Here is a 461,373-nt window from a genome sequence, read left to right as displayed (position 1 = left end):
TTGTCTAAATCTGCCAAGACATAATTGAGTTTAAAATCATTCTCGGAAATCTCAAAGTCAATCATTTTGTTACCAAAATCTGATGTCATCACGACTCTGTGTGTGGTTTTGGAGATTTTTTTGATGATAAGAATTCCGCTGATATCATTGCCGTAAACTTCCATTTGGCATTTGTACACATAATCTTCGTTTGAAGAAAAGTACAGATTTTCAACTTCTTTTTCGGAGTTTGAAACTAGTTTTGCATCTTTCAGCTGATACGTTTTGCACGAAAACATCAGCAAAAAAAATGAGCTATAAAGAAAACTCAGAAGCAGGAATCGGCGCATTGATTTTGGTGTTTTTAAAAACAATATTCGTTGTATCTCCTGAAGCCTCAGTCATATTCACCTGCGAAACCGTCGACTGATTTTTAAGAAAATGAAGTTCGATTTGCTTAATGTACTTCAGCAACTGTGCAGATTTCGGAGTAAATTTCGCAATATTTGATGTTGAATTTTTTAGATAAACCACAGAAAATTCAGGGTCGCTGAACATTTTTCCGTTTGAACTTCCGACAATCAGTTTATTTATTTTTTCAAACGTTTTACTCTTTGCATCTACCGACGATTTTTTCCCTTGGTCGTTGATGAAAATTTTGTTTTCCTTAAAGATAATGCTGTACTGATAAGGTTTTGTGTATTTCCAGCTTAGTATATTTGGTGATTTTAAAGACATTTTTCCCTGTGTGACAATGTTTTTATCTAAAAAATCCATTTTTTTTGTTTGAACGAAATCGCTTAGTAAGGTTTTAATTTCCTTTGTTTCAGCAGAAATTTTTGTCACAAATGCTTTGGATTCGACACTTGTCATTGCTGTAGTTTGGGCAAAAACAAAACCTGAAATTAATAAAAAGGCGAAGAAAGCTATATTTTTAAACATTATTTTTCTGATTTAATGATTGAATCAATCGTGAAAGTTGAATATTTTTCACGCTCCAAAAATAACAATAATTCAACCAAAACATTGTACGTTTTTTCCGAAGTATCGTGGAGCAGGATAATGCTTCCTTTTTTTAAATTTTTGGTTACTTTCTTTAAAATTTTCTTCTCATCCATAATCACCGTGTCCAGCGAACGGACATTCCAGCCGATGCTTTTTTTATTTGTTTTCTTAATGGCTTTTGCGATATTCGGATTGGTTACGCCGAAAGGTGGACGGTACAAATCGGTTTTAAAACTGCCAATTTTCAACATCACTTCATCGCATTTTTCAATTTCATCAATCATTTTTGAAGTCGATAAAAATCCGGTATTATTGGAATGTGAAAAAGTGTGATTTCCAATTGTATGACCTTCCGCAATAATTCTCTGGAAAGTTTCAGGATATTTTTCAATCTGTTTTCCGATGCAGAAAAAGGTAGCTTTGACGTTGTTTTCTTTTAAAACATCTAAAAATTTTGGTGTGAATTCTGTCGGTCCATCATCGAAAGTCAAAGCGACTTCTTTGATTTTTGTCCGTTTATGAGTAAAGCTATTGATAAAATATCCTAATTTAATATCAAATGAACCCCAAATTACAACTGCTGAAAATAGAATGAAGCAAAAGACGTAAACCCAAATTGTTCCTTGAAATGCATACATAAATACATTCAGAAAAAGATAAAAAATAATAAAAGAATAATGTTTCATCTTTATTGTTTTTGGATTTTAATTTAAAATATTCGGCTACTTGTGGCAGTGTGTTTGTCATTTCATAGGAATGTCAGCAAAGAATTATGAGAGTTTAGATTCCTTTGGAATGACAAAGGCAGCAATTAAAATATAAATAATTAAGCCTTTTCCAGCAAAACCAAACTATGGTCAATTCCTCCGAGATGATTGTAGAGAAGAATATTTTGAATCCTTTCTTTTTTCACATCATTAATTTTCATCACTTCGGGAATCACCTGATTCTTCAAAATCTGACAAGCCATAAATGTTGAAAAACCGCTCGCTGTATTAAATTCGCCACTCAAATGCTTGTAATAAAGTTGGGAAGAATTTGGAAATAATTCCGATGCATTTTCGTAATAAACATCCGATTCTGAATCTCCGCTGAAACCTAAAATCACAGCATCAATATCTTCGTTTTTCAAATTATTTCGAGCTAAAAAATCTTCTATGAATTGTTGAGTTTCATTTAATTCTAATGAATTAACAATTTGAATATCTTTTAATTGCGCATAAGAAGTTTCAGTTTTATCTTTTCCTAAAACGAAAAAGCTTGAACCTTCGCCCCAAATCACGCCTTCCGTTGTTGAATTTAAATAATTAACCGGAAGATTTTCTTCTTTTTTAATGGAATTGCTCAATTTATAGAGCTCCATTGTTCTTTCCGTTTGTTCATCTGTTGAACCTACCAAAACATTTTCTGCCTCACCGTCCAAAATCTGAAGCTTTGCATCCAGCATTGAAAATTCAAGTGAAGATGAACTGTTGACGTACGTGAAATTATAGCCGTGACATTGCAATCCCAGAGCAATCTGTCCGGAAACCGTATTGTGTGTGGATTGAATGAAAAATGTTGGCGTAAGGAATTCTTCATTATTTTCCAAAACATTTTTCAGGAACTTTTCAGAATCCTGAGAACAGCCCATTCCGGTTCCTACAATAATAGAATCGGGTTTTTCAATTCCTGCTTCCTGTAAAGCTTTTGTGGAAGCTACGGAGCTCATTTTTACTGTTTTAGACATTCTCCGGCTCATCGCTGGCGGAATGAATTCTTTATAGTTGGGCTCGATGGCTTTTAAAATCTGAACTGAATTTTCAGGTTTTAAAGTGTCGAAAAAATTTTCGTTTAAAGTGTCCTGAACCGAGATGCAGGCGACACTGTTGATGTAAACTGCACTCATTATTTAGAGAAAATTAAAGTTGAACAGTTTCCGCCAAATCCAAATGAATTGGAAAGCACGTGGTTGATATTTTTTTCTTTCAGTTCAGTAACCGGCGTCAAATCAAATTCTTCCATTTTTGTTTTGAAATTTAAATTTGGAAAAATCACATTGTTCTGCATCGCCAAAATCGAATAGACTGCTTCAATTCCCGCCGCCGCCGCCAAGGTATGACCCGTAAACGCTTTCGTAGAACTGAATTCCGGAACCTGATTTTCACCAAAAATCCGAATCATTGCAATACCTTCGGATAAATCGTTATTCGGAGTCGCTGTGCCGTGAACATTGATGTAATCGATGTTTTCTTTATCTAAACCTGAGACTTTCAAAGCTTTTTCCATTGCTAAGAAAGCACCTTGACCGTTTTCCGAAGAAGCGGTTTGGTGGTGCGCGTCATTCGCATTTCCATAACCTGAGAGATAAGCGAGAACTTTTTTATTTTCTTTTTTGACAATTTCATCAGATTCCAAAACAAGGAAAGCGGCTGCTTCGCCCAAGTTCAGACCTTTTCTGTCATTGTCAAATGGTGTGTTGTAAGAATCCGTCAAAATCATCAGCGTATTAAATCCATTCAAAGTAAACTTCGAAAGTGAATCTGTACCGCCGACAATCACACGGTCCAGAACGCCGTTTTTGATGAGTTTTGCGCCCATCATAATTGCATTGGCTGCAGACGAACAGGCTGTGCTGATGGTAGAAACCATTCCTTTCAGTCCCAACATTTCTGCAATCGCCAAAGATGAATTTCCGGCATCGTGAGCGTCGATGTATTTTTGCTTTTCAGGGAAATCTTCGTAGGTGTAGAAATACTTTTCGGTGATGTCCATTCCGCCCACGCTGGTGGAGGATATGAGTCCGGTTTTATATTCGTTAATGTCCGAAATTCCGGCGCTTTCTACAGCTTCTTTTGCGGCCACCATCCCTAACAAAGCGGTTCTTGTGACATTGTTGTCTTCAGCTAGCTGAAGTTTCTGCACAAGTTCTTCATTAGACAATTTTATCTCGCCCGTTTTGATGCTTCCGGCGTGTCGTGTTTCAAACAGTTCGATGTCCGAAATACCGTGTTTACCGGTCGTCAGCGAAATAAAATTTTCCTCAACATTGTTACCAATGGAGGAAATGATGCCCATCCCTGTAATGGCAATTTTTTGACTCATCTTTTACAAATGTAACAATGTAGCAATGTAACAGTTTAACGATAATTGCTAGACTGTTACATTGTTAGATTGGTAAATTAATTTATTTTGTTCTGTTTTCTTCGATGTATTTTGCCATCACTTCGATAGACTGGAAGATTTCTTTTCCTTTTTTCGGGTCAGATAATTTGATTCCGTAGTCTTTGTCGAGAAGAACGATTAATTCCAAAGCGTCGATAGAATCCAAACCAAGACCACCACCGAAAAGCGGGTCTGTATCTTTAATTTCTTCTACTGCAACGTCCTCAAGATTAAGAACTTCTATGATTTTGTTTTTTAATTCTAATTTTAAATCTTCCATTTTTCAAAAATTTACCAATGTATCAATGTACCAGTTTACCGATTGGGACTGAATAGTATTGTTACATTGTTGTACTGTTATATTGTTAAATTACGTAGTTAGCAAATATACAAAAGCTTTATAACTTTCCTGATATAGTTCGACCCAGCCGCACAAGACTTTTTCAGCTTTCCCTGATTGCAGAATCTGTGCCGCGTATGAATTCAAAAATTCTTCATCGAATTCATCTAAAACGAAAAAAGCATTCTCGGTCTGCATTTTATGTTTAATACTGATTTCGCCGACGCAAATATTAGGAAGTGTGTAAACGAAAACAGCAGGACTCGGGAAATAATTATCCTGAGAATTAATGCTTTCCTGATATTTAAAATCGGTGTCGAGGCTTGAGGATTTATTGGCGAAAACCAAAGCGGTTTTGCTGTGGTCATCGTTTTTCAGAATCATTTCGGATGCCAGAAAAGCGAGTTTGCTGAGATTATCCATTTTATGAAATTTTGGATAATTCAGTTCTAAAGTTTTGTATGCTTCTTTAGCGAAATCTGAGAAATTTTCGGTTTCGGATTCAAAAATAATTTGGTCGTTGAGGATTATTTTTGAGCTTTCTATGGTGCAAATGTCTGTTTTCTTCATTATTATAGTTTTAACATTTCTCCAAAACAATGGCCGCATTACATCCACCAAAACCAGAAGCTGTTTTCAAAATATATTTGATTTCTGCAGACTGATTTTCTTTAATAATATTCAAATCCTGTGAAACACCCATTTCTTCAAAGTTTTTGGATGGAATTAAAGTATTTTTCAAAGCCGATTCCATAGAAATAATACTTTCCAATAAACCTGAAGCGCCCAGACAATGTCCATAATAACCTTTCATACTGTTGAGGGGAACATTTTGCAAATTCATTCGGTTGAAGGCGATGGCTTCCATCTCGTCGTTGTAAAGCGTTGCCGTTCCGTGTGCGGAAATGAAATCGATTTGGTCTGAAGAAACTTTCGCTTCTTTCATCGCATTTTGAACGCTCGCAAACAGTCCGTCGCCGGTTCTTGATGGTCCGGAAATGTGGTTGGCATCGTTAATCGCTGAGTCGCCCAGAACTTTAAACTTAAATTTTTCGTTCTGATGTAATTCTGAACTTATGTAAACACTTGCAGTTGCTTCGCCTAAATTAATTCCATTTCGGTTTTTGTCGTAAGGTTTGCAAGGCTCACTTCCAATTGCCTGAAATGAATTGAAACCTGAAATTACAAACTCAGAAATCTCATCTCCAGCGACCACGAAAGCGTCTTTATATTGTCCTGCCTGAATCATATTTTTCGCCACAGAAATCGCCATCACTCCTGAAACACAGGCATTGGAAACGACAATCGGTTTGGTTTTAAATCCAAAAAAATCTGCCAGTTTTTGTGCTAATTTTGAAAGATAAATGCCTTCCGGTAAAGTGGTTTCGTTTTTTAATAAACTGATATTTCCTTTAGTTGTTGAAAGAATAAAAGAAGTGTCATCTGAAATCGAATGTCTTTCTACCAAAGGTTTCAGACTCAACAAAAACATTTTTTCAAGTCTTGTGAAATTCTGATTATCGAAGTTTTTATTAAATTCCTCTTCCAATTTCTCAGAATCAATTTTAGAAACAAAGAAAGCTTCGTGATTATCGATAATTTTATGCAAAGCTACGCCGGATTTTCCTTCCAAAAGTGCGTTCCAGTTTGATTCTACATCAAAACCCAAAGGCGTGACGCAGTTGTAATCCGTAATGTAAATTTCTCTGTTCATTTATGAAATTTTCGATTCATATTTTAAAAAGCCTAAAGCTAATAGCCAATCGCCAACTATAATCCCATTTTATCTTTCCAAGTTTGAAAAAAATCGGGATTGTAGAGACATAAATTATTTTCAGAATCCAGAAAAACCTGAATGGTCTCTCCACTGCAAACCAATTGATTCTGCTGATTGAAAATCTCATATTTATAAATCAATTTTGCCGATACAGAATTGATGAAAGTCGTTACAATATTGAAGGTTTCTCCATATTTCAAAGGAAGAAAATGCTCGCACGTACTTTTTACAATCGGCGTTACAAATCCAGCTTTCTGAATGTCGAGATAGGTCAAACCGTGCTGTCTTCCGAAAGCTTCTCTTCCGTCTTCAAAATATACGATGTAATGCCCGTGCCAGACGATTCCCAGCGGGTCTGTCTCGTTGAACCGGACGCGTACTTCTTCGGTACAGGTTAAATTTTTAGACTGCATTTTGTTTTGTTTTTAACCACAATGGGCACAAAGGTTTTCACAAGGGAAACTATTTAAATTCAATTATTTTATTAAAATTAGTCAATTGTTCCGTTGATTAATCTCTTGACACCATTTTTAAATAAAACCGAGTTAAAATTAATGAGTAAACCCAATTTACAGTTGCTTAGTTTTAAATAGGTTAAAACTTGAGCAATATGAATGTCATTCAATGATTCTACAGATTTTATTTCTAGGACAACTTTTCTTTCAATTAAAAAATCGAGTCTGTAGCCAATGTCCAGTTTTATATCTTCATAAATTAATGGCATTGGTTTCTGTTTTTCTATCAATAATCCTGATTTCTTCAATTCAAAGTGCAGACATTCTTCATAAGCGCTTTCCAAAAGCCCTGCTCCAAGTTGACGATGAACTTTCAATCCTGCATCAAATACAACTTTTGAAATCTCATTTTCATTCATATTATTTGTGTTTAAAGTTATTCTTTCTATTTTACCGCAAAGGGCACAATGGCTTTCACAAAGAGCACAAATAAAAACTATTTAATTCATCCTTGTGCACCTTGTGAAAAATCTTAGTGTTCTTTGTGGTTAAAAGTTTAAACACTATTTTGTTTCCTTTCGTAAAGTAAAGAAATCGTCACCATCGCAATATAAAATAAAAATAAGAAAATCAGTTCCTTGGCAATTTCGCCAATGCCACTGTTTCTCAAAATAATATCGTAATATGCATTCAGTCCCCAGTTCATCGGGGAAAATTGCGCAATTTTCTGCATAAATTCAGGCATCAGGAAAACCGGAACCCAAATTCCGCCAATCGCCGCCAAGACTACTACAGAAGTCGCTCCAAACGGCGCTGACTGTTCCTGAGTGTCGGAAACGGTTCCAATCAAAACTCCAAATCCAATCGCTGCCAATCCTGCAAAAAGAGTCACAATAAGCAGATGAAACATTTTTCCTGAAACATCAAACTGAGGTAAATCCATTAGCGGGAAAAGCCAGATTCCCACTGCAACCATCAGCAAAAACTGGATGACACAAATGATGAGATAGGTGAATGTTTTTCCTAAAATGTGAATGTAATACGGCGTCGGGCTCACGCGAACTCTCACGCTCGTTCCCTGACTTTTTTCTTTGACTAAATTAATCGACAACGGCACCACAATAAAGAAAATCGCAAACAGCGCCCACGCAGGAACGTTGTGTTGTACGGAATTTGGCATCACTTCTTCGTTGCCTTTGTTCGGTGTGATTTCTTTGAAGGTAATAAGACTTTTATTCTCAAGGTCTTCGGTTGTTCCAAGTTGGTCCTGGAAGGCTTTGTAGATTTTTTTATTTTCGATTTCAAAAACCATTTTGTTGATGGCATTCATCACAGAATTTTTGAAACCTGCGTTGGTGGCGGGGTCGAAATAGAGATGAATGTCTTTTGCCTTTGAAGCTACAGCTTTTGTCGTGGTCGAATCTGTTTCCAAACCAAACGAACTTACGACGGTCTGAACTTTAGAATCGATATTTGAGTTTAAATCTTTCGTCAGATTTTCAGGAATGACGATGGCCATCTGATAATCTCCCGTGAACACAGCTTTCTCAGCCGATTTTTCGTTGTAGTCGGTGACCAGTTCAAATGTTTTGCTGGTTTCCAGTTCTATTTTGATGACTTTGGAAACTTCAGATTTATCGTTATCAATAAAAATAATCGGGATTTTCGAACCTTCCAGATTTTTGAATGTCGAATCCTGAATTAAAGTAATCGTAATAATCAACAGCAACGGCATCAGGAAAATAATGACAATTCCGCCTGAATCTCGCTTCAATAACTGAATTTCCTTGATGAAACTTCTCCACAATTTATACAACATCTCTCAATTCTTTTCCGGTTAATGAAATGAAAACATCCTCCAGGTTTTCCGCATTGGCAACTCTTTCTACCAATTCTTCCGGTGTTCCCGTTGCGTGGATTTTTCCGTGGTCGATGATGGCGATTTTTGTACAGAATTCCTCAGCTTCAGATAAGTGATGCGAGGTGTAAATAATGCACGTTCCTTTTTTATTTAAATCTAAAAGATAATCGATAATGGCTTTTTTGGATTGAACATCAACGCCAACAGTCGGCTCGTCAAGAAACAGAACTTTTGGGTTGTGAAGTGTACCGGCAATCAGATTGCAACGGCGTTTCATTCCGCCTGAAAACTGGTCGACTTTTTTATTGGCAAATTTCGTTAAGCCCATCAATTCTAAAGCTTCATCGATCGCTTTGTGAAGATAATCGTTTTTCAAACCATACAGACTTCCGAAAAACAGAAGGTTTTCTTTCGCCGTCAAAGTCGGGTAGAGCGCGTATTCCTGAGGAACAACGCCGATGATTTGTTTAATTTTCGAATTGTCTTTTTTGGGCGACAATCCGTTGATGGTAAAACTTCCTAAGGTTGGTTTAATCAAACCTGAAAGCATAGAAATCAATGTTGTTTTCCCCGCTCCGTTAGGACCGAGAATTCCGTAGATTTCGTTTTTATCGATGTTCAAAGAAATGTCATTAACCGAAAAGTCTTCCGAGTTTTTGTATTTCTTGTAGAGGTTTTTTATTTCGATGATATTCTCCAAACTATATCGCTTTTCTCAATTTCTTATAAAATGCCTCCTCCAAATCGGCAATATGCAACATCGATTTTGAAAGCTGATTGTAAATATCGCTTTTCGAATTTCTGTTTTTGTAAACCCTTGCAATATCCACGGCAAAATCTCTCCAAAGGTCGCCAATTGTGGTAATTTCTTTAGATAATTCTTTCAATTCTTCATTCTTAAGAATCACTGAAGCTTCCTGCAAAAAAGCGCCGTAAATAAACCTGAATCCGCCACCGCCGGTTCCGATTTCTTCCTGCATTCTGATGAGTTGTCCGAGATAATGGTTGGTCACTTTCGTGCCTTTTTTCTCAGCCCATTTCGGGATGCTTTTCGCCACCCAACGCATTGCTTTTACGCCAATTAAAGGAACTGGAGCGAGCATATTTTTGCAGGTGTCTTTAATTCCTTTTTTGATGGCTTCTTCCAGATGAACATTCTCAGGAATGTGTGTCGGGAAATACATATGACCTTTTGGAGCAAGTGCACCTTTTGCATAACGAACTTTTTCCAGTTCAGCCTCGGTCAACGTAGTTGCAAAATCCATAACAGGGTCACTGATGAGGAATTTACCGTCCTCCTTTCCGTAAACCACAAGATTGTGAGCGTTGAAATGGAATTTATATTCTTCAGGGAAATATGTTAAGTTGAAAACACCAACTTGTAAACCTGTCGGGATGTTTTGTTCTAAATTTTTCTCCAAAGCAGCCTGCGCTTCCTTCGGATTTGAAAATTTAATTCTTTTTATTTTGATGCCCAGTCTTTTTGCCGCTTTACTGAAAATAGCTCCCGGCATCGGACGATAACTGAAACCCGGCGCAAAATTCACTTTTAGAAAAGGCAGATACACAAAAAATAATCCTGAACCGATTCCGAAAATCATTGGTTCGCTTAATTTTAACCCTTTGTTGAGAAGTAAATTGGAGGCAACACCGTTTTCGCAGTGGGCTGTCTGATGGTGTTCGAAATTTATTTTCATTCGTTGTTTCTTTAAAACCCCTTCAGATTTCAAAACTCTGAAGGGGTTATTTATTTCATTATTTCCCGTCAAAATTTTTCAGTTCATCTACCGAAATTCCGAACGTGTCGGCGTATTTTTTCAAAGTAGAATCGCTGAGTTTTTTAAATGTTTTCGGTTTTGCGTGCCGTTTGACTGTCCATTGCCACTTTCCGACGTATGCCGAGAGAACCTGCAAATCCATTTTGTTGAGTTCCATAAAATAGATGATTGGGCTCACGACATTATTCGCCACATTTTGTTTGGCTTCTTCAATTCTTTCGTTGATGAGCTCCATCGATTCATCTAAGGCCGCTTTTTTGGCTTCCCAACCGATGCTTTGCGCGGTGGTGTAATTGTTATTTTCATCAGTCACATATAACATTTCGGTCATATTTGCTGACTGCAAATTACTTTCGTCTTGTGGAATGTCTTGTTTTTTCATTGATTTTAATTTTTCAATTCCTGAATAAACAAATTGATTTCTGCTCGGATGAGTAATTTATCATTAATAAAAGTCTCGCAGAAAATGTTGCAAATGTTCTCGTACTGGGAAATCAGAGAAGCTTTGGAAATGATATTGTCGCCCACTTTTGGCAACGCAAAAATCTCTATTTTTTTGATATTGGTAATGAAACCGATGACTTTGGTTTCCACATCCGGACCTTTGAAAAAACTTTGTCCAAGAATCGATGAACAGGTTTGCGCCACATTTTCTATCAATCCAGCTTCAACAAATTCATTATTTAAAACAAAAATATTATTGGGCTTGATTTCGAAAGAAGTGATGACGGTTTCCGGTGTCAATTCCAAAATGTAATCCGCCATCAGCATTGGTTTGCGATGGGGAAGAAAATTGTGGATGTTGATTAAGTTGTCGGCCTTCAGTTCCATATTTTATTTTAACCACAAAAGTCACAAAAGCTTTTGCTATTTTTTATTTTTAAAAAGTTCAAAAAAGATAATCGTTTTAAAACTGTCTTTTTTGAACTTAGACTAATTAATTTTTTCTTTTGTGACTTTTGTGGTTTATTTTTTTATTTCACAACGGTTTTCATCTGCGATTTTGCAATCACGGTTTCATTGATTTTCGTCACGATTTCAACCAGAGTGACGCCCATCATTTCGTTCAGGATTGTCGCTTCAGAAATCAATTGGTCGCCTACTTTTGGTAAGCTGTCAACTTCAACAGATTTGATAGCGCCGATGTAACCAGTCGGCGATTCCTTACCCAAAAGAAAATATTTGTAACCCGTATGCAAAGCCACAGTTTGAGCCTGATGTTCTATCAAACCAGAAGCCTGGAAAATGCCTTCGCTCACGAAAATATTATCTTCCTTAATGGTAAATCCGGAAACCACGTGATTCTCCGAATAGTCGGAAACTTCGCCAACCATTACAAAAGGAAATCGTTGTGGAATAAGACTTTCTACAAAATCTTTGTCGGAATTTGGTAAGTTGCTTTCCATTAGCAAACCGTTAATAAGGCACAAGAGTAAGCGAATCTTCCACTTTCCGGAACGCAAAGAAGGATTTTTTCACCTTTCTTCAATTTTCCAGAATTCATCAATTGTTCAACAGCGATGAAGATAGAACCAGCACCGATGTTCCCAACTTCGGAAAGGTTGTAGAACCATTTTTCCCAAGGGAAATCCAAACCTACATTGGCGAATTCCTCTTTCAATCCATCTTTGAAGTAACCGGAAGAGATGTGCGCCAAAACGTGGTCCACAGTTTCCGGGTCCAACTGATGTTTGTCGAAAGATGTTCTCAAACTTTCTGCACCTTTTACCAAGATATATTTGTCAAGGATTTTCGTATCCTGTTTCAAAGCGAAAATCGATTGTTTCAACCATTCGTCAGAAGGGTAATCTGCCCAAGATTTCAGGCTTCCATCTTCCTGTTTTTCACAGCCGGAATACATACAAGCTTCGATTTGGTGTGCATAAGAATAGAAATCAATCCATTCAATTCTGAGAGATGTTTCATTTTCTCTTGGCTTATTTTCAAGCAAGAATGCACCTGCGCCGTCAGACAACATCCATCGTAGGAATTCTCTTTTGAAGGCTACGATTGGTCTTTCTTCCAAAAGTTTCAGGTTTTCTGCTTCGTGGTCAAATTTGTCCGCCGTCATCCAGGAAGAAAATCTTTCCGAACCTACACAAACGGCATTTTCTTTTACGCCCGCTTTCACGGAAAGAAATCCATAGTTTAGAGCATTCATACCGGAGTTGCAAAGTCCCATAGATGTGTTGATTTCTACAGATTTTCCAATGTTCAGTTCGCCGTGAACCATTGAGGCGTGCGAAGGCTGGATTTGGTCTGCAGAAGTCGTTCCGCAAGACAAAAGTTCCATATCTTCTTTTTTGAAATTCTCATCAAAAAGGCCTTCAATTGCATTTGCAGTGATTTGAGCATTGGTATGCGTTGGTTGTCCGTTTTTGTCGAGAGCGTAATATCTTGTTTTGATTTGATTATTTCTCAAAATCAAGGCTCTGGCTTTGGAGGGTTTATTGTTGACCAATCCCAGATGTGTTTCCATTTCGTCATTGGAAACCGGGTCGTTGGGTAAGTATGTGGATGATTTTGTGATGTATACGTTGCTCATCTTTTATTTTAAATTTATTCCTTGTAAATATTCTCTCTGTTTTTTTCTTTTGAACCACAAAATAGGCGTCAACAGCAAATGGAATACCAAAACTATTGGTGAGACTACCCAGATTGCCGTCATCAAATATACCTTAAAGAATTTTATCAGCAAAGGTCGTTTTTCTTTTTTATTGATAATCAATTTGCTCCAAATGGTGAAAATTTTGTTTCCCACTTTTTCCATTCTCACAAGAAAAGGACGGATTTCCACGGCACCATTTTTTACTAAATCGGGTTGAAGATTGGCAAAATCGCCTTTGTCTAAATATCTTTTGATGATTTCGCCGTATTTCCCTGCGCCATTAATTTCCTCGTCGGAAACGCCGGCGGCTGGCAGCATTCCGGAAGCTTCTTTTTTTCCGGTGGTAAGCCATTTGAGAATCGTCAAAACGCTGGTGTAATTGTCGTGTCTGTCCACCAATGCGATGTTTCCGACCAATTTGGCGTTCATTCTTTTCAAATAGACTTTCAGCTTTTCCTGGGAAAGCATCCACATATTTCGGGTTCCGGAGATGGTCACGATTGGCGTGTCTTTCAGGATATTTTCAGCAAATCCACTTTTCAAAAATGAAATAACCGGAATTGATGGCGTGAGATACCAAACCTGATAGCCGAAAAGAATCAAATCGAATTTGGTGTTCAAAACTTCATCCGAAGGCGGATAGATGTCGCTCGGAATTTGAAGGTAAGATTCGGGGAAAGTGTTGAAAAAAACATCGCCTGACCAAGGAAAAGGGAAGTCTTTTTTCAGTTGAATGTTATAATAGGTGACTTTGTATTGTTCATTATTTTCGAACGGCTTGGCGACATTTTTTACGATATCTTCCAGTTGTCCGGTCTGAGAATAATAAATGACAAGTATGTTTTTCTGCATCAGAATTTAATATAAAAACAAAAATAAGATTTTCAAATTTATTATTTGCGTCTTAATACTTTAATTGATTCTGAATTGTGTGCTAAGTTAAAATTGAGATTGTTGGAAAGTGTATTTCCTGTATTGAGAAAAATGATGGTTTCCGGTAAATTCGGTATTTCAGAAAGGTCGAAATTTTGGTCAGAGATTAGGAGTAAATCAATGGTTTTAGTAATGTCAGAAAGGTTTTCGATGTAATTGATTTTTCGTCTTTTGACAAGATAATTTTGTTCAGCGATTTCTCGATTCTCCTTATTTTTAATAAAACTAAATATCTTTCTTCCAGCTTGTTGAAACGTCAAGAGAAAGTCCTTTTGTCCGAAGTCATCAGCAATATGAAGAATTACCGCGTCTTTTGGAATGTATTTATTCAATTCAAAATAAACCGATTTGTTTTCACTGAAATCAGCTTTCACAGCCTTTACAACTTCAGTCTCTTTGTAAAGGAAACTCAGGAATAATTTCTTTTTGAAATAATCTTCGTCCTCAATTTCGTTTCTCAGTTTCGCAAATTCTTTTCGGAAATCAGCATTGATGTTTTTCGCTCGCTCTTTATATGTCATTCCAAAAGTCAAATCATCCTTGCTGATTCTTTCACCAACTTTCACCGTAATACTTCCATCATAAATAATGAAATCGCCTTTCGGTAAAACCTCAGAATTCCCGTGAATGTAAATCGGCAAAATGTCTAAACTAAATTCTTCGGCCAAATAAAATGCGCCCTTGTGAAAACGTTTGATATCATTGGTATAGGACCTTTCAGCTTCCGGAAAAACGACAAGCGAATAACCTTGGTCAATCTTTTCTTTCAATTTTTCCTTCCCATTTTCGATGCCTTGAGAAACTGGGAAAAACCCTAAAGCTTTCACGAGTTTTCCAAAAATAGGCGAATCATAAACCCAATCGTTCACGAGATAAACGATTTTGTGCGTTGTCATTCCAATCGCCAAAGTGTCGAGAAAAGAGGTGTGATTTGCAATGATAATCGCTGGTTTGCTGAAATCTTCGTTCGGATTTGCAATGACTTTCTTCTTCACAAATGGATTTCCGTAAAGGACCGATTTCATAAACTTGGCTAAAATCAATTTGATGATATCCAAAGTTTTTCCTTTCGCATTTTTCACGAAAATACTTCCAAGCGCAGAGAACATCAATCCTCCCAAACCATAATAAATAAAGAGAATCACGGAATGAAAAAACAGTCTGAGCGTAATTGGCGACAAACCTTTTTTCTGTCTATTAATAATTAAAAATCTAAACCAAAACGGATATAAAGTTGAGGTAATGATAATCACGGAAAGCATTCCAATCAAAGCGACTAAAGCCAAAGAATGCAATGCGGGATGTTTTGCGAAAATCAAAGAACCGATAGATAAAATCGTGGTGAAGACTGCCAAAATAATCGAAATTCTGTACGTCGGAAGTTCATTTTTTCCTGTCGTATGTTCTTTCTGCATTGCTTTCGTGAGGAAAATACTGAAATCGTCACCAACCCCGAAAACCAATGTGCAGACAACGGTACTGAAAATATTGAGTTCCAATCCTAAGAAATATAAAATTCCCGCCGTCACAACTCCAGTTAAAACAATTGGAAACATTGTCAACAAAGTCAGTTCAAAATTTCTGAAGAAAACGATAATGGTCAGGAGAATTGCCAACAGAGAGTAATTAATCAACGTATTGAAATCTCTTTTCAGCAATCCCAAAAAGTTCTCATTCATCTGCTGACGGTCGATGGCGATGGCGTCGTGTTTCTTTTCAATGTCTTGTATGAAGGCATCTCTTTTATTTTCGTCTACTTTTACCACATTCGAAACGGTGTAAAAACCATTTTCCTGACTCAGGAATTCTGAGATTTGAAGCGCTTTTATTTTTTCGTAATCTTTGAGACTTAAAGTAGAATAGGATTTATTTAAATTTTCATTAAACTGGTCAAAAGCCGAACTGTTGAAACCGAATTTGTTCCCATTCGAAACCAATTCAGAAATTGTGGAGTTCTTCTTATTATCGTTCCAGAAATTTTGCCAGATTGCTACTTTTTTCTGCTGGTCTTCTTTAGACAAAACAACATTTCCAAGCGAATTATAACTTAAAATTTTGCCTTCTTTTTTTTCTTTATCCAGAAACTGGCTCAAATCTGAATTTCTTGCGAGAGCTTCTTCCTCAGAGTTTCCGTAAGAAATCGTGTAGATGGATTTTGAGGTGATGTCTGACAGTTTTTCAAGTTTCGCCTCACTGATTTTTAATTCTTTCGGAATGTAATTTAAGTCGCCAATGTTTTCATTGAAACCCACGTGACGGAAACCAAACAAACACGCAATAATCACAAGCGAACAGCCGATAATCAACGGCTTGTTTTTTTCGTAAGGATAATGCCCGATTTTATCAATGAAGTTGGTGTTTAATGTATCTGATTTTTCTTTCGGGTGATACAGTTGCGGAACAATGATTAAAGCTAAAACGGAAGAAAATAAAACCGTAATCGATGCGAAAAGTCCCAAATCTTTCAAAGCTTCCGAACGTACAAAAACCAAGCATAAAAATGAAACCGCCGTGGTTGCACTACTTAAAATTATTGGCTGTGTAATTTCTTTGTAAAGCTCTTCAATATTGTTGTTGTGCTTGTAATGCGTGAGAATGTGAAGCGCATAGTCAATCGTAATCCCTATCAAAATCGCACCAACGCTCAATGAAATGGCTGAAATTTTATCTTTAATAAAATACAAAACCATCAACGCCAACAAAACAGAGAATAAGGTCGGCAGGAAAACGATAATCGGGGTGAAAAAATTTCGGAAATAATAAATCAGTAAAATTAGCAAAACCGTCATCGAAATAATGACCGTGTTTTGAATATCTTTCTTGATTTGCTGGGCATTGGCAACCGCAATTACCGGCGAACCAAAATAACTCAGTTCAGTTTTACCTTTGAATTCTTTGTTGAGGTTGTCTTTGATTTCGTTTAACTGATTGACAAATGTTTCGTTGTTTTTAGTATCGTTGCTTTTATTTTTAGGTTCAATGAAAAGCAGAAGGTTTTTCCCGTCTTTGGTAACAATGTAATTATCTTCAAGCTTGAAATCTTTGCTGATGTTTAAAGCATTCAGTTTTTTAATTCCGAGAAAAGTAATTCCCAAAGGATCTTTTTTAATAAAATCTTTCGTTACCAAACTTGTTGGCGAAACCAAAGAAACGTAATTGTTCTCGACCTGTTTAGCAATGCTGTCTTTGTTGAGTTTTCTTTCAATTTCCAGATAATCGTTTTCGTCTAAAAACAATGGGAGATTCTGATTGACAAAATCAAACGTTTCGGAAATCTCATTATCATTTACCTTTCCCTGAACGGAACTGATGTATTGCTCTAAAGGCTTTGTTTTTTCTAAAAATGAATCAGCCGTTTCGGATAACTGGAAATTGTCGTCTTTCGATTTCTTTTCGATGATGACGATGATTTTGTCAGAGAAATTAAGTTGTTTAAGAACTTTCGCCGTGAGGTCAGACTTTTCACTTTTTGGGATAATCTGATTGATATCTTCTTCAAAATTGATTTTCGATGCAAAAAACAAGCACAGAAAAGCAACTCCCATCGCAACGGCAACGGAAAGGATTCTGTTTTTGGCAATCAGATAATATAAATGAATGAAAAAGCGATGCATTTGTTATTCTATCAGATTTATCAAATCGCGAATTTGTTTGTCGGTGATTGCTCCTTGTTCGGACTTGTCATAAATTGTTAAGAGATAAATTGTTTCGTCTTGGATGATGAAATGTAACGAAGACTTTCCAAAAGTTCTGCAAAATCTGTTTTGATGGATGAGTATTTTTTCGCCAGTTTCTTTAGGTTCTTGTCAAAAACTGAAATGGTTTTAATATTATAGCTCATTCAAAAGTTCTTGCGCATCTCTTGCTTTTGTTTTACCTTTTTTTACAAGATTAAGCTCCTTCACAGCTTCTTGCAGGTCTAGGAGAATCTCGCTCTTGTCTTTTTTGGAAATCTGAAATTTTAACTTCAATGCTTTAGCAAATGCCTTCAAAGCATCCGCTTCTTCAGAAGTGTTGGGCTCTATGATGAAAATATCTTGTGTTGGCATTTTAATTAATGATTTAAATAACTTTAATATGATATTCAATACAAATGTAGTATTTTAAGTTTTCAAAATCAATAAATCCTCGACCGCAATGTGAAAATCTTATTCCTAAATCCATTATTCGGAAAGGATGGTTTACGGCTTTCATTGATATAATTAATAGTAACAAATTTTAAAATCGAGAGCACGAAATGAGTGGTCTAAAAAAAAACCTCTACTTTTGCAAAAATTTTTCTAGATGCCAAAAAACTTAGTGATCGTCGAATCTCCGGCAAAAGCAAAAACTATTCAGAAATATTTAGGTTCAGATTTCGAGGTCAAATCCAGCTTTGGACATATTCGCGATCTGCCTAAAAAAGGAATGGGAATCGACTTGTCGAATTTCACGCCCGACTATGAAGTGTCTGCTGATAAGAAGAAATTGGTGGCAGAATTGAAAGCCTCTGTGAAAAAAGCCGATATGGTTTGGCTTGCTTCCGATGAGGACCGTGAAGGTGAAGCGATTGCCTGGCATTTGGCAGACGAACTGAAACTTAAACCTGAAAATAGAAAAAGAATCGTTTTCCACGAGATCACCAAAAATGCGATCTTGAAAGCGATCGACAATCCAAGAGATATCGACCAGAATTTGGTCAATGCACAACAGGCAAGACGCGTTCTGGACAGAATCGTAGGTTTCGAAATGTCACCGGTTCTCTGGAAAAAAGTAAAAACCGGACTTTCTGCAGGACGTGTGCAATCTGTTGCTGTAAGATTGGTCGTTGAGAGAGAAAAAGAGATCCGCGAGTTTACGCCGAAACCAAGTTTCAAACTGGAAGGGATTTTCCTTAATAATGTACAACAGGAGATCTTGGCGAAATTGAAAAAAGATTTCGAAAAAGAATCAGATGCAGAGAACTTCCTAAATTTGGCCAAAACCACAGACTTCAAAGTTCTGAATGTGGAGACCAAACCAGGAACCAGAACAGCTTCTGCACCGTTCACGACTTCGACTTTGCAACAGGAAGCTTCTTCCAGATTGGGTTACAACGTAACTTCCACAATGCGTTTGGCGCAGAGACTTTATGAGGAAGGATTCATCACGTATATGAGAACGGATTCCGTGAATCTATCTCAGGAAGCCATCAATGGTGCTAAGGCGCAGATCATCTCAGAATACGGTGAGAATTATTCCAAACCAAGAAATTATACCACAAAATCATCTTCTGCACAGGAAGCCCACGAGGCGATCCGCCCGACAGATTTCGCTTTGAAATCCATTGGTGATGCGCAGTTGAACAAATTATACCAATTGATCTACAGACGAACTTTGGCTTCTCAAATGGAGAATGCGAAGATCGAGAAAACCGTGATCGAAATTGGAAATGCCAAGTTGCCACAACATTTCGAAGCACAAGGTGAGGTCATCATTTTTGATGGTTTCCTAAAGGCTTATGGTATTGTGAAAACAGAGGATGAAGATGACGAAAGCAACGAAAAATTGTTACCAAAAGTTTCCGTTGGCGAAGCTTTAGACTATAAAAAAATTACCGCTACAGAAAAGTTCACGAGACCATCCGCAAGATTTACGGAAGCTGGCTTGGTGAAGAAACTGGAAGAGTTAGGCATCGGTCGTCCATCGACTTATGCGCCGACCATTCAGACCATTCAGAATCGTGAGTATGTAGATAAAAGAGAACTCGAGCCACAAACGAGAGAAATCGTAAAAATGACATTGGGGAAATCTGGTGTCAAAAAAGAGGTGCTTCAGGAGAAATTTGGTGGTGATAAGAATAAATTCATCCCAACCGATATTGGTGAGGTTGTGAATGATTTCCTGACCAATAATTTTGCTGAGATCTTGGATTATGGTTTCACGGCGAAAGTGGAGGAAAGTTTTGACCACATTGCAAGTGGTGACCAGAAATGGAAAGAAATGATGACGGATTTCTATTCCAAATTCCATCCAAGGATCGAAGATGTTGAGGAAAATGCAGACCGCGCGAATGGCGAAAGAATCCTAGGTGTTGATCCGAAATCTGGTAAGAATGTTCACGCCAGGATCGGAAGATTCGGACCGATGATCCAGATCGGAGAACAAGATGACGAAGAGAAGCCGATCTTCGCCTCATTGATGGCACATCAAAATATTGCGACCATCACTTTGGAAGACGCTTTGGAAGTGTTCAGATTGCCTTTTGATTTGAAAGAAGTGGACGGACAACCGGTTGCTGTTGGTGTTGGAAGATTCGGACCTTATGTGAAATGGGGCGAGATCTACATCAGCATTCCGAAAGGTGAAGACCCGCTTTCCGTGGATCAAAACCGTGCGGAGGAGATCATCAACGAAAAGAAAGTGGCAGACGCGCCAATCGCAAGCTACAAAGGTGAACCAGTGACGAAAGGAACCGGAAGATTCGGACCGTTTATCAAATACCAAAGTATCTTCATCAACGTTCCGAAACGCTACAACTTCGATAATCTATCCCAAAGCGACATCAATGAACTCATCGATGCGAAACTGGAGAAAGAAGCCAACCGATACATCCAGCATTGGGAAGCAGAAAAGATCTCCATCGAGAATGCGAGATGGGGACCGATCGTGAAACACGGCAAGAACATCCACAAGATCCCGAAAAAGAAGGACGACACCAAGTACGAAGCAGACGAACTGAAAGACGTTTCCCTGGATGAGGTGAAAAAATGGATCACGGCGCAAGACCCAAAAGCCTTCGTTGAGAAAAAGAAACCTGCAGCCAAAAAACCAGCCACCAAAAAAGCAACCACAGCGAAGAAAGCACCGGCAAAGAAACCTGCTGCTAAGAAATAAGAGTTTTTAAACGTAAAATATTAAACCCCTTTTGAAGATTTTCAAGAGGGGTTTTTGTTTTATTATTAATTGGAGATACGAGCGTGACGCTCGCTCTAGCGGGGGTTATCTATTCGTGATTATTTTTGAAATAAAATCTGAACTGGGCATAGTTGGAGAAGAATCTTCTTTTAGTAAACCTGTGTCAGTTCTACTAAATAGAGATTGCAAAATCATTTGTCTTTCTTCATCTCTTACTTCTGTATCTTTAAGTAATGCCAGATAGAAAAAAGTTAGAGTATGTCTTTCCTCAGCATCTCGAGCTAAATGATATGAGCTAAACATATATTTAGTTATTGCTCTAATCGAATAGGCTATGATAGAGATTAAAACAATAAAGATTAGTGACCATCTTATAACCTTAATTTCATTTCCATTAAAAATGTTATCAAAAATCCATTCTGGTGCAGTAAGTAATAGTGTTGTTAAAAATAAAATAGATAAGCCTACCACACCAATTAATATATTTTTTGCAGTATTCGCTTGTTTATAATAGTTTGTTGATTTTTTTTCCCAATATCTTGCTGGTTTTTCAAGTTTTAACTTTACTTCATAAGTTTCTTCAAGATTTATTAATTTGGATAATTTCTCGTTATACCATTTTTCCCAGTCATTAGTTTTGATATTATCGTACCATCGATAAAATTCCTCTTCCTTTTCAGAAGTTAAACTGTCTATTTTTTTTACATAATTTTCAAACTCATTATTAGAATTAGCTAAATGTTCAGATAATGTTTTCTCAGATTCATTTAGGTAGTTCTCAAAATCGTTTCTAATTGCGATGATAGAGCGTTTTTCAGAATTACGTCGTTCCAAAATTGATGAAAAGTCTTTCGATAGGAATTCAAACGCTGATATTGCACCATATAAAGAATCTTTATTTGATGGGTTTTGAATTTGATTGTTTATTAGAGCTTCAAAAGCTCCCGGAAAATAGTTTGGATAGTCTCTTGAAACTTTTACCAGATATTCAATTTCAGGAAGAGAATATATTAGTGGCTTTTGACGTACATTGTTTATTCTGTTAGCAACATATTGTTGCCAATAATGATTTCTGTCACTTTCTGTTTGGCTATAAGAATTTATAAAAGTTATAATTCCTTCTTTAACTTCTTTAAAATAATTTAAACTTTGATTGAGCTCATTTGGTAAGTTACCATACTTTTCCCAACCTTTGATTTGTTGATTTACAAATTCAAATAGTGATGATACACCTACAAATTCTTTTGAATAATTAATATAATGAAAGTTTAATTTTTCTACTACATTTCTAAACCATTCTGGATTAGTGGACTCTGCAATTTTCTTCTTTAATTCGGAATTTGTCATGATATATAGTGTTATAGAAAGTTTAGAAATATGATAAATATTGTTTTTCTTTATTTTACAACATCTGTTTGTTCACTATTTCTACTCACTCTCAAATATACGCATTGCACTAATATAAAATATATTCAATTACTGTTATCCTTGGAGAAGGAAAGGACTAATGATGATCTTCTAAGTAATTACTAAATCTAATACTATAATTATTATTTCCCACTCCACCCAAAAACAATCATAAACCCCGCTGCCCCGCTGCGCAAAGTCTCCCGACTTTGAGCAAATCACTCATCATAATTATTATATTTCCAAAACTCATTCTTTTTCATCACATCAACGATTGGGTTATCCGCCAATTCAACATTTAATAATCCTTTTCCCGATACATAATTGCTTGCCGAAGAGTATATGTAGTGTTGCGCTTTTTCTACAATCCCTGCTCTTATGGGATTTAGGTGAATGTAGTTCAGTTTGTCCCACATAAAATGTAAAGAGTATATTTCTTCTGCGTGATTTCCATACTGCCAAAACTGGTAATTCTTATTTCTGCTGTGGGTTTCTGTGGCTTTTTTAAATAAGTCCAGCATCCATTCCCTTCTGCTTTCAGGTTCTGTCTGTATGGCTTCTACAATATTTTTACTGGTGAATTTTTTAAAATCTCTGATCAAATCGGATAGCTTACCATCCTTGGACTGAACTATTAAGTGAATGTGATTGCTCATAATGACATAGCCGTACAAAACCATTCCTTTTTCTCTGATACAGTAATTTAATGAAGAAATCACAATATCCTTATAAGCTTTTCTGGTGAAAATATCTACCCAATCCACTACTGTGCAAGTCACAAAGTGTGGTCTTTCCTGGTCTTTGATTGTATAGCCTTCTTTCATTTGTTTTGTGTTTTATTTTATTGTGGCGTTGCTCAAAGTCGGGAGACTTTGCGCAGCGGTATCTTTTATCGTGTAGCCGTCTTTCATTTGTTTTGTGTTTTATTTTATTGTGTCATTGCTCAAAGTCAGGAGACTTTGCGCAGCGGGAATCTTTTATCGTGTAGCCGTCTTTCATTTGTTTTGTGTTTTATTTTATTGTGTCGTTGCTCAAAGTCAGGAGACTTTGCGCAGCGGGTGATCTTTCCTGATCTTTGATTGTATAATAGCCTTCTTTCATTTGTTTTGTGTTTTATCTGTTGTTTTATTATTGCTCAAAGTCGGGAGACTTTGCGCAGCGGGATAAATTTTTCTCAGAAATTTTATTTGGTATTTTATACTCAAGTTTTTCAAATTTAGTAGAAAAAAATGATTCATTTTTTATTCTTAAATTATGTGCAACTAGGTTATTCCTGAACTTGTTTAAATCTTTCCATTGGTTGATCCTTTTTAGTCCAGGGACGTTTTTCTTTTTTACATTTAAAATTCTATCTTGATATTTTTCTTCACAAAAAGCAGGATTAAAAAAATCATTGTATTCATCTAAAAAAGAACAAAATTGAATTATTGAATAATTTGAAATTAAAGTGTGAATTGCAGGTTCTAATCCCATTTTTTCATGATAAAAATTTTCTAGTGTTTTACCTACAAACAATGAAGGATTATTATAAACTTCATTTAGAGTTTCAACGGACAAATTGATTTGCGCTTGTAAATTAAATAGAGTTTTAATTACATATTCTAATTTATGCATATTCGTTTTCGAAAATTATATTATTTACTTACTATCAAAACAAAACTTTCAGTGGTATTTTGATCTTTTATTTTAAATATCAATATCCCAAATATACCCACAATTCCCACTCCACCCAACACTCACAAAACATCTTCTGTTTCTTAAAACAAATAAAGAATCTCCTTACCTCGTCAACGAGAATCTGGAATCCATACACCTCTTCACACTTAATGATGATTATTTTCTGAGTGCCGCTTATCTAATTCTTTCAGATAATAGGTCATCACCATCAAACCACAATGCTTCGCAGAGCGCCTTTAGCTAGATTCTATCTGGTTATTAGACAAGTTTGTCTGTTTATTAGATTAATCTGTATTTCTATTAGATTAATCTGTCAGGTGATTAGACAAAGATGTCAGGTGATTAGACAAAGATGTCAGGTGATTGGACAAAGTTGTTAGGTGATTGGACAAAGGTGTTAGGTGATTAGACAAAGCTGTCTGTTTATTAGATACTTTTTGTTTTTTTTGGAGTTCAGAACCAATGAGACCGTGCTAGGACAGAAGAGGTTGAACTTGCGCTCCTCAAAATTATAGTATGCTGAATCTGAAACCTGTCTTGACACGCAGGAAAATAGATGAGCGCGAAAAGGTAGAAGTGTAATGTGCGGATTTCTGAACACAAAAGCACGAAAGGATTGAACCCCAAACCGCAGGACACTCCCCGCAACCATTTCCAGTAATTTAGCTGTAAATCAGAATTATGAATAAGCCAGGACACTTCACCCGCAAAGATTTTTTACAGACCTCAGCTTTAGGACTTGCAGCCGTGGTTTTGGGGACGTCATTCACCAAAGCATTTGATTTTTCCGAGAAGCCTTATTTCAATCTGAAACCCATCGGAAGACAGTTTTCCCTCGACGGCTACTACATCTGGTGCAGTTCCCCGATTTGGGGCGACGATGGCAAAGTCCACCTGTTCTACTCCCGATGGAAGAAGGAAAAAGGAATGGGCGGCTGGCTCAAAGGCTCCGAGATCTGCCGTGCAGAAGCAGATTCGCCTTTCTCGGAATTTCAGCACAAGCAAGTGATTCTCGCGCCAAGAGGGGAAGGATTTTGGGACGCTACGACTTGCCACAATCCATTAATTAAAAAAGTGGACGACCAATATCTTCTCTTCTTTATGGGCAATTCCAACGGGAAAACCAATACCAAAAGAATCGGACTCGCCACCTCCAAAACACTCGACGGCGACTGGACAAGACCGGATCAGCCTCTATTGCTTCCCGGAAAAGAAGGCGACTGGGACGACCATTGCACCACGAATCCGGCATTCGTGAAAGGCAATGACGGCAAGTACTGGCTGTTCTACAAATCCTGGAACACCCACGAATATGAAACCCAAAAAGGCCCGGTCCGCGGCAATCGAAAATACGGTTTGGCAAAATCCGATTCGCCAATGGGACCATACACCAAAGTCTCCGAAAATCCCGTCATTGACTTTTCAAATATGCCAAACAACGCGCAGCTGGAGGACGCTTTCATCTGGAAACAGAACGGCAAATTTCATATGATCGCGCGCGATATGGGATTCTACAACCACGAGTACGGCTTGCATCTCACAACAAAAGACGGCCTGAAATGGACAAAACCGGAGATCGCTTACCTGGAAATGAAACATTACATCACAGAGCCCACGCCGCCCAAAAACCTCAACCGCTTCGGAAGGCTGGAGCGCCCGATGCTTCTGATGAGCAAAGACGGGAAGAAGCCTCAGTTTCTGTTTGGAGCAACACAAGGCGGAAAATTTGATACGTCCACAACTTTTGTTTTCGAAATTTTGTAAGAATAGTTTAAACACTCAAACTCTCCAACCTCAAACTCTCCCACATATCAGGAGCCGGGAACCTGCTGTCCGTTGCAATTCCTCGCGCCCGGCTTTCCCATCACTTGCTGTGGGATTTCCACTACCATCAGGGCTAGGGGTTTCCATTGCAATTTGAGGTTTGTCAATATTTGAAATTGATGTAATAATCACGGCACTTCGACTCCGCTCAGTGTGACATTATAATAATAAACAATTGTATTTCGAGATGTCAGGCTGAGCATTTCGACAATGCTCAATATAAACTACGTCGAAGCCTTTTAGCAAAAAGTGGTACAATCATAAAAAACTAAAGACTTTCTGAAGTTTTATTAATATTTTTGACCATTCTAAAAACCAAAACACATTTTTGAATGGGCGAAAAATTACAATGGGCAAACTGGAAAACCTTTCCGTGGATCATTTTTTTTGTGGCGATTTTCATCTGGATTGCGATTGCTGGTGCTAATTTCTATTACCAAAGCCAGGGAGGTTTTACAGGAACCGGTCCGCTTTTCCCGATCTCCGTCATCTATCCCAACCAGTTTTTGTGGAGCGGATTTGTGTTTGCATTTTTGTTTTTAGTCGGCGGGATTTTCGCTTTCCAATACTCAGAAAAACTCAATGTTTATCTTCTCTTTTTGGTTGCCATTGCTCTTGTCGTTTTAGGAAATCTGAGTCAGGGCGATTTCGATATTGCTTTTCTGCAGCCGTTTTATTTGAAAGGAAGACAGTATTATGCCGATGCCATTAATATTACAGATGGCGCAATCTGGCTTCGGGATTTTACCAAAAATCTGGAACATTTTCAGCTTCATACCAGAACGCATCCGCCGTTTGTGACGCTTTTGCATTTCTGGATTCTGGATATTTCTAACATTGAAACTTTGGCGATTGTGTTTTTTGCAGTTGGCTGTTTGTCTTTTCCATTATTTTATCAGATTCTGGTTTATCTCGGATTCGAAGAGGCAAGAAGAAAATGGATGCTGCTTCTGTTTGCGGTGATTCCTTCCGTTAATATTTATCTGTTGGTTTCCATCGATTCTTTGGTGCTGACATCAACTTTGATATTTCTCTTAGGATTTGCAAGGATCTTTAATCAAAATAAAATTGATGTGATATCCTTTCTATTAATAAGCTTAGGATTGATCTTGACGAATCTGATAACGTTTTCCGGTTTGTTTCTGTTTGCGTTTTTAGGCTGTTTCAGTTTCTATTTTTTACTGAAAGGAAAATGGAATTTCGTCTGGCTGAGTCTGATGACGACGGTAACTTTTGCGCTAAGTTTTATTATCATTTATGCAACAGCGGGTTATAATCATTTAGAAACGTTTTTACAGGCTTCCCATTCCGAAAACCCCGATGGTTTCAGGCTTTTGCATCAGCCATTTATTTATCTGATGACAAGACTGGAAGACATTGGCGAGATTTTTCTTTTTCTGTCATTCGGCTATTTAGCGATATTCTTTTCTAAGAAATCAGGAACCGAAGTTTTTGACAATCAAAATATTAATATCTTATTTTTCTCAGCAGTAGCGGCAATCTCAGCAATGCTTCTGACGGGCGCTTACGGAACCGGAGAGACAGCGCGCGCCTGCCTGTTCCTTGTTCCTTATTTTTTGATTTTGCTGAAGGATATTAATGCTGATCAATTCAAGATGCTTTTCTATCTGTGCATCTTTCAGACTTTTGGGATGCAGATGATTGGAAATTTTTATTGGTAATAAAATAACGCCTATTTTTGACGCAAATTAAAATAAAGTTTTTCAGTTCAACTAAATGAATTTTTTACACCCAGTTTTTACCGCAGTATTTGTTTTTCTCATTCTCTACAGTTTTGTGGAGGTGTACGGAAACAATACCAAAAAGAACACCTTTGTACTTTGGTCGGTGGGAAGTTATATGGTTGTTATAATTGGGCTAAGGAATTACGTAGGTGCAGATTATCCTGTTTACAGTGAGATGTACGGTATTTACTTTCCAACGATTGATTATTCTGAACTGGTCAATAAAATGCTCTTCCGCAAAACCGATTATGATATTGAGTGGCTCTACGTTTTCCTGAATAAGATAGTCCACGAAACGGGTAGTCAGTTTTATATATTCACTCTGATTAGTGCCATTATAACGATAAGTTCAAGATTTGTAGTTTATTATAAAAATTCGGCGTTTCCTGTTTTTTCAATTCTTTTGTTTTTCATTCCGGCATATTTCATTGCGGACAGCGGGCACATGAGACAGGCGCTTGGAATGGTTGTTTGTTTCATCTCATTCAAATTTATAAAAGAAAGAAAAGTGTGGTGGTATCTGTTATGTATGTACCTCGCTTTCGGGTTTCACAAGTCTACGATTATCTTCTTGCCGGCTTATTGGCTGGCTACGGTTTCTATGAATTCCAGCAGGATTTTTTATGCCATTTTGGTTTGTGTGATTCTGTCGCCATTCAGAATATACAATCTTTTTTCTTCCTTTCTGGACACACTTTCCGTTCAGGATGTTTCTAATGGATATAATGGTTACATCAATTATGAGGCAAAATCTTCCACCTTTATGGACGGACTGATGCTGCTTTATTCATTTGTTCTTATTACTTATGATAAGGTGGCCTGCAAAAAGATATATTATTATGAATATATGAGGAATATTCTGGTAGTGGGAGTCTGTCTGTATTTTATTATGCGAGATAATCCCGTTTTTTCCACCAGACTCGTCGGCGGTTATATCAGTTTTGCGCCATTGGTGATCCCAAATATTATAGCTGCAGTAGATAATCAGAATACCAAAAAGATGCTGCATATGTTTTTTGTTGGGTTTATGATATTCTATTACTTTGTATTCGTTCAGTATCAGGGTGCTGCAGGACGGTTTACGCCTCAGACTTATCAGAACATCCTTTGGCCTAATTAACCATTAGTAATGAAAAAACAAACGATTCTTTTATTAGTGATTTTATCTTTAGGATTATTAGTTTGCTACAATATTTTTGTGGTGACTGGCTTTGCCGGACGGTATATTTATCCTTTGGATGATGCTTACATTCACCTTTCTATGGCGAAAAATTTTGCCGACTTCAGCGTCTGGGGAATCACGCAATACGAATTTTCTTCCACAACATCTTCTCCGCTCTTTACCTTTCTGTTAGCGATTTTAATAAAGGTTTTTGGTAATTGGGAATATATTCCAATGGTGGTAAATTCGATTGCCGGACTGTTTTTAATTTGGATTTCTCATAAATATCTCAAGCAATTTTCAAAATTGACTTACACGGTTTTTCTGGCTTCAATCGTATTACTAATGCCACTGCATCTGATGATAATGACCGGAATGGAGCACGTTTTCCATACCTTGACAATGGTTCTGGCTTTACTCGCATTCAAAAAATATCTGGAAAATGAAGCGCCGAGAAATTTTTCTAATCTGGCTTTGCTGGCAATTTTGGCAACAGGTTTCCGGTACGAAAGTCTGTTCTTCATTTTTTTTATGTGCGTTTATCTTTTCTTCGTCAAGAAGGAATATTTTCAGAGTATTGCATTGGGATTGTTTGCCATCACGCCGGTTTTGATTTACGGCTGGATTTCTGTGGATCACGGATCATTTTTCCTTCCTAATTCTCTGATTCTGAAAGGAAACACCAATGACGGTGTTGTCGGTTTTCTAACCAGAGTTGCCGGAAATGGCTACCGTGGAATTTCAGTGTTGATCTTGATTTTAATTTTATTAGTTCAGATTTTCATTAAATCAAAAAATCAGAATGTTTTCATTGATAAGATTAAAAATAATGCGATTCCGATTGTCGTTTTCTGTGGCTTTGCGGTTCACCTGTTATTTGCAAATTTCGGTTGGCTTATTCGTTATGAGGCTTATTTGGTGGTTGTGATTCTGTTTGCAATTGCGCCGTTTGCAGATGAGGTTTTTCAAAAGAAAATTGGAAATCAGGTTTTGAAATTTGCAATGATCATTTTGTTGCTGATTATATTCTCAATACGTTTTGTTCCAATGTTGAAAAACCAGCCGACAGCTTCCAAAAATATTTTCGACCAGCAGATTCAGCTCGCAGATTTTCTTCATCAATATTATAAAAATTCAAGAATTGTAGCGAATGACATTGGCGCTATCACATATTTCAATAACATTCATTTGCTTGATACCTACGGACTTGGAAGTATCGAAGTGGCAAAACTCCGAAAGGAAGATCACGGGAAATTCACCGATAATAAGAAACTTCAAGCATACATTTACAATACTGCGAAGCTTCAGGATTTTGAGGTCGCTTTGGTTTTTGATGCGTGGGTGAAAATGCCCGATTATTTTTCGAAAGTCGGAACGTTGACGATTCAGAATAATTATATGTCGGGAGGAACTACGGTTTCTTTCTATTCCATCAAAAAAGAAAACACAGACAAACTAAGAAATCAATTGGTAGAATTCTCGAAGAAAACGCCAAAAGATGTCATCATTAATATTATAAAATAGAATCAATGAACTTCGAAGATTTTATTATTCCGCCAAGAAAAATCCGAACCGAGAACTGGCAGATCGGAGACAAAATTAAAAATGAGATTAAGGAAGACAGCATTGTTTTGCTGTTTTTATCAGATTATAGAGGAGCGAATGGCGATGCAGACAGCCAGGAATTTACGCAGATCCGAAGAGAGTTTTACAAGCTTTCTCAACTCGATTTTGATATTCCAATCGTGGATTTGGGCGATTTGGTTTCCGGGAAAACGCCTCAGGATTCGCATTACATTTTGCAGGAAGTTTTGTCTGCCTGTCATTACAAACACGCAATTCCGGTGGTGATTGGCGGAAGCAACGATTTTGCATTTTCGCTTTTTTCGGCGCTTAGTTTTCATCAGAAAGACATCAATTATACCCAGATCAGCAATGTAGTTTCTCTGAAACAGGATGAAGAAATCCACGAGTCAAATTTCCTAAGCAAGATTTTGGGTTCCAAAAATTTCTCGATCAAAAATTACCACCACCTTGGTTATCAGAAACATCTGAACGAATCCGATTCTGTGAAATTGATTAAAGAGGTTCAGTTTGACATTGTCCGATTGGCAGAGATGATGAATTCTACCGAGAAAACCGAACCATATTTCCGAAAAGCAGATTTGGTAACGATTAACTGTGATGCTGTCGAAAGTTTTAACGAGGCTTTTTCCATCAATCCGCAAGTTAACGGTCTTAATAAAAGGGAAGTTTGTGCTTATATGAAAGAAATCGGACTTGGCGAAAAACTAAAGTCGGTCGGGATTTTCAATTATAATATTTATTCAGATTCTCAGCTCAATCACCAGCTTTTGGCGCAGATGCTTTGGTATTTGATTGAGGGAATCAATATCCAAAGATCGCATCCGAAAGAAAAATCATTCGAAACGTTTTTTGTTTTGATAAAAGATGAGCAATACGCTTTCAAACGTGATGTTTTCAGCAATCTCTGGTATTTTGGCGAGGATGAGAATATTGACAACTGCATTCCTTGTTCGCGTTCAGATTTTGATGAGGCGAAAAGAGGTTTTTTGAGTCCGAGATTTACAAGAAATTAAATAACATCATTCAAGAAAAGCTCCGCAGGAGTCAAATGTTTGTAGAAAAAGTATAACCAAAGAATTTAGAGCAACGTAGTTGCGATACATCAAAATTAGTTTAAAGACTTATAATTAATAATGACAAATCAAAATTCCGACATCAAAGTTTCCGTCATCGTTCCAGTTTATAACGTCCAATTATATCTGGAAAAATGCCTGTTGTCGTTAGTCAATCAAACTTTGAAGGAAATTGAAATTTTGGTCATCAACGACGGAAGCAAGGACAAATCGCAACAAATTATTGAAGATTTTCAACAAAAATTTCCGAATCAAATTTTTGGTTTCAACAAGGAAAATGGCGGCTTGAGTGATGCGCGAAATTTCGGAATTGACAGAGCAAAAGGCCAATATTTAGGATTTGTAGACAGCGACGATTATGTTTGCGATACGATGTTTGAAGAGATGTACAATCTGGCTGAAAAGCATCAGGCGGAGATGGCGATCTGCAATCTTCAAAAAGTGGATGAAGAAGGAGCTGTCACTCAAAAACTGACCCAACTTCCCGGATTTCCCGAGAAAATTGTACTTGAAAATCATCTGTCTGTTTTTTCGGATATTTCTTATTTTGCTTGTAATAAACTCTTTAGAAGAGATTTGTTTAATGAAAAAAGATTCAGAAAAGGGATTCATTTTGAAGATATAGAACTGATTCCACAGCTTCTATTAAAGTGTAATGTATTGGCTTTCACGCCCAATTTTCATTATCAATATCTTGAAAGACAGGATTCTATCAGCAAAAGTCACACGATGAAAGGACTTGATATTTTGAAAGCTGTGGAAACTGTTGAGATTTCATTTAACAAAAGCAGATTTTCGGATCAGAAAACAGCGTTGAAGAATTTTCAGATTCTCGAAGGCGTTTACACTTTTCTGGCTTATTTGGCTTTTGTAAAAAAAGATTCGGATTTTTACAAAATGTCACACGTTTTAGATGAATTTGTGATAAGTAAAGGCTTGAAAACTAAAGAAATCTTGCAATTTAATCGGTTTGGTAAGAATTATCTGTTATCTTTGCCACTGAAAAAAAAATTATATTACCTCTTATACTTTTTCGGTTTTAAGGGTCTTATCAGGAGATTAATAAAGTAGAAATTGAAATCCAGAAAATAGTCACAAATGAACAATTTCCAAGTTTTTCTAGAAAGTTACGGGATCTCTTTTTTCTATTTCAAGATGATTTTGGGATTTTCATTTTCATTTCTGATCACCTATCTTGCTATTCCAACCATTATCAAAATTTCCAGACGTAAAAATCTGATGGACGAGCCGGGCGCCAGAAGTTCCCATCTCAGAAAGATTCCAAATCTTGGTGGCATCGCAGTTTTTTTCTCACTAGGAGTTTGCGCTCCGATTTTTGCTTACGAATTATTTGACCGCTACAAATTCCTTTTCGCCTCATTTATTATTCTGTTTTTTGTTGGCGTGATGGATGATATTATGGTTTTGCGGGCTTATAAAAAATTGGTCGCTCAGATTTTGGTTTCAGCCCTGATGGTGATTGGTTCTGATGTAAGAATCAGAAGTCTTTTCGGCGTTTTTGGGGTGTATGAGATCAATTATTTCATCAGCGTAATGTTCAGTTTGATGACCTTCATTATTTTGATTAATGCATTTAATCTGATTGATGGGATTGACGGACTGGCAGGCAGCTACACCGTCGTCACAAGTGCATTGTTCGGGATTAGTTTCTACAGACTTGGCAGTGCTAATGATCCTCTGGTTGTTCTGTGTGCCATCATCATCGCCGCATCTCTAGGGTTTTTGATTTATAATCTTTCCAATAAGAGAAGCACGAAAATCTTTATGGGCGACACAGGTTCTATGATTCTGGGATTTTTGCTGGCTTTCACAGGAATTTCGTTTATTGATATTTTCATTGAGAAGCGGAATGAGGTTTTTTATCACCTTCAGGCAGCGCCAGTCATTGCAGTTGCTATTTTGATTCTTCCGATTATTGATACCATTACGGTTATCATTACCAGATTGTACCACGGGAAGTCTGTTTTGTCAGCTGATAAAAATCACATCCATCACAAATTACTGAATCTTGGTTTGACGCATCGCCGATCCACAGCATACATCATCACTTATTTTTTATTAATCATAGTGGTGGCTTATTTTTTAAGACATCTGGATGTAAATCAGCTGTTAATGATCGTTATGACACTTGGTTTTCTTGGTGCTTATTTACCGATCGTTTTATTAAAGTTCAAAAAAGATTAAAATAATTATATTTTTGTAAAAAATTATTAATGAGAAAGCGTTATTTGTTTAACATATTTTTATTGCTGACTGTTGTAGGATTGTCTTCTTGTATTATACAGAAAGATATTCGTTATTTGCAGCCAAGCGAGAGTCTTACCATCAATGAAGAAGGTTTGGTTCCGTACAATGTTCCGGAATACAGAATTACAAAAGGAGACATTTTGACTCTGAATGTAGTGACGACTCCAAAAGGAGATGCAGCTCAGTTTTATTCTTCACTCAATGCTTCTGCAGGCACAGGTGGATCTCAGACAGCTGGTGGCGGTGCTTCAGCTGGTGGCGGCGGAACTGGCGGTAATCCCACATTCTATTTCAATGGATTGAAAGTTGATTCCAATGGAGATGTCAATGTTTTTGGAATTGGATATGTTAAAGCAGAAGGCCGGACAGTAGAAGATATGACTAAAGAAATTCAGACCCGTGTCAATGAAAATTTTTTACAAGGAAAAGCAGAAGCAAGATTGAATCTTGACGGAATAAGATATTATGTGCTTGGGGATATAGAAAGCACGGAGGTTACAGGCGAAAAAGTAGCGTATGTCACTCAGTTGAACATTATGCAGGCTCTTGCAATGAATGGTGGATTGAACCGTACAGTGGACAGAAAAAATATCACAATACATAGAAAATATCCTGAAGGAATCAAAACCGCAAAACTCGATCTGACCAGAGAAGATGCCATGAATTCACCCTATTATTGGTTGCAGAATGGCGATATCATTTATCTGAATACCAACGGGAAAAGCATCAATGGATTTGGCAAAGAACCAATTCAGACTTTGACAACAGGAGTTTCTGTGCTTACAACAGTAATGTCTATTTATTTAATTCTTAAGACGTTATAATATGATTCCTGATAAAAACGGAAAGGCCGCGCAAGACACCGCTCAGAATGCTGAGAAAATGGGTTCATTCAGTTTGTTTGATCCGCTTCACTTTGCGCAGAGAGTTCTGAAGAATTGGTATTGGTTTGTACTTTTGGGATTTTTAGGATACTGCATTTCTTTTGTATACAGCAAGTACTACGCTCAGAGGGTTTATTCATCAAGTCTTTCGCTAAGTATTTCAAACAATACTTCAAGCTATTTTACACCAAATCAATCCATCAATTTCATTTGGGGACAAGGCGGAAACCAGGACGGAGTCTATCTGAAAAAGATCTTATTATCGCGAAGTCATAATGAATATTTGGTGAAAAAATTGGATCTTAATACCAATTACACTACTAGAGGATTGATCAAAACCACCTATTTGGATAAGGAAGACAGTCCTGTTTTTTTAGAAATCGATAAAGACCATTTGCAGCAGGTTAATTTCCCAATCAACATCATTCCGAAAAAAGATAATCAGTATGAAATCATTTTGCCGGAAGAAGGAATTTCCAACAATCTGTACAACTATAATACGGAAAGTGTAGAATCAATTCCGGCCTATCCAAGACCGAAGAATAGAATTTTGAAGGTAAATGAATGGTATGAATCGCCGAATTTCAAATTCAGATTAGTTCCGAATCCTGTGCCTAACAATCTGGGACTGGATAATATTATGGTGACACTGATTCCTGTGAATCAGGCCGTAAATAACATTGTGGGAAGTCTTTTTGTTGAGTTTGATAAGGAATTGTCTTCCATTATGGTCATTAGCAAAACTGGTTTTAACCTAAACAGTACAGTTAATTTCCTCAATAATTCTGTACAGGAACTTATCAAAAAAAGATTGCTGGATCAGAATACCGTAGATCAGAATACAGTGGAATACTTGAATGATAATATTACGAAAATCAGGAAAAAACTGGATTCCAGCGGCTCTGTTCTTAATAATCTGAAGATCAACAATCGTCTTTTCGATATGGAAAATATCGATTCCAAGACTTTGTCAAAATTAACGGATCTGGAGACTCAGAAAGCTGAACTCGTGACAAAAATCAATTCGCTGAATGACATAAGAGCTTCTGTAAGTACCAACAGCATTGAAAAAATTATCAGTTTAAATCTTGCAGGCATCGAAGACGGCAGTTTCAACGCTTCTGTTTCTGAATTGAAAGCGCTGTATGCAAAAAGGCGGGAAATGGCGCAAATCTATACGCCAAACTCCGAGCCTATGCGGGAAATCAACAGGTTGATCAATGAAGCTAAATATACGTCGCAAAGCGGACTGAAAAAATATTTTCAGGGATATAGCGACAAGCTTGCAACGCTTAATGGAGATATTGGAAAGATAGATCAGGAGCTGGTGACATTGCCGGAAAAACAGAGGATTTTCCTGGATGCTCAGCGTGGCTACAATATCATCGAAAATACTTACAATACGTTGTTGACAGAACAGGCAAAATCCCAGATGCGTGTCGCAACCAACCAAAGTAATCTCACAATTATTGATAAAGCTAAAAATCTGGGACAGGGACCAATCGCTCCCGATGTCAAATCTACTCAGATGCAGATTATTGGAGGGTTATTATTCATCCCACTTCTGTTCTTAGTTATAGGTGAATTATTGGATAATAAGATCAGAAACATTAAAGAACTTCTTTCTGCAACCAAAATTCCGCTTCTTGGCGTTATTGGACATAATAATTATGAAACCAATTTAACAGTTCTGGAAGAGCCTAAATCTTCCATTTCTGAGGCATTCAGGGCTATCAGAGCCAATCTGAGATTCCTGTTTGATGAGGAGCAGAAAAGCAAAGTCATTCTGGTAACTTCATCCATCAGTGGAGAAGGAAAAACCTATGTCTCTATTAACATTGCTTCCGTCCTGGGACTTAGCGGGAAAAAAGCTGTTTTGCTGGGAATGGATCTTAGAAAACCGAAAATCTTCGGCGATTTTAAAATCAACAACAAAAACGGAATATCAAACTATCTCACAGGTCAGGTAGAACTTAATGAAATTATCAATCACACCAGCATTCCGGGATTAGACGTTATCACATCAGGACCAATTCCGCCAAACCCATCCGAATTGCTGATGAGTGACAACAACATGAAATTCATAGAACAGTTGAAGGAAATCTATGAATATGTCATTATAGATTCACCGCCGGTAGGATTGGTAGCTGATTCTTTTGAATTGATCAAAAAAGCTGATACAACGATCTATGTAGTACGACACGAGTACACTGAAAAACATATGCTGAGAATGATCAGCGAAAAGTACTTTAACAAAGAAGTGACGAATCTGGGATTGGTTTACAATGATTTTACCGTAAAACAAGGCTATGGTTACGGCTATGGCTATGGCTACGGGTATGGTTACGGCTACGGATATGGCTACGGTTATTTTGATGAAGACAAAAATTACAAAGAACCGACGATCATCAAAATCAGAAACAAACTGAAATCATTTTTTAACAGAAAATAAGAGCCTTGCAAAAGGCTTTTATTTTTTTTACAGACTATTTTGCAGATATGTTCGTTTTTATAACAATAATTTATATTTTTTCACCCTTATTTAACTTATCATTAAGAAGTTCCTTAAACTAAAAATGTTTTATATTTGCACCAAATTTTTGACTAATAGACGTTTCAGTATATTGAAAATGAAGAAAGAACTCGCTTATTCCTTTATCGCCCTGTTTTGTTTTCTCAGCTTTGCCAATGCGCAAAGACATGAGATTGGGGTGCAGATGGGTATGAGCAACCTTGTAGGAGATATCGGCCGCACCAATTATGTGCTCCAGAAACCAATCGGAAGCATTTCGGATTACGGATTGCCATTTTACGGCGGGATTCTTTACAGGATGAATTTTAATCCTTATCAATCTATGAGGCTTAACTTAGGTTACAGCAACATACAGTTTGATGACCGATATGCCAATGAAAATTACAGAAGAATGAGACAATTGCGAGGTACCAATTCGGTATTCTCCGCAGATTTGCTTTTCGAGTACAATTTTTTACCTGTGAATGATGAGCAGAAGAGTATGATCAGCCCTTATATTTTTGGAGGTGTATCCGGATTGTATATGAATGCTGCGAAACCACAGCTTAATATTGTTTCTGCTTCTAATGTGCAGGTGAGCTACACACAGGAAAAAGCATTTACGATGGCTATTCCTTTTGGAGTTGGACTCAAATATAAATTTAATTACAACTGGGCATTGTCCGGCGAATTTACTTTCCGCCCGACATTCTCAGATCAGGTGGATTACAGCATGCTGAAAGAGGAAGATATCAAAGTGAAATCAGCACTAAGTGATGAAGGTACTGCAGTAGTAGTTCAGGATTTTATCAACCAAAGAACTATTGGAAATCCAAATTCAAAAGATTGGATCAATTCTGCAACATTAATTTTGTCTTACTCTTTTGGAAGACCGCCTTGCTATTGTAAATAATGTAACTATGCAGGATCTAAAAACACTTATAAACAAAGATAAACTCCCTCAGCACGTCGCTGTGATTATGGATGGAAACGGCAGATGGGCAAAATCCAGAGGCGAAGAAAGAACCTTCGGACACAGGAATGCTATCAATGCGGTTCGTAATGTCATCAATGCCTGTAACGAAGTTCATATTCCGTACCTTACACTCTACACCTTTTCCTCAGAAAACTGGAACAGACCAAAAGAGGAAGTGGATACATTAATGAATCTTTTATCAGAAACATTATTGCTGGAGGCCGAAGAGATATTTTCCAAAGGACTGAGAATGCACGTCATAGGAGATGTGAGCCAGTTACCAGAGTTGGTCAGAGATCAATTATTAAATGTAATTGACCTTACTAAAAACAATAAAAACGGAAATCTGATCCTTGCACTGAACTACGGTTCCCAAAAAGAAATCCTGAAAGCTGTAAAAGAAATCAGCCAGGAAGTAAAAGACGGAAACCTGAATGTGGATGAGATTGATGAAAAATGCTTTGAAAATCATCTGTACACCAAAGATTTTCCGCAAGTAGATCTGATGATCAGAACCAGCGGCGAAGTCCGAATCAGCAACTTCCTGCTTTGGCAGATTGCCTACGCAGAGCTGCAGTTTTTGGATGTGCTTTGGCCGGATTTTACAAAAGATACATTTTTCCAGTGCATCTTAGATTATCAAAATAAGGAAAGAAGATACGGAAAAACCAGCGAGCAGCTGCTTTCATAAAACTATATTTAGAAAAGAGAACTTCAATAAGAATGAGATTAAGATTTATACCCATTATTTTGTTTACAGCTTCGGCGTATTTCCACGCACAGGTTGTTCCACAGGGTAACAATGCAGAAAACACAGAACTTGCAGCAAACCAAAACCAAGAGTACGTTCTAAAAGATATCGTGGTAGACGGTGTCAAAAGATACACGCCAGCTCAGATTTTGCGTTTCACAGGCTTGGTGAAAGGAGAGAAGTTAGAAATTCCCGGGCAGAGAGTCAGCAATGCTATCAAGAAACTTTGGGAAACACAGTCTTTTTCTAAAGTCGAGGTTTATATCCAGGACGTTGAAGGCCAGAATGTGGTCCTGCAATTTTCCTTACAAGACCTGAAAGAACTTGGAGAAGTCAAATTTACAGGTAAAGGTATCGGAAAGTCCAAAAATGAAAAACTCATCAAGGACAACAATCTGAAACCGGGAACTAAAATCAATAATAATTTGGTTTCCAGTCTGCAAAACAAAATTCCTCAGGAATATATAGCAAAAGGATTTGCCGATGCCAAGATTAATATCGTCGAAAAAGCTAACGGTGGAGATGCCAATCTGGTAGACTGGACAATAGAAGTAGCAAAAGGCAAAAAAGTTAAAATCGATAAAATCGAATTTGACGGAAATACAAGCGTTACAGACAGAAAACTGAGAAACAAAGGTTTCAAAGATACCAAACAGAAGAGATTCCTTTTGGGGATTTTGAAACCGTCAAAATTTGTTCAGGACAAATATGATGAGGACAAGAAAAACCTGATCAGTTATTATAATTCATTAGGTTTCCGTGATGCGACAATCGTTTCAGATTCTGTAACCAGAAATAAGAAAGGTTATAACATCAATATCAAACTTAATGAAGGTAAAAAGTATTACATCGGCGATATCAATTTCATCGGTAATACGACTTTTACTACGGAATTTTTGCAGAGAATTTTAGGTTATAAAACCGGAGATATCTATGATGCAGTAGGATTCAACAAAAAAGTTGGAGATGATGGTGGTAAGGAAGATGATTCTGATATCAAATCCATTTATATGAACAATGGATTCCTTTTCTCAAACGTAACGCCGATAGAAAAATCTGTGAAAGGAGATTCTATCAATCTGGAAATCAGAATCAACGAAGGTGAAAAAGCTACTTGGAATCGTGTAACCTGGTCTGGAAATACAACGACTCATGACCACGTGATCCTGAGAGCTCTTCGTACAAAACCGGGCGCTTTGTTTGCTAAAACAGACATCAAGAGAACCTACTTTGAATTGGCAGGGATGCAGTTTTTTGATCCTCAGCAAATCGGTACAGATGTGAAACCAAATCCTCAGGACAATACGGTAAATATGCACTGGACGCTTGTGGAGAAAGGATCTTCTCAGGTTCAGTTGCAAGCCGGTTACGGTGGTGGGTCTTTCATTGGAACATTAGGTTTGACCTTCAACAACTTTTCTTTGAAAAACTTTTTGAAGTTCAAAGATTTTAAACCGGTTCCTCAGGGTGATGGGCAGACATTGTCTCTTCAGGCGCAGGCAGGGCAGTATTTTACCAATTACGGAATCTCGTTTGTAGAACCTTGGGTTTTCGGAACCAGACCAACTTCCCTTAGTGTTGGATTAAATTATTCAAATGTGAATTATTCACTATCAACCGGAGATCAGAAAATGGATATTTTCTCTGCAAATGCAGGTTTGACAAGAATGCTTAAATGGCCGGATGATTATTTCTCTCTTTACACAGGGGTTCAGTTTCAGAGCTATAAATTCAGCAATTATCCGTTCAACTTCGGAGATCAGGTAGAATATAACGGAAATACGAAATCATTCAGTTTTAATATTGGATTGAGCAGAAACTCTGCCGGATTAGATCCCGTGTTTCCAACTTATGGTTCCAATCTGGAAGCGTCTTTGAAATTTACACCGCCATATTCTTGGTTTAGTAACAAAGATTATTCTACAATGAGTACATTAGAAAAGTACAAATGGATGGAATTCTACAAAGTGAAGTTGAAAGCAGATTTCTATAATGAAGTGATCGGAAAATTAGTTCTGAGAACAACAGGGGAAATGGGTTATCTTAATGGATACAGCAAAGAACTAGGCCCACCACCATTTGAAAGATATTATGTAGGAGGTGTTGGATTGTTTAATGGTAGATATGATGGTAGAGAATTAGTACCTTTGAGAGGATATGAAAATGCTTCTTCTACAGGTTTCAGTTCATCCTCAACTTATGACATCACGCCTTACGGTGGAGCAACCATCTACAACAGATTTGCAGCAGAACTTAGATATCCGATTTCTATGAACCAAACGGCAAAGATTTTCGTTTTGACATTTGTAGAAGCAGGTAATGCTTGGAACAGCTTCGGAACTTATAATCCATTCAAACTGAAAAGATCAGCGGGTCTTGGTATCAGAGTATCGATGTCAGCATTCGGATTGATCGGGTTTGACTTCGCTTACGGATTTGATAAAACTTTAGGCAGCACAGATCCTTCAGGATGGCAGCAGCACTTCTTGATGAATCAACCATTATAAAATAATTTTTTATTTTTACACGATGAAAAAAATAGCTTTAATTGTAACAATCCTTTTCACCGGCACACTGATCTATTCACAGAAGATCGGCGTTGTTGATACAAATTACGTTTTGAGCAAACTGCCTCAGTACAAAGAAGCAGAGAACAGGCTTAATACGCAGGTGACCCAATGGCAGTCAGATCTTCAAAGACTGCAGGCGGAATATGAGAGAAAGAGAGAAGCCTTTGAAAATGAAAAAGTACTTCTTGTAGGAGATCAGCTGAAGCTGAGAGAAAAGGAAGTGGTAGATATGGAAACCAGTATCCGCAACACGATTGGAGCAAGATTTGGAACAAATGGTGAGGTCAATCAACTCAGATCAAACCTTACAAAACCTTTTCAGGATCAGATCTGGAATGCGATCAAAACAGTATCTACAAAGAATAATCTGGGCATAGTTCTTGATAAAAGCAACAACATCAGTGTCATTTTCTTAGATAAAAAATATGACTATACAGAGGCTGTTTTAAATCTCTTGGGTAAGACGCTTCCTAAGACAGAAGAAACTAAAAGTAATACCAGACCGGGTGTTAACGAAGGTGGAAGAACAGCACCAAAAGTAAAAGGTGCAATGCAGAGGAAAGCAAAAACTGCAGAATCAAGTAAATAAAATTAAATATAAATTATAAACATAACTTTTTAAAATGAACAAATTAAATGTATTATTAGTAGCCGTTGTAATGGTTTTTGCAACTGGATTTGCACAAGCTCAAAAAATAGCTTCTGTTGATATCACTTCGATCTTTACATCACTGCCGGAAATGAAGGCGCTTGATGCTCAACTACAAACTTTGCAGACTTCAAAACAAGGTGAATTAGAAAAACAAGGTAAATCTCTTCAGGACTTGATGAAAAAATATCAGGATGAAGCGCCTAAACAAACTCAGGCTATCAACGAGCAAAGAAGCCAGGAAGTTCAAAAACTTCAGGACAACCTTCAGCAACTTTATGCTGCTGCTCAAAAAGATATCGCTGAGAAGAGAGATGCAGGTTTAGATCCGATTGAGAAAAAAATCAATGCAGCTATTGCAAAAGTTTCAAAAGCTGCAGGTTACGAATTCGTATTCGATGCTTCTAGCCCGGCTTTAGTTTACAAGGCAGGTACAGATGCAACACCAGCTGTTAAGAAAGAATTAGGTCTTTAATTCTAAGACAAAATAATAATTAAAACCGTCTCGAATTTTTCGGGGCGGTTTTTTAGGAATAGTGATTTTATGAACAAAGAATTTTCATCCACGGTAAAGATTCGTTTTGCTGATTGCGATCCGATCGGGCATTTGAATAATGTTAAATATCTGGAGTATATGCTCAATGCTAGAGAAGACCACGTGGAACAAAACTACGGCTTCACCTACGAGCAATACACAAGGGAAACTGGGTGCACTTGGGTCACGATACAAAACGAAATTGCTTACCTGAAAGAAGTCAGATACAATTCGACTGTTGACATCACCAGCAAGACCGTTTTTGTGGATGATATCACTGCGGTTGTAGAATTGCTGATGAAAGACGAAAATGGCCGTGTAAACGCTGTTTTTTGGCTGACGGTCATCTACTTCAATATGAAAACCAGAAGAGCCGAGAAAATGCCGGATGAAACTTTGGAAAAGTTCGCCCATTTTCTAGTTGAGATTGACCATAAAACATTCAAAGAGAGAGTGGCTCACTTTAGAGCTCAAAATAAAACCAAATAATATGAAAAGAATCTTAGTTGTTGGCGGAAACGGCCAATTAGGACATTGCCTACAAAAGTTAGCACCAAAATACCACGATATATTCGATTTCAATTTTACGGGATCGGATGCACTTAATATTACAGATAAAGCGCAGATTGAAAAAGAGTTTGAAGAATATCAACCTGACTTTGTTATCAACGCTTCTGCTTACACGGCTGTAGATTTGGCGGAGAAAGAGGAAGAAAAAGCTTTTGCTGTAAACGCAATAGGAGTTGGTAATTTGGCCGAAGTTTCAAAGGAACACAACGCTGTTTTGATTCACGTTTCTACAGATTACGTTTTCGATGGCGAGACCAATTTGAGCTATTCCGAAGATGATTTCACAAATCCAATTGGTGTTTACGGGGCTTCAAAACGTAAAGGTGAAGAATTGGCTTTGGAAAACAATCCTGAAACCGTGATTCTTAGAACATCTTGGTTGTATTCAGAATTCAACAAAAACTTTGTGAAGACAATGTTGCATTTGTTCAATGTGAAAGACGAATTGGGAATCGTAGGTGACCAACACGGCCAGCCAACCAATGCGAATGATTTGGCAGAAGCAATTATGGATATCATCCAAGCTGAAAACAAAAAATTCGGAATCTACCATTTCTCCAACTATCCGGAAACGACTTGGTTTGATTTTGCGAATAAAATAAAAGAATTTTCAGATTCCAACGTTGTATTAAAATCAATCACAACCGAGGAATTTCCGACACCGGCAAAACGCCCAAAAAGAAGCACAATGTCTTTGGACAAAATCGAGAAAGATTACAACATCGAACCAAAACATTGGGAAAACAGCCTTCAGGATTGTGTAGAAATCCTAAAAATAACGAATGCGTAAATTATTATTTTTAATAAGTATTTTTTGTTGTCAGTTCTTTTATCTTCAGATAGTTACTTTGAATAAAGTAGAGAAGACGAATGACAACAAGGACAAGTTTTTTTATAAGATCAATGAGCCTTCGAAATCAGAATTCTTGGGCGAAATCCTAGTGAATTCCTATTCAGACAATGACGTGGAGATTTTCGGAGATATTTATAAAAAAGCAAAACAAGTTGGTGCCAATTCATTCAGTCTGAAACCAATTGAGAATATCGACGGAACGATTCAAAAATTCAATCCGGCTTATTATATTCTGAATTTGTATTACACAAAAATCGATGATATTCCTGCAGAAGAGAACGTGGCCTACTTGGTTTCCTCTTCAGAAAAGAAGCAGAAAATCAATATCAACAACAAAACCACAGAGCTGGAACCAAGGAGTTTCATCAGACTGGATTTGAACGGGAATGAAGTTATGTCAGTCTCCACCAGGAAATTACTCGGTTCAACGGTAAAATTGTCAGCAAAATCCGGACAGCCATCTTTGTACCTTTCTTTGACCAATTTCAAGATTCGTAGCAACGACGGCCTTTACGGCGGTGTGAACCTCAAATCGGGCGATATTACCGGATTGGAAAAGTCGTTTGGTATGTTTTTGACTACAATCTACTCAGAACAGAAAAAGGATTAATGTTAATAAGTTGTCAGAGTTACATAGCTTATTTTCAGAATAAAATTGAGTAACTTTATTAAATGAAGATTTTAGACCGGGCAATTGTAATTGATTTACAAATCTCACATCGGATAAAACCAATCTGAGCGGAGCTGAATCTCGAATCTAAATCAAATATATTGGAAGAATTTTTTGAAAACGAACTTGCTAAAAAGTTCGAAGAAATGATAGAGAATAATGATGAATTCTATTTCGATACCGAAGAGTATATAGAAATAATCATCTATTATCTGGAGCTGGGAGATTATAGCTACGCAGAAATGGCTGTAAACCACGCTCTGAAAATACATCCCAATTCCCTAGAAATCAAAACCAAGCAATTGGAGGTCTTTCTGGAACTGGAGCGTTACACGAAAGCTAAAGAACTGATTGATGAATTGCATCAGTCATCTTTGGAAGATACAGACTTTTTGGTTTGTTGCGCAAAATATTACTCAAATCTTGGAAACCCGAAAAAATCAATCGAATACTGCCAGAAAGCTTTGCAATTGGAAGAGGAAGAGAATTTCCTTCACAACTTCATCGCCGACGAATATGTCAATCTGGATGACCCTTTCAACGCGCTGAAACATTACACTTCAGCTTTGGAGCACGACCCGTATGACGATTATTCTTTGGAAAATGTGATGGTTTGTTACAGCAAACTGAACCGTTCCCAGGAAGCTTTGGATTTCCTGAATCAGTACCTTGACAAGTTTTCTTTTTCGGAAACCGCTTGGTACGAGTATGGACAATTCCATTTCAACAAGAAGAATTACGAAGAAGCCATCAACGGTTTCGATTATCTATTAGCTATCAATTCCCAGGCTGTCGGTGTTTACGCCAACAAAGCAGCTTGCTATGAAGCGATGGGAGAGTGGGACAAAGCGATTGCCGTTTACGAGGAAATGCTCGATTTGGAATATACCAAAGCCTTTACATTCTACAAGATTGGATTGTGCCACAAAGAAGCCAAGAAGTTGGTTCCTGCATTGACGTCCTTCCAAAAATCTTTGAGAGAAGACCCGCAGTTCTACCTGGCGATGATGGAGCAATCCTTCATCTACGAAGAGTTGGGCAATATAAAAGAATCATTGTATTTCGCTCAGGAAGCAGCTAATCTTAGCGAAGGAAATGTCGAGTATCAAAAGCGTTTGGCCTTCCTTTACATCACCAGCGGTGATTACGAAGAGAGTTTAATCTGCCTTAAAAAACTGATAGAATCCGAGCCGACCAGATTTTACAACTGGTACGCGTACTCAGAAGTTTTGATGTTGCTTGGCGAATATGAAGAAGCAATCACCATTTTGGAAAGAGCCCTGAAAGCCCATCCACGAGCGGAACTATATTATCAGCTCAGCAATTGCTACTTGCATTTGAAAAGCGAATCAGAAGGTATTGCAATGCTCGAAAAAGCGTTGGAACTCGATTCCACACTAAGCAAAGATATGCAGCTGAAATATCCGTTCATCAAAGAACAGGTCAAAAAAATAAAGGCCAAAAAGAAATAAACCAAAAGCTCAGATTCGTCTGGGCTTTTTCGCTTTTAGTAGCCGGGAACCTGCTTTCCACTATATCTTTTGCTCTTCGTTCCTCATCACAAAAGGATGCCGTTGCAATCAGGGCTATGGTTCTTGTCATCAAATCAAACATTCAAGATTAAAAACACGATAATGTCATTCCGTAGGAATCTCATCAAACCACCTTCGGCTTACTCCTCAAAAATATCAACCCGGCCAAAATGACCAAAGCTCCAACAGATTGCTGCGTCGTCAATTTCTCACCATCCAAAATCCCCCAGATGATGGCGACAATCGGCATCAACAAAGTTACCGTTGAAGCAAATAAAGGCGTCGAAATGCTCAGTAATTTATAATTCATCATCATCGCCAATCCCGTCCCGAAAATCGATAATATCGCCACAAAACCCAATCCTTCCAACGTACTTTGATTCAACGTCAAATCTTTGAAAAAGCCTGCAAAAATCAAAGCAATCAATGATGGCAGGAACAAGACAAATGAAAAGACATAAGCCGACATTAGAATCGCCGGAACTTCGTGCAGTTTTGACTTGATAGTGGTGGTACAAATCGCATAGAGCAGGACCGCAAGAATCAATAACAGAATCGGATAGATTTTGATTTCACCACTTTCGCCACTTCCCAAAGCCAAGATACAAGCACCGACAAAACTTATCAGAACACCCAGTAATTGCCGTTTGGTCGTCGAGAATTTCCAAACCAAAGAACCCACAATAATAACAAATATCGGCATCATAGAATTGATAATTCCGGCAATACTGCTGCTGATTTCAGTTTCCGCCATCGGGAAAAGAAACATTGGAATGAAACTTCCAGTGAATGCTGCAATGATGAGCCATTTCAAATGTCGTTTTGGAAACAGTTTTATTTTCGCAATAGCATAAGGCATCAGAACCATTCCGGAAATCAAAACCCGCAAAGCACCGACTTCATAGGGATTGAAGTGTTCCAGTGATTTTTTTATCAATATAAAAGATGAGCCCCAAATTAAGGATAATGCAATCAGGAGAACCCATTTTTGTTTTTCTGCTGTCAAGAGATTTGTTGTTTTAAGATTTTTAAATAATCGATTTTAGGAATCATTTTCGCGCCCAGACTTTCCAAATGTTCAGAATGGATTTGACAATCAATGAGTTCCCATTCATTTTGATATTTGGTTGTGAAATGGATAAATCCAGCTTTGGAGGCGTTAGAAACCTTAGCAAACATACTTTCACCGCAAAACACATTCCCGACCTGAATGCCATAGAAACCACCAACCAATTCGCCATTCTGCCAAACTTCAAAACTTTTCGCTTTCCCGAATTGATGAAGTTTCACAAACGATTCTATCAGTTCTTCGTTAATCCACGTTCCATCCTGGTCTTTTCGTTCCGCCATTTTGCAATTCCTCATCACATCCTCAAAACACTGGTTTTCCGTAAATTGAAAAACGTCATCTCGCAAGATTTTCTTCATCGATTTTGAGATTTTGATTTCATTCGGGAGCAAAACAAATCTCGGGTCCGGACACCACCAAAGGATTTCTTCGCCCTTGTTGTACCAAGGAAAAAGCCCCAATTGATAAGCGAACCAAAGTCTTTCCGGTTTCAAATCGCCACCAATCGCCATTAGTCCGCCATCTGGGTCATAAAGTTCCGGGTCTGGAAAGGAAATATCTTCTGGGTCTAAGCGAAACATTTTTTTAGAGTATATTTTAATTTTATTTCTCGCATATTTGGCAGATTTAGCAGATTTTTTAAACTTAATTTGCTCAATTTGCTCAATTTGCAAAATCTGCGAGAGCTAAATTTATCGGATTTTAATTTCATTAATGGATTTAACAAAACCTTGTCGCACATCTTCATAATGCTCGTGTTTTCCATTTCTTACCACCCATTTTCCAGCGACGATAGTTCCCAAAAGATGCGAAGAATCAGACGAATAAACAATCGTATTACAAAGATTTTTAAGAGAAGAAGTCGCAATCAAAGGCGCTTTCGCATCAATCACAACCGCATCAAAACTTTGTCCGACCTTGAAGAAGTTCTCATTCTCAAAAGCCATCGATTTCCGTCCGGATTTCCAAGCCGTCTTCAAAGCATTGAAGCCGCTGTCACCAAGATTTGGCTGGAAAAAAGTATCGCGTCTGTGCGTGTAAATCCGTTGTCCGTAATCCAGAATCCGCAAATCTTCCAAAGAATTCACACAAATCTGACTGTCTGTTCCAATCGACCAATTCCCACCAAACTTCTGATAATCTTTGAATCGGAATCTTCCATCACCCAAATTCCCTTCTGTTGATGGGCAAAGCACGATGTTCGCACCAGATTTCGCAATGCCTTCAACCTCATTATCTTCTAGGTGTGTACAATGAATCAAATTGAAATTTTCATCCACGGCACAGTTTTCCAAAAGCCATTCCGCCGGTCTTTTTCCGTAAAAATCCACAGAATCTTTGATTTCCTTCAACTGTTCCGCAATGTGAATATGAAACGGATAATCTTTCGCAAGCAAAGAAGACTCAATCAAATCCTCTTTCTGAACCGCTCTCAAAGAATGCGAACCAACCGCCAGATTAGCTTTATCATAAAACTTTATCGACTGCTTCGAAGCTTCCAGCAATTGATAATAATCTTCAATATTTTTAGAGATAAAACGCCTTTGCAAATCGTAAGGTTCCGTCCCGAAATTCCCTTTTTGATAAAACATCGGAATCAAGGTGATTCTAATTCCAACTCTTTTCGCGGCAGCAACCAATCTTTCCCCCATTTCGGAGAGATTTTGATAAACTTTTCCGTCTTTATCGTGATGCACATACTGGAACTCTGCCACCGATGTATAACCATTTCGCAACATTTCTGCGTACAACATCGCAGCCACATCTTCCATTTGCTCCGGCGAAAGCGACAACGCAATTCTGTACATCGCATCGCGCCAGCTCCAGAAATCATCGGGAACTTCCGAGCCTTCAAAATATTCTGCCAAACCGCACATCGCATACTGAAAAGCGTGTGAATGCGCATTCTGAAATCCAGGCAAAACATAGCCGTCAACATATTCGCCTTCGGATGTTTCCACGGTTTTCAATTCGGAGATATTTCCGGCGTGGTCCAGCTTTACAAAAGCATTTTCCATCCATCCGTTTTCGGTCAGTAATCCTTTGAATGTGTACATTTTATAAATAATAGTATTTGTATTTAATTTGTCAGGCTGAGGCTCTCGAAGCCATTTTTTATTATTTGGGCAGCTTTTCCGCCTTCCACTCCCAATCTTTTTTGCAGAATTTTTCCAGTTCAGTAGAACGCAAGACCACGCAAAAAAGGATTTCCGTTCAAGTCGGGCTGCAGTTTTCAGTGTAAAACAAACTTCAAGATAAAAAGAAGGTCTGTTTTCAATCCTGTTCAAATCTGCAAAATTTGCTAAATCGGCGGGAATTTAAACTTTATCAATTGCTTCAATCAGTTTCAAAAACATATCTTTCAAAACCACTTGAATTCTCTCCACATTAGTCTCATCATAATTCATTTCCGAACCATCCATATAATTCGTCTTGCACATTTCCAGTTGCAAAGCGTGAATATTTTCTTCAGGTTTTCCAAAACTTCTTGTGATGTAACCACCTTTAAAAGGATGATTGTGAGAAAAATCGTAACCTTTATTTTGCAAAGAATCAGTTGTAGTTTTAATCAATTTAGAACTTGCAGACGTTTCATCATTATCACCCAAAATCAAATCCGGAAAATCCTCAGAACGAATTCCAGGAACAGATTTCCTTATCGAATGTGCATCAAACAACAAAACTTTCCCAAATTCAGCTTTTGTTTGTTGTAAAAGTTCATCCAATTTCTCGTGGTAAGGTTTGTGATACAATTCAACGCGTCTGGAAACTTCTTCAGAATCCGGAATGTAATTATCTTTATAAATCTGATTTCCATTAAAATCCGTCACCGTCACAACATCCGTAATCACTCGTCCATCATTGTAAAGCGGTTTGTTTTCTGGATTTCTATTTAAATCGACAACCCATCTGCTATAATTGGCTATGATAATTGTAATTCCCAAGTCAGTTGCAAAACCATAAAGCTTATCGATGAACCAGTCTGTGTCGTCCAACTTATCAGACAATTCAGGATTCATCTTAGACTTGATATCTTCCGGAATGAAAGTGCCTGCGTGAGGAACGCTAATGATGATGGGAACTTTTGAAGTTTTGGGTTCGATGATTTTAAGGATTTCCATAGACGATTTCAAAGTTGAAATATAAAAAGAATCCCTGCATCTTTTATCAAAAATGCAGGGATTTATTATAGATTGATTCTAAAAATCTTAGAATGGCAAATCGTCATCTTCGTCCTCTGCGAAAACGTTCTTGTTCTCAGCAGCTGGTTGACCTTGACTTGGAGTTGCTTGAGTAGGCTCGTTGAAATCGGAAGCACCGCCTTTTTCCATTCTCCATCCTACGATAGAGTTAAAGTACTTTACTTCACCTTGAGGACTTGTCCACTCTCTTCCTCTGATATTGATATGAACTTTTACGCTATCTCCAACTTTGTATGCGTTCAGCAAATCAACTTTATCTTGGGTAAATTCGATATTAATTGGTTGTGGATACTGTTCTTCAGTCAAAAGAACGAGTTCTTTTTTTTGAAATCCGCTTGCAAATGTTTGTAAATCAGAAATCTTCTTGATTGTTCCTGTTAATTCCATGTCTCGTAAATGTTTTAAGTCTGTAAAGGTAATAAAAGTATTGATGTTATTCAAAAAACAGCAGGTCAAAAAACTTTAAAAAAATATTGAAATAATTTTGGAGGTAATGTGAAAAGGTTCTATATTTGCACTCACCAAAACGAAAGAAAAGAAGTTCTTAATAATAATGCGGATGTGATGTAATTGGTAGCCATGCCAGACTTAGGATCTGGTGCTTCACCGCGTGGGGGTTCGAGTCCCTTCATCCGCACAATGAAAAAATTTCTAAGCAATTAGGAATTTTTTTTATGCGAAAATAGCTCAGCTGGTAGAGCACGACCTTGCCAAGGTCGGGGTCGCGGGTTCGAGTCCCGTTTTTCGCTCCACCGTTGCCCTGGTGGTGGAACTGGTAGACACGCAGGACTTAAAATCCTGTGTCCGTAAGGACGTACGGGTTCAAGTCCCGTCTGGGGTACTGAAAACACTGTTAATCTGTTGATTTTCAGTGTTTTTTGTTTTATATCCAAAATTTTTCAGAAGTAGATAAAAAAATAACAGACAATCATTTGCCTGTTATTTTTTTTAGAATATTTCTTTAAATCTTATCTCAAAAGCGCATTGAAAGTATCACCTTGTCTGATGTCGCCGGTATTATAACCTTTCATAAACCATTCTTCTCTCTGTGCGGAAGAACCGTGTGTGAAGCTTTCCTGATTCACGTAGCCTTGTCCTCTTTTCTGGATGTTATCATCGCCAACTGCTGCGGCTGCGCTCATCGCTTCCTGAATGTCGCCTGGTTCTAAGAACTTTTCACGATTGTCCGTTTGTTTTGCCCAAAGTCCAGCGTAGAAATCAGCTTGTAATTCTGTAGCTACTGAAACCTTGTTCATTTCAGATTCAGAATATCTTCCTCTTAGTTGATTGACTTTTTGAGTGGTTCCCAATAAGGTTTGAATGTGATGTCCATATTCGTGACCGAGAACATAGGCGACCGTGAATTCTCCAACCTTTGCTCCAAATTTCTGTTGAAGTTCATTGAAGAAACTCATATCCATATAGATGGTTTGGTCTGCCGGGCAATAGAATGGTCCCATTTCGGACTGTGCAGGTCCGCAACCGGATTGTGTCCCATTTTCGAAGAGAACCACTTTGGCAGGCTGAAATTGGATTCCGTTTTCCTGAAAGACTTTGTCCCAGGTTTGTTCGTTTTCTTTGGTCAGCATCTGCACAAATTCGCGGATGTTGAGTTCTTCTTTGGTGAGGTCTCTTTGTTCGGTTTGTTGTTGGGAACCGCTGTTATTAAGGATTGCCGATGGATCGCCACCAAGGAAGAAAACAATCGCAGCTACGATGATTGTTCCCAGTCCGCCGCCAACCAGCATTCCGCCACCGCCGCCGGAGCCTCTTCTGTCGTCTACGTTGTCACTTCTATCGTTTGTCCATTTCATGTTTTTATTTTTATTAAAATTAATAATTTCTTTTTGATATTAATGAATTTTTTTTGGAACGAGATTTATCAATAGCCCTGATGGGAACGGCATCCTTTTTTGTTTTTTTGACAACTCAATAATTTGAAATGACAAACGTGATAAAAACAAAAAAGATACAGTGGACAGCAGGTTCCCGGCTACTAAAAATCTACAATCAGGAAATTTTAATTTGATTTGTTGTTGAAGTCTATCATTTTTAATGCCGTAACTGCTGCTTCGACTCCTTTGTTGCCAAGACTTCCGCCGCTTCTTGCGATGGATTGTTCTTTGTTGTCGTCTGTCAATACGCAGAAAATAGCTGGTGTGTCGGTCAAAATATTACAGTCTTTGATGCCTTGTGTCACACCGGAACAGACGAATTCGAAGTGTGGCGTTTCTCCACGGATAACGTTTCCAATCGCAATCACTGCTGCAAATTTGCCGGAACGACAAAGTTTCATCGTTGCAAAACTCAATTCGAATGCGCCGGGAACGTAATAGATTTGAATGTTTTCTTCCTTGATTCCTTCGGCTTTTAAAGTGTCAAGCGCACCGTTTCGAAGGTTGTAGGTGATGAAGTCGTTCCACTCAGAAACAACAATGCCGATTGAATATTCATCGGCATTGGAAATGTTGAGCGGTTTGTAATCTGAAAGATTTACAGTAGCCATATTTTTTTATATTTTAATAATATTTTGTCATTTCGATAAATGCATCGGATTGACCGTTGTCATAATCCTGATATTTCTCGTCGATCGCCGCGAAATATTTTTTAGCATCTGCGTTTTTCTTAAGTGCCAAAGCCAACATTCCTGCTTTCTTTGTGAAATAGTAAGAAGTGTAAGCATCGTCTGAAGCAGAAGAAGCTTTGTCTGCCATTGCCAGCGCATCGTCGCTTTTGTTCAGGTTAGAAAGACAGTCTGCCATCGCACCATATTTAAGCGCCACCAAAACTTTGTTCCCAGAACTGAATTTGTCCAATAAATCGTAAGCTTTTTGATAGTTTCCTTTTTTGAACTCGATCAATCCAGCGTTGTAAGCTGCCAATTTACCAGCTTTTGTACTTCCGTATTGGTCAAACGTTCCCAAGAATCCTGGGTTTGCAACAGATTTTCCACCAAGAGCCAGGTCTTCCTTTCCTTCTGCCAAATTCTTCTGAGCAGAAAGGTAGCTTTTTGTAGCTTCTTCGTTTTTTGGACCAAGAATGAACTGCTGATAACCGAACCAGCCTAAAACTGCAACGATCAAAATACCGAAACCAATGCTTAATGTTCTAGCATTTTTTTCCAAAAAGCCTTCGATGTTAAGTGCTTCCTTATCAAGATCTTTGAAGAATTCAACAGTTTCTTTTCCTTCTTGTTCGTTTTTTTTGTTATGTAGATCTGCCATAATTTTTTAGTAAATGAAGTGCAAATTTAATGTTTTAGTTTTGATTTGCAAAAATTCTTTTTTAGTACGAAAATTCTTTAATAATTGAGGATAGAATAGACTTCTGCCCCAAATTTTGACAATCTCTCTTCGCCATTCAGATCTTTTAAATCAATCAAAAAACTGAATTGTGTCGGGATTGCACCTTGCTTTGCTACTAATTTCGCGGCAGCTTCTGTTGTTCCGCCGGTTGCCAAAAGGTCGTCGTGAATTAGAACGCGTTGACCTTCTTTTAAGTGTCCGGTTTTCATCTCGATTTCTGCTGAGCCATATTCGAGGTCGTATTTTTCACTGATGAATGGCGGCGGCAATTTTCCTGCTTTTCTGATTAGTACAAAAGGAACATCCAGAGCGACAGCGATTGCAATTCCGAAAAGATAACCGCGGCTTTCGATTCCGCAAACGACGTCAATTTTTCCACGGCTGAACTCTGCAAGGTCTGCAATCACTTCTTCATATAGTTTTGGCTGAAGGAAAATGGGACAGATATCTTTGAATTGGATTCCCGGAATTGGGAAATCTGGGATGTTTTCTATGGTTTGTTCTAGTTTGTGGATGAGTTCTGCTGACGCCATTATTTATTTTTAATTGTTGATTTTGTAGGTGGTGATTTTCCAGGTGTTGTTGACCGCTTTCAAACCGTAAGTGACATTAAGAGAGGATACTTTTCCGTTTTTGTCCGTCACGTCGTAGGTCACGTTCACATTGGCTGAATTGTCTTTGTTATAAGGAACTGCGATATTTTTCACATTGATATTCTTCACAGAACCGAAACCTGAATTTGGATTTGAGAATTTGTCATAAGAACCCCAATTTGGATTATCCGCAGCATCAAAAGCAGCTTTGAAGTTCTGAGTGGAAAGGTTATTCAAAAACTTGGTCACTGTGGCTTTTGGGTCAGCTGTATTTTTCACAGGCGCTGGCGGTGGAACCACGGTTTCTCCGGTTTGAGGGTCAACCTGCGGTGGCGGAGCCTGAATCGAATCAGAGACAACCGGAGCAGGCGGTGTGTAAAGTGCCTGACCATTGACTGGAACACCCATTTTTATCATCTGTAAAAGCTTCTTGGTCGTTTTTACAGATAGTTTGATATCGATTTTATCTTCGAAGATTTTTTCTCTCGGAAGTGATGAGTATTTAATCGTGAAACCTCGGAATGCTGGGTCTTGCATTAGGTTTTTAGACGTTGAGATTTTAGTTCCGCCGCTGGAAATTTCCATAATAGTTTCCAAAGCTGCGCCTTCAAATTCTACTTTTCTACCATTGTTGTCAAGTAATTGAGGAATAATGATTAAGCCTTTTGAACCTGTCAAACTGTCGCCGGCGATATTTCTAACCACAACGTTCAAAGATGCTGCGTCGATGTCGTTCGGGTCTTTCTCGGATGCGGTGACATTCCCAAAGATATTCATTTCTCCAAGACTTGGTGGCGCTGTACTGCTCCAAGTGATATTATTTTTTTGAGCCACTTCATCGGCCATTTTGAAAATTTCTGGTGTTTTCTTACCATTTAGAAGTTTTCCCAATGCCTCGATTTCTGCAATGTCACCATCAGCTTCTACCCCAAAGGTTTTCAGGATATAAAGCGCTTCATTGAATTTCACCTGTTTCAAAGTCGGTAAGCTGGAAGCCATATCGTTGATACTTTCCTGAAAGCTCATCCGGTTGGTGCCATCTACACTTGTTTTCTTGCAGCTGATTGTGAAAATCATTAAACTTATTAATAGACAGTATTTTATGAATTTCATTTTATTGTGATTTATTTTTAAAAGTAAGAAATTAGTTTGATTTTTCCGTCCTTACATCAATTAATATGCAAAATTAAATTTTAAATTCAGAATACTCAGATTTTTGAAAGAAAATTAAAAAAAGTAACTTTACGGAAAAATTAGATTTAATGCAGAACAAACTCCATATAGAGATTCATAGTTTTTCTTATAAAAAAGGCGGCATCCCAAAAGATAACACCGAAAACGGCGGCGGTTTCGTCTTCGATTGCCGAGGAATTTTGAATCCGGGAAGAATTGAGGAATACAAAATACAAACAGGAAATGACATTGGTGTTCAGGAATTTCTGGAAACGAAAACTGAAATGCCGAATTTCTTGAAGTCAATCCAATCATTAATATCAATCAGCATTGAGAATTATTTAAGCCGAAATTTTGAGCATCTGCAAATCAATTTTGGTTGCACTGGCGGACAACATCGTTCGGTTTATTCAGCAATCAAAACGGCTCAGTTTATTAAAGAAAAATATCCTGAGGCGGAAGTTTCAGTGCATCACGACGAACAATTACACCTTAATTTATCATCGATAAGCGATAATTGATAATTGATTTTTTATTTCCAATTATTCAATCATTTATCAAATTGTTATTTATCATTTATAAAATATGAAAGCATTAATATTTGCTGCAGGAAAGGGAACACGACTGAAACCTTTCACTGACGAACATCCGAAAGCTTTGGCAAAAGTCAACGGCGTACCACTTCTCGAAAGAAATATCAAATACCTGCAAGGTTTTGGAATCAATGATTTTGTTATTAATATTCACCATTTCGGAGGACAGATTCTCGCTTTCTTGGCTGAGAATGATAACTTCGGCGCGAACATCGAAATCTCAAATGAGCACGAAGAACTTTTAGAAACTGGCGGCGGACTACTTTTAGCAAAAAGATTCCTTGAGAATGAGAAATCATTTCTGATAATGAATGTCGATATTCTGACAGACCTCAATATCAGCAACTTTATCCGACTTCACGAGACCAAAGGTGCAATGATTACTTTGGCCGTTTCTGACAGAGACAGTTCCAGAAAACTGATGTTCAATGATAAAATGTTTTTGAAAGGTTGGAGAAATCTTCAAACCAATAAAAAAACGGTCGTTGGCGGAATTTTCAAATTGAGAGAATTGGCTTTCAGTGGTGTTCATTGCGTGAATTCTGAGATTTTTGATAAATTCACAAGAACCGGAAAATTCTCCATTATGGATGAATATATGGAATTGATGAAAGAAGATATCATTGTCGGTTATCAGCACACTTCAAACTTAGTTGATGTTGGAAGACCGGAATCTATTGTTGAAGCAGAAAGAATTTTCAGATGATAGAACAGGACGACGATAAAAGATTGCAGGAAAGTCTGCGCCAGAAGACCTGGGACGAGACGATTACGAAAGACAGCTGGATGGTTTTCCGTGTGATGTCGGAATTTGTGGATGGTTACGAGAAAATGGCGAGGATTGGACCTTGTGTTTCAATTTTTGGTTCGGCTAGATTGAAGGAAGATAATTACTACTACAAAATGGCGGTTGACATTGCGAAGAAAATCACGGAAATCGGTTTTGGGGTCATCACCGGAGGCGGACCTGGAATAATGGAAGCCGGAAACAGAGGTGCGAACGGACACGGAAAATCCATAGGTTTGAATATCGAGTTGCCTTTCGAACAACACTTTAATCCGTACGTTGACAAAGGTTATAATATCAATTTTGATTATTTTTTCGTTAGGAAAGTAATGTTTGTCAAATATTCTCAAGGTTTCGTGGTGATGCCTGGAGGTTTTGGAACTTTGGACGAATTGTCGGAAGCTTTGACCTTAATTCAGACCAATAAAATAGGGAAGTTTCCAATCGTTTTGGTCGGAAGTGAGTTCTGGAGCGGATTGTTGGATTGGTTCAAAGGCACATTGTTGAAAGAAGGTTTGATTGCCGAGAAAGATTTGGAGCTTTTCCGGGTTGTGGATACGGCGGAAGATGCGGTGGCGCATATCAAAGCGTTCTACGACAAATATTCGGTAAGTGTGAATTTCTAAGGCGTGGCATATAATTTGACCATAATCAATAGTAAAAGTTATTAAATATTACATTAAAATGAAAAAATCAATACTCATATTGTCTCTAGGAATCTTGCTGGTTGGGCTTTTTAGCTTTACAGCATTGGATTTCTTTTCATCAATGACCAAAGTGGATTACATCGACGGAACCAAAACTTTGAAGTTCACAACGAAGCTAAACACAGGTCACATCTCTCAAGCCGTGAAAATCGACCCAGCAACTGCAGGTTTTGAAGCGGAAGTGAAAAAATATGTGAATAATAATGTAGATGTTTCTATCAACGGCGCTGCTAAGCAATTGACTTTCACAGGAAGTCAGGTCAATGGTGAATCGGTTTGGGTTTATTATGAAGCGAGTGGTGTTTCTGATATTTCTAGTTTGAAAATCAAGAACAGTATTTTGATTGGACAGTTTCCGAAACAGGTCAATATTGTGAATATAACGTATAAAGGAGCTTTGAAGACACTCAACTTTCAGAAAGGAAAAGAAACTTCGGAAGTCACTTTCTAAAAAATAAAAATCGGTCAGATGGCCGATTTTTTTATGTTTAAATTTAATAAGCTAATTTCTTATCATTCAATTCTACATTGAAATTAACTTTGGCTCCTAGTGCATCAAATACTTTTAAAATGGTTTCAAACCTCGCATTTTTGACGCTGTTTTCAATTTTTGAAATTTGAGCTTTCTGAACGCCAACCAAATTCCCCAGTTGCTCTTGTGTCAGATTACGCTCTTGTCTTGCTTGTTTGATGGCTTGTCCTAATAAATCTATTTTTAATTCATTTTCGAATACTTCGCGTTTCTCTGTTCCCTTAGTTCCAATGTGCTTATCTATCAAGCTATCTAAAGAAACTGTTTTATATTTTTTGTCTGACATAACTATTTATATTTTAAGTATTGCTTTCTTATTTCTTCTGCTTTTTTAATTTCTTTCGTAGGTGTCTTTTGAGTCTTTTTCAAAATCCCGTGCGTTGCTATGACCAACGTATCCTTTCCATTTAATTTGTCCCAAAAGGAAAAAAGTCTATAGGCTTTGCCGTTATAAATTGTCCGAAATTCCCAAATAATATCATTTAATTTTTTGAAGAGTTCATTGTCTGTGACTATTTGCGCTTTTCTCAAATTATAATAAATTTTTTCTCGTGCTTTATCATCCAAATCATCTAAAAACTGCACAGCCTCAGGTAACAACTCGATATCGAATTTTGGTTTCATTCATTTGTTTTTCTCAAAGATAGATATTTCCCAATAAGGAAACAAATATTTGCTGAATTACTGTAATTTATGACTATTTAAATCTTAAAGTAAAATTAAATTAATGACAATTCGTATGGTCTGTGTGAAAACCATCTGTAGAGTGATTGACGTGCAAAGATTCGGAGTGTGGGGAAACGTAAGGAATTCCTAGTTCCAAACCTCTTAAAACGAACAATCCGCCCAAGATTATCATCATCACTGGAATGACTTTCAGGATTCTTACTCTGAAAGCTGTTGTGATGAAATTCCCCAAGTAAACAACGGCGAACATAAAAGGGAAAGTTCCCAATCCAAAAAGGAACATAAAGAGTGAACTTTGCCAGATTCCGCCGGCTGCGAGAGAAGCCGTCAAAGCCATATAGACCATTCCGCAAGGTAGAAGTCCATTCAGAATTCCAGTGGCGAATCGGGATTTGTAATCGGGGCGTTGTAGGATTTTCCCAAGTTTCATTTTCACCTTCAGCAAAGCTCTTGAAACAAATGGGATTTTAGCGGCGAAATCTTTTCCTCCGAAAGAGAAAATCGCCATTACAATCAATAAAATTCCGACCAAAACAGTTAGATATTTTTGAAATCCAGCCAATTCGAAGCTTTGACCAATGATGCCCAGGATTCCGCCAAGAATAGAGTAGGTGAGAATCCTTCCGAATTGATAGGTGAGATTTTGAAGATAGAAGTTGGCCTTCTGATTCTTCGTCAATCCCATTGAAAGTGCAATTGGTCCACACATGCCGATGCAATGGAATCCGGATGCGAATCCCAAACCAATGGCCGATATGATGAGTGCTACTTCCATAAGATGTCATAATCCACCTGATAAGGCTTCTTATTCTCTGTCCATTTTAGCTTTAAGGTGTAAGAACCTTTCGAGATGACTTTGGCAGGAATCAAGAAAAGATTGTGCTGTAAAGTGACTTCTTTTTTTACATCCAAATTGGAATCTTCAGTTCTGAACAAAACGAAGTTGACAGTGTTTTCATCCACTTTTATAGTTTCAGGGAATGTTATCAAAAGACCTTCACTAGTTATTTTATAAGTTGGCGTTTTTTCTAATTTCGCTGCATTATTTTTGGCATCGATGACGTCTTGGTATTTCAGTTCTTCCTCGTAGTAATTATTTGAAATCATTTCTGCATTCTGTTTTCCCATTGGAAATATAAAGATCAGAAAGAGGATGAAAAGGATAAAACAGCCTAATGCAATCATCAATCCGTGTCCCCAATTTAAGTTTTTCATTAATAATTAATTAAAATTGAAATTTGAATGGCCCTTCAAAGTATGTGCTGTAAGAATCAAGTAATTCTCCATTCATATCGTAAACGCCCAATTCCAGATTTTGTTTTGACAGTTTGATCTGACTTTCAGGGAAACTAACATTGATAGTACCTTTGATCATCGCATCCCGTTTCATTATAATTCTGTTGGAAGTTCCGGAAGAAATCTCGCCATTTTTAGGTTCAATGATTTTGATAATAACGGTTTTGTTCTCGTTCGACTTATTAAGGAACGTATAATTGTAAGTGTTCGTAATTTTTCCGTCTCTCACGAAGAAAGTGGATCCAGGAGGTTTTAGGAATTTGGCTTCCATTTCGCCTCTGTTGTATAATAATCCACCTAAGAAAGCAACGAGAACCAGCAATACAACGCTATAAGCTTTCATCTTTCCGGAGAATTTGAAGTTTTGCTGTTCCTCGATTTCTTTTTCGGATGCATAACGGATCAATCCTGGTGGAAGTCCCACTTTTACCATCACTTCATCACAAGCGTCGATACAAGCGGTGCAATTCACGCACTCCATCTGCAGACCGTCACGGATATCTATTCCGGTTGGGCAAACGACAACGCACTGTTTACAGTCGATGCAATCGCCTTTCCCTTCAGCTTTTCTGTCTTCGCCTTTTTTCCATTTGGCGCGGTTTTCTCCTCTTTTATAATCGTAAAAAACGTTGATGGTTTCTTTATCAATCAAAACGCCCTGAAGTCTTCCGTAAGGACAAACCATTGTACAAACCTGTTCTCTAAACCAGGCAAATACAAAATAAAATGCCGCGGTGAAAAGTATCATTACCAGAAAATTCGTCGGTTTTGCAAACGGACCTTCCTGCATAATTCGGAAAACCTCTTCATAACCAACGATGTACATAAACATAATATGGGTGATGATGACGGAAATCAATAAGAAAGTAGACCATTTCAAGGAGCGCTTCCAGATTTTTTCTGTGTTCCATTCCTGATTGTCGAGTCGCATTTGTTTGTTTCGGTCGCCTTCTATCGCATATTCTATTTTACGGAAAATCATTTCCAGGAAAATAGTTTGAGGGCAAATCCAGCCACAAAATATCCTTCCGAAAACGACGGTAAAAATGATGATGAATATTAGTGAAACGATTGCGCCCAGAGCGAGAATAAAGAAATCCTGAGGATAAAATGGCTGTCCGAGAATAAAAAATTGACGTTCTATGATATTGAATAACAGAACCGGATTTCCATTAATTTTCAAGAATGGAACAGCAAAATAAATTGCCAATAATAAGATACTTACCAGAACTCTGTAATTGGTAAATTTTCCTTTAGGTTTTCTTGGAAATACCCATTTTCTTTTGCCGGTATTATCCATTGTCCCTACAGAGTCTCTGAATGTTTCAGCTTCTACGACCCAGCTTTCCGCTTCGTTGTATTTTTTTTCTGTAGTACTCATAATATTTTAGATAAAAAAAGAGATTGTCCTGAAAATGAACAGTGTAGTATTCATTTTCAAATACCATTCCGAAGAGAACGATATTCTTTGACAATCTCTTTTATATGATATTACTTAGTTTTTTCCCAGTGCGCTTCTGTTCCTTGCGGAGCTGCGCCACCTTGTGCAGGTGTGATAGGAGCTTGTTCCTGATTGATATGGTAGACATAAGCTGCCACATTTTGCATATCAAATCCTGAAACTACGCCATTTTTACCCCAAGCTTGCATTGTTGGGTTATTCGGACTTCCGTTTTCTACCATCCAGAACACCGTTTTGTATAAAGTTTTCTCCGGTTGGTTGATCCAGAAATTATCTGTCAGGTTAGGTCCAATACCGCCTTTTCCTCCTTCTCCGTGACAAGACACACAGTTGGTTTCGAAAACAGCTTTACCGGCTTCTACGTTATCTTCTGAGAATACTGCCGTTTCTAAAGTCGGCTGCGTTACAGTTGACATATATTCGTTGATCGCAGCAGTCTGCTCTCTGTATTCCTGCTCGTATTCTTTGTATGGATGTGCAAAATCTGTTAAGAAATAAGATGATACATATAAAATACAATATGCTACTCCGAAGTAGAAAAGACCTAACCACCATTTTGGAAGCTGATTGTCTAGCTCCATAATGCCGTCGAATCCGTGATCGATAAGGATATCTTTTTCTTCTTTTTCTGACTGGCTTTTGAAAGCGCCATTCCAAAGGTATTGGAAGTAAGGCACTTTTTTATCAGAGATGTAAGTTGCTTTTTCTGTATCAGTTAATTTTTTGAATTTTTCATTCTCAATCAAATCTCCAATAGCACCTTGAATAAATACCACTACGATACTTATCAAAGCTGTTCCAAGGAAAAATTTGGAAGACAGGAAGTCTGAGCTTTGGGAGAACATGTAAAAAACAATAATTAGTAATCCTAAAACGATTGGAATATTAATATAAACAGGTGTTCTTCTTTTCATGTGTAGATTTTATTGTTTTGAATTGCCATATGCAATCGCACGATATTCATAGATATTTTGCACTTGCAAATCATGGCGATTTCATGATTAATTATCTTTTTTAATTACAAAGTAAATTCGTCGTCTTCGTGATCTTTTTCCAAAGGTGCATTTTCTTCTTCCTTGTAATATTTTTTCGGTCTATTGATAACAATATAAACCATTACAACAAAGAATAAAATGAAGATGATCATTGCAATGGTCTGAAACAAACCTGCATTTTCCACATTGGAGACGATGTCTTTGAAACTTTGCGGAATCATTTTATTTTAATTATTAATTACTGGCTGTTTTTACTTCTGTTGTTTTGATGTCCGTACCAAGTCTTTGCAGATAAGATATCAAAGCGACAATCTCTCTTTTCTCAAGCGGAACAAATTGTTCTCCTGATTTTGCTTTGTTGGCTTTTGCTTCAGCAAATGATTTTTTCACGTCATCAGCTTCAGAGAATACATTTTTCACAATTGCGTTCGCTTGGTTATTCATCCAGGTATCCATACTGTCAATTTGAGACTTAGTATATGGAACGTCGTAAGTATTCTTCATCAATTCCAGTTTCGCTTTGGTCTTGCTTCTGTCCAATGTATTTTCAATTAACCAAGGGAATCTAGGCATAATTGAACCTGCGGAAGTAGATCTTGGATTGTACATATGCTTGAAGTGCCAAGAATCTGGTCTAGCGCCACCTTCTCTCTGCAAATCCGGACCTGTTCTTTTAGATCCCCAAAGGAATGGTCTGTCATAGATGTACTCTCCAGCTTTGGAATATTGTCCGTTTTTACCGTTGAATCTTACAACTTCATCTCGGAAAGGACGAATCATCTGCGAGTGACAAGAGTTACAACCTTCTCTGATGTATAAATCTCTACCTTCTAATTCAAGTGGCGAATAAGGCTTCACGGCAGAAATTGTCGGAACATTTTCTTTAATGAATATTGTAGGAAGAATTTCCATTGATCCTCCAATTGCGATCACAATGAAAGATAATATTGATAAATATAATGGTGTTCTCTCCAACCAAAGGTGGAATGTCTCGCCTTCTTTTCTTCCTTTGTTGATTTTTGCCAAAGCAGGAACTTCTACAGGAACTTCTTTTTGGAATGATCCTTTTCTTGCTGTTGCAACTAAGTTAACAACCATCAGAATAGCTCCGGTGAAATATAAGAATCCACCTACAAATCTCAGTTTAAAGAATGGAAGAATAGCAGTTACGGTATCCAACCAGTTTTTGTACATCAAAGTACCATCCGGGTTAAATTGTTTCCACATCAAACCTTGTGTGAATCCAGCGATATATAATGGAACTGCATAGAAAATGATCCCGAAAGTTCCTAACCAGAAATGCCAGTTAGCTAATTTTACAGACCAAAGTTTGGTTCTCCACATAATTGGAACTAAGTAATAAATAACTCCAAATGCCATAAAACCATTCCAGCCAAGTGCACCTAAGTGAACGTGACCAATTACCCAGTCAGTAAAGTGACCTACTTTGTTAACGGTTTTAGTTGCCAAAAGTGGTCCTTCGAAAGTTGCCATACCGTAACAAGTTACCGCTACAACAAAGAATTTAAGAACCGGATTTTCTCTTACTTTATCCCAAGCTCCTCTCAAAGTCAATAGACCGTTCAGCATACCTCCCCAAGATGGTGCGATAAGCATAATAGAGAAACCTGTTCCCACAGCCTGAGCCCAAGCTGGCAGAGAAGTATATTGTAAGTGGTGAGGACCTGCCCAGATATAGACGAAGATCAGCGACCAGAAGTGAATAATCGATAATTTGTATGAGAAAACGGGTCTGTCTGCTGCTTTCGGAACGAAGTAATACATCATCCCAAGAACCGGAGTAGTCAGGAAGAATGCAACCGCATTATGACCATACCACCATTGTACCAAGGCGTCTTTCACACCCGCATAAGCAGAGTAAGATTTCCATCCTGTGAATGACAATGGAACTTCTAAATTGTTGAATATATGAAGCATTGCAACCGCAACCCAAGTTCCGATGTAGAACCAGATCGCCACATACAAGTGTCTTACTTTTCTAACTGCAATTGTAGCAAACATATTGAAACCAAAGATCAGCCAAACCACCGTGATCAAAATATCAATCGGCCATTCGTGTTCTGCGTACTCTTTGGAAGTGTTGATTCCCATCAGGAAAGTGATAAGTGTCGTCACCAACATCAACTGCCAGCCCCAGAAATGAACCCAAGATAAAGTGTCGCTCCACATTCTGGTTTTCAACAATCTCTGCATAGAATAGTAAAATCCTGCAAAGAAACTGTTCCCTACAAATGCGAAAATTACAGTGCTGGTGTGCATCATTCTAATTCTCCCAAATCCAAAAGCACCTTGAGAATTGATCAAACCTTCCAGTCCGCCGCTTCTTAAAGTCTGGATCGTCGGGTCATCCGTTCCCAGGAAAAATTCTGGTAATTCAGGGTAAAATAGCAACAACGCAGCCGTCAGTCCTAATAAAAAACCTAATAAACCGAAAACGACCGTCGCGATAAGAAAAGCGCGAACAATACCGTTGTCATAACTAAATTTTTGTGTTTCCATATCTACAAATAGCAATTATTCTTTATCTTTTTTGTCAGGAGTTTCTGTCTCCTTTTTTGTTTTTACCTCGTCATCAAATAAAATTCTGACGGCCGGCGATTCATCGTCTTCAAACTGTCCTTTTTTAGCACCAATAATAAAAATTACCAGGAAAATAACAGCTAAAGAAACGCTGCAGATAATCATCAAATAGAGAATCTCCATAACTGCGACAAATTTAAGGTAAAAACAGTCGTCAAATTTAGTGAAAATTACTGACTTTGGTCAGAATGGTAGAAATATGGATAATTTATAATTACTCTAAATAAGGGCATTCTAAATGTTTATCCTGAAGTATTTGGAACTTCGAAGCCAGGTTGAAAGAGTCGTGAATGTAACGACGGTCACAGAACTCAAAGGCATAAAAATCGCCGCAAAAAGTGGATGCATATGTCCGGAAACCGCAAAGCTGACACCTACAACATTGTAACACAAACTAATTATGAATGTGATTTTTACAATCGTAATTGCATCCTTCGAGAGTGCAAGAAATTTATCCAAATCCGGAATTTTTTCACCGTTCATAATCACGTCAGATGATGGCGTGAAAGAATTGCTGTCATCCGAAATTGCGATTCCGACATTGCTCTGTTTTAAAGCTCCTGCATCATTCAATCCGTCGCCAAGCATCGCCACTTTTTGTCCTTTGTCTTGTAGTTCTTTTATGAAGTCCAGCTTGTTTTCCGGATTTTGATTGAATTTCATCTCCGAAACATTTGGAATGAGTTTTTCCAAAATCGATTTTTCTGAAGGATTGTCGCCACTTAGAATATTGATTTTATAATTTTTTAAATTACCGAAAAGTGTTGACAGATTGCTTCGGTATTCATTTTTGAAAGTGAATTTTCCAATGAAAGTTTCATCTTTTTTAATATAAACCGCAGTTTCCAGGTCTTGAGATTTTTCACCTGTAAAACTCGCTGAACCAATTTTATAAGTTGCTCCACGAACTTTTCCCTGATAACCTTTTCCTGAAATCTCAACGAAATCTTCGACTTCAAAATAATCATCATTCACCTCAATGAAATTGTAAAGTGATTTCGAAAGCGGGTGGTTTGAATTTTTAAGTAAAGACTTGATATTCTTCAAATCAACATCCTCAATTTCACTTCCGAAATAATTGATGTTCGATTTTTTACTTTCCGTAATGGTTCCCGTCTTGTCAAAAACCAAAGTGTCAATTTTCGCCAGTCTTTCAATCGTCAAAGTATCTTTTACATAGAAATTATTCCGACCTAAAATCCTCATAATGTGACCAAAAGTGAACGGCGCAGACAGTGCCAAAGCACACGGACAAGCCACAATCAAAATCGCAGAAACCACCTGGAACATTTTCTCCGTATCAATTCTTGCCCAATAGATTCCTGCAAGCAAAGTGATTCCTAAAATAATGAATGTGAAGTATTTACTAATCGTATTTGTTAATGTGTCAAGTCCAGTTTCAAATTTTTTGAAGGCTTCCTTATTCCAAAGTTGAGTCAGATAACTTTGATCCACACTTTTAATAACTTCAAGTTCCAGAATTGAACCCGATTGTTTTCCACCGGCAAAAATCTTATCGCCAGGTTTCTTGGAAATATGCGCAGATTCTCCTGTGATAAAGCTATTGTCAATATTACCTTCTCCTTTAATCAAAATAGAATCTACAGGGATGATTTCCTGATTTCTGACCATAATTCTGTCGCCAACAGCCAATTCGGAAAGCAAGATATTTTCCTGTTTTCCATCAAAATCGACTTTCGTCACAGCGATAGGGTAGAAAGATTTGTAATCTCTGTCGTAAGAAAGCGTGTTGTATGTTCTTTTCTGGAACATTTTTCCCATCAGCATAAAGAATAGCAAGCCACAAAGTGTATCGAAATAGCCTGGTCCATAATCGGTTACGACCTCATAGATACTTCTGCCGTACAATACGAAAATCCCGAGAACAATTGGAACATCGATGTTGATAATTTTGTTTTTCAAACCGTACCAAGCAGATTTATAATAATCTGAAGCTGAGTAGAATACAACTGCAGTCGCCAGCAAGAATAAGATAACTCTGAACAAATGTTTGTAAGAATGAAACCAAACATCGTCACCCGAAACATACTCAGGAAAACTGAAGAACATTCCGTTTCCAAAGGCAAATCCGGCAATTGCCAATTTGATGAGAAGTGTTTTGTCTAATTTGTCGACTTTCTTCTCAGCCGTTTCCAGATTTATAACCGGTTTGTAGCCGAGGTTTGTAAGGAATTTTGCTAATTCACTCAGTTTCAATTCATCCTCTTTGAAAGAAATTTGAACCGTTTTTCTGGTAAAATTAACCTGAGAATATTTGATGCTCTTATTGATCGTATGAAGACTTTCCAAAAGCCAAATGCAAGAAGAACAGTGAATTACCGGAATCTTGAAGGTCACAAGTGTAGTTCCGCCTTCAGAAAAATCTACAATTTTGGTAGAGATTTCGGGCGTGTCGAGATAATCGAATTGTGAATTGTTTTCGTTGCTTGGACGGATTCCAGAACGCTTGTTGATATTGTAAAAATTGTCCAGATTATGAACGTTCAGAATTTCATAAACCGATTGGCAACCGTTGCAGCAAAATAATTTTTCATCAAAAAGAATTCGTTCCTGATCGATATTTTGCCCGCAGTGAAAACATTGTTCTGCCATTAAAAATTACTCAGATATTTGGATTGCAAAATTACGGCAAAAATATTGGTATGTAGCGTTAAAAAGTCTTATTTTTGCTGACAAATGTCATAGGTATGTCTCTTGAACAACAATTGGTTATAGAACAAAATTTCTCGAAAGCTTTCCATAAAGATTCTTTGCGCGAAAGTCTTAATTCTGAAGATTTTGAGGTGTACGAGAAAGCACTAAAAGTTTTGGAATTCGCAAAAGGTGAAGTCGTTTTTGAAGACGGTGAATCTCCAAAAGGGGTTTATTTCATCGAAAAAGGAACTGCAAAATTGTCTAAATCAGGCGTTTACGGAAAAGATCAGATTTTGAGATTCTGTAAGGAAAATGATCTGATTGGTTACCGTTCTTTGCTTTGCGGCGAAAATTTCCAGGCCAATGCAGAAGCGATGACGCCTATGACAGTTCAGTTTTTACCTGCCGACATCTTCCTTCATTTATTGGAAGTTGATTCCAAATTATCCTACGCAATGCTTCAGAAAATTGCTTACGAATTGGGCGAATCCGCGAACACGGTAACCTTCCTTGCGCAAAAAACCGTGAGAGAAAGATTGGCAGAGATCCTTATTCTGTTGGAGCAAAAATTGGGAACAGATCCTGAAGGTTTTATTAAAATTTCTTTGACGAGAGAGGAAATTGCCAACTTGATCGGAACTGCAACTGAAAGCGCAATTCGACTAATTTCCGAATTCAAACAAGACGATTTGATCTCTGTTGAAGGAAGAAATATCAAGATCCTAAACCGCGACAAACTGATCAAACTTGGTCACGTTGTGATATAAATGATAATCGATGAAATCGAAGATTCGACAACGTCAATGATAATTTATGAGCAATTCGTCGTTTTAAATTTTCATCGTTCATTTTCATTTTTTTTAATCATTTATCACTTATAATTTATCATTCATAATCATGTCTGTACACTCCGAAATAAAAAAGATCACCACAGAAACCTTGCGAAAAATGAAATTCGATAAGGAAAAGATCACAATGCTAACAGCTTACGATTTCACAACAGCGAAAATGGTAGACGCTGGTGGTGTAGATTCTATATTGATAGGTGATTCCGCCGCGAACGTAATGGCTGGTTTTGAAACGACTTTGCCGATTACACTTGACCAAATGATCTATCACACACAATGCGTGGTTCGCGGCGTGGAAAGAGCTTTGGTAGTTGCTGATTTGCCATTCGGAACTTATCAGAGTAATCCGGAGAAAGCTTTGGAATCTGCTGTAAGAATGATGAAAGAAGGTGGCGCTCACGCTGTGAAAATTGAGGGCGGAAAAGAAATCGAAGAATCAATCAGAAGAATCATTAATGCTGGAATTCCTGTTTGCGGACATCTTGGTTTGACGCCTCAAAGTATTTATCAGTTCGGAACCTATAAAGTACGAGCGAAAGAAGATGCCGAAGCCGAAAAATTGATAGCTGATTGTAAACTGTTGGAAGAGCTTGGATGTTTTGCAATCGTCTTGGAAAAGATTCCTGCAGCACTTGCAAAGCGAGCTTCAGAAAGTATTTCGATTCCTACAATCGGGATTGGTGCTGGGGCGGAATGTGATGGTCAGGTTTTGGTCTACCAAGATATGGTCGGGATGAATCAAGGATTTTCACCGAAGTTCCTTAGAAGATATTTGGATCTTTATACAGAGATCACTGGCGCTGTTTCGCAATATGTGAAAGATGTAAAAAGTGCTGACTTCCCGAACGATAAGGAAAGTTATTAATTTAAAAAAAGAAAATACAATTAACCCTTTCAGAGTTCCAAACTCTGAAAGGGTTTTAAATATAAAAACATTAGAATGGTTCAGAAAATCACGAAATCTTTATCTTTAATTATCATCATTTTGTCAGTTTTTTCTTGCGTTTGTCATCAAACCAAATTTGGAACGAGAACAGAGATCTACGACAAAAAAGATTCGTTGACATCTTTGGAGAGAATCAAGGCAATCAAAAATCTGGATTATTCTGATTTCAAAGCGGGGAAATTTGATAATGGAAAAACGGCTGTAAATTATCGTTTTCTGAAACCTTCGAAAATCGAACAGGACAAGAAATATCCTTTGATATTGGTCTTCCACGGTTCTGGTGCAGTCGGGACGAACAATACGTCTCAAATGGGCGTTTTGTCGAAAATGTGGTTGCTTCCCGAGATTCGGGAAAAATATAAGGCTTACGTTTTGTCGCCGCAGTTTCCGATTCGCTCTTCCAATTATCATTTGGATGAAACCCGAAATGTGAAAGTTTCTGAGTCCAATGAACATTTGGATCTGGTTTTAAAGTCCATTGATTCATTAATCACAAAAGAAAATATCGACCCAAACAGGATTTACGTGATGGGATTCTCGATGGGCGGCGCAACGACTTCCAACGCAATCTCCAAAAGGCCTGATCTTTTTTCAGCGGCGATCAACGTTTCAGGGATTTCTCAGTTTGATAAAATGGAAGAATTGACGAAAATGCCAATTTGGATCGTACACGGAAGTCTGGATACAGACAATTTTCCTCAAAGCAATTTCAAATTTTTTGACGAGATGAAAATCAAAGGAAACGTTTTCCTGTGGGAATATAAAGACAAATATCACAACAATATTCTCTCTGCCGAGTTGGTAGATGAGATCCCGAAATGGCTTTTCAAGCAAACTAAAAATTAAAATTAAAAATGAAAAATTCTCAAACAATACAAGGTGTTCTCTCTATTTTGGCGTTGATCTGCCTTGCGGTAGGCTGGTTCAACTTATTTTCTCCGGAGATCACAGACTTGCTTTATCAAAGATTCTTTTATATTTTGATCGGATTGAGTTTCATCTTTCAGGCGCAAACTTTTCTTAATCAAAAATTTGTTTATCTGATGTACATCGCTGCTGGATTGTGTATTGTTGGCGCATTTTTGCCTTTCGATTCTCAATTTGCAAGGATCAAGACGATTGGACTTTTTACGGGCGTTATCGTTTCGGTATTCAATAGACAAAGGATTTCTAGAGGTTAAGTTATGAATCAGCATTTTTCTGAAGACCAGATCATCTTCGAAGACAATCATATGATGGTCATTAACAAAAAAGCCGGACAACTTGTTCAGGGTGACAAGACCGGTGACCTGTCTTTGTTGGAATTGATCAAAGATTTCATCAAAAATAGAGACGATAAACCAGGCAATGTTTTCCTTGGTTTGGTTCATAGGATTGACAGGCCAACTTCAGGCTTGGTGATTTACGCCAAAACTTCGAAAGCTTTGACGCGATTGACAGTGATGGTAAAAAATCGGGAAATCAAAAAGACATATTGGGCGCTCACGGCAAAAGATATGATTCCGAAATCCCAAAGACTGGTTCATTACCTGCAGAAAAATGAGAAGACCAACAAAGCCACCGTTTTTGTAAAGCCGACCGATGGTGCGAAAGAATCGATTCTGACGTACACGATCATCAAAACTTTGGACAATTACCAGCTGTTGGAAATTGATCTGGAAACAGGTCGTCATCATCAGATCAGAGCACAATTATCAAAAATTGGAGTACCAATCAAAGGTGATCTGAAATACGGCGCACCACGTTCCAATCCAGATGGCGGGATTTCCCTACACGCCAGAAAACTTCAGTTCATTCATCCAGTGACCAAAGAAAAGATTGAGATCATAGCGCCAGTTCCGCAGAATGATGCGGTTTGGAAGGCGTGTGAATAAGCAGAAATCAACGTTTTTTTTCGAATGGAATCAAAAATTTACTATGAATTTTTCGATTTTAGAACAAAAATAATCTCCCAATTGATATTGAGAGATTAGAGGTATTACAAAATTAATGTTAATTATAATTGTTGCACAGAACCAGAATCTTCTTTCTTCTCCTGATTTAGCAAGTTAGGCGTTTCCTTTGCTAGCTTGTTTTTTGTCGGGATCTTGTAGGTGAAAGAAAGTCCGTAAGTTCTTGTGTCATTCTTGTTTCGGATGTTCACATTTGGAAGCGCGTTGGTTGTTCTGAGATTGGTCTCATTGGTGTTGAAAACATCATTCGCAAACAACGTCAGCGTCATTCTTTCTTTGTTGAATTTCCGTGACAAAGACAAATTCAAAGTATTGTAGAATGATTTGTTTGGATAGAAAAAGAATTCGTTTCCTTTGGTCAAATAAGTATAATTTGCCGTGAATTTTGTTTTATAAGGTAAAATAAATTGTCCTGTCACGTTATAGGTCCAGTAGCCTTTCGGATTGATGATCTGATCAATTTGTTGCAATTGATATGAGCCATAAAGGAAGATAAAACTCACCTGATCGGGATTCATATCCATTTTCATAATGTCTTTGAAAGGCGTATTGAAAATCGCTAATGGAATTGGAAATCCAATGTTGAAATTATGCGTTTTCATTCGGTCAAGATTGTCGCTGGTCTGCAAGATAACATCGCCTTCTCTTTCTACGATTTGAACCACTTGATTTTTCGCTAGGGTAAAATTATAGCCAATGAAAGCATAATTCAAAGCGCTTAACTTCACTTCGAAATTATCAAAGATCGTTGGCTGGAGATTTGGGTTCCCGGAAAAATCGATGTTATCGTTTCCGTATCTCGTGTTATTTGGATTTAGGTTGGCAACATTGGGCAACGTGATTTTCTTGTTGTAATTGACATTAAAGAAAGCGATTTTCGGAATAATGTTGTACTGAATGCTTGCATTTGGAAACACTTTGAATTTCTCAAATGGTCTCAAGTTATCGTAACCGCCAGTTTCAAAATCCAAACTTGTTCCGTTGATGTTGTAATATTCTCCACGAAGTCCCAAAACAAAATCCATTTTTCCTTTCGTTGCGCTGGCTTCGGAGTAAAAAGCAGTCGTTTTGCTTTTGTAATCCAGATTTTCTATTCCAAAGTTATCTGCAGAAAACTCCAGTTGGTCGTAGAAAGCACCCAAGCTCAATTTACCTTCGTCTAATACTTTGATCGGCTGAGCATAATCGATTCTGAAATTGTAGACATCTTGGTTGGAGCCGTTGTTCAAAACGTTATCATTGATGGAAGGCGTTGGCAAAATGGTTCTTCCTGTTTGCCCAAAATCACTACTGAAATTGGTGTAAGATCCTTTAAATTCTAACTTTTTATTCTTATCATCAAATTTCTTCTGATACGTTGCAGTCACCTCATTTCGTGTATTGCTTTGGTCGATGATATCTTTACCGGTAGATTCGGTTCCATTGAACAAAGAATAACGATCCACATAACGATCCGAAGATCCTAAGTTGAGATTGTAGTTCAGAAGCAATCGATCTTGTCCAATATCAAAGGTGAAAGCACTTCTCAAATATTGATTTCTATTGACATTGTCATTGTACAATCTTGAGATTTCATCAATCGTAGATTTTGTCTCGCTTTCGTTGTAAGATTGGCCGACGTTCAACTGCCATCCAAACCATTTGTTTTTGGAATTAAGCGTCAAACTATTGTTGAATTTACTTCTGAAATGGTCATAATTGCTGAAACGATAACCACCGGCGTAAGTTGCGGACAAGTATGATTTTGCATTTCTGCTCGTGATGATATTGATGATAGCGCCACCAGAAGTTGCCGGGAATTCTGCGCCAGGCTGTGTGATGATCTCGATTCTTTCGATGCTGTTCGCAGGAAGTCCTTCCAGATAGGCCGTCAACTGTGTGCTGTAGATGTTCAACGGTCGTCCGTCCATATAGACATCCAAAGCTTTTCCTTGATAAATCATTCCTGCCATTTCGGAAACTACCAATCCCGGGATTTTTTGCAATCCTTCCAGCGTGTTGCCGGAGTTTAGATGTGGCTGTTCTGAGAAATCGTAGACGGTTCTGTCCGCTTTTTGTTCAACGGCCTTTTTAGTTTTGGTAATGGTTACCGCTTCGATTTGTTTTTCTTTGTCATTTTCCTTCTTCGGAGTTTCCTGTGCGAAGTAGATTTGACTTAGAAATAATCCAGCGATTGGAATGATAGATTTGATTCTCATAGTTTTGTTTGTAACTTATTAGACTCCCAATCTGCTGATTTGTTACAATTTGAATTTACTGAACTCTGTCTTTCTCCTCAAAACTGATATTCTTTTTATTTACCTGCTTTTTGTTTCCGAAAGTATAATTCACGCTCAGACGTAGACTTCTGCCGTCCCAATAATTGTTCATCAACTGCTTGCTGTCATCAAAATACATTTGACCTTTGTAGCGCTGTCCAAAAATATTGGTAACCGTCGCATTGATTTGAAGCTGTTTTTCCATCAATGAAATTTTAAATCCTGAATTCAAATTGGAAAAATTCTCAAATCGGGCATTTACATTTTTGTAAGGCAAACTTTGGTCGTAGTTTAGGAAAAGAGCAATAGTCTTTGTTTTGTTCAATGTGAAAGTGTTATTAATGGAATAACTTAATGAATAACCTTTCAAAGTTGGTGCATTGATATTGAAAACTTCCGAAGTCTGATACGAAGCATTTGCTGTAATGTTCGCTTCCCAGAATTTGAAGAAAGTGTCTGTGTACGAAGCATTCATTCCATAAAAATCATTGTTGTAGTAATTTTGATAATCACCGGTTTGAGATTCTAAATCAAGATAAGCGAGTTGCCCAAACGCATTCTTCAATCTTAAATAATAAATGCTGGTCGAAAACTTGTTGTTGTAAGTGTAACCCAGTTCGTAATTATTAATGTAAGATGGCGTCAGCAAAGGGTTTCCTGTAGAGTAGGACTGTGGATTTTCGTACCATCTGAAAGGATTCAAATTGCTCATACTTGGTCGGTTGATCCTTCTGGAATAGGACAAGCTGAACACATTTTTATCTTCCTTGTAAGAAACAAAGGCCGATGGAAACCATTGTCCATAACTGAAATTATTCACAGTGCTTTTCACAAATGTATTTTCATATCGCAATCCGGCTTTCGTTTCCCAATGGTCGCCGAAACTTTTACCAAAACTTGCGTAAGCCGCGTAATTTTCTTCTCGGTAATTGAACGTGCTGCTTTTCTCATCATCAATGACAAACTGATTGTTTTTCCAATCCAGATATTTTAAATCTGCAGAATTTCTGAATTGATTGAATTTCACGCCGGTTTCAATCGTTCCAAATAAAAACGGAAGTTCTAAATCACCTTGAACGGAGAAAATCTGAGGCTTGATCATCGACAAGGTTTTCACATCCTGAATCGTATTTTCCGGTAAGGTCAAAGTCGAAAAATTAACTTCCGTCTCATTGTTGTTTTGATAGAAATTCCCTGCAAAACTCAATTTCTTCCCAAGCGAGTCTAGCTTCAAATCATAATAGGTACTGAAAGTGTGTGTCGGCGATTTTTCTCTGTGAAATGTGTTGGTTAGAAAGTTTTTCTCATCCAGTTTTGGACTGATGTTTCTCGTCGTGTTCACAATGTCCATTCCGTTTTTTCCATTATCGAAAATATATTCCATCCCAACTTCGGAGTTTTTGTTGATTTTATACGAACCGCTCAGGTTCGGCGTCAAAATCTGCCACATATCTTTCCGGACAGAACGGTTGTAATTCTGCGACGCGCCAAGAATCGTGAATCTCTCATCCGCACGTTTTGCACCTTCGATGTAGCTTGTCTTTAAACTTAAACTTAATTTTTCGGTTTGATAATTCAAAGTTCCATTCGTGCTTCCGTTGAAATAAGTTCGCTGTGTCAGACCTGTGTTGATGTTTCCACTGAAACCAAGATTTGGGTTTTTCTTTAGAATAATATTGATGAGTCCACTGTTTCCCTGAGCCTCGTATTTCGCTGGCGGCGTTGTGATGACCTCGATTTTCGAGATGTTTTCGGAGCGGATGGATTTTAGATAATTTAATAATGCAGTTCCGGAGAGATTCAGCATTCTTCCGTTGATCATCACATTTACCGAACTTTTTCCAAGGATAGAAATCGTTCCCAGATTCTCATCCACTTTCAGCATCGGAACGTTGGCCAAAGTTTCGCCTGCATCCATTCCTTGAGAAGCGATAGATGCATCGACATTGAAGATGAGTCGGTCCGCTTTTCTTTCCAGCAATTTTTTCTTGACCAATATATTGACGTGTTCAATTTCCTTCAAACTGTCTTTTTGAGTTTGAGCAAATGTTAAAGTTGAGAAGATTGTCGCGATGAATAGATATTTCAGTTTCATAAATAGTTTATTAGATAGTTGTAAATCTTGATGCAAATGTATTTTCAAAGTCTTTCCTTCGAAATAGCGTTTAGATTTGATGAGGTTTTAATCCGACCAAAACATTTTCATCGGTAAAAAACAGGCGTTCATAGAATTTGATGTTCTGGATGTGTTTGCTGTGCCTATTTTTGGAATATGAAAAAAGTAACTCTAATCCTGATTTTATCATCTATCGCGTCCTGCATCGGAGCACATCGCGTAGATGTTTGGAAAACGATGGCAATTGCGCCTGGAGACAGCATCGTCCTACAAAAGCTGAAAGCGCCTGCCACTTTAGAAATTAAAAATCTCTCGCCTGCAACGGTAAATCTAGTTTCGGAACTGAATATGCCCAAAACCATCATCGCAAATTCTCAACTCAATTACAGGCTTCCAAAAAAGAGCAAATTGATAATGGAGAATCAAAATTCAGATTCCGTTTCTATACATTTGCATTATTCTTCCTCAAGACCAATTTTAATTAATAACAAAGAACTGCGATGAAAAAGAAACAAATCATCTGGCTTCAAATCATCTATTGGAGCCTCAACTTTTTTGGAACTGTGATCACACCTTTGTATTTCTTCGACAGAGAGAACGATCTGCAGAGTACGGTTTTGAGAATTACCTTTTTCCTTGCAGGGATTATCACGTTTTACATTTGTTATCTGGTCATTATTCCAAAAGTTTTCAGACAGGAGAAAGTTTACACGGTTATTCTTTCGTTTTTCCTTTCGATTCTTTGTTTTGCGACAGTCAGATATTTGATGGAAGAAGTTTTGTTGCCTGCCACTTTTGGATTCAGAAATTACAATCAGGAAACGGGATTGCTTTATTACTTTTTTGATAACATTTATTACGGCTGCATCAATGTTTTTATTGCCGGAATAATGTGGTTGCTGGAAAAATTTGGTGTGATTGAAACCGAAAGACAAAAACTTGAACAAGAAAGAAACGAAGCGAAAATTCAGGCATTAAAAACTCAAATCAATCCTCATTTCATCTTTAATACTTTAAATAATATCTATTCCTTGGTTTACCAGAATTCAGAAAAAGCTTTGCCTGCGATTGAGGAATTGAGCCAGTTATTAAGATACAGCACAAAGGATTTGGAGAAAAATTTCATTCCATTGGAAAAAGAAATTGGTTATTTGGAAAGCCTGATAGAACTGGAAAAGCTCAGACTCAAAAACCCAGAATTATTAATGATTGAAAAAAAAATCAAATATCCCAACCTTAATATTTCGCCAATGCTTTTGGTTCCGTTTGTAGAAAATGCTTTCAAACACGGCGACTTCAGCGGAAAAGGTTTTACGATGAAGATTTCGGATGATAATCAAACTCTGACTTTCCATCTTCAAAACTTCAAAAAACAGAGGTCAAAAGATTCACTTTCCGGCATTGGAATCGGGAATGTGAAAAAACGCCTGGAAATCCTTTATCCCAAAAAACACGAACTGAACATCCACGAAACCGAAACCGAATTTTCTGTAGAATTGAAAATCGATTTGAAATAAATGAAAAAGATAAAATGCATTGTTGTAGATGACGAACCTTTGGCAATCCAGCTTCTGGAAAATTACGTGATGAAAATTCCTTTCCTGGAACTTGTTTTTTCTTCCGAAAATCCAATTGAAGCTTTGGAATATATTCAAAATAACGAAGCTGATTTGATTTTCCTCGATATCCAAATGCCTGAATTGTCAGGAATCAATTTTATGAAAATCGTTGGTGATAAATTAAAATATATTTTGACAACCGCCTATTCAGAGTATGCTTTGGAAGGTTATGAGCACAACGTCATTGATTATCTTCTGAAACCAATTCCATTCGGTCGTTTTGAGAAAAGTGCTTTGAAAGCGCAGGAAAGATTTCCGACCACGGAAACTTTAGCCAATTCTTATTTCTTCGTCAAATCTTCCGGACAGCAACACAAAATCAATTTTGATGAAATCCTGTTTGTAGAAAGCATCAAAGATTACGTCAACATCAAAACCGAAAATCAGGAATATATTGTCCTAGACACTTTGAAATCTCTTGAAAATCAACTGCCGGAAAACTTTACGAGAGTTCATAAATCCTTCATTCTAAACCTTGATAAAATCGAAAAAATTGATGTCAAAAATGCTTTGCTGAATTCCGGAAAAGAAATCCCAATCGGCGAAACTTACAAGTCGGAATTCTTTCTGAGATTGAAGCAACGGTAGTTTGAAGCAGGATTATTCTAAATAAAACGTATTCAATTATGTATAACACAGAAATAATCTTAATTTTGCATTTCAATTACACAGATGCAGGAAAAATTACTTAATATTATCAATTCTATCAAGAAGAATAAATTCGAGGACGAAGTTTTGGAACTCAAACCAGAACAGCAACTCAGAGAAGATCTTAATTTCGATTCATTTGATTTAGCTGAACTTACCGTAAAAATCGAAGAGGAATTCGGCGTTGATATTTTCGAAGATGGATTGGTAAATACAGTAAACGAAATCTACGCAAAACTCTAATGTTTTTCCTTATAGACCGCGATGTTTCATTGTCTTTTGATGAAATTCTGCTCCACATCAATTCTTCAGATTCTTACACCGACTGCTACGTATATCCCAATTTGAAGTCCTTTTTTCTCAACTGGATTTTTGCTTTGGTCAATGAGCAAAACATCGCTTTGATGGATTCTGATCTGTCGGAAAAAGAAATTGTTGCGAATAATCTTACTGTCAATCAATTAATTAAAATCGACAATCCGAAGCGAATACATTCTGTTGACGAAGTGGTAAATTCAATCAGATATTCCAGTTCTGAGATTACACTTTTCACTTCCGGAACCACTGGTTTTACAAGAAAATTTACACATCCGCTGAAAAATCTCATTAGAAAAATCAATGTTTCCGAAGAGCGGAAAAATGATGTTTGGGGATTTGCATTCAATCCGACGCACGTTGCCGGTGTTCAGGTTTTTTTTCAAGCCATCTTGAATCAAAATCTTTTGGTCAATGTTTTTATGGAATCGAAAGATTTTGTCATTAATGCCATTAATAAATATAAAATTACCAATCTTTCCTCCACACCAACGTTTTACAGATTGCTTTTGCCATTATCAGAATCATTTGAATCGGTAAAAAAAATTACAATTGGCGGCGAAAAGTCTGATAATTATTTGATTTCACAGGTCGAAAAATATTTTCCGAATGCAAGAATCAATAACGTTTATGGTTCCACGGAAACAGGCCCTTTATTTTCCTCTCAAAATGACGAATTTATTGTTCAGGAAAAGCACTTCGGTTTGGTAAAAGTAGTTGATGACGAATTGTACATTCATAAAAATCTGTTCGGAAAAACTTCGCAGCTCAATTTGATTGATGATTTCTACGCCACCGGAGATTTGGTCGAATGGATTGATGATGAACAAAGAAGATTCAGATTTACATCCAGAAAAAACGAACTCGTCAACGTTGGCGGCTACAAAGTAAATCCTTACGAAGTGGAAGACGAGCTGACGCAGCATCCGAAAATCAGAAATGTCAGAGTTTTCGGCAAACCAAACGCAGTGCTTGGAAACATCATCTGCTGCGAGATAGAATTGCTCCCAGACTCAGATTTGAAAGAAGAAGATGTAAGGTTTTATCTTAACGGGAGAATTCAGAATTTTAAAATCCCAAGGAAAATCAGCTTCGTGGAAAAAATAGAATTGACAAGAACCGGAAAAAAGAAAATCGTATGAATGTACTAATCACAGGTGTTTCCAGAGGTGTAGGATTGGAAATGAGCAAACTGTTTCTCGAAAGCGGACATACAGTTTACGGCATCAGCAGAACAGAATCCGAAGAATTAAAAGCTTTGGAAAATCAATATCCTGAGAATCTTTTCTTCAAAATTTTTGATTTGTCTAATCCGGAAAATATTAAGCAGGAAGTTTTTAAAGATTTCATTAATAATAAAATTCCGATCCACGTCCTGATCAACAATGCAGCGACGGCTTACGACGATATTGTGACCAACCTCAATTACGACGATTTGAAAACAATGTTCGATGTCAATCTGTATTCGCCAATGTTCCTCACGAAATATGCCATCAGGAATATGATCTACAATCGCGTTTCGGGAAGCATTATTCATATTTCATCGATCAGTGCGCACACCGGTTACAAAGGATTGTCGATGTATGCAGCTTCCAAAGGTGCTTTGCAGTCATTCTCCAAAAATATTTCCCGAGAGTGGGGCGAGCGCGGCATCCGTTCCAACATCGTAGTTCCCGGTTATATGGAAACGGCAATGAACGAAAAACTGACGCAGGAACACAAGAACAGAATTTTCAAAAGAACAGCCCTGAAGAAGGAAACCGATATGAGATCTGTTGCCGAAACGGTTTTGTTTTTGTCAGACGAACGGTCAAAATCCATTACAGGTCAGGAGATTTTCGTAGATTCGGGGACTTTATAAAAACGCAAAACTATGATCAATTTTATATACAAAATGCTCAATATCATTCCCAAAACGATTGATAAAATAGGGAAACTTTATACCCTCAGCATTCTGAATTCCCATTCCGGCGTCAAAGTTTATCCTGATCTGAAAATAGGAAAAGCAACCACTTTTGAACTGGACGACAATGCCAATTTTGAAATCGGAAAAAATGTAATCTGGAGAGATCATAACGCCATCAGAATCCGAAAAGGCGGAAAATTGATCTTCGGAAACAATGTCGATCTCAGCCATTACATTTCCATCAATTGTCTGGAAAAGATAGAATTGGGCGACGATACGTGTGTGGCAGAAGGCTGCAAATTCTACGATCACGATCATGCATTCGATACCAAACCGGAATATATCTGGCACAAAGATAAATTCAACACAGCGCCGATCATCATCGGAAAAAATGTAAAAATCTACAGCAACGTCACCGTTCTGAAAGGCGTAACAATCGGCGACAATTGCATCATCGGGGCGAATTGTGTGATCTCACGCAATGTGCCTGCAAACTCCATCATCTTCGGAAAACACGAATTGATGAGGCTGCCTTTAATGTAATTTGCTTTTTGCTAATGGCTTTTAGAAAAGTTAATTTTTTTAGTCAGGTTACTACAATTAGCTCTGAAGGAGCTAAATATGTGTAGATCATCGATTCTCCAAATTGAAACAGCTCCGTAGGAGCGAAACTTTCTGGCAAAATCAATTTTTTTCAACAAACTTTAAAGTAAAAAATCACGAGTACCGTCATATTCATATGGACTCGCTATCTTTACAGCAAATGACCGAAACCAGATCTGCATCGATTACAGAAGTCGTAAAAAATTACGGCTCTCAACTCTTGCGCTTTATCAATTCTAAAGTGGCAAAGACAGAGGATGCAGAAGATATTCTACAGGAAGTTTGGTTTCAGACCAGCCGATTGACCAATCTGAATGAGTTGGAAAATGTCGGAGCCTGGTTATACTCAGTGACAAGGAATAAAATCATCGACAGCTATCGCAAGAAAAAAACAGAATCTCTGGAAGATTTTGTCTACCAGGACGAAGACGGTGAACTGAATGTGAAAGACATTCTCCTCGCAGATGACAGCAACAATCCCGAAGTCGGGATGTTCAAAGATCTTTTCTGGGATGAGCTGATGAAAGCTCTGGACGAACTTCCGGAAAAACAAAAACGGGTTTATGTTCAAAACGAGCTGGAAGATAAAACCTTGCAGGAAATTGCGGATGCAGAGGGCGAAAACATCAAAACAATTATCAGCAGAAAGTCGTATGCGGTGAAACATTTGCGAAAAAGAATGCAGCGACTTTACAATGATTTGAAAAATTAATTTTAAAAAAAAAATGAACAAGCATAAAAAGAAATTTTGGTTAGCATTCCCTTGCATTATTGCTGCAATTGGATTGTTTATTTGGTTTTTCCAATGGCTTTGGAATATGGTTTTGCCTGATGTTTTGGGTGTGAAAGCGATTACCTATTGGCAGTCTCTCGGAATTTTGCTGATTTCAAAAATATTGTTTGGAGGATTGGCTAATGCGAAAGAGAAATTCAAAAATCGAAATGGTTTTGGAAATGATGATCGGGAAATGTGGAAGCAAAAATTAGAATCCAGATTTTGCGGCACTGAAGAAGAACGCGAAAAAATGAAACAGATGTGGAAACAAAGATTCGAGTCCAAGTTTTGCAGACAGGAAACAGATTCGAATATAGAAAATAAAGAGTAAAACAAGCAACGCCTCACAATTTGTGAGGCGTTATTAATTTCCGTCCGAAAGCAATTTTACAGGAGAAATAATTGGTAAAATTGTTTCTTTCCATTCCGTATTTCGAAGTTTTTCAAAAACAATTCCTCTCGAAGTAGAAAATGAAATACTTAAAAGCGTAGTAATTAATTGTGGATGGAAAACTTTTTCGTTTTCAAAGTCCATCAAATAATTTTCAGAGTTGTCAATAGTAAAGAAACACGTAATGTCAAACTCCGCAAAGTCTCCACTTTCATTAGATTCTAATCGAATATGAAGTTCTATTTTAATTTTCGCTTCTTCTATATTGTGTGCAATATTTTGTCCTATTTTTAAAAGTAGAGTTTCCTGCTTCCAATTATGTATTGAAATATTTGAATCAACTTCAATTTCAAAAAGTTGTAAATCGGCAATGTTAATATTAAAATCTTTTGTAGCCATTTTTAGCTCACTTTTATTTGCATTGTATCAGGAAGAATCGGGATTTTTGTTTTTTGATAATTTGTTTCCGAAGTTTTTTCAAAATGATGAACTTCTAGATAAACATATTTAGGTGTTTCTTTTGAATCCTGTTTTTTTCCAGAAACCACAAAAATGTCTTTTCCTCCCAGTGCTTCCTCAATAGCGAAAATAGAAGAGGTGGTAATATTGTGCGAACCAGATAAAATTTTGCTGATTTCTGAAGGTTGTTTTCCCATTTTTTCTGCAAGTTGAACTCTGTTCATTCCTTGTTCCTTCATCATTTCGATAATTCGTGAAGCGAGAGCAAACATTTTTTCTGTTCTTCTTGTGTTTTCTAGATTGGCATTTTCTTGTAGCCAGCGAGAAATGTTGTGTTTGGATTTTTTCATAAATTAAAAAAGAAATCTTCTTCTACGATAATATCGGAACAATCATTATTCCATAATATTTCTTTTCCGAAGAGTTCATTAATTTTTTTGGATAGTTTGTTGGCCAAATCAAAATGTGATTTTACATTGGGGCAATCTTGCGGAACAGCGGTTGTTTTTATGTCACCATTAAAAAGAAAAACAACATGCTCATTTGCTCGGAAGCAATACAGTCTTAAATCATTTGGGGTATTTTGGTCGTTTTCCAAATAACTTGGCTCTCTATCTTTGCCTTTTGGTGGCAATGCAGAAGCATCATTTTCAAATCTAAAAAAGTTTTCATCTGCTCCGTATTTATAGTTTCCAATAAGTTTAATCCAATCCAATATGTGTTGGAGCTTTTCTTTGTTTTGTATGGTTTGTTTATCAATAAATAGATCAAATAACGACTCGCCTTCTTCCAAAGGTTCCTCTGCAATCACAATCGAAAAATATTTTACATTTTCAAATTGTTCTACCTCAACCAAGTGTGCAAATCTACTCACTATTTAATTAATTAACAAATTTAATTTCACTTATAGGTGAAATATTAAACAAATTTAAACATTATTTTTGAAAGTATTTAACTTTTAAAATAAAAACTTCTCACAATATTGTAAGAAGTTTTTGTAAGGCATTAAATAGTTATATCTAACTTTCTTTCTCCATTGCTTTGATAAGATTAAGTGCAGATCCAGCTTTGAACCAACCAATCTGTCCTGCATTGTAAGTATGATTTGTTATGATGATATCTTTGGTTCCATCTGCGTGAACAAATTCCAAAGACAGTTGTTTACCAGGCGCAAACTGATCAAGGTCTAAAAAGTTGATCGTGTCATCTTCCTGGATCTTATCATAATCCTCTTTGTTGTCAAAAGTTAAGGCCAACATTCCTTGTTTCTTAAGATTGGTTTCGTGGATTCGGGCAAATGATTTTACCAAAACGGCTCTCACCCCAAGATGTCTCGGCTCCATTGCTGCGTGTTCTCTCGAAGAACCTTCACCGTAATTCTCATCACCGACTACGATGGTTGGAATGCCGTCTGCTTTGTATTGTCTTGCAGAATCAGGAACTGGTTTGTACTGTCCGTCTTCCTCATTCTTAACATTATTAGTTTCCATATTGAAAGCGTTCACAGCGCCTATCAACATATTGTTGGAGATATTATCAAGGTGTCCACGGTATTTCAGCCAAGGTCCAGCCATAGAAATATGATCAGTCGTACATTTTCCATAAGCTTTGATCAAAAGTTTTGCACCTGTAATATTCTTACCATCCCAAGGTGCAAAAGGCTCCAGCAACTGCAATCTGTCAGATGTCGGAGAAACCACAACTTCTACTTTAGAACCATCTTCGGCAGGCGCAATATAACCTGGGTCATCCACATCAAATCCTAATTTAGGAAGTTCATCACCGTTTGGTTCGTCCAGGAGAACCATTTCGCCGTTTTTATTTTTAAGCTTATCCGTTAAAGGATTGAAAGTCAAATCTCCTGCAATTGCCAAGGCTGTTACCAATTCTGGCGAACCGACGAAAGCGTAAGTATTTGGATTACCATCAGCTCTTTTTGAAAAGTTTCTGTTGAAAGAGTGAACGATGGTGTTTTTCTCCTGTTTTTCAGCACCTTCACGCGCCCATTGTCCGATACACGGTCCGCATGCATTAGCAAAAACTTTACCGCCGATTTCTTCAAAAGTTTTTATAAAACCGTCTCTTTCTACAGTAAATCTTACCTGCTCAGAACCAGGCGTGATCGTATATTCCGCTTTCACTTCTAGGTTTTTTTCTCCTGCCTGTTTAGCAATGGAAGCTGCTCTTGCGATGTCTTCGTAGGAAGAGTTGGTACAAGAACCAATCAATCCAACTTCGATTTTTGTTGGCCAGCCATTTTTCTCGGCGATTTCTTTCATTTGAGAGATAGGCGTTGCCAAATCTGGCGTGAATGGGCCGTTTAGATAAGGTTCCAAAGTATCAAGATTGATCTCGATCACTTCATCATAATATTTTTGAGGTTCTGCCAAAACTTCCGGATCGGCTTTCAAAACGTGAGCAACTGCATCTGCTGCATCCGCCAAATCTTCTCTGTCTGTAGAACGGAGGTATTTGCTCATATTATTATCATAAGCGAAGATTGAAGTTGTAGCTCCAACTTCTGCGCCCATATTACAGATGGTTCCTTTTCCGGTACAGGAAAGTGATTCTGCACCATCTCCGAAATATTCTACGATAGCTCCGGTTCCACCTTTTACGGTAAGGATTCCGGCTACTTTAAGAATAACATCTTTTGCGGCAGTCCAGCCGTTGAGTTTTCCCGTCAGTTTTACACCGATCATTTTCGGGAATTTTAGCTCCCAAGCCATTCCGGCCATCACATCAACTGCATCAGCACCACCAACACCGATCGCTACCATTCCAAGTCCACCTGCATTTACGGTGTGGGAATCAGTTCCGATCATCATTCCGCCAGGGAAAGCATAGTTTTCTAAAACTACTTGGTGAATAATTCCGGCTCCGGCTTTCCAGAATCCAATGCCATATTTATTAGAAACGGATTGAAGAAACTGGTAAACTTCATTATTTTTATTTTCAGCTTCGATGAGGTCTTTCGCAGCACCAACTCTTGCCTGAATCAGGTGATCTGCGTGAACCGTTGAAGGAACTGCAACTTGCTTTTTTCCTGCCTGCATAAACTGCAAAAGTGCCATTTGTGCCGTCGCATCCTGCATTGCCACTCTGTCCGGTGCAAAATCTACATAAGATTCACCACGTTTGAAAGATTCTTTCACCTGTTTTGGATCCAGGTGTGCGCAAAGGATTTTTTCGGAATAAGTAAGAGGTCTTCCCATAAAAGCTCTTGCATCGTTCACTCTGGTTTCGAAATCAGAATAAACCTTTTTTATCATGTCCAAGTCAAAAGTCATATCTCGATTTTATTTTGTTATTTTATTAATTAACTTTTCCTTATTTGATGGGGAAAAGCTCTCGCAATAGAGTTATCAAATTTTGTTCCTACAAGCTTCAGATTAAGATTAATAGGATTAATATTCATTATATTTTACAACTATCAAGTTACTAAAAATTAAAGTTTGATATTTTAAATTTCAGTTAAAAAAATCATAACAAGTTTAATCTGGAAAAGTTCTAAACAAAAAAGAAAGATCCTGAATCCAAATGGATCAAGATCTTTCAATTATTATTTTAAAAAAGTCGTGAGACTTATCTGTTAATTTTATTAATGCCCAACAGCTACCAATTCTTTGATTGGCGGCGCAAATTTTGTCAGGTCAATACCTTCAACGGCTGCTTTGTATTCTTCAATATTCGGAATTCTTCCCATAATAGCTGAAAGAACAACAACCGGCGTAGAAGCCAATAAAGATTCACCTTTTTTACGTTCAGAATCCTCAACAACTCTGCCTTGGAAAAGTCGGGTAGAAGTAGCTAAAACGGTATCTCCTTTTTCCGCTTTTTCCTGGTTACCCATACATAGATTACAACCAGGACGCTCTAGGTACATCATATTTTCGTATTCAGTACGGGCAGCGCCTTTCGGAGCGTTGTCATTAAATTCAAAACCGGAATATTTTTCCAATAATTCCCAATCACCTTCCGCTTTCAATTCATCGATGATGTTGTAAGTAGGAGCAGCAACCACCAATGGTGCGCTGAATTCTACTTTACCATTTTGTCTTTCGATATTTTTCAACATCTGAGAAACGATTTTCAAATCGCCTTTGTGCACCATACAAGATCCGACGAAACCTAAATCTACTTTTTTGTTTCCTCCGTAGAAAGTAAGGTCTCTGATCGTATCGTGCGTATATCTTTTGGAAACATCTTCGTTGTTTACATCAGGATCGGCAATCATTGGTTCAGCGATTGCATCAAGATCAACAACAACTTCTGCGTAATATTTAGCATTGGAATCCGGAGTCAAAGCTGGTTTTTCGCCAGATTTAATTTCAGTAATTCTCTTATTTGCTTTATTAATTAATCCCTGAAGAACATTCAGATGGTTATCCATTCCTTTGTCGATCATTATCTGGATTCTGCCTTTTGCAATTTCCAGAGATTCGATCAAGGTATCGTCTTCAGAAATACAGATTGAAGCTTTTGCTTTCATCTCCGCAGTCCAGTCAGTGAATGTAAATGCCTGATCTGCAGGAAGCGTTCCAATATGAACCTCGATAATTCTACCCTGGAAAACATTTTCTCCTCCAAACTGCTGAAGCATCTGCAATTGAGTAGCATGGACCACATCACGGAAATCCATATGTGCTTTCATATCACCTTTGAAAGTTACTTTTACAGATTCCGGAATTGGCATAGATGCTTCACCAGTCGCCAAAGCCAAAGCCACAGTTCCTGAGTCGGCTCCGAAAGCCACACCTTTGGACATTCTTGTGTGAGAATCTCCACCGATGATGATTGCCCATTCGTCAATTGTGATATCATTAAGAACTTTATGAATAACGTCTGTCATTGCGTGATATTCTCCTTTCGGGTCACGTGCTGTGATCAATCCGAAATCATTCATAAATTTCATCAATCTTGGAATATTAGCCTGCGCTTTTTTATCCCAAACTGATGCAGTGTGACAACCGGATTGGTAAGCACCATCAACGATTGGAGAGATAACTGTCGCTGCCATGGATTCCAATTCCTGAGCAGTCATCAAACCGGTTGTGTCCTGAGAACCAACGATGTTAACTTCTACACGAACGTCTGAACCTGCGTGTAACACTTTTCCTGGTGCTAGACCAACAGCATTTTTATTGAAGATTTTTTCAACCGCAGTAAGGCCAACGCCTTCTTTGGTGATTTCTTTTGATGGCGCATAAACCGTCGGGATTTCGATTCCTAAAAGGTTTGATGCCCAAGTCTGTAATTTTTTACCAAAAACAATCGCGTAAGATCCACCAGCTTTGATGAATTCCATTTTTTGCGGCGTGAACGATTTAGAAATATCTTTCAGTTCCTGGTCGCCGTTGTATAATTTTTTAGTCTTAGTATTAATAGTAAGAACAGTTCCTGTCGCTACAGAATAAACTTCCTCAAGAATTGGTTCGTTGTTTTCGTTACGGATTACATTTCCTTCTGCATCCAATTTTTTAACCCAGTTTTGAAGATCAATTCCAATTCCGCCGGTTACATCAACAGTTGTCAAAAAGATTGGAGAGATTCCGTTTGTTCCGCCAACAATTGGTGCAAAATTCACAAATGGAATGTAAGGACTCGCTTGTTTACCGGTCCAGAGTGCGACATTGTTTACACCGGACATTCTGGATGATCCAACACCCATTGTTCCTTTTTCTGCGATCAGCATTACGCTTTTGTCAGGATGTTGTTCCTGCAAAGCTTTGATTTCTGCCTGAGCTTCAGGTGTCATCATACATTTTCCGTGAAGTTCGCGGTCCGATCTTGAGTGTGCCTGATTTCCCGGAGACAATAAATCTGTAGAGATATCACCTTCACCCGCGATGTAAGTTACCACTTTGATTTCTTCAGGAGCTTCCGGAAGTTTTGTGAAAAACTCTGCCTGCGAGTAACTTTCAATCAATTCTTTTGCGATTTCGTTACCGTTGTGGAAAGCTTCTTTCAGACGATCTGTATCGGCTTCGTAAAGGAAAACCTGAGTTTTCAGAACTTCTGCAGCTTCTTTTGCGATATCTTTGTTTTCGCCTAATGCCAAATCTAATAATGCTTTTATAGAAGGGCCGCCTTTCATATGAGATAATAATACGAAAGCGTACGCTGGAGAAATTTCAACTATTTCAGATTGTCCAAGAATGATTTCTTTTAAAAACTCCGCCTTGACACCTGCAGCACTAGTGGTTCCCGGTAAAACGTTGTAAATAAAAAAGTTAAGAGAATCTTCCCGATATGCATTGTCTGAATCCTTGATTTGTGCGATGATTTCGCTAAGTAATTCTGCAGTATCAATTGGCTTCGGATGAAGGCCTTGGCTTTTTCTTTCTTCAATCTCTTGGATGTAATCCTGGTAAATATTCATAAATAGAAATTCTTTTTAATGTTAAAGGTAGATTTATAGAAGGAAAGTTTAATCTTTACAAATTATAACTCTACTGTTTGGTTTGTTGCAGAGGACTTGCGTCCAAAGTGGTCATTGAAAGGATTTTGTTTCTTTTTAAACCGCACAAATTTACGAAATTATACGCTTTTAAACGATTAGATTAATTTAGATTCAAAATAAATTAGATTTAATCTATCTATATTGTCTAATTTTATCAAATTAATTTTTACTTTACAAATCCGAGTCTTTAATTATTATGAATTTGAAAATCAATACATTAATTAAAAATAATAAAAAACAAATTGCTTTTTATGTGTTTCTTGTGTGTTTGATTTGTCTTTATTTTTTTAACAATCCTTCAAAAAGCTCTTTTTTCCTAAAATGCCCGCTCAAAACAATTACAGGCTACGAATGCGCCGGCTGTGGTGTCCAGAGAGCGTTTCACGAATTGCTTCATTTCAGATTTTTAGAAGCTTTCAAGTTCAATCCTTTGTTTATAATTTCAATTCTGGTAGTATTGATTGTTCTGATCATTAATTTTTCTACTAATGAGAAACTAAAACTTGGAATCGAACGTTTTTTAAAGAGCAAAACATTTGTTTTTGTAGTGTTAATAATAGTTTTCGTATTTTCGTTGCTGAAAAACACAGACTTTTATAAAGATTTTATTTTAAATCTCTAATACACAATCCGATGAAGAAATTATTGAGCTTAATTCTTATAAGTTACTCTGCTTCAGCTTTCAGCCAGATGAAGGAAGATCTTTTACCTTCACTGATTCCCCAGAAAATCGATCAGAAAGCCGGTTACATCAATCAAGATGGAAAAGTCATTATCACTCCGGAATATCATATCGCAATGTTCTTTTCCGAGGATTGTAATCTCTTGAACTCACCAAACAAAAACGCCAGAATTTTCGGTTCCGCAAACTATGCGACGGTGGAAAAAAACAACATTTCTTATCGCATTAATAAAAAAGGAAAAAGAGTCTATCAGTACAAAAAATCTGATCTGGGTATATGTTCTCAACCGTATGAGATGTCAAAATACAAAGCTTTTATCCTGAACGGAATGTACGGATTGGTAAGCAAGGAAAATGTGGACGTCGGCGGATACAAAGATTTTGATATCTATCCGCAATATCAGATGCTTTATGTTTTGGAAAGTGATAGGGAGAATCCGATGATCATTGCTGTGATGAATAACAAATTCGGGATTGTGGACAAGCAGAATAAGATCATTGTTCCCTTTATCTATAATGATATTAAGACCAATCTTTCGTGGAAAACGGCTCATCTATTCGAAGTTTCAAAGGATGGTAAGAATTATTTTTATGTAGATAAAAACAATAAGGTCTATTAATTCGAAAAAAATTGTAATTTCGCAGTCAGAAATTTAAGGGGTGCTGTCACAAGCTGAGATTATACCCAATGAACCTGGAACAGGTAATGCTGTTTAGGGATGCATCATTATAAATGATAAAGCATAAAAGATAATTGATCAACGGCCGAAGGATCGTTTATCGCTTATAAATCATCATTTATACCTATAGTCGCCCCTTTTATTCTAAAATAATTTTAACAAACAAAATTTTTTAAGAATGAAAGGTTTACTTTTTTTAGGAGTGTTCATTGCTCCGTTTTATTTTTCACAAACTACAGATTCTGTACAAGTTACAAGTATTCAAGCTGTAGAATTCACCAAACGAACTCCGGTTGCGAAATCCATCATCAATGTTGAAAAAGATCTTGCCGATAAGAATCTGGGTCAGGATTTACCGATTCTTCTCAAAAATCAAATGTCTGTCATCTCAACTTCCGATGCAGGAAATGGTGTTGGCTACACAGGTTTAAGGATCAGAGGAACTGCTGGAACAAGCATCAATGTGATGTTGAATGGTGTTCCTTATAATGATTCGGAATCGCAAGGAACTTTTTTCGTAAACGTTCCGGATCTTACGAGTTCAGCTTCACAAATTGTCATTCAGCGTGGTGTGGGAAGTTCGTCCAATGGTGTTTCGGCTTTCGGAGCGAGTGTAAATGTGATTTCCAGAGATCCTGCAGATACATTTTCTGTGAAGACGGATGATTCTTATGGCTCATTCAATACTTACAAATATTCTGCTGAGGTCAACTCGGGAAAGTTCTGGAAAAACCGTTTGTCCGTAATGGGAAGATATACGCACATTCATTCTGATGGCTTTATTGACAGGGCTTTTTCCGATCTGCACTCCTATAACTTCTCTGCTTTGTTCCAAGAGAAAAATACAGAGTTGAGGTTTTTGGCTTTCGGAGGTAAAGAAAAAACATATCAGGCATGGAATGGGATTGATAAAGCGACTTGGGAAACCAATCCGAGATTCAATTATTCCGGAGCAATCTACGATGCAAATTGGGAAAACATCACAGGGTATTATGATAATGAGACCGACAATTACAGACAAAACCATTATCAATTCCTGTGGAATCAGCGATTCTCAGATGAATGGAAACTCGAAACTACTGCACATTATACCAAAGGAAAAGGTTACTACGAAAATTACAAACAAGGTGATCCTTTCGCCAGATATAATTTGCCAAACCAAGTGGTGAATGGCGAGGAACAAGAATATTCGGATTTTATCAGAAAAAAATGGCTGGATAACGATTTCTACGGAGTAATTTCTACTTTGTATGGAAAATTAGGAGACCTTGATCTGAATGTCGGCGCAGTTGCCAATCAGTATTATGGAAGACATTTCGGAAATGTGACTGGCGTTTTCTTACCAGAAATAAATGAGTCGGAATATTACCGAAACCGATCAGTCAAAAATGAAATTTCAGGTTTTGCGAAAGCGATTTATAAATTAGGGCAGTTTGAGATTTTCGGAGATTTACAAATGCGAAATATCGATTACGATACAAAAATTCTCTTAGCAGGCGATTACGAAGGTGCAGATCTCGACAGAAAATGGACTTTCTTCAATCCGAAAGCCGGTGTCAATTATAACATAGGAAACGGAAAAATTTTCCTTTCTTATGCCAATGCGCACCGCGAACCAAACCGTGATGATCTCTTTGCCAATCCTGATACAAAAGCAGAAACACTGCACGACTTCGAAGCTGGATTTGAAAAACAGGTTGGGAAAGTGGCTTTCACAGCGAATGCTTATTATATGTACTACGAAGATCAATTGGTTTTGAATGGCCAGATCAATAATGTTGGGGAATTCATCAGAACTAACAGCGGGAAAAGTTACAGAGCAGGGATTGAGTTGGGTCTTTTAGCCAAATTTTCGGAAAAATTACAATTGTCTGCGAACACAACTTTGAGTTCTAATAAAAATAAGGAATTCATTTCAGAAACAGATGAAGGACTGGTGAATTACGGAAAAACAAACATCTCATTTTCTCCAAATGTAATTGCGAATGGAAATGTCACTTATTCTCCTTTTAAGAATTTCAATCTTGGTGTGACGGCGCAATATGTCGGCAAGCAATTTTTGGATAATTCCGGAGATAAAGTGAATCAGTTGGACGATTATCTGGTTCCGGATTTTAATGTTTCGTACAAATTGCCTTTCAAAAAAAATGAAGTCGTTTTGAGATTCTTATTAAATAATTTCACAGATGTTAAGTATGTCAACAACGGTTTTAGTGGACCGTATTACTTCTCTCAAGCCGGAATTAACTTCATGTTTGGGGTTTCAATTAAGGTAAATTAAAATTATTGTCTTTGATTTTCAGTAAGTTAATTGAATTTTGGCCTGAAATAGCAGATTTTTATTTGTTAATTTGAAATTAATGTTAGTTTTACATTTCGTTCATAATGCAATTGTGAGGCGCATTGTGGATTAATTAATATAGACCTTAAAAATTAACATTTATGAGAAAATTTTATTTTCTAGGACTTGCTTTATTAGCGAGTGCTACAGCTTTCGGGCAACTTACTTACACTGTAAGCAACGGTGAGTACAAACTGACTTATGGTAAAACCGGAGATTACAGTTTCTACGATCCGCAAAGCCAGCCTACATTTTACGTTCACGTTTGGTCTTCTCAAACAGATGGCGACAACAACAAAGGGAATTTTGATGATGCCTGGAGTAACTCCAATACTACAATGACTTGGAGTGCAGCAGACAATGCTTACATTGGGACAATCAACCTGAACACAAAGCTTTTCACTGGATCTAATTCTACAATGCCTTCTGGAACTGTAGTTCAAAGAATTGGTGTGGTTTTCAAAAACAAATCCAACGGTGCAGATTTCCAGTCCTCTGACAGAGATTTAGAAGGCCCTACAACACTTACTTCATTAGCCGTTTCTGAAGCTAACGGAAAAGGAAAATCTCAAGTGGCTGCAGGTAAATTATTCACTTCTGCAAAAGGAAACGTAGATCTTACGGTTTATGACTTCGGAGGTAAAGTAATCAAAACTATGAAAGTGAATGCAAACGGAAATCCAATCGATTTGAACGTTTCTCAAAAAGGATTATTCCTGGTACAGATTTCTGGAAACAATGTTTCAGAAGTTGTAAAATTTGCCAACTAGACCTTAACTATTCATATCAAATTCAAAAGGCTGCTGTAAAAAGCAGCCTTTTATATTTTCTATAACCTCAAAAAATATGTAGTTTTGTGCCAAATGAATTTTGAGTATTATTTATATCAATATCTTCTGAAAAATCAAAAAGCAGAAGTCCCGGATTTTGGAGTTTTCGAACTTACAAAAGAATCTGCTAAGATAGATGCGGAAAATTCTATGATTATCCCACCAAAAGAAAGCATTGATTTCCAATATCAACCAATGGTTTTTGATAATCAATTGGCAAAATATATTGCTGATGAAACCAATTCCAACCTCTTTACAACTCAGGCAAATCTGAAAATTGAGGTGGCAAAATGGATCGAGAAATTAAAATCCAATCAAACTTTAAGTCTCGAAAATCTGGGACAATTTCAGTTTGATGAACATAAGAATGTAGTCAAAATCAGAGACAACGAAGATGATATTTTTGGACTGGAAACCATCAATCTTCAGACACTGAAAAATCCTGCTAGAAAGCAAATTGTAGTTTCGGGAGATTACGCTTTCAATAAAAATGTCATTTGGACATTTCTGGGTTTGATCATTCTCGGATCGGCAGCGCTTTTCCTTTTTGGAGATCAGCAGCTGATTTTTGGTGAGTCATCCCAAATTCCGACAAAGAAAATTGTCAAAAAAGCAGAACCGATAAATGCTGCAATTCACAAACAAGATTCAATCAAACAAGATAGTATAAAACCGATAAAGAATGCACATATCCAAAAAATCAATAGATAGCCTTACCGTAATGACGAATATCGTCTTACCCAACGAAACCAATTCATTAAGAAATCTTTTCGGAGGCGAACTGTTGTCAAGAATGGACCGCGCAGCATCTATATCAGCCACGAGACACAGCGAAACCAGAGTGGTAACGGCATCTGTAAACCACGTTTCCTTTGATCATCCGATTCCCGAGGGTGGAATTGTAGTTTTGGAATCCAAAGTTTCCCGCGCATTTTCAACGTCTATGGAGATCTATGTAGATGTTTGGTTGGATGATCCCATCAATCAGAAGAAGATTCACACCAACTCAGGGATTTACACTTTTGTCGCAATTGATACCGACGGAAAACCTGCGAAAGTACCGGAATTAGTTCCCGAAACAGAACTTGAAATAGAACGTTTTGAAGCCGCAAAAAGAAGAAAAGAACTGTCATTAATCCTATCCGGAAGAATGAAACCAACAGATTCTGTAGAACTCAAAAAATTGTTCTTGGGAGAATAGTTTTTCAATATAAATTAGAAACGGACTTTAATAATTAGAGTCCGTTTTTTAATTTTTTAACAATGATTCTTACGTATAAAATTTAATTCCTATTCTAATGAAAATTCTTCAGCTCGATAAAAACCATCCGCTTATTTCCGAACAGCTTACTGCCAGAGGTTTTGTTGTGGAAGAAGATCATATTTCGACGTATGATGAGGTTTTGGGAAAAATTTCTGATTATGAAGGTATTATTATCAGAAGCCGGATTCCATTAGACAAAAATTTCCTGATCAAAGCCTCGCATCTTAAATTCATTGCAAGAGTAGGAGCGGGAATGGAAAACATCGATCTGAAAACTGCTGAAAAATTAAATATCAAATTGATCAATTCACCGGAAGGCAATCGGGATTCTGTTGCGGAACATGTGGTCGGAATGCTATTGATTTTGATGAACCGATTATTCATCTCATCCAATGAAGTGAAAAACGGAATCTGGAAGCGTGAGGAAAATCGCGGTGACGAATTACTAGGGAAAACTTTTGGAATCATTGGTTACGGAAATATGGGAAAAGCAACAGCAAAACGACTTTCCGGTTTTGGTGTTGAAGTTATTTTCCACGATATTTTACCAAATCTTTCTGATGAATTTGCAACGCAGGTTTCTTTGCAAGAACTTCAAAAAAGAGCTGATGTTCTCAGTCTTCATATTCCTTTGACTGATGAAACCCATTATTTGGTTGATGAAAATTTCATTACGAAAATGGAGAAGAATTTCTATTTCGTAAATACAGCGCGAGGCAAAAATTTAAAAACTAAAGCTTTAGTAGAAGCAATTGGAAGTGGAAAAGTTCTTGGTGCCTGTCTCGATGTTTTGGAATATGAAAAGTCATCTTTTGAAAATTTGGAATCGGAAAATTCGGATCTGCAGTTTCTGTTAGATTCTGACAAAGTGATTGTTACGCCGCACATTGGCGGCTGGACTCATCAAAGCAAAATCAAATTGGCTCAAGTGATTGTAGATAAAATTATTGACAATTTTACCGCTTAGACTCTTAAATTTAATTAAAGTTTCAAGCACTTATTTAACATTTCTTAAGACAATTCCAGTCGGTCAAAATTTCATTTTATGTTAACTTGCGTGCCTTAACGAAGTTTGGATCATAATGAATTTTAGAAAAGTAATCACATCGGTTTTTATCACTTTATCAATTGTTTCTTGTAAAAAAGAAAAAGAATCTACAGCAGAAACTTACGATTCCAAACTTCCAAATTATGGAAACGTAGATTTAGATAAAGTTTTCACACCGGAAGAATTGACTTTACCAAACCAAACTTCCATTTTGCCCCAGATCAATAATTATTATCAAAAGGTCTGGGAACAGGGCGACCTGAGTGGTGGCGTTTTGGTAGCGAAAGGCAACAAAATCATCTTCGAAAAATACAGGGGATTTGGCAGAGAAGGCAAGCAAATGCCAATAGATGCCAATACGCCGCTTCACGTTGCATCGGTCAGCAAAACAATGACCGCAATGGCTGTCTTGAAATTAATAGACGCAGGAAAACTGAAACTCGAAGACAATCTTACCAAATTTTTTCCAAAATTTCCATATCCTGAAATCACCGTTTTCAGCTTATTATCTCAAAGAAGCGGACTTCCAAAATACGAACATTTCGATCAGGGCATAAAACCGGCGCCGGAAGAACTTAAAAAAGAATTCCTTACCAATCAGGATGTTTTGGATATGCTGATCAAGTACAAACCGGATCTGGCGAGAATGTCCAACACCGGATTTATGTACTGCAACACCAATTTTGCACTTCTGGCTTTGATTGTGGAAAAAGTAACCGCAACACCTTTTCCCGAGGCTATGCAGGAAATCGTTTTCAAACCTTTGAAGATGAATCATACCTACATTTTTCAGAAAAAAGATATTCCGACAGCGTCTCAATCGTTTTTCAGTGGCTACAGACTTTATCCATTGGATAAGCTGGACTTGATTTACGGTGACAAAAATGTTTACACTACGCCAAGAGATCTGCTTAATTTCTCAGTGGCGTTATATTCCAAGGATTTCCTGAAACCGGAACTTGAAGCCAAGATTTTCGAACCTTACAGCAACGAGAAAAAAGGAATCAACAATTACGGTTTCGGATTCAGGATGAAGAATTTTGATAATGGCGAAAAACTCACTTATCACAACGGCTGGTGGCACGGAACCAATTCGGTTTTCGCACATCTTTTGAAATCGAAAGTTACTATTATTGCCATCGGAAACAAATATTCCGGGAAAGTTTACTCCGCTTTGGCACTTTCCGGATTGTTTGAGGATTTTCCTTTAGAGAAAGATAAATTCAACAAAACAATGAATCCGGTTGGTGCTGAAAAGGATACTGCAGCTGCAGGCAACGGCGAGTTGTAGAATTATTTGGGCGCCTTTATCCGCCTTCCATTCCCTCCCGATTTTACATCGGGATCCATTCAAGTCGGGGCGCGCTTCGCAGTAATCAACATTTTATTATAAATCCACGATTTTTCATTTTGTAGAAACTAATGAATTGGCTTAACGTGGTCAATTTAAATTTGAGATTCCTGCGCTATGACAAAATATCGTAAGTAAATTTTCACTGTTATGAAAAAGCGCAGAGCGGTGACCTGTTGGTAGAAATAAAATTATACGCCTAATTAAAGCTCCAGAGGAGCGATCTATAAAAAACCTAAAATTCCTTTGATATTGAATTTAATCGAAATTTCCTCAAATAAAAAACATTAAATTAATATATTGATTATCAGAACTTTATTATTTATTAAGGTTCTTTTTTTATATTTGATGTAATAATACTTACATTACAGATGTCTTACTTTTAAACAACCAAGAACTCTAAGCGTTTCAAAACTTAAAACTTTGAACCTCAAACATTAAAAGAATCAATATGACTCAAGAAATATTTCAATCAACGGTTTACAGTCTCAAGAATGAGATGTTCCGTTTTGCGAAAAAGTTTCTGATGAGTGCAGATGAAGCCGAAGATGTTGTAATGGACCTGATGATGAAGTTCTGGCAGAAGAAAGAAGAATTGACAGTAGTCGAAAATCTGAAAAGTTTCGCAATGAGAAGTGTGAAAAATGAATGTCTCAACCGCCTGAAACACCACGAAGTGAAATTGGGATTTGCAAGCCAGACAAAACACACATCGGAACTTTACCAGATCGAAACCAATAATATGAAAGAGCAGATTTTGGGATTCATTTCCCAACTGCCGGAAAAACAAAAGATGGTCATTCACCTGAAAGATGTAGAAGAATATGAAATCTCAGAGATAGCGGGAATAATGGAAATGGAAGAAAATGCAGTCCGCGTGAACCTGATGAGAGCAAGACAAAAAGTGAAAGAATCAATTAACAAACTCTATGCGTATGAAAACCGACAGATACAAGGATTGGGAATCTAAATTCTTTGAAGGCGAAGAGCTGACGCCGGAAGAGGAATTGTTCCTGAAAAATGAAAGCGAAAACCCATATTTCTCATTTCTAAAAGAAGAGAAACAAGAAAAACTGGATATCAGCTTCGAGGATTTCTTAAAGAAAACAGAAGAGCCTAAAATAGTGGCGCTTCCAGTTAAGAAAACATCTTATAAAATGTATTGGATGGCGGCAAGTATGGTTTTATTAATGGGAATCAGCGCACTTTGGATGTTCAATCAGACTCATAAAATTGAAACTACAATTGCTAAAAATCCAAATATTCCGAAGAAAGAAAAAATAGAAAAAATTGCTCCGGTTGAAGAGATTATAGAACAAACATCAACGCCGAAACCAGTTTTAGCAAATCAGGAAATTCAGAAAGTTGATAAAACTGCAAATGACAAATTAGTAAAAGATCTTGTCCGACAAGAATTTGAAAAACTGATGGCGCAACAGGAAAATCAATCAAACAAAGAACAAAAGCAGATCCAGGTGCCGACAGAATCCATTTCAGATTACAATCCGAATTATGTGATCATCAACGGAAAACCAATTTATGATGAAGGAGAAGCCATTGCGGTTACCGAGAATGCTTTTAATTATTTTGCAAGTAACGTTACCCAAACCATAAACCACGCAGAATCTGCCCAAAATCAAGTCGATTTTTACAGGATTCTTAATTATTAATTTTTAAAATCAATGTCATCGCAACTGAAAATATTTTCAAACTAGATCTAATCAAAATGGCGATCGCATAGACCTTAAGCAAACCAATATTAAAATGAAAAAAATATCAATATTATTCGTACTATTTCTCTTGTCCACCAACATTTTCGGACAGTCAGAAAAACTAAATGAACTCTTCGACCATTATCAGGATACGGAAGGTGTGACCTCGATCAAGATTGCAAAACCGATGTTTAAACTTTTGAACAACCTTAAGATCGATGATGAAGAATTAGGAAAAATCCAGCCACTTCTGGGAAAAGTAAACGGACTGAAAATGCTGATCTTGGAAAAACCAAGCAAATCGTCAAATGGAGATTCTAACGATCAGAAAATGCTTTTACAATCGGGCAAAATCGAAAAAGAAATTTCTGCCTCTTTGAAGAATATGAAATATGAGGAACTTGTGACTGTGAACAGCCGTGACAACAAGATCAAGTTTATGGCGCAGGATATCACGGCCAATGTTTTGGACAATTTGATCCTTAATATTATGTCGGAAGACAGTTCGGTTTTGATGATGCTGGACGGGAAAATCTCAATGGAAGACGTCAGCAATCTAATGGCGGAAACTCAGAACGTAACTTCGGTGAACCCAGTTTCAACCATCACTTCAAACAATACGAATGTAGGAAGTGTGAGAACGGTTTCCGAGTTTAACGGCATCGAAGTTTCCTCGGGTGTTGAAGTGGAATTCAGTCAAAATCCAACGCGAAATGTGACGGTAAAAACTGAAGCTGATAAACAGCAATACGTGATGACCGAAGTGGAAAATGGTGTTTTGAAAATTTTCGTGAGAAACAAAGGCGTTAAAAACCTAAACTTCAAAGATTTGAAAGTGGTGGTTTCCAACCCAAAATTATCTAGATTGACAACGAAATCTGGTGCATCTTTCAGAGCGGTAACGCCAATTAACGAATCGACACTTGCGATCAGCTGTAATTCGGGTTCGTTGATCTCAGGAACTTTCAAGATCTCTACAAACAGTGCTTTGGAAGTAGAATCTGGATCCAATGCGAAAATCAATCTGGATACAAAATCAATCGCCATCGATGCAAGCAGCGGAAGTTCTTTGAAGTTGTCCGGAACAGCAAACTCCAGCGTCATCAGCGCAAGCAGTGGGAGTTCGGTCTCTGCAGGTGATTTTGTGACCAAGTCTGCGGTTGTAGATGCGTCTTCAGGATCTAGTGTGAAAATCAATACCACGGAAAGCATTACAGCCAGCGCAAGTTCTGCAGCGTCCATCCAATACAAAGGAAATCCGTCGAAAGTGACCAAATCTGCTCAGGAAGTAACTGGTGCAAGCATCAATTCCATTAATTAAAAACTTAAAATTATGTTACGATTCTTATACATTATCATTTTAGCGGTTGTCGGTTTTTTTCTACAGTCGTGTATGGTTTCTCAGAAAAAAGTGCACACCGATTTCTTTGACAATCCAGGATTCAAAAATAACTCGACTTATCTCAGCGTCAATGTTCCGACGTTTCTCGCAAGGTCTTACGTGAAAAATGCGCTGAAGGAAGATGGCGAGAGTCAGGAAGTGATAGATCTTGTGAAGAAGATCAAAGATGTGAAGGTTCTAATTGTTGAAAGTTCTAAAACCCCTTTCAAAGCTGAATTTCAGAAATATCTGACCAATAATAATTATGAAGAATGGATGTCTTTGAAACAGGAAGGAAATCTCATCAGTCTTAATGCACAGCAAACCAATGACGTGATCAAACGAATGATCATCACGGTGAGAGACGACAAAGACGAAACAATTTTCGTAGATGTTACCGGGAAATTTACAGCGGATGATATTTCAAAGATCATCAACGCCACAGAGAAAAATCAAATCAAAATCAATAGAAATTAATTTTTCAACAGCCACTATTTATTAGTGGTTTTTGTGGTTTTGAGAATTCTTGCCTTTGCGTGCTGCACGATTTTTTTAATTAATTCTAATGGAACATCTTGATCCAGCGGAATCTGAATTGCGCCTTTCGAAGTTTTATAATTTGACAATTCCTTTTCGTAAAATGAGATTGCCTCTGGACCAGGATAAAGTCCTATGTGATTGGTAAACGCTGCGAAATGGATCATATTTTTACCGTGAAAGACAAAAGTTGGCATCAGGTATTTGATACATTCTTCACCTTCCGGGATTTCATTTCTGATCGCAATTCTGATAGATTCCAATTTGTCAATCATTGTTTGGTCAAACTGAGAGAAGTATTCTTGGAAGTTTTTCATCATTCTAAGGGTTTAATCAAAGTTAAATATTAAAATGATATACGAGATTTTATCAAAGATTATCTTCGAAACTTGAAATATTTTGCTAATTCGTGCTTTTTACCTTTCAGAAATTGAGAAGCCATTTCCATTCCGATGACCGAAAAAGTAATTCCGTTTCCGCCAAATCCCAAAACGAAATAGGCACTCGGGAAATCCGGATGTTCGCCGATGTAAGGCAATCCATCTTTGGTTTCACCGAAAGTTCCAGCCCAAACAAAATCTGTTCGGAAATCATTTTCAGGCAAATATTTATTTAATTTTTTAACGAGTTTTTGTTCCTTCTCGTGAAGCATAGAATCGCGTTTTTTTGCATTTACAAATTCCTCATCTTCGCCACCAATCAAAACCCGATTGTCGTCGGTTGTTCTCATATAGATATAAGGTTCCGCTGTGTTCCAGACTAAAAGGTCATTTAGTTCCTGGTGGTTTTTCTCATTTTGTTCGCCAACAATCGCGTAAGTTGATAGGAGATTTACAAAATCATCTTTGATAATTTCTGTACTTTCGAAACCATTGCAGAAGATCACTTTCTCGGCTTTGATCTTATTTCCAAATTCTGTGGTTGCGGTGACGCCATTTTTTTTATAATCGAATTTAATAATGTCGGTCTTATCAAAAACCTGCAATCCTTTTTTATAATTATAATGAAGAATGTCGTGCGCCAAGCAAAATGCGTCGATGCTTCCGCCTTGATCGGAAAGGATGCCGCCAAACGTATTTTCAATTTTAAACTGCTTGCTAATTTCTTCAGACGAAAGCCATTTCACAGGAAACTTAGCAGACTTTCTAGATTCAAATTCCTTTTTCAAATCAGGAACATCTTTTTTGAAAGCCGCAAAATAAAGCGATTCCTTTTTCTTAAAACCACATTCCGATTTGATCTGCTTGGCCACTTTTCCCAAAGTATCAATGGAATCGTAACACGCCCAATAGGCTTTTTCCGCACCTTCTTTCCCAATCATTTCTGATAGTTCAAAAAGCGGAACATCGATCTCATATTGCAACATAGAAGTTGTTGCACTCGTACTTCCGTTCCCAATCTCTCGTCGATCCACCACAACAGTTTTGAAACCATCTTTTATCATTTGATGCGCCAAAAACGAACCTGTAATCCCGCCACCAATAATCAAAATTTCGGTTTCGATATTTTCTCTTAGCGAAGGATAGGAATGTTTGATGCCGTCTTTGACGAGCCAGAATGGTTCGGGAGATTTTAGTTTCATAAATTGCTTTTTGATCCGTGTAATCAAAAAGCAAACCGTGAATTTTTGGAATAAAAAAACCGCAGAGATTTCTGCGGTTTGATTCTATTTCTTAATGAATTTTGAAGTCAAATTATTTTTATCAGTTGTGATTCTGATATAATAAACTCCCTTGATGAGTTTTCTAATATCAATTTGATTGTTTAAATTTAATTCTGCTGTTACCTTTCTACCTGTGGAATCGTAAATTTCAATATTCTTTATCTTTTCTTTAGTCACGATGTTGATTAAGTCTGAAGATGGGTTTGGGTAAATAGAGAAGTTTTTATTAATTGCTTCAATTGTTTGCAGATAAGATTCTTCCAATGTTGCTAAATAATAATTGTCTGCACCTACAAAATTTATTGGTTCGCCTAAGATATTATCAGCGGTGGTGTTTCCTGAAACATTAAAGACATTTTCTTTCACAATACTGATTTTTTGGTTATAATCATAATGTGGTTGGCCGTAGAGCGTTTTCACATAATTAATGACCCCATTTGGGCTGAATTTTAAAATACTTGATGAGTAGCTAGTATTGCTAAAAGTAAATTCTTTGTTATTTATATTTAGATTTCCTTTCCATCTTCCATAAATATAGATATTTCCATTTTTATCCAAATCTATCTGGTTGCCGTCCCAAGAAGAGTTTGTGCTGAAAATAGGTGTTACTCCCAGCACAGTTCCGTCTTTTGATATTTTTGATAATGAATTTGAGAAGTAAGTGTTTGGATAAGGAGAAATTATTGTTGCTCCATCAATGCCAAGATATTCATTCAAATTACTCATCATTACATTGTACTGAACAAAATTTGCACCATCATATTCTATATCGATTGGCCAACTGTACTTATATGTTTCTGGAGGTAAATTTTCGTAAAAATTCTTTCCAAATAAAGGATTGCCATTAGGATCTAACTTTACCATCAAAGAGTTCAATGCGTCAGCATTTCCTTCAATACTAATATTACCTATCTGAAAAGTGTTATGATAAGTCGAATTATCAAATGGCTCATAGAAAGCATAAATATTATTATGTTCGTCAAAAACAATTTTTCCGCTGCTAAAATCCAGTCCCGAATAGCCTTTTATAAAAATAGGATTGCCGGTCTCCCCGTTTAGTTTTGCAATGAATCCTTTACCATTGAATGTCTGACCTTGGAAGTCAATCGAAGACGCTTTGCTGCACCATACAATGATATTACTGTCTCTATCATAAAAGACCATAACCGTGGGTGCATCTATGCCGTTATTTTGAATTGGTTTATGCCAGAGAAGTTCCCCATTATTTGAAATTTTAACAATTTCATTATAGGCTGGTACATTGGTCAAATTACCACCTCTAAAGATGGTTCTCACACCACTGTTCGAAATGAAGGCCGCGCCGTACCCTAGTGGCGTCTCAACTGCGGTAACAAATTCTCCATTAGTATTCACATCACTATTAAATGTGTTGTAGCCTGATGTTTGTGATGTTGTGTGCTCCATGACTGCATTCCAAATCAATTCTCCACTTTTGGATACTTTTGAATAAGTATTTACAAAGGAATTTGTGTAGGTTTTGTAAGTTTTCCCGAGTAGATTAACTTCTCCTGATGCCACATTGTTTATGTAAGAATTTCCCGAAGCATCGCTTTTGAGGTAGTTGGATTTTACAGTTCCGCCATGATAGTTGGTAATGCCTTTGGACCAGTATTCATAACGCACAAAATTTATAAAAGCAAATTTTTTTGCAGCATACGATGTGGTTTGATTGTATGACAGAAATGTTTCAAGATTATTAACTACGCCAAATCCCAAATAATCGTTGTTTACCGATGTGTAATCTGAGGTATTACCGCTTTGTAAACCATTTTTATTGATATCTAATATGGTGCTTAATCTTACATTAGCATAATTTGACTTGTATCCATTGAAAAACTCAACATTTTCAAACCAAGGTCTGTCATCTTGTGTCGTAAATGCTATTTTAGATTGACTGTCACCGAAAGGGAAAATTTCAATGTCATACAAATCCCTGCGAATATTAGTGAAAGATATTCCAAATCCAATTTTACTACCTCTAAACCAATCTATAGCAGAAAAATCCGACTTTATTTTAGCCGCCCATAGAAATAATCCTCCATAGGGAAATGCAGATCCGAATGTCGCTGATATGCCATTGAAAACTTTAAGATTTACAACATTATTGCTGATCCCAACTATCTCCAAACTTCCATCAGCAAGGAATTTTACGTCCTTAACGATACCGTGTGCAGAAATGTTATTTGTAGATGTAAATTTGATACATGAGTCAAAATTAAAATTGTTGTCACCCTTTATAACAAAACCTATGTTAGGTTCAATATTAATAGTGCCAATATTATAAGCACTTGTCAATGTATAACCTCCCACATATAATGAAGAATCCTTATAATCAATCGATGTCAGATTTGTGGAATTAAAAGAGGAGATAATACTGCCATCTGCCAAATTTATTCGATAAAGAAATGACGACGAAGAAAGTGCAAATAATTCATTATTGCCAAAACAAATATCATAATCTTTCAAATTAGAATCAGCAATTTGAGTTGCCCAAAGATACGAACCGTTGGAATCTAATTTTATAAGCAGACCGTTGGATGTTGTAGAATTAAAAATATTAGAACCAATATTTACAGTGCCGTTGAAGTTTGCAAGGACATAACTATTACCAGAATTATCTACTTTAATAAATTTTGGACGGATTGTACCTTTCGCACCTGCATTTAATGTTTTCTCCCACAAATGGTTTCCGGCAGGATCTGTCTTAATCAAATAAAAGTCTTCAAGGCCAACAGGATTAATTATATAACCATCTAAACGATAGTCATTCCCATTTGCAAATCCTGTAAAAAAAGTATTCCCATCATTGTCTAAAACAGATTGGACTAATTGTCCGCCATTATAAGTATTGACCTGTACTAGTTTTTTTAGATTTAAAGAATAGTTTTGAGCGTTAAATAAGATTGCAAAAAAGAGTAGAAATAAAAAATAGATTTTTTTCATTATTAATTTTTTCCAAAAGTACAAAAAACCTCAAAGAAATTTCCTTGAGGTTTGATTTATAATTTTTAAAACAGTTAGTAGTTTAAATTGTCTACGGCACAGCCGTTACATATTTCTACGGTACTTACCACCCACTTCAAACAAAGCATTGGTAATTTGTCCAAGCGAACAATATTTCACAGCATCCATCATCACATTAAATAAATTCTGCTGATTGATGGCAGCGTATTGAAGCGTTTCCAGGGCAGCTTCAGATTTGTCTTCATTGAATTTCTGGAAATTATGAAGGGTTTCAATCTGTACCTGCTTTTCTTCCTCGGTCGAACGGATGACTTCTCCCGGACGAACCGTTGGTGAACCGTCTTTTCCTAAGAAAGTGTTTACGCCGATGATAGGATATTCTCCGGTGTGTTTCATCCACTCGTAATGCATCGATTCTTCCTGGATTTTTGAACGTTGGTACATCGTTTCCATTGCACCCAAAACGCCCCCTCTTTCTGTGATTCTGTCGAATTCTGCATAAACTGCTTCTTCTACCAAATCTGTCAGCTCTTCAATAATAAATGAACCCTGAAGCGGATTTTCGTTTTTCGCTAAACCTAATTCTTTGTTGATAATCAACTGAATCGCCATCGCTCTTCTTACAGACTGCTCAGTCGGAGTCGTGATTGCCTCGTCATAAGCATTGGTGTGCAATGAATTACAGTTGTCATAAATGGCGTAAAGCGCCTGTAAAGTTGTTCTGATATCGTTGAAATCAATTTCCTGAGCGTGAAGCGAACGTCCTGAAGTCTGAATGTGGTATTTCAGCATCTGGCTTCTTTCGTCTGCACCGTATTTCAGTTTCATTGCTTTTGCCCAGATTCTTCTCGCCACACGTCCGATTACTGAATATTCAGGGTCGATACCGTTGGAGAAGAAGAAGGATAGGTTCGGTGCAAAATCATTGATGTCCATTCCTCTTGACAGATAATATTCAACATACGTGAAACCATTTGCCAAGGTAAATGCCAGCTGAGAAACCGGATTCGCACCCGCTTCTGCAATGTGATAACCGGAAATTGAAACCGAGTAGAAGTTTCTCACTTTTTCTGTGATAAAATATTCCTGAACGTCACCCATCAGTCTCAAGGCAAATTCAGTAGAGAAAATACACGTATTCTGAGCCTGGTCTTCTTTTAAAATATCTGCCTGAACGGTACCACGAACAGTTGCAATGGTTTTAGCTTTAATTTCAGCATAAGCTTCCGCAGGAATCACTTCGTCTCCCGTTAAACCTAATAATTTTAAGCCTAAACCATTGTTTGATGGTGGAAGTTCTCCGTTATATTTTGGTCTCTCCAAGCCTTTGTCGTCGAATTTTGCTTTTAAAGCTTTTTCAACATTTGCTTCTAATTGATGTTCAGCAATATATTTTTCAACATTCTGGTCGATGGCCGCGTTCATAAAGAAAGCTAACAACATCGGCGCAGGTCCGTTGATGGTCATTGAAACCGAAGTCATTGCATTCACCAAATCAAATCCGGAATACAGTTTTTTAGCATCATCCAAAGTAGCGATAGAAACTCCTGCATTTCCTATTTTACCATAAATATCCGGTGGTAAAGCTGGATCCTGACCGTATAAAGTCACAGAGTCAAATGCTGTTGAAAGACGTTTTGCATCCATTTCCGCAGAAACGTAGTGGAATCTTCTGTTGGTTCTTTCTGGTCCCCCTTCTCCGGCAAACATTCTTGTCGGATCTTCTCCTGTTCTTTTGAAAGGATAAATTCCGGCTGTATAAGGAAATCCTCCCGGAAGATTTTCCTGACCTTTCCATTTAATCAAATCGCCCCAATCGGTATATTTTGGAAGAGATATTTTTGGAATTTTTAAATGAGATAAAGATTCTGTTGAGGTCTCCACTTTAATTTCTTTTCCACGAACATAATAGGAATAAAACTCAGCTTTGAAAGCCTCTTTCGTGTCATTCCAGTTTTTCAGGAAGTCGATATTTTCCTGTTGAAGGTCTTTTTCAGCCTTCTGATATTCAGCATCCAGAGTTTCGTTTGAAAGGAAACTTTTTACGCCTTCAATGTGATACATTTTTCTTGCTAATTCTGCCTGTTTTTCAACGTTAGCATCGTACTGTCTGTTGTTTTCAACGATTTCAGAAAGATAACGCACTCTTTTTGGAGGAATGATCGTGATGTCTTCGGAAACTTCCTGCTCAACAAATCCTTTTAGATTTAAATCAGAATATTTATTATTAACTTTTTCAATTAATCTGTTGTATAAATCAGTGGTTCCGTGGTCGTTGAACTGAGATGCTTTTGTCGCATACACAGGCATATCATCCAACGGACTTTCCCACAACAAATGGTTTCTCTGGAACTGTTTTCTTACCGCCTGAAGCGCATCAAGTGCGCCACGTTTGTCGGATTTATTTAATGCCACCAAGTCTGCATAATCCAACATATCGATTTTTTCCAACTGTGTTGAAGCTCCGTATTCAGGCGTCATTACGTACATTGAAACATCGGCAAAATCTGAAACTTCCGAACCTGACTGTCCGATACCCGAAGTTTCCAGAATGATAACATCAGGATGAGCAAGTTTCAACACATTTAATGCTGAATGAATAAACGGAGAAACAGAAACGTTGTTTTCTCTTGTCGCCATTGAACGCATATAAACTCTTGGGTCATTGATGGCGTTCATACGGATTCTGTCACCCAAAAGTGCACCTCCTGTTTTCTTTTTTGAAGGGTCGATAGAAATAATGGCAATCTTTTTACCAGGATTTGAACGTAAGAAACGTCTTACCAATTCATCTGTCAAAGAAGATTTTCCTGCTCCACCGGTTCCTGTAATCCCGATGATTGGAATATTTAAGTATTTTGATTTTTCATCGATCGCTTTTACCAAATCCGGTTTTTCTTCTGAGAAGTTCTCAACAGCGGAAATGATTTTAGCAATGCTGGTAGAGTTTTCGAAACTGATGTTATCCAAATCTTCAGCAGTCACTTCTTTTCCAGTTGCAAAGTCTGATCTTTTCACCAGATCATCAATCATTCCCTGAAGACCAAGTTCACGTCCGTCGTCCGGAGAATAAATTCTGTCGATGCCGTACGACATAATATCTTCGATTTCTTCGGGCAGAATTACACCGCCACCACCACCGAAAATTTTGATTTGTGGTGAGTTTTTTTCTCTTAAAAGGTCGTAGATGTATTTGAAATATTCGTTGTGACCACCTTGGTATGAAGTCAGTGCAATGGCGTTGGCATCTTCCTGAATCGCTGTGTTTACTACTTCTTCAGCAGATTTATCGTGGCCAAGGTGAATGACTTCGCATCCTGTTCCCTGGATCACACGGCGCATAATATTGATGGCCGCATCGTGCCCGTCGAATAACGAAGCTGCGGTGACGATTCTTACTTTGTTCGTAGGTGTATATTTTTGGTTTTCCATTTCTTAAAATCGATGTTTCCAAAGATAATATTTTTTGGGAAATGGCAATGAGGATGGAAGATGGATGTTTGGGAGAGGGAAGATGGGAGAGGGAAGATGGAAGATGGAAGATGAAGAGATTGAGGATTATAAGATTTGTGCTCAGCTCGATTGGATGGCGAAACCCATAGCCCCGATCGCAACGGCATCCTTTTTTTGCATTGCGTTACAAGCCTGGAACGAATGCCAACTGCTGATCGCAATGACAAAAAAGATATAGTGGAGAGCGGGATTAAGCTCCTAAAAAAGATTTATTGCTTGATGAATTTGAAGTTTTTGATGCCGGAATCGGTTTTAACGGACAGCATATAAACGCCGGACGGTAATTTGGCGACGTTGATTTTTTCCTGGTTGTCAGACAACATTTGTTTGCCACTCAAATCAAAAATAACAACCTTTTCTATTTTGGTTTTTACATTCAGAATGTTGATGTGATCCGTTGCCGGATTCGGATAGATGCTGATGCCTTTGAGGTCTGGATTTTCGGAGGTTGCGAGAAACTTGACCAGAGAAATGGGTTCGCGGAAAAGCGATAAATAAAATGCGACATTGTTGTCCAATACAGCATTTGTGTAGGCTTCTGCCGTATATACGGCGTAGTCTGATTCCTCTACGTTGTTGAAGTTGAGTTCTGCTGTGGTTGCATTCAGTTTTTGATCCAGATTTTTGAACCAAGTGAAAGCGTAGTCACCTCCTGAAAGTGATTGGTCTAATTTTGCAGTTTGGCCAATAACGCCTAAGACTTCTTTTTGCTGATCGTAACGCTGAGGTGAATAATTGAGCTCGGTCTGCTCCGCAAAGTCTAAAATATAATTTGTTAACTGACTTTTATTGAATCGGTTGTTGCTGATATGTGTAATATCAGGAAGTTTATCCGGAAGATCACCTGTTAATTGATTGCTGTTCAGATTTACCATCATCAGATTTGACATTCCTAAAAGCGCTGACGGGAAATTGCCGGAAATCTGGTTGTTGTTCAGGAATAATTGCTGAAGAGCGGTCATAGAAGTAAGTGCTGCGAGATTGCCGCTGATTTTATTTCTTCCGAGATTCAGGCTTTGTAATTTTTTTAGTTGAGAAAGTTGTGCGGGAATTTGAGAAAGTTGATTACTTTCCAGAGACAGCCATTCCAGATTGACCAGTGTTGCGAGTCCTGCTGTATTTTGCTCTGTTAAATTATTGTTGCTGAGATTAAGACTTGTAAGCTGTGTGCGTTGCGAAACCTGCGTTGGAATCTGAGTCAGTCCTGCTCCGGAAAGCGAAAGTGTTTTCAGTTTTGAAAGTCCTGCGAGGTTTCCGTAAGCATTTTCTGCAATTGGATTATTGTCTAAAATTAAAGTTTCAAGATTTGGAAAAGCTGCGATTTTTGCTGGAATATTGACCAATGCAAAATCTGCGATATTCAGAATTTTAATATTGTTGAAGTTCTGAAGAACCGCATTCACGTCCGATGTTTCAAATTTATTTCCGCCCAAGCCAAGGTCTTCCACGTTGAAAAGTCCGGAAATCGCATTTGTAGGATCACCAATCAGTCTGTTGTTGCTGACATCCAACTTAGTTAATGAACTTAATGAAGAGATGCCCATCGCCACTTCGCCAGTCAGTTTGTTGTTGCTCAGATCAAGCTTTGTAAGTTTTGTGAGGGAAGTAACGTAAGTCGGGAAATATCCGCTCAATGCATTTCCGCTAAGATTGAGTTCGGTAACCACACCATTTTTTACTACAACACCAAACCAATTTCGTGGATCTTTTTCCAAATCCCAGGTTCTGTTCCAGTTTTCGCCGTCGGTTGAATTATAGATATTAATGAGCGCGCCTCTTTCTGCATTGGAGATGCTCCATTGTGCGCAGAAGAAATTGGAAATCAGTAAAAAGAATAGAATTTTTTTCAAGTGTGTGCAGTATTAAAACGCAAATATAACGGATAATCAAATTAGTTGATCTGTTTTTTAAAAAATTAATGATTATTTTCGCCTGTGAATGTGATTTTTATGCGAAAATATCTTATCTATTATATTCTGTTGTTCACACTTGTCACGGGATTTTACTCTGTTTATTCATATCTGCAGTTGTCTGGAAGTCAGTTTATCTATCCGATAGATGATGCTTACATCCATTTGGCAATTGCGAAAAACTTCGGCGAAGCAGGATTTTGGTCAATCAATACCAACAGTTTTGACAGTGCTTCATCATCCATTTTATACACCATCATATTAAGTTCGTTAATCAAAATTTTCGGTCTCAATGTTTATTATCCGATGATGATTAACATTCTTGCGGGCTATGTCACGGTCTATTGGATTTACAGATATTTCCGCGATTTTTATACTGAAAAAGAGCTGAAATTAGGTTTGCTGCTTTTCCTTCCTGTATCCTTATTATATATGATGGTCATCCTCGGGATGGAGCAGACGCTGCATATGATGCTTTCCGTGATGGCGATTTATTTTATTAAAAAGAATTTTGTCTCCAATTTTCAACGATCTGATTTTATCAAATTGATCACAACCATTTTGTTTTTGGGAATGATCCGGTTTGAGAGTATGTTTTTCGTTTTCTGTCTCGGGATTTTATTAATGATAGACAGGAGATTCAAAGAATCGGTGTTGGTTCTAGCAGCAGGGTTTCTCCCGATTGTGATTTTTGGATTGATTTCCATTCAGGCAGGTGGGTTTTTCTTCCCGAATTCTGTCATCATCAAAGGCAGTTATCCGGAAGGTAATTTATTAATGAGCATCTGGATGATTTTCCAAAAAGGAATATTGCTGAATATTTCTTTTTATAAATTGTTTCTATTTCCGATGGTCTGCATTTTTGTTTACGTCATTGATAGGTATAAAAATCGAAGTTTCAAAGATTTCATTGAGAACGAAAAGCTGGTTTTGCTCGTTTTTGGGACGGTTATTTTGCAAAGTCTTTTTGCGGTGATCAAATTCCGGTACGAAAATTATCTGATGATCATGCTTATTTTGATTTTGGTTCCATTAGCGACGCCTTATTTAAGATTTAAAACGAAGAATATCAGCCATTATTTATTTGCAGTTTCATTTGCAGGATTTTGTCTGGTTGGATTTTATCGTTTGGCCGCTTCTCATCCGGTCATTAAAGTGTCGTCCAAAAACATTGAGAAACAGCAGGTGGAAATGGGTAGATTTCTTCATCAGTTTTACAAAGGTCAGAAAGCTGTTGCGAATGACATTGGCGCGATTGCCTATTTCGGAGAGACGCAATTGCTGGATATTGTAGGACTGGGTTCAACCGATGTTGCAAAGTTTTACATTGAAAACAAAGGCTTGAATGAAATTGGTTTTAATAAAAAATACCATCAGTTTCTTTCAGATTATATTTCAAAAAATCAATATAAAATTGCAGTTATCTATCCGAAATGGTTTCCAAACAAAGTCCCTAAAAACTGGATTCCTGTTGCGTCCTGGAAGATTGAAAACAATCGTGGAACTGCTCAGAATCGAGTGGTCTGGTATTCGTTCAATAAAAAAGATGCGGAAGTTTTGAAACGCAATTTGGGACAATTCAATCTTAATAAAAATATAACGCAGTATTATTACATCAATAAATGAAAAAATCCAGCTTCGTAAAAAAGCTGGATTTTAGTTTTCATAAAGTCGAAATTTACTTTCCAAGATAAGAATTGTACATCCAGACTTCTTTTTCTTGTTCTGTGATATAGTCGCTCATTTGTGAATTAGTTCCTTCATCACCGGCTTCATCCGTCATATCCAAAAGTTCTCTTTGAAGATCAATCACCACTTTGAAAGATTCCAAAATGATTTCGACACTTTTATTCCCGTCAGAAACTTCTTTGCTTTCTTTAATGGTAGAAACCTGAAGATAATCAGAATAATTGTGGGCAGGAGTTGCACCAAGTGTTAAGATTCTTTCCGCAATTTCATCAATTTTCAAAACCAAGCTGTTATAAAGCTCCTCGAATTTTGGATGAAGCGTAAAAAATTGATCGCCTTTGATATTCCAGTGTGAGCCTCTTGTATTTTGATAAAAGACAGAGTAATTGGCTAAAAGGATATTAAGTTTTTCTGAGATGTTTTTGCAGTCGGATTCTTGTAGCCCGATTAAAGTTGCATTTTTCATTATGTAAAGTTTAATTGATTTAATATTAATTAGATGGATCGAAAATCTTGTTTCAGTCATCAATAATCTTTCCAAAATTAGTCATTTGCTTTCCCAATGCTTCTCAAAATTGAATAACTGACTTATTGAAAATTTCAATCGCTAATTATTTTTGTTCTAACTACTTGTGCATTAAAAAATTATTCATATTTTTGCACCCTAAAATAAAAAGCAATTAAATGCCTACTATTCAACAATTAGTTAGAAAAGGAAGAGTCGCACTCACCAAGAAGAGTAAATCGGCTGCCCTTGATTCTTGTCCACAAAGACGAGGTGTATGTACGAGAGTATATACTACCACTCCTAAGAAACCTAACTCTGCACTTAGAAAAGTTGCAAGGGTAAGACTTTCAAACGGTAAAGAGATCAACGCCTACATCCCGGGCGAAGGACATAATCTTCAAGAGCACTCGATAGTATTGGTACGCGGCGGAAGGGTGAAAGACCTACCGGGAGTACGTTATCATATCGTAAGAGGAGCACTGGACACTGCAGGTGTAAGTGGAAGAACGCAAAGAAGATCCAAGTATGGAGCTAAGAGACCAAAACCAGGTCAGGCAGCTGCACCAGCTAAAGGAAAGAAAAAGTAATCATTAAATAAGGTACAGAAACAATGAGAAAGACAAAAGCGAAAAAAAGACCGTTGTTACCAGATCCAAAGTTTAATGATCAATTGGTAACTAGATTCGTAAACAACTTGATGCTAGATGGTAAAAAATCTATCGCATTCAAAATATTCTATGACGCACTAGACATCGTAGAAACTAAAAAAGGAGAAACTGAAAAGACTGCCCTTGAAATCTGGAAAGATGCATTGACAAACGTTATGCCTCACGTAGAAGTACGTTCCAGAAGAGTAGGTGGTGCTAACTTCCAGATTCCTATGCCGATCAGAGCTGACAGAAAAATTTCTATGGCAATGAAATGGTTAATCCTTTACTCTAAAAAGAGAAATGATAAATCAATGGCTTTGAAATTGGCTAACGAGGTTGTAGCAGCTTCAAGAGAAGAAGGTGCAGCTTACAAGAAAAAATCTGATACTCACAAAATGGCGGAAGCTAACAAAGCTTTCTCACACTTTAAATTCTAATTAGAAATGAGTAGAGATCTTAAATTTACAAGAAATATTGGTATTGCTGCGCACATTGATGCTGGTAAAACTACCACTACAGAAAGGATTTTATTCTATACTGGAGTAAATCACAAAATTGGTGAGGTTCACGATGGTGCTTCTACAATGGACTGGATGGAGCAGGAAGCAGAAAGAGGTATCACCATTACTTCTGCTGCAACTACTTGTTCTTGGAATTTCCCAACAGACCAAGGTAAAGTGCTTCCTGAAACTAAACCTTACCACTTCAACATCATCGATACACCAGGACACGTTGACTTCACAGTAGAGGTTAACAGATCTTTGAGAGTATTGGATGGATTGGTTTTCCTTTTCTCTGCAGTAGATGGTGTAGAGCCTCAGTCTGAAACAAACTGGAGACTTGCTGACAACTACAAAGTTGCAAGAATGGGATTCGTAAACAAAATGGACCGTCAAGGTGCTGACTTCCTTAACGTGGTAAACCAGGTTAAGACAATGTTAGGATCAAACGCAGTTCCAATCGTTTTGCCAATCGGTGCTGAAGAAGATTTCAAAGGTGTTGTTGACTTGATCAAAAACAGAGCGATCATCTGGGATGAGGCAGGACAAGGTGCTACTTTCGAGGTAGTTCCAATTCCTGAGGATATGAAAGCTGAAGTTCTGGAATACAGAGAGAAACTAGTAGAAGCTGTGGCTGACTACGATGATACTTTGATGGAGAAATTCTTCGAAGATCCAGATTCTATCTCTGAAGAAGAGATCAACGAAGCTTTGAGAAAAGCGACTATCGATCTTTCTATTATCCCAATGACTTGTGGTTCTTCATTCAAAAATAAAGGAGTACAATTTATGTTGGATGCAGTATGTAAATATTTGCCTTCTCCATTGGATAAAGATGATATCAAAGGCACAGACCCAAGAACTGACGCTGAGATCACAAGAAAACCAGACGTAAAAGAGCCTTTCGCGGCTTTGGCATTCAAGATTGCTACCGATCCTTTCGTAGGAAGATTGGCATTCTTCAGAGCATACTCTGGAAGACTAGATGCAGGTTCTTACATCTTGAACACGCGTTCAGGAGATAAAGAAAGAATCTCTAGAATCTATCAGATGCACGCTAACAAGCAAAATCCTGTAGAATATATTGAAGCAGGAGATATTGGTGCAGCGGTAGGTTTCAAATCTATCAAAACTGGTGATACAATGTGTGACGAGAAAAACCCAATCGTTCTAGAATCGATGGTTTTCCCTGATCCTGTAATTGGTATCGCTGTTGAGCCTAAAACTAAAGCTGACCAGGATAAAATGGGTAACGCTCTAGCTAAATTGGCTGAAGAGGATCCTACTTTCACAGTGAGAACTGACGAAGCTTCTGGACAAACGATCATTTCTGGTATGGGTGAGCTTCACTTGGATATCATTGTTGACCGTATGAAGAGAGAATTCAAAGTTGAAGTTAACCAAGGACAGCCTCAGGTAGAGTACAAAGAAAATCTTACAAAAGTTGCCAGCCATAGAGAAGTTTACAAAAAACAATCTGGTGGTAAAGGTAAATTTGCGGATATCGTATTCGATCTTGGACCAGCTGACGAAGGTAAAATTGGTTTAGAATTCATCAATGAGATCAAAGGTGGTAACGTTCCTAGAGAATTTGTTCCTGCAATTGAAAAAGGCTTTAAAGCTGCAATGAAAAACGGTCCTTTGGCTGGTTTCGAAGTTGAAGGTATTAAAGTTACTCTTAAAGACGGATCTTTCCACGCAGTGGATTCTGATGCACTTTCTTTTGAATTAGCTGCAAAATTAGGATTTAAAGAAGCGGGACGTGCTGCTAAGCCAGTAATTATGGAGCCTATTATGAAATTGGAGGTTGTAACTCCAGAAGAGTATATGGGTAACATCATTGGTGACCTTAACAAGAGAAGAGGTACAATCAGTGGACAAGAAGAAAAGAACGGTGCCGTTGTAATCAAAGGTTCAGTTCCATTATCTGAAATGTTCGGATATGTTACAACTCTAAGAACACTTTCATCAGGAAGAGCTACTTCTTCTATGGAATTAGAGAAGTACCAGGCTACTCCTCAAAACGTTGCTGAAGATATCATTGCTAAAGCAAAAGGTTAATTTTTTAAATCAAAGAAATGTCACAAAGAATCAGAATAAAACTAAAATCTTACGATTACAACTTGGTAGACAAGTCTGCTGAGAAGATCGTAAAAACGGTAAAGGCTACTGGTGCTGTTGTAAACGGACCAATTCCATTGCCAACGAACAAGAGAATCTTTACAGTACTAAGATCTCCGCACGTAAACAAGAAAGCAAGAGAGCAGTTCCAATTGTCAGCTCACAAGAGATTGATGGATATCTACTCTTCTTCTTCTAAAACTGTAGATGCTCTAATGAAATTAGAACTTCCTTCAGGAGTTGACGTAGAAATTAAAGTGTGATAAATGCATTGGAAGATGGATGACGTAAGTCAGAAGTTTTTCAGCAACACATTAAATATAAATCCCCTTTCGTAAGATTGGGGATTTTTTTTGTTTATTAAATTGGCAGAACTTAAAATCACCTTAAAAAAAGCTTAAAATTCAATTTGATAAATTAATGACATTCAGACTTTTGAATAGATAAATTATATATAATTGTTAAAGTTTCAATAATTTTTAAAAAGGAATACAGGATATATAATAAAATAGTACATTTGTCGCCTTAATTTTAAAAATATGAACAAAAGATTAACTACTTTACTTTTCCTAGGGGGGCTGTCCCTGATGAATGCACAATGGAGCAAGGCAACACCTAATGTAGAAGTAACAAGAACGAGTGACAACTCAGTTTATTACAAACTGGACATCAACGCTATCAGAGGACAATTGCTGGCTGCTGATAAAGTTGGAAATGCAGCAGGAACTGTTACGGTAAGTATGCCGACAGTGGATGGAAAAATTGAAAGATTCGCAGTAAGCAGCTTCCCGGTAATGGACGAAGCTTTGGCAAATCAATATCAGTTGGGTTCTTATGTAGGCGTTGGAATTGATGATCCTACAAAGTATGTGAGATTCAGTGTGGCGCCAAACGATTTCCAGTCTATGGTCATCAGCAATGGCAAGTACGAATTCATTGAGCCTGCAACGGATAACAAAGCCTATTATTCTGTTCACGGTAAGACAAGCAAAAGAGGTGCATTCGAGTGTACTACCAAAGAAGATCAGGCATCTGTTGACAGACTGAATGAACTGTATAAAAATGGTGCGGCAGATAAATCCGGAAACAAGAAATTCCATACCCTGAGACTGGCAATGTCTGTTACAGGAGAATATGGCGCTTACTTCGGAAGTGTGGCAGCATCTCTTGCACAGATCAACGCAACAATGACCAGAGTAAACGGTGTTTTCGAGCAGGAATTCAACCTGCACCTTAATGTTGTGAATGCTCCTAATCTTATTTTTACAAACGCTTCCACTGATCCCTACAGTGCAGCATCTCAAATGTGTAAATGGAACAATGAGCTGATGAACGTTTTACACGGCGGTACTTACGGCGTGACAGATGCAGATTACGACATCGGGCACTTATTCGGAAGAAGCGGCGGTGGCGGTAATGCCGGCTGTATCGGCTGTATCGGAAGCAATGACGTTTCTACAACTTCTTACACAGCATCTAGTGGTGGTTGTGGCTATGCGTATATTTCTCCGGACAACTACAAAGGAAGTGGCATCACTTCTCCGGGGACTGGCGCACCTCAAGGTGACAACTTCGATATCGATTATGTAGCGCACGAGATGGGTCACCAGTTGGGAGACAGCCACACGTACAGCTTCTACGAAACTTATCTTAACAAAGAAATGGAACCGGGATCAGGTTCTACAATTATGGGTTATGCAGGAATCACGGGGTCAACTACCGATGTTCAGGCACATTCAGATCCATATTTCCATACTGCTAGTATAGATCAGGTGCAGGCAAATCTGGCTTCCAAAACGGTAGATGTTGAAACAGATATTACGAACAATCCACCGGTTGTAACGGCAATGTCTACAACTTACACGATTCCAAAAGGAACAGCGTTTGTTTTAACAGCAGCAGCAACAGATCCGGACGGCGATGCATTGACATACTGCTGGGAAGAGATTGACCCAAGTAAACTGGCAAACGGTGTGACAGTTTCAAATATCGGAGCTACAGCATCAGGGGCTAGCTTCAGATCTTGGTCTCCGGTTGCTACTCCGACAAGATATTTCCCTAAACTGGCTACAGTTCTAAGCGGCGTTGTGAAAAATACCACAGACTTCGAAGCGGCTTCTACAGTGGCAAGAACTACTAACTTCCGAGTAACCGTTAGAGATAACAAAGCAGCGGGACAAGCACAGACTGCTTTTGCCAATCAGGTAATAGTGGTTGGTTCTGCCGCAGCATTCACAGTGAGCACTACATCTCTGTCTCCGGGAACTAATTCTACAGTGACTTGGGTACCTTCGGGAACTACGGCGGCTCCTTACAATGTGGCAAACGTAAAAATCGATTTCACTTCAGACAGTGGGGCGACCTGGACTACTTTGGCTGCATCCGTTGCCAATAGCGGAACGGCGAGTGTAGCAGTTCCTGCAGCACTGGCTGGTAAAACCGGTCATATCAGAGTTTCTGCTATCGGAAATGTGTTCTATGCAGTGAAAGCAGCATCAGTTGGAACTTTAGCAGTTTCTGATGTTAACAACACCAAGTCTATCCAGATTTTCCCTAATCCAGTAAAAGATGTCTTGAATGTTTCCAATGTAACGCTGAACTCCAACTACGAGATCTTCAGTGCAGCAGGACAATTGGTTTCCAAAGGTAATCTCGGAACCGGAAAAGTGGCAGTGAACAAACTGGCAAAAGGTGTTTATTTCCTGAATGTAGATGACAAAGGAACGGTTGTGAAAACCAAATTTGTAAAAGAATAACATTACTAACTTTTATTAAAACGAAAGCCGCTTCAGAATTTCTGAGGCGGCTTTTTTATATCAATATTTTTAAGGTTACTCTACCCAAAGTCTCACACTCACAGGAAGTGTTCCCGCATTCTTTACCATCAGATAAGTGCCTTCCGGCGCCAGGGTTTCCGCAAGTCTGGATTTGGTATCGCCGCTCTGAAGCAGTACCGGCTCCGGACCTTCCGCAGTTTCTGTCGTGCTAAGGCTGAAAGTGATTGGCTGATCGCCCATATTCTGGATCGTGTAAAAAGTAGTCGTGCTGTAAACATCTGCGTGGTGAAGCGCTACCAATGTTCCTGGCAGAATATCTTTGAGGACAGTTGGTTTGGCAGTAGACCCATTGATGTCTATCGCTCTGGCACTTTGGTACAAATTATAAAGAGACGCATTGCTCAGCTCAAAACTGCGCATTACGACATCCAGTTTGTCTTCGAACAAGGTGCGGATATGGTCTATGATCTCGGGGATTCTTCTGTTGTCGTTTTTTCTCTGGTCGAGCGCCAGGGTCGGATTGGTAATCACATCTATAAAATTGTTGAGAGCGGTGCTAAGAGCCGTAACATCTGCCGTTGCTGCACCGTAAGTCGCCATTGCTGCGGCATTGGCCTGTCCCAGATCCCTGACAATTGTTGCCTGTGTTACCAATTCATCTTCGGTAATCTTGTACCAGCTGCTGGTGGGAAAATCGGCACGTTTCTTTAAGATCAGGTCACCGTTGACGGCGGCAAGAGAAGCAACTGCATTGCTGATTTTTAGAGAAAGCGTTTCCACATTTTTGCGTTTCAAAGCTTTGTCCAGAGAGTAACCGGTAAGATCGGCGCGGCTTCCGGTATCCGCAGAGATCAATGTGGTAATGAGTGTAGAAAGCTGGGTTTGGAATCCTGCGATGGCAGGGACGGACGCCATTGCGGCGGTGTTACGGGCTTAGAAATTCTTGGTTTTCAAAGCCATTGCGAAAAAAGATTCTTCATCACGTGTCATAATAATTTTTTTAATGGTTAATAAACCAAATATATCAAAAACACAAATATGAATGCAGAATTTATTTAATATTTATTGATAATAATTAAATTATTAATATGTATTTACTGTAATATTTTAAATTTAATATTGTTTTTGTTTAATAATTATTAAAAATAAACAAATCTATTTTTGAATTCTAAATCCATAATCGGAATTGAAGAGAAATTGGATATAAATAATGGTTATTTTTGAGTTATAATCTATAAGACAAACTTCAAAAACTATTGATATGAAAACATTTATTATAATTTTCACCTTTAGTATTGGATTGGTCACCGCCCAGACCCAACGTTTTATTTATGAATTTAAATTTAAAACAGATCCAAAACAAGCAGACTTTCAAAAAGAAAATATGACGCTGGATGTAAATCCGGATAATGTCAAATTTTACAATTATCATTACGTAACAATCGACTCAGCCAATATTACAAAAGGACAAAACAGTCAGCTTTGGGATACTTCTACGCCTGTTGTGATCCGACCAAAAAATTCTAGCACAAATAGCAACTACATGTTAATCAACGATGTGTTTTTTTTCGATACAGAAGATAAAATAAATTGGAATCTGGATAATGAAACCAAAAAATTCGAGAACTATACCTTACAGAAAGCGACTGCAACTTTTGGAGGAAGAAACTGGATTGCCTGGTTTTCTAAAGAAATCGATATTTCTGAGGGGCCTTACAAATTCCGAGGATTACCCGGGATGATCTTTCAAATATATGATGACAAAAATAATTTTGATTTTACTCTGGTAAAGAGTTTTAAGTTGAATTCGACTTATAGAACGCCTTTCGTTGAAAGATTTTACGGGCAAAAGCCTGTAAAAACAACCCAGGAAAACATCGATAAAATGTTGATGATCGAGTATAAGGATCCGTATCATGACACCCGTGAACAATTCAATAAAAATCCTAATCAGACCTATAGCATCAATGGTGTTGATATTAAAGATGTCAGTCAGTTTAAAGAATTAACCGAATCAAGGCAAAAATATATAAGGGAACATAACAATCCGATTGAGATCGATAAGGCATTGATATATCCATTGAAGTAAAAACTAAACCATCTGATGGCGTAGGCAATGCAAGTCAGAGCCTTGCACCAGCGCGGATCTGCAATCCGTGCTCACCTAACCATAACATTCTTATCTACTACATAAATAAAAAAAGCGCTCCCTAGCGCTTTTTTGTCATATCAAGATTGATTTTATATCCTACGATTTTGATGCTGTCTCCTTCTTTTTGCATAGAGAAAATCTCTTCCGTATTCATTTTTTCCCTTGTCACATAGTAAGTCAGAAGATACTCCGATCTGGAATCGGTGCCGTTGACAACCAATGTTTCCCAGTGGGACAGGGAGTAGTTTGAAAATGCGCCGCCTTCTTTCTGTGTCCAATCGAACATGTCATTCAGCTTTTCTTTATTGGTTACTTTGAAAAACCTGCTGCTGAACAATTCGTAAGACTGCTCCCTGTTGTTTTGCTTCATCAGCGTGAAGAACTTTTGGGTGATTTTCTCAGCATCCTTTTTATCGGATTCTCTGTTTTGACGGGTGGTGTTGAAACTGCAGCTGTACATTAGCAGGAGTAATAAAACGGATAGGTATTTCATGGCGCTTATTTTTCTCAAAAATAGGAATAATGTTGAATTTCCAATCACTATTTTCTTATTTCTTAAAGCATATAACCTATTTCTTAACCCCATTGATGGGAATCCGTAATCTGTACACCCGTTTCCTTTTGACAACTATCAATTTCTGTGTCACAATCCTCAACTTCTTTTGTCTTACAAGCTGTTTCCTTCACTCGCTAATATTTACCTGATCTCTTGTAGACTATTTCTATCTGGTTATTAGATAAGTTTGTCTGTTTATTAGACAAACTTGTTAGGTGATTAGACAAGCTTATCAGGTGATTGGACAAAGATTTTAGTTGATTAGACAAGGTTGTTAGGTGATTGGACAAAGGTGTCAGGTGATTAGACAAGTCTGTCAGGTGATTGGACAAAGTTGTCTGGTGATTAGATATTTTTAATTATCTTTAAACTTCAAACAGAACACACAATGATAAGAAAGAAAAGAGGCAATCTTACGCCTCACCAAAGCAGCATCGTCCTGAATCTGAAACCGATTTTGGCAGCCAGAAACATCCTGCATCCTGCCGCCTATCTCCGGAAGCTCGGGATCAACGCCTACTCGGCAGACAAAATATTAAATGGCGAAGCCGTCCAGATCAACTTCCGGCAACTGACCACCCTTTGTATTTCGTTGAACTGCACACCGAATGATCTCTTCGCCCTGCGCGACATCCAGCTGCCGGAAAACCACCAACTCAACAAACTGCAGGACATCAGTGTCCCGGCAATCAATCCCGAAGAATTTTACAAAGGGAAAAGTTTGGAGGAGATTAGGGCGATGGGGGAGTTGAAAACTAACGGCAGATAAATAATTGAAAAATTTTTATGAAGAAAATTACAGCTTTAGTAATCCTAAGTTTATTAGGAATATCGTGTTTGCCTCATAGAAAAAAGATTATGGAAAAGAAAAACTTTAAATTTTATACAGATTATCATCAGTTTTATCTTGAAGATAGAGATGATGAAGACAAAGGACATTCAGGATCTTCTGATTTTTGGAGTGAAGAAGCTTTTAAAGAAAGGCTTGCTTTGGCAAATGGAATTATTGGCGTCGGCGTTGAAAGTTCCGGAAATGATATCAAGGGAGAAATAGAAATATTGGAAAGACCAATTAACATTGATTACAATAAATATGATCATATTGTGGAAGCCGGTATTAATATTAGATCAGGTAGTCTGCAAATTTTTAATTGTCCGGATCATCACCTGGAATTAACTGTAAAAGTACCACCAGGCAAATACCGGGTAAGGGTATATAGTTCAAATTTAGCTAGCGTTAAGGAAACTGATATGGCACACGAAACAGATAATGATTATTATAGAATAGAGCTTTGGCCAAGCGATCATATGGAGCGGAAGGTTTTAAAACAATATGACAGTAAATAAAAAAACGTTTATTCATAATGATTAAAATCACATACCTGTCTCACATTTTTGCCATTATAGCAATAGTTTTGTTTTTCCCTAAAATGAAATTGGACAGTATGAGTATTTGGTTGTTTGCATTGTCAGTTTTATTAAATCTAGCTTCTGTAATTATTTTAGTTAAGAAGAAGGATACTATTAAAAAGCATCGTTTTATACCAATTTGTTGATCAATGTTTTTTTTACAAGCTTGTTTACATACACTGTATTCATGCTTTATCAATTAATGTATGGATAAATGAGCCGGAGTTGCACAAGACCAAAAAGAAAAACCATCGAATCATCGTCCTCGTAGAGGCAAACTGTTATTAGATAGAATTGTTCTGGAATGAAAAAAGCGCCGTAGGTGCGTCCTCTTACGATGCTGTTTTACAGGTCACACCTACGGCGCTTTTAATTCTGATTGTTCGGTTTCTCTACAAACATAACGCCTTTACAAGGCTTACAATCTTATATCCATTATATCTAGACCGCCAATTCCAGCCTGTAACCTTTGCCGCGAATCACTACGATTTTGATATTCGGATCTATTTCCAGTTTTTTTCTAAGCTTTGAGATGAACATATCCAGGCTGCGTCCCACAATCACGCCGTCATCCTCCCAGATTTCTTTTTGCAGCCGGCTTCGCTCTATGATTTCATTGGGAGACCAGGCGAAGATCAGCAAAACCCGGTTTTCTGTTGTGGTCAGGTCTGTGATCGTTTCATTCAGGATCAGCTTTCTGTTCTTTACATCAAACAATAAGGAGCCTAGTGGCAGCAACATATCACTATTTGGCTTTTCCGGTGCAACTTTTCGGGACTTGCCGGACTTTAAAAAAATAAAACCAATTAATGCTAAAAACGACAGTCCTCCCAGAATGTAGCCACTTTTTGCGGTGTTGATTCGTGTAGGTTTGAATTTAATATTGATCAGGTAACATGCTTTGGGCTGTCTTCTTCCGATGCAGGCCACGATATCATCTTTTTTGTTTTTGGAGACGGCATAGCTGTATGCTACACTGGCATTTCCACAATTCAGGACATTGACAATATAATCACTGGCGATCGGATCTTTCGCCAACGTGCGTTTGGTAAGATTGACCAGTGAGTCGGGTTGAAAAGTAAGCGCATTCTCGAAGCTGATCTGGTATTCGTTTTCCGAAATCTGTTTTACCGGAAGCACTCTTGAGGTCTTGTCGCCGGACTGTAAAAGCAACTCGTGTCCGATTCTTCGGAGAAGAACTTCTCTGGTGGCAGAGTCAAAGTCATCACGGTCATCACTGGTGAAGGCCAACAGGATAACGGCGATCAATGAGACAAATAGGAATCCGAAAAGGTATTTTCGTTCCCTTGAAAGGTGAATTTGACTAAGTTGCATAGTGTCAAGTTATTATTTACAAAGTTTACAATTTTATTTACAATCTGAATCCCAAAAGCAGAAAAATATCAAAGTAATTTCGCTTCATCAACTTTAAAAATCTCAAAATTATGTCATTATTAAACAAACAAAACAAGATGAGAAAAATGGTTTATGCAATTGTATTAGTGTTTGCAATTGTCAGCGGATTGGCATTCAGCTTTGCGCCGTTTGCCAGCGGCCCGGGTGCTAAAATTAAAAATGAAACAACTAAGAAGGCTATTCCAAAACCGCTCTCCGAGATTGAGAAGAAAGCTGCCATGAAAAAATGGGAAGCTACGCCAGATGGTGTGATGTACAGGAAATGGGTCGCCTCTCCCGCAGGTCAAAAAGTGATTGCCAGTACGGCGAAAATAAGCAAGTCGGTGAGAGATTACACCGATATGCCGGCAGTCGTCACTTCTCTTTCTCTTCCGCCCGGCTCAAGATTAGGATTTGCAATGATGGTAAGGATTGATGCAGACGATTATATTTTAACATTCGATCCGAAAAAGTCTCAACTTGCGCCACTGGAAAGCATAAAAGTTAATGACAAAATCGTGATCAGAAGCCATTACATCTCTCACGCACCCAAGTATTCCTATCCCATTATAATAGGGGATTATGTAATCCGGGACGGACAAGTGATTTTTAAGCGGGCGCCTCGCAAAGGTGGATGTTAAATAAATTATGAAAAGCAAAATTCTAAAAACCAAAAGCCGCCTCAGAATCTAAAGCGGCTTTCATCTTGAGTTAAAATCATTTACTCGTATAATATCCAAAATACAGACAGCTGCTCTGGAGATTTTTATAAGTTGCGGTTTGGCTGTAGTTGGCTTTCAGCTGCGCAAACGAGGTTCGAAACTTTTCATTCTTGGTCTTATTCGCAAAGAGTTCATTTTGTTTGGATTTCTCTTCGTACTTAGGATCGTCGTAATTCACTTTCAAAGGATTGTTAGCTTCCCATTGGTAATATTTCCCCTGCTCGGCGCTCGCCATTTGGAAGAGGATTCGGGCTTGGTTTTCTTTGTCTTTTGATAAAGTCAGTGCTTTCTTGTAATAATTAATAGCGAGATCGAAGTTGTCCGGTTCTACATAACTTCTGTTCGAGAAGTTTTTGTAATAAAGATAAAATGGCGATTGCAGCTCATTTCCAAACTGGAACTTCGGACCGTTGGTGTTATCGACATCCATAACAAATATTTCCCTGAAATAGCCTAAAACTGAAGTGTTGTAAAGCAGATTTCCTAAAAGTTGATTTGCCAGTCTGGCTTTGTCATCATTGCCTTTTCCGATATTTTCCAACTGAATCACTGCATCTGCCAATTCTATCTTATTCATCTTATTTTTGATGAATGGGAAATTAGAAAGACCTTCTGCCTTCATCGATTCTTCGGGTTTGCTTTGGAAACTTTCCCAAACGTTGTGTCCGAAAACCAAATTCGAGATATTGTTGAAACCATTATAAACGCCATTCTCAAAAGTAATTGTTTTCTGGATGTAAGTTTTGCCATCATCTTTCCATTCGCCAGTCATTCTCGGGATGCCTTTGTAGTTTTTTGCTTTTGAATAAAACTCTTTTGCCTTTTTGAAATCTGCCAATCGCATCGCGCGGTCGCCATAGATCATATTGAAGAACGATTCCGGATCGGCAATGTCTTCCATTTTCTTCACCAGATAATTTTCGAAGGCGGTCTTGTTGGATTTTTTGTAGAACTCTTCAACCTTTTTGACTAGGTCAGAATTCGGATTGTACTGTAGATCGGAGAGGTTGTTGTTCATCAGGAAAGATTTGGCGTCCTGCTTCTCGATGAAATAGCGGTTGGCAAGAATATCCATCACAAAATCTTTGGTTGCCGGCTGATAGAGCCAATTGTTGTAATCGCCTTTCTGCTCAAAAACTTTGGAATATTTTTTCATTAATGAATTCTCAAATGCCGGCGTCATCGTAGGTTGAGAGACAATCTCATTCAGCATTTTGAATTTCTCGATCTCTGCCAGATATTCTTTGTCCGTCGTTTTGATTTGAGACAAAATGTTTTGACTGCCTTTATAATCGGTGTTCAGGAATTTGATGTAAGCTTCACAAAGTTGCCAGAATTCGTCCGCTCCTTTTTTATTTTTAGCTAAAACTACCGTTGCTTCCAATTCCTTCGCAAAGTCTTTGCTTTCCTGTGCATAATTGGCCGGTGCATAAAGTGGCAATCTCTTGTTTCTGAAATGGTCGCAGTCTTTGTCATTGCAATAAGGATTAACAACCAGATAATTTCTTTCCAATTGATTGATGGCTCGCACAGTCAGAACTTTCAGAATGTCAGATTCGGTGTTGTTCTCGATCATTTTGTTCATAATCGGAACAGGATTGTTGAACGAGTTGTAAGCTAAAAGAAAATACGCCATATTTCTATCTTCAGGCGTTTTGGTTTGGGCAAGGATTTTATTAAAGTCCTTATCTGTTGCAAGGAACATCGAGTTGTATGCACTTTCTTTCTTGTTCTTGGTATTTTTGAAAACCTGGAAGAAATCCCAGTTCGCTTTGTCGAATTGTTTCAGTCCACGCTCGGCACCGGCTTTTTGATCGAGTGCGTAATAATACATATGGTTTTTCAGCTTCAAAGGTTCCACATAAGTCTGGAAGGCATTGATCGCCGACTGGTATTTTCGGGAGTAATGATTGAAACGAACGAGCTGATATGCATATCGTAATTTTATTTCCGGATTGCTTGCTGCTTTGTAAAGTGAGATTAGGGCAGCGTTGGTTTTTTCATAATTCAGTTGGGTTGCATTTTTGTCATTGGTTTTTTCGCTTCTGTAATAATAATCAGCGTTGGGATTCTCAACAAAATTAATCCTCATATAAGGTTCCATATACTTTGCCTGGATCAAATAATCCATCGCTTCTTGGTATTTCGTGTAAAAACCTTTTCCAAGTTTTTGAAATAATGGATGTGTCAGCTGACCTTTCTTCAGGCTGTTCAGATGTTTGATGTCTACTTTTGTGACGAGCGCGTTGGTTTCTTCGTAAGTCAGTTTGTTGTCAAAATATTTGACCCAAGATTCGATGTTCTCGTCCGGAATATCTTTGTCTACTCTTCCGTTGTAATCATAACCGTAGAAATGATTGCTGTAAGTAAGAAGAAAAGGCTCATAAGTTTTGTTGTGAATGATCTCTTGCGCAAACAGGTTGAAATAGTCATAATCCGGGTCGTACCAGGCGCAGGCTTTTGAACTTTGCTGAAAACCTAAAAACAGAGCAGCGGTCAGAATTAGTTTTTTCATTGGAAAAGAGTATTGTAGTTTTTGGTGAATCTTTCGTCGAGATGATAATATATAAGGAGTGGTTTGTAATCAAATTTTTCATTGATGAAATTAATACTTTCCAGAATATCTTTTTCTGGAATTTCCTCGACTTTGATTTTAAAGCCTTTGTTCAGATACATTCCGAAATAGAAGTCGTCCTTCAGCACTTCGAAGTTACTGTCATCGATCTTTCTGAAGTTTTTATTTTGCATCAATTCTTCTGCCGTTAATGCATTGATGAGTTTTTTCTTTCCAACGTGATTGGTTACGATTCCCCAGGAGTAGATCGGCAATGCAACATCTAATTTTACAGGATAATCATCAATATGTTTTAGGTATGATTTCAAAGTCTTTACATCCAGGATAGAATTTTGTTTTTGATTTTCGAGTGGGGAAGAAGTGGCGTAGCACATCAGGTACATTTTCTCAACCGGCGGAATTCCCGTTTGTAATTTATCCTTAACCTGATAAAGCCTTAAAGTACAGGTTATATTTTTCTTTGAAACCTTTTTGAGTGTTTGCAGAAATTTGAAGTAATCGTCTTTTGTAGAAGTAGTCCAGTCGCTGTCGATCTGGATTTCGTTTTCAAGGTTTAGTTTGTGATTTGATTTAATCTTATTAATATGATCATTAATTTTATTGGCCAAAAATTCGATTTCATTTGGTTTGATGTTGAACCAGGTTTCATTCATAATGAAAATGACAGGAACAATCTTTTTATTAATGGAAAGATCTTTATCAATGGAAATCACGCCGACTTTCAAAAATTGATTATTCTGTTTTACCACATCGAAGAATCTTGTGTAGAGATTTGGGACTTTGCTGTTATTGAGAATTTGCTGTTCGTTTTTGGTTAAACTTAATTTTGACCTCCAGTAGTAAAAACCGTGGTCATTATTAATGTCAGTTTTAGAACAGCCGGTCATTAACAAAATAAAAATGAGCATTTGCAAAGTTCTCTTCATAGAAATCTGTAGTTAAGGATCATTAATATTAATCATTAAAATGAAAAGGTAAAAGGAATTCCATTAAAATAAAATTCAATATTTCATTGCACCGAATGTTTAACTTTGAAAACAAAAAATGAACAATAAAAATTTGTTTGAAAGATTCGCCAATGCCGCTACTGCTTTCACGGGAAGTTCTTCTGCTTTCATCATTGCAGTTTTGGTTGTCATTATCTGGGCAGTCACTGGTCCGATATTTAATTATTCCGAAACCTGGCAGCTTGTTATTAATACTGGAACTACAATTATTACGTTTTTAATGGTTTTCTTAATACAGAAAGCGCAGAACAAAGACGGGAAGGCAATTCAGCTTAAACTGAATGAACTCATCGCGGCCAGCAAACAGGCGAGCAACCGAATGGTTGATATCGAAGATCTTACAGAAAAAGAGCTGGATCAGCTTCACGATTACTTTGTGAAAATTGCTGAATTGTCCAAGCAGGCAGAGAATATTCATAAATGTTATTCCATCGATGCGGCTGTGAAAAAACACAAGAATAAATATCAGGAGAAAAATCCCGAATTATAAATCCGTCATTCAAAACATCCTTTCCGGGAGAATATTTCCCCAAAATCCCGTAACTCACAAATTATCAAATAATTTCCGAATATTTATTTGTCAATATAAAAAATATTCTTACATTTGCACACTCATTTTAGGGAAGGAGTATGCCTATTTCAAACATAGTACATTACGAACACCGCTAGAATGTTAAGTTTTAATATAATAGATATATATAAATAATGTCAGGTATTATTGGAAAAAAAATCGGGATGACATCTCTGTTTGACGAGAACGGCAAAAACTTGCCTTGTACCGTTATTCAAGCAGGTCCATGCTCGGTTTTACAGGTCAGAACCGTAGAAAAAGATGGCTATAAAGCTGTTCAGTTAGGTTTCGATGACAAGAGTGAGAAGAACGTTGGTAAAGCGTTAGCCGGCCACTTTAAAAAGGCTGGTTCAACTCCTAAAGCTAAGTTGGTAGAATTCTACAGAGAATTCGTAGACCAAGTAACAGTAGGAGAAGATGTAACTGTAAAATTATTCGGCGAAGGAGAATTCGTAGATGTTACAGGAACTTCAAAAGGTAAAGGTTTCCAAGGTGTTGTTAAAAGACACGGATTTGGAGGTGTAATGCAGGCAACTCACGGACAGCACAACAGACTTAGAGCTCCAGGTTCTATCGGTGCGGGTTCAGATCCATCTAGAGTATTCAAAGGGATGAGAATGGCAGGCAGAATGGGAGGTAAGCAGGTAACTGTTCAAAACCTTCAGGTGTTAAAAGTAGATGAGGAACAAAATCTTTTAGTAGTAAAAGGTGCTATTCCGGGAGCGAAAAATTCTTATGTAATTATCAGAAAATGGAACTAGTAGTATTAAATACATCAGGAAAAGAAACCGGAAGAAAAGTAACTCTTGACGAAACAGTTTTCGGAATTGAGCCAAACCAGCACGCGGTTTACTTAGAGGTTAAACAATATCTTGCTGCTCAGCGTCAAGGTACTCACAAATCAAAAGAAAGAAGCGAGATCACAGGTTCTACCAGAAAGCTTAAGAAGCAAAAAGGTTCTGGATCTGCTAGATATGGTGATATCAAGTCGCCAACTTTCAAAGGTGGAGGTAGAGTTTTTGGTCCGAAGCCAAGAGATTACCGTTTCAAATTGAACAAATCTTTGAAAAGATTAGCTAAGAAATCTGTACTTTCTCAAAAATTGAAAGACAACAGCGTTAGAGTATTGGAAAATTTCAGTTTTGATGCGCCTAAGACAAAAGAATTCATCACATTGTTGGATGCTTTGACTCTTACTGGTAAAAAATCATTATTCGTACTTCCTGAGTCTAACAAGAATGTATATTTATCTTCAAGAAACTTACCTAAAACTAAAGTTTTGAATTATAACGAGATTTCTTCTTATGATTTGATCAACGCAGGTGAGATTATCTTCTTGGAAGATGCAGTAGAAAAATTTCAGGAAAACTTAAAGAAATAAATCATGTCACTTATTATTAAACCAATCATTTCAGAAAAAGCAAACTATCTTACGGAGTTAAGAGGTGCTTATTCTTTCTTAGTTGCTCCAAAAGCAAATAAGATTCAGATCAAAAGTGCTATAGAAGCACATTATGGTGTAAAAGTAGCGGACGTTAGAACGATGATTTATGCGCCTAAAGTTTCTACTAAAAACACTAAACAAGGACTTCAAGTTGGGAAAACCAATAAATTAAAGAAAGCTGTTGTAACATTGGCAGCTGGAGAAGTTATTGATATTTTCGCAACTAATTAATTAATTTATAAATAAGAGTAATGTCTGTTAGAAAATTAAAACCTATCACCCCGGGACAGAGATTCAGAGTTGTAAACAACTTTGAGGAAATTACTACCAACAAACCAGAGAAATCTCTAACAGTTGGTATTAGTAAGTCAGGTGGACGTAACCAAACTGGTAAAATGACCATGCGTTACACCGGCGGTGGACACAAAAAGAAATACAGAATTATCGACTTCAAAAGAAACAAACATGATGTTGAAGCAACGGTAAAAACTGTAGAATATGATCCAAATAGAACTGCTTTCATCGCTTTAGTTGAATACGCAGACGGAGAGAAAAGATATATCATCGCTCCAAACGGAATCAAAGTAGATCAAGTAATCATCTCAGGAGAAAGCGTAGAACCAAATGTTGGTAACGCAATGAAACTGAAAAGCATTCCACTAGGAACTGTAATTTCTTGTATCGAATTGAAACCAGGACAAGGTGCTACTCTTGCTAGAAGTGCTGGATCATCCGCTCAATTAACTTCAAGAGACGGAAAATATGCAATCGTTAAATTGCCTTCAGGAGAATCTAGAATGATCCTTACTGAGTGTTATGCAATGGTTGGATCTGTTTCTAACTCAGACCATCAGTTGACTGTATCAGGTAAGGCTGGTAGAAGCAGATGGTTAGGAAGAAGACCTAGAACAAGACCAGTAGTAATGAACCCTGTAGATCACCCAATGGGTGGTGGTGAAGGACGTTCTTCTGGAGGTCACCCAAGATCTAGAAACGGTATGCCGGCTAAAGGTTACAAAACTAGAAAGAAAAACAAAGCGTCTAACCGTCATATCATATCTAAACGTAAATAATTATGGCAAGATCACTTAAAAAAGGACCATTTATTCATCATACTTTAGATAAAAAGGTTCAGGCAAATATAGAGTCTAATAAAAAGACTGTAATCAAAACTTGGTCTAGAGCGTCTATGATCTCTCCAGACTTCGTAGGTCAGACTATCGCAGTACACAACGGGAAATCCTTTATCCCGGTTTATGTTACAGAAAACATGGTAGGACACAAGCTAGGCGAATTTTCTCCGACAAGATCTTTCAGAGGTCACGGTGGTAACAAAAATAAAGGAGGTAGATAATCATGGGATCAAGAAAAAGAGAAAGTGCATTAGCACGTAAAATAGCAAACCAAGATGTGGCAAAAGCGTTGCACAACGACTGCCCGTCTTCTCCAAGAAAAATGAGATTAGTTGCTGATATCATTAGAGGAGTAGAGGTAGAAAAAGCTTTGTCTATTCTAAAATATTCTAAGAAAGGTGCTTCTGAGAAATTGGAAAAAGTATTACTTTCTGCAATTGCCAACTGGCAATCAAAAAACGAAGGTGCTGACATCGAGGAAGCAAACCTAGTTGTAAAAGAAATATTTGTGGATAGCGCAAGACAATTGAAGAGACTAAGACCAGCACCACAAGGTAGAGGTTACAGAATCAGAAAGAGATCTAACCACATTACATTAATCTTAGGTACTAAAAATTAATTCAAGGTATGGGACAGAAGACAAATCCAATCGGTAACAGATTAGGTATCATCAGAGGATGGGATTCTAACTGGTATGGAGGTAAAAACTACGGTGATAGAATCGCTGAAGATTACAAAATCAGAAGATACCTTGAAGCAAGATTAGCTAAAGGTGGTATTTCAAAAATATATATTGAGAGAACACTTAAATTAGTAACTGTAACTATCACAACTGCTAGACCAGGTTTAATTATCGGTAAAGGAGGACAAGAAGTTGACAAACTAAAAGAAGAGTTGAAAAAGTTGACTGGAAAAGATATTCAGATCAATATCTTCGAAATCAAAAGACCTGAGCTAGATGCAGTACTTGTTGCTGACAGCATTGCGAAGCAAATTGAAAACCGTATCTCTTACAGAAGAGCTGTGAAAATGGCAATCGCTTCTACAATGAGGATGGGTGCAGAAGGTATCAAAGTTCAAATCTCCGGAAGATTGAATGGCGCTGAAATGGCACGTTCTGAAAACTTCAAAGACGGAAGAATTCCTTTATCTACTTTCCGTGCAGATATCGATTATCACATCGGTGAAGCATTGACTCAGTATGGTAAACTAGGAGTGAAAGTTTGGATTATGAAAGGAGAAGTGTACGGTAAAAGAGACCTTACTCCACTTGTAGGACAACAGAAAAAAGCACCTTCTGGAGGACGTAATGACAGAGGCGGAGACAGAGACAACAGAGGAGGCGACAGAAAACCAAGAAGAAATAATTAATAAAATTTTAGAGGCCAGTTTTTAAATGACCGTTACTTTTTTAAAATCTAAATTCTAAAATCTAAAATTTAAAATTATGTTACAACCAAAAAGAACCAAATTCCGTAGAGTTCATAAGATGAAGATGAAGGGGATTGCCCAAAGAGGGAATCAACTCGCTTACGGAACTTTCGGGATCAAAGCTACTGAAGGAGCTTGGATTACTGCAAGACAAATTGAAGCAGCTCGTATCGCTGCGACAAGATATATGAAAAGAGAGGGTCAGTTATGGATCAAAATATTCCCAGACAAGCCTATTACCAAGAAACCAGCCGAAGTAAGGATGGGTAAAGGTAAAGGTGCTGTAGAATATTGGGTAGCCGTAGTGAAACCTGGTAAAATTATGTTCGAAGTTGGTGGAGTACCTTACGAAGTAGCAAAAGAAGCGCTTAGGCTTGCTGCTCAGAAGTTACCGATCGTTACCAAGTTCGTAGTTGCTAATGATTTTGTTAAACCTCTATAATCTCTATTAAAATGAAAAACGCTGACATCAAAAATTTAAGCAAAGAGGATCTACAAAACCAATTGGCTGAAGCTAAAGCTAACTACGCGAAAACGAAGATAGCTCACAAGATCAGTCCACTTGAGAATCCGATCTTAATCAGAGATTTGAGAAAATCAATCGCAAGACTTAACACAGAGTTAACTAACAAACAATAATTCCTTTTTACAATGGACAGAAATTTAAGAAAAGAAAGAATCGGAATAGTTTCCAGCAATAAAATGGAAAAGACTATTGTTGTTAGTGAAACTACGAGAGTAAAACATCCAATGTACGGTAAATTCGTTTTGAAAACGAAAAAATATACTGCACACGATGAGAACAACGAGTGCACAGAGGGCGATACAGTTTTGATCACAGAAACTAGACCTTTGAGTAAAAGCAAAAGATGGAGATTAGTAAGAATCATAGAAAAAGCTAAATAATGTTACAAACCGAATCAAGATTAAAAGTTGCTGATAACACAGGTGCTAAAGAAGTACTAGTGATCAGAGTTCTAGGTGGTACTAGAAGAAGATATGCTTCTGTTGGTGATAAAATTGTAGTGACTATCAAAGATTCTACACCATCAGGAAACGCAAAAAAAGGTCAAGTATCTAAAGCGGTAGTAGTAAGAACTAAAAAAGCAGTACGTAGAAAAGATGGTTCATACATCAAATTCGAAGACAACGCTTGTGTTTTGCTAAACGCTGGAGGAGAGATGAGAGGAACACGTGTTTTCGGACCGGTTGCTCGTGAGTTGAGAGACAAAGAATATATGAAGGTTATTTCATTAGCTCCTGAAGTACTTTAATTTTAAAATTTTAGAAAAAATGACAAAAGTTAAAATAAAAAGAGGAGACAACGTACTGGTAACTACTGGAAAAAATAAAGGTAGCAAAGGTGAAGTTCTTGAAGTAATCAGAAAAGAAGGTAAAGATCCAAGAGTGATCGTTGCAGGTATCAACATCGTGAAAAAACACGTTAAGCCGTCTGCTTCCAACCCTCAAGGTGGAATTGTTGAAAAAGAAGCTTCTTTACACATTTCAAACGTAGCACTTGTTGACAAAGACGGGAAAGCTACTAAGACTGGAACCAAAGTAGAAGGAGACAAAAAAGTAAGAGTAGCGAAAACTACTGGAGAAACTTTATAATTAAAATTTACGATGGAATATATAGTAAGACCAAAACAACAATATAAAGACACGATTGTTCCTGCAATGATGGAAGAATTTGGGTACAAATCTGTAATGCAGGTTCCTAAATTATTGAAGATCGTTGTCAGCCAAGGACTTGGTGCAGCTGTTCAAGATAAAAAGATCGTGGATTATGCTGTAGAAGAATTGACTGCAATCACTGGACAAAAAGCTGTAGGTACTTTATCTAAAAAAGATGAGGCTGCTTTCAAACTAAGAAAAGGAATGCCGATCGGAGCTAGAGTAACTCTTAGAGCTGATAAAATGTATGAATTCTTAGACAGATTGACATCTTCTGCACTACCAAGAATTAGAGATTTTTCTGGTATCAAAGCTGATGGTTTCGACGGTAGAGGTAATTATAACTTAGGAATCACTGAGCAAATTATCTTCCCAGAGATCGTGATCGACAAAGTGAAGAAGATCCAAGGAATGGACATCACTTTCGTAACGACTGCGAAAACTGACAAAGAAGCAAAATCATTATTAACTCACTTCGGTTTACCGTTCAAAAAGAACTAAGATGGCTAAAGAATCAATGAAAGCGCGTGAGCGCAAAAGAGAAGCTACTGTAGCTAAATATGCTGAAAAAAGAAAAGCTTTGAAAGAAGCTGGAGATTATGATGCACTACAGAAGTTACCTAAAAATGCTTCTCCTGTAAGATTACACAACAGATGTAAATTGACAGGAAGACCTAGAGGATATATGAGAACATTCGGAATTTCCAGAGTAACTTTCAGAGAAATGGCAAACAACGGACTTATCCCAGGCGTGAAAAAAGCTAGTTGGTAAGCAATTAAAATTTTTACAGCTGACTTCTATATTTTTATAAGTCAGCTGTATTTTAATAAATAGAGGATAAATTGAGTCGACTTGAGGGCAAAGAAAAAATAAATACTATTAATTTTTTTTGTACTTTTGCACCCGCTTGGAAAAATTATTATTTCTCTGGGTGACTATTATTCTTTTTGACTTTGTTTATTAGAATAAAATGAAATTAAGAAAATCAAAGTGACAATTAAGTTGTTTAGATACTGAAGGTAAAGAGATCAGGCAAAGAAATATTCGGAGCCATAAGTCTTTAATCTTCAAGTCTTTTCAATACTGATTGTCATTAACCAATAATTTAAAACAAAGAAATGGTAACAGATCCAATTTCAGATTTCCTAACAAGAGTAAGGAACGCACAAAGCGCAGGCCACAAAGTGGTGGAAATTCCTGCATCAAAAATCAAAAAAGAGCTTACGAAAATTCTTTTTGACCAAGGTTACATCTTGAACTACAAGTTCGAGGATAGCGCGGTTCAAGGAACTATCAAAATCGCTCTTAAGTACGACAAGCAAACTAGCAAGCCGGCTATCAAGTCTATCCAAAGAGCTTCTAGACCAGGTCTAAGACAGTACAAAGGTTCTACAGAACTTCCAAGAGTACTTAACGGACTAGGTGTAGCTATTATCTCTACTTCTAGAGGAGTAATGACAGATAAAAAAGCGAGACAAGAGAAAGTAGGAGGTGAAGTAATTTGCTACGTATATTAATTTTTTAAAACAAGGAAAATGTCAAGAATTGGTAAAGCAATTATAGAAGTTCCTGCTGGTGTTACAATCTCTCAAAAAGATAACGTTGTAACAGTTAAAGGTCCAAAGGGCGAATTGATCCAGGAACTTACAGGAGGGATCACCTTCACACAGGAAGACGGCGTACTTACATTCAGCCGACCTTCTGACTCAAAAGAGCACAAAGCGCTTCACGGTTTGTACCGAGCGCTAGTCAACAACATGATTGTTGGTACTACTACAGGATTTACTAAGAAATTAGAATTGGTAGGAGTTGGATACAGAGCGTCTCACAACGGCCAAAGATTAGAATTGGCTCTTGGATTCTCTCACGGTATCGTTCTAGAACTTCCAAAAGAAGTTGTACTAGATACATTGACTGAAAAAGGGAAAAACCCGATCGTTACATTATCTTCTTACGATAATCAACTTCTTGGAATGGTGGCTGCAAAGATCAGATCTTTCAGAAAGCCTGAGCCGTACAAAGGAAAAGGTGTTAGGTTCGTAGGTGAAATCATTAGAAGAAAAGCCGGTAAATCTGCATAAAATTTAAGAAAATGGCATTAACAAAAGTTGAGAAGAGAAACAGAATCAAAAGAAGAGTAAGAGGTAAGATCTCAGGATCTGCATCATTACCAAGATTATCTGTATTCAAAAGTAATAAAGAGATCTACGCACAATTAGTAGATGATAAAGAAGGTAAAACATTAGTATCCGCTTCCTCTAGAGATAAAGGAGTAGACGCTAAGGGTACAAAAACAGAAGTATCTACAGCAGTAGGTAAAGCAATTGCTGAAAAAGCAAAAGCAGCTGGTATCGAGAATATTGTATTTGACAGAAACGGATTCGTGTACCACGGTAGAGTGAAAGCTCTTGCTGACGGTGCTAGAGAAGCTGGTCTTAAATTCTAATTTTAAAAATTCAGAAAACATGGTAGATAGTAATATAGAAAGAGTTAAACCTGGAGGATTAGAATTAAAAGATCGTCTAGTTGATGTTAACAGAGTAACTAAAGTAACCAAAGGTGGTAGAGCTTTCGGATTTTCTGCAATTGTTGTTGTAGGAAACGAGGACGGAATCATCGGTTACGGACTAGGTAAATCTAAAGAAGTTGCTTCTGCAATCGCGAAAGCTGTAGAAGATGCTAAGAAAAACTTAGTGAAAGTTCCTGTAATCAACCATACAATTCCTCACCAGACTTCTGCAAGATACGGTGGTGCTGATATCTTCTTGAGACCTGCGTCTCACGGTACAGGACTTATCGCTGGTGGTGCAGTACGTGCAGTACTAGAATCTGCAGGTGTACACGATGTATTGTCAAAATCTAAAGGTTCTTCTAACCCGCATAATGTTGTGAAAGCTACTTTCAACGCATTGTTGGACATCAGAAGACCAGAAGAGATTGCAAGAATGAGAGGAGTTTCTTTAGATAAAGTGTTTAACGGTTAATAAATATAATAATGGCAACAATCAGAGTAAAACAAGTTAGAAGCGCTATTAATAGATCTAAGACCCAAAAAAGAACGCTTGAAGCTTTAGGATTTAAAAAGCTTCACCAAGTAATCGAGCACGAAGCTACGCCTTCCATCCTAGGAATGATCGCTTCTGTAAGCCACTTATTAGAAGTTCAAAAATAATAATAGATAATGAGAGACGAGATTGAAGACTTGGTCTTCAGTCTCAAACCTCAAATCTTTTAATCTCATAATATTCAATACAACAATGAATTTAAATAACTTAAAACCGTCAACTGGTTCTACATTCAGCACAAAAAGAATTGGTAGAGGTCAGGGAAGTGGATACGGTGGTACTTCAACAAAAGGACATAAAGGTCAAAAAGCCAGAGCTGGTTATTCTCAGAAAATCGGTTTCGAAGGTGGACAGATGCCTTTGCAAAGAAGATTACCAAAATTTGGTTTCAAAAACGTTAATAGAAAAGAGTTCAGAGCAATCAATCTTGATACAATCCAAACTTTGATCGATACTAAAAACATCACTGGTGAAATCACTAGAGACGTATTGGTAGAAAACGGTCTTGCATCTAAAAACGAATTAGTAAAAATCTTAGGAAGAGGTGACTTGAAATCTGGTATTTCTATCACTGCTGATAAGTTTACTAAATCTGCTGAAGAAGCAATCAACAAAGCTGGAGGTAAAGCAATCACGACTCTTTAATTATTGACTAATGAAAGAATTTATACAAACACTTAAAAACATTTGGAGCCTGAAAGAGCTAAGAGACAAAATTCTCTTGACGCTTTTCATGGTCCTTGTGTATAGATTCGCATCGTATGTTTCTCTTCCTGCAATCAACACTGCAGAAGTAGGAAACTTACTTCAACATTACAAAAACCAAGGCGGGAACCAACAAGGTGCCGGCCTTTTGGGTTTATTGTCTTCTTTCACAGGTGGAGCATTTAGCCGTGCTTCTATTATGGCATTAGGAATTATGCCGTATATCTCTGCTTCGATTATTGTACAGCTGATGGGTATGGCAATCCCTTACCTTCAGAAGTTGCAGAAAGACGGAGAAAGTGGAAGAAATACTTTGAACCAGATCACCCGATGGTTGACGATTGCGGTTTGTCTTGTACAGGCGCCTTCTTATTTGACCTCGGTAACGCAGTTTTTCTTGCCCTACGCACAGTTTTCATCAGCATATTACATAGATCCAAACTCTGTAATGTTCTGGTTGCCAAGTATCATTATCCTGGTAGCAGGTTCTGTATTTGCAATGTGGTTAGGAGAGAAGATTACGGACAAAGGGATTGGTAATGGTATTTCTATTTTGATTATGGTGGGTATCCTTGCGGATCTTCCAACAGCTTTTTACCAAGAAGTTTTGACACAGAACGGTAAAGGTGGTTTTGGTAGCATTATGATTTTAGTGGAAATTATTTTCTGGTTATTGGTAGTTCTTTTGGCAATTGTGTTATCAGTTGCGGTAAGAAAAATTCCAATCCAGTATGTAAGTAGAGCTCAAGCTAGAGGTGGTGTAAGCAGAAACTTGATGGATGGTGCCAGACAATGGATTCCATTGAAGGTGAATGCTGCAGGTGTAATGCCGATCATCTTTGCACAAGCACTAATGTTTGTTCCGGGATTGCTTACAAAAGTTGACGAATCCAATACATTTTTGGCAGGTTTCAAAAATGTTTTCAGCTGGCAGTACAATGTATTGTTTGCTTTATTAATTATAATTTTCTCATTTTTCTATACGGCAATTACCATTCCTGTAAATCAGATGGCTGATGATCTAAAGCGTAATGGTGGGTTGATCCCGAAAGTAAGACCCGGAAAAGAAACGGCAGATTACCTGGATGATATTTTATCCAAGATAACCTTGCCAGGTGCAATTTTTTTATCTATCTTTGCAGTCCTTCCGGCAGTAGTGCACGGAGCGTTTGTTCAGACAGATAGATTTGCCCTATTTTTTGGGGGAACATCGTTGTTAATTATGGTTGGCGTTATCCTGGATACCGTTCAACAGATTAACACATATCTGCTGAACCATCATTATGATGGGTTGATGCAATCTAAATTATCAAGATCATCAAACCTTTAATAGAATAAATGGCTAAACAGAAACATATAGAACAAGACGGCGTGATCACGGAAGCACTTTCGAACGCGCAGTTCCGTGTAGAGCTAGAAAATGGGCACGTATTGATTGCCCATATTTCTGGTAAAATGAGAATGCATTATATTAAACTCTTACCTGGAGACAAGGTAAGACTCGAACTCTCTCCTTATGACTTAACTAAAGGGAGAATAACTTTTAGATATTAAAAATAACAAAATGAAGGTTAGAGCATCTATCAAAAAAAGAAGTGCTGATTGCAAAATTGTACGCAGAAAAGGCGTGCTTTTCGTAATCAACAAAAAGAACCCTAAATTTAAACAAAGACAAGGTTAAGAACCAATTAAATTATGGCGAGAATTTCAGGTATTGATTTACCAAAGAACAAAAGAGGCGTTATCGGTCTTACTTACATCTACGGTGTTGGAAGAAGAACAGCTTCAGAAATTTTGAAAAGCGCTGGAATCAGCGAAGACAAGAAAGTCAACGAATGGAATGACGATGAATTGGCAGCAATCAGAACTTATATCTTGGACAACATCAAAGTTGAAGGAGAATTACGTTCTGAAGTGCAATTGAACATCAAGCGATTGATGGACATTGGATGCCAACGAGGAATACGTCACAGACTAGGACTACCTTTAAGAGGCCAGAGAACGAAAAACAACTCTAGAACCCGTAAAGGAAAGAGAAAAACAGTTGCTAACAAGAAAAAAGCAAGTAAATAATCGTTAGGAATTATGGCAAAACAAACAAAAGTAGTTAAGAAAAGAAAAGTAAAAGTTGAGGCTATTGGTGAAGCGCATATTCAAGCTTCTTTCAATAACATCATCATTTCTTTAACAAATAAAGCAGGAGAAGTTATCTCTTGGGCTTCTGCCGGTAAAATGGGTTTCAGAGGTTCTAAAAAGAATACTCCATTCGCAGCTCAAATGGCTGCAGAAAACTGTTCTCAGGTAGCTTTCGAAGCTGGTCTTAGAAGAGTTAAGGTGTTTGTAAAAGGTCCAGGTGCTGGTAGAGAGTCTGCAATCAGAACTTTACATAACTCAGGGATTGAAGTAAGCGAGATCGTTGACGTGACGCCTATGCCACACAACGGATGTCGTCCACCTAAAAGAAGAAGAGTATAATCTTTTAACCTCAAATCTAAAACAATGGCAAGATATATTGGCCCTAAAACAAAAATTGCTAGAAAATTTGGTCAAGCAATTTTCGGAGATGACAAAAACTTCGAGAAAAGAAAAAATCAACCACCTGGACAACACGGTGCAAACAAAAGAAGAGGATCAAAGAAATCTGAGTATGCAGTACAGTTGATGGAAAAGCAAAAAGCTAAGTACACGTACGGTATCCTTGAGAAACAATTTGCTAACCTTTTCGACAAAGCTCATAGAAGTAAAGGTGTAACAGGTGAAGTCCTATTGCAACTTTGCGAATCAAGATTGGATAACGTCGTTTTCAGATTAGGTTTTGCTAAAACCAGAGCTGGAGCTAGACAACTAGTTTCTCACAGACACATCACTGTGAACGGAGAGCTGGTAAACATTCCTTCTTATTTGCTAAAAGCTGGTGACGTGATTGCTATCAGAGAGAAATCAAAATCTCTTGAAGTAATTGCTGACGCTCTAGCTTACAAAGCAAATTATGAGTGGTTACAATTCAATGACGAGAAAAAAACTGGTACTTTTACGACTGCTCCTGAGAGAATTCAGATTCCTGAGGACATCAAAGAACAGTTAATCGTCGAATTATACTCTAAATAATAATTTTTTCAAATTTTTGCTCAACCAGACTATGGCAATTTTAACATTTATAAAACCCGATAAAGTAATCCTTTTAAACTCGACTGATTTTAAAGGTCAATTTGAATTCAGACCTCTTGAACAAGGTTTCGGGCTTACAATCGGTAATGCATTGAGAAGAGTTTTACTATCTTCTCTGGAAGGATATGCTATTTCATCTATCAAAATAGAAGGCGTAGAGCACGAATTTTCAACTATACCAGGAGTGATCGAAGATGTTACTGAAATCATTCTTAATCTTAAACAACTTCGTCTTAAAGCAAAAACTGAAAATCCAGGAAGCGAGCAGATCACTGCAAAGATCACTGGGAAAGAAGTCGTAACTGCTGGAGATTTAGGAGACTCAATCGTTAATTTTGAGATCCTTAACCCAGATTTGGTTATCGCAACTTTGGCTAAAGATGTAACGTTTGAAATTACTTTCAACGTAGAAAAAGGAAGAGGATATGTTCCGTCTGATCAGAACAAATCAAACAATGCGCCTGTTGGCACTATTGCTATTGACTCTATCTTTACACCTATCAAGAAAGTACAATATAGTATCGAAAATTACCGTGTAGAGCAAAAAACAGATTACGAAAAATTAGTATTGGATATTGAAACTGATGGATCTATCACACCTCAGAACGCTTTGACAGAAGCTTCTAAGATCTTGATCTATCACTTTATGTTGTTCTCCGATGAGAGAATCACATTAGAGACCGAGGCTGTAAAAGCTTCTATCCAATACGATGAAGAAACCCTTCACACAAGACAACTTCTTAAGTCAAAATTAGCAGATATGGATCTTTCTGTAAGAGCCCTAAACTGTCTGAAAGCAGCTGAAGTAGAAACGCTTGGAGAATTGGTATCTTTCAGTAAATCTGATTTGATGAAATTCAGAAATTTTGGTAAAAAATCTTTAACAGAACTTGAAGAATTGGTTCACTCAAAAGGACTTAATTTCGGGTTTGATGTTGCAAAATATAAGTTAGACGCTGATAAATAATCCTTACAATGAGACACGGAAAGAAAATAAATCACTTAGGGAGAACAGCCCCGCATAGAAAAGCAATGCTTGCTAATATGGCTTGTTCACTAATTGAACATAAAAGAATCAACACTACTGTTGCTAAAGCGAAAGCTTTAAGAGTTTACGTGGAACCACTCCTTACAAAAGCTAAAGAAGATACAACGCACAATAGAAGAACAGTTTTCTCTTACCTACAAAGTAAAGAAGCTGTGACTGAATTGTTCAGAACTGTAGCTCCTAAAATCGCTGAAAGAAACGGTGGTTACACAAGAATCATCAAAACTGGTTTCAGACTTGGTGATGCTGCCGATATGGCAATGATCGAGTTGGTAGATTTCAACGAGATCTACAATCCAAACGCAGAAGAGAAGAAAACAACCAGAAGAAGTAGAAGATCTACTGCAGCTCCTAAAAAGGAAACTGCTGCTGTGGAAGCTACTGAAGCTAAAGTTGAGGAAACGCCTGCTGCTGAAACTTCTACAGAAGAAAAAACTGAAGAATAAGAATTCTGAGTTTTTAAATACAAAACCATCTCTTTTTTAGGGATGGTTTTTTTTATAGGTTAATTTCAATAGTGTATTTTTGTAGATATATATAAACCTTAAAAATTAGTATTAATGAAATTACACCACAAAGATCTGCTGAAGATCTTCTGTCTGTTTGTCGTGTTGATAGGATTTTCCCCGATGACATTCGCACAGACACTCAAGAATAACACCGTTAAATCTCCCGATGGGAAGATCGTCTTGGAAGTAGGATTAGATAAATCCAAGATCTATTACAAAGTTTCCAAAGAAGGAAAGTCTATTCTAGATCCATCTTTTCTAGGATTTGAATTGAAAGATGGTTCGCTTAAAGACAATCTTTTGGTTAAAAATATTTCCCATTCTAAGTTTGATGAAACCTGGAAGCAGCCTTGGGGCGAAGAAATCGAGGTTCGAAACCATTACAATGAGATGAAGGTCTTGGTTAAGGACAATTCAAAGCTTTCGAGAGAATTCATCATCGATTTTAAAGTCTATGACGACGGTTTCGGTTTCCGATACGAGTTTCCTAAACAAAAGAATCTGAATGAATTTGTCATAATGGATGAGTTGACGGAATTCAATTTTCCTGAGGACCACAAAACCTGGTCGATTCCTTACAATACAGAATTTTACGAAGGCTTGTTCAAGTCCAATCCAATTACAAAAATAGACACAGTTGCAACACCTTTGACAATGGAAACCAAGTCAGGCTTGTTCCTCACAGTTCATCAGGCAAATCTAACCGATTACGCCTCAATGAATCTCGCAAAAGTTGGAAATTCAACTAAACTGAAAAGTTATCTCACACCTTGGGCAACTGGCGAAAAAGTATTTGCTAAGGGACCTTTCAACACACCTTGGCGAACAATGATCATTGCCAATTCTGCAGGTGACCTGATGCTTTCTAGATTGATGTTGAATCTGAACGAACCAAACAAACTTGGAGACGTGTCGTGGATCAAACCTGGAAGATACATCGGCATCTGGTGGGCGATCCATATGGAAAAGTACACTTGGAAAGCCGGACCAAAACACGGTGCAAATACCGAGAATGTTTTAAGATATATTGACTTCGCTGCAAAACATAAGTTCTCAGGCGTTTTGGTGGAAGGTTGGAACAAAGGTTGGGAAGATTGGAAAGATTTCAAGTTTACAGAACCGTATCCAGATTTTGACATCAAGAAGATCACAGATTACGCGAAGTCCAAAAATGTAACTTTAATTGGTCACCACGAGACAGCCGGAAACACGGTGAACTATGAAAACCAAATGAGTGATGCTTTTGATTATTACAAAAAGTTTGGTGTTGATGTGGTAAAAACCGGTTACGTTGGCGGGAAATTGGATGGCAAACAACCACACAGCAGCCAATACGGCGTTCGCCATTACAGAAAAGTCATTGAGGAAGCGGCGAAGCACAAAATTATGATCGACAATCATGAACCCGTAATGCCGACAGGCTTGCAGAGAACACTCCCGAATCTGATGACGCAGGAAGGCGTGAGAGGTCAGGAATGGGATGCATGGTCCAAAGATGGTGGCAATCCGCCGGAACACACAACGATTATTCCTTTTACGAGAGGTTTAGCTGGTCCAATCGACTTCACGCCGGGAACTTTCAATTTCACAAATCCTGTCTTGCCAAATACGAAGGTTCACACGACCTTGGCGAAGCAGTTGGCATTGTCCGTTGTCATCTACAGCCCGCTTCAAATGGCATCTGATATGATCGAGAATTATGAGAACAATCCAGCTTTCGAATTCATCACCTCTTGCCCGACAGATTGGAGCAAAACGGTAGTTCCAGATGCGAAGATCGGAGAGTTTGTGACGATTGCCAGAAGAGATAAAGCGACTGATAATTGGTTTCTGGGAAGCATCACCAACAAAGATGCGAGGACTGTAAAACTAGATTTGAAGTTCCTGGATCCAAATAAAAAATACAAAGCGAAGATCTTCCGTGATGGGAAAGGTGCGGACTACGAAACGAATCCGTATCCAATCATCATCGAAGAGAAAGAAGTTGATAGCAAAACAATCTTGTCAATTGACTTGGCGAGAAGTGGTGGGGTTGCGATGATTTTGACAAAGCTTTAAACGCTATTTAAAGATTTATTTAACTTTAGTAAGTGTTTGAAACTTAAATTATTAATAGAATGAAGCACTATCTTTTAGTAATATTTATAATAATTGGTTGTAAAAAAAGTGAAATAATTTATGATGCACCAAAAGAAGATATTTCGACACTCATCGAGTTGTCTTTAAATTCTTTTGCAGATTTGAGAAGTGGACATCATTTAAAATTTGGTAAGCATAATAAATATTTCATTTCCTTTTACAAATTGGAGAATCCTTTGAAAAGACGGATAAAATTTTTTGGAAAACTATTAAATGATAAAATTAATGATATACGAAATGAAGATAATTTAATTGAAATTTATTTTTACAAAAAAATATCTCCTACAAAATTTCAAATACGTTATATGATAAGTAATAAAAATATAGATGTCATAACTTTTATTGAATATATTAATGGAAAATGGATTGCTACAAACTGTGACATTGGTTATATTTAAGTCAATTAATGATTAGAAGTTATATAAAGAGAGTAGGATTTCCCTGCTCTCTTTTGTTTTTAGCATTAATAAAACCATTAATTTTGCGTTTTAAATTTCATCAAAAACAGTTATGAATCCAATTCGAAAGTTCACATCATTATATTTTTTATTGTTAAGTTTTATCGCTTGCTCTCAAGCATCAGAGCCGGTTTACACGTTGCCAAAGATCAAATCCAATATCACTTTGCCGGTTTCACTTCCGATTTCGGAGATCAATAGTTTGATCAATCAATCTGTGAAAGGTGTTTTGTATGAAGATCAATCCTACACAGACAACAACAATGACCAGTTCAAAGTGAAAGTTGAGAAGCAAGGCAACATTGCCATAAAAGCATTGACAGGAAATCGATTGATGATCTCTGTTCCGTTGAAAATATGGGCACAAAAAGGCTATGGAACTTTCGGGTATTATGTTTATCAGGACACGAACTTCAATTTGATAATGAATTTTATTACGAATATTTCGGCCTCATCCGATTGGAGATTGAATACCAAAACCACAACGGCAGGATTTGTTTGGACACAAAAACCGGTTTTGGATTACAGGAAAATTAAGATCCCGATTGCACCACTAATTGAAAGTACGTTGAAAGAACAACAGAATAAATTCACGACCATCATCGATCAGCAGATCAAATCACAGTTCAACCTTCAGCCTTATCTCGTGATGGCTTGGAATCAATTTTCAAAACCCATCAATGTTTCTGAAGAATATAACACGTGGCTAAAAATTTCGCCTCAAAGCACTTATATGTCGCCACTTCAGGTTTTTCAAGATAAAATCAAAATGACCATCGGGATCGACCTTTATTCCGAAACCTATGTCGGGCAAATTCCGCTTGCAACGAGAGATGTCAACACGATTCCGAATTTTACATTGAATCCCAATCTTCAAAACATCTTCAATCTTCAAACGACTGCGAATATCAGTTTTAATGAAGCCACAAGGATTGCAAAACAACAATTCCTTAATAAAGAATTTGCGATGAGCAGCGAGGATAAAAAAGTAAAGATTACGGACATCAAAGTCTATCAAGAAAAAGAAAACGTCGTGATCGAAGCGCAAACGACGGGCGAAGTCAATGGAACAGCTTTCATCAAAGGAAAACCATTCTACAGTGCGGAAGAACATAAGATCAAACTCGATGTCACGGATTTCAATCTTAAAACGAAGAACTTCTTTCAGAAAACCCTGACTGTTTTATTTGAAGGGAAAATCCGAAGAATGATTGAGAAGGATTACGGTATTCCGCTTTTGGACATCGAAAATTCCTCCAGAAAAAGTATGATGGAAAACTTCAACAAAGAGTATGTAAAAGGCATCAAACTGCAAGGAAATGTCTTAGATCTGAAACCAACAAAATTTCTTTTGTCAGAAAAATATATTACAATAGTTATTGATACCAAAGCGCAGTTGCAAATGAATGTTTCAGGTTTGAGTTTTTAGTGATTTCTCAATATTTAACATTTATCGTTAAGTATAATGCAGGGAATAATAGGTATATTTGTTTTCAATAAAATTTAAAAATGAAGAAGACAGTAACTCTACTCCTTGCACTGGCTTACACTTGCGGTTTCGCTCAGGAATCAAAAGAATTGGCAAAGCTCAAAAAACAAACAAATGCCAACGTTACCATCAGTAACAGTACTTCCAATCCCAACTTTATTCTTTTCGGAAATGCTAATGCTCTAAAGCTGAAATCGGCTGGCGCAAAAGCCAAATCTGCAGAATTTTTAGTAGAAAATTTCAAAGCATTTAACCTGAAATCTGTTAATGATTTGGTTTTCGTAGAAGAGAAGACGGATAATTACGGATTAAAAAACGTGATCTACAGACAGCAGCACCAAGGCATTCCCGTTTATGACGCCCTTTTGAAATTCCATTTTAACAGCAAGGAAGAATTGTCTTCCATCAACGGAAATGCAATTTCTAATATCAAGGTGAATGTGACACCAGATATTTCTTCTGGTGACGCAGAAAATATCGCAAAAAGTTTAGTTTCAAAACAGGATCTGAATAAGTCGAACAAACCTTTGCAAGCAGCGAAAACCAACCTTTTGATCTTTCCGAAAAATCTGGTTCAAGGGGGCTTTGTAACTTCTTATCTGGCTTATGAAGTAGAAGTGACCAATAAAGTAGATGTCAGAGAATTCCTGTTCATCGATGCTCACACGGGGGAATTGGTGGATCAGTTCACAGGAATTCATCCCATCGACAGAAAATTATACGAAACCAATACCAACGCTGCCAACCTAAAATGGAAAGAAGGCGACGCTTTCCCGGGAACGCTCAGCATCTGGCAGCAAAATGAAGTGACCACTTCTGAACACGTTTACAATTTCTTCAAAAATGCGTTCGGTTATGTTTCTTATGACGCAGCCGATCATTCTATGATAACTGTAAATAACGATCCTACCATCTCTTGTCCTAATGCAAGATGGAACGGAACTTACGCAGGCTATTGCGACGGAACGGCAACAGATGACGTGATCGCTCACGAGTGGGGACACGCTTACACAGAGTACACCAGTGGTTTGATTTATCAATACCAATCCGGCGCGTTGAATGAATCTTACTCTGATGTCTGGGGAGAAACGATTGACATTATAAATAATTATCAGGACGAAGGCGAAAATCTTAGTGTTAGAACAACTACAGCCTGCAATCCGGGATCTGTCCGTTGGAAAATGGGTGAAGATGCCACAGCTTTTGGCGGTGCCATCCGTGACATGTGGAATCCAAACTGTAACGGCGATCCTGCAAAAGTGCTGGATACATCCAACTATTTCTGCGGAACAACTGATAGTGGAGGAGTGCATACCAATTCCGGTGTTACCAACCATTTATATGCTTTGCTGGTAGATGGCGGAACTTACAATGGTTACACGATGACAGGAATTGGATTTGTGAAAGCAGCACACCTTTGGTGGAAAGCTCAGACCACTTATCTGACAGCGACCAGCGATTTTGCAAACTTTGCGGACGCTCTGGAAGCAGCAGCCAACGATTTGATTGGTATCAATCTTCAGGGATTATCTACTTCAGGAACAGCAGCCGGACAATCTGGGCAAATGTTTACCTCAGCAGATCTTCAGAATATCAGAAACGGAATTCTGGCAGTTCAGCTGAGATCTTCGCCGGCTACGCAATGTAATTACACACCGCTTCTGAAACCGGTTCCGGATCTTTGTGCTAGCGCAACATCTAATCCTTTGCTCAAAGAGACTTGGGAAAATGGCTTAGGAAACTGGACGGTTTCCAATGTTCCTACAAAACCATCCACTTGGGAAGCGAGAGACTGGACTGTTAAAGATAATTTACCAAAAGGTAGAACAGGAAAAGCAATTTTTGCGGTAGATCCTATCAACGGGGATTGCGCATCCAATCTTCAAAACGGTATTCTTCGTCTGGAGAGTCCGCAGATTACGATTCCGGCTTTCTCCGGTGGGAAATATGAGATGGCGTTCAACCACTATGTAGCAACAGAAGCTACTTGGGATGGCGGCAATATCAAATACAGTTTGAATGGCGGTGCGTGGACATTACTTCCAATAACGGCATTTACTCAAAATGGTTACAACAGCACTTTGGACGGAACAGCAAGCAATGACAATCCTTTGAAAGGACAGCGTGCTTTCACTGGTACAGACGGCGGTTCTCTTGGCGGAAGCTGGGGACAAAGTGTGATCGATCTTTCAAAAATAGGTGTGGTTTCCGGATCTAATATCAAATTCCGTTTCGAGATGGGAACGGATGGATGCAATGGTATTGAAGGCTGGTATCTGGACGAGGTTTATGTGTACAACTGCAGCGTTCTGGCGGTAGAGGATACCCAGAAGCAAAACGGAATTCAAGTGTATCCGAATCCGACTTCAGGATTTGTGACGATTCAGAATAGCAAAAATACAAGTCTGAAAAATGTGGAAGTTTACAGCGCTACTGGACAGTTGATTCAGAAATTCAATGTGAATAATGTAAACAAAGCTTCATTGGATATGAGCCAGCTTCTTAATGGAACTTATATTTTAAAAGTAAATTCTGAAACAGAAAGCAACTCTGTAAAAGTGATCAAGAAATAATATTCCGAAACCTTAAAACCAATAAAAATGCTTCTGAAATCTCAGAAGCATTTTTTTATTTCAATAATTAACGTCGATTAAAACTTCAAAGCCGTTTCCAAAGACAATTCCATCATCGTTCTCAAAGCACTTTCTCTCTGGTCTGCCGAGATAAATTCTTTCGTTGGAATAATATCAGAAACCGTTAAAATTGTCGCTGCATTTTTACCTAAATGTTTAGCATTGGCAAACAGTGCAAAAGCTTCCATCTCTACAGCCGGACAATTGTGTCTCACAGCAATTTCCGGAACAGCAGGATCTTTTCTGTAGAAGATATCGCTAGAATGGATGTTGGTTGCTTTCGCATCAAGTCCTAATTCTCTAGCAGTTTCATTAATTTTATCAAAAGCAGAACCTTGGTTGGCAATGATATCTTCCTCAATTCCCCACGCAAACTTTGCATAGGTACTTTCACTCGCGGCATTTTCTACGTTTAGAATGTCAAATAATTTCAGTTCCGGCGTGTAAGCACCACAAGTTCCGATTCTGATGATCGTCTCAACCTCGTATTCTGTAAACAATTCAAAAGAATAGATTCCAATACTTGGAAATCCCATTCCGCTCGCTCCAACGGTGATTTCTTTGCCTTTATAAAGTCCCGTGTAGAAGAAAATATTTCTGGTCTGGCTTACCAGTTTTGCATCGGTCAGGAAATTATCAGCAATATATTTAGCTCTTAGCGGATCGCCGGGCATCAAAACTGTTTTGGCGATTTCTCCTTTTTTAGCACTAATGTGAACACTCATATTCAATGATTTTTTAAGACCGTGAATATAAAATTTATATTCCGATTACTGAAACCGATTTTTAAGAAAATTGGACCACATTCTTAGCTGCTGCGCATCGTCCGTCTAAATCATGCGCAGAGGAGAACGGACGCGTGCGCAGAGACGAGTCCACGCATGCGCACACGAGGCATTTGTCTCTGCGCACACGTGTAGCGGCCGATCCAGAGGAACTTACAAGGGGTGTTTTTTCAAATTTAACTAAACTTTGGATTGACGATTAAATCTTTATCATTTTATTTATATCTGTCGATAATTCCTGTCAGAAACGGCTTGTACTTTTCGCTTACAGGAATTCTCTCATCGCCGATCATAATGCTGTTTTTCCCCACACTTTGCAGATGATGAAGCGATACGATATGCGAATTATGAACCCGGATAAAATTCTCATAATTGATTTTCTCCATTATCGATTTCATTGTTTGATGCACGATCAGTTTACGGGTGTTGGTGTAAATTATGATGTAATCTTTGAGCGCATTGATTCTTGTAATCTCTTCCAGATTCAGCTTCACATCTTCGTTGTTGGATCGTACGAAGATGAAAGATTCTTTAAGTGCAGCCGTTGTTTCCTGTAGCAACTTTTTATTATTCGATAGATTGTAACTTTTGTAAGCCGCCTTCAGGAATCTTTCGAAAGAGAATGGCTTTAATAAATAATCAATCACATCCATCTCAAAACCCTGAATGGCACAATTATCATAAGCTGTTGTGATAATGACATTTGGGAGTTTGTTGAAGCTTTTCAGAAACTCGATGCCGGAAATGTTGGGAAGATTGATGTCCAGAAAGATCAGATCCACGCTGCTGTTCTGCAAAACACCGATGGTTTCCTGGATGTCGTAGCAGTTGGCCACAAGATTCAGGAAGGGGATTCTGGAGATATATTCTTCTATAACGTGATGCGCCAATTCTTCGTCATCTACAATGATGCAATTCATTTTTAGTCCAGTTGAAGGGTTAGATTTATTTCGTATTCGGATCCGTTATCATGGATGTCCAGCTTGTATTTTTCGGGATATAGTAGATCCAGTTTCATTTTGGTGTTTTTGATTCCGAGCTTGTTGTTAGCAGTTCTTTCGCTTGGTTTCGTTTCGTAAAAATTCTTTACATTAAAGTTAAGAACACCATCTTTCAAATTAATCAGAATATCCAAAGGACCTTTCTTGAAATCTGCATATTTGAAAGCATTTTCAATAAAAGTCAGTAACAGAAGCGGTTCGATTTGATGCGCTTCGAAGTTTCCATAGAACTGCCAGTTGATATTATTGAATTTATTAAATCGAATGGACTGTATCTCGATGTATTTTTTGATATTAATGATCTCATCATTCAGATTGTTTTTCTGCCCGTTTTTATCATTCAGCACATACCTCATAATGTCCGATAATATCAGAATCACTCTCGGCGTATCTTTGGACTTTGTGATGGAAAGGGAATAAATACTGTTCAAAGCATTAAAGAAAAAGTGCGGATTGATTTGTTCCCTCAGGATTTTCAGTTCGCTGGACTGTCTCTCAAATTCCAATGCTTTGATCATCTTCTGATTCTCCAGCCATTTATCCACAAAGAAAAGCAAAGTGCTGAAAATGATTGAGAACAGCCCAATCTTGAAAAACATATCGTGGAAATTGAGTCCGTGTTCAAAAGGCTTCATCATCCTGCCGGGTTTCGGAAATTCTTTCGGCGGAAATGGCGGATGATGCGGCATAAAAAATATAAATGATGCAATATACAATATGACGAAGGTGAAGACAATCGTGATTCTCGTTCTTGGATTTTGTTTAATGATAAACGGCAGAAATAGACCGTAATTGATATAAAAAATCGCCATAAAAACAACGAATACTTTCAAATTCATTAGTAACATCAGATTTCCGAAAAAGGAATAATCCATAATGAGTTTGAAGAAAATCAGAATAATCCAGATGACACAATGGTAGATGTAAGTGGATTTGATTCTTTTGAAAGGGATAATCATAACTTTTTTTATTCTTTTTTTAATGCGCAAAATTCCTCCGATAAAAGAATCGAAGGAATCATTGCTACTGAAGTTTTTGGATCTCGTATTCAATCTTCATAGAGTCCAGTTCATCTACCGAGATCCTGGGAAAGGAAGATTTCCCTATTTTTTTAATGACCAGATCAGCTGTTCTGCGCGCCTGCAGGCTGTCTTTGAAAACCTGCTCTCCCGGAATGGCCGGAATGTAGGGCTGACTGATCAAGGTTTTTTTGTTCTTAATAATCTGATAACCATAGCCTGTTTTCTGGTTTGTAATTTTAATATCAAGCTCATTGCGCTTCTTCTGACAGGAAATTAATACTAAACCTAAAACCAATAGTAAGTTCCAAAATGGTCTAGTCATCATCATTATCAGTTTCTGTAGGATGGAAAACCCAGATGTCATCAAAGTAAGAAGAGCCGCTGTTTCCCGTCAAAACATAACCGTAAGTTCCAAATGAAAAAGCCACTGCGCTCTCTCTGGAAGATCCCTGGAAGTTGGTTCGCTCTGTCCAGTCGTCTGAATAAGGGCTGTATTCCCAAGTTGTATTGGACACGCCGCTTACAGATCCTGTAGAAACATAACCCAATCCATTTGCTGCGAACGCTGCCGGGGAAGCTCTGTTCTGAGAATCGTCGTCGTTGCTGGTATCAGCTTTTCGGCTCCAGTTTTCTGCCGATGGATCAAATGCCCAGAAATCTGAAACCAGACTTCCGTTGTTGGTTCCGAATCCGACATAAGCAATTCCGTTGATCACAAATGCAGCACCATCTCTTCTCTTGGTTCCGCCAAGACTTACGATGTTGGTCCAGGCAGACGCAGCTTCGTCATATTTGTAAAAATCTTTTAATTCGCTGCCGTCATATCCAGTTCCTACAAAGCCTTTGCTGCCAACACCGAAAGCCAGTGCCGCATATCTTGCAGTTCCCGGAAAATCTTGTATCTGACTCCAAGCGTTAGAGGAAGGATCGTATTTGTAGAAATCTTTCAGTTTGTTTACGCCGTCATAACCGGTCCCGACGTAACCGAATGATGTTGTAGCAAAACCAACCGCCGAACTTCTTTTCACACCGGGAAAATCTGCTTTCTGTGTCCACGAATTAGCGTCCGGATCGTAGCTCCACAGATCATTATAATAATATTCGCCATCATAGCCTCCGGTAAGATATCCTTTGCCGTTTACCACAAAAGCAGAAGCATTGGAACGTGGCTTGCCATCCAGATCGGAAACCCGCACCCAATTTCCTACCAACTCATCATCATCATCGTCATTTTTACAGCTTGATAATAGAAACATTCCTGCAAGGGCAAGAATTAAAACCGAAACTTTGTTGTCCATTCTTATTTTTGATGCAAATGAATTTCATTCTGATCTGATTTGAAAATTTTTTAGACGAACGCGCTTTTTTTGTCGTTAAATGCCCTTTTAGTTTCGACAGTTTATCATTCATTATAAAAAACCAAATCGATCTACAGAAATGCTTTGGTTGTCGAAAACTAACAGAGAAAGGAAGAAAATATTTTAGCTCCAGCTTCTACGCCCGTATGTTTACAGAAAAAAATGTACAAATATGTATTGTTGTGTGCTGCAATCCTCCTTCTATTTTCTTGTGAAAGAGAAAGCAACACGTATGAAGTAGGAAATTCTTTGACGTCTGCCCAGTCCAAAGTCGTGATGATAGATACATTGACGCTGAAGATGTCCACCATTATGAAAGACTCTGTGACTACATCCGGGAAAAGTGCAATTTTAATAGGTAATATTAAGGATCATACATTTGGAACAGTCAACTCAGCTTCGATGTTTGAACTTACGCCGGAGAGTTACTCGCTGGCAGCTACAACCAATGTTGTTTTTGATTCTATTGTATTGTATCTCACGAATAATGATTTTTATTACGGTGATACTTTGAAAGCCTTCAAGCTGGATGTTCAGCCGATGGTTGACCGTATCAAGCTCAACAGCAACGGATATCTTTATAATAAAAGTGATCTCAAATATTCATCAACATCAATTGGCAATGCGGAGTTTCTTCCGAGACCAAATACCGACAGCAGTTTTGTGAAAGTCAAGCTGGATCAGTCTTACGGGCAGAGTATTTTTAATCTTCTGAAAAGTAAAGATGCCAACAGTCAGGAATATTTCCTTAATTTCTTTAAAGGCCTAGCATTGGTGCCGTCTTCCGATAATAATGCGATGCTTCGTTTTGGGATTAGTTCTTCTTATCAGGCTCAGATCAGCAATGTAACCAAGGAGAAAGTCTCAAATGTGGTACGGATGTATTATCACACAACTTCTGTAAATGGAACGGAAGAAGTGAAATACACATTGGATTTGAATCCAAGCACAACTTACCAATACAACAAGATCAAAAGCGACTTTAGCGGTTCCGACCTCGCAGGACTTACACCAAGCAATCCTATCGAGTCCAAGAATTCAGGAAACCGATCTTATCTGATGGCGGGAATTGGCGTTTATACAAAGGTGGAAATTCCTTACCTCAAAACTTTGAAAAATCTTTACACGAATTACAAAATTATCAGTGCAGATCTGTCGGTAAGTCCTGTTGCAGGTTATTATTCAAAGGCTTTTTACAATCCAACACCATTGTACTATTATGCGGGAGACAAAAAAAATAATATAACCTCCACTTTCCTTCAAACGGACGGCACAACTGAGATCCAGGTCAGCCTTACTGCAGACAGTGAGTTTCAAAGTGATTATGCGTACAATTTTGATCTGTTGAATTATATCAGTACAATCCTGACAGAAACCTCTGATTCAAACTATAATATTTTAATCTATCCCTCATCCTACGCAGATGTCCTGTCAGGAAAAGCCGTTTTGGGAGACCAAAAGAATTCTACCAATCCCGCTAAACTCAAGCTTTACATCTTAGGCTATTAAACAAGAATCTATGTATCAGAAAATTAAAATAATAATAATTTTTGCAATCATTTTCACGCAGAAATTAACAGCGCAGGATTCTTCACCTTATTCTTACTTTGGAATTGGAACTTTCAATAATGTAGATAACGCCAGAAATATTTCATTAGGAAACACAGGAATTGCTCTCGAATCTCCGGATTATATCAATTCCAAAAATCCAGCATCCATTACAACTATCGGATTGCAAAATGTCATCTACGATGTTGGCGGAACTTTAAAATATGATAATATTTCCAGCAATCAAGGTTCTGACAAAAGGATCAATGGGAATTTTACAAACTTAGGTTTGGCAATGAGAATTTCTAACAGAGTCTCAATTGGCGCAAGTGTACAGCCAACAACCTCCACAAACTATAAATTTGTTTCCACAATTCCAGTCGAAGGTACTTCCGGAAATTATCCAATAACGTATGAAGGCAGCGGCGGCATTACAAACCTTGCAATTACTGCCGGTTACAAAATAAATAATAACTGGAGCGTCGGAGGAAAAGTGAAAAATAACTTCGGAACCATCAGCCGTCTAGAAACGATCACTGTAAACTCAGACCTGGAAATCAGCAGGAATGTCAGATATACTGGCTTCAGTTACGGTTTGGGGACTCAGTTTAACAAATATTTTTCAAAACAAAGACTTCAGCTGACCTTGGGCGCCATCGTCAATTTCAAAAGCAACCTGAATGCAAAAGGAGAAATGGTTTACACAGAAAATAAAGATTACACTAATAGCCTTACCACAAAACTGTCTTCCAAAGATTCTACGTTGCCGTTGGAAATGGGAGTTGGAATCAGCATTTTGAAGAATGACAGATACCGTTTCAATTTTGATTATACCCAAAGCAAATGGAGCGAAGTTAAAAACACAATCACGAATGAAAAATATTACAACCAAAATGTTTACGGTTTAGGCTTCGAACTTCTTCCCGAAAAGAAAAATCCGACAAACGTTTCCGAAGCTTTAATTTACCGTTTTGGTCTCAATTATGACACAGGGTATTATAAAGTCAACAATCGCGAAATCAACAAATTGGAAGCTACTTTTGGCGTTGGCGTTCCGATGAACAAAATTGTTTTGAACATCGGTTATGGTTACGGAAAACGCGGTGCCTTCAGCAATATTGCCATCAAAGAAAATTATCATATGCTGAACATCAGCATCGATTTTCTGGATAAATGGTTTACAAAACGCTACATCAATTAATTTAATTTATATTATGAAAGGAGGAACTTTTTACAAAGCGCCTCCTTTTTTATTTAACATTAAAATCTGCCAAATCAGCTCAATCAGCGAGCGTATTTTTTGTTTAATTAATTTTTAAATCCCAAAATTCACAAACAATCCAAATCTCGATTTGGCCTCAATATCACCACTCGCAAGATTCGTGTAGGCCGGCAACATCACTTCACTTCCGATGCTCCATTTTTTATAAGAAGCTTCAAAGCCGATTTTCCCGTAAAGTGCACTTCCTGCCGTTCTAGGCATCACTTCACCAAACTGTTTGTTCCAATCGTAAACTTCGCCTTGCAATCCCAATTTTCCTGAGATAATGCTATTATCATTTCGCCAAATCCGCTGAAAGCTAGTCAGCGCATAATTCCATTGATTTCCAAATTGGTAATGTTTTTTATTTTCTGTTTTGATGTTATAATCTGTATTAATGAGCAACGCGAAAAGATTTTTTTGAAATTTATAATTAAGAGCCAATTGATAATCCCAACTTCCCGTTCCCAACTGGAAACTTGGATTCACGCCCGAAATTCCTCTCTCATCAAACTTTCCAATCGCAATTTTGACGCCAAATCCTCCATTGAGTTGATGAAACGTATTTTTAGAATTAAGGATTTGATAAATTCCCATCAAAATCGCATCGCCGATTCCGCTGATTCTAATGTCGCCTTGTAAAGTCTTCTTCTCGTGAAACTGAAATGGCAGATTTCCATAAACACTCAGTTTTTCCGTAATAGGAATCTTTCCCCAAATCTGAATCGTGTTGAAATATTGGTCTTGTGTCAACTCATTCGTAAAGAGATTTTCTTTCGCTTTGTAATGTTGTGCGAAATATTTGATGCCGATGAATTGTGGATTCAACAAAGATTCGAAGCCGGAAGAACCATTTCCAGCACCGCAACCGCAAGCGTCACAGAAGAATTCCTGAGTCTGCAAAAGATTGTGAGTGTCATATTTCGGAATGTAAAGACTGTCTTTCTCAATCGCTGAAATTGAAATATTAAAGATTGATAATAAAATTAATATAAGCTTCTTCATTATTCTGCAAATTTTTTGTTATTGATGAAATTTTGGTCGGTCAAGGTTTTCAAGAAAGCAATGATGTATTGTTTTTCCAAGTTTGTCATTGCAATTCCTAAGTGTCCATTTTGTTTTAAAATTGGGTCGAGGTTTGGTTGATTTTCCACATTGTCAGAATAGAAATTAAGAACGGCTTCCAAAGAATAGAATCTGCCGTCGTGCATATAAGGCGCCGTCAATTCTACATTTCTCAAACTTGGAACCCGGAATTTCATATTGTCATTCCAATCTAATGTTACGCGATATCTTCCGCGGTCATCGTATTGCGAATTGTAGTACATTCCTGTATTTCGGTAACTTTCGTCCGTGAATAATTCGCCTGAATGACAACTCGCACATTTATTTTCGAATAAAGTTTTTCCCTGAGATTCTTCATTCGTGAAACTCGCTTTTCCATTTTTGACTTGGTCGTATTTGGAATCTGCAGAAACCATCGTGACCATAAATTGGGACAAAGCTTTCAGGATTCTTTCGCCATTAATTTGGTCATCACCAAAAGCCGATTTGAACATTTTTTTATAATTCGCATCTGCACTTAACTTCGAAATCACTTCCGGAATCGAGCTGTCCATTTCAAAATCTGTCGTGATTGGCACTAATGAACGTTCATCCAAATTATGACTCACGCCGTCCCAAGTGTAATTTTTCAGCCAAGCCATATTTTGAATCGCGGGTGCATTTCGCATTCCCAATTTGTCATCGATGCCGTGACTGACTGGATGTCCGTGGTGCGTGAAAGCATATTCCTGAATGTGACAAAATCCACAGGAAATCGTATTGTTTCGGGATAGTTTTCCTTCATAAAATAATTTCTTTCCCAACGCAACACCGTTTACTGTGACCGGATTTTTCTCAATGTCAAAAGCCAAAGCCGGAAAATAAGTTGGGATTTCCAGATTGTACGCTTTGTCTTCCTCGAAAACTTCGCCTTCAATTTCATTCGAACAAGACGTTAAAACTCCTGAAACGAAAACAAGGAAAATCCAAAGAGAACGCAATCGGCCTCTCTGGAATTGTTGAAATGGATTAATCATTATGAACGTGGTCAACCTTGAACATTTGGATTAAGTTGTTGCTCACGCTCATCAGATGCGGACTGCTTCCCATCGCCATTTGGTTGGCTTGGTTTAAGGTCAAAGTGGTTTGTCCACTCAAATATTGGTTGAAATCTGCCAGAATATGAATTGATGGTGTAATCTCTTTGCTGACTCTCGCGGTTGTTGGCAAATCTAAAACTACTTCCCGGTAAAGGTCTGCTGTTCCATTAATGGTTGTGTCGCCCATATTTCCTGTATGGTTCATAAATTCGGTGTCTGCGGAAGATGTTCCGTATTTCCCTTCGAGTTTTGCGAAAATGTAACCGGCTGACCACGACCAAGCCATTCCTTCCTGCTTGGCTTTTTCCCAGAAAATACCTTGTCCGTCTTGTCCAATCAAATAAGCAGTCGGGCTGATTCCCAATCCGAGCTTGATTTTTTTGTAATTTCCTTTTGGGATTTCTGTGAGGTTGGCGTAGACGATTCCGCCTTTTGCATCTGCTTGGTTGATGATGAAGGCGCCTTTGTCGGGATTGTTATAACTGTATTTGAACTCGTTGCCGTTTTCATCGATGAGGGAAATGTTGCTGATGACATATTTCAACGTGGAGAATTGGTGTTTTTGTCCATTCGACGAGGTTTGCGTGGTTTGATTCAGGACGATGTTTCCAAGGTTGTTGAATCCGTTTTCGAATTTGAGTTGGAGATTTCCTGGTTCTGTGTTCTGAATATCGTCATCGTCGTTGTTGGAACAAGATGAGATTGTGATTAAGGTGAAGGCAATTAGGAATAGTGAAAAAAAATTATAGATTTTCATATGATTTTTTATGTTGTCCGATAGAAAATATAAACAAATTGAAGAACTCAATGTTTATAAGATAAATTAACAGTTCGCTCCTATGGAGCTTTTTTTTGGGACTTTCTTTTTCTACCAACAGTCAGTCCCGATGGGACTTTGCAAAGCTTCGTTAGAAGCGAACTGTTAATAGCAAATAGATATCGATAGAATTAAAGCTCTAGAAGAGCGACTGATAATTGTATTTTAATTTTATTGGACGAAAATGATTTTTTAGTTGTAACGTTGATTTTATGCAGAATCCCGCGATAGGGATGGTAGCGGATATCCTTTTTGTCTTTTGACCAAACGTCGTTTTATAGACTCAATGTGGTAAGACAAAAAGATAGTAGCGGACAGCCCGACCCGAGTTGCTGGATTAGCGTCGGAGAGGGAATCGCCCAAATGATTGATATGTTCAACTAAAAAATTGGTGGTCTGAAAATATAGCTCAGAAAGAGGAAGGTGTATCCTGTTTTGTACGTGAAAGTCAGGTTTGGGAGGGAAAAATTGTGTTCGATTGAGGCTTTGAAAATTTCAGTCGGAATGTAGAAGTCCAATATTTTTTGGACCTGGTTTTTGCCTTTGGAAAGTGGCGAAGAATCGGATTCGCTGGATTTTGCCAGTTCTTTTCCGAGGTAGCATTTTCCGTTGCAATTGATTTCTGGTCGCGCTTTGTTGACGCAGAGCACCTGGATTTGATTATAATTTACAACATATTCCGCCAGTGGAAATGCGGGTTTGCACACCAGATAAAGGATGAGGAATATGTTGCAAATTAATTTCAAGGAGGGCTTATTTTGTAGCTTCTTCGTAGCGTTTGCTCACTTCTTTCCAGTTGGTGACGTTCCAGAATGCGGTCAAATAATCGGCTCTTTTGTTTTGATATTTCAGGTAATACGCGTGTTCCCAAACATCTATGCCCAAGATTGGCGTTCCTTTGACTTCGGCAATGTCCATCAATGGATTGTCCTGATTTCCGCTGGAAGTGACTGCCAGTTTTTTGTCAGCCGTCACGACCAACCAAGCCCATCCAGAACCGAAACGGTCTGCGCCAGCTTTGCTCAATTTTTCCTTCAAAGCGTCCAAACTTCCAAAGGATTCGTTGATGGCTTTTGTCAATTTTGCAGATGGTTGCGTGTTTTTTTCAGGTGTCAAAACTGTCCAGAACAACTCGTGGTTGTAGTGTCCACCGGCGTTGTTTCTCACGGCTGGACTTTCTTTGGAAATGTGGGAAAGGATTTTGGTGATGCTTTCTTTTTCCAATGGTGTTCCGGCGACGGCCTTGTTCAGATTGGAAACGTAGGTCGCGGCGTGCTTGGAATAGTGGATTTCCATTGTCTCTGCGTCAATCGAGCCTTCCAAAGCGTTGTAGGCGTAAGGCAAAGGTGTTTGTTTGAATTGTGCCGTCGCAAAAGTGGCTACAGAAAGCGCACTTGCGAGAAATAATTTCTTGATTTTCATAATATTGGATTTAGATTAATATTTAAATTTTTTAAATGCAAAAAGCCAACCGCCGTCAGCATTTTATTGTTTTAATAATTTTCGAATGTCTTCTATCAACTTCTCACGGTCTGGATGGTATTTTCCGATGAGCGAAGTTGTTTTACCTTCTGAGTCTTCATAATTCAAGCCAGAGTAGTATAAAATCGGGCTGTTGTTCTCATCAAATCTGGAACGGAGATTTCCTTCTTGGTCCACGAGTGCAATCATTCCGCTGTGGTTCAGGCTTTCCGATTGGTCTTCCTTGTCGCCGACATAGATATTGAACTGGTCTGCCAAGTTATCGATGTAATCTCGGTTTCCTGTTAAAAAATGCCAGTTCGGCGATTTGGTTCCCAGCATTCTGGCGTGGTTTTTTAATACTTCCGGCGTGTCATTCGTCGGGTCGATGCTGATGGAAATGATTCCGAAATTTTTATCGTTGATGGTTTCCTCGATGTGTTTCATATTGGAATTCATCACGGGACAAATCGTTGGACATTTGCTGAAGAAAAACTCTACCAGATAGACTTTGCCGAGCATATCTTTGTTGCTGATTTTCTGATTGTTTTGATTCGTCAGTTCAAAATCAGGAACTTTCATCACGGTGAAAAGACTCTTTTTGAAATAGCTCATTCCGGCGCCAATCGTCACAAAAATCAAAGCGAGAACGACAATCGGAATGATGATTTTGCTCTTCGGATTTTGCTTTGCTTTTTTGTTACTTCGTATTTTGGGCATATTTCTCCGGATTCTTTTTGAATTCCTCTTTACAATGGTCACTGCAAAAACCGTACTTTTTTCCTTTGTAGTCTGCGGTATCTTTCAGATAATCTGCTGTTTTCATTTTGCAGACTGGGTCTTCGGCGTTGACGACTTTGACATTTTTGAGGTCGGTCGCAGGTTTCATCTTCGAAACGTGTTTTACCTTTGGTGTTTCCTGAGCGCAGGAAAATGCAGATACAGAAAGGAGTATCGTTAAAATGAATGTTTTCATTTGATGTTGATTTTAATCTTAATAAAATTTAAAAATTACTCTTGTAGAAGAGCATTGAATTATTAAAATCAAACCAACGGCGGATGGAAAATTTTTGAGAATAGAGAAAAATTATAAGAATCAGAAAACTCGGAATTGATTTTCAGGTTTTCAATTATATTAAAATGATTAGATGAAAAAACAAAGGTTTCATTAATGATAAAAATGTCTGCCAGAGCGGAAATGTTGATTCGGGAATCATTTTTAGATTGGTCTGTTGAGGTCTTTGCAATTTCTTTTTTCAAATAACATTTTCCGTTGCAAAGCAATTCTGGTTTCGCTTTGTTTTCGCAAAGATTCTTATTGATGAAATCATAATTTACCGCATAATCAACCATCGGCATCAGCGGACGCAATGCAATGGTGAAAATAATGAATAAGGTAAATAGACTTTTCAATGCTGAATATTAATACAAATATAAAGCATTCTATTTTGAAAGATTAATGATAAAAGTCAGAACTCAATAAAATTAAGACAATAAAAAAACCCACAAAAAAAGTGGGTTTTAAGTTTTTTCATTTGCAGTAGTTTTGCAGATGTAAGTGGTATTGATTTAATCAAGCGGTCTTCTGCCTGAAATTAAATTGTAAAGAACTACAATAATTGCGATCACAAGTAAGATGTGAACTAGATTTCCTGTAGCCATTCCCGGCACAACTCCTAACATTCCTAGTAGCCAAACTATAATACAGATCACTGCTACTAACCATAATAGATTTCTCATAATTTTAAATTTTGTTTATTTTGATTTTTACTATACATATTCTGTGCCTTTTTTATAAAAGCTTGTTTTTGTGTGGTTTAATATTTAGTCGCGTTCTTATGGTATTAGAATTGATTGCTAATGAGTTATACATTTTATTAATTAAAATAAATTCAATCATCAAATCAATACTATGGAATCAAATCATATTACAGAAAGAAGTTTAGCGGGAAAAACAGTCGTCATTACAGGTGGAAGCAGTGGCGTAGGAAGAGCAACAGCGGAAGCATTTGCCATAGAAGGCTGTAATGTCGTGATTGCGGCGAGAGGAAAAGAAGCTTTGGATGAAACCGTAAGTCTCTGCAGAGATTTGGGCGCTATCGCATTAGGCGTTCCAACCGATGTTTCTGTAGCAGAAGAAGTACAAAAACTAGCAGAAGAAGCTTTGCAATTTAATGGACGAATCGATATTTGGGTGAATAACGCGGGCGTAATGTCGAGCGGGAAATTCGAAGAGATCCCAATGGAAATCAACGAGCAGGTCATCAAAACTAATCTTTTCGGTTATATGCACGGCGCGTACAGTGTTCTTCCGATTTTCAAAAAACAAGAAGAAGGGATTTTAATTAATAATGTTTCGATTGGTGGATTTATGCCGGCGCCTTACAGTGCAGTTTATTCCTCCACAAAATTCGGAATCCGTGGGATGATGGAAGGTTTGCAGGGGGAAATTTCGGATTTTGCTAATGTTCACATCTGTAATTTATTTCCTCAAATCCAACGCTCCACAGGAAATTCACACTCTGCAAAATTCTCAGGATTGGATTTCAAAGTGCCACCTTTCGCAGCAGATCCTAGAGACACAGCCGCGAAAATCGTTGAGTTGGCAAAGAATCCAAGAAAAGGATTGTTTCCAGACATTCAATCATTAATCATAAAAAATCTTTACGGTATATTTCCAAAAACAATTATGAACACGGCTTCTGCAGCGATGCGCACAATGATGAAAATCAAAAATGCAGACCCAACGCCAGGAAATATTATGTGGCCATCTCCAAAACCACACAGAATCTACGGCGAAACCAGTTTGCCAGTTCCGAGCAGAAAGACGAAATTAGCTTTGTTGGCAGGCATCGGATTGGGATTATCTTATATGATCATTAAGAATAATTCTTCGAAGAAATAAATCAGTTTAAATAAAATATAAGAATGACTTGCTGTTTGAGCAGGTTATTTTTTTTGAAAGGTGAAACAAGTCTGCTGTTCGTCAGAAGTAACTGTTAAAGTTGCGTCGTGAGCTTTTGCAATTTCGGAAGCAATGTACAATCCCAGACCGAGACCGTTGTGGCTGGAGTGAGAATCTTCTCTGTGAAAAGGATGAAATAGATTTTGCAGAGCATCTTTTGGAATTGGCTGACCTTGATTGGTTACAGATATTTCCCAAAAATCACCTTTGGCTTCAGCTTTAAAATTGACAGGTTTATCAGGTGCACCGTGAGTAATGGCGTTGGCAAGCAGATTGGAAACCAATTGTGACATCCTTGCCGGGTCGCAATATACAACGTTGTTAATGTTAAAATCTGATTCGATTACTTTTTCTGGCCAGGTCACTTTTAATTCTTCGCTTACCTGATTTAGCAGTTCTTCCAAATCTACAGATACAGGAGATATGGTAATTCCGCCACCCAAACGACCGCGGGCAAGATCCATAATGTTATCGATCATTTCGTGCATCCTTTTGGAGCTGGTTTTCAAAATATTGACCATTTTCTTTTCACGTTCACCCAAGTCCAATCTTTCGAGTAATTGAGTGGCGCTCATAATACCGCTAAGTGGATTTCGAAGGTCGTGGCCTAATACTGCTATAAACTGTTCGCGAATTATGGCATTTTGTTTTTCGATATTCAAATTTGTTTCGGCAAGTTGCGTTGCTATTTGAAGATTCTGCTCGTATAAACGTCTGTCTGCAGCGCGGAACAGAGTAAAGCACATAAATGTTGGCTTACCATCGTCATCTCTTCTCTCGTAGCCATTGATATAAATTGGAATTTTTCCGCTTCCTGAATCTACAAGTTCTACTGCGACCTCATCGAAGTATCCCTGCATACGAAGCAATGGCCAAAGATGCGTTTCAAAATAGATTTTGCCGCCTATTGAAAGGACATCGGAAAAACGTTTTCCCAGAAATTTTTCAGAATCACTATTGAGCCAATTTGTCGCACGTTTATTAATTCTGGTAATCTTTCCTTCGCCGTCTGTAATGATAAAACCACTCAGTGACGATTCAAAAAAATCGTCAAAATCTTCAGTGAAAGAATTTGCTTGGTTATTAATCATTTAAAAAATTGCTAATGGCGGAGATGGTTTCTTCGGGAGCGCTTAAGTTGGGGCAATGTCCGGTAGCTTTCATGACAACCAATTTACTATCAGGGATTTGATCGTGCATATAATGGCCAACTTCCACAGGTGCTATCACATCACTGCTGCATTGAAGGATCAAAACAGGAATTGTTGTGTGTTTTAATATTTCACGCTTATCTGTCAAAAAAGTGGTTTTTGCAAAATGTTTAGCTATTTCGGGATCTGTTTTACAGAAACTGTTTGCTAGTTCATTCCCTAGTTGCGCTCTCTCAGGATTGCCCATTATGACAGGAGCCATTGCCATCGACCAACCTAGATGATTGTTGTTCAATGATTCAAGTAATTCGTCAATCTCCGACTTGCTGAATCCGCCAACATAATCATCTTCATTAATATAAGATGGAGAAGGGCTGATAAGAATTAGACTTTTGAAAATATCAGGAGCCATACCAGCTGCAATGATGCCCATCACAGCACTTACGGAATGTCCGACGAAGATTGCATTTTTAAGATTTAGTTCTCTGGCAATTTCCACAATATCTTCAGCATAGCCTTCGAGTTTATCGTATTTTTTAAAAGAATAGGCAGAAATATCAGAGTTTCCGGCACCAACGTGATCGAACAGTACAATCTTATAATCCTTTTGAAAAGAAGGATAAACATAACGCCACATGTTTTGATCACAACCGAAACCATGCGCAAACATCATTACATTTTCGCCATTTCCAATTACAACAACGTTATTCCTATTAATTGCACTCAAAACACTTAATTTTGGTAAATTTAATCTATTAATTTCATTTTCGATAAAAAAATGAAATGTCCTGCTACCACATTTGTTACCACCAAAATGACATTCAAAGACAACCATTGGAAGTGGATGAAAAATAAAAAACACTCCAAATCATTGATAAAGAGTGTTTTTGTTGTCAAAAGGAGTTAAACCCTTTCATGTAAAGTGGAGTTGGAGGTTTTCGAACCTTATATATTTTAACATAACTTAAAATATGTAAGTGTTCTATTTATCAGTATTTTAACTATATTTGTATATGTGAATATAATTAGTTTTTATATCTAAATATAGAAGAAGTAGCACCCAAACTGGCACCCAATGAATTACACTTTTAAACTCAAGAAGCCTAGTGAAACTAAGGAAACCCTCATTTACTTCCGTACTTTTTTCAACAGTGAAAATAAGAATTTTATCTATTCTACTGGTGAAAAAATTAAGCCTTTTGAATGGGACTTTGAAAATAGGCAACCTAACGATTTGAATGGAAGAACTAAGCGAGCTGAAATTCATAGAAGTCTGAAAATGCAACTAGATAGGTACAGTAGTTTTTTTACTGAGATAGTAAATCGTTATAAAAATATAAGCGAAGAACTTACTGTAGATCTACTCAAACAACGATTTGATGAAAAATTCAAGAAAATTACGGTAAAAAGTGATTTTTTTAGAATTTATCAGGAATTTTTGGATGAGAAAGAAAATGATTATACAGGAAATTCGATTTCAAATTCGACTTTAAAACGTTATAAATGTAACAAAACTTTACTTGAAGATTTTGAGAAGAATAGTAAAATAAAAGTTACTCTCGGAAAATTTGATGATAAGCTATATAACAAATTTCTTAAATACTGTATTGAAGAAAAGAAGCATTCTGCGAACACAGTGCATAGAAATGTTGGTCTTTTAAAGACTTTTTTGCTTTGGGCTTTAAACAAGAAATATACTTACAATAATGATTTTATTTCTTTCAAGAAACCTGCTAAATTTATTACTGACGAAATTGCTTTGAATTACGAACAGGTAGAGCTAATTTACAATTACGATCTTACTAAAAATAAAAGATTGGAAAAAGTTCGTGACCTATTTGTTTTTGGTTGCACTACAGGAATGAGGTTCGGTAATTATAGCACAATATCAAAGAGCGATCTTGAAGGTAATTTCATTAGAGTAATTGATTTAAAAAGCAAATCAAAAAATTTGGCGATCCCATTAAATAGTATATCTAAATCAATTCTGGAAAAATATGATTATAATTTGCCGAGCATCACTAATCAGAAGATGAACGAATATATTAAGGAGGTTTTTAAAGAATTAAAATTTACTGATGAGATAAAGAAGACAATGAAGTATGGCGATGAATTAGTAGATTTCAAGTCTGAATTTTGGACAAGAATCTCCTCGCATACGGCGAGAAGAAGTTTTATTACTATTATGAAAAACAAACGAGTTCCTGATAAAGTGATAATGAGTTATACAGGTCATACAAGTTTGGAGGTTTTCAATGCCTATTATCGACCTAGCGAAGAAGATAAAATCAATTATATGAATGAGGTTTTCAAATAATCATTAATTTAGATTATGGATCAAAAAAAGCTTTACGGACAATGGAATCTTTGGGAAGAATTTGTAGGCTATCCTATGATGATTTATTATTGGATAAAGGGAGAAAAGATTCAGAAGCTATTACAAAGGAGAGTTAAAAAAGCCCAACAAAAATCCTCTAAAATTGTTCTTAATGAAAAAATAAAGGATGAGTTTCTGATCAAATATGAAAAGTTAGACAATTTTTTCAGTTTTCATTTCAAAGATATTGATGAATCAAGAAATCACAATTTTGAGGAAAAAATCCAATACTGTTTGGATCAATATAAAAAAGAATCAAACAGACTGTTAAGTTCAAGTAATCTGATGAAATTGCAGGGAAATTTTTTAAAAGGTGCCGAAACTACACTTTTTCTATATTTCGCCTTAAAACACAAAACAAATAGAGAAATTAGTTTATCAGATATTATGATCGGTGATAACAGTTCAAAAATTTTCCTCGCTTTTTTAAAAGATAAAAAATTCATCGATGAAAATCACAATCTGCTAGTAGATCAGAAATCTTCATTTATAAGAATTCACCGTTTTCTAAAGGATAATCACATCATAAACCCAGATTTCCAAGATACAACAATAATTGAGGCTATGGAAAATGAATATAATACCAACTTTGATAAAGGAACATTTTCAAGAGCAATCACAGTCAAACCAAATGACTTTGAAGAAAATATCTACCAAGAATTATCAAAGTTGCTTAATATAAAGTATTGAATTTTATATGGTTGGTAGAGTTGAGAAAATTTTCGCTACCAGTAAATTACGTATATTTGGACGTTAGGCGATTTTAAGTGCAACGATAAAATAACAATTTCATATTTAGTAGAATCTTCAATAAAAAATAAATAATATATGTATGAATGGAACTATTTTTATGGTGTTTTAATGCTAGATATGGATTACGCAAGAAACGAAACAAGAAATCATAAAGAAGCAATTAGGTTTATTCAAAATGAATTAATCACTAAAAACTATTATTATTTTCATCCTGCAATTTTTTCAGTTGGAACAGAAGAGAAACCATATTGCTACGACAATGTATTTATTACTTTTGGACGTAGCGCAAAATATTTCTTATATGACACAAATGAATTATATAATTTTATTTTGGAATTTGAGGATATTTTGAAAAACTTGGATTTCGAAACAGCACAAATTAAAATTGGTGGTATTTATGGTGACAATACACTGTTTTGGTTAAACCGTGAAAAACTATTGAATGACAAAGGGTCTTCTCTTGAAACAACTCTGGAATATTTTTCTGAAAACAAAATCAGATATTATGAAAATGATATGTTTTATTTTGGTTTTGGAGAGATAAATATATCAACAGGATGGTGTGAAAAAAAATATGACGAAGAGGAATTAGAATTATTTGATAAGATATATCCTGATTTTGAATATCCAATTAAAAAAAGCATTTCCTAACAGCAGTTTGTCAAAATGGTAGATTTAGTGCTAAATTTAACGGCAGTTCTTCGATTGAACTTTTGTTCAAAACTGAACATTTGTGCTTCGATGTCCGCCACTTCTCCAAGATGCAAACCATTAACAGAAATATTATACCAACATAATGTACAGAAATTCGTCAAATAGAATATTTGGAGGAAAAGGTTCAATTGGAGAATACTTTAAATCTCAAACAAGTAGTTTAGAAACTGAAATAAACTCTACTATTGAATCTTACATTCTAAATGTGAGTGAAGAACAATTTACAGACTATTTATTAGAAAAATACCAAATAGAAAAACCTATTATTCAATTTGAAGATGTTTATGCTGATAATTTTGAAAAAAACATTCCTGCAGAATATTTTCCAATGTCATTCCACATAAGGGATCGAGAGTCTTATCCTAGAGAAGTAATTCAATTTTTTGTACCTATCACAGGAAATTCTGAATTATTAAAATATACGCCTGGAATTAACAGAATAACAATAGGTGGAGGAAGCTCTGATTTCGAAGTTGAATTCGATAAATTGAAACTTGAGATAATTGATTTTTACAATGATGCAAAAATTATTAGATCAAAATACGATGAAAATGTTGTTATTACACAACGCAAATTAAGTGAATTACATCAGAATATTGATGAATTTAATAATTCTCTCAAAAGCTGGATTATTGGAGAAATAAGAAAAAGAAAAAATAAGTTTTTGTCACAAAATGAATTTATGAATTCTTTAGGTGTTCCAATGAGAAAAAGTAAAAATACACCTGAAACTTTTTCTGTTCCAAGACCAACATTACGAACTAAAATAAAAGTGAGTAAGCCTGAAGCAGGTACCCAACCTTTTAAACCAGAACCTACAATAGATTTAGATATTTATAATCAAATTTTAAAACTCATAAATGATGTAGGAAAAAACTTTGAAAGAATGCCAAGTGTTTATAAAGGCAAAGGTGAAGAGGATTTAAGAGATCATATACTTATGACTTTAGATCCAAACTTTGAATTTGGTTCTGCTTCTGGTGAAACATTTAATAAAACAGGAAAAACTGATATTCAACTTAGATATGACAGCTCCGTAATCTTCATTGCAGAATGTAAATTTTGGACAGGTGAAAAAGGTTATCTTGATACAATAACACAATTAATCAATTATTTAACTTGGAGAGATACAAAGGGTTCAGTAATTATCTTTGTTAAACAAAAAGATTTTACAACTATTTTGTCAAAAGTAGAGACAACTACTTCTAAACATCCTAATTATATAGGATTTGTGTCAAAAAGTGATGAAAATTGGTTTAATTATAGATTTCATATAAATGGTGATAAAAATAGAGAGATTAGATTAGCTATTCAACTTTATCATATTCAATAATTAACACATCGGCTTATATTAATTTAAAAAATTGGAAAAATTCTTTGTTGTCTTTAGATTACCAAAGAATGATATGTCTACTCCGGTAATTTATAAACGGCTGGATATCAATTATTAAACTTAACACAATTGAGTAAAATTGCATAATTAGATATTCCAATAACACAATTTTGTCTGCAAATAAATATCACAGATTATGCAGACAACAAATCCATTCCAAACAATTCTTGACGAACTAGGGGAAGTGAAAGACTTACTCTACTCTCTCAAAAAAGAACCTGAAATTGAGTTGAAAAAGAAACTATACTCTATCAAAGAGTGTTCAGAAATTCTAAAACTCGATTATCAAACCGTACGCTCACATATTTTAAAAGGTAACATTAAGGCGGAACAAATTGGAAGATTCTACAGAGTCAACCATTTTGATCTTATGGATGCTTTAAACGAAGTCAAGTCGCTTAAGTATAGGAGATAGATAGAGACTTTTATTTATCAAGCATTCCAATTCACCCTTCTGTATTTCCTGTACAGAATCAAACCTTTAAAATATGAGCGAAAAAATCCCTTATCTAAGAGTAGGAACCACCTACTATAAAACTATTGAGAAACCGTTAATTTCAGGAGATAAGATCTCAATACTAACTCGATGGAATCGTGAAACCATTATCAGCGATCACGGAAAGATATACGTCTCAAAAGTTCCCAAGTATGACGGCTTCTGTTGTATTCCTTCCCATTTGCAATACCAACAAATTATCCAAGGATTCTATAATGTTTACAATGAGATTCCTTATCAGCCGATTAAAGAAACACCGAAGCAAACAAGCCTAAAAGAAAAGATTCCATTTTCACTTAGATTTATGGAGCATATTTTCGCAGAACAGTTGGAATTAGGATTGGATTATATCAAGATCTTACTGCAATATCCAACACAGATACTTCCGATTCTTTGTCTTGTAAGCAAGGAAAGATCTACCGGAAAATCCACTTTCATAAAATGGCTGAAATCCATTTTTGGACTTAATATGACCTACATAAAAGGAGATTCTTTCAGCAGTCAGTTCAATTCGGATTGGACATCAATGCTAATCGTTGCTATTGATGAAGTATTCTTTGATAAAAAAGAAATTACTGAACGATTAAAATATCTTTCAACGACTGATAAAGACAAGAAGGAGGCAAAAGGAAAAGATCGTGAAGAAGTGGAATTTTTTGGAAAATTCATTCTCTGTTCCAATAATGAAGATAACTTCATTCAGATTGATGAAAATGAGATCCGATTCTGGATCATCAAAGTAAAATCGATTAAAATCGAAAACACCGAATTTCTAAAAAATCTCAACAGAGAGATTCCTTATTTTCTTCGATACTTAATTCAAAGACCTTTCCACAGTCGTAAGCAGACAAGGATGTGGTTCACGGATTCACAGATCAGAACAAAGGCTCTTCAAAGATTGGTTTGGAAGAACAACAATAAACTGGAATCCAAGATCATCGAGCTTTTATATGAGTTTTTCGAAAGTAATGAAGACTGCAAGATCCATTGTATTCCTCAGGATATTTTCAATATGCTCGGTAAGATGTTCAGCAAACAATATTGGACGGTAAATGATGTCCGAAAAATCTTGAAAGAAAACTGGAAACTCGAACCTCAAAGTAATTCTTTGTCCTATATCAAATACGACCTCGATTATGGTTTAAGTTTTTTCCAACAGAACAAAACAGGGCGTTATTTTACAATAGAAAGGAATTTTATTCTTCAAAGATTTGATGAAATGATGAATTAATTGATAATGAAAATAAAATCAATTAGTTACATCTCATCAAAAACCTCATCAAATTTTTCAACCTTGGTTTTTGATGAGAGGATGATGAGAAGAATATTTCAAGTTTGATGAGATGATGAGAGTTTGATGAGAATGTAAAATATTATCATTCAAATAAATACAAGGTTTTCTCATCAATTCATCAAAAATTAGTCAAAACCAAACCTATCCGCTTGAACCGACAGTACACCTATTATTTATAACCAAAAAACATTAAAAATTACAAAATGAACTGCAAACAATTTAATAGCATATCGTTGGAAGAAGTCCTCCTTTCTCTCGGACACCTTCCAACGAAACAAAATGAAAAAGAAGCTTGGTATCTCAACCCTTTTGCCAACGAATCCCAAGCCTCTTTTAAAATCAATAAAAGTCTAAACTATTGGTATTTATTTTCAGAAGGAATCGGTGGTACGAATACCGACTTTGTAAAGAAATACCTGAACGCTTCGGTCAATGAAGTTTTAGCGTGGGTTGAGAAGCAGAGTTTTTCTTCTTTTCAACAGCAAAGTATTTCAAATCAGAAAGTAGAAAATTTATCTAAACAATATGAGATCATTGAAATTAAAAACGTTCAGCATCCTGCACTTTTGGAATATTTAAGAGAAAGAAAAGTTGGAAACCAAACTCAGTTCTTAAACGAAATTCATTATCGGATGAAAGATAAAAAGTATTTCGGAATTGGTTTTAAGAACGATTCTAATGGTTATGAAATCCGCAATAAATATTCAAAAATTTGTTTGGGCAAAAAAGATGTTTCTACCATTAAAAATGGATCAGACTCGCTCCGGGTGTTCGAGGGGTTTTTCGATTTTCTTTCTTTTAAAAGTGTAGATGTTTTTTTAGAAAAAGAGCCTGCCGATTACCTCATTTTGAATTCCGTTTCGATGATTTCAAACATTAAAAAATCACTTGATAGTTATGAAAATATTGAGCTTTATTTTGACAATGACGAAGCCGGAAATCGTGCGGTTGAAATTATTAAAAATGAAAATCAAAACGCAGAAGATTGTCGGATTTTATATTCAGATTTTAAAGACTTAAATGATTGGATGATTCACAAAAAATCCATTACCTGAAAGACAAGTGAAACAAAGGAGAAGGTGAGTAAAATAAACACAGGTAAAATATGGTGGTATGTTAGTGTGCAAAAAGTACCCAAAGTTTACAATAAGCGTATCCGCTGATTGCAAAATTGGGATTTTTGATTTCTTCCTATCGTCAGAAATGTTTTTAAATATGCTAAAATTAATACAATGGAAAAAGACTTTTTACAAGAATTTATAAACCGAGCCACCAAAGAAAACGAAGCCAAAATTGCTCAGGAAAAAAGAAAAAAATATTTCCAGGAAGTAGGTCGGAAAGGAGGTTTGAAGACCAAAGAAAATAAAAAACTGGATAAGGTTATTTCAATACGAATGACCAATTCTGAATATGAAACTCTCATTCAAAAACAAGAAAAATATCCGCTGAAACTTTCTACTTATATCCGAAATATCTTGTTCGAAAAAGAACTTAAAATTAATGAATTTCAGACCGATGAAGTCTTACTTCAATATGGGAATCATTTCAAAAAAATTACTAATCTTTTACGAAATAGAGAATGGAATGTTTTTGAAAATAAGAAAGAGATTTTAGCAAAAATTGAGAATGTAGTTGATTTGATTTATCAATATTTATATTCTAAAACTCAGAGAGATGAATAATTCGGCAACCACAAGAGCGATAACAAAAATTGCTTTAGAATACAATGGAAACGATAAAGGAACAGCAGAAATGGTAACTTCAAATTATCTATTGAGTGAAATAGCAGAAGGTCAATTTAACGAGATGAAAACTGTCGCTGTTCGAAATCCTAAAGTAAAGAAATGGGCATTGACTGGCTATATTTCTCAACCAGACGAAATCGGTAGAAAATTGAAGGATGAAGAATTAAAACAAATTGCATTAGAAGCTCTTGTAGAAGTTGGTGTGACAAACAAAAATCAATACCGATTGGATATTCACAATAGTACGAAACATAAGCATATTCATTTTGTTGTCAACAGAATTGATATTTCTGGAAAGTGCACTGTGAAAGCACACGATATCGGAAGAAGATTTGGAGAAGCTGTCAGACAAGTCTGCAAAGAAAAAGGATTATTAACTGATGTTGAAATTGGAATTCAGAAAAAAGACGAAATGCTGAAAAGCTTAATCGAAGTTATTAGGTCAGAAGATAATTTTGATGATCTGATCGTAGCAATGAAGAAAAGAGGTTTTGAAATTCAATTGTCTTCAAATGTCAAAGACGGGATATCGGGAATGCGGATTGTGATGGAAAAAGACAAAAATTTTCATACAGAAAGGATTTATAAAGCTGGTTACAAATTATCTGAAATCTCAAATCAATTGAAAATTTCTGAGATAAAATCTCTGTTTGAAGTTAAAAAAGCGGTTATGGAAGTACAAAGAAATACTGACAACTTAAAGGTATTTCAGGAAAATTTACAACAGAAAGGATTTTCTGTAAAGATTCAATATAATGGAGAATTTAAAGCTGGTCAAAAAAATCAAATTAAAGATATATGGATAAATAAAGTTGATAGCAATCAACACAAAAACGGATTCTTTTTTCGGAAAAATGTCGGGTTTTCTCTTCAGGCAATAGATTCTGATTTTGGTGATATGCTAAAATCAGTAAGTCAAAATATTGTAAATAATCATCTGAAATCAGAAACAAATGAAAGTTTAATAGAGATTGCAGGTAGATTATTAGGAGACTTCCTTAAACCAACCTATGTTTCTCAGGATGAAGATGAACTCTGGAAAAAGAAGCGGAAATTAAGACGATAATCAGAAATTTAAAAAAGATCAATATGGAAAATGAAAATCAAGAGTATAAAAGTAACGGGATGGAAATTTTGGAAAATGTTGTAAAATCAAATGAAAGAAATATTGCTTCAAATTTGGAGAATAAGGAATCTAATGCTGAAGTGAAAGCCGATATTAAAGATCTGGTATTGGCTATTCGTCAACTGCAATTAGACTTTGAAGCCGTAAAAGAAATTCCCACCAAAATAGAAATAGTCCTTTCACAAGAAACCAGCGATTTTTATGAGGATTTTTATAAGAAAATGAAAATGAAGGAGAAGTTTAATCGGAGTGGATTAGGAGTTTTTATCTTAGGGATTTTCACTTTGATGCTTTCTATCACTTTCGCAACCAATTGGTACAAAGAAAGTATCAAAGCCAAAAGTGAACTACGCCAAGATATTTTAAATGAAATTGCTGTCGAAGGAAAAAAAATCTACGATGAAAATGAGATTAGAATATTGAGCGAAAACACTCAAGTAATGCAATTGTGGATTAAAAATAACCCTAAAAAAGCGGAAGATTTTCTAAGATTTAAAGATGGTTTTCAGGCTAGTAAGGAAAATAAATAAGAAAATTATTTCTGAATTTGATGGTACTTTGAATTAAGGCGTTGAACTAATAGTATTGAAAAATCAAAGGTTTGACCATTAGATTTCAGTTTGAATTGACCATCATTTTTATAATTGTGCAGGAATTTTTTTTAGAACATTTGATATAGTAGAGTAGAAAGCAGGAATTAATATTTAAAATATGACAAAATTAACGCAACTAAATAACCTCCCTTTGTCCAGAATTGATGAGATCTTTAAAGATTCAAATAATATAGTTTGACTTTTATTATATTAAGGTGTGGAGAAAAAATGATTGTATCAACCTTAAGGTATTGATGAGAATAAAAGATAAGAAGTTTGAACCGCTAGTTTGCAATGGATTTATTGCTGAATTGTGAAAATATTGGAATGAAGACTTTTAGTCTAAATTAACTTTTATCAATTTAACTTAAAAATAAAAATAATATTTTAAAGTGTGTTAAAATATTGCTATTTTCGCAACATTAAAAAATGACCAATGAAAAAACTCTATATAAGCTTGGGGATACTGATCCTAAGTTACTCTTATGCCCAAAAGGTAAGTTGGCAGAAAAATGTAGAATACGGAGCGCAGGATTTTCTTTCTGGTTTAGCAGTTACGGTTGATGGGCAATTCCTTGTTTCGGGATCATCTATTCAAAAAAATCAAAATCCCACAGCGGGTAGCAATCAAAATAAAGGTTACGATTATCATATTTTAAAATTAGACCAGCAGGGTCAAAAAGTTTGGGAAAAATATTTCTCCGGCAACCAGCACGATTATCTAAGTTCCACCGTCTCCACGCAAGAAGGTGGTTTTTTATTGGCGGGAACCTCATATTCATCTTTAGCAATTGATAAGAAAGATAAGTCCAGCGGCTCATCCGATATGTGGATCATCAAGGTGGATGAAAATGGTGAAGAAGAGTGGCAGAAAACCATTGGGACACGATATTCAGAAGAGGCAAGATCTGTTACTCAAACTATGGATAAAGGTTTTGTAGTTGTTGGTAGCACCAATCATCCTAAACTTGGTTATGGGTCCAAAGATGTGATGGTTGTGAAGCTTGATAAAACAGGAAAGATCCTCAATCAATTGATCTTGGGTGGAAAAGGTTTGGATGAAGTGGAGAAAGTCATCCCAACCAATGATGGCGGTGTATTGATGGGCATCTATTCCAGAAGTGGTGTTAGTGAAGGGCAAGCCAAATCGAAGATCAATTCTAAGGATCTGTTATCTCAAAATACAGGCACAACAAATAACAATTCATCATCAAACTCAAATTCCCAATCTTCATCATCTGCCAATAATTCAAACTCAAATTCAAATAATCAGAGCGCCACCGAATCCTACGATATTAATTTCTATGGAAAAGCCTATGGAAATTACGGAGAAGGCGATTATTGGATAGTAAAATTAGATAAGAATGGCGCTGTCCAATGGGAGAAAAACTTCGGAGGCAGTGAAGATGACCATATCAGAACAATGGCATTGACTGAGACCGGATACATTATCGGAGGCGAAAGCCGATCCCAGACTTCGGGTAACAAAAGCGCGAAACTTGAGAAAGGTACAGACCTTTGGCTATTGTCTTTGGATCAGGATGGGAATGAAGAATGGCAGAAATCGTACAACTTTAAAAACAGGGATGTATTGATGAGTCTAAATGCAATCAGAAACTCCGATTCAGAAACGAAAGGCTTTCTGATTGGTGGCTATACCCAAAGTGAAGGAAAGGTTCAGGAAAATGATGAGACTTTTTGGATGTTGTATATCGACAAAAATGGTAAAGAAGTTTGGAGGAAATATGTTGAAGGAAAGGAAAAGAAGAATGAAGAAAGACTCGTGTCAGCAATTTTGAACAGAGACGGATCGTATGTTTTGGCAGGAACGAGTGCAGAGGAGTTAGGGAAAGAGAATTGGAAGATTGTGAAACTTCTTGACTCTGATGTGGAGAACCTAATCGAAAATAAGGATATTCAGATCTATCCTAATCCGGTAAGGGATTACTGTTATGTAGAGATAGGGCTGGACTTCGACCAAGCTGACATTTATCTTTATGATATGACAGGGAAAATCATTCAGAAGCTGCAGACAAAGAACAAGGTGACGAAGATAAATACGGGTAGGCTGCCGCAGGGTATTTACATCATCAAAGCCAACATCCCAAACCAACAGGACAAAAACTTATCAACTAAAATCGTGAAAGAATAACACAATGAGAAAGAAAATTACAAGTTTATTATTTAGTTTATTATTTAGTTTATTAATAATAATAATTAGTGGTCAGACAAATCCTGGAGGTTTAATTCAAAATTCAGTTAATAGTGTTGCTCCAAAATCTCCTGATGCAGCAGCATTATTTAGATATACAGAGACACCTGTATCATTATATACAGGTGTCCCAAATATAAGTATTCCTATTTACACTATAAAAGAAGGAGATATAGAAGTTCCGATCTCAATTTCTTATCACGCAGGTGGAATTAAAGTCAATGACGAAGCATCATCTGTCGGGCTTGGTTGGTCACTGAATGCTGGGGGAAGAGTATCTCATATTGTTTCAGGAATAAACGATTTTAGTTTAAATGGTTATCGCAATATCTACCCGCGAAATGCTACAGGGATGCAAAGTATGTCCTCATGTATAACTTTGCCTTGGAATACCAGCACATATTCATCTGCATTTTATACTGGTATTTTTTATCCTACTAATTCTAATGGATATACTTCCATCAATGATGACTATCAACCAGATCTTTTCTTGATTAATCTTCCGGGTAAAAGCTATAAAGCCTATTTGGATATGGCAAAAACGATAAAACCGAATGGAGAAATTAAATTTGCAATTGCAGAACAACCTAATATTGATTTTAAACTTATCAATGGAACTTCCGCTACAGGAGGTAATAATTTTTCGATAACCGATGAGAACGGACTTAAATATTCTTTTGATAGAGAAGAAATAACAACAAATGTGGCAGGCTGGAATACCATTAATGGTTCGTCTAGGATTCTATCTAAAATAGAAGATACAAAGGGGAATAAAATTGATTTTTATTCATCCATTCCAATAAACAATCCAAGGCTTACAGGCTGTAAAACTACTAGAACTTATCTGACAGATCCACATAACTATTATCAGGGGAGTATGAACATTAAAGGGGTAACGGATTGTAGTAAGCAACAAACAGGCGAAAGTTATCTTGAGAGAATAGAGTTTACCGATGGGAAGGTAGAATTCAATTGGACTTCAAGGGACGATATTAATAATTCCAAAAAATTATCTTCGATTAAAATTTATAATAAATACAAACTCATTAAGCAATATGATTTCAATTATGATTATTTTATTGCCACAGATAATCTGGACACAAGTACAATGAAACAATGGTTGGGCTTAACAAACAATAATGTATTTACACATCGATTACGCTTACTAAGCGTAACAGAGTCTGTCACCAATGAAAAATATTCTTTCGAATACAACACAACATATAACTTGCCAAATAAACTAAGCTTCTCATCAGATTTTTGGGGATATTATAACGGGCAAAATAACAGTGATACTTTTATACCAGATCCTGAAAAATACATTAAGGGACAGACTATTTTTAATGTTAATTCCTTTAACAAAGATTTGACAGGATACTGGTATCACGCAGATGCACCTCCTCAATCATTTGATCCCAATAGTCTTACTCAAGGATATTTTAATTATTCATCGGACGGGAAGCATTATCTATCAGACAGAAGGACATCATTATATTCTTTGGCGGGAATGCTCACTGCTATTAACTATCCCACAGGTGGTAAAACACTATATGATTATGAGCCAAATACATTTTCCAATTTTCCAATGCAGTCATTGGTAAAAGATAATACAAAACACGAAGCCAATGCCAATCATCTTGTCAATAGAATAAATGGAAGTCTAGTTCATACAGAAAACCCCAGTGATTTTAGTGTAAATGGAAGTAATATCAGAGTAAATATTTTTGCTTACTTTGACTTCTACTTTACATCCGGAAGTGATCAGGTCAAAAATTCATATTGGGTATATATCAAGAACAAGGCTACTGGCGAAATTATTAAAAAAATATATAATCCTAATATAGGATCTTATACCACTACAAATGTAGTAGACGATGTTATTCTACAAACTGGGAATTATGAACTTGGAACAGCATATAATAATGACTTTACAGCTGGAAATATATTAGTGTCTGGAGGAAGTAATGCGTCATCTAATTCATCTGTAGTAAAGTATGTCAATGAAAAAAGTATCATTGACGGTGTGGAATATAATTACAGTTCAGGAGGTGGTATAAGAATTAAAAGTATCACTACTACTGAAAAAGTTGGAGCAACACCAATTGTTAAAAATTACATCTATGATGAAGTTACAAATAATGGCACAAAAATTACATCTAACGGAAATTTAGCACAATTCCCAAAGTTTTTTGAAATTGAAAATAGGTGTTATGCTTATGAAGCTGTTACTCAAACGATCGGATTGAATTCAGGCTGTGCTATGAATTGGAATACACCTCAGTCACCAAATACATATCCATTTAAGATATCTGTTTACGAAGGCGCATCAAGTCTCGGAAATTCCACTCTGCCGCAGGGCAATCACGTAGGCTACACAAAGGTAATTGAGCAAGTTGTTGATAAAGGCAGAACAGAAAGTTATTTTACTAATGATTATTCGATATCTTGTTTAATGATGGTTCAGAAAGGAGCATCTTTACTTATTGGAGATGGAGATCTTATCAAGCAGATAACTTATGATAATAGCAGTAAGATTATCAAGGAAATTTCTTTTAAATACAAAAATAATTACAGTGACAATTTAAATACATATTTCATTGCAGGTTCGATTTTGGAACCTCTTTCAAGCTTTGGATTCGTATTCAATTATAATAATGGAGCAACTTTGCCAGGACTTATCCATACCTACAGTATTAATTTATATAAATCCTTGCTCGACTATACTACAACAAGGGAATATTTTCCAGCGGGATCAGCAGCATATTTAGAAACCAAAAATTATAATACCTACAATAATAGATATTTAGTAAGTAAGCAGTCAACGCTATTCCCGGACTCTAGCACTTCTGAAACTAATTATAAGTATGCGGCTGAAGTTGGTGATGCTAATTTATTGGCAGCTAACTTAGTAACTGTTCCATTAGAAACGGAAGTGATTGAAAATGGTAAAACTCAGTCAAAAACTAAAATTGTGTACAGTAAAAACGCTTTAACATCCAACAAAGTGTTGCCAACTTCCGTTCTATCGTATAACCAAATTGATCTTTATGATGTAAACAATCAGAATCCAACACCTACTACGGAGGTCACTTATAATCAATACGATACAAGTGGTAATCTACAACAATATACTACTAAAGCTAATCTTACCACCGCAGTTGTCTGGGGATATAATAACACAAAACCTATTGCCAAAATTGAAGGCGCCAGCTATTCTGAATTAGGATCTACTGCAAACGAAATAACATCATATTCAAATTATGATGCTGATCCTGTAGCCAATAATAAAACAGCACAACAAACAGAAACGGAATTACTCACAAAACTAAATGCATTTAGAACAAATCCGTTATTGTCAAAGTATAAAATAAGTACTTACAGTTATGATCCGTTAATAGGCGTTAGGAGTATGACTCCTCCCTCTGGAATTACTCAATATTACAAGTATGATACAACCAACAGATTGGAAATGATTGTTGATGTTAATGGGAACATTCTTAAAGAATTCAAATATAATTACCAGCACGATCCATCTGTCATCTTTTATAATGAAGAGAAAAGTAAGACTTTTACTAGAACCAATTGTGGTTCTGGATCTCAACCTGGAACTTACAATTATGTTGTTCCGGCTAATACTTATTCTTCAACCATCAGTAAACTTGCTGCCGATCAGAAAGCTTTAGATGATATTGCACTGAATGGTCAGAATGTGACAAATCAAAATGGGTCTTGTATAGCTGTCACAACATGTCCATTCACTTTTTCGGCGGTTGTAGGCACTCCATCATATAGTTATAGTAATACTACGGTAAGTAATAATATAGTGCAATTTGAACTGTCATTTCAAGCCCCTCCAATGTATGGACAAAGTTGGAGTAGTGGAATCATTATCGGAACAGTTGGTACCTCATGTTCACCTATTGGAATTAGAGAATTTGACACTTCTGAGGGAGGTCGTAGTTGGCATGTTCGTATTGAAACCAATGGAAGTTGTAAGATGACGTTACTGTCAGGAACCCTTAATGCAGGAGCACATATAGTATTTAGGTTCAATTATCCAATATAATAATGTTAATAATACATAGAAAACTACTAAACCGATGATAAACTTAAAATACTACAAATCTATATATTTGGCTGTCTTATTAATGACCGTTGGATTTTATAAGTGCCAGCTTAGTCAAGCGCAAAATTTTGTTTACAGCAAAACTTATTTAGAGCCTGTGACAACATCAAGCAGTACAGCAAAGGGCATCGAAGCAGTAACTTACTTTGATGGTCTGGGGAGGCCGAAACAGAGCATAGCTATTAAAGGTGGCGGAACGTCTTCATTTGATCTTGTGACCCCTTTTGTTTATGATGATTACGGAAGACAGAGAATTGATGTATTGCCAATACCAATAGCAACATCAAACCAAGCCTTCCAGTCTGGTATTACAGAGACTAGCGGATCAAACTTCTATGGAGCAAGAGCTTATGCCGAGAAGATTCTGGAGAGTTCACCTCTTGATAGAATTGAGAAGCAGATTCAACCTGGAGCTGATTGGCAAAGTCATCCTGTTGATTTTAAATACCAAATTAATTCAAGTACCGATATTCTTAAATTTACGGCAACATCATTTCCAGATAAAGGCATATTCTATATCAGCCAACTAAAGGTAGATGGGTTTTATGCTTCCTCAAAGCTTTATAAGAATAGAGTCGCTGATGAAGATGGAGGTACTACTTATGAATTTAAAAATGGGAAAGGTCAATTGTTAATGGTAAGGAAGGTTCTTGGAAACGAAGTAAACGTTGTTCAACAACAAGACCGCCCACTTCCACAGGCAGAGTATCTGGACACATATTATGTTTATAACGAATATAATCAACTTTCATTTGTTATCCCCCCATTAGCTAGTCGAGAATTTAGGAACAACTCGACCCAGACGATTAATGATCCTGGTGTTATTCAAAATGATATTTTAGATAATCTATGTTATCAATACAGGTATGATGGGAAATCCAGACTGGCAGAGAAAAAACTCCCAGGGAAGGGATGGGAATTTTTGGTGTATGATAAAAGCGATAGGCTTGTAATGTCACAAGATACAGATCTGGCAATTCAAGGCAAATGGCTTATCACCAAATATGATAGATTTGGCAGGGTTCTTTGTACTGGTTTTCACCCTTACGGTAATAGAGAACAGGCACAAAATCTACTTAAGGATATGGTAATTACTGAAGAAAGGGACGGAACAGGCTATCTACAGAATGGATTACAAATTTATTATAACAGAACGTATTTCGTCGGTATGGAAACCTATCTATCAGTTAACTATTACGATACTTATCCACCCGACACACCATTTCCAGATGATAATAAAATACTACTCGAACCTATCCTCACTGATGCTTATAATTCTTTAGGGCGTTCTGTGAAATCATTTCCCTTGGCATCATTTGTAAAGAATATTGATGATGACAGTTGGACTAAAAATTTCACTTTTTTTGATTCCAAGGGACGATCGATTGGGTCTACAAGCATAAATCATCTCGGAGGAAGCACAATTGCTAATTCAAAATTGGATTTCGCAGGAGTTGTTCAACAGGCTGAGACTCTTCATAACAGAATTTCAAGTGAAAACCCAGTTCAAATTTTAGAAGATTTTACTTACGATCATCAAAATAGATTAAAAAAACATTTTCATGAAGTAGTAAGCAAAACAGAAAAAGAACTTTTAACAGAAAATGTTTATGATGACTTAGGAAGACTTGACACTAAAAGTGTAGGTGCTGTTTCTAACTCAAGTTTTGGACTGGTTTCACCTGCGCTCCAGACAATTAAGTATAGTTATAATATTCGTGGATGGATAACCGGAATTAATCTTAATCCGTCTGGTAATCTGGATACAACAAAACTTTTCTCTTATAAGTTGAAATATAATAATCCTGATAATATTTATATAAAGAACTATAATGGAAATATTGCTGAAATGGATTGGACTTATGGTTCTAATGCTATAAACAGATACGAATATAATTATGATCAGCTTAATAGATTGTTAAAAGCTAATTTTAAATCATTGAATGGGTCAACCACTTCCGATTCAGAATATTTTAATGAAGAATTGAGCTATGACCTAAATGGAAATATAAAAACATTAAAACGAAACGCCAGACCTCAAACAGGGCTAACAGCAACACAAGTTGATAATTTGATATATTATTATGACAATAATGCATTAAGTAACAGACTCCAGAGAATTACTGATAATGAAGGTTTTCCCGCTAATAATCCAAGCGGCTATCCTGGAGGTGGTGGTATTAATACTTATGACGCTAATGGAAACTTGCTGACAATGCCAGATAAAAATATCACTACTCCTATTGTATATAACTTTTTGAATCTTCCTCAAGTTGTGATTAAAAACGGTCAGCCTGTTACATATTCTTACAGAGCGGATGGAGCCAAAATTCATAAATTGTTTGAAGTAAACGGACAAAATATTCACACAGACTATTTAGATGGTTTTGTTTATACTACACCATATACACTTAGATTGCAAGAAGCGCTTACTGCAAGTGCCGCAGCTGAGGAGATGTCTACTGCCGGACAGAAAGAAGCTTTTGAATTAGAAGATAAGCCAATTGTCGCAAATCCTGAACCTGTTTTAAAAACGGAATCAACACCTAACTTTTTCCCAACCGCAGAAGGATTTTATGACTATGATAATTTTAAATATATTTACCAGTATAGAGATCATTTAGGTAATACGAGACTCAGCTACGGAAGAAATGAAAATGGACAATTAATTGCAGAAAACGGAAATGATTATTATCCTTTTGGGCTAAACTTTATCAATCCAATATCTAAAGGTGGTGCAGCTCAGGTTTATAACCCGAGTGCTACGTATAAAAATTACAAGTACAACGGTAAAGAACTACAGGAAACCGGAATGTATGATTATGGCGCAAGATTTTATATGCCGGACATCGCAAGATGGGGTGTGGTGGATCCACTTGCAGAAAAATATACCAGATGGTCACCTTACAACTACGCAGTAAATAATCCAATCATTAACATTGACCCAGATGGTAGATCAGTAGAAACACTAAATGAAACTTATAAGGGACTGGAAGCGCAAGAAGCATTTAGAAGGTTACAGAAACAAGTGGGTGGTGGCAAACCGCCTGGCGATTATTATAATAGTCTTACGGGGAAACATGAGTTTAATGATGGCAAAAAGGATGGAAAAGTTTATATAAGAACTCATCAAAATCAAATGGGAGTTAGTAAAAATGTTGATACATATATAGGACAAAAAAATCAAATACCGGATAAAACGAATGATTTTAAACTTCAACTAGCAAAGACGAATGCCTATTTTTCACAATGGGACAGTGAATTTGACGCAAGAGAAAGTAAAATTGGTGGTGGAGATATAGGAAAATTAAAGGATAGATTAAAATTTTTTGCGTCAAAGGTTGGCAATAATAAAGTATTTGATTTAAAGAGGAATATAAATACCCCATTCTATACTGGAACATATGAAAATAAAGAAAATACTAACTTTTATAACAGTTACGCATTTTTTGATGGACAGTTATTAAGATCGGATGATTTTGGCAATTTTAATTATGGTGTTGCAGGTAAGGCATTTGGATTAAGTGATGTAGGTCTTAAAGCGGGTGCGGGAATAAATCAGATTGGAAATTGGTATAAGTACGGATCTCCAGTCGGAGGACTGGACTCCTATGGTGATGATCCAAAGGATAATGAAATGGTAATACAAGGAATAAATTATTCTAATACAAATTATTAAAATGAAATGGATATTATATTTTAGCATTATTATAATGCTTCTTATCGGCTGTCAAAAAGAAACAGCTATAGATCAGATTGTATTAAACTCAACTACTATAATCCTTAGAACAGAAAATATATTGAGGAAAATTCCTAGTAGTGAGGAATACAAAGAATTAAAGGTAAAGTATTCAACAAATAAAAAAAGTATCTATCTGTCATATGGTCATTTTGATAATAATTATTATAGAATAGACACTTTGCAAAGTATAAAATATTTAACTAAAAACGAACTTTCGGAACTAAAACGTAACATTTATCAATTGTCAAATATGGGTCTTAGTGAACAGAATTATGCAGTTTATGATCCTAATCTAAGGAAAGGAATTTATATATATAGGTATAAATATAAAGATTGGATGGCAGATGAACTTCAAATGGTACCTTATATTGCTTTGGCAAAGAATATTGATAAAAATAACCAATGGTTTAACAACACTTTTAAAATTGTTACCCAGAAAGATTCTATTGTTGTATTGACAAAAAAAGCTGGTTAGCACTATATTAGATTAGGATTTGGAGAAGAAGAACATGTGATATTCCCATATAAATATAGCATTTATTGTTATGCATCAAAGTTATTGATGGTTATGATATTCCTTATTGATAATTCATTAAAAATAATAATTTAAAATTCTAAAAATGAAACTGACTTGATGAACAAATGGTTTGAAAAAAATCCAAAGGAAGCAGAGAAATTTTCACGTTTTAAGGATGAGTATGAAAGCAGATAGATAAGAGTTTAAAGAGTGGTAAAAATTATTGCTCCTTAATAATCCGTAATTTTCCCAGTAATTGATTTTATCAATTTATTCAAAATTTTTCTTGTGTACTCCATCATTTATTTCCCTATTCTTACCTTGTTCTTGAGAAAAAAAGAAGCCCACGCCGTTGTATATACTATTGAGTACTTAGTGAGTGTTCGTGACCTCACCCTGCGGGTTTACAAGCACCCCTCGTTATTTTTTTAGCTATCCAATGATCAATTCGATGCCAGCCTTTTCCGCTTTATATTTTATTTTGGTCTGCAATTCATAATAACTCCAGTTGCGCAGCACAAATTCCTGTTCTTTTGCAATTCCTATTTTGTCTTCCTGATTTTTAAGAATAAGTGTACCTGCCTTCTGTTGGATACAGAAATCAATTAGCTTTCTGCTATACAAATGAAGCCGATGGCTTACATAACGGCTTTCCAGATTTTCTGTTTTATACAATGCCTTTTGTTTCCGTTTGGTTCCATTTCCGGAACGGGCATATGCTACGCCCGCTTGAATCCTTTTTTGACTTGCCTGAATCGCCAACCTGCGGTATAAAAACTCTTCTTTCGAGCCAATATTGATTCGCACATTGTTGGCTTTTGCTACTATAGGATGTTCCAGAGACAGAGAAGCTTCGGCAATGATTTCGGGTTGTAAAGCGTGTTCCTCCTTTTCAAATTCAAACACTGCAAGCCAAAAGATTTTCCCGGCTTTCAGCTGGATCTGTGATGTGCAAAGCTTTATCTCTTCTTTTAAGAGGCGTTCCATTATCACTCGCTTATCAGAGAAGTCTCTCCCTAAATACGTTTTAACAGGAATAGCAAACATATTGAAACAAAATGCTTTCTTTTCTGGATCATACCTCATTTTACTGATACATTTAACAGGAAGTGGAATTGGGATATCTTTCTTAAAGTTTCGCAATGATTTTGTTCCCTGCCAATAGTCGGCTTTAGTTTTAGAGAAGGTTGATTGAATCGTATTGTTCAGGCTTCCCAGAATATCTGTAGGAATTTCTCCTTTGAAGCGATCAAAAACCATACGTGCAGTTGTGTGTGTTTTCGAACGGGTGAATATTCCCATTTCATCTTTGTTTACATCTGCTAGTTTGTATTGGACATCTTCTGTGAGGTAAAAGAAATCCTTGATCATTTCCTGAACATACAAATGGGAAACGATAAAATTAGCAGCTCGGAAACAGCGGTTCTGATACCGGTAGAGTTTTTCCCACATTTCTTTTTGTTCATTTGCAGGAAGATCGATCAGCAGCTGAATTCTTCTGGTAAGTGTAATAGTGGATTTTTCCATTTCAAAGAGGTATTTCAGAAGTGTTTTGATTTTGTAAATGTTGATATGCATACAGAAATTCCCGATGTACTTCCTTTTCAGGTAATTTGAGTTCTCGGGCAATCACTGCAAATGAAGATTTCTGCTCAAACCTTCTTTTCAAAATATTGAGTTGTTGACTACTGAGTTTTTCTGACTGCTTTTTATTATCGAGATCTTTTTCCTGTGGCTGTTCAAAAGAACTTCTATTAAGAATTTTCCGAAGGTCATTTATAGCTCTGCTCAACTCATTGCTGATGTCTTTCACACTGCTTCCCATTGCATCTGCGATTGGTTTGTGCTGAAAGCCATATTCCAAGCAAAGTTCAATCAGGTGTTTTCTTTTGGGAGCCAGAATGGGTAAAATCTTTTTGACCTCGTCGAAATTTTTCTGATCGGATTCCTGACTGAGAAGATACTCTTTATCTTTTAGCGGGTCATAACCTGCTAGATAATCCTGATAATTCTCAAAACTTTCAAGAGAAGCCATCAATCGGTTGAATTTATTTCTTGGAGCAGTGACATAAGATATGCAATCTCTTTTCATAACAAACCGTAAAAAGCCAAGAATATGATTCGGAGTTTCAATGGTGTCGCGGTGTAGCCACAATTTGAGGAATGTATCCTGAACGATAGTGTCCACTACAAAATCATCCTCAAGCACTTGCCTTCCAACCCAGAAAAGAAGTCTTTTGTAGCGCAGATGAATGTGTTCAAGAGCGGTCGAGTTGCCTTTTTTTAGTAGTTCGTATAACTGAAGATTGCTCAACTTTCGGGGCAAAGAGTCTGTTCTTTTCATAAGCAGTGTATTTTAGCTGAATTATTGCTGGAAGGAATTGCTTAGGTTTTTCTATGGATTCTTCGCACCATCAAAACATTATCTTACTACATATTGCAAAAAAAAAGACACCTTACTCGACTTATGACTATTTGCTCTTTGAAAAGTGCCAATTTTCCAATCGAAAATCTAAGTAATAGCTTCTATATTTCTATAAACTATCGCAAAATTACCTTAATAAGTAATTTATTCAAATGTAAGAATATTTATTCAGTACGTACTATAAGTCTCTATGAAAAATATAATTATTTATAAACTTTACTGAATGTATAAATGGAAGTCGGAAGAAATAAAACATCAAATCGGAATCGTTTTTAAACTATATCGGTTAAGAAAAGGACTATCACAATTTCAAATTGCCACCGAGATAGATCTTTCTAAAGATTACATTGGTAGAATAGAGAGAGGAAAAACCAATCCAACGATTGAGATTATTATTGCTGTCTGCAATTTTTTAGAAATTGATTTACTTCTACTGTTTTCTAGAATAAGTCAGTCTCAACTTGATTCAATGACAAGCGAGACGAAACTTCTTGAAGAAAAATTGAAAAATCAAAATAAGAGAAAATCCTAATGAGAATGGGATTTTTTTGTTTTACGATGAAGCTTGTACGATAGCAAGTGTACACTTATTGACAAAGCTTGCAAGCAAGCTGGCTAAGTAAAACTACATTTTACAGAATAGAAAACAAATTAAATCATAAAAAAAGCCCCTAAAATAGGAGCTTTGAATTATATAATTTCAATTATAAGATATTTAGATTGATTAATCTATATAGCATTGCTGATGAACTGACTCCAAATTTACGAGCCATCTGCGAAATCGTCGAATCATCATGCAAATCACATTCTAAAACAGACATTTCTTTTCTAATAAAATTCTCAGGCATTAAGATGCTTGCAGCAAAGTAGTTCGCTTCTTTCTCTATTTTCTCATCCTTTGAAGTATATCCACCTGAATTTTTTCTAAAAAAGACTTTATCCATAAAGACCTTAGGTTCGTCATTATGCAAAACGAAATGACCAAGTTCGTGAGCAATAGTAAATCGTTTACGTTCTTTCTTTAAAGAACTATTGTAACCAATCGTAACTCCATTCTCATTTATATTCAACACGCCTGAAATATTTTCTTCAAAAGGATACTCCTTTAGTTTAATATTTTCCGCTAATAGCAATTTTTCTAGGTTAATTTTATATTTGTCAAATAAAAGGGAATTACTTTCAATGTATGATTTGGTTCTATCAATAACTGATTTTGAAATCGACATATAAATTGTTAAATTGTTTGTAAAAAATCTCTCAAAGAACTATCACGTGATAAAATTGACTTATCTACATCCAAGCCAACTATCCTAATACTCTCAAAATTATTTTCAGGCAACTCTGGCAATAATTCTAAAGCATTTACATTCAGATATTGTGCAATTGAAAGCACAACGAAAATGCTGGGTTTTTGATTTCCTTTCTCAATATTAACTAAAGAAGGTCTAGATAATCCAAGATAATTTGCCAAATCTTCCTGTTTATAACCCTTCTTATTCCTAATAGAGGAAATGTTTTTACCTAACAGTGTGTAAAATTCATTATTTTCCATATTAAGTAGGGATTTCCGTACAAATGTACGTATTAAAGTGCAAAAGTATAATAAATTTTTACAATTACAAAATTTATTTTGCGAAAAATGTCATAAAAAAATACATTTTTCAAAATTAAAAAAAACAATAATTAAAATTTTTACGATTGAAAATCAAATAGTTAAATACAAATAGTTTGCCAAACTAACATTTTTATAAGGAAAAATGGTTAACGTATTTGATTTTTGTCATATATTTGTATTCAATAAAAAGAAACAAAAAAAACCAGGCAGTTAAAGGGCCCGGTTTGGTTTAGTTGTCAGCGATCTAACAGCTCTTGCAAAGCCTCGATCCAAAGACATATTTGTTAGTGAGATTTCAAATATATAATTCTTTAGACATACATTCCAAACTTTTTAGCACTTTTAACATACGACACGTGTTGTCGCCTGCCTGTAATAACATATCAAAAACCCTGTAGAAACGGCAAAAACAGAATCAGTTATCACGTCGAATTGTTTCAGAAAGAAACAATAGGTTATTAAATTATTACAAAATTATTAAAAATTGCTAAAATGCATACAGACAACACAAAACCGCCTCTTCTATTTAGAATCGATGGCAAAGATTTTTCCACAACAAACCAGTACATAACTGGAAAAGAACTTAAAGATTTGAATGCGATTCCGTATTCAACAGAATTATATTTATCAATTGATACACCTTATGAAGATGAGCTAATTGAAAATGAGACTAAAGTTAATCTAGCAAGACCAGATATTGAACAGTTCTATGTAAAAAAGAAATTGGAATATTCAATTAATGGAACAACTTTCATTTCATATAAGCAGTTTATCAAGGGTGGTGAGATTCGTAAAAACGGAGACATTCCTGAAACTCAAATTGTGTACTTAGATAATCCTGAAGGTTGGGAAGACGACTTGATTGAAGATGATGAATTCGTCGACCTTGCGAGAGAAGGAAAAGAAAAATTCATTTCTAAGTCTAAGGAAAAAACTTACATCATTATAAACGGCACCATTCATTATTGGGATACACAAACCATTTCCTTTATTGAAGTAATCAAGGCAGCAGGACATAATATGGAAACTCCAGATACAGCATATACCGTTGCATATGAAAATGGTGACTTCTCTCAACCAGAAGGAGTGCTTACAAAAGGTAAATCTGTCAAAGTTAAACACAAAATGATTTTCTATGTTACTGCAACAGTTAAGTCATAGCCCTGACATTCGTTCCTTGATTAATGATGGGTACGAATTGGAAATAAAAGGTGGATACATTAGTATCCACCATATTCCTTACGTTAATTTTAATAAAGAAATTAAATACGGAACTTTATTTTCTCCCTTCCAAATGATTCCGAGTACCAACACAGTCGCTAAGCCTAATGACCACGTGGTGTACTTTGTTGGAGAAAAACCATGTTATGCAGACGGAACACCTATTAAAAGTATAGAACTTCAAGAAAGACAGGTGCTCTCTAATGATTTCATTGCGGATTTTTCATTTTCGAGTAGGCCTCAAATCCCATTTGAAAATTTCCATGAAAAATTCAAGAGTTATATTCGAATTATTTCGAACGAAGCAATTTCATTGGACGAAACAGGCACGGTTACAGCCAAGACATCTAGACCTATAGTCATTACTGAAGCTGAAATACCTTTTAAATACTTCGATTCAAACTCTTCGAGAGCCAAAATCGATTTTTTAAATGAAAAATTTCTGGATATGAAAATAGCAATTGTTGGACTTGGAGGTACTGGTAGCTACATTTTGGATTTAGTGAGTAAAACGTGTGTATCTGAAATACACTTGTATGACGATGATGTTTTTGAATCGCATAACGCATTTAGGACTCCTGGAGCTGCAAGTATTTCAGATTTGGATAACAGACAAAAAAAAGTAGATTACCTTTTTAATATTTATTCAAAAATGCATTCCGGACTAATTCCTCATTCAGAAATAATTTCGGATTTGAACATATTTAAGCTTGAGGCTATGGATTTTGTATTTGTATGTATAGATAGAAACAATGTTAGAAATTTTATAACCGAATATCTTTTATCGAAAAATGTCGACTTCATTGATGTTGGTCTCGGAATAGAGGTTATGGGTGAAAAACTTATTGGAGCCACAAGAATTAGCTATAAGCAACAAGTAGGTTCAGATAATATCGAGATAGAAGATAATCCATACAGCTCCAACATTCAAATTGCTGAATTAAACGCACTAAATGCAGTACAAGCAGTTATTAAGTGGAAGCAACATTGTGGCTTCTACGACGGTTTAAAAAATCAGCAATCATCGCATTTTATCTTGTCAAACTCAAAAATTTTTCACGATGAAATTCCAGCATAAATTTTTAGATGAAATTCCGGGAGAACTTGAGAATGGTATTTTATACATATCCATACCATATAAAGTTGCTCTTCATTTATGTGCTTGCGGATGTAAAAACAAAGTCGTAGCTCGTCTTTCACCGAAGGATTGGAAATTAATTTTTGACGGAGAGAGTACATCGCTTTTTCCTTCAATTGGAAACTGGAATTTTAAATGTAAGTCTCATTACTGGATAAGAAATGATACCATCATAAATATTGTGGACAATCCATTGAAAAAGAAAAAAAGAAAAAAGTATTTTTTCTTTTTTTAAAATCAATATTACTGAAGCCTTCTCTGAAGGTTTTCAGTAATATTTTTAATTTATACTATGTACACATTATAAACAATCAAACCCGGGCCAAAACCTAAAAAAGAAGATGGCACACCGGATAGAAGAAGGCGCGTAACATCAGAGAAGCAGCCAGACCATCCTACATTGAGGCCTCACAGAAAGAAGCCTGGTGCATAAATAAACACAAAGACAGGTGGTGAAAAGCCAGCTGTCTTTTAACAAATTTATAAATCTAAAACATAAATTTATAATGAAAAAAAAGTATATTATTACATTTGATGTCCATACTGGTCATCAACAAATTATCAAAGATTTGACATCCAATGATTGGCATTCAATTATCAGAGGATATAATGACGAAGGAAATGCTGTTATTTGCTACCTACCAGAAACAACTTGGTGGAAAGAATTCGAAACTTCTAAACAAGCATATGATGAATTTATTTTAATTGCAGGCTCTAATAATGTAATTAGAATTCTTACTACTGAGTTTTCAGAGTGGCGATGTTCTACTGACAATCCTATGGAGCATCAGAAGGAAGAGGCCAAAAATTTGAAATAAGATTCTGACTTTTATTTTAAAATGATGTCAGGAAGGGTCTATACAGTTAAAAGTAGCACCTTAAATAGCACCTAAAAATACAAAACCCTGTAAATGAATAATTTACAGGGTTTTAAGTGGAGTTGGAGGGATTCGAACCCTCGTCCAAACAAGCAATACATAAGATTTCTACATGCTTATTTCGCTATTGATTTTCGAGCCCAGGCAGAGAGCAAACACCCAACCTAAACCTTATCTTCTAAAATTTTCGATCCCGAACCGAAGTTTTTCGGGACTTATTTCTGCATTGCTATGCCCCAGGATCAAACGCCGCAGAACAGAGCGTTTGTGAGACATCTTGCTTCCTTACTATCTTCGGGAAAGCGCTGGATCCTACTAAACTTCGGATTAAGCTGCAAGAGCGAACTCTTCGTTGCCAGTTAAAAGTGTGTAGCAAGGGATTTAAGAGATCGCGCTACGGTTCTCTGCATGCTTACTTACCCATTGACCTTGCTGTCGAAACCAGTCAACCCCAATTTTTAAATAAGACTACAAATTTACAAAAAATTAATTTACCATCCACCATCAACTATCAACCAAAAACCACCAACCAAATTTGGGCGTATCCCTCGCCAGGCTTTCCCACCGCTCGGGTCGGGCTGTCCGCTGCAATCTTTTTGTCTTTCACCATTGGTCTACAAAGCACGATTCCAAAAAGACAAAAAGGATTTCCACTACCATCCCTTACGCGGCTTCGCAAAATTCAAACTTCCATATATTTTGGAATTTCACCCAATAAATCGAAGTTTTCAGAAATTTTAAACAAAACAAACATTACAGAATTTTCTTTGCCCCAAATTGAAAAATCTGCATCATCTGCCAAATCAGCGAGAGATTATCTTTGCTGAGTTTGAAGTTTGTACTGAGCCTGTCGAAGTACCTTTGCGCACTTTGCGTTCAAAAATATTTCAAAATTAAATTAACAAAACCAAAACCCACAATTTCTAAAAAAATCACAAAACTCCTTAAAGTCGGTTAAACTATCATTCCAAAAATGCACTGCACATAATAACTGAATCAATTAGAATTAATTTTGCACAAAACGTACAATCCATGAAAATCAAATTACTGTCACTCTTCATACTTCTTTTCTTTACTAAGGCATTTTCCCAGTCAGAATATGTAATGGGAAACATCGCCAATGAAAATGGTGACAAATTACCGAATGCAAGCATCGTCAATATCAGAACAGACCAAGTCGTATTGTCGGATTTTATGGGAAACTTCGTCATTGCGGCAAAAGCTTCCGATGAATTAAGGATTGCAAGACAAGGCTACGAACGAAAAAACTTAACTGTAAATGCCGACAGTTTCTCAAAAAGCCTTGATGTCAAACTATTCAGTATTCCACAGGAAATAGAGGAAGTAAAACTCACATTCCGCCCAACCGGAATCCTGAAAAAAGATGTCTCAAGACTCAATCCACCGCCAAAAGTCGTAGCACTCAACAGCGCTATGAATTTGTATATGAAAACCCCGCCAAACAGCGTTGCGCCAAAAGCGACTACACCTTCAGCCTTTCAACAGCCGAATCTTTCTGCCGGACAATTGGATTTTGTAAAATTGGCTGGAGCTATTGGAGGGCTAGTCGGAAAAGCTACTCAATCGCCGAAAACAACTGCCAATTATTCCGAGAAACAGGAATTCTACAAACGCGTGAAGGCCGTTGTCAATTTAGATTATTATTTAGGTTATGGTTTGGACGAGTATGACTTCGATATTTTCCTTGCTTATGCAGATGAGCAGAAAGACCTTTCCAAAAATTACAGAAACAATTTCAACAAAGTCGCTATTGAATCCCAGCTCAAACAGGCGTTTGCAGAATATATCAAGACGCGCAACTTTTCCAAGAAAGTTTCCGAAGGTTAATATTTTTAACCAGATTAATGGCTGTTAACATTGGGATCGGGATTTTAATTCCTGTTGTTTAGTTGTAGTTTATTATTACGAAAGGGATTTTGTTGTTATTGTTTAAATTAAATCTGACAAGTTAACGCTGTTAGACAATTGCAATTTATCAGGAATTCCCTATCCATCCGCTTTTTAACATAATGTGGAAAACTTTTGCTGATGATTGTCAGTTTTTTGACTCATTTCCGCATTTTGCCCTTTCATTTATAGACTTCAATTTCTATTTTTGTATTCACTTAAAAGATAAAAGTAACGCGTTTCCAAACTGGAAATATTCTGTTGCTGATCACTATCTTTTCATAGAATTTTTAATAAACTGATAAATACGGCTGATAATGGGAATTTTCGATAAAAGAATAAGCTACAAACCTTTTGAATATCCAGAAGTGATGCAATTTGTAGAGGCTATCAACAAGTCTTATTGGGTGCATTCCGAAGTGGATTTCACAGCCGATGTTCAGGATTTCCATTCCCAGCTGGAGCCTCACGAGAAAAACGCCGTGAAGAATGCTTTGCTGGCAATCGCTCAGATCGAGGTCAACGTAAAGACCTTCTGGGGAAATCTTTATGACCACCTTCCGAAGCCGGAACTTAACGGTCTAGGCGCAACTTTCGCAGAATGCGAATTTCGTCATTCCGAAGCTTACTCCAGATTGTTGGAAGTATTGGGTTACAACGACGACTTCTTGGAAGTGGTCAATGTTCCAGCTGTAAAAAACAGAATCGAATATCTTGGAAAGATGTTGAAAAACGCCAATTCCCAAGACCCGAAAGCTTATGTTTCTTCATTATTGCTATTCAGTATTTTGATTGAGAATGTTTCGTTGTTCAGTCAGTTTGCGATTATTTTATCGTTTACAAGATTCCAAGGTTATATGAAAAATGTGTCCAACATCATCGCTTGGACTTCTGTAGATGAGCAGATCCACGCCAATGGTGGGATTTATTTGATCAACAAGATCCGTGAAGAGCAACCTGATCTGTTGACAGATGAGGATATCGAAGCGATCTATGACTTGGTAGAAGAATCTATTGAGATGGAATCTAACATTCTGGACTGGATCTTCGAGCAAGGTGAATTGCAGAAAGTGTCCAAAAAGAACCTTCTTGATTTTATGAAATACAGAGTAGATGACTCTTTGAAGAAAATCGGTGTGAAAACAAGATACAATGTTTCCCAGGAAGATTACAAGCCAATGGTTTGGTTCGAAGAAGAGGTTTTCGCCAACTCTATGGATGATTTCTTCGCAAAACGTCCGGTAGATTATACAAAACACGATAAAAGTATTACTGCGAACGATTTGTTTTAATTAAAGTCAGGAAGCTGGATGTCTGAAGCTGGAAGAATCTGCGTTTTTTATATTAACGTGTCATCCTGAGCGGAGTCGAAGGGTTTCAAGATCCGAAAAACATAATATTTGTCATTCCGTGTGAATCTGAAGAAAGCTGTCGAGATTCCTACGGAATGACAAAAGTGAAAATAGAAAGCGACGAAGTCGTGACATATTGGTAGAAAATTTAAACACAGCAGATTTAAGGTGCGAAGCACCGACATAATGAGCTTGAATTTATAAACAAATCCTTTCAAAGTTTCAAACTGAGAAAGGTGTGAGAAAGAAAATTTTGAGAACGATTTATAATTCTTGGAGTTTTCTTTTTTATGTGAAATCGTCAATAGTGGCGAAGCGCGCCCTACTTCGACAGGCTCAGTATAAACTCTTTGAGTGGATCCCGATGTAAAATCGGGAGGGAACGGAAGACGGAAATAGGCGCCCAAAAAATGATTTAAAAAACAATAAGCCAATACAATAAGCAAAATATAAAAGTTATGATGGACGAAAATATAGATATCTGGTGGCTCAACGAAGAGTCTGAACAAATGTTGAACAGAGGCTACCTTTTGAAAGGTGAGACTGTAGATGGCGCAATCGACCGTATCACAACGGCGGCAGCAAAACGTCTTTACAAACCGGAATTGCAACCGGCTTTCAAGGAAATGATCGTGAAAGGCTGGATCAGTTTCTCTTCTCCTGTTTGGGCGAATATGGGAACACAACGTGGTTTGCCGATCTCTTGTTTCAATGTTCACGTTCCGGATAATATCGAAGGCATCACGCACAAGTTGGGAGAGGTCATTATGCAGACGAAGATCGGTGGTGGAACGTCCGGTTATTTTGGAGAATTGAGAAACAGAGGAACTGCAGTGACAGACAACGGGAAATCTTCCGGAGCAGTTTCCTTTATGAAATTATATGACACCGCGATGGATGTGGTGTCGCAAGGTGGTGTGAGAAGAGGTGCGTTTGCAGCGTATCTTGACATCGACCACGGTGATATTGAGGAATTCTTGAGTATCAAAGATATTGGAAGTCCGATCCAAAACTTGTTTACAGGGATTTGTGTTCCGGATTACTGGATGCAGGATATGATCGATGGTGATGCGGACAAGCGTAAGATCTGGGCAAGAGTTTTGGAAAGCCGTCAGCAGAAAGGTTTGCCTTACATTTTCTTCACGGATAATGTGAACAGAAACAAGCCGCAGGTCTACAAAGATTCCGGATTGATGGTGAACGCAAGTAATCTTTGTTCCGAGATCATGTTGCCTTCAACGGCTAACGAATCGTTCATCTGTTGTCTGTCTTCTATGAACCTGGAATTGTACGACGAGTGGAAAGATACAAACGCTGTGAAATTGGCAATCTATTTCTTAGATGCAGTTCTATCAGAATTCATTGATAAAACTGAAGGGAATTATTATCTGACTTCAGCTAGAAATTTTGCAATGCGTCACCGAGCTTTAGGTTTGGGTGTTTTAGGATACCATTCTTATTTGCAGAAAAATATGATCCCGTTCGAAAGTTTCGAGGCGACTCAGTTCAATGCGAGAGCGTTCCGTCACATCAAAGAGCAGTCTGAGATTGCTTCCAAAGAATTGGCGAACATCTACGGCGAACCAGATATGTTGAAAGGTTATGGATTGAGAAACACGACGTTGATGGCAATCGCACCAACCACTTCAAGTTCTGCAATCCTTGGACAAACGTCTCCTGGAATCGAGCCTTTCGCTTCCAACTATTACAAAGCTGGTCTGGCAAAAGGAAACTTTATGCGTAAGAACAAATATTTGGCAAAATTGCTTGATGAAAAAGGTTTGGACAACGAAGAAACCTGGAGAACAATTATGTTGAACCACGGTTCTGTACAACATCTTGAAGGTTTGTCTGATGAGGAAAAAGCGGTATTCAAAACGTTCAGAGAGATCTCTCCAATGGAAATCGTTTCTCAGGCGGCTCAAAGACAACAATATATCGACCAGGCGCAGTCACTTAACTTGCAGATTCCTTCTACAATGCCAGTGAAAGATGTGAATTATGTGATGATCGAAGCTTGGAAGAAAGGCGTGAAAACTTTGTATTACCAAAGAAGTTCATCGGTTTCAAAAGAAATGATGGTGAACTTTGTGACTTGCTCGGCTTGTGAAGCTTAGATAAAGATTTAAGATAAAAAATAAAAATATAAAAACCATTTCGTGTAGAGCGAGATGGTTTTTTAATTATTTTAGCAAAGATGTTTGGGAGAATACAGTTTGTAATTGTACTGCAAACTCTAATTTATATTACGCAAATTCTAGTTTGTTAGTTGATTTTTTTCGGTAAAATATTATATTTACGGATAATAAACACAAGTAATGAAATTTAAAATTTTATATGCTCTATTAATGGGCTTATTTTCTACAGCTTATTCTCAAACTGTCAATTTTTCTGATGCAAAGTTTAAGGCTTTGATGCTGAGTTCCAATTTGGACAATGAGATTGCTAAGGATAGTGATGGCAATTCCATTGCTATTGATGCCAATGATGACGGTATAATCCAGCTCTCAGAAGCACAGAATGTCGCAATCCTGAATGTGAAAATTGATGAAACAAAGAAGTATACGGACTACCCTGATAATATGGAAATTGATTATTCTTATTATTTCAGTCACCTTCCGGATAATATAAGTGACGCATTATTATTTACAAATCTTGAAGAATTATACATTACAGATACTTCGAATGCAAGTATCAGCTTTGTAAATAATAATATGATAAAAAAAGTGATCTGCAACCAAAGATGGTATAAAATTGAGGAATCTTTTAATGGTAATTATTATGATACTGGCTTTTATCCTGTAGATTTTACGATAGATGATTGCCCAGGTATAGTTAGTATTGATGATATTAGTGCAGCATATCACCCTTATTTAATGGGTTCAGCGATTTTTAGAATTAAAAATAATCCACAACTCAATGGCGCCCTGGTTTTGAATGACATGCTAATAAGTGAATTGTATTTTGAAAACCAAAACTTTAGTTCTATTACCATTGATGGCTGTTATGGATTAAATAAGCTTTCTGTTCCGGATATGGCTTCTTTGCAAAACATTACTATTAAAAATCATCAGGATGGGTTCAATTATGATCAAAATGTGGCGCTAATAGCCAATAATTGTACTGCTTTACAAGAAATCTCTTGCAGTGGAGATTATTATGATAGTCATGCAGTTTATGTTACTTCAGCTAATCTTAATGGCTGTTCTTCGCTCAAAAAAATAAAGGGGCTTAATATGCCATCAATAGATTTTTCTGCAGCAGGATTAACAAGTTTGGAGGAACTGGACTGTGCCTATTACAACAGATATATCTATTATACAGGATATCCTAATACGGATGTCATTTTTGGAGATGTTGGTTCGATAAATTTAGCCGGATTACCCTCGCTTAAAGTGCTAAAAGCATTTAATCAGAAAATAAGCAATGTAAGTTTTGCACATAATCTTAGTCTTGAATATGTGAATGTTTCTAATACAACTTCTAATATGACCTCATTGACCGTTAGCGACCTTTATAAGTTGACTACTCTAAAAGCTGGATTGTATCGCAATAATTCATATACGCCAGAGCCTAATCTATTGGAAATTAATGCGAAAAATTGTATTTTGTTAAAAGATATTGAAATCAGCCAGCAGACAAAACTTAAGAAATTAAATTTTGAAAATTGTAGTAGCCTTACTGATTTCTCCTTTGGAAACGCTTATTTTGATCAGTTCAATGTTTTGGAAAGTGTCAATTTTAAAGATTGCAGCTCATTGAAAAATTTGACATTGGAACATACGCAAATTACTACATTAGATCTTTCAGACTGCCATAATTTAGAAAATTTAATGTTTGATTATAATGAAAAATTATCCGACTTAAATATTAAAAATGGTGCAGCAGAAAATGTTTCATTAGCATCCACTACCACAGCAACAATATGTGCGGATCAATTTCAAATAAACGAAATACGTGGAAAGTATCCTGATGCAGTAGTTAATTCCGATTGCGATAGTACCCTTGCAACTCAAGATTCAGGTAAGAATTCTGTAAGTGTGTACCCTAATCCTGCAAGGGATATAGTTTCCGTAAAATCTGCAAACAGTATTAAAAACATTATTATATATGACGTGCAAGGGAAATTGATTCTCAATCAAAATGCTTCACAGAAAGAGATTAATGTTAATGTCTCTCAATATCCACAAGGAATATATTATTTGAGAATAAAAACTGAGATGTCGGATGATATCAGAAAAATTATTAAGAACTAAACTTTCACATTTTCAAATTAAAACCATCTTGTTGCAAAACGAGGTGGTTTTTTTGTTAACTTTAAACCTCGAACTTTAAACTCAATTCCAATGAAATTCGGACAAGTCCCAGATCCTTCACAGATAGATTTTACATTGCCAAAAGACCATCCTCAAACCAAATTCATTCTCGAACAGAATAAAAAAGGGCTTGAGAATATCTCAATCGGTTGTGCTAAATGGAACAAGACCGACCTCAAAGGCTTTTATCCGAAAGGAACCAAAGATGAGTTGACCTATTATTCCACACAATTCAATTCGATTGAGTTGAATGCGACGTTCTACGGAATGCCAACTGCCGAACAAGTCCAGACCTGGAAAGAGAAAACACCAAAAGATTTCAAGTTCTTCCCGAAGATCACCAACACAGTTTCCCACTTCCGAAGATTGCTGAATATCACAGATGTGGTAACGCAATTCGCTTCAGCAGTTCTGAATTTTGATGAGAAATTAGGAATGGTTTTTCTGCAGCTTCACGATAACTTCAAGCCGAAAGACTATGAGCGATTGGAGAAATTTGTAAAAGATTGGCCAAAAGAAGTGCCTTTAGCCATTGAACTCAGAAACACCGAATGGTTTACGGATGGAGAGGTTTTCAACACTGTTTGTGAATTGTTTGAAATGAATAACATCACAAACATTATTGTCGATACAGCCGGAAGACGAGATATGTTGCATATGCGATTGACGACGCCAAACGCTTTCATTCGTTACGTTGGTGCAAACGCAGAAAGTGATTACGAAAGATTGGAAGATTGGCTAAAGAGATTGACCAAATGGAAAAAAGAAGGATTGCAGAATTTGTACTTCTTCGTTCATCAAAACATCGAAAAAGCTTCGCCGCTATTATCTTCCCATTTAATTCAAAAAATGAATGAAGATTGGAAAACAGATATTCACATTCCTGTAATGGCAGATGGTCAGCCGACTTTGTTTTAAATGATATTAAAGAAAATAAAAATTCCCTTCAGCTCGAAGGGAATTATTTTTTTCCAAAAATTCCCCTCCTGTGGAGGGGCGACGAAAATTCAAAGAATTTTGGTCGGGGTGGTTAGTGTCAGTCTGAGGCTCTCGAAGACCAAAAAAAGCCTAAGCCAAAAACTTCAGCTCCTTATCCTTGAAATTATTATTCTCAACCAGCTTGTTCATTGCCTTCATCGTCTTCTTGCGAAGTTTGGCAAGAATGCGGACGTTTTTGTCCTCGCTGTAGTCGAAGATATTGTCTTCAAAAGAAAAGACATCGCCTTTTTTGAAGCTGATGTTATTTTCCTTCAACTCTTTTAGAAGCATTAGGTTGGTCATCACTTTCAGAGAAGTACTTTCCGCCGCTTCCATATATTTTAAAGATTTCAGAAGCTCTTTTTTATATTTTTTCTTAGAATTCATATTGTAGATATTTATTGTTTTTTAAGGTCTAATTTTATACCATCTTAATTAAGCTGGGTTCTAATTTCCAAAAGATGTCGATGATATTAAGTAAATGTTAATCGGCGAAAGTTATAAAAATATCTTCAGAATTTCTTATTTTTGACAAAAATAAATCTAAAATGCAAGACCCGATCTTTGACCTCATTGAAAAAGAAAGAGAAAGACAAACCCACGGAATCGAATTGATCGCTTCGGAAAATTTTGTTTCCGAAAATGTGATGAAAGCGATGGGAAGTGTATTAACCAACAAATATGCAGAAGGCTATCCTGGCAGACGTTATTACGGCGGTTGCGAAGTAGTGGACCAGGTGGAGCAATTGGCCATCGACAGAGCGAAAGAACTTTTCGGGGTTGATTATGTGAATGTTCAGCCACATTCTGGTTCTCAGGCCAACGCGGCGATCTATCTTTCAATCCTGAAGCCTGGTGACAAAGTGATGGGAATGGACCTTTCTATGGGAGGACATTTGACGCACGGTTCTGCGGTTAATTTTTCTGGAATTCAATACGAAGTTTGTTCGTACGGCGTGCAAAGAGAAACTGGTTTGATCGACTATGACCAAATGAGAGAAGTGGCTTTGAGAGAAAGACCAAAAATGCTGATTGCAGGATTCTCTGCTTACTCTAGAGATTTGGATTATGCAAAATTTAGAGAAGTGGCGGACGAGATCGGCGCTACGCTTTGGGCAGATATTGCACATCCGGCTGGTTTGGTAGCGAAAGGTTTGCTTAATGATCCATTTGCACATTGCCACGTGGTAACGACTACAACGCACAAAACCTTGAGAGGTCCAAGAGGTGGAATGATCATGCTAGGAAAAGATTTCGAAAATACTTATGGACACAAAACACCAAAAGGTGAAACCAAATTGATGAGTGCTGTTTTGGATAGTGCCGTTTTCCCGGGAATCCAAGGTGGTCCTTTGGAGCACGTGATTGGAGCGAAAGCGGTGGCATTTGCAGAAGCGATTGATTCTAAATTCGAGGTTTATGCTAAGCAAGTTAAGGCCAATGCTCAGGCGTTATCAAAGTCAATGGTTGATAATGGATTCGAGATTGTAAGTGGCGGAACTGATAATCACTTGATGTTGATTGACCTTCGCAACAAGAATGTGAACGGAAAAGAAACAGAAAAAGCATTGGTAAAAGCCGATATTACTTGTAACAAAAATATGGTGCCGTTTGATGATAAATCACCTTTCACAACGTCCGGAATCAGACTTGGAACAGCAGCCATCACGACAAGAGGCTTGAAAGAAAATGATATGGAAACGATCGCAGGCCTGATCTCTGAAGTGGTCGATAACATTTCAAATGAGGAGGTTCTGACTTCTGTAAGAAAAAAAGTAAATGAATTGATGGAAGGTCACGCGCTTTTCAACTGTTAATAAAATAAATAAATTTGACAATAAAAGAATGGACAACTTCGTTCATTCTTTTTTGTTTGAATACCGATGGAGAAAAAATCTTATACCTTTGACGAAATCAAGCAAAAAATTGTAAACTACTGTGTTTATCAGGACCGTTGTCACGCTGAGGTGGAACAAAAAATGAGAGATTTTCTACTGATTCCCGAAGCTAAGGATGAGATTTTTCTTTACCTGATCAAAGAAAATTATCTCAATGAGGAAAGATTTACGAGAAGTTATATTCGGGGAAAATTTTACATCAAGCATTGGGGAAGAACCAAAATAAAGATGAATCTAAAGATGAAAGGCATCAATGAAAAATTGATTTCAAATTCTATGGATGAGATTGATGAAAGTGATTATGAAAAAACCGTTGTCAAACTTTATCAAAATTATTTTTCTTCCCAAAAAGGGCTTCAGGAGTATCAGAAAAAGAGCAAAACAATCAAACATTTATTATCCAAAGGTTATGAATATGAAATCATCATAAACCTTATAAACATTGAGGATTAGCCAACGTTAAGTTAATTTAATATTACAATTAACACCTCAAAAAGAAATTATTTTGTTAAAATAAATAAAAAATTCTTAATTTCGTCCCAAATTAGATCAATTACAATTCATGAAAAAACTACTTTTTATATATTCTATGTTGTTTTTCGGGTTTGCGAACGCACAGTCTATAAAATATGGTGTGACAGGAAACATACATAAAACGGCTATAGGTGGTATTCACGACCGTTCTAGGGGAATTTTTGCTCCAAGTGTTGGTGTATTTGCGGATTTTTCATTAGTAACAAACGATATCTATGACTCTGCGTGGCTTTATTTTACACCTCAATTAGAGTATGCTATGCAAGGTGAAAACGCTGAACCGCGTAATATGGATAAACAGAAATTTCATTACAGTTACATTGGTCTGCCATTATATATAAAATATTTTATGAGAAACCGTGGTTATAAAAGTGATATTTATTTTATGGCAGGGCCAAGATTAGAATATTTGTTATCTGAAGATGTTTCAGGGCCTCCATCTCTTACAATAGCTCAGGAGGGGAATATGAATAAATTTGGCTACGGAGTATCCGTTGGCGTAGGCGTAAAAGTGCAGGAAAAACTGGATGTTTTTATTCGTTTTGACAGAGGTTTTTCAAAAATCTATCCTGACTATACAAAGTATGCTACATTTAACAAAGCTCTAGGTATAGGTATAAACTATTACATAGGAAGTACAGACTAATTTTACATAAACTGTAAAGGATATTTATTATCTTTGCAGGATTCCAATGAAAAAATCATTATTTTTTTTGCTCTTATTGTTCTTAGCTTTTTCTTGCAAGCCGAAGAAAAACTTTATTTATATGAGCAACAACAACTTCGAGCAGGAAGTTTCCCAGGCACGTTATGAAGGACTTCGTATTCAGGAAGGAGATGTTTTAGAAGTGATTATTACTGCCATGGATGATTTGGCTGTAAAACCTTTTAACAAAACATCTATTGTACAGACTGGCGAGGAAGGAGGCTCGGGAGCTATGCGTCTGGGAAATAATCAGTATCAGGTGACTACTGATGGTTACATTGCTTTTCCAACTTTGGGCAACATCTATTGCAAGGGAATGACAAAACAGCAACTTAAAGTTGAGTTTGAAGCGAGATTAAAACAATATCTTGTTGATCCTGTAGTAACGATTCAACTAGTAAACTTTAATATCAGTGTTTTAGGTGATGTGGGTAGTCCGGGTCAGAAAACTAGTCTTACAGAAAGATTGAATATTTTTCAAGCATTAGCTTTGGCTGGGGATATGAGATCATCAGCTAATCGTACTAATGTAAAGCTTATTCGCTACTCCGAAGAATCTGGTAAAGATCTTACATACCAACTTGATTTATCAGAAGCATCCATCGTCAATTCACCATATTATTACCTGCAGCAGAATGATATTCTGTATATAGAGCCTGATAAAAATGCGCAGATTGCTGCCAATACCACTAATCCAAATCGTACACTTTTCATACAAACATTGGGGGTAGTATTAGGATTAATAACATTTGTAATTGCGATAGCTAAATAATCAATATGGAGTTAATGGATAGCCAGCCGGCTGTTAAAAAGAAGAAACTAAATATCAAGAAAGAGATTTTCAAATATTTAAGATATTGGTATTGGATTCTTCTAAGTATGTTGTTGTTTTATTTAGGAGCAAAGATTTATCTTCGATATACAACACCACAATACCTTTCTCGGACTACATTACAGTTTCCACACAGCAAAACAAAAGGAGGGGTAGCCCTCACTGACCTAACAACCTTAGGCAACGGGTTGGGAGGGGATAGTGAGCTCCAAGGCGAGGCTACTGCTATTCTCTCAAAACCAACACTTGCAAAAGTTGTAGGACAGCTTAATCTAAATGTAAGTTTTTTTGGTGTAGGCGCTATAAAAGAAAATGAACTTTATACATCTTCTCCTTTACTTGGGAATATTATAAATATATCAGATCCTAATTTTTCATCAGCTTCATATGTTGTAGCACCATCGGGAAAAAATACCTATAAACTTTCAGAAGGACCATTGATTAAAGGAAAAAATACATTTAATTTTGGAGAAATTGTAAAATTGCCACTTGGTACAGTTGTCCTATCTCTTAAACCAGGCAAAAAATCTTTCGAACCAGTTAAAGTAATATTTAGGAGTACACCCAGTATTGTCTCATCGCTTGAGAAATCTGTTACCGTAACATTGCCGCCCAACAAGGGGTTAATGATGGAATTAAGCTTAATAGGGCCTGTTCCAGGGAAATCTGAAAGTATTTTAAATAGTATCACTGAGCAATACAAAGAGGACGGTGTTAAAGATCGTAATGCAGAAGCGCAGAATACACAAGATTTCATCAATGGAAGATTAGAGATTATCTCTGAAGATTTGTCAGGTATTGAAGGTGAAAAGGAATCCTTCAAACGAAAAAATGAAATTACAGATCTTGATACTCAAGCTAATATAGCTGTTAATAATACCAATTCTGGGACAAAACAGATCGTAGCGTACAGTACACAACTAGAGCTTATAAAATCAATTTATGATGCAAGTTCTGTTGAAAGACTGCTGCCTTCAAATATGGGATTGTCTGGTGTTACTGAAGGTTATCTGGCTAAATATAATGATATGCTGCTTACAAAGAGTAAAACTCTGAAACAAGCAACCAGTCAAAATCCATCCATCATCATTTTAAATAGAGATATTAATGAAATGAGGAATTTGATCCGTCAGAATCTAATGGAGTCAAAAGCTACTTTACAACTTCAGATCGCTCAGTTACAAGCACAACTCAATTCAGATCGTACAAAAATTTATAATTACCCAACACAGGAAAAGATTTTCAGAGGCATAGAGCGTCAGCAAAACCTCAAAGAACAGTTATATTTGTATCTTTTGCAGAAAAGGGAAGAGAATGCAATCACCTTAGCGGTAACAGCTCCAATAGCAAAGGTTCTGAATCCTGCTTACACAATTGGTGTTGTGAAACCTGAAAGGGAGCAGATCGTATTAGGTGCATTACTAGCAGGGCTACTGCTGCCTATTGTGGTCATATTTGCAAAAAATGCAGCAGATAACAAGGTACATACCAAGGATCAAGTAATTTCACATATTCCTAATGCATCAGTTATTGCCGAGATTCCAATCAAAGATAATGACCTTGGACTCTTACAGAATAATGATTTTACAGTCTTTGCAGAATCATTTAGAATACTAAGTTCCAATCTCAAATTTATTTTAAGAACTAAGGAAAATGGCAGCAAAGGAGGAGTGATTCTAGTAACTTCTTCTATTAAAGGAGAGGGTAAATCTACAATCTCAGTTAATACAGCACTTACACTTGCAGGATCTTCAAAAGTATTGCTTATAGGCGCAGATATCAGAAATCCGCAACTTCATCGCTTTATAAAAGATTCTAAGAAAGGGCTGACAGATTATCTCATTTCAGAAGACGAATATCCAGATCAATATATTGTACCTTCGGGACTTCACCAGAATCTTGATGTACTGTTTAGTGGTGCAATTGCCCCAAATCCTAACGATTTACTGGATATGAAAAAATTTGGATGGATGATGGAAACGCTTAGAAATGAATATCAATACATTATTTTAGATTCTGCACCAGTAATGCTTGTAAGTGATACACTGCATCTAATGGAAAAATCGGATATTGTTCTGTACATTATCAAATCAAATTATACAGATATTCCGATGCTAGATTTTGCAGATGAATTCCAACAATCTCACAGCGTTAATAATATTTCTTTCGTGCTTAATAATGTAAAGCCAGAAGACAGCCGTTACGGTAGTAAATATGGATATGGCTACTACACACATAAAGGAAAAAAATAATATAATTGAAAAAATAGCTTGGAGATTTAATATGCATTTATTATAGAATAAATCACGTAGTGATTTTAAGAAAGTAAAAATATAGGTAGCAGGATTGATATATCTTGGTGTCGAAGAGTTTTACAGAATATTTGAATATAATTCTTGTGATTAGGTTTTAAAAATTTACAATATATAATACATGTTTTTTAATTCTTTTGCATACGCTCTCTTTTTACCTTTTGTATTCGTGATTTATTGGTTTGTACTCAATAAAAAACTAAAATATCAAAATATTTTTCTCCTCGCAGCTAGTTATTATTTTTACAGCTGTTGGGATTGGCGATTTGTATTTTTATTAGCATTTTCTACAGCTTTGGATTACTATTCAGGCATAATGATCTATAAAGCTAAGACAAAAAGTCTTCAAAAGTTTTGGTTGATACTGAGTGTCGGAATCAATTTAAGCTTCTTAGGTTTTTTTAAATACTACAATTTTTTCATAGAGAATTTTGCGGAGATGCTTACCAATTTTGGTTTCAAACCACATTATTTTACACTGAGTATTATTTTGCCGGTAGGTATCTCTTTTTACACCTTCCACGGATTATCTTATGTATTTGATATTTATAATAAAAGAATAAAGCCAACTTTCAATATTGTAGATTACACTTTATTTGTAAGTTTCTTCCCATTATTGGTGGCAGGACCTATAGAAAGAGCAACGCATCTTTTACCTCAGATAGAAAAACCAAGAGTCTTTGATTATTCAAGAGCAGCAGATGGTCTTCGGCAGATCCTCTGGGGATTGTTTAAAAAGATGGTAATTGCAGATAACTGCGCCGTTTTTGCTAATCAGATTTTTAATGATTCTGCAAACCAGTCAGGTAGTAATCTTGTTTTGGGTGCGGTTTTTTTTGCATTTCAGATTTATGGAGATTTCTCCGGTTATTCTGATATTGCTTTGGGAAGTGCTAGATTATTAGGAATAGAACTACTGAAGAATTTCAGCTTTCCGTACTTCTCAAGAGACATTGCTGAGTTTTGGAGAAGATGGCATATCTCATTATCGTCTTGGTTTAAGGATTATCTGTATATTCCATTAGGAGGCAGCAAAGGTGGTAACTGGATGCGCATCAGAAACACGTTTATTATATTTATAGTGAGTGGTTTTTGGCACGGTTCCAACTGGACATTTATTGTCTGGGGTGCACTTAATGCACTTTTTATTGTACCATCAATGCTGATGCGAACAAATCGTAACAATATAGAAATTGTGGCTAATGACTCTGCTCTGCCTAGCTTGAGAGAGTTATTTCAAATGATCATTACTTTTGCATTGGCTTGCTTCGCCTGGATCTTTTTCCGCGCAGAATCTGTAGGCCATGCTATCGATTACATTTCCGGTATTTTCTCCAAAAGTTTATTATCATTACCGGCATTATTATCAGATAAAAAAGTGATTGTCACCATTATGCTTCTTGTATTTTTCATTGTAATAGAGTGGATGGGAAGAAGAAACAACTATGCCATTGAGAAATTAGGTTTAGGCAATGTGAGAGTTCTGCGTTGGGGTTTTTATGCACTTATCATCTTCCTGATCGCAATGTATATGCCTTCGGAGAGTGCTGAGTTTATCTATTTTCAATTTTAGAATATTATGAAAAAATTTATAACTTCCATACTGTTCTTTTCAATATTTACAATTCTATTTTATTTTATTGGAGTTTTGGTAGCAGGAAAAACCTTTCCTAAATTTTTGAAGCGGAAAGTATTGACTGAAAATAAAATCTCTGCAAGTGACCTGTCAGATAAAAGATATAAAGATGCTGATATTGCTAAGCCTGTAGATGTTATGGTCATAGGATCTTCTCACGCATACCGTGGATATGATACACGCTTGTTCAATAAAGATGGTTTTGGTGCCTACAATTTAGGAAGTAGTGCGCAAACGCTGACTCTCACCAATTTTATTTACAATAATTATGTGAACAAACTGAAACCCAAAATATTAATTATAGATATATATCCATTTTTATTAACAAAAGATGGAGAAGAGGGAGAGTTGAATGTATTGCCGCTTTTTTACAGTAAGATTTCTTTTGCCAAAAATTCATTTAAAGACTTCGATGTAAACATATTCAATTCTATAATCTATTTTCAGGTTTTCGGGAATCCAAAAGCTGTAAAAAATAAAAAACTGAAGAACGAAGAATATATTCCAGGCGGATATATCTCCAGCTTTAAGGTCAACACAGAATCAAAAAAATACGAACCAACTGTGTTGAAAATACAAGAGAAGAATATTGATGCTCTCAAAGATATAGTAGCAGATGCAGAAAAGAGAGGAATTCAGGTTTATCTCTTCCAATCGCCACTTCCCGAAGCACGCTACAAAAGCTATACGAACAATAAAGAGATAGACAGCATTATGCAGTCGATCGCTCCTTATTATAATTACAATGATGTTGGGTTTTTATCAAATGATTACTTTTTTGATGACAGTCATATTAATCAAAAAGGAGTGGATGTTTATAATAAATGGGTAATCGAAAAAATAAAGAAAAAATGAGCAAAAAACTACAGCACACGATAATAGGATATTTTCGTTTTTTCTATGATGCAATGGGTAACAAGTTGTTGGTCAACATTTTTCTATCCATTATATTAGGTTTTTTTGATGGTTTAGGAATCGCAATGTTTATTCCCCTATTGCAATTTGTTGCGGGAGATAAGAAACCTGGGGGCAATGAAGATTTGGGCGGATTAAATTTCGTCTTGGAGTTTTTACAATCAGCAGACATTCCTCTTACCCTTGTTTCTATTCTAATTTTTATGGTTCTCATCTTTTTTATCAAAGGATTTCTGAATTATATTATTCAGTTAGAACAGGTAGATTTGCGCCAGAACTATATGGTGTCGCTGAGAATGAAACAAATTAATCTCCTTAGAAATCTTAGCTACAAAGGTTTTATAAAAATTGATAGCGGGATCATCCAGAATACAATCACTGCAGAAGTTGGTAAAAATCTGGGCGCAATGATTCAGTTTCTGAATACTTCGAAGGCATTAGTGTTATTAATAACCTACGTTTTCCTTGCATTTTTAGCCAACTGGCAATTTGCATTTCTACTTATTTTAGGAGTATTGCTTACCAATTTTGTTTTTAGCAAATTCAACACTATAGTAAAGAAAACATCTATTTGGATTTCCAAGAGAGGTAATCTTTTTAGTGGTTATATTATACAGGCAACTCACTCTTTCAAATATTTGAAATCTACGGCTCATTTTTCCATTTTTACCGATAGGATTAAGAAGATAATTGGAGAAATAGAAACGCAAAACAGAATTATTGGAAAATATCAGGCAATAACGCTTAGTTTGAGAGAACCTATTGTGATTACTGTTGTGTGTATTGTTATTTTGATACAGGTCAATTATTTGGGATCTACATTAGGAACAATTATTCTTAGTTTATTATTGTTTTATAGAGCCATGATGGGCTTTATGACTCTCCAAACTGGTTGGCAGACGTTTATGCAAAACGTTGGATCTTTAGAGTCTATTGATAACTTTAATGAATTGTTGCAAAGTCATTCAGAGGATTCAACTAATGGACAAGGGAACTACGAAGGATTTACCGATAATATATCTTTAACCAATTTGAATTTCTGGTACAGAGAAGATGTTGTGGTTCTTAAAGATGTGAACCTTAAGATCAAAAAAAATTCTACAATAGCATTAGTTGGAGAAAGCGGTTCCGGGAAATCTACTTTAGCCAATATCATTGTAGGACTTATCCCTCCGTCTGAAGGTAAAATCGAATTGGATTCCAAGAATCTTTATGATTTAAACTTAGACACTTACCGTGGCAAAGTTGGGTACATCACACAAGAAGCGGTGGTTTTCAATGATAATATCTACAATAATATTACTTTCTGGCAAGAAAGAACCCCGGAGAATATTCAAAAATTTGAAAGCGTTCTTAGGCAAGTTTCTCTTTGGGATTTCGTACAGAATCTACCGGAAAAGGAAAATACAGAATTGGGAGATAACGGAATATTAATTTCCGGCGGGCAAAAGCAAAGGATTTCCATTGCGCGTGAGCTTTACAAAGAATTGGATATTATCATTTTTGATGAGGCAACCGCAGCACTGGATTCCGAAACAGAAAGATTTATACAGTCCAGCATAGATGATATTCAGGGGAAATGTACAATGGTAATCATTGCGCACCGCCTTTCAACTATCAAAAATGCAGATGAGATATTCCTAATGGAAAAAGGAGAAATTGTCGCAAGTGGCAACTTTGAAGAATTACAGCAGAAGTCAGACAAATTTAGAAGAATGGTAATGCTTCAAAACTTAAATTACGCCAATTAAAAACTTAAATTATGTCAGCCAAAAATAAAATATATCTACTTCCAGCGGTTCAGTACAACAATACCGGCGATGTTCTTATTAATAAAATTCTTATAGAAGAATTGCGTTTGTACGGCGATGTGGTAATAGACGACAAAGGCTCTCCTGATTGGTTTTTTGAAGAATTAGGTGTTGCGGAAAAAGAGAGATTCTCACATTATTCCAAAGGCAGTTTTTTCGAAGGGATAAAACAGTCAATGGATGATAATAAAAATATTAAACATTATTTCGTCATTCATCCCGGACATACATCCCGCAAAGGCTGGAGAAAGTCAATATACTCAGATCACGGTTTTTTGAGAACATTAGATTATTTCAAACTGAGAAGAAAAGGGTTGGAAATCCTACGCTTTGGTTTTTCCATCGGACCTTTTGATATTTACAATAAAATTGCAGAAGCCTTTTATACAAGAGTATTTTCATATTATGGTGTAAGAGATTCCAAGTCTTTTGAATTGGCGAAAAAATCATTCTTCCACCGTCCTCAATTGATGCCGGATCTGGCTTGGAGATATACTTTTAACAAAGAAAAAGCTGAAGGAGAAAATTATATCGTGATAAGTTTTCGTTCTGCAGGTTTTGGGAAAAATCAGGTTTTAAAGAATCTGATTCCCATCATATCGGAACTTAAAGCAGTTCTTTCTTCTTTGAAAGGAAACTACAAAATAAAGGTAGTTTATCAGGTATTGTATGACAAAGCAGATGCGGAAGAAATATACAAAGCCCTGAAAGAAATTAATTTACCTGTCGAATTTATTGATGAAAAACTGAGTCTTGATGCCGCTTCTGAATTATATAAAAATGCTAAATTCTTAATCAGCAACAGATTGCATGTCGTATTATTAGGTCTTGTTCAGGGAATTCCTGCGTTTCCATTAGTGAGGGAAGATCACAATCAGAAAATCATTAATATTTTTAGAGATAATAATCTGGATGATTATCTACTGCTAATTGGAGACGGCTCGAAGAATACTCAAAAGATCGAAATAATTTTGAGTAACGAAACAGAATCCGAAAGACTGGAAGCTTTGATAAAGAAAAACAGCCAGAATATTGAAAACATTTTCAAAAAAATTTTTGAAAAGTAGATTGAAAAGGGTAAATCCGATTCTTTTCAATTACGTCTTTAATATTTATCAACGACTAAAAGATAGAAAATATGCTAATTTCAGTAATTATACCTTCTTACAATTCAACAGACACTATTGAAAGAGCCATTGATTCTGTGATTCATCAAACCTATCAGAATTGGGAGTTGATCTTAGTTGATAATAATTCTACGGACAATACGTCGGAAAAGCTTTATGAGTATCAGAAAAAATTTCCTGACCGGATCACAGTTTTAAAAGAAGTCACCAAAGGAGCGCCTGCTGCCAGAAATAAAGGTTTATATGAGGCTAAAGGCGAATGGATACAGTTTCTTGACGCCGATGATGAGTTATTGCCAGAAAAAATAGAATATCAGGTTTCTCAAATAAATGATGAAATCTCGCTTATCGTGAGTCCTGCAAAGATATTCCGGCCGAAGAATCATGAATTTGTAAAAGAAGTCTACCACGAAGATTTGTGGATTGCATTGATATTATCCATGTTAGGCATTACAAGCGCTAACCTGTGGAGAAGAAGTTCTCTTCTGGAAATCAATGGCTGGGACAATAGCAAGACTTCTTCTCAGGAGTACGATCTGTTGTTCAGAATCATGAAAAATCAAAACAAAATCAAATATTTAGGAGAAATCCACACCAATATTTATCAAATAGGAGTATCTGTTTCAAGAGATACCGACAAGCATAAACACAAAAAAATAATATTGAGCAGAGTAAGACTAAGAGTAGAAATTAAAAAATATTTGCAGGAAAATAATCTATTGACTAGTGTAAGAAGTCAAAGAATTGATTCTTATATCATTGCGGAATTAAGAAAAATCAGAAAGTCTTTTCCTCTTCAAAGCTTGTATTTATTAAATTCTTTACCCTTGGAAATGAGCTTTGTAGAAAGAATGAAGAAAAATATAAATTTCGTAAAGTCCTAATTAAAGTCTATAAAATTTGAAACAATGCAGATTTCAGTCATAATACCTACATATAAATCCTGGAACATCATAGACAAATGTCTCCAGTCTTTACAAAATCAAAGTTTTGAAGGGAGTTTTGAAATATTGGTTGTAGATAATGAAGAAACGAGCATAATTCCCGGTAATATAAGAAATTATCAGAATGTAAGATTTCTGCACGAGACAAAACCAGGATCTTATGCTGCCAGAAATACAGCGATAGAAGCTGCGAAAGGCGAAATTTTAGCTTTTACCGATGCAGACTGCATACCACATAAAGACTGGCTGAAAAATGGCGTCGAGCTATTAGAAAAGACTGAAAATGCAGGAATTGTCGGAGGAAACGTGAAATTATTTTATCTCGATGAAAATAAACTGAACAGCGCTGAAACTTACGATAAATACACTGCTTTCCGGATCAAAGAATATGTGAGTTTTGGGAATTGCGTAACTGCCAATTGGTTCAGTTATAGAAAGACGCTCATCGATTTTGGTTGTTTTGACAGCAATTTGAAATCGGGTGGAGACACTAAACTGTCTCAGAAGATCTCAGCGAAATTGGCATTGGTTTACGGAGAAAATGTAATTGTTTATCATCCTGCCAGAAATAAAGTAAGTGAGATCGTGACAAAATACAGAAGGGTACTGGGAGGCAAATATGCGGAGAAATTTAATAAGCAGAATAAAAAATTTCTATTGTTTACAGTAGAATATATTTTCAGAAGAATAAAGTTTAATTTGAATTTGCTGGCAAAGGGTAAAGTAAAGGATTTTTTCAAAATTGCATATGTCCATTTCACTTTGCTGCCATCCTTATTTTTTGAATCTTTTAAAATAATGGCAACAGGTAAAACAGAAAGAAAATAAAATGATCAGTATTATAGTTCCAACTTTCAACCGTCAGGATTACATTGCGGAAACGCTCAAGTCGTTAGTAGAACAAACTTACAACGACTGGGAGTGTATTGTTGTAGATGATGGCAGCACTGATGATACAGAAACTGAAGTCCAAAAATATATTAAAGCGGATTCTAGATTTTGTTTTTACAAAAGGCCTGCAAAGATGCATAAAGGAGCCAATTCCTGTCGTAATTTCGGTTTCACCATTTCTAAAGGAAAATATATCAAATTTCTGGACAGTGACGATATTATTACAGAAGAGTGTCTGGAAAAACAAAACGCTATACTCAATGCAAATCCGGAGATCGAAGTCTGCTTGTCATACGGACGATATTTTGATAATGACACCAAAGAATTAAAAGAATTATGGTCTCGTAATATGGATCACAGCGATTATTTTTTCGGTCACGTGACCAATCAGATCAGATGGCAGACTGCAGATCCGCTATGGAGAAAATCATTCTTTCCAGAGCCTCCATTCCAGGAGGGATTGATGAATTCTCAGGAATGGCTGATGCACGGGCTGTCTTTTTTGAAACTAAAACGCAATGAAATTTATAATCTTAAAGAAACCTTCACATTAATCAGAAGAGGAAACGAAAGGATGAGTTCTATCAGGACATCATTTTATTATAAAAATCAAAGAAATGCCAGGCTATTATTATTAAAAAAAGTTTTACTGGTGAAACCACAATTGTTCTCAGTCCAGATCCAACTTCTAAAACAAATATCTGTCTTCACCTATTGGATGTTGAAAAGAAGAAATGGATAAACTTTAAATTAAATATAATTCATGATCATTATTTATATCATTCTACTTTTCTCGGCATTAGTCAATATTCTGTTTTTTTACTTTGACTTTCTTCCTTTCCTGAAAAATATTCTGAAAGAAAAGAGAAAAAAAAGTACAGCAACAGCAAATAAGGATTTTAAAACGATTGAAAATGAGATTCTAAAAACTTCTTTTGAAATTGTTGAAACAGAAAAGCAACTAACGACCTGGAATAAAAAGCAATATGTTTCCGAAAGATTTTACCATTACATCAAAGGGACAAAATCAGATGAATTTAAGAAATTTCATTTTCCAGTTGCTTTTTTATATCACGGGCTCTCTTCTTATCTTTTGAACACAGACAAATCTGATATTTCAAGATTTAAAAATATATTCGATAAAATACTGGATGATCAAGGCAATCCGAAATTCACAATGGATAAGCCAGATCAGGTTCCATTTGGATTAACATCGCTAAGTCTTTATGAAAAATATGAAGATGAAAAATATTTGAAATTTTCGGATCACATTTACCAGTTTATCATAAAGAATCTGAATGATAAAGGTGTTTTGCTTTATAATAAATCTTCTGATAACCAATATGTTGATGTGTTGGGGATGATAATTCCTTTCCTTGTGAGTTATTACAAAACAACCGGAAATAACGAAGTTTTGAGCCTTGCAAAAAGACAAATTGACTTTTTTGAACAATACGGATTAGATCAATCCACGCATTTGCCTTCTCATGCTTTTCAGTTAAAGAATAAAATAAGAACAGGATCTGTCAATTGGGGCCGAGGTTTCGGATGGTATTTGCTTGGAATAAACGCAGTGAACTCAGTGGACGGATCTTATCTGCCAAAGCTTGAAAAAATCTATCAAACTGTTCCGGAAACCAAGACATTCATCTATTCACAGTTTCCGGGGAGCAGCCATAAAGTTGATATATCTGCAACTGTAATGCTTCTGAATTGTTTCCTGGATTCGGGAATTATCAATATTACCAAAGAAGAATTTATAAACACTTTCCAGCCTTATTTGCAGGATGGATATGTGATGCAGACATCGGGAGATACAATCGGAATCAACGATTATTCTGATTTTTTCGGAAAAAGTGAATTTTCCCAAGGGATGTTTTTATTAATCTTATCAAAACTAAAGTAGAATGAAGAAAATAGCGATTTTAACACAACCATTGATCTCCAATTATGGTGGGATTTTGCAAGACTTTGCACTTCAGAGAGTTTTGAAAAATAAAAACTACGATGTTGTTACAATAGACAGACGCTACAACGGTGTTTCGAAATCCAAATTACTTTTGAGCAACATAAAAAATACGATTATTAATAAACTGCAGCTTGGTAGCAAGAGAAACTTCACAAGTTCGGACATTAATTATATTACGAAAAATCCACGTAGTTTTATATCAAAATATATAACACTTTCTGAGGTTGTAGATCTGGACGAAAAAATGGTAAAGCACTTCAAAAATAATGCTTATGATGTTGTAATTGTGGGAAGCGATCAGGTGTGGAGACCAAGATATTCTCCCAATATTTACGATTATTTTTTTGGATTTTTAAAGGATAATTCCACAACTACGAAATTATCTTACGCCGCGTCTTTTGGCGTTGATACTTGGGAATACAATGAAGAGCAGACAAAGGAAGTTAAAAATCTGATCAGCTTGTTTGATGCCGTTTCTGTAAGGGAAAAAAGTGCTGTAGAACTTTGTAAGGATAACTTGGATACAGATGCGCAATTTGTTCTGGATCCCACATTATTGCTGGAAAAAGAAGATTATCTGAAATTGATTACTAAAAAATCAGACAAGTCTTCGGCATCCATATTTACGTATGTTCTGGATCAATCCGAATCTAAGACCAATATTATAAATTTTGTTCAGAAAAAACTGGGCAAAGAAGTTAGAACAAATCAGCCAAAAGAAGACCAAAAATCATCCTCATCCAAAAATTTGAATGACTTTGCATATCCGCCGATAGAAGGGTGGATTGAATCTTTCGATCAAGCCGATTTTATAGTAACAGATTCTTTCCACGGAACTATTTTTTCTATCATATTTAACAAACCGTTTATAACGATTGTGAATTCCGAAAGAGGCGCAGCACGTTTCAAATCCCTGCTGTCCTTATTAGATTTGGAAGACCGGTTAATTGATGCGTATGATGAGTCTTTAATTTCGGAAAAATTATCATTACCAATTGATTATACCAAGGTTGATGCAAGATTAAAGGAACTGACAGCTGATTCTTTAGCTTATCTTTTTAATAATATCGAAAAGTAAATTTATGAGTTCCTTAAAAACATTTGTCAGCACCTTAAAAGCATTTTATAAAGCACCTAAAAGCCTGCTTCCAAATATGTATGTAAAAGGAAACAGACTGAACTCATCTAGGATTCTTTTTTTTGGAAGAATTACTTTTAATATTGATAAGACTTCGAAAATTAATATTAAAGACGGACATCTGGCTGTCAACAGATATCTGAGAACGAATGACGGAACTTCCGGATCTCTGGAAATGGGAAAGAACAGTACAATCAATGTTGATAAATCTTTTTTTATTCACAGTGGTTGTGATGTCGTGCTTTTGGAAAATTCTGAATTAAATCTGGGTAGCGGCTATATCAATAAAAACTGTCAGATCCGATGTCATCATAAAATATCAATTGGACACGGTGTTGCGATTGCAGAAAATGTTTACATCAGAGACAATGATTCTCATGAATTAATTACAACCGGAAATCAAAACATACAATCAAGCGATATCAGGATTGGCAATCACGTCTGGATTGGAGCCAATGTTACTATTCTGAAAGGTGTATCGATTGGGGACGGAGCTATTGTAGCAGCCGGATCGGTTGTTACTAAAAGTATTCCGGAACATTGTTTGGCCGCAGGAGTTTCGGCTAAAGTAATCAGGGAAAATATTGAATGGAAATAAGATGAGCACAATGTTTTCTGTAGTTATAACCTATTACAACAAGAAAGAATATATCGAAAGATGTATCAGCTCTGTTCTGGATCAGAATTATAAAAATTTTGAAATCATCCTGGTAAACGATGGTTCCAAAGATGATGGCGTGGATTTGGTTCAGGAAAAATTTGGCGACCGAGTTAAGATTATCACTCAAAAAAACGGAGGCGTTTCCTCTGCCAGAAATACCGGAATCTTAAACAGCCAGTACGGATATATTGCTTTCCTGGATGCGGATGATTATTGGAGTCCCTGGTATTTGGAAAGTGCAAAGACGGTTATTGATAAAGAACAGAATGTAGGAATAATCGGCGCACACTACACAAGAGACAAGCTTTTGATTCAGAAAAATGAATCAGAAATTAAATATTATGAGGTTAAAAATTATTTTAAAACAGCCATTAATAATACACTCTTTCTGACATCGGCAACGATTGTGAAAAAAGATTTTTTTGATCATAATGATGCTTTTAATACAAATCTGAAAAGTGGCGAAGACCTGGATGTATGGTTTAGAATCATAGAAAATGGTGGAAAAGCATTTTATATTGAAAATTCTTTGGTTTATTATTCAGATGAAGATCATCATCAGATCACATCAATTTACACAGACCTGGATAGAACTTTAGTCGGGAATATTCAAACATTATATAAAGAATTGTTATCAAAATCGGGAAACAGAGATTTTCAGGAATTTGTAAGCAAATATGTTTATTTTAATATTTATCCTTATTATTTTGACCAAAAAACCAATTCTCAGGCAAAGTCTATTTTGCAGCAAATTAAAATTAGATTTTCTCTAGCGGACTATTTATTTGCAATGCCGACGCATAATTTTTTTCAAAAAATAATAAAACACAAATATAAAAGACTGTATTTTAAATTTCTTTTTAGATATATATACAAATGAAAATTATTCATCTGACCACTTTTCTCGATTTTGGAGGCATAGAACGCAAAAAAGAAAACATTTCTTCCTGGAAAGATGACAATGATTGGGTTTTTGTTGCAATTAACAAAGGAGGTGTTGCTGAAGAAAAAATCAAAGCAAACGACAAAAAGGTTATTTGTTTAAATCTTCCATACAGGATTCCTTCGTTTACAACCATCTTAAAACTGGCCAGATTATTCAGAGAGTTAAAACCGGATGTGATCCATGCAGCCGGAGCCGAAGCCTCTTTTTTCGGTTTCTTTGCCGGAAAACTGGCGAAGGTTCCAAAAATAATTGTCGAAGAAATCGGCATTCCGAATCATTCCAGGTTAGCAAAATCAATATTCGGATTTTTATATAAAAAATCATATAGAACTTTGGTGGAATCCAAAAGTGTTGCGGATTTCTTGATAGGAAATTATAATTTATCGCCAGACATCGTAACTGTCGTTCCAAATTTCGGAACTTTTGATTATGATTTAAGTAAGTTGAAAAGAGTCGAAAGTAATTATTTTAATATTTTAATGGTTTCCAGACTCGAACCAGTCAAAAACATTGAAGGCGTCATCAATGTCATCAGCAGATTTGTAAAACTTGGAATTAATAATATTAAACTGAACATTTTAGGTTCAGGAACTTTGGAAACTTCTTTAAAGGAGAAAGTAGAACAATTACAAATCGCAGATTATGTTAATTTTGTTGGGTTTGTAAAAGATCCTTTTCCTTATTTAATTAATACGGATCTCTATATCCTGAATTCTTTTACCGAAGGTTTTTCAAATTCTTTGTTGGAGGCAATGTACAGCAAAACACCTTCACTCAGCACAACTGTTGGAGCAGCTGAAGATTTGATTAATGATGGAGAAAACGGATTTTTAGTTCCTGCAGACAATGAAGATGCTTTGTTTAATAAACTTAAAGAAATTACCGATCTTGATCCTGAAACACTAATGAAAATAGGAGTCAATGGTTATCAAAGTATTATCGGTCAATATACATTAAAAAGTCATATCAGTCAATTATTAGAAATTTACGATGGGAAAAGTTAGAGTTTTATACACGATGTCAACAGTGGCTTCTGGTGGTGTGGAAAAAAGAAGACTTTCTCTTGCGAAATATCTGGACAAGTCTAAATATGAACTGAAAATCGTTTCCACACATAAAGCGGGCGGTGTTGTAGATGGGTTGGAAAAAGAAGGCGTAGAAATTTTCGAAATCAAAACATTCAAAGGTATTTTCCATTGGGAAAAACATAAGAAGGTTCAGAAGATTATTGATGATTTTAAACCTCACATCATTCACGGAGCTGTTTATGAAGGTGTGACGATGGCTGCGATAAACGGATTTATAAAAAAAGTCCCGATTATTATTCTCGAAGAGACTTCTGATCCTCAAAATAGAAGTTCGAAGGCTAATCTGCTTTTGAGAATGTTTTCTCTTGTTGCGGACAAGTTTGTTGCGATATCGCCTAATGTTTCCGATTACCTAATTAAAACGGCGAAAATATCATCCAAGAAAGTGATCACAATTAATAATGGTGTAGAAATTCCAAGGGAAGTTTCGGACTCGGAAATTCAGAATTGGAAAAGTCAATATTCTATTAATGAAAATGATTTTGTGATTGGAACGGTTGGAAGGTTAATCAATGATCATAAAAAAGTAACCGATATTATCGAAGCTATTCATCTTTTAAAAGAACTGAACAATCTTAAACTGATAATTGTAGGCGATGGAAAAGATATGGAATTGATTAAACAAAAAGCAATTGATCTGGGAGTTCAGGAAAAAGTGATATTTACCGGTTATCAGTACGATTCGGCATCATTTTATAAATTGATGGATGTGTTTTGTATCGCCTCACAAAGAGAAGGCTTTGGATTAGTTGCAGCAGAAGCAATGCTTCACAATTTACCAGTCATTGCAACTAAAGTAGGTGGTCTTCAAAATGTGGTCGTAGATGGCGAAACTGGGGTGTTACTACAACCTCACCAACCTCAAGAAATTGCCGACGCTATTAAAAAGTTGTATGAATCGGCGGAATTACGTCATAAATTTGCACAAAATGGATACAACAGAGCTCTAGAAAATTACACGGAAGAGAGATATGTAAAGGATGTTATAAATCTTTATATTGAATTACTGTCAAGTAAAAATATTCAGGTTTAATAGGTAGTCAAAGGTGTTCCGAGAATCTGTGATTTCACCAGGTAATGTGTTTCAAAAGACGAATAGCAGTATTCAATCGTATCACTATTAAATCGTGTTTAACAAAATTATGTAAAAATAAAAGACCTGGATTTTATTTTTATTTTGCATCTCGATTTCTAATGTTAAAGAATAAATTTACAGTGGTAGAAAGTAAAAGTTGTCATAACAATGCAACGTGTATTGAAACATCATTTTAGTCATTGCTAGTAACGCAAATTGAATAGTTGATTATACATATTGTATTATTAAATTTACAACTATAAAGGGATTACATTATCAAAAAGTATATAAATTGTGGACGAACAATGGACGAACGGTGGACGAACAGTGGATATACAAACTCAAGATTTGTAGTTTTTATTAATTTGGTAAAAAAAATGTAATATTAGTAATTATAATATAACTGAAAATATCAGTTTAATGATGCTAGACGTAATATGAAACAAACAAACATCCTCTTCATCACTTGGGACGGCCCGCAGACTTCTTACATGGAAGGTTTGTTTATGCCTATTTTTCAAGAAATCACAAAGTTGGACGATGTGAAATTTCACGTGTTGCAGTTCACCTGGGCAGATGAAATAAAGGTAAGCCACACCAAAAATGTAGCTGAAAAAATGGGAATTAAGTATTCTGCTTTGCCAATCATCAGAAAACCAAATGTTTCTGTAGGAAGTTTGCTGACAGTTTTTACATCATCCGGCAAAATCAAAAAATACATCAAAGAAAATAATATTGACATCGTAATGCCAAGAAGTACTTTTCCGGCAATGATGATCAATCAAATTAAAGATAGAAACTTCAAGCTCATCTTCGATGCAGACGGTTTACCTATTGAAGAGCGAATAGATTTTGCAGGTCTCAAAACAGATTCTTTTCAATACAAACTGATGAAATCTGCTGAAACCAAAATGCTGAAAAATGCAGATGCTGTTATTACAAGATCTGAAAAAGCAATTGATGTTCACATCAGTAATATTGGCGAAGATAACATAAACAAATTTTCCGTAGTCTTGAATGGAAGAGACAAAAATCTCTTTAAATTAAACACTGATTCTAGAACTGAAGCCCGGAAAGAATTGGGATTGAAAGACGAATTCCTTTTTGTTTATGCAGGTTCATTAGGTCCGCAATATTGTTTGCCGGAGATGCTGGAAATCTTTAAAACGCACTTATTAAAAAATAAATCCAAATTTCTTATTCTGACTGGTAATACAGAATTTGCAGAACAAAATATTCCGGCAGAATTAAAATCAAATATAATTTTGAAATCTGTAAAGTCAGATGAAGTTCCATTCTACCTCAATGCGGCAGATCTGGCTTTTGCTTTAAGAAAACCAACTTTTAGTATGCAAGGCGTCGCTCCAATTAAATTGGGCGAGTATCTTCTGTGCGGTTTGCCGGTGATTGCAAGCAAAGGAATTGGCGATACGGATGATATTTTGGAAAATTTTGAAGAATGTTATCTTTATGATCACGCCGTCAGTTCGGAATCTCAGAAAGAACTTATCACAAACTTTTTAGAAAAGTCTATATTTGCCGACAGAAACCATATTTCGGAAAAAGCAAGAGACTATTTTTCCCTGGAAGCAGCAGCAGAATCTTACATCAAAGCCATCAAGAAAATCAATTAATGAAAATCCTTTATCTCACCAAATACACAAGAATGGCCGGCAGCAGTAGAATGCGGAGCTACCAGTATTTTCCTTATTTGGAAAAAGCAGGGATGAAAGTGACGGTAAAACCTTTTTTTGATGAAGCTTATCTCAAAGACTTTTATGCCGGGAAAAAAAATATCGCAGCAGTTGTTAAATCATACTTGAGACGGTTTTTTGTTCTGTTTACAGTTTCGAAATATGATAAAGTCGTTGTAGAAAAAGAGATTTTCCCATTTCTTCCGGCTATTGCAGAATGGCTGTTGAATATTTTAAATGTCAAATACATTGCAGATTACGACGATGCTATTTTTCATAATTATGATCAAAGCTCCAATCCTGTAATTAAAAAATTATTGGGTAGCAAGATTGCAAAAGTGATGAAATACAGCGGAACTGTTGTGGCAGGCAATCAATATTTGGCAGAATATGCTTCTAAATCTGGTGCGAGAAACATAGAAATTATTCCAACTGTAATTGATTTGAACCGCTATCCGGTAAAAGAAAATTCGGATCCCGAAAAATTTACAGTAGGGTGGATCGGAACAAAAACCACTTTCGAAAAGCACCTTTTGCCTTGCAAAGATTGGATCAAAGCATTACAGAAACAAGATCCAAATATTCATTTCAATATTGTCGGGATTACCGAGGAAATGGATCTTGGCAGCAATGTAAAGTACATCCCGTGGACAGAAAATACAGAAGTTCCTGAAATCCTTAAAATGGATGTCGGAATAATGCCGCTTCAGGATTCTGAATGGGAGAAAGGAAAATGTGCCTACAAATTGATTCAGTATGCAGCCTGCGGGATTCCCGGAGTGGCATCCGATGTAGGGATGAATAAAGAAGTTTGCATCGATAATGAAACAGGATTTATTGCGAAAAGTAATGAAGAATGGATGGAAGAAATTCTATTCTTAAAAAATAACTCTCAGAAAAGAATCGAAATGGGACACAACGCCAGAAAGCTGGTTGAGAACACATTCTGTATTCAGGTGACTGCGGAGCGTTGGAAAGACATATTAACAAAATAATAATGGAGCAGAAAAAATACTTTGATATTCTACAGATTTACAGGGGAATTGCTGCATTGTTGGTTGTGATACATCATACTTACACGTCTTTTGCTCACTTCAACCATTTCGACATTCCTGCATTGGCTTTCATTGCGAAAATAGGAAAGCTCGGTGTAGATTTTTTCTTTATTCTATCGGGTTTTATCATTACTTATACCACTTTTAAATATAGAGGTGACAGCAGTTACTTTAAAAAGTATGCGTTTAACAGGATTATTAGAGTGTATATTCCGTATTTGCCTATTTCGCTGGCAATGTTAGCACTATATTATTTATTGCCAAGTCTCAGTGCCTCAGACCGCTCGATGAGTTTACTGACTTCTCTCACCCTTTTACCACACGGCAATCCGGCCTTATCGGTGGCTTGGACATTGGTGTTTGAGATGTTTTTTTACTTCGTTTTTTCAATCAATTTCTTTTCACGAAAAGGATGGTTCTACTTTCTTGGTATCTGGATCGTCGGAATTATTACAGCTGCAATTATCAAGATGGATCTTAGTCATCCAGTATTGAAGTTGATATTCAGTCTGTATAACCTCGAATTTATTATTGGAGTTCTCATTGCGTATCTGATTCAATATAAGATCAGGATCAAATATGCTTATCTTTTTTCGGCATCTATATTAGCACTGTTTGCATTTCTTGTAGTAAAGTATTTGGATATTAATTTATTTCCGTTTTTTCAAAATCTAATATTTGCATTCTCTGCCTTCTTATTTGTTTATTTAGGAGTGTCTTATTGGAATAAAAGAATCAGTACACGCAATCTATTTATGATGGCTGGTAATTCTAGCTATTCTTTATATTTGCTGCATAATCCTCTGCAGAGTATTTTGGTTAGAATTTTCCCCAAAAGTGATTTGCAATACTTTATATTTTTAGAATTTCTTATCGTGATAATGATTATCGTAATTATCAGTTACATTTATTATATGATTTTTGAAAAGAAAATCATTGCAATTATTAAAAACAAAGTTGATATTTATGTTTCTTGATATCATTTACATACCTATAATTATAGCTTTGGGTCTAGGTTTTATTAATCTTTTCCGAAATGAAATTTCTGCATATGATGAATTGATGCTCAAGCGACTTCTTTTCTTTCATTTATTGATGGGCGCTTATTTTTGCTTCTTCATATTGGGTGATGCAGTTGGATATTGGAAAGTTCCGCAAACATATACTTTTGAAACATTTAAAAAAGGATTGTTCAATGGCGAAGGTACTATGTTTATGTATGCATTTAATTTTCTGTTCTCCAATCTTTTGAACATGTCTTATTTAGCAAATACATTGCTGTATTCTTTGTTTGGATTTATGGGATTGACGTTTTTCTACATTGTTGCGATTAAAAATGTCCAGTTTAACAAAATTATTAATGGGTACGTTTTGTTTCCTTTAATTTTCTTTCTCCCAAACCTCAATTTTTGGAGTGCCGGTGTAGGAAAGGATACGTTATTGTTTCTCTGTATCGGAATGTTTGTTTACGGACTGATGAAGCCCTTTCAAAGAATTCCGCTATTAGCCTTTGCAGTACTGATGTCAATGGCAGTACGTCCACATATCACTTTATTTTTGATGGTTGGATTTGGTTTGGCTTATATTTTAGGGGGTAAAGTGTCTCCTTTTCAGAGATTTTTGTTTTCTGCAGTGATGATAGGAATTGGGATTGCGATCCTTCCAAGTGTAATGCAGTTTGCAAAGATTGAGGAGGCGTCAGCAGAAGGTTTTGATAAATTTGCAACTAGCAAGGCGGCGGTTCTCAGCCGTGGAACTACTGGATCTGCGATTGATATCTCTTCATATCCTTTTCCGTTGAAAGTAATTACATTTTGGTTCAGACCTTTATTTTTTGATGCCCGGAATATCAATGGCCTTATTGCATCAGCTGAGAATTTAATTCTACTGATTATCTTTATAAAAGCAATGAGAAGCAATCCATTAAGAGCATTCAAGGCAGCGCCCTTTGTAGTGAAAGGATTGGTCTTTTTTGTCATTGTTGGGACTTTGGCATTTTCACAATCGCTGGGTAATCTGGGGATTATGATCAGGATGCGAAATATGTTTCTGCCAGGATTGATTATTTTTATGATGTGGGTATTTTCGTATCAGGAATATACGATAAGAAGCCAAAGAAAACAGCTGAAAAAATAGCATGTACAAGAAGTGGTTGGGATTTCCCGTTTTTCTTCTGATATACCATCTGAGCTTTGCTTTGATAGCTTGGCAGTATAATTTGAAAAATCCCAGCGATGCTTACAGATATTGGCATTTGACAGAATCCTGGACAACTTATTTTAAAGTTGGAACAGATGTCATAAAGCTTATCAATTATCCATTTTCGAAAATACTGCAATTGCCTTTTTGGTTTGGCTTTCTATCTTACAGTTTGATTGGTTATTACTCAATTAATAAGCTATATCATTTTGCAAAAGATTACATTAAACCAAATACTAGTTGGAGCAGTTATCTTTTGATGTCTATTTTTTTGTTGCCTAATCTTCATTTCTGGACTTCTATCATTGGAAAAGAGCCTGTTGTTTTCCTGGCAATTACTTGGATAATAATTAATCAGGCCAAAGCCAAATATTTGACGTTTCAGTACATTTTTGGCTGGATTTTATTGATGTTAATTCGACCGCACGTCGCAATGTTCCTGTTGCTCGCTATTTCTTTCGCACTAATTATTAGTGATAATGGCTTTTCCAAAAAGAAAATATGGATTGTAATTTCGTCCTTTATTTTGTCGTCAGGATTATATCTGATGACAATGCATCTGCTAAATCGAAATCCATTTGATATCGCTTATATTTTGGAGAGAAATGATGCTTCATTATTGGCTTTCAAACGGGCAGATTCTTACGTGCCAATGATCAATTATAATATTTTTGAAAGATTTTTCGCACTCAATTTTCGTCCGCTTTTTGCAGATTCGGTTTCACTGTATTCTTTTGTTTTGAGTGTGGAAAATTTGCTGGTTTTAATTCTACTCGTAATGGCTTTATTAATTTATATTCTTCGTTACAGGATAATTAAGTTTGATCTTTTCGCTCGTATTGTACTATTGTTTTTCATCATTTCTTCATTGTTTTTTATCCAGCGTTATTCGTGTTTAGGCATTTTTGTAAGAACGAAAATAATGTATCTGCCATTTGTATTGATATTGGCAGTTAAAATCGTCACTTCATTCAAATCTGCTTCAAACAAAGCCAACTCATAGTTTTTACTAAAAAAATATTGATTTCGACGAATTGAATGAAATATTGTCGAGCTCTGTTTTCCCTATATTTGCAAAAATTATTTTCCGATGGCAAAGCTCTTCCGTGTTACAACCGTTCCTATTTCTGTAGAAAAACTACTGGGAAAACAGCTGACTTTTATGAATCAGTTTTTTGATGTCACAGCCATTTCTGCCGATCAGGAATATCTGGAAAGGGTGGGGAAAGAGTTGGGTGTCAAAACGCATACAATCGAGATGACACGTAAGATAACACCAATTCAGGATCTGAGATCGCTTTGGGAAATGTATTCTTATTTCAAAGGAGAAAAACCGGAAATCGTCCATACACATACGCCAAAAGCTGGACTAATAGGAATGATGGCAGCAAAATTAGCGGGCGTAAAAATCAGACTGCATACTGTCGCCGGCTTACCGCTGATGGAAGCTACAGGAAATAAAAGGAAAGTTCTGAACTTCGTAGAAAAACTGACTTACGGCTGTGCCACAAAAGTTTATCCCAATTCTCAAGGCTTGTACGATTTCATTCTGAAAGAAAAATTAGGAAAACCCGAGAAAATTGAAGTGATTGGTAACGGCAGCAGCAATGGAATTGATGTCAGCCATTTCGATCCGGCTTTGTTCTCCGATGAAGCTAATCAGACTTTGAAACAGCAATTAGGTATTTCCAAAGATGATTTTGTCTTTGTGTTTGTCGGCAGATTGGTCAAAGATAAGGGAATCAATGAGTTGATTAATGCTTTTAAAACATTGCAGCTTTCAAATCCTCAACCTCTCAAACTCCTTTTGCTTGGTCCGTTGGAGCAGGATTTGGATCCGTTGTCACAGGATGTTTTGGATGAAATTGAAAAGAACGAAAACATCATTTCTGTCGGTTTTCAAAAAGATGTAAGGCCGTATTTTGCAATCAGCAATTGTCTGGCATTTCCAAGTTACAGAGAAGGTTTTCCCAATGTAGTTTTGCAGGCGTTGGCCATGGGAATTCCAGCCCTGGTTTCCAATATCAATGGCTGTAATGAAATTGTAAAAGAAAATTATAACGGCTTGATTTTTCCTCCAAAAGATGAATCTTCTCTTCTTGATTCGATGGAAAAAATTCTGAAAAATGATCTTTACAATGATATTCAGGCAGTTTCAAGATCCAGTATTATGATCTACAGACAGGAAGTCATTTGGGAATTATTAAAAGAAAATTATGATAAACTTATGATTTCGTAACCTTCCATTATAATCATTCATAAAAATTTAACATTATCATTAGTATGTTTAATTGGTGATTATGTTAATTTTTTAATATTTAATGACGATTATTTTTTTTAATTTTGCAATTAGAAAATTTATCGGTTATGAAAAAAAGTCTAATATTTTTTGTCCTGACGCTGTTCGGTTTTACAGTGTTTCAGGCACAGTCCATTCAGTATGCTTACCCAAGTTTTAAAAAAAGGTTCGAAGCTCCAATCACCACATATTGTGTAAACAATGGCGGCGGTTGTGGGACTAATGCTGCCTATCAGGGAGCTAATTTGGGAACATTTGTAACAGGTGGTAATGTCTTGAGATTGAGTGGTGTGCAGACTAGAGTTAACAGATGTTCCGGTCAAACGGCAACTGCTGTTACAGTTTACTACAGAGCTTACTCTACAGCTGCTGGTCCTGGCGCAACTGCTTTTACCGCAATACCGCTTGTCAAAGGCGCAACTACTGCTAATTCATGTGGCGGTACAGACGAGACTTGGGCTGTGTCTTACAGTGGCGATGGAACATCATTAGCAACAAATTTTACGACTGGCAACTATACCTTGGAAATGTATTATTCGGTAACAACTTCTTCAGGAGCTGTTTTACTTAATAATGCGGGTGCAAATTACAAAGCAACTTTCGCACTAGTGCCAGATACTACCTGGAACGGAACCGCTTGGAACTATGGAAAACCGGCTTTGCAATCCAATGCTATTTTCGCTGCTAATTACAATATGACAGGGGAAAGTTTGTCTGTAAACAATATTACAATTAACTCAGGTGTTACTTTATCACTTCAGTCAGACAGATCTTTTAAAGTAAATGGAAACGTTGTGAACAACGGGACAATCCTTGTTAACAACAATGCAACTTACCTACTGGTAGATGGTTCTACAAGAACTGGTACTGGAAAAGTGACGGTAAAAAGAGAAGCCAACCTAAAGAAAAATGATTATAATTACTGGAGCAGCCCGGTAAGTGGTCAGAATCTTTTTGCTTTTTCTACAGGCACACCAACTAACTATTTCACCGTGTATGATGAACCTACTGATACATTCAAAAGAACTGGTCTCAGCGCATCATCTACATTTGCTTCTGGCATCGGATATGCCATCAGAGGAAAAGATTCATATTCCCCAACATCACAGATCACAGAGATGTTCACATTCGAAGGATTAGATCACAATGGAAATATAACAGTCAATCTGCAGAGAAGTGCTGGTGCAGATAAAGGTTATAATTTGGTAGGAAATCCATATCCGTCTAATATCAATTTCGCAACACTTTACAATTACGGAAGCAACAGATCAGCGATATTCAACAAGCAATGGTTCTGGACAACTTTAAATGATGTGAAAACACAGCAGGGATCTAATTATGCTGGTAACAACTACGCCACTTTTGTTTCCGGTGTGGGAGGTGTTGGTCCTTCTTATGTCTCTGGAAATATTGAGGAACCTTCTCTACGACCACTAGGTTTTACAAAAGTGGGTCAAGGCTTCCTTGTACAGGCAAGAGCAAATAATGTTGCACTGACTTTTACCAATGGAATCAGATCTTCTAACACAGCAGACTCTATATTTTTCAATAAAGATGGAGAGGATGACGGCGAAGGAGATGATGATGGCGGCGACGAAGGTGAGCCGACTATCGATAGATATTGGTTGAAATTTATCAATCCAAATAATATTGCAAATACAATCCTTGTAGCGCACGTTCCTTATGCTACAGATGGATACGATGAGGATTACGATGCTAATTTATTTTCTTTAGGTCAGGATTCTTTCTTCTCTGTTGTGAGTCCTTATAGATTACAGATTCAGGCACGTCATTATCCTATAACTGCTGCAGATCATTTTGGTCTAGGCTATGTTTCTTCTGTTGCGGGAGTTGCAAAAATCGCTTTGGATGATAAGGAAGGTGTTTTTAAAGATAATTTGAAAGCCATCTATCTGAAAGATAACGTTACCGGAACAATCACCAATCTTCAGGAACATTATTACTCATTCACAACGGCAAAAGAGACAAACGAAAACAGATTCAGTATCCTTTATGAAAATGCTGTACTTTCTGCAGGTGCTTCTCAAACCAAAGAATTAATCGTGTACAAACAAAATAATGAGTGGGTAATCAAAGGAGATCAGAATATCAGTTCTGTTGATGTTTATGAAGTCTCAGGAAAATTGGTTAATTCTGTTTCTGCTAACAATTCTAAAGAAGTCAGAATTAATAACACGAAACTTGTCAAAGGTGTTTATATTCTAAAAATTACTACAGACAAAGGTGTGAAGACCAAAAAAGTAATTTTATAAATCATATTCAAATATTTTTTCTAAGCCAGCCTTTTTAGGTTGGCTTTTTTAATTAAATAATAAAAGACTGATTATGAATGCTTTTCTACTAATCACAATTTTGGTTAAATAATTCGAATACCTGTTAAAAATCACATTTTCCCAAAGTGGCACATCCTTTGTAAAATGAAGATTAGATAATTATTAACGAAAAATTTAACGATATGAAAAAATTGATTTTTGGAGCAGCGGTTTTAGTAACAGGATTATTCTCTACAGCAAATGCTCAAATACAAGAAGGAAATTGGATGGTAGGTAGCAGTTTGGTAACTAGTAATTTTGGACTTAATACTGGCGCTGGTTACAGTATTGCTTTGCAGCCGAAAGCAGCTTATTTCATTAAAGATAATGTTGCATTAGGTGCTTATGTAGATTTAGGTATAAGTAAGGCTACGAAAGGTAGTCCTACAGCTTTTGATTATGGTGTTGGCGCTTTAGGACGTTATTTCATCTCTCCGGGAGAAGCTGGCGTTGATAATTTGCTTAATCACGGACGTTGGTTCTTCGAAGGTAATGTAGGTGTTGGAGGATACTCTGTTGAAAACGGACCTTCTACAACCGGTCTTGATTTTGGAGTTGGACCTGGGTATTCTTACTTTATAACACCAAATATAGGAGTCGAAGGCTTAGTAAAATACAAAGGTAGAGCTGGGTTTGGTAGCGAAGGTTTGAATTCAAATATTACTTTTAATGTAGGTTTCAGTATCTATTTGCCAAGCGGACAAGCAAAAAGAATTGCTAACGAAGCTAAATAATTTTAGTATACACATACAATAAAACCGGCTTTTGTCGGTTTTTTTTATTAATATCACATTATGGAATACATCAATACGGTTTACGCCGTCCTTCAAAAATGGTACATCAGCTTTGCCGAGATCACGCCAAGACTCATCGTTGGGATTTTGGTTTTCCTGTTTTTCCTGATGACAAGTACTTATCTCAGTCGCTGGTCTGTCAAGCTGTTTCACAAATTTTTCCCGAAAACCAAAAATGAATCAGTCGTTACCCTGATCTCAGTTTTCAAATTCCTGATTATTCTGATGGGTGCTTTTATTTCATTAGAGATAATGGGATTCAGCGGATTTTTTATTAAGTTTCTGGGAAGTTTGGGAGTTGCCGGGGTTATTGCCGGAGTCGCACTGAAGGATTTGGTTTCCAGTATGTTTTCCGGAATGTTGGTTGGCGTTGATAAGGCTTTCAAAATTGGAGATTATGTGACAATTGGCGGGAATTCTGGAACCGTTCAGGATATTGGATTGCTTACAACCAAAATGATTACGGATGATGGTAAAAAAGTTTATATTCCAAATCAGATCATCTTCAATGCGCCATTTTTCAATGTGACAGCTTCGCCTCAAAGACGGATTATTCTGGACTTCGAAATTCCGGTGGGAGAAGATATTCAGAAAGCAAAAGCAGCGATTCTTGATGAGATTAAAACGCTCGAACACGTAGATAAAACAGATGCAACAGAAGTTCTCTTTACGAATGTGAAGCAAGGCGTTTTCAATCTTCAGGTCAAATTCTGGCTGGAGCAGGGCAACAATTTCAGCAATCTGAAAAGTGAAGCAATTATGAATATCAATGAGCGCTTGGTAAAAGAAGGCGTCAACCTGGTAACGCCGACAAGCATCAATATCACACAATCAACTCCAGAAGAAGATAAAATATAGCAAAAAAAGAGAATCCGATTGGTTTCTCTTTTTTATTTGTAAGACTTTTCTGATCTAATTCCTGTATCTAAGTTCTTTTAATCAACTTCATACTCAAGCTTAATTGTAATACTCGCTTCCTTATCCTTGGAAGTCGTGTTGTAAGTGCCGCCGTAAGAGTAATCTTCGTTAGAGTTTGGCGCCGTAATTTGGATCACGCCCATTGTTGCTTTCTTCAGATTTCCAAGGTCACTTCCTGCATTTTCAGCAATCTTCTCTGCGCGTTCTTTGGCGTCTTTAGTTGCATTGGCAATCATCTCTTGTTTTACATTGGCCAATTTGGTGTAGAAATATTGAGGCGATGAAGATGTAAATTCAATTCCGCGGTTGATGATTTCTGTAATGTTTCTGGAGATATTTTCGATCTTCGAAACTTCCTTGGATTTGATGGAAACACTTTGTGTCAAGTTGTAGCCTGCAAATTCGCCTTGCTGATAAGTTCCGCTGGCATCAGTAAAACTTCTGAACTGTTTCTGAATATCAACAGCCGAAAAGATCATTTCATTTTCCTTGACGCCTTTTGATTTCAGATAATCATAAATTACTTTTCTGTCAATAGCCAAATCATCGTAAGCCGTTTTCAGCTCAAAACTGTTTTTGGAAAAACTGCCCGACCACGCAATGAGGTCCGATGTAAAAGTCTTGGAACCAAGTCCGGTGACAGAAACAGTGTTCTCAGATTTGTTTCTGTTTTTGACAGCGCTGCCTAAGAGAGCGGCCGCAATAATAAAACCTAATGCAGCAATTCCAACTGCAATATATGTTCTCATAAAATTTTGTATTTGAATCTCTTGCATCAAAAGCAATACCAAATTTTAAGATTTTCTTAACATTTTATTCCACGGCGATCTGTCCAATATCTTCGATGGAATTTTCTCTTTCCAAAGCTTCCAGGTAAGCATTTCTTTTTACTACTCTGGTATCGCTCCAGCTGTCGTGCCAGCCGTTGGTCCCGAAGAATGAAAGCGCATCAAATGGGACAATTCTGCTGAAATTTCTTTTCAGAAAATCATTCGAAGTTGGAGTGCTTCCGTCTTCTTTTACCGCTATTGTTCCTGTAACGAATTTTCCGATGGTCCTTCCTTTTGTAAAATATTCTAATACGTTGTAGTAAGTAAGAAACACAACGATCGAAATCAGATATGCAAAAAATCGGTTATTGATAGCCAGGATAATTTTGTACATAAATTCTGATTGGGTGGCGTAGTACAGCAGTCCGATGATGGTTCCGATAAGATAATTTATCAGGATAATAATGACGTAATCTATAAGAAAAGTTGCAAATCTTAAGATCTTTTCTGCTTTGTAACGCTCTACGATTCGGTAATGGTTTTTCATGGTTTTTTGGTTTGGTTATTTTTTTATTTTAAAACATTAATTTCTTTCTCAAATTCCAGGCTCACACCTTTCATTTCGCCTTTCATTGGCGGAATTGTTTTGGTTAATTTGATTTTGATAAATGAGATTTCCGGGAATTGATTTTCTATTTTATTAATGATTCTGCCAATCACGTGTTCCAAAAGTTGAGACCGGATTTCCATTTCCTGATGGATAATTTGGTTGATCTCAGCATAATTGATGGTGTCATTAAGATTATCGGACTGCGATGCTTTTTCCAAATCGGAATGAACTTCTAGATTTACAACATAATGATTTCCGATGATAGCTTCTTCCGGCAAAACACCGTGGTACGCGTAGATTTTGATGTCTTCGAGGATGATCTTTGATTTCATGTTTTAAAAATAGAAAAACTTTGACTAAGTTTTCAACTTTTGACAAAACTTTCTTTTTTGCGCAGCTGCAATAGGGATAGTAGTGGAAATCCTTTTTTGTGGCTTTGATAATGTTCAATTAATTGGAAAAACGTGGTCCACAAAAAAGATTGCAACGGATAGCCCGACCCTCGCGGCTGGTGAGAGCAGGCGAGGGGATTGCCCAAATATCTCACAAAAAAACCTCATCTGCTAAGACAAGGTTTGTGATTTTTATTTGATGCTTTTGGAAAGGTCCAGCATCGCTTCGATTGGTTTCAAGGCTTTCAGACGAATCTCTTCGTCCATTTTGATTTCGGGAAGCTCGTACTTCATACACAGATAGAGTTTTTCCAAAGTATTTCGTTTCATATAAAAACATTCGGAGCAGTTGCAGCTTTCGTCAAAAACAAGAGCCGGAATGAGTTCTTTGTGTGGTGCGCGTTTTCTCATTTCGTGAAGAATGCCTTCTTCTGTTGCGATGATAAACTGCTGACAATCGTCCTGTTCCACATAATTCAACAGCGCAGAAGTGGAGCCAATGAAATGTGCCAATTCCAAAACCGGCGTTTCGCTTTCCGGATGTGCAATGAGTTTTGCGTTTGGATGATCTGCCAATTGTTGTGCAATGCGCTCCATAGAAAATGCCTCGTGCACGATGCAGCTTCCGTCCCAGAGGATCATATCGCGGCCTGTTTTTTTGCTCAGATAGCGGCCAAGATTTTTGTCCGGCGCGAAGATGATTGGTAGGTCTTTTGGCAAAGCTTCAATGATCTGTTCTGCGTTGGAACTCGTAACGATGATGTCTGAAGCAGCCTTAGTTTCCGCGTTGCAGTTGATGTAAGTGGCGACAATCGCGTTTGGATATTGCTCGCGCATTTTGTTGAGTCCTTCTGCGGAACAACCGTCTGCAAGGGAACATCCGGCTAATGTGTCAGGAAGAACCACTTTTTTGGTTGGATTAAGGATTTTCGCAGCTTCTGCCATAAAGTGAACGCCGCAAAATGCGATCATATCGGCATCGGTTTCTTTTGCCTGTCTCGCCAATTGCAAAGAATCGCCAAGAAAATCGGCGATATCCTGAATTGGTCCCGGCTGATAATAGTGCGCCAGAATTACGGCATTTTTTTCTTTTTTAAGATCCAAAATTGCCTGCACCAAAGCGTCTCCTGTTGGGATTGCGAATTCTTTAAGATCCAGAAAGCCTTTGACGGGCATATTATTTATCGCAGTGTCTAATGTGTTTTTCATTTGTTGTAATGACTTGTATTTAAACTTTTACTCGTTTATAAAGTTATTAATTATTTTCTCGACTTCTGCTTTTGCAGTGTCCAAATCTGTATTAATAATGATCTTATCAAAATGTTTTTGATAGGTCATTTCTTCTCCCGCTTTTTCGACTCTCGTTTTGATGGTTTCGGCGCAGTCGGTATTTCTTTTGATCAATCTCTGTTCCAACTCGGCGATGCTTGGCGGCATTACGAAAATAGACAATGCTTTGTCTCCGAAGATTTCTTTCAGCTTGATTCCGCCTTTGACATCGACATCGAAGATGACGACTTTTCCTTGATTCCAGATTCTTTCGACTTCGGATTTTAAAGTTCCGTAATATTTATCGGTATAAACTTCCTCAAATTCCACAAATTCATCTTTAGAAATTTTGTTTCGGAACTCTTCTGGTGTCAGAAAGTAATAATCTTCCGTGTGTTTTTCTTCGCCCCGCGGTTCCCTTGTGGTGGCAGAAATAGAGAAACTAAGTTCTGGCACAACCGACAAACCGTGTTTTACCAAAGTTGTTTTTCCACTTCCGGACGGTGCGGAGAATATGATAACTTTTTGTTTCATTCTTTTTTTTGAGTTTTTAATTTCTAATTCAAACTATAATAATGAATCAGTCTTTAAAATTCTATATTAAATTCTTTTCTGATGTACTTTAAAATATCTACGAAATCATTAAGCTCGTCAATATTTGGATATTCTTTCAGATAAGATTCGGGATTACTATAATTAAATTCGTTCTGTTGTTTTCCAGATTGATATTTTACTGAATAACCGGTTCCATCAACAACCGTCATCAATGTTGATGTTATTAAAAAAGCTTTTTCATCTTCATCGTATATAACTTTCTTATTGCTTTTTTTATATTTAAAATTTTCCTCTTTTGGAAGAAATTTTATATTTCCAGCTTCAAAATTAGCAAAAATTTCCTCCAAAGATTTTTCAGATTTAAGAACTGTAAGTTTTGGTTTTACCAATTCAAACTCATCTTTACTGATTTCCTTTGGCAAAAACCATTGAATCAATTCTGCCTTCCAGATTTTATCTTCTTTATATATTCTGAAAATATGTCCGCTGTTTGTAATTCCTTGATCTTTATAAATTCTAATTTCAGACTCTTTCAATTCGGAAGCAATATTTGCAAGTTTGTCTACATTTTGTGATTTTAAAAATGTAAACGCGGACAGAAATGAAATTATAAATAATAAACGCATATTAAATATGTCGTTCCTACGGAACTATTTGTTTATTTACTGCTGATTTTCTACAAACATTTTGCTCCTCCGGAGCTTTATAAATCAACCCTTTATTCCAGAATACGATTTTTAAAATCTTCGAATTTAGAACCTTGAACTAAAGAACATTAAGTGTTTGTTCTTTGATTTTCTCAAGATCATCTTTCATTTCCACCACCAATTTCTGGATTTCGGAATGGTTGGCTTTTGATCCCAACGTGTTGATTTCGCGTCCCATTTCCTGAGCGATGAAACCTAGTTTTTTTCCATTGAAATCTTCGTTTCTCATTACTTCAAGATAATATTTGATGTGTTGGGAAAGACGGACTTTTTCTTCTGAAATATCTAACTTTTCAACAAAATAAACCATTTCCTGATAATATCTTGTTTCATCAATATTTTCAAAATTCTTAAGCGCAGACTGGTAACGGTCTTTAATTGGCTGGATTCTTTCTTCCTCGTACTGACCAACTTGATTCAGATTATTCTCGATATTCTGAACGATTTTTTCGATTTCTTCAGCAAGGTTGTTACCTTCAGTCTGGCGAAATTCTATAAACTTACTAACTGAATCCTGTACAACTGCAAGAAGCGATTTCCATTCGTTTTCATCAAGGTCAGAATTTTTTGTTGAAAGCACATCCGGCATTCTTACAGCCATTTTCAGATATTCAAAATCTGGCGCATCGGAAGCAATTGCTCTCAGTTGCTCGATGTAATTTTTCACAATATCGTGATTGATTTTCACATCGTTGCTGTCTTCCAGACTTTCGCAGTTGATGTAGCAGTCGACTTTCCCACGAAGGATTTTATCGTTGAGAAGTTTCCTGATTTCGAATTCTTTTTCTTTATATCTAAGTGGTGTTTTGACGTTGAGATCAAAGTTTTTGCTGTTCAAAGATTTGATGTCCACCGTTATTTTGGTGCCTTCATAAACAGTCTCGGCTCTCCCGAAACCTGTCATTGATAATATCATATTCAATATTTATAAGACTACAAATATAAGGTTTATATCTATTTCTAATAAAGGTTCAATTTTAACAATTTACTGTCCATAATTCTTGGTATTAGAAATTTGAAATTCCTATTTTTGCAACATATGAAAAGATGGTATCTCTACCCCTTTTCCCTGGGTTATCATCTCGGCACTTCTATCAGAAACCGGATGTATGATTGGGGATTATTTTCTTCTTCGAAATTCCGAACACCCATCATAGGTGTAGGTAACCTGTCGGTTGGCGGCAGCGGAAAATCGCCAATGGTGATGTATCTTGCAGAATATCTGAGCAAATATTACAGAACCGGCGTTTTGTCGCGTGGTTACGGAAGAATTACAAAAGGCTACGGCATTGTAAATTACGACAGCAATTACAAACTGGTTGGTGATGAGCCTATGCAGTTGTTTGAGCGTTTCCGAAACAGATTCGTGATTGGCGTTTGTGAAGACCGTGTTTTTGGCGCAAAAAAAATGATTTCCGATATGGATCTGGAAGTTTTGCTTTTAGACGATAGTTACCAGCACCGCGCAATCAATCCCGGGATTAATCTTCTTCTGACAGATTACAATGATCCTTATTTCAAAGATTTCATTCTGCCAGCCGGAGATCTGAGAGAAAGCCGTCACGGAATGAACAGAGCCAATATTATTATGGTTACGAAATGTCCGGATGATTTGACGGAAGAAAAAAAACAGTATTACATTTCCAGAATACGACCGCAGCATTACCAGAAAGTATTTTTCTCAGCGATTTCGTACGACGAAAATATTATGGGAATCCGGAATATGATGCCGGTAAAAAATCTGGATTACTACGATGTTTTGTTGATCACAGGCATTGCAAATCCTTCACAATTGTTGAAAGAGATTTCAAAATATAATAAGAAAGTCAAACATCTTCAGTATAAAGATCATCACAATTTTACGGATGATGACATCAAAAAAATATCGGCAGAATACAAGAAACTCGGTGAATACAAGGTGATCCTGACGACAGAGAAAGATTACGTCAGACTCAAGACTTTTGATTATCTTCGGGATAAGATTTATTATTGGCCAATCAATGTAGATATTGATAAACGCGAAGATTTTAACCAGATCATTCAAAATTATGTTAGAAAAGTATAAGGAAACAGCAGAATTCATCAGGAACATTATCGGGGAAACACCTGATTTTGCGATTGTTTTGGGTTCTGGTTTAGGGAAACTTCAGCACGAGGTTGAGGCTATTCACACTTTAGATTATAAAGATATTCCCAATTTTCCTCAGACTACGGTTGTTGGTCACGGCGGAAAATTAATCTACGGAATTTTGGAAGGCAAAAAAGTTTTGATGATGAGCGGCCGTTTTCATTATTACGAAGGTTATTCAATTGAAACGGTGACTTTTCCGTTCAGGGTTTTTCATTTGTTGGGCATTAAAAATTTAATCCTTTCCAATGCTTGCGGCGGCGTGAATCCAAACTTCAAAGTTGCTGATATTATGATTGTGACAGATCATATCAATATGCTGCCGGAACATCCATTACGAGGCAGAAACATCGACGAATTCGGACCACGTTTCGTAGATATGAGTGAGCCTTACAACCGCAAGATGATTGCGTTGGCTAAGTCAATTGCTGTAGAAGAAAATATTGATGTCAAAGAAGGTGTTTATGTGGCTTTGTCAGGACCAACTTTCGAAACACCAGCTGAATATGGAATGATAAAAGCAATCGGCGGTGATGCTGTCGGAATGAGTACTGTTCCGGAAGTGATTGTTGCAAAACATCAGGGAATGGATTGTTTCTGTCTTTCAATCATTACAGATCTTGGCGGACCGGATATTGCCTTTGCAGTTTCTCACGAAGAAGTTCTGGAAGCGGCTAATAAAGCGATGCCGAATGTTATTAAGCTTGTAAAAGGTTTGGTAAAGAATTACTAGATTGAAAAATTGAGAGTTTATAAGTTTTATCTTCCAAATAGAATTACTTCTACTATAGGAGGTTATGAACTTTTATTGAGATTTCATGAAGAGTTATCTCCAATTTATAATTCCGTAATTGAACTAAGTTTCAAAAATGTAAAATGGTTTGAGGCAAATTTAGTATCTGTCTTAGGAGCAATAATTGAAGATTTAGAATTAAAAAAAAATATTGTAAAAATTGTCGAAAGAGAAAATATTAAAAATGATATTTTTATTAGAAACCAATTTTTAACTGATTTTGGTTTTGAAAAAATAGATGATAAATTTTCGACTCAAATACCATATAAAAAATTTAAAGAAACAGAGTCTGAAGAGTATAATTATTACATTCAAAAAGAACTATTAGAAAAGGCGGAGTTTCCAAAATTAAGTAAACGGTTACAAAAGGAAATAAATCTTACAATTTATGAGCTTTTTGAAAATGCAAGAACACATGGTAAATTGTAAACACATTCATACTTGTGGACAATTTTACCCTCAAAGGAAAAAATTACATGTCACCATCGTAGATACAGGAAATACAATTGTTAGTAACGTTATAGATTTTTTTAAATCTTCAACAATGAAATCTAGTGATTGTATTGATTGGGCGATGGTTTCTGGAAATACAACTAAAACTGGAAACATATCTGGTGGCTTAGGTTTAGGCTTAATATTTGATTTTATCAATCTTAGCAAAGGGAATATGCAAGTAATCTCATCAAATGGTTATTGGGAACTTCGTGAAGGGAAAAAATTTATGACCGATTTAAATTTTTCTTTTATAGGAACAATAGTTAACTTAGAATTTGATTTACAAAATCCAGATACATTTTACTATTTCAAAGATGAAATATTTGAAGACATAAATATTGATGAAATTTTTAAATAATTTTATTTTAAATTTGCATTGAAAATGAAAACAATAACAGTCCATACCTTAATTAATTCTAAATTCGCTGTCAAAACGGAAGATGGAGATTTGGTTTATAGAAAAATAATTGAGGAGTTTTCCCAATCTAAAAATATTAAATTGGATTTCTCGGATATTTTTTTAATGACTACAGCGTTTTTAAATGCTGCAATTGGGCAATTCTACAGTAATGATAGTTTATATAACCAAGAGTTTTTATCTAAACATTTAGAGTTAGCTAATGTTCAAAAAGAGGATTTACCACTTTTTAAATTAGTAATAGAGAGAGCAAAAGAGTATTTTAAAGAAAGAAATGATTTAGATAATTTTATAAATTCTAATTTTTATGGTGCCTGAGAATATGGATAATATCAGTTCTCATTCTATAAAATCTAATAATTCGTATTTTTTTGATAATAATATTTGGATGTTTTTGTTTTGTCCAATAGGTAATACTAACGCAAAAAAACAACAAATACTTTCCAATTTTTTATCGGACTTATTATCTAGAAATTGTTCTATTATTGTGAATAGCCTTATTTTATCGGAGTTTTCAAATGCATCATTAAGACTAGATTTTGATATTTACAAACAGGAAGGTAATATTTTATCGAACTTTAAAAAGGATTATTTTAAAACAGAAAGATGCAAAAACACTAGAGCAGCAATTTCATCTGCAATTAAGCAAATTGAAAAAGTAAGTGATAAGTATAATGATCAATACAATAGCATAGATTTAGATTCAGTATTGACTTATTATAATAATTTTTTAGATTTTAATGATTGTTATTTTATGCATATTTGTGAAAAAAACAATTGGTTTTTTGTTACAGATGACAAAGATTTTGATATTTTCAATTCGACGCAAATTAATATAATAAAACCCTAATTACAAGATGATAATAATCGGATAATTTTAGAAATAAATATACTAAAAATGCCCTTGAAATTTTCAAGGGCATTTTTTATAATTTGATTCCAGCTATTATCTAGCAAGAACTTCTTTTACTTTGTTTGCAGCTTCGTCCAAAGTAATTGCAGAGTGAACAGGTAGTCCGGACTCGTCAATTAGTTTTTTAGCTTCTACAGCGTTGGTTCCTTGTAATCTTACGATCAATGGCACTGGAAGGCTTCCCATTGCGTGGTAAGCATCTACAACACCTTGCGCCACTCTGTCGCATCTTACGATCCCTCCGAAGATGTTGATCAAGATCGCCTTTACGTTCGGGTCTCTCAAGATGATCCCGAAAGCAGTCTGAACTCTCTGTGCATCAGCAGTTCCACCTACGTCCAAGAAGTTTGCAGGATTTCCGCCAGATAATTTGATGATATCCATAGTCGCCATTGCAAGACCAGCTCCGTTTACCATACAAGCTACGTTTCCGTCCAACTTCACGAAGTTAAGACCAGCTTCACCAGCTTCTACGTCCAATGGATCTTCTTCTCTTGTGTCTCTCAATTCAGCAAGGTCTTTGTGACGGAACAATGAGTTGTCGTCCAAAGTTACTTTTGCATCTACAGCGATAATTTTGTTGTCAGAAGTCTTAAGAACCGGATTGATCTCGAAAAGAGACGCATCGATCCCGATGTAAGCGTTGTAAAGAGACGTGATGAATTTTGTGAATTCTTTGAAAGCATTCCCTTCAAGACCAAGTCCGAAAGCAATTTTTCTAGCCTGGAAACCTTGCAATCCGTAAGCCGCGTCGATCACTTCTTTGTGGATCAAGTGAGGCGTAACTTCTGCAACGTGCTCGATGTCCATTCCACCTTCTGTAGAATAAACGATCGTGTTTTTCCCTAAAGCTCTGTCTAGAAGAATAGAAACATAAAATTCTTTAGTTTCAGATTCTCCAGGATAATATACATCTTCAGCTACCAAAACAGAATGTACTTTTTTACCTTCAGCAGAAGTCTGAGGTGTGATCAATTGCATTCCGATGATGTTTCCAGCGTTTTCTTTCAGTTTGTCCATATTTGGAGAGAACTTTACACCGCCACCTTTTCCTCTACCACCAGCGTGGATCTGAGCTTTTACTACCCAAGCTTGCGCTCCAGTTTCAGCAGTAAGTTTTTCGGCAGCAGACACAGCTTCGTCCACATTGTTTGCAACAAAACCACGTTGGATATTAACCCCGTATTTTGCTAAAATCTCTTTTGATTGATACTCGTGAAGATTCATAATATATTATTGATTAATTTTTAGATTTTATAAGATTCACAAATTTAAGAAAAAGTGACGAATTACATTACATAAATGTCTGATTGAAATCAGTTTTCACTATTATCTGGGTGTGTCCCTCGCCAGCGCTAAGTTCCAGCCGCTCGTGTCGCTACGACCGCTGCACTTCCTCATTCCCTGGCTTTGGCCAGCGCGTATTCCGGGATTTCCGCTAACATCGCTCACACAGCTTGGGTTTTCAGTAGTTCCTTCCAACTTCTTTACAAAGTTCCAGATATTCTTTCGGCATATTAGATGAGCCAAATCCAGTCTCATAATACTCATCCGAATGTGGAATGTAAATGCTGTATTTCTTACTGAATGGAAAAATCGGAATGAAAAACAACTCGAAATAATTTTTATAAACCGAAACAATAGCATTTGCCATAAAGCCGTTTTTCAGGACTTTACGGTCTTCTTTTCCTACGAGTTTGGTTTTGATTCCGAAGATGAAGAACATTAGGTTTGATTAAAATTTAGCCTTGGCAAAATACCAGATCAACATTCCCCAACTGATAATCATAAACAAACCGCCAAGTGGCGTGATTGGTCCAAGGAATTTAAGATTAACGCCCCAAACATCCTGAAAAGCCAGACAATAAATGCTCACAGAAAATATAAAAGTTCCCGCGATCATCAAGATAGATATCCATTTTTCAGAAGTCGTTTCAAATTTCAAAATATAACCGACAATCAGAAGGAAAAACGCGGCGTACATTTGATAACGAACACCCGTTTCGAAGCTTTCCAGTCTCTCGATTGATAATATTTTTTTGAAGGCATGCGCACCAAACGCACCAAGAACTACAGATAGCAAACCGTAGATTCCGCCGATGATTAAAGTAAAGTTTTTCATAATTTATAATTCTCCTTTTTGATATAAAATAATAAGTTTTCCTGTAACTGTTAGCAATCCTAAAACAATGAATAGCCAAGAAAACCGCTTGACATTTGCAAATCCTGAATCCTTTGTGAATTTTAAAAATATCCCAAAGAGCAAAATAAACGACGACAATAAAATCCCGTACATAAATCTATTTATTTCTCAATTTTTCCAACTCCGAAATTACCTCGTGATGGCTCACCGTCTTGTCTTTGAAGTAGGTCACAAAATGCTGTTTCTCCTCTTCCGTCGCACCAAATTGATTCAAAATGTTGAAAAGGTGCATTTTCATATGACCTTTCTGTATTCCCGTTGTCACCAATGAACGAAGCGCTCCAAAATTCTGCGCCAAACCGGAAACCGCCAAAATACTCATCAATTCCTGAGCAGATGGCTTTCCAAGAAGTGACAAGGAGAATTTCACCAATGGATGAAGATTTGTCAAACCACCAACTACACCAACCGAAATCGGCAAGTCAATCCAAAATCTGAAAATCCCGTTGTCCGTGGTGCAATGTGTCAACGAAGAATATTTTCCGTTTCTTGCGGCATAAGCGTGCGCACAAGCTTCCGTCGCTCGGAAATCATTTCCAGTTGCGATGACCACCGCATCAACACCATTCATAATTCCTTTGTTGTGCGTCGTCGCTCTGTAAGGTTCTATTTCTGCAATCGTCACCGCGCGTTTGAATTTCCAAGCAAATTCTTCATTAGAGATTCCGCTATCGTCCTTCAAATCTTCAATTTTGCAAGAAACTTCGGCTCTTACTATGCAATCCGGCGTGTAATTGGAAAGGATATTCATCACGATTTGCAACGAATCCTTTTCTTCCTGAGAGAAACTTTCTTCGTTGGCAACTTCTTCTTTCAAAGTTTTTCCGAATTGTTCCAGACAAGAATTAATGAAATTCGCGCCCATAGAATCTACCGTATCAAAACTCGCTTTCAATTGGAAATAATCTTTCAGTTCAGCTGTTTTGTCGATGAGTTTGATATTCAGAATTCCGCCACCACGGTTGCGCATATTTTTGGTAATATCTTCCGTGGCCTCCAATAATTTTTTCTTCAGTTTGAAATTGAAAAAATGCAACAGTTTATGAGCCTCGGTCTTGAAGATAAAATGCGTGTGACCCAGTTTTTCTGTATTGATGATGGTTGTTTTGAATCCACCTTTGTCAATCCAGAATTTTGCCGCTTTGGAAGCTGCCGCCACCACAGAACTTTCTTCAACCGCCATTGGAAGTGCCAAAAGTTTCCCGTCAATCAGGAAGTTTGGGGCAATTCCGTAAGGCATAAAGAAATTGGAAATTGTGTTTTCCGAGAATTCGTCGTGCAGTTTTTGCAGGTCAGGATTTTCGTTCCAATATTGAGTGAGAACCGTTTCGTGTTCTTTGTTTCCGTCGAGATATTCTTTGATTAGCCAATCGATTTTTCCTTGTTTTGACAATTTGGAAAAACCTTCAACCGGTTGATGGTTCATAAGTGATGATTGATAATTAATAAATGATAATTGATTTTAAATAATTTAAAACTTAAAATAGAGTCTTGAATTAATAAAAACATTATGAAATTTTATGTTTGTAAAGATAAGGATTTTGGGAGATTGTGATTGATTTGGTTTGTATATTTGTGAATGTTTAGATGTCAATTTTAGATAAGTTATGAAAAACATAGACAAAAATAGTTTGGAAAATGCGTACCGTTTATTCGAAAGTGGCGCCATTGAAAAACTAGAAATTGGTACAACCAAAGGTTTGCAAGAGATTCATCAATATTTATTTGATGGATTGTATGACTTTGCGGGTAAAATACGCACTCAGAATATTTCCAAAGGTGGTTTCCGATTCGCCACAGCTTTGTATTTGAATGAGATTCTTGCAAAAATCGAACAAATGCCTGAAAATACATTTGAAGAAATCATCGCAAAATATGTGGAGATGAACATCGCACATCCTTTTATGGAAGGCAATGGCAGAACGATGCGGATTTGGTTGGATATGATTTTAAAGTCTAATTTAAAAAAAGTGGTCAACTGGCAATTTGTAGATAAAACACTGTATTTACAGTCGATGGAGCGCAGTCCAATCAATGATTTGGAATTGAGAACTTTGCTTAAGGAAAACTTAACAGATGAGGTAGAAAATAGAGAGATTATATTTAAAGGGATTGAGCAGTCGTATTATTACGAAGGTTATGAAAAAGATAAAGATGATATATAATAAAGACCTTCAGATTTGTTAATAACTTAATTCAAAATATCTATCAATATTTCCCTCAAATGGTTTTATTTTTGACATTCATTTAGTCCTTAATTCTTCTGGATAAAATCCTCCAAAAATATGAACTTTGACCGCACAAAAGAAAAACTGGAAATACTTGCCGATGCTGCCAAGTACGATGTTTCCTGCTCATCAAGTGGCGGAAAAAGGAAAAATAATGGGGGATTGGGCGACAGTTCAGCCAGCGGAATTTGTCACACTTATACGGAGGATGGGCGATGCGTTTCGCTTCTCAAAATCCTTTTGACCAACCACTGTATCTACGATTGCATCTACTGCGTTTCCAGAAAGTCAAATGACATCAAACGCGCCGCCTTCACGGTGGAAGAAGTGGTGGATTTGACCATCAGTTTTTACCGCCGAAATTACATCGAAGGTTTATTCCTGAGTTCCGGGATTTTCAAAGATGCGGATACTACGATGGAACGTTTGGTTCGTGTCGCAAAAAAACTAAGAAACGAACATAATTTCAATGGTTATATTCACCTCAAATCGATTCCTGGAGCAAGTGATATTTTGATGCAGGAAGCCGCACTTTACGCAGACCGACTTTCCGTAAACCTAGAAATTCCGACAGAATCTGGACTTAAGCTTTTGGCTCCGGATAAAAACCGAGAAGATATGTTGCAACCAATGCGAATCGTGCAAAAAGGAATTCAACAATATAAAGATGAGAAGAAAATCATCAAAAGTGTTCCGAAGTTTGCTCCAGCCGGACAATCCACACAAATGATTGTGGGCGCAACCAACGAAAACGATTTGCAAATCATCAAAGTCGCCGACCATTTCTACCAAAATTACGGAATGAAACGCGTTTATTATTCAGGTTATATTCCTGTGACGGCGGACAATCGCTTGCCAGCAATCACGGCAGAAGTTCCTGTTTTGAGGGAAAATCGTTTGTATCAATCCGATTGGTTGATGCGTTTTTATGGTTTCAAAGCGGACGAAATCTTAGATTCCAATATGCCATTTCTGGATTTGGAAATCGACCCGAAATTGAGTTGGGCGTTGCGTCACTTAGACCAATTTCCGGTCAATCTTCAAACGGCGGATTACAAAATGATTCTTAGAATTCCGGGAATTGGTGTGAAAACGGCGATGAAAATTGTCAGCTCCAGACGTTTCCAGGTTTTGAATATTGATAATTTGAAAAAGTTAGGTGCAGCTGTCAATCGTGCAAAATATTTCATCGATTTCAATTACGGCAATCCATTCTTGAAACATTTGACCGATTTGAATTTGAGGAAATTAATCATCGGCGGAAGTCAGTCTAAATTTCAAAATCAGTTTTCCCAGCAGTTGACTTTGTTTTAAATATTGTTCTTCGAGAGCCTCAACCTGACAAACAGGAAATAATATTGCTTTTGACGTTATAAAAAAATCATTATCCTTTATCCATATTTGCTAAATTTGGATATTAATTGTAATTTCGAGGAAAGAATTTACAATGAATGTCAGTTTCACAAAAAAGCAGGAAAATTATATTTCTGAACAAATAGAATCGGGAGATTTTCAGAATGCCAGCGAAGTTGTACGTGATGCTTTGCGTCTTCACGAAGTTTATCGCCATCGCATTATTCAGGATTTGAGAAATGAAATTGAGGAAGGTTGGAATGGTAATTCAAGTTCCAGGTCGATAAAAGATATAATCAAATCCAAGAAGAAAGATAATAGCAATGTCTAAAGAATTCTACATTCTATCAGAAATTGCTGATGAAGATTTGGAAGATATTTTCGATTATACGATGAATGAATTTGGATTTGAACAAGCGGAAAAATATCTCACTGAGATTGAAGACGTTTTTCAAAGTTTGCTTACAAATCCAGAATTAGGGAAAACGCGAAACGAAATAAAAAAAGGTTTGTACAGCTTTCCAAAAGACCATCATCTCATTTTCTACAGGATTTTGGACAATCATATCCGAATTGTAAGAGTGCTCCACGGAAGTCGAGATATTCCGAGATATTTTTAATTTAAAATTTCAAATCAATTTTCTCAGAAGTTGACTTTATTTGGTCGAAAGGCTTCGAGAACATCAGCCAGACAAAACTAAAACGCTCCAACTCTCCAACTCTCAAACCCTCCCACACTCCAACCCAAAATGACAACCCTCCTCTACGATGGCAGTTTCGACGGACTTTTAACCGCAATATTCGAAGTTTTTGAATATAAATATAAAGACGTGGAAATCCGAAACAGAGAAAGATTCCAACAGGAAAATATGTTCGCTGAAATCCACGAGGTTGTGACGCAAAACGAAAAATCCGACAGAGTTTTAAAGAAATTAGAAACAAACATTGGAAAATCCGGAATCAAACAATTGCTGATGGTTTTCATCTCAGAACTTGCGGAATCTGAAGATTTAATATTTTCCGTCATCAAGCAATCGATTAAAAGTCCAGATGATAATATTTTGCAGAATTTCGCTAATGATGATATTCTCCAAATCTCAAAAATCTGTAAATCAGTAAGTCGAGAACGACATCGGATGACTGCGTTTGTCAGGTTTGAGAAAATGAAGGATGATATTTATTTCGCCAAAATCGATCCTGATTTTGATGTTTTGCCTTTGATTCGAAAACATTTCAAAGACCGATACGCCGACCAAAAATGGATGATTTATGACCTTAAACGTCATTACGGATTGTTTTATGATTTACAGGACTGCGAGTTTTTCTACCCAGATTCGTCATTCAATCTGAATCGATACCAGCAGAAATTCCACGAGGAAGAAATCAATTATCAGGAACTTTGGAAAAGTTATTTCACGAAGACCAATATCAAGGAACGAAAAAATATCAAGCTCCACGTCCAACACGTTCCGAAACGTTATTGGAAATATTTGACAGAGAAATTTTAAAGCGCTCGCAGATTTTGCAAATCGCACAGATTAAGATGATAAAATAAATCTGCGTAATCAGCAGAATCTGCGAGACATTTTTTCAATTTAAATTACAATTGAATATTCGCGCCCACCAAAAAGTTCCGTTTTGCCGATGGATTATAAAATCGGTTCCCAAAAGCATTGATGTCAAATCCCAAAACATATTCCTCATTGTACAAATTCTGAATTTGGAAAAACAAATCCAGCCTTGATTTTTCGAATTTAATAGGATAACGGAATTGAATATTTGAGACCAGGCTTGGTTCCGACCAAACAGAATTCGAGTCTGTCAAAGGAATTTTTGAAGTCAGAAATTGAGAATAATTAACAGCTAATTTTTTAAAGAAAGTAAAATTCAGTAAACTGTTGATGGTGGTTTTCGGAACGCCGGTCAAAGCATTTCCTGAAAAGTCAGAACTTCCTTGAACATAATTTTTAAATTTAAAATCATAAATGCTTCCCGAAAATCTGAATTTGAAATGACTCAAAACAGAATTTTTCAAATCAAATCTTTTCGATTCCAAAAGAAATTCCCAACCTTTCTGAATCGTATTTCCTTGGTTCACAAAATATTCCTGTCCAGCTTCATTCTGCCTTCTCACAATCGCATCTTTCATTCGGAAATCAAAATAATTAACTTCCACAAAAACAGTATTTCCAAATTGTTTTCGCACGCCAATTTCCTTATTCCAGCCATATTCCGGAGCGAGATTGAAATTAAATTCCTGATTGGAAGAACGAATTTCCTCATTCGTCGGCGCCGAATTTCCCTTTCCAATTTTCCCTCTCACAGAAAATCCTTTATACAAAACATACGTCATCCCAAAATTGGGCAACCATTGGTTTTTAAATTTCACATTTCCCGTTTCAGAAGTCGGGAAAATCTTTTCCCATTTGTAAGCATTTGAATTTAAACTAATGGAAATATCAGTAAATAACCGCCCATTAAAATTCAATTTCTGCGACAGAAAATAGAATCCGGAATTGTTTCTCAGCTTATCAAAATTCTGAGGATTTCCTTCTGTCCCACGATTGTTATCAAAGTTTTTAATGAAAATTGGATTGGTCGCACCTTCGTAACCCAATCGCCATTCCGCTGAAACCTTGTCCCAATTTTTTTCATAATTCAAATGCGTTCTCAAGGCATAATTACTTTCAAATCTGTTTTCAAAATTGGTAATGAAAGGATTCTCAAAATCAACATATGAACCCTGAATTAAGACAAAATGCGAAAGTCCATTCGTCAATTGATATTGATTGGAAAGTCCAGCTAAAACCATTTTATTTCGGATTCCTGCATTTTGTTCTTTCGCTCCGGGAAGTGTTGCAGTCGCTGGTCGGGCTTGTTTTCGGTTAGCTTCCATCTGCGCCAAAGTCAGTCCGCCAGGCGTTTCATAATACAAATCGGAAAAGAGGAGCATCGCCTTCAATTCGCCTTTGTCAGAATATTTGAAATTGTCCTTAGTGAAAATCTGTTTTCGCTCCACCGCAGATTGTTCTCGGTAAGAATCTGTTCTGTAATAGTTTTGATAAACCTGAAAAAAGTGCTTTCCAAATTGCTTTGAAAAGTTGATACTTTCATTAAAAGTGCCATAACTTCCAGATGAAAGATTCAAAGACAAGTCATCAGAATTCTGAGTTTGAAGCAACAAAGTTCCGCCCGTCACCGCGCCAAAATCGCCACTTTCCGGACCTTTGTAAATTTCGATTTTATGAATTAAATCCGGTGAAATCTGATTGAAATAAGTATTCCCCGAAGCGTCGGACAAAATAAAATCATCCAGATAAACTTTCACATTCCGAACGCCAAACGGCGAACGCAAGGAACTGCCTCGCACCGCAATCCGATAACTTCCCGGCGAACGTTCTTCCATCCTCGCACCAGCGATTTGGTTCACAGATTCCAGCAAACGGTCAGGCGGATTCTGAGAAAGCAAATTTTCCGAAATCACAGAAACTGATTTGGTAGAGGCAATAAATGAAACCGGTTTTTTATAAGCATCGATTTTGACTTCCGAAATCAAAGCCACAGAATCGCTCTTCTGAGAAAAATAAAACACGCTGGAAAATAGGAATAGAAAGGAAAGTTTTTTCATTGTTCTCAACACAGAAATCTTTGTGCCGAAACAAGGCAATCGTTAAAAAATTCACAAAAAAGTAATTCTTAACTTACATCAATGTGAGGCGGAGCTCAGCGCTATAAATTTGCAGTATAATTAATCAACAAAATATTAAAAATTATGGCAACTAAATGGTTATTAGACCCAACGCATAGCGAAATTACTTTCAAAGTAAAACACTTGATGATCTCCAACGTGAAAGGAGAATTCACAACTTTCAACGCAGAGATCGACGCAGAAGATGACACGTTCGCAAGCGCGAAAGTTTCCGCTTTCATCGACACAGATTCTATCTTCACCAACAATACAGACAGAGACAATCACCTGAAATCAGCAGATTTCTTCAACGCAGAAGCTAACCCGAAAATCACTTTCGAAGCTTCAACTTTGAACGGCGATGTGACTGGAAACCTAACATTGAACGGCATTACCAAAGAAATCAGTTTGGACGTGGATTTCGGCGGAATCAATTCTGATCCTTGGGGCAACACCAAAGCAGGTTTCTCATTCGAAGGGAAAATCAAAAGATCAGACTTCGGCCTAACTTGGAACGCAGCTTTGGAAACAGGCGGTGTGATGGTAAGCGAAGAAGTGAAAATTGCAGGAGAACTGCAGTTCGTAAAGCAATAATACATCATAGTATTTTTATAGTTTGAGTTTTTTAAAGTGTGAGCAAAGGCAACTTTGTTCACGCTTTTTTGATTTCAATTGTAATGATTTGGGCAGCTTTTCCGCCTTCCGTTCCCTCCCGATTTTGCATCGGGATCCACTCAAGTCGGGCTGCGGATTCTACATAAAAACAAGCTTTGTCAAAAACACGAAGTTTGCCATTCCGTAGGAAACCTTACAAAATGGTTTACGAAGTCAATCTCAGCAGTTTAGATTCCTACGGAATGACAATATTGTGTCAATAAAAATCTGCTCAATCAGCCAAATCTGTGAGAAAAATTGCAACAAAATTATTTCCCCAACCCTAAGGGGAGTAATTTTAATCAAATTTTCAAATAATTTTCTCCCTTTAGGGTTGGGGTGAAAAAATGATTTGAAAATACATTTTACATCAATACATTTTACTTTTTACAAAACAAAAATGAACCTCTACGATCTTTCCAACATCTCCGATAACTTCAAAACCACACAAAAAATGCCTGTCCTTTTCCTGGGACACGGCTCTCCGATGAACGCCATCGAAGAAAATATTTTTGTACAAGGTTTCCGAAACATCAGCAAAGAGATCCCGAAACCAAATGCCATCATTTGTATTTCGGCGCATTGGTTTACCAACGGAACATTTGTGACAGCAATGGAACTTCCGAAGACCATTCACGATTTTGGCGGTTTTCCGCAAGCCTTGTTTGATGTTCAGTATCCCGCAAAAGGAAATCCAGAATTGGCAAAGGAAACTGCAGAATTGTTGTCTCCTGTTTTGGTGGAAGAAGACCACAACTGGGGATTGGACCACGGCGCGTGGTCGGTTCTTCGTCATCTTTATCCTGATGCAGATATTCCGGTCATTCAGTTGAGTATTGATTATACAAAACCACCACAATATCATTTTGATTTAGCGAAGAAATTATCCAAACTTCGAGAAAAAGGCATCTTGATCATCGGAAGTGGAAACATCGTTCATAACCTCAGATTGATCGACTGGAAAAATATTGATACTGTTGGCGCTGGTTGGGATTGGGCGATAGAAGCGAGAGAAAAAACCAACAATTGGCTTCTGGATGGCGATTTCCAAAAACTCATCGATTATCAAAAACAAGGCACATTTTTGCAATACGCTGTCCCGACGCCTGACCATTATCTGCCATTGATCTATAATCTCGGACTGAAAGATAAATCAGAACAACTTTCGTTATTCAATGATTCTTTGATTGGCGGTTCATTGAGTATGACGTCTATAAGGATTGGATAAATAGTTTTTAATGCTCCAGCGGAGCAATCTGTTAATAGCAACATCAGATAAAAAAATACAAAGCTCCGTAGGAGCGACCTGTGAATCACAATCAGTACAGGCCGCTCCTACGAAGCTTTAATGTGATTATGAATTTTATTTTCTATTAACAGGTCATCCCTCTAGGATTTTTAAAACTCAGATCAAGTTATTTTGTCTGGAAATCAACGGTTGTTCTCAGTATGAATTGGATAAGGATTAGATAAATAATTTTTTCTAAATGCTCCAGCGGAGCAATCTGTTAATAGCAACATCAGATAAACAAACAAAAAGCTCCGTAGGAGCGACCTGTGAATCACAATTATTATCAGGCCGCTCCTACGGAGCTTTAATGCGATGATGGATTTTATTTTCCATTAACAGATCATCCCTCTGGGATTTGAAAATTCAGATTTAATTATTTAGTCTAGGGATTTAATCAGTCTGCTGGTGAAAAAAACTATCTGTTTATAGTGTTCAATCATTCAGTTGACATAACCAAATACTTCGTTATGCCATCCAACCACTTAGTTGAATCAATCAAGCATTCAGTTAAGACCATCAACCGTTTAGTTGAAACCGTCAAGTACTTAGTTGAGGTGTTCAACCATTTAGTTGAAGCGATCAAGTACTTAGTTAAAGCAATCAACCACTTAGTTGAGGCAATCAAGTACAATTTGTTGCATTTCAATACTTTATGGATGTTTTTACAAAATAGCTGAAAAATAAATTTTCCTTTTTTAAACTTTTGAGTAAATTAAAACGCACAACAACTTTTGTGTCTATTGTGGTTTAATACATATTTCGACGAAATCCTTTTTTTATTTATTAAATTCGGAGTTCAAAATATATCACGTGAGGTTTTTACAATTCTTAATATTCTTCTTCGGAACTTTATTTCTTTATTCCCAAACCATTTCGGGGAAAATCCAGACAGAAAGTGGTTCAGCAATTTCTAATGTCAATGTTTATCTTGATGGAACTAAAATCTCGACAGTTTCCATCAATGACGGAAGTTTCCAATTGGATATTCAGGGACAGAAGAGCGGAAACTTAATTTTTCAAAAAGACAATTACGAGACCAGTATTTTTCCTGTGGACAAAGCAATCGGAAAATCTGTTAAAGTGATCATTAATAAAGTCAGTGAGATTGAAGAAGTCGTTATCATTCCTTATACAGAGCAGGCTTACAAAGATTTTATTAATTATTTTCTAGACCAGTTTATTGGACTTGATCGGGATGATGTTAGAATTAAAAACCAAAGAACGCTCAAGTTTTCTTATGATAAGAAAAATCAGTTTCTGAAAGTGAAAGCACCGCAAACGTTGGTCATCGAAAATAAGAAATTGGGTTACACGATCCAATATAATCTGCTCAATTTTCAGGCTGACTTCAAAGCGAAAAGTACCAGTTATCTGGGAACATCATTCTTCAAAGAGACCAGTTTTAGAAAGGAAGTTACTCTCAATCGGATTAACGCTTACAAAGGTAGTATGATGCATTTTCTGAGAAGTCTTTATAATAATGAGCTCGAAAAAGAAGGTTTCATCGTGAATCACGCCAAGCGGATCCCAAACCCAGAATATCCTTCTGACGCCGAATTGCAAAAACTGAACGACCATTTTGCCATTAAGAAAACACAAAACTCGACCTTGCCTTGGACCGATGAGTTGGAAGCGATTGCGCAAAAGAAAAGTAAAAATTCTGAGTTCCTGATGGCGATTCTTAAAACCAAAATGAAAGAATCGGATTTTACAAAACGGAAAGATGGTAGATTATTTTTAGACTTTGAAGATTTGCTTCAGGTCAATTATCAGAAATATTATTACAAGATAAAGAAAGGCGAATTCGTGAAATCTTCTGGCGTGGTGACGCAGTCATCGTTCATCCATCCGGAAGCTATGGAATTTGAAATTTTCAAAGAAGGACTTTCATCTGAGCCGGATCAATTGATTTTGGAAGGCGATTTCTCCCGACAGAATATCTCGAAAATGCTGCCTTTGGATTATCAGTTGGGGAATTGAGGCCAAAAGGGAACTACTTTCTGTTTTTACCAATTTCAAACAGCCTTAATATTTAAAGGACTGTATCATTTTTTTTGATGACATTTCCGGATAAATTAATCCAAACTGTCGGTTTAGAAACTAACGATAGTTTGAGCTGGCTTTGAATTACTAACAACACTTTCCGATTGTTTTGGTCAAAGAATTACTGTTCTGCTGAAAGAAACAGAAAATACCCAACATTAAAGAATTGCGAATAATTTTTTAATGTTGGGTATTTATCTAAAACTTAGTAATATTTAAAGATTATCAATCAATTATAATATAATTGATTGATAAATTGCTACAGTTTAATAAATTTGGTTGCGTAAATTCCTTCAGAGGTAAATGTTTTTACATAATAAACTGCAGGCAGAAGTTTTCTTACATCCAAGTTTTGTGATTGTGATGTTTTGATTACACTCTTTCCTGTTGCATCAATAATTTCTACGTGCTGTACTTTTTCTTTGTTGTTGGCAGTGATCGTAATGAAATCTTTTGCAGGATTTGGATAGAGAGTGATTTTGGATTTTGAATTTTGGATCATTTCATCACTGATTCCCAGATCCGGCATTTCATCTATAACTTCCAGCTGAGTATATTCTGTTTTGTTAGTGTATGCAGAGAAGTATAAGGTTTGCCCATCGCTTGCCAGTTCTTTGAATGGAACTGAAACGACAGAATAATTTTCTTCTATGTTGGTATTGCTGTCAATGATATTGGCTTCGTATAAAGTTAATATGCCGCCAAACCTTACAATCCTTGGATTAGTGACAGTCAAGGCGTACAGGTAGTTTTTGTTACATGCCATTTCGTTTTCTATCAGGTTTGCGGAGAGCTGTGTTGTGCCGGCTGCAGTACCATTACTTTTCCACATGATATTGTTGTGAAGTATGTACATGCTGTTTCCACATTTTAATAATATATTTCCAAAAGAATATGAAGAGGATTCAGATAAATAAGTAGAGCCGATATTTTTCACCAGAGCTGTTCCGCTAGCGGTTCCATCTGTTTTGTACAAGCTCATAGCACCTGTTTTATATGCCATAAAATAAAGTACACCATCATTTTCTAAAGAAAAATTGGTAACATTTCTATTGATATTATTTAAGAGAGAAGTTCCTGCTTGAGAGCCATCAGAACTGTAAAGATCAAAAAAAGTATGTAAAACATCATTAGATTTGCTGAAAATAAGTTTGGAATTAATTGTTCCTGTTATCTTCAGCATCTGAACGTTTTCACCTGGGAATTCTATTGCTTTTTTCGTATTCGCAGAGGTTCCGTCTGTTTTCCATATAGACCACTTATTATTTTCATCAACAAAAGAAAAGTACAGCAGGCCATCAAGCATATAACCTTTACTCACTGTAGAGTAATAATCACTGCTTGAATATGACATTTCTTTTAAAAGTACAGGAACTGAGGCACTATTTTCCAGAAAGTAGACTCTCATTTTATCACTTTGAGTAATATATACAGCGGCCTGATCTCTAAAATTATTAAAACTAATAATTTGTTCCGTGAAAGGAATAAATTTAGTATTATCAAGATTTCCGCCCGATTTTATGATTCCGTTGCTATTGTAATTGCTGTAAGCATAATAATAGTTTCCAATCTTAACTGTTTTGTCTACTGTCCCGATATTGGCTGTGAAATTACTGATTTGAGTTACCTCATCGGAATTGATTTTTTTCTTGAAAACCTGCTTTTGGCTGATAGAATTTGTGCTCGCAATGTAAAATAAATAATCATCTATTTTTAGATATGATGAGAGATAATTATTATAGCTGAAATTAGTGTCTGCTGCAAGTGTGTCGTCTTTTGTTGCGATGTTGTATTTGTAAAGTTCTGATCCGTGTATTGAGATCCCTGTACCCGCTACGCCATCGAGTCCTTGAAAAAAAATATGACCATTCATTTCCAGGAAACCGCTGGATCCGGATCCGTTTCCATATTTGATTTTCTTAGCACTGTTTTCGTTCTCATCAGCTATCCAAACGCTACTGTTATACTGCTCGGATGATTTGAATATCAAAAAATTTTCTTTGCTGGAAAGTGCCAGGAAATCTAACCCTGAATCGTTTGATGTCAAATTTGCAGGAACCGTACTTTCCAGACTTCCATCTGTTTTCCAAATTTTTTGATTGGTATCCAGATAAATTTTTTCTTTGAATTTGAAAATCTTTGATATTGTTTCCGTGAAGGATTTAACGATTTTAGTATTGGCAGAATTTCCATCACTCGTCCATAAATTATTTTTGGAGTCATAAAAAACTATTCTATCTGCCAAGGCTTCTCCGTTCAGGGTCATTATATCACCTATCTGCAAAATACTTTGTGTCCCACTATCTGTCCCGTTTGTTTTCCAAAGGGATGTAATTCCATTTTCCTTGGCGATAAAAAATAATTGATTCTGAAATTTGATCATTCCAAAATTAACACTGCTAAATGACGACTGTATCGGGGCAAAAGATTTGAAAATTTTGGTACCGGCAATTGTCCCATCGGATTCCATTATGACATCTTTGTCATAATTATTCTCCCAATAGTAGAGTTTGTTATTTAGGAAATAATATTGTGATTTATAATTCTTTGATCCTAATGCTATTGTTCCGGCAAAAGTTCCGTCTGATGACCAGAATTCGTAGTCTGTTACAATAAACAGTTTGTCTCCGTTAGTAAAAATATCGATGTAGGCATATGCAGCTGAAGAATTATATAACTGTTTAACAACTTTGGTTCCTTGCTCAGTTCCATCCGAAACCCAGAGTTGATTATTATTATCATTAAGGTTTGTCCCAATAAAATAAAGTTTGCCCTGGAACTTTACGATTGGACTTTTTATCCTGCTGTAATAATTTTGATAACCTTGATTAAAATTTTTGATCACTTTTGCCTTGCCGGAAGCCTCGTTGTAAGACCACAATTGATTGCCTCCAAATTCTTGTGGGCGATTTCCGGAAAATATAATATTGTCATTATATTCGGTTAAGTATCCTGCAACACCATTTCCTGTATAATTGTGAACTCTGAGCTTTGTATTCAAAACATTTTGAGCATTAATTGAAATGGTTAGAATAGCGATTAATAATAAATATATTTTTTTCATAATTATTTCTTGATAATTTTCGAAGAATAAACTTTTGAATTTGTTTTAACTTTAATGAAGTAAACGCCTGCAGGAAATCGTCCTACCAAAATTTTGGCGTCCGTAGATTCTAAAACTTTCTTACCGGTAATATCCAGAATTTCAACCAACTTTACTGCTTCATTATTATCAAGTTTTATATTGACTTCGTCATTTGTAGGGTTTGGATAGATTATGATTTTCCTTTCGGATTTTGAAAATTGAGAATCGGTTGTGCTGAGTTCCTCAATGACATCTGTTGTGAATAATTCCTGTCCGGAATTTTTATAGGTTGCAGAAAAATAAATCTTTCCTTGATCCGCGAACATTTGTCTTATACCACTATAAACAGTTGTTGCTATAGTTTCATCTTCAACTTTTAGCTGAACTGGGGTGAAGTCATCCGCATTGGCGCCTTTTGTCTTACCGAATACTCCCAAAGTAGTTTGATAATATAACTCATTATTGATACACACAGAAGGTGTAAAAACTGGATCGTTGTATTTGTTTAATTTAAATGTTCCGGACAAAGTTCCATCTGTTCTGTACAACATAGAACTTCCATCATAAATATAAAACAAAGCTCCACATTGTTTTATAGAACTTACATTGCCAAATGGGACTGTCATAACAGCACTCGTTCCAGCTGCTGTTCCATCTGTAGAATACATTTTTCTGTTTACTCCATTAGAAAATAAGTTTATTTTATTATTAGCAATGAAGGTGCTTGCGCCATCATATCGATCACTATTCGCAATGATTTCTGCATTATTGCTTAAATCATTAATAGCATAAATTCGATTTGGAACAGTTGGGTTATTCATATTTTCTACAAAAAGAACTTTGTCATTAATCTTATCAAGAAAAGTCTTATAAAAATATGGTGACTCTACATCAATTATTTTTTTAGTATTAGCACTGGTACCATCAGTCTTCCAAATTGAGGTCGCACTGTTGTCCATCATTTTTAGATAGATTCCGGATGTAGTCTTAACATAATCTTTTTTTGCACCAGAATAATAATTGGAAGGACTTTCCATAATCAAGGATAGATTTTCAGAAGAATTTTCAAGTGTCCAAAGTCGCATAAAACCATGCAGAGAATTAAAAGTTTTTATTAGAACTTTATTATCATTAAGAGAAATAATTTCTAATAGCCTTTCATTTGTCGGTAAAGATATTTTTTTAGTACTTTCTTTGCTGCCAGCAGTTCTGTAGAAGTAGTTTCCGTCTAATAAATAATAGAGATAATTTCCTGATTTTTCTGAGTCGAATGTGCTGTAAGAGTAATTTGTGATATTAATATCTGAAAATTGGCTTAACTGAACAATTTTATTATCAGAACCTCTTTTGAACAATTGAGCATAATAGCCTTCTGAGGCTATAAAAACAACATCATCATTCAGCTTCACAAAGCTGTTGGGAACACTGTTGGCATTGAGAAAAATTTCGTTTTCTATTCCAGATGTTTTATCAAAACTATCATAATAACACAGTTCAGTATTTTTATAAACGGAATAAAAATCCACATACGATTCTATATATCCAGAAAAATAAACTTTGTTATCTTTCTCTATAAAACTTTTCTCGTTGTTATATTTAATATTTGTTTTAGTAATTTCGTTACCATCATAAATATAAATGAAAGATTCTATATTACTATTGCTGTTCAGTTCTTTCAAAACAAGAAAGTTTTGGTTAGATGATGTAGAAACAGTTTCCAGTTTTACTCCAAAATTATTATTGAAAACCATAACTTGGTCATTCTCGTCAATCACATAAGTCTCATTAGTTGTATTGATATATAATTTATTCTTAAAAGAAACAATTGTTTTAATATTGTTGATCTGGGTATTCAGCGATTTTGTGCCATTTGTAGTTCCATCTGTTATCCAAAGATTATTATTGGCAAGATATACTAGTCTATTTGTAACAGTATTTTCATATTCAAGCAATTGATAGTTATATGAAATGTTTTGGAAAAAAACAGTTCCATCCGGAGTTCCGTCTGAAGTATACAGTCCTGGTGTTTGATGTACTCCGGCAGAAAAAACAATCTTACCATTTAAAGTATATAATTTATCATAATAAGTACCAACAGAAGAACCACTTCCGGGGTTTAAGTCTTTTACTATTTTTGTTCCATTCTGAGTCCCATCCGAACTCCAGAGTTCCTGACCATACAAGGTGGAATTACCAAAAAAATAAACTTTATTATTCAACGTAGTGAATTGATTATTCACTAAAGTTACATTTGGAATTTTAATTGTCCCCTCAGCTGTCCCGTCGCTCACATAAAGATTATTTCTGTATGAAAAAACAAGTTTGTCCCCAATAGTTTTTGCAGTTAGAGTATCAACATATGAAGAGTAAGAATCCTCATTTAAGTCTTTGACTTTAGCTGTACTACCTGTATTTAGATCGGTATACCACAGTTCGAGCTTGCTATATAAACCTTCTGCAAAAAAGTAAACTTTACCATTCAACTGATAAAAAGAACTTTTAAGGATTCGGCCTGGTACAGTGTAGTCCTTTATGATTTCTGATTTTTTGGTGGCGAAATTATATTTGTAGATCTCTCTCCCAAAAGCAGTTCCAATAGTTGTAAAAATGAGATTGTTATCAAATAGTTTAATTCCTCTTGGATCTGAGCCTGGAAAACGATTCAATTCATTTAATTTAGCATTGATGGTATTCTGAGCATTGTGAAAAACCGAAAATAAAATAGACAATAAAAGAATCGGTAAATGGTAGATTTTTTTCATTACTGGTTATTGGTTATAATTTTCACAAAAATAGCATTTTAGTTTTTATTTATAAATTAAGTTTTAAGAATTTTTAACAAATGGTGATCTTTAAAATTATTCGATTAATTCATAAAACAATCATTGTCAATTTTCACCTGTTAATTATTATCTTTGCAACCTAAATTTTAAACATGAACAAATACATAAAATTTGTAATTGCAGCAATCATTATCGCGTTGGGCGTTTATTTGATGTTCAACAGAAACATTGGCTGGGGCGTAGTTTTGGTCATTCTTTCAGCGATTCCAATTGCTCTTTTCTTCAAAAATGAAAATATTCTTCTGGCATTCTGGCAGCTGAGAAAGCAAAATTTGGAAAAAGCGTCTAAGTTCCTTTCTAATATTACAGATTATAAATCACAATTGCACAAAAGCCAATACGGATACTTCCATTACCTGCAGGCCTTGACAACAGCTCAGGACAATCCTCAAAAAACAGAAGGTTTGATGAAAAAAGCGTTGGATTATGGTTTGAATATGAAACATGACCGGGCAATGGCAAAACTGAATCTTGCAGCCTCTGCATTGGCAAAAGGAAGAAAATCAGAAGCTCAGAAGCTTTTGGAAGAAGCAAAACAGCTGGATTCTGCGGGGATGATGACAGATCAAATCAAGATGATTAAAGATCAAATGAAAATGCCGACAATGCAAAAACATATGCACAACCCGAATATGAGAATACGGGGAAAATTCTAAGAAATAATATCAGTATGTGTAAATATAAAAGGAGTGAATTATTTCGCTCCTTTTTTTATTTTTCCTTTCTAATCATATCCAAATACATAAAAATTATTGAGACAATTACTGCTCCTAAAATTATTCTCTTAAAATAAAATTCGTCAATATTTATTTTAAGATTGTTTTGAAAGAAATCAGCTATGATGTAAAGAGTGAATAAAAAGCAGAAGTACTTTAAAAACTTATTTAATAAACGTATTGTGCTATCAAAATATCTCATTAAATTTCATTTACAAAATTATAAATTACATTTCCTGATTGCTTTCATAACCATAGAATTTCGGGATTCTCCAATGGTATTTTACTGCTAATGTTCTTATTGTAACAATTAATAAAATCGTGAAAATCTGTACGAATGTGTAGGAAAGCGCAGAAAATCTTGTCAACAGCAAAAATATGCCGCCGCCAACGATACAAGCTGTCGCATAAATTTCTTTTCTAAAAATCAAGGGAATTCGGTTTAGTAAAATATCCCTGATAATTCCTCCGAAGCAGCCAGTAATTGTTCCTAAAGTGAGACAGATCAAAGGATGAAAGCCCAAAGTAAGTCCTTTCTGAATCCCAATAATCGTAAATAATCCCAATCCAAAACTATCAAAGATAAAAAGCGTTACCTTAAAGTTTTTCTCAATTGATTTGAAAATCATTGTGAACACGCAAGTCGTCAAGATCAATACAAATGTCAGAAGATCCGTCATCCAAAAAACCGGAACATCCAGCAAAAGATCACGTACAGTTCCTCCACCAACAGACGTCACGAAAGCAATGATGAAAACACCAAAAGGATCCAGCCGTTTCTGCATCGCCGCAAAACTGCCCGACATCGAGAAGGAAATGGTTCCCAAGATTTCTATGATAAGATTGAATTGCTCGTGCACGGATTTTTATAATTGATGATTTTAAATGATGAATGATAAATTGCGGCTGAATGAAATCAATTATCATTCATCGCTTATCATTTATAGTGATAGCTCTACCATTACCGGACAATGGTCGGAATGTTTGACTTCAGGTAGGATTACGGCTCTTGTCATTTTGTCCTTCAAAGGTTCTGAGACGAAGTTGTAATCCAAACGCCAACCTTTGTTCCTTGCTCTGGATCCAGCTCTGTAGCTCCACCAGGAATATTGATCCGGCTGATCATTAAAATATCGGAAACTGTCTGTCAAACTATTTTCGTTCATAAACTTCGTCATCCATTCGCGTTCCATCGGAAGAAATCCTGAAGTGTTTGTCAAACCAATCGGATTGTGAATGTCAATCGCCTGATGACAAATGTTGAAATCGCCACTGATGATGAGATTTGGAATCGTTTTTCTGAGTTCTTTGATGTATTCTAAAAAGTCAAAGCAGAATTGCATCTTGAATTCCAATCTTTCAATGTTTGATGCGGACGGGACATAAACTGAAATCACAGAGAAACCGTCAAAATCTGCGCGAATGATTCTGCCCTCGTTGTCATAGCTTTCGATGCCGCAACCGGATTCTACGTGGTTTGGTTTCACTTTAGAAGCAATGCCTACGCCGCTGTAACCTTTTTTCACCGCAGAATGCCAGTAACTGTGATAGCCTGCTTTTTCCAGACTTTCAATATCAATCTGGTCATTTCCTGCCTTGCTTTCCTGAATGCAGATGACATCCGGACTTGCAACATTGAGCCAGCCGAGGAAGTCTTTTGTAAAGGCTGCACGGATTCCGTTGACGTTGTAGGAAATGATTTTCATTGCTTATGAATTAGAATAAATGAGATAAATAATTACGATTGTGCAAACAGCTGCCAAAAGTACAACTTTCCATTTTCCTGAACCATTCTCTTCTATGAAAAGTGTATTTTTTTGATTTTGAAATTTGGTCGGGTTTTCCAGATATTCTTTTTCGTAAGCCAGAAGTTCGGGTTTGTTTCCCATTACTTTTTTGACTTCTGCCCAATCTGGATCGGAAGGAAAAACGACTTTTTCCGGTTGATTGTTCAACTTCAATTTGACTGTGAGTTGTCCATTTTTGTTGAATGTTTTTACAGAAACATTGCTGTTGCCTGAGAAAGAATCATCTTGGGTAAAATGCGTGTCATTGGCTTCAAAGGCTTCTACGAAATCTTTAGAATTTCTCAAATCCCAATTGGTTTTATCACGGACCAATTTTATGGCAGCTATCTTTTCATTTCTTCGGAGTAACTCTTCAATTTCAAATCTGTCAAGATTATGCTCTTGTAATAAGGTGTCGATATCTTTCATAATTAAATAAATATTTACTAGCGCATTCTTTATTAACTGTTAAAAAACTCCCAAACCACCCGCGCTTTAACCTTGCCTAGAATTTCTTCTAGCGTTACAATATCTGCTTCTTTAATTCTTTTGACAGATTTCAATTTTGTCAAGAGCATTTCTATGGATTTTGGACCAACGCCCGGGATTTGTTCCAGTTCAGATTTGATGGTCGAATTTGTTCGTCTTGTTCTGTGATGTTTCACTCCAAAACGGTGCGCTTCATCTCGCACGCGTTGAAGGATTTTCAGCGTTTCCGCTTTTTTATCGATATACAAAGGAATCGAATCTTCCGGAAAATAGATTTCTTCCAGACGTTTTGCAATCCCGACGATTGTGATTTTTCCATAAAGTCCTAGCAGTTTCAAACTTTTGACTGCCGAAGACAATTGTCCTTTTCCACCATCAATTAGAATGAGTTGTGGCAAAGGTTCACCTTCTTCCAGCAATCTTCGGTAACGGCGATAGATGACTTCTTCCATCGTCTTGAAATCATCCGGACCAACAACGGTTTTCGGATGAAAGATTCTGTAATCTGCTTTGCTCGGTTTCCCGTCTTTGAAAACCACACACGCCGAAACAGGATTTGTTCCCTGAATGTTCGAGTTGTCAAAACCTTCGATGTGTCTTGGCTCAACGGGCATTCTTAGGAGTTTTTGCATCTCTGCCATTATCCGGTTGGTGTGTCTTTCCGGGTCGATGATTTGAACTTGCTTTAGTTTTTCAAGTCTGTATTCCTTCGCATTTTTCTCAGAAAGTTCTACGATTCTTTTTTTGTCGCCGACTTTTGGGACAATCAATTTCACATTCGGGATTTCCAAACCGAGATGGAAAGGAATCAAAATCTCTTTGGATGTGGAATCAAATTTCTGACGAATCTCTACCAGAGCTTCCTCCAACATATCTTCATCGCTTTCCTCCAAAACTTTCTTGATTTCGGTCGTAAAACTTTGAACGATTGAGCCATTTCTAATTTTAAAATAATTAACGTAAGCCGCCGTTTCATCGCTCGTCATTCCAAAAACATCCACGTCATCTATGCTTGGATTCACGACGGTATGTTTTTCCTGATAATTTTCCAGAGACTCGATATTATTCTTAATCATCTGAGCTTTTTCAAACTCAAGATTCGAAGCGAAACGGAACATTCTTTCTTCCAGATATTTCTTTGCAAATCGGAAATCACCTTTGATAATTCCTCTTATCGCTTCTACTTTTTCATCATAATCTTCCTTGGATTCCAAATCTTCACAAGGTCCATTACAGTTTTTGATGTGATATTCGAGACAAACTCTGTATTTTCCTTCTGCGATTTTTGATGGCGCTAAATTCAGATTGCAAGTCCGAATTTTATAAAGATTTTTAATCGTATCAAGCAGAACTCTTGCCGGTTTCACTTTGGCGTAAGGTCCAAAATATTCCGAACCGTCTTTTATTTTGGTTCGGGTCAGAAATATTCGGGGAAAATCTTCATTCTTGATGCAAATCCAAGGATAGGTTTTGTCATCCTTCAGCATCACGTTGTAGAATGGCTGATGCGCTTTTATCAGATTGTTTTCTAATAAAAGTGCGTCGTATTCGCTATTTACAACGGTTGTTTCCAATCTATGAATCTTCGAAACCATAATTCTGGTTCGGTAGCCATTTTGGTTTTTGTTGAAGTAGGAGAGGACTCTTTTGTTAAGATGTTTTGCCTTTCCTACATACAAAAGTTGGTCGTTCTTATCGTAATAACGATAGACGCCGGGTTCCGATGGAAGTGTTTTGAGCTGAAGTTCTAAGTTGGGATTCACAGAGCAAATTTACGGAATGATATTGATTCTTGAGAATTGTTAAAACTATATTTCTTTGGTGAAATAATCTTCTGCTCCTTCCGAAATTGGGAGATAAAGTCTTTCCCACCCACTGGAATCCAGCATTTCCCAGCTGTGTCCTTCGCCAGTTGTGTCTTCTGCAAGCAGTATAATTCCAGGTTCAATCATAAAAGTAGAACCGTCACTTACTTTAAATTTAATTTTCCCTTTGATTGTAATCACGTACTGTTTTCTTGGTGCTGGATGTTTGCTTTTCTCCCATTCTTCAGTCTTGTTACTGATCCAGAAAGTGGTCGTGTTCATTGGTTTTAGTGTCGGGATAATTCCTCTTTCAAAACGGCAAAGGCCATTTTCTGTAGTGAATAATCTTATTGCTGGAATTGATTCTGTTCCCTCGCGGTGATTCTCTTTACTTCCTGTATTTGGTTCCTGCATTAGATGTGGCGTAAGGTTTAAAAATACGAATTTAATTTTCAATCTTAATAAAGTTGTTGCGGGAAGGTTTTACGAAATATAAATCTTTACGGTTTTCCGTTTTGTCCTCTTTCATCAAAAAACTATCTTTATAAAATGAAAATCCTTCACACTGCCGATTGGCATCTTGGTAAACGTCTAGAAAATTTTTCCCGTTTGGAAGAACAAAAACTTGTAATGAACGAGTTGGTAGAGATTGCTGATGCTGAGGATGTGGATTTAGTTTTTGTTGCAGGCGATTTGTTTGATAATTTCAATCCCTCAACGGAAGCGGTAGAATTATTTTATAGGACTTTGAAACAACTTTCCAAAAATGGAAAACGTCCCGTCGTTGCTATTGCAGGAAACCACGATTCGCCAGATAGAATTGACGCGCCAATTCCATTAGCAAAAGAGTGTGGAATCATTTTGATTGGTCATCCCAACGCAGAAATTCCGATTTTCGAACTGGAACATTTTAAAATTATCAATACAGATAAAGGATTCATCGAACTCAAATTAAATCAATTTGATTATCCGATAAGAATTATTCACACGGCTTATGCCAACGAAATCCGTCTGAAAGAATATCTTGGAGAAGACAATAAAGAAGTCGCACTCAGCAATTCTTTGCAAAATACTTGGCAGAATCTAGCCGATACTTATTGCGATGAGAACGGAATCAATGTTCTGATGGCGCATCTTTATATGATGAAGAGAGGTGCTGAAAAACCTGAAGAACCAGAAGGCGAAAAACCAATTATGATTGGAAACGCCGACTTGCTTTACACGGAAATTATTCCATCTCAAATCCAGTACACAGCTTTGGGACATCTCCATAACTTTCGGAATATCGGGACTTTGGAGAAGCCAGTGGTTTACTCATCATCGTCTCTGTGTTATAGTTTTAGTGAAGCTGGACAGAAAAAATTTGTCAATATCATTGATTTGAAACCCGCAGAAAATCCTCAAACAAAAACCGTCGAAATCAAAAGTGGAAAACCGCTTTTCCGAAAGACATTTGATGAAGTTGAAAAAGCTCTTGATTGGCTGAAAGAAAATTCTGATAGTTTAGTAGAGCTGACTTTTGAAAGTGATAAATTTTTAAAAACTGAAGATAGACAATTAATGTATCAGGCTAATAATGGATTTCTTCGTATTATTCCGAAATTGAAAAATGATATTGTAGATTTAACTCAAACGGATAAAAGCATCAATCTGAATCAGGACATTCAGGACTTGTTCAAAGATTACTTCAAATCCAAAAATCAAAATCAGGAACCGAATGACGAACTGATGAATATTTTCAAGGAATTGATTTAAAGAAAGATAAAATTTAAAGACTCAAAAATCAATCAACCAGCAATTATCAACCAACGACCAAAATGCTTCCAATAAAACTCACAATAGAAGGACTTTATTCCTATCAAACCAGACAAACGATTGACTTTTCGGAACTGACTCAAGCTGGTCTGTTTGGGATTTTTGGGGCCGTTGGTTCTGGGAAATCCTCAATTTTGGAGGCTGTCAGTTTTGCACTTTATGGTGAAACTGAAAGGATGAACAGCAAAGACAGTCGTGCTTACAATATGATGAATCTCCGTAGCAATCGGTCTTTCATCGAGTTTGATTTTCAGAATTATGAGAATAGAACGTTTCGCGCTGTTCGGGAGTTTCGGAGAAATGCAAAACGTTTTGATGATGTAAAGGTTTACAACACTTGTTTTTACGAAGAAAAAAATGGTGAATGGATTCCACTAGAACATACGAATGCGTCTGAAATTCTGGGTTTGAGTTATGAGAATTTCAAGCGGACGATTATTATTCCGCAAGGTCAGTTCAAGGAGTTTCTGGAATTGGGAGCCAAAGACCGAACGCAAATGATGAAGGAAATCTTCGGACTTCACAAATACGATTTGCAGGATAAAGTCTCTACAAAAGTTTCCGAAACCAAATATGAATTGGCGGAACTCGAAGGGAAATTGGGAACTTTTGAGGAAGTTTCAGAAGAGCTTATCAATCAAAAAAGCGAGGAACTGAATCTTTCTAAAATTAATTTTGGTAAGGAAAAAGAAGTTCATAATCAACTTGAAGTAAATTTTCAGAAACTCAAAAATCTGAAAACTGATTTTGATAATCTAAAAATAAAAGAAGCCGAATTTGTTATTAAAGAAACAGAAAATGAAAAATTCCAGAAGCTTGAACAGCAATTGGAAGTTTTTGAAACTGCGGAAAGAAACTTCAAATCGTTGTTGACGGAAAAGAAGCGTTTGTCTTCTGAAATCAATCAAAATTTGAAGACTCAAGAATCAACTAAGATAGAATTTGATGTGCTCTCTGAAACTTTAAATCAATTAAAACAAAATATTTCGGCATTAGAAAATGATTTCAATCAACTGGAAAACAGCAAACAAAAAGCGTTTGATTTGTTGAATATTTCAAGGATTTTGGATTTTGAAACTCAGAAAAATCTGTTGTTGGAAAGAATTGAGAAAGGCGAAAAAACCATCTCAGATTCGAAGCAAAAGGAAATTGAGATTCTAAAAATTATAGATATTGAATCCAAATCAATTTCGGATTTGAAGTCGAAGAAAACGGATACTAAAATTCTGATGGAAGTTGAAAACTGGTTTCAAATCAGGAAAAACTACCTAACCGAATTGTCTAATTTTCAAAAAAATATCCTTTCGAAATCTGAGGAAATTGCGAAACAGCAAATCTTACTGAATGAATTTCCCGAAAACTGGAAGGAAGAATTCTCTTCCAGAGATCTTGCTTTGAATGAGAAAAAACTGAATCATCAGAATCAGAAAAGTCATTTGGAATTGTCTCAAAAATTAGCAGAATTTGCTCAGAACATCGAAGACGGAAAGCCTTGTCCGCTTTGTGGTTCGCTGGAACATCCAGAGATTTTGGTCTCAGAAAATGTTTCGGGATCATTGAAAACTTTGAATGCTGAACTTCTGGATATTGAAGAATTAATTGAGAAAATCAAAACAGACGAAAAGCAGATTGAGAAAATTCTGGAATTGAAACAGCTTTTGGAAAATCAGAAAATTGAATTGGAAAATCAAAAATCAGAATCTGATAAAAAATTGAAATTACATTCTGAACAATTCATTTGGAATCAATTTGATAAAGAAAATGAAACTCAATTTTCTACTCAGAAAACTGAAGCTTTTGCATTGGAACAGAAAATTTCCTCTGCAGAGAAATTGCTTGATGAACATCGAAGCACTTTAGAAAATCAACAAAAAGAAACCAAACGTTTTGAAGAGGCGATTGTTGATTTTAAAAATAAAAAAATCAGTCTGGAAACTTCTATTTCAGATTTAAAGCAAAATTTGAAAGTGCTTGATTTTAGAGATTTTGAAACCGCAAATTCGGCAGACATCAAGATTGGATCTGAGAATTTATCTATCAAAAATAGTTCGGTCGAAAATCAATACAAACAATTTCAAAAAGATTTGTTGGAGACAACCCCGAAAGTTGCTTCTAAGGAAACCTTGCTTGTTCAGATTTCAAAACAAATTGAAGAACTTCAAAGATCGGAAAAAGAAAATATTGATAATATTGAATCTATTTTAGCGAAATCCTCATTCACAAACCTTGAAGAAGTTGAAATAATTTTATCTCAGGATTTTGATATTCAAACGTCGCGGAAGGAAATTCAGGATTTTAAAATCAGTTTTAATACGCTGAAAGAAATCATTAATTCTTTAAAATTGAAATTGAAAGAGTCCAATTTTGATGAATCAGAGTTCGTGGCAAAAGAGAATGATTTTTTAGTTTCTCAGGAAAATATTTCTCAATTACAAAAGCAATTGACAATTATTGAAAAACAACTTTCGGATTTGCAGAAAAGCTTTGAAACCAAGAAAGATTTGATTCTCGAGCAAAATAAATTGTCACTAAGAAAAGCGAATCTTGATACACTTTCTAACCTTTTTAAAGGCGCTGGTTTTGTGCAATATGTTTCGTCGATTTACCTGAAACAACTTTGTGATAATGCAAATGTCAGATTCTATAGAATGACTAGAAATCAACTCAGTTTGCAAGTCAATGACAAGAATGAATTTGAAATCATTGATTATCTGAACGAAGGAAAAACGCGAAGTGTGAAGACTTTATCGGGCGGACAAAGTTTCCAGGTTTCGCTGAGTTTGGCGCTGGCTTTGGCGGAAAGTGTGCAATCGCAGGCGAAATCGGAGAGGAACTTTTTCTTTATTGATGAAGGTTTTGGAACGCAAGACCCGGAATCTGTAAATTTGGTCTTTGAAACCTTAATGAATCTTCAAAAGGAAAATCGAATCGTCGGAATTATTTCGCACGTTGAAGAATTAAAGGAGAAAATCCCAATGTCGCTGAACATTACAAAAGATGAAGAAACCGGAAGTAAGATTGAAATGATTCTGAGCTAAATCTTCCTATTCCTCGCCAACATCGGAATCGAAATCAAGCCCATAACGAGCATAATGATGATTTGCAATGGCAATGTGATGAAAGAGTAGGCGAGTCCCAATTCTCCGCCTTCTACAGCGTCTTTTCCCATTGAAATGAATAAGGCGGTGAACCCAAATTTCATTGCTAGATTAAAAGCGCCGATTCCTCCACTTGCTGGGATTATCATTCCCAAAGTTCCGACTACTAAGATGAAACAGCCGTCTGCTGGTGTGAAATTGGAAGTTTCTGGCAAGGCAAAGCAAACTAGATAAGATGCGAAGAAATAGCAAATCCAGATTCCTGCGGTATAAAGGATGAATTTTCCTTTTTGTTCTAAGGTCAAAATAGATTTTAAACCTTCAAAAATCCCTTTTCCGAAACCGATAACTTTATTATAAATAGAAAGTTTCTGTAATGATTTTCTGAAAACGAACAATAATATTAGGATGAAAACTACACAGCCTAAAATAATATAAGTTATGTTTGAATCTGATTTTGGTGTCGTTTGATTTTTTTGTTGAGTCGCCGCTTTGTAGAAAGCCAAAAGCGCATCATATTTGAAAATCAAAGTCAATAATGCGAAGATTCCCATACAAACCAAATCGACAACTCGTTCCAAAATAATCGTTCCAAAAGACTTGTCAACCGGAACTTTTTCAACGCCGTAAAGCGCCGTTGAACGGGCAACTTCGCCACTTCTGGGAATTGTAAGATTCATCAAATAGCCAAATGAGATGGCCCAAAGTGAATTGCTGCCCGAGATTTTATGTCCCATTGGCTCCAAAAGAAGATTCCATCTTACAGCTCGGAAAATGTAAGCCGAAACTCCGAAAACCGCTGCAAAAGCTACCCAAAGATAATTGGCTTTTTTTAATGAAACTTTGATCTTGTCAAAATCCAAACCTCGTAATGCAAGCCAAAGGAAGAGTCCCGCAATTGCGATGGAGACCAAAACGGTAATTACATTTTTAAATGCCGGGGATTTTTTTTCTTCCAAAATATGGTGAAATTATGTAAGAAGGTTAGTCGTTTCGTCTGGAAACACGATTTTTGGCTGGAAATCTTTGGCTTCCTCCTGACTCATCTGCGCATAAGCGATGATGATGATGATGTCACCTTTTTGTACTTTCCTTGCAGCTGGTCCATTTAAGCAGATTTCTCCGGATTTTCTTTTTCCTTTGATAACGTACGTGTCAAAACGTTCGCCATTGTTGACGTTTACAATGTAAACTCTCTCGCCAACGATCAATCCTGCCGCGTCGATCAGATCTTCATCAATAGTGATGCTTCCAATATAATCAAGGTCTGAGGCAGTCACACGAACCCTGTGGATTTTCGATTTAAAAACTTCGATAAACATAGTTGCAAATTTACGCTAAATAATAAAAATGGAAAAGAAGATTTTCTTTTTCCTTCAAAGTGTAGTAATTCCGGAATTTAAATTGATTATAAATACAGTTGAAATCTATATTTCTTTTTGTGAATTTATGAATTTGGCATAATTTTGATACGAAGTGATACTATTGTTGATGGATAAAGGTAAATTATTAAAAACGAAATGCGAAAAAACGTGTATTTTCGTTAATACTTAATTTGTTGAAAATGCATCATTTTAAAAAGAAACATACATAGTTCGCCAAATTTTATAAAAATATTTGCACGATATGAAAATTGTCTTATATTTGCTATAACAACATAACTTTAATTAATAAATATTATGAACAAGTCTGAATTAATCGACGCTATTGCGAAGGATGCAGAAATCACAAAAGCTGCTGCTAAAAAAGCTTTGGAATCATTTGTTGCTAACGTAACAGAAACACTTAAGAAAAAAGACGGTAAAGTATCTCTAGTAGGCTTCGGTACTTTCTCAGTATCTGAAAGAGCTGCAAGACAAGGTATCAACCCTGCAACTAAAAAACCAATCCAGATTGAAGCAAAAACAGTTGCTAAATTCAAAGCTGGAGCTGATTTGGCTACTGCAGTTGCTGGTCCTGCTAAAGGAAAGAAAAAATAATCTTATTTGAGTTTATTCAAATAAAAAACCGTCGCAAGACGGTTTTTTTGTTTTTATTATTCTTTAAAACTAAGCGTTTTCATCATCCAAAAGATGTCCAAAAAAGTCTTTTTTAGTTTTGAGATATCCTGCGCTGGAATCATTTGACTTGATCTGCAAAGGAATTCTGGAATTGAAATTAATCCCACTTTCCTGTATGATTTTAATCTTTTCGGGATTATTGGTCATTAGATTCAGAGATTTTACATCTAATTTTTCCAGCATCTGTATGGCAATGTCAAAATTGCGGTCATCTGCTGGTAGTCCTAGCTCCAAGTTGGCCTGCACTGTATCAAAACCTTTTTCCTGTAGGGCATAAGCCTTTAGTTTATTAATGATTCCAATATTTCTACCTTCTTGTCTAAGGTAAATAATCATCCCACCATTTTCCTGCATATATTGCATTGCAGAATTCAGTTGTTGTCCGCATTCGCATTTTTGAGAATGAAAAACTTCTCCGGTAATACATTCTGAATGAATCCTTACGTTAACAGGTTTGCTGAGATCTGTACCTTTAGCAATGAGAGCCATATGCGGCATCCAATCTTTTTCATTTTCAGAAAAAGCCATCATTCTGAATTCCCCAAAATCTGTGGGAACATTCGATTCTGCTTGTATTTGTAACATTAAGTAAGTAGAAGTAATAGTTAGTTCGAAGACATTGCTGTATCTTCAGTCTTTGATTGAGACGCTTCCAGTAGATTGATATTGGTTTTGATTTTAACCATATATCTATTCAGAACTTCCTCATCATCCTGCACCATAAATTTTCTAAGCTTCTGAATTTTTTTATAATACTTTTCAAAATCTTCCAGAGATCTATGCTTTGTGGATTGATTGAAATCCCGCACAGCACCCAAGTAATCGGAAAGCGAGACTTTTAATGAAGAAACTTCTCTATTCACGGCATCATTTCTGAATTTTGGAAATGTAGCAATGAGATTGGAAATTGAAGACGCATAAACAATTGCTTCCGGAGACAGGTAAGAATACGTATCCGAAAGCAAATCAGAATGTACCTGTTCCGACGCTGCTGAGTTGGTGGAACAAGATCCTAAAAAGGCTGTAATAATTGTTATCGCTAAAAGTTTATGAAAACTTTTCATTTTTTCTGCATTTTTTGATACAGGATTGGGTTAAGACTCTCATCGTTATACATCTTCATCTGCTTATAAAGCTTCATCTTAACTTTACCGTTCTCAATATCAGCAAGCAACTGATCTATGGCTGTTGAAAGATCTTTTTTCTGTTCCAAAAGTACATTCAACTTTTGTGAGCATTGTAATTTATGTTCTTCGGAAGCATCTTCACGAGAAGCTTCAATAGACATATGATATATCTTCAAAGACAGGATAGAAAATCTATCTATGCACCAAGCCGGAGTTTCGCTGTTGATTCTTGCATCTGCATCTGCCGTAATATTCTCGAAGTTTTTGTAAAACCAAAAATCAATCTGTTCTACCAGATCTGTTCTTTTTTGATTTAATTTATCAATTCTTCTTTTAATTTTTAAAGCTTCTGATGGATCGATATCTTCTTCACGAATAATATCTTCCAAATGCCATTGAACGGTATCAATCCAATTCTTTGAATACAAAATCCATTCCAAACTATCAGCCTGGAATGGATTGTTTTCTAGTGAATTAACATCGTCATTGATATGATAATCTCTAACCGACTGATTAAAGATTTCCCATGATTTTTCTGTCAAACTCATCAATAATTCTTATAAATGTGAATTAGGATCATTTGGTGTGGAGGATGTGGAAGTAGGATTGGTAGGATCTTTTTTCTTGTCCTCCTCTTTTACAGCATCCTTAAACTCTTTGATACCAGAGCCTAAACCTTTCATTAATTCGGGGATTTTCTTTCCTCCAAACAACAAAAGCAAGATCAAGGCTACAATTAAAATATGCTGCCAAGAAATACTTAATATAACAGTGGATAATGTCATCTTGATTTTTTTACAAAGTTAAATTATTTTTTAATACGAAACCCATCCTAAAGGATCAACTGGATTTTGACCGCTCCAAACCTGGAAATCTAATGTAACAGATCCATCAAAATCGCTGCCAACTTCTCCAATCAGTGTTCCGGCGGAGACTTGCTGATTGGCTTTTACCAATGTGCTGGCAAGATTGGAGTAAACCGTGAAGAAACTTCCGTGCCTTACAATTACAGTTCTGCTGCCATTAATAACCTGAATATTAGAAACAATTCCAGGAAATACACATCGTGCTTTGGTGCCTGGTGAAACGGCTATCTTAATTCCGATATTATCTTCTACAATATTTTTAAAAACCGGATGCGGCTGTCTACCAAAACGGTGTGTCACAGTTCCCTTTTCAACCGGGAATCCAATTCTGCCTTTGTTATCCGCAAAATTATTTCCTACAGTTGAACCTACGCCGTAACTTTTCATTACTTTTTTCTCGGCTGCATCCTTCGCATCATCATTGGTTTTATTCACGGCTGCCTCATTAGCTTTTGCAGATGCTACTTTTTCATTGGCTATTCTTGCTCTGTCTGCGGCTTCCTTACTTGCTCTTTCAGCGGCCTCTTTTCTCTCGATTGTTTTGTTGGTCTCAGCGAGCTTTCTTTCTTCCTCTGCACGTTTTGCAGCTAAGTCACTTGCTCTTTTGGCTTCTAGTTCAGCTCTTTTTCTTTCAGCTTCTGCAGCTGCGATTTTTGCTCTGTTTTCAGCTTCTATTCGGTCTTTTTCGCGTTTTGCTGCAATTTCTGCCAGCCTTTTTCTTTCAGCTTCAGCTTTTCTTTCGGCTTCTTCCTTGGCTTTGGCAATTCTTATTTCTTCAGCAATGATATTTCTGATCTGGCGCTCAAGCTCCTTGGATTGCGTCTGTTTTTGTCTCAGTTCTGCAGTCAGTTTTGCTTCATTTTTCTTGAATTCCTCCAGTAGTTTTTGTTTTTGGATTCTTTCGGCTTCTATGGTTGCAAGATCCTTTTTCTGATTGAGAAGAAGATTGTCTTTTTCCGAAACGTACTTTTTCTTCAGCGCAATGTTTTTCTTGATTTCATTGGCTTTGTTCGAAATTTCCGCAGCTTTTTTGTCCTGGTATTCAGAATATCTTTTCAAATATTCAATTCTGTTTAGCGCTTCGCCCATATTTTTGGAAGAAAGGATGAAGGTAACTTTATTCTGAACACCTTTTGTTTTATAAGCTTTTACGAGAATCTCAGCGTAATTTTTTCTTAAAACCGTCAGCTCACGGTTGTTTTTGTTGATTTCCAGCTGTCTTGTATAAATATCGTCTTCAATGAATCTCTTTTCCTTCTGAGTATTATTGTAAACTTTTTCACGCAAAGTCAGTTTCTGATTTACGGCATTTAGATATGCGATAGAAAGTTTGGATTCCTGTTTTGTCTGGTTTAATGAAGCATTGATGGTAGAAATCTGTTTCTTAAGATCGGCATTCTGCTTTTGCAAAACCTCTTTATCTTTTTGTCCAAATGCGCTTCCGAAAAGGATGATACTTATAAAAAAACTTAATTTCTTTATCATTTAATTTCTGTCTTTTTGTAATTGGCAGGAACGTTATAAGTAGTTTCCATGCGGGAGAAATCAAATTTCGTATTTTCTAGTAATATTTCGTCTGTTTTGTTGGCTTTTATAATTATTTTAACACTTTTCGGGAAGCTCTCATTATTGAGAATTTCTCTGTTGGAATAAGTAATGTCAAGCTGATCATTGTTTGCCGGATTTGAAAGTAAAACGTGACTTAGATTGAAATCAGCGTCATAGTCCAAAGAGATTTTGTACTCCGTTGTTTTACCGTTTTCAGTAATTTTCTGATTTTGTTTTGAAGTCAAATTGAAACCTGAAATATTTTGAGTCAGTACATAATCATTTTCTGAAACAGGAATAAAAGTCTTTCCTAAAAGAAGATTTTGCAGAGCATTGTAATCTATGAAATTAACATTCAGCAATTTATTAAGATAGCCAAAATCTGAATCAATGTAAGTTTTATCCAGTTTATAATAACCTTTGATACCTTCCGGAGTCGCAACACCACGAGCAGCCTGAAGAATCACAGCAGTTAGATTCATCCAAACTTTTTTACCATTCTCGATGTAAATCACAGCGTCTAAAGTCGGAATGAAAGATCCCGTTTTCGCATCAATTTTACTGCTGATTTTAACCGCATCAAAAGTCGATTTTTTCTCAATTGCAGAGAAGAAATTGGTGTTATTTGAAATTGGTTTTGTAGTACTGATTGGTGCCGTAGTTTGGTTTTTCTGAACTTTACAAGAGGTTACAAGTAAAGCTGAAACTATGATGAGAATGTATTTTTGCATAATTTTTTTAGGATGAAACTTACAATATTAACGCCAAAAATAAACTTATATTTCCACGCAGGTATCTAAAAAAAACTTTGTCAAAGTTCCAGACCTTGACAAAGTTGATATTTTATTAAAATTAAATTTAATCTTTCGAAAGGAAATCCAAAACAGAATAATCTCCCAAAGAAATCTCTCTAGCAACGCCGAAATACTTGGCAGAGTTTCCAATCATTGAGTTGCTAAGGTTTCCGTGGTCAATGATCGTATTTTCCTGGATTAATGAATTGTCGATGTTAGAATTGATCACCACTGTATTGTTTCCAAGAGAAACATTAGGACCGATTTTAGAATTCAAAATCTTTACATTTTCACCAATGAAACAAGGCGGAATGATCATACAGTTTTCAATTTCTGCAGATTCCGGAAAGTTCGCCATATTAGCTCTTTCGTATTGAAGAATTTTGCTGTTGGTTTCTACAGTTGCGTTTTTGTTTCCGCAGTCCATCCAGTCATCTACTTTTCCAAGAGAGAATTTTGCGCCCTTTGATCTAAGATTTTCAAGAGCCGTTGTCAGCTGAAATTCGCCGCCTTCGGTAATATTATTTTCCATAATATGATCGATTTCGGTCATCAGTTTCTCAGCAGAATTGAAATAATAAATTCCAATAATGGCAAGATCCGATACAAATTCCTTCGGTTTTTCTACAAAATCTGTAATGAAACCATAGTCATCCAATTTCACAACGCCAAAAGCTGAAGGATCTTCAACTTTTTTCACCCAGATTACGCCGTCTGCGTTGGTGTCGAGATGGAAATCTGCGCGGAAAAGTGTGTCTGCAAATGCAATAATTACCGGTCCGCTCATACTTTCTCTCGCACAATTGATAGCGTGAGCTGTTCCAAGAGGTTCAGTCTGAGCATAGATGCTTCCTTTTGCACCAAGATCTTCAGCAACTTTGATCAGTGACGCCTCAACCTCAGCACCAAAATCTCCGATGATAAATGCGATTTCTTCAATAGGCTGATTTGCAACTTTTGCAATATCTTCTACCAGTCTTTGTACAATTGGTTTTCCGCCAATCGGGATCAATGGTTTAGGAACCGTCAAAGTGTGAGGTCTAAGTCTGGATCCGCGACCAGCCATTGGAACTATTATTTTCATAAATTTTTATTGTTAAGTTTTTGACTAGTAATAAATTAATAGATTTTATTTTATGCCGATTTTGTTTAATATTTTTTGAGGAATCAAATTTTCTTTCTTTAACAAAATGGTTGCCAAAAGTAAAAATATAAGATTTCCCAACCAAATATTTTCTTTTAAATATTGGTAATATGCCAAAGATACAACTATTGTTATAAGAATGATAATTGTATTTTTATAGAGATTATAGGGTACTGGATATTTGTATTGTCCCCAAATGTATGATATGACCATCATTGCGAAGTAACTGGCCATAGTTGCCCACGTTGAAGCCCAATATCCGTATTTAGGAATAAAATAAAAATTAATAATTATGGTTACTAAAACGCCAATTCCTGAAATGTAAGCACCGATAATTGTTTTGTCGGTCAACTTATACCAAATCGAAAGGTTGAGATAAATTCCCAAAAACAAACTCGCAAAAAACAAAATAGGCAGAATCGAAATTCCCTCGTAATATTCCGGATTGTTGATGTAAACTTTTGCAATCCAGTCCAAATTAACAGATAAGAACAACACAATCAAACAGTTGATGGCGATGAAAATGTCCATTAGTCTGACATACATTTCTTTTGCATTTGCATTTTTGGAATTGCTGAAAAAGAACGGTTCTATTCCCAAAGAATAGGCTTGTCTGAACAAAATTACAAACGTCACTACTTTCGCAACGCCACCATAAACGCCCAATTCGTGTCTTCCGATTTCGTCCGGCAAAAGAAATTTAAGGAATTGTCTGTCAAAGGTTTCATTAATGATTCCAGCTAAACCTGCAATGGTGATTGGCCAGGAATATTTTATCATTTTTTTCCAAAGTTCCCAAGAGAAATGCTTTATCCTTGTGATTAATAATTCTTGTGATAACATCAAAAAAGTGACAGCACTTGCTGCAAGATTCGCGACAAAAACATAACCGATTCCAAATTCAGAATTATATTTCAAACCAAAAATTCCTTCCGGATATCTTGGAAGAATGATTATGAAAAATACAACCAAAAGGAAATTAATAATACCATTTGTAATTCTAATTCCGGCATATTTTAAAGGTCTTTCGTTTTTCCTTAACATTACAAATGGCATTGCAGAAAAGGCGTCCAAAGCTAAAGTCACTGTAAGAATTGCCAACAAATCAACTTGGTCCGGCGTTTTGAAAGCAATTGCTAAAGGTTGTCGGTACACTAAAGTAAAAAATAAATAAACCAATGTCACAGCCAGAACACTGAAAAAAGCAGTTGAAATCAATTTTCTGTCGTCTTTTTCATCCAACGCAAATCGGAAAAATGTGGTTTCCATTCCGTGGGTCAAGAGCACGGCGATAACGCCGGCTACAGAATAAAAATCGGCAAAAGGAGAATAGGCTGTTGGACCGAATGTTCTTGTAATAATTGGATTAATTACAAACGGAAACAGTCTGATAATCACAGTTGTTAATCCATAAAGAGCGGTTTGTCCGAGAAGCTTCTTCAATTCAAAAATTTTTGCAAAAATAATCTATTCTGACAAGAATCCGATTTATTTCTTCAGCTTATAATTCATAAAGAAAACCAATTTCCCACCTTTCATAATGTCTTCGTGCTTCAATTTGTAACCTTCAAACGGTTTTCCATTCAGCTCGATTCTTTCGATGTAAACATTCTTTTCTGATTGATTTTTAGCTTCAATTTCAAATGTTTTTCCGTTCTCCAAATTCAATTTTGCGTTGACGATACTCGGACTTCCAATCCAATATTCATCGGAACCTGGCGACACGGGATAGAATCCCAAACTGCTGAAAATATACCAAGCACTCATCTGTCCGCAATCGTCATTTCCACCCAATCCGTCGGGTTTTGCTTTATATTGCATCGTCAGGATTTTTCGGATTTGAGATTGCGTTTTCCAAGGTTGACCGGCAACATTATAAAGATAAGCCACGTGATGCGCAGGTTCGTTTCCGTGAACATAACCACCGATAATGCCTTCTCGCGTGATGTCTTCCGTGTCAGCGAAAAATTCGTCAGGCAAATGCATTGAAAATAATTCGTCAAGATTTTCTCCGAATTTCTTTTGTCCGCCCATTGATTTCATTAAATCTTCAGGATTGTGCGGAACGAAGAAACTGTAATTCCAGGAATTTCCTTCGATAAAGCCTTGTCCGTGCGTGCTCATCAAATCAAATTCCTTCTTGAAACTTCTGTCAGACAATCTCGGTCTCATAAAACCAATTGATTTATCGAAAACATTTTTCCAATTTTCGGAACGTTTCAGATATTCGTTGTAGATGTCTGTTTTTCCCAATTTTTTGGCAATTTGTGCAATCGCCCAATCGTCATAAGCATATTCCACCGTGTTGGAAACCGACGTTCCATTTTTCTCTGCAGAGATGTAACCTTTGTCGATATATTCGCCGATGCCTTCGTAATTTCTTTTGTTAGAAGTCGCGATACAAGCCTTCAAAGCTTCTTCTGGATTTCCGGTGTAAGTACCTTTGACAATCGCATCAGCAATTAAAGAAACCGAGTGATAACCGCTCATACACCAATTTTCATTTGCGTAATGCGACCAAACAGGCAACATTTTCAAACTGAATTGGTCGTAATGCGCCATCATCGACTGAATCATATCATTGTTCCGTTTTGGCTGAATGATGTTGAAAAACGGATGCAAAGCACGGTAAGTGTCCCAAAGTGAAAACGTCGTGTAATTCGTAAAACCTTTGGCCTGATGCACATTTTGGTCAAGTCCTTTGTACTCGCCGTTCGTGTCCATATAAGTGGTTGGATTGATGAACGTGTGATACATCGCCGTGTAAAAATTCACTTTGTCATCTTCTGAAAGTGTGTTGACAACGATTTTATTCAATTCTTTATTCCAATCATTTTGGGCTTGAGATTTTACTTTTTCAAAGTTCCAGTCCGGCGTTTCTTTGGTTAAATTTTCCAGAGCATTGGCCTGACTGACTGGCGAAATCGCAAATTTGATTTGAACTTTTTCATTTTCCTGAGTATCGAAATCAAAATGCATTCTGATTTTCTTGCCTGCAATCTCTGGGAAATTTTCGTCCTGATTCCATTTTCTCCAGAAACCGCGATAAGCTTGTTTTGTGTCAAAATTTTTCTGACCATAAGATTTGAACGGCTTCGAAAATTCCATTGCGAAATAAACCGTTCTCGTTCTTGCCCAGCCATTGGTTTGTCTGTAACCCGTGATTCGGTGGTCGTTTTCAATCCTTACATAAGTCCAGACATTTTTGTCATCATAATTATAAATTCCCGCCATCAAATCCAAAATAATATGCGCATCATCAGATTTGGGGAAGGTGTATTGATGAACGCCAACCCTTGTTGTAGCCGTCATTTCGGCCAAAATATTATAATCGTCAAGTTTCACTTTGTAATAGCCAGCTTCCGCTTTTTCGTTTTGATGTGAAAATCTAGAACGGAATCCACTTTCGGGTTTTTGGCCAGTTCCAGGATTTAATTTTAATTTTCCAACTGTTGGCATTATCAAAAAATCACCCAAATCCGAATGTCCGGTTCCACTAAAATGCGTGTGCGAAAATCCGACGATTGTTTTGTCTTCGTAACGGTAGCCAGCACAATATTTATAAACATCAGGATTGTATTTTCCATTGACTTCATAAGACAGCGAATCGGTTTCCGGACTCAGCTGAACGGCGCCAAAAGGAACTGTCGCTCCGGGAAAAGTGTGTCCCATTTTTTCGGTGCCGATGATTGGATTCACGAATTTCGAGAGGTTTTCTAATTTTTGGGAACTGAATAATGAAGCGAATAAAACGGGTAGAATTAAAATGTATTTTCTCGGAGACATTCTTTGGAATTTTTAAGCAATTTAAGAATATTAATTTATGATTGAATTAATTTGAACCACATAGACACATAGAATTATTGAAAAAATTCATATCAAAAAGTTTACATAATAGAATTTAATCTATTTGAACTTAATTATATTTTTTGAAACTATGTGTCTATGTGGTTTAATTTTATAGATTCAAAAACTTGAGTAATAATTTTCAAAAACTTAATTTTGTTTCAATCTAAAAAAGTAAAATGAAAATTCTAATAAAAAACGCCCAAATCGTAAATGAAAATCTGGTCTTCGAAAACGATATTCTGATTGAAAATGATTTGATTTCCAAGATTTCAAAAAATATCTCTGAAGAAAATGTTGACCAAATTATTGATGCTTCAGGAAAATATTTGTTACCAGGAATTATTGATGACCAAGTTCATTTCCGTGAACCAGGCTTAACACAAAAGGGCGACATCGAAACCGAATCAAAATCTGCAATCGCGGGCGGAATCACAAGTTTCATCGACCAACCAAATACGGTTCCGAATGCTGTAACTCAGGAATTGTTGGCTGATAAATATGAAATTGGCTCTCAAAAAGCCTACGCCAATTACGGTTTTATGATGGGCGGAACGAATGATAATCTCGCAGAAATCCTCAAAACAAATCCAAGAAATGTTCCCGGAATCAAATTGTTTTTAGGCTCATCCACAGGAAATATGTTGGTTGATAATCCTGAAACTTTGGAAAATATTTTCAGCAACACCAAAATGCTGATTGCCGTTCATTGCGAAGATGAAGCGACGATTCGCGAAAACACGGAAAAGTACAAAGCGGAATTTGGCGACGATATTCCTGTAAAATTCCATCATTTGATTAGAAGTGAGGAAGCTTGTTATAAATCATCTTCAAAAGCAATTGAATTAGCGCAGAAAACGGGCGCGCGACTTCACGTTTTCCATCTGTCAACAGCGATTGAAACAGACCTTTTCCGAAATGATATTCCTTTAAAAGATAAAAAAATAACGGCGGAAGTTTGTGTTCATCACTTGACTTTCACCAACGAAGATTACGAAACAAAAGGAAACCTCATCAAATGGAATCCGGCTGTCAAAACTTTGAAGGACAAAGACGGACTTTGGGAAGCATTGCTAGACGACAGAATTGATGTCATTGCGACTGATCACGCGCCTCACACCTGGGAAGAAAAGCAAAATGTTTATACGAAATGTCCATCAGGAGCGCCTTTGGTTCAGCATTCTTTGGTTGTGATGTTGGAGAATTTTAGAAATGGAAAAATCACTTTGGAGAAAATCGTTGAGAAAATGTGTCACAATCCTGCGATTCTATTTAGAATTGAGAAAAGAGGTTTTGTGAGAGAAGGTTACAAAGCGGATTTAGTTTTGGTGGATTTGGATGAAAATTGGACAGTCGCCAAAGAAAATATTCTCTACAAATGTGGCTGGAGTCCGTTGGAAGGAACTGAGTTTCATTCTAAAGTGACACACACATTCGTCAATGGAAATTTGGTTTACGATAATGGAAAAATCAATGAGGAAAAATTTGGGGAGCGATTGCTTTTTGAAGTTCAGGAATAAAATAAAAAGACTGCATCATCGCAGTCTTTTTTGTTTCTCGCAGATGAAGCAAATTTTGCAGATGATTACATTGAAAAAATCTGCTTTATCTGCCAAATCTGCGAGAGATTATTTTCTAATAAATTTAAATATTAGTCAATAATAATGCTGTCAATTCCTTTTGCCAAAGCATTTTCCATAATTCCCGGAATCGACAAGCCTTCTGCACGAAATACGCTGACATCTTTGACGCCGTAGAAACCAAAGACATTTTTTACATAAGGAACATTCGAGTCAAAAATTTGATAAGGTCCTTCTGAATAAATATTTCCGGATGCGAAAGCAATGTATAATTTCTTGTCATTCAGCAGACCTTCAGGACCTTTTTCGCTGTATTTAAAAGTGTAACCTGCTCTTGAAGTAAAATCAAAATACGCTCTGAGTGTGGTGGGAACAGAGAAATTGTACATCGGAGAATCGATGACAATAATGTCGGCTTCCTGAAGTTCCGAAATCAAATTTTCAGAATAGGCATTGATGGACCGTTGCTCGGGCGAATGACTTTCTGCGGGAGAGAAAAAAGTGTTGATGTGTGCTTCTTCCAAAAGCGGAACAAGGTTTTTTGTCAGGTCACGTTCTTTTACCACGCTGTCAGGATATTTCCCTTGGATTTTTTCGATAACCGCATTTCCTAATTTTCTGCTTGCGGACAAATCCTTTCTCGGACTCGAAATAATGTGAAGTATGTTTTTCATAAGTCAGTAATAATTTTTTTAAAGGTCATATGGAATCGCTTCTCAGCGATTTCAATTTTTTTTGATGATTAAAATTCTTCAACAAAATTATGTACATTTGCTTATCAAAAGTTAGTAGTGAACAAAAGGTTAGTAGTAACCTTTGAGTTAGTTAAGCTTATTTTTATGGAAAAAATTATTGAATTTGAAGAGCCAATTACAGCTCGAAGATGTTCCGAAAGTCTGTCGTCTGTGGAAGATGCGATTTATGTCATCGGCGGAAAATGGAAACTGAAAATTATCATCGCGTTGCAGGAACAGGGAAGTATTCGGTTCAATGAGCTGCAAAGAATCGTTGTGGGAATATCTGCAAGAGTACTTTCGAACGAATTGAAAGATTTGGAAATCAATGGTTTTGTAAAAAGAATCGTTCACAGCGAACAAACGCCTGTGGTCGTAGAATATATTTCCACAGATTATAGCAAAACGTTAAAGCCGGTCATAATGGCGCTTTCCGAGTGGGGAAGAACACATAAAAATAATCTCCGAGAAGATATTTTCGAAAATAAATAAGACGCTCGCAGATTTGGCAGATTTAAATTCAATCTGTACAATCCACAAAATCTGCGAGAGAAATATTTTTAATTAAACGACTGCCGAAATTCCAACGGCGACATTTTAGTCTTCTTTTTAAACAAGGTACTGAACGACTGCGAATGTTCAAATCCCAGTTCGTAAGCTATTTCACTCACCGATAATTCCGTGGTTGAAAGTTTCTCTTTCGCTTTGCTGATGAGCTTTTCGTGAATATGTTGTTGCGTATTTTGTCCGGTTTGGATTCTTAATAAATCACTTAAATAATTCGGAGAAAGATTCATCGCTTCGGCAATTTGATGAACCGTCAAAAGTCCTTTTTCGGAAGATTCTTTATCAAAATATTCATTCAAAAACGTTTCAAATTTCGTCAAAAGCTGATGACTTCCACTTTTTCGCGTAATGAATTGTCGCTCGTAAAAACGTTTGGAATAATTCAGTAACAATTCAATTTGCGACAGAATAATTTCCTGCGTGTGCTGGTCGATGTGCTGACATTCTTTATCGATTTTATTTAGAATTTCAAGCAAGTCATTTTCCTCATCTTCCGATAGATGCAAGGCTTCATTCACGGCGTAAGAGAAAAATCCATACGACGAAATTGTTGTTGCCAAAGGCTGTTTCAAAAGAAAATCTTCGTGAAAAATCAGCAGATAACCCGTATTTTCACAATCCATTGTTTTCAAATCGAGATACTGAACCTGATTAGGTGCCGTAAAACTCAAAACACCTTTGTCGTAATCGTAATGTTGCTGGCCGTATTTTATTTTTCCCGTCGCATTTCGTTTCAGCGCGACACAATAATATCGGCTCACAAAACCTTTCCAGACCTCATCTTCAATGAAAATACTTTCAGAAAGATTGATAACGCTGACCATCGGATGTTTGGGTTCCGGAAGCGACAATAACCTGTGAAAAGCCGAAATGGAGGTAATGGTGTTCATTCTATCAATTTAAAATTTAATAATCCAAAAGTCCCATACTGAATTCGTCGTAAGGCGCGCCAGTATCGGTTCCTAAAGGTACAATACTTTCCAGTTTTGCAAGCTCATTTTCACTTAAAACAATTTTTCCGGCTTCGATATTTTGTTCAAGATATTTTCTTCGTTTCGTTCCCGGAATCGGAACAATTCCTTTGCTGATAATCCAAGCCAAAGCCAATTGTGAAGAAGTAATTTCTTTTTCTTTAGCAAGATTTTCAATAGCTTCCACCAATTCAATATTCTTATGGAAATGTTGTTCCTGAAATCTTGGAATTCCTCTTCGGAAATCGTTTTCCGGCAAATCATCAATCGAACGAATTTGTCCGGACAAAAATCCTCTTCCCAATGGAGAATACGCCACAAAACCAATTCCCAATTCATTCAAAGTCTTGATAACGCCTTTCTCTTCAACCGTTCTTTCAAACAACGAATATTCACTTTGAACCGCTGTGATTGGATGAACGGCGTGCGCTTTTTTGACCGTCTCAGAAGAAACTTCAGACAAACCAATGTACCCGATTTTCCCTTCCTTCACCAAATCGCTCATCGCACCAACCGTTTCCTCAACCGGAACATTTTTATCCAGACGATGCATATAGTAAAGGTCGATGTAATCCGTTTTCAGGTTTTTCAGCGAACGCTCAACCGATTTTTTCACATAACCTTTCTGTCCATTGATTTTCCAAGTCACTTGCTCATTATCATCGATTTCCCAACCGAATTTAGTCGCGAGAATGTATTGGTCACGAGTGCCTTCAATGGCTTTTGCAATCAATCGCTCATTTGCAAAAGGTCCATACAAATCGGCTGTGTCGAGAAAATTTCCGCCCAATTCCAAAGAACGATGAATGGTTGCAATGGCTTCCTGTTCATCGGTTTTACCATACATATCTGCGTCGCCAAAACCTGTCATTCCCATACATCCCAAGCCGATATTCGGAATGATTAATCCTTGATTTCCTAATTTTACTTTATTCATTTTTTCAATATTAATTTTGATAAAGCAAAGTTGAGCATAAGTGAAGAATCCGATGTATGCAAAATGAAGATTGTCGTATGCAAATTACGGATTGAAGATTTTTTTAATTAAAAGACTTCCGAAACTCCAACGGCGAAATATCCGTTTTAGCTTTAAACAGTTTATTGAAAGACTGAGAATGTTCAAAGCCCAGTTCATACGCAATTTCACTTACTGAAAGTTCGGTGGTAGAGAGTTTTTCTTTGGCTTTTTCAATGAGTTTTTCGTGGATAATCTGTTGTGTCGTTTGTCCGGTCAAAGTTTTCAGGAGACTGCGCATATATTGTGGCGACATATTTAGTTCTTCTGACAGAAACTGAACGCTAGGCAGTCCTTTTTCTTTAAAATCATCTCTTTCAAAATAATCATTAAGCAAAACCTCTAATTTTTCTAAGAACTGATGATGTGCTTTGTGCCGGGTTAAAAATTGTCTTTGATAGAATCTTTCTGAATAATTCAGAAGTGTTTCCAACTGAGAGATAATTATATTCTGACTGAATTTGTCAATATTCGCCTGGTATTCCTGCTTAATGTTTTCGGTGATTTGCTGGATTTTTATTTCCTCATCTTCGGATAAAAACAGGGCTTCATTCACAGAGTAATCAAAGAATTCATATTTTTTGATGGCAGTTGCCAATGGCGTATTCCAAAGAAAATCCGGATGAATCATCATCATCCATCCGGAAGGATTTTTGCCGTGCTCTTCTCTGATGACGCTCAGAATCTGATGCGGTGCCATACAGAACATCACACCTTCGTCAAAATCATAATCCTGCTGGCCGTATCTGTATTTATGATTCATATTCCGTTTGACAGAAATCATATAAAAATCAAATATCAGACTCTGCTTTCCGCTTTCTAAAGCGGGTGCCATATCCTGAAAATTAATCACACTGATGAGCGGATGTTTCGGCTTTGGCAAACCTCTCAATGTATGAAATTGGGAAATGGTTTTTATTCTTATCGGCGAGTCAGACATTGGTTTAATATTTAATCAAATTTAATGAATATAAACTACAGATTATTTTGGTTCAAGGAAATAAACATCACTTTTCAAATCCTCCATCAAAGTTGGATGTTGAGGTTCCCAGCCTAAAGCTGATTTGGTTTCTTCGCTTGAAGTTAAATTATTAAGCTTTGTAAAATGTGCAAACCATCCAAAATGATCTGCTGCTTCCTCGTCTTTAAGGGAAACCAACGGAACATCCAATTTTTCAGCAATTTCTGTTGCAATGTCTTTTAACCGAATGCCCTGTTCTCCAACTGCGTGATATCTGGTTCCGCTTTCAAAAGGATTTTCCAAAGCCAATCGGTACAATTTCGCAGCATCCAATTTGTGAACTGCAGGCCAAAAATTATCGCCGTCATTGATCACAGCAGATTTGCCTTTTTCTTTTGCAATCCTAATCAATGTAGGGACAAAACCAATGACATCGCCTTTACCGTGAACGGATGGCGACAATCTTATAACTGCCACCTTCACACCTTTTGCGGATACAGCATCGGCAGCATTTTCTGTAGCGATTCTTGGATGTGGATTTACTGAGCGGTCTGTTTCTACAGTAAGTCCGTCTTTTGAAAAAAGTGCCGTCCCTGAAGTAATCAGAAAAGGTTTTTCGGTTCCCAACAATGCTTCACCAATGGTTTCAATTACTTTTCCATCTAATTCACACATTTCTGCAAATCTTGTAAAATCATGAACAAATCCTAAGTGAATCACTGCGTCTGAAGCTTTAGCTCCCGATTTCAAACTTTCAAAATCGTTTAAATCTCCTCGGTGTGCTTCTGCGCCGGCCGCAATAAGTTTGTTTGCCGATTCCTCTGAACGCGCCAATCCTAAAACCTGATGGCCATTGGCTAATAATTCCTGTACTACGGCTGTTCCTACAAAACCTGTAGCGCCTGTAACAAATACTTTCATTTTGATATATTTTAATGAAGCAAATTTGAGGTTTCGCTGTTGTATTCTTGTAGCCGAAAAGTAATTTCTTGTAGCCGAAAAATTTAATTAAATGACTTCCGAAATTCCAAAGGCGAAATATCCGTTTTAGCTTTAAATAACTTACTGAAAGACTGAGAATGCTCAAAGCCCAGTTCGTACGCAATTTCACTTACGGAAAGTTCGGTGGTTGAGAGTTTTTCTTTGGCTTTTTCAATCATTGCATTTTGAATATATTGCTGTGTATTGAGTCCTGTCAATGATTTCATCAAATCGCTTAAATAACGTTGGGACAATTGCAATTCTGCACAAATATTTTGCACAGATGGCAGACCGTTCTTGAGTCCGCTGCGATTGTTGAAATAATTTTTCAGTAATAGGTCTAATTGACTGATGACATTGTTGTTCAAAGCTTTTCTGGTAATGAACTGCCGATTGTAGAACCTGTTGCTGTAATTTAATAATAATTCAATTTGTGTGACCAAAACATCCTGACTGAAATTATCAATACTATTCGTTAACTCCGCAGCAATTGAGTTAAACAGATTAGTGATAATATCTTTCTCTTTTGCCGATAAAAACAAGGCTTCGGAAACATTGTATGAAAAAAATCCGAACTGGTCTATCTGTTTTCCTAAAGGATAATTCAGAATAAAATCCGGATGAAAATACAATGCAAAGCCCACATAACTTTCTTTATCGTCCGGCGTATAGACAATTTGTTTGGGTTTTAGGAAAGCCAATCCGCCTTCTTCGAAATCATAATAGCCTTGTCCGTACTTCGTTTGCCCTTTAAAATCGGGTTTAAAAGAAATTTTATAAAAATCGATACTTAACTTTTGTCCTTTTTCAAGCATTTCGGCAGAAACATCATTGTAATTGATCAAAGCAATCAACGGATGCAAAGGCGCAGGCAATCCGAGTTCCCGCATCAGTTGTGAGATGCTTTCGATGTGATGGATATCTGTTTTTTGCTGCATTTTATAAGACTCAAAGATAATTAATTTTGTTTTGCCGGACGAATGACGATGTCACCGATTTCAACTTCTTTTGGCTGACTGATGGCATAGATGACAGCATCGGCAACAGCTTCCGGGCTTATGGCTAATTGTTCCATATTCTGTTGAATGACAGTTTTCATTGATTCATTTTTTATATGATTTGCAAAGTCAGTTTTCACGACGCCGGGCGAAATTCCCGTAATTCTGATCTTCCCATCCGATTCCTGACGAAAGGCTTCCGAAATAGTACGAACAGCATTTTTTGTACCTGCATAAATCCCCTGTGTCGGAACAATTTTGATTCCTGAAGTAGAAATGATATTCACAATATGACCCGACTGCTGTTGTTTGAAAACAGGAATTGCGGCTGCCATTCCATACAAGACCCCTTTAATATTGATGTCAATCATTTGCTCCCAGCCGTCAACATCCAGTTCATCAATCCGGCTAAGCTGCGCCACTCCTGCATTATTGATGATGACGTCTAATGTTCCGTATTTTTCAATAGCAGCGTTTACAAAATGAATCAAATCTTCTTTTTTGCTCACATCTATTTTTACAGAGATTGCATCGCCGTTGTTGTTTTTAATGTAATCAACTATGCTTTGCAATTGCTCAATGTTCCGCGCTCCCAAAACAACTTTCACCCCGTTTTCTGCCAATTTTATGGCAATCGCTTTTCCAATTCCTGCACTTGCTCCGGTAACAGCTACCACTTTTCCTTTAAGATTTTGCATAATATTTTGTTTTAATTTATTATGCAAAGTTCTTGATTGCCAAAGTGAAAAAAATAACCAAATTGGTCTTTAGTGTAGCAATATTGGTAAACGGAATTTTATTGATTAATTAAAAGATTTCCGAAATTCCAAAGGCGAAATATCCGTTTTAGCTTTAAACAGTTTACTGAAAGACTGTGAATGCTCGAATCCCAATTCATACGAAATTTCACTTACTGAAAGCGATGTTGTTGAAAGTTTTTCTTTAGCTTTTTCAATTAGTTTTTCGTGGATGTGTTGCTGTGTGGTTTGTCCGGTTAATTGCTTCAATAAACTTCCTAAATAATTGGTTGAGATATTCAATTGTTCAGCAACATAATTGGCGGTCGGTAAGCCTTTATCAATCACATTTTCATTAAAATAATCTTCCAGAATGATTTCTAATTTATCTAAAACCTGATGATTGGTCTTTTTTCGGGTAATAAACTGTCTTTGGTAAAATCTTTCGCAGTAATTTAAAATCACCTCAATCTGAGAGATAATAATACTTTGTGTAAACTGGTCAATTCCCGATTGGTATTCTTTTTCAATGCCTTTGAAAAGTCCAATTAACGTCTCTTCTTCCTTTTCAGATAGGAATAATGCTTCGTTCACATCATAACCGAAAAATTTGTAGTTATTAATGGTTTTTGCCAAAGGTGTATTCCAAATAAAATCTGGATGAAAAGCCAAAAGATATCCTGATGGTTTTGTTTCATATTTGCTGATAACCATTTTGACAACCTGTCTCGGCGCAATAAAACACATTAAACCTTCATCAAAATCATACTGACCCTGACCGTAGTGAAGTTTCCCCTGAATATCTCTTTTGAAACCCATAAAATACAAATCCTGAACCCAGCTTATTTCGGATTCCTCGATTTGATACTCTACCAAACTGTAATCCACCAGACTGATGAGCGGATGCTGAGGTTTGGGCAATCCTGAAATTCTGTGAAATTCAGAAATGGTATCGATGGTGTATAATTTTCTGTTATGCATAACTTTAAAAATTAAAGGCAACAGCAAGAAACTGTTGCCTTTACAAATTTAATAATCTGTAGATGTACTTAGCGTTTTAAATTCAGAAATTTCACTTTGAAGTGCATTTAATTTATTTCCGGCAATACCGAATGCATCAGAGCCTAAAACCAAATGTACAGGCGGATTTTCCAATGCTACCAATTCCATCAATGCTACAGCTGCTTTTTCAGGGTCGCCGGGTTGATTTCCATTGATATCTTTTTCGTGTGCAGTCTGAAGTTGTCTTGCTACAGTGTATTCTTCCATTTCAGTTTTTGGTGTTCTGAGTGAACCACACGTTAAGAAATCTGTTCTGAAATATCCGGGATAAACTACGGTTGCATTTACTCCGAATTCTTTCACTTCCGCAGCCAAAGCTTCTGTAAAACCAACGACTGCAAACTTGGTGGCGCAGTAAATTCCCCAACCTGCAAATTCTCCTGTCAATCCACCAATAGAAGCGATATTGATAATGAATCCACTTTTCTGTTCTCTTAAATAAGGCATTGTCTTTCTGATGATATTTAAAGAACCGAAAACATTCGTGTCAAAATTCTGACGGCTTTCCAAATCTGAAATTTCCTCCAAAGTTCCCAATTGTCCGTAACCGGCGTTATTCACCACAACATCAAGCTTCCCGAATTTCTCTATTGATTTTGAAACCGCTGTCTCAACAGAATTTTCGTTAATCAAATCAACTTCGAGTGGAAGAAATGTCGCACTTTCTTCACTGATGGCTTTCTGAAGTTCAGCTATATTTCTTGAAGTTGCCGCTACGGAATAACCTTCTGCCAATAATCTTTTGACTAAAGTTAATCCTAATCCTTTTGAAGCTCCTGTCACGAACCATACTTTTTGTGTGTCCATTTTTTTACTTTAATTGATTAATTTTTACAGTACAAAGGTGGAAAAGAATGAAATCTTCAATGTGACCAAATCAAAGATTGTTGTAGCCAAAACTAATATGTCTGATGATGTGATAATATTTCGCGCATAACTTTTGTTAATTTCCAATACAAAATAAAAATCTAATTTTACCAAAGCCACAAATGATTTCAATTTTAATCTAAAATCATTCACTTAATGAATCCATATTCACAACCAATGTTGCGCGAAGACGCACTCAAAGATAAAGTTGCCATCGTGACAGGTGGCGGAAGCGGACTGGGAAAAGCAATGACCAAATATTTTCTTCAGCTCGGTGCAAAAGTCGTAATCACTTCCAGAAACCTGGAAAAACTTCAAGGAACTGCAAAAGAACTTGAAGAAGAAACCGGCGGAAAAGTCCTTTGCGTAGCCTGCGACGTCCGAAACTGGGACGAAGTGGAAGCTATGAAAGAAGCCACTTTGAAGGAATTCGGGAGAATAGATATTCTCTTGAACAACGCCGCCGGAAACTTCATCTCACCAACCGAAAGATTGACGCATTCTGCATTTGATTCCATCCTTGATATTGTTTTGAAAGGAACCAAAAACTGCACACTTTCCATCGGGAAATATTTGATAGACAACAAAGTTCCAGGAACGGTCCTGAATATTGTGACCACTTACGCCTGGACAGGCTCTGCTTACGTTGTTCCGTCCGCTTGTGCAAAAGCTGGCGTTTTGGCAATGACAAGAAGTCTGGCTGTAGAGTGGGGGAAATATAACATCCGTTTCAACGCGATTGCTCCAGGACCATTTCCTACCAAAGGTGCTTGGGACAGATTGTTACCTGGCGATATGAAAGATAAATTTGATCTGGCTAAAAAAAATCCACTCAAAAGAGTAGGAGAACATCAGGAACTGGCCAATCTTGCGGCCTATCTTGTTTCTGATTTTTCATCTTTCGTAAATGGCGAAGTGGTGACCATCGATGGTGGTGAGTGGCTACAAGGTGCCGGCGAGTTCAATATGCTGGAGGATATTCCGCAGGAGATGTGGGATACTTTGGAAGCCATGATCAAATCGAAGAAATCTAATTGATAAGAATGAACACGTTTATTCTATTTGTGGTGATAGCAATTTTGATTTTTGTTGTTGCATATTATTGGGATAAAAATTACAGAACTATCAATGACATCAGAACGTATGAAGATGTAGAAAAATTGGCGGAGTTTGATGGCGATTTTGAATATCGAGATGATGGTTTCTACTTGAAATCAAAAGAATCCCGAAGATTTATAAGATGGGACGAAATTATTAATGTCATATCTAAAAGATACTCTGTCGCTGGAGAATCTAAGATTGTTTATGAAATTAAAACGATAAATGAGTTGTTTGAAATAAATTTAGAAAAATCAGGTTTTTATAAGTTTAAAATTAAGCTTGACGAGAATTTACACATCATCACTAATTGGCAGAATACGCTTTCTAAAAATAATCAAGATGATATTATATTTGAAAGAAATAATTGACCTAATTTTCAATAATGCGATTCAATACAAAAAAAAGTAAGCTTACTCTTATCAAATACTAAGCTTACTCTTGACCAAATGTAAGCTTACTTTCACCCGATTGTAAGCCTACTTTTTTTTTGTCCTATCTCACAGTTATTCCTAATGATGTAACAAGTTCCGGATTTTATTGACTAATTTTATTTTAATAATAAATCTATTCCTCAATGAAATTCAAAATTCCAACACTTCTTTCTGCGGTTGCGATATTTGCCTTCTCAGCAAATAGCTACGCGCAGGAAACGCCTGCCTACAGCTACACCGAAGCTTTCAAACCCTTGTTCTATCCTCAGACCGGAACAGAAACGCGCTCTGCAAGCGGACAACCTGGTCACAAATACTGGCAGAACGCAGCAGACTATCAACTCAATGTCAGCCTTGATGCTGTTAAAAATGAGATCACAGGTTCAGCCGAGATCACTTATACCAACAACAGTCCTGACAAGTTAGGATTTCTATGGTTGCAATTGGATCAGAATCTTTTTGCAAAGGACTCGCGAGGTAATGGAGTTGTGCCACTTTCCGGAAGTAGAAATGGCGCCCACGGCGAAGAGTTTGATGGCGGTTACAAGATCAAATCTGTAAAATATGACGGCAAAGATGTGAAATATACCATCACCGATACCAGAATGCAAATTGATCTTCCAAACGATCTTAAAGCGAATGGTGGTGTTGCAAAATTGAAAATAGAATATTCTTTCCTTTCTCCGAAATACGGCTCTGATAGAATGGGTGTAGAGGATACTAAGAATGGTAAAATCTTCACAATGGCGCAATGGTACCCAAGAATGTGCGTTTATGACGACGTTTTGGGATGGAACACGATGCCATATTTAGGAGCTTCCGAATTTTATTTGGAATACGGCACTTTATCAGCCAATATTACAGTTCCTGCCAATCAGTACGTTGTAGCTTCAGGAGAATTGCTTAATGAAAAAGAAGTTTACTCCAAAGAAGAAGTAAGCCGTTGGAACAAGGCGAGAACCAGTGAGGCAACAGTTGCTATCCGCCCGGAATCTGAATTGGGAAAAAATAATGCAACAGGAACTAAAACCTGGAAATTCAAAATAGAAAAAGCGAGGGATTTCGCTTGGGCTTCGTCTGCAGCTTTCATTCTTGATGCTGCGAGAATCAATCTTCCAAGTGGTAAAAAATCTTTGGCAATCTCGGCTTATCCTGTAGAAAGTGCCGGCGAGAAAGCTTGGGGAAGATCAACAGAATACACGAAAGCTTCCATCGAACATTATTCAGGAAAATGGTTCGAATATCCTTATCCGGCAGCAACCAACGTTGCGGGGAACGAAGGCGGAATGGAATATCCGGGAATCGTCTTCTGTCATATGAGTTCCAAAGGCGAAAGTCTGTGGGGCGTTACCGATCACGAATTTGGCCACACCTGGTTTCCAATGATCGTAGGTTCCAACGAGAGATTGTTTGCCTGGATGGACGAAGGTTTCAATACTTTTATCAATGATGGTTCTACAGCGGCATTCAACAAAGGCGAATACTACCACAAGCAGGATATTGGCAAAATGGGAGGATTTGTCTTGAATGACAGCTACGAGCCGGTAATGGTAGGTCCTGATAATATGAAGGAAAGAAGCATCGGTGTTTTGGCTTACTTCAAACCGGGAATGGGATTGGGAATTTTAAGAGAAACAATCTTGGGTCCTGAGAAATTTGATAAAGCATTCAGAACTTATGTGGCACGTTGGGCATTCAAACATCCAACACCTTGGGATTTCTTCCACACAATGGAAAATGTTTCCGGAGAAGAGTTGAACTGGTTCTGGAGAGGCTGGTTTATGAACAAGTGGAAAGTAGATCAGGCAGTGAAATCGGTAAAACCATTCAATGGCGATTATAAAAACGGCGCACAGATCACGGTTGAGAATCTTGGTCAGTTGCCAATGCCGACAACGGTTGAAGTTAAATTCAAAGATGGAACAACTCAGGTGGTGAAATTACCTGTTGAGGTTTGGAAACGCAACACAGAATGGACGTTCAAAGTAAATTCTACCAAAGAAGTAAGTGAGGTGAAATTAGACCCAGCTTCCGGCGTTCCTGATATCAATGCAAAAAACAATGTTTGGACTTCAGCTCAAGCTGTGCCTGTGGAAAAAGTAAATATGAAAGAATTTGCAGGAACTTTCAGCACCAAAGAAGTGCCGTTGAAACTGACTTTCACAGAAAAAGGAGGGCAGTTGTACGGTCAAGCAACTGGTCAGCCAGAGTTTGCTTTGGAATATTTGGGACAGAACAAATTCTCTTTTGAGCAGGCCGATGTATCTATCACATTCAGTGCAGATAAAAAGAGCATCGACTTCTCACAAGGCGGAAGAGCATTCAAATTCACAAAAGAATAATTTATTATTACTTACAATCAAAAAAGCTCCGAAAAATAATTTCGGAGCTTTTTGCTTTTATAATTTAGATGAAAACGACATTAGTCAATCATCTATCAGTCTATGATCTCTTTGTCTATAAAGCCACCATTTCCGTCACCTCAACATCATACCCTGAAATTACAGGTTTGATATTAGGATTCTGCGTGATCACTTTAAATTTATTAATACCCAAGTCTTTCAGAATCTGAGTTCCAATGCCGTAATCGCGGAAGTTTGGTGCAATTGTCGGAAGCTCGCTGGTTCCGTCCTGATAATTAAGGAAATGCTGAAGTTTTCTGAGTGTATTTTCTTTGTTAGAAACATTGTTAATGAAAACCACTGCGCCTTTTCCTTCGGCATTGATCATATCAACAACGCGCTGCATCAAAGGATGTTCGCCGTTGGAAAGTCTGCTCAAGACATCAAAATAAGAACTCGAAGACTGAACTCTAACCAAAACAGATTCGTCTGGTGTCCAGGTTCCCGTCGTCAATGCAAAATGGATTTGTTCCGTCGGTTTCTCCTCAAAAACATAGAATTTGAAATCCCCGAAATGCGTTTTGATATCACGTTCCTCGATTCTTTCTACAAGATCGCCTTGTCTCAGTCTGTAGTGAATCAGATCTTCTATGGAAACCACTTTCAAATCGTGCTTCTTCCCGAATTCCAATAGATCCGGAAGTCTTGCCATATCGCCGTCATCTTTCATAATTTCGCAGATCACGCCGCCTTCTTTCAATCCGGCCAATCTTGTCAAATCGATCGCAGCTTCGGTATGTCCGGCTCTTTTCAAAACGCCGCCTTCTTTCGCACGCAAAGGGAATATGTGTCCGGGTCTCATCAGATCGCCGGGTTTGGTGTTCTCGTCCATAATCGCCAGGATTGTTTTTGCACGGTCGCCAGCAGAGATTCCGGTCGTTGCACCTTTTCCAAGCAAGTCAACAGAAACGGTAAATGCGGTTTCTTTCGGGTCGGTAGAATTGGCAACCATCGAATTTAGTTCCAGTTCGTCGCATCTTTTTTCAGTCAACGGCATACAGATCAAGCCTCTCGCGTGGATGGTCATAAAGTTGATGATTTCTGTCGTAGTCAGTTCTGCAGCGGCAAGAAGGTCGCCTTCGTTCTCACGGTCTTCGTCATCTACCACGATGATCATTTTTCCGTTTTTGAGGTCTTCTATTGCTTCTGCTATTGTATTTAGTTGGATCTTATCCATTGTTCTAAAATTTTTTTGCAAAGATACTTATTTAGAACCTAAATAAAGATTGTAAAAATCGATTAAAGATATGTAGAACGTGTATATTTTTAGGAGCCGGGAACCTGCTGTCCACTATTATCTTTTTGTTTTTTCAGAATGATTGGTTATCAAAACAAAACTTCTGCAAAAAAAAACAAAAAGGATAGCCGTTTCCATCAGGGCTAGGGGATTGGTCTTCAAATCAACATTTTACACAGTTTTAGAAATATTTTTTCAAATTAAAAGCCGATAAAATTTGAAATTTGAAAAAAAACACTAAATTTGCAATCCAAGAAAACGGTGCTTTGGCCGAGCGGCTAGGCAGTGGTCTGCAACACCATCTACAGCGGTTCGAATCCGCTAGGCACCTCACTAGTAAACCCTAATTCATTTATTAACAATGTTTTAGGGTTTTTTGTTTCTCATTAATTCCAACCAAATTCCAACCATTTCAAAAAAGTATCATTTTATTACTTTTATTGAACTCTGAAAATGCCGAAATAGATCTCTAAATATAATTTGGAATACACTTAGTGAGTTTCAACTAGTTCAAAAGCTTAATAATATTAAACAATTGTTTGATTTTTTATTAAATAGAGATGATTAAGAATTATATAAAAAGAACTATTCTATTATATTTAGAGATGAATTTCGTTGTAATATTTGTTGTTTAGCGTATTCTATTATAATTGTGTTTAGTTTGTATATCAGTGTTATAGAAGATTTTTTTATTTTGTATACAAATTTTTAAAAACAACTGTGTTCAGTATTTGTTTCGCTAGTATATCTGAAGATTGTCTCAGAGACTTATCACTATCTGTAAAATTAAAAGTAATAATTATTGTCTTAGTTTTGTATAAAATCTGATAAATAATCATGTAACTCTTTATAACATATCCTGCTCTTTCAGAATCCCCGTAAAAAGAAGAAATTGATGTTTGTAAGCCTTCTATTTTCGTTGATGAACAAACAGGCTCGGAAGTATTTTCCATTCCCTGATTAAAATCGTATGATTTACAATTGTCTTTATTTGGCAGAGTGCTGAATATAATATTTTGAGTTTCAATAGCCCCTAATTCTTTAAATGATTTTTTAACATTTTCTGGAGCATTCTCTAAAATATCATTGATTGACAATGTAGAGTAGATGTTGAGGTTTTCATTTTTTGCATTAAATAAAATGTGAGGTCTTTTTGCTGTAGAAATTTCCCACCCTAATGGATAGTAAATGTCTAAATTGATTCCTTGAGAATTTCCAAGAGTTTGTACTGACCTTAACTAAATTGTTACTTTTCTGCGAATATGTAAGTATGCTAACAAATATTGCGGTTAAATAGAGATATTTCATAGTAATTAGTTTTCTCAAATCTACAAAAATCTTAGTAAGAGATAAGAAGTTTAGATAGGAATAAATTACAGTCTAAAAAATGGCAAAATCTGTGTGGTTTTTTTGATACCCAACTTCTTGTTTTTGCAAAAATGTTTTGGAATTTCAAACTCGATTTGTTAGACCGTCAAGTGCGAGCAATCTAATCTTACCTTTCTTTATCATTTTTCCTGTACTTTCTTGCACTTTCAAAAGGGGATTGTGATTTTAAGTAAGATGACGAAAAGGGGTGTTGAATATTATCTTTATAGCATAACAAGTAGAATAAATTAATAATGCCAGTAGCAGTAGCAATGCCATTAATAGGAATGGCAGTATCAACCGGAATGAGTGGGTTACAAATGGCTAAGGCCAACAAAGAAAAAAAAACAATAAGGAATGACATTAATAGCTTCAAACGCCAAGACCTTGTGAATCCAGCTAACGGCTTGCAAGTTTCTACATTAGGCGCAGACAGACAACGTGAGGATATTGCCAGAACAATGGCGACTTACGGAAATCTTGCAGCAATGGGAGGAAGCCGTTCGATTGCAGGATTATTGCCAAGTCTTATGACTCAGCAGAATACTCAGGAAGCGCAAATAGCTTCTAGTCTCGATGAACAACAAAAGCAGATTGACCAAATGAGAGCCAATGGACAATTAAAGATTCAGGATATGCAGGAACAAAGAGAGAATGCAGATTTAGCCGGATTAGGAACTCAGCTTGATTTGGCTAATGCAGAATTTGCAAATGCCAAAAATCAAATGATTGGAGGGATTGTAAGTGGAGTTGCCAATGTAGCTTCTGCAGGATTTGAATCTATGCAAAACGGTAACGGCTTCTTCGGTGGTGGAGACAATCCTTTTAAGGATGCACAGATTACAGGTCAAGTTTTACCAGGTGCGGATGTGACGAAGATTAACGGAGTGTTGGGAGGTCAAAAACTGCCAAACTCAGTCTCGGTTTTCCCACAACAAAAGGATGTAAATGTTTTCAAAAACTCTTTTTATAAATCGCCATTTTGGGCTATGGGTCTAGGTGGTAACTATTTTGGAGGATTGAAATAATATTTAATTGATAGAATTATTGTTTACATTGTAAGTGCGAAAGTATGTAATCTATTTCAACCGGTGGAAAGGTTTGTATTATTGCCAAGGCATCATTAGAAATTTTTCTTTGCTGTTCCTGAATCTTTTTGACAGTAAAATTCAAGTCATCCAGTTTTACAACATAGCCCAATTCTATTGCCTGCGGTGTTGGGAATCCGTAGTCATCTAAGATTTTTTCTTGTTGCAGTTTTTCTATCAATTCAGTTTCTGACAGTCCAAGTTCGTCTGCTATCTTTTTTGTGGAGTAGGTGTTCTGTTTCATTTTTAATATTGAAAATTAAATTGTGCCTGAGCTGGATGATAATTTCGTTCCTGCATCAGTCGTTGGCATAATGCCTTATTGTCGTGAGTATGTCTGATGTTACTTTCTATTCTTACGATTTGTTCCTCCAAAGTTTTGCTTGTAAATTCTATTGGCATAAATCTGTCCCTTATTTGATAGAATCTTCTTCTGTTATTTTGATAAAGGTGTCTCAATCCTTCACGTTGCATAGATATATCCAATCCGGTTACTGTGCAGAAAAAATAAGGAGAGTTTACAACATCAAGAGAAATGTGATAATACTTGTTTTGTTGTGAGTTCCCATAAATAGTAGTATTCGCAGTTTTTCTGTCTGTCGTTTTTCCTTTGTGTAAAGTCGCCCTGTTTTTTTTGGTAGTCGCCGGATTGTTTTGTGTTTTTATGGCTTCTAATATAGCGTTGGTGATAATGTTTTTTGTGTCATAACTCTTAGGTAGTTCATTCCATTTTGATTTAGCTGACGTAAGTTTCTTACCATTTATGTTTTCCCAATATTTCGGAGTCGTCATTTGGTAGAAATGTTTCTGCATCGGAACAGATTTTAATTTCTTTTTGTCAATTTCTTTTGGGTTAAAGACAAATACCTTTTCCAGGTTTTTCTTTAGAAAATTGATTGAGCATTCCAGAGCGTTGTCTCTGTATAGGTCTGCAAGTGTGTCAAAACCTATTTCCTTGACTTTTCCGGAACGTTCTGTTTTTATCTCAGTTCTCATAACCTCATCATCACAATAACCGTTATCCGCATTGCTAATTCCGTTGTGGTCTCTTTGTGCGGATTTTATGTAATGTTTAAAGGTTTGGTAAGGACTTCTTGAGTTATTGTATGTGTTCTTTCTATATCCCGAGTCAGCAAACTTATAATGCGTGTAATTCTTATGTGTTTTGAATAAGGCTGTCTGAAACATAAGGAAAGACTTGAAAACAATATCCAATGGTAATTCACATTTGTAGTTTACACCAATCTCCAATCTGGTAATTTTAAACTTCGAAAAATCATTTCTATCAATTTTAATATTAGCCAATGTGCTGATGATGTTATCCTGCGCTTCTTGCAATGCTAATGGGGTAGCATTATGAATATTTTCATTTACCTGCTTATGAGGGCTGAATGTTACATACAAACATTCTCTATTATTCTGCTTTTGAAAGGCTATCGTAATTCCTTTATTTTGATATTCCTTTAAATAGGGTAAATCTTTAGTTACTCTGTATTCATTTTTTATGCTGTCATAAACCGTGTTGATTATCTCTTGTTCATAGGTTCTTACTTTTAATAAATCAAACATTATTCTTATATTTGTGTTATTGTAATGGTTGCCACTGTTACATATTTGAACAATTAGGAAGCTTTCAAGGCTTCCTTTTTTAGTTCGTCAATGTATGATTCTATGGCTTCTGTTAATGCGTCATTTCCATCATTTAAAACAGTCTGTAAAAGTTTGTACTCATACAGGGATATTTCTTGAAGAGAAATGTTAATGTTGTCTTTCAGTGTGTCTTGCTTCGTGAAATACTTCTCCAGAATTTCGTCAAGTAATAGTGATGCAGAATCCATTAACTCAACTTATTTTGGTTAATAATCTGCTCCACTTCATTGCGTTTGAAGTATACACGATTGCCAACGCCGTAGCTGGGCATCTTGCCTTCTTTGCGCCAACGATGTAAACTGCTCAAGTCAATTTTAAGAAGTTCACAGACTTCGGAGCGTGTGAGATATTCCGTTGGTTGGATGGGTTGGAATTGTTTGGCAAGGCTTGGCGTAAGTTTCGGAATGAGAGAGTTTTCTAATGCTGTGATTAAATCTGTCGGGTTTGTTCCGATGAACTGGATGTTAGTCATTTTATATTTGTTTTGCTTGTTATGAGTTCTAATAAGACAAATGTAGTATCGTCACTGCGCTTATACATTTTTGCTTACTGCTCAACAAATATCAATAGGTTGCACCCTGTGTTTTTCCCATAACTTTTCCCATTTTTCCCAAAAGGGTATAAAAAAACCACCTGGATTAGGTGGCTTTATATGCAGTATTAAGATTAGTCTTTGTGGAATTGTTTTAAAAATTTATCGGATTCTTCATTGTGTTTATTGGTTATAATATATTTTGATTCATTACCACTGTCATTTCTGTTATTTATGTATCCATCAATAGACCTCTTGTCGTAATTTAGAATTGTTGAGATTAGGATTTTTTTTTCACCATCGTTTAATTTTTTCACAAATGGTAATTCATCAAACCCTATTTTTTCTAATACCAATAGCCTCTCCGGAGCGGATAAACGGGTTTCTTTAATTGTTTTGGTTTTATTTCATCAATCTTAGTTATGGTCATATCGTGATGTACTTCATAACGATTGAGTTCAATTATTAAAAGGGTAGTGAGATTTATGATATCCATAAACCCATTATCGTCTTTATCTTTAAAAATATTCGGGTTCTCAACCAAAGAAGATAATACCTTGGTTTGCAGAGAGCCGTAAAAACCGATTAACAACTTACAAAATTTATCAAACTTTAAGTCTCCATATTTTTTGTTTATCGTATAGAAATGATATAGATGTAGAACAAACAAATCAGTACTTAGTGGGATAGCAATTCCACTGACTTCTATTGATTTATCATTTAATATTTGTATTTCTTCAAACTCTGATAGGGCTTGACTTACAAGTTCTATTGGTATTTTGTTTATTTTATCTTCCATTTGAAAAGGATTATTTTTAAAAGTCCTTCTTGATGTCAAAAAAGAATCTTATCATTCAGGAAATTTGTAATCACGAGTTCTTCTTTCTTTGAGAATGGAATCGATGCGCCTGCAGGGTTTAGAATCTGCAATAGATTGGTTGTGGAACCTGAAATGGAAAATCCATACTTTTCATCCTTTTCCGTGTAACACAAATCGACTTCACAACTGACTTTGAATGAAATCTCTCCACCTTTGTTGATGATTCCTTCTCCGGAAGCTTTTGTTTTGTTGATTGCGGAAACTTGCATTATGAATGCTTCGTAAGGCAGATTGTCGATGTAGCTGGAATAATCTGTTTTGCTTCTTGTTTTTTTGTTGGTTGTTTGAATTTGTTCTGTTTCCATAATTATAATTTTTAGCTGGTTAATTTTCTGATATTGTCTTAACACATTGTAATCTTCATTGATACAAAATGTCTTTTTTCTTAACACGTCGTCGTCGTCGTGTTAAAATTTTGCTGTTTTCTTAACACGTTGTTATTTTTGTGTTAGAGTTTTGATATTTTCTTAACCTATACATTTGCGAGGGCATCTATCAAACTCGGATTGATATAATAGTTAGATTTTCCCACTTTAATCTTTTGCAGAACACCTAAGTTTACAACCTCATCCAAATAATTAGACGCTGTTTGCCGGGATACATTGAGGTCGTTTTGCAAAAAATCTATCTTGGTGTAAGGGTTTTTGAAAAGATTATTAATGAGGTCTTGGCTGTATATCTTTGGCAATTCTGCACGCAATTTGGTTTTGGTGTCCTGCATCAGGTTTTTAATATTAGTTACCAAATTAATGGTTTGCTGTGCGGTAACTTCTACGCCTTTCAATAAATATAAAATCATACCTTCCCAATCATCATTTTCCCGTACGTTTTGCAAAACAGTGTAGTATTGGGTTTTGTTTTGTGTAATATATCGGCTAAGATACAATACGGGTAAATCCAAAAGTCCTTGCAATACCAAATACAAAATATTGATAATCCTGCCTGTTCTGCCATTACCATCATAAAATGGGTGGATGCTCTCGAACTGATAGTGTATGATTGCCATTTTCACCAACGGGTCTAGGTCGGAAAACTCATCATCATTAATGAATTTTTCAAGATTTGCCATTAGGTTCAAAACTTCGGTGCTGTCTTGCGGTGGGATATAAACGGTCTGTCCAAGATTATTGACTAATTTAGTGCCTGCCTGGGTTCGGAATCCTGCGTTGTTATGTTCTAAAGTACTTTGTATCTCAATAATATGTTTGTTGAGTAGTAGCTTTTCTTTCCTTACGGTTGCAAATCCTAATCTTAAACTCTGTGCATAACTGTAAACTTCTTTTGTAGCTGGGTTTTTGCTCTCAATAAAAATATTCTCTTTATAAAGTTCGTCGTGAGTCGTTACTATATTCTCTATTTCGCTACTGTCTTTTGCTTCCTGTAATGTGAGCGTGTTTATCAGAATGTTTTCGTTTGGAATTGTCTTAACTGTGCCTTTCAGCTCTGCCAAATAACGGTGTGATTTTGATAATTGTTTTAGGATTGCAGGCGTTTCTATTTCCTTTTTAGGTGGTAGATATGGTAAGTTGAAGTTTTGCATCTATGATATTTTTATTTTTTGGTTTGATAGTTTTTTGAAAGTCTTTGCGGTCTGCATTGCCCAATCGTCTGCGGTTCGTCCTATGTAGTTCAGAAACATATTTTCTGTTTTATGTCCTGTGATACTCATAAGTTGAGGTGTGGTAAATTCTTTGTTTCCGTAGAAATTGGTAGCAAACGAACGTCTGCAAACGTGGGAACTTACCAAATTATATTTTTCCGTTTCTTCAATTTCGTTTTTCTTTTTGTCCTCGTTGTACACTTTGCCCTTTATCATTTCGTCAATCCCTGCGAGTTCGCAAACCTTTTTGATGTGGCGGTTAAACAGTACTGCATTAGAATCAAAATTAACAGCAAGTATTGGCGGAAAATCTCCGTTGTACTTCTGCAAAAGGGTTTCCACCTCATCGTGGATTGGTATCACTACTTTTTCCCCTGTTTTCTGCTGTTTAATCTCAATGAATCGGAATGTGTCTCCCTCACTGTCGGTTTTGGTGTAAATCATCCGTTTGTTCATCCTCAAAAGGTCAGAAACTCTCTGCCCAAGATAGCATCCAAGTACCAACCAATCTCGGGCAATGTTCCAATCTGTATTGAGTGTTGTAACGTCTTTTATTTTCTCAATCTCATCAAACGATAAAAATACTTTGTACTCTGTGTTGGTCGTTCCTGTACTGAATCCTCTAATCGAATAATGGATAGATTTTCCATTTTGTTCAGCATCAAATAAAACAGTTTTCAGATTTTTAATAAATCTTACGGCTGTGGTTTCCATCAGGCTGCACTCTGCAATCAGAAAGTTTTTGAAGTCAATCAGGATTTTGGAACTTACATCCTGCAATAGAAAGGTTTTCTTTTTCTTCTTTTGATAAGATTGGAAACGGTCTTTCAGATTGTTGTACTTTTTTAAAGTGGATTCTGTGTAGGATGCGGTACTGCGTTTGAAATCTGTGAAGTTTTGCAGATAATTGAGGAAAACAGAATCATCTTCTTTGACTTCGATGCGGTTGTAGAATTTATCAATCTTTTGAGCTAACCAATCTTTTGAGAAAATAACGCCTTTGGAATAATCGAAATTGTATTCTTTCAAAACAAAGGTTTCCAACTCGTTCAGCTCTGTGTAAAGAATTTTGAACTCTGGTTGCGTTTGGATAGGTCGGGATGTTTTTACGCTCCAGTATTTCGGATTGATGATTTTCCCTGTTTTGATTTGGAAAACATTATCTCTGTCTATTGAAAAACGGATATAGATTTGAGCGTTCTCGGTTTTGTGTAAAACCCGAAATTTAACGGTTGCCATATTTGAAATTTTTGAACAATCAAATATACAAAATCCGTTGGAATTAATTCCAACCAAATTCCAACCGTTCTGAAATTTAGTAAAACGCTATGCAATTACATACTATTGTTAAGTCCCATTAATAAAGAGTTTGGAGCGTATTTTTAAGTTTTACGAAAATGCTAGAAAACTCATTTGTCGGGTACGCTAGGCACCTTACTGATTAACCCTAATACATTTATTTATAATGTTTTAGGGTTTTTTGTTGCTTGTGTCTCCCGATATTTTCCCGATAATTTTAGAATTGAAAAATGTCATAGTAAAAGTTCGTCGATAATTTTATTAGTTTTTCTATCTTTATCAAATGACTATACGAATTCAATCGCTTAGATCCCTTTTTATCCAAATGAAAATGATGGGAAATAATATTTCCACAGGAACAGGGTTTGTGGTTAATACCGCAAAAGGTCCTGCTTTAATTACTAATAGACATAATGTTACCGGAAAAAACAATGTAACGGGTGATTATTTGTCACAGCAATGCTATATTCCTGATGAAATTATTATAAGACATAATCAAACTACGATAGGAAATTGGGTTGATAAAAGTGAGATAATTCTTGAAGATTATAATCCTAAATGGATTGAGCATCCAACCCTAGGTGAAAGAGCTGATTTTGTTGCAAAATTACTTTCTAATTTATCTGATGATGTGAAAATCTATCCATACGATATAACAACCAATCAATTCCAGATGGATTATCTCCCCTCAGACATTGTCAGTGTTATCGGATTTCCTTTCGGTCGGAACGCTGGTGGATCTTTAGCAATATGGACTTCAGGATTTATAGCGTCAGAACCTGATATCGATTATGATGGGTTACCACAATTTTTAATAGACTGTAGAAGTAGAAAGGGGCAATCTGGCTCACCTGTAATTGCATATAGGTCAATGGGATTTAATCTTCACGCAGGAAATTGGACAGGTCTTCTCACTGGTCCAACAGAAAAATTTCTTGGGATTTATAGTGGAAGGATTAGTCCCGAATCAGATATTTGAATTGTGTGGAAGGCTTCGGCTATAAAAGAATTAATTGATTCAATAGTCTAATTCTTAAAACTCCCTAGCAGTCGGATCTTTTATGGCCTCGGAAAACTCCCGTTGATATTTTTATTTTTACGGAGTCGGAAAATTATTTGATCGTATCAAAAATTTTTCGTTTGGGATTTTACGCAAGATAAATTCTTAAAGTGATGAATGCGAAGGGCACTGTATCAAGAAACAATGAAGTATCTTTATGTCATTAGTTTTTGATCCAAATTTATTTTATTCTACTGAAATAAGAATCTTTTAAAATTTAAAAAAGTGCTATACAAACTATTGTCGGACACTTTTTGTATTTCTATTAAGCAAAAAAAGGAAAGTACATAGTCAATATTACATTTGGAGTAACAAAACTGTGTCAAAAATGAAAAAGTTTATTTTAATGTTATTAACAACCGTATTATTTCCAGAGTTATTTTCTTGGCAAAAACTCGTTCTTGATTTAGTACTAATTTTTATTGGGAAAATGTTATGTAAGGATTTTGTACTCTACTTCAATGAACATGAAGCGAAAACAATGATTATGAAAAAAATTCATGGGAGTGGTTTGAAGTGTTGCGGTTACGAAGAATAAAATCTTTCTTCTAACCTCGCAGGATGTATGCGTTAGTTGATTGCTATAATTTCTACGCTTTTTATGAAATAGTTCAACTTTAGGAAATTTAAGCTTGCTTTGCTTCTTTCGCATTGATAGATTTAAAAATCGACGTTTTATACGAATTTAGCTTAATTCAAATAAAATAGGGAGACCAACAAAGCGTCCCCCTACTTACTTCTTAAAAAACTATATATAACAGTGAATGGTAATTTTTTAGTAACAATTATGTTGCCAAAGATTTCAATAATAAAAAATCAGAGCAAAAAATTCTGCTCTGATTCCATTCTAGTTTTAAAATTTATAATTAGTTCTTAGGAATTGTTTTTTTTATTTCTTCCAAAGTCGCGGTGTTAGGCAATCCTTTTACAGAATTTGTTGCTTTTGGACCTGCATTCCGTACAACTTTACGGTTTGGAATACTTGTCAGGACTTCTTCAAAACTTGCCGTATTTGCTAATAGTTTTCTGGAATTTCCGCTGGATTTTGGCTGCTCGGAACTTTGTTTTTTCTGCTCTATTCCTTGTTCGGACGCCAGTTTGGAAGTTTTGGCTTCATCTTTTTTGTCGGCCTGCTGTTTCATCATTTTGGCTTCAAAGGCTTTAGACTCTTTGATGGCCTTGATGTCATCCTGTTTTTCGGCGGTTTTATTTTCCTGAGCGTGTAATGAAACGACGCCTGCCAATAGGAATATTGTAATATATAATGTTTTCATTTTGTTTGATTTTTATTTGATGCTTACTAATACTTTGATTTTTCCGATGCCTTCCTGATTGTAATCCTGCAAAGCTTTTCCCAGGACCTGTCCTATCTGTACTTTTTTAGGATCGCCTTTCATTGCAACACCGGATTTGGATGATGTCACCAGCAGATCGCCACGTTTGATGTTTCCACCTTCCAGACAAACTTTGGTCGGAATCACACCGATAACGCCCATTGGAACTTTGCCAATCAATTCAGAATCGATGTTTTCTTCAGTCAGCAAAACGCCTGGTTTAGTAGCATAAACGCCGGCTACCAGAGTAGAGTAGGGTTCCGAAGATTTTTCGATGGTTCTGTCTGTATTGGTAGAAATAACGAGGATGTCGCCAGGCTCATAGTCAGAGAAAGCGCCTTCTACATCGAATGCTTCGGCAACGTCGGCACCACTATTCTGAGTTCCACCGTTGAAGAAACCGCGACCGGTTTTATTGATCCTAGCTACATTTGCACTTGCACTTTGAAAAACGGCAAGATTCCCTGAAGCTCCGGTATGGTTCACAAAAATTCCTGTTCCGGTTCCCGCGTTGGTGACAGATACTACTGCCTGAGAATTTGCTGTATTAAAGTTTCTGAAATAAGCAGCTCTACCAGTCCCAAAGTTTGGAACCCAACCGTAAATTGCACTTCCAGTTCCATCGACCGATACTTCTACACCATTTCCAGAGCCTCCTGCATTTGCAGTGATTCCGTTTCCGTTACCTTCAGTGATTGCAAGTACAGCCGGGCCGTTTCCGGAGGCGTTTGATGAATAGAAAAGTCCACCATAGCCACCAGTTCCGGAGGATAAACCGTAGACGCCTGCTGTTCCGAAATTAGCAAAAATAGAATTGACTTCACCCTTTACCGCAGCAGAAGTCCCAGTGGTTCTATCCACTTTGAAATTTCCGGCGATACCATTTCCAATTGTACTGACGGTAATTACATCACTGGTGTTATCCTCATTGAAATGTTGGAATCTTCCCGCACGTCCTGTTGAGAAAGTAGGTGTCCAGGCATAAATGGCATTTCCATCTCCATCGACATTTGTTTCAATACCATTGGCAGAGTTGGCAGCATTGGCCGTAATAGCATTTCCGTTCCCATCAGAAATTGCAACTAAAGCACGACTGTTCCCGGTTGGATTGGACGCATGAAAAAGCCCTCCAAAACCGCCTGTTCCGGATGCAACACCAAATAATCCAGCTGCTCCAAAATTTCCGAAAATAGTTTTCACTTCTCCTCTTACACCTGCACTTACGCTGTTCGTGTTAGTTGAAAGAAAAGATGAAACATTTCCTTCTGTGTTATCCGGGATATTTCCCGAGCCGTTAGATTCCACTTCAAGAGTGTTACTCTCATTAGCTGTGTTCAAGTTTTCAAAACGCCCTGCACGGCCTTTACCTGAGCTTAGGCCAACCTGACCAAATACACCTACGCTCGTTCCTGTTGTATTACCTGAAACAAAACCTCGTACACCATAACCACCGCCATCATTTCGTCCCACAACTGCGCCTGCAATATCACTTGTAGTTCTTCCCACAATAGCTTCTCCTGCGCCATTATTATCTCCGACGATTCCGGCAGAAGTCTGCTGACTGGTAATTCCGTGTACTGCAAAACCGTTTCCGGTGCTACTCAGTACACCAACTCCGGAACCTGATGATGAAACATTTACAACGGTTCCGTTTCCTGACGTGGAAGCATTTAGGACGTTGTTGTTATTTGCATTGTTGAAATTGGTCATACTTGCTGCAATGCCATTGGTGCTGGTAGCTGTAAGTCCTGTTCCGTTATTACTGTTTGCATAGACGCCGGTTCCGGATCCTGATGAGTTTCCATAAACACCCAAGCCAGTTGGCGTAACGCCGTAAACACCCCAGCCGCTTCCGGCCTGCGATCCCCAGACACCAATTCCCAATCCGCCGGTTCCGTTATTAATCCCGCGGACTGCAGACGAAAATCCTCCCGGAGCTATATTTGTTACCGTTCCCCGTACAGCTGCGATACTCGATGTGATGGCGTTGTTGATACCTTCGACTGAAGTTCCGTCGCCATCATTAGTCAAAGAGAAAAGCGTGGAAGCATTGTTGGTTGTTGCAGTGTAAGGTAATGTCAAACTGCCGCCGCCTCCGCCACCGGATGATTTAGCATACAAAGCATAAGGAACGCTCAGTAATTGACTTGTTCCTGCGATGGTGTAGTTTGTTCCGCCTGCCGGATCGGTTTCGGTTTTTAGAAAATAGCTGTTGGTTCCCCAATTGATGGTGTTGAACGTTCCGCTTAGCACTGTTCCAGATCCAATTTCCAGACTCACCAGTCCGTTGGCATTGGTTGTTCCTGTCACTCTTTCGGAATAAACAGCAGCACCGGCGGCAGATCCCTGCAATACGCTGATCCGCATTGCAACATTCTGATTGGTTAACAGTTGTCCGGTTGCATTTCTGACAATGGCCTGGTAGCTCATTTTTTCAGGAGCCTGAGCAGAAACCATATAAGTTCCAAGTGCCAAAGCTGCAATTAATACAATTTTTTTCATGAGATTTTATTTTTTAATGATTTTGAAAGTTTTAATGTTTTTGTTGTCCTGGAATATCTGGATGATATAAACTGAAGACGGAAACCGCGTCATATCCAATTCTGTTTTTTTCTGAGTGAGATTTCCGGTTTTGATAAGCTTTCCTTGAGGATCAAATAGTGAATATCTGGAATTATGGAAATTTTCTTTTCCAAAGTCAACATTCAGAAAATCTCTCACCGGATTTGGGTACAGGAGAATATTTTTTTCCATAATGGATTCATCATCTACGTCCAGCGTAGTAATTTCGTAAGGTTGCTGCACGCCTTCTGTCACTTCCAGATTTGCTCCTTTTTGAGAATAGGCAACTTGTCCGACACTGTACGCAACACTTCCGGCTGCGCCTGCTGCTGTAGTTCCTGTGGCAAGAACTGCTGTCTGAGCCTTCATCAGGCCAAGCGGGACGATCATTATCGTCAGGAATTTCATTAATAGTATTTTATTCATTTCAATAAGTTTTAAAAATTTTATCGAAATTATAGAGAATTGTATCCTATGAAAAGTTCTAATAGACGAACAACATTTTAAATAGACCAATGACTTTTTTTCTTAAATTTGATGAAACACAAGATAATTATGGAAAGACTCAATTGTATTATCATTGATGACAACGAGATCGACAGGCTAACCGTTTTGTCCTTTGCGAAGAAGTTTCCTAATCTTAATATCCTTGGGACTTTTTCTGATTCTAGAGATGCATTGAAAGCCATAGAAAGCAGCGCCGTCGATGTTTTATTTCTTGATATCGATATGGCAGAATTGACCGGCGTCGAGCTCAGGAAAAAAGTAAAACACGTTCCTGCCTGCATTTTTATCACTTCCCATCCGGAATATGCGGTTGAAAGTTTTGAACTGGAAACCTTAGATTTCATTGTAAAACCGCTGAAATTTGACCGCTTCGAAAAAACAATGACGAGAATTATCCATTTTTTCGAAATGAAAAATAAAGCCAATCTTTTCGAGTCCAGCATTGGCGGCGATGTGATTTACATCAAAGAAGGTCACGATCAGATTAAATTAAAACTTCACGAAATCCTATATCTGGAAGCTCTCAAGGATTACACTTTGGTGGTGACTTCGCAAAAAAGACATTGTGTACTGTCAAGCATTGGACATCTTTTGAAAGAAGGCAGCTTCCGGTCTTTCATCCGCATTCACAGGAGTTTTGCGGTGCAGAAACAGTTTATTAATAAAATAAATACCCACGAGATTGTTCTGCACAATGATCTCGCAATCCCGATTGGCAGAAGCTTTAAAGAAAATTTGAAATTGCTTTTATGAAGAAAATTTTATTTTTTTTCATTTTGAATCTATTCGCTTTTTCATTTTCACAGAAACAGCCGGATCTATCGCGGTTCAAAAACATTAATGACAAATTAAAAGCTTGGGACGAATACTGTACAGATTTGCATATCAATGAAAAATATAAAATTCTAATCAACAAAGCGGAATATGGAATCCAATTGGCGAAAAATAATCCAAAATATCTCGCCAGATTTTATTTCTACAAAGGTTATGGTTATGAATACACCGATAATCAATATGAGAAAGCCACAATATATTTCGAAAAATCTTTAAAATTAGCACAACAGGCAAAAGATCTTAAACAGGAAACCAGTTCGCTGATGAGGTTGAACTATATGTATTACTCCATTAAGGAACATCAAAAGGCGAAAAACTTAATTAAATACATCAAAAAAGTCGTTGACACCGTAAAAGATGATGACATCAAAGCGACAATGCTGGGCAGTTTGGGAGAATATTACCTTGATCGTTCGGAATTTGAAAACTTCATTAATTATAAACTGAAAGCGATTGACTATCTTAAACTTGATAAGAAAGCTGATTCATTGAAAATCAATAATATCGGTGTTTCATATCTTCAGATTGCTGATGCGTACAACGATATGAAGCAATACGAAAAAACCATCGAATATTGCAATTATGCAGTTCCATATCTCAACAAATCTGACGGTGTTGCTTTTTTATATAACTCATATATAGAAGCTTACGCTCATTTGGGAAATATAGATTTGGCGAAGAAATATTATCTTAAATTGTATGATATTGCCATCCATAATCCAATACTTTTCCTGAATATAAGCTACGGAAACCGAAATATGGCGGAGTTTTATCTCAATAAAAATCGGTTGGAACTGGCTGATGATTATGCGGACAAAGCATTACATTTTGCAGTAAAATCTAATGATGAAGAAATCGAGATGGAAGCCAACGTCATCAAAGGAAAAGTCCTTCTAGCTCAGGAAAAATACAAACCCGCAATTGACAGATTGAATCAGGCTTTGAAGTTTGCTTATGTTTACGACAAACGCTCTTTTGCTGATGTCAACAAAAAATTATCTGAAGCTTATGCAGCACTAAATGATTGGAAAAAAGCTTACGAATATCATAATGCTTATACTCAGACGAATGATTCACTATTTATAGAATCAGGGAAACAAACGCTTGCAAATACCGAAGCAAAATATCAGAATAAAACCAAGCAGCAGGAAATAAAATCGCTTTCTGCCGAAAATACAATCCATGAACTAAGTATCAAAAATGCTAAAAAGCAGAGAATTTACCTGATTTCGGGATTGATCGCCATCGCAATTATCGGAGGTTTGCTGTACAATCAAAGCCGGAACAGAAAGAGAATCAATAAAAAATTATCTTTCCTAAATTCTGAACTCGAAAAAGCCAATAAAACCAAAATGCAGTTCTTTGGAATCTTAAACCACGATTTGCGAAGTCCCGTTGTTTCACTCATTCATTTTCTTGATCTTCAAAAAAATTCGCCGGAATTGATTGATAATGAAACTAAAATCAGACTGGAAAAACAAACCTCAGATTCAGCCGAGCAGCTTTTAACACAAATGGAAGATCTACTGTTGTGGAGCAAAGGACAAATGGAAAATTTTGAACCGCATAAACAGTTTTATTATATTAATGAAATCTTCAATGAAATCGAAAAAGAATTTGTCTGGGCTTCAAATGTCGATATTGAATTTGAAATTCCTACGAACCTGAAAATTTTCACGGACAAAGAATATCTCAAAACGATTATAAGAAATCTAATGAGTAATGCGGTGAAAGTTTTGCAGAATGCTTCTGATCCAAAGATTTTGTGCAAGGTTTGGGATCAGAGCGATTTTCAGTATATTTTAATAAAAGACAATGGCGGCGGAACCAATATTGAAGAATTCAGAGCTTTATATGATGACAAAATAAGTATCGGAACCACCAAAGGATTAGGAATGCATGTGATCCGCGATCTTTGCAAAGCGATTGATTGTAAAATCGAAGTCGATTCTGACAAAGAAATTGGTGAAACAACTATTACTTTAAGCATCAGGAAAGCGTAAAGTAATTTTGTTTTGGTATGAGTTGTAAAATTGTATCTTAGTGGTAAATAACAGATTATGATTTTAAGATTTGTAATATTCTGTACATTTTTGCCAATTTCTATTTTATCACAAGAGTTTTCCAAACTTGATTTTTATCGAACCGAGTCAAGGAAAAATAATACCGACAAAAAACAATTTGAGCTACAACAGAAACTAATCGATATCTACCGAATCTACAATCCGGACAGCTGTTATTTTTACACTCAAAAAAACCTTCAACTCATCAAAAAAAAAAATTGGCAAGCCGAAAAAGGAAAAACACTTTTAGGATTAGTCAATTATTTCGTGGAAAAGAACAAGATTTCAGAAGGCTTGAAAATCAACAAGACATCTTTCCTACTTAATCAAAAAAATAACTATAATCTTGCCGACAATTATTATCTATTTGGAAGACTGTTTCATCAAAAAGGTGAGCATAAAGATGCTGTTAATAATTATTTGAAAGCCGTTGATTTTGGTAATAAAAGCAATAATCTTTGGACTGTTTCTGCCGCCTACAGAAGTCTGGCTTTCATTTATCTTGATGAGTCCAACAAAGAGAAATCATATGAAAATATAAATGAAGCACTGAAAACTGCAGAAAAATCAAACTCAAAAGAAGCTTTAGGTTTTTGTTATGGAGTTTTGGCAGAAATAGAGAGAAGTTTTGGAAAAGTGAAAGAAGCAGCGAACCATTTTAAAACTTCCTATGAATATTTTAAGGCGACTCAAAATGATTACGGTCAGGCTTGGCTGTACACCAATTGGTCGTTATTGGATATTGCTAAATTGATGGAAAGTTACGAGATGCAATTAAAAGCTCAGGAAATATGGAACAAGATCTCGCCCAATCATTATATGTCCGTTGTCAATCATTATAATATGGCTTATTCGTACATGGATTTTTATAAATATTATGATAAATATAAAGATCAGTTGACATACGAAAAATCTGAACTTTTGCCAAAAGCGCAGGAAGAGTTTGAAATCAGTAAGAATGTTGCCGAGGAAAATAACAATATGCAATGGGTAATGTTCAGTTACGCAGGAATGGCTGAGTTAAGTAAAACTAGAAAAGATATTGATTCCTATTCAAAAAATCTTACTCAATATTATGCTACCAGAGATTCCATTTATTCTCAGAAAAGAAAAAATGAGATTGCGAAGATTGAAAGCCAGAAAGTCGTCAATCAAAAAAATAAAGAAATTGCACTTAACAAAATCATCATTAAAAATAAGGAGCAAGAGAAAATTTATTATCTGCTTGGCCTCGCAGCACTTTTTGTCATCGGGATTCTATTGTTTTTCCTCTATCGACAATTAAAGAAAAATAGCAGCAGACTTCAAAGTCTCAATCAGGAATTAGAAAAAGCTAACAAAAACAAAATGAGGTTTTTCGGGATTCTAAATCACGATCTCAGAAGTCCGGTGGTTTCGCTTATTCATTTTCTTAATTTACAAAAAGACGCACCAGAATTGATGGATGATGAAACCAAGATCCGACTGGAAAAACAAACCTCAGATTCGGCTGATCAGCTTTTAACACAAATGGAAGATCTGCTTCTCTGGAGCAAAGGGCAAATGGAAAACTTCGAACCGAATAAACAGTTTTATGGTGCAGATGAGGTCTTTGATGAAGTTAAAAAAGAATTTGTCTGGGTTTCAAATATTCACCTTGAATTCGAAATTCCTACAAACCTTAAAATTTTTACGGACAAAGAATACCTGAAAACAATCCTTAGAAATTTGATAAATAATGCCGTCAAAGTTTTGCAAAATGTCAATCGGCCTCACATCGTCTGCAAAGTTTGGGAGCAGGGCGATTTTCATTACATTCTAATTAAGGATAATGGCGGCGGAACCAATATCGAAAAGTTCCGGGCTTTGTATGATGACAAGATGAGCATCGGAACTACCAAAGGTTTGGGAATGCACGTGATCCGCGATCTTTGCAAAGCAATTGATTGCAAAATTGAGGTAGATACAAATGTAGAAGTTGGCGAGACAAGAATTATGCTATGCATAAAAAAGGTCTGATTTAATTTCATTTTTGATAATTTCCCTTTTTTCTGTTCAATTGTTAAAGTTTGCTTTTTTAGGAGCAAAGGAGAATTGTTTAGCTTTTTGGCAACGATTTTGTTAAGTAGATAATTACCTATATATAATCACTAACATTTTCGCGTATGGAAGCCACAGAACTTAGACTCAACAATTTGGTCATCTATGAAGATGAGATCGTACCAGTAATCGGGATGGAAAACAAAAACAATGATCTTTTTGTAAAAATCGACTCTTTTACCACGGTAGATCAAAGAAAGTTAAAACCAATTGCGCTGACAGCAGAATGGTTTTCGAAATTGGGATTCAAGGAAGTTTACCGCTCTTCTACACGAGTAAGATTCGACCTTCCGAATTTCTGCAGATATGATTTTGACCTTAGCTCAAACAAAATTCTTGAAGGATTTTTGTTCTTTGGAAATTACATCAAATGCACGCATCTTCATCAATTACAGAACATCTATTTCACGCTCACGGGCGAGGAATTGAAAGTGGAGCACAATCCTAAGAGAAAAGAGATTGTAGCTTAAAAAATAAAAAACCTGATTTGCAAAAACGAATCAGGTTTTTTTATATTTGAATTCAATGAAAGGAAAAATCTAAGTTCTGGCTTCTAACTTCACACATCTTTCCTTACTTTTGTCTAAAATTATTCAGAATTGAAAACCCATTTCATTGCTATTGGCGGTTCTGCGATGCACAATCTTGCCATTGCGCTCAAAGATAAAGGCTATCAGGTCACAGGCTCAGACGATGCTATTTTCGAACCTTCAAAATCCCGATTGGACAAAAAAGGAATTCTTCCCGAAGAATTGGGTTGGTTTCCCGAAAAACTGACTTCGGATATTGACGCCGTAATCCTAGGAATGCACGCCCACGCCGACAATCCTGAGCTCGCTAAAGCAAAAGAATTAGGTTTGAAGATTTATTCGTATCCGGAATTTCTCTACGAACAATCCAAAGAAAAAACCAGAGTGGTCATCGGCGGTTCCCACGGGAAAACCACGATCACATCGATGATTCTGCACGTTCTCAATTTCCATCAGAAAGATATTGATTATATGGTCGGCGCCCAATTGGAAGGCTTCGATTGTATGGTGAAGATTACGGATGACAATGATTTTATGATTCTTGAAGGCGACGAATATCTGTCTTCTCCAATCGATTTGCGTTCCAAATTTTTATTATATCAACCTAATATCGCTTTGGTTTCCGGCATTGCTTGGGATCACATCAATGTTTTCAAAACCTTTGATGATTACATTGACCAATTCAGAAAATTTGTGGCTAGCATCACGCCTGGCGGTGTTTTGGTTTATAACGAAGAAGATGCGGAAGTGGTGAAAGTGGTGGAGTCGGCTGAAAATTATTTCCGAAAAATTCCTTACAAAACGCCAGATTACGAAATCGTAGACGGTATTGTCAATCTGAAAACCGATATGGGCGATATTCCATTGTCTGTTTTCGGAAAACACAATTTGCTGAATATGGAAGGCGCAAGATTCATCTGTTCTCAATTGGGTATTATGGAAGAAGAATTCTACGAAGCGATTATGAGTTTCAAAGGCGCATCAAAACGTCTTGAAATCGTCAAAAGAGCTGATGGCGGATTGCTTTACAAAGATTTCGCGCACGCACCAAGCAAAGTGAAAGCGACTGTTTCCGCATTTGCAGAACAATTTGCAAAAACTGAAACGTTTGGATTTTTAGAACTCCACACCTATTCAAGTCTCAATCCGGTTTTCCTTGAGCAATACGACCACGCAATGGATGGTTTGGACAACGCCGTCGTTTTCTACTCAGAAGACGCTTTGAAAATTAAAAGAATGGACCCGATTTCTCCAGATTTGATTAAGGAAAAATTCAAAAATGAAAACCTGAAAGTCTTTACCAACGCAGAAGACCTTCACGCTTATTGGGAAACTTTGGACAAATCGAAAGGCGCTTTTGTGATGATGAGTTCCGGTAATTTCGGAAGCTTGGATTTGACGAAATAAATTTTATCAAATATAAATTATCAACCTTCTGGATTAATTTTTAGAAGGTTTTTTATTAATGACAAATCAGAAACCCAACAATGAAAGTCCCAAAGGGACGACCGATTTCCCAGCATAGGAATTTATTCCTATGCTAATAATGCGTTTGCGAATTCATTTGACGATTGATTTGCCAACGCGTTTGATGATTCATCAATTCAATTTCCCCATCAATAATTTCAAAGTCCCATTATCAACCAATCCCTCATTCCGAAAAAAAACTTTCCCATCTCTATTAATCAAAACCCAACTCGGATAAACAGGTTTTTTGTTTGATGAAATCTCAACTGCCAATTCGTGAATCCCAGAATTCCCGTTCGAAATGTAATTGTAATTTCCACCAAAGAATTTAATAGATTCCTTATGTTTTTCAGGATTGAAAATGATAAAATAAACATTCTCATCCATCAATTTTTTCAACTCCAAATCCTTCTCTATCTGATATTTTTGAATTTTACAAATCGAACACCAATCGGTTTTCATATAAATCAGAATAGGTTTCTCCAACTTTTCCGGTAAACTATCAAATCCATAATGCTTCAGTTCCTGCGAATTAAAAATCCCGGAAATTATTATTAATATGAAAGCTAATATTTTCATTAATCTAACTTCTAAAATCTAATTTCTAACATCTACCTAATTTGATAACGAATCCCCAAAAAAGTCCGAATTCCCTGCATCGGCGCATAGCCATAAGTCGTATCAAACGTATAACCATAAGGATTGCTCGCAACATCATCCACTTGATTATCAAACGGGTCAAACGGTCTTAGAATCGGATTTTTCGGCGTAAAGTTTAATAGATTTCTCACGCCTCCATAAATCTCAAAACCATTATCAAATTTCTTCGTCAACTGAATGTTCATCAACGTAAACCAAGGCGAATATTCCGGTCGGAAATCATCCGGAACAGTTGGCAATCGCATTGGTCCGTAAAATTGTCCCGTCAAATCCATCGAAAATTTATTTGCAAACTGATAACTCAAATTGTAAGTTCCGCTCCATTTCGGCGCGTGCAATTGCTGGATTCTGTCGCCTTCATTTTCCTGATAGACATCCATATAAGTCACTCCAAACATCAGCTGAATTGGCAAACTCCAATTAGTACTAATGTCTGCAGAAATTCCTCTGGAAATAGCGTGTCCAGCCAGATTATCATAAATTATTTTATCCCGCTCGGAATCAAAGTCACCCACAATTTTATTGTTGAAATAAGAGTAAAATCCGTTCACATCCACATTGATAAAATAATCTTTGATTGGAATTTTCATCAGATAACTCAGATTCGTGTTCAAAGATTTTTCCGGCTTCAAATCATCCGCAATAACCACTTCACGCGAGCCAGTCAACGCCGAATGGTCTTCTGTGAAAAGATTCACCACACGGAAACCGGTTCCAAAACTCAACCTCAGAGTATGGTAAGGATTCGGCTCAAATTTCCACGCAACTCTCGGCGAATGCACAGATTTGTGAATCTTGTGATAATCATATCTATAACCAAGAAGTAAAGTGTTTTTATCATTGATTTCCCATTCGTCTTCCAAATAAAGACCGTAAATCGGTGATTTCATCGGTTGATTTTCACCTTCTAGATTTGCTGTTCCAGGTGTGTTGTCATCGTAGAAAGTCGATTTCAAAGTGGTCCCACTTTTCAAAAGATGTTTGCCCAATTGCTTCTCCCAATTCATTTGCAAAAACAAAACTTTCTGAGTCGCCAAGTAAGAAGTGTTCCCGTAAAACGAATCCTGATGATGGTAATTGTAAGAATATTGAAGCAAAAATTTCTCCTTCAATGGCAACTGATAAATTCCAAAAAATTCAAAACGGTTGGTGTAAATGCTTTCGCCGTAAACATCATCCGAACCTCGATTTCGCTTTTGCCACTGCATTTCGCCACCAAATCTATCTTCATAAAAATATCTCAATGCAAAACTTGCCTGTCGATTTTCTTTTCTTTTAAAATTCCATTTGTTGAAAACTGAGATTCGGTTTTGCAAAGGCGTGTCGGTGAAATTATCTTTGTTTTGGTCAATTCTGTTCCCGAAATAGAAATAATTGAGACTCAGCAAACTGGAAAAATTCTTGTTGTCAAACACTTTCTTCGCAACATCAAAATTGATTTCACCTTGATTTCCTGTCATCACATCGGTTGCAAAATCCGGCGCTTGCAAAGCATTTTTTGTAATGATATTAATAACGCCACCCATCGCTTCCGAACCGTAGATGGACGACGCTGGACCTTTCGTCACCTCGATTCTATCAATCAAACTATTCGGAATTCCGCTGAGTCCATAAACTGTGGAAAGCGAACTGACGATGGGCATTCCATCAATCAAAATCATCGTATAAGCGCCTTCCAAACCATTGATGTGAATGTCGCCAGTATTACAGACCGCACAATTCAGCTGAGGTTTCACGCCGTTGACCATCGCAATCGCTTCAAACATACTAACGGTCGGATTCTTTCTGAAAAATTGTTGTGAGTAAACATCTGTCGAAATCGGACTGTTCAATTTCTTTACAGAAAACTGGGTGATGGTCACTTCATCAATACTTTTAGAACTGTCAATAGTATCAGGTTTAGGAACATTTGCAGAATCTATCTGGGCATTAATAAAAACAGAAAGTAATGTAAATATGGCAATAATTAATTTCATAAAACAATAATGTTAGACAAAACTAACAATTTTATTAGAAATAAAAAATTTGCTTTCAATTTAATTTCCGGACACAAAAAAAACTCATCAAAAAGATGATGAGTTTAATATTACTTGTCTAAAATCTAGATTCTAACATCTTTTCTAATCTCTTCTGCTCAAAAATACTCTCAAAATATACCAGAACAATAGCATAATAGATGCGAACAATTGTAAAGCTGCGCCTACATATTGACCTTTTGAGTATTGATTTTTGATGTTGTAAGTCTCATACAAAATACTCGCACTTGCCAACGCAACCATCGCCAAAGAGAACCAAAGACCAAGATTGAATCCGAAAATTGCGCCAACTACAATCACGCCCAGCGCTACAAATCCACCAATCACGATGATGTTTCTAAGGAAAGAAAAATCTTTGTTCGTCAGGAAAACTGCCGCCGTCAATCCAGCAAACATAAATGCCGTTACCAGCGCAGCCTGCGTGATGATTTCCGGTGCGTACAAACTTGCGATTCCCAACATTGGAAGGAAGATGACCGCTTCTATCAAAACGTACAATCCCAATCCCAAATACTGCATATTTTTGGAAACCGAAAACGATAGTTTTGTCGCCAGCATAGACGCTAACCAAAAAACGCCGATGACCGCCAGCCAGATATATTTACCCGAAACCATCGATAAAACCATTTCCAACGGAATCGTTTTCAACAACAAATATTCCACCGCTCCGAACGCCAAAATCGCCACTGCGACGTGCATATACGTTTTTCTGTAAAATTCTGCTCTTTCGATTTCCGAAATTTCCGAAACCATTAATGAATCATTCATTTGTAAAAAATTTTAATAATCTCAAAGATAAGATTTTCCCAATAACCACAAATTGCTAATTATTTAATCTTTTAATTATTTAGTATTATTTGGGCAGCTATTTCCGCCTTCCGTTCCCAATCTTTTTTGCTTAGCTTTTCCAGCCACAAAAAAAGGATTTCCACTCAAGTCGGGCTGCAATTTTCAGTACAATTCAAAGGTAGCATAAAAACTCAATTTTGTCATTCCGTAGGAATCTCAACAGTCTAGATTCCTACGGAAAGACAAAATTGATGTGAACTGTTTTTTAATTTTCTTTGATGCGTTTTACACCTTTGCGAACCTTAAAGTGTTTTCAATAATATCAAATAAATCTTAGCGCACTTAGCGTTCAAATCAAAGTATCAGAAAAAAATATTACATTTGAGAAAAGCCAAATCCAACAAAATGAGATACGTTCAGCTAGGTAAGATTCCACCAAAAAGACACACGGTTTTCAAATCCGAAGACGACCAGTTCTATTACGAGCAACTCTTCGGAACAGAGGGTTTTCACGGCATTGCATCGTTGTTGTATCACACACATCGCCCTACTCAAATCAAATCCATTGGCGAAGCAAAAGACGTGACGCCGACAATCGCAGTCGAGAAAAACGTCACGCCAAGAATGATAAAAGGCGCAAAAGTGACCGCCGAGGATGACTTTTTGGAAAGCCGAAAGGTTTTGATGCTAAACAATGATTTGAAAATGGGTCTGTCGAAACCAAGAAAATCTCCTGACTATTTCTATAAAAATGCAGAATGCGACGAACTATTTTTCGTTCACGCAGGAAAAGGAATTCTGAAAACAATGCTCGGAAACATTCAGTTTTCTGTCGGCGATTATCTCATCATTCCAAGAGGTACGATTTATCAATTGGAATTGGAATCCGAAGACAATGTTTTTCTTTTCATAGAAGCGCATTCTCCGATTTACACGCCGAAGCGTTACCGAAATGAGTTCGGACAATTGCTGGAGCATTCTCCGTTTTGTGAGCGCGATATTGTTCCGCCAACTTTCGTAGAACCGAAAAATGAGAAAGGCGATTTTCTCATCAAAGTGAAAAAGGAAAATCAAATCACGGATTTCATTTATGCCACGCATCCGTTTGACGTTGTAGGTTGGGACGGTTATTTTTATCCTTATAAATTCAATATTAAGAACTTCGAACCGATTACGGGGAGAATTCATCAACCGCCTCCGGTTCATCAGAACTTCGAAGCGCATAATTTTGTGGTGTGCTCATTCGTGGCAAGAATGTACGATTATCATCCACAAGCGATTCCTGCGCCATACAACCATTCGAATATCGATTCGGATGAGGTTTTGTTTTACACGGAAGGCGATTTTATGAGCAGAAACCACGTGGATTTGATGGATTTTTCACTACATCCAGGTGGTGTAGTTCACGGTCCTCATCCAGGCGCGATGGAACGAAGCATCGGCAAAAAATCTACCGACGAATATGCGGTGATGGTTGACCCGTTCAGGCCTTTCAAACTGACGGAAGAAGCGATAAAAGTGGAAGACCCGAGTTACAAGACGAGTTGGTTGGAAGATTAAATCAATAAAGAAAGCTAACAGTAATGTTAGCTTTTTAAATTTAGTTCAAAATTAAATGAATTAGCTCCCGGCAATCGGGCTTCCAAAAATTCCAACGGCCATTTCTGCCCAAATCAAAATTAATAAAGCAATAATCCCGAAAACTAAAATCAATCTGGATTTGAGAGTCTTTACTTTTTTCAAGACAAAATCTACAGCAAATGCAGTTGTAAAAAGTAACGCGCCCATAATTAGAAAATCTGAAGCTGTCCAATTAACTTCGGTTGTGAATTGCATTGCAATAAGTGGTGCAGTCAAAATTAGTGCTGCTGCAGAATAAATAAAAGCTGAGGTACGATTTTGTATTATCATCATTTTAAAATTTAATTATTATAAAGAACTTTGAATTGCAAAGTAAAATCATTTTATTGAATTCTCAAAATATTATTGTGACTTTTATCATTTTAACTGATAAATAGAGAGTTGGCTGATAATGCTCATTTTTTACCATTTAATTAAATTCTAACTTTGTTAAAAATAAAAAGCAATGATTAATTATGTAAGCCCAGAAGAAGCAGTTTCAATCATTAAAAGTGGTGACAGGATTTTCGGACACGGAAGTGCGTGTACTCCCAACCTTTTGTACGATGAATTGGCAAAGCAGTCCTCACGCTTGAAAGATGTGGAGATGGTTTCCATCACACAGCAAGGCAATGTGGAAATCGCCAAACCTCAATATAAAGATAGTTTCTACATCAATTCACTATTCACATCTGCGCCTGTGCGTGAAGCTGTGAATTCCGAAAATGGCGATTACGTTCCAATCTTTTTGAGTGAAATCCCAATTCTTTTCAAAAATGGGATCTTGCCAATTGATGTCGCTTTGATCACCGTTTCACCTCCGGATGCTCACGGATATTGCACTTTGGGAACATCTGTTGATGTTGCGAGAAGCGCGATTGATACGGCAAAAAAAATCATCGCAATCGTCAATCCGAAAATGCCAAGAACCCACGGCGATGGAATGATCCACATCAACCGAATCGAAAAATTGGTGTGGAGCGAGGAAGAGCTTTTGACCATTAATTACAGCGAGAAAGTGGGTGAGGAAGAAATGAAGATCGGTAGAAATGTGGCCGAATTGATTGATGACAAAGCAACGATCCAAATGGGAATCGGAACCATTCCGGATGCGGTTTTGCAATGCCTTCACAACCACAAAGATCTTGGTGTCCATACAGAAATGTTGAGTGATGGTGTCATCGATTTAATCAAAAATGATGTCATTAATAATAAATATAAAGGCACTCACGCCAACAGAACGATCACGAGTTTTTGTTTCGGGACCAGAAGATTGTACGACTTTGTAGATGATAATCCGGCGGTGGCATTTATGGATGTTCAGCACGTGAATTTTCCGATCAACATTATGAAAAACAAGAAAATGCACGCCATCAATTCGGCAATCGAAATTGATTTGACAGGACAGGTTTGTGCAGATTCTATCGGAACTTATCAGTTCAGCGGGATTGGCGGACAGATGGATTTTATGCGTGGTGCGGCGTTGAGCGAAGGCGGAAAACCAATTATGGCACTTTCGTCCAGAACTAAAAAAGGTGTTCCTAGAATTGTTCCTTTCCTAAAGCAAGGTGCTGGCGTGGTGACAACCAGAGGTCATATTCATTACGTGGTGACGGAATTTGGAACGGCTTATCTTTATGGAAAAAATCTTCGTCAAAGAGCTCAGGCTTTGATAGAAATTTCGCATCCCGATGACAGGGAAATGCTGGACAAAGCCGCGTTCGAAAGATTCAAATAATAAAATTTAATATTTTTTTATGATTTTTAAAGCCTCTGTTTTGAGGCTTTTTGTTGTATATTTGATTGAACACAAAAGAAAAAAAACTGATTGAAATCGATATACAACTTGCTGAAGGAGGAAATTCGGCAACAACCAATTATTCAAAATTCGATCTTAGGAAATTCAAATCCCTGGAAACGAAGTCATTACATTATTCTTTCTGAAATCATTAAGGAGGATCTTTCCAAAAGGGAAGAATTGCAGAACGAACGAAAGTTCGAACTCGGAACCAGCATTTCGCACATTACATTGCAACGCTTTTTCGAAAGCGATTATCACTACAAAACGCATAACGATCTGAGGTTTATCAAGACCTTGGATAAGATTTGTATTTTTCTGGGTTTCAAGGATCTGAATGCTTATGTGATGAATGTGAAAGAAGCGAATCTCTATAACGAAAATGCTTTCAGTAAGGAATTAACTACCGACATTGTCTACCGATATTGCCACACCAATTTTGAATTTTTCAAATATTTCCCGGAATTGAAACTTGAAGTTTTTGAAGAATTGATCTTCCCAGAGTCACCTTTTATCGAAAGGATTAAAACTTACAGCTCCAAACTTTGCGAAAATGGATTGAAGCTATTCACCCATAACAACCGGTCCAATTTTGAAATCTTTGATCTGGATGTCATATCAGAGGAAGCCGATAAGATGGTAATTAAAACACAGGAGTTTTGGAATCTGGTTTTTGTAGTAGAAGAAACTGGAGAGGAACATATTGTGAATGAGCTCAATACACAAATTTATTTTATTAAGAAAAAAAATAATGCCTGGCAAATTTGGGATAACTACAATCCCAATTCAGGACTTTTGAATAACAGATTATACAAAAAGCCGTAGCAATACGGCTTTTTTCTTGACTTGTGTTTTTAGAATCTGTGATAACTCTCTAACAAATGTAGTGATCCAAATCATAAGTTTGTAAACTTAAATATACTTAAAAATACATATTGTGTTATTTATAACATATAATGTGATATGTGTACGAATAATTAAATTATAATCGGGATTGTTGATAAATATTTATATTTTTATACGGATAGTATTTAATTTAATATTTTAATTATGCAAACGATTGCATTCTTTCCATCATTCCCATTACAGTAATAAAACATTATAATTTTATATCTCAAATTCTTAAAACTAACAATCGTTAGTTAGTTTCCGAAAAATTCTTATCTTGGCATCAACAGATATAAAAGTAAAAAGTAAAATGTCAACACTCACTTTTGCCGAGAAAATCGCACAAGCCGAGAATTTTCTCCCCATCAACGGAACAGATTATTTAGAGTTTTATGTAGGAAATGCCAAGCAGGCGGCGCATTTTTACAAAACCGCATTCGGTTTTCAGTCCTTAGCTTATGCTGGTCCGGAAACTGGCGTGCGAGACCGCTCATCTTATGTTCTTCAGCAAGGAAAAATCAGATTGGTTTTGACTTCAGGACTTAAATCCAATTCTCCAATTTGCGAACATCAGAAAAAACACGGAGACGGCGTTAAAATTTTGGCACTTTGGGTAGATGATGCCGAAAAAGCCTTTGAAGAAACCACAAAACGTGGCGGAAAACCATATCTGGAACCTCAAACTTTGACCGACGAATTTGGCGAAGTGAAGATGTCCGGAATCTACACTTACGGCGAAACGGTTCATATGTTCGTGGAACGTAAAAATTACAACGGCGCATTTATGCCAGGCTACGAACCTTGGAAAAGCGATTACAATCCTTCTGATGTTGGACTTTTGTACGTGGACCATTGTGTTGGAAATGTCGGCTGGGACAGGATGATTCCAACGGTGGAGTGGTACGAAAAAGTGATGGGATTTGTGAATATTCTCTCATTTGATGACAAACAAATCAACACAGAATATTCGGCTTTGATGTCAAAAGTAATGTCCAACGGAAACGGATTTGCAAAGTTTCCAATCAACGAACCAGCAGAAGGTCAAAGAAAATCTCAGGTTGAGGAATATCTCGATTTCTACGAAGGAGAAGGCGTTCAGCACATTGCCGTTGCGACAAAGGATATCGTGAAAACCGTTACAGAACTGAAAAGCAGAGGCGTAGAATTTCTTTCACCACCGCCAGAAGCCTATTACGATATGATTCCGGATAGAGTTGGGAACATTGACGAAGACATCAGAAAACTTCAGGATTTAGGCATTTTGGTGGATTGTGATGAAGAAGGTTACCTACTTCAAATCTTCACAAAACCCGTGGAAGACAGACCAACGTTGTTCTACGAAATCATCGAGAGACACGGCGCTCAGAGCTTCGGTGCCGGAAATTTCAAAGCACTTTTCGAAGCCTTGGAAAAAGAGCAGGAAAAGCGTGGCAACTTATAAACCAAATCATTCATTATAGAATTAAAGCATTATTTTTAATGCTTTAATTTTTTGTCTAGATTCTAACATCTAAAATTCTAACTTCTACAATATGAAATCATTTATAGAATATTCCTCAGATTCAGACTTTTCCATTCACAATATTCCGTTTGGCGTTTGTGTTTTCAATAAAGAATTTATTGCCTGCGCCACGAGAATTGGCGACATTGTCATCGATTTGGCGACTTTGTACGACCTTGGCTACTTCGAAGAAATCACCGAAATGGACGACAATGTGTTCGAAGCTTACACAATCAACGAGTTCATCGAACTTGGAAAACCAGTTACGAATAAAGTCAGAGAAAAAATCCAACAAATGTTATTGGAAGATTCACTTCTTTCAAAAGACGAACGGACGATTACAGATTGCTTCTATAATCTCGACGAAATCCAAATGATGATGCCTTTGCACATCCCGAATTACACCGATTTTTACAGCAGTATCCAGCACGCAACCAATGTCGGGATGATGTTCCGCGACCCTGCGAATGCGCTTCTTCCAAACTGGAAACATTTGCCGGTTGGTTATCACGGTCGTGCTTCGTCAATTGTTTTATCTGGCATTGATATCATCAGACCTTGCGGACAAATCAAACCGCCGGATGCAGATAAACCGATTTTCAGTGCATCAAAACAGCTGGATTTTGAATTAGAAATGGCATTTGTCGTGAATAAAAATACAGATTTGGGTGATAGGATTTCTGTGGCTGAGGCAGAAGATGCGATTTTCGGAATGATGATTTTCAATGATTGGTCGGCGAGAGATATTCAAAGTTGGGAATATGTGCCATTGGGACCGTTTTTAGGAAAGAATTTCGGCTCGTCTATTTCGCCTTGGATTGTGACTTTGGAAGCTTTAAAACCATTCAAAACTGAATCTCCAAAGCAAGAACCGGAAGTTTTAGATTATCTGAAATTCGAAGGAGACAAAAATTACGACATCAATCTTGAAGTTTATTTGAAGCCGGAAAACTCCGAAGAAAATCTGATTTCACAAAGCAATTACAAATTTATGTATTGGAATATGTTCCAGCAGTTGGCGCATCACACGGTCAATGGTTGCAATGTGGAAGTTGGCGATGTTTACGCCAGCGGAACGATTTCCGGAGAAGACGAAAAATCCTATGGTTCGATGCTGGAATTATCTTGGAAAGGAACCAAATCATTGCAATTGAAAAATGGCATCGAAAGAAAATTCATAGAAGACGGCGATACGGTGACGATGAAAGCTTGGTCTGAGAAAGACGGCATCCGAGTTGGATTTGGGGAAGTTTCTGGGAAGATTTTGCCTGCAATCTAAATTTTTAACATTATGAAAATTTCAACATTTCTTATTGTTTTTCTTTCTTTATTCAGTTGCAAAAAGGAGCACGAAGGAACTAGTGATTGTATGTGCGTTGGAAAAGAGGCTTCTGATTCTATCATTACCATTACCAATCCTGTCTTTGAGATTAAAGATAATCAGGAATTCATCAATTATAATTGTGCAGAGGTAGGAACTTCCACTGCCAGAATCACAGATTCTACGGGAAATGAATTTTTCGGAAATTTGGTTAGTATAAATTGTATTTCGAACAAGACTTATAATTTAAAAATTGCAAAAAAAATTAATTACAGCTCTAAAGAATTTAAGGAGATAAATATGGATAATGAGTCTGACAAAGGGTTTTTAGTTAATGAAATTAAAGAAAATGCCTATCAAGCTTATCAGTTTAAGATTGATAGGAAAAGAGAAGTTGTAGCAATTACTAAAATTGAAAAATAATAATTAATGAAAACAATCATCCCTTCCGATATTTCCGCAATGCAATTACAACAAGTAATGCAGACCGCGATTGCACCTCGTCCAATTGCTTTAGCAAGCACAATCAACGCAAAAGGAGAAATCAATCTTTCGCCGTTCAGTTTTTTCAATATGTTCAGCACGGTTCCGCCGATTGTGATTATTTCGCCTTCGAGACGCGTGCGTGACAATACGACCAAGCACACCTTGGAAAATCTGAAAGAAGTTCCAGAATTGATCATTGGAAATGTGAATTTCGAGATGGTTCAGCAGGTTTCTTTGGCGAGTACGGAATACGAAGATGGCATCAATGAATTCATCAAATCCGGATTGACGATGAAACCAGCCGACATCGTAAAACCACCTTTAATTGTAGAATCTCCCGTTAATTTTGAATGCAAAGTTCTTGAAATTAAAAGTTTGGGAGAACTTGGAGGCGCAGGAAATCTTGTGATTGCTGAGATTGTAAAAATTCATATCAATGAAAAATATTTGGATGAAGCTGGAAATCTGGACCAAAAACAATTGGATTTGGTCGCAAGATTAGGTGGGAATTTCTACTCCCGCAACAACGAAAATAACATCTTCGAAGTTTCAAAACCGCTGGTGACAAAAGGGATTGGCTATGACCAACTTCCAGACGAAATCAAACAAAGTCATATTTTCACGGGCAACGATTTGGGAATGTTGGCGAATGTGGAAATTTTACCAAATGGTCGTTTTTCTTCGGAAAAAGATGTACATTTATTAGCTCAGAATTATTTAAAAAACAATGAAATTGAAAATGCGTGGAATGTTTTGAAATCTGACTGACAGCCATTAAAAGAAACTAAAAACCAGCCACTAAACTATGAGAAAATCGGTGTATCAAACCATCATCAGCCTTCTGATTTTGGTGATTGTGATGTCGGTTTTTGCCGTTGTCAACATCCAGGTCAGTTTGAAATATGAAACTGAGAATATGAAAGATTGTATTTCACTTATTTCTGGGAGAAATCTTTGTCAGGAATTGTTAGCTTCAAAAATTGTCATTGTGATTTGCCTGATAATTGTTTCTGGGATGTTGAGTTTTAGGAATAGGATTGTGAGAGATTGAATTTATATTATTGTTTTGATGCGATTTCAATTTTTTTAATTTCATTCATTTCATCTCCTTTTATATAAGTGATTCTAACTCTCAATCCGTTATAGAAAGTTCCTGAATGATTTCCTCCAAAATGATTGAATTCGTATAGAGCATTATCTATGTACCGAAATCCTACAGAGCCGACTGTAAAACTTTCACTTGTATCTTTTCCATTTCTAACATATACTACTGTTCTTTGATAGTTTGATATCTTTCCTTCGACTTTTTGTAATGTCTTGGCGTCCAATAATTCATTTAATCTTTTCTCATTTCTAGTATCATCTTCTATAATTAGCTTTAAATAGAAATATCCAAAACAAGAAATAATTAAAAATAAACCTGATAGAGTCAAATACAATTTCTTCTCAAAATCAGATTTTTTGAATTTTAAAATTGATAAAAAAAGACATAACGAAAGAATTAAAATAATTAGAAAGATTGTGCTGGAAGCTGTAGAGCTTGGAGAATCGTGAATTGACCAATAAGTATAATATTCCATCTAATACTTTCTAAAATTCTAAATCATCTTATCCCCATCCGGAGAAACTATCTGCGCCTTGTAAAGCAAAGAATAATAACCATTTTTCGCAAGCAATTCCTGATGCGTTCCTTCTTCCACAATCAATCCGTGGTCCATCACGATGATTTTGTCCGCTTTTTCAATGGTCGAAAGTCGGTGTGCTATCAAGATTGAAGTTCTATTTTTTGTGATTTTTTCGGTTGCTCTTTGGATGAGTTTTTCACTTTCGTGGTCGATGGATGAGGTCGCTTCGTCCAGAATCAGAATTTTCGGGTCGGAAAGATAAGCTCTCAAAAATGACAACAATTGTCTTTGTCCAAGCGAGATAGATGAACCTCTCTCGCTCACCACATAATCATAACCGTTTGGCAAACTTTCAATAAATTCATCAACGCCGATTTCCTTTGAAGCTTTTTTGACTTGTTCCAAAGTAATGCTTTCGTCGCCCAAAGTCAGGTTTTCAAAAATACTGCCGTGGAAAAGGAAAACGTCCTGAAGAACCACGCCAATGTGACTTCTCAAATTATACAATTCATAATCCCGAATATCCACATCATCCAACATTATTTTCCCTGAATTAATATCGTAAAGTCTTGTAATCAAACTGATAATGGTAGATTTTCCAGCACCAGTTGCGCCGACGATTGCGACAGTTTCACCCGAATTAACCTTAAAGTCAATGCCTTTTAAAACCAATTGTTTCTCGTCGTAAGCAAAATGAACATTCTGAAATTCAATTTTTCCATCAAAATGGTCTCGGGCAATCGTTCCGTTATTCGGCATCGCCTGGTCTTCGTCCATTACACCCAAAACACGCTCTGCACCAACAATTCCTCGCTGAATATTATTAAATCTATCCGCAATCTGTCTCAACGGCCGAATCAACATATTGATGAATTGAATAAATGCGATAATAACACCTGGCGTAGATTTGATAAAACCGCCATAAAACAGGATAAATCCAATGAAAAGTGACGAAATCAATTCGACAACCGGAAAAAATAATGAGAAGATGAAAACCGTTCTCAACAAAGCTTTCTTAAGTTCAATATTGATTTTATCAAACTTCGTAAACTCCGCTTCCTGTCTGTTGAAGACTTGGATTAATGGCATTCCTGCCAAGCGTTCCTGCACAAAACTATTCTGCGTCGAGGTCCAGCTTCTTTCCAATCCGAAAGCTGTTTTCAATTTTTTCTGAAAAACTCTTGTAATGACTACCATCAGCGGAAGAATCGCCAAAGAAATCATACTGAGATGCGTGTCCACCTGAAACATCGCAAACAAAACCATTACGATTCTCAAAATATCGCCGAAAACCATCAAAAATCCGTCTGTGTAAACCGTCGCAATTGTTTCTACATCACCAACCGCTCTCGTGACAAGGCTTCCAATCGGAGTTTTGTCAAAAAAAGCCGTTCTAAAATAAATCAGTTTGTGATAAAGCCTTTCCCTGATATCTCTGATTACATTCTGTGAAATAAAATTCGAGAAATAAACCAAGAAAAAATTAAGAATCGTCTCTGCAACCACCAATCCGATGAGCAGATAGATGTGCTTCATCAATTGAGACTTATCTCTCAGCTGAACGATATCGATATCCACAACATCTTTCGTAAGAATCGGTCGGTAAGTGGAGACAATTGCCAAAACGATGGAGATGACCAGCGTGATGATGAACCACGAACGGAATTTCATCCCAATTAGAAATAGTCTTTTTACAATATCCCAAGTCGTTTGTTTCTTCATATTATCTCAAATGCAGTGCAAAAATAAGGAAATTCGATGGGAAGTAATGTTAAAGTCGTACAGCGATTTCTATGGTTTGAAAATAATTATTTCATAAGCGAAAAGTCATAGAGAGATAGTATCTCGGTAGAAAATAATTGAAATGTTTTTAGATATAGTCGCAGAGCGATAATCTATTGGCAGAAAATTTAATAATATTTTAAACAGAGTCGCAGAGCGACTTTCCATCGGTAGAAATAAATAGTAACGCTTTTACACAGAGTCGCAGAGCGACTTTCTGTTGGTAGAAGATAGTTACAATGGTTTGAGACAAAATCGCGGAGCGACAGCCCATCGGTAGAAAATACGTGTTATGTCTTTGCAAATAGTCGCAGAGCGACTTTCTATTGGTAGGAGATAATCATAACGTTTTCACGCAGAGTCGCGGAGCGACGACCAATTGGTACTAATTTCAAATCAATTCTTTAAAAACATATTTCTCATTATAATCAATTTCAAATTTCTCTAAAAAATCAACATATTCTTCACGAAACGATTTTTTATGATGATGCTTTTCTTGATTTTCAATATATCTGATGACATCATTGATTTGAGATTTTCCGTAAGAAAACGCGCCAAAACTATCTTGCCATTCAAATCGAAAGGGAATAAAATTGTTTTCATTAATCCATTTGGAGGAAATACTTTTCACTTCCTGAACTAAATCTGATACTGATTGATTGGGTCTCAAGCCAATTAAAATATGAATATGGTCTGGCATTCCGTTGATTGATAAAAGCTTATGTTTTCTGTTTTGGATAATACCTGAGATGTATTTAAACAAATCATCTTTCCATTCATTTTGAATTAATGCTTGGCGAAATTTCACAGCAAAAACCAATTGAATATGGATTTGGGTGTACGTATTGTTTTCAGCCATTTGAGTTTTTTTTAGATTAATATTAAATCTAATTTAATGAAATTTCATTAATAATTTTCAATGGTTGATAACCAATTGGTCGTCGCTCCGCGACCTTTATATGGATTTTTTCGTTGCTACCAATAGATTGTCGCTCTGCGACTTTTTCTCAATGCTTATTATCTCTCAGCAATTGTCGCTCAGCGAAATTAAAAGCGGTAAAAGTTTCAGAAGAATTTAAAAATCATACCCAACATCCACCAAAAAAAGACCTTGCGCAGGAGCAGAAACGCCCGCAGAATTTCGGTATTTATCTTCAATGATTTTCCGCAAATCGCTGGGTTGTAATTTTCCGGTTCCGATTTCTACCATTGTTCCGACTATCGCTCTTACCATATTTCTCAGAAAACGGTCAGCAGAAATCGTGAATTTCAGTTGATTTCCAACCTGTTCCCATTCTGCTTTGTAGATTTTGCAGATGTTGGTTTTGTTATCTGTGTGGAGTTTGGCGAAACTTGTGAAGTCATCGTACTCAAAAAGGATTTTGCAGGCCTCGTTCATCGCATCGATGTTCAATAGTTTTTGACGCCAGGTTTGCCAAGACGAATTTATCGTGAACGGATTTTTCTCTGTCGAAATATAATATTCATAAGTCCGGAAAGTCGCACTGAATCGCGCGTGCATATCGGCTGGAACTTCAAAAATTTGTTTGATGGAAATATTTTCCGACAAAAAGGAATTGAGTCTGTAAACCAGATTTTCATAGAGATTTTGTTCGGTTTCGAAGTGTGCGAACATTTTTTTTGCGTGTACGCCAGTGTCAGTTCTTCCTGCGCCGGTGGTTTTTATCGGCTCTCTCAGAATTGTGGACAAGGCTTTTTCCAATTCTTCCTGCACAGAAATCTGGTTGGGCTGAATTTGATAGCCAAAAAAAGAAGAACCGTCGTAAGCAAACTCTATAAAATATCTCATTTCGACGCAAATTTCCTGATTTTTTTTTAATTAATAAGAAAATCTTAATTCGTAATTTCGTGACTCGAAAAATCCTTCAATCAATGAAACCGCTCAAGACTAATAAACTTTCCAATCCTGCAGAATTCATCAAGCTGATGGTCATCATTTTTGTTTTGGTCTCAGTTTTTCTTTTCAGTCAGGGAGTTTCGCAACAGCAAACCATCATCAACGTTGTTGTCCTTTTGATTCTTTTCATTTGTTTTCAATTGACATTTGTGATTTTGTATAAAAAGGGAATTAAAACTTTGGCTTTTTGGATTCTGATGATTTTGTTATTAATGGGAATTTCGTTGGGTGTGGCAATCTGGTATTATTCAAAATATGGAATTACTTTTCAGCTTTAATCATTAATTTAAATTTCAAAATGAAACGCATTCTTCTTTTATCAGACACACATTCCTATATCGATGACCGTATTCTGGATTACGCCAAAGATGCCGATGAAGTTTGGCATTGTGGCGATTTTGGGAATATGGAAGTGATTGAAGAGTTAGAAAAAATAAAACCAATTCGTGGCGTTTATGGAAACATCGACGAAGCAAAAATTAGAACGATTTTCCCTGAAGTTTTGAGTTTCAAATGTGAAGAAGTTGATGTTTTGATGATTCACATCGGTGGTTATCCAGAACGATATTCAGCTTTGGCGAAACAAGAGATTGCCGAGAAAAAACCGAAATTATTTATTTCCGGTCATTCTCATATCTTGAAAGCGATGTACGATAAAAAGAATAATTTGTTACACCTCAATCCTGGTGCTTGTGGGAAAGTCGGCTGGCACAAGGTGAGAACGATGATGCGTTTTACAATCTTTAAAGATGAAATTAAAGATTTGGAAGTGATAGAATTGGGAAGTAAATAAGTTGGAGAGTCGGAGGATTTGAGAGTTTTAGAGTTAGACTTAAAGTCCCATCGGGACGATTATATCTTAGCATAGGAATTTATTCCTATGAATGGAGATTATATCCCAGCATAGAAATATATTCCGACTGAAATTAATAAATAGAAAATGAAAATAGGAGACAAAGTTTCGGTAATAGATGATGATTTGAAAGGAACCATTTTGAAAATGATTGCTGACCAAGTGAAAATCGAGGATGAGCACGGTTTCACCTACAATTTTCCTAAAAGTCAATTGACGCTCATCGATTCTGGATTATATGAAAATTCACCTGTCATCAGAAAAAATGAAAGCTCGAAAAACGTTTCCAAAAGACACAATAAAACACCTCTAAAATTAGATTTACATTTTCAATTATTAGTCAAAAATCCATCTGATTACGACGCTTTCGAGAGATTGATGATTCAAAAAGAAAAACTTTTGGTGACCATCGATTTCTGTAGAAAAAATCACATCAAGAATTTGGAAATCATCCACGGAATCGGCGATGGCGTTTTGCAGAAAATGGTCTATGATATCTTGGAAGGACTATCAAATGTAGAATACGATGAACACGGATTTTTCTACCACGAATCGGGTAGAGTAGAAGTCAAATTTTTATAAATTATTAATGATGCTAAGAAAACATTTAAGCCTTATTCTGATTCTTGTGTTTGCAATTTCTTTTGCTCAGACAGAATATAAAACCGAGAACAATATTTCCTATTATCCGGAAAATATTTCGGAAAAAGATGCTTACATCAACTCTCAATGCAAGCTGAATTTTTATTATCCGACCAATGTCAAGAATTTTTCAACGGTTATTTGGTTTCACGGTGGCGGATTGACTGGCGGAAGCAATGAGCTGCCAAAAGAATTATTGAATGAAAATATCGCTGTCGTAAGTGTTGAATATCGCTTAGCACCGAAAGTGAAAGCACCAGCTTATATAGAAGATGCCGCCGCTGCAACGGCTTGGGTTTTTGAGAATATCGAAAAATATGGTGGAAATAAAAATCTCATCTTCCAATCCGGACATTCGGCTGGAGGCTATTTGGGAATGATGATTACCTTGGACAAAAAATATCTTCAAAAATATAAGATCGATGCGAATGACATCGCGGGTTTAATTCCATTCAGCGGTCAGGCGATAACACATTTCCAGATTAGAAAAGAAAAAGGAATTGCTGAACTGCAACCTACAATTGATGAATATGCACCACTGTTCCACGTCAGAAAAGATGCGCCGCCAATCGTCCTGATCACAGGCGACAGAAATCTGGAATTGTTTGGACGCTACGAGGAAAACGCCTATTTGGCAAGAATGTTGGAGCTTGTGAAGCATCCCTCGGTCAAACTATTGGAAGAAGATGGATTCGACCACGTGAGTATGGCAAAACCAGGATTTCCTTTGTTGCTAAAGGAAATCAGAGAATTATCAAAGAAAATTAAAACACAGAAAAATATAAAATAATGTTTACACTAGCACAGATCGAAGCTGCACATTCCGATGTGGAAAGCGGAAAAAATTTCCCAGCATTTGCAAAGACCATCAAAGAATTAGGCGTTCAGACCTTCGAAACCTACGTGGAGGATGGCTCTACAACTTATAATGGCAATGACGAAACCCAAGTGACTTCAGCCCAACAATACGCACCATTGCTGATTTATGGAATCGTGAATCCTGAAAAATTTTTAGCAGACCTCCGAAATCACCAACAAGGAAATACCGACTTTTTCCAATTCTGCAAAGATTGTGCAGACAGTGGTGTTTTCAAATGGATTGTAGATTTGGAGGCAAAAACCTGCACTTATTATGACTGCGAAGGAACAACGGTTTTTAAGGAACAAATTCCTGCCTGAATACTAAAAATTTTGTTAAAGCTAATAAATATTAATTACATTAAAATAAGATTAAAATATCATTAGAATGTGATTAAACATCGTTTTTTCTTAAATAAAATTAACATTTTTGCCACTAGTTGTTAATTTTAAATAAGAAATTTTATGAATGTTAAACTTAAGATTCTGAGTGCAGGAGTTTTGTTTTTTACAGGACAGGCCTTGATGGCTCAGAAAACTGACACCGCTGATGCAGCTAATATAGAAGAGGTTGTAATTGTTGGTTTTGGTCAAAAGAAAACAGTACAAGAGCTAACAGGATCTACGAGCACAATGACATCAAAATCTATAAAAGATGTCCCTGTTGCTTCTGTAGATAAGATGTTGCAGGGAAGAGTAACGGGCGTTCAGACAGGTGCAGCCTCCGGCCAGCCAGGCGGTTTTGCTAATGTAAGAGTGCGTGGTGTATCTTCTATTAATGGTGTTACTTCACCTATTTACATTGTTGATGGGGTAAGGGTTGCAAGTGGAGATTTGACAACAGCCAATACAACAGCCAATATTTTAGCAAATCTTAATCCAGACGATGTAGAAAGTATTACAGTTCTGAAAGATGCAGTTTCTACTGCTGTGTATGGTGCTGATGCGGGAGCCGGAGTTATTGTTATTACTACAAAATCTGGTAGAAAAGGAAAAGCGAAGTTTAATTTATCTTTTAATTCCGGATTCAACCAGCAGGCCGTGAGTGCAAACAGGGCTTTCTCTGGCCAGGAATATAAGGAGTATTTGCGCGATATGCTAAATAATGGCTCTACAAATCCAAATTATACTTTAGAGCAAATTGCTAATGGTGCTGCAGGAGCAACTTATGCAAGTATATTCAGCTCGCCATACAGTACAGACTGGCAAGATATTGTACGAAAAGATGGATATCAGCAAAATGCAGACAGTAGTATATCTGGAGGAGATGAAAAATTTACATATTATGCTTCTGCAAACATTTTTGATCAGAATAGTATCATTAGAAATTCTTTCTTCAAAAGATTATCATATACTACCAAATTAACATATCAGGCAACCGACAAACTTAAGATCAGTTCGGATTTCCAGATTTCTCACGGTAAGACCCGAACACTTTCAGAGGGAGGTGCTTTTTCTAACCCCATTTTAGCTCAGTACTTTAACAGACCTACTGACCCGGCAAGAAACCCTGATGGTTCCTGGTACTGGAACCCCGCTACAATGAGATTGAGTAACAATCAATTCAACCCTGGATATTTATTAGAAAATAATTATGATCAGGCCGGTACTCTAAGAGCTTATGCAAATTTGAATGCAGAATACAAAATTCTGGATAATTTAACTTACAGATTTGTATTTTCTCCTGAATATATCAGTGTGGAAGAGGACAGATACTGGAATCCGATCCACGGGGATGGTTGGGGATATGGTGGATACCAAAGAACTTCTGTTAATCGATTCTTTAACTTTAATGTTCAGAATATTTTAGATTATTCCAAAAAAATTGACCGTCACAATATCGGAGCATCTTTGATTCAAGAAGCATATAAATCTGACAGAAAACTATTATCCGCAACAGGAATTACAGTTGGTAATCCAGCTTTAGAAACGCTTTCTAATTTTGTAGTGCCTTACGGTTACTCTGGCCGGGAATTTTTGAATTCCAGATATGGTTATGCAGTAACAGCTCATTACGACTATGATAAGCTTGTGTTGGTAGACGGGTCTTACAGAAGAGATGTATTATCTCAGTTTATGCCAGGTCAAAAGGCTGGTAATTTTTGGTCTGTCGGAGTTGGTGTGGACTTAGCGAGAATTAATTTCTTAAAAGAAGTCAACGCAATCTCCATGTTAAAATTTAGAGGATCTTATGGAAAGCTTGGGAATCAGATAACTGCTAACCCTTATGCTTTATTTGCATACAATCAGAACTACAACGATTTTTCCGGTGCACAATACTATAACATCAATAATCCTAATCTATCGTGGGAAACAGTTAATCCGCTGAATGTCGGTTTAGATGTCGGATTATTCAATGACAGAATTAAGCTGAGTGCAGAATATTATAGCAAGAAAACAAATGATCTAATCTACAATGTTCCCTTATCACCGTCCCAGGGAGGTGTGATCTTCAATGAGAATACAGGAGTTTATACTTATGGAGTAATGGTGGATAACATTGGAACATTAGTAAATAGAGGATTTGAATTTTCTATCAACGCAGATATTTTCAGAGGAGACTTCAACTGGAGTATCGGAGGTAACTTGTCCACATTGGATAATGAAATTACTGAGTTGTATGGAGGAACCGTAAACACAGGTACAACTACATTGAGAGTCGGTGAAGGTGTGCGTACATTCTATCTTAGAAAATGGGCTGGAGTAGATGCTGCAAATGGAGATCCGCTATGGTACGTCAATGGGGTAGATGGTGAAACAACTAACAATTATAACAATGCTCAGCAAGCGACTCAAGGATCTTTCCTAAGTACACTCTTTGGTGGCGCCAATACAAGTTTATCTTATAAAGGTTTTGCATTAGATCTTCAATTCACTTATGGTTTTGGTGGAAAAATCTATGACGATTGGGCTTCTTACACTTGGAGTGATGGTCAGTACTCAGCTACATATCCGGGATATGGTGATGTAATGGGCGATTACTGGACTACAACAAATACAACAGCAAGCAATCCTAAACCGCTGGCAGGAGGTAATAAGAGATCAAATGCTGCCTCAACCAGATTTTTATATGATTCTGATTACATAAGATTAAGCAATGCTAGGCTTGGCTATACTTTTACAGGTAATATTTTGAATGGAAGCGGATTGAATTCTGTACAAGTGTACGTAATGGCAAATAATGCCTGGACTCATAGATTTGATGACAGACTTAAATTTGACCCGGAAGTAAATGTTTCAGGATACACAAATCTTGCATTACCAATCCTGAAGTCATACCTATTCGGTGTTAACCTTAGTTTTTAAATGAATTAAAATTAAATAAGATGAATAAAATAATAAAAACAGGAATTTTTGCGGTACTTATTGGATCCGTGGCAGTATCTTGTTCTGATGATTTTGTAGAGAGAGAGTTTTTTCAGGAAGTTGGACAATCTCCTTTGAAAACAACACAAGAAATGCAGTCGTTTGTACGAGGTGCATATGTCTCTATGAGAAATACGCAATACTATGGTGCTGATTTTATGGCCTACGCTGAGGTCAGGTCAGATGAAATGTACAGTACTCTACAAGGAGGATATTACACAAATGTTTATAATTATACACAGGTATCGAATGATCCGTATGCAAGAGATACATATAACAGAATCTACGAAGTAGTAGGGAAAGCCAATATCGTTATTAATTCTGATCTTAATGGAATTGGCGGGACTAATGTTGATAAAGCCACAGCTACATTCGCTCAAGGTCAAGCTTATGGTTTGAGAGCTATAGCCTTCTTTGATGCTTTCAGGACTTATGGTCAAAAATATATTCCCAATGGGACGTTGGGAATTGTCTTACCACTGAAATTTGAACCAACAGCTTTGATGCCAAGAGCAACCATTGCTGAAACAGAAGCCCAGATTGATGCGGATTTTACCAAAGCGCTTCAATTGATGACCACTGGTACTTCGTATTCCAATACTAAATCTGACCTTACAGTAAATGCTCTTAAAGGGTTGATGTCAAGATTCTACCTCTACAAAGGTGATTATGCTAAAGTAAGATCTTTAACAAATGATTTAATAGGAAAGTACAGTGTTATTCCTGCAGGATTGCATCAGACTTCTTTCCAGTTCCTAATGAATGGAGCTGCTCCCAATTCTATTTTTGAATTAGCTGTCGGCGTCAACTCTTCTCTTTCCACAGGATCTTACAGACAAAGATTAAACTCATTAGGATACGGTAATATCGTAGTGTCTGCTTCAGCTTATAACGCTTATGCCACAAATGATATCAGAAGAAGTTTGATCACTGTTGCTGGGACAGGTGCAAGTGCAGTTAGATACTTGTCTAACAATAATGGTACAGGTAAATATACTAATACCGTTGGAGCAGATAATATCAAAATGTTACGTTATGAAGAAATTTTGTTAAATGGTATTGAAGCTGAGTTAAATGGTGGAGATGCTACAAAAGCTTTGAACTATTACAACCAAATTCTTACCAATAGAGGTTTAGCAGCCGCTACTACAGTAGATATGACTTTGCTTAAAGCAGAAAGGATGAAAGAACTTCTTGGTGAAGGTCTTCGTCAGTGGGATCTAAGAAGATGGGGAGATGCAGTTCCAAGACCATCTGTAGCACCTGCAGATCAAAACCTGAACGCTTTCCCAATACCTAGATCAGAAACAGATATTGCTGGAACTCCAGTTTTACCAAACCCGGGATATGATAATAGTAATTAATATATCAAATCAAATTTTTCAAGGAAAGCCACTATCAGTGGCTTTCCACTTTTAAAATTTAGTTATTTAATTATGAAAGAAAAACTTAAAATAATGAATAGAATAGTATTGATAGCTTTTGTATTCATAACAAACGTAATGTGTGCCCAAGTCGGAAATGAAAATATATCTTTTTCAACTGGGAATTTTTTTATGAGAGCCAATAGACCTTCTACAAAAGAAAAAACTATAGATGGGACACCATATATCAATGGCAGTGAGTTTAGTAAGGTAGTAATAGAAGGGTATAGTAAAAATGTTCAAAATCTCAGATACAATGCCTACGACGACGAAATGGAATTCAAAGAAGGCGAAGACATTTATTTTACCAATAAAGAAGAAGGATTAACGGTTAATTTTCCCACACTCAAAAAAACTTACCAATGCATGAATTATACATTTGATAATAAGAATAGGTTCGGATATTTGGTTTTACTCGTCGATCATCAAAAATATTCCTTGTTCAAAAAAGAAAAAATCGAGCTTCTGAAAGGAGAAAAAAGTCCCAGTGCTTACAGCAAAGATGCAAATGACTATTATGCAAAGCAAAAAGATTTATACTTAGTGAGAAAGGATAATACATTCCACAAATTTCCCAAAAATCAGAAGGAATTCATAAACGATTTCTCCCTCAATAAAAATGAAGCTGAAAAGTTCATAAAAGACAATAAGCTTAATTTTTCTAAAGAAGAAGACCTCAAAAAAATAATTGATTACCTAAATAATATCTAAAAGAAAACAGGCTGTAAAAGCCTGTTTTTTTAGTTCATCGAAACATCCTCTGGCGCATTCGCCCAAAGCAGAAACTCGCCGCCCAGATTTTGCATAATATTTTTCCAGAGACCTTGGTCGTTTGGCAGCGTGTAATCCAGATTGTAAACATCCACGATCGTCCACATTTTCCTTTGCAATTCGCCTTCCAGCTGCATCGCAGACCAACCGGAATATCCAGAAAAAACCTTGATGTCAAACGTGCTGATCTCGCCATTGATCATCGCAGAAACCACAGAGTCAATATCTTCAGTCAAATAGAATTCTTTATTGATCTCCACAAACTCCGAGGTTACCTTTTCACCTTTCAGGATAAAGTAGATCCTTTCGTTTTCCACAGGTCCACCTTCGTACAGTTCCACAGGGAAACCCAGGATATTAAGCAGTTTGGAGCTCATATTTTGGTTCTTTTTATTCAGTATCAAGCCAAACGCGCCATTCTCGTTGTGATCCACAATCAGAACGACCGAACGGGAAAAAATATCACCCGAGATATCCGGCGTCGATATTAAGATTTTACCTTTGTAAGAGTAATTCATCTATCAAATCTATAAAAAAATATTTTTTTGAAAAAAGAATTCGACGAAAATTTAAGTTAAAATTGTCTCGATTCAAATAATTTGGGCAGCTTGATCCGTCTTCCACTCCCAATCTTTTTGCCATAGCTTTTCCAGCCACAAAAAAGGATTTCCGTTCAAACCTAACGAAGTGGTTCATCGATTCAAATAAAATAAAAAATAAGAGATAAGCCGGGCTGCAGCTTCGCCAGATTGAGGCTTTGTCTGTCAAACCAACATCTGTACCTATTTTCAAGTTTTGAAACATTGCTTTCTTACTTTTCTCAAAAACTATACAAGAAATGCAAAGCCGCAGAGCGGCAAACTATTGGTAGAACAATATAAACACCACAAAAAAAGCTCCAGAGGAGCGACCTGTAAAAATGCGACAACCAATTCTTAAATCGATATCCAAAACGGCATCCTCCGAAATTAATTCAAATTATATAAAAAATCTTAACGAACTTTGCATTTAGAAATTTAGAATTCGAAAGAAAATGAACAGCGAAAACCTCCACGATAAACGAAGAATCTACGAAAAGTCCCAACTCATAGAATCTGAGATAAAAGAGAATCCAATCGAGCAATTCCGCGACTGGTTCCTGGATGCAGAGAATAATCCCGAAGTCTCAGAATCCAACGCAATGGCAATCTCAACAGTGGAAGAAGACGGCTGTCCCAGAACAAGAATGGTGTTGCTGAAATCCTACAATTGGGAAGGCTTCATCTTCTACACCAACTACGAAAGCCGAAAAGGAAAATCAATTGAGAACACGCACAAAGCTTGTCTGCATTTTTTCTGGCCAAGTTTGGAAAGACAAATTATCATCAAGGCCAATGTCGAGAGAATCGCAGAAAATCTCAGCGACGGCTATTTTCATTCTAGACCAAAAGGCAGTCAATTAGGCGCCGCAGTTTCTCCACAAAGTCAGGAAATTCCAAACCGCGATTTCCTCGAAAATAAACTAAAAGACCTCGAAAAAGAATTCGAAAACAAAGAAATCCCAAGACCACAAAATTGGGGCGGCTACATCGCAAAACCCTACGAAATTGAATTTTGGCAAGGCCGTCCAAACCGCCTTCACGACAGAATTATCTACACTTTGGAAGATAGTATCGATTGGAAAATCGCACGATTGGCTCCATAATAGAAAACCAGCAATTGCTGGTTTTTTTATTTGCTTCTCGATTTCAAAACTTTTTCAACGTCTTCAAAAGTGAAACCTTTAGCTTTCAGCAAAATCAGATAGTGATACATCAAATCTGCAGCTTCATTTAAGAAAAGTTCATCGTTGTCATCTTTCGCTTCTATGACGAGCTCGACAGCTTCTTCGCCCACTTTTTGAGCAACTTTGTTAATGCCTCTTTTATAAAGTTCGTTGGTGTAGGATTTCGAATCATCGCTATCAATTTTATCCGAAATCGTTTGCTGCAATTCGTACAAAAATCCTTTGTCGGTTTCCTCTGTAAAACAAGTTGTTGTTCCGTTGTGGCAAGTTGGTCCAAATGGTTTTGCTTTGATGAGAATCGTGTCTTGGTCGCAATCGATTTTCCAATCAATTAATTCGAGGAAGTTTCCAGAAGTTTCGCCTTTTGTCCAAAGTCTGTTTTTGGAGCGGGAGAAAAAAGTGACTTTTTTTTCCTGCAAAGTTTTATCGAAGGCTTCCTGATTCATATAACCGAGCATCAGAACTTTTAGATTGAGATAATCCTGAATGATGACGGGAACCAAGCCTGTATTGTTATCAAATTTAATAGTCATCTTATGGGTAAGTTTTTAGATTTTAAATAATTTTTAAGTTCCGGAATTCCGATTTCATTAAAGTGGAAAATACTCGCAGCCAATGCTCCGGTTGCTTTAGTCTCTGTGAAGACGTCTTCAAAATGTTGCATCGTTCCCGCACCTCCGGAAGCAATCACTGGAATATTGATTAATTCCGAAAGTGTTTTGGTAATTTCAATCGCAAATCCAGCTTTGGTTCCGTCAGTATTCATCGAGGTTAGGAGGATTTCTCCGGCTCCCAGATTTTCAACTTCTTTTGCCCAAGTGAACAATTCTTTTCCAGTTTCAATTTTTCCGCCATTGCTGAAAATTTTGTGTTGATTTCCAACGAATTTGGTATCAATCGCCACAACCATACATTGTGAGCCAAATCGTTTGGCGACTTCGGTTATCAATTTTGGATTGGATAATGCTGCAGAATTGATAGTGATTTTATCCGCACCGTTTTTCAAAAGTTCTTCCACATTTTCCAAAGAATTGATTCCACCACCAACAGTAAACGGAATATTGATATTTTTCGCAATTTCTTTAACTAATGGAATTAAAGTTTTTCTTCTTTCGCCCGTTGCAGAAATATCCAGAAAAACCAATTCATCTGCGCCTTGCTCAGAATATTTGATGGCCATTTCCACGGGATTTCCGACTTCTCTTAAAGCCAAAAAATTGACACCTTTCACCGTTTCTCCGTTTTTGATGTCGAGACACGGAATGATTCTTTTTGCTAACATTAGAGAAATGGTTTTAAATCGTTGAACGTGATTCTGTTTTCATACAAAGCTTTCCCGATAATTGCGCCTTCACAACCCAATGATTTTAATTGAACTAAATCATTAGTAGAAGTAATTCCACCGGAAGCGATTAAGTTGATTTGAGGATTTTGAGATATTATTTTTTGATATAAGTCAAAAGATGGACCTTCCAACATTCCGTCTTTGTCGATATCTGTGGAGATGACGTACTCGATTCCGGATTTTGTTTTTTCTTTGATGAAGTCATAAATATTCATTTCACTTTCTTCCAGCCAACCGGAAACTGCAATCTTTTCATTTCTTGCATCTGCGCCCAAAATGATTTTTTCTGGACCATATTTTTCAAAACTTGCTTTAAATAATTCTGGATTTTTCACTGCGACACTTCCAAGCGTGACTTGATTGGCGCCACTTTCAAAGGCGATTTCAATGTCTTTTTCAGACTTCAAACCGCCTCCGAAATCTATGATTAAATTGGTTTCTTTGGAAATCTGTTCTAAAATTTTATAATTGATGATTTGATTTTGTTTTGCGCCGTCCAAATCGACCAAATGCAGAAACTGGATGCCGTTGGCTTCGAAGTTTTTGGCAACGTCGAGAACATTGGAATTGTAAATTGTTTTCTGACTGTAATCGCCTTTGGAAAGCCGGACGCACTCGCCGTTGATGATGTCTATTGCTGGGATGATTCTCATTTTCTATTTTTAATTTTAATGATTTAAAAGATTCTAACCACAAAAGTCACAAAATATTTTTACGTTTTTTTAGTTATTCAAAAGTTCAAAAAAGGTTTTATGGGAAATTTTGTTTTCTTTTGAAAGGCTTCATTTCAATCTTTTCTTTTGTGTCTTTTGTGGTTGAAAATAATTATAATTTTAAAAAATTCTCTAATATTTTGCTTCCTAAGATTCCGCTTTTCTCGGGATGAAACTGGACGCCGAAAAAGTTGTCTTTTTGCAAAGCCGTGCTATGCGCTTCGGAATAATCTGTGGTCGAAATCGTGTGTTCGTTTTTTGCAACGTAGTAACTGTGAACGAGATACGTGTAAGTCTGCTCTGGAATTCCTTTGAACAAATCGGATTTCAAATCGTAAATTTGATTCCAGCCAATCTGCGGAACCAAGACCGAATCCGGAAATTTTCTGACCGAAACGTCGAAGATTCCTAACGCTTTCGTATTGCCTTCCTCCGAGTCTTTGCAAAGCAACTGCATCCCGAGACAAATTCCCAAAAGTGGCTGTCTGAGCTCCGGAATCAACAAATCCAGCTGGGTTTCCCGCAAAGAATTCATTGCAAAAGACGCTTCGCCAACGCCTGGAAAAATGACTTTGTCCGCGTTGGAAATCTCATCGGGATTACTCGTGAGTTTCGCCGAAAAGCCTAATCTTTCAATTGCAAATTGAAGACTTTGAACATTCCCAGCTTTGTAATCTATGATAACTGTATTCATTTTTTTTATTTTTTAGATGATAAAATCAAGATTCAAAGTCTATTCTCTATTCGTCTATTATCTAATTGTCTCCTACAACATTCCTTTTGTTGATGGTAAAATCATTTTGTCTGGGTCGCGTTTTACGGCAGATTTCAGGCATTTTGCAAAGGCTTTGAAAATCGATTCTATTTTGTGGTGCTCGTTGTCGCCTTCCGCTTTAATGTTGAGGTTCGCTCTTGCCGAGTCGGAGAAGGATTTGAAGAAATGAAAGAACATTTCGGTGGGCATTTTTCCAATCATTTCGCGCTTGAAATCCGCTTCCCAAACAATCCAATTTCGTCCACCGAAATCCAGTGCGACCTGCGCCAGACAATCATCCATCGGCAAAACAAAGGCGTAACGTTCGATTCCCAGTTTATTCCCTAATGCTTGATAAAATGCTTCTCCGAGGGCTATTCCTGTGTCTTCAATCGTGTGGTGTTCATCAACTTCCAAATCGCCATCGACCTTGATTTCCAAATCCATTTGACCGTGTTTCGAAATCTGGTCGAGCATATGGTTGAAAAACGGAATGCCGGTTTCTATGTTGGATTTTCCGGTTCCATCGAGGTTTAGATTGATTTTAATTTTGGTTTCGTTGGTATTTCTGATGATTTCGGAAGTTCTGTTTTCAAGTTTCAGGAATTCATAGATTTTTTTCCAAGAAGTTGTTTTTAGACCAATAACATCTTCGAGCTCATCATTTTCTAAAATCTCATCTGCTCCAAGATTCTCATCAGTATTAATGAAAATTGCTTTTGAATTGAGGTTTTTCGCAAGCTTGACATCTGTAATTCTGTCGCCGATAACGAAGGAATTTTCTAGGTCGTAAGTTTCTTTATCAAAATATTTCGTTAATAAACCCGTGTTCGGTTTTCTTGTTGGCGCATTGTCTTTAGCGAAGGTTTTATCAATGAAGATATCTTCGAACTTGATGTCTTGACTTTCAAATGCTTCAATGATAAAATTCTGAATCGTCCAAAAGTTTTCTTCCGGATGAGAAACTGTTCCCAAACCATCCTGATTGGTCACCATTACCAATTCGTAATCCAATTCGCTCACGATTTTTGAAAGGTAAGTGAAAACTTGCGGATAGAATTTCAGCTTTTGAAAAGAATCAACCTGATAATCTTCGGGCTCGAGAACCAAAGTTCCGTCGCGGTCTATGAATAATATCTTTTTCATTTTTTATGGACTTTTTATTTTTATATGGCTTCGAGAGCCTCAGCCTGACAACTGCTTAAACTTTCTTAAATTTTTATTTGTCACCCTGAGCTTGTCGAAGTGCTTTCTAATTTAAATTTTGGAGCGTTTCTATTAACTTTAAATTTTCTTCAGGAGAACCAACAGTGATTCTCAAGCCATTCTTAATGACCGAATTTCGGTTCCTGACAATCACATTTTCATTCACTAATTTTTGATAAATCAAATCTGCATTTTCAACTTCAATCAAAATAAAATTGGCGTCTGAAGGAAATATTTTTTTTACCAATTTGAGTTGTTGTAAACTTTGAATCAGAAGTTTTTTCTCATTCAAAATCAGTTTAATATTTTCTTGAACGAGTTTGATATTTTCATCATTCAAAGTATCTACAATTGCATTTTGATTAAGCTGACTGATGTTGTACGGCGGTTTTGTTTTATTGTAAAATCTGATAATTTCCTCGGAAGCATAAGCAATTCCAACCCGAACGGACGCCATTCCCCAAGCTTTGCTGAAAGTTTGACTGACGATGAGATTGGGATAATTTTGAATTTGATTCCTAAAACTTTCTTCCGGACTAAAATCAATGTAAGCTTCATCAATAAAGACAATTCCGTTGAAATTCTCAAGAACATATTCTATGTTTTTGATTGAATTTCCTGTTGGATTATTTGGCGAACAGATGAAAATAATTTTCAGATTTTCGTCGTTCAAATAAGGTTTCAAAGTGTCCAAATCAATTTGGAAATCTTCATTCAATTCCAGATTGATAAGTTCTACATTATTAATATTAGCCGAAACGTCGTACATTCCATAAGTTGGCGAAAAAGTCAAAATCTTATCCTTTCCAGGCTCACAAAATATTCTGAAAACCAAGTCAATCACTTCATCGCTTCCATTCCCGAAGAAAATATTGTCAGCAGAAATCTGATTAATTTTGCTCAATCTTTCCTTGATTTTTCTTTGATGAGGGTCAGGATAACGGTTCAATTCTCCAAAAGGATTTTCATTCGCATCCAGAAAAATCCCATTCTCACCTTCAAACTCATCTCTTGCGGAAGAGTAAGGTTTGAGATTCAGAATATTTTTTCTGACCAATTTTTGAATATCAATTTTCATTTTCTAAATATTTTAATCTGACAGAAACTGCATTTTTGTGAGCCACTAATTCTTCTGCTTCAGCCATTAGCTCGATGGTTTTTCCGATGTTTTGAATTCCATTCTTAGTGATATTTTGAAAAGTGATTTTCTTCACAAAACTATCCAGAGAAGCGCCACTGTAATTTTTCGCAAAACCATTTGTCGGCAAAGTATGATTGGTTCCGGAAGCGTAATCGCCTGCGCTTTCCGGACTGTAATTTCCTAAGAAAACTGAACCTGCGTTTGTGATTTTATTAGTAAAATTCTCAGCGTTTTCAATTGACAAAATCAAATGTTCTGGCGCATAAAAATTAGAAAAGTCGATGGCTTCATCAATGGAGTTTAGTAAAATTGATTTGCTGTTTTGTAATGCGATTTTAGCAATTTCGTTACGCGGTAATTCTTTGAGTTGATTTTCGATTTCAATATTAATTTCATTTATAATTGTCTCAGAATCACTCAACAAAATCACTTGAGAATCGGTTCCGTGTTCGGCTTGAGACAATAAATCTGACGCTACAAATTCTGGAATCGAACTTTCATCAGCAATCACCAAAACTTCACTCGGACCAGCCGGAATATCGATGGCGACATTATAATTAAGCGCCAATTGTTTCGCAAAAGTTACATATTGATTTCCAGGTCCGAAGATTTTATCAACTTTCGGAAGCGTTTCTGTCCCAAACGTCAAACCTGCAATCGCTTGACTTCCACCAATTTTGAAAATATTTTTTATTCCAACTAAGTCTGCTGTAAATAGAATAGCTGGATTGATTTTTCCATCTTTGTCTGGAGGCGAACAAAGTGCAATATTTTTACAACCTGCAATGTTTGCAGGAATTCCCAACATCAAAACTGTAGAAAACAAGGGTGCGGTTCCTCCAGGAATGTAGATTCCGATATTTTCAATCGCTCGGCTTTCTCGCCAGCAAAAAATGCCTTCCGTTGTTTCAATGATTTTTTTCTCTTCTTGCTGAGACACGTGAAATTTTCTGATATTTTTAGAAGCAGTTTTTATAGCAGATTTTAATTCATCAGAAACTAAATTTTTAGCTTCTTCAATTTCGATTTCTGAGACTTTTAAATCATTCAACACAACACCATCAAATTTTTCTGTGTAAAACTTCAAAGCTTTATCACCATTAATTTTCACTTCATCAAAAACAGATTTCACTTGCTCAGAAAGGTTTTCCTGATTCTGCAAAGGCCTTTCGCAAAGTGATTTCCAGTCTTTGATATTTGGATATTTATACTGCTTCATCATAATATCATTTTTTCGATTTCTAACACCAAAATTCCCTGCGCACCTTCATTTTTCAACTTCTCTATCACTTCCCAAAATTGGTCTTCTTTGATAACTGAGTGGATGGATGACCAGCCACTTTCCGCCAATGGAAGAATAGTCGGCGATTTCATTCCTGGTAGAATGTTAATGATTTTGTCCAAGTTTTCATTAGGAGCATTCAGAAGAATGTATTTACTTTCGGACGCTTCTTTTACAGCATTGATTCGGAATAATAGTTTTTTGAGAATGTCTTTTTTATCTTCAGACAAATCATTATTTGAAACCAAAACAGCTTCGCTTTCCACAACCGTTTCAACTTCTTTCAAACCGTTTGTCAACAAAGTAGAACCTGTGCTGATGATGTCAAAAATAGCATCTGAAAGTCCAATTCCAGGCGCAATTTCTACACTTCCACCAATCTTCTCAATTTGTGCATTGATGTTTTTTTCTTGGAAATAGTTGGTAAGAATCCCAGGATAAGACGTCGCAATTTTTTTTCCTTCGAAATATTGAAGTCCGTTATAACTTTCTTCTTTCGGAATCGCTAAAGACAGTCGGCATTGCGCAAATCCCAATTTCTGGATGGTTTCGATTTGCTTTTTCTGTTCCAGAACTTCATTCAGTCCAAGAATTCCAATATCGGCAACGCCTTGTTCCACGTATTGCGGAATATCATCGTCGCGAAGGAAAAGGATTTCCAGTGGAAAGTTGGACGAAACGGCTTTCAATTTTCTGGTGCCGTTGGAGATTTTGATTCCACATTCTTCGAGGAGTTTGAGGGACTTTTCGCTCAGTCGTCCGCTTTTTTGTAAGGCTAATTTCAGTTTACTCATTTTAGATTTTAACATAAGTCCGAGTAAACGACAGGAGAATTTTGGAATAAAAAAAACCGACTGATTACTCAGACGGTTTATATTTTTAGAAGTTATGACATATCACGACCTTCCCGTCTGTGCGAGGAAATGGTGATGATGATGCATAAATTGTGTAGTCATTTTGATATTTTGATGAAGCAAATGTATAGAACTTATTTTAATTAAATCTAACTTTTCTGGAAAATTAACTAAATAAAATTTTCGGCCCACTTCTGGACCATCTCAGAAAACCGTGTGTTTTCAAAGGTTTTGTTCCTGATTTTGGAAACAGAATGAACACCTTTTTCATCCGAAATTCTTAAAATCTCTTCCGCTTTTTGAGATTCGAAAGCGATGATTTCCGCTTCTTCTATTTCGGCTAATTTATTTTTATGAATGAAAGTGATGAAGTTTTCCATCAAAGGCGAAATGTACGCGCCTTCCGTTTGTTTCGGGATTTTAATCACGTTATCCTGCAAAAACAATAGATTTCCGAAGATACTTCTGGCGATTTTTTTGTTTGGATTGAGGAGAATAACATCGTCCAAATCATTTTCCTTAGCGTAAATCTGAGCGTAGATATTTTCCGGAGAATGCACTCTGATATTACTCAAAAGATTAGCATTCACATTGATTTCCTTAATCAAATCCAACTCCACATTGCCTTGGATTCTCAAAACATCTTCAGTCTCATCCACTTCAAAAAAGAACGCCGTTTCGGATTTTGCCAAAGGTTTTTCGTCCTGCTTTCTGTAAGCCATCAATTGGACGATTCCGTTCTGAACGCCTTTTGATAAAACTTCATTCTGTAAAAGTTCCTGGAAAAATTCCAACGTGTAAGTCAAAGGAATGTTCAATCTCATCTTTCGCATCGAAGCCATCAGGAAGAAGTAAGATTCCTCCGCCATAATGATTTGACCGTTTCTGATGAAAAATGAAACCCAAACCGAATCTCCAAAAAGAAAAGATCGGTTCAGTAGCTGTAAATTGTCTTGTGTGTAAACTATCTTCTGCATTGTATGGTATAAAAAAATAATGAACGATAAAATCGTTCATCCATTATTTTTAAGAAGCTCCTAATTTTAACTGTAGATTTTCTATCAGGTTTTCCCAATAGAGTCTGTTTTCCTCTTCATCGCCAGGCTCACAAAAGTCGGTGATATTCAGAGAAAGGTCGTCCGTAATCTCGTCTATAACAATAGAAAGTTCGAAGAAATATTTAGAACCCTCGTCCTCTTCCCAACGGAAACGCACGAAACTTTCCGGCTTATATCTGATAAGTGTCGCTTTTTCAGCAGGACCACTTCCCCAGCTGAAGAAAAAATCGTCTCCACGCTCCACCACATCTTCCGCAAACCATTCTGATAATCCTTCTGCACTCGCCAAATACTCGTACAAAATCTCTGAGAGACAATGCATATTGTATTCGTACTGCACTTTCGTTTTCGCCATATTCAAATTCTAATTGTGGCGCAATATATAAATTAATTTTTTATTTCCAAATCAAAATGTCTATGGAAATTCAAAATTTTTATAGAAATAATGTATGATTTTTATTAGCTGATTTCTACGATTCGAAAAACCTACAATCCATCGATTATTTGGCACTTTTGAACGTGAATATTTGGGCAGCTATTTCCGCCTTCCGCTCCCAATCTTTTTTGCTCACGATTTCCATTAAGTTGAACTTGAGTGCAAGCAAAAAAGGATTTCCGCTCAAGTCGGGCTGCAGATTTGTAGGTCAATCAAGATTTGTTTTCAATAGAAATTATCTTTCACATCTTTAAGAGATGAAGTCTTGATATATTAGTAGAAGTCGAACGTATTCAAGTAAAAAGTGCGAAGCACTGACATATCGGTTTGAGAATAAATGATAATTCACTGCTGCAGATTTCTTATTCCACTTCATTCAAAACTTCCAGAATAATCGCACAACCTTTTCGGATTTCATCTTCCGAGATTGTAAGTGGCGGAGAAATTCTCATATATTCATTTCGGTAAAGTTGCCAGAAGACAATCAGACCTTTTTCCATACATCTGGAAGCGACCTTCAAAGTGTATTCCGGACTTCCAAGATTGACGGCCAACATCAAACCTTTTCCATTCACATTTTTGATTTTCGGATGAACGAGCAATTCACGGAAGAGTTTTTCTTTTTTGTCGGTTTCTTCCATCAATCCACTTTCCAGAACTTCTTGTAAAGTTGCAAGAGAAGCAGCTGCAATCAGCGGATTTCCACCAAAAGTTGTAATGTGTCCCAACTTCGGCGAATGTGAAAGGCTCGTCATAATTTCCTTAGAACTCATAAAAGCGCCAACCGGAACGCCGCCACCCATTCCTTTTCCCATCACAAGAATGTCGGGAACAATCCCAAAATGCTCAAAAGCAAACAGTTTTCCCGTCCGTCCAAAACCCGGCTGAATCTCATCAAGAATCAACAACGCACCAACTTCCTCACAACGCTTTTTCAGCTGAATGAAGTAATTATCTTTCGGCATTATAAATCCTGCGGCACCTTGAATGGTTTCTACAATCACGCAAGCCGTTTTCTCCGTAATCTTGTCAAGGTCATTTTCATTATTGAACTCGATGAAATTGACCATTGGTAGCAACGGGCGGAATTCTCTCTTATGGACTTCATTTCCGGCAACAGAAAGTGCGCCGTGTGTGTTTCCGTGATACGCTTCTTTGAAAGCGATGATTTCTTCTCTTCCCGTATAACGTTTTGCGAGTTTCAAACTGCCGTCAATAGCTTCTGCGCCTGAGTTGACGAGGTAAGTCACTTCCAAAGGTTCGGGCGTTGCGTCTGCCAAAAGTTTGCAAAGCGCGACTGGTTTTTCCTGAGCATATTCACCATAAACCATCACGTGCAGATATTTATCCGCCTGTTCTTTGATGGCGTTCACAACCTTCGGATGTGAATGTCCCAATGTATTTGCAGAAACGCCGGCTACAAAATCCAGATAAGCGATTCCGTTTTTGCCGTAGATGTAGCTTCCTTCTGCTTTTTCCACTTCGAAACCTGCGGCGTAAGGTGTTGTTTGGGCTTGGTATTTGAAAAAATCGGTCTTCATTTTTTTATGTAGATGTTAGAAATGAGATTTTAGAAGTTAGATTAAAATCAATTATTTTTGATAATAAATCAAGTTTCTAAACTCTTACAAAGTTCGGGAATTTCTTAGTTTTTTCGTGGATATATCAACGAAAATTTCAATCTCGGCGAAGCGCGCCCCGACTTATCTCAAGTTTACATTTTTTTATTTGAATCGATGAACCACTACGTTAGGTTTGAACGGAGCTCATTTTTTGTGGCTGGTTTTTGGAAAGGCAAAAATAGCGGGAACGGAAGGCGGATAAAGGCGCCCAAATTTCAACGAAGCTCGATTTGACAAAGATTTTTTATTTATTGAAAGCCCTATTCAAAGCGGCTACTCTGGCTTTCCAGAAATCTTGTCCAGCTTTGGAATCCGGAGCCAATGCGTCGAAAACGTGCGTCATTCCCGGATAGATATGCAACTCAACCTGCACTCCTGACGCTGCCAGTTTCTGAGCATACTCAATGCCTTCATCGCGAAGACAATCCATTGTGCCGACGGCAAGAAACGTGTCGGGAAGGTTGCTCAAATCCTCAACCATATTCGGAACCGCTTTGGAATACTCACTTTCGGGAACATTTGTAAGGTAGCACTGGAAGCCGTAATGGTTCATCCAGGAATCCCAAACGCCAAGATTCGTAATCTCTTTGTTGCTTTCGGAAGTGTCTTTGCAATCCACCATTGGATAGACCAGAAACTGCATCTGTAGTTTTGGACCGTTTTCGTTTCTTGCCCGGATGGCAACAGAAGTGGAAAGCAATCCGCCGGCACTTCCGCCACCAACAACGATTTTTGAAGTATCAACTCCAAATGCTGAGGAATTTGCGACGATGTGCAGAAGTCCTTCATAACAATCGTTAAGTGGTTTTGGATAGGGATTTTCGGGAGCCAATCTGTAATTGACAGAAGTAATCACGCAGTTAAGTTCGAGAGCCAGATTGTAAAGCGTCTGGTCTTCCTGCTCTGGCAATCCGCTCATAGTTCCACCGCCGTGAATCCAGTATAGCAAGGGTTTTGGAGTGTTGTCATTCAAAGGTGTGAAAACGCGCAATTGGGTTTCCAGACCATCACTGTTTGTGAAATGTTTGTTTTCTACTTTCAGGTCAGATGTACTTTCGACACCTACTTGCTGCGCCATTTGTTTCAACGCACCTCGGAAAGCTTCTTGCAAAGGCATTCCTTCCGGTGGTGCAGGTTGGCTGTTGTAGGCTTCTAAAACGGGAATCAATTCCGGAGCAAGTTCCAATTTATACTTCATAATTTGTGTTTTAATATTTTACTTTATCGAATTGTTAATTCTTAAAGTTAAAAATATTTTGATAATCAGCAAAAAATGAAACAAAAATTTAGCAAATTATTTTTTAACCCGAACAGGCGTCTTCGGTTTGTTTTTTTCTTCGAGTTTCTTGCGTTCAGCATCCGCTCGTTCGAAAAGAGAGTTGTCTGATTGGTAGAAGATTTCGGGATAGTTTGGTGTATCGAGGAAAATGTCGCCCCATTTCTGTGGTCGATCCTTTGTATTCCAATTAAAATCTTTGAAAAAACGTTCGTCCTTGGATATTTTGCTCATCGGATAAGTGTCTGTGTTTGCTCCGATATTGCAATCTACATTTTCCAATTTCCGCTCTATAAATTGTGCGACAATCTCGCCGCAAGTTGATAATGCAACACCAATTCTTGTTACTTCTTTTGTCTTTTGATTGGTGTCATCCGCATAAGTAATTGCCTGAGCATTACCGACAGCCTTTGCAATATCGATCGCATTATTTTTAAGATAAACGATCATATTCTTGCTTTTAATCTGATTGAATTCATCTTTCAAATTAAGAGAATCTGCCTTGCTAATTGCAAATGCATTTCCTATAACATAAATTGAATCTGTAATTTCTTTTTCCGTATTGCTGTAAACTCGGATCTCATCGCCGGTAACCTGTTTTACACCCATCCAGAGAATTGGTTTTCGGATCAGATGCATCTCGCCGTCGGTCTCATTGAAACTAAGTGAATCTGACCGACCCTGCATATTGGTTTTGTAAATTCTCACTTTTCTAAATGCTCTCAGAAAACTTTTTTTCTTAAGCTTATCGATAGAATCCGATTTTTGATAAGTCAGGAATTTTTCTGCCGAAATGTAAACCGAATCTTTGCTGAGAATCTTGACAGCGTAAGGTTTATCGGTTACCATTGCGGAATCTTTTTTCTCATAGATTTCGCCGTAGCCACCTTTGATGTAGCGGTTCTGTTTTGGATCATCCAAAGTAACATTGCCTGTCCCTTTTCCGAATCCTGTATTTCTGTTGAAGTAGAGTTTGTCTCCTGTCAGAACTTTATCGTTGTAATGAATTCTTGAGTTTTTATTAAGGAAAGATTCTCCGGTTTTTGAGTTATAAGTTCCTAATTCTGTGTAGACGTAATTCCTTGGATTGCCTTTATCCCGAATGGTGGTTGGTCCAAAAAAATCTGAAGCGCCCGTATTTTGGTTTTGTTTGATATTATCACTGACGATCGTGTACTTGTCAGTTTCGATGTTAGAACGACCGATGAAATCAATCATCTTGGTGTTGAGGTAATAAGTCGCAGACTTTGTGTACATCACACTTCCATCGTTACTGTAAATCGTTCCGCCTGTGTTGAAGTAGGCCGTATTTGGAATCTTATCGTAGTAAAGTGTTTCTGTTTTGATGGTCTGTTTCGGGTCGGTAAGGACAACGTTTCTTCTTGCGATTCCACGTTCTGTATTGCCATCGTATTCCATTTCTTCGGCTGTAATTCGGTTTCCGTCGGCTGTAGTTAGGACGACGTTTCCGATGGCTTTTAAGAAGTTTTCTTTCTGATAAAAAACTACTTCATCAGCAGTTAAAACTGAACCTTGATGTTCGAAAACAACATTTCCTGAGAAAACAGGATTTCCTTCATATCTGTCAGCTTTTACACCGAAACTGTCGGAGTGTCTGTGCTGAACTTTCTTTGAAGCTTCTGTATTTGGATTTGGATTATTGAAAAAAGGATCTTTTACCAGACCTGTGTTTTGGGTTGGCGCCACTTGCGAAAAGATTCTTACAACAACTAAAAGTAATATTAAAAGAAAGGTTTTCTTCATTAATTTTCAGACTTCTTGTGTCCGTAGAAGTACAACGAGTGCGTATCAATACTTACACCAAATGCTTTTTCAATCGAGTCTTTGATGCCTTGGATTCTCGGGTCGCAAAATTCTATGATCTCTGCAATTTCTTTGTCAGAATCTTCTTTGTAGATCACCAAATGATCGTGCTGCTTATCGAAATATGATTTTTCGTACGACGATGTACTCAATGTTTTCTCTCCGAACTGGTGCTTTCTGATCAATCCTGCATCCAGAAAGATCTCGATCGTATTGTAGATCGTGGCTTTGCTCACGTGGTATTTTTTCTGCATCATCAGAAGATAAAGATCGTCCACGTTGAAGTGATGTTCCATACCATAGATCTCTTCCAAAATGGTATAACGCTCCGGTGTGTTGCGGAAGCCTTTATCCATAAGGTATTGTCTTAGAACATCTTTAATAGTTGCGATATTCAACTCTTTTTGTTTCGTATCCATCTTACAAAATTAGCGATTTTTTTTGTGATTAATCAAAATGCTTGCCTTCGACTCTTTCTATCTTCTCTGTTTTGATCTTCTGGTCTAGTAGTGGCGCAGATTCTACAACCACATTGTGACTGGCAACACCATAAGCCGTGAAATCGTTGCTTCCAAGTTTCTTCACAAAATTATAAATGTTAAGAATAATTTTATCGCGGATCGTCAATAAGAAGTCGTTGATGTAAACATTATCGATGATGACAAATTTCAGATCCGGTGGAATGTTATGCGTTCTGAGTGACGGATGCGAACTTCTGGATGGAATCGTTCCTTCCTCCATCATTTCCGCCAAAACTTGCTGGAAGTAGTCGTTGATCCTTCTGTCTCTTTTGAAACCGAGTAAGAAGCTGATCTTATAAATTGTTCCAGGTAGAATTTCCTCCACATTATATTTGAAACTGTATGGGTCTTCCTGGTTGACGATGTTTAGAATGAAATAATGGTCTGCTCTTTTCGGCTGCGCTCTGATGATGGAGTAGATGATTTTTGATTCCACTTCGTCGTCTCTTTTTGCACGGCTGATAAAGGCCAGATTGGTCGCGTATTTTGGAATCGTTTCATCCAGCTTCATATCTTTTATCGTAGAGATATATTTCTCAAGTTTCACAAATTTGATGAAAGTGGTTTTGATGATTCTTCCGTTGTACCAGGCGTACATACAAATTCCGATGAATCCTGCAAGAAGAACAGACATCCAGCCGCCGTCAAAGAATTTGATGATATTGGCACTGAAAAATCCACCTTCGATGACAATGTAAATCAAGGCAAAAATTGCAATCCAAATTTTATTGGTTCTTGTTTTGAGAAACCAGAAAATCAAGAGAATGGTTGTCATCAACATCGTGACCGTGATGGAAAGTCCATAAGCAGCTTCCATTTTACTGGATTCTTTGAAGTATATAACGACGATGAAACAAAGCAATAAAAGTCCCCAGTTGATTTTCGGGATGTACATTTGACCTTTGATTCCAGAAGGATATTCAATTTCCTGATTTGGCCAGAAGTTGAGCGACATTGCTTCCGAAAACATTGTGAAAGCACCTGTGATAACGGCCTGACTGGCAATAATAGCTGCTGCAGTCGCGAGAACAACTCCCGGAATAATAAACCATTCCGGCATAATTCCAAAAAATGGATTCTTGCCTGCAAAAACTTCGTGGTAATTGCTTAATAACCAAGCACCTTGGCCAAGATAGTTAAGAATCAACATCGCTTTTACGAAAATCCAACTCGCCTGGATATTTTTGATACCGCAATGTCCAAGGTCGGAATACAAAGCTTCCGCTCCCGTTGTACAAAGGAAAACAGCGCCTAAAATGACGATGGCACTTGGCGAATTATAAATTAATTTGATGCCGTAATAAGGATTGAAAGCTTTCAAAACTGTTGGATGTTCTATCAATTGGACTAAACCAAAACCGCCTAAGACCAGAAACCAAAGCACCATTACAGGTCCAAAGAATTTTCCGATAAAACTTGTTCCAAACTGCTGAACGACGAAAATAACGATTAGAATAAATAAGGTTATCGGAACAACAGGCGGTTTGTGCATTACCAATTCAAGACCTTCTATCGCTGAAATTACAGTCATAGATGGTGTAATAATACTGTCCGCAACCAAAGTTGCTGCACCGATTATCGCAATTCCGTACAGCCATTTTTTCTTAAATCTTTTGACGAGAGAGTAGAGCGATAAGATTCCGCCTTCGCCTTTGTTATCGGCCTTTAGAGCGATGATAACGTATTTGATTGTCGTCTGTAAAGTCAGTGTCCAGATGATACACGAGAGTGCACCTTCGATGTATTCTTCCGAGATGATGCCTCCGGATTTTCCGGCGTTGATGATGGCCTTCATCACGTACAACGGCGAGGTTCCGATGTCTCCGAAAACAATTCCTAATGAAACTAAAATCCCAACTGCGGAAAGTTTTTTGAGGTCAAAATGACCACTGCTATCTTGCGACATAATGTAAGAATTATTGAAAAATAATTTTGCAAATTTAGATTATTTTATAGTCTGAGAAATTTTTTTAGTGAAAATGTAATATTGGAGAAGTTTTTGTAATTAATATAATTGATTGTCAGTCGGTTGCAAGCTCAACTTTTATTTAATTACAAATACGAAATGAAACTCCACCATTTCCTCTTTTTAAGATAATCTAAGTTTTGGTCGTTCTTGTAAGCTTCTCTTTCGAAGCTGATGTTTCGGTAAGCCAGGTCCGGATTTTTGTATTTGAGATATTTGATATAATATTCTGACAAGTACCAAATGTAAAACGGAATAATCAAAAGTTCCAGCTGCTGACGAAGATGAATTTTCTCGTGGTTGATGAGAATCGGATTGTGTCTCAACTCTTTTTTCCTCAGCAAAATAAATGGGAATAAGGTAATCCCCGAAATTTTAGTATTTTTGAGTAATCTTTGGCAGATGATTATCATTTTGAGAAGTTAGAGTTTAGATGTTAGAAATTAGATTTTAATTCTAATGTTAAATGGATAAATTTGATTTGAAGACGAATCTGCAGCCCGACCTGAGTGGAAATCCTTTTTTGTGGCTGGAAAAGCGCAGGCAAAAAGATTGGGAACGGAGGGCGGAAATAGCTGCCATAATAATTTTGATTAATAATCTATCAAAGATAAAAATTTTGGTACAGTTTTTTAACTTATGAAACTAAATGACATCAAAGAGAATGAAGACTTCTACTACAACGAGCAAGGTTACAAGGTTTTTACGGAGAAATTCCATCTGAAACGTGGCTATTGCTGTAAAAGTGGATGCCGACATTGCCCGTATGGCTACGATAAAAAGACGGATACATTTATTAAAAAATCTAAATAATATTACAATGAAAAAATATTTCTTCATATTACTGGCAGCAGTTTCCCTGGGTGTGACTTCGTGTAGCCCTTTCAACGTGAAATCTGACTATGCAGCAACGGCAAATTTTGCCAACTACAAAACCTATCTGCTGAGAACAGACGACCTGAAACTGAACGACATCGACAAAGACAGAGTTTTGAACGAATTGTCCAAACAATTGCAAGCGAAAACTTTGACATCGGCTCAGAATCCTGATTTGATTATCAATGTGAAAGCTTCGCACAAGAAAGTCCAGGATGTGACGACTTCTTACGGCGGCGGTTTCGGCTGGGGAAGACCTTGGGGCTGGGGCGGTGGTTTCGGAATGGGAAATACTTGGACGAACAATTACAATAGCGGAACCATCGTAGTGGACATCGTGGATGCGAAAACTCAAAAATTGGTTTGGCAGGGAATCGGAAGCGGACTTTCTGTAGATTCGCCGAAGTCTAAACAAAGACAAATCCCTGAAATCGTAGCTGAGATAATGAAAAATTATCCGCCACAGAAAGGGAAATAGTTTAGATTTTAGAAATTAGAAATTAGAATCTAGAAGTTAGAAAAATTAAACCGCCTTGTTATTTTAGCAATGCGGTTTTTTTATTCCGAAATTTTGATGACAAGAAGTTCTTTTGCTTCTTTCAGAATTTCTGATTTTCTTGCGTCATTCAAATCAAGAACGTCCAGTAAATTCTGATTGTTGAATAATTCCTTGACCAAAACACATTTTTTCTCCAGCAGTTTTTGTTTCTGTTTTCCGTCCAAAGTGGTGAGGCAAGTGATTGGATAGAGCGCATTTTGGTCAACCAAACTTTTGATGTTTTTACCTTTTGGATAATCCCAAGACAGCAATCGGAGTCCGTAATATTCGCCAAAAGCCACAGAATCTTTGGTAAAATAAGTGTTCGTGATGAGCCAGCCATCTGTAAATTCGGTTTGAGTTTCAAATAAATTATAATTAATTCCCGAAATATCTTTGATTCTCGATAGAACGTACATCGGCGTTGTGACGGAGATTTTCGTGTCTTCCGCATTTCGGAATTTGCATTCAACCCAATAGGTTTTCTCATCTTTTTTGGCAATAACATCCGCTTCGTGCGTGACCGAATGTCCTTTTATCAGCTGTCCGGTTTCCGTTTTGTAGCCGATGTTTTGAAAAACTCTTGCAATCCACTGTTCGAAATAAAATCCTGCAGGTCCCAATTCCAACAACGCTTTTTTCAAGCTGTAACGTGCTGCGACGGAATTTGAGATTTTCTTCAGTTCATCGAAAGCCAGTTTGTAAATTTCTCGTGTTGTGACGCCTTCGATGCAATTTGGCAAAATATTGTCAATCACTTTTTTGATGGAATTTTCTTCCGCTCCAGAGTTGCGAAGTGAGTTTTCCAGTTTTGAGATTTCAAATTCTACAATTTCGCCAGCGTTATTTTTGATTTTCATAGTTTAATTTTTATTTGGGGCAGCTTTATCCGCCTTCCGCTCCCAATCTTTTTGCCTAGCTTTTCCAGCCACAAAAAAGGATTTCCGCTCAAGTCGGGCTGCGAGCAATTCGACGTCCCAAAAGATAATAAATACTTTGTACTTAAATACATTTTACTTTTTACATTTATTCCAAAAACCACATTTCAAATCGACTTCCTTTTTCCAAAGGTTTATAATTGAGATAACCTTTATGCGCCTCGATAATACTTTTGCTCAAAGTTAAACCAATTCCGGAACCGCTGATTCTTGTTGTGAAAAATGGCAGGAAAATTTTGTCCTTAATTTCATTGGAGATTCCAATTCCGTTGTCTTCTACACTTAAAAGAATTCTTTTATTAAATGTTTTTATTTCTGTTTTGATGATTCTTTCTGAATTGTCGGCAACTGCGTAAATTGCATTTAGATAAAGATTAATCAAACATCTTTCAATCATTTTCTGGTCAGCAAAAATCATTTGATTTTCCAGATAATTGATGATTTTAATCTGATTTTTTTCGAATTCTGGCTTGAGAAAATTAAGTGCAGATTCTACAATTTGCGTCAAAGAAATATTTTTGAACACAGGTTTTGGAAGTTCAGCAACTTGTCGGTAATCATCCACGAAATTCAACAGTTGTTTGGATTTTGAATTGATAATCATCAGACTTTCCTTCATTTCCTGCTGGTCTTCCTTTTCGACAATTTCCTGATTGGCGATATATTCAAGATTTTGAATCAAGCTGTTGACAGGTGTCAAAGTATTCAGAAGTTCGTGAGAAATCACTTTCATTAAATTATTCCAAGCCAATTTTTCTTTTTGTTCAATGATTTTCTGAACAGATTCCAGACTGATGATGCAGAAACGGTTTTTGACATTCTGAACTTTTTTGGTTCGAAGAGAAAACGATTGTTTTACATTTTCATTAATCGAAATATCAAAGAATTCCTGCGAGTTTTCGTAATTAGTTTGTTCGATGATTTTATAAAATTCCGATGTTTTAGATTCGTACAATTCCCAGGAATTATATTTCGGAATCTGTAATATTTCCAGGAAAACAGGATTCACATAAAAAACTTCCCACTGATTATTCTTCTCGGAAAGAATCATCAATCCGATTTCCAGTTGATTCAAAATTTCTTCGTATAAAAGTTTGTAGGAAGACAACGCCAAGTATTCTTCTTTGCTTTGATAATAAAGTTTTACGGCATTATCCACCAAATTATTTTCTTCAGTTTTTGGAAACAGTGAAAAATCTTTTTTCTGAATCGCCAACAATATTTTCTCACTTTTCTGAATAAAAGATAAAGCGGAAATCTGCGCCAAAATAATGCATCCAATACTTACAGCAGTAAACAATCCGAAGTTAATCCACTTGCTTTGTGTGTAAAAATCAAAAGCGAAAATCCCACTGACAATCGCCAGAAGAATAAATATTAGCCAGATAATTTGTTGTTTGTTCATCTATAATTCAAATTTTGATTAATAGGATTTCATCCTATTCTTGATTAATCGTTCCTTCGAAACTGTGCTTGAATTTTAACTTCAAACTTCCTTCCTCCAACTTCCAACTTCCCGCTTTATCATAATTCAAATTTTTCCATTCTTCGGTAAAGTGCCGCACGCGACAATCCTAAATCTTCCGCAGCGAGAGAAATATTTCCGCGGTGTTTTTTCAAAGCCTTTTTAATGAGGATTTCTTCCATTTCCTCAATGTTAAGATTGACGATTGTTTTTTCAGATTCGTCATCTTGAGGCATTAACAATTTCAAATTTTTCTCGTTGGAAAGAATCACGCTTCTCTCGATGCAATGGTCGAGTTCACGGATATTTCCCGGCCAGGAATACGTTGTGAGTTCATTAGTCAAAGATTCAGTCAAAGCTAAATCTGACTTGTGATATTTCTGTTTGTACTTCTCCAAAAAATAATCGGCTAAAGTCGGAATATCTTCCAATCTCTCTCTTAAACTCGGAATTTGCAGTTCAACGGTATTAATTCGATAATATAAATCTTTCCTGAAACGATTTTCCGAAACTGCTTTTTTTAGATTTTCATTCGTCGCAAAAATAAATCTGACATCCAAAGTTCGTTCTTTATTTTCCCCGATTCTCGTCAATTTTCGATTTTGAATCAAGCTCAACAATTTGGTTTGAAGATGAAGCGGAAGATTTCCAATCTCATCCAAAAATACCGTTCCATTCTGCGCATTTTCAATTTTCCCCGAATAATCCTGATTTGCGTCGGTGAAAGCTCCTTTTTTATAACCAAATAATTCCGCTTCAAACAAATTTTCAGACAGACTGCCCAAATCTATATGAACGAAAGGCTGGTTTTTTCTTTCTGATAATTCGTGGATGCGTTCTGCCAAAACATATTTTCCGGTTCCATTTTCTCCTAAAAGTAAAACGTTGGCGTCAGTCGGCGCAACTTTCGTGATTTGTTCCATCACTTCCTGCATTGCAAAAGATGCCGTTTCCAACTGATACTGATTGGTTTTCACGCTCACATTTTCCCACTGATTCAGTTTTTTATTTTTTCGGGAAATATCAACTGCAAGATTTACGGAAGCATATAATTTCTCATTATTCCAAGGTTTTAAAATGAAATCCGATGCGCCATTCTTCAAAGCTTCAACCGCCAATTCCACCTCGCCGTAAGCTGTCATCAGGATGATTGGAAGCTGAGGTTCCAGCGTTTTGATTTCATTCATCCAATACAATCCATCCTGCCCATTTTCAAAACCTTTCCGGAAATTCATATCTAAAAGAACCGTGTCAACTTGTTGTTCGGCTAAGAACTTCAAAATATTCTTTGGCTGACTGAGACAGCTTACTTCTGTAAAAAATTTCTTAAGCCAAACCCTCGCTGAAAATAAAATATCCTCGTCGTCATCAACAATTAAAATATGAGCTTCTTTTTTTCGCATTTTTATAATTTGAATTCTAAAATGACTTAATCAAAAGGCTTCGACTCCGCTCAGCCTGACAAATATTAGTGAACCATCAACGATCAACTAAAAACTATCAACTTAAATTGTCCGTTTTCGTACAAAAAGTGTCCGATAATGAACAGTCTTAAAGTTAAATAAAATATATTTTGTCACATTTCCAGAGTGTTACAAACTTATAAATCTCTGGCATCTGCATTGCGTAATAGTCTGTAGATAAATTAGTTATCTCAAATATGGATACGAAAATAGTAAAAAAGAAATCTAAACTAAAATTAATATCAATTATCATTCTTTCTGGTTTGGCGATTTCAGTTTTTGGCTGGTACTTTTTGAATCAGAAAAAAACTTATAATGTAAAGCTGGAGGATATTCAAACGGATGAAGTGACGAATGGGAAATTTGAAGATATGCTTATGGTGACGGCGCAGACGCAATCTCTCAATTCTTCTTTGGTAAATGTTCTGGAAGGTGGCGCGGTGAAAGAAATTTTCGCTGAAGATGGACAAATGGTGACAAAAGGACAGCCCATCGCAAGAGTTTATAATCCGAATACAGAATTCAATTATCTGAATCAGGAAACGGGAATTATGCAACAAATCAGTCAGATGAGAAGTTCGCTTTTGGAACTGAAGAATCAGGAATTCAATCAGGATAAGGAGTTGCTTCAGTCTCAAAATGATTACAATACAGCTTTGCAGTCTTTCAACCTTCAGAAAAGATTGTACGATGCGGAAATCGGAAAGAAAACCGATTATGATATCGCTTTACAAAATCTAAATTATCAGAAACAAAGAAAAGTGATTGTGGAAAAAGGCGCTTCCAGTGAAAAAGCTTCCAGAAATTCTCAGTTTTCCGCCATCAATAGTTCCATCAGTCAGATGGAAAAAAGTCTGAATATTCTTCGTTCCAACAAAAATAATTTCCTGATAATGTCGCCTGTTTCCGGAAGATTGTCATCATTTAATATTTCATTAGGACAAAATTTGACGAGTGGAGAAAGCATCGGAAAAGTCGATTTGATGGGCGGTTACAAGCTGATTGCAAAAGTTGACGAGTATTACATTAACAAACTTCAAAACGGAATCAAAGGAAGTCTGGAAAGCAATGCGAAACAGTTTGAAGTCATTATTTCTAAAATTCTTCCTGAAGTGAAAGACGGACAATTTTCTGTGGAACTTAATTTTGTTGATGTAAAACCTGAAAATCTGAAAATCGGAATGACGTTCGGCTTGAAACTGAAATTGTCTGCTGACACGCAAAGTATGATGATTCCCAAAGGAAATTTCTACAAAGACACGAACGGAAAATGGATGTTCGTAGTAAAAGGAAACAAAGCTGAAAAACGAAGCATCAATCTGGGAAGAGAAAACCAAATGTATTACGAAGTGGTTTCCGGATTGAAACAGGGTGAAACGGTCATTACATCAGATTATACTGAATTGAAGAAATATGAGCTTTTAGATATTCAAAAATAACTAATTATGAAAAATATATTCTTAATATTATTATGTTCATTTTCCGCAATGGCCTATTCACAGAAGCCGACAGAGCTGGAATGGACCATTTCTTTCAAAAAGAATCACGTTATTTTTGAATGTTCCAAAGGTTGTAATTATAGCTATTTGAGTTTTGACGCTCACCGAAAAGTCGTCCTTAATGAAAATGCAATGGCAAATCTTGAGAAAAATCCCGACGAGGAAAATTCCAATTTTTTGGTTCAATATTCAAAGAATGGAAACCAAATCAATCTGGAAGGAATCAAAGGCGTGGATTGGAAAAACATCACTTTGACCAGAGATTTAAAATCAAAATATTACATCAATCAAACAGGCGAAATCAGAAAAACAACACTTTAAAAAATTAATAAAAATGATAAATATTCAAAACCTTTCAAAAGTTTACAAAACAGAAGATGTTCAAACCAACGCTCTGAACAATGTAAGCCTGCACATCAAAGAAGGAGAATTTGTAGCGATAATGGGACCTTCCGGTTGTGGAAAATCTACTTTTCTAAATATTCTTGGACTTCTCGACAGCGCTTCCTCCGGTTCTTATCAATTCGAATCAACGGAAACTATCGGAACTTCCGAAAAGAAAAAATCGGACATCAGAAAGAAAAACATAGGTTTCATTTTTCAGAATTTTAATTTGATTGACGAACTCACGGTTTATGAAAATATCGAACTTCCACTAATCTACAACGGCGTTTCATCCTCAGAAAGAAAAAAACGTGTGGAGGAAATTATGGAAAAAATCAACATTGCGCACAGAGCAAAACATTATCCACAGCAACTTTCCGGCGGTCAACAGCAGAGAGCGGCCGTTGCTAGAGCGTTGGTGACAAGACCAAAATTAATCCTTGCCGATGAGCCAACCGGAAACCTCGACAGCTCCAACGGAAACGAGGTGATGAACCTTTTGGCGGAACTTCACAGAGAAGGTTCCACGATTGCGATGGTAACGCACTCGTCTTACGACGCAGGTTACGCCTCAAGAATCGTAAATATGAAAGACGGCGAAGTCTTCAGCGAAGAACATTCTTCACAAAGAAAAGATGTCTTCGAAAAGGCAGACGCCAAGAACTTTGAATAATCTTTTAGTGTATTGTATATGGTGTTGAGTTTTTTGCTCAATCAAATATTAAAAACTAAACACAAAACACTAGAAACCAAAAACCACAACTATGCTCAACAACTGGCTCAAAATCGCCTTCATCAATTATAAAAAAAACTGGCTCTCTACGATTATCAATCTTTTTGGATTAACGATTGGGCTGACAGGATTTATGCTCATCCTGATGCATTGGAATGACGAAGAATCCTATGAAAAATGGAATCCGAAGAAGGATAATATTTATGCATTTCAGCAACATAACATCAAAGAAAACAGGTACAGCCCAAGTATTTCTTACCCACTTGCAGACCGCGCGGTGAAAATGATTCCGGAAATCAAAGATTATGTTTTGGTGAGTGGTTCTGGGATGGGTTTCAAAATGATAACCAAAAACAAAACGGCCTATCAAAAAGATGGAATGTCTGTTTCGGAAAATTTCTTCAATTTTTTCCCTTTCAAATTGATTTCGGGAAGTTACAAAGACGCTTTGAAGGGAGAAACTTCAATTGCCATTTCTACACTTACCGCGAAAAACTTATTCGGCAAAACGGATGTAGCAGGAGAAAGTATAAAATTTGATAGTGACAATTTTGTGGTCACTGCAGTGTATGAGCTTCCAAAAGGAAACAGTGTCATCAATCCAGAATTTGTAATACTGGCCTACGAACAATTGAAAAATGACAAAGAAGGCTGGGGCAACTTCAACTATGGTTGCTTTTTTATGCTGGACAAAAATGCGGATACAGAAGTTGTACAGAAAAAACTCTATGACGACGTGTTTCTCTACCGTGCGAAAATGAATGCGAAGGGTGCTGGAGTTACGCCTCAGAAATTCTTAGAAATGTACGGTCCGCAAGGAAGTTTGCTCACACCGTTGGACCAGATGAAGCTCCACGGAAAGGCCTACTGGTTTGGGACTGGCGATTTGAAAACAATGATGATTCTGTTTACACTTTCTGTGTTGATTTTGATTTTGTCTGCCATTAATTTCATTAATTTAAAAACAGCTCAGGCTTCTCAAAGAGCAAAAGAAATTGGTGTAAGAAAGGCTATTGGAAGCAATAAATCCAAATTGGTTTTGCAGTTTTTATTAGAAACTTTCGTGATTTGTTTTGCCTCGTACATTCTGGCTTTAGCCTTGACAGAAATCCTCTTGCCGAGCTTCAATAAGTTTTTTGACAAACAAATTGTAATGAACGATTGGCGCATCTACTTTTATTCATTTACAATGGTTTTGCTAATTGCGCTGATTTCGGGATTAATTCCTGCGATTTACTTGGCCAACTTCAAAGCTATTGAAACGCTGAAAGGAAATTTTGCCAGAAGCAGACACGGGATTTGGCTCAGAAACGGAATTCTGACTTTACAATTGATTATCTCTTCATTCTTCATTATTGCAAGCCTGATTGTAAGTTCACAAGTGAAACATATGATGGATAAAGACCTTGGTTTCAGTGGAAAACAGGTTATGATAGTCACCTTTAATGATAATGTACATCAGCCCTGGCTAAAATATGAGCGCCTCAAAAACGAAATGCGAAAAATACAGGGTGTGGACGATGTATCATATGGAGAAGCCGTTGCAGGAAGCTATCGCTACAGCAATTCCAATATGGATTATATGGATAAAACAATCTATGCGCAACACGGCTCGATGGATTACAATTACCTCCAGTTTATGAATGTGAAATTGAAAAAAGGTCGTTGGCTGGATTCCAAATTGGCATCTGACACGATTAATAATGTCTTGGTCAATGAAACATTTGTAAAACAATTCGGTTGGAATGATGACCAGGCTTTTAAGAACGAATTCCGCCCAGGTTTTGATGAGAAACCCTACAAAATCGTCGGAATTGTAAAGGATTTTAATATTCAAAGTTTGAAGACCGAAGTAGAGCCGATGATTTTCTTTCATTACCGCGCAACCTCTTGGAAACGCTTTAACGTCTATAATATCCAGCTGAAAATAAAGCCAGAAGATATGGACGGAACGGTGAAAAGAATCAAAAAATATTGGCAGGCAAGTGTAGAACCCGGTTATCCCTTCGAATCTAATTTTATTGATAAGCAATTCGCAAAAACCTTTGTGAAATATCAAAAACAACAAACACTTTTCACCATCCTGAACGCAATGGTTTTAATGGTAGCCTTACTCGGATTGTTCGCTTTATCATCATTAATGATAGAACAAAAACTGAAAGACGTCGCCATCAGAAAAACGCTTGGGGCTTCAGACGGAACTTTGATTGTGGGATTGACAAAACAATTCCTGTGGATTACTTTAATTGCGGTTATCATAAGTATTCCAATCAGTTATTATTTGATGAATGAATGGCTGAAAGATTTCGCTTACCGAATTGATATGCCAATTTTCCCGTTCGTCTTGAGTTTGATTTCATTATTGATTTTGACATTCGCAGTAGTAAGCGTCAAAGCATATCAAGCCACAAAAGTAAACCTTGTGAAATATCTGAAATACGAGTAGAATTTGTTGACAGTTGTCAGTTGATAGTTGATGGGAATTATCACCTGTCAACTATCAACCATCAACTAAAAACCATCAACTATGATTAAGAACTGGCTCAAAATAGCATTCATCAATTACAGAAAAAACTGGCTTTCCACGATTATCAATATTTTGGGGTTGAGTGTTGGCTTGTGTGTTTTCCTGTTGATATTTATTCATTGGCAGGACGAGAAATCTTACGAACAATGGGTTCCCAACAATGAAAATATTTATTTAGTCGAGAATCATATTTCCAGTTTTGGAAATATGTCGCAATCAAGCTATCCGGAATTGTATGTTTCAAAAGAGAAATTTCCAGAGATTGAGGATTACACGATTGCTAATATTTGGGGTTGGTATAAAACGAGATTGGTTGCGGGCGAAAATTCCAGCTATTCCACAACAGGACAAGTTTCCAGTCAGTTTTTCAAATTTTTCCCATTCGAGACAGTTGCAGGCAATATCAATAATGCATTAACAGATAAGTCACAAATCGCATTATCGGAAAACACAGCGAGGCAATTATTTGGCGACGATTACAAAAATAGTATTGGAAAAACAGTCAAGAAAGACCAAAATGGTAATCTTTACACAGTTTCTTTCATATATAGATTTCCTGATGAGAATTCAGTTTTTAAAGCAGATTATCTAACCTTGGAAAATCAACCAAAAGATGATACGCAGTGGATGAGCTATAGTTTCTTAGGTCTTTTTAAAGTAAAAGCGGGCACGGACATTCAAAAGCTGGAAGAGAAGTTATCCAAACAACAGCAATACCACGAAGAGATTCTTTCTAAAAAATGGGGAGCAGAGGTGGATAAAAAAAATCCCACCAAAGTATTTTTGACGCCAATTACCAAAATGAAATTAGACGCAAAAGGCGATGGAATCTCAAAAGGTGATAAGAAATCTTTGAAGATATTATTAGGATTATCCATTCTTATTTTGATTTTGTCAGGAATCAATTTGATTAATCTAAAAACCGCACAATCTGCTCAGCGTGCGAAGGAAGTTGGTGTTCGCAAAACAATGGGAAGCTCCAAGGGCAGTTTGGTGATTCAGTTTCTGATAGAAACTTTCATTATTTGTCTGGTTGCTTACTTTATCGCTTTTGCTTTGGTCGAATTGCTTTTACCATCGTACAACAAATACTTGGACAAGGAAATTAAACTGAGCGACCCGGATATTTTCGTCGGTTCAGCAGTTTTATTGATTCTATTTGCATTGTTTGCAGGGATTTTACCGGCGACTTATTTATCAAATTTCAAACCTATCAATACATTAAAAGGTAATTTTTCCCGAAGCAAACACGGTGTTTGGTTACGAAATTCAATCCTGACCTTGCAATTGATAATCTCTTCATTTTTCATCATTTGTTCGTTGATAATCCATTCTCAAGTTGATTTTATGATGAAGAAAGATTTGGGTTTCAAAGGGAATCAGGTCATTCAAATTGATTTCAAAAAGACCAATTATAATGAGAAAGATTATGATGTCAAAAAGTATGAATTGCTGAAAAATGAAGTCAAAAAAATCGCTGGTGTTGTGGAAACCACAGGTTCTGTACAATCTTTGGGAATGGGGCTTCGGAATGCATCTATTGCAAAATCCGCAACCGACACTACAAAAATTGTCAACAATGTAGCAGTCGGCGGCATCGAAGAAAATTACTTCCGATTCTATGATATGAAGATGGTCGCAGGTAATGACCTCAATTGGAAAAAAACGTCGGACACCATCAGCGGAACTGTTGTGAATGAGACATTTGTTAGAAATATGGGCTGGAACAATCAGCAGGCCATCGGGAAAGAAATCCTGCCTGGTTGGGAAGACAAGAAGAAATACAAGATTCTAGGCGTGGTGAAAGATTTCTATTTCGGTGGAGTAGATAAGCCCATTGATGCTGCCGCTTTTTATAATTACGATAGAAATTGGGCGAAAAACAGTATGACCAATCTCCAAATCAGGCTGAACGGAAACGACATCAACGGAACTATTGAACGTATCAAAGAATTTTGGCTTACAAAAGCTGAGCCTGGTTATCCATTTGATTATCAATTCATAGACAAGCAATTCGCAAAAACCTTTGAGAAATTCCAAAAACAGCAGACGCTTTTCACAACTTTGAATATCGTGGTTTTGGTGGTCGCATTATTAGGATTATTCGCCTTATCATCATTATTAATAGAACAAAAGCTAAAAGACGTCGCCATCAAAAAAACCTTGGGCGCAGATGAAAGAACGATTGTCTGGGATTTGACCAAAAGATTTTTACTGATTTGTGTAATTGCCGTGGCAATCAGTATTCCGTTCGGATATTATGCGATGAACGAATGGCTGAAAGATTTTGCCTACAGAATCGATATGCCCGTTTGGCCTTATGTTCTGAGTATGATTTCATTATTGATTTTAACCTTCGTGGTCGTGAGTTTCAAAGCTTACCAAGCCACAAAAATTAACCTTGTCAAATACCTTAAATACGAGTAAAATTAATATGTTGATAGTTGATGGAAACCATTTGCTATCAACTGACAACCATCAACCAATTATGAAAAAACTATTCTTCATATTCCTCATCAACCTTTTCCCAGCACAAACCTGGACTTTGAAACAATGCTTGGATTACGCATCGACCAATCATCCGTTAGTAAAACAATCCAGCATCAATATCCAAAAAAATGACCGATTGGTTTCCGCGTCCAAAGGAATATTGTTGCCGTCTGCAGATGCCGGAATCAATCACAATTACAACTTCGGAAACGGCATCAATCCGCAGAATAATCAGCGTGAAAGCATCAATACACAAAACGACAATTTCTACGCACAAGCCAATTGGGAACTGATGAACTGGCGAAATTACCTCAATATTTCATTATCCAAAATCAATCGCGAAACATCAACTTTCCGAATGAAACAAGCGCAAAATGAGGTGAAACTGAATGTCATCAAAATGTTCTTCAATTACCAAAACAATAAAAGTTGGCTGGATGTTCTGGAAACCCAAATCTCCGGAATCGAAGACCAAATCAAGCGCACCGAGAAAGAAGTGGAAATCGGAAACCGACCAAAAAGCGATGTCTACGACATTAAGGCCAATCTCGGAACTTTGCAGGAACAATTGGTTTCCGCAAAGAATTCAAGAGATTTGTCCAAGATTAATTTGTTGAATGCTCTGGCGATTACTACCGATTCTCTGGATTTTAAAATGGAAGACGACGCATTGGCGCATTCTAATTTCAACGACGCCGACTTCGTAAAAAATCTCCTCGAAAAAAATCCGGCTTATCAAACCGTTTTGACCGAAATCAAAGCCAATCAAAAAAACATTGCCATCGCCAAATCCGCCTATTTGCCGACGTTCAACGGCTCTTACATTTGGTCGAGTTTCTACAGCAAAACTTTGGGGGAATCGGCGGATGAATTTTCGGAACAATTCAAAAGGAACAAAAATCAGCAATTAGGTTTCGGACTCAATATCCCGATTTTCAACAAATTACAAGTGAAAAACAACGTCGAGATTGCGAAACTGAACGTCATCAATTCCAATTATGACAAAGAAATTGTGATTAATAATCTCACGCAAACCATCAATTCCATCAAAGCACAATTCCAAAATTCCGAAGAAAAATACACGTTACTCCAAGCCAATTTCGAAAACCAAAAGCTCTCTTTCCAAAAATCCGAAGAGAAATACAAAGAAGGATTGATGGACGCATATACCTTTTTCGTTGTCCGAAACAACTGGCTACAAGCTAATTACAATCTAATCAATAGCAAAAACGAAGTCATCCAACAAACCGAACTTTTGAAAGTTTTCGAATCCGGATTTTAAAATTAAGAAAAACAGTTGTAACATAAACGACGTCAGTCTGAGCGAACTCGAAAACTTTCAAACCAAATTCAAAACATTCATTATATTATTTTCTCGAATCCCTCTGATGGCTCACACTTCGGAGGGATTTTTTCATTTGAATAATAAATATTTAGATAGTGCCGAAATACTGTTTTAGATTTGGGCGCCTTTATCCGCCTGGAGTTTATCCTGAGCCTGTCGAAGGGTTCCCAATCTTTTTTGCAGAAGATTTCCCTCTAATTACAACCGAAGTCAGAGCAAAAAAGGATTTCCACTCAAGTCGGGGCGCGCTTCGCAAAGTTGAAGATTTGTCTTTCAATCGAACTTTTCTCTTTCAATTCAAATCAGCAAAATCAGCTTCATCTGCGAGAACAATAAAATCTTTGATGAGCGAAGTGTCTTTGCGAATCTTAAAATATCCTCAATAATTTTAAAAAAAATCTTCACGCACTTTGCGTTTAAAAAAACAATCCCAAAAATTCAATCACTTATAAGCGAAGTGCCTTCGTGAACCTAAAATATTTTCAATAATTTAAAAAAAATCTTTGTGAACTTTGTGTTCAAAATCCCTCGTTTTTTCAATTTAAAAATCGCATTTTTGCAAGCCTTATTTCAAGCCAAGTCAGATGAAACTTTGTATAGCCGAAAAACCCAGCGTTGCCCGTGATATTGCCAAAGTTTTGGGAGCCAACAATCCCAAAAGCGGTTATATGGAAGGAAACGGCTATTGCGTCACCTGGACTTTCGGACATCTTTGCACGCTGAAAGAACCGCAAGATTATGCACCACATTTCAAATCCTGGGATTTGATTTTCTTGCCCATCATTCCCAAACAATTCGGAATCAAGCTGATTGATAACAATGGCGTTGAGAAACAGTTCAACACAATCACAAAATTGGTGGAGGAATGTGATGAGGTCATCAATTGTGGTGATGCCGGGCAGGAAGGAGAACTCATTCAGCGCTGGGTTTTGCAAAAGGCCAAATGCGACAAACCAATGAAACGTTTGTGGATTTCATCCTTGACGGAAGATTCCATCAAAGAAGGTTTTGAAAATTTGAAACCTGCGGAAGATTACAAAAATCTTTATCAGGCTGGAAATGCAAGAGCAATCGGCGATTGGCTTCTCGGAATCAATGCGACGAGATTATTCACAAAAAAATTTGGAGGAAACAAAGCGGTTTTGTCAATAGGGCGCGTTCAAACGCCGACTTTGGCAATGCTGGTTCAGCGTCAGAAAGAAATTGATGCATTTTCTCAGGAGGAATATTGGGAACTGAAAACCAAATACCGTGATGTCCTTTTCAGCGCTTCAATCGACCGATTAAAAACCTTAGAAAAAGCTGAAAAAGGCTTAGAATATCTCAAGAAAAATCAATTCGAAATTGTCTCTTTTGAAATTAAGGAAGGAAAAGAGAAGAATCCAAGATTATTTGATTTGACGGGACTTCAAGTGGAAGCGAATAAGAAATTTGGTTTCTCGGCAGAACATACGCTTAATTATATTCAAAGTCTTTACGAGAAAAAACATACGACCTACCCAAGAGTTGATACGACTTACTTATCCGAAAATCTCTATCCAAAAATCGGTGGAATTCTGAGAAGTATGACAATTTATTCAGACTTGATTTCTCCTTTACTTTCACAACCAATCCCGAAAACAAAAGCCGTTTTCGATGATACGAAAGTGACGGACCACCACGCCATCATTCCGACAGAAATTCCGCCTTCGTCAAACTTGAGTCGTGAAGAGAAATTAATTTATGACCTCGTCGCCAAACGATTCATCGCTGTTTTCTACCCCGAATGTAAGATTTCAAATACTTTGGTTGAAGGTCAGGTTGGAACAATTCCGTTCAAAGCTTCCGGAAAACAAATCCTGGAACCAGGCTGGCGAGCGGTTTATGCCAAAGATAAAAAAGAAGAAAAGGACGAAAAAGATAAAGACGAGGAACAAACGATTCCGGAATTCGTAGCCGGCGAAAAGGGCGACCACGCACCATTGATTCATCAAGGAAAAACTTCGCCACCAAAACCTTACACAGAAGCAACTTTGCTGAGAGCAATGGAAACCGCCGGAAAACAGGTGGAAGATGAGGAACTCCGCGAAATGCTGAAAAATAACGGCATCGGAAGACCATCAACCCGAGCCAACATCATCGAAACTTTGTTCCGAAGAAAATACATCGAGCGCAAAAAGAAAAATATTTTTGCAACCTCAATCGGCATCGAATTGATTGACACCATTGAGGATGAAGTTCTCAAGAGTCCCGAACTCACGGGAGAATGGGAATCGAAACTTCGTAGAATCGAAAAAGGCGAGTACGAAGCCAACCAATTCAAAGACGAATTGATAGAAATGGTAACAGAACTGACCCGAAAAGTCATCAGTTCAAAAGGAAAAGTCATCAATTTTGAGGAAGAGAAACCTGCACCACCAAAAGAAAAAGTGCCGAGAGTAAAAACCGAAATCATCTGGACAGAAATCCAATGTCCAAAGTGCAAAGCCAACAATTTGATGAAAGGAAAAACCGCCATTGGCTGTTCGGATTTCAAAGCTTGTGGTTTCAAAGTCTCATTTGAAATATTAGGAAAAAAACTGTCAGAAAAGCAACTTCAGGATTTGATTCTAAAAAACAAAACTTCAAAACTGAAAGGTTTCACACAAGGTCAGGAAGAAGGCGTTTTACTAATGAACGAAGATTTTTCAATCGGTTTGAAATAAAAATTTCATCAATAGGAATGGGCTTCAGCCCATTTTAAAGATTGGAATATAAAAAAGGCTTTAGCCAAAACTTGTAATAAATTTTGGCTAAAGCCTTGAATTATTTTTTCAAAGTGACATCGGGCTGAAGCCCGACGCTATTAATAAAAAAGAAAAAACCCTTTCAGCTTCAATCCGAAAGGGTTTTGAAAATAACACCTTTAATAATTGTAAAAAATTATTTCACAACAATTGCTTTCTTCAGATTACTATCGATTTTATAATCTGTAGTATTATTGATTTTCACATTTTCAAAAACGATATTGTTGGCATTTTTCCCAACGATTCCTTTTTTACTCGTGATATTCACATTTTTAAAATAAAGATTCTCAATCAGTTTCTCAGGAAGTCCACTGAAACTGAAAGCCGTTTCCGCTGATGAACAGTTAATATTACTCACATAAAAATCGTGGAAATAAGGCACTTTGTCTCCAGAATGTTGCGCCTCTTCACTTTCTTTCGTGCTTCCAACTGGCGCATCCGCATAGAAAGTATCAAAGAAAATGGCGGATTTCACAATGTTTTTCATCTCGATATTATCAATGAAAATCTGGCTCACATCGCCACCTCTTCCGGAGTTGCTTTTCACACGGATTCCGATGTCCGTTCCGTCAAAAGTACAATTGGAAACAAAAATATTTTTCATTCCGCCATCCGTATTACTTCCGATGACAAAACCGCCGTGACCCTCACCAACAGTACATTCTGCGATGATGACGTTTTGCAGATTCGCTTCACCGTTTTTCGGCGTCCCACTGGATTTCATACAGATTCCGTCGTCGCCGGCGTTCACTTTTGTGTTATAGATAATCACATTTTTCGAAGCACTGATGTCGATTCCGTCACCATTTTGAGCCCATTTCGGATTGTAAACGGTTGTGTTTCTGATGACAAGGTTTGTAATTTGTTTTGGATTGATGACAAATTTCGGTGAGTTTCGAAACGTTGGGCCATCAATCAAAAGATTCGTCACTTTGGAAAGCGTGAACATCATCGGTCTCAAGAAATGGTGCAACTGCTGGTACATATCAATCGTCGCATTGGGCGTTTTCGCAATCACTTTTGCCAATTGTTCGCCATTTTTTGCCGACTCGCTTGGCCACCAGATTTTCCCATCGTCGCTCAGCGTGCTTCCTTTTTTCGCCAGCAATTCTTTCCATTGTGCATCCGTCGTTTTGAATTTCTTCACAGGTCTCCAGGCTTCTCCAGCACCGTCGAAAATTCCTTTTCCTGTGAAGGAAACGTCTTTCAGATTATTTCCCCAAATTGGAGCCGTCACTTCAAATTTCCCAGACGAAGTTTCTCTCATCGGAAATTGCTTGATATCATTGCTGAACTGCACGATTGCGCCTTCCTCCACGTGGAAATCGATTTTACTTTTCAGCTCGATTGGCCCCGTCAACCAAGTTCCAGCTGGCACAATCAATCTTCCGCCACCGTTTGCCGAGATTGTCGTGATTGCTTTTTCGAAAGCTTTGGTGTTCAAGGTTTTTCCATCGGCAACACCTCCAAAATCCTTGAAGTTGTAATCCTTTTCAGGAATCGTCGGCAAAACCATTGCTCCAAATTTGAATGGCGCTTTGTCGATGTAATATTGAATGTCATTTTTCTGAGCAGAAATGAGCGTTGCAACAGAAAACGCAAGACCTATTAATAGTTTTTTCATTGTTTATTGATATGAGTTCTTTTGATTGATTATAAATGTTTTAGTTAAGTCAGTTCATTAATTATAATTTGGGCAACTTTTCCGCCTTCCATTCCCGCTATTTTTGCCTTCGCTTTTCCCGCCACAAAAAATGAGCTCCATTCAAGTCGGGTTGCGTTAGATTCGTTGTTTCAATTTTATTTTAGATTAAAGTCTTCGACTCCGCTCAGACTGACAAAGTATAAATAAAATAATTGGTTTTCGAATTGTCACACTGAGCGGAGTCGAAGTGCTACCCACAATAATAAAGAGCAACTGCTTGCTGGTAAAATTAAAAAAAATAACAACCTGTGCAATCGATTGCATAAAATAAAGATTCACATATTCGTAAAGTCTCATTAATGCTAATCAAATTAAAATTTAATAAGTTCTTTTTAAACAAAAATTCCTCATTATTTGCTCAAATTTCTTTAATTTGCAATGCTAAAAATAATTTCAACAATGATTATTCAACCAAGAACAAGAGGATTTATTTGCTTGACGGCGCATCCAGATGGAGCACTTCAAAGCGTAAAAAATCAAATAGAATATGTAAAGTCCAAAGGCGCTATCAAAAACGGGCCAAAAAAAGTTTTGGTAATCGGTGCTTCTACAGGTTTCGGACTTTCTTCCAGAATCACAGCGGCTTTCGGTTCCGACGCGGCAACAGTTGGTGTTTTCTTCGAGAAGCCAGCTTCTGAAGGTAAAATGGGAACTGCTGGCTGGTACAATTCTGCCGCTTTCGAAAAAGAAGCGCACGAAGCCGGACTTTACGCGAAAAGTATCAACGGTGATGCATTCTCAGACGACATCAAAAAACAAACGATTGAATTAATCAAAAAAGACCTTGGTCAGGTCGACTTGGTGGTTTACAGTTTGGCTTCTCCGAGAAGAACGCATCCAAAAACGGGCGTTGCACATTCATCTGTTCTTAAACCAATCGGGAATTCTTACACCAACAAAACGGTGGATTTCCACACAGGCGTAGTTTCTGATGTGACGATTGCTCCGGTTGAAAACGAAGAAGATATTCCAAACACTGTTGCCGTAATGGGTGGCGAAGACTGGAAATTCTGGATGGAAGATTTGAAAGAGGCTGGCGTTTTAGCTGCCGGTGTTCAGACGGTTGCCTATTCTTACATCGGCCCGGAACTGACTTTCCCAATCTACAGAAACGGAACCATCGGACAAGCGAAAAATGACCTTGAAGCGACTGTGACTGTTTTAAATGATTTATTGAAAGACCTTAACGGAAAATCTTATGTTTCTGTAAACAAAGCTTTGGTAACTCAGTCCAGTTCTGCGATTCCTGTAGTTCCATTGTATATTTCTCTACTTTACAAAGTGATGAAGGCGAAAGGAACGCACGAAGGAACTATCGAGCAGATTCAAAGACTTTTTGCTGATAGATTATACACGGAGAATGGGGAAGTTCCTTTGGATGAAGCTGGTAGAATCAGAATCGACGATTTGGAAATGGCGGACGATGTGCAGGCGGAAGTTGATAAACTATGGAAAGAAATCACCACAGAAAACCTTTCTGAAATCAGTGATATCGCTGGTTACAGAAAAGAATTCTTCAACCTTTTCGGTTTCGAAGTGGACGGCATTGATTATGAAAAAGATGCGAACGAGAATGTGCAGGTTCCAAGTATTGAAGCTTAAAAATAGAAGTTAGAGTTTAGATGTTAGAATTTAGACTTTAATCAAAACGTTATAAAAACAAAAACGGCTACTTTTTTCAGTAGCCGTTTTTTATTCTTGCGTTTTAGTTTCTTTCAGTTTGGTGTCGTAGTCGTGGAGAATGTTGTGTTCTGGAGTTTGCTCGATGGCGTGCATTATTTTGTCCAGGATTTCCGTCGCCGATTCGTTGTCGTAGTCAATATCTAAAACCGGTTTGAACTCCATCGTCGGTTTCACGCCTGTCACTTTTATTTTCAGACCTTTCTTATCAAATGCTCTTCTGAAACCGTTGATTTTGATTGGAATAACGGTTGGTCTTTGGTTTTTGATGAGTTTTGCCGTTCCTTTTCTTCCTTGTGCAAAAGCGGAAGTCGTGCCTTGAGGAAAGGTGATGACCCAGCCGTTGTCGAGGGCTTTCATTATATTTTCGATTTCAGAAAGGTCGACCATTCTATTGACATTTTTACCTTCGGCACGCCAAGTTCTTTTCACTGTAATTGCTCCGGCGATTTTGAAAATTCTTGCGAGAATTCCTTTGTTCATCGTTTCCTCTGCAGCAACATAATAGAAATCGACTTTTGGATTGAGAAGATAAACCGGATTTTTTATCGTATTATGATAGCCATTATTTACCGCACAAAACGCGTGATACATCGCAGCGACATCAGCAAAGTAAGTTTGATGGTTGGAAACGAAAAGTACATTGCTGTCTGGCAGATCGGAAAGATTTTCTGTTCCCGTGATCTTCAATTTGTTGAAGCCATTGAATCTTCTGTAAGAAACAACGCCCAAAATAAAGATGATCACTCTTTTCAGAATATAAATATTTCCAAAAGAATCGGTAAAAATATTTTTTTTTGCCATTTACGTTTAATTAGTTTTGAGACTAAAAATCAATGTTGTGTGTTGAAATTGATAACCAATTTCCGTTCCTAAGCTGTAGGAATCTCTGCAAAACTAAACATTTTTTAATAAGTTACTGAATTCGCTGAGTATCATAGAGGTAGCGCCCCAGATGATGTAGCCATTAAAATCGATGACGGGAACTTCCGCGCCGTTGGTAGATGGTAAAACCATATTTTTTGGCTGGTCGGGAAGACTTAATAAAGATGAAATCGGAAATTCTATCAATTCTACCGCTTCACTTTCTTGAAGGAAAAATTCCGGATTTTTTTTGGTGTAAGAAACAAAAGAGTGAACATAAAAATTACTCGGCGGAATGTAAATTGGCGACATTTCTCGGATGATTCTCACGTAATGTTCATCAATTCCCAATTCTTCAGATGTTTCACGTTTAGCTGTATGTGCAAAATCCAAATCTTCTTTTTCATTTTTGCCTCCAGGCAGAGAGATCTGTCCGCTGTGTCGGTCACGTTCATTTTGAGAGCGTACGATCAACGGGAAATGCCACTCGTTATTTTTGAGATAAAGTAAAATATTGACGGCCGCGAACTTTGGATTTCTTGTCAGAATATCTTCGTAACTGTAAACAGGACGATATGGCGGGGAATAAATTTTATGAGCATTCTCGCCCAATAATTCCGCACTTTTTATATCTCTGAGTAAATCTTTTCCGAAGGTCTGCATCTCTCAAAGATAAAAAAAAATCTTCAAATTTTAAAGCGAAATGCCACGGCCTGCATAGAAATCAAGAACTTTGATGCTGAACAGATAGTTGTATTTTGCCTGAGCTACAGAACCTTGCGCATTCGCGTAATTATTTCTCGCAATCGTTACATCATAAATGGTTGAGCGTCCGGCATCATAACTTTTTGTAGCAAAATCAAGTGCCAGTTTTGTGCTTCTCTCGGCTTCCATCGCGGAAATGTAAATTTCATAATTGGAATCAGCATTGAACTGAGCCTGCTGAATATCCTGCTTCAACTGGAATTTCTGCTGTTCCAGATTGTTTTTCGCAACCAGTTCATTGATTTTAGTCTGCTCAACCTGCAGTCTTGTGATTCCCTTATTGAAAATCGGAATATTTGCTGATAGGCCAATTTGCTGTCCAAAATTATCTTTGTATTGGTTGGTAAAATTAGGTTCAGCAATGTAAAAACCAGTACTGCCCACATTATTTGTATTCAAACGATTGTTGTAGAAAGTTCCAATTCCGGCGTTTGCAGTTATCGTCGGCCAAAAGTTGGTTCTTACCACTTCCGTTTGAGCTTCCGCAGCTTTGATTCGGATTTCTGCCGCTTTGATGACGGGTTGCGAACCGTATGCAATATTTAGAACTTCGTCAACGGATTCTGTTTGAGGCGTCAATTCTTCCGGAACAGGAATATCCACAACGTCGAAGGTTTTGTAATCCTGAAGCTGTAAAATCTGCGCCATTGCAAACAAAGCTTTATCAACATTGATTTGTGCCGTTTTTACATTTTGCTTTTCTCTTGCAAGTGATGCGGTTGCTTCAGCCAGCACAGTTTGCGCAGTCGTTCCAACATCTGTTGTTATTTTCGCACGATCATATAATCTTTGTGCGTTTTCCATTGCGCTTTCAGAGATTTTTTTGATTTCTCTGTTCAGCATTACAGAAAGGTACTGCTGTGCAATTTGAAGTGCAATATTATTTTTAATTGTTTCGATGTCCTGAAGACTTGCATCTACATCAAAACCGGTTTTACGAACTGTTTTTTCCAATCTGCCGTTATTGTACACCAAAATATTGGATCCTACATTAGCGCTATTGCTGAAGTTATCATTTCGGACACTGGTATTCACAAATTGCGTGTTTCCGAAACTAGCCGTGTTAGAGATGCTGCCGGAAACCGAAGGCAAATATTCTCTCTTAGCCATTTCCAGATTTTTTGTCTGCACATCTTTGTTGTAAGCTTGTGCCTGAACCTGCAGATTATTTTTGATCGCATAATCCACACATTCCTGAATCGTCCATTTTTTCTGAGAAAACCCCAAAACTCCAACAGACAAAAGCGAAATACAAAAAACTTTTTTAAGCATAAAAGAAAAATTATATACAATAAGACTTCAAAACATCCAAAATGTTACGGACTCATATAAATTTTTTTGGCGTGCCCCATTTTTTCCATCACATAAGGCCACTACAAAAAATGGGTCGGTCTGCGGGCAGTCGCTTCCCGATAGAAACTTTGCAAAGTTTCTATCGGGAGAGCTCCAACAATGCCCTCCGCCCTCACGCGCTGACGCCACTTTTCAAGATTTTTCATTATTTCGGGATTTCGATTATGATTTGATTTTTAGTTTTTTTAATCTTTTAATTATTTCATTGTAACAATTCCGTAGTAACATTTACTTATATGTAAAATCCAGACAATGTCTCATCCGATTCTCAAAATAGAAGATGTTAACAAATCTTACGACACCGGTAAAAGCAAGCTTCACGTGCTGAAAGGTATTAATCTTAATATCAACCAGGGCGAGTTTGTTTCTATTATGGGAAGTTCCGGTTCCGGAAAATCAACTTTGTTGAATATCATTGGAATTTTGGACGAAGCGGATAACGGCATTTATGAACTGGATGGATTTCCAATCAAGCATCTCACAGAAGTGAAAGCGGCGGAATACAGAAGCCGTTTTCTCGGATTTATTTTCCAATCCTTTAATTTGATCAATTATAAAACAGCGCTCGAAAATGTTGCGCTGCCATTATATTATCAAAATGTTTCCAGAAAAGAAAGAACGAAAAAAGCTTTGGAATATTTGGAAAAAGTTGGATTGAGAGAATGGGCGGAACACCTTCCAAGCGAACTTTCCGGCGGACAAAAACAGAGAGTTGCCATCGCAAGAGCATTAATATCTGACCCGAAATTGATCCTTGCCGATGAGCCAACCGGAGCATTGGATTCTAAAACAACACACGATATTATGAAGCTGCTTCAGGATATTAATAATGAAGGTAAAACAATTGTAGTCGTAACGCACGAACCAGATGTTGCCGCTCAAACCAAAAGAAATGTTGTCCTGAAAGACGGCAGAATAGAAAGTGACGAGTTTATTAACCAAATAGTTTTGTAATCAATTATCAATAATAAAGTATGTTTGATTTAGACCGCTGGCAAGAGATATTCAGTTCCATTCGCAGTAATGTATTGCGGACGGTGCTTTCCGGGTTTACGGTGGCTCTTGGTCTGTTTATTTTCATTGTGTTATTTGGGATTGGAAATGGTCTTAATAATTCATTTGCGAAAGCATTTACAAGAGATGCCACCAATCTGATTATGATTTGGGGCGGCAAGACAACGCTTCCTTACGCCGGTTTGCAATCGGACAGAAATATTACTTTTAATAATGATGATTTTGATGCTATTGTCAAAGAAAGCGAAGGTAAATTAGAATATGCTTCACCGAGGTATCAAACCTCTTTGATGATTAAATATGGTAAAGAAAGCGGAACTTATCAGGTAAACGGTGTTTTGGGCGACGAAAAATTCCTTGAAAACCGGACAATGATTGATGGCCGTTACATCACAGAACGAGACAACGAACTGAAACAAAACGTAGCCTCCATCGGAAGAATGGTCTGGCGCGATATGATCCGCGATGGAAGCCCGATTGGAAAAGATATCGAAATTAATGGAACGATGTTCAAAGTTGTGGGCGTTTTCTCCGATCCTGGCGGTGACTGGGACGAGCGTCACGTTTCGATTCCACTTTCTACACTTCAGCAAATGAAGAAAAGTTCTGATACCATCAGCAGCGTAATGCTTTCCTACGACCCGAAAATGACACCTGCAGAAGGCGTAAAATATGGTGATGAACTTGAAAAAAATATCAGGGCAAGACACAAAATTTCGCCGGACGATCAGCAGGGAATAAGAGTCAATAACAATGCGAAAAACACGGAAGATTCTTTTGCTTTCCTGTTTGTAATCACAGCAGTTGTAGGATTTATCGGACTTGGAACCTTGCTGGCGGGAATCATTGGAATCAGCAATATCATGGTTTACATCATCAAGGAAAGAACCAAGGAAATCGGTGTAAGAAAGGCGATTGGCGCAAAACCTAGAGGTATTGTCGCATTGATTCTTCAGGAAAGTATTGTCATTACCGTAATTTCAGGATTTGTAGGCGTCGGACTTGGCGTTTTAGCTTTGAAACTGATAGGGAATAACCTGGAAGATTACTTCATCACAGAACCATCTGTAGGTTGGGGACTGATTGCTTCGGCGTTTTTCTGTCTCGTACTTTCCGGTGCGATTGCGGGATTTGTTCCGGCTTACAAAGCTTCAAAAATTAAACCGATCGAAGCACTTAGAACAGATTAATTAAAATATTAAGAATAAGATAAATCATCAATAATAACTGACGTGAATATACTTTTCAAAAGAGATACCTGGCAAGAGATCTATTACTCCCTTCGGAATAATAAGCTCAGAACGTTTCTTACGATGATAGGCGTAGGATGGGGTATGTTTTTGTATGTGAGTCTGTTAGGTGCAGCAAACGGAATGGAGAATGGCTTCAACAGGTTGTTTTCCGGTTTTGCAACCAATTCAATTTTCCTTTGGCCACAAAGTACCAATATTCCTTACGAAGGATTTGCAAAAGGCAGGAAAATGGATCTTCACCTGAAAGATATCGAATATATTACCAAGAAAGTTCCGGAAGTAGATTATATTTCGCCACAAAGTGTACGAGGAAATTTTGGAACGCCTGGCGATCAGATTTCACGAAACGGAAAGAAAAATACGTATATGATCACGGGCGATTTTCCGGTTGGCAATCAGATTTCCAAGAAGAAATTATTGTTCGGAAGATATATTAATGATGCCGATATTCAATCAAAAAAGAATGTGATTGTGATAGGAGAGGAGATTTACAAAAATCTTTTCGATGCCAAGAAAAATGAAAATCCGATTGGAAAATCAGTCAACCTAAAAGGAATATTCTTCAACGTAATAGGCGTTTTCCGCGTTCCGAGAGGTGGTGGAATGGAGAATGACCAATCAGCGTATATTCCTTTTTCAACTTATTCCGGAATTTATAATGAAGGTGATAAAGTCGGTTTTTTTGCCATCGTTGGAAAACCGAATGCAGAAGCGGCCGTTGTAGAAACTAAGGTGAAAGATGAACTTAAAAAAATCAATCACGTTTCGCCGGAAGATACCAATGCTTTTGGAAGTTTCAATCTGGCTAAAGAATTCAAAAAAGTAACAGGATTTCTTACAGGAATGCAACTGCTGACGATTACCGTAGGAACGTTGACCATTTTAGCTGGCGTCATTGCCATTTCAAATATCTTATTAATTACAGTAAAAGAAAGAACCAAGGAAATAGGAATCAGAAGGGCTTTGGGCGCAAAACCATCCGAAGTTAGAAATCAGATTCTGCTCGAAAGTGTTGTGATCACTTTATCATCGGGATTATTAGGATTTTTATCGGGAATTTTCCTGTTGATTATTCTCAATGTTCTGACAATGAACAACGATGCGTTTCCTTTTTACAATCCAACAGTAGATTACGGAAACGTCTTTTCTGCGATGGGAATTATGATTTTCCTTGGATTAATCATTGGATTGATTCCGGCACAAAGAGCGGTGAAAATCCGACCGATTGAAGCACTGCGGTCAGAATAAATTATTGATAAAAAAGAGTTGGTTAATAATGTCACTAATCTTTTTAATCATTTAATTTTTTAATATTTAAACAAAAACAAACTATATTTCTATATAATGGAAAAGAAGAAATTTACAATCAAAAAAGCATTATCCATATTTCTGGGATTGCTGTTCGTGGTGGCTGTTGTAGTCGGAATCGGCTATCTCATCAAATCCAATTCCGGAGAGAATGAAGTTTTTCTCACAAGGAAACCAAGCATCCAAAACCTGGATGACAAAGTGATGGCTACCGGAAAAATAGAACCTCGAGAAGAAATTGAAATCAAACCAAACATCGCCGGAATTATCCAGACTATCAATGTAGATGAAGGTGACAAAGTGCAGGCAGGACAATTGATTGCTACGATTAGAATTGTGCCGAATATTACTGAAGTTAATAACGCAACAATGCAGGTCAGCAATTCGCAGATTCAATTGACGAATGCAAAAGTGAATGTTCAAAACCAGCAGAAGCAGTACGAAATGCAGGCGAAGTTGTACAAACAAGGTGTGATTTCCAAACAGGAATATATTACGGCGGAACAGCAGCTGCAGACCACAATTCAACAGCAGAAATTGGCGGTTCAAAGTCTGAATGCTGCGCAGAAACAGTTGCAAATCGTAAGAACCGGAGCTACACCGGAACTTCAAAGTATGGCAACCACTCAGATCCGTGCAAAAGCGGCGGGAACAGTTTTGGAAATTCCTGTGAAAGTCGGAAGCCAGGTAATTGAAGCCAACTCCTTCAATGCGGGAACCACGATTTGTTCGATTGCAGATCTTAATTCATTAATCTTCAAAGGTGATATCGATGAAGCGCAGGCCGGAAAACTAAAACAGGGAATGGAAATGAAAGTGGTGATTGGTGCTCTGCAAAACAAATCTTTTCCAGGAAAATTAACCTTAATTGCTCCAAAAGGAACTGAGGAAAGCGGAACGATAAAATTTGCTGTGGAAGGTGATGTTTACAACAAAACCGGAGAATATATACGTGCGGGATTCAGTGCAAATGGAGAAATATTATTGAGTTCTAAGAAAAATGCATTACTTTTGGATGAATCGCTGATCCAATACGAAAAAGGAAATAATAAATCCTTCGTAGAAGTGAAACAGCCAAACGGAAGCTTCAAAAAAGTGTATGTCAAATTAGGATCAAGTGACGGAATCAATGTTCAGATCGTTTCGGGAATTGATAAAAATGCGGAAGTGAAAGTCTGGAATCCTTCTGATAAAGACAAAGAAGAACTGAAGGAACAAAAGAAATAGATAGACCTTATTAAATTATAATTGTTAAAAAGATCCGTCTCGTTTTTATAGCGGGACGGATTTTTTTTCGGTTTTCCAAACGACAATTATATAGAGAATATAAATCTTTAATAACTTGATACTAATCTAATATTCAAAAAATCCTCAGCAAATTTAGTTGCTGAGGATTTTGTTTATGATGATTGAGAATTGATTAGATATTATCTAAAATCCCAAATTGTAATTTATGATTACATTGGAGCTTGCTGATCATCACCACTTGCATTGGAATTGATGTCTTTTTTACGTTTAGGCTGTTCTACTTTTTCTCCTTGTTTGAATCTATAAGTCAGCGAAATAGTAAACTGTCTTGGCTGCCATTGCATATAAGATTCCCTAGTGCTGTTTGCCGTGTAAGTAGTTGACTGCATTGCTCTTGTGTTGAAGACGTCCTGAATGTTGAATGCCAAAGTTCCGTTGCCTTTTAAAATTGTTTTGGATGCTCCGAAGTTGATGGCGTACATATCTTTTCTGTCCTGGTATTCTGTTTTTGTACCACCTCTGTAGAATCCCTGTACCTGGAAATTGAGTGTTTTATCCAATTTAAAAGAAGCTGTCAGTCTGCTTCTGGTAGAGATTCCACTTCCGTTAAAATTAGCAGTTGAAGTAATCTCCTCAAGATCTTCATTTAAGGTCTGGTATAGAGTACTACCCTTTATATTGTAGCCAAAGAGATCTACATTTCCCATAAATTTTAGCCAGCTTGTAGCATCCCAGTTAAAGTTGAGATCCAATCCATAAGTTTCTTCTGTTCCCAGATTAATGGGCTTTGTGTGGAACTCGATTCTTTTTCCTTCCTGTTCTGCTCCGGTTTCATCCAGAAACGTGTATGTTATTGCTTTATTGTAAACCAGCATTTTTGTATCATCGGTTTCTCGTTTGTAATAAAGCGTAGGATTGATGGTGAATTTTTTCTTTGAGATGCTATAGCCCAGTTCAAATGAGTCTACGTAAGAAGGGTTCAGATCTATATTACCGTCAAAAATGTTTTGATTGTCATTATAACTAGGATTAGGAATCAGGAAAAAGCCTCTCGGCCTGTCTATCCTTCTGGTATAATTTAAAAGTAACTGATTATCCTTTGCAAATTCATAACTCAGAAAGACACTAGGGAACAGATTATTATAATTTTTCTTTTTATTTGGCAACGTATTGCTTCCTTCCAGATTGCGATAGTCAGTTGTAACGTTAGAAAGTTCTTCACGAAGACCTACCTGATAGCCAATCTTTCCGATTTTACTTTTGAACTGCACATAAAAAGCGTTGAACAATTCCTTATATTTTGCATCATAGGTATAAAGACCCAAATACTGTAATCCCGGAGTTGATGATGTACTTTGGAGCACATTGTTATCATAGGTATTATTATTCGAATCCAGACGGTAGCCGGCTTCCAGTTTGGAAATCTCACCGATCGGTAATTCGTAATCGGCTTTTGCTACGATATTTTTGTTTCTGGTATTTTGACTTATCACATTTCGGAGAGAGGCAGTCTCGCTGTAATTGTCAAATTCCTCAATGTTTGTGTCATTCCCGGATTTGTTGCTCTGAAGACTTAATGACAATGAAAGATTTTGACCTTTATCATCAAATTTGTGATCCAGTCCAAAATCCCCTTGAAATGCCAGATTGTTATTGGTGCCAAGATTCTTTCTAAGTGTGTAAGAGTCAGCAGCATTATAGTACTTGTAGTTGTAGTCGATACGGCCATCACTTTCACTATCGAAGGTTCGTACTGTTCCTGATGCGTTGACAGATGTTTTTTCATTAATATCATAGACAATTCCCGCCGTTGCATTGTAATTATTATTAGCACTGTTTGTCACAGAATTCTGACGGGATTCTGTTTCTGACCCTGTCTTCGTTACATTACTGTAAAAATTATCATTTCGGTTGGTGTTTTTAGATTCTTTGTAACCACCACCGCCATTCAGAAACCAAGAGAAATTACCTTTTCTCCAGCTAAGACTTGTATTGAGATTGGTCTGAGGAAGATAGCCTAAAGTTCCAATAACACTTCCATTGAATCCTGTCTTTTTACTTTTCTTCAAAATGATATTAAGAATACCAGCCGTTCCACTCGCTTCAAATTTTGAGGATGGATTGGTAATCACCTCAATTTTTTCAATTTGGTCTGCAGGAATACTTTGTAAGGCATTGGCTCCATCATCGATTCCAAGAAGGGCAGAAGGTTTTCCGTTGATCAGAAATCTGACATTAGAACTACCACGCATAGAAACAGTTCCGTCTGTATCTACGGAGACAGATGGCACGTTTTGCAAAACATCCTGAAGACTACCACCTTTGCTCACTAAATCCTGAGAAGGATCATAAGTTTTCTTATCCAGCTCCACTTTGTAAGGCTTTGTGGAAGCTGCTGTAATTGTTACACCTTGGATATCCGTTGTGTTGTTTAGGTTGGCTTTGCCCGAAGAAACAATCACAAATGGTGCGATAGGTCCGGGTTTTTCAACTTGGATGGTTTGTGTGAACTTTTTATAATCCACCGCTTCAATTGCGACTTCATAGCTTCCTGGTGCTAATTCCAGTTTGTAATTTCCATCTGCATCTGCTAAAACTGCATCACTTAGTTGTGCATTTTGGCTGTTTTTGAATGTGATAGATGAATAGCCAACTGCGCCATTTGCATCTTTCACATTACCAGAAACATTCACTTTCTGCTGAGCCATTACAAAGCTTGCTGCTCCTATGGTAAGGGCAAGGCCAAAAGCTCTCTTTTGAAATACACTTACAATTTCCGTTCTTTTCATTCTTTATTATTTATGAGCCGTTGCTCCTTATTTTATATCTTTTTTATTCAGCCAATCCTGGTAAGCTTTCGCATTGATCGCGTGTTCTTCTGCATTATCCGTGAATTTATGATAGCCAAATCGCGCAGGATCGGCACACATAAAAATGTAATTGTTCTTTTCTGCATCCAACACGGCGTTCAGAGAATTTTTGTCGACAATACAAATCGGTCCCGGCGGAATGCCTTTGTTTGCATAGGTATTGTATGGCGAAGGTGCTTTCAGATGCTTATAGTAAACTCTTTTGATCTGCTGCGTAAAATTGCTGGCCTGCTTTACAGCGTAGATTACCGTTGGGTCACTTTGCAGTTTCATGCCTTTTTTATATCGATTCAGATATAGGCCGGCGATGGTTTTCTGCTCATCCGGTTTTCCACCTGATTCTTTGTAAACGATGGAAGCTAAAGCATAAATCTGATCTCTCGAGAGTCCGGATTGTTTTTCTTTTGCAATTCTTTCAGTCGTCCAGAAATCTTTATAATCTGATTCGAATTTGTTGAAAAACTCTTTCGGCGTTACAGTCCAGAAGAAATCATACGTATTGTTGAAGAAATATTTTTTTAAATCTTCGGCGTTTTTGTAACCTTTGCTGATGGCGATTTCATTCAATTGATTCGCAAATTTCGTGGAATCGATTTCCGTCTTTTTAGAAACTCGTCCGATCATTTGATAAACGTCGTCGAAGTCTTTAATTCTGAAAGAATTCGGAGTTTGATTTCCGGCTAGGATCATATTCACGATTTCCCGGTTATTCATTCCGGATTTCAGTTCGTAGCGGCCTGGTTTGAAGTTTCCACTTAGATTTTTGTCCTCAGCAATACTTCTAAAATAATTTTTATTTTTAATATAAGGCGAGATAGAATCGAAGATTTGTTGAGGTTTCGCATTGTGAGGAATCAAGACAAAACCGTCTTTTTCCACATTGTTTCCGACATATTTATTGTAAAATCTAATCCCGAAAAATCCCAGGATTATGATAACGACAACAGATATTATAAGAATTATTTTTTTCATAGTTTAATTTGTAAAAGAGATCTGGAATTTTAAATTTTTTAATTTTTCAATTATTAAATCTTTAATTATAATGCAATATCTCCTTTAAAAACTTGATTTGCTGGCCCTTCCAACCAAATATCACTGAAGCCTTCGCCATTTTTCTCAGCATAAACTTTCAGCTGTCCACCCAAAACCTTGACTGCAACAGAAGTTTGATTGTTTTTATCCATAAAAGTTAAAGCCGCAGCCGTCACGCCGGTTCCGCAACTGTAGGTCTCATCTTCCACACCGCGTTCGTAGGTTCTTACAAACAATTCCTTGTCAGAAACAGTTTCTACAAAGTTGACATTGATCCCTTCTTTCTTATAAGTTTCAGAATTTCGGATTTCGTTACCATTTTTGAAAACATTATAATTATTTAACATTTTCACGTATTTCACATAATGTGGCGAGCCAGTATTCAAAACAAAATCATTTCCGTCTGTGCTAATGTTTTTCACATCGATCATTTTCAATTTTACGATACCGTTTTTGATCTCCGCTTTGTGTAGTCCGTCGACGGCATCAAACGTCGTTTTGTCTTCGAAAATATCTAAGAAATGAGCAAAAGCCACGATGCAGCGTCCGCCGTTTCCACACATTGTACTTTCGTTTCCGTCGGAGTTGTAGTACACCATTTTGAAATCAGATTTTTCATCATTTTCCAGAAGAATCAATCCGTCTCCACCAATTCCGAAACGTCTGTCGCAAAGTTTTTCAATCAATTCGGTGCTTTTTGGGAATTCAAGATCGCGGTTGTCGATCATTACAAAATCATTTCCTGTTCCCTGATATTTATAAAATTTGATTTGTTTGTTCATATTAATCTTATTGTCAGATAGTTTTTATCTGAATTTTATTTTTAATTTTCTGAATATTAGTTCATTACTTTGACTTTTTATTACAAAAATCAAGCCTGTAAAATTACTGATTTTAAAGACAATTTAATCTTGATAAATGTTATTTAAATTAAATCTAAATGTCCTTGGATTATAGAATTTCTCAATCTTACCATTTAGATTTTTTTTAATTATTATACCTATCTTTGTTCGTCGAAAAAATGAAAGAAGATCAGTTACTCGCACTCATCCTAAAAGCCAGAGATAAAGATCAAAAGGCTCAGACACAACTCATTAATTCTTTTTGGGTGGATGTCTTCTCATTTGTGATGAACAAAGTGAAAGATGAAAATGATGCAGACGAGATCACGGTTTCGGTTTTTTCAAAAGTTTTGAATAAGTTGGATCTCTTCGATCCCAGCTTCCAGTTCAAAACATGGATTTTGACAATCGCGCAAAATACGATCATCGATTTTTGGAGAAAAAAAAGCCGGGAAAACGAAGATCCGAATGCCAATTTGCAGGATGTTAAAAATGAATTTGCAAGATCTCCCGAGGAATTATTGATTTCCGAAGAAGACCAGCAAAAGATCATCAAGATTATCGAAACAATGGATGCTAAAAATCAGGACATCATTCGTCTTAGGTTTTTCGAGGAAAAAAGCATAAAAGAAATAGCAGAAGAGCTCAATCTTTCTGTAGCCAACACAAAAGTGAGAATAATGCGCGCCAAAAAGATCTTGGCCGAATTATTAAAAGAAGACGAAACCGATTTTTAAATTTAAGATCAAAATGGAGGATTTAATTCAACAAGATACAGCCATTCAAAAACCAAAATGGATCCGCGTAAAATTGCCGACTGGTAAGAATTACCGCGAACTGAGACATTTGGTAGATAAATATAAGCTGAACACCATTTGCCAAAGCGGAAGCTGCCCAAATATGGGCGAATGCTGGGGCGAAGGAACAGCAACATTCATGATCCTTGGAAATATCTGCACCAGAAGCTGCGGATTTTGCGGTGTAAAAACCGGAAAACCTTTGGATGTGAACTGGGACGAACCTGAAAAAGTAGCGCGTTCTATCAAATTAATGAAAATCAAACACGCCGTATTAACTTCTGTTGACCGTGATGATTTAAAAGATATGGGTTCGATTCTTTGGGGCGAAACTGTAAATGCTGTCAGAAGAATTTCTCCCGGAACGACTATGGAAACATTAATTCCGGATTTTCAAGGCATCACAAAACATCTTGACAGAATGGTGGAAGTGGCGCCAGAAGTGATCTCTCACAATATGGAAACAGTAAAACGCTTAACTAGAGAAGTGAGAATTCAGGCGAAATACGAAAGAAGCCTTGAAGTTCTAAGATATTTGAAAGAAGCTGGACAAAACAGAACAAAAACCGGCGTAATGCTAGGTTTGGGAGAAACCAGAGATGAGGTTTTCCAAACCATCGAAGACATTAGAAACGCCAATGTAGATGTGATCACGATGGGTCAATATCTTCAGCCAACCAAAAAACATCTTCCTGTGAAGAGTTTTATCACGCCAGAACAGTTTGATGAGTACGGAGATTTTGCAAGAAGCTTAGGTTTTCGCCACGTAGAAAGTTCGCCTTTGGTGAGGAGTTCTTATCACGCTGAGAAGCATATTCACTAAGATTTACCACACAATTAAAATAAAAAAAAAGACTCCTATATGGAGTCTTTTACTGTTTGTTCTACTGGCTGTATGTTTTCGGTTTTGTTCATATTTTCCACTTGTTGCGGGATGAACATCATGTAAGCAAAATAACCTAGAAGGAACAATGCAACTACGACAATAATCGCAATCATAGGACCTTTGTTGGTTTCGCTGTCTGGTTTTGGAATGTCTGATCTCATAGTTTTATTTTTTATGTTTACTTAAAAGTCTATTGCAAAACTAATGCCTCATTATTATCTAAATAATTTTTGGAAAATTAATTTATTATTAGTAAAAATTATACGGTTGATTTATTAAAATTATATGTTTTTTCAAATTAACCCTATATATTTGCAGGGTTAAAATTTCAATTTATGAAAATCGAAAAACGCTGGATCATTTCTTTTATAGTTATCAGTATCATTTCAGTCGCTGCACTCTTCTGGCCAGAGCAGACGTCTTTGCCTTTACCGGGAACTTTTCTCGGAGAAGACAGTATAGTAGGAGCCGACGTTGCCTGGATTTTAGCTTCCTCTGGTTTGGTTTTATTGATGACACCCGGACTTTCATTTTTTTATGGCGGAATGGTCGGCAAGAAAAATATGATTTCAACAATGCTTCAAAGTTTCATTGCATTGGGTGTGATCAGTATTTTGTGGGTAGTTGTAGGATTTAGCTTGTCTTTCGGAGAATCGATCGGGATTACCATTAATGGAATTCACTATGGCTTAATAGGAAATCCAACAACATATATGTTTTTTAACAATGTGGGTGTTTTGCCACACAGCAAAATGGCTTCCACCGTTCCTTTTATTCTCTTTGCATTATTTCAAATGAAATTTGCAGTGATTACGCCAGCTTTGATTACGGGTTCTTTTGCAGAAAGAGTAAGGTTTATTTCTTACTTATTGTTTATGGTTTTATTTAGTTTAATCATCTACACACCGCTTTGTCATATGGTTTGGCATCCGGACGGATTACTGAACAAATATTTCGGAGTGAAGGATTTTGCTGGTGGAACAGTAGTTCATATGAGTGCAGGATTCGCTGCTTTGGCTGGCGCAATGATGATCGGCAAAAGGAAAAATCCACATCACGAACCTTCGAATATTCCATTTGTCATTCTTGGAACTGGAATGCTTTGGTTTGGCTGGTTTGGTTTCAATGCAGGTTCTGCTTTGGCGGCAAATGCAACCGCTGCGATGGCTTTTGGAACCACAACGATTGCGTCAGGAACTGCAATGCTATCCTGGATATTTTTTGACAGAGTCAATGGAAGAAAAGTTTCAGCTTTGGGCGCTTGTATCGGAGCAGTTGTCGGTTTGGTGGCTATAACGCCTGCTGCAGGTTTTGTGACGATTCCACACGCTATTTTTATAGGATTTATTTCAGCGATTGTTTCAAATCTGATGTGCAATTGGAAACGCCTGAAAAAGGTGGACGATACTTTGGACGTCTTCGCTTGTCACGGTGTTGGCGGAATTATGGGAATGATTCTAACAGCGATTCTGGCTCAAGGAGAGAACGCCAGTCTGCTTCACGGCGGTTTCGAAGTGTTTGCACATCATATGATGGCCTTGGTCTTGGTTTCGGCATTCACATTCTTAGGCTCATTGATTTTATATAAACTTACGGATATGATAATCCCATTAAGAGTTGCAGAAGATTCCGAAAACATCGGTTTAGACCTTTCGCAGCACGATGAAAGTCACGCATAAAGTATGCTGTAATGCATATTTGATTTTGATATGAAGAAAACCTCGCTCTTAAAGTGGGGTTTTTATTTGGGCAGCTTTATCCGCCTTCCACTCCCGCTTTTTTTGTTGTTGCGAATGACGTGATGTCGTTAATAGAACTTTTCCAGAATCGCAACAACAAAAAAGAGCTCCGTTCAAGTCGGGCTGCGCTTCGCAAAGTAGAATATTTGTCTATCAATCAAAATTTTCTCCCTAAAACACACCCAAAATCCGCCGAAAAATCTCTAAATTCGTGTCTTAAATTTTTTATGAGATGACGAAATTCGGAGTGGATGCGGCCAGTTTTTATGTGCCTTCTTTATATTTAGAAATCAAAGACCTTGCAGAGAAAAGAGGAATCGAACCAGCAAAATTGGAAAAAGGTTTGGGGCTTCACAAAATGGCTTTGCCAGATGTTCACGAAGATGCAGCGACGTTTGCGGCAGAAGCTTTACTCAAATTAATTCAAGATTACAATCTCAATCCTAAGGAAATATCCAGAGTTTACCTCGGAACGGAAAGCGCTTTGGACGCTGCAAAACCAACTGCAACCTATGCGGTTCAAATGGTGGAAGAATTTTTAACCGAAGAATTTGGTGAAAGGGTCTTCAAAAACTGTGACGTTGTTGATATGACGTTCGCTTGCATTGGAGCGGTGGATGCTTTGCATAACGCTTTGGATTTCGTAAGAGCAAATCCTACAAAGAAAGCTGTTATCATTGCCAGCGATTACGCAAAATACGAATTGGCCTCGTCAGGCGAATATACGCAAGGCGGTGGCGCAGTAGCATTACTGGTTTCCGCCAATCCAAAATTAATCGAGATTGATAACAATTGGGGTGTTGCCACGGAAAGTGTTTTCGATTTCTTCAAACCGAGACGTCATTTTTCTAAAGGCGATTTCCCAACTGCTCCGGAGAATTTCCCTGACAAAATTGAAGTGTTCACAGACGAACCTGTTTTCGATGGTCAATATTCGAATGTTTGTTATCAGGATAGAATTCGTGAAGCCTATGAGCATTACAAAGAACAGACTTTCACTGTAAGACCATATGAGAATTGGCGTTATTTGATTTTCCATTTGCCTTACGCTTTCCACGGAAAAAGAGTGTTCACCGAAATTTATAGTTTAGAAAATCACCTCGATTACTCGGATGCAGAAAAGCAAAAAGCCATCGCGAAATCCGAAGATTATATCAATTTCATCAATGAAAAAATAGAGAAATCTCAACGCGCGTCTTCTGAGATTGGAAATATGTACACGGCTTCAATTTTTATGGCGTTGCTGTCAGCATTGCAAACTTCGTTTAGCGAAAGTGAGGATTTGTCAGAAAAAGAAATTGGATTCTTAGCTTACGGAAGTGGCTCCAAATCAAAAGTTTTCGTCGGCAAAGTTTCCCCAGAATGGAAATCCGTCGTTGAAAAATGGAATCTTTTCGAGGAACTGAAAAACAGGTTACCAATCGATTTTGAGACTTACGAAAAACTACATCGCAAACAACTAGATTTTTCGGTTAACCAAAATTACAAAGGTTTTGGATTGACGAGAATTGAAAAAGAAAGTCTAGTTTTGAGAGGCGCAAGATATTATTCTTATCAAAAATAAATTAAAGCAGAATATGCCTAAAATCGAAGCCGAGCAAATGATTATTTGCTCGGCTTCTTTTGAAAATCTATAACTAACTACTAACTTAATTCAAATTATTTTTTTGTTCTGAAATGTTTTCGGCGTCACACCTTCAACTTGTTTGAAAACCCGAATGAAATAATTCGTATCCGAAAATCCAGTGCTGAAGGCCGTTTCACTCACCGAATTCTGTTGGCTCAACAACTCCTTCGCTTTTTTGATTCTCTCGTGGATGATAAACTCATTCGGAGAAAGTCCTAATTCCTGTTTGAACATCTTAAAGAAATTCGATTTGCTGACATAAGCCATCTTCGCAATCGCATCAATCGATAATTTCTGATGAAGATTCTTCTTGATGAAATCGGCGACAAAACCAATTCTCGATTGAGTTTTCAACGTATTCTTCTCAACCAAGTTTCTCGCTTGCGTCTGCATCAATCGGATTAACAATTCCTTCAATGCAAAATCTGCAATCACATCTTTATGCGAATTATCGTCCATCGCAATTCTCATAATGTTGTTCGTTGCTGAAGCAAGTGCTTTGTTATTAAGCAAATAAAACTCGTCAAAAGAAATATTCCAATGCGAAGAATCATCGATTTTTGTGGAAGTGAAATTTAAATTTTCCAGAGATTCTTTCACGAATTCAGGACTCAAAGTCAAAGAAACACATTGTGCTGGCTGAACATCAGCTTCCGGAAAATCAATCACCATTGTTTCGCCAGGCGCCACCAAAACGCTTTCTTCAGGAAGATATTCGAAGTAATTGCTCTTATCCTGAAGCTTCATCCATTTCTTTCCTCGCAACATTCCAGTGAACGCCAGATGCTCAAAATGCAGTTTCACATCGTAAGTCGTCTTGTGCGTTTCATAGACACTGAGTTCACAATTATTTAAACTGAACTTGGTTTGATTTTCTACCAATGTATTCAATTTTTTTTCGTGTGTCAGGCTTGGTTTATTAAGTTGAAAATGATTTGGATTCATAATTTCAAGGTTTGTAACATCCTGTTTTTCAAATATAAGATTTATTTATGACTTCAGCTCTTAAATTTTGTTAAGGACTTATAAACTATTATAAATGTAGGATTTTACTGTTTATTTGGAGGATTGTGCTATAATTCTTGTTGTATTAGTAATTAATTTAGCATTAATCAAATATTAATTCAGTATTAATAAAACCAAATATTATTATGAGTACAACAGCAGAACAAACACAAAATTCAACCACTTTGGCTTGGCCAGAATTCAAATCAAAATATGATAATTACATCGGCGGGAAATTTGTGCCGTCAGCAGGCGGGCAATATTTCGATGTGATTTCTCCAATCAACGGACAGGTTTTCACACAAGCCGTTCATTCCAACAAGGAGGATTTAGAGAATGCCGTTAATGCTGCGTCAGAGGCTTTCAAAACTTGGAAACTTACCTCTGCAACAGAGCGAAGCATTATTCTAAATAAAATCGCTGACAGAATAGAGGAGAATTTGGAATATATTGCAACGGTTGAAACAATTGACAATGGTAAGGCCGTTAGAGAAACTCTGGCTGCCGATATTCCTTTGGCGATTGACCATTTTAGATATTTCGCTTCAGTAATTAGAGCAGAAGAAGGTTCACACAACGAGTTGGACAAAGACACCGTTTCGTTGATTGTTCACGAGCCACTTGGTGTGATTGCACAAATTATTCCTTGGAATTTCCCAATCCTAATGGCCGTTTGGAAACTCGCTCCGGCTTTGGCCGCAGGAAATTGCGTGGTGTTGAAACCAGCAGAAAGCACGCCAGTTTCTATTATGGTTTTGATGGAATTGATTGGCGACCTACTTCCAGCAGGTGTGGTGAATATCGTCAATGGTTTCGGAGCAGAACTTGGAAGAGCGTTGGTTACGAATCCAAAAGTAAACAAGGCGGCCTTCACAGGTTCTACGGTTACAGGACGAATGGTAATGCAATATGCGACAGAAAATATCATTCCGGTGACCTTGGAATTGGGAGGTAAATCGCCTAACATTTTCTTCAATTCTGTGATGGATGCGGATGATGAATTCTTGGATAAAGCTGTAGAAGGTGCAGTAATGTTTGCCTTAAATCAAGGTGAGATTTGTACTTGTCCTTCGAGATTGTTGGTTCAGGAAGATATCGCAGACGCTTTTATTGCAAAAGTGATTGAAAGAACGGAGGCTATCAAAATCGGAAATCCATTGGATAAAACGGTAATGATGGGAGCGCAGGCTTCGAAAATCCAGAAAGATAAAATTATGGGTTACCTGAAACTCGGTAAAGAAGAAGGTGCGGAAGTTCTGACAGGAGGTGAAGTGAATGAGATTGAAGGTCTGGAAGAAGGTTATTATATCAAACCAACCATCTTCAAAGGAAACAACAGAATGAGAATTTTCCAGGAGGAGATATTCGGACCAGTTGTGGCGTTCACGACTTTCAAAGATGAAGCGGAAGCTTTGGAAATTGCGAATGATACGATTTATGGTTTAGGAGCGGGCGTTTGGACGCGTGATGCACACCAATTGTACAACATCCCAAGACACGTGGAAGCGGGTAGGGTTTGGGTAAATCAATACCACGCTTATCCTGCTGGTGCGCCTTTCGGAGGTTACAAACAGTCGGGAATTGGTAGAGAAAATCACAAAATGATGCTTGACCATTATCGTCAAACCAAAAATATGTTGATTTCTTACGATAAGAAAAAATTAGGGTTCTTCTAATCTTAATGTTTTATAATTAAGTTTAAGACTTATCAATACTCTGAACCCGACAGATTTTTTTGTCGGGTTTTTGCTAACTTTAAAATAATAATGCGCACAAATATTACTTGCCGATTTTAAAGTCAAAATGTTTAAATTAATTAGGAATATTTCACAAAGCTCCAGAAGAGCTAACTATTGGTGGCAAAAGATAGCAAGCAAAGAGCAAAGCTCCGGAGGAGCGACCTGTTGGTAGAAAAAAGATATTTGGGAAATAAATTAAGCTCCAGAGGAGCTATCTATTGGTAGAAAAAGGGTAATAAGCAAAATAGCAAAGCTCCAGAGGAGCGACCTATCAACCGGCATTATTATTTATTAATTTCAAAAATAAAAAGAAATGGAAACTAAAGATAAAATCTCAAGACTATCCGTCACCGACGAGGCGATGGAAGTCATCTGGGAACTCGAGAAAAAACACGGCGAATTGATGTTTTACCAAGCGGGTGGCTGTTGTGAAGGCACGCAACCACAATGTTTTGAAAAGGGTGGATATTTTCCGAGGATGAATGATGCGATGATTGGAACCATCAACGGATTTGAGTTCTGGATAGACCGCGACTTGTTCGAATATTGGAAATATTCTCATTTCACATTAGATGTTTTGGAAGGTTGGGGACCGGGCGGATTTTCTTTGGAAACGCCTTTGGGAAAAACGTTCAAAATTCATTACAGGCTTTTCACGGCAGAAGAATTGGAAAACTTGGAACCGATTAAGCGAAGTGAATAGATTGTAGAATCGTGACATAGCCCCGATAGGAACGGCATCTCCCGAAGCTTCGGGAATTAAGTGGATAGCGTGAAATAGCTCCTAAAAAAATCAGACGGTTTCTACTTTCACAAACTTTGAGACAATCATACTTGCCAAAATGTTTCCGACGGAATTGAGAACGGTCGCCAACGGGTCCACCAAAGTTCCGATTATGATAACAGCTGGAACTACATCGGGAGGGATTTTGTAAACCGAAATCATCAACATTTCCCCGATGTAACCGCCATTTGGGATTCCTCCGGCGACTGCGCTTACGAAAACGGTGATGCCGAGCGCCATTATGAGATTCATTGGTTCGAAGAAATTCCAGCCCAATAGTTGGAACGCGACGTAGATTTTGATGATGGAGGAAATGGATGAGCCGTTTTTGTGAATCGTAGTGCCAATCGGAATCACGACGTTGGCGATGGATGCAGGAACGCCCATTCTTTTGGCAGACTCGATGGCAACGGGCATTGTCGCCAAACTGCTACACGTGCTGATGGCAGTTGCGGTCGGCAAAAGGCTTTCTTTCCAAAACGCTTTCACGCCGTTTCCACCTTTCCAAACGAAGGCGTAAAGACTGAAAAACACGATGAAATAAATGGTTCCGGCAATGTAATAAAGTCCCAAAGGCTTGGCATAAAATCCGAAAAGTTGAGGTCCAATCGTGCCAACTTGGTACGCAAAATAAGCGCCTAATCCAACGGGCGCGACTTTCATAATTAACAATAAAAGTTGCTTCATCACTTCATTCCCTGAGAGGATGAAGTTTTGGAATGCCTTTCCCATTTCGCCAGATTTTCTGATGGAAATCCCCACCAAAAAAGAAAAGAACAAAAGTGCGAGCATATTTTGTCTCGAGAATAGTTGATAAAACTCGCTGACGGTGAAAAATCCGACAATCTGGTCGTTGATATCGGCATTGTTTTGAAGGCTTTCTGTAATGGTTTCCTGAATGTTACTGGGTGTTTCTGTTGGGAAAAGATAAACCATCACGATGCAAAACGTCGCAGAAATCAAGATGAAACTGAGGAAAGTGAGAACCGTTGTGCCGATGATTTTTCCTAATTGATTTTGTTGCTCGATGCCGGAAATGGCGGAAACAATCGCAAAAAATACGAGTGGAATGACTGTTACGAAAAGTAGATTCAGGAAAATGTCACCGATTGGTTTTAAATAAACCACAAAATCCGGTGTAAAAATCCCAACGAGACTTCCGATGAAAATCCCGATGAGAAGCAGGATGATGTTGCTGTAGTTTTTCCAGAAAGATGATTTCATTCCTCAATTTTAATCAAAGATAAATATAAAAATGTTTGGAATTTTATTTAAAATCCTAATTTTAGAATTGAATTATTCCCGAAATTTGTTCTTATGAAAACAGCAGTTCTAATCACCATCGGAGACGAGATTCTCTCAGGAAATACCGTGGATACCAATTCCAATTTCATTGCCACACAACTTAAAGAAATTGGTGTGAAAGTGACTTCCATCTTCACGATTCCTGATGATGAAAGTGCGATTGTTTCTACACTTGCAAAAGCATTTGAGATGGCAGATGTGGTTTTTACGACTGGCGGATTGGGTCCTACGAAAGATGATATCACCAAGAAAGCTTACGCTGAATTCTTCCAAGATGAATTGGTTTTTTCTGATAAAGTTTACGAACATTTGAGAGCTTATCTCGAAAAGCGAAACCGACTTTGGATTTTGGAACACAATAAGGAACAGGCAATTGTCTTGTCGAAAGCTGAGGTTTTTCTTAATTATTTTGGGACGGCACCTTGTATGGTCTTGCAAAAGAATGGAACGTTTTGTTTCAGTTTGCCGGGCGTTCCTTACGAGGTGAAACCTTTGGTGAAAGACCAAATCATTCCCTTTTTGAAAGAAAAATTGTCCTTAGACCATATCGTGACGAGAATCGTTTCCGTAGTAGATATTCCGGAAAGTATTCTGTCAGAAAATATTGAAAGTTGGGAATTGGCTTTGCCGAAACATATTGCGCTGTCCTATTTGCCAATCGGAACCAGAGTGAAATTAAGATTGACCGCTTCCGGAAGTTCTCAGGAAGTATTAAATCAGGAATTGGAAACTGAAATCCAGAAATTAACCCCAATCATCGGTGAAAATATCATCGCCACACACGAAGATAAAATCGAGAAAATCCTCGGCGAATTGTTGAATGACAGAAAGTTAACGATTTCGGTTTCGGAAAGTTGTACGGGCGGAGAATTGTCACGGTTAATAACATCAATCACAGGAAGTTCGAAATATTTCATCGGCGGAATTGTGAGTTATGCGACCGATAAAAAAGTCGATATTCTGAATGTCAATCCAAAAACAATTGAGGAATTTACCGTCGTGAGTGAGCAAGTCGCTTCCGAAATGGCAAAAGGTTGTCAGGAATTATTCAAGACCGATATTGCGGTTTCTACCACGGGCGTTGCTGGTCCTGGAAAAGGCGAGGACGGAAAAGATGTTGGAACGGTTCATTACACGATTAGAATTGGAAATGAAGAGACAACTTCAAAGCTTTTTCTTCCGCATCTGGAAAGAATTGATTTTATGAACTTCGTTTCTCAGAAAGTGGTGCAGGATATTGTTTCATTGCTCATCAAAAAATAAAAAAAGACAGCTGTAATGGCTGTCTTTCTAACTTCTATTATCTAAAGTCTAACTTCTTTCTATCTATTTCAAAATTTCTTTAAGAAAAGTCAACGTGTGATTCCAGGCGCGTTTTGCCATTACTTCGTTGTAATCCGGAGATTCCGGGCTTGTAAAAGTGTGTTTGGAATTGGCATACGTGATGATTTGAAAATCTGTTTTTCCGGCTTTTAATTCTGCAATCAGATTAGTCATATCTTCAGGTTTTACACTTTCGTCGTCGGCTGGATTTTCCACAAGAACTTTGGTTTTGATGGGAACATTCAGTCTGTCATTTCCTTTTGCCAAACCGCCGTGAATAGACACTACACCAGCTACAGGAAATTGTGCTCTTGCAGTTTCCAAAGCACCGGTTCCTCCGAAACAATAACCTATGACAGCGATTTTTTCAGGATTCGCACCTTGTTTTTTCAATTCTTCCAAAGCCAGAGCAATTCTTTTTTGATACGCTTTGTAATCTTGCTTGTAAGTTCCCGCAATCTTTGAAGCCGAAGCATTGTCGGTTGGGATATTTCCTTCACCATAAATATCAGCGATGAAAGCAATGTAACCTTGCTTTTCCAATTCTATCGCAGAATTTTTAGCTTCATCGTCAATGCCTTTCCAGGCTGGTAATATCAAAACGCCGGGAAGTTTTTTTCCTGCATTTGAAGTGACTAATCCGTTCAGTTTCTGAGTTCCGTCTTTGTAGGCAATTGTTTTCAATGTCTGAGCTAATGTAAATTGCATTCCGAGGAATACAGCAAATAATGTGAGTGAAAGTTTCATATTTAAGATTTTGTTTGATTAATTTTCTTTTGCTTGATGACGTTCATTAGATTCATTAAAAGTACAACTAAACTGAATACTACAAGCTGAATTCCAACATAATGCCAACCGCCAAGTTCCCAGCATTTGAGTCCGATAAATGTTCCCAAAGCGCCACCAACAAAATAAGAAGTCATATAAATCGTGTTTATTCGGCTGTTCGCTTTTTCATCAAGTCTATAAATCAATGCAACATTCGTGACTTGGATGGATTGAACGCCAACATCAATGAAAATCACGGCAAGAATAATTGAAATCAAATAACTCGGAAACAGATAAATCACGACCGAACCAGCCAATAAAATAACACTTGCAATCAATTGTGTGTATGTGGAATCGCCTTTGTCAGACGCTTTTCCAATCAATGGCGCAACCAAGGCTCCTGCAATTCCCAACATTCCGAAAAGTCCAATCGTGTCTGAACTGTAATTGTAAGGTTTTTCAACTAATAAAAATGTCAAAGTCGTCCAAAACGAACAAAACACCGCAAATGCAATTCCGCCAAGCAACGCCATAAACCGCAATTGTGGAAATCGCTTCAACTGATAAAACGAGGACGAAATCAATTTAAAATAAGATTCTTTGAACGTCGGTTTTACACTCGGCAATTTGAAATAGACGAATGCCAAAGAGAAAACCGTAAATCCAGCCGAAAGATAATACACCATTTTCCAACTGCTCCATTCAGAAATATAACCGCTGAAAACCCTCGCCATCAATATTCCTACGAGAATTCCAGTGAATATTATTCCGACATTTTTCCCTTTTTCGTTGCCTGATAATTCCGCCGCCATTGGCAAAATAACCTGAGCCGCAACCGCCGTCAATCCCAATAATAAACTGAATAAAAAGATGAAGTAATAATTGGAAACCAACCCGATTGCAATTAAGACAAAGAATAAAGTTCCCAGTAAGGTCAGTATTAATTTTTTCCTATCAACCTTGTCGCCCAACGGAACCAAGGTCAAAAGTCCAGCGCCATAACCGACTTGTCCGAGTCCGACCATTATTCCCATTTTACTTTCAGGAACGCGGAAACTTTCGGCGATTTGATGTAGAATGGGCTGGGCAAAATAAATATTTGAAACACTAATTCCTGCGACGACAGCCATTCCAAGGACCTGACCTTTGCTCAGTTGTGATTGTACCTCTGACATCGCTTATTTCGAAGCTTGGTTAAGGATTTCCAAATCTTCGGAATCTAAACTCAATTTTGGCGCGTCGAAAATGGTTTGCAACTGTCTTTCGCTCGTCGCACTTACGATTGGCGCAGTGATTAACGGATTTGCTAAGAGCCAAGCCAACGCCACAGTTGCAGGTTGAGATTGATGTTTTTCGGAAACTTTGTCAAGCGCGCTCAAAACTGATTTTCCTTTGTCATCAAAATATTTCTTGATGCCAGCGCCTCGGGTTGTTTTCTCAAAATCTTCTTCGGTTCTGTATTTTCCAGTTAAGAATCCTGCGGCCAAAGACCAATAAGGAAAAGCGCTCAATCCATATTTTTCAACCAATGATGCGTATTCCGTTTCGAATTTTTCTCTTTCCACCAAATTGTAATGAGGTTGAAGTGCAACATATTTTGGCAAATTATTTTTCTCAGCGACTTCAAAAGATTCAATCAATCTTTCTGGGGAAATATTCGAAGCGCCGATGTATCTTACTTTTCCTGCTTTGATGATTTCGTCGTAAGCAGAAAGCGTTTCTTCAACCGGCGTTACTTTGTCATCAAAATGTGTGTAATACAAATCGATGTGGTCTGTCCCAAGACGTTTGAGAGATTCGTCCACAGATTTCAGGATGTATTTTTTGCTGATGTCGAAGCCGTGTTCTTTGGTTTCTGAACCTACTTTTGTAGCGAGAACGATGTCTTGTCTGTTCTTTTTATCCTTCATCCATTTTCCGATGATTTCCTCGGATTGTCCGCCTTTTCCGTTCACCCACCAAGAATAAGTGTCGGCTGTATCGATGAAATTGAATCCTCCTTCTTCGAATTTATTCAGAATATCGAACGATTCTTTCTCATCCAAAGTCCATCCAAAAACGTTTCCTCCAAAGTTGATAGGCGCAATTTCTAAGTCTGTATTTTTAATAGTTACTTTTTTCATTTTGATAATTTATTATTTTAAAAATTCTTTCACAGGTTTGATGAATTGGTCAAAAACCTCGATGTGTGGCAAATGTCCAACGTTGTCGATTTCCACCAGTTTCGAACCTTTTATTTTTTGTTGAGTAGCTATTCCCAATAGGTCGTATCGTCCCATCGTTTCAGCTATTTTTGGGTCTTTCACATTGTTTTTTCCAATCGCAGTTCTGTCTCGCGTTCCGATAATTAATAAAGTTGGAACATTCAAGTTTTGAAATTCATAAACCACGGGTTGTGTGAAAATCATATCAGAAGTTTTAGCGTTTATTAAAGCTACTTTTGGATAATCTGGCGCTTTTGTCCAGGCTGTCAAAAGATAAACCCATTCGTCATATTCCGGTTTCCATTTGTTGTCGTAATAAAACCCGTTTTGATATTTTTTTGTTGATTCGTAATCAGCTTTCAGTTCTGTTTCGTAATTTTTATCGATGGAAGTGTAAGGCGCAACCAGTTTCCAATCTTCCAGTCCGATTGGGTTTTCGAGGATTAATTTCTCAACCTTTTCTGGGTACATCAATGAAAATCTTGTCGCCACCATTCCGCCCATCGAATGTCCGAGAAGATAAATTTTATCGATTTTTAATTCATCCAAAACAGCTTTCGTATTATGAGCAAATTGCTGAAATGTGAATTGATAATCAATTGGTTTTGATGATTTTCCGAAACCGATTTGGTCTGGAACAATTACCCGAAATCCATCTTTCGTCAAAGCTTCAACCGTCGTTTTCCAATACGCACCGTTAAAATTTTTGCCGTGAAGCAGAACTACGGTTTTTCCATTGGCTTTATTAGGTTTGATGTCCATATAAGCCATTTTCAAATCCTGATTTTGACTTTTCAAATTCAGAAAACTGACTTTGTATGGATATTCATAATTTGTCAACATAATATCCAAAACCGGCCGATTTGCCTGAGCGGATAAATTGATTGATAAAATCAGAAAAGTTATTATTTTTATTAATTTCATAATTTAATTTTTTATAATTAATGAGTTGAAGCTCCTCTATATCTTTCCCAATACCAAAGCAATCCACCCAAATAAATCGAATGTACCAATTGCGCTTCAATCGCGCTCCAATTTTCCACAGAAGCACTTCCCAAAACCAAAAGTCCCATCAACGCCAAGCCAGCATAAATGGCGTATTTGGTTTGATAGCCAATTAATAAAGCCAATCCAATCAGAAATTCTGCAATTGGAATGAAGTACCCAAAAGGCGTCAGCAAACTCTCAGGAATTGCTGATTTCTCCATCGATTTTACCATTCCTTCCGTGAAGATTTGCAACTTTGGCAATCTTACTAAGCCGTGACCAAAAATGGAAAGCGCGATGGGCAATCGTAAAAAGAAATAGGTGGTTTTGAAGTCTTTCATCGGTTTATTTTTTTAGGTAATTGATAATTCCAATCACGTCGTCTTTCCCAAAACCTGCGTCATTGGCTGATTGATAAGTTTCTATCAAAGTCTTTGTTAAAGGAAAATCGGCGCCTGCATCTTTAGCAAGCAAAATATCTTTTAACATCAAATCCAAAGCAAATGTCGGTGCATAGTTTTCTTCCGTCAACAGAGGCGTTTTCACCTTCGTAGCGCCACTTCCGCTGGCACTTTCATTAATGATGTCAAGCATATCCGAACGATTGATTCCCTGAGATTCTGAAAATAAAACCGTCTCTGCCAAACCTTGATAAATGGTTGCTATAAAGTAATTGACCGATAGTTTCGCTGCCAAGCCTTTTCCATTTTCTCCCAAATGTTTGATGCTCTTTCCTAATTTCTCCAAATATGGTTCAGCACGTTTCACATCTTTTTCATCGCCGCCAACCATTATAATCAATGTTCCGTCTGTAGCTGGTTTTGTGCTACCGGCAACTGGCGCGTCCAGAAGGGAAGCTTCTTTTATTTTTAAAGCTTTTGCAATCTCACTGGAGACTTCCGGCGAAATTGTACTCATATCAATGAATAATTTTCCTGTAATATCAAGCGATAAAATCTCTTCATAAACCGCTTTTACCGCATTATCATTTGTAAGAATGGTGAAGATGATGTCGCTGTTTTCAACCAGTTCGCTGATACTTTCAGCAATGTTTGATTGGTCTTTGAAGTCTTCTGCTTTTTCGATGGTTCTATTGAAAACGGATAAATCAAATCCAGCTTTCTCGAGATTTTTCGCCATCGGATGGCCCATATTTCCAAGACCTATAAATCCTATTTTTTCTGAACTCATTGTTTTAAAATTAATTACTGACTTTTTAACTTTTTCATAAATTCCATTATCGCAGGTCTTAACTCCTTAAACAATGGATGTTGCTTGTTTTTCAACATCACTTCGGTAAATAGTTTTAAACCTAAAGCAAATTCGGTCACCGTATTTTCATCATCAAAAATTTTCTTTGATTTAATGACCTCAATAATGTTGAAAATATCATCGTGGTTATCAAATTCTAGACTTAAATTTTTTGTGCCTTCAGAACCGTCTTTGAGTTTAAGTTCTTTTAAATCTAATTGATAGGTGTTGTTTCTTTTTTCCATTATTTAAGCTTTTGGAACTGGCGCATTGGCTTCGATTAATTTTTCTTTTTTCAGTTCTGCCCAGAAATCAGCCGGAATTTTTGCTTTGAATGACGCCGCATTTTCCTCAGCCTGCTTCACCGTATGCACACCAGGAATCACGCCTGAAACCACATCCGGTGCCGCTGCAAATTGAAGTGCTGCCGTTCTCAAATCTACTTTATGATTGTCAGCAACTCTTTTCAAAGCTGCTAATTTTTCTTTGACACCATTCGGGAAATCGCCATTGTACAGATATCTGTCCTTACCAGAAAGAAAACCAGCACACAGCGGAGCGCCGACAACAATCGAAATGTCTTTTTCGGCCGCTTTCGGGAAAACTTTGTTGAGGTCATCGGAATGATGAATTAGTGAATACTGACAGGCAGAAAGGAAAATATCAGGGTCCGAAACTTCGATGGCCTTCAAAATCGGTTCGATGGTGTTGACACCAAATCCCCAACCTTTTATCAGGCCTTCCTCACGCATTTTGATGAGTTCTGGCATTGCGCCTTTCGCAGCAATATCAAAATATTTGACCCAATCGCCCTTCATATCTTTGTTGTCAGGAGAAAGGTCGTGGATGAAAACAACGTCCAATGAAGCAACGCCTAAACGCTGCAAACTGTCTTCAACGCTTTTTCTGGCGCCAGCTGCGGAGTAATCATATTCATAAGAAAAATTAAGTTTTCCTTTCCAAAGTCCATCCAATTTGAAATCATCGTGCGGTTTCAGAATTCTTCCCATTTTTGTGGAAAGTGTGAATTCATCGCGCTTTTTATCTTTCAAAAACAATCCCATTCTGTGCTCGCTGAGTCCCAAACCGTACCACGGCGACGTGTCAAAATAACGAACTCCTGCATTCCAGGCGGCTTCTATCGATTGTAAACATTCGATGTCCGGATTGATGTTAAAACCATTTCCCAAAGCGACTCCGCCGAAACCGGATTTGTTTTTTGGTCTGAATCTTTTATTCTGATTTGAATTGTCGAACTGTTCCATAATGTTTCCTTTTAATAATTGTGATGCAAATGTGGGAAAGGCAGATGAAGCCATTAATCCTGCAGCAGCCAGTCCGCTGTTTTTAATAAATGTTCGTCTTTCCATTTTTTTAATATTTTGTGATTGGTGATTTTATTTTAAAGCTTAAAAAGCATTGACAAGTTCATCGATGGTCTGTAATTCTTCTTTTGTAAGATTAATGTCCATCGCTTTTGCATTTTGAACGGCTTGTTCTGCATTTCTTGCGCCAGCCAAAGCAATCGTAATTCCAGGTCTTTCAATCGTCCAACGCAGAACCAATTGTCCAAGCGTTGCATTATGCTCGTCAGCAATCGGTTTGATTTTGTTGAGAAGTTCATTGGTTTTCTTGATAAAATCTGGTTGGAAATGAGGATGTCCAGCTCTGTGGTCGCCATTTTGAAATTTGTAATCTGAAGTAATTTTTCCAGTCAACAATCCTCTTTCTAAAGGACTGTAAGCCAAAATCGATTTGTTATTTTCGATGCAATAAGGAACGGTTTCGTCCTCAATCCCACGATTCACCATACTGAAGGGAATCTGATTTGAAACCAATTTCAACGTTTTCTCAGCCTCAGCCATTTGTTGTGCATCATAATTGCAAACGCCAGCAAAACGGACTTTTCCTTGCTCAATCAATCTTGAAACCGCTTCGAAAGTTTCATCAATTGGTGTTGTGACATCTGGCCAATGGATTTGGTAAAGGTCGATGTAATCTGTTCCAAGTCGTTTCAAACTTTGCTCGCATTCATAAATTATGCTTTCTTTTCCGGCATATTTGTAAATGTCGATATCATTTCCGTCGTTATTTTTGCTGTTCATTGCCAAAGTTCCCTTGTCCAAATCCCAGCGCATTCCAAACTTTGTAAGGATTTGAACTTTGTCTCGAGAAATATCCTTAATCGCTTCGCCCACAATTTCTTCGCTCGTTCCTTGTCCGTAGATGGGCGCAGTGTCAATAGACGTTACGCCGACATCATAAGAAGCTTTGATGGCCTCGATGGCTTCATTTCTGTCCGTGCTTCCCCACATCCAACCGCCGGCTGCCCACGCTCCGAAGGTGATTGCTGAAACTTCTAAATCGCTGTGTCCTAATTTTCTATATTCCATTTTTAATTTTTATTTTGTTAAAGGTCCTTTGCTCACTTCCTTCCCCGCTTTATAAATTGAAAATATATCTCTAGTATTTTTAATATTCTCTATAGGATTTGAATTTAAAATAATAAAATCAGCCGTCCTCCCAACTTCAATTGTTCCAAAATCTTTATCAATCTTCAAAGCTTTCGCTGAGTTTTTGGTAGCAACTGTAATAGCCTGAATTGGCGTCAATCCAGATTCCGTCATCAACTGTAATTCCAAATGCTCTGAAAATCCCTGAGCTCGCAAAGGCATTGCGCCGCTGTCTGTTCCCATCGCTACCAGAATTCCGGAATCGTAAACTTTTTTCAGATTCTGTTTCGCGGTTTCAAAAGCTTTGATATTTAGATTGTAATTGGGAGAATTTTTTATTTCGTTTTGATATTTCTCAGAAGTTATCATTTCGTAAACGCCCGGTTCTAATGATTTTTTGAAGAAGTCATTATCGACCCATTCCGGTTTTTTGGCGTATACGTAAGCATATTCGTCAAGCGAAAGAGTAGGAATGTAAATGATATTTTGAGCTTTCATTTTTGCCAAAGTCGCATCATCAATTACTTCGCTTCTCACGCTGTGGCCGATGACATCGATGCCGTCTTCAACCAGTTGTTTCAAATCCGAGAGATAATAAACGTGCGCTGCAACTCTCAGATTTCTTTTGTGCGCTTCTGTGATGATGGCTTTGTAAATCTCAGGACTAATTTTTTTCTTGAATTTTCCATTAAAATCATCTACCCAGATTTTCACCAATTCTGCATTGATGTTTTTCAAACTGTCCATTTGAGCCGGAATTTGATTCACAGAACTTGGTCGGAAAACTTTGTCCATTGCAAAATCGAGTGGTGGAGCGCCGTCGGTCACACCAAATCCATAACCTGCAGAATGTATTCTTGCGCCGTCAAGTTCGCCTTTCGCAGACTTTTCCCTCAATCCGCTTTCAAACAACAAAGGTCGGTCGGTTCCCATCGACATTACGTTGAGAACGCCGTAATCCTGATATTTTCTGAGTTGAGCAAGGATATTTTCTTCAGTGTAATTTTCGGGAACTGTGGTTTTTCCTTTCAAAGTTCCAACGTGGGAATGGGCAGAAATTAAGGCTGGAATGATTGTTTTGCCTTTTAAATTAATCCGTTTTGCAGTTTTGTCAGAAATTGTTTTCCCGATTTTGGAAATCTTATTATTCTTAATGAGAATGCTCGTATTTTCTATTGGATTTCCGCCGTTTCCATCGATGAGCCGGACGTTTTCTATGATTAAACTATTTTGCCCGAAAGAAAAATTAATGATGAAAAAAGATAAGACGGTAATTATTTTCCAATATTTCATAATGCTAAGATTTTTGGTGTTTCAGAATATTTTAAGAATTAAAAAAGGATTCTGAAAGTGAATGTTATCGAGGGAACAATTATTATGCCCCGCAAAGCCATTACAAATGTTGAAAAAAAATAAAAATTTTAGCTTGTAGAATTAATTTAAATAATTGTAGATTTATCCTATCATAACAAATTTAAAATTTATTTAATATTGTGAAAAAACTGCAGTTTGAGTCTTTGGTGATAAGTGATTTGGAAGGTGAGGAGTTTGGTCATCCGTCGCACAGCCATACTTATTATGAGATGATTTATGTTATGAAAGGAAATGGTAATCATCACATCAACAACATTATTTTGCCTTACAAATGTGGCGACCTTTTCCTGATTTCGCCAGACGATCAGCATTATTTCGAGTACAATAAATATTCGAGGTTGATTTTCATCAAGTTCACGGATGACTATTTTAAAGGAAACAAGCATCTTTCTCCCGATTCTTTTGCGATGAATTCTCCGGAAAATGTGATGCGGAAACAAATCCTGAAAGAGAAAAAACTCATCTTTTCCGAACCTTGCAAGACGATTCTGAAAAAGACGATTGAAAATATTTTGTCCTACAACTGCAGAAAAGATGTTTCCACATCGCCGATTGTTTTTTATCAAATCCTTTCAATTTTCGGATTGATTAAAGAAGCGACTTCAAAGATGGACATCAGGTTGGATGTTGGACTTCAAAATAAGGAAGATGTGATTTCGTACATTCATCAGAATATCTACCAGCCGGAGACGATTCGAATCAAAAATATCGCCTATCATTTCAATATTTCACCGACTTATTTCAGTGCTTACTTCAAACGAAATTTCGAAGTTTCTTATCGCGATTACGTCAATGATTATCGGATGGCTTTGATAGAAAGACGAATGGAATCCGGACAAAATACCATCAAACAAATCGCTTATGAGTTTGGTTTTACGGACGAAAGCCACTTGTCGCATTACTTCAAAAATAAAAAAAGTAAAACGCTGGGTTCGTACAAAAATAAGAGTCGGAGTTTAGCTTAGATAAATGATGAAATCACTTTTTAGATTTCATCGCCTTCACTTTCTTCACAGAATCATCCGCCAATAATTTTTGATAATCATCAGATTCAACGGGAATCAATTGGATTTTGGAATCTTCATTATGAAAAATCCCGAATCCATTTTTCTTTGCCAAAGGCGAAGTCCGCAAACAAGCTTGACCTTTTGAAAAGAATTTCTGTTTCTCCTCTTCAATTTCTGAAGGCGAAATATCATTTCGTTCCGCAAAAATTTCAAATAACAATTCGTCGGAAGTATATTTCAAAGGTTGTTTTGAAAGCTTTTCGAATTGATAATTGGCAATCGTTTTCTTCTCACTTTTCACCACCGGAATCACCGCTTTGGAAACCGGAGAATCTTCTGCGATTTCTATTAAGGTGTTGGTGTAATTGGTGGTGTGGGTTTTCATTTTTAATCTGAAAGGTATTTGGTGATATTGTCTTTAGTTAATTCAACAATTATACATTGATTCCAATCAATTAGGATTTGATTCCAAAGCTTATTTATTTGAACTAGCAGATGACTCAGTTTTTCTTTCTCAATTTCGGGAGAATTCCAATAATATTGAAACCAAATATTCTCTACAAATTCATTATCACAATCAATTAAGATTGCACAATATTGGTTCCGTATCCAAAAGTTCTAGACTTTTTAAAGGTGTTTCCGTACCCAATATTGATATTTGCTATCTTCTCAAAATTATTTTGTTCAATTAATTTTTGTAGGTCTGAAAACTTAATTTTTTTAGAGATGAGAGGGAAATTGGGTCTTTTTCTAACGAAGATTTTATCATTTCCATTAATGTCAAAATTTTCTTTTTCAAATCCTATAATTTCTTCAGTTTCACTTAAGATAAATTCAATATTTTCAAATGGCAAGAGTTGAACTTGATAATAATTATCTTCGTGTATTGAAATATTAGTTAGCATAATATCAAAGATTACTCTGAAACTTTAATTTCAATTTTCCTCTTAGACCTTACCAACCACAATCCCACAAACGTCAAAAACCCATTCAGAATAATCAGTTCCACCCCAATTCTGTAATCCGTATTATTCGTCACATAAAGATTAATCAAATAAGTCAAAACCGGCGCAAGTAGCGTCACAGCCAATATCGAATACTTTTTTACAATCGTAAATTTCGTCAGAATCCCAAAAGCAAATAATCCCAAAAGTGGCCCGTAAGTGTAACCCGCAATTTCCATTATCAGGTAAACAATCGATTTCTCATTGATAGCTTTGAAAACCATAATCAACGCAAAAAATATCACCGTGAAAGTCAAATGAACTTTCATTCTCAGTCTTTTCTTTTGTTTCTCGGTTTTTTGCTGGTCTTCGTTCAAGCCCAAAAGGTCAACGCAGTAAGAACTCGTCACCGCCGTCAAAGCCCCATCAGCAGACGGAAACAAGGCGGAAATCAATCCAATGATGAAAATAACAGAAAGCGCCATCGGAAAATGTCCGAGAGACAATGCTGGGAAAAGGTCGTCGCCCATTATGTTGCTGATTTGTCCATCGGCACCTTTGAAACCGAAAATGCCATCGCCATAAACTGCACCATTTTGTATCGCAAAAAGATAAAGCAAACCACCCAAAAATAGGAACGCCAGATTCACAAAAAGCAAAGTTCCGGCAAATGTCAGCATATTCTTTTTCGAGTTTTTCAGGTTGTCCACCGAGATGTTTTTCTGCATCATTTCCTGGTCAAGACCCGTCATCGCAATCGTGATGAACATCCCGCCCAGAATGGTTTTCAGGAAAAAAGTTTTGGAATTGATGTCAGTATTAATGAAATGCGTGTACTGCTTTTGCTCCAAAATCGAGTAGGCTTCACCAAATGATAAATTCAAATTTGACAAAATATAAACGATGCACGCAATCAAACTCAAAATCATAAACGACGTCTGCAAGGTATCCGTAATCACAATCGTTTTCACGCCACCTTCAAACGTATAAAGCAGAATCATCAAAAGCAACACAAAAGCCGTTACCCAAAACGGAACGCCAAGATTCTCAAGCAAAAATATTTGAAGAATATTTACCACCAAATACAACCTCGCCGTCGCCCCAATCGCTCTGGAAATAATGAAAAACAAAGACCCGATTTTATGCGCCTCCACATTGAACCTTCGACCCAAATAAGTGTAAATCGAAGTCAGATTCATCCGGTAATAAAGCGGAAGAAGAACGCCCGCCACGATGAAATAACCGATGAAAAACCCAATCACCATCATATAATATTCGAAACCGCCAAACACATAATCGCCCGCCGTCATCTTCCCGACCGTGCCTGGAACGGAGATAAACGTCACGCCCGAAAGCGACGTCCCAATCATCCCAAACGCCACCAGCCACCATTTACTTTTCTTGTTTCCGATGAAAAAAGACTGGTTGTCGGAGTTGCGACTTGTAAAATAGGAAATTACCAAAAGCCCAATAAAATAGGCGAATACGAATAATAATAAAACAGTTCCCGGATTCATTGTTCAAATTTGAGTGGAACAAAAATAGTTTTTTTATCGCATTGGTTCGAAAATAATTATTTGGGCAACTTATCCGCCTTCCGTTCCCTCCCGATTTTACATCGGGATACGTTCAAGTCAGGTTGCAGATTCCCCATCCAAACACGATTTGTCCAATTATTGAATCTCTCAACAAATATTCTTACATCACGATTTCATATTCTCACGATGTAAAACAATATTCTTGTGTTGTGATTTAATATTCTTGCATTGTAACTTCATATCCTTGCGATGTGATTGAATATCCTTGCGATGTGATAGAATATTCTTGCAATGTAACTGAATATTCTCGTCTTGTAAAAGAATATTCTTGCAATGTAACTTCATATTCTTTCGTTGTGGTAGAATATTCTTGCATTGTGATTGAATATTCTTGCACCTGAAACGATATTCAACTACCGCGTCGGAATCATTTTCTTCACCACAATATAAATCAAAACCGCCGACAACGCCAACACACCAAACGACCCAATCCACAAACTGTCAAACCCAAATTGACTCACCACATAAGTTCCCAAAAACGGCGTGAAGATAAACGAGAAGGAAAAAGCAATTCCATTCAGTCCCATATATGCACCTTTGTTTCCCCGCTCAGCGCGCAAAGCCGTCACAGTGGACATAAACGGAAGCACCCAAATCTCAGCCACAGACAATATCGTCATCGAAAGTAAGAGCAAGGCAACATTACTTCCCAAAAGCAAAATCAGATAGGATACTCCAGCCATCACAATCCCAATGAATAAGATTTGTGGAATCTTCAAAGTCCGTTCTGCAATGCTTACCAAAGGCATTTCCAATAACACAATGATAAATCCACTATAGCCCAAAACAAACCCAATCGTACTTTGACTCAACTTCGCCACGTCTTTATAAAACAATGGAATCGTATTAAAAAATTGGAAAAAACAAACCGCAAAGACAGCACACAAAATACTGTAAATCAAAAACGGAAAATCTTTGTAAGGTGATTTCGTTGCGATGTTCTCAACCTTTTTTTCAGGTTCTAGTCTCTTTTTCTCACGAAAAATTTGATTTCTCTTTCGGAAAAACACAACATAAATAATTCCGGCAACCAAAGCGCCGATTGCATTTACCACAAACAAAAAATTATAAGAAATCCCAGATAGAATTCCGCCCAAGGCTGGCCCAATCGAGAATCCAAGATTGATGGCCATTCGGTTCAATGAAAAAGCTTTCGTCAGATTTTCTGGTCTTGCATATTTGGTAATCGCTACAGAATTCGCAGGTCGGAATGTATCGCTGATTGTGCTTTGAAGGAAAATCAGAAACGCCATCATTTCAATACTCGGAAAAAATGGAATGATGAGAAATATCGGCGCACTCAAAAACAAACTCCAGCATTGCACGTAATATTCTCCAAATCTGTCCGTCAACAATCCGCCCAAGTAAGAACCCAGCACAGAACCGATGCCGTAAAAACTCAAAACGATTCCCGCATTCTCCAAACTGAACTTCAAATGGTCTGTCATATAAACACCCAAAAATGGCAAAACCATCGAGCCAGAACGGTTGATGAGCATTACGATAGACAACATCCAAGCTTCCCGGGAAAGCCCTTTGAATGTTTTGATGTAAGAGTTGAAAAGTTTCATTTAGATTTTCGAATCGCAAATTTACCCAAAAAAGAAAGCCATCCGTAAAGAATGGCTTTCAAAATTTATCATTTAGAATGAATCTAACATCTAAATTCTAATATCTAATTTCTGGACTTACTGTAATTTAAATCCTCTCGTAGTGATTCTTCCGTAAGCATCCACATATTTCACCTGAACGTTTCCTTTGTAATTATTTAGGATTTTCTCCACGTCTTTCTGAGAATTGACAGGTTTTCCGTTGATTTCCATTACGATGTAATTATCAACGACACCAATTTTATCCATCTCACTTCCTTCTGTCACATTTTTCGCGATAACACCGCTTTCCAGACCGTAATCAGTTTTCACTCTTTCGCTTAATGGCTCAAACTCAGAACCGATTTTTTCAGTCACGGTCAGGTCATCTTTACTTCTGGATGAGGTTCCGCCTTTCAAATCTTTCAGGGTCACATTCACGTTGTTGACTTTACCGTTTCTGGTGTAAGTTACCGCAACTTTATCACCTGGCCTTCTGCTTCCAATCGCTAAAGAAAGGTCAGAGAATCCGGAGATGTCTGTGTTGTCGATTTTTGTAATGATGTCGCCAGGTTGGATTCCTGCATCTTCAGCACCACTTTTTTTCGTGATTTCAGTTACGTAGATTCCGTCGCCGGCTTTCAGATTTTTCTTTTCTCTTTGGTTGTAAGCTGCGACTTGCATTTCATTAGACAAATCTAAACTACCAACACCCAAGAAACCTCTCTGTACCAATCCAAATTTCTTGATATCCTCTACGATTTTTCTCGCAAGATTCGAAGGAACAGCGAATCCATAACCTTCGTAATATCCGGTTTTAGATTGAATAGCTGTATTAATTCCAATCAAATCTCCGTTTACGTTTACCAAAGCACCACCACTGTTTCCAGGGTTAATCGCCGCATCGGTTTGAATGAAACTTTCAATTGGCGTTCTGGATTGTTGACTTAAGATATCGATGCTTCTTCCTTTTGCAGAAATAATTCCCGCCGTTACAGTGGAATTAAGTCCAAGTGGATTTCCGACTGCCAGAACCCATTGTCCAACTTCGGTCAAATCAGAATTGGCGAAATTAAGATAAGGCAAACCTTTCTCTTCAATCTTTAAAAGTGAAATATCGGTGTTCGGATCAGTTCCAATCAATGTTGCGATGTAAGTTTTTTTGTTACTCAATACCACTTCCAATTTATTGGCGCCTGCAACCACGTGATTGTTGGAAATAATATAACCGTCTGGCGAAATAATCACTCCAGAACCCAATCCGGAAGGCATATTTTTAGGAGGCTGTTGCTGTTGTCTCTGCTGATTGCCACCTTGTGGACCAAAGAAAAAATCGAACATATCCGTCTCCGGCATTCTTTGAGAAGCCGCACGGTCTTGATAATTTTTAATCGTTACTACAGCAGGAACTGTAGTTTTGGACGCTTTCACAAAATCATCGCCTACTGCAGAACCAATGCCTGCGAAGGATGCCTTGTTAGAAGCTGTAGTGAAATATGAGAAATCTTCTCCATTTTTTTCTGAGCTGATGTAGTGACTCGCTCCGAAAACCGTTGCACCGGAAATAACCCCGGTCAATGCGTAAGGCATTAGTTTTTTGAAAGTATTCTTCATCTTAATATTCATTTCTTTTTGAGATTATTGTTAGACAAATTTAATGCTAAATTAGTATGAACTAAAAACTTAGTGTTACAGTTTTAACGAAGTTTAACCAATTTTAAAAATTCCTTAATAAAATTAGATTTATTTTAAGTCAAATTGGCAGTATTCACCGATTGGTTCATTTGGAAATTAGATGATTCTTTGTCTCGATTGTTAAAATTTGTTGAGAAATTAATCAAAACAAAATTATGATGTCGATGTAAAATGTTGTCGCTGTCACTTTTGGCAGAACTTTTGTTTTTAAACTTTAAAATAAGTTATATGAAAAATACGATAAAAGTTGCGTTGGGATTTGCTGCAGGTGGCGCATTGATTCTTTTAAATCAATTGAGAAAGAGAAAGCAGAAGGAAAATAACAAGTTTATGGCGCCGGACGGCAACAAATATCTGAAAAATGAAATGTACCGAAGTGCGGAAGGCGAAATTTTCAAAAATGGAAAGAAATTGCATTTCGAAACACCGAAACATTTAGATGATGCAAATAATAAAATCGATGCGCGTATTGCCAGAAATGTTCAGTTCAATGACCAAAATCCGAACAACAGAAATGTGACCTATCACAAGCGCGGGGTTAGGCATCATTAATAAAAATTAATCACAAAAGAATAAATTATGGAAACGGAAAATATCGTCGAAAGACTAAATAAATACGAGTTTGATAATAGCAATGTCTACACAGGTTTCAAATCTGTTGGCGAGGCGAGACAGTTTGCAACAGAACGAAATGGAAAATTGGTAGAAGTTGGTTTCCTTGATGGAAATGACAATCCGGTTGAGGACGATTCTCAAAACCTAATTGCTGAAAATAAATATTACAAAGCGTTTGCTGGCCCGGATTACAAAATCATCCATTCTTCAGATGAAGGTTTTCAGGAAGTTGCTGATAAATTAAAAGAGAGACAAACCGAAATCACGGACAAAAGTCCCGATGAAAAATACTTCTCAGATGCCGATTGGCAAATCAAAGAGGATGCGGTAATAGTTTTGTTCAAAGGAGAAATTGAAAATATTACTTCACGAGAACGTTCAAAATATCTGATGCATACGAAAGTATATGAATTGGCCGTTAGCGTTCCAAAGTCAGAATAAATATTTAAAATCAAAATTTGAAAAGATGGCAACTACTAAAAAATATTCGGAGAAAGCTCAGGAGAAAGTTGGTAAAGTGATGCAAGAATTCAAAGAGGGGAAATTGAAATCCAGTTCTGGTGAGAAAGTAACCAGCAAAAAGCAAGCGGTTGCAATAGGAATCTCCGAAGCCAGAGAAAAAGGATTGAAAGTCCCGAAAGAAAAGAAATCCAAATAATATGAATTCGGTTTAATTGCCGGATTTTTTTATGTTTTAAAATGAAATTTCTGAAAAATTCTTCATTTGGAATGATTTGGATTTTATTAATAACTTTGCAGACTTATGTCGAATGTCATTTCTCAACCGAAAACCGTTGCTTTTCATACACTTGGCTGCAAACTGAATTTTGCAGAAACGTCCACCATTGCCCGAACTTTAACAGATGCAGGTTATCAAAAAGTCAATTTTGATGAGCCTGCGAAAGTGTATATCATCAATACTTGCTCAGTTACCGAAAATGCTGATAAGGAATGTAAACTTCACGTCAAGCGTGCTGCGAAAGCGAATCCAGATGGATTGGTTGCCATTATCGGTTGTTACGCACAGTTGAAGCCGGAAGAAATCTCTTCAATTACCGGTGTAGATTTGGTTTTGGGAGCGAAAGAGAAATTCAATATTCTCAGTTATCTGGATGATTTGGAGAAGTCTGAAAGTCGTGCAGAGATTCATTCCTGTGAGATTGATGAAGCTGATTTTTTTGTGGGTTCCTATTCAATTGGTGACAGAACGAGAGCTTTTTTGAAGGTTCAGGACGGTTGTGATTATAAATGTACATATTGCACGATTCCTTTAGCCAGAGGGATTTCACGTTCCGATACTATTGAGAACGTCGTTGCAAATGCCAAAGAAATTGCGGCGAGAGATATTAAAGAAATCGTTTTGACCGGCGTCAATATTGGCGATTACGGAAAGGGAGAATTTGGAAACAAAAAGCACGAACATACTTTCCTTGATTTGATTTCGGAATTAGATAAAGTGGAAGGCATCGAAAGAATCAGAATTTCTTCCATCGAACCAAATCTTCTCAAAGACGAAAGCATAGAATTGGTTTCCAAAAGCAGAAGTTTTGTACCGCATTTTCACATTCCATTACAATCTGGAAGCGATGAATTATTGAAAAAAATGAAACGTCGTTATTTGACGAATTTATATTACAATCGAGTTAATAAAATCCGTGAAGTAATGCCGGAAGCTGCCATTGGCGTGGATGTCATCGTTGGATTTCCTGGTGAGACAGAAGAATTATTTATGGAAACGTATAACTTCCTGAATGATTTGCCAATCAGTTATCTTCACGTTTTCACTTATTCTGAGAGAGAAAATACGGAAGCTGCAGAAATGCTTGGCGCAGTTCCAATCCCTGAAAGAAAACGCCGAAATAAAATGCTGAGAATACTTTCCGAAAAAAAGAAAATGGAATTCTACAGAAGCCAATTGGGAAGAAAGCTGAGCGTTCTTTGGGAACACGAAAATAAAAATGGATTGATGTTTGGCTTCACGGAAAATTATGTGAGAGTTTCGAAAGCATTCGACGAGAATTCCATCAATCAAACAGAAACTATTGTTCTTGATAAAATTTTGGAAGATGGAAGTGTTTCCATTCAAGAAAAACAGTTTGAAGATTTCCTGGCGAAGATTTAGATATTTAAAATTATAAAAACAAAAAAGCGGAATATTTTACAATATTCCGCTTTTTTATTTGTTGAAAATGGTGATTAATTTTCTGTCTCCAAGTTTCTGGTCTTTGTTTTATAAAGTTGAAAGTTAAAAACAAAACTTCTGTTTATAAGACTGTAATAATTGGTATCTCTCGCAAAACCAGCTCGGGAAGGTACGATGATAACACCTTGCATATTGTAATCCGCAGAATCATCCAGATTAAATGCTTTGAAATATTTTAAACCTTCCTGTAATCCTTCAATTTCGAAAAAGCTTCTATCGAATGTCGTATTGTTGTCTTTGTTGAATTTATCCAAAACAGATTTCTTTACGTAGAAATAGCCTGGATCCTTTACCGGAATCCCATCTCCAGAAACTGTATTGGCAAAAGTTCCTTCACTGCCGAAAACAATTTTGTCATTAACTTTGGCAGAAACGTACATTTTTGTCACCTGCATAATGTTGATCACATCTGTCGGGTTTACAGCAGTTCCGGGATCCGGCTGTGCTGTTCCAGGGCGTAAAATGTATATGACACCAGACGGAAGTTTTACCGGATTGTATGATGATAGCTTTGGAAAGTTGTCATCAGTGGTGATTGTGCTGTCAAATGCCACAACATTTCCCTTTGTGTCAAAATAATGTGTTTCCATGTATTCAATTGCAGCAGCATCGTCATAGGCATTTTGTTCGTCTACGGTGAGTACTACGGTTTCATCCACAACATCATCATCATCATCTTTCTTACATCCTTGCAGTACAACAACGGAAAGAGCAATTCCTAAAAGTATTTTCTTCATTTTTTTATTTAATCTTAAATTGCGATTAATTTAACGTGACAAAAGTATAAAAAATTATGAGAATAGATAAATATTTGTGGAGTGTAAGATTTTATAAGACAAGAACTATCGCTACAGAAGATATAAAAAAGAATAGAGTCAGCATTGGAGAAAATCCTGTGAAAGCCTCCAAAGAGGTCAAAGCCGGAGATGTTATCAAGATCAGAAAAAATCAGATTGAATACAAAATAAAAGTTTTGGATATTCCGAAAAGCAGAGTAGGCGCCAAGCTAGTTCCTTTGTATGTTGTGGATATGACGGAAAAAGATCAATACGAAATTCTGAAAATGAGGAAAGAATCTCAGGATTATTACCGCCAAAAAGGTATCGGAAGACCTACCAAAAAGGACCGTCGAGATATGGATGATTATGTTGATGATGAGACGCCGACTGATATGGAAAGCGATGATTGGGATACATTTTTCAAGGAAATCAATGATGATGAAGACTAGATTTGCAATAATGTTGTGATCTCGTCAGAAACTTCAACAGCATTTTTGGAATCCGTATCAATGGTGAAATGGGCTTTTGAATAGTAAGGATTGCGCTCGAAAAGATGTTTTGCAATGAACTCGGGAATGTCCGAATCTTCTAGTTTTGAAATCAAAGGGCGTGAGTTCTTTTGCAGCAAAATACGATTGGTAAGTGTATTGACTGAGGCTCTCAGAAAAAAACTTTTTGATTTTTCATTAATGATATTCATGTTTTCATAGTAAACGGGCGTTCCGCCGCCAAGACTTAAAACCAGATTTTCCTCACTGTTCAAAAGTTCTTCCAAAATTCTTTTTTCTTCCTTCCGGAAATAGATTTCGCCTCTCTTTTCGAAGATTTCGGGAATAGAGAGCTGATGTTCTTCAGAAATCTGATGATCGAGGTCAATTAATTTGAAATTTATTTTCTGGCTCAAGTTTTTGGAAATGTGAGATTTACCACTACCCATATAGCCCAACAGCGAAATTATCATAATTTTATTTTAAACAAAGTTCGAAAAAAATTTTGAGATTTTAAAAAAACGCCTATCTTTGCACCACTTTAAAACGAAATAGTAATATTGAGATTTTAAATGTGGCCGACTCGGTAGCTCAGCTGGTAGAGCAATACACTTTTAATGTATGGGTCCTGGGTTCGAATCCCAGCCGGGTCACAAGCAAAAAATCCGTAGCGATACGGTTTTTTTTTGCCTGCGTGGTGAAATTGGTAGACACGCCATCTTGAGGGGGTGGTTTCCTAAGGATGTGCTGGTTCGAGTCCAGTCGCAGGCACTGCAAAAATTAAGGATGAAAAATTGAGGAATTCATTTTCTAATATTTTTCGAAATCAAAAACAATTTTAATTAGTAGAAATATTAATTAAAGTGGCCGACTCGGTAGCTCAGCTGGTAGAGCAATACACTTTTAATGTATGGGTCCTGGGTTCGAATCCCAGCCGGGTCACAATTTACGCAAGTAAATTTTTTTCATATTAATATTTTGTGATTTGGTGTAGGAACTTCTTGTATAAAGAAGTTCCTTTTTTTTGTCCAAATATTTATTTAATCCAAATGAAGATTGTCAATTAATCTAACATTGCCAACATTCACCACGATGAAAGTACGGAAGTCTTTATCCTCGGAAAAAAAATCTACTTCTTTCAAAGTTTCTTCATCGGCAATAAGGAAATATTCAAGTTCCATATCATCTCTGTCAAAAATCTCTTCGACTCTCGATTTAATTTCAGGAACAGAGATGACCTTGAACCAATCATTTACTTTTTTCAAAGTTTTATAAATAAGTGCTGAGGTTTCTTTTTCTATTTCAGAAAGACGCATATTTCGGGAACTCATCGCAAGTCCGTTTTCTTCCCGATGGATTTTCACACCGTGGATTTTGATTTTCAAATTCGAAACTTCTACCAGTTTTTCGATGATTTTAAGCTGTTGAAAATCTTTTTCTCCAAAATAAGCGTTGTCGGGCTGAACTTGCAAAAACAATTCTTCCACTACAGTTCCAACGCCGTCAAAATGTCCCGGTCTTGCGGCGCCTTCCATTTCGTTCTCAATTCCTCCAAAATCATAGTGCTGTCTTTCCATTCCGTTTGGATAGATATCTTCAATGCTTGGAATGTAAACTGCATCTACCAGATTTGAATCTTCCAATTTCCTAATATCATCTTCCATAGTCCTTGGATATTTTTCCAGATCCTCAGGATTATTGAATTGGGTTGGATTCACGAATATTGAGGAAACAACGATGTCGTTATCTTTTTTAGCTTCCTGATATAATGAGATGTGACCAGCGTGCAATGCGCCCATTGTTGGTGCAAATCCAATTGTTTTGTGTTGATGTTTTTGTGATTTTATATATTCTGTAAAAGAATTTTTGTCGTAGAAGACCTGCATTTGTTCAATATTTTATGAATCAAAGATAATCGTTTTTGCAATTTCTAAGATCATACAGTATTTATAATTATTAATTTAGAATTTTAAGCTTAATTCTTTGAAACTTATATTAATAATGTTGGTTTGTGATATTGAATCATTAATTATCTCATTATTATCATATAAAATTAACATTTTCGAGTCTGTAACTTGTTGATAATTAATGATTATTGATTATAAATATTAATATTAATGAAAATAAATAATTTGATTTAATTTTTTGTAATTTTGCAAAATGAAGATTTTATACCTTCATCTAAAGTAAATTTTATGCCTAATCAAAAGATTTTATACGTTACTACAGAAATGTTCCCTTACCAAGAAGATACTAATATGGGAAGTTTGGTACACAAAATGGCGCTGAAAATGCACGGAAGTGGTAACGATGTCAGGGTTTTTATGCCTAGATTCGGACAAATAAGTGAGAGAAAATTCCAGCTTCACGAAGTTATCAGATTGTCTGGGATGAATATTATTATTAATGATCTGGACCAGCCTTTGATTATTAAGGTTGCCTCTTTACCAGGCGAGCGTCTGCAGGTTTATTTTATTGACAACGAAGAGTACTTCAAAAGAAAACAATATTACCACGATGACGAGGGAAAAGCTTTTGAAGATAATAATGAAAGAGCCGTTTTCTTTGCACGAGGCGTTATTGAGACAATCAAAAAACTAAACTGGGTACCGGATGTGATCCACTTGAATGGCTGGATGTCTTCATTAATACCTATTTATCTGAAGACTTACTATAAAGACGATACCTATTTCAATGATACCAAAATTGTACTTTCTGTTTACAACGAAGACGATATTGAGTTGAACGGTAATACGAAAGAAATATTGGCATTTGATAATATTTCGGATTTGGAATCGTTAAATAACCCAAGCTTTCTAGGTTTTGTGAATGACAGTATGCAGTATGTAGATGTCATTGTAAAAGGAAATGAATTCCTGGAGGAAAAATTGGAGGAAGCTTATGGAAAAGCAGAAGCTGAGAAATCAGAATATTTGAATGCTGATTCCATAGCAACCGTTTATTAATTACTATTTTTTAAGATGATAAAAATAAAAACTTTGATGAAGATGATCCCGTTTTTGGTAATGGGAATGGTAGTTTTGAATTCTTGTGAAGGGGAAATTGATGATCTGGGATCTCAGTTGGTATCTGGAAATGCATCTGATGGTGTGGACAAGGCTTACGGTCTTATTGCTTATAATGTAGACAATAATGATGTAATCCGGGCTGATGCTTCAAAATTGGATAGTGTTAGAATAGGAGCTTTTAGTGAGCAAGTGTTCGGAGGGCAGAAAGTTTCGTACATTACACAGGTTCGTCTGAATGCCTACAATCCTGATTTTGGAAAAAATCCTGTCATTGACTCGGTTGTTTTAACTTTGAAACCAAAGTATCAAACTGCTTCAGATTCAGTCAAGACAACGACTACAGAAGATTATACCTATCCTGATGGTGCCGTTCCAGCAAAGAAAGTTGTAACAAACTATCCGGTAAATAAATATGGTAAAGCAAAAATGGGTGGTCAGAAAACACCACTTACTATCAAAATTAATGAAGTTAATGACTTTTTAGGCGGAACTTCAGATTCACTGCTGTCTAATAAGGCAGTTGCTTTGGGTGCAGAAATAGGATCGAAACCTTTTAGCGGATCTGTAAACTCAGTCGTAATTACTAAAGATTCTGATGCTACGGAATTGTTGAACAGAGCGGTTGGCTTAAGAATAGATTTGGATAAGAATTTTTTTCAAAACAAAATCATAGCGAAACAAGGAGATCAGGTTCTTAAAGATGCAGCATCATTCATCAGATACTTCAAGGGAATCAGTATTTCCGTTGAGCAAAATGATGGTTACTTATTCTCAATGGCACCTAATGATGCAGCGATTACAATTTACTATAAGAATGACGTAACGGAGACCAACGGAACTGTTACCCGTACAAAAGCAGAAACAACATTGAATGTAGGTTCTGGAAATGTTCATCTTAGTCAAATTAATTATGCCAGAGCTGGCACTCAGTATAATAGCGCAATGAACAGTGCTGTTAAAATTGCTGATTTTAATAATATAAAAAATACTAATCCTTTAACGGTTCAAACGTCCAATTATGCTGAAAAGCTATATCTTCAAGGAATGGGCGGTGCCAGCGTCGGGATCAGAATTCCTGCTAAAACATTAGAAGACTTGAGAACCGAGTATAAAAACAATAAAATCGGAATTGTTTCGGCAAAAATCAGACTTTATAATGATGATAGCGATGCTAGTTGGAGTAATGCTTACCAGAAACCAATGAGTCTTCTTGTGAAAGAGAGATTTTCAGCAGGATTTCTGCCGGATATGACAACTTTGTCAAGTGCCGGATATTCGTTAGTGAGAATAGCAAATTTGTCAACCAAAGATGCCTATTATGATATTGGAATTACAGCTTCACTTAAGACACTTATTGAGAATGAAAGCTATGATCCATATGCTAAAAATGAAGATTTTATCATCAATGTGGGAAGTTATTTAAGCGATACTTCTACCGGACTTCTATTAGGACAGCAATATAATAATAGAGCATATGCACCTTACCGTATCCTTCTAAAAGGAACTGATCTTAGTACGGTAGGAAATGAGGTGGTAAAAGGCTCTAAGGCAGCCCAACTAAGAATAATATATACAAAAAAATAAAAAATAAAGCTACTAATATATGTGTGGAATCGTAGGTTATACAGGTTTTAGAGATGCATATGAAATTGTTATCAATGGACTGCGTCGTTTGGAATATCGTGGATACGACAGTGCTGGCGTTGTTTTAGAAACTGATGCAGGAGAATTTGAAGTTAAAAAAACAAAGGGTAAAGTTGATGATCTTGTTGCTATTTCTAAAGCATTAAAAAGCACATCCAAGATAGGGATGGGTCACACAAGATGGGCTACACATGGTGTTCCTAGCGATAATAATTCGCATCCCCATGTTTCTAATAATGGAAAAATAGCATTGGTTCATAACGGTATCATTGAAAATTATGATACGATCAAAACCATGTTGATCAATAAAGATTTTGATTTTAAATCTGAAACTGATACAGAGGTATTAGTTAATCTTATCCAGTATTTTATGGATAAAGAGCCAACTTTGGAATTTCCTGAAGCAGTAAGATATGCATTAAATGAAGTATATGGAGCCTACGCAGTTTCTGTAATGCACGAGGATTTTCCTGGCGAACTAGTTGTTGCAAGACTGGGATCTCCTTTGGCTGTAGGGATTGGAGACAACGAATTTTTCGTAGCTTCTGATGCTTCTCCATTTGTAGAATTTACAAAGGAAGCAGTGTATCTTGAAGAAGGACATATGGCAAGCATCTCTTTAGAAAATGGTATCGACATCAGAACCATAAAAGAAAATACCAAAATTGAACCTGCAATTCAGGAATTAAGACTAAATCTTGAGCAAATTGAAAAAGGCGGTTACGAGCATTTTATGTTAAAAGAAATCTTCGAACAGCCAAAATCTATCCTTGACACAATGAGAGGAAGATTGCTAGCTGAAGAAGGAATTATTAAGATGGCAGGTATTTGGGATCATTTGGAAAGATTGACGAATGCAGAAAGGATCATCATCATTGCTTGCGGAACTTCTTGGCATGCAGGACTTATAGGAGAATATTTAATTGAGGAATTTGCAAGAGTTCCGGTAGAAGTAGAATATGCTTCAGAATTCAGATACAGAAATCCAATCATCAGTTCAAAAGATGTCGTCATCGCTATTTCCCAGTCTGGAGAAACGGCCGATACAATGGCAGCTATCAAATTAGCTAAAGAAAAAGGTGCTTTCGTATTTGGAATCTGTAATGTTGTAGATTCTTCGATCGCAAGATATACCGATGCAGGTGCTTACACACACGCTGGACCAGAGATTGGTGTGGCATCTACAAAAGCATTCACGGCTCAGCTTACAATTTTATCTTTGATTGCTATTAAATTAGGGAATCATAATGGTAATTTAGGTAAAGCCGATTTCATGAGATTGATTACTGAATTAGAAGCCATTCCTAAAAAAGTGGAAGATGTTTTGAATTCTGTAGATGATGTCGTGAAAGGCATTGCTAAGAAATTTGCAGACGCTACCAACTTCCTGTATTTAGGTAGAGGTTATAACTTCCCTGCGGCATTGGAAGGTGCTCTTAAGCTTAAAGAGATTTCTTATATCCACGCAGAAGGTTATCCGGCTGCTGAGATGAAACACGGACCTATTGCATTGATCGATGAAAATATGCCGATCGTAATCATTGCTCCAAAAATTGGACATTATGATAAGATTGTAAGCAACGTTCAGGAAATCAAAGCTAGAAAAGGAAAAGTAATCGCTATTATTAACAAAGGCGATACTCAGGTGGCTGCTATGGCAGATTATATTATTGAGATTCCTGAGACTTCTGAGTGTTTCTCCCCAATCTTGGCATCAGTACCATTACAGCTATTATCATACTATATCGCAGTTGAAAGAGGGGCTAATGTAGACCAGCCAAGAAACCTTGCAAAATCCGTAACTGTAGAATAATTTTCTCGTTTGTGAAATATTCTTTAACAAATTACGTTTTGAATAAAAATTGATAATTATTCATAAAAAAAATTATATATTTACCGCTTAATTTCTTTAAAATAGATGAAAAGGACATTACTTATATTTTTATCGGCTTCAGTGATAATTTCTTGTTCCGGAGGAGGATCTTCAAAAGGTATCACTGGTAATCCAGGTATGAAAGGAGAGCTAGTTCCGAGAGGATCATCAAAATCATTCGTTGCAGAACGGCCTTACGGAATGGTTCCAATACCAGGAGGTTCATTTGTAATGGGTCTGGCAGATCAGGATTTCTCAGCCACACCCGAGAAAGCAATGCCTAAAACCGTAACAGTATCTTCCTTTTTTATGGATGAAACCGAAATCACTAACGCAGAATATAGATTATTCATCAATGCAGTTAGAGATTCTATCGCTAGAGGATTGCTGGCCGAAGCTGCCGGGGAAGGCGGCGGTGGTGAAGGCGAAGGCGGTACAATCGCTGATTACGCTTATGCATCCAAGAAAACTGGAGAAGACGGTGGTACACCTTATCAAAAGTTTTTAGAAGCTCAGGGTGGCAGAGATGGCTACGATGAATCTAAAAAATTAGATAAAAAAGTTCCTTTGTATTATAACACTTCTGCTTATCCAGACGAAAAGTATGCTGAAGTTTTGGAATCAATGTACTTGCCGGCAGATAAGAGAATCAATAACGAAAGAATTATTGACTGGTCAAAAATCAAATATAATTATCAGTGGGAAGATGTAATGTCTGCCGTTAAAGATAAAGACAGAGGTGCAAACTATTTGAAAAAAGAAAGCATTGCAATCTATCCGGATACAACTGTTTGGGTTAAGGATTTCAGCTATGCGTACAATGAGCCACTGTTTGATCAGTATTTCTGGCATCAGGCTTATAAGGAATATCCGGTTGTTGGAGTGACTTGGGATCAGGCCAGAGCATTTTGTGATTTCAGAACCAAACTTAAAACTGATTTCAATAGCAGTCTTAAAAAGAAAAAACAAAAATCAATGAGATTCCGTCTTCCTACAGAAGCAGAATGGGAATATGCTGCAAAAGGTGGTATTCAGAATGCTACTTATCCTTGGGGTGGTCCATATTTGCAGGATGACAGAGGTTGCTACCTTGCAAACTTCAAACCGAAAAGAGGTAACTATATAGAAGATGAAAAAACAGGAAACTATACTTATACAGGTCCTGTTAAGAAATTCACTAAAAACGGATATGGTCTGTACGATATGGCAGGTAACGTGTCAGAATGGACAGAATCACCGTACAACAATTCAAGTTCCGAATTCTCTTCATCTTTAAATCCAAATCTTTCTAATCAGGCTTACAGAGAAGTGAAGAAAACTGTAAGAGGCGGATCTTGGAAAGACGCAGGATATTTACTAATGACTGGATACAGAGATTGGGAAAGAAAAGATTCTGCAAGAAGTTTCATTGGATTCAGAACAATCCAGGATATTCCTTCAGGAGCCGGCAAATTTAAAAGAACAACTAAATAATTAACTAACTATTACTAACTAAAAATTTTTTTAAAAGATGTTTAAAACTAAAGATTCAATCACGAATTTTGTGTATTCGTTCGGAGCAGCTATCGTAATCTTGGGAGCTTTGTTTAAAATGACACACTGGAGTTTAGGTCCTATCACAGGTAACGTTGCTCTAGCAGCAGGTTTGATTACAGAAGCATTGATCTTCTTATTCTTCGCATTCGATCCACCAAAGTCAGAAGAAAGCTATGCTTGGGAAAATGTTTACCCTGAATTGTTAGATGAAACTGCTGAGAGACAACCAAGAAAAGTTGTTGCCAAAGTTGAAAACAAAGAATTAGAGGTTTCATTGTCTGACAAACTTGATAAAATGTTGGCTGATGCAAAACTTGATGTTAACTTGTTCGAAAGACTAAGAGGAGGAATTGATAAATTCTCATCTTCAGTTGATCAAATTAACCAAACTGTTGACGTTTCTGCTTCTACTCACAAATACAACGAGCAACTTAATATGGCTGCTTCACATTTGGAAAGTATGAATGCTTTATATGCACTTCAATTAGAGCAAGGACAAAAACAATCAGAATTCAGCAAAAAATATGTTGAGGATATTCAAAAATCTGCAGCACATTCTGAGAAATTTAACGAAGAATTACAAGGACTAACAGGTAATCTAAATAATCTTAATAGAGTTTATGGTGGTATGCTTAGTGCAATGAAGTCTTAATCACTATCATTTTAATTTTTGTTTAACAATTAATTTAATTTATTAAAATGGCAGGAGGCAAACAGACACCACGTCAGAAGATGATCAACCTGATGTACTTGGTTTTCATCGCGATGCTAGCGATGCAGATCGATCAGGAAATCATCAGATCATATAAAGATACAAATCAGTCACTTACAGATACCAGATTGATGGTTGAAAATAAGAATGACAAAATTTTTGAAGCAACTTTAAAAGCAAAAGCAGTATCATCTCCGGAGATTTACGGTCCAATGTTACAGCAATATCAAGGATTGAAAGCTAAAACAAATGATTTAGTAGGATATATTGATGGCTTGAAAAACAAAATGAGCTCAGAAGCTGAATATAATTCAGATCTTGCTGTTGAAGAGAGTTTTACAGCGCTTAATAATACAGAACCTTCTACAACTACTTTCTTTAAAGATGGTGATGAGAAAGTTTTATCACAGCAGTCAAACGATCTTAAAACTAAAGTAGATGATCTAAGAAACTACATTATTTCAACTTTTGGATCTAATGCACAATTGAAAGATGTAGCTACAAGAGCTACAAAACATTTAGTTGCAGAATTTCCAAAGGGAGACAAAAGAGCAAACAAAGGCTGGGCTCAGTATAAATTCTACAACCAACCGTTGGTTGCAGCACTTTCAAATCTTGAGGTGATTCAGTCAGAAGCTAGAAACCTCCAGTCAGATGCATTGACATCTATGTTGCAGGAGAAAGTGGATGCTGATATCAAGTTTGATGCTTACGAAGCTTTGGTATCTGGTCCTAGTTCAGTAATGAAGGGTGAGCCGGCTGAGATCAAAGTGGCAATCGGTACTTTTGCAAGTTCTGTTCCTGGCTTAAGCATTACTGGTGCTAAAGTTGTTAATGGTCAAGGAATCATTACACCTGGTACAGGAACTGTAGGAGCACAAGAATTAAAAGGACAAATTTCATTTACAGATAAAAACGGTAAAGTTCATACACTTCCTTATGCTCACACACTGAACGTAGTTTCGGGTGCAGAAGCATTGAAAGAGCAAAGTGGTGCAATTTTAGCAGCTGATAAAATGAACGTTTTGTACAGAGGTTTGGCTAACCCGGTTTCCGGATCTATCTTAGGAGCAGATCTTAATGCTACTAATCTATCTGCAGCAGGAGCAGCAGTTAGCGGCGGCAAAGGAAAATGGATGGTGACTCCTGGCTCTGGAAGCACTGTAAAATTGACAATCTCTGGAAAATCTCCAAGTGGAAAAATGATTACACAAGGATTTGATTTCAGAATTAAAAATATCCCACCGCCAAGAGGTCAGATCAGAGGTGCTAGTTATGTACCAATGCCTGCTGCATCTATCTCTAAGCAAACTCTTACGGCTACTTTGCCAGACTTTGATTTCCCTGTAACATTTGATGTTGTAAGTTTCAAAGTTAAAGTTTCCGGAAAACCTGTAATGCCAATCAACGGAAGTTCTTTGGGACAAGTTGAGAGTCTTACGAAAGGACTTAGAAGTGGAGATGTAGTTACAATTTTTGACATCCAGGCGAGAGCTAATGGACTTAATGGAGTAGTTCTTCCAAATATCGGTAACGTTATTATTAGCGTACTTTAAAAAGAACTTTAAAAGTTTGATTGATTTTTTTACTATTCAATATTTATTATGAAAAAGATTATATATAGTTTAATTTGTCTTTCCTCAACAATGGTTTTTGGTCAGAACAGCATTCTTAATGCTAGCTCTCCCCAAACATTCAGAGAAGAGAGAGAAGCTAAAAAAGACAGTATAGGAACACCGCTGAAATACAGCTTTATCGAAGATAAAGACATATTGAGAAGTATGGTTGTATGGGAAATTATTGATATGAATGACAAAATCAATCAGCCTTATTACCATAATGCAGACGGATTGGTCTCTCAGAACAAATCACTTTACCAGGTTCTATTGGATGCTGTGAACAACGGCAAAATTAAAGAAGTTTACCAAGGTGATGATTTTACTGCCAGACTTACACCGGAGCAAATTGTTTCTGCAACATCTGCAGTTCAGGTGGCGGATTATTTTTCCCAGACTCTGAACGAAAATAAAATTGAAGAAGGAACAGCAAATAGCCTTAAAAAGTATTTCACTTCTGCTATCAATTCTACAGATACAGACATTAGCTCTATCAAAGCATTTTATGGTAGCAGATTAGAAGATGTTCTTTTGTACAATGACGGTTCTTCTCCAGTAACGGAAGAAGCTCCAGTAGAAGAAACAACGACTACTAAAAAAGGCAAAAAGAAAAAAACAACTAAGAAAGCTGCACCAAAAGCTGTAAATATAGCTCCTGGAACTGTTCTTGTAAAATTGGACGGTAGCTGGTACAAAATCAACAGAAATGATATTTCTTCAAATGTTGATAAAATTGTGACCGGAACAGAAAAGGTGAAAGCGCTTAAGTTGATGGGAATGTGGTATGTCGATAAGAGAGATACTCAGCTTAGATACAGATTGCTTGGTATCGCTGCAATGGGAGAAGATCCTAATGCTGCTAAATTAAGAGCTTCTCAGGCTGCTGCTTTGGCAGAAGCTGGCCAGCCGGTAGAGGCTGCAACTGGTGCCGCTGAAGATTTAATCGATCTTTTCTGGATCTATTATCCGGATGCTAGACAGGTTCTAACAACCAACTATATATTCAATGCTAAGAATTCATCTTCTAACATTAGTTATGATGACGTTCTTAACCAAAGAAGATTCTCTTCTGTAATCTACAAATCAGACAATGGTCTTGGTAGAGGCGGAAGTGGTATCATCGATGAATATATCCCGGATGATGCAGACGGACAATTGGACGAAAGCGACAGAATCAAAGCGCAGATCCTTCAAATGGAAAATGATTTGTGGAATTACTAATATTTCTCATATACCAAATAGAAAAACCTGAGTATCTTTACTCAGGTTTTTTATTTTTATGACTCAAGTAGATTACATCATTGTCGGAGGCGGATTTGCAGGTTTTTTTCTTGCCCACCAGTTGCAGAAGAACAACAGATCTTTTGTGATTTTTAATGGTCATCAGATCTCTGGTTCGCACATTTCTGCTGGCGTTTGTAATCCGGTTATTTTAAAGAGATTCAGTACATTTTGGAAGTCAAAAGACCAAATGGATTATCTCGAAACCATTTTTTCGGAGATTGAATCTTACACCAACAGAAATTACATTATACAGGAACCCGTCGCCAGAATTTTCCACGACGAAGCTGAAAAGAAACAATGGCTCAAAAATTCTAACAAAGAAGAATTAAAACCATTTTTAGATACTGACTTTATCAGGCTGAAAAATGTCGAGAATCCTCTCGAATCCGGAATTGTCAAAAATTCCTGCAGACTGGATGTAGAGAATTTTTTCAAAGATATGTTCCGTCATTTTGACGCTAATCAAAATTTGGTCAATGAATCCTTTGATCACAACGCCATAGATTTTAAGGCTTCAGCTTACAAAGATTTTCAATTTAAAAATATCGTTTTCTGCGAGGGAATTCATACCAAAGACAATCCTTACTTTAATGAAATTCCTGTTCTGCCAAATAAAGGACATTGTTTGGAAGTCAACATTGATGGAGAAATTGATCCTTATATTATCAAGAAAAAACATTTCCTCTTTTCACTTTCTGACAAAAGATATTATTACGGAGGAACCTACGACCGGTTCGATCAGTCAGAAAACATCGATCCCGAATTTGTGAAGGAACTTGAAGACGGACTGAAAGCTTTTTATAAAAATGATTTTTCGGTTACAAAGATAAAAACGGCTTTTCGTGCAACTGTAGATGACAGAAGACCGATTTTAGGAACACATCACGAGTTTGAAAATTTACATATTTTCAACGGGCTTGGGGCGAGAGGTGTTCTCAACGGAACTTATTTTTCCAAAGTGATGTTTGATTATCTGGAAAATAAAATGGAATTGGATCCAGAAATAGATGTGAAAAGATTTTATTAATCTAATTTTTCTAATTAATCATATTATACTAATTTGGTAAGATATATCTGAATCGTTAACTTTGCACTGCGTAAAGATTTACAAAATGAGCGAAGATTTAAAATCAATCTTTCAAAACCTTATTAATAATAATATTCAGAATGAATCGATTGATGATGTTTTGCAGTATTTGATAAGACTTTTCCCAGACGAAATATGTTTTTCCACAAGTTTCAGTATGGAAGATCAGGTGATCACCAATTTTGTAAAGAACTCTGACATCAAAATTTTCACACTGGATACAGGTCGCCTTTTCGAAGACACGTACAATACCTGGAATTTGACAAGATCAAAATATAAAGTGAATGTCAAAGCCTATTATCCGGATCAAAATGAATTGGAACCCTTCATTCAGGAAAAAGGCCCGGATTCTTTTTACACATCAGTTGACAATAGAAAAGCTTGCTGCAACATCCGAAAAGTTCAGCCTCTAAAACGAGCTTTAAAAGGTAACAAAATATGGATCACGGGTCTGCGAGCAGAGCATTCGCCTGATAGAAAAGATCTGCAGCAATTGGAATGGGACGAATCCAACCAGATTATCAAGTACCATCCTTTATTATTCTGGTCAACAGACGACGTCAAAAATTACATCAAAGAAAAGCAGATTCCATACAACATTTTACACGACAAAGGTTTCGTAAGTATTGGTTGCGCACCTTGTACAAGAGCGATTCAGCCGGGCGAAGATTTCCGCGCTGGACGCTGGTGGTGGGAAGATGCAAGTAAAAAAGAATGTGGGCTCCACGTTCATAAATAACAATTTTAATAAAATTAAATGTCAAAATATCATCTGGATTATCTGGAACAGTTAGAGTCCGAAGCCATTCATATTTTTCGCGAAGTTGCGGGTCAGTTTGAACGTCCGGCTCTGCTTTTCAGCGGCGGAAAGGACAGCATTGTGCTGGTTCATCTGGCTCTCAAAGCTTTCCGCCCGGGCAAGTTTCCATTTCCATTGGTCCACATCGACACAGGTCACAACTTCCCGGAAGTGCTGGATTACCGTGATCAGTTAGTACAAAAGATTGGCGAAAAACTCATCGTAAGAAAAGTTGAAGATACCATCAAAGAAAAAGGACTCACCGAGCCAAAAGGCAAATTGCCAAGCAGAAATGCGCTTCAGACTTTCACACTTCTCGACACCGTCGAAGAATTCGAATTCGACTGCTGCATCGGCGGCGGTAGACGGGACGAAGAAAAAGCCAGAGCTAAGGAGAGAATTTTCTCCGTTCGTGATGATTTCGGACAATGGGATCCGAAACTTCAGCGCCCGGAACTTTGGAACACTTATAACGGAAAAATCCACAAAGGCGAGCAGGTAAGAGTGTTCCCGATCAGCAACTGGACAGAACTCGACGTTTGGAATTACATCCTGAAAGAAAATATCCAGCTGCCATCCATCTATTTTGCACACGACAGAGAAGTTCTCAATTTCGACAGCCAGTTCATCGCGATGAATGAGTTCGTAAATCTTGAAGAAAATGATGTCGTAACCACGGAAAAAGTACGTTACAGAACCGTTGGCGATATGACTTGTACCGCCGCAGTCCTTTCAAACGCAGCCAATCTTGAAGAAGTGATTGCCGAGATCATCACCACCAAAACCAGCGAAAGAGGCGAAACCCGAATCGACGACAGAACCTCCGAAGCCGCAATGGAAGACCGCAAAAAAGCAGGTTATTTCTAATTATTAATGATAAAAGTGATGAATGATTAAATCACAAGCAATTCTCAAAATCATTTATCACTGATCCATCATCAATTATAATTTGGAGCCGGGAACCTGCTGTCCACTATATCTTTTTTGTTTTTCAGAAGACTTGTATCTCTGATTGACATTAGGAATAAAAAAACAAAAAAGGATGCCGTTTCCATCAGGGCTATGGAGCAATTCAAAAATAATCTAGTTACCGAAAACGATCAACTATCAACCAACAACTGACAACGAAAATGGACATATTAAGATTTATAACAGCCGGAAGTGTAGACGACGGAAAAAGTACACTGATTGGCAGATTATTATACGACAGCAAAAATATCCTTATCGATCAACTGGAAGCAGTAGAACGCGCGAGCAAATTCAAAAATGATGGCGAGCTGGATCTAGCTTTGCTGACGGATGGTTTGCGCGCAGAACGTGAACAGGGAATTACTATTGATGTTGCCTACAAATATTTTTCAACACCGAAACGCAAATTCATCATCGCAGACGCACCGGGCCACGTTCAGTACACCAGAAATATGATTACCGGCGCAAGCAACGCCGCTTTGATCATCATCCTCGTTGATGCCAGAAACGGAATCATAGAACAGACCAGACGACACTCAATCATCGCATCGTTGCTTAATATACCAAATGTTGTTGTAGCAATTAACAAGTTGGATTTGGTCAATTATTCCGAAGAAATCTTCAATAATATCAAAGGTGAATATTCCAAAATGGCAGATCAGCTGTCTCTCAACAATGTGGTTTACATTCCGATCAGTGCATTGGATGGTGACAATATCGTAGACAGATCCGAAAATTTGAACTGGTATGAAGGCAAAACGTTGTTGGATCATCTAGAAACGGTGGAGCTGGAGAACACCATCAATCTTGATAAAGCTAGATTCCCGGTTCAGTACGTGATCCGTCCGCAGTCAGAAGAATTTCACGATTACCGAGGCTATGCCGGGAAGATCACCAGCGGAATTTACAAAGTTGGAGATGCAGTTACCATTTTACCTTCGGGAACAGAAAGTAAAATTTCTGCTATAGAAATAAATCAGAAAGAAGTGGAAGAGGCTTTTGCGCCGCAAAGTGTAATACTGCATTTGGAAAATGATATCGATATCAGCCGTGGCGATTTGATCGTCAAATCTGATGACCTTCCGAAACTCGAGCAGGAATTGGAGATTTTGGTCTGCTGGATGGGCGACAAACCTTTGAAAATCGGTTCCAAATATCTGATTCAAAACAACACCACACAAGCCAAAGCAGTGATCAAAGACATCGAATATAAATTGGACGTCAACACTTTGGAAAAACACGATGTGGAGCAGGTTTCTCTTAATGAAATTGTCAAGCTTAAACTTAAAACCGCAAAACCTTTTGCCTATGATTCCTACAAAGATCTGGCGTCAAACGGTGGAATCATCTTCATCGATGAAACGAGTTTTGTAACGGTTGGTGCAGGTTTGATTCAATAATTTAAAGCTGAAAAATTTGAAATCAAAAATCTCTTTACCGATTTTCATCAATGCTTCCAACAACAGAATTCTGATTGTAGGTGGCGGAAAAACAGCAGCAGAAAATCTGAATGACATTCTTCAGAACATTACAGATTCAAATATTACTTTGATTTCTCCCAGCATTTCTGAGGATCTTCAGCTGTTACTGAATGAAAACAATTCTGTAAAAATTTTAAAAAGAGATTACAATGTAGAGGATTTTTCCGATCAGGATTTGGTCATTGTGGCTACGGAAAATCAAATTTCCGATCAGGAAATTGTAAGCGTTCTCAAAGCGAGCAAAAAACTCTATTTCCTTCCAAATCAACCCTCGGAAAGTACTTTTTTTCTGACCAATGTTGCCAATAATGAAACGCCGGAAAACAATTATCTGCCACTCATCAACGGCGAAAAGAAGTGGCGTCGAATTGCAACTGTCTTTTTCCTAGCCTTCGTTCTGTTGTTAATTGGGAATATCGTCTCATTTTACATTGGTTTCAAAGATCTTGAAATTGCGTATCAATATTTGAATGCCAATACAGACGAACGTTTTTTTTGGTTATTTCTTGTAGGCTTTTTGGCTCAATTGATCGACGGCGCTCTAGGAATGGGTTATGGCGTGACTTGTACCGCCGCATTGTTGTACATCGGGATTCCATTGCCGGCAATCAGCAGCAGTATTCACACGGCTGAGATGTTTTCCAGTGGTGCATCGGGTTTCAGCCATTATAAGTTTGGGAATATCAATAAAAAATTATTTAAAAACATCCTGATTCCGGGCGTGCTGGGCGCAATTTTAGGCGCTTTGATGCTGTCTTATTTGGGAGAGAAATATGCCGGAATCATCAAACCAATTCTCGCTCTTTACACTTTCATCCTCGGAATCAGAATTTTGCTTAATGCTTTTAAGAAGAATAAAATCAGAAAGAAAACCAAAAGAGTAGGTTGGTTAGCCGGAGCTGGCGGATTCCTGGATTCCTTCGGCGGTGGCGGCTGGGGACCATTAGTAACATCAACCTTGATCTCAAAAGGAAAAACCCCGCGTTATGTCATTGGAACTGTGAGTCTGACTGAGTTTTTCGTCACTTTCGCCAGTGCTTTGACTTTCTTTTCCGTCATCGGGATCAGCCATTGGCAACTCATTGCAGGACTGATTTTGGGTGGTGTTCTAGCTGCGCCTATTGCTGCGAGATTAGCAGGAAAATTACCTTTGAAAGCAATGTTCATCGGAGTCGGCGCCATCGTCATCATCTGGAGCTTGAATGTTTTATTAAAGACTTTCCATTTGTTTTAAAGAAAGAAAAACAGACACAGCACCTATTTATTCAAATGTGCTTTCTGTTTTCATAAAACGCCCTATGTCTTTATAAAATTAGCACTGGCTTTTATAAAACTCTTGTGGTCTTTCATAACACAACCTCGGTATTTTATAAAGTTGTCGCCGATTTTTATAAAACTGATACTGTTTTTTTTAAAACTCGCACCGCGTTTGTTAAAACCACGACCGCACTTTATAAAACTACTACCTCACTTCACATAACAGCGACCTGATTTGATAATTCTTTCACCGCAATGATAAGATAGCTTGGTGTCATCCAAATAATTTATAAAAACGTCAGCAGCAAAGCAAGCACAAAACCAATGGTCGCAAAGATCATCCCGCGTTTGAAAACTTTAGACTTCGGAGGAAACATCCAAAAACTTGACAGTACAAAAAAGAATAACGAGATCCCAAAAAACACGTTGAGCAGAGACAAAGAGTCTTTGGACTGCGACTTGTGCAGTTTTGTCATTTTGTCCCAGACAAATGGCAATTCCTTTTTGGTGTATTTTGCTTCTCCGGTTTTGATATTGTACGTCCCTTGTTTGAAGTACATCACATCACCTTCCGTTTTATCCACTTCGAAGCCTTTGATTTTGATCTCTTTCCCGAGTTTTTTCTCATCCAGATTGGCCTCGAATTTCTTCTCATATTTGTTTTCCTTTTTCAGAAAATCGGTATCTCTATAGACCAGCAAAACGCCGCTTACGGAGTAAACCACCATTATTCCCGCCAGGAAATAGCCCAGATAGCGGTGAACGATTCTCATAAAACTTCTGGTATCTTTTATTTTGTCCATGTCAGTCAGTCTTTTATAAATTTTAAAAGCGAAAACTGCAAATTTGCAACTTCCGCTTCAATTGAAAAAATTATTTAATAGTATTTAATTCTAAAGTTTATATGTAAGCGTTACATAAAAGTTTCTTGGCATAATTGGATTTACGGAATAGTTCTCGTGAACATTATAACTCAGTACATCAAACACATTGGCCACTTTACCCTGTATCAGGAATTTTTTGAATTGATAGCCAACATTAAAATCTACAGTAGTGAATCCTTCGATAGGAATCATACGGTCGGTCTTTTGATTACCATCTTTATCTTTCTGATTATTCCAGCCACCAAAACGGTTTCCGGTATAAAAGGCGGTAGCTCCAATTTTAAGCCCTTTCGCAAAACTTTCGAACGTATAGAAAACTGATGCATTTGCAGTATTGAGCGGCGTACGCACAACTCTTTCTCCTTCAATAGAACTGTTGAGGGAACTAGCTGTTTCCAGATAAACCATATGATTGTAAGAGTATCCGGCAATAATCGAAAGGTTCGTCAGCGGATTACCGGTAATATCTACTTCCACGCCACGGCTTCGGGTTTTGCCTGTTAATTCTTTAATATTCGTGTTGGTATTTACAAGTCCATCGGCACCGAAAGGAGCTGTCTGAGCAAGATTGCTGTTGGTGATCTGATAGGCAGTTACGTTGAAAGCCAGTGCATTGTTCCAAAGATTCTTCTTGATTCCAGCTTCCCATTGGTCTATGACAGACGCAGGAATTGCCGCACCATTGATGTCATTTCCTGTATTGGGTGTAAAGGAATTGGAATAGCTTGCAAATGTCGTGAAGTTCTCTGTCCATTGGTAAACCAATCCAAATCTTGGTGAGAAGGCATTCTGAGAAAATAGCGGGGCGTTATCAAATTTTTTATTGTCAAAATAAGTTGATCTGAGAACCGGTTTATTCTCAAGATAAGACCATCTAACCCCCGCAAGGATTTTGAATTTTTCAGTGACCGAAATCAAATCCTGAATGTAGAAACCAACTCTTCTCGTAGGAGTTCTCAGTAGATCTCTCTTCTTCGTTTCCAAAACATCTCCGCTCGCCCAGGTCGATTGATCGCTTAGATATATTTTTCCGTTGTTGGTGTCTCCATTAGTGCCGTATTTTACCGTAGTATCACCATTTGCTGTCCACGATCCATCATTTTTCAAATAAGAAAATGTGTAAGTATCGGCCTGCAGATAATCCGCATCGCCGCCAAATAATAATTTATGTTTGATTTTTCCTGTATTGAATTCACCATTAAGGTTGACCTGCAGGGAAACGTAATTCTGTTCCTGATAATTTTTTGCAGCCGTTCTATCCCAATAGTAATCGTTTTTCGCAGATTCGTACATCCATTGCATCCTTTCACTTCCAAAAAAATCTCTGGTGTAATTTTGATAAGAAGCTACAGCGTTCAATCCCCATTTGGAATTGATTGTGTGATTCAATGTCACAGTAGAAGTTGCCATTTGGTTGATCTGATTCTGCCAAGAGATTCCAGGATTATCTTTGATGTCAAGAAGATCATTAATAATAGATTTGGAAGTGGTAGCATTCAATACCAACGTTCCGATTCCAAAATCCGGGGTGAATTCCTGTTTCAAATAATCGCCTTCTACAATCAATTGGGTTTTGTCAGACAGATTAAAAAGAAAACTTGGGTTGAAATAATATTTTTCACCAGTCACGCCATTACGGAAACTTTCCTTGTTTTCATACGCACCATTTACACGGAAAGCTGCTTTTTTTGTCAGAGCGTTATAATAATCAATGCCGATTTTATAATTGTTCCAGCTTCCGGCGCTTACAGTTGCAGATCCACCTTCTTTGAAAAGTGGTTTTTTCGTAATCATATTGATAATACCGCCGGGCGCTACATTTCCGTAGAGAATAGCAGTACTTCCTTTCAGAACCTCTACACGCTCCATTCCTGATACTTCCGGGAAAACACCACTATTGACCCTTGCTCCGTTTTTGTATATATTTTCACTTCCGAAAACATATCCTCTGGCTCCAAAACTATCTTGTGAAGAACCTCTGGAAGAAGTAATATAAACACCATTCACATTTTTCAAAACGTCAGAAAGCTGCTGAGCCTGCTGCTGTTCTATGATCTCGTGAGTCACGATAGACACAGCCTGCGGATTTTCCATCACATCCAGATTGGATTTTGTTGTGAAGGTTTTCGCTTTGTTGGGATTGCCGGTTTTATGAAGCTTTACATCTTCAATTGTTCTGATATCCAGAGAATCGACCTTTTTTTCCTGTGCAAGATATAATGTGGAGACGGTAAGTAGTCCTAAAGCAAAAAGTTGCTTTTTCATGATAGTTTATTTAGAATTGTTAAAAACAGTGCAAAAGTATAAGAAATGTTAATGTTTGCAAAATTATTTTAAATAATTCTAAATAAACTTTTTAAAGCGTTGTTAGTCAGTGTTTTGTTAACTACACTTTTTTGTATTTGATAATTTATTCTTGAAGTTCCAACCAACGCAATTCTAAATTCTCTAATTTTTCAGAGATGCTTTCCAACTCCGCTGAGAATTTGGCTATCTTTTCGTAATCGGTTTCGTTGTTCAGTTCGTCGAGGATTTTGCTTCGTTGCTCTTCCAATTTAGGCATTTCCTTTTCGATTGTTTCCAACTCGTGTTGCTCTTTGAAAGATAATTTCTTCTTAGGTTGTTGGTTGTTTGTTGGTTGAGGATTTTGCACAGCTTGCACAGTCGATTTTTCTTCCGACTTCTGACTTCCGGCTTCCGTCTTTTCTACCTTCGGATTTTTTTCTTCGTTTTTAAGGTTCTCACGATATTCTGAGAAATTCCCGACAAACTCTTTGATTTTTCCGTCACCTTCAAAAGCCAGAACGTGGTCCACAATTCTGTCCATAAAATATCGGTCGTGAGAAACGATAATCAAACTCCCTTGGAAATTCTGAAGAAAGTTCTCAAGAACCGTCAAAGTCGGTAAATCCAAATCATTTGTAGGCTCATCAAAAATCAGGAAATTCGGATTTTGATAAAGAATGTACATCAAGTGCAATCGGCGTTTTTCTCCTCCCGAAAGTTTCGAAATCGGCGAGTATTGCGTCTGGTCATCAAATAAAAATAATCTCAAGAACTGAGAAGCAGAGATGGTCTTTCCATTAGCCAAAGGAAAATTCTCTCCAATTTCCTTGATGAAATCAATTACGCGTTCATCTTCTTTGTAGGTCAAACCTTTCTGCGCAAAATATCCGAATTTAATCGTTTCTCCAGTTTCAATCTCACCAGAATCTTTTGGCTCAAAACCTTGAATGATATTCAGCAAAGTTGATTTTCCTGCACCATTTTTCCCAACAATTCCCACTTTTTCACCTCGTTGAAATTGATAAGAAAAATCTTTGAACAACACTTTCTCACCATAACTTTTATTGATGTCTCGAAGTTCAAGGATTTTATTCCCCAATCTTTTCATCTCGAAATCCAACGCCAAAGTTTCTTTTCTCGTGTCGGTTTTCGCTATCTTTTCAGTTTCATAGAAATCATCTTGACGCGATTTTGACTTCGTGGTTCTCGCTTTCGGCTGTCTTCTCATCCATTCCAATTCCTTTCTGTAAAGGTTGTTGGCTTTATCAATCGTCGAATTCAAGTTGTCTTCGCGAATCATTTTATTTTCAAGGTAAGTCGCATAACTTCCGTTGTGGAGATAGAGATTCCCGTCTTCCATTTCCCAAATATTGTCGCAAACTGCATCTAGGAAATAACGATCGTGCGTCACAAGAAGCAAGGTAATTTTCGCCTTACTCAAATAATTTTCCAGCCATTCTACCATTTCCACGTCCAAGTGGTTGGTCGGCTCATCCATAATCAACAAGGTGTGACGATGTTCCGCTCTGGTTTCTGTCAAAAGTTTTGCCAGCGCAATTCTTTTGATTTGTCCACCGGAAAGTGTTCCCATTTTTGCCGATAAATCTGTGATTTTCAATTGGGAAAGAATCTGTTCCATCTCATTTTCCAAATCCCAGGCTTTATGGATTTCCATCTCTGCCAAAGCCGTTTCCATATCATCCGGATTTTCCGAGGTCAGAGCGTGGTGATATTTCTTCAAAGCGAGAATTGGTGCAGAATCCAAAGTCATCATAAATTCTTCCACAGAAAGTTTCGGGTCAAAATCAATTTCCTGGTCAAACAAAACCACTTGGATGTCTTTGTTAATCACCACTTCACCGCCATCCGCGATTTCTTTTCCCATCAGGATTTTCAGAAGTGTGGATTTTCCGCTTCCATTTTTGGCAACGATGGCAATTTTGTCGCCTTCGTTCACGTGGAAGGTAATATTTTTGAACAGAACTTTGACGCCGTAAGATTTGCTAAGATTTTCTGCAGAAACGTAATTCATTTTTGGTTGGATGATGGAGGTTAGATGCTGGAAGTTTTTCCAGCTGCGAAAGTACGAAAATGAAATTTTAAAATTCAGATAATCATAATTATTTGGGCAGCTTTATCCGTCTTCTGTAATGTCACTCTGAGGTTCTCGAAGAGTCCGTTCAAGCCGGGCTGCGGAGATTCTACGTTTCATTGACATCTTTAGAAAAATTTAACGAAAACTAAAACGTATTTAACCTTTCCTTGAGATAATTGGAATGGGAAATTTCAGAAGTTTGCAATCAAATTAAACTCTATGAAAAAACTCAACTTTCTGTTTGCCATCTTCGCATTCGTAGCTCTTCAGGCGCAAACTATTTCTGGAACTGTCCTTTCGAAAGGAGATAACACACCAATTCCTTACGCTAAAATTGGAATTATGAATGAAGGTTCCGGAATTCAGGCGGACGAAAATGGGAAATTCCAAATTAACTTGGACAATGTTTCGAAAGACAAAGAATTAATGGTCGATGTTCCCGGCTACAAACAGTTCCGAAGCTCTGTGGAAGATTTTGCAAAACAGAATCCTCACACTATTTATTTGTACGAAAAAGTCACCAATATACAGGAAGTTGTCCTCGTTCCCAATAATTACAAAGACAAAAATCTGGGCGTGAACAGCAAATCGAAATCAGTAATGTTTACGCCGAATATGGAAAAAGGAAATTCGGTCGTAGAAGAAACTGCGGTGGAATTCAGTTCCAGCAAAAAACTGAAAATCACCAAAATCAATATTAATTTTTCCAGATTCGAAGCGACAACGCCAATCAAAGTTCGTTACACGATTTATGATGAGAAAGATGGCAAACCGAACAATCTGATTTTGAATAAAGACATCATCGCCAATATTGATAAAAACAAATTGCAAGAGTCGACTTTTTCTGTGGATGTGAGCAATGAAAAAATTTGGCTTCAAGGAAAATTCTTTGTTGGGATTCAGTTTATTGGACAATCGGATGGGAAAGTGGCTTTGAGCGGTGCGCTTTTCAGGTCGGGATATTACCGTTCGTTCTATGGCAATTGGGAAAAAATCGGAATGGCAGCGCCAGCTATCAACATTGATGTGAAAGTGAAAAAGTAGTTTGATTTATTTCTACATTTGACCATTAATCAAATCCAATGAAAAAGATACTGTTCTTAGTTTTGTTATGTAGTTATACTATTGGCTTAGCCCAAGTTTCAGATTTTGGAACAAATGAAAAAGTGGGAAAAATACTTCATTTGAAAGATGCCGATATCTACTACGAAGTGTACGGAAAAGGCGAACCATTATTTTTGTTGCACGGAAATGGCGGAAGTATCGACGCTTTTACGAAAGAAATTCCGGAGCTTTCCAAGCATTTCAAAATCATTGCGATGGACACGCGCGCTCAAGGTAAAAGTACGGACACTTCGACTGAACCTTTGACTTACATTAAGTTTGCGGATGATGTAAAAGCTTTGGCGGATGAATTGAAATTAAAGAAAATCAATATTCTCGGCTGGAGTGATGGCGGAAATACAGGACTTGAGTTTGCTATTAAATATCCAAACAACATCAACAAAGTCATTACAAGCGGCGCCAACGTTTTCCCAAATGGCGTAGGAGAAAGTGAAGTCGAAAATATGAAAAAGGACGCCGAGAAAATGAAAGCTGAAAACAAACCAGAACGTGAGATTCGCCTGCTTCAATTGATGATTGACGAACCAAAAATCACCACGGCACAACTCAACCATATCAAAGCGAAAGTCTTTGTTTTAGCAGGTGAAAATGATTTAATCCTACGTTCGCATACAGAATACATCGCCAAAGAAATTCCTAATTCGAAATTGAAAATCTACAAAGGTGCTTCTCACGGCGTTCCGATAGAAAGAGCGGAAGAGCTGAACAAAGATGTGATTGAGTTTATAAAAAAATAAACTAATCAATCGTCATCATTTTCAAGCTCCAAAGATTTCCGTTGTAAATATCCAAATCGACTTTGGAATTAATACCGTAAACAATCCCGTTTTCAGAGAATTGCCAGAACTGAAACTCATCATCTGGTGACGGCGTGGGAACATCATTGTAATTCGCCAGCCAAAGAGGATAATCATCAAATTCGCCTTTCAGATAATCTTTGTAATAATGGTAGTACGTGTAGATGATTGGTTTCTCGCCGTAGGTTTCTTCCATTATTTTAATCCAGACCTTGAGGTCAGAAACCAATTGTTCTTTTGATTTTTTTCTTGGATTTTTTTCGATGTCAAGAATTGGAGGCAGGTCGCCAGATTCCAATTTTGCAACAGAAAGAAAAGAATTTGCCTGCATTATCGGGTCTTCATCCGGACGATAAAAGTGGTAAGCACCTCGGATGAGACCGTGGTGTTTTGCAGTTTCCCAAAAATGATCAAAGTTCTTATCCAATTTTCGATTGCCCATACTTGCTCTCAGAACTACGAATTTCAGAGGAATCGTTCGGTTGCCAATACTCAGACTGTCCCACTGGATGTCTTCTTTTCTTTGATAATGGGAAATGTCGAATCCAAAAGTTTGATTGGAATAGAGACCGACGATTTTATCAATTCTAGCTGATTCCTTTTCCGAGTTCGTGAGATTTTTGTGTTCGAAATGTTTTCCTAAGTAATAAGAGAAGTAATAATTGATTTTTTGTCTCAGATAAAATCCTGTTCCAAACAAAGACATTAGAAGAATGATCAGAAGAATCCAACGTTTCTTTATGAAAACGCTTTTTCTTTTTTTATGAATTTTTCGTTTGGTAGTCTGGGTGGATTTTGACATCGGTTTTGCAAAAATATTGTTTTTCTTATTTGAAACGAAATGGAAAAATTTATTTTTTAGAATTAAAATATCAATTAATATTTTTGGCTTACTTTGTGCTAATATTGAAACATTAATTTTAAAATATAAAAAGATGAAAAAGAGAATCTTATCAGCAGCAGCATTTCTATTTGTAGCAGTTGCAATGAATGCCCAGACAGCAAAACAGGAAGTGAAAAAAGATGCAAAAGCTGTAGGAACGGCCGTTGAAAAAGACGCGAAAGCAACCGGCGAAGGCGTGAAAGATGGCGCTGAATGGGTCGGCGATAAAGCGACTAAAGGCGCGAAAGCTACCAAAACCGGCGTGAAGAAGGGTGCAAAATGGACCGGAAAGACTGCTAAGAAAGGTGCGAAAGCTGTAGAAAAGACCGCAGTGAAAGGCGCTGATGCTGTTTCTGACGGTTACAAAGACGTGAAAGCAGATCTTAAAAAATAACATTGACAATGAAAGACTTCAATATTTGGAGTCTTTTTTTTGTAACATTTTTCTGTTGATCGTAACCAATTAACAGAAGATATTTAAGAAAAATAACTATTTTAGTTCAGGGAAAATTTAAAAATTATGAAAAAAATTATTTTAACATTTGCATTGTCTACTTTGATGGTCGCAAATATGGCGGCTCAGGCAGTACCAACGGCAAAGCAAATCATTGACAACTACGTTACCGCACTTGGTGGAAAACAAAAATTGGAAGCTGTAAAAACGCTTTCTATGAAAAATACCATCAGCGTGATGGGAATGGAAATGCAGGGGACAACGATCAAAAAGGATAACAAGTATAAATCCACACAATCGATGATGGGTCAGGAGATGGTTCAGATTTTTGATGGCGAGAAAGGTTATGCTAACCAAATGGGACAAAAAATAGAATTCCCGGCAGATCAGGTAGCGAAACTGAAAACTTCAAAAGTAATGGATGCGCTTGGATTGGATCCTGCAAAAATCAAAACGGTTGAGAAAAAACAATTGGAAGGGAAAGATTATTTCCTGCTTTCTTCTGATGATTCCAAATCTTATTTTGATGCGAAAACAAATTTACTTTTCAAAACAGAAAGTGACAAAGGCAGTATGACCATCAACAAATATGCGGATATCGACGGAATCAAATTTGTTGAAGAAATGGCTATCGATGCTGGCGGACAACATATCGAAATGAAAAATTCTGACATCAAAATCAATCAGCCAATTTCTGATGACGAGTTTAAAATTAATTAAACTTTAAAATAACAATTCAAATAAAAAAAAGGAATCCACTTTTGGATTCCTTTTTTATGAAAATATTTCTAAGTTAGAAGTTTTAATCTAACATCTAAACTCTAATATCTAACTTCTATTTTTAAGAATTATATTCTTTTTCCCACTCTTCCGCTGCATCGCAAAGGGTTTTGTAGAATTCTTCACCGTACTTTCGAATCAGCGGTTCTTTTAGGAATTTATAAATCCGAACTTCCAATTCTTTTCCCAATGTACACGCATCGTTACAGATTTCCCATTCGTGATAGTTGAGCGCAATGAAAGTCTTATAATCATTGACGCGGATTGGATAGAGATGGCAGGAAATCGGTTTTTTCCAATCGATCATGCCATCTTCGTAGGCTTTTTCGATGCCGCATTTGGTTGTCCCTTTTTCATCAAAGATAACATACGCGCACTCACTTCCGTTAACCAATGTTGTCACATAACCGCCGTCGTAAGGATCTACAACCCAAGTTCCCTGTTCCTCGATGGCTTTCACACCTTCCGGTCGTAGGTAGGATTTTATTTTGGGGAAAATCTCGTCCAAAATTGGCAATTCATCTTTGTCAAGAGGCGCACCGGTATCACCATCTACGCAGCAAACGCCTTTGCATTTGGTAAGGTTGCAGACAAAGCTTTCTGCAAAAATATCTTCGGAAATCAGTTTGTCATCTATCTGAATCATTCTTCATCAATTTTAATATTGTGCAAAATTAGCGATTTTAAATGCTGCCAAGCAAAAAACAACGATCCAAAGTCCCAATTCCTGCATCCAGTATTTAGGTAAGAAACGAAGCATTCTACTGATAATGATGCTTACAGGCAAAGCTAAAAGTAGAAGATATTCATAATTGTTTCCCATGTAGAAAATGATCGTAATCAATTGTGCCAGAGAGAAAACCAGAACAAAAGTGTATTTGTACCTGCTGATCGGGCTTTTCTCATTATAATGTTTGAAATGATCTGAGAAGGAGTAGATGATCATCAACGCGATTGGAACTAAAATATAGAGCGGGTAATAACTTTTCAACATTTCAAATGAACTTGAAAATGGAAAGTACGAACTGTCCCAAGTCGTGAAATGAATCAGATGCATCACGCCGAAATAACTCAGCACAATCAAAATAGCGCCAAACAAAAGCCGGAACATGTTAAGTCCAATTCTACCTGAAGTCCCGATAATATGGAAAATTACAAAAACTGCCATCGGCCAGCTGGGTGGGAAAACAAGAAATGTAAATGCCAAAATAGCACCAACTAGCATAAACGAACTTTTCCTTAGCTGATCATTCTGACTGGTCAAAATCAACAATAAAATGGAGCTTGTAAGGAATGTGATTGCCAATCCCAAATCTATCGTGCCATCGTAGAATGCAACTACAAAAAGCGTATAAAGCAGTAACGGAAGGTGAGAAAATTGGTTTAATGCAATCGCATTGAATAAAAAATATCCCAGACTGATTCCGGTGAATGTAATAATCGTCGAAAATAAGGTTATGTTTTTGAAATCTAATAAGTTAAGGGAAAGGAAAATCAAAAACAAAAATCCAATGTACGCCGGAACAGAAAAAATATTGCTTTCTTTTGAAAGTAATCGAAACATTTTTTATAAATTTGTGCAAAGTTAATTTAAAAAAAGAAAATATGACATCTTTCTGGTTAGCATTAAGTGCAGCTTTCAAATGGTCTTTCGGATTTTACAGACTCTTCGGCAATGTTCTGAATTGGGTGTTATTTCTTGTAGCAATGGGGTTTTTCTGCTACTGGTGTTATATTTTGGTTGTAACTCTTGGAGCTCAAAAAGACAAAGATTACTTCTCACCAACAGAAGGTAAGAATCCATATTACGATCCAAAGATTTATAAAAACGAAGGTTAAATAAATTGATTATATAATAAAAAACCCGCAATTAGCTTTTAATTGCGGGTTCTTTTATTTTGAGTCGGAATCTAATTTCTAAATACGGACATCTAATTTTTTTCTGAACTATTCTTCATCATGGCAAGGAACAACCAAAACCGGAATCTTAGACTTTTTAGTAATTTCTTTAGTCAAACTTCCGATGAAAACGTCGTAAACACCGCTTCTTCCGTGAGATCCAACCACAATGTAATCTGCATTTTGTGAATCAGCGAATTCCAAAATTGTGTCGCCTGCAATCCCTTGTTTCAGAATATGATTGCAGGTAACGCCGTTTGCAACAATCTTTTCTTGAAGTTTATTAAGTTCCTTCAATTCATATTTAATTTCATTTTCCTCAACTTCCGGGAAGTATTGGAAACCCATATCGCCGATCACAAAACCAATATCTGTAGCCGCGACGTGAATCAAATGGATTTCGGCATTCACATCTTTCGCAAAATTGATGGCATAATCAACTAATTTATTTGAACTATCGGAAAAATCTACGGGTAAAATAATTTTTTTCATAATCTAAGTTTATAGTCTACAAAGTACAAAAATTTAGCCATTATTACAATGTTGCAGCTGATAAATATCTATTGAATTTTTAAGGAGAATAATTTTTTATCTTCCAAATAAGCTTCCAGCAGATCATTCTCAGAAACTTTTCCAACACCTTTTGGCGTTCCTGTGAAGATCAAATCGCCAACGCGCAATGTGAAATATTGAGATGCAAAAGCAATGATATCCTCGGGACTGAAAATCATTTCGCTTGTGTTTCCATCCTGAACTTTCTCATTGTTCTTGATCAATGAAAAACCGAGGTTCTTCAAATCAAAATTGTCTTTCGAAACAAAATCTGAAACCACCGCCGAACCATCAAAACCTTTCGCCAATTCCCAAGGCAAACCTTTATTTTTCAGCTTGGTTTGCAAATCTCTCGCCGTGAAATCCAATCCCAAACCAATTTCGTCATAATGATTTCCTGCATTTTCTTTTTGAATATATTTTCCACCTTTTGAGATTTTCAAAACCACTTCCAGTTCGTAATGGATGTCATCAGAAAATTCGGGAATGTAGAAATCTGAACCTTTTTTCAAGATGGCGGTATCAGGTTTTATAAAGATCACTGGATCTTCCGGAATGTCATTTCCCAATTCTTTGGCGTGCTCGCCGTAATTTCTTCCTACGCAGATTATTTTCATAATATTAATGTAACAATTTATCAGTAGAACAAAGTAACAATCATAATTTCAAATTCTTACGTTGTTAGATTTTTACATTGGTAATTTAATTAAAACCTAGATTTCAATTGGATTTTCGTAAATATCTTCTTCGTATAAAGAGGAAAATCAGCACTTTGAAGCCAACCGTAATAGCCAATATCTTTCTGGAAAACTTCTTTAACAACTTGTCCTTTATATTTTCCAAAAGCAAAAATCTCCTGGTCTTTATCATTGAAATGAATCATTCCAGCCAAATCTGCAAACTTGCTGTGAAAAGAGAAATCGCTCAATCCGGCAACGTCATTGGGCAAATCTTGGTATTGTCCAACTTGTGCATCCAAAACTTCGAAAGTCGCCAAAACATCAGCTTCCGCAGAATGCGCGTTCTCCAAAGTTTTTTGACAATAGAAATTGTACGCGGCAGAAAGATTTCTCGGTTCCATTTTGTGATAGATGGTTTGTGCATCCACCAATTTGAATTTGCTCAAATCGAAATCCAAACCAGCGCGCAAAAGTTCTTCTGCTAAAAGTGGCACATCAAAACGGTTGGAATTGAAACCACCCAAATCTGTTCCCGAAATCATCTCCATAATTTTTGGTGCGATTTCTTTGAAAGTTGGTGCGTTGACAACGTCTTCATCGTAGATTCCGTGGATGGCGGACGATTCTTTAGGGATGGGCATTTCTGGATTTACTTTCCAGGTTTTGCTTTCTCGTGATGCGTCCGGATTGACTTTCAGGATGCAGATTTCCACGATTCTGTCTTTGCCAACGTTGGTTCCAGTCGTTTCCAAATCGAAAACGCAAAGTGGTTTATATAGTTTGAGATTCATAATTTTTCTTTGTCGGAAGTCTGATGTCCGAAGTTTTAATGTTATATTTTAATTGTTTCCGAATTGAAAATCTTCCAGCATCCATCTTCCGACTACTTCAATTGCTTTTGAAATACCAATGAAATCAAAATGTAATAGATGATGATTAAAGGAATTCCGACTGTTTTGAATATTAATAAAATCAAAATTCCGCCAATCAGCAAAGCCAGTTTTGGGTAATTATCTTTTAATTGTTTTGATTTGAATTTCATCGCAATCATCTTGATTGGGCTAATCAAAAGCCCCGAAGAAATGATTGTAATAATAAGTAAAAATAAATGGCTGTTTTCAAAAAGAAAATCAAAAAATTGAGAGGAGGATTCTGAGTTTTTTGATCCATAAATCTCATATAGATAGTACAATCCGAAAACCAAAACTGTATTACTTGGTGTATTCAAACCTTTAAAATAATATTTTTGGTCATCGTCCAAATTGAAAATTGCTAATCTAAGACAAGAAAAAAGTGTAATCAAGAATCCAAAATATTTAATTTCAAAAGGTAATTCGAGTCCGAATAATTGATTGCCAAAAGGTTCAAGCATTTTCATCATCGCAACGCCAGGCAGAAATCCAAAACTTACCATATCTGCCAGGGAATCCAATTGTCCGCCCAGATTACTGCTGGAATTCATAGCTCTTGCAATAAAACCGTCGAAAAAATCGAGAACCAATGAGATAATAATGCAAATCGCTGTGGTTTGGTAATCGCCCGAAATGAGATGAACAATCCCAACGCAACCCGAGAAAAGATTCCCTAAAGTAAATGCGTTGGCAAGGTTGTTTTTGATGAAATTCATATCACAAAAATAGGAAAATAGTTGGAGGATGGAGGTTGGAAGGTGGAAGTTTTTCAGGTGTGTGGAAAAACTTCCATCTTCCATCATCTGACTTCCCACTTTTCGTAATTTTGCAAAATGAAGAATTTGAGAGGGCAGGAAGTTTTGGCCTTGGTTTACAGACTTTTTTTGGTGTTTTTCTTTTATCAAATCGCGAGATTCCTGTTTTGGTTTTTCAATCGTGAATTGGTGAAGTTTGATGGGATTTCCGAATATTTCAAGCTTTCTTATTACGGAACTGCGTTTGACACAACTGCGATTCTTTATGTGAATTCGGTTTTTATTTTGTTAAGCATCATTCCGATTGTCATTAATACAAAAAAGAATTATCAGAAATTTCTGTTTTTCTGGTACTTCATCACGAATGGAATTACCTACGCTTTCAACTTTGGCGATATGATTTATTATCGATTTAGCCAAGCGAGATTGACTTCCGCGGTTTTTTCTGTAGCGAAGAACGAAAGTAATATCGGAAAAGTCTTTTTCAATGCGGTTGTGCAGAATCCGTTTGTGATTGTTTCTTTCATTTTAATGATGCTCTTTTGGGTTTTCCTTTACAAAAAAGTAAAAGTTGAAGAAGAGAAACCAAAGAATTTAATCAAATATTTTGCATCGTCTGTCGTGATTTTGTGTGTGACCGCACTTTTGGTGGTTGGCGGAATCCGTGGCGATTTCAAACATTCAACAAGACCAATTAATCTGGTTGATGCCAACAAACACGTCAGCAATCCTTTGCAGGGAAATCTTGTTTTGAACAGCGTTTTCTCTTTTTTCAGAACCATTAATACAAATAATTTCAAGCTCGTTAGTTATGTTGATGAGAAATTCATTAACCAAGAAATTAAACCTTATAAATTATACGAAAGAGAAGTTGAGAAGAAACCAAATGTTATCATTTTCATTATGGAAAGTTTCGGGAAAGAATATTCTGGTGCTTTTAATAGAAATTCGAACATCAGAGATTTTGTTTCCTACACACCATTTCTCGACAGTTTGGCAAAAGAAAGTCTGATTTTTACCAATGCGTTTGCGAACGGAAGACAATCTATCCACGGAATGAGTTCGGTTCTCGCCGGAATTCCCAGTTTGACGGACGCTTTCACGAGTTCGCCTTATTCCAATCAGAAAATCCAGTCGATTGTTTCGGTTTGTAATGATTTGGGTTACGACACGAGTTTCTACCACGGCGCGCCAAATGGCTCGATGGGTTTTCAAGGTTTTGGGAATATTTTGGGTTTCAAAAATTATTTTGGAAAAAACGAATATAATAATGACAAGGACTTCGACGGAATGTGGGCGATTTGGGATGAACCATTTTTTCAATATTTTGCTAAGAATATTGGGAAAAAGCAACCATTTATGTCAACAATGTTTTCGGCTTCATCACACGATCCTTTTAAAGTTCCGGAGAAATATCAGAATAAATTCAAATCTGGACCCTTGCAAATCCACGTTCCAATCCAATACACAGATTATGCTTTGAAGAAATTCTTCGAAACAGCGAGCAGACAATCTTGGTATCAGAACACAATTTTTGTCATAACGGCCGACCACACCAATCAGATCCATTATGAGGAATATCAAAAAGCGATGAACAGATTTGCGATTCCACTTTTGTTTTTCTCGCCAAATCCAAAATACAATTTGAAAGGAATCGATGACCGTTTCGCCCAACAAATCGACATCTATCCAACTTTGGCTGACTTGCTTGGTTACAACAAAAAAATCAGAAGTTGGGGCAGAAGTTTGGTTTCGGACAAGAATGAAGGTCATATGATCATTCATTCCGATTCCATCAATGAGCAAATTGTGATAGGAAACTACGTTTACATTTTTGATGGAAAAGATGTGACGGGAATCTATGACAAAACAGATTTGGCCTTATCCAAAAATCTCTTCAGCAAAAACCTTAATCCAGAACAAAAACTCGGAATCCTAAAAACAAAAGCGTGGTATCAGGATTATATGGATCGCGTCATCAACAGGAAATTGTATTAAAATAAAGGTGTTTAAGATTTAAAAATTCTGTCAATTGGCTTTATTTATGCTTTGGATAGCAAATAATTCTTGTTTGTTTAAAATTAATTTATATTTTTATCAATATTAATTTAACGTTAACAAGTTAATCACATCAAACAACAAACAAACTTAAAATAAAGACAATGAAAAAATTACTTTTAACATTTGCCTTATCATTCATCGGCGTTCTTTCATTCGCTCAGATCGAAGGAAAATGGAAAACCATCGATGACGAAACCGGAAAACCAAAATCCATCGTAGAGATTTCCAAAGATTCCAAAGGGAAATACAACGGGAAGATCGTACAACTATTGATCAAACCAGAAAATGCGAACTGCGTAAAATGCAAAGATGACCGCAAAAACAAACCATTGATCGGATTAGAGATCATCCGTGGTCTTTCAAAAGATGGGAATGAATTCTCTGGCGGAACCATTACCAATCCAAAAGACGGAAAATCTTACAAAACAGAGCTCGTACGTGAAGGTGATGTCCTGAAAGTAAAAGCCATTGTATTGGGAATTGCTGTTAAAACGCAAACTTGGCACAAAGTGAACTAACGATCTTTATGATAATTGACAGGCTTCCAATTGGAAGCCTTTTTTGTTATGCAGATAATAAAAAAATTAATACTTTTGTATTTCGAAATTTAACAAAGAACATTTTCATAATCAATATTACATTATAATGAAGGAATATACATTTCGTGAAGTAATTGCTCAGGCTATGAGCGAAGAAATGCGTAAAGACGAATCCATTTTTCTAGTAGGAGAAGAAGTTGCAGAATACAACGGTGCCTACAAAGCGTCCAAAGGTATGCTGGCTGAATTCGGAGAAAAAAGAATCATAGATGCACCAATTGCGGAACTTGGTTTTACAGGGATCGCTGTAGGCGCGGCAATGAACGGGAATCGTCCGATCGTAGAATATATGACTTTCAACTTCTCTTTGGTTGCGATCGATCAGATCATCAACAACGCTGCGAAAATGTACCAAATGACAGGTGGACAATGGAATATTCCAATCGTTTTCCGTGGTCCTACAGGTTCAGCAGGTCAGTTGGGAGCAACACACTCTCAGGCTTTCGAAAGCTGGTACGCCAACTGTCCAGGTCTCAAAGTGA

Annotated in this window: 441 protein-coding genes, 7 tRNA genes, 1 other RNA gene and 1 riboswitch (2 of these 450 running past the window's edge); of the genes, 247 read left to right on the top strand and 202 right to left on the bottom strand. The window is 36.9% G+C overall.

Annotated elements, in window-relative coordinates; genetic code table 11:
- The 21 genes from LUD75_RS04915 to LUD75_RS04815 form a co-directional block, all read right to left on the bottom strand.
- Window positions 1-329: the 5' portion of a hypothetical protein gene (locus tag LUD75_RS04915; RefSeq protein WP_232704551.1), read on the bottom strand. Its footprint begins 307 nt before the window's first position; 329 of the gene's 636 nt are visible here — the first part of the coding sequence; the start codon lies at window positions 327-329; its stop codon lies beyond the left edge, outside the window.
- Complete coding sequence (locus LUD75_RS04910; protein WP_232704550.1) at window positions 295-921, bottom strand: outer membrane lipoprotein carrier protein LolA; 627 nt, start codon at window positions 919-921, stop codon at window positions 295-297. The genes LUD75_RS04915 and LUD75_RS04910 overlap by 35 nt, the downstream gene beginning before the upstream one ends.
- Window positions 921-1,670 carry a polysaccharide deacetylase family protein gene (locus tag LUD75_RS04905; RefSeq protein WP_232704549.1) on the bottom strand — a complete coding sequence of 250 codons (750 nt, stop codon included), beginning with the start codon at window positions 1,668-1,670 and terminating at the stop codon, window positions 921-923. Before LUD75_RS04905 ends, LUD75_RS04910 begins: the two co-directional genes overlap by 1 nt.
- Before the next feature lie 140 nt (window positions 1,671-1,810).
- Window positions 1,811-2,872, bottom strand: coding sequence for a beta-ketoacyl synthase N-terminal-like domain-containing protein (locus LUD75_RS04900; protein WP_232704548.1), 1,062 nt, complete (start codon window positions 2,870-2,872; stop codon window positions 1,811-1,813).
- A complete protein-coding gene (locus LUD75_RS04895) occupies window positions 2,872-4,068 on the bottom strand; it encodes a beta-ketoacyl-[acyl-carrier-protein] synthase family protein (protein WP_232704547.1) in 1,197 nt (398 codons plus the stop codon). The genes LUD75_RS04900 and LUD75_RS04895 overlap by 1 nt, the downstream gene beginning before the upstream one ends.
- 82 nt (window positions 4,069-4,150) lie before the next feature.
- The gene (locus tag LUD75_RS04890) at window positions 4,151-4,408 is read right to left on the bottom strand and encodes a phosphopantetheine-binding protein (RefSeq protein WP_034963026.1); all 258 of its coding nucleotides are present in this window, start codon (window positions 4,406-4,408) and stop codon (window positions 4,151-4,153) included.
- Window positions 4,409-4,498: 90 nt separating this feature from the next.
- Window positions 4,499-5,038: a 3-oxoacyl-ACP synthase gene (locus LUD75_RS04885; RefSeq protein WP_232704546.1), complete on the bottom strand. Its 540-nt coding sequence runs from the start codon at window positions 5,036-5,038 to the stop codon at window positions 4,499-4,501.
- A gap of 10 nt (window positions 5,039-5,048) precedes the next feature.
- Window positions 5,049-6,182: a beta-ketoacyl synthase N-terminal-like domain-containing protein gene (locus LUD75_RS04880; RefSeq protein WP_232704545.1), complete on the bottom strand. Its 1,134-nt coding sequence runs from the start codon at window positions 6,180-6,182 to the stop codon at window positions 5,049-5,051.
- Between the two features lie 56 nt (window positions 6,183-6,238).
- The gene (locus LUD75_RS04875) at window positions 6,239-6,658 is read right to left on the bottom strand and encodes an acyl-CoA thioesterase (protein WP_232704544.1); all 420 of its coding nucleotides are present in this window, start codon (window positions 6,656-6,658) and stop codon (window positions 6,239-6,241) included.
- Window positions 6,659-6,735: 77 nt separating this feature from the next.
- The gene (locus LUD75_RS04870; RefSeq protein ID WP_232704543.1) at window positions 6,736-7,119 is read right to left on the bottom strand and encodes a GxxExxY protein; all 384 of its coding nucleotides are present in this window, start codon (window positions 7,117-7,119) and stop codon (window positions 6,736-6,738) included.
- Window positions 7,120-7,256: 137 nt separating this feature from the next.
- Window positions 7,257-8,519: an ABC transporter permease gene (locus tag LUD75_RS04865; protein ID WP_232704542.1), complete on the bottom strand. Its 1,263-nt coding sequence runs from the start codon at window positions 8,517-8,519 to the stop codon at window positions 7,257-7,259.
- Window positions 8,509-9,261: an ABC transporter ATP-binding protein gene (locus LUD75_RS04860; protein WP_232704541.1), complete on the bottom strand. Its 753-nt coding sequence runs from the start codon at window positions 9,259-9,261 to the stop codon at window positions 8,509-8,511. The genes LUD75_RS04865 and LUD75_RS04860 overlap by 11 nt, the downstream gene beginning before the upstream one ends.
- 1 nt (window position 9,262) lies before the next feature.
- A complete protein-coding gene (locus LUD75_RS04855) occupies window positions 9,263-10,258 on the bottom strand; it encodes a BtrH N-terminal domain-containing protein (RefSeq protein ID WP_232704540.1) in 996 nt (331 codons plus the stop codon).
- 58 nt (window positions 10,259-10,316) lie between these two features.
- Window positions 10,317-10,721, bottom strand: a complete 405-nt coding sequence (locus LUD75_RS04850; RefSeq protein WP_232704539.1) for a hypothetical protein — start codon at window positions 10,719-10,721, stop codon at window positions 10,317-10,319.
- Between the two features lie 5 nt (window positions 10,722-10,726).
- A complete protein-coding gene (locus tag LUD75_RS04845) occupies window positions 10,727-11,170 on the bottom strand; it encodes an ABC transporter permease (protein ID WP_232704538.1) in 444 nt (147 codons plus the stop codon).
- A 143-nt stretch (window positions 11,171-11,313) separates the two neighbouring features.
- Window positions 11,314-11,745, bottom strand: a complete 432-nt coding sequence (locus LUD75_RS04840; RefSeq protein ID WP_232704537.1) for a hypothetical protein — start codon at window positions 11,743-11,745, stop codon at window positions 11,314-11,316.
- The gene (locus LUD75_RS04835) at window positions 11,745-12,884 is read right to left on the bottom strand and encodes a beta-ketoacyl-ACP synthase III (protein WP_232704536.1); all 1,140 of its coding nucleotides are present in this window, start codon (window positions 12,882-12,884) and stop codon (window positions 11,745-11,747) included. Before LUD75_RS04835 ends, LUD75_RS04840 begins: the two co-directional genes overlap by 1 nt.
- Window positions 12,885-12,887: 3 nt before the next feature.
- Window positions 12,888-13,799: a dialkylrecorsinol condensing enzyme DarA gene (locus tag LUD75_RS04830; protein ID WP_232704535.1), complete on the bottom strand. Its 912-nt coding sequence runs from the start codon at window positions 13,797-13,799 to the stop codon at window positions 12,888-12,890.
- Window positions 13,800-13,840: 41 nt separating this feature from the next.
- The gene (locus LUD75_RS04825; RefSeq protein WP_232704534.1) at window positions 13,841-17,494 is read right to left on the bottom strand and encodes an MMPL family transporter; all 3,654 of its coding nucleotides are present in this window, start codon (window positions 17,492-17,494) and stop codon (window positions 13,841-13,843) included.
- A gap of 77 nt (window positions 17,495-17,571) precedes the next feature.
- Window positions 17,572-17,721 (bottom strand): hypothetical protein, encoded by a 150-nt coding sequence (locus LUD75_RS04820; protein WP_232704533.1) that lies wholly within the window; start codon window positions 17,719-17,721, stop codon window positions 17,572-17,574.
- On the bottom strand, window positions 17,711-17,929 hold the full coding sequence (locus LUD75_RS04815; RefSeq protein WP_232704532.1) for a hypothetical protein: 219 nt from the start codon (window positions 17,927-17,929) through the stop codon (window positions 17,711-17,713). Before LUD75_RS04815 ends, LUD75_RS04820 begins: the two co-directional genes overlap by 11 nt.
- 235 nt (window positions 17,930-18,164) lie before the next feature.
- On the opposite strand from LUD75_RS04815, the gene topA reads away from it, so the two are divergent.
- A complete protein-coding gene (gene topA, locus LUD75_RS04810; protein WP_232704531.1) occupies window positions 18,165-20,735 on the top strand; it encodes a type I DNA topoisomerase in 2,571 nt (856 codons plus the stop codon).
- A gap of 105 nt (window positions 20,736-20,840) precedes the next feature.
- Here topA and LUD75_RS04805 read toward each other — a convergent pair whose 3' ends face one another.
- The 3 genes from LUD75_RS04805 to LUD75_RS04795 form a co-directional block, all read right to left on the bottom strand.
- The gene (locus LUD75_RS04805; protein WP_232704530.1) at window positions 20,841-22,103 is read right to left on the bottom strand and encodes a DUF6161 domain-containing protein; all 1,263 of its coding nucleotides are present in this window, start codon (window positions 22,101-22,103) and stop codon (window positions 20,841-20,843) included.
- A 278-nt stretch (window positions 22,104-22,381) separates the two neighbouring features.
- Window positions 22,382-22,987: a transposase gene (locus LUD75_RS04800; RefSeq protein WP_232704529.1), complete on the bottom strand. Its 606-nt coding sequence runs from the start codon at window positions 22,985-22,987 to the stop codon at window positions 22,382-22,384.
- Window positions 22,988-23,291: 304 nt separating this feature from the next.
- Window positions 23,292-23,777 carry a hypothetical protein gene (locus LUD75_RS04795; RefSeq protein WP_232704528.1) on the bottom strand — a complete coding sequence of 162 codons (486 nt, stop codon included), beginning with the start codon at window positions 23,775-23,777 and terminating at the stop codon, window positions 23,292-23,294.
- Between the two features lie 744 nt (window positions 23,778-24,521).
- Here LUD75_RS04795 and LUD75_RS04790 point away from each other — a divergent pair.
- From LUD75_RS04790 to LUD75_RS04705, 18 genes are all read left to right on the top strand, one after another.
- Window positions 24,522-25,604: a glycoside hydrolase family protein gene (locus LUD75_RS04790; RefSeq protein WP_232704527.1), complete on the top strand. Its 1,083-nt coding sequence runs from the start codon at window positions 24,522-24,524 to the stop codon at window positions 25,602-25,604.
- Between the two features lie 392 nt (window positions 25,605-25,996).
- Complete coding sequence (locus LUD75_RS04785) at window positions 25,997-27,346, top strand: hypothetical protein (RefSeq protein ID WP_232704526.1); 1,350 nt, start codon at window positions 25,997-25,999, stop codon at window positions 27,344-27,346.
- A 55-nt stretch (window positions 27,347-27,401) separates the two neighbouring features.
- Window positions 27,402-28,529 (top strand): EpsG family protein, encoded by a 1,128-nt coding sequence (locus LUD75_RS04780; RefSeq protein WP_232704525.1) that lies wholly within the window; start codon window positions 27,402-27,404, stop codon window positions 28,527-28,529.
- Window positions 28,530-28,538: 9 nt separating this feature from the next.
- Window positions 28,539-30,095: an EpsG family protein gene (locus LUD75_RS04775; protein WP_232704524.1), complete on the top strand. Its 1,557-nt coding sequence runs from the start codon at window positions 28,539-28,541 to the stop codon at window positions 30,093-30,095.
- A 5-nt stretch (window positions 30,096-30,100) separates the two neighbouring features.
- Window positions 30,101-31,171, top strand: coding sequence for a formimidoylglutamase (locus LUD75_RS04770; protein ID WP_232704523.1), 1,071 nt, complete (start codon window positions 30,101-30,103; stop codon window positions 31,169-31,171).
- Between the two features lie 120 nt (window positions 31,172-31,291).
- A complete protein-coding gene (locus LUD75_RS04765; RefSeq protein WP_232704522.1) occupies window positions 31,292-32,302 on the top strand; it encodes a glycosyltransferase family 2 protein in 1,011 nt (336 codons plus the stop codon).
- 27 nt (window positions 32,303-32,329) lie between these two features.
- Complete coding sequence (locus tag LUD75_RS04760; protein WP_232704521.1) at window positions 32,330-33,436, top strand: MraY family glycosyltransferase; 1,107 nt, start codon at window positions 32,330-32,332, stop codon at window positions 33,434-33,436.
- A gap of 29 nt (window positions 33,437-33,465) precedes the next feature.
- On the top strand, window positions 33,466-34,323 hold the full coding sequence (locus tag LUD75_RS04755) for a polysaccharide biosynthesis/export family protein (RefSeq protein ID WP_232704520.1): 858 nt from the start codon (window positions 33,466-33,468) through the stop codon (window positions 34,321-34,323).
- Window position 34,324: 1 nt separating this feature from the next.
- Complete coding sequence (locus tag LUD75_RS04750) at window positions 34,325-36,835, top strand: tyrosine-protein kinase family protein (RefSeq protein WP_232704519.1); 2,511 nt, start codon at window positions 34,325-34,327, stop codon at window positions 36,833-36,835.
- A 178-nt stretch (window positions 36,836-37,013) separates the two neighbouring features.
- A complete protein-coding gene (locus LUD75_RS04745; protein ID WP_232704518.1) occupies window positions 37,014-37,808 on the top strand; it encodes a DUF6089 family protein in 795 nt (264 codons plus the stop codon).
- A gap of 7 nt (window positions 37,809-37,815) precedes the next feature.
- Window positions 37,816-38,562 (top strand): isoprenyl transferase, encoded by a 747-nt coding sequence (locus LUD75_RS04740; RefSeq protein ID WP_232704517.1) that lies wholly within the window; start codon window positions 37,816-37,818, stop codon window positions 38,560-38,562.
- A 32-nt stretch (window positions 38,563-38,594) separates the two neighbouring features.
- Window positions 38,595-41,129, top strand: a complete 2,535-nt coding sequence (bamA, locus tag LUD75_RS04735; RefSeq protein ID WP_232704516.1) for an outer membrane protein assembly factor BamA — start codon at window positions 38,595-38,597, stop codon at window positions 41,127-41,129.
- Window positions 41,130-41,151: 22 nt separating this feature from the next.
- Window positions 41,152-41,781: an OmpH family outer membrane protein gene (locus LUD75_RS04730; RefSeq protein ID WP_232704515.1), complete on the top strand. Its 630-nt coding sequence runs from the start codon at window positions 41,152-41,154 to the stop codon at window positions 41,779-41,781.
- A gap of 34 nt (window positions 41,782-41,815) precedes the next feature.
- On the top strand, window positions 41,816-42,316 hold the full coding sequence (locus LUD75_RS04725; RefSeq protein ID WP_232704514.1) for an OmpH family outer membrane protein: 501 nt from the start codon (window positions 41,816-41,818) through the stop codon (window positions 42,314-42,316).
- A 69-nt stretch (window positions 42,317-42,385) separates the two neighbouring features.
- A complete protein-coding gene (locus LUD75_RS04720) occupies window positions 42,386-42,865 on the top strand; it encodes an acyl-CoA thioesterase (protein WP_232704513.1) in 480 nt (159 codons plus the stop codon).
- Window position 42,866: 1 nt separating this feature from the next.
- Entirely contained in the window at window positions 42,867-43,736 is an 870-nt protein-coding gene (rfbD, locus tag LUD75_RS04715) for a dTDP-4-dehydrorhamnose reductase (RefSeq protein ID WP_232704512.1), read from the top strand.
- Complete coding sequence (locus LUD75_RS04710) at window positions 43,729-44,409, top strand: hypothetical protein (protein ID WP_232704511.1); 681 nt, start codon at window positions 43,729-43,731, stop codon at window positions 44,407-44,409. Before rfbD ends, LUD75_RS04710 begins: the two co-directional genes overlap by 8 nt.
- Window positions 44,410-44,570: 161 nt before the next feature.
- Complete coding sequence (locus LUD75_RS04705) at window positions 44,571-45,941, top strand: tetratricopeptide repeat protein (RefSeq protein WP_232704510.1); 1,371 nt, start codon at window positions 44,571-44,573, stop codon at window positions 45,939-45,941.
- Between the two features lie 184 nt (window positions 45,942-46,125).
- Here the strand turns inward: LUD75_RS04705 and LUD75_RS04700 are convergent, their stop codons facing one another.
- From LUD75_RS04700 to LUD75_RS04680, 5 genes are all read right to left on the bottom strand, one after another.
- A complete protein-coding gene (locus LUD75_RS04700) occupies window positions 46,126-47,007 on the bottom strand; it encodes a DMT family transporter (RefSeq protein ID WP_232704509.1) in 882 nt (293 codons plus the stop codon).
- Window positions 47,004-47,651: a leucyl/phenylalanyl-tRNA--protein transferase gene (aat, locus tag LUD75_RS04695; protein WP_232704508.1), complete on the bottom strand. Its 648-nt coding sequence runs from the start codon at window positions 47,649-47,651 to the stop codon at window positions 47,004-47,006. Before aat ends, LUD75_RS04700 begins: the two co-directional genes overlap by 4 nt.
- 111 nt (window positions 47,652-47,762) lie before the next feature.
- Window positions 47,763-49,127: a formimidoylglutamate deiminase gene (hutF, locus tag LUD75_RS04690; RefSeq protein WP_232704507.1), complete on the bottom strand. Its 1,365-nt coding sequence runs from the start codon at window positions 49,125-49,127 to the stop codon at window positions 47,763-47,765.
- Window positions 49,128-49,388: 261 nt separating this feature from the next.
- Complete coding sequence (locus LUD75_RS04685; protein ID WP_232704506.1) at window positions 49,389-50,192, bottom strand: N-formylglutamate amidohydrolase; 804 nt, start codon at window positions 50,190-50,192, stop codon at window positions 49,389-49,391.
- 87 nt (window positions 50,193-50,279) lie between these two features.
- Window positions 50,280-50,660 carry a DUF3127 domain-containing protein gene (locus LUD75_RS04680; RefSeq protein ID WP_034973137.1) on the bottom strand — a complete coding sequence of 127 codons (381 nt, stop codon included), beginning with the start codon at window positions 50,658-50,660 and terminating at the stop codon, window positions 50,280-50,282.
- A gap of 168 nt (window positions 50,661-50,828) precedes the next feature.
- Here LUD75_RS04680 and LUD75_RS04675 point away from each other — a divergent pair.
- The 3 genes from LUD75_RS04675 to LUD75_RS04665 all read left to right on the top strand — a co-directional run bounded on the left by LUD75_RS04675 (window position 50,829) and on the right by LUD75_RS04665 (window position 51,114).
- Window positions 50,829-50,910, top strand: a tRNA-Leu gene (locus tag LUD75_RS04675).
- Window positions 50,911-50,949: 39 nt separating this feature from the next.
- Window positions 50,950-51,025 (top strand) — tRNA-Gly (locus tag LUD75_RS04670).
- Window positions 51,026-51,030: 5 nt separating this feature from the next.
- A tRNA-Leu gene (locus LUD75_RS04665) sits at window positions 51,031-51,114 on the top strand.
- A 127-nt stretch (window positions 51,115-51,241) separates the two neighbouring features.
- Here the strand turns inward: LUD75_RS04665 and LUD75_RS04660 are convergent.
- From LUD75_RS04660 to LUD75_RS04640, 5 genes are all read right to left on the bottom strand, one after another.
- Complete coding sequence (locus LUD75_RS04660) at window positions 51,242-52,087, bottom strand: neutral zinc metallopeptidase (RefSeq protein ID WP_232704505.1); 846 nt, start codon at window positions 52,085-52,087, stop codon at window positions 51,242-51,244.
- 206 nt (window positions 52,088-52,293) lie between these two features.
- Window positions 52,294-52,779 (bottom strand): 6,7-dimethyl-8-ribityllumazine synthase, encoded by a 486-nt coding sequence (gene ribH / locus LUD75_RS04655; RefSeq protein ID WP_063968825.1) that lies wholly within the window; start codon window positions 52,777-52,779, stop codon window positions 52,294-52,296.
- Window positions 52,780-52,792: 13 nt separating this feature from the next.
- Entirely contained in the window at window positions 52,793-53,497 is a 705-nt protein-coding gene (locus tag LUD75_RS04650) for a tetratricopeptide repeat protein (RefSeq protein ID WP_232704504.1), read from the bottom strand.
- A gap of 77 nt (window positions 53,498-53,574) precedes the next feature.
- Window positions 53,575-54,111 (bottom strand): adenine phosphoribosyltransferase, encoded by a 537-nt coding sequence (locus LUD75_RS04645; protein ID WP_063968823.1) that lies wholly within the window; start codon window positions 54,109-54,111, stop codon window positions 53,575-53,577.
- 9 nt (window positions 54,112-54,120) lie between these two features.
- Window positions 54,121-55,284: an NTF2-like N-terminal transpeptidase domain-containing protein gene (locus LUD75_RS04640; RefSeq protein ID WP_232704503.1), complete on the bottom strand. Its 1,164-nt coding sequence runs from the start codon at window positions 55,282-55,284 to the stop codon at window positions 54,121-54,123.
- A 149-nt stretch (window positions 55,285-55,433) separates the two neighbouring features.
- Between LUD75_RS04640 and LUD75_RS04635 the strand changes: the two genes are divergently transcribed.
- From LUD75_RS04635 to LUD75_RS04620, 4 genes are all read left to right on the top strand, one after another.
- On the top strand, window positions 55,434-55,865 hold the full coding sequence (locus tag LUD75_RS04635) for an RNase adapter RapZ (RefSeq protein WP_232704502.1): 432 nt from the start codon (window positions 55,434-55,436) through the stop codon (window positions 55,863-55,865).
- A gap of 64 nt (window positions 55,866-55,929) precedes the next feature.
- Window positions 55,930-56,643: a sugar phosphate nucleotidyltransferase gene (locus tag LUD75_RS04630; protein WP_232704501.1), complete on the top strand. Its 714-nt coding sequence runs from the start codon at window positions 55,930-55,932 to the stop codon at window positions 56,641-56,643.
- Window positions 56,640-57,350, top strand: coding sequence for a TIGR00730 family Rossman fold protein (locus LUD75_RS04625; protein WP_232704500.1), 711 nt, complete (start codon window positions 56,640-56,642; stop codon window positions 57,348-57,350). The genes LUD75_RS04630 and LUD75_RS04625 overlap by 4 nt, the downstream gene beginning before the upstream one ends.
- 58 nt (window positions 57,351-57,408) lie before the next feature.
- Complete coding sequence (locus LUD75_RS04620) at window positions 57,409-57,882, top strand: DUF6702 family protein (RefSeq protein WP_232704499.1); 474 nt, start codon at window positions 57,409-57,411, stop codon at window positions 57,880-57,882.
- Window positions 57,883-57,925: 43 nt separating this feature from the next.
- Here the strand turns inward: LUD75_RS04620 and LUD75_RS04615 are convergent, their stop codons facing one another.
- The 10 genes from LUD75_RS04615 to LUD75_RS04570 form a co-directional block, all read right to left on the bottom strand.
- Window positions 57,926-58,249, bottom strand: coding sequence for a helix-turn-helix domain-containing protein (locus LUD75_RS04615; RefSeq protein ID WP_232704498.1), 324 nt, complete (start codon window positions 58,247-58,249; stop codon window positions 57,926-57,928).
- 2 nt (window positions 58,250-58,251) lie between these two features.
- Window positions 58,252-58,587 carry a type II toxin-antitoxin system RelE/ParE family toxin gene (locus LUD75_RS04610; protein WP_232704497.1) on the bottom strand — a complete coding sequence of 112 codons (336 nt, stop codon included), beginning with the start codon at window positions 58,585-58,587 and terminating at the stop codon, window positions 58,252-58,254.
- 100 nt (window positions 58,588-58,687) lie between these two features.
- Window positions 58,688-59,425 (bottom strand): sulfite exporter TauE/SafE family protein, encoded by a 738-nt coding sequence (locus LUD75_RS04605; protein WP_232704496.1) that lies wholly within the window; start codon window positions 59,423-59,425, stop codon window positions 58,688-58,690.
- Window positions 59,416-59,865 carry a FixH family protein gene (locus tag LUD75_RS04600; protein ID WP_232704495.1) on the bottom strand — a complete coding sequence of 150 codons (450 nt, stop codon included), beginning with the start codon at window positions 59,863-59,865 and terminating at the stop codon, window positions 59,416-59,418. Before LUD75_RS04600 ends, LUD75_RS04605 begins: the two co-directional genes overlap by 10 nt.
- A 10-nt stretch (window positions 59,866-59,875) precedes the next feature.
- On the bottom strand, window positions 59,876-61,327 hold the full coding sequence (gene ccoG, locus LUD75_RS04595) for a cytochrome c oxidase accessory protein CcoG (RefSeq protein WP_232704494.1): 1,452 nt from the start codon (window positions 61,325-61,327) through the stop codon (window positions 59,876-59,878).
- 110 nt (window positions 61,328-61,437) lie between these two features.
- Window positions 61,438-62,322 carry a c-type cytochrome gene (locus tag LUD75_RS04590; protein WP_232704493.1) on the bottom strand — a complete coding sequence of 295 codons (885 nt, stop codon included), beginning with the start codon at window positions 62,320-62,322 and terminating at the stop codon, window positions 61,438-61,440.
- 104 nt (window positions 62,323-62,426) lie between these two features.
- On the bottom strand, window positions 62,427-62,624 hold the full coding sequence (locus tag LUD75_RS04585) for a CcoQ/FixQ family Cbb3-type cytochrome c oxidase assembly chaperone (RefSeq protein WP_232704492.1): 198 nt from the start codon (window positions 62,622-62,624) through the stop codon (window positions 62,427-62,429).
- A 13-nt stretch (window positions 62,625-62,637) separates the two neighbouring features.
- Complete coding sequence (gene ccoN / locus LUD75_RS04580) at window positions 62,638-64,923, bottom strand: cytochrome-c oxidase, cbb3-type subunit I (RefSeq protein ID WP_232704491.1); 2,286 nt, start codon at window positions 64,921-64,923, stop codon at window positions 62,638-62,640.
- Between the two features lie 15 nt (window positions 64,924-64,938).
- Window positions 64,939-65,127, bottom strand: coding sequence for a cbb3-type cytochrome oxidase assembly protein CcoS (ccoS, locus tag LUD75_RS04575; protein WP_232704490.1), 189 nt, complete (start codon window positions 65,125-65,127; stop codon window positions 64,939-64,941).
- A gap of 111 nt (window positions 65,128-65,238) precedes the next feature.
- Complete coding sequence (locus tag LUD75_RS04570) at window positions 65,239-67,617, bottom strand: heavy metal translocating P-type ATPase metal-binding domain-containing protein (RefSeq protein ID WP_232704489.1); 2,379 nt, start codon at window positions 67,615-67,617, stop codon at window positions 65,239-65,241.
- 95 nt (window positions 67,618-67,712) lie between these two features.
- Here LUD75_RS04570 and LUD75_RS04565 point away from each other — a divergent pair, with 95 nt between their 5' ends.
- The 5 genes from LUD75_RS04565 (at window position 67,713) to LUD75_RS04545 (ending at window position 71,327) form a co-directional block, all read left to right on the top strand.
- Window positions 67,713-68,426, top strand: a complete 714-nt coding sequence (locus LUD75_RS04565) for a Crp/Fnr family transcriptional regulator (protein WP_232704488.1) — start codon at window positions 67,713-67,715, stop codon at window positions 68,424-68,426.
- A gap of 130 nt (window positions 68,427-68,556) precedes the next feature.
- Window positions 68,557-69,372, top strand: a complete 816-nt coding sequence (gene panB, locus LUD75_RS04560; protein WP_232704487.1) for a 3-methyl-2-oxobutanoate hydroxymethyltransferase — start codon at window positions 68,557-68,559, stop codon at window positions 69,370-69,372.
- Window positions 69,373-69,447: 75 nt separating this feature from the next.
- Window positions 69,448-70,299 carry an alpha/beta fold hydrolase gene (locus LUD75_RS04555; protein WP_232704486.1) on the top strand — a complete coding sequence of 284 codons (852 nt, stop codon included), beginning with the start codon at window positions 69,448-69,450 and terminating at the stop codon, window positions 70,297-70,299.
- An 8-nt stretch (window positions 70,300-70,307) separates the two neighbouring features.
- Complete coding sequence (locus LUD75_RS04550) at window positions 70,308-70,634, top strand: hypothetical protein (RefSeq protein WP_232704485.1); 327 nt, start codon at window positions 70,308-70,310, stop codon at window positions 70,632-70,634.
- A 3-nt stretch (window positions 70,635-70,637) separates the two neighbouring features.
- Window positions 70,638-71,327 (top strand): RNA pseudouridine synthase, encoded by a 690-nt coding sequence (locus LUD75_RS04545; RefSeq protein ID WP_232704484.1) that lies wholly within the window; start codon window positions 70,638-70,640, stop codon window positions 71,325-71,327.
- Between the two features lie 122 nt (window positions 71,328-71,449).
- Here the strand turns inward: LUD75_RS04545 and LUD75_RS04540 are convergent, their stop codons facing one another.
- Window positions 71,450-73,603, bottom strand: coding sequence for an outer membrane beta-barrel family protein (locus tag LUD75_RS04540; RefSeq protein WP_232704483.1), 2,154 nt, complete (start codon window positions 73,601-73,603; stop codon window positions 71,450-71,452).
- A gap of 55 nt (window positions 73,604-73,658) precedes the next feature.
- Entirely contained in the window at window positions 73,659-75,758 is a 2,100-nt protein-coding gene (locus LUD75_RS04535) for an outer membrane beta-barrel family protein (RefSeq protein ID WP_232704482.1), read from the bottom strand.
- A 177-nt stretch (window positions 75,759-75,935) separates the two neighbouring features.
- Between LUD75_RS04535 and LUD75_RS04530 the strand changes: the two genes are divergently transcribed.
- From LUD75_RS04530 to LUD75_RS04490, 9 genes are all read left to right on the top strand, one after another.
- Window positions 75,936-76,283, top strand: coding sequence for a hypothetical protein (locus LUD75_RS04530; protein ID WP_232704481.1), 348 nt, complete (start codon window positions 75,936-75,938; stop codon window positions 76,281-76,283).
- A complete protein-coding gene (locus tag LUD75_RS04525) occupies window positions 76,280-77,296 on the top strand; it encodes a histidine kinase (RefSeq protein WP_232704480.1) in 1,017 nt (338 codons plus the stop codon). The genes LUD75_RS04530 and LUD75_RS04525 overlap by 4 nt, the downstream gene beginning before the upstream one ends.
- Window positions 77,297-77,986 (top strand): LytTR family DNA-binding domain-containing protein, encoded by a 690-nt coding sequence (locus LUD75_RS04520; protein ID WP_232704479.1) that lies wholly within the window; start codon window positions 77,297-77,299, stop codon window positions 77,984-77,986. It abuts the gene before it with no gap.
- 84 nt (window positions 77,987-78,070) lie between these two features.
- Window positions 78,071-78,289, top strand: a complete 219-nt coding sequence (locus LUD75_RS04515) for an acyl carrier protein (RefSeq protein WP_232704478.1) — start codon at window positions 78,071-78,073, stop codon at window positions 78,287-78,289.
- On the top strand, window positions 78,289-79,503 hold the full coding sequence (locus LUD75_RS04510) for a fatty acid--CoA ligase family protein (protein WP_232704477.1): 1,215 nt from the start codon (window positions 78,289-78,291) through the stop codon (window positions 79,501-79,503). The genes LUD75_RS04515 and LUD75_RS04510 overlap by 1 nt, the downstream gene beginning before the upstream one ends.
- On the top strand, window positions 79,500-80,222 hold the full coding sequence (locus LUD75_RS04505; protein WP_232704476.1) for an SDR family oxidoreductase: 723 nt from the start codon (window positions 79,500-79,502) through the stop codon (window positions 80,220-80,222). Before LUD75_RS04510 ends, LUD75_RS04505 begins: the two co-directional genes overlap by 4 nt.
- A 12-nt stretch (window positions 80,223-80,234) precedes the next feature.
- Window positions 80,235-80,810, top strand: coding sequence for an acyltransferase (locus tag LUD75_RS04500; RefSeq protein ID WP_232704475.1), 576 nt, complete (start codon window positions 80,235-80,237; stop codon window positions 80,808-80,810).
- A 220-nt stretch (window positions 80,811-81,030) separates the two neighbouring features.
- Complete coding sequence (locus LUD75_RS04495) at window positions 81,031-81,582, top strand: sigma-70 family RNA polymerase sigma factor (RefSeq protein WP_232704474.1); 552 nt, start codon at window positions 81,031-81,033, stop codon at window positions 81,580-81,582.
- A gap of 13 nt (window positions 81,583-81,595) precedes the next feature.
- Window positions 81,596-81,976: a hypothetical protein gene (locus LUD75_RS04490; protein WP_232704473.1), complete on the top strand. Its 381-nt coding sequence runs from the start codon at window positions 81,596-81,598 to the stop codon at window positions 81,974-81,976.
- A gap of 33 nt (window positions 81,977-82,009) precedes the next feature.
- On the opposite strand, the gene LUD75_RS04485 is transcribed toward LUD75_RS04490, so the two are convergent.
- From LUD75_RS04485 to LUD75_RS04465, 5 genes are all read right to left on the bottom strand, one after another.
- The gene (locus LUD75_RS04485; RefSeq protein ID WP_232704472.1) at window positions 82,010-82,435 is read right to left on the bottom strand and encodes a hypothetical protein; all 426 of its coding nucleotides are present in this window, start codon (window positions 82,433-82,435) and stop codon (window positions 82,010-82,012) included.
- A gap of 2 nt (window positions 82,436-82,437) precedes the next feature.
- A complete protein-coding gene (locus LUD75_RS04480; RefSeq protein WP_232704471.1) occupies window positions 82,438-82,845 on the bottom strand; it encodes a helix-turn-helix transcriptional regulator in 408 nt (135 codons plus the stop codon).
- The gene (locus LUD75_RS04475; RefSeq protein ID WP_232704470.1) at window positions 82,842-83,369 is read right to left on the bottom strand and encodes a hypothetical protein; all 528 of its coding nucleotides are present in this window, start codon (window positions 83,367-83,369) and stop codon (window positions 82,842-82,844) included. The genes LUD75_RS04480 and LUD75_RS04475 overlap by 4 nt, the downstream gene beginning before the upstream one ends.
- 145 nt (window positions 83,370-83,514) lie before the next feature.
- Window positions 83,515-85,785 (bottom strand): aconitate hydratase, encoded by a 2,271-nt coding sequence (locus LUD75_RS04470; protein ID WP_232704469.1) that lies wholly within the window; start codon window positions 85,783-85,785, stop codon window positions 83,515-83,517.
- A 311-nt stretch (window positions 85,786-86,096) separates the two neighbouring features.
- A complete protein-coding gene (locus LUD75_RS04465) occupies window positions 86,097-88,877 on the bottom strand; it encodes a bifunctional aconitate hydratase 2/2-methylisocitrate dehydratase (protein ID WP_232704468.1) in 2,781 nt (926 codons plus the stop codon).
- Window positions 88,878-89,591: 714 nt separating this feature from the next.
- Here LUD75_RS04465 and LUD75_RS04460 point away from each other — a divergent pair.
- From LUD75_RS04460 to LUD75_RS04410, 11 genes are all read left to right on the top strand, one after another.
- On the top strand, window positions 89,592-90,260 hold the full coding sequence (locus LUD75_RS04460; protein ID WP_232704467.1) for a WG repeat-containing protein: 669 nt from the start codon (window positions 89,592-89,594) through the stop codon (window positions 90,258-90,260).
- Between the two features lie 26 nt (window positions 90,261-90,286).
- Window positions 90,287-90,377: riboswitch (TPP riboswitch) on the top strand.
- A 121-nt stretch (window positions 90,378-90,498) separates the two neighbouring features.
- Window positions 90,499-92,601, top strand: coding sequence for a TonB-dependent receptor plug domain-containing protein (locus tag LUD75_RS04455; RefSeq protein WP_232704466.1), 2,103 nt, complete (start codon window positions 90,499-90,501; stop codon window positions 92,599-92,601).
- Window positions 92,602-92,762: 161 nt separating this feature from the next.
- Window positions 92,763-93,431 carry a T9SS type A sorting domain-containing protein gene (locus LUD75_RS04450; RefSeq protein ID WP_232704465.1) on the top strand — a complete coding sequence of 223 codons (669 nt, stop codon included), beginning with the start codon at window positions 92,763-92,765 and terminating at the stop codon, window positions 93,429-93,431.
- Between the two features lie 93 nt (window positions 93,432-93,524).
- The gene (locus LUD75_RS04445; RefSeq protein ID WP_232704464.1) at window positions 93,525-94,202 is read left to right on the top strand and encodes a hypothetical protein; all 678 of its coding nucleotides are present in this window, start codon (window positions 93,525-93,527) and stop codon (window positions 94,200-94,202) included.
- A complete protein-coding gene (locus LUD75_RS04440) occupies window positions 94,174-94,692 on the top strand; it encodes an acyl-CoA thioesterase (RefSeq protein ID WP_232704463.1) in 519 nt (172 codons plus the stop codon). Before LUD75_RS04445 ends, LUD75_RS04440 begins: the two co-directional genes overlap by 29 nt.
- 97 nt (window positions 94,693-94,789) lie before the next feature.
- Window positions 94,790-95,722, top strand: coding sequence for a 2-hydroxyacid dehydrogenase (locus LUD75_RS04435; protein ID WP_232704462.1), 933 nt, complete (start codon window positions 94,790-94,792; stop codon window positions 95,720-95,722).
- 115 nt (window positions 95,723-95,837) lie between these two features.
- The gene (locus LUD75_RS04430; RefSeq protein WP_232704461.1) at window positions 95,838-97,094 is read left to right on the top strand and encodes a serine hydrolase domain-containing protein; all 1,257 of its coding nucleotides are present in this window, start codon (window positions 95,838-95,840) and stop codon (window positions 97,092-97,094) included.
- 511 nt (window positions 97,095-97,605) lie between these two features.
- Window positions 97,606-98,124 carry a sigma-70 family RNA polymerase sigma factor gene (locus tag LUD75_RS04425; RefSeq protein WP_232704460.1) on the top strand — a complete coding sequence of 173 codons (519 nt, stop codon included), beginning with the start codon at window positions 97,606-97,608 and terminating at the stop codon, window positions 98,122-98,124.
- On the top strand, window positions 98,090-98,824 hold the full coding sequence (locus LUD75_RS04420; protein WP_232704459.1) for a hypothetical protein: 735 nt from the start codon (window positions 98,090-98,092) through the stop codon (window positions 98,822-98,824). The genes LUD75_RS04425 and LUD75_RS04420 overlap by 35 nt, the downstream gene beginning before the upstream one ends.
- Window positions 98,825-98,918: 94 nt before the next feature.
- Window positions 98,919-100,187 carry a DUF4252 domain-containing protein gene (locus tag LUD75_RS04415; protein WP_232704458.1) on the top strand — a complete coding sequence of 423 codons (1,269 nt, stop codon included), beginning with the start codon at window positions 98,919-98,921 and terminating at the stop codon, window positions 100,185-100,187.
- 12 nt (window positions 100,188-100,199) lie between these two features.
- On the top strand, window positions 100,200-100,724 hold the full coding sequence (locus LUD75_RS04410) for a DUF4252 domain-containing protein (RefSeq protein ID WP_232704457.1): 525 nt from the start codon (window positions 100,200-100,202) through the stop codon (window positions 100,722-100,724).
- Window positions 100,725-100,738: 14 nt separating this feature from the next.
- Here the strand turns inward: LUD75_RS04410 and LUD75_RS04405 are convergent, their stop codons facing one another.
- The 5 genes from LUD75_RS04405 to LUD75_RS04385 form a co-directional block, all read right to left on the bottom strand.
- A complete protein-coding gene (locus tag LUD75_RS04405; protein ID WP_232704456.1) occupies window positions 100,739-101,104 on the bottom strand; it encodes a DUF1801 domain-containing protein in 366 nt (121 codons plus the stop codon).
- Window positions 101,105-101,160: 56 nt separating this feature from the next.
- Entirely contained in the window at window positions 101,161-102,366 is a 1,206-nt protein-coding gene (locus tag LUD75_RS04400; protein WP_232704455.1) for an FAD-binding oxidoreductase, read from the bottom strand.
- 84 nt (window positions 102,367-102,450) lie between these two features.
- Entirely contained in the window at window positions 102,451-105,411 is a 2,961-nt protein-coding gene (locus LUD75_RS04395) for a T9SS type A sorting domain-containing protein (protein ID WP_232704454.1), read from the bottom strand.
- A 105-nt stretch (window positions 105,412-105,516) separates the two neighbouring features.
- The gene (locus LUD75_RS04390; protein WP_232704453.1) at window positions 105,517-108,864 is read right to left on the bottom strand and encodes a methylmalonyl-CoA mutase family protein; all 3,348 of its coding nucleotides are present in this window, start codon (window positions 108,862-108,864) and stop codon (window positions 105,517-105,519) included.
- Between the two features lie 290 nt (window positions 108,865-109,154).
- Window positions 109,155-110,795, bottom strand: a complete 1,641-nt coding sequence (locus LUD75_RS04385) for a T9SS type A sorting domain-containing protein (RefSeq protein ID WP_232704452.1) — start codon at window positions 110,793-110,795, stop codon at window positions 109,155-109,157.
- Between the two features lie 99 nt (window positions 110,796-110,894).
- Between LUD75_RS04385 and LUD75_RS04380 the strand changes: the two genes are divergently transcribed.
- Window positions 110,895-112,481, top strand: coding sequence for a hypothetical protein (locus tag LUD75_RS04380; RefSeq protein WP_232704451.1), 1,587 nt, complete (start codon window positions 110,895-110,897; stop codon window positions 112,479-112,481).
- Between the two features lie 52 nt (window positions 112,482-112,533).
- Here the strand turns inward: LUD75_RS04380 and LUD75_RS04375 are convergent, their stop codons facing one another.
- Complete coding sequence (locus tag LUD75_RS04375) at window positions 112,534-113,010, bottom strand: Dps family protein (RefSeq protein ID WP_232704450.1); 477 nt, start codon at window positions 113,008-113,010, stop codon at window positions 112,534-112,536.
- 218 nt (window positions 113,011-113,228) lie between these two features.
- Here LUD75_RS04375 and rpsL point away from each other — a divergent pair, with 218 nt between their 5' ends.
- From rpsL to LUD75_RS04350, 5 genes are all read left to right on the top strand, one after another.
- Window positions 113,229-113,639, top strand: a complete 411-nt coding sequence (rpsL, locus tag LUD75_RS04370; RefSeq protein ID WP_034962877.1) for a 30S ribosomal protein S12 — start codon at window positions 113,229-113,231, stop codon at window positions 113,637-113,639.
- A 23-nt stretch (window positions 113,640-113,662) separates the two neighbouring features.
- Window positions 113,663-114,139: a 30S ribosomal protein S7 gene (rpsG, locus tag LUD75_RS04365; protein ID WP_034962875.1), complete on the top strand. Its 477-nt coding sequence runs from the start codon at window positions 113,663-113,665 to the stop codon at window positions 114,137-114,139.
- Window positions 114,140-114,145: 6 nt separating this feature from the next.
- A complete protein-coding gene (gene fusA / locus LUD75_RS04360; RefSeq protein ID WP_034973059.1) occupies window positions 114,146-116,263 on the top strand; it encodes an elongation factor G in 2,118 nt (705 codons plus the stop codon).
- 17 nt (window positions 116,264-116,280) lie between these two features.
- Window positions 116,281-116,586, top strand: a complete 306-nt coding sequence (gene rpsJ / locus LUD75_RS04355) for a 30S ribosomal protein S10 (RefSeq protein WP_002661363.1) — start codon at window positions 116,281-116,283, stop codon at window positions 116,584-116,586.
- 276 nt (window positions 116,587-116,862) lie between these two features.
- Window positions 116,863-119,079, top strand: a complete 2,217-nt coding sequence (locus tag LUD75_RS04350) for a zinc-dependent metalloprotease (protein WP_232704449.1) — start codon at window positions 116,863-116,865, stop codon at window positions 119,077-119,079.
- A gap of 75 nt (window positions 119,080-119,154) precedes the next feature.
- Here the strand turns inward: LUD75_RS04350 and LUD75_RS04345 are convergent, their stop codons facing one another.
- Complete coding sequence (locus tag LUD75_RS04345; RefSeq protein ID WP_232704448.1) at window positions 119,155-120,015, bottom strand: hypothetical protein; 861 nt, start codon at window positions 120,013-120,015, stop codon at window positions 119,155-119,157.
- A gap of 346 nt (window positions 120,016-120,361) precedes the next feature.
- On the opposite strand from LUD75_RS04345, the gene LUD75_RS04340 reads away from it, so the two are divergent.
- On the top strand, window positions 120,362-121,189 hold the full coding sequence (locus LUD75_RS04340) for a GLPGLI family protein (protein ID WP_232704447.1): 828 nt from the start codon (window positions 120,362-120,364) through the stop codon (window positions 121,187-121,189).
- A gap of 121 nt (window positions 121,190-121,310) precedes the next feature.
- Here the strand turns inward: LUD75_RS04340 and LUD75_RS04335 are convergent, their stop codons facing one another.
- Entirely contained in the window at window positions 121,311-121,745 is a 435-nt protein-coding gene (locus LUD75_RS04335; protein ID WP_232704446.1) for a hypothetical protein, read from the bottom strand.
- 451 nt (window positions 121,746-122,196) lie between these two features.
- Here LUD75_RS04335 and LUD75_RS04330 point away from each other — a divergent pair, with 451 nt between their 5' ends.
- Together LUD75_RS04330 and LUD75_RS04325 are read left to right on the top strand one after the other, a co-directional pair.
- On the top strand, window positions 122,197-122,577 hold the full coding sequence (locus LUD75_RS04330) for a helix-turn-helix transcriptional regulator (RefSeq protein WP_232704445.1): 381 nt from the start codon (window positions 122,197-122,199) through the stop codon (window positions 122,575-122,577).
- A 17-nt stretch (window positions 122,578-122,594) separates the two neighbouring features.
- Window positions 122,595-123,155, top strand: a complete 561-nt coding sequence (locus LUD75_RS04325) for a hypothetical protein (protein WP_232704444.1) — start codon at window positions 122,595-122,597, stop codon at window positions 123,153-123,155.
- A 504-nt stretch (window positions 123,156-123,659) separates the two neighbouring features.
- On the opposite strand, the gene LUD75_RS04320 is transcribed toward LUD75_RS04325, so the two are convergent.
- The gene (locus LUD75_RS04320; RefSeq protein ID WP_232704443.1) at window positions 123,660-124,553 is read right to left on the bottom strand and encodes a winged helix-turn-helix domain-containing protein; all 894 of its coding nucleotides are present in this window, start codon (window positions 124,551-124,553) and stop codon (window positions 123,660-123,662) included.
- 110 nt (window positions 124,554-124,663) lie between these two features.
- On the opposite strand from LUD75_RS04320, the gene LUD75_RS04315 reads away from it, so the two are divergent.
- A complete protein-coding gene (locus LUD75_RS04315) occupies window positions 124,664-125,254 on the top strand; it encodes a hypothetical protein (RefSeq protein WP_232704442.1) in 591 nt (196 codons plus the stop codon).
- 76 nt (window positions 125,255-125,330) lie between these two features.
- Here the strand turns inward: LUD75_RS04315 and LUD75_RS04310 are convergent, their stop codons facing one another.
- Complete coding sequence (locus tag LUD75_RS04310) at window positions 125,331-127,850, bottom strand: hypothetical protein (RefSeq protein ID WP_232704441.1); 2,520 nt, start codon at window positions 127,848-127,850, stop codon at window positions 125,331-125,333.
- Complete coding sequence (locus LUD75_RS04305) at window positions 127,847-128,836, bottom strand: hypothetical protein (RefSeq protein ID WP_232704440.1); 990 nt, start codon at window positions 128,834-128,836, stop codon at window positions 127,847-127,849. Before LUD75_RS04305 ends, LUD75_RS04310 begins: the two co-directional genes overlap by 4 nt.
- A gap of 118 nt (window positions 128,837-128,954) precedes the next feature.
- Between LUD75_RS04305 and LUD75_RS04300 the strand changes: the two genes are divergently transcribed.
- The 33 genes from LUD75_RS04300 (at window position 128,955) to LUD75_RS04140 (ending at window position 150,328) form a co-directional block, all read left to right on the top strand.
- Entirely contained in the window at window positions 128,955-129,407 is a 453-nt protein-coding gene (locus LUD75_RS04300) for a low affinity iron permease family protein (protein WP_232704439.1), read from the top strand.
- Between the two features lie 215 nt (window positions 129,408-129,622).
- Window positions 129,623-130,249, top strand: coding sequence for a 50S ribosomal protein L3 (rplC, locus tag LUD75_RS04295; RefSeq protein ID WP_232704438.1), 627 nt, complete (start codon window positions 129,623-129,625; stop codon window positions 130,247-130,249).
- Window positions 130,240-130,869: a 50S ribosomal protein L4 gene (gene rplD, locus LUD75_RS04290; protein ID WP_232704437.1), complete on the top strand. Its 630-nt coding sequence runs from the start codon at window positions 130,240-130,242 to the stop codon at window positions 130,867-130,869. Before rplC ends, rplD begins: the two co-directional genes overlap by 10 nt.
- Window positions 130,870-130,872: 3 nt before the next feature.
- On the top strand, window positions 130,873-131,163 hold the full coding sequence (rplW, locus tag LUD75_RS04285) for a 50S ribosomal protein L23 (protein WP_063968761.1): 291 nt from the start codon (window positions 130,873-130,875) through the stop codon (window positions 131,161-131,163).
- A 20-nt stretch (window positions 131,164-131,183) separates the two neighbouring features.
- Window positions 131,184-132,005: a 50S ribosomal protein L2 gene (gene rplB, locus LUD75_RS04280; RefSeq protein ID WP_034962863.1), complete on the top strand. Its 822-nt coding sequence runs from the start codon at window positions 131,184-131,186 to the stop codon at window positions 132,003-132,005.
- A gap of 2 nt (window positions 132,006-132,007) precedes the next feature.
- On the top strand, window positions 132,008-132,286 hold the full coding sequence (rpsS, locus tag LUD75_RS04275; protein ID WP_028122169.1) for a 30S ribosomal protein S19: 279 nt from the start codon (window positions 132,008-132,010) through the stop codon (window positions 132,284-132,286).
- Between the two features lie 2 nt (window positions 132,287-132,288).
- The gene (rplV, locus tag LUD75_RS04270; protein WP_034962861.1) at window positions 132,289-132,684 is read left to right on the top strand and encodes a 50S ribosomal protein L22; all 396 of its coding nucleotides are present in this window, start codon (window positions 132,289-132,291) and stop codon (window positions 132,682-132,684) included.
- Window positions 132,685-132,692: 8 nt separating this feature from the next.
- Window positions 132,693-133,436, top strand: coding sequence for a 30S ribosomal protein S3 (gene rpsC, locus LUD75_RS04265; RefSeq protein ID WP_232704436.1), 744 nt, complete (start codon window positions 132,693-132,695; stop codon window positions 133,434-133,436).
- A 76-nt stretch (window positions 133,437-133,512) separates the two neighbouring features.
- Window positions 133,513-133,938 (top strand): 50S ribosomal protein L16, encoded by a 426-nt coding sequence (gene rplP, locus LUD75_RS04260; RefSeq protein WP_028122172.1) that lies wholly within the window; start codon window positions 133,513-133,515, stop codon window positions 133,936-133,938.
- Between the two features lie 11 nt (window positions 133,939-133,949).
- Window positions 133,950-134,135 (top strand): 50S ribosomal protein L29, encoded by a 186-nt coding sequence (rpmC, locus tag LUD75_RS04255; protein WP_028122173.1) that lies wholly within the window; start codon window positions 133,950-133,952, stop codon window positions 134,133-134,135.
- A 12-nt stretch (window positions 134,136-134,147) separates the two neighbouring features.
- On the top strand, window positions 134,148-134,402 hold the full coding sequence (rpsQ, locus tag LUD75_RS04250; RefSeq protein WP_015806738.1) for a 30S ribosomal protein S17: 255 nt from the start codon (window positions 134,148-134,150) through the stop codon (window positions 134,400-134,402).
- Window positions 134,402-134,770, top strand: a complete 369-nt coding sequence (gene rplN, locus LUD75_RS04245; protein WP_028122174.1) for a 50S ribosomal protein L14 — start codon at window positions 134,402-134,404, stop codon at window positions 134,768-134,770. The genes rpsQ and rplN overlap by 1 nt, the downstream gene beginning before the upstream one ends.
- A gap of 19 nt (window positions 134,771-134,789) precedes the next feature.
- Window positions 134,790-135,110, top strand: a complete 321-nt coding sequence (gene rplX, locus LUD75_RS04240) for a 50S ribosomal protein L24 (RefSeq protein ID WP_034962856.1) — start codon at window positions 134,790-134,792, stop codon at window positions 135,108-135,110.
- Between the two features lie 12 nt (window positions 135,111-135,122).
- On the top strand, window positions 135,123-135,674 hold the full coding sequence (rplE, locus tag LUD75_RS04235) for a 50S ribosomal protein L5 (protein WP_034962854.1): 552 nt from the start codon (window positions 135,123-135,125) through the stop codon (window positions 135,672-135,674).
- Between the two features lies 1 nt (window position 135,675).
- Window positions 135,676-135,945 carry a 30S ribosomal protein S14 gene (rpsN, locus tag LUD75_RS04230; protein ID WP_034962852.1) on the top strand — a complete coding sequence of 90 codons (270 nt, stop codon included), beginning with the start codon at window positions 135,676-135,678 and terminating at the stop codon, window positions 135,943-135,945.
- Window positions 135,946-136,292: 347 nt separating this feature from the next.
- A complete protein-coding gene (gene rpsH / locus LUD75_RS04225; protein ID WP_034962849.1) occupies window positions 136,293-136,691 on the top strand; it encodes a 30S ribosomal protein S8 in 399 nt (132 codons plus the stop codon).
- 18 nt (window positions 136,692-136,709) lie between these two features.
- The gene (gene rplF / locus LUD75_RS04220) at window positions 136,710-137,255 is read left to right on the top strand and encodes a 50S ribosomal protein L6 (protein WP_034962847.1); all 546 of its coding nucleotides are present in this window, start codon (window positions 136,710-136,712) and stop codon (window positions 137,253-137,255) included.
- Between the two features lie 11 nt (window positions 137,256-137,266).
- On the top strand, window positions 137,267-137,620 hold the full coding sequence (rplR, locus tag LUD75_RS04215; protein ID WP_232704435.1) for a 50S ribosomal protein L18: 354 nt from the start codon (window positions 137,267-137,269) through the stop codon (window positions 137,618-137,620).
- Between the two features lie 19 nt (window positions 137,621-137,639).
- Window positions 137,640-138,158: a 30S ribosomal protein S5 gene (gene rpsE, locus LUD75_RS04210; RefSeq protein WP_028122181.1), complete on the top strand. Its 519-nt coding sequence runs from the start codon at window positions 137,640-137,642 to the stop codon at window positions 138,156-138,158.
- 11 nt (window positions 138,159-138,169) lie between these two features.
- Entirely contained in the window at window positions 138,170-138,346 is a 177-nt protein-coding gene (rpmD, locus tag LUD75_RS04205; protein WP_232704434.1) for a 50S ribosomal protein L30, read from the top strand.
- 85 nt (window positions 138,347-138,431) lie between these two features.
- A complete protein-coding gene (gene rplO / locus LUD75_RS04200) occupies window positions 138,432-138,884 on the top strand; it encodes a 50S ribosomal protein L15 (protein ID WP_028122183.1) in 453 nt (150 codons plus the stop codon).
- Between the two features lie 10 nt (window positions 138,885-138,894).
- Window positions 138,895-140,274: a preprotein translocase subunit SecY gene (secY, locus tag LUD75_RS04195; protein WP_232704433.1), complete on the top strand. Its 1,380-nt coding sequence runs from the start codon at window positions 138,895-138,897 to the stop codon at window positions 140,272-140,274.
- 8 nt (window positions 140,275-140,282) lie between these two features.
- Window positions 140,283-140,498 carry a translation initiation factor IF-1 gene (gene infA / locus LUD75_RS04190; RefSeq protein WP_027383300.1) on the top strand — a complete coding sequence of 72 codons (216 nt, stop codon included), beginning with the start codon at window positions 140,283-140,285 and terminating at the stop codon, window positions 140,496-140,498.
- Window positions 140,499-140,508: 10 nt separating this feature from the next.
- Window positions 140,509-140,625 (top strand): 50S ribosomal protein L36, encoded by a 117-nt coding sequence (gene rpmJ / locus LUD75_RS04185; protein WP_007839480.1) that lies wholly within the window; start codon window positions 140,509-140,511, stop codon window positions 140,623-140,625.
- 14 nt (window positions 140,626-140,639) lie between these two features.
- Window positions 140,640-141,017 carry a 30S ribosomal protein S13 gene (rpsM, locus tag LUD75_RS04180; RefSeq protein WP_034962838.1) on the top strand — a complete coding sequence of 126 codons (378 nt, stop codon included), beginning with the start codon at window positions 140,640-140,642 and terminating at the stop codon, window positions 141,015-141,017.
- A 12-nt stretch (window positions 141,018-141,029) separates the two neighbouring features.
- Window positions 141,030-141,419, top strand: a complete 390-nt coding sequence (gene rpsK, locus LUD75_RS04175) for a 30S ribosomal protein S11 (protein WP_027383298.1) — start codon at window positions 141,030-141,032, stop codon at window positions 141,417-141,419.
- A gap of 24 nt (window positions 141,420-141,443) precedes the next feature.
- Window positions 141,444-142,052 (top strand): 30S ribosomal protein S4, encoded by a 609-nt coding sequence (rpsD, locus tag LUD75_RS04170; RefSeq protein ID WP_034962833.1) that lies wholly within the window; start codon window positions 141,444-141,446, stop codon window positions 142,050-142,052.
- 31 nt (window positions 142,053-142,083) lie between these two features.
- Window positions 142,084-143,079, top strand: a complete 996-nt coding sequence (locus tag LUD75_RS04165) for a DNA-directed RNA polymerase subunit alpha (RefSeq protein ID WP_034973044.1) — start codon at window positions 142,084-142,086, stop codon at window positions 143,077-143,079.
- 8 nt (window positions 143,080-143,087) lie between these two features.
- Window positions 143,088-143,606 (top strand): 50S ribosomal protein L17, encoded by a 519-nt coding sequence (gene rplQ / locus LUD75_RS04160; protein WP_034973042.1) that lies wholly within the window; start codon window positions 143,088-143,090, stop codon window positions 143,604-143,606.
- A gap of 114 nt (window positions 143,607-143,720) precedes the next feature.
- Window positions 143,721-145,727, top strand: coding sequence for a glycoside hydrolase family 97 protein (locus LUD75_RS04155; protein WP_232704432.1), 2,007 nt, complete (start codon window positions 143,721-143,723; stop codon window positions 145,725-145,727).
- Between the two features lie 59 nt (window positions 145,728-145,786).
- On the top strand, window positions 145,787-146,206 hold the full coding sequence (locus tag LUD75_RS04150; RefSeq protein WP_232704431.1) for a hypothetical protein: 420 nt from the start codon (window positions 145,787-145,789) through the stop codon (window positions 146,204-146,206).
- Between the two features lie 112 nt (window positions 146,207-146,318).
- A complete protein-coding gene (locus tag LUD75_RS04145; RefSeq protein WP_232704430.1) occupies window positions 146,319-147,695 on the top strand; it encodes a DUF4403 family protein in 1,377 nt (458 codons plus the stop codon).
- Between the two features lie 80 nt (window positions 147,696-147,775).
- Window positions 147,776-150,328: a M4 family metallopeptidase gene (locus LUD75_RS04140; RefSeq protein ID WP_232704429.1), complete on the top strand. Its 2,553-nt coding sequence runs from the start codon at window positions 147,776-147,778 to the stop codon at window positions 150,326-150,328.
- A gap of 77 nt (window positions 150,329-150,405) precedes the next feature.
- Here LUD75_RS04140 and deoD read toward each other — a convergent pair whose 3' ends face one another.
- From deoD to LUD75_RS04115, 5 genes are all read right to left on the bottom strand, one after another.
- On the bottom strand, window positions 150,406-151,113 hold the full coding sequence (deoD, locus tag LUD75_RS04135) for a purine-nucleoside phosphorylase (RefSeq protein ID WP_232704428.1): 708 nt from the start codon (window positions 151,111-151,113) through the stop codon (window positions 150,406-150,408).
- Between the two features lie 275 nt (window positions 151,114-151,388).
- Complete coding sequence (locus tag LUD75_RS04130; protein WP_232704427.1) at window positions 151,389-152,093, bottom strand: LytTR family DNA-binding domain-containing protein; 705 nt, start codon at window positions 152,091-152,093, stop codon at window positions 151,389-151,391.
- 2 nt (window positions 152,094-152,095) lie between these two features.
- Window positions 152,096-153,133, bottom strand: a complete 1,038-nt coding sequence (locus LUD75_RS04125) for a sensor histidine kinase (RefSeq protein ID WP_232704426.1) — start codon at window positions 153,131-153,133, stop codon at window positions 152,096-152,098.
- A 64-nt stretch (window positions 153,134-153,197) separates the two neighbouring features.
- Window positions 153,198-153,521 carry a DUF4907 domain-containing protein gene (locus LUD75_RS04120; RefSeq protein ID WP_232704425.1) on the bottom strand — a complete coding sequence of 108 codons (324 nt, stop codon included), beginning with the start codon at window positions 153,519-153,521 and terminating at the stop codon, window positions 153,198-153,200.
- On the bottom strand, window positions 153,511-154,494 hold the full coding sequence (locus LUD75_RS04115; protein WP_232704424.1) for a kelch-like protein: 984 nt from the start codon (window positions 154,492-154,494) through the stop codon (window positions 153,511-153,513). The genes LUD75_RS04120 and LUD75_RS04115 overlap by 11 nt, the downstream gene beginning before the upstream one ends.
- Before the next feature lie 222 nt (window positions 154,495-154,716).
- Here LUD75_RS04115 and LUD75_RS04110 point away from each other — a divergent pair, with 222 nt between their 5' ends.
- Window positions 154,717-156,063, top strand: a complete 1,347-nt coding sequence (locus LUD75_RS04110; protein WP_232704423.1) for a DUF4270 family protein — start codon at window positions 154,717-154,719, stop codon at window positions 156,061-156,063.
- Between the two features lie 10 nt (window positions 156,064-156,073).
- On the top strand, window positions 156,074-157,303 hold the full coding sequence (locus LUD75_RS04105) for a hypothetical protein (protein WP_232704422.1): 1,230 nt from the start codon (window positions 156,074-156,076) through the stop codon (window positions 157,301-157,303).
- 114 nt (window positions 157,304-157,417) lie between these two features.
- Here LUD75_RS04105 and LUD75_RS04100 read toward each other — a convergent pair whose 3' ends face one another.
- The 9 genes from LUD75_RS04100 to LUD75_RS04060 all read right to left on the bottom strand — a co-directional run bounded on the left by LUD75_RS04100 (window position 157,418) and on the right by LUD75_RS04060 (window position 163,525).
- Window positions 157,418-158,368, bottom strand: a complete 951-nt coding sequence (locus LUD75_RS04100; protein ID WP_232704421.1) for a transporter — start codon at window positions 158,366-158,368, stop codon at window positions 157,418-157,420.
- Window positions 158,368-159,444, bottom strand: coding sequence for a cytochrome c peroxidase (locus LUD75_RS04095; RefSeq protein WP_232704420.1), 1,077 nt, complete (start codon window positions 159,442-159,444; stop codon window positions 158,368-158,370). The genes LUD75_RS04100 and LUD75_RS04095 overlap by 1 nt, the downstream gene beginning before the upstream one ends.
- Window positions 159,437-160,264, bottom strand: a complete 828-nt coding sequence (locus tag LUD75_RS04090; protein WP_232704419.1) for an MbnP family protein — start codon at window positions 160,262-160,264, stop codon at window positions 159,437-159,439. Before LUD75_RS04090 ends, LUD75_RS04095 begins: the two co-directional genes overlap by 8 nt.
- A gap of 440 nt (window positions 160,265-160,704) precedes the next feature.
- On the bottom strand, window positions 160,705-161,070 hold the full coding sequence (locus LUD75_RS04085) for a hypothetical protein (protein ID WP_232704418.1): 366 nt from the start codon (window positions 161,068-161,070) through the stop codon (window positions 160,705-160,707).
- A gap of 7 nt (window positions 161,071-161,077) precedes the next feature.
- Complete coding sequence (locus LUD75_RS04080; RefSeq protein WP_034973036.1) at window positions 161,078-161,746, bottom strand: superoxide dismutase; 669 nt, start codon at window positions 161,744-161,746, stop codon at window positions 161,078-161,080.
- 63 nt (window positions 161,747-161,809) lie between these two features.
- Window positions 161,810-162,505 (bottom strand): SCO family protein, encoded by a 696-nt coding sequence (locus LUD75_RS04075; protein ID WP_232704417.1) that lies wholly within the window; start codon window positions 162,503-162,505, stop codon window positions 161,810-161,812.
- A complete protein-coding gene (locus LUD75_RS04070; protein WP_232704416.1) occupies window positions 162,486-162,761 on the bottom strand; it encodes a YHS domain-containing protein in 276 nt (91 codons plus the stop codon). Before LUD75_RS04070 ends, LUD75_RS04075 begins: the two co-directional genes overlap by 20 nt.
- Window positions 162,762-162,829: 68 nt before the next feature.
- Window positions 162,830-163,198 (bottom strand): hypothetical protein, encoded by a 369-nt coding sequence (locus tag LUD75_RS04065; RefSeq protein ID WP_232704415.1) that lies wholly within the window; start codon window positions 163,196-163,198, stop codon window positions 162,830-162,832.
- Between the two features lie 156 nt (window positions 163,199-163,354).
- A complete protein-coding gene (locus tag LUD75_RS04060) occupies window positions 163,355-163,525 on the bottom strand; it encodes a lmo0937 family membrane protein (RefSeq protein WP_232704414.1) in 171 nt (56 codons plus the stop codon).
- A 172-nt stretch (window positions 163,526-163,697) separates the two neighbouring features.
- On the opposite strand from LUD75_RS04060, the gene LUD75_RS04055 reads away from it, so the two are divergent.
- Window positions 163,698-164,690, top strand: a complete 993-nt coding sequence (locus tag LUD75_RS04055; protein ID WP_232704413.1) for an SDR family oxidoreductase — start codon at window positions 163,698-163,700, stop codon at window positions 164,688-164,690.
- A 44-nt stretch (window positions 164,691-164,734) separates the two neighbouring features.
- On the opposite strand, the gene LUD75_RS04050 is transcribed toward LUD75_RS04055, so the two are convergent.
- Window positions 164,735-165,841 (bottom strand): PAS domain-containing sensor histidine kinase, encoded by a 1,107-nt coding sequence (locus LUD75_RS04050; protein WP_232704412.1) that lies wholly within the window; start codon window positions 165,839-165,841, stop codon window positions 164,735-164,737.
- A complete protein-coding gene (locus LUD75_RS04045) occupies window positions 165,834-166,628 on the bottom strand; it encodes an alpha/beta hydrolase (RefSeq protein WP_232704411.1) in 795 nt (264 codons plus the stop codon). Before LUD75_RS04045 ends, LUD75_RS04050 begins: the two co-directional genes overlap by 8 nt.
- A gap of 348 nt (window positions 166,629-166,976) precedes the next feature.
- Here LUD75_RS04045 and LUD75_RS04040 point away from each other — a divergent pair, with 348 nt between their 5' ends.
- The 14 genes from LUD75_RS04040 (at window position 166,977) to LUD75_RS03975 (ending at window position 186,947) form a co-directional block, all read left to right on the top strand.
- A complete protein-coding gene (locus tag LUD75_RS04040) occupies window positions 166,977-168,218 on the top strand; it encodes a tyrosine-type recombinase/integrase (RefSeq protein WP_232704410.1) in 1,242 nt (413 codons plus the stop codon).
- 15 nt (window positions 168,219-168,233) lie between these two features.
- Window positions 168,234-168,968, top strand: a complete 735-nt coding sequence (locus tag LUD75_RS04035; RefSeq protein WP_232704409.1) for a hypothetical protein — start codon at window positions 168,234-168,236, stop codon at window positions 168,966-168,968.
- A 138-nt stretch (window positions 168,969-169,106) separates the two neighbouring features.
- Window positions 169,107-169,682, top strand: a complete 576-nt coding sequence (locus LUD75_RS04030; protein WP_232704408.1) for a hypothetical protein — start codon at window positions 169,107-169,109, stop codon at window positions 169,680-169,682.
- Window positions 169,683-169,827: 145 nt separating this feature from the next.
- Window positions 169,828-171,078, top strand: a complete 1,251-nt coding sequence (locus LUD75_RS04025; RefSeq protein WP_232704407.1) for a hypothetical protein — start codon at window positions 169,828-169,830, stop codon at window positions 171,076-171,078.
- A gap of 196 nt (window positions 171,079-171,274) precedes the next feature.
- The gene (locus tag LUD75_RS04020) at window positions 171,275-171,553 is read left to right on the top strand and encodes a helix-turn-helix domain-containing protein (protein WP_002976362.1); all 279 of its coding nucleotides are present in this window, start codon (window positions 171,275-171,277) and stop codon (window positions 171,551-171,553) included.
- A 73-nt stretch (window positions 171,554-171,626) separates the two neighbouring features.
- Complete coding sequence (locus LUD75_RS04015; protein ID WP_232704406.1) at window positions 171,627-172,865, top strand: primase-helicase family protein; 1,239 nt, start codon at window positions 171,627-171,629, stop codon at window positions 172,863-172,865.
- 266 nt (window positions 172,866-173,131) lie between these two features.
- Window positions 173,132-173,983, top strand: coding sequence for a toprim domain-containing protein (locus tag LUD75_RS04010; RefSeq protein WP_232704405.1), 852 nt, complete (start codon window positions 173,132-173,134; stop codon window positions 173,981-173,983).
- A 177-nt stretch (window positions 173,984-174,160) separates the two neighbouring features.
- Window positions 174,161-174,610: a special sigma factor gene (locus LUD75_RS04005; protein WP_232704404.1), complete on the top strand. Its 450-nt coding sequence runs from the start codon at window positions 174,161-174,163 to the stop codon at window positions 174,608-174,610.
- Window positions 174,603-175,739 (top strand): relaxase/mobilization nuclease domain-containing protein, encoded by a 1,137-nt coding sequence (locus tag LUD75_RS04000; RefSeq protein ID WP_232704403.1) that lies wholly within the window; start codon window positions 174,603-174,605, stop codon window positions 175,737-175,739. Before LUD75_RS04005 ends, LUD75_RS04000 begins: the two co-directional genes overlap by 8 nt.
- A gap of 23 nt (window positions 175,740-175,762) precedes the next feature.
- On the top strand, window positions 175,763-176,329 hold the full coding sequence (locus LUD75_RS03995) for a hypothetical protein (RefSeq protein WP_232704402.1): 567 nt from the start codon (window positions 175,763-175,765) through the stop codon (window positions 176,327-176,329).
- Between the two features lie 499 nt (window positions 176,330-176,828).
- Window positions 176,829-178,544, top strand: coding sequence for a T9SS type A sorting domain-containing protein (locus LUD75_RS03990; protein WP_232704401.1), 1,716 nt, complete (start codon window positions 176,829-176,831; stop codon window positions 178,542-178,544).
- A 4-nt stretch (window positions 178,545-178,548) separates the two neighbouring features.
- Window positions 178,549-182,670: a DUF5977 domain-containing protein gene (locus LUD75_RS03985; protein ID WP_232704400.1), complete on the top strand. Its 4,122-nt coding sequence runs from the start codon at window positions 178,549-178,551 to the stop codon at window positions 182,668-182,670.
- A 34-nt stretch (window positions 182,671-182,704) separates the two neighbouring features.
- Complete coding sequence (locus LUD75_RS03980) at window positions 182,705-186,409, top strand: DUF6443 domain-containing protein (RefSeq protein WP_232704399.1); 3,705 nt, start codon at window positions 182,705-182,707, stop codon at window positions 186,407-186,409.
- A gap of 1 nt (window position 186,410) precedes the next feature.
- On the top strand, window positions 186,411-186,947 hold the full coding sequence (locus tag LUD75_RS03975; RefSeq protein ID WP_232704398.1) for a hypothetical protein: 537 nt from the start codon (window positions 186,411-186,413) through the stop codon (window positions 186,945-186,947).
- Between the two features lie 474 nt (window positions 186,948-187,421).
- On the opposite strand, the gene LUD75_RS03970 is transcribed toward LUD75_RS03975, so the two are convergent.
- On the bottom strand, window positions 187,422-188,516 hold the full coding sequence (locus tag LUD75_RS03970; protein ID WP_232704397.1) for a hypothetical protein: 1,095 nt from the start codon (window positions 188,514-188,516) through the stop codon (window positions 187,422-187,424).
- A gap of 1 nt (window position 188,517) precedes the next feature.
- Window positions 188,518-189,333, bottom strand: coding sequence for a sigma-70 family RNA polymerase sigma factor (locus LUD75_RS03965; protein WP_232704396.1), 816 nt, complete (start codon window positions 189,331-189,333; stop codon window positions 188,518-188,520).
- A gap of 304 nt (window positions 189,334-189,637) precedes the next feature.
- Between LUD75_RS03965 and LUD75_RS03960 the strand changes: the two genes are divergently transcribed.
- Window positions 189,638-189,946 carry a helix-turn-helix transcriptional regulator gene (locus LUD75_RS03960; RefSeq protein WP_232704395.1) on the top strand — a complete coding sequence of 103 codons (309 nt, stop codon included), beginning with the start codon at window positions 189,638-189,640 and terminating at the stop codon, window positions 189,944-189,946.
- Between the two features lie 172 nt (window positions 189,947-190,118).
- Here the strand turns inward: LUD75_RS03960 and LUD75_RS03955 are convergent, their stop codons facing one another.
- Entirely contained in the window at window positions 190,119-190,640 is a 522-nt protein-coding gene (locus LUD75_RS03955; RefSeq protein ID WP_232704394.1) for an ImmA/IrrE family metallo-endopeptidase, read from the bottom strand.
- Window positions 190,641-190,648: 8 nt separating this feature from the next.
- Window positions 190,649-190,966 (bottom strand): helix-turn-helix transcriptional regulator, encoded by a 318-nt coding sequence (locus tag LUD75_RS03950; protein WP_232704393.1) that lies wholly within the window; start codon window positions 190,964-190,966, stop codon window positions 190,649-190,651.
- 555 nt (window positions 190,967-191,521) lie between these two features.
- Between LUD75_RS03950 and LUD75_RS03945 the strand changes: the two genes are divergently transcribed.
- The 4 genes from LUD75_RS03945 (at window position 191,522) to LUD75_RS03930 (ending at window position 194,206) form a co-directional block, all read left to right on the top strand.
- Window positions 191,522-192,190, top strand: coding sequence for a multiubiquitin domain-containing protein (locus LUD75_RS03945; RefSeq protein WP_232704392.1), 669 nt, complete (start codon window positions 191,522-191,524; stop codon window positions 192,188-192,190).
- The gene (locus LUD75_RS03940; protein ID WP_232704391.1) at window positions 192,165-193,328 is read left to right on the top strand and encodes a ThiF family adenylyltransferase; all 1,164 of its coding nucleotides are present in this window, start codon (window positions 192,165-192,167) and stop codon (window positions 193,326-193,328) included. The genes LUD75_RS03945 and LUD75_RS03940 overlap by 26 nt, the downstream gene beginning before the upstream one ends.
- Window positions 193,312-193,623, top strand: coding sequence for a DUF6527 family protein (locus LUD75_RS03935; protein ID WP_232704390.1), 312 nt, complete (start codon window positions 193,312-193,314; stop codon window positions 193,621-193,623). The genes LUD75_RS03940 and LUD75_RS03935 overlap by 17 nt, the downstream gene beginning before the upstream one ends.
- A gap of 271 nt (window positions 193,624-193,894) precedes the next feature.
- On the top strand, window positions 193,895-194,206 hold the full coding sequence (locus LUD75_RS03930; RefSeq protein WP_232704389.1) for a hypothetical protein: 312 nt from the start codon (window positions 193,895-193,897) through the stop codon (window positions 194,204-194,206).
- Window positions 194,207-194,320: 114 nt separating this feature from the next.
- Here LUD75_RS03930 and ssrA read toward each other — a convergent pair.
- Window positions 194,321-194,719: a transfer-messenger RNA gene (gene ssrA, locus LUD75_RS03925) on the bottom strand.
- A 579-nt stretch (window positions 194,720-195,298) separates the two neighbouring features.
- Here ssrA and LUD75_RS03920 point away from each other — a divergent pair.
- The 5 genes from LUD75_RS03920 to LUD75_RS03900 all read left to right on the top strand — a co-directional run bounded on the left by LUD75_RS03920 (window position 195,299) and on the right by LUD75_RS03900 (window position 202,760).
- Window positions 195,299-196,114, top strand: coding sequence for a hypothetical protein (locus LUD75_RS03920; RefSeq protein ID WP_232704388.1), 816 nt, complete (start codon window positions 195,299-195,301; stop codon window positions 196,112-196,114).
- A 377-nt stretch (window positions 196,115-196,491) separates the two neighbouring features.
- The gene (locus LUD75_RS03915; protein WP_232704387.1) at window positions 196,492-197,466 is read left to right on the top strand and encodes a ribonucleotide-diphosphate reductase subunit beta; all 975 of its coding nucleotides are present in this window, start codon (window positions 196,492-196,494) and stop codon (window positions 197,464-197,466) included.
- A 509-nt stretch (window positions 197,467-197,975) separates the two neighbouring features.
- Window positions 197,976-199,643 carry a ribonucleoside-diphosphate reductase subunit alpha gene (locus LUD75_RS03910; protein ID WP_260260360.1) on the top strand — a complete coding sequence of 556 codons (1,668 nt, stop codon included), beginning with the start codon at window positions 197,976-197,978 and terminating at the stop codon, window positions 199,641-199,643.
- 201 nt (window positions 199,644-199,844) lie between these two features.
- A complete protein-coding gene (locus LUD75_RS03905; RefSeq protein WP_232704386.1) occupies window positions 199,845-201,782 on the top strand; it encodes a T9SS type A sorting domain-containing protein in 1,938 nt (645 codons plus the stop codon).
- A gap of 90 nt (window positions 201,783-201,872) precedes the next feature.
- Window positions 201,873-202,760: a DUF72 domain-containing protein gene (locus LUD75_RS03900; RefSeq protein ID WP_232704385.1), complete on the top strand. Its 888-nt coding sequence runs from the start codon at window positions 201,873-201,875 to the stop codon at window positions 202,758-202,760.
- Window positions 202,761-202,910: 150 nt separating this feature from the next.
- On the opposite strand, the gene LUD75_RS03895 is transcribed toward LUD75_RS03900, so the two are convergent.
- Window positions 202,911-203,207, bottom strand: coding sequence for a hypothetical protein (locus LUD75_RS03895; RefSeq protein ID WP_034962796.1), 297 nt, complete (start codon window positions 203,205-203,207; stop codon window positions 202,911-202,913).
- 161 nt (window positions 203,208-203,368) lie between these two features.
- Here LUD75_RS03895 and glyA point away from each other — a divergent pair, with 161 nt between their 5' ends.
- The 27 genes from glyA (at window position 203,369) to LUD75_RS03760 (ending at window position 234,535) form a co-directional block, all read left to right on the top strand.
- Window positions 203,369-204,637 (top strand): serine hydroxymethyltransferase, encoded by a 1,269-nt coding sequence (gene glyA / locus LUD75_RS03890; protein ID WP_232704384.1) that lies wholly within the window; start codon window positions 203,369-203,371, stop codon window positions 204,635-204,637.
- 60 nt (window positions 204,638-204,697) lie between these two features.
- On the top strand, window positions 204,698-205,171 hold the full coding sequence (locus LUD75_RS03885; protein WP_232704914.1) for a regulatory protein RecX: 474 nt from the start codon (window positions 204,698-204,700) through the stop codon (window positions 205,169-205,171).
- A 109-nt stretch (window positions 205,172-205,280) separates the two neighbouring features.
- On the top strand, window positions 205,281-205,898 hold the full coding sequence (locus tag LUD75_RS03880) for an outer membrane beta-barrel protein (RefSeq protein WP_232704383.1): 618 nt from the start codon (window positions 205,281-205,283) through the stop codon (window positions 205,896-205,898).
- Between the two features lie 46 nt (window positions 205,899-205,944).
- Complete coding sequence (locus tag LUD75_RS03875) at window positions 205,945-206,730, top strand: polysaccharide biosynthesis/export family protein (RefSeq protein WP_232704382.1); 786 nt, start codon at window positions 205,945-205,947, stop codon at window positions 206,728-206,730.
- Between the two features lie 14 nt (window positions 206,731-206,744).
- Entirely contained in the window at window positions 206,745-209,042 is a 2,298-nt protein-coding gene (locus LUD75_RS03870) for a polysaccharide biosynthesis tyrosine autokinase (RefSeq protein WP_232704381.1), read from the top strand.
- A 181-nt stretch (window positions 209,043-209,223) separates the two neighbouring features.
- Window positions 209,224-210,675: an MBOAT family O-acyltransferase gene (locus LUD75_RS03865; protein ID WP_232704380.1), complete on the top strand. Its 1,452-nt coding sequence runs from the start codon at window positions 209,224-209,226 to the stop codon at window positions 210,673-210,675.
- A gap of 6 nt (window positions 210,676-210,681) precedes the next feature.
- Window positions 210,682-211,593 (top strand): hypothetical protein, encoded by a 912-nt coding sequence (locus tag LUD75_RS03860; protein ID WP_232704379.1) that lies wholly within the window; start codon window positions 210,682-210,684, stop codon window positions 211,591-211,593.
- Window positions 211,590-213,404 (top strand): ABC transporter ATP-binding protein, encoded by a 1,815-nt coding sequence (locus LUD75_RS03855; RefSeq protein ID WP_232704378.1) that lies wholly within the window; start codon window positions 211,590-211,592, stop codon window positions 213,402-213,404. The genes LUD75_RS03860 and LUD75_RS03855 overlap by 4 nt, the downstream gene beginning before the upstream one ends.
- A gap of 11 nt (window positions 213,405-213,415) precedes the next feature.
- Window positions 213,416-214,531 carry a polysaccharide pyruvyl transferase family protein gene (locus tag LUD75_RS03850; RefSeq protein ID WP_232704377.1) on the top strand — a complete coding sequence of 372 codons (1,116 nt, stop codon included), beginning with the start codon at window positions 213,416-213,418 and terminating at the stop codon, window positions 214,529-214,531.
- Window positions 214,532-214,602: 71 nt separating this feature from the next.
- Complete coding sequence (locus LUD75_RS03845; RefSeq protein ID WP_232704376.1) at window positions 214,603-215,475, top strand: glycosyltransferase family A protein; 873 nt, start codon at window positions 214,603-214,605, stop codon at window positions 215,473-215,475.
- Between the two features lie 24 nt (window positions 215,476-215,499).
- Window positions 215,500-216,363: a glycosyltransferase family A protein gene (locus tag LUD75_RS03840; RefSeq protein WP_232704375.1), complete on the top strand. Its 864-nt coding sequence runs from the start codon at window positions 215,500-215,502 to the stop codon at window positions 216,361-216,363.
- A gap of 1 nt (window position 216,364) precedes the next feature.
- A complete protein-coding gene (locus tag LUD75_RS03835) occupies window positions 216,365-217,168 on the top strand; it encodes a glycosyltransferase family 2 protein (RefSeq protein ID WP_232704374.1) in 804 nt (267 codons plus the stop codon).
- Window positions 217,169-217,189: 21 nt separating this feature from the next.
- On the top strand, window positions 217,190-218,332 hold the full coding sequence (locus tag LUD75_RS03830; protein WP_232704373.1) for a glycoside hydrolase family 88 protein: 1,143 nt from the start codon (window positions 217,190-217,192) through the stop codon (window positions 218,330-218,332).
- A gap of 1 nt (window position 218,333) precedes the next feature.
- Window positions 218,334-219,473 carry a polysaccharide pyruvyl transferase family protein gene (locus LUD75_RS03825; protein WP_232704372.1) on the top strand — a complete coding sequence of 380 codons (1,140 nt, stop codon included), beginning with the start codon at window positions 218,334-218,336 and terminating at the stop codon, window positions 219,471-219,473.
- 4 nt (window positions 219,474-219,477) lie between these two features.
- A complete protein-coding gene (locus tag LUD75_RS03820) occupies window positions 219,478-220,131 on the top strand; it encodes an acyltransferase (protein WP_232704371.1) in 654 nt (217 codons plus the stop codon).
- Window position 220,132: 1 nt separating this feature from the next.
- Window positions 220,133-221,074, top strand: a complete 942-nt coding sequence (locus LUD75_RS03815; RefSeq protein WP_232704370.1) for a glycosyltransferase family A protein — start codon at window positions 220,133-220,135, stop codon at window positions 221,072-221,074.
- Window positions 221,071-222,144 (top strand): glycosyltransferase, encoded by a 1,074-nt coding sequence (locus tag LUD75_RS03810; RefSeq protein ID WP_232704369.1) that lies wholly within the window; start codon window positions 221,071-221,073, stop codon window positions 222,142-222,144. Before LUD75_RS03815 ends, LUD75_RS03810 begins: the two co-directional genes overlap by 4 nt.
- Window positions 222,131-223,261, top strand: coding sequence for a glycosyltransferase family 4 protein (locus tag LUD75_RS03805; RefSeq protein ID WP_232704368.1), 1,131 nt, complete (start codon window positions 222,131-222,133; stop codon window positions 223,259-223,261). Before LUD75_RS03810 ends, LUD75_RS03805 begins: the two co-directional genes overlap by 14 nt.
- A 479-nt stretch (window positions 223,262-223,740) precedes the next feature.
- Window positions 223,741-224,937, top strand: coding sequence for a glycosyltransferase (locus LUD75_RS03800; RefSeq protein ID WP_232704367.1), 1,197 nt, complete (start codon window positions 223,741-223,743; stop codon window positions 224,935-224,937).
- Window positions 224,937-225,992, top strand: coding sequence for a glycosyltransferase (locus tag LUD75_RS03795; protein ID WP_232704366.1), 1,056 nt, complete (start codon window positions 224,937-224,939; stop codon window positions 225,990-225,992). The genes LUD75_RS03800 and LUD75_RS03795 overlap by 1 nt, the downstream gene beginning before the upstream one ends.
- Before the next feature lie 2 nt (window positions 225,993-225,994).
- A complete protein-coding gene (locus tag LUD75_RS03790; RefSeq protein ID WP_232704365.1) occupies window positions 225,995-227,029 on the top strand; it encodes an acyltransferase in 1,035 nt (344 codons plus the stop codon).
- Window positions 227,019-228,188, top strand: a complete 1,170-nt coding sequence (locus tag LUD75_RS03785) for a hypothetical protein (protein WP_232704364.1) — start codon at window positions 227,019-227,021, stop codon at window positions 228,186-228,188. The genes LUD75_RS03790 and LUD75_RS03785 overlap by 11 nt, the downstream gene beginning before the upstream one ends.
- A 1-nt stretch (window position 228,189) precedes the next feature.
- Window positions 228,190-229,254 carry a hypothetical protein gene (locus tag LUD75_RS03780; RefSeq protein WP_232704363.1) on the top strand — a complete coding sequence of 355 codons (1,065 nt, stop codon included), beginning with the start codon at window positions 228,190-228,192 and terminating at the stop codon, window positions 229,252-229,254.
- An 87-nt stretch (window positions 229,255-229,341) separates the two neighbouring features.
- On the top strand, window positions 229,342-230,490 hold the full coding sequence (locus LUD75_RS03775) for a glycosyltransferase family 4 protein (protein WP_232704362.1): 1,149 nt from the start codon (window positions 229,342-229,344) through the stop codon (window positions 230,488-230,490).
- A 128-nt stretch (window positions 230,491-230,618) separates the two neighbouring features.
- Complete coding sequence (locus tag LUD75_RS03770) at window positions 230,619-232,823, top strand: T9SS type A sorting domain-containing protein (protein WP_232704361.1); 2,205 nt, start codon at window positions 230,619-230,621, stop codon at window positions 232,821-232,823.
- A gap of 203 nt (window positions 232,824-233,026) precedes the next feature.
- Window positions 233,027-233,617, top strand: a complete 591-nt coding sequence (locus LUD75_RS03765) for a hypothetical protein (RefSeq protein WP_232704360.1) — start codon at window positions 233,027-233,029, stop codon at window positions 233,615-233,617.
- 60 nt (window positions 233,618-233,677) lie between these two features.
- Window positions 233,678-234,535: a mechanosensitive ion channel family protein gene (locus tag LUD75_RS03760; protein WP_232704359.1), complete on the top strand. Its 858-nt coding sequence runs from the start codon at window positions 233,678-233,680 to the stop codon at window positions 234,533-234,535.
- 77 nt (window positions 234,536-234,612) lie between these two features.
- Here LUD75_RS03760 and LUD75_RS03755 read toward each other — a convergent pair whose 3' ends face one another.
- From LUD75_RS03755 to LUD75_RS03725, 7 genes are all read right to left on the bottom strand, one after another.
- Window positions 234,613-235,344 (bottom strand): SIMPL domain-containing protein, encoded by a 732-nt coding sequence (locus LUD75_RS03755; protein ID WP_232704358.1) that lies wholly within the window; start codon window positions 235,342-235,344, stop codon window positions 234,613-234,615.
- 64 nt (window positions 235,345-235,408) lie between these two features.
- Complete coding sequence (locus tag LUD75_RS03750) at window positions 235,409-235,912, bottom strand: RDD family protein (RefSeq protein WP_232704357.1); 504 nt, start codon at window positions 235,910-235,912, stop codon at window positions 235,409-235,411.
- A 23-nt stretch (window positions 235,913-235,935) separates the two neighbouring features.
- A complete protein-coding gene (gene folB, locus LUD75_RS03745) occupies window positions 235,936-236,307 on the bottom strand; it encodes a dihydroneopterin aldolase (RefSeq protein ID WP_232704356.1) in 372 nt (123 codons plus the stop codon).
- 252 nt (window positions 236,308-236,559) lie between these two features.
- Window positions 236,560-237,576 carry a quinolinate synthase NadA gene (gene nadA / locus LUD75_RS03740; protein ID WP_232704355.1) on the bottom strand — a complete coding sequence of 339 codons (1,017 nt, stop codon included), beginning with the start codon at window positions 237,574-237,576 and terminating at the stop codon, window positions 236,560-236,562.
- A 27-nt stretch (window positions 237,577-237,603) separates the two neighbouring features.
- The gene (gmk, locus tag LUD75_RS03735) at window positions 237,604-238,170 is read right to left on the bottom strand and encodes a guanylate kinase (RefSeq protein WP_232704354.1); all 567 of its coding nucleotides are present in this window, start codon (window positions 238,168-238,170) and stop codon (window positions 237,604-237,606) included.
- A 53-nt stretch (window positions 238,171-238,223) separates the two neighbouring features.
- Window positions 238,224-238,817 carry a hypothetical protein gene (locus LUD75_RS03730; protein ID WP_232704353.1) on the bottom strand — a complete coding sequence of 198 codons (594 nt, stop codon included), beginning with the start codon at window positions 238,815-238,817 and terminating at the stop codon, window positions 238,224-238,226.
- Between the two features lie 139 nt (window positions 238,818-238,956).
- On the bottom strand, window positions 238,957-239,814 hold the full coding sequence (locus LUD75_RS03725) for a YicC/YloC family endoribonuclease (RefSeq protein WP_232704352.1): 858 nt from the start codon (window positions 239,812-239,814) through the stop codon (window positions 238,957-238,959).
- Between the two features lie 123 nt (window positions 239,815-239,937).
- On the opposite strand from LUD75_RS03725, the gene lpxK reads away from it, so the two are divergent.
- The 6 genes from lpxK (at window position 239,938) to LUD75_RS03695 (ending at window position 243,582) form a co-directional block, all read left to right on the top strand.
- Complete coding sequence (gene lpxK / locus LUD75_RS03720; RefSeq protein ID WP_232704351.1) at window positions 239,938-240,963, top strand: tetraacyldisaccharide 4'-kinase; 1,026 nt, start codon at window positions 239,938-239,940, stop codon at window positions 240,961-240,963.
- Window positions 240,947-241,759 (top strand): purine-nucleoside phosphorylase, encoded by an 813-nt coding sequence (locus LUD75_RS03715; protein WP_232704350.1) that lies wholly within the window; start codon window positions 240,947-240,949, stop codon window positions 241,757-241,759. Before lpxK ends, LUD75_RS03715 begins: the two co-directional genes overlap by 17 nt.
- Window positions 241,760-241,768: 9 nt before the next feature.
- Window positions 241,769-242,248 (top strand): hypothetical protein, encoded by a 480-nt coding sequence (locus LUD75_RS03710; RefSeq protein ID WP_232704349.1) that lies wholly within the window; start codon window positions 241,769-241,771, stop codon window positions 242,246-242,248.
- Window positions 242,249-242,363: 115 nt separating this feature from the next.
- A complete protein-coding gene (locus LUD75_RS03705; RefSeq protein ID WP_232704348.1) occupies window positions 242,364-242,672 on the top strand; it encodes a hypothetical protein in 309 nt (102 codons plus the stop codon).
- Between the two features lie 24 nt (window positions 242,673-242,696).
- Entirely contained in the window at window positions 242,697-243,050 is a 354-nt protein-coding gene (locus LUD75_RS03700; protein ID WP_232704347.1) for an STAS-like domain-containing protein, read from the top strand.
- A gap of 4 nt (window positions 243,051-243,054) precedes the next feature.
- Window positions 243,055-243,582, top strand: a complete 528-nt coding sequence (locus tag LUD75_RS03695) for a hypothetical protein (protein WP_232704346.1) — start codon at window positions 243,055-243,057, stop codon at window positions 243,580-243,582.
- A 96-nt stretch (window positions 243,583-243,678) separates the two neighbouring features.
- Here the strand turns inward: LUD75_RS03695 and sucC are convergent, their stop codons facing one another.
- From sucC to LUD75_RS03675, 4 genes are all read right to left on the bottom strand, one after another.
- Entirely contained in the window at window positions 243,679-244,872 is a 1,194-nt protein-coding gene (gene sucC, locus LUD75_RS03690) for an ADP-forming succinate--CoA ligase subunit beta (RefSeq protein ID WP_232704345.1), read from the bottom strand.
- A gap of 238 nt (window positions 244,873-245,110) precedes the next feature.
- Window positions 245,111-245,371 carry a hypothetical protein gene (locus LUD75_RS03685; RefSeq protein ID WP_034962750.1) on the bottom strand — a complete coding sequence of 87 codons (261 nt, stop codon included), beginning with the start codon at window positions 245,369-245,371 and terminating at the stop codon, window positions 245,111-245,113.
- A gap of 9 nt (window positions 245,372-245,380) precedes the next feature.
- Window positions 245,381-245,767: a DUF423 domain-containing protein gene (locus LUD75_RS03680; RefSeq protein WP_063969270.1), complete on the bottom strand. Its 387-nt coding sequence runs from the start codon at window positions 245,765-245,767 to the stop codon at window positions 245,381-245,383.
- A 178-nt stretch (window positions 245,768-245,945) separates the two neighbouring features.
- Window positions 245,946-247,274, bottom strand: a complete 1,329-nt coding sequence (locus LUD75_RS03675; protein WP_232704344.1) for a hydroxymethylglutaryl-CoA reductase, degradative — start codon at window positions 247,272-247,274, stop codon at window positions 245,946-245,948.
- Between the two features lie 181 nt (window positions 247,275-247,455).
- Between LUD75_RS03675 and LUD75_RS03670 the strand changes: the two genes are divergently transcribed.
- From LUD75_RS03670 to LUD75_RS03650, 5 genes are all read left to right on the top strand, one after another.
- The gene (locus LUD75_RS03670) at window positions 247,456-248,013 is read left to right on the top strand and encodes a Fic family protein (RefSeq protein ID WP_232704343.1); all 558 of its coding nucleotides are present in this window, start codon (window positions 247,456-247,458) and stop codon (window positions 248,011-248,013) included.
- A gap of 120 nt (window positions 248,014-248,133) precedes the next feature.
- On the top strand, window positions 248,134-249,390 hold the full coding sequence (locus LUD75_RS03665) for a putative DNA modification/repair radical SAM protein (RefSeq protein ID WP_232704342.1): 1,257 nt from the start codon (window positions 248,134-248,136) through the stop codon (window positions 249,388-249,390).
- A 133-nt stretch (window positions 249,391-249,523) separates the two neighbouring features.
- Window positions 249,524-249,760 (top strand): type II toxin-antitoxin system ParD family antitoxin, encoded by a 237-nt coding sequence (locus LUD75_RS03660; protein ID WP_232704341.1) that lies wholly within the window; start codon window positions 249,524-249,526, stop codon window positions 249,758-249,760.
- A complete protein-coding gene (locus LUD75_RS03655; protein ID WP_232704340.1) occupies window positions 249,753-250,049 on the top strand; it encodes a type II toxin-antitoxin system RelE/ParE family toxin in 297 nt (98 codons plus the stop codon). The genes LUD75_RS03660 and LUD75_RS03655 overlap by 8 nt, the downstream gene beginning before the upstream one ends.
- Window positions 250,050-250,178: 129 nt before the next feature.
- Window positions 250,179-250,937: a TIGR03915 family putative DNA repair protein gene (locus LUD75_RS03650; protein ID WP_232704339.1), complete on the top strand. Its 759-nt coding sequence runs from the start codon at window positions 250,179-250,181 to the stop codon at window positions 250,935-250,937.
- Between the two features lie 92 nt (window positions 250,938-251,029).
- On the opposite strand, the gene LUD75_RS03645 is transcribed toward LUD75_RS03650, so the two are convergent.
- The gene (locus LUD75_RS03645) at window positions 251,030-253,057 is read right to left on the bottom strand and encodes a TonB-dependent receptor (protein WP_232704338.1); all 2,028 of its coding nucleotides are present in this window, start codon (window positions 253,055-253,057) and stop codon (window positions 251,030-251,032) included.
- 144 nt (window positions 253,058-253,201) lie between these two features.
- Between LUD75_RS03645 and LUD75_RS03640 the strand changes: the two genes are divergently transcribed.
- From LUD75_RS03640 to LUD75_RS03630, 3 genes are all read left to right on the top strand, one after another.
- Window positions 253,202-253,711: a YceI family protein gene (locus LUD75_RS03640; protein WP_232704337.1), complete on the top strand. Its 510-nt coding sequence runs from the start codon at window positions 253,202-253,204 to the stop codon at window positions 253,709-253,711.
- A 460-nt stretch (window positions 253,712-254,171) separates the two neighbouring features.
- On the top strand, window positions 254,172-254,999 hold the full coding sequence (ygiD, locus tag LUD75_RS03635; protein ID WP_232704336.1) for a 4,5-DOPA dioxygenase extradiol: 828 nt from the start codon (window positions 254,172-254,174) through the stop codon (window positions 254,997-254,999).
- Window positions 255,000-255,872: 873 nt separating this feature from the next.
- A complete protein-coding gene (locus LUD75_RS03630) occupies window positions 255,873-257,042 on the top strand; it encodes a carboxypeptidase-like regulatory domain-containing protein (protein WP_232704335.1) in 1,170 nt (389 codons plus the stop codon).
- 322 nt (window positions 257,043-257,364) lie between these two features.
- On the opposite strand, the gene LUD75_RS03625 is transcribed toward LUD75_RS03630, so the two are convergent.
- Together LUD75_RS03625 and LUD75_RS03620 are read right to left on the bottom strand one after the other, a co-directional pair.
- Window positions 257,365-260,169, bottom strand: coding sequence for a T9SS type A sorting domain-containing protein (locus LUD75_RS03625; protein ID WP_232704334.1), 2,805 nt, complete (start codon window positions 260,167-260,169; stop codon window positions 257,365-257,367).
- A 2-nt stretch (window positions 260,170-260,171) separates the two neighbouring features.
- Window positions 260,172-262,952 carry a T9SS type A sorting domain-containing protein gene (locus LUD75_RS03620; RefSeq protein WP_232704333.1) on the bottom strand — a complete coding sequence of 927 codons (2,781 nt, stop codon included), beginning with the start codon at window positions 262,950-262,952 and terminating at the stop codon, window positions 260,172-260,174.
- A gap of 173 nt (window positions 262,953-263,125) precedes the next feature.
- Between LUD75_RS03620 and LUD75_RS03615 the strand changes: the two genes are divergently transcribed.
- Window positions 263,126-263,689, top strand: a complete 564-nt coding sequence (locus LUD75_RS03615; RefSeq protein WP_232704332.1) for a DUF2892 domain-containing protein — start codon at window positions 263,126-263,128, stop codon at window positions 263,687-263,689.
- Between the two features lie 287 nt (window positions 263,690-263,976).
- Here the strand turns inward: LUD75_RS03615 and LUD75_RS03610 are convergent, their stop codons facing one another.
- The 5 genes from LUD75_RS03610 to LUD75_RS03590 all read right to left on the bottom strand — a co-directional run bounded on the left by LUD75_RS03610 (window position 263,977) and on the right by LUD75_RS03590 (window position 268,286).
- Complete coding sequence (locus tag LUD75_RS03610; protein WP_232704331.1) at window positions 263,977-264,609, bottom strand: trimeric intracellular cation channel family protein; 633 nt, start codon at window positions 264,607-264,609, stop codon at window positions 263,977-263,979.
- A gap of 81 nt (window positions 264,610-264,690) precedes the next feature.
- Window positions 264,691-265,455, bottom strand: a complete 765-nt coding sequence (locus LUD75_RS03605) for an exodeoxyribonuclease III (RefSeq protein WP_232704330.1) — start codon at window positions 265,453-265,455, stop codon at window positions 264,691-264,693.
- 3 nt (window positions 265,456-265,458) lie between these two features.
- A complete protein-coding gene (locus LUD75_RS03600; protein ID WP_232704329.1) occupies window positions 265,459-265,965 on the bottom strand; it encodes a hypothetical protein in 507 nt (168 codons plus the stop codon).
- Between the two features lie 32 nt (window positions 265,966-265,997).
- Window positions 265,998-267,788 (bottom strand): excinuclease ABC subunit UvrC, encoded by a 1,791-nt coding sequence (gene uvrC, locus LUD75_RS03595; protein ID WP_232704328.1) that lies wholly within the window; start codon window positions 267,786-267,788, stop codon window positions 265,998-266,000.
- A 45-nt stretch (window positions 267,789-267,833) separates the two neighbouring features.
- Window positions 267,834-268,286: a hypothetical protein gene (locus LUD75_RS03590; protein ID WP_232704327.1), complete on the bottom strand. Its 453-nt coding sequence runs from the start codon at window positions 268,284-268,286 to the stop codon at window positions 267,834-267,836.
- A gap of 93 nt (window positions 268,287-268,379) precedes the next feature.
- On the opposite strand from LUD75_RS03590, the gene sbcD reads away from it, so the two are divergent.
- Window positions 268,380-269,585, top strand: a complete 1,206-nt coding sequence (gene sbcD, locus LUD75_RS03585; protein ID WP_232704326.1) for an exonuclease subunit SbcD — start codon at window positions 268,380-268,382, stop codon at window positions 269,583-269,585.
- A gap of 62 nt (window positions 269,586-269,647) precedes the next feature.
- Window positions 269,648-272,683, top strand: coding sequence for an SMC family ATPase (locus LUD75_RS03580; RefSeq protein WP_232704325.1), 3,036 nt, complete (start codon window positions 269,648-269,650; stop codon window positions 272,681-272,683).
- Here the strand turns inward: LUD75_RS03580 and LUD75_RS03575 are convergent.
- Both LUD75_RS03575 and panD read right to left on the bottom strand, forming a co-directional pair.
- Window positions 272,680-273,702: a lysylphosphatidylglycerol synthase transmembrane domain-containing protein gene (locus LUD75_RS03575; RefSeq protein WP_232704324.1), complete on the bottom strand. Its 1,023-nt coding sequence runs from the start codon at window positions 273,700-273,702 to the stop codon at window positions 272,680-272,682. The two genes, LUD75_RS03580 and LUD75_RS03575, sit on opposite strands and share 4 nt — an antisense overlap.
- Window positions 273,703-273,714: 12 nt before the next feature.
- On the bottom strand, window positions 273,715-274,065 hold the full coding sequence (panD, locus tag LUD75_RS03570) for an aspartate 1-decarboxylase (protein WP_232704323.1): 351 nt from the start codon (window positions 274,063-274,065) through the stop codon (window positions 273,715-273,717).
- A gap of 357 nt (window positions 274,066-274,422) precedes the next feature.
- On the opposite strand from panD, the gene LUD75_RS03565 reads away from it, so the two are divergent.
- The gene (locus LUD75_RS03565) at window positions 274,423-274,722 is read left to right on the top strand and encodes an HU family DNA-binding protein (RefSeq protein ID WP_232704322.1); all 300 of its coding nucleotides are present in this window, start codon (window positions 274,423-274,425) and stop codon (window positions 274,720-274,722) included.
- A 69-nt stretch (window positions 274,723-274,791) separates the two neighbouring features.
- On the opposite strand, the gene ribA is transcribed toward LUD75_RS03565, so the two are convergent.
- The 9 genes from ribA to LUD75_RS03520 form a co-directional block, all read right to left on the bottom strand.
- On the bottom strand, window positions 274,792-275,388 hold the full coding sequence (gene ribA / locus LUD75_RS03560) for a GTP cyclohydrolase II (RefSeq protein WP_232704321.1): 597 nt from the start codon (window positions 275,386-275,388) through the stop codon (window positions 274,792-274,794).
- Between the two features lie 20 nt (window positions 275,389-275,408).
- The gene (locus tag LUD75_RS03555) at window positions 275,409-275,867 is read right to left on the bottom strand and encodes a hypothetical protein (protein WP_232704320.1); all 459 of its coding nucleotides are present in this window, start codon (window positions 275,865-275,867) and stop codon (window positions 275,409-275,411) included.
- Complete coding sequence (locus tag LUD75_RS03550; protein WP_232704319.1) at window positions 275,864-276,478, bottom strand: DUF4254 domain-containing protein; 615 nt, start codon at window positions 276,476-276,478, stop codon at window positions 275,864-275,866. The genes LUD75_RS03555 and LUD75_RS03550 overlap by 4 nt, the downstream gene beginning before the upstream one ends.
- 9 nt (window positions 276,479-276,487) lie before the next feature.
- Window positions 276,488-276,715 carry a twin-arginine translocase TatA/TatE family subunit gene (locus tag LUD75_RS03545; RefSeq protein WP_232704318.1) on the bottom strand — a complete coding sequence of 76 codons (228 nt, stop codon included), beginning with the start codon at window positions 276,713-276,715 and terminating at the stop codon, window positions 276,488-276,490.
- A 30-nt stretch (window positions 276,716-276,745) separates the two neighbouring features.
- Complete coding sequence (locus LUD75_RS03540; RefSeq protein ID WP_232704317.1) at window positions 276,746-278,281, bottom strand: M23 family metallopeptidase; 1,536 nt, start codon at window positions 278,279-278,281, stop codon at window positions 276,746-276,748.
- Window positions 278,278-279,075 (bottom strand): DUF4292 domain-containing protein, encoded by a 798-nt coding sequence (locus tag LUD75_RS03535; RefSeq protein ID WP_232704316.1) that lies wholly within the window; start codon window positions 279,073-279,075, stop codon window positions 278,278-278,280. The genes LUD75_RS03540 and LUD75_RS03535 overlap by 4 nt, the downstream gene beginning before the upstream one ends.
- A gap of 127 nt (window positions 279,076-279,202) precedes the next feature.
- A complete protein-coding gene (locus tag LUD75_RS03530) occupies window positions 279,203-280,222 on the bottom strand; it encodes a sugar phosphate nucleotidyltransferase (protein WP_232704315.1) in 1,020 nt (339 codons plus the stop codon).
- Between the two features lie 45 nt (window positions 280,223-280,267).
- Window positions 280,268-281,725, bottom strand: a complete 1,458-nt coding sequence (locus LUD75_RS03525; protein ID WP_232704314.1) for an oligosaccharide flippase family protein — start codon at window positions 281,723-281,725, stop codon at window positions 280,268-280,270.
- A 45-nt stretch (window positions 281,726-281,770) separates the two neighbouring features.
- Window positions 281,771-284,068 carry a GH92 family glycosyl hydrolase gene (locus LUD75_RS03520; RefSeq protein ID WP_232704313.1) on the bottom strand — a complete coding sequence of 766 codons (2,298 nt, stop codon included), beginning with the start codon at window positions 284,066-284,068 and terminating at the stop codon, window positions 281,771-281,773.
- A 239-nt stretch (window positions 284,069-284,307) separates the two neighbouring features.
- Between LUD75_RS03520 and LUD75_RS03515 the strand changes: the two genes are divergently transcribed.
- Window positions 284,308-285,648, top strand: coding sequence for a dihydroorotase (locus tag LUD75_RS03515; RefSeq protein WP_232704312.1), 1,341 nt, complete (start codon window positions 284,308-284,310; stop codon window positions 285,646-285,648).
- Between the two features lie 131 nt (window positions 285,649-285,779).
- Here LUD75_RS03515 and LUD75_RS03510 read toward each other — a convergent pair whose 3' ends face one another.
- On the bottom strand, window positions 285,780-286,382 hold the full coding sequence (locus tag LUD75_RS03510) for an NAD(P)H-dependent oxidoreductase (protein WP_232704311.1): 603 nt from the start codon (window positions 286,380-286,382) through the stop codon (window positions 285,780-285,782).
- 165 nt (window positions 286,383-286,547) lie between these two features.
- Here LUD75_RS03510 and LUD75_RS03505 point away from each other — a divergent pair, with 165 nt between their 5' ends.
- The gene (locus LUD75_RS03505; RefSeq protein WP_232704310.1) at window positions 286,548-286,934 is read left to right on the top strand and encodes a helix-turn-helix domain-containing protein; all 387 of its coding nucleotides are present in this window, start codon (window positions 286,548-286,550) and stop codon (window positions 286,932-286,934) included.
- Window positions 286,935-287,002: 68 nt separating this feature from the next.
- Here the strand turns inward: LUD75_RS03505 and LUD75_RS03500 are convergent, their stop codons facing one another.
- The 8 genes from LUD75_RS03500 to LUD75_RS03465 form a co-directional block, all read right to left on the bottom strand.
- Window positions 287,003-287,899: a response regulator transcription factor gene (locus LUD75_RS03500; protein WP_232704309.1), complete on the bottom strand. Its 897-nt coding sequence runs from the start codon at window positions 287,897-287,899 to the stop codon at window positions 287,003-287,005.
- A 16-nt stretch (window positions 287,900-287,915) separates the two neighbouring features.
- A complete protein-coding gene (locus tag LUD75_RS03495; protein WP_232704308.1) occupies window positions 287,916-288,917 on the bottom strand; it encodes an aldo/keto reductase in 1,002 nt (333 codons plus the stop codon).
- 103 nt (window positions 288,918-289,020) lie between these two features.
- Window positions 289,021-289,935, bottom strand: a complete 915-nt coding sequence (locus tag LUD75_RS03490) for a helix-turn-helix transcriptional regulator (RefSeq protein WP_232704307.1) — start codon at window positions 289,933-289,935, stop codon at window positions 289,021-289,023.
- 42 nt (window positions 289,936-289,977) lie between these two features.
- Window positions 289,978-290,877: an SDR family oxidoreductase gene (locus tag LUD75_RS03485; protein WP_232704306.1), complete on the bottom strand. Its 900-nt coding sequence runs from the start codon at window positions 290,875-290,877 to the stop codon at window positions 289,978-289,980.
- An 83-nt stretch (window positions 290,878-290,960) separates the two neighbouring features.
- On the bottom strand, window positions 290,961-291,875 hold the full coding sequence (locus tag LUD75_RS03480) for an AraC family transcriptional regulator (protein WP_232704305.1): 915 nt from the start codon (window positions 291,873-291,875) through the stop codon (window positions 290,961-290,963).
- 20 nt (window positions 291,876-291,895) lie between these two features.
- Complete coding sequence (locus LUD75_RS03475; protein WP_232704304.1) at window positions 291,896-292,633, bottom strand: SDR family oxidoreductase; 738 nt, start codon at window positions 292,631-292,633, stop codon at window positions 291,896-291,898.
- A 105-nt stretch (window positions 292,634-292,738) separates the two neighbouring features.
- Complete coding sequence (locus tag LUD75_RS03470; RefSeq protein WP_232704303.1) at window positions 292,739-293,653, bottom strand: AraC family transcriptional regulator; 915 nt, start codon at window positions 293,651-293,653, stop codon at window positions 292,739-292,741.
- Between the two features lie 48 nt (window positions 293,654-293,701).
- Entirely contained in the window at window positions 293,702-294,541 is an 840-nt protein-coding gene (locus LUD75_RS03465; protein WP_232704302.1) for an SDR family NAD(P)-dependent oxidoreductase, read from the bottom strand.
- A 216-nt stretch (window positions 294,542-294,757) separates the two neighbouring features.
- On the opposite strand from LUD75_RS03465, the gene LUD75_RS03460 reads away from it, so the two are divergent.
- The 3 genes from LUD75_RS03460 to LUD75_RS03450 all read left to right on the top strand — a co-directional run bounded on the left by LUD75_RS03460 (window position 294,758) and on the right by LUD75_RS03450 (window position 298,475).
- Window positions 294,758-295,639 carry an SDR family oxidoreductase gene (locus tag LUD75_RS03460; RefSeq protein ID WP_232704301.1) on the top strand — a complete coding sequence of 294 codons (882 nt, stop codon included), beginning with the start codon at window positions 294,758-294,760 and terminating at the stop codon, window positions 295,637-295,639.
- 5 nt (window positions 295,640-295,644) lie between these two features.
- Window positions 295,645-296,070 carry a hypothetical protein gene (locus LUD75_RS03455; protein WP_232704300.1) on the top strand — a complete coding sequence of 142 codons (426 nt, stop codon included), beginning with the start codon at window positions 295,645-295,647 and terminating at the stop codon, window positions 296,068-296,070.
- Window positions 296,071-296,276: 206 nt separating this feature from the next.
- On the top strand, window positions 296,277-298,475 hold the full coding sequence (locus tag LUD75_RS03450) for a M1 family metallopeptidase (protein WP_232704299.1): 2,199 nt from the start codon (window positions 296,277-296,279) through the stop codon (window positions 298,473-298,475).
- Window positions 298,476-298,590: 115 nt separating this feature from the next.
- On the opposite strand, the gene ribB is transcribed toward LUD75_RS03450, so the two are convergent.
- On the bottom strand, window positions 298,591-299,712 hold the full coding sequence (ribB, locus tag LUD75_RS03445; RefSeq protein WP_232704298.1) for a 3,4-dihydroxy-2-butanone-4-phosphate synthase: 1,122 nt from the start codon (window positions 299,710-299,712) through the stop codon (window positions 298,591-298,593).
- Between the two features lie 320 nt (window positions 299,713-300,032).
- On the opposite strand from ribB, the gene LUD75_RS03440 reads away from it, so the two are divergent.
- Window positions 300,033-300,103 (top strand) — tRNA-Cys (locus tag LUD75_RS03440).
- A gap of 358 nt (window positions 300,104-300,461) precedes the next feature.
- Here the strand turns inward: LUD75_RS03440 and LUD75_RS03435 are convergent.
- Entirely contained in the window at window positions 300,462-300,869 is a 408-nt protein-coding gene (locus tag LUD75_RS03435; RefSeq protein ID WP_232704297.1) for a hypothetical protein, read from the bottom strand.
- 525 nt (window positions 300,870-301,394) lie between these two features.
- Here LUD75_RS03435 and LUD75_RS03430 point away from each other — a divergent pair.
- Window positions 301,395-302,168 (top strand): hypothetical protein, encoded by a 774-nt coding sequence (locus LUD75_RS03430; RefSeq protein ID WP_232704296.1) that lies wholly within the window; start codon window positions 301,395-301,397, stop codon window positions 302,166-302,168.
- Window positions 302,169-302,184: 16 nt separating this feature from the next.
- Here LUD75_RS03430 and LUD75_RS03425 read toward each other — a convergent pair whose 3' ends face one another.
- The 8 genes from LUD75_RS03425 to LUD75_RS03390 form a co-directional block, all read right to left on the bottom strand.
- Window positions 302,185-302,472: a hypothetical protein gene (locus LUD75_RS03425; protein WP_232704295.1), complete on the bottom strand. Its 288-nt coding sequence runs from the start codon at window positions 302,470-302,472 to the stop codon at window positions 302,185-302,187.
- Between the two features lie 2 nt (window positions 302,473-302,474).
- Window positions 302,475-303,797 (bottom strand): hypothetical protein, encoded by a 1,323-nt coding sequence (locus LUD75_RS03420; RefSeq protein WP_232704294.1) that lies wholly within the window; start codon window positions 303,795-303,797, stop codon window positions 302,475-302,477.
- A 53-nt stretch (window positions 303,798-303,850) separates the two neighbouring features.
- Complete coding sequence (locus LUD75_RS03415) at window positions 303,851-304,066, bottom strand: hypothetical protein (RefSeq protein ID WP_232704293.1); 216 nt, start codon at window positions 304,064-304,066, stop codon at window positions 303,851-303,853.
- The gene (locus tag LUD75_RS03410) at window positions 304,066-304,350 is read right to left on the bottom strand and encodes a helix-turn-helix domain-containing protein (protein WP_232704292.1); all 285 of its coding nucleotides are present in this window, start codon (window positions 304,348-304,350) and stop codon (window positions 304,066-304,068) included. Before LUD75_RS03410 ends, LUD75_RS03415 begins: the two co-directional genes overlap by 1 nt.
- Before the next feature lie 406 nt (window positions 304,351-304,756).
- Complete coding sequence (locus tag LUD75_RS03405) at window positions 304,757-305,209, bottom strand: hypothetical protein (protein WP_232704291.1); 453 nt, start codon at window positions 305,207-305,209, stop codon at window positions 304,757-304,759.
- A 35-nt stretch (window positions 305,210-305,244) separates the two neighbouring features.
- Window positions 305,245-305,595, bottom strand: coding sequence for a hypothetical protein (locus LUD75_RS03400; RefSeq protein ID WP_232704290.1), 351 nt, complete (start codon window positions 305,593-305,595; stop codon window positions 305,245-305,247).
- A 167-nt stretch (window positions 305,596-305,762) separates the two neighbouring features.
- Window positions 305,763-306,830 (bottom strand): Fic family protein, encoded by a 1,068-nt coding sequence (locus LUD75_RS03395; RefSeq protein ID WP_232704289.1) that lies wholly within the window; start codon window positions 306,828-306,830, stop codon window positions 305,763-305,765.
- Complete coding sequence (locus LUD75_RS03390; RefSeq protein ID WP_232704288.1) at window positions 306,831-308,129, bottom strand: tyrosine-type recombinase/integrase; 1,299 nt, start codon at window positions 308,127-308,129, stop codon at window positions 306,831-306,833.
- Window positions 308,130-308,523: 394 nt separating this feature from the next.
- Between LUD75_RS03390 and LUD75_RS03385 the strand changes: the two genes are divergently transcribed.
- Together LUD75_RS03385 and LUD75_RS03380 are read left to right on the top strand one after the other, a co-directional pair.
- Window positions 308,524-309,168 (top strand): serine protease, encoded by a 645-nt coding sequence (locus LUD75_RS03385; RefSeq protein WP_232704287.1) that lies wholly within the window; start codon window positions 308,524-308,526, stop codon window positions 309,166-309,168.
- Between the two features lie 409 nt (window positions 309,169-309,577).
- Complete coding sequence (locus LUD75_RS03380) at window positions 309,578-309,787, top strand: hypothetical protein (RefSeq protein ID WP_232704286.1); 210 nt, start codon at window positions 309,578-309,580, stop codon at window positions 309,785-309,787.
- Between the two features lie 328 nt (window positions 309,788-310,115).
- On the opposite strand, the gene LUD75_RS03375 is transcribed toward LUD75_RS03380, so the two are convergent.
- Genes LUD75_RS03375 through LUD75_RS03365 form a run of 3 tightly spaced genes read right to left on the bottom strand, consistent with a single transcriptional unit; the run spans window position 310,116 to window position 313,571 of the window.
- A complete protein-coding gene (locus LUD75_RS03375) occupies window positions 310,116-310,523 on the bottom strand; it encodes a hypothetical protein (protein WP_232704285.1) in 408 nt (135 codons plus the stop codon).
- Between the two features lie 12 nt (window positions 310,524-310,535).
- Window positions 310,536-313,085, bottom strand: coding sequence for a collagen-like protein (locus LUD75_RS03370; protein WP_232704284.1), 2,550 nt, complete (start codon window positions 313,083-313,085; stop codon window positions 310,536-310,538).
- Between the two features lie 6 nt (window positions 313,086-313,091).
- On the bottom strand, window positions 313,092-313,571 hold the full coding sequence (locus LUD75_RS03365; protein WP_232704283.1) for a T9SS type A sorting domain-containing protein: 480 nt from the start codon (window positions 313,569-313,571) through the stop codon (window positions 313,092-313,094).
- 111 nt (window positions 313,572-313,682) lie between these two features.
- On the opposite strand from LUD75_RS03365, the gene LUD75_RS03360 reads away from it, so the two are divergent.
- From LUD75_RS03360 to LUD75_RS03340, 5 genes are all read left to right on the top strand, one after another.
- Entirely contained in the window at window positions 313,683-314,405 is a 723-nt protein-coding gene (locus tag LUD75_RS03360) for a LytTR family DNA-binding domain-containing protein (protein ID WP_232704282.1), read from the top strand.
- Complete coding sequence (locus LUD75_RS03355) at window positions 314,402-316,489, top strand: HAMP domain-containing sensor histidine kinase (protein ID WP_232704281.1); 2,088 nt, start codon at window positions 314,402-314,404, stop codon at window positions 316,487-316,489. Before LUD75_RS03360 ends, LUD75_RS03355 begins: the two co-directional genes overlap by 4 nt.
- Window positions 316,490-316,546: 57 nt before the next feature.
- Window positions 316,547-318,547 carry a tetratricopeptide repeat-containing sensor histidine kinase gene (locus tag LUD75_RS03350; protein ID WP_232704280.1) on the top strand — a complete coding sequence of 667 codons (2,001 nt, stop codon included), beginning with the start codon at window positions 316,547-316,549 and terminating at the stop codon, window positions 318,545-318,547.
- Window positions 318,548-318,693: 146 nt separating this feature from the next.
- The gene (locus tag LUD75_RS03345) at window positions 318,694-319,098 is read left to right on the top strand and encodes a hypothetical protein (RefSeq protein WP_232704279.1); all 405 of its coding nucleotides are present in this window, start codon (window positions 318,694-318,696) and stop codon (window positions 319,096-319,098) included.
- Window positions 319,099-319,227: 129 nt separating this feature from the next.
- Window positions 319,228-320,565, top strand: coding sequence for a Mur ligase family protein (locus tag LUD75_RS03340; RefSeq protein ID WP_232704278.1), 1,338 nt, complete (start codon window positions 319,228-319,230; stop codon window positions 320,563-320,565).
- Window positions 320,566-320,757: 192 nt separating this feature from the next.
- On the opposite strand, the gene LUD75_RS03335 is transcribed toward LUD75_RS03340, so the two are convergent.
- The 3 genes from LUD75_RS03335 to LUD75_RS03325 form a co-directional block, all read right to left on the bottom strand.
- Entirely contained in the window at window positions 320,758-321,204 is a 447-nt protein-coding gene (locus tag LUD75_RS03335; protein ID WP_232704277.1) for a thiol:disulfide interchange protein, read from the bottom strand.
- Window positions 321,205-321,236: 32 nt separating this feature from the next.
- Complete coding sequence (locus LUD75_RS03330; protein WP_317207305.1) at window positions 321,237-323,261, bottom strand: TonB-dependent receptor; 2,025 nt, start codon at window positions 323,259-323,261, stop codon at window positions 321,237-321,239.
- A gap of 144 nt (window positions 323,262-323,405) precedes the next feature.
- A complete protein-coding gene (locus LUD75_RS03325; RefSeq protein ID WP_232704276.1) occupies window positions 323,406-324,089 on the bottom strand; it encodes a Bax inhibitor-1 family protein in 684 nt (227 codons plus the stop codon).
- A 426-nt stretch (window positions 324,090-324,515) separates the two neighbouring features.
- Between LUD75_RS03325 and LUD75_RS03320 the strand changes: the two genes are divergently transcribed.
- Window positions 324,516-325,670, top strand: coding sequence for a homogentisate 1,2-dioxygenase (locus LUD75_RS03320; RefSeq protein ID WP_232704275.1), 1,155 nt, complete (start codon window positions 324,516-324,518; stop codon window positions 325,668-325,670).
- A 60-nt stretch (window positions 325,671-325,730) separates the two neighbouring features.
- Here LUD75_RS03320 and LUD75_RS03315 read toward each other — a convergent pair whose 3' ends face one another.
- Window positions 325,731-326,024: a hypothetical protein gene (locus LUD75_RS03315; RefSeq protein ID WP_232704274.1), complete on the bottom strand. Its 294-nt coding sequence runs from the start codon at window positions 326,022-326,024 to the stop codon at window positions 325,731-325,733.
- 172 nt (window positions 326,025-326,196) lie between these two features.
- On the opposite strand from LUD75_RS03315, the gene LUD75_RS03310 reads away from it, so the two are divergent.
- The 7 genes from LUD75_RS03310 to LUD75_RS03280 all read left to right on the top strand — a co-directional run bounded on the left by LUD75_RS03310 (window position 326,197) and on the right by LUD75_RS03280 (window position 332,775).
- Window positions 326,197-327,468, top strand: a complete 1,272-nt coding sequence (locus LUD75_RS03310; protein ID WP_232704273.1) for an acetyl-CoA hydrolase/transferase C-terminal domain-containing protein — start codon at window positions 326,197-326,199, stop codon at window positions 327,466-327,468.
- Between the two features lie 90 nt (window positions 327,469-327,558).
- Window positions 327,559-328,353 carry a hypothetical protein gene (locus LUD75_RS03305; RefSeq protein WP_232704272.1) on the top strand — a complete coding sequence of 265 codons (795 nt, stop codon included), beginning with the start codon at window positions 327,559-327,561 and terminating at the stop codon, window positions 328,351-328,353.
- Between the two features lie 373 nt (window positions 328,354-328,726).
- Window positions 328,727-329,857: a 4-hydroxyphenylpyruvate dioxygenase gene (gene hppD / locus LUD75_RS03300; protein ID WP_232704271.1), complete on the top strand. Its 1,131-nt coding sequence runs from the start codon at window positions 328,727-328,729 to the stop codon at window positions 329,855-329,857.
- A 91-nt stretch (window positions 329,858-329,948) separates the two neighbouring features.
- Window positions 329,949-331,196, top strand: coding sequence for a fumarylacetoacetase (gene fahA, locus LUD75_RS03295; protein WP_232704270.1), 1,248 nt, complete (start codon window positions 329,949-329,951; stop codon window positions 331,194-331,196).
- 12 nt (window positions 331,197-331,208) lie between these two features.
- Window positions 331,209-331,661, top strand: a complete 453-nt coding sequence (locus LUD75_RS03290; RefSeq protein WP_232704269.1) for a hypothetical protein — start codon at window positions 331,209-331,211, stop codon at window positions 331,659-331,661.
- Between the two features lie 6 nt (window positions 331,662-331,667).
- Window positions 331,668-332,492, top strand: a complete 825-nt coding sequence (locus tag LUD75_RS03285; protein ID WP_232704268.1) for a flavin reductase family protein — start codon at window positions 331,668-331,670, stop codon at window positions 332,490-332,492.
- Between the two features lie 37 nt (window positions 332,493-332,529).
- Window positions 332,530-332,775, top strand: coding sequence for a hypothetical protein (locus tag LUD75_RS03280; protein WP_232704267.1), 246 nt, complete (start codon window positions 332,530-332,532; stop codon window positions 332,773-332,775).
- A gap of 7 nt (window positions 332,776-332,782) precedes the next feature.
- Here the strand turns inward: LUD75_RS03280 and LUD75_RS03275 are convergent, their stop codons facing one another.
- The 4 genes from LUD75_RS03275 to truA form a co-directional block, all read right to left on the bottom strand.
- A complete protein-coding gene (locus LUD75_RS03275) occupies window positions 332,783-333,304 on the bottom strand; it encodes a hypothetical protein (protein ID WP_232704266.1) in 522 nt (173 codons plus the stop codon).
- Window positions 333,305-333,322: 18 nt separating this feature from the next.
- Window positions 333,323-335,071 carry an ABC transporter ATP-binding protein gene (locus LUD75_RS03270; RefSeq protein ID WP_232704265.1) on the bottom strand — a complete coding sequence of 583 codons (1,749 nt, stop codon included), beginning with the start codon at window positions 335,069-335,071 and terminating at the stop codon, window positions 333,323-333,325.
- 451 nt (window positions 335,072-335,522) lie between these two features.
- Window positions 335,523-335,990 (bottom strand): IS200/IS605 family transposase, encoded by a 468-nt coding sequence (tnpA, locus tag LUD75_RS03265; RefSeq protein ID WP_232704264.1) that lies wholly within the window; start codon window positions 335,988-335,990, stop codon window positions 335,523-335,525.
- Between the two features lie 216 nt (window positions 335,991-336,206).
- On the bottom strand, window positions 336,207-336,941 hold the full coding sequence (truA, locus tag LUD75_RS03260; protein WP_232704263.1) for a tRNA pseudouridine(38-40) synthase TruA: 735 nt from the start codon (window positions 336,939-336,941) through the stop codon (window positions 336,207-336,209).
- An 83-nt stretch (window positions 336,942-337,024) separates the two neighbouring features.
- Here truA and LUD75_RS03255 point away from each other — a divergent pair, with 83 nt between their 5' ends.
- From LUD75_RS03255 to LUD75_RS03220, 8 genes are all read left to right on the top strand, one after another.
- Complete coding sequence (locus LUD75_RS03255) at window positions 337,025-337,327, top strand: hypothetical protein (protein WP_232704262.1); 303 nt, start codon at window positions 337,025-337,027, stop codon at window positions 337,325-337,327.
- A gap of 20 nt (window positions 337,328-337,347) precedes the next feature.
- Entirely contained in the window at window positions 337,348-337,842 is a 495-nt protein-coding gene (locus LUD75_RS03250; protein ID WP_232704261.1) for a metallophosphoesterase family protein, read from the top strand.
- A 147-nt stretch (window positions 337,843-337,989) separates the two neighbouring features.
- On the top strand, window positions 337,990-338,484 hold the full coding sequence (locus LUD75_RS03245) for a Smr/MutS family protein (RefSeq protein WP_232704260.1): 495 nt from the start codon (window positions 337,990-337,992) through the stop codon (window positions 338,482-338,484).
- A 10-nt stretch (window positions 338,485-338,494) separates the two neighbouring features.
- Complete coding sequence (locus LUD75_RS03240; protein ID WP_232704259.1) at window positions 338,495-339,334, top strand: alpha/beta hydrolase fold domain-containing protein; 840 nt, start codon at window positions 338,495-338,497, stop codon at window positions 339,332-339,334.
- A complete protein-coding gene (locus LUD75_RS03235; RefSeq protein ID WP_232704258.1) occupies window positions 339,334-339,723 on the top strand; it encodes a DUF1398 family protein in 390 nt (129 codons plus the stop codon). Before LUD75_RS03240 ends, LUD75_RS03235 begins: the two co-directional genes overlap by 1 nt.
- Window positions 339,724-339,867: 144 nt before the next feature.
- Window positions 339,868-342,708: a SusC/RagA family TonB-linked outer membrane protein gene (locus LUD75_RS03230; protein WP_232704257.1), complete on the top strand. Its 2,841-nt coding sequence runs from the start codon at window positions 339,868-339,870 to the stop codon at window positions 342,706-342,708.
- Between the two features lie 20 nt (window positions 342,709-342,728).
- Window positions 342,729-344,132 carry a RagB/SusD family nutrient uptake outer membrane protein gene (locus LUD75_RS03225; RefSeq protein ID WP_232704256.1) on the top strand — a complete coding sequence of 468 codons (1,404 nt, stop codon included), beginning with the start codon at window positions 342,729-342,731 and terminating at the stop codon, window positions 344,130-344,132.
- A 72-nt stretch (window positions 344,133-344,204) separates the two neighbouring features.
- The gene (locus LUD75_RS03220; protein ID WP_232704255.1) at window positions 344,205-344,903 is read left to right on the top strand and encodes a hypothetical protein; all 699 of its coding nucleotides are present in this window, start codon (window positions 344,205-344,207) and stop codon (window positions 344,901-344,903) included.
- A gap of 29 nt (window positions 344,904-344,932) precedes the next feature.
- On the opposite strand, the gene LUD75_RS03215 is transcribed toward LUD75_RS03220, so the two are convergent.
- Window positions 344,933-345,481, bottom strand: a complete 549-nt coding sequence (locus LUD75_RS03215; RefSeq protein ID WP_034976675.1) for a YqgE/AlgH family protein — start codon at window positions 345,479-345,481, stop codon at window positions 344,933-344,935.
- A gap of 515 nt (window positions 345,482-345,996) precedes the next feature.
- Between LUD75_RS03215 and pdxH the strand changes: the two genes are divergently transcribed.
- Window positions 345,997-346,647 carry a pyridoxamine 5'-phosphate oxidase gene (pdxH, locus tag LUD75_RS03210; RefSeq protein ID WP_232704254.1) on the top strand — a complete coding sequence of 217 codons (651 nt, stop codon included), beginning with the start codon at window positions 345,997-345,999 and terminating at the stop codon, window positions 346,645-346,647.
- Between the two features lie 26 nt (window positions 346,648-346,673).
- Here pdxH and hisIE read toward each other — a convergent pair whose 3' ends face one another.
- From hisIE to LUD75_RS03130, 16 genes are all read right to left on the bottom strand, one after another.
- Window positions 346,674-347,261 (bottom strand): bifunctional phosphoribosyl-AMP cyclohydrolase/phosphoribosyl-ATP diphosphatase HisIE, encoded by a 588-nt coding sequence (gene hisIE, locus LUD75_RS03205; protein WP_232704253.1) that lies wholly within the window; start codon window positions 347,259-347,261, stop codon window positions 346,674-346,676.
- Window positions 347,258-348,010, bottom strand: a complete 753-nt coding sequence (hisF, locus tag LUD75_RS03200) for an imidazole glycerol phosphate synthase subunit HisF (protein ID WP_232704252.1) — start codon at window positions 348,008-348,010, stop codon at window positions 347,258-347,260. The genes hisIE and hisF overlap by 4 nt, the downstream gene beginning before the upstream one ends.
- Window positions 348,010-348,726 (bottom strand): 1-(5-phosphoribosyl)-5-[(5-phosphoribosylamino)methylideneamino]imidazole-4-carboxamide isomerase, encoded by a 717-nt coding sequence (gene hisA, locus LUD75_RS03195; protein WP_232704251.1) that lies wholly within the window; start codon window positions 348,724-348,726, stop codon window positions 348,010-348,012. Before hisA ends, hisF begins: the two co-directional genes overlap by 1 nt.
- Before the next feature lie 172 nt (window positions 348,727-348,898).
- Window positions 348,899-349,480: an imidazole glycerol phosphate synthase subunit HisH gene (hisH, locus tag LUD75_RS03190; RefSeq protein WP_232704250.1), complete on the bottom strand. Its 582-nt coding sequence runs from the start codon at window positions 349,478-349,480 to the stop codon at window positions 348,899-348,901.
- A gap of 72 nt (window positions 349,481-349,552) precedes the next feature.
- Window positions 349,553-350,686, bottom strand: coding sequence for a bifunctional histidinol-phosphatase/imidazoleglycerol-phosphate dehydratase HisB (gene hisB / locus LUD75_RS03185; protein ID WP_232704249.1), 1,134 nt, complete (start codon window positions 350,684-350,686; stop codon window positions 349,553-349,555).
- 106 nt (window positions 350,687-350,792) lie between these two features.
- On the bottom strand, window positions 350,793-351,824 hold the full coding sequence (hisC, locus tag LUD75_RS03180) for a histidinol-phosphate transaminase (RefSeq protein WP_232704248.1): 1,032 nt from the start codon (window positions 351,822-351,824) through the stop codon (window positions 350,793-350,795).
- A complete protein-coding gene (hisD, locus tag LUD75_RS03175; RefSeq protein ID WP_232704913.1) occupies window positions 351,814-353,106 on the bottom strand; it encodes a histidinol dehydrogenase in 1,293 nt (430 codons plus the stop codon). The genes hisC and hisD overlap by 11 nt, the downstream gene beginning before the upstream one ends.
- Window positions 353,106-353,963 (bottom strand): ATP phosphoribosyltransferase, encoded by an 858-nt coding sequence (hisG, locus tag LUD75_RS03170; RefSeq protein ID WP_232704247.1) that lies wholly within the window; start codon window positions 353,961-353,963, stop codon window positions 353,106-353,108. The genes hisD and hisG overlap by 1 nt, the downstream gene beginning before the upstream one ends.
- A 230-nt stretch (window positions 353,964-354,193) precedes the next feature.
- A complete protein-coding gene (locus LUD75_RS03165; RefSeq protein WP_232704246.1) occupies window positions 354,194-355,000 on the bottom strand; it encodes an aminotransferase class IV in 807 nt (268 codons plus the stop codon).
- A 49-nt stretch (window positions 355,001-355,049) separates the two neighbouring features.
- Window positions 355,050-355,436: an START-like domain-containing protein gene (locus LUD75_RS03160; RefSeq protein ID WP_034970246.1), complete on the bottom strand. Its 387-nt coding sequence runs from the start codon at window positions 355,434-355,436 to the stop codon at window positions 355,050-355,052.
- Between the two features lie 443 nt (window positions 355,437-355,879).
- On the bottom strand, window positions 355,880-357,058 hold the full coding sequence (locus LUD75_RS03155; protein WP_232704245.1) for an aspartate aminotransferase family protein: 1,179 nt from the start codon (window positions 357,056-357,058) through the stop codon (window positions 355,880-355,882).
- 325 nt (window positions 357,059-357,383) lie between these two features.
- The gene (locus LUD75_RS03150; protein ID WP_232704244.1) at window positions 357,384-358,337 is read right to left on the bottom strand and encodes an alpha/beta hydrolase; all 954 of its coding nucleotides are present in this window, start codon (window positions 358,335-358,337) and stop codon (window positions 357,384-357,386) included.
- A 96-nt stretch (window positions 358,338-358,433) separates the two neighbouring features.
- Window positions 358,434-360,179, bottom strand: coding sequence for an OstA-like protein (locus LUD75_RS03145; protein ID WP_232704243.1), 1,746 nt, complete (start codon window positions 360,177-360,179; stop codon window positions 358,434-358,436).
- A complete protein-coding gene (locus LUD75_RS03140; protein WP_232704242.1) occupies window positions 360,179-360,658 on the bottom strand; it encodes a transcriptional repressor in 480 nt (159 codons plus the stop codon). Before LUD75_RS03140 ends, LUD75_RS03145 begins: the two co-directional genes overlap by 1 nt.
- Window positions 360,659-360,686: 28 nt before the next feature.
- Window positions 360,687-362,666, bottom strand: a complete 1,980-nt coding sequence (locus LUD75_RS03135; protein WP_232704241.1) for a KUP/HAK/KT family potassium transporter — start codon at window positions 362,664-362,666, stop codon at window positions 360,687-360,689.
- Window positions 362,667-362,812: 146 nt separating this feature from the next.
- Window positions 362,813-363,139: a hypothetical protein gene (locus tag LUD75_RS03130; RefSeq protein ID WP_034976700.1), complete on the bottom strand. Its 327-nt coding sequence runs from the start codon at window positions 363,137-363,139 to the stop codon at window positions 362,813-362,815.
- 226 nt (window positions 363,140-363,365) lie between these two features.
- On the opposite strand from LUD75_RS03130, the gene LUD75_RS03125 reads away from it, so the two are divergent.
- Window positions 363,366-363,539, top strand: coding sequence for a DUF5522 domain-containing protein (locus LUD75_RS03125; protein WP_165569350.1), 174 nt, complete (start codon window positions 363,366-363,368; stop codon window positions 363,537-363,539).
- Window positions 363,540-363,546: 7 nt separating this feature from the next.
- The gene (locus LUD75_RS03120; protein WP_034976702.1) at window positions 363,547-364,080 is read left to right on the top strand and encodes a DUF4136 domain-containing protein; all 534 of its coding nucleotides are present in this window, start codon (window positions 363,547-363,549) and stop codon (window positions 364,078-364,080) included.
- Between the two features lie 80 nt (window positions 364,081-364,160).
- Here LUD75_RS03120 and LUD75_RS03115 read toward each other — a convergent pair whose 3' ends face one another.
- From LUD75_RS03115 to LUD75_RS03105, 3 genes are all read right to left on the bottom strand, one after another.
- Window positions 364,161-365,000, bottom strand: a complete 840-nt coding sequence (locus LUD75_RS03115; protein WP_232704240.1) for a restriction endonuclease — start codon at window positions 364,998-365,000, stop codon at window positions 364,161-364,163.
- Window positions 365,001-365,166: 166 nt separating this feature from the next.
- Entirely contained in the window at window positions 365,167-366,483 is a 1,317-nt protein-coding gene (locus LUD75_RS03110; RefSeq protein WP_232704239.1) for an ATP-binding protein, read from the bottom strand.
- Window positions 366,484-366,602: 119 nt separating this feature from the next.
- Window positions 366,603-367,946, bottom strand: coding sequence for a sigma-54 dependent transcriptional regulator (locus LUD75_RS03105; RefSeq protein WP_232704238.1), 1,344 nt, complete (start codon window positions 367,944-367,946; stop codon window positions 366,603-366,605).
- Between the two features lie 257 nt (window positions 367,947-368,203).
- On the opposite strand from LUD75_RS03105, the gene LUD75_RS03100 reads away from it, so the two are divergent.
- The 7 genes from LUD75_RS03100 (at window position 368,204) to LUD75_RS03070 (ending at window position 379,668) form a co-directional block, all read left to right on the top strand.
- Window positions 368,204-369,445: an efflux RND transporter periplasmic adaptor subunit gene (locus LUD75_RS03100; protein ID WP_232704237.1), complete on the top strand. Its 1,242-nt coding sequence runs from the start codon at window positions 368,204-368,206 to the stop codon at window positions 369,443-369,445.
- A 6-nt stretch (window positions 369,446-369,451) separates the two neighbouring features.
- Window positions 369,452-369,826, top strand: coding sequence for a hypothetical protein (locus tag LUD75_RS03095; RefSeq protein ID WP_232704236.1), 375 nt, complete (start codon window positions 369,452-369,454; stop codon window positions 369,824-369,826).
- Window positions 369,827-369,839: 13 nt separating this feature from the next.
- Entirely contained in the window at window positions 369,840-370,562 is a 723-nt protein-coding gene (locus LUD75_RS03090; RefSeq protein WP_232704235.1) for an ABC transporter ATP-binding protein, read from the top strand.
- A 91-nt stretch (window positions 370,563-370,653) separates the two neighbouring features.
- Entirely contained in the window at window positions 370,654-373,068 is a 2,415-nt protein-coding gene (locus tag LUD75_RS03085; RefSeq protein WP_232704234.1) for an ABC transporter permease, read from the top strand.
- Window positions 373,069-373,149: 81 nt separating this feature from the next.
- Window positions 373,150-375,576, top strand: a complete 2,427-nt coding sequence (locus LUD75_RS03080; RefSeq protein WP_232704233.1) for an FtsX-like permease family protein — start codon at window positions 373,150-373,152, stop codon at window positions 375,574-375,576.
- Window positions 375,577-375,637: 61 nt separating this feature from the next.
- Complete coding sequence (locus LUD75_RS03075; protein ID WP_232704232.1) at window positions 375,638-376,921, top strand: TolC family protein; 1,284 nt, start codon at window positions 375,638-375,640, stop codon at window positions 376,919-376,921.
- A 647-nt stretch (window positions 376,922-377,568) separates the two neighbouring features.
- Window positions 377,569-379,668, top strand: a complete 2,100-nt coding sequence (locus LUD75_RS03070; protein WP_232704231.1) for a type IA DNA topoisomerase — start codon at window positions 377,569-377,571, stop codon at window positions 379,666-379,668.
- 217 nt (window positions 379,669-379,885) lie between these two features.
- Here LUD75_RS03070 and LUD75_RS03065 read toward each other — a convergent pair whose 3' ends face one another.
- On the bottom strand, window positions 379,886-381,373 hold the full coding sequence (locus LUD75_RS03065) for a glycoside hydrolase family 28 protein (RefSeq protein ID WP_232704230.1): 1,488 nt from the start codon (window positions 381,371-381,373) through the stop codon (window positions 379,886-379,888).
- A 480-nt stretch (window positions 381,374-381,853) separates the two neighbouring features.
- On the opposite strand from LUD75_RS03065, the gene fabV reads away from it, so the two are divergent.
- Window positions 381,854-383,056: an enoyl-ACP reductase FabV gene (gene fabV, locus LUD75_RS03060; protein ID WP_232704229.1), complete on the top strand. Its 1,203-nt coding sequence runs from the start codon at window positions 381,854-381,856 to the stop codon at window positions 383,054-383,056.
- 90 nt (window positions 383,057-383,146) lie between these two features.
- On the opposite strand, the gene LUD75_RS03055 is transcribed toward fabV, so the two are convergent.
- From LUD75_RS03055 to LUD75_RS03045, 3 genes are all read right to left on the bottom strand, one after another.
- Window positions 383,147-383,938, bottom strand: a complete 792-nt coding sequence (locus LUD75_RS03055; protein WP_063971009.1) for a lysophospholipid acyltransferase family protein — start codon at window positions 383,936-383,938, stop codon at window positions 383,147-383,149.
- A 93-nt stretch (window positions 383,939-384,031) separates the two neighbouring features.
- Window positions 384,032-384,661, bottom strand: coding sequence for a CoA pyrophosphatase (locus tag LUD75_RS03050; RefSeq protein WP_232704228.1), 630 nt, complete (start codon window positions 384,659-384,661; stop codon window positions 384,032-384,034).
- A 30-nt stretch (window positions 384,662-384,691) separates the two neighbouring features.
- A complete protein-coding gene (locus LUD75_RS03045) occupies window positions 384,692-386,035 on the bottom strand; it encodes a TolC family protein (RefSeq protein ID WP_232704227.1) in 1,344 nt (447 codons plus the stop codon).
- Between the two features lie 345 nt (window positions 386,036-386,380).
- On the opposite strand from LUD75_RS03045, the gene LUD75_RS03040 reads away from it, so the two are divergent.
- The 4 genes from LUD75_RS03040 to LUD75_RS03025 all read left to right on the top strand — a co-directional run bounded on the left by LUD75_RS03040 (window position 386,381) and on the right by LUD75_RS03025 (window position 390,918).
- A complete protein-coding gene (locus LUD75_RS03040) occupies window positions 386,381-387,070 on the top strand; it encodes an ABC transporter ATP-binding protein (RefSeq protein WP_232704912.1) in 690 nt (229 codons plus the stop codon).
- Window positions 387,071-387,090: 20 nt separating this feature from the next.
- On the top strand, window positions 387,091-388,320 hold the full coding sequence (locus tag LUD75_RS03035; RefSeq protein WP_232704226.1) for an ABC transporter permease: 1,230 nt from the start codon (window positions 387,091-387,093) through the stop codon (window positions 388,318-388,320).
- A 42-nt stretch (window positions 388,321-388,362) separates the two neighbouring features.
- Window positions 388,363-389,631: an ABC transporter permease gene (locus tag LUD75_RS03030; RefSeq protein ID WP_232704225.1), complete on the top strand. Its 1,269-nt coding sequence runs from the start codon at window positions 388,363-388,365 to the stop codon at window positions 389,629-389,631.
- 96 nt (window positions 389,632-389,727) lie between these two features.
- Window positions 389,728-390,918 carry an efflux RND transporter periplasmic adaptor subunit gene (locus LUD75_RS03025; protein ID WP_232704224.1) on the top strand — a complete coding sequence of 397 codons (1,191 nt, stop codon included), beginning with the start codon at window positions 389,728-389,730 and terminating at the stop codon, window positions 390,916-390,918.
- Between the two features lie 230 nt (window positions 390,919-391,148).
- Here LUD75_RS03025 and LUD75_RS03020 read toward each other — a convergent pair whose 3' ends face one another.
- The 3 genes from LUD75_RS03020 to dapF form a co-directional block, all read right to left on the bottom strand.
- Complete coding sequence (locus LUD75_RS03020) at window positions 391,149-393,728, bottom strand: TonB-dependent receptor (RefSeq protein WP_232704223.1); 2,580 nt, start codon at window positions 393,726-393,728, stop codon at window positions 391,149-391,151.
- Window positions 393,729-393,755: 27 nt separating this feature from the next.
- Complete coding sequence (gene mltG / locus LUD75_RS03015) at window positions 393,756-394,781, bottom strand: endolytic transglycosylase MltG (RefSeq protein WP_232704222.1); 1,026 nt, start codon at window positions 394,779-394,781, stop codon at window positions 393,756-393,758.
- 65 nt (window positions 394,782-394,846) lie between these two features.
- Complete coding sequence (gene dapF, locus LUD75_RS03010) at window positions 394,847-395,623, bottom strand: diaminopimelate epimerase (RefSeq protein ID WP_232704221.1); 777 nt, start codon at window positions 395,621-395,623, stop codon at window positions 394,847-394,849.
- Window positions 395,624-395,862: 239 nt separating this feature from the next.
- Between dapF and LUD75_RS03005 the strand changes: the two genes are divergently transcribed.
- Window positions 395,863-396,420, top strand: a complete 558-nt coding sequence (locus LUD75_RS03005; RefSeq protein ID WP_232704220.1) for a sigma-70 family RNA polymerase sigma factor — start codon at window positions 395,863-395,865, stop codon at window positions 396,418-396,420.
- 13 nt (window positions 396,421-396,433) lie between these two features.
- Window positions 396,434-397,303: a lipoyl synthase gene (gene lipA / locus LUD75_RS03000; RefSeq protein WP_133945698.1), complete on the top strand. Its 870-nt coding sequence runs from the start codon at window positions 396,434-396,436 to the stop codon at window positions 397,301-397,303.
- Window positions 397,304-397,338: 35 nt separating this feature from the next.
- Here the strand turns inward: lipA and LUD75_RS02995 are convergent, their stop codons facing one another.
- Window positions 397,339-397,527, bottom strand: coding sequence for a hypothetical protein (locus LUD75_RS02995; RefSeq protein ID WP_232704219.1), 189 nt, complete (start codon window positions 397,525-397,527; stop codon window positions 397,339-397,341).
- A gap of 174 nt (window positions 397,528-397,701) precedes the next feature.
- On the opposite strand from LUD75_RS02995, the gene LUD75_RS02990 reads away from it, so the two are divergent.
- Both LUD75_RS02990 and LUD75_RS02985 read left to right on the top strand, forming a co-directional pair.
- Window positions 397,702-399,045, top strand: coding sequence for an ammonium transporter (locus LUD75_RS02990; protein WP_232704218.1), 1,344 nt, complete (start codon window positions 397,702-397,704; stop codon window positions 399,043-399,045).
- A 292-nt stretch (window positions 399,046-399,337) separates the two neighbouring features.
- Window positions 399,338-400,669 carry a hydroxymethylglutaryl-CoA synthase gene (locus LUD75_RS02985; RefSeq protein ID WP_232704217.1) on the top strand — a complete coding sequence of 444 codons (1,332 nt, stop codon included), beginning with the start codon at window positions 399,338-399,340 and terminating at the stop codon, window positions 400,667-400,669.
- A 90-nt stretch (window positions 400,670-400,759) separates the two neighbouring features.
- On the opposite strand, the gene LUD75_RS02980 is transcribed toward LUD75_RS02985, so the two are convergent.
- Entirely contained in the window at window positions 400,760-401,677 is a 918-nt protein-coding gene (locus tag LUD75_RS02980) for a helix-turn-helix domain-containing protein (protein ID WP_232704216.1), read from the bottom strand.
- Between the two features lie 206 nt (window positions 401,678-401,883).
- Here LUD75_RS02980 and LUD75_RS02975 point away from each other — a divergent pair, with 206 nt between their 5' ends.
- Both LUD75_RS02975 and LUD75_RS02970 read left to right on the top strand, forming a co-directional pair.
- Window positions 401,884-403,413, top strand: coding sequence for an aldehyde dehydrogenase family protein (locus LUD75_RS02975; RefSeq protein WP_232704215.1), 1,530 nt, complete (start codon window positions 401,884-401,886; stop codon window positions 403,411-403,413).
- Window positions 403,414-403,789: 376 nt separating this feature from the next.
- Window positions 403,790-404,179, top strand: coding sequence for a DUF779 domain-containing protein (locus LUD75_RS02970; RefSeq protein ID WP_232704214.1), 390 nt, complete (start codon window positions 403,790-403,792; stop codon window positions 404,177-404,179).
- Window positions 404,180-404,269: 90 nt separating this feature from the next.
- Here the strand turns inward: LUD75_RS02970 and LUD75_RS02965 are convergent, their stop codons facing one another.
- Entirely contained in the window at window positions 404,270-405,484 is a 1,215-nt protein-coding gene (locus LUD75_RS02965; RefSeq protein WP_232704213.1) for a dicarboxylate/amino acid:cation symporter, read from the bottom strand.
- 93 nt (window positions 405,485-405,577) lie between these two features.
- Here LUD75_RS02965 and LUD75_RS02960 point away from each other — a divergent pair, with 93 nt between their 5' ends.
- Window positions 405,578-406,828 (top strand): CinA family nicotinamide mononucleotide deamidase-related protein, encoded by a 1,251-nt coding sequence (locus tag LUD75_RS02960; RefSeq protein WP_232704212.1) that lies wholly within the window; start codon window positions 405,578-405,580, stop codon window positions 406,826-406,828.
- 63 nt (window positions 406,829-406,891) lie between these two features.
- Here the strand turns inward: LUD75_RS02960 and LUD75_RS02955 are convergent, their stop codons facing one another.
- Genes LUD75_RS02955 through LUD75_RS02910 form a run of 10 tightly spaced genes read right to left on the bottom strand, consistent with a single transcriptional unit; the run spans window position 406,892 to window position 415,844 of the window.
- Window positions 406,892-407,635 (bottom strand): dienelactone hydrolase family protein, encoded by a 744-nt coding sequence (locus LUD75_RS02955; RefSeq protein WP_232704211.1) that lies wholly within the window; start codon window positions 407,633-407,635, stop codon window positions 406,892-406,894.
- 2 nt (window positions 407,636-407,637) lie between these two features.
- Window positions 407,638-408,831, bottom strand: a complete 1,194-nt coding sequence (locus tag LUD75_RS02950) for an MFS transporter (RefSeq protein WP_232704210.1) — start codon at window positions 408,829-408,831, stop codon at window positions 407,638-407,640.
- Window positions 408,832-408,834: 3 nt separating this feature from the next.
- Window positions 408,835-409,779, bottom strand: a complete 945-nt coding sequence (locus LUD75_RS02945; protein WP_232704209.1) for an aldo/keto reductase — start codon at window positions 409,777-409,779, stop codon at window positions 408,835-408,837.
- Between the two features lie 12 nt (window positions 409,780-409,791).
- Window positions 409,792-410,784, bottom strand: a complete 993-nt coding sequence (locus tag LUD75_RS02940) for an alpha/beta hydrolase (protein WP_232704208.1) — start codon at window positions 410,782-410,784, stop codon at window positions 409,792-409,794.
- Between the two features lie 17 nt (window positions 410,785-410,801).
- Entirely contained in the window at window positions 410,802-411,188 is a 387-nt protein-coding gene (locus LUD75_RS02935) for a MauE/DoxX family redox-associated membrane protein (RefSeq protein WP_232704207.1), read from the bottom strand.
- Window positions 411,189-411,192: 4 nt separating this feature from the next.
- Complete coding sequence (locus LUD75_RS02930; protein ID WP_232704206.1) at window positions 411,193-412,038, bottom strand: NAD(P)-dependent oxidoreductase; 846 nt, start codon at window positions 412,036-412,038, stop codon at window positions 411,193-411,195.
- Window positions 412,039-412,052: 14 nt separating this feature from the next.
- Window positions 412,053-412,343: a DUF3861 domain-containing protein gene (locus tag LUD75_RS02925; protein WP_232704205.1), complete on the bottom strand. Its 291-nt coding sequence runs from the start codon at window positions 412,341-412,343 to the stop codon at window positions 412,053-412,055.
- Between the two features lie 3 nt (window positions 412,344-412,346).
- A complete protein-coding gene (locus tag LUD75_RS02920; protein ID WP_232704204.1) occupies window positions 412,347-413,468 on the bottom strand; it encodes an aldo/keto reductase in 1,122 nt (373 codons plus the stop codon).
- A 39-nt stretch (window positions 413,469-413,507) separates the two neighbouring features.
- Entirely contained in the window at window positions 413,508-414,491 is a 984-nt protein-coding gene (locus LUD75_RS02915) for an aldo/keto reductase (protein WP_232704203.1), read from the bottom strand.
- 9 nt (window positions 414,492-414,500) lie between these two features.
- The gene (locus tag LUD75_RS02910) at window positions 414,501-415,844 is read right to left on the bottom strand and encodes an amidohydrolase family protein (RefSeq protein WP_232704202.1); all 1,344 of its coding nucleotides are present in this window, start codon (window positions 415,842-415,844) and stop codon (window positions 414,501-414,503) included.
- A gap of 200 nt (window positions 415,845-416,044) precedes the next feature.
- On the opposite strand from LUD75_RS02910, the gene LUD75_RS02905 reads away from it, so the two are divergent.
- A complete protein-coding gene (locus LUD75_RS02905) occupies window positions 416,045-416,890 on the top strand; it encodes an AraC family transcriptional regulator (protein ID WP_317207304.1) in 846 nt (281 codons plus the stop codon).
- A gap of 13 nt (window positions 416,891-416,903) precedes the next feature.
- Here the strand turns inward: LUD75_RS02905 and LUD75_RS02900 are convergent, their stop codons facing one another.
- The 5 genes from LUD75_RS02900 to LUD75_RS02880 form a co-directional block, all read right to left on the bottom strand.
- Window positions 416,904-417,317 (bottom strand): DUF6157 family protein, encoded by a 414-nt coding sequence (locus LUD75_RS02900; protein ID WP_232704201.1) that lies wholly within the window; start codon window positions 417,315-417,317, stop codon window positions 416,904-416,906.
- Window positions 417,318-417,513: 196 nt separating this feature from the next.
- Window positions 417,514-417,837: a hypothetical protein gene (locus tag LUD75_RS02895; protein ID WP_232704200.1), complete on the bottom strand. Its 324-nt coding sequence runs from the start codon at window positions 417,835-417,837 to the stop codon at window positions 417,514-417,516.
- Window positions 417,838-417,848: 11 nt separating this feature from the next.
- Window positions 417,849-419,393, bottom strand: a complete 1,545-nt coding sequence (locus tag LUD75_RS02890; RefSeq protein WP_232704199.1) for a sodium:solute symporter — start codon at window positions 419,391-419,393, stop codon at window positions 417,849-417,851.
- A 434-nt stretch (window positions 419,394-419,827) separates the two neighbouring features.
- The gene (locus LUD75_RS02885) at window positions 419,828-421,045 is read right to left on the bottom strand and encodes an MFS transporter (protein ID WP_232704198.1); all 1,218 of its coding nucleotides are present in this window, start codon (window positions 421,043-421,045) and stop codon (window positions 419,828-419,830) included.
- A 117-nt stretch (window positions 421,046-421,162) separates the two neighbouring features.
- Window positions 421,163-422,677, bottom strand: coding sequence for a trypsin-like peptidase domain-containing protein (locus LUD75_RS02880; protein ID WP_232704197.1), 1,515 nt, complete (start codon window positions 422,675-422,677; stop codon window positions 421,163-421,165).
- A 309-nt stretch (window positions 422,678-422,986) separates the two neighbouring features.
- Here LUD75_RS02880 and LUD75_RS02875 point away from each other — a divergent pair, with 309 nt between their 5' ends.
- From LUD75_RS02875 to mtaB, 4 genes are all read left to right on the top strand, one after another.
- Window positions 422,987-423,310: a hypothetical protein gene (locus LUD75_RS02875; protein ID WP_232704196.1), complete on the top strand. Its 324-nt coding sequence runs from the start codon at window positions 422,987-422,989 to the stop codon at window positions 423,308-423,310.
- A 27-nt stretch (window positions 423,311-423,337) separates the two neighbouring features.
- Complete coding sequence (locus LUD75_RS02870) at window positions 423,338-423,814, top strand: hypothetical protein (RefSeq protein WP_034976774.1); 477 nt, start codon at window positions 423,338-423,340, stop codon at window positions 423,812-423,814.
- A 25-nt stretch (window positions 423,815-423,839) separates the two neighbouring features.
- On the top strand, window positions 423,840-424,031 hold the full coding sequence (locus tag LUD75_RS02865; protein ID WP_232704195.1) for a DUF6496 domain-containing protein: 192 nt from the start codon (window positions 423,840-423,842) through the stop codon (window positions 424,029-424,031).
- A 105-nt stretch (window positions 424,032-424,136) separates the two neighbouring features.
- Window positions 424,137-425,495, top strand: a complete 1,359-nt coding sequence (gene mtaB / locus LUD75_RS02860) for a tRNA (N(6)-L-threonylcarbamoyladenosine(37)-C(2))-methylthiotransferase MtaB (protein WP_232704194.1) — start codon at window positions 424,137-424,139, stop codon at window positions 425,493-425,495.
- Between the two features lie 74 nt (window positions 425,496-425,569).
- Here mtaB and LUD75_RS02855 read toward each other — a convergent pair whose 3' ends face one another.
- Complete coding sequence (locus LUD75_RS02855; RefSeq protein WP_232704193.1) at window positions 425,570-426,313, bottom strand: hypothetical protein; 744 nt, start codon at window positions 426,311-426,313, stop codon at window positions 425,570-425,572.
- A gap of 56 nt (window positions 426,314-426,369) precedes the next feature.
- Here LUD75_RS02855 and LUD75_RS02850 point away from each other — a divergent pair, with 56 nt between their 5' ends.
- Complete coding sequence (locus LUD75_RS02850) at window positions 426,370-426,804, top strand: RNA-binding S4 domain-containing protein (RefSeq protein WP_232704192.1); 435 nt, start codon at window positions 426,370-426,372, stop codon at window positions 426,802-426,804.
- Here LUD75_RS02850 and LUD75_RS02845 read toward each other — a convergent pair.
- The gene (locus LUD75_RS02845; protein ID WP_232704191.1) at window positions 426,801-427,316 is read right to left on the bottom strand and encodes a shikimate kinase; all 516 of its coding nucleotides are present in this window, start codon (window positions 427,314-427,316) and stop codon (window positions 426,801-426,803) included. The genes LUD75_RS02850 and LUD75_RS02845 overlap by 4 nt on opposite strands.
- A gap of 107 nt (window positions 427,317-427,423) precedes the next feature.
- Here LUD75_RS02845 and LUD75_RS02840 point away from each other — a divergent pair.
- The 3 genes from LUD75_RS02840 (at window position 427,424) to LUD75_RS02830 (ending at window position 427,785) form a co-directional block, all read left to right on the top strand.
- Window positions 427,424-427,496, top strand: a tRNA-Lys gene (locus tag LUD75_RS02840).
- A gap of 35 nt (window positions 427,497-427,531) precedes the next feature.
- Window positions 427,532-427,614: transfer RNA gene (locus LUD75_RS02835), tRNA-Leu, on the top strand.
- 98 nt (window positions 427,615-427,712) lie between these two features.
- Window positions 427,713-427,785: transfer RNA gene (locus tag LUD75_RS02830), tRNA-Lys, on the top strand.
- Between the two features lie 98 nt (window positions 427,786-427,883).
- On the opposite strand, the gene panC is transcribed toward LUD75_RS02830, so the two are convergent.
- Entirely contained in the window at window positions 427,884-428,729 is an 846-nt protein-coding gene (panC, locus tag LUD75_RS02825; protein WP_232704190.1) for a pantoate--beta-alanine ligase, read from the bottom strand.
- A 309-nt stretch (window positions 428,730-429,038) separates the two neighbouring features.
- On the opposite strand from panC, the gene LUD75_RS02820 reads away from it, so the two are divergent.
- The 12 genes from LUD75_RS02820 (at window position 429,039) to LUD75_RS02765 (ending at window position 444,107) form a co-directional block, all read left to right on the top strand.
- Window positions 429,039-429,809 carry a glycogen/starch synthase gene (locus tag LUD75_RS02820; RefSeq protein ID WP_232704189.1) on the top strand — a complete coding sequence of 257 codons (771 nt, stop codon included), beginning with the start codon at window positions 429,039-429,041 and terminating at the stop codon, window positions 429,807-429,809.
- 15 nt (window positions 429,810-429,824) lie between these two features.
- Window positions 429,825-431,456, top strand: coding sequence for a DUF4270 domain-containing protein (locus LUD75_RS02815; RefSeq protein ID WP_232704188.1), 1,632 nt, complete (start codon window positions 429,825-429,827; stop codon window positions 431,454-431,456).
- A 19-nt stretch (window positions 431,457-431,475) separates the two neighbouring features.
- Window positions 431,476-433,329 carry a glutamine--fructose-6-phosphate transaminase (isomerizing) gene (gene glmS / locus LUD75_RS02810; protein WP_232704187.1) on the top strand — a complete coding sequence of 618 codons (1,854 nt, stop codon included), beginning with the start codon at window positions 431,476-431,478 and terminating at the stop codon, window positions 433,327-433,329.
- A 105-nt stretch (window positions 433,330-433,434) separates the two neighbouring features.
- Window positions 433,435-434,862, top strand: coding sequence for a gliding motility lipoprotein GldK (gene gldK, locus LUD75_RS02805; RefSeq protein WP_232704186.1), 1,428 nt, complete (start codon window positions 433,435-433,437; stop codon window positions 434,860-434,862).
- A 37-nt stretch (window positions 434,863-434,899) separates the two neighbouring features.
- Window positions 434,900-435,577: a gliding motility protein GldL gene (gene gldL / locus LUD75_RS02800; RefSeq protein ID WP_232704185.1), complete on the top strand. Its 678-nt coding sequence runs from the start codon at window positions 434,900-434,902 to the stop codon at window positions 435,575-435,577.
- Between the two features lie 47 nt (window positions 435,578-435,624).
- Window positions 435,625-437,193: a gliding motility protein GldM gene (gldM, locus tag LUD75_RS02795; protein ID WP_232704184.1), complete on the top strand. Its 1,569-nt coding sequence runs from the start codon at window positions 435,625-435,627 to the stop codon at window positions 437,191-437,193.
- Window positions 437,194-437,241: 48 nt separating this feature from the next.
- Window positions 437,242-438,474, top strand: coding sequence for a gliding motility protein GldN (gene gldN, locus LUD75_RS02790; protein ID WP_232704183.1), 1,233 nt, complete (start codon window positions 437,242-437,244; stop codon window positions 438,472-438,474).
- A gap of 58 nt (window positions 438,475-438,532) precedes the next feature.
- Entirely contained in the window at window positions 438,533-439,564 is a 1,032-nt protein-coding gene (locus tag LUD75_RS02785; protein ID WP_232704182.1) for an FAD-dependent oxidoreductase, read from the top strand.
- An 85-nt stretch (window positions 439,565-439,649) separates the two neighbouring features.
- On the top strand, window positions 439,650-440,363 hold the full coding sequence (locus LUD75_RS02780) for a phosphoadenylyl-sulfate reductase (protein WP_232704181.1): 714 nt from the start codon (window positions 439,650-439,652) through the stop codon (window positions 440,361-440,363).
- Window positions 440,364-440,381: 18 nt separating this feature from the next.
- Window positions 440,382-441,290 carry a sulfate adenylyltransferase subunit CysD gene (cysD, locus tag LUD75_RS02775; RefSeq protein WP_232704180.1) on the top strand — a complete coding sequence of 303 codons (909 nt, stop codon included), beginning with the start codon at window positions 440,382-440,384 and terminating at the stop codon, window positions 441,288-441,290.
- Between the two features lie 263 nt (window positions 441,291-441,553).
- Entirely contained in the window at window positions 441,554-442,792 is a 1,239-nt protein-coding gene (locus LUD75_RS02770; RefSeq protein WP_232704179.1) for a GTP-binding protein, read from the top strand.
- A 16-nt stretch (window positions 442,793-442,808) separates the two neighbouring features.
- Window positions 442,809-444,107 carry a TSUP family transporter gene (locus LUD75_RS02765; RefSeq protein ID WP_232704178.1) on the top strand — a complete coding sequence of 433 codons (1,299 nt, stop codon included), beginning with the start codon at window positions 442,809-442,811 and terminating at the stop codon, window positions 444,105-444,107.
- Window positions 444,108-444,417: 310 nt separating this feature from the next.
- On the opposite strand, the gene LUD75_RS02760 is transcribed toward LUD75_RS02765, so the two are convergent.
- The 3 genes from LUD75_RS02760 to LUD75_RS02750 form a co-directional block, all read right to left on the bottom strand.
- Window positions 444,418-444,933, bottom strand: coding sequence for a hypothetical protein (locus tag LUD75_RS02760; protein ID WP_232704177.1), 516 nt, complete (start codon window positions 444,931-444,933; stop codon window positions 444,418-444,420).
- 90 nt (window positions 444,934-445,023) lie between these two features.
- A complete protein-coding gene (locus tag LUD75_RS02755) occupies window positions 445,024-447,279 on the bottom strand; it encodes a TonB-dependent siderophore receptor (RefSeq protein WP_232704176.1) in 2,256 nt (751 codons plus the stop codon).
- Window positions 447,280-447,424: 145 nt separating this feature from the next.
- Window positions 447,425-449,332: an ABC-F family ATP-binding cassette domain-containing protein gene (locus LUD75_RS02750; protein WP_232704175.1), complete on the bottom strand. Its 1,908-nt coding sequence runs from the start codon at window positions 449,330-449,332 to the stop codon at window positions 447,425-447,427.
- A gap of 282 nt (window positions 449,333-449,614) precedes the next feature.
- On the opposite strand from LUD75_RS02750, the gene LUD75_RS02745 reads away from it, so the two are divergent.
- Window positions 449,615-450,439, top strand: coding sequence for a carboxypeptidase-like regulatory domain-containing protein (locus LUD75_RS02745; protein ID WP_232704174.1), 825 nt, complete (start codon window positions 449,615-449,617; stop codon window positions 450,437-450,439).
- 38 nt (window positions 450,440-450,477) lie between these two features.
- Window positions 450,478-451,257: an alpha/beta hydrolase gene (locus tag LUD75_RS02740; RefSeq protein ID WP_232704173.1), complete on the top strand. Its 780-nt coding sequence runs from the start codon at window positions 450,478-450,480 to the stop codon at window positions 451,255-451,257.
- Window position 451,258: 1 nt separating this feature from the next.
- Here the strand turns inward: LUD75_RS02740 and LUD75_RS02735 are convergent, their stop codons facing one another.
- On the bottom strand, window positions 451,259-452,119 hold the full coding sequence (locus LUD75_RS02735; protein ID WP_232704172.1) for a GH25 family lysozyme: 861 nt from the start codon (window positions 452,117-452,119) through the stop codon (window positions 451,259-451,261).
- Between the two features lie 133 nt (window positions 452,120-452,252).
- Between LUD75_RS02735 and LUD75_RS02730 the strand changes: the two genes are divergently transcribed.
- Together LUD75_RS02730 and LUD75_RS02725 are read left to right on the top strand one after the other, a co-directional pair.
- Window positions 452,253-452,594, top strand: coding sequence for a hypothetical protein (locus LUD75_RS02730; protein ID WP_232704171.1), 342 nt, complete (start codon window positions 452,253-452,255; stop codon window positions 452,592-452,594).
- A gap of 126 nt (window positions 452,595-452,720) precedes the next feature.
- On the top strand, window positions 452,721-453,374 hold the full coding sequence (locus LUD75_RS02725; RefSeq protein WP_232704170.1) for a hypothetical protein: 654 nt from the start codon (window positions 452,721-452,723) through the stop codon (window positions 453,372-453,374).
- A 121-nt stretch (window positions 453,375-453,495) separates the two neighbouring features.
- Here the strand turns inward: LUD75_RS02725 and LUD75_RS02720 are convergent, their stop codons facing one another.
- Both LUD75_RS02720 and LUD75_RS02715 read right to left on the bottom strand, forming a co-directional pair.
- A complete protein-coding gene (locus LUD75_RS02720) occupies window positions 453,496-454,080 on the bottom strand; it encodes a DUF3109 family protein (protein WP_232704169.1) in 585 nt (194 codons plus the stop codon).
- A 12-nt stretch (window positions 454,081-454,092) separates the two neighbouring features.
- Window positions 454,093-454,998 carry a DUF6427 family protein gene (locus LUD75_RS02715; RefSeq protein WP_232704168.1) on the bottom strand — a complete coding sequence of 302 codons (906 nt, stop codon included), beginning with the start codon at window positions 454,996-454,998 and terminating at the stop codon, window positions 454,093-454,095.
- 41 nt (window positions 454,999-455,039) lie between these two features.
- On the opposite strand from LUD75_RS02715, the gene LUD75_RS02710 reads away from it, so the two are divergent.
- Entirely contained in the window at window positions 455,040-455,273 is a 234-nt protein-coding gene (locus LUD75_RS02710; protein ID WP_232704167.1) for a hypothetical protein, read from the top strand.
- Window positions 455,274-455,381: 108 nt separating this feature from the next.
- On the opposite strand, the gene LUD75_RS02705 is transcribed toward LUD75_RS02710, so the two are convergent.
- The 4 genes from LUD75_RS02705 to LUD75_RS02690 all read right to left on the bottom strand — a co-directional run bounded on the left by LUD75_RS02705 (window position 455,382) and on the right by LUD75_RS02690 (window position 458,192).
- On the bottom strand, window positions 455,382-455,825 hold the full coding sequence (locus LUD75_RS02705; protein ID WP_232704166.1) for a universal stress protein: 444 nt from the start codon (window positions 455,823-455,825) through the stop codon (window positions 455,382-455,384).
- Window positions 455,826-455,893: 68 nt separating this feature from the next.
- Window positions 455,894-456,502, bottom strand: a complete 609-nt coding sequence (locus tag LUD75_RS02700) for a fumarylacetoacetate hydrolase family protein (RefSeq protein ID WP_232704165.1) — start codon at window positions 456,500-456,502, stop codon at window positions 455,894-455,896.
- 89 nt (window positions 456,503-456,591) lie between these two features.
- The gene (locus LUD75_RS02695; protein WP_232704164.1) at window positions 456,592-457,356 is read right to left on the bottom strand and encodes a 3'-5' exonuclease; all 765 of its coding nucleotides are present in this window, start codon (window positions 457,354-457,356) and stop codon (window positions 456,592-456,594) included.
- A 92-nt stretch (window positions 457,357-457,448) separates the two neighbouring features.
- Window positions 457,449-458,192, bottom strand: a complete 744-nt coding sequence (locus tag LUD75_RS02690; protein WP_232704910.1) for a CDP-alcohol phosphatidyltransferase family protein — start codon at window positions 458,190-458,192, stop codon at window positions 457,449-457,451.
- A gap of 117 nt (window positions 458,193-458,309) precedes the next feature.
- Between LUD75_RS02690 and LUD75_RS02685 the strand changes: the two genes are divergently transcribed.
- From LUD75_RS02685 to LUD75_RS02675, 3 genes are all read left to right on the top strand, one after another.
- Window positions 458,310-460,229, top strand: coding sequence for an alkaline phosphatase family protein (locus LUD75_RS02685; RefSeq protein WP_232704163.1), 1,920 nt, complete (start codon window positions 458,310-458,312; stop codon window positions 460,227-460,229).
- A 164-nt stretch (window positions 460,230-460,393) separates the two neighbouring features.
- Complete coding sequence (locus tag LUD75_RS02680; RefSeq protein ID WP_034976827.1) at window positions 460,394-460,810, top strand: DUF2147 domain-containing protein; 417 nt, start codon at window positions 460,394-460,396, stop codon at window positions 460,808-460,810.
- Between the two features lie 127 nt (window positions 460,811-460,937).
- Window positions 460,938-461,373 carry the 5' portion of a pyruvate dehydrogenase complex E1 component subunit beta gene (locus LUD75_RS02675; protein WP_034966457.1) on the top strand. Its footprint extends 548 nt past the window's final position, so the window shows 436 of its 984 coding nt (coding positions 1-436); its start codon is at window positions 460,938-460,940; the stop codon falls past the right edge of the window.

Origin of the sequence: Epilithonimonas sp. JDS (assembly GCF_021261315.1) — a bacterium.
Lineage (GTDB): Bacteria > Bacteroidota > Bacteroidia > Flavobacteriales > Weeksellaceae > Epilithonimonas.
Note: the sequence above shows the minus strand (reverse complement) of the source record. Positions and strands in the feature narration are given on the sequence as shown.

Excerpts from the sequence above, each read along its gene's own strand:
- LUD75_RS04910 (WP_232704550.1), bottom strand. The coding sequence starts at position 921 with ATGTTTAAAAATATAGCTTTCTTCGCCTTTTTATTAATTTCAGGTTTT.
- LUD75_RS04905 (WP_232704549.1), bottom strand. The coding sequence starts at position 1,670 with ATGAAACATTATTCTTTTATTATTTTTTATCTTTTTCTGAATGTATTT.
- LUD75_RS04900 (WP_232704548.1), bottom strand. The coding sequence starts at position 2,872 with ATGAGTGCAGTTTACATCAACAGTGTCGCCTGCATCTCGGTTCAGGAC.
- LUD75_RS04895 (WP_232704547.1), bottom strand. The coding sequence starts at position 4,068 with ATGAGTCAAAAAATTGCCATTACAGGGATGGGCATCATTTCCTCCATT.
- LUD75_RS04890 (WP_034963026.1), bottom strand. The coding sequence starts at position 4,408 with ATGGAAGATTTAAAATTAGAATTAAAAAACAAAATCATAGAAGTTCTT.
- LUD75_RS04885 (WP_232704546.1), bottom strand. The coding sequence starts at position 5,038 with ATGAAGAAAACAGACATTTGCACCATAGAAAGCTCAAAAATAATCCTC.
- LUD75_RS04880 (WP_232704545.1), bottom strand. The coding sequence starts at position 6,182 with ATGAACAGAGAAATTTACATTACGGATTACAACTGCGTCACGCCTTTG.
- LUD75_RS04875 (WP_232704544.1), bottom strand. The coding sequence starts at position 6,658 with ATGCAGTCTAAAAATTTAACCTGTACCGAAGAAGTACGCGTCCGGTTC.
- LUD75_RS04870 (WP_232704543.1), bottom strand. The coding sequence starts at position 7,119 with ATGAATGAAAATGAGATTTCAAAAGTTGTATTTGATGCAGGATTGAAA.
- LUD75_RS04865 (WP_232704542.1), bottom strand. The coding sequence starts at position 8,519 with ATGTTGTATAAATTGTGGAGAAGTTTCATCAAGGAAATTCAGTTATTG.
- LUD75_RS04855 (WP_232704540.1), bottom strand. The coding sequence starts at position 10,258 with ATGAAAATAAATTTCGAACACCATCAGACAGCCCACTGCGAAAACGGT.
- LUD75_RS04850 (WP_232704539.1), bottom strand. The coding sequence starts at position 10,721 with ATGAAAAAACAAGACATTCCACAAGACGAAAGTAATTTGCAGTCAGCA.
- LUD75_RS04845 (WP_232704538.1), bottom strand. The coding sequence starts at position 11,170 with ATGGAACTGAAGGCCGACAACTTAATCAACATCCACAATTTTCTTCCC.
- LUD75_RS04840 (WP_232704537.1), bottom strand. The coding sequence starts at position 11,745 with ATGGAAAGCAACTTACCAAATTCCGACAAAGATTTTGTAGAAAGTCTT.
- LUD75_RS04835 (WP_232704536.1), bottom strand. The coding sequence starts at position 12,884 with ATGAGCAACGTATACATCACAAAATCATCCACATACTTACCCAACGAC.
- LUD75_RS04830 (WP_232704535.1), bottom strand. The coding sequence starts at position 13,799 with ATGCAGAAAAACATACTTGTCATTTATTATTCTCAGACCGGACAACTG.
- LUD75_RS04825 (WP_232704534.1), bottom strand. The coding sequence starts at position 17,494 with ATGCATCGCTTTTTCATTCATTTATATTATCTGATTGCCAAAAACAGA.
- LUD75_RS04820 (WP_232704533.1), bottom strand. The coding sequence starts at position 17,721 with ATGAGCTATAATATTAAAACCATTTCAGTTTTTGACAAGAACCTAAAG.
- LUD75_RS04815 (WP_232704532.1), bottom strand. The coding sequence starts at position 17,929 with ATGCCAACACAAGATATTTTCATCATAGAGCCCAACACTTCTGAAGAA.
- topA (WP_232704531.1), top strand. The coding sequence starts at position 18,165 with ATGCCAAAAAACTTAGTGATCGTCGAATCTCCGGCAAAAGCAAAAACT.
- LUD75_RS04805 (WP_232704530.1), bottom strand. The coding sequence starts at position 22,103 with ATGACAAATTCCGAATTAAAGAAGAAAATTGCAGAGTCCACTAATCCA.
- LUD75_RS04800 (WP_232704529.1), bottom strand. The coding sequence starts at position 22,987 with ATGAAAGAAGGCTATACAATCAAAGACCAGGAAAGACCACACTTTGTG.
- LUD75_RS04795 (WP_232704528.1), bottom strand. The coding sequence starts at position 23,777 with ATGCATAAATTAGAATATGTAATTAAAACTCTATTTAATTTACAAGCG.
- LUD75_RS04790 (WP_232704527.1), top strand. The coding sequence starts at position 24,522 with ATGAATAAGCCAGGACACTTCACCCGCAAAGATTTTTTACAGACCTCA.
- LUD75_RS04785 (WP_232704526.1), top strand. The coding sequence starts at position 25,997 with ATGGGCGAAAAATTACAATGGGCAAACTGGAAAACCTTTCCGTGGATC.
- LUD75_RS04780 (WP_232704525.1), top strand. The coding sequence starts at position 27,402 with ATGAATTTTTTACACCCAGTTTTTACCGCAGTATTTGTTTTTCTCATT.
- LUD75_RS04775 (WP_232704524.1), top strand. The coding sequence starts at position 28,539 with ATGAAAAAACAAACGATTCTTTTATTAGTGATTTTATCTTTAGGATTA.
- LUD75_RS04770 (WP_232704523.1), top strand. The coding sequence starts at position 30,101 with ATGAACTTCGAAGATTTTATTATTCCGCCAAGAAAAATCCGAACCGAG.
- LUD75_RS04765 (WP_232704522.1), top strand. The coding sequence starts at position 31,292 with ATGACAAATCAAAATTCCGACATCAAAGTTTCCGTCATCGTTCCAGTT.
- LUD75_RS04760 (WP_232704521.1), top strand. The coding sequence starts at position 32,330 with ATGAACAATTTCCAAGTTTTTCTAGAAAGTTACGGGATCTCTTTTTTC.
- LUD75_RS04755 (WP_232704520.1), top strand. The coding sequence starts at position 33,466 with ATGAGAAAGCGTTATTTGTTTAACATATTTTTATTGCTGACTGTTGTA.
- LUD75_RS04750 (WP_232704519.1), top strand. The coding sequence starts at position 34,325 with ATGATTCCTGATAAAAACGGAAAGGCCGCGCAAGACACCGCTCAGAAT.
- LUD75_RS04745 (WP_232704518.1), top strand. The coding sequence starts at position 37,014 with ATGAAGAAAGAACTCGCTTATTCCTTTATCGCCCTGTTTTGTTTTCTC.
- LUD75_RS04740 (WP_232704517.1), top strand. The coding sequence starts at position 37,816 with ATGCAGGATCTAAAAACACTTATAAACAAAGATAAACTCCCTCAGCAC.
- bamA (WP_232704516.1), top strand. The coding sequence starts at position 38,595 with ATGAGATTAAGATTTATACCCATTATTTTGTTTACAGCTTCGGCGTAT.
- LUD75_RS04730 (WP_232704515.1), top strand. The coding sequence starts at position 41,152 with ATGAAAAAAATAGCTTTAATTGTAACAATCCTTTTCACCGGCACACTG.
- LUD75_RS04725 (WP_232704514.1), top strand. The coding sequence starts at position 41,816 with ATGAACAAATTAAATGTATTATTAGTAGCCGTTGTAATGGTTTTTGCA.
- LUD75_RS04720 (WP_232704513.1), top strand. The coding sequence starts at position 42,386 with ATGAACAAAGAATTTTCATCCACGGTAAAGATTCGTTTTGCTGATTGC.
- rfbD (WP_232704512.1), top strand. The coding sequence starts at position 42,867 with ATGAAAAGAATCTTAGTTGTTGGCGGAAACGGCCAATTAGGACATTGC.
- LUD75_RS04710 (WP_232704511.1), top strand. The coding sequence starts at position 43,729 with ATGCGTAAATTATTATTTTTAATAAGTATTTTTTGTTGTCAGTTCTTT.
- aat (WP_232704508.1), bottom strand. The coding sequence starts at position 47,651 with ATGTTTCGCTTAGACCCAGAAGATATTTCCTTTCCAGACCCGGAACTT.
- hutF (WP_232704507.1), bottom strand. The coding sequence starts at position 49,127 with ATGTACACATTCAAAGGATTACTGACCGAAAACGGATGGATGGAAAAT.
- LUD75_RS04685 (WP_232704506.1), bottom strand. The coding sequence starts at position 50,192 with ATGGAAATCCTTAAAATCATCGAACCCAAAACTTCAAAAGTTCCCATC.
- LUD75_RS04680 (WP_034973137.1), bottom strand. The coding sequence starts at position 50,660 with ATGGAATTAACAGGAACAATCAAGAAGATTTCTGATTTACAAACATTT.
- LUD75_RS04660 (WP_232704505.1), bottom strand. The coding sequence starts at position 52,087 with ATGAAATGGACAAACGATAGAAGTGACAACGTAGACGACAGAAGAGGC.
- ribH (WP_063968825.1), bottom strand. The coding sequence starts at position 52,779 with ATGGCTACTGTAAATCTTTCAGATTACAAACCGCTCAACATTTCCAAT.
- LUD75_RS04650 (WP_232704504.1), bottom strand. The coding sequence starts at position 53,497 with ATGGCAGATCTACATAACAAAAAAAACGAACAAGAAGGAAAAGAAACT.
- LUD75_RS04645 (WP_063968823.1), bottom strand. The coding sequence starts at position 54,111 with ATGGCGTCAGCAGAACTCATCCACAAACTAGAACAAACCATAGAAAAC.
- LUD75_RS04640 (WP_232704503.1), bottom strand. The coding sequence starts at position 55,284 with ATGAAATTCATAAAATACTGTCTATTAATAAGTTTAATGATTTTCACA.
- LUD75_RS04635 (WP_232704502.1), top strand. The coding sequence starts at position 55,434 with ATGCAGAACAAACTCCATATAGAGATTCATAGTTTTTCTTATAAAAAA.
- LUD75_RS04630 (WP_232704501.1), top strand. The coding sequence starts at position 55,930 with ATGAAAGCATTAATATTTGCTGCAGGAAAGGGAACACGACTGAAACCT.
- LUD75_RS04625 (WP_232704500.1), top strand. The coding sequence starts at position 56,640 with ATGATAGAACAGGACGACGATAAAAGATTGCAGGAAAGTCTGCGCCAG.
- LUD75_RS04620 (WP_232704499.1), top strand. The coding sequence starts at position 57,409 with ATGAAAAAATCAATACTCATATTGTCTCTAGGAATCTTGCTGGTTGGG.
- LUD75_RS04615 (WP_232704498.1), bottom strand. The coding sequence starts at position 58,249 with ATGTCAGACAAAAAATATAAAACAGTTTCTTTAGATAGCTTGATAGAT.
- LUD75_RS04610 (WP_232704497.1), bottom strand. The coding sequence starts at position 58,587 with ATGAAACCAAAATTCGATATCGAGTTGTTACCTGAGGCTGTGCAGTTT.
- LUD75_RS04605 (WP_232704496.1), bottom strand. The coding sequence starts at position 59,425 with ATGGAAGTAGCACTCATCATATCGGCCATTGGTTTGGGATTCGCATCC.
- LUD75_RS04600 (WP_232704495.1), bottom strand. The coding sequence starts at position 59,865 with ATGAAAAACTTAAATTGGGGACACGGATTGATGATTGCATTAGGCTGT.
- ccoG (WP_232704494.1), bottom strand. The coding sequence starts at position 61,327 with ATGAGTACTACAGAAAAAAAATACAACGAAGCGGAAAGCTGGGTCGTA.
- LUD75_RS04590 (WP_232704493.1), bottom strand. The coding sequence starts at position 62,322 with ATGAAAAGAAGAACACCTGTTTATATTAATATTCCAATCGTTTTAGGA.
- LUD75_RS04585 (WP_232704492.1), bottom strand. The coding sequence starts at position 62,624 with ATGATTCCGCAAAGTTTCAAAGACATCGTCTCCAATGTGGAAAATGCA.
- ccoN (WP_232704491.1), bottom strand. The coding sequence starts at position 64,923 with ATGGAAACACAAAAATTTAGTTATGACAACGGTATTGTTCGCGCTTTT.
- ccoS (WP_232704490.1), bottom strand. The coding sequence starts at position 65,127 with ATGGAGATTCTCTATTTGATGATTATCTGCAGCGTTTCTTTAGCTGTT.
- LUD75_RS04570 (WP_232704489.1), bottom strand. The coding sequence starts at position 67,617 with ATGGCAGAACAATGTTTTCACTGCGGGCAAAATATCGATCAGGAACGA.
- LUD75_RS04565 (WP_232704488.1), top strand. The coding sequence starts at position 67,713 with ATGTCTCTTGAACAACAATTGGTTATAGAACAAAATTTCTCGAAAGCT.
- panB (WP_232704487.1), top strand. The coding sequence starts at position 68,557 with ATGTCTGTACACTCCGAAATAAAAAAGATCACCACAGAAACCTTGCGA.
- LUD75_RS04555 (WP_232704486.1), top strand. The coding sequence starts at position 69,448 with ATGGTTCAGAAAATCACGAAATCTTTATCTTTAATTATCATCATTTTG.
- LUD75_RS04550 (WP_232704485.1), top strand. The coding sequence starts at position 70,308 with ATGAAAAATTCTCAAACAATACAAGGTGTTCTCTCTATTTTGGCGTTG.
- LUD75_RS04545 (WP_232704484.1), top strand. The coding sequence starts at position 70,638 with ATGAATCAGCATTTTTCTGAAGACCAGATCATCTTCGAAGACAATCAT.
- LUD75_RS04540 (WP_232704483.1), bottom strand. The coding sequence starts at position 73,603 with ATGAGAATCAAATCTATCATTCCAATCGCTGGATTATTTCTAAGTCAA.
- LUD75_RS04535 (WP_232704482.1), bottom strand. The coding sequence starts at position 75,758 with ATGAAACTGAAATATCTATTCATCGCGACAATCTTCTCAACTTTAACA.
- LUD75_RS04530 (WP_232704481.1), top strand. The coding sequence starts at position 75,936 with ATGAAAAAAGTAACTCTAATCCTGATTTTATCATCTATCGCGTCCTGC.
- LUD75_RS04525 (WP_232704480.1), top strand. The coding sequence starts at position 76,280 with ATGAAAAAGAAACAAATCATCTGGCTTCAAATCATCTATTGGAGCCTC.
- LUD75_RS04520 (WP_232704479.1), top strand. The coding sequence starts at position 77,297 with ATGAAAAAGATAAAATGCATTGTTGTAGATGACGAACCTTTGGCAATC.
- LUD75_RS04515 (WP_232704478.1), top strand. The coding sequence starts at position 78,071 with ATGCAGGAAAAATTACTTAATATTATCAATTCTATCAAGAAGAATAAA.
- LUD75_RS04510 (WP_232704477.1), top strand. The coding sequence starts at position 78,289 with ATGTTTTTCCTTATAGACCGCGATGTTTCATTGTCTTTTGATGAAATT.
- LUD75_RS04505 (WP_232704476.1), top strand. The coding sequence starts at position 79,500 with ATGAATGTACTAATCACAGGTGTTTCCAGAGGTGTAGGATTGGAAATG.
- LUD75_RS04500 (WP_232704475.1), top strand. The coding sequence starts at position 80,235 with ATGATCAATTTTATATACAAAATGCTCAATATCATTCCCAAAACGATT.
- LUD75_RS04495 (WP_232704474.1), top strand. The coding sequence starts at position 81,031 with ATGACCGAAACCAGATCTGCATCGATTACAGAAGTCGTAAAAAATTAC.
- LUD75_RS04490 (WP_232704473.1), top strand. The coding sequence starts at position 81,596 with ATGAACAAGCATAAAAAGAAATTTTGGTTAGCATTCCCTTGCATTATT.
- LUD75_RS04485 (WP_232704472.1), bottom strand. The coding sequence starts at position 82,435 with ATGGCTACAAAAGATTTTAATATTAACATTGCCGATTTACAACTTTTT.
- LUD75_RS04480 (WP_232704471.1), bottom strand. The coding sequence starts at position 82,845 with ATGAAAAAATCCAAACACAACATTTCTCGCTGGCTACAAGAAAATGCC.
- LUD75_RS04470 (WP_232704469.1), bottom strand. The coding sequence starts at position 85,785 with ATGACTTTTGACTTGGACATGATAAAAAAGGTTTATTCTGATTTCGAA.
- LUD75_RS04465 (WP_232704468.1), bottom strand. The coding sequence starts at position 88,877 with ATGAATATTTACCAGGATTACATCCAAGAGATTGAAGAAAGAAAAAGC.
- LUD75_RS04460 (WP_232704467.1), top strand. The coding sequence starts at position 89,592 with ATGAAGAAATTATTGAGCTTAATTCTTATAAGTTACTCTGCTTCAGCT.
- LUD75_RS04455 (WP_232704466.1), top strand. The coding sequence starts at position 90,499 with ATGAAAGGTTTACTTTTTTTAGGAGTGTTCATTGCTCCGTTTTATTTT.
- LUD75_RS04450 (WP_232704465.1), top strand. The coding sequence starts at position 92,763 with ATGAGAAAATTTTATTTTCTAGGACTTGCTTTATTAGCGAGTGCTACA.
- LUD75_RS04445 (WP_232704464.1), top strand. The coding sequence starts at position 93,525 with ATGAATTTTGAGTATTATTTATATCAATATCTTCTGAAAAATCAAAAA.
- LUD75_RS04440 (WP_232704463.1), top strand. The coding sequence starts at position 94,174 with ATGCACATATCCAAAAAATCAATAGATAGCCTTACCGTAATGACGAAT.
- LUD75_RS04435 (WP_232704462.1), top strand. The coding sequence starts at position 94,790 with ATGAAAATTCTTCAGCTCGATAAAAACCATCCGCTTATTTCCGAACAG.
- LUD75_RS04430 (WP_232704461.1), top strand. The coding sequence starts at position 95,838 with ATGAATTTTAGAAAAGTAATCACATCGGTTTTTATCACTTTATCAATT.
- LUD75_RS04425 (WP_232704460.1), top strand. The coding sequence starts at position 97,606 with ATGACTCAAGAAATATTTCAATCAACGGTTTACAGTCTCAAGAATGAG.
- LUD75_RS04420 (WP_232704459.1), top strand. The coding sequence starts at position 98,090 with ATGAAAACCGACAGATACAAGGATTGGGAATCTAAATTCTTTGAAGGC.
- LUD75_RS04415 (WP_232704458.1), top strand. The coding sequence starts at position 98,919 with ATGAAAAAAATATCAATATTATTCGTACTATTTCTCTTGTCCACCAAC.
- LUD75_RS04410 (WP_232704457.1), top strand. The coding sequence starts at position 100,200 with ATGTTACGATTCTTATACATTATCATTTTAGCGGTTGTCGGTTTTTTT.
- LUD75_RS04405 (WP_232704456.1), bottom strand. The coding sequence starts at position 101,104 with ATGATGAAAAACTTCCAAGAATACTTCTCTCAGTTTGACCAAACAATG.
- LUD75_RS04400 (WP_232704455.1), bottom strand. The coding sequence starts at position 102,366 with ATGAAACTAAAATCTCCCGAACCATTCTGGCTCGTCAAAGACGGCATC.
- LUD75_RS04395 (WP_232704454.1), bottom strand. The coding sequence starts at position 105,411 with ATGAAAAAAATCTATTTTTTATTTCTACTCTTTTTTGCAATCTTATTT.
- LUD75_RS04390 (WP_232704453.1), bottom strand. The coding sequence starts at position 108,864 with ATGGAAAACCAAAAATATACACCTACGAACAAAGTAAGAATCGTCACC.
- LUD75_RS04380 (WP_232704451.1), top strand. The coding sequence starts at position 110,895 with ATGCGAAAATATCTTATCTATTATATTCTGTTGTTCACACTTGTCACG.
- LUD75_RS04375 (WP_232704450.1), bottom strand. The coding sequence starts at position 113,010 with ATGAAAAATGCAACTTTAATCGGGCTACAAGAATCCGACTGCAAAAAC.
- rpsL (WP_034962877.1), top strand. The coding sequence starts at position 113,229 with ATGCCTACTATTCAACAATTAGTTAGAAAAGGAAGAGTCGCACTCACC.
- rpsG (WP_034962875.1), top strand. The coding sequence starts at position 113,663 with ATGAGAAAGACAAAAGCGAAAAAAAGACCGTTGTTACCAGATCCAAAG.
- fusA (WP_034973059.1), top strand. The coding sequence starts at position 114,146 with ATGAGTAGAGATCTTAAATTTACAAGAAATATTGGTATTGCTGCGCAC.
- rpsJ (WP_002661363.1), top strand. The coding sequence starts at position 116,281 with ATGTCACAAAGAATCAGAATAAAACTAAAATCTTACGATTACAACTTG.
- LUD75_RS04350 (WP_232704449.1), top strand. The coding sequence starts at position 116,863 with ATGAACAAAAGATTAACTACTTTACTTTTCCTAGGGGGGCTGTCCCTG.
- LUD75_RS04345 (WP_232704448.1), bottom strand. The coding sequence starts at position 120,015 with ATGGCGTCCGTCCCTGCCATCGCAGGATTCCAAACCCAGCTTTCTACA.
- LUD75_RS04340 (WP_232704447.1), top strand. The coding sequence starts at position 120,362 with ATGAAAACATTTATTATAATTTTCACCTTTAGTATTGGATTGGTCACC.
- LUD75_RS04335 (WP_232704446.1), bottom strand. The coding sequence starts at position 121,745 with ATGAAATACCTATCCGTTTTATTACTCCTGCTAATGTACAGCTGCAGT.
- LUD75_RS04330 (WP_232704445.1), top strand. The coding sequence starts at position 122,197 with ATGATAAGAAAGAAAAGAGGCAATCTTACGCCTCACCAAAGCAGCATC.
- LUD75_RS04325 (WP_232704444.1), top strand. The coding sequence starts at position 122,595 with ATGAAGAAAATTACAGCTTTAGTAATCCTAAGTTTATTAGGAATATCG.
- LUD75_RS04320 (WP_232704443.1), bottom strand. The coding sequence starts at position 124,553 with ATGCAACTTAGTCAAATTCACCTTTCAAGGGAACGAAAATACCTTTTC.
- LUD75_RS04315 (WP_232704442.1), top strand. The coding sequence starts at position 124,664 with ATGTCATTATTAAACAAACAAAACAAGATGAGAAAAATGGTTTATGCA.
- LUD75_RS04310 (WP_232704441.1), bottom strand. The coding sequence starts at position 127,850 with ATGAAAAAACTAATTCTGACCGCTGCTCTGTTTTTAGGTTTTCAGCAA.
- LUD75_RS04305 (WP_232704440.1), bottom strand. The coding sequence starts at position 128,836 with ATGAAGAGAACTTTGCAAATGCTCATTTTTATTTTGTTAATGACCGGC.
- LUD75_RS04300 (WP_232704439.1), top strand. The coding sequence starts at position 128,955 with ATGAACAATAAAAATTTGTTTGAAAGATTCGCCAATGCCGCTACTGCT.
- rplC (WP_232704438.1), top strand. The coding sequence starts at position 129,623 with ATGTCAGGTATTATTGGAAAAAAAATCGGGATGACATCTCTGTTTGAC.
- rplD (WP_232704437.1), top strand. The coding sequence starts at position 130,240 with ATGGAACTAGTAGTATTAAATACATCAGGAAAAGAAACCGGAAGAAAA.
- rplW (WP_063968761.1), top strand. The coding sequence starts at position 130,873 with ATGTCACTTATTATTAAACCAATCATTTCAGAAAAAGCAAACTATCTT.
- rplB (WP_034962863.1), top strand. The coding sequence starts at position 131,184 with ATGTCTGTTAGAAAATTAAAACCTATCACCCCGGGACAGAGATTCAGA.
- rpsS (WP_028122169.1), top strand. The coding sequence starts at position 132,008 with ATGGCAAGATCACTTAAAAAAGGACCATTTATTCATCATACTTTAGAT.
- rplV (WP_034962861.1), top strand. The coding sequence starts at position 132,289 with ATGGGATCAAGAAAAAGAGAAAGTGCATTAGCACGTAAAATAGCAAAC.
- rpsC (WP_232704436.1), top strand. The coding sequence starts at position 132,693 with ATGGGACAGAAGACAAATCCAATCGGTAACAGATTAGGTATCATCAGA.
- rplP (WP_028122172.1), top strand. The coding sequence starts at position 133,513 with ATGTTACAACCAAAAAGAACCAAATTCCGTAGAGTTCATAAGATGAAG.
- rpmC (WP_028122173.1), top strand. The coding sequence starts at position 133,950 with ATGAAAAACGCTGACATCAAAAATTTAAGCAAAGAGGATCTACAAAAC.
- rpsQ (WP_015806738.1), top strand. The coding sequence starts at position 134,148 with ATGGACAGAAATTTAAGAAAAGAAAGAATCGGAATAGTTTCCAGCAAT.
- rplN (WP_028122174.1), top strand. The coding sequence starts at position 134,402 with ATGTTACAAACCGAATCAAGATTAAAAGTTGCTGATAACACAGGTGCT.
- rplX (WP_034962856.1), top strand. The coding sequence starts at position 134,790 with ATGACAAAAGTTAAAATAAAAAGAGGAGACAACGTACTGGTAACTACT.
- rplE (WP_034962854.1), top strand. The coding sequence starts at position 135,123 with ATGGAATATATAGTAAGACCAAAACAACAATATAAAGACACGATTGTT.
- rpsN (WP_034962852.1), top strand. The coding sequence starts at position 135,676 with ATGGCTAAAGAATCAATGAAAGCGCGTGAGCGCAAAAGAGAAGCTACT.
- rpsH (WP_034962849.1), top strand. The coding sequence starts at position 136,293 with ATGGTAACAGATCCAATTTCAGATTTCCTAACAAGAGTAAGGAACGCA.
- rplF (WP_034962847.1), top strand. The coding sequence starts at position 136,710 with ATGTCAAGAATTGGTAAAGCAATTATAGAAGTTCCTGCTGGTGTTACA.
- rplR (WP_232704435.1), top strand. The coding sequence starts at position 137,267 with ATGGCATTAACAAAAGTTGAGAAGAGAAACAGAATCAAAAGAAGAGTA.
- rpsE (WP_028122181.1), top strand. The coding sequence starts at position 137,640 with ATGGTAGATAGTAATATAGAAAGAGTTAAACCTGGAGGATTAGAATTA.
- rpmD (WP_232704434.1), top strand. The coding sequence starts at position 138,170 with ATGGCAACAATCAGAGTAAAACAAGTTAGAAGCGCTATTAATAGATCT.
- rplO (WP_028122183.1), top strand. The coding sequence starts at position 138,432 with ATGAATTTAAATAACTTAAAACCGTCAACTGGTTCTACATTCAGCACA.
- secY (WP_232704433.1), top strand. The coding sequence starts at position 138,895 with ATGAAAGAATTTATACAAACACTTAAAAACATTTGGAGCCTGAAAGAG.
- infA (WP_027383300.1), top strand. The coding sequence starts at position 140,283 with ATGGCTAAACAGAAACATATAGAACAAGACGGCGTGATCACGGAAGCA.
- rpmJ (WP_007839480.1), top strand. The coding sequence starts at position 140,509 with ATGAAGGTTAGAGCATCTATCAAAAAAAGAAGTGCTGATTGCAAAATT.
- rpsM (WP_034962838.1), top strand. The coding sequence starts at position 140,640 with ATGGCGAGAATTTCAGGTATTGATTTACCAAAGAACAAAAGAGGCGTT.
- rpsK (WP_027383298.1), top strand. The coding sequence starts at position 141,030 with ATGGCAAAACAAACAAAAGTAGTTAAGAAAAGAAAAGTAAAAGTTGAG.
- rpsD (WP_034962833.1), top strand. The coding sequence starts at position 141,444 with ATGGCAAGATATATTGGCCCTAAAACAAAAATTGCTAGAAAATTTGGT.
- LUD75_RS04165 (WP_034973044.1), top strand. The coding sequence starts at position 142,084 with ATGGCAATTTTAACATTTATAAAACCCGATAAAGTAATCCTTTTAAAC.
- rplQ (WP_034973042.1), top strand. The coding sequence starts at position 143,088 with ATGAGACACGGAAAGAAAATAAATCACTTAGGGAGAACAGCCCCGCAT.
- LUD75_RS04155 (WP_232704432.1), top strand. The coding sequence starts at position 143,721 with ATGAAATTACACCACAAAGATCTGCTGAAGATCTTCTGTCTGTTTGTC.
- LUD75_RS04150 (WP_232704431.1), top strand. The coding sequence starts at position 145,787 with ATGAAGCACTATCTTTTAGTAATATTTATAATAATTGGTTGTAAAAAA.
- LUD75_RS04145 (WP_232704430.1), top strand. The coding sequence starts at position 146,319 with ATGAATCCAATTCGAAAGTTCACATCATTATATTTTTTATTGTTAAGT.
- LUD75_RS04140 (WP_232704429.1), top strand. The coding sequence starts at position 147,776 with ATGAAGAAGACAGTAACTCTACTCCTTGCACTGGCTTACACTTGCGGT.
- deoD (WP_232704428.1), bottom strand. The coding sequence starts at position 151,113 with ATGAGTGTTCACATTAGTGCTAAAAAAGGAGAAATCGCCAAAACAGTT.
- LUD75_RS04130 (WP_232704427.1), bottom strand. The coding sequence starts at position 152,093 with ATGAATTGCATCATTGTAGATGACGAAGAATTGGCGCATCACGTTATA.
- LUD75_RS04125 (WP_232704426.1), bottom strand. The coding sequence starts at position 153,133 with ATGATTATCCCTTTCAAAAGAATCAAATCCACTTACATCTACCATTGT.
- LUD75_RS04120 (WP_232704425.1), bottom strand. The coding sequence starts at position 153,521 with ATGATGACTAGACCATTTTGGAACTTACTATTGGTTTTAGGTTTAGTA.
- LUD75_RS04115 (WP_232704424.1), bottom strand. The coding sequence starts at position 154,494 with ATGGACAACAAAGTTTCGGTTTTAATTCTTGCCCTTGCAGGAATGTTT.
- LUD75_RS04110 (WP_232704423.1), top strand. The coding sequence starts at position 154,717 with ATGTACAAATATGTATTGTTGTGTGCTGCAATCCTCCTTCTATTTTCT.
- LUD75_RS04105 (WP_232704422.1), top strand. The coding sequence starts at position 156,074 with ATGTATCAGAAAATTAAAATAATAATAATTTTTGCAATCATTTTCACG.
- LUD75_RS04100 (WP_232704421.1), bottom strand. The coding sequence starts at position 158,368 with ATGAAGAAGCTTATATTAATTTTATTATCAATCTTTAATATTTCAATT.
- LUD75_RS04095 (WP_232704420.1), bottom strand. The coding sequence starts at position 159,444 with ATGATTAATCCATTTCAACAATTCCAGAGAGGCCGATTGCGTTCTCTT.
- LUD75_RS04090 (WP_232704419.1), bottom strand. The coding sequence starts at position 160,264 with ATGAAAATCTATAATTTTTTTTCACTATTCCTAATTGCCTTCACCTTA.
- LUD75_RS04080 (WP_034973036.1), bottom strand. The coding sequence starts at position 161,746 with ATGAAAATCAAGAAATTATTTCTCGCAAGTGCGCTTTCTGTAGCCACT.
- LUD75_RS04075 (WP_232704417.1), bottom strand. The coding sequence starts at position 162,505 with ATGCCCAAAATACGAAGTAACAAAAAAGCAAAGCAAAATCCGAAGAGC.
- LUD75_RS04070 (WP_232704416.1), bottom strand. The coding sequence starts at position 162,761 with ATGAAAACATTCATTTTAACGATACTCCTTTCTGTATCTGCATTTTCC.
- LUD75_RS04060 (WP_232704414.1), bottom strand. The coding sequence starts at position 163,525 with ATGAGAAATCTATTATGGTTAGTAGCAGTGATCTGTATTATAGTTTGG.
- LUD75_RS04055 (WP_232704413.1), top strand. The coding sequence starts at position 163,698 with ATGGAATCAAATCATATTACAGAAAGAAGTTTAGCGGGAAAAACAGTC.
- LUD75_RS04050 (WP_232704412.1), bottom strand. The coding sequence starts at position 165,841 with ATGATTAATAACCAAGCAAATTCTTTCACTGAAGATTTTGACGATTTT.
- LUD75_RS04040 (WP_232704410.1), top strand. The coding sequence starts at position 166,977 with ATGAATTACACTTTTAAACTCAAGAAGCCTAGTGAAACTAAGGAAACC.
- LUD75_RS04035 (WP_232704409.1), top strand. The coding sequence starts at position 168,234 with ATGGATCAAAAAAAGCTTTACGGACAATGGAATCTTTGGGAAGAATTT.
- LUD75_RS04030 (WP_232704408.1), top strand. The coding sequence starts at position 169,107 with ATGTATGAATGGAACTATTTTTATGGTGTTTTAATGCTAGATATGGAT.
- LUD75_RS04025 (WP_232704407.1), top strand. The coding sequence starts at position 169,828 with ATGTACAGAAATTCGTCAAATAGAATATTTGGAGGAAAAGGTTCAATT.
- LUD75_RS04020 (WP_002976362.1), top strand. The coding sequence starts at position 171,275 with ATGCAGACAACAAATCCATTCCAAACAATTCTTGACGAACTAGGGGAA.
- LUD75_RS04015 (WP_232704406.1), top strand. The coding sequence starts at position 171,627 with ATGAGCGAAAAAATCCCTTATCTAAGAGTAGGAACCACCTACTATAAA.
- LUD75_RS04010 (WP_232704405.1), top strand. The coding sequence starts at position 173,132 with ATGAACTGCAAACAATTTAATAGCATATCGTTGGAAGAAGTCCTCCTT.
- LUD75_RS04005 (WP_232704404.1), top strand. The coding sequence starts at position 174,161 with ATGGAAAAAGACTTTTTACAAGAATTTATAAACCGAGCCACCAAAGAA.
- LUD75_RS04000 (WP_232704403.1), top strand. The coding sequence starts at position 174,603 with ATGAATAATTCGGCAACCACAAGAGCGATAACAAAAATTGCTTTAGAA.
- LUD75_RS03995 (WP_232704402.1), top strand. The coding sequence starts at position 175,763 with ATGGAAAATGAAAATCAAGAGTATAAAAGTAACGGGATGGAAATTTTG.
- LUD75_RS03990 (WP_232704401.1), top strand. The coding sequence starts at position 176,829 with ATGAAAAAACTCTATATAAGCTTGGGGATACTGATCCTAAGTTACTCT.
- LUD75_RS03985 (WP_232704400.1), top strand. The coding sequence starts at position 178,549 with ATGAGAAAGAAAATTACAAGTTTATTATTTAGTTTATTATTTAGTTTA.
- LUD75_RS03980 (WP_232704399.1), top strand. The coding sequence starts at position 182,705 with ATGATAAACTTAAAATACTACAAATCTATATATTTGGCTGTCTTATTA.
- LUD75_RS03975 (WP_232704398.1), top strand. The coding sequence starts at position 186,411 with ATGAAATGGATATTATATTTTAGCATTATTATAATGCTTCTTATCGGC.
- LUD75_RS03970 (WP_232704397.1), bottom strand. The coding sequence starts at position 188,516 with ATGGAAAAATCCACTATTACACTTACCAGAAGAATTCAGCTGCTGATC.
- LUD75_RS03965 (WP_232704396.1), bottom strand. The coding sequence starts at position 189,333 with ATGAAAAGAACAGACTCTTTGCCCCGAAAGTTGAGCAATCTTCAGTTA.
- LUD75_RS03960 (WP_232704395.1), top strand. The coding sequence starts at position 189,638 with ATGTATAAATGGAAGTCGGAAGAAATAAAACATCAAATCGGAATCGTT.
- LUD75_RS03955 (WP_232704394.1), bottom strand. The coding sequence starts at position 190,640 with ATGTCGATTTCAAAATCAGTTATTGATAGAACCAAATCATACATTGAA.
- LUD75_RS03950 (WP_232704393.1), bottom strand. The coding sequence starts at position 190,966 with ATGGAAAATAATGAATTTTACACACTGTTAGGTAAAAACATTTCCTCT.
- LUD75_RS03945 (WP_232704392.1), top strand. The coding sequence starts at position 191,522 with ATGCATACAGACAACACAAAACCGCCTCTTCTATTTAGAATCGATGGC.
- LUD75_RS03940 (WP_232704391.1), top strand. The coding sequence starts at position 192,165 with ATGTTACTGCAACAGTTAAGTCATAGCCCTGACATTCGTTCCTTGATT.
- LUD75_RS03935 (WP_232704390.1), top strand. The coding sequence starts at position 193,312 with ATGAAATTCCAGCATAAATTTTTAGATGAAATTCCGGGAGAACTTGAG.
- LUD75_RS03930 (WP_232704389.1), top strand. The coding sequence starts at position 193,895 with ATGAAAAAAAAGTATATTATTACATTTGATGTCCATACTGGTCATCAA.
- LUD75_RS03920 (WP_232704388.1), top strand. The coding sequence starts at position 195,299 with ATGAAAATCAAATTACTGTCACTCTTCATACTTCTTTTCTTTACTAAG.
- LUD75_RS03915 (WP_232704387.1), top strand. The coding sequence starts at position 196,492 with ATGGGAATTTTCGATAAAAGAATAAGCTACAAACCTTTTGAATATCCA.
- LUD75_RS03905 (WP_232704386.1), top strand. The coding sequence starts at position 199,845 with ATGAAATTTAAAATTTTATATGCTCTATTAATGGGCTTATTTTCTACA.
- LUD75_RS03900 (WP_232704385.1), top strand. The coding sequence starts at position 201,873 with ATGAAATTCGGACAAGTCCCAGATCCTTCACAGATAGATTTTACATTG.
- LUD75_RS03895 (WP_034962796.1), bottom strand. The coding sequence starts at position 203,207 with ATGAATTCTAAGAAAAAATATAAAAAAGAGCTTCTGAAATCTTTAAAA.
- glyA (WP_232704384.1), top strand. The coding sequence starts at position 203,369 with ATGCAAGACCCGATCTTTGACCTCATTGAAAAAGAAAGAGAAAGACAA.
- LUD75_RS03880 (WP_232704383.1), top strand. The coding sequence starts at position 205,281 with ATGAAAAAACTACTTTTTATATATTCTATGTTGTTTTTCGGGTTTGCG.
- LUD75_RS03875 (WP_232704382.1), top strand. The coding sequence starts at position 205,945 with ATGAAAAAATCATTATTTTTTTTGCTCTTATTGTTCTTAGCTTTTTCT.
- LUD75_RS03870 (WP_232704381.1), top strand. The coding sequence starts at position 206,745 with ATGGATAGCCAGCCGGCTGTTAAAAAGAAGAAACTAAATATCAAGAAA.
- LUD75_RS03865 (WP_232704380.1), top strand. The coding sequence starts at position 209,224 with ATGTTTTTTAATTCTTTTGCATACGCTCTCTTTTTACCTTTTGTATTC.
- LUD75_RS03860 (WP_232704379.1), top strand. The coding sequence starts at position 210,682 with ATGAAAAAATTTATAACTTCCATACTGTTCTTTTCAATATTTACAATT.
- LUD75_RS03855 (WP_232704378.1), top strand. The coding sequence starts at position 211,590 with ATGAGCAAAAAACTACAGCACACGATAATAGGATATTTTCGTTTTTTC.
- LUD75_RS03850 (WP_232704377.1), top strand. The coding sequence starts at position 213,416 with ATGTCAGCCAAAAATAAAATATATCTACTTCCAGCGGTTCAGTACAAC.
- LUD75_RS03845 (WP_232704376.1), top strand. The coding sequence starts at position 214,603 with ATGCTAATTTCAGTAATTATACCTTCTTACAATTCAACAGACACTATT.
- LUD75_RS03840 (WP_232704375.1), top strand. The coding sequence starts at position 215,500 with ATGCAGATTTCAGTCATAATACCTACATATAAATCCTGGAACATCATA.
- LUD75_RS03835 (WP_232704374.1), top strand. The coding sequence starts at position 216,365 with ATGATCAGTATTATAGTTCCAACTTTCAACCGTCAGGATTACATTGCG.
- LUD75_RS03830 (WP_232704373.1), top strand. The coding sequence starts at position 217,190 with ATGATCATTATTTATATCATTCTACTTTTCTCGGCATTAGTCAATATT.
- LUD75_RS03825 (WP_232704372.1), top strand. The coding sequence starts at position 218,334 with ATGAAGAAAATAGCGATTTTAACACAACCATTGATCTCCAATTATGGT.
- LUD75_RS03820 (WP_232704371.1), top strand. The coding sequence starts at position 219,478 with ATGAGTTCCTTAAAAACATTTGTCAGCACCTTAAAAGCATTTTATAAA.
- LUD75_RS03815 (WP_232704370.1), top strand. The coding sequence starts at position 220,133 with ATGAGCACAATGTTTTCTGTAGTTATAACCTATTACAACAAGAAAGAA.
- LUD75_RS03810 (WP_232704369.1), top strand. The coding sequence starts at position 221,071 with ATGAAAATTATTCATCTGACCACTTTTCTCGATTTTGGAGGCATAGAA.
- LUD75_RS03805 (WP_232704368.1), top strand. The coding sequence starts at position 222,131 with ATGGGAAAAGTTAGAGTTTTATACACGATGTCAACAGTGGCTTCTGGT.
- LUD75_RS03800 (WP_232704367.1), top strand. The coding sequence starts at position 223,741 with ATGAAACAAACAAACATCCTCTTCATCACTTGGGACGGCCCGCAGACT.
- LUD75_RS03795 (WP_232704366.1), top strand. The coding sequence starts at position 224,937 with ATGAAAATCCTTTATCTCACCAAATACACAAGAATGGCCGGCAGCAGT.
- LUD75_RS03790 (WP_232704365.1), top strand. The coding sequence starts at position 225,995 with ATGGAGCAGAAAAAATACTTTGATATTCTACAGATTTACAGGGGAATT.
- LUD75_RS03785 (WP_232704364.1), top strand. The coding sequence starts at position 227,019 with ATGTTTCTTGATATCATTTACATACCTATAATTATAGCTTTGGGTCTA.
- LUD75_RS03780 (WP_232704363.1), top strand. The coding sequence starts at position 228,190 with ATGTACAAGAAGTGGTTGGGATTTCCCGTTTTTCTTCTGATATACCAT.
- LUD75_RS03775 (WP_232704362.1), top strand. The coding sequence starts at position 229,342 with ATGGCAAAGCTCTTCCGTGTTACAACCGTTCCTATTTCTGTAGAAAAA.
- LUD75_RS03770 (WP_232704361.1), top strand. The coding sequence starts at position 230,619 with ATGAAAAAAAGTCTAATATTTTTTGTCCTGACGCTGTTCGGTTTTACA.
- LUD75_RS03765 (WP_232704360.1), top strand. The coding sequence starts at position 233,027 with ATGAAAAAATTGATTTTTGGAGCAGCGGTTTTAGTAACAGGATTATTC.
- LUD75_RS03760 (WP_232704359.1), top strand. The coding sequence starts at position 233,678 with ATGGAATACATCAATACGGTTTACGCCGTCCTTCAAAAATGGTACATC.
- LUD75_RS03755 (WP_232704358.1), bottom strand. The coding sequence starts at position 235,344 with ATGAGAACATATATTGCAGTTGGAATTGCTGCATTAGGTTTTATTATT.
- LUD75_RS03750 (WP_232704357.1), bottom strand. The coding sequence starts at position 235,912 with ATGAAAAACCATTACCGAATCGTAGAGCGTTACAAAGCAGAAAAGATC.
- folB (WP_232704356.1), bottom strand. The coding sequence starts at position 236,307 with ATGAAATCAAAGATCATCCTCGAAGACATCAAAATCTACGCGTACCAC.
- nadA (WP_232704355.1), bottom strand. The coding sequence starts at position 237,576 with ATGAAAAACACATTAGACACTGCGATAAATAATATGCCCGTCAAAGGC.
- gmk (WP_232704354.1), bottom strand. The coding sequence starts at position 238,170 with ATGAAACAAAAAGTTATCATATTCTCCGCACCGTCCGGAAGTGGAAAA.
- LUD75_RS03730 (WP_232704353.1), bottom strand. The coding sequence starts at position 238,817 with ATGCGTTTATTATTTATAATTTCATTTCTGTCCGCGTTTACATTTTTA.
- LUD75_RS03725 (WP_232704352.1), bottom strand. The coding sequence starts at position 239,814 with ATGATATTATCAATGACAGGTTTCGGGAGAGCCGAGACTGTTTATGAA.
- lpxK (WP_232704351.1), top strand. The coding sequence starts at position 239,938 with ATGAAAAGATGGTATCTCTACCCCTTTTCCCTGGGTTATCATCTCGGC.
- LUD75_RS03715 (WP_232704350.1), top strand. The coding sequence starts at position 240,947 with ATGTTAGAAAAGTATAAGGAAACAGCAGAATTCATCAGGAACATTATC.
- LUD75_RS03705 (WP_232704348.1), top strand. The coding sequence starts at position 242,364 with ATGAAATCTAGTGATTGTATTGATTGGGCGATGGTTTCTGGAAATACA.
- LUD75_RS03700 (WP_232704347.1), top strand. The coding sequence starts at position 242,697 with ATGAAAACAATAACAGTCCATACCTTAATTAATTCTAAATTCGCTGTC.
- LUD75_RS03695 (WP_232704346.1), top strand. The coding sequence starts at position 243,055 with ATGGATAATATCAGTTCTCATTCTATAAAATCTAATAATTCGTATTTT.
- sucC (WP_232704345.1), bottom strand. The coding sequence starts at position 244,872 with ATGAATCTTCACGAGTATCAATCAAAAGAGATTTTAGCAAAATACGGG.
- LUD75_RS03685 (WP_034962750.1), bottom strand. The coding sequence starts at position 245,371 with ATGTTCTTCATCTTCGGAATCAAAACCAAACTCGTAGGAAAAGAAGAC.
- LUD75_RS03680 (WP_063969270.1), bottom strand. The coding sequence starts at position 245,767 with ATGAAAAACTTTACTTTAATCATCGGCGGAATCTACGGTTTGCTATCT.
- LUD75_RS03675 (WP_232704344.1), bottom strand. The coding sequence starts at position 247,274 with ATGAACCATCAACCGGTTGAAGGTTTTTCCAAATTGTCAAAACAAGGA.
- LUD75_RS03670 (WP_232704343.1), top strand. The coding sequence starts at position 247,456 with ATGAAAAACATAGACAAAAATAGTTTGGAAAATGCGTACCGTTTATTC.
- LUD75_RS03665 (WP_232704342.1), top strand. The coding sequence starts at position 248,134 with ATGAACTTTGACCGCACAAAAGAAAAACTGGAAATACTTGCCGATGCT.
- LUD75_RS03660 (WP_232704341.1), top strand. The coding sequence starts at position 249,524 with ATGAATGTCAGTTTCACAAAAAAGCAGGAAAATTATATTTCTGAACAA.
- LUD75_RS03655 (WP_232704340.1), top strand. The coding sequence starts at position 249,753 with ATGTCTAAAGAATTCTACATTCTATCAGAAATTGCTGATGAAGATTTG.
- LUD75_RS03650 (WP_232704339.1), top strand. The coding sequence starts at position 250,179 with ATGACAACCCTCCTCTACGATGGCAGTTTCGACGGACTTTTAACCGCA.
- LUD75_RS03645 (WP_232704338.1), bottom strand. The coding sequence starts at position 253,057 with ATGAAAAAACTTTCCTTTCTATTCCTATTTTCCAGCGTGTTTTATTTT.
- LUD75_RS03640 (WP_232704337.1), top strand. The coding sequence starts at position 253,202 with ATGGCAACTAAATGGTTATTAGACCCAACGCATAGCGAAATTACTTTC.
- ygiD (WP_232704336.1), top strand. The coding sequence starts at position 254,172 with ATGAACCTCTACGATCTTTCCAACATCTCCGATAACTTCAAAACCACA.
- LUD75_RS03625 (WP_232704334.1), bottom strand. The coding sequence starts at position 260,169 with ATGAAAAAAATATATTTATTATTAATCGCTATTCTAACCATTTCAATT.
- LUD75_RS03620 (WP_232704333.1), bottom strand. The coding sequence starts at position 262,952 with ATGAAAAAAATCTACCATTTACCGATTCTTTTATTGTCTATTTTATTT.
- LUD75_RS03615 (WP_232704332.1), top strand. The coding sequence starts at position 263,126 with ATGAACAAATACATAAAATTTGTAATTGCAGCAATCATTATCGCGTTG.
- LUD75_RS03605 (WP_232704330.1), bottom strand. The coding sequence starts at position 265,455 with ATGAAAATCATTTCCTACAACGTCAACGGAATCCGTGCAGCCTTTACA.
- LUD75_RS03600 (WP_232704329.1), bottom strand. The coding sequence starts at position 265,965 with ATGAAAGATATCGACACCTTATTACAAGAGCATAATCTTGACAGATTT.
- sbcD (WP_232704326.1), top strand. The coding sequence starts at position 268,380 with ATGAAAATCCTTCACACTGCCGATTGGCATCTTGGTAAACGTCTAGAA.
- LUD75_RS03580 (WP_232704325.1), top strand. The coding sequence starts at position 269,648 with ATGCTTCCAATAAAACTCACAATAGAAGGACTTTATTCCTATCAAACC.
- panD (WP_232704323.1), bottom strand. The coding sequence starts at position 274,065 with ATGTTTATCGAAGTTTTTAAATCGAAAATCCACAGGGTTCGTGTGACT.
- LUD75_RS03565 (WP_232704322.1), top strand. The coding sequence starts at position 274,423 with ATGAACAAGTCTGAATTAATCGACGCTATTGCGAAGGATGCAGAAATC.
- ribA (WP_232704321.1), bottom strand. The coding sequence starts at position 275,388 with ATGTTACAAATACAAGCAGAATCGAATGTTCCCACAGATTTTGGGGAA.
- LUD75_RS03555 (WP_232704320.1), bottom strand. The coding sequence starts at position 275,867 with ATGAAAAGTTTTCATAAACTTTTAGCGATAACAATTATTACAGCCTTT.
- LUD75_RS03550 (WP_232704319.1), bottom strand. The coding sequence starts at position 276,478 with ATGAGTTTGACAGAAAAATCATGGGAAATCTTTAATCAGTCGGTTAGA.
- LUD75_RS03545 (WP_232704318.1), bottom strand. The coding sequence starts at position 276,715 with ATGACATTATCCACTGTTATATTAAGTATTTCTTGGCAGCATATTTTA.
- LUD75_RS03540 (WP_232704317.1), bottom strand. The coding sequence starts at position 278,281 with ATGATAAAGAAATTAAGTTTTTTTATAAGTATCATCCTTTTCGGAAGC.
- LUD75_RS03535 (WP_232704316.1), bottom strand. The coding sequence starts at position 279,075 with ATGCAAAAATACATTCTCATCATAGTTTCAGCTTTACTTGTAACCTCT.
- LUD75_RS03530 (WP_232704315.1), bottom strand. The coding sequence starts at position 280,222 with ATGAAAATAATAGTTCCAATGGCTGGTCGCGGATCCAGACTTAGACCT.
- LUD75_RS03520 (WP_232704313.1), bottom strand. The coding sequence starts at position 284,068 with ATGTCTCCGAGAAAATACATTTTAATTCTACCCGTTTTATTCGCTTCA.
- LUD75_RS03515 (WP_232704312.1), top strand. The coding sequence starts at position 284,308 with ATGAAAATTCTAATAAAAAACGCCCAAATCGTAAATGAAAATCTGGTC.
- LUD75_RS03510 (WP_232704311.1), bottom strand. The coding sequence starts at position 286,382 with ATGAAAAACATACTTCACATTATTTCGAGTCCGAGAAAGGATTTGTCC.
- LUD75_RS03505 (WP_232704310.1), top strand. The coding sequence starts at position 286,548 with ATGGAAAAAATTATTGAATTTGAAGAGCCAATTACAGCTCGAAGATGT.
- LUD75_RS03500 (WP_232704309.1), bottom strand. The coding sequence starts at position 287,899 with ATGAACACCATTACCTCCATTTCGGCTTTTCACAGGTTATTGTCGCTT.
- LUD75_RS03495 (WP_232704308.1), bottom strand. The coding sequence starts at position 288,917 with ATGAATAAAGTAAAATTAGGAAATCAAGGATTAATCATTCCGAATATC.
- LUD75_RS03490 (WP_232704307.1), bottom strand. The coding sequence starts at position 289,935 with ATGTCTGACTCGCCGATAAGAATAAAAACCATTTCCCAATTTCATACA.
- LUD75_RS03485 (WP_232704306.1), bottom strand. The coding sequence starts at position 290,877 with ATGAAAGTATTTGTTACAGGCGCTACAGGTTTTGTAGGAACAGCCGTA.
- LUD75_RS03480 (WP_232704305.1), bottom strand. The coding sequence starts at position 291,875 with ATGCAGCAAAAAACAGATATCCATCACATCGAAAGCATCTCACAACTG.
- LUD75_RS03475 (WP_232704304.1), bottom strand. The coding sequence starts at position 292,633 with ATGCAAAATCTTAAAGGAAAAGTGGTAGCTGTTACCGGAGCAAGTGCA.
- LUD75_RS03470 (WP_232704303.1), bottom strand. The coding sequence starts at position 293,653 with ATGCATAACAGAAAATTATACACCATCGATACCATTTCTGAATTTCAC.
- LUD75_RS03465 (WP_232704302.1), bottom strand. The coding sequence starts at position 294,541 with ATGGACACACAAAAAGTATGGTTCGTGACAGGAGCTTCAAAAGGATTA.
- LUD75_RS03460 (WP_232704301.1), top strand. The coding sequence starts at position 294,758 with ATGAATCCATATTCACAACCAATGTTGCGCGAAGACGCACTCAAAGAT.
- LUD75_RS03455 (WP_232704300.1), top strand. The coding sequence starts at position 295,645 with ATGAACACGTTTATTCTATTTGTGGTGATAGCAATTTTGATTTTTGTT.
- LUD75_RS03450 (WP_232704299.1), top strand. The coding sequence starts at position 296,277 with ATGAAATTCAAAATTCCAACACTTCTTTCTGCGGTTGCGATATTTGCC.
- ribB (WP_232704298.1), bottom strand. The coding sequence starts at position 299,712 with ATGGATAAGATCCAACTAAATACAATAGCAGAAGCAATAGAAGACCTC.
- LUD75_RS03430 (WP_232704296.1), top strand. The coding sequence starts at position 301,395 with ATGCCAGTAGCAGTAGCAATGCCATTAATAGGAATGGCAGTATCAACC.
- LUD75_RS03425 (WP_232704295.1), bottom strand. The coding sequence starts at position 302,472 with ATGAAACAGAACACCTACTCCACAAAAAAGATAGCAGACGAACTTGGA.
- LUD75_RS03420 (WP_232704294.1), bottom strand. The coding sequence starts at position 303,797 with ATGTTTGATTTATTAAAAGTAAGAACCTATGAACAAGAGATAATCAAC.
- LUD75_RS03415 (WP_232704293.1), bottom strand. The coding sequence starts at position 304,066 with ATGGATTCTGCATCACTATTACTTGACGAAATTCTGGAGAAGTATTTC.
- LUD75_RS03410 (WP_232704292.1), bottom strand. The coding sequence starts at position 304,350 with ATGACTAACATCCAGTTCATCGGAACAAACCCGACAGATTTAATCACA.
- LUD75_RS03405 (WP_232704291.1), bottom strand. The coding sequence starts at position 305,209 with ATGGAAGATAAAATAAACAAAATACCAATAGAACTTGTAAGTCAAGCC.
- LUD75_RS03400 (WP_232704290.1), bottom strand. The coding sequence starts at position 305,595 with ATGGAAACAGAACAAATTCAAACAACCAACAAAAAAACAAGAAGCAAA.
- LUD75_RS03395 (WP_232704289.1), bottom strand. The coding sequence starts at position 306,830 with ATGCAAAACTTCAACTTACCATATCTACCACCTAAAAAGGAAATAGAA.
- LUD75_RS03390 (WP_232704288.1), bottom strand. The coding sequence starts at position 308,129 with ATGGCAACCGTTAAATTTCGGGTTTTACACAAAACCGAGAACGCTCAA.
- LUD75_RS03385 (WP_232704287.1), top strand. The coding sequence starts at position 308,524 with ATGGGAAATAATATTTCCACAGGAACAGGGTTTGTGGTTAATACCGCA.
- LUD75_RS03380 (WP_232704286.1), top strand. The coding sequence starts at position 309,578 with ATGAAAAAGTTTATTTTAATGTTATTAACAACCGTATTATTTCCAGAG.
- LUD75_RS03375 (WP_232704285.1), bottom strand. The coding sequence starts at position 310,523 with ATGAAAACATTATATATTACAATATTCCTATTGGCAGGCGTCGTTTCA.
- LUD75_RS03370 (WP_232704284.1), bottom strand. The coding sequence starts at position 313,085 with ATGAAAAAAATTGTATTAATTGCAGCTTTGGCACTTGGAACTTATATG.
- LUD75_RS03365 (WP_232704283.1), bottom strand. The coding sequence starts at position 313,571 with ATGAATAAAATACTATTAATGAAATTCCTGACGATAATGATCGTCCCG.
- LUD75_RS03360 (WP_232704282.1), top strand. The coding sequence starts at position 313,683 with ATGAAACACAAGATAATTATGGAAAGACTCAATTGTATTATCATTGAT.
- LUD75_RS03355 (WP_232704281.1), top strand. The coding sequence starts at position 314,402 with ATGAAGAAAATTTTATTTTTTTTCATTTTGAATCTATTCGCTTTTTCA.
- LUD75_RS03350 (WP_232704280.1), top strand. The coding sequence starts at position 316,547 with ATGATTTTAAGATTTGTAATATTCTGTACATTTTTGCCAATTTCTATT.
- LUD75_RS03345 (WP_232704279.1), top strand. The coding sequence starts at position 318,694 with ATGGAAGCCACAGAACTTAGACTCAACAATTTGGTCATCTATGAAGAT.
- LUD75_RS03335 (WP_232704277.1), bottom strand. The coding sequence starts at position 321,204 with ATGAAAATATTAGCTTTCATATTAATAATAATTTCCGGGATTTTTAAT.
- LUD75_RS03330 (WP_317207305.1), bottom strand. The coding sequence starts at position 323,261 with ATGAAATTAATTATTGCCATATTTACATTACTTTCTGTTTTTATTAAT.
- LUD75_RS03325 (WP_232704276.1), bottom strand. The coding sequence starts at position 324,089 with ATGAATGATTCATTAATGGTTTCGGAAATTTCGGAAATCGAAAGAGCA.
- LUD75_RS03320 (WP_232704275.1), top strand. The coding sequence starts at position 324,516 with ATGAGATACGTTCAGCTAGGTAAGATTCCACCAAAAAGACACACGGTT.
- LUD75_RS03315 (WP_232704274.1), bottom strand. The coding sequence starts at position 326,024 with ATGATGATAATACAAAATCGTACCTCAGCTTTTATTTATTCTGCAGCA.
- LUD75_RS03310 (WP_232704273.1), top strand. The coding sequence starts at position 326,197 with ATGATTAATTATGTAAGCCCAGAAGAAGCAGTTTCAATCATTAAAAGT.
- hppD (WP_232704271.1), top strand. The coding sequence starts at position 328,727 with ATGTCAACACTCACTTTTGCCGAGAAAATCGCACAAGCCGAGAATTTT.
- fahA (WP_232704270.1), top strand. The coding sequence starts at position 329,949 with ATGAAATCATTTATAGAATATTCCTCAGATTCAGACTTTTCCATTCAC.
- LUD75_RS03290 (WP_232704269.1), top strand. The coding sequence starts at position 331,209 with ATGAAAATTTCAACATTTCTTATTGTTTTTCTTTCTTTATTCAGTTGC.
- LUD75_RS03285 (WP_232704268.1), top strand. The coding sequence starts at position 331,668 with ATGAAAACAATCATCCCTTCCGATATTTCCGCAATGCAATTACAACAA.
- LUD75_RS03280 (WP_232704267.1), top strand. The coding sequence starts at position 332,530 with ATGAGAAAATCGGTGTATCAAACCATCATCAGCCTTCTGATTTTGGTG.
- LUD75_RS03275 (WP_232704266.1), bottom strand. The coding sequence starts at position 333,304 with ATGGAATATTATACTTATTGGTCAATTCACGATTCTCCAAGCTCTACA.
- LUD75_RS03270 (WP_232704265.1), bottom strand. The coding sequence starts at position 335,071 with ATGAAGAAACAAACGACTTGGGATATTGTAAAAAGACTATTTCTAATT.
- tnpA (WP_232704264.1), bottom strand. The coding sequence starts at position 335,990 with ATGGCTGAAAACAATACGTACACCCAAATCCATATTCAATTGGTTTTT.
- truA (WP_232704263.1), bottom strand. The coding sequence starts at position 336,941 with ATGAGATATTTTATAGAGTTTGCTTACGACGGTTCTTCTTTTTTTGGC.
- LUD75_RS03255 (WP_232704262.1), top strand. The coding sequence starts at position 337,025 with ATGAAACCGCTCAAGACTAATAAACTTTCCAATCCTGCAGAATTCATC.
- LUD75_RS03250 (WP_232704261.1), top strand. The coding sequence starts at position 337,348 with ATGAAACGCATTCTTCTTTTATCAGACACACATTCCTATATCGATGAC.
- LUD75_RS03245 (WP_232704260.1), top strand. The coding sequence starts at position 337,990 with ATGAAAATAGGAGACAAAGTTTCGGTAATAGATGATGATTTGAAAGGA.
- LUD75_RS03240 (WP_232704259.1), top strand. The coding sequence starts at position 338,495 with ATGCTAAGAAAACATTTAAGCCTTATTCTGATTCTTGTGTTTGCAATT.
- LUD75_RS03235 (WP_232704258.1), top strand. The coding sequence starts at position 339,334 with ATGTTTACACTAGCACAGATCGAAGCTGCACATTCCGATGTGGAAAGC.
- LUD75_RS03230 (WP_232704257.1), top strand. The coding sequence starts at position 339,868 with ATGAATGTTAAACTTAAGATTCTGAGTGCAGGAGTTTTGTTTTTTACA.
- LUD75_RS03225 (WP_232704256.1), top strand. The coding sequence starts at position 342,729 with ATGAATAAAATAATAAAAACAGGAATTTTTGCGGTACTTATTGGATCC.
- LUD75_RS03220 (WP_232704255.1), top strand. The coding sequence starts at position 344,205 with ATGAAAGAAAAACTTAAAATAATGAATAGAATAGTATTGATAGCTTTT.
- LUD75_RS03215 (WP_034976675.1), bottom strand. The coding sequence starts at position 345,481 with ATGAATTACTCTTACAAAGGTAAAATCTTAATATCGACGCCGGATATC.
- pdxH (WP_232704254.1), top strand. The coding sequence starts at position 345,997 with ATGAACAGCGAAAACCTCCACGATAAACGAAGAATCTACGAAAAGTCC.
- hisIE (WP_232704253.1), bottom strand. The coding sequence starts at position 347,261 with ATGACTATTAAATTTGATAACAATACAGGCTTGGTTCCCGTCATCATT.
- hisF (WP_232704252.1), bottom strand. The coding sequence starts at position 348,010 with ATGTTAGCAAAAAGAATCATTCCGTGTCTCGACATCAAAAACGGAGAA.
- hisA (WP_232704251.1), bottom strand. The coding sequence starts at position 348,726 with ATGAGAATCATCCCAGCAATAGACATCATCAACGGCGAGTGCGTCCGG.
- hisH (WP_232704250.1), bottom strand. The coding sequence starts at position 349,480 with ATGAATACAGTTATCATAGATTACAAAGCTGGGAATGTTCAAAGTCTT.
- hisB (WP_232704249.1), bottom strand. The coding sequence starts at position 350,686 with ATGAAAAAGATATTATTCATAGACCGCGACGGAACTTTGGTTCTCGAG.
- hisC (WP_232704248.1), bottom strand. The coding sequence starts at position 351,824 with ATGAAAATTGATATTCAAAAATTGGTCAGAAAAAATATTCTGAATCTC.
- hisD (WP_232704913.1), bottom strand. The coding sequence starts at position 353,106 with ATGAAGCAGTATAAATATCCAAATATCAAAGACTGGAAATCACTTTGC.
- hisG (WP_232704247.1), bottom strand. The coding sequence starts at position 353,963 with ATGAGTAAACTGAAATTAGCCTTACAAAAAAGCGGACGACTGAGCGAA.
- LUD75_RS03165 (WP_232704246.1), bottom strand. The coding sequence starts at position 355,000 with ATGCAGAAGATAGTTTACACACAAGACAATTTACAGCTACTGAACCGA.
- LUD75_RS03160 (WP_034970246.1), bottom strand. The coding sequence starts at position 355,436 with ATGGCGAAAACGAAAGTGCAGTACGAATACAATATGCATTGTCTCTCA.
- LUD75_RS03155 (WP_232704245.1), bottom strand. The coding sequence starts at position 357,058 with ATGAAGACCGATTTTTTCAAATACCAAGCCCAAACAACACCTTACGCC.
- LUD75_RS03150 (WP_232704244.1), bottom strand. The coding sequence starts at position 358,337 with ATGAAGTATAAATTGGAACTTGCTCCGGAATTGATTCCCGTTTTAGAA.
- LUD75_RS03145 (WP_232704243.1), bottom strand. The coding sequence starts at position 360,179 with ATGAAGAAAACCTTTCTTTTAATATTACTTTTAGTTGTTGTAAGAATC.
- LUD75_RS03140 (WP_232704242.1), bottom strand. The coding sequence starts at position 360,658 with ATGGATACGAAACAAAAAGAGTTGAATATCGCAACTATTAAAGATGTT.
- LUD75_RS03135 (WP_232704241.1), bottom strand. The coding sequence starts at position 362,666 with ATGTCGCAAGATAGCAGTGGTCATTTTGACCTCAAAAAACTTTCCGCA.
- LUD75_RS03130 (WP_034976700.1), bottom strand. The coding sequence starts at position 363,139 with ATGATAATCATCTGCCAAAGATTACTCAAAAATACTAAAATTTCGGGG.
- LUD75_RS03125 (WP_165569350.1), top strand. The coding sequence starts at position 363,366 with ATGAAACTAAATGACATCAAAGAGAATGAAGACTTCTACTACAACGAG.
- LUD75_RS03120 (WP_034976702.1), top strand. The coding sequence starts at position 363,547 with ATGAAAAAATATTTCTTCATATTACTGGCAGCAGTTTCCCTGGGTGTG.
- LUD75_RS03115 (WP_232704240.1), bottom strand. The coding sequence starts at position 365,000 with ATGAAAATCAAAAATAACGCTGGCGAAATTGTAGAATTTGAAATCTCA.
- LUD75_RS03110 (WP_232704239.1), bottom strand. The coding sequence starts at position 366,483 with ATGAACAAACAACAAATTATCTGGCTAATATTTATTCTTCTGGCGATT.
- LUD75_RS03105 (WP_232704238.1), bottom strand. The coding sequence starts at position 367,946 with ATGCGAAAAAAAGAAGCTCATATTTTAATTGTTGATGACGACGAGGAT.
- LUD75_RS03100 (WP_232704237.1), top strand. The coding sequence starts at position 368,204 with ATGGATACGAAAATAGTAAAAAAGAAATCTAAACTAAAATTAATATCA.
- LUD75_RS03095 (WP_232704236.1), top strand. The coding sequence starts at position 369,452 with ATGAAAAATATATTCTTAATATTATTATGTTCATTTTCCGCAATGGCC.
- LUD75_RS03090 (WP_232704235.1), top strand. The coding sequence starts at position 369,840 with ATGATAAATATTCAAAACCTTTCAAAAGTTTACAAAACAGAAGATGTT.
- LUD75_RS03085 (WP_232704234.1), top strand. The coding sequence starts at position 370,654 with ATGCTCAACAACTGGCTCAAAATCGCCTTCATCAATTATAAAAAAAAC.
- LUD75_RS03080 (WP_232704233.1), top strand. The coding sequence starts at position 373,150 with ATGATTAAGAACTGGCTCAAAATAGCATTCATCAATTACAGAAAAAAC.
- LUD75_RS03075 (WP_232704232.1), top strand. The coding sequence starts at position 375,638 with ATGAAAAAACTATTCTTCATATTCCTCATCAACCTTTTCCCAGCACAA.
- LUD75_RS03070 (WP_232704231.1), top strand. The coding sequence starts at position 377,569 with ATGAAACTTTGTATAGCCGAAAAACCCAGCGTTGCCCGTGATATTGCC.
- LUD75_RS03065 (WP_232704230.1), bottom strand. The coding sequence starts at position 381,373 with ATGAAAAAACTATTAATAGGTCTTGCGTTTTCTGTTGCAACGCTCATT.
- fabV (WP_232704229.1), top strand. The coding sequence starts at position 381,854 with ATGATTATTCAACCAAGAACAAGAGGATTTATTTGCTTGACGGCGCAT.
- LUD75_RS03055 (WP_063971009.1), bottom strand. The coding sequence starts at position 383,938 with ATGGCAAAAAAAAATATTTTTACCGATTCTTTTGGAAATATTTATATT.
- LUD75_RS03050 (WP_232704228.1), bottom strand. The coding sequence starts at position 384,661 with ATGCAGACCTTCGGAAAAGATTTACTCAGAGATATAAAAAGTGCGGAA.
- LUD75_RS03045 (WP_232704227.1), bottom strand. The coding sequence starts at position 386,035 with ATGCTTAAAAAAGTTTTTTGTATTTCGCTTTTGTCTGTTGGAGTTTTG.
- LUD75_RS03035 (WP_232704226.1), top strand. The coding sequence starts at position 387,091 with ATGTTTGATTTAGACCGCTGGCAAGAGATATTCAGTTCCATTCGCAGT.
- LUD75_RS03025 (WP_232704224.1), top strand. The coding sequence starts at position 389,728 with ATGGAAAAGAAGAAATTTACAATCAAAAAAGCATTATCCATATTTCTG.
- LUD75_RS03020 (WP_232704223.1), bottom strand. The coding sequence starts at position 393,728 with ATGAAAAGAACGGAAATTGTAAGTGTATTTCAAAAGAGAGCTTTTGGC.
- mltG (WP_232704222.1), bottom strand. The coding sequence starts at position 394,781 with ATGAAAAAAATAATTCTTATAATATCTGTTGTCGTTATCATAATCCTG.
- dapF (WP_232704221.1), bottom strand. The coding sequence starts at position 395,623 with ATGAACAAACAAATCAAATTTTATAAATATCAGGGAACAGGAAATGAT.
- LUD75_RS03005 (WP_232704220.1), top strand. The coding sequence starts at position 395,863 with ATGAAAGAAGATCAGTTACTCGCACTCATCCTAAAAGCCAGAGATAAA.
- lipA (WP_133945698.1), top strand. The coding sequence starts at position 396,434 with ATGGAGGATTTAATTCAACAAGATACAGCCATTCAAAAACCAAAATGG.
- LUD75_RS02995 (WP_232704219.1), bottom strand. The coding sequence starts at position 397,527 with ATGAGATCAGACATTCCAAAACCAGACAGCGAAACCAACAAAGGTCCT.
- LUD75_RS02990 (WP_232704218.1), top strand. The coding sequence starts at position 397,702 with ATGAAAATCGAAAAACGCTGGATCATTTCTTTTATAGTTATCAGTATC.
- LUD75_RS02985 (WP_232704217.1), top strand. The coding sequence starts at position 399,338 with ATGACGAAATTCGGAGTGGATGCGGCCAGTTTTTATGTGCCTTCTTTA.
- LUD75_RS02980 (WP_232704216.1), bottom strand. The coding sequence starts at position 401,677 with ATGAATCCAAATCATTTTCAACTTAATAAACCAAGCCTGACACACGAA.
- LUD75_RS02975 (WP_232704215.1), top strand. The coding sequence starts at position 401,884 with ATGAGTACAACAGCAGAACAAACACAAAATTCAACCACTTTGGCTTGG.
- LUD75_RS02970 (WP_232704214.1), top strand. The coding sequence starts at position 403,790 with ATGGAAACTAAAGATAAAATCTCAAGACTATCCGTCACCGACGAGGCG.
- LUD75_RS02965 (WP_232704213.1), bottom strand. The coding sequence starts at position 405,484 with ATGAAATCATCTTTCTGGAAAAACTACAGCAACATCATCCTGCTTCTC.
- LUD75_RS02960 (WP_232704212.1), top strand. The coding sequence starts at position 405,578 with ATGAAAACAGCAGTTCTAATCACCATCGGAGACGAGATTCTCTCAGGA.
- LUD75_RS02955 (WP_232704211.1), bottom strand. The coding sequence starts at position 407,635 with ATGAAACTTTCACTCACATTATTTGCTGTATTCCTCGGAATGCAATTT.
- LUD75_RS02950 (WP_232704210.1), bottom strand. The coding sequence starts at position 408,831 with ATGTCAGAGGTACAATCACAACTGAGCAAAGGTCAGGTCCTTGGAATG.
- LUD75_RS02945 (WP_232704209.1), bottom strand. The coding sequence starts at position 409,779 with ATGAAAAAAGTAACTATTAAAAATACAGACTTAGAAATTGCGCCTATC.
- LUD75_RS02940 (WP_232704208.1), bottom strand. The coding sequence starts at position 410,784 with ATGAAATTAATAAAAATAATAACTTTTCTGATTTTATCAATCAATTTA.
- LUD75_RS02935 (WP_232704207.1), bottom strand. The coding sequence starts at position 411,188 with ATGAAAGACTTCAAAACCACCTATTTCTTTTTACGATTGCCCATCGCG.
- LUD75_RS02930 (WP_232704206.1), bottom strand. The coding sequence starts at position 412,038 with ATGAGTTCAGAAAAAATAGGATTTATAGGTCTTGGAAATATGGGCCAT.
- LUD75_RS02925 (WP_232704205.1), bottom strand. The coding sequence starts at position 412,343 with ATGGAAAAAAGAAACAACACCTATCAATTAGATTTAAAAGAACTTAAA.
- LUD75_RS02920 (WP_232704204.1), bottom strand. The coding sequence starts at position 413,468 with ATGGAAAGACGAACATTTATTAAAAACAGCGGACTGGCTGCTGCAGGA.
- LUD75_RS02915 (WP_232704203.1), bottom strand. The coding sequence starts at position 414,491 with ATGGAATATAGAAAATTAGGACACAGCGATTTAGAAGTTTCAGCAATC.
- LUD75_RS02910 (WP_232704202.1), bottom strand. The coding sequence starts at position 415,844 with ATGAAATATTGGAAAATAATTACCGTCTTATCTTTTTTCATCATTAAT.
- LUD75_RS02900 (WP_232704201.1), bottom strand. The coding sequence starts at position 417,317 with ATGAAAACCCACACCACCAATTACACCAACACCTTAATAGAAATCGCA.
- LUD75_RS02895 (WP_232704200.1), bottom strand. The coding sequence starts at position 417,837 with ATGCTAACTAATATTTCAATACACGAAGATAATTATTATCAAGTTCAA.
- LUD75_RS02890 (WP_232704199.1), bottom strand. The coding sequence starts at position 419,393 with ATGAATCCGGGAACTGTTTTATTATTATTCGTATTCGCCTATTTTATT.
- LUD75_RS02885 (WP_232704198.1), bottom strand. The coding sequence starts at position 421,045 with ATGAAACTTTTCAACTCTTACATCAAAACATTCAAAGGGCTTTCCCGG.
- LUD75_RS02880 (WP_232704197.1), bottom strand. The coding sequence starts at position 422,677 with ATGAAGAATACTTTCAAAAAACTAATGCCTTACGCATTGACCGGGGTT.
- LUD75_RS02875 (WP_232704196.1), top strand. The coding sequence starts at position 422,987 with ATGAAAAATACGATAAAAGTTGCGTTGGGATTTGCTGCAGGTGGCGCA.
- LUD75_RS02870 (WP_034976774.1), top strand. The coding sequence starts at position 423,338 with ATGGAAACGGAAAATATCGTCGAAAGACTAAATAAATACGAGTTTGAT.
- LUD75_RS02865 (WP_232704195.1), top strand. The coding sequence starts at position 423,840 with ATGGCAACTACTAAAAAATATTCGGAGAAAGCTCAGGAGAAAGTTGGT.
- mtaB (WP_232704194.1), top strand. The coding sequence starts at position 424,137 with ATGTCGAATGTCATTTCTCAACCGAAAACCGTTGCTTTTCATACACTT.
- LUD75_RS02855 (WP_232704193.1), bottom strand. The coding sequence starts at position 426,313 with ATGAAGAAAATACTTTTAGGAATTGCTCTTTCCGTTGTTGTACTGCAA.
- LUD75_RS02850 (WP_232704192.1), top strand. The coding sequence starts at position 426,370 with ATGAGAATAGATAAATATTTGTGGAGTGTAAGATTTTATAAGACAAGA.
- LUD75_RS02845 (WP_232704191.1), bottom strand. The coding sequence starts at position 427,316 with ATGATAATTTCGCTGTTGGGCTATATGGGTAGTGGTAAATCTCACATT.
- panC (WP_232704190.1), bottom strand. The coding sequence starts at position 428,729 with ATGCAGGTCTTCTACGACAAAAATTCTTTTACAGAATATATAAAATCA.
- LUD75_RS02820 (WP_232704189.1), top strand. The coding sequence starts at position 429,039 with ATGCCTAATCAAAAGATTTTATACGTTACTACAGAAATGTTCCCTTAC.
- LUD75_RS02815 (WP_232704188.1), top strand. The coding sequence starts at position 429,825 with ATGATAAAAATAAAAACTTTGATGAAGATGATCCCGTTTTTGGTAATG.
- glmS (WP_232704187.1), top strand. The coding sequence starts at position 431,476 with ATGTGTGGAATCGTAGGTTATACAGGTTTTAGAGATGCATATGAAATT.
- gldK (WP_232704186.1), top strand. The coding sequence starts at position 433,435 with ATGAAAAGGACATTACTTATATTTTTATCGGCTTCAGTGATAATTTCT.
- gldL (WP_232704185.1), top strand. The coding sequence starts at position 434,900 with ATGTTTAAAACTAAAGATTCAATCACGAATTTTGTGTATTCGTTCGGA.
- gldM (WP_232704184.1), top strand. The coding sequence starts at position 435,625 with ATGGCAGGAGGCAAACAGACACCACGTCAGAAGATGATCAACCTGATG.
- gldN (WP_232704183.1), top strand. The coding sequence starts at position 437,242 with ATGAAAAAGATTATATATAGTTTAATTTGTCTTTCCTCAACAATGGTT.
- LUD75_RS02785 (WP_232704182.1), top strand. The coding sequence starts at position 438,533 with ATGACTCAAGTAGATTACATCATTGTCGGAGGCGGATTTGCAGGTTTT.
- LUD75_RS02780 (WP_232704181.1), top strand. The coding sequence starts at position 439,650 with ATGAGCGAAGATTTAAAATCAATCTTTCAAAACCTTATTAATAATAAT.
- cysD (WP_232704180.1), top strand. The coding sequence starts at position 440,382 with ATGTCAAAATATCATCTGGATTATCTGGAACAGTTAGAGTCCGAAGCC.
- LUD75_RS02770 (WP_232704179.1), top strand. The coding sequence starts at position 441,554 with ATGGACATATTAAGATTTATAACAGCCGGAAGTGTAGACGACGGAAAA.
- LUD75_RS02760 (WP_232704177.1), bottom strand. The coding sequence starts at position 444,933 with ATGGACAAAATAAAAGATACCAGAAGTTTTATGAGAATCGTTCACCGC.
- LUD75_RS02755 (WP_232704176.1), bottom strand. The coding sequence starts at position 447,279 with ATGAAAAAGCAACTTTTTGCTTTAGGACTACTTACCGTCTCCACATTA.
- LUD75_RS02750 (WP_232704175.1), bottom strand. The coding sequence starts at position 449,332 with ATGAATTACGTTTCTGCAGAAAATCTTAGCAAATCTTACGGCGTCAAA.
- LUD75_RS02745 (WP_232704174.1), top strand. The coding sequence starts at position 449,615 with ATGAAAAAACTCAACTTTCTGTTTGCCATCTTCGCATTCGTAGCTCTT.
- LUD75_RS02740 (WP_232704173.1), top strand. The coding sequence starts at position 450,478 with ATGAAAAAGATACTGTTCTTAGTTTTGTTATGTAGTTATACTATTGGC.
- LUD75_RS02735 (WP_232704172.1), bottom strand. The coding sequence starts at position 452,119 with ATGTCAAAATCCACCCAGACTACCAAACGAAAAATTCATAAAAAAAGA.
- LUD75_RS02730 (WP_232704171.1), top strand. The coding sequence starts at position 452,253 with ATGAAAAAGAGAATCTTATCAGCAGCAGCATTTCTATTTGTAGCAGTT.
- LUD75_RS02725 (WP_232704170.1), top strand. The coding sequence starts at position 452,721 with ATGAAAAAAATTATTTTAACATTTGCATTGTCTACTTTGATGGTCGCA.
- LUD75_RS02720 (WP_232704169.1), bottom strand. The coding sequence starts at position 454,080 with ATGATTCAGATAGATGACAAACTGATTTCCGAAGATATTTTTGCAGAA.
- LUD75_RS02715 (WP_232704168.1), bottom strand. The coding sequence starts at position 454,998 with ATGTTTCGATTACTTTCAAAAGAAAGCAATATTTTTTCTGTTCCGGCG.
- LUD75_RS02710 (WP_232704167.1), top strand. The coding sequence starts at position 455,040 with ATGACATCTTTCTGGTTAGCATTAAGTGCAGCTTTCAAATGGTCTTTC.
- LUD75_RS02705 (WP_232704166.1), bottom strand. The coding sequence starts at position 455,825 with ATGAAAAAAATTATTTTACCCGTAGATTTTTCCGATAGTTCAAATAAA.
- LUD75_RS02700 (WP_232704165.1), bottom strand. The coding sequence starts at position 456,502 with ATGAAAATAATCTGCGTAGGAAGAAATTACGGCGAGCACGCCAAAGAA.
- LUD75_RS02695 (WP_232704164.1), bottom strand. The coding sequence starts at position 457,356 with ATGAATCTCAAACTATATAAACCACTTTGCGTTTTCGATTTGGAAACG.
- LUD75_RS02690 (WP_232704910.1), bottom strand. The coding sequence starts at position 458,192 with ATGAATTTCATCAAAAACAACCTTGCCAACGCATTTACTTTAGGGAAT.
- LUD75_RS02685 (WP_232704163.1), top strand. The coding sequence starts at position 458,310 with ATGAAGAATTTGAGAGGGCAGGAAGTTTTGGCCTTGGTTTACAGACTT.
- LUD75_RS02680 (WP_034976827.1), top strand. The coding sequence starts at position 460,394 with ATGAAAAAATTACTTTTAACATTTGCCTTATCATTCATCGGCGTTCTT.